The organism is Cytobacillus gottheilii (assembly GCF_018582665.1).
Lineage (GTDB): Bacteria > Bacillota > Bacilli > Bacillales > Cytobacillaceae > Cytobacillus > Cytobacillus gottheilii.
Genome location: NZ_CP071709.1, coordinates 1,413,187 through 1,874,559 on the forward strand (window position 1 = coordinate 1,413,187; position 461,373 = coordinate 1,874,559).

The following is a 461,373-nucleotide window of genomic DNA, read 5'->3' on the forward strand; positions in this document are numbered from 1 at the left end:
TGGATAACATGGAAGCCATGCTGAGATTGAACAGGCGCACTGATTTCATCTACATCAAGTGCATACGCCGCTTCTTCAAATTCTGCTACCATTTGACCTTGTCCAAACCAGCCTAAGTCGCCGCCATTTGCAGCAGAACCAGGGTCTTTAGAATATTCAGTTGCTAATTCTTCAAAGTTTCCGCCATCATCAAGCTTTTGTTTCACTTCGTTAGCTGTTTCTTCATCCTCTACAAGGATATGACGAGCCTTAATGCGAGGCTGATAATTATCATAGTATTCTTGTACTTCTTCTTCAGATACTTCTACATCTTTAACTGCAGCTTTTTCCTGCAATAAAGTTGCACGCAGTGTTTCTCTAAGCTGATCTTCATCTTCATAACCGTATTGCTGCAATGCTAGCTCAAAATTTGCACCAAGCTGCTGCTTTAATTCATCCATCTGTTCATTCAATTCTTCATCCGTAACTTCATAGTTTTCGGATAGAACTTTTTCGTATACAAGCTCACGAAGTGTCTGTTCACCATATTTTTCCTTCATCGCTTCATATAGCTCGTCCTTCGTTATATCGCCATTTCCTGTTTCAACAACAGCGTCAGAGCCTCCATTGCTACAAGCACTTAATCCTAAAACTCCAGCAGCAAGGGAGAAGGAAATAACCCATTTTTTCATGTTGAACACTCCTAATCGTTAATTTCAATTGGCTGCTTTCAAAAACGCAGTTGCTCATAAGGTGACGGTTTCTTTCACACGAATTTAATGAATGGCCGATTTTACAGATGACAAAAGCTTATATTCTTTGCCTTGCATTCAACTTATTAAAAACAACAACATTTAGAAAAAGCCTATTTTTGTACACATCCATTACTATACCATAATGTAATTAATAAAAAAAATAAAACTACATAGTCAATTTAAAAAATTTGGGTATTTGCCTATCCCGAAATTTGATTTGCTACATATGATACATAGAAACTGCGATAAGCGGTTTTGAAAAACAGCCAGGAAAGAAATTTCAGATTCCTGGTGAAAATGCCTACTCGAAAACAGAAGGCTTTGAATAGTATATGGTAGCAACCTATGAGGGAGGTGTTATCATGGGCGGTGCATACGGCAGCGGATTCGCTTTAATCGTTGTGTTGTTCATCTTATTGATCATCGTTGGTGCAGCATGGCTTTAATTTAAGAAGACATTGGGTTCTCTGAACCCTTTGTCCCAACGAGAAAGGAGGAATTTGAATGTCTGGTTCAAACGGATATGGTTATGGTGGAGGTTTCGCGTTAATCGTAGTTCTTTTCATTCTGTTAATTATCATCGGAGCTTCTTGGCTGTAATTTAGAAGACCGTACCTTGTAGATGAAGGATACTTTCTTATATAAGGAATGCTGATGGTACTAAATCAGTATGAGTATCTCCCGGCTTTAACCCGGGAAAATGCAAAGGACGCCATAAAGCGTCCTTTGCATATGCAATTCATATTTTTATATCATTTATACAAAATGAAACAAAAATAACCAAGCTGTGATATACAGCCTGGTTATTTGGCATTACGTAAATGAAATTTCTACAAAAGAAGAAATAAGAAGAATCGTGATCAGAACATTAATTGTTCTATAAACCTTTGGCTGGCGTTCTTCAGGTATTTCCTTTTGCAGACAAAGGGAATATGTCATTTTGTTAATATAGAATAGAATAAATATAGCAAACACAATAAAAATGGAGATCAACGAAGATTCCCTCCCCATCGGCGAAGTTTTCTTACTTAATTACAATAACAAAATTTAAATAAAAAAGATAGTATTTAAGATTGTAACAGGATTTTCTTTTCTAATTAAATTTAGCTTATGAAAAAAAGACATCCATTATGAGATGTCTTTTAAAGAATAACTGAAATAAGCAGAATCTGTCAAAAATTTAGTATGAAGAAGGAGTGCCTTTTACCCAGTTTTAACCTTCTCTTTGCAATAATATTTCAAAACCATCTTCATTTTCTTCTATAAAGGACTGAGCAGGAGCTTTCATGACATCTTTCATGATGATCATGTCAAAAAGACAAATCCCTGTATGATAAGCTATTAAAATAACAAAATAGTGAACATAATGAGGGAAAAGAAAACATCCAGCAGCCAACAACGCATTAATTACAATAAAAGGGGTGCAAAGGGCAATTAAAAAGGTAAAACGCGTAACTGGTTCATTTACAATAAAGTGCAGAATCGGCATAATGCCAAATCTCATTTCTGCTGTTTTTTTCACCTTTTTTCCACAAGGTATTAATGGAATGAAGTGAAGAATTTTATGAAGCGGATAAAGAATCCACATTCCTGCCACAAACAAAATAAAATAATTATCATAAAAGTAGTTCGGAACAAAAAGATAAGTAGCTGGTACATACACTATTATAAAAGTAAGTAGCATTGTTAAGGAAGACAATATAAAAAGCCGCTCGGGTCTATATTGTTTAGTGAAATTAATCGTCTTCCAGCAGTTCATCATGTTAGACCTCCAAAGGGAGAAAGTATTAGTTAAATCCAAAACTTACTAAGATACTTTACGATGAATAACATGAAAAATCAATAGGTATTTTTATGGTTAATATTAGAAAAAATGAGGAGTGATTTTATAGTCATTTTGATGAATTATTATGTAGATTATTCTGGGGCTTTGCAAAGGCTTTTTTTAGTGTACAAATAGCATAGAGATTAATCGAAGGATGATTTAAGTGGACCAGCTGCTGTTTGATTATGCAGCAGCTGGAGTGATTATAAATTTTACATAAGTGGAGGGGAGTCAAAGCATTTGTTGTATCAGACGAGTTCTTTTTCTGATTTATCTTTTTTTTCGATGATTCCGTTGTTATCTGTAAATTCATTTTCAATATTCTCAAATGATTTTTCAAAAATCTCCATAAAATCATCGCCATAAATATTTCTGACAATTGTCATTACCTCGATCACATCCGGGAACTTTCCATATAATTCTCTCAATGGGGAGGCTCCTGAAAATACTGAGTTCTCTTCAGGATTATAGGACTCCATCATACTTAGTAAAACATTTTCACCTTCTGGGGTAAGTTCAATATACGTATTTCTTTTATCATTTTCCTTTTTTGAGAATCGTAAATAGCCTCGTTCCTCTAACTTCTTTGAAAAGTTAAACGCGGTAGAAACATGCATGACGCCAAATTTTGCAACATCAGAGATAGAGGCTCCATTCAGATGATAGGAAATCCATAAAATATGGTGCTCATTAATATTAAGATCATACGGTTTAATCCAATTCTGCCAATCCTTCTCAACGGCTTTCCATAAGGCTTTACTTAACTGAGCTATTCTCTGACTGAAAAGTAATGCCTCTTTCATTGTATATTCTTTATTCGACATACACTTATTCACCTGCTTTATAAGGAAATTAAGATTTCGATTTTTTGATTTTTTCGGTTGCGCTTCCAGAAAGAGCAAGCGCCTTCCACATTCTAAGTAGTCCAGTTCCAACGGCTAGCCCCTCGAGGTCATAAGTCAATCCATCCAGAAGGTTAAAGGGCAACCTTCTAAATGACTTGCCTTATGCTTGTCGGGGCTGAGCAAGCCGTTTCCACATTTCTTATTATCATTATGCCAATAAAACAAAAATTAATAAAGGTATTAATTTGCGAAATTTTTAGAAATTATTTCTTAGGAAGTTGCTTGTTATGAGTTTCAATCGATTTTCAGAAAAAAAGAACGAAATTGTATACGCTTTACTATTTATAAAACCATTTTTATAATATATTAGTTTTCGTTCTGAAGGATGCAAAATCCTTCTTTTCTAATGTATTAAACTTAAAAATATAAAAAAGCAATAAAAAGCATCTTCCCAAAGAAATTTATTTCTTGGAAAGATGCTGATCTTACCTGGAATTTTTCCCTTGATTTAGTGTGGTCTCTAATTCTTGAATGGCTGTTTCGATCTCCTGGATTTCACGTTTTAAGTTCTGTTCATGAGGACGAATTTCGTTTTTCCAGTCGTGAATCGAACCTTTCAGATCCTTTGACAGTTCAGCAAAAGCACTTTTTCCTTCTGTTGTAACTGTTGTCGTTGCCCGTTTTATATCAAGAAGCTGTTCTTTTAAATAATCTAATCGATGTTTAACAATATTTCCGTTCGTATGAATAACGGTTCTAGTTTCTTTTCCGGATGCAGGAGCTGTTAAAAGGGCAGAAATGCCAGCAGCTGTTCCTCCAGCAATCAAACCTAATAGAAATGATTTAGCCTTCATTATGATAACCTCCCCAGATAAAACGTTTTCATAGTTTTATCTTACACAAATTTTTACGATCAATAAACACCTTTTTATGTATTTAACACAATATTGTCGTATTTAAACGTTTTTGTATTTCATAAGAGAGCGGAGGCAGGCATATATTGGTACAAGGCTAAGAAGGAGTGGTGGCAAAGATGACAAGTATTTTACTTATTTTGGGCTTTACCATGCTGGCTGGTGCAGGGTATTGTTTCCTTTTAATTAAAAAGCCAGGCATGTATCCGCCGAAATATTTGTTGAAAAAAAGAGCAGCCACCCTTGGAGCAGGGGGAGGCTTGCTCCTATTATTAGGAATCATCGTCACACTCTTTTTTTAGGAACGGCGGGAAATGAAAAAACATTCTAGGCTTATCCGCTAAAAGCTTTCACTGCAAGATAAATGGCAATTCCCCAGATGATAAAGGCTGATACTTGATTAAACCTTTTGACCAAGCTGCCGGTTGCATCAACCTTCCCAAAAATTCTTCCCGCTATGGCCAGACCGAAAAACCAAATCCAAGAAATGCCTATACAGGATAAAGTAAAAACAACTAGCTCATACCCTTTATAAGCTAATGAATTCGGACCGATTACTCCTATAATATCAATAATGGCATGAGGATTGAGTAAAGAAACGGAAGCTGCGAATGTGATTTGCATTTTAGGTGTGAAATGAGCTTTCGCATTTTGGTCATCGGCTGCTGAATCACTTTTTAGTATTGTCCATCCCATATAAACTAGAAATATAAATCCAATAGCATAAATGAGAGTAGTTAGCCATTCAAATTGGAAAATGATTAAAGATACTCCTGTGACCGCTAATAGAATTAATAGAGTATCACAAAGTGCTGCTGTTACAATGGCTGGTATACTGCGGGCGAAATTTTTATGGATGGCTCCTTGGTTAAAAATAAAGACGTTTTGAACGCCAAGCGGTAAAATAAGGCCAAAAGCCAGTACGGTTCCATGAATAAAAGCTTCTATCATTATAATGTCCTCCTTCAAGCTGATAGGCTTATTCTAATGAAAGATCCATGAAATGTCTCCATCCAATTGGTTGGGATACAATAGGCATTAGACTGTAGTTTTTAATACAACAAATTAAAAGGTCCAAATCTGTTGATTTGGACCTAGAGTTTATTGTTAGTTGCTTGCAGGTATTAACTTTGTCCGCTTCCCAATTGTTTGTGCAACCGGATAAAGAATGACCATCAGCACTGTGTTGATTGCCATTGCAGGCAGTACAGTCCCGGTAAACAAGATAGCAAATGCACCAGGCAAGCCGACTAGCAGATAGGCTGCTGTTAAGAAAATAACTCCTGAAATCAGCGTGCCAGCTGCTGTTAATATTGCAACAGATAATGTAGGTTTGTTGAATTTTTTAATGATTAGGTAGATGCCGAAAAATAAAAAGGCTGTAATCGGTTTATCGATCATATTTGGGATCTGCCCTAATGGAAATGAGGTAGTTAAAGCGGAAATTACCCCAGTGGCAATGCCTAATAATAAAACACTTCTTACATCAGGGAATAATAAAATTCCAAGAAACATCATGGTTAACATCATATCAGGCTTCATGCCAAATACAAATCCAGGTACAACTGTGTGCAAAACGGCACCCATTCCAACGAGTAGCGCCAATGCTACAAGATTCTTACTATTCATTTCTAATCTCTCCTCTGCTCTGCTGTTCTCTTTTTTGTTCTTTGTCTCTCCTGCAGTGCACTCTTTGCCTGCAGCGAAAAACTTTCACTCATTATACCACAGAATGATTTTTTTCAGCATGTTTTTTTTACTTTTTAAGAATTTCGTTTAAAGCTTTTCATAAATTGTGCAAGCTTATATACATGATCTTCAGGTACTGCATTGTAAATGGAGGCGCGGCAGCCGCCAATTGATCTATGACCATTTAGTCCGATAAAACCTGCATCAGATGCCGATTGTAAAAATAAAGCTTCTTTCTCTTTATCAGCTAGATTAAAGGTAACATTCATCATTGAACGTCTGCTTTTTTCTGCATGCCCTAAATAGAAACCGTCACTTTCGTCTATGGCATCATATAAATATTTCGCTTTGTTTTCATTCATTTTTTCAATGGCTTGCAGTCCGCCTTTTTCCTCTGCCCATTCCAGAACAAGGGACAGTAGGTAGATCGCAAGTGTAGGAGGTGTATTGTATAAAGAGCTGTTATTCGCATAGGTTTTATATTGAAGCATAGTCGGCAAGTGATCATTATCCTGTGAAATGAGATCTTTATGAATAATCACAACTGTTACTCCAGATGGTCCAAGATTCTTTTGTGCACCAGCATAGATCATCCCAAACTGATTTATGTCAATTTGCTTGCTTAAAATATCACTGGACATGTCAGCGATTAAAGGTATATGCAGCTGTGTCGGATAAGTGTGCCATTGTGTGCCGTAAATCGTGTTATTGCTTGTTATATGCAAATAGGCTGCATTCTCAGTTGTGTTGATATCTGATAGTTGTGGAATTGAACGATAGGAGTTTTCTTTAGTGGAAGCTATTGGAGCGGTGCTGCCGATCTTTTGAGCTTCCTTTAACGCTTTTTCAGACCAGGATCCTGTTAAAACATAATTTCCTGAAGTGTTCTCATGTAAGAAGTTCATGGGGATCATTGAAAATTGGAGACTTGCTCCGCCTTGAATAAATAAAACTTCATAGTCACTTGGAATGGAAAGCAGCTTTCTCAGTCCTTGTATGGCGTTTTCGTGAATTTGTTCATATTCTTTGCTTCTATGGCTTAATTCCATGACAGCCATGCCGGTATCAGCTATGTTAAGCCAATGCTTTTCGGCTTTTTGCAAGACTTCTGCCGGCATTGCAGCTGGGCCTGCATTAAAGTTTAGCGCACGCTTCATTTCAATAACCTCCGTTATGCTGTAATACGATCGTACTGTAAAGAGCTAAAGATACATATATGTTAACAGACTTTGTAAATTTGTACAGAGGCTAAACAAGAATATTTAGAAAAATTAAAAAGAAAAAATGCCTCTCTAAATGAGAAGCATTCATGACTTTATAATTGGTCTTTAATTGAAGAGGCAATTTCCTGCAAATCTGCTGGCGTATAAGCTGATTGATTGGATTTCCAAACGACACCCATTCCATCTCCTTGACCATAACGGGGGATGAGATGCATATGATAGTGGAATACAGATTGTCCAGCAGCTTCTCCGTTATTATTCAGGAGGTTTAAGCCAATGGGATTATAGGCTGCTTTAATGGCACGTGCAATTTCTGGAATTGCTTTAAAGTAATTGGCAGCTGTCTCCTCATCTAATTTATATACATTTTCGCTATGTACCTTTGGGATCACAAGTGTATGTCCCTTTGTTACCTGGCTGATATCTAAAAATGCCAAGCAATGCTCATTTTCAAACACCTTAGCAGCTGGAATATCTCCATTTATAATGCTGCAGAAAATACAATCACTCATATAAACAACTCCAATCAAATTTTTTTGTTGTTTGAATTTTATCATACAATGGATGAAAATTCGACGCAATGGAAGCTAGATTCGGTGTGTTTGGTTTAGGTTCGGGTAGTTTGAAGTTCGGGGTGTCACAGTGATGCCTCGGAATTTGTCGATAATTCGACACGTCACAGTGACGCCCCGAAACACCCCGAAACGCCCCGGAATTTGTCGATCATAAGAACACAGGAAAGGCAGGATCCCGCTTGGGAATCCTGCCTCGTGAAGGAGAAACTTCTGAATACTGTTCTAAAACGGGAAGTACTCTTTAACAAACACCTCATTTGTAAATGAATTGTGTTTACATTAGAGACATTCGATCTTTGTTCAAGCTAACCATCCCCTATTTGTCTTTATATGTTTCACAACTTATAAAGAAAGTGATGTTAGTCTTTGATAAACACCTCATTTTAATTAAATGATGGAAGGCAATATTCGGTTATACGGCCTTAGTGTTTAAGATCTGCGGTTTTCATTACTTTCGTGCAATGCAACCATCCCCTTATCTTAGGAACGTTTCAGGTTAAATCACGTTTATTGAAAGATTGCTGTCTGCGACAAGCACCTCATTTCAAATTTTGAATATCTGTTAGATGTTCAATTAATGATTTGTTTCCCCTTCAAGAATTAGAATGCCCGCATATGAAGCTTATATACATTTTTTTACGGAGAAAAAATTTTATAATTAGAGAACTGCTTATATCAAGCATTTAAGACAACAAGCAGCAAAATGTATGCGAAAAATGACGACACTGGACAATGCACTCACCCTTTTTTACAATGAAATCATGATATATGGAGAGGACGTTTTAAGATGGCTCTATTGGAGATAAAGAATGTCACAGGCGGATACACAAGAAATCCTGTATTAAAAGATGTGAGTTTTGACGTAAAAGCAAATGAAATTGTTGGTTTAATCGGATTAAATGGGGCAGGTAAAAGTACTACCATAAAACATGTGATTGGCTTAATGGAGCCTCATAAGGGAGAAATTTCGATTGCTGGAAAATCTTTTCTTGAAAATAAGGAAGAGTACCGGAAACAATTCACGTTTGTTCCAGAAACGCCGATTTTATATGATGAATTAACCTTAGACGAGCACCTGCAGATGACAGCGATGGCATATGGAATCAGCAGTGAGGAGTTTAAAGAAAGAAAAGGAAAGCTGTTAAAAGAATTCCGGATGGAAAAGCGCTTAAAATGGTTTCCTGCTCACTTTTCAAAAGGGATGAAGCAGAAGGTTATGATTATGTGTGCATTTTTGGTGCAGCCATCCCTTTATATTGTAGATGAACCTTTTGTTGGTTTAGATCCGCTTGGGATTCAATCTCTGCTTGATTTAATGAAAAAAATGAAGGAAGAGGGAGCAGGCATTTTAATGTCAACTCATATTCTTGCTACAGCAGAACGGTATTGCGACCGTTTTGTGATTTTACATGAAGGAAAGGTGCGGGCGAAGGGGACATTACAGGAGCTTCAGCAGCAATTTAATATGCCGGATGCGACTCTTGATGATCTATATATACAGCTCACAAAGGAAGAAGATTATGTTTAATGAGAATACATTATGGAAAGAACGACTGGCGCGCACCAGCAAAGAGCTGAGTTCTTATCTGAGGTATATATTTAACGGCCATCTAGTGATCGTGCTCGTTTTTCTCCTTGGAACTGGAGCTTATTATTATCAAGGCTGGGTAAAAGAGATGCCCCTTGATTATCCCGTCCCAGCCATCATGGCTGTATTTCTGGGAATATTGCTTACATATAGCCCGATTTTTACGTTTTTAACGGAGGCTGATCGGATTTTTCTTTTGCCGCTTGAAACAAAATTACACGGGTATTTCCGCAAATCCTTAATGGTTAGTTTTTTTCTACAGGCGTATTTACTACTGATGCTGCTGGCATTGTTTATGCCGATGTATGCAAAGGTGAACGGAGGGAGCTTTCAGGGCTTTTTCCCTTTATTAGCTCTTTTGCTTTTGGTGAAATGGCTGAATTTGGAGATTCGCTGGAGAATTCAGTATTACACAGAGCAAAATGTGCTGAGATCTGATTCTGCCGTAAGGTTTGCTGTTAATGCCGGCTTTTTGTACTTGCTATTTTCTGGTGCTTCTTATTTATATATCGTTCCTGTCGGCTTGCTCTTCGTTTTGCTGCTCCTCTTTTTTAATGGCAAAATCAAAACGAAAGGCTTGAAATGGGAATATTTAATTGAACAAGAAGAACGAAGAATGACAGCATTTTATCGGCTTGCCAATATGTTTACAGATGTCCCAAAATTAAAAAATGCAGTTAAAAGAAGAAAGTGGCTGGACCCTCTGTATTCAGGTGTTCCTTTTTTACCGGAAAAAATATATGCGCATTTGTATATTCGGACATTTGCAAGATCAGGTGATTATTTAGGGCTATTTGTTCGTTTAACGCTTATTGGTGCAGCTGTTATTTATTTTATTTCATATGGGTATGGTCAAATCCTGCTTGCGATCCTATTCATGTATTTAACGGCTTTTCAGCTTCTTCCGCTGTTTTATCATCATGAAAACAAATTATGGGTGAAATTATATCCAACTGGGGATGCATATAAGGAAACATCTTTTAAACAATTAATGGGAAGTATACTATCACTGCAGGCGTTTCTATTGGCACTGACAGTCCTTTTAAAAGGAGAGTTTACAACTGCTATTCTAACGCTTACAGCTGGTCTGCTCTTTTCTTATCTTTATGTTTTTCTCTATATGCCGAAGCGATTGCAGACAAAGGATTAAAAAAAGGAAACATTTTTCGTTATTGTCTCGTATAAAATAGCACAAGACGAAAGGAATGTTTTCTATGAATGAGTATGAACTGCAGGTATATGATGAAATTGTTGAGTGGAAAAGAGGCTTGCTAAAGCGCTCAAGTCTGATTAGCCGATTATCGAAAAAAGCTCAGACAAGAGTTAATTCGTTAATCCCTGAGAAAGCGCACGAAGTGATTACAAGCAGCATTAAGCAAATGGTCAAAGCAACATTAACTGGTTCTGACTTTACAACGAAACGTTCTCAGTCAACGGGTTTAAGCTTAAAGGAACGTGACGCCGTATTCGCAGAGAAAATGACTTTTTATAGAAGAACAGCAACAGTGGAGGGTGCAGGAACTGGTGCGGGAGGAATTCTTTTAGGACTTGCTGATTTTCCGCTCCTGCTCTCGATTAAGATGAAACTGTTGTTTGAGGCAGCATCTATTTATGGTTATGACACATCCAAGTATGAAGAACGCCTCTTTATTCTGCATATATTCCAGCTGGCTTTTTCAAGTGATGAAAAAAGAAGGCAAGTGCTGCCGATCATTGAAAATTGGGATCAGTATAAAGAAGAACTGCAGGATATGGATTGGCGGGAATTTCAGCAGGAGTACCGCGATCACATTGATTTTGTGAAAATGCTGCAGCTTGTTCCTGGAGTAGGTGCAGCAATCGGAGCTTATGCGAATTATAACTTACTGGATGCGTTAGGAGTTACCGCAAAAAATGCCTACAGGTTAAGATTAATAAAAAGCGTTCCTCCCGTTCAATAACGAGAGGAACGCTTTTTTATTTTACCGATCTTATACTTGTGCACTTTCCGTTTCCAAAGCATTTTGTTCGTTATGAACATTTAGGGCTGCACTGCCTAATGTTTTGGCAGCAATCAGCATGGACTTCTCATCAATATCAAACATAGGGTGATGATGTGGGTAGTTTTCATTGCCTTCAGGTTTTGCTCCAGTGAAGAAGAAGCTTCCTTTCACATGCTGCAAATAGTAGGCAAAATCTTCTCCGCCCATTTGCGGTTCTGTTTCCTCAACTGCTGTTACTTCTGCGATATTTCGTGCACAGTTAACAAGGTAATCTGTTTCTTCCTCATGATTCACGACAGCAGGATAGCCTCTTTCAAATTCATAGCTGTAAGAGCTGTCGGAAGTATAGCAAATGCCTTTAACGATTCTCTCTATTTCTTGTTCAATTGAAGTTCTCACTTCTTCATTAAAAGTTCTAACTGTTCCAGTCAGCTTTGCTTTGTCTGCAATTACATTAAACGCATTTTCGGCAACAAATGAGCCGACTGTTACAACAGCCGAGTCAATAGGGTTCACTTTGCGGCTGACAATTTGCTGAAGCTGTCCAACAAGAGAAGAAGCAGTAACAATAGCATCTTTTGTGCGATGAGGCTGTGCACCATGGCCGCCTTTTCCTTGAATCGTTATTTCAAAGCGGTCTGCAGCTGCCATAATTGGCCCGACTCTGTATTGAATCTTTCCAACTGGCTCAGATGCCCACAAATGTGTTCCGAAAATAACATCAACACCATCCAGACAGCCATCCTCGATCATGGAAATTGCACCGCCTGGGGCATATTCCTCTGCATGCTGATGAATCATGACATATGTACCGTGCAAATCATTTTTCATTTCATGAAGCGCCTTAGCTAATACAAGTAAAGTAGCAGTATGGCCATCATGACCGCAAGCATGCATCACACCTGGTACAAGAGATTTGTAAGGTACATCCTTTTCATCTTGGATAGGAAGTGCATCAAAATCGGCACGCAAAGCAACTGTTTTGCCAGGCTTTTGTCCTTTAATGGTTGCCACCACACCATTGCCGCCGACATTAGCGCGTACATCAATGCCAAGGTTTTCATAATAGTTTTTAATATACAATGCTGTTTTCTCTTCTTTAAATGATAGTTCTGGATGCTGATGAAGATATCTGCGAATGGAAACCATCTCATCATAATATTTTTCTAAAGAGCTAAAGAGCTGTTCTAGCAAAAAAATCTCCCCTAACTTCTTTTTTGTACTATATTATATAATATTATGAACATTTTTAAAATTATATAAGAGAATTTTTTTCTGTTTCCGAAATAAATTGCTGGATACATTTCCTCATACAAGAATCATTTAAGTGCACAATAGGATTTACTCTGGATAAATTTTTAAAGGGTACAAAAAAGAACATGAAAATGATGGTAAAATAAGTATCGATATTTGTTATTGTGTAAAATTTTTTAAATGAAGCCTTTATTTAGAGGGAGAGAGGTTATGAATGTACGAAATTCAAAATTGTCTTATGTTTTTTTAGCCATTGCCATTATTTTTACTATATTGCTTGTAATGGCTGTCCAAACAGGTGAGCGCTTGAGTTTTGATGTACAAGTTACAGCAGTTTCAAGCGACCTTTTTGGGGGCGAGCTGCTTCATCAGTTGTTTATTGGTCTGAATTGGCTGGGCAATACAATGGGAGTAGGCGTAGTTGCCATTATATTTATTCTTTGGCTTGGTTTCTTCAAAAGGGACTTTGTGGGAATTACTGTTTTTGTATTTGCAGTTGCTGTAGGAAATGAGGTTAATAAGTGGCTGAAAAATACGATTGGCAGAGAACGTCCCGATGCTGAACATTTAGTAGAGGTCAACAGTTTAAGTTTTCCGAGCGGTCATGCGATGATCAGCATGATCTTATATTTTATGATGGGCTATTTAATCATTATGTCTCTTCAGAAAAGCGCAGCTAGGTGGCTTGTTGGAGTATTGGCAGCAACGATGATCCTTCTCATGGGCATCAGCAGAATTGTATTAGGTGTCCACTACCCAACAGATGTTGCTGCCGGCTATACATTTGGTTTTATATGGGTGTTTCTGTGCATTATTTTGTATGAGCTTTTGCTTGGCGTTTTAGGAGAGCGGAGGAAAGAGAAAGGGAATTAGCGGGAGTTTATAGTGGATAGTCTAACTCTGTATTTAAGGTAAAGGAAAAGGGAGAATGCTTGGAACACTATGTTCCAAGCATTCTTTATTAATCTTATTGCCTCTTTTAAGCTCATCAAATTAAAAACATAGCAACAATAGTAGTCACTGTAAGTCCTATGACTACAGGAATCAAGTTTCTGCGTGCCAATTCAAAAGGGTCGACATTACAAATGGCTGCAGCAGGAATGAGCGCCCAAGGGACAAGCGTGCCTCCGCCTACCCAAATGGCAGCTATTTGCCCAAGAGCTGTTAATACGGCTGCACCTGAACCGATGGCAGCTGCAAATAAGCTGGCAATAGATCCAGCGAGAGAAATGCCTGAAAAGCCAGATCCATCTAAACCTGTGATGGCGCCAACAACTGTTAAAGTAATGGCTCCAACCTCTGCGGATAATGGAACAATGGATGCAAGTGCAAGCCCAAGGTCATTGACAATGCCAGATGAAGCCTCTGGTAAGTATTCACCGATAATGGCGGTAAAGCCAGCATCGCCCAGATAGAAAAATGCAGCAATGGGGATTACAGCACCAAATACTTTAAACCCAAATTGAAAGCCTTCGATTAAATAGCCTGTTGTTTTTTCAAGCCCTTTGTTTTTATGAGCGACAATGGAAATGATCAGAAGGATAAAGATCGAGGTCCCGCCAACCAGTGCCGTAGCATCTCCGCCTTGAAGATTTAATGCAAACATCGCTGCCACGTCAGCAATAAGCAGGAGGGGAATGAACAAGGCGAAAAAGCGCTTCTGGCCAAGTGTCAGCAGTGATTCTTGAACACGATCTTCTTTTTCTAAAACTTCTTCTTCTTTCGACTTGCCGGTTTGTGCAGTTAATTTTCCGCTTTTCATGTCTCTTCTAATAAAGTAAAACGCGGTGATCGTTGTCACTGCACCCATGACAATGACAAGCGGTATGCTTGCGGAAACGACCTCAGATACGGGCAGTCCTGCCGCATCGGCTGTAAGCTTTGGTGCAGCTTGAATAATAAAATCTCCTGATAGTGCAATTCCATGGCCGAATAGGTTCATTGCCATTGCCACGCCTAAAGCCGGTAAACCGACACGAATAGCTACTGGAAGCAGGACAGCTCCAAGTAGAGCAACAGCGGGAGATGGCCAGAAAAAATAAGAAATAACCATCATTAATATTCCGATTGTCCAATAAGCTAAAGCAGGTGTTTTAATAAATTTCGCAAAAGGAGAAATCATCACATCATTAATGCCGGTTTTTGTCAGTGTTTTGCTCATGGCAACGATAATAGAAATAATGAGAATGGTTGGCAAAAGCTCAGTGATGGCATAAATAAAACTGGAAAAAATACTGCTGACAGATGCACTTAAGGAACCAGAGGCTGCAATAGCAATTAGAAATATGCCAACGATACAAACTATGGTCGTATCTCTTCTCATCACCATAAAGCCGATTATTGCTATAATAAACAGGACATAAATCCAATGAAGTAAAGTAAGCTCAACCCCCATAAGGAATTCCCCTTTCATAAAACATTAGGCTATCGCCTGTTATACAGATTATGAAAAAGGCGTGCAGGTGTGAATGAAATTAAATTTGGGCTAATAGACTGGCGGATTGGATGAATAAATGGAGTTACTAGATTCATAACTCGAAGCAGGAGAATAGAGGCATAGCTGTAAGAAGGTGCTGGAAAAGCTGAATATGAATGATCTGCAATGAGTGACGTTTATTAAAAAATGTAAATAAAGAACAAAATAAAAAGCGGAATTGACAAAGGAATAAAACTCCTCGTGATTCCGCTTTACATCATTATTCATCTTCATTTGCACGATAGTATTTGGTAATGTAGGAAGCACCTGCAAAAATCTGCGGCGGTTTGCTCTGTTCTTCTTTTTGTCCGTCTGGTTTGCTGTGCGCCTGTTTAAAACTATTTGAGTTTTGCCAGTTGTTGAACGATTTTTCATCTTCCCAAAAGGTTAAAACGATATATGTATGATCTTTTTGGGGACGCAAAACGCGCAGACCGATAAAACCAGTTTCATTTTCAATTTTGCCTTTCCGGTTCTTAAACCGATATTCAAAAAGGGGTCTTCCTTCATCGGTAACAGGGATATTGTTTAATACGGCAAAGCCGGGTTCTGAGAACTCACCAGCACTTTCAAAGATTTCATAGGATCTTGGTGCACTAAAAAAGGTGCTGCCAGAAGATTCATGGATTAGCAGTGCATTGTTTTCATTCTCCAGCAGGACAAGCTTTTCATTTGTGTGTTTTTCTTTAATATTCTTTAAGAAATCATAGGTGCCGGAAGTAAAATACATAAACATTCTTCAACACTCCTTTTAAATTCAAATGCTCAGCTCTATTATACATGCTGGAAAATGAATATCCTAATAATATAGAACGCTTTCATTTTGTTCGCTAAAAAAGAATATTTTTTGACATTTCGTCTGATTTTCTATACAAAATACGGGGAAAAACGATATATTGTAAGCAATCACAAACAAGCTAACCTTCAAATTTCTATTTTTAAATTATATATATTACAATGTAAGGCAGACAGGTTTTGAAAGGTGGATATAATGTAAATGACAAAAGTAATCAATGAAACATTTTTAAAAGCAGCAAAAGGGGAAAAGACAGACTATACGCCTGTTTGGTATATGCGCCAGGCTGGCAGATCTCAGCCGGAATACCGAGCGATTAAGGAGAAATACTCTTTATTTGAAATTACGCATCAGCCTGAGCTTTGTGCTTATGTAACAAAGCTGCCGGTGGATCAGTACAACAATGATGCAGCTATTTTATATAAAGACATCATGTCACCATTGCCGGCTATCGGTGTCGATGTTGAAATCAAATCTGGAATCGGCCCTGTGATTGATAATCCTATTCGATCAAAAGCAGATGTTGATAAATTGGGGGAAATCCATCCAGAAGAAGATGTGCCGTATGTGTTAGATACCATTAAACTCCTTACACAAGAACAGCTGTCAGTTCCGTTAATCGGTTTTGCGGGAGCACCATTTACTCTTGCAAGTTATATGATTGAGGGAGGTCCTTCAAAGAATTACAACAAAACAAAAGCATTTATGTATTCTGAGCCAGCTGCTTGGTTTGCATTAATGGACAAGCTTGCTGACATGACCATTACATATGTAAAATCTCAGATTTCAGCTGGAGCAAGAGCTATTCAGATTTTTGATTCATGGGTTGGTGCATTAAATGTAGCGGATTACCGTCATTTTATTAAGCCGGTCATGACAAGAATATTTACGGAATTAAAGGGAGAAAATGTGCCATTAATTATGTTTGGTGTCGGTGCGAGCCACCTAGCATTGGAATGGCATGATTTGCCGCTTGATGTAGTGGGTCTTGATTGGCGGCTTCCAATTAAAGAAGCGAGAGAGCTCGGAATCACAAAAGCGGTTCAAGGAAATCTGGATCCGGCCATTTTACTCGCTCCTTGGAGTGAAATTGAGAAAAGAACGATTGAAATCCTTGATCAAGGGCTGCAAACACCAGGTTATATCTTTAACTTAGGACATGGTGTGTTTCCTGAGGTAAATCCGGAAACATTAAGAAAACTCACAGCATTTGTTCATGAATATTCTGCAGAAAAATTAAGCAAGTAAGCTAAGAAACTTAGAGGTGAACAGCATGGAAAGAAAGAAACTTGGATTATTAGTTATGGCATATGGAACACCGTATCGTGAGGAAGATATTGAACGGTACTATACACATATTCGTCATGGAAGAAGGCCTTCTGACGAAATGCTCGAGGATTTGCGCAGCAGATATGAGGCAATTGGAGGCATTTCACCGCTTGCACAAATTACAAAAGAACAGGCTGAGGGATTAGAGCAGCATTTAAATGCCATTCAAGACGAGTACGAATTTAAAATGTATATCGGATTGAAGCATATTGAACCTTTTGTTGAGGATGCAGTACAGCAGATGCATGCAGATGGCATAACAGAAGCTGTTAGCATTGTGCTTGCGCCACATTTTTCGACTTTCAGTATAAAGTCTTACAATGGCAGAGCAAAAGAGGAAGCAGAGAAACTTGGCGGATTAACAATAACATCCGTTGAAAGCTGGTATAAGGAGCCGAAATTTATTCAATATTGGTCAGACGCTTTAAAAACGGTTGTAGATTCAATGCCAGAGGAAGAAAAGGATGACTTTGTGCTAGTTGTATCTGCACATAGCCTGCCAGAAAAAATTATACAAATGGGCGATCCATATCCAGATCAGCTCAAAGAAACGGCTGACTTAATTGCAGAAGCTGCCCAAATCAAGAACTATGAGATTGGCTGGCAAAGTGCCGGCAATACGCCAGAGCCTTGGTTGGGACCAGATGTTCAAGATTTAACGAGAGATTTATACGAACAAAAAGGCTATAAAGCATTTGTATATGCTCCTGTTGGCTTCGTTGCTGAGCATCTGGAAGTGTTATATGACAATGACTATGAGTGCAAGGTAGTCACGGATGAGGTTGGTGCGAGCTATTATCGTCCAGCGATGCCAAATGCGAAACCAGAATTTATTGATGCAATGGCAGCTGTTGTTTTAAATAAACTGAAAGAAAAATAATAGAAAAATGAAAAGAAGGCGAGAATCGTGCAGGGAGACAATCACAAGGTGGTTATTATTGGAGGCGGCATAACTGGTTTGGCAACTGCTTACTATTTGCAGAAGTCTGCAAAGGAATCAGGAAAGTCCCTTGATGTAAAGCTGATTGAAGCAACACATCGCCTTGGAGGGAAGGTACATACCGTAAAGAGAGATGGCTATGTAATTGAAAGAGGTCCGGATTCCTTCCTCGCCCGTAAGAGAAGTGCTTATCGGCTTGCAGAGGAAGTGGGACTGGAAAAAGAACTTGTTACAAGCACATCAGGCAAATCATTTGTTCTTGCACGGGAGCGCCTGCATCCTATGCCAGGAGGCTCTATTATGGGTATCCCTACTGAGATTGCTCCATTTATCACAACAGCTCTCTTTTCGCCAGGAGGCAAACTGCGGGCAGCAGCAGACTTTCTGCTGCCTCGGTCAGCTCCGGTTTCTGATCAGTCTCTCGGCGGATTTTTCCGCAGAAGGCTTGGGAATGAAGTTGTAGAAAATCTGATAGAACCTTTATTATCAGGAATTTATGCTGGGGACATTGATCAATTAAGCTTAATGTCAACATTTCCTCAGTTTTACCAGGTAGAACAGAAACATAGAAGTTTAATTCTCGGAATGAAAAAAGCAGCGCCAGCAGCTCCAAAAAAGGAGCAGCATAAGGAAGAGAAACAAGGTGCATTTTTAACATTTAAATCCGGGTTAGAATCCTTTATTCATGCTATAGAATCAAAGCTTGAAAGTGGTTCTGTCTATAAAGGTCTCCGAACAGAGAACATAACAAAACTCTCAAAAGGCTACAAAGTTTCAATGAATGGCGGAGTGGAGATTTTCGCTGATAGTGTTGTCTTGGCTGTTCCGCATCACGCTGCTGCATCAATACTTAATGAAACAAAGATAATGGATGAGTTTAAAGAAATGCCTTCCACATCTGTTGCTACGGTTGCGTTAGCATTTCCGGAAAAAGCCATAGTAAAAGATATAGATGGCAGTGGATTTGTCGTTTCGAGAAATAGCGATTACACGATAACAGCTTGTACATGGACACATAAAAAATGGCCGCATTCAGCTCCAAAAGGAAAAGTGCTGCTCAGATGTTATGTTGGCCGCGCAAACGATGAGACAATCGTCGACTTATCAGATGATGCCATTATTGCAAGTGTTTTAGAAGACTTAAGAAAAACAATGGATATCACGATGGAACCTGAATTTTCTGTTGTTTCAAGATGGAAGGATTCAATGCCGCAATACACCGTTGGTCATAAAAAGCGAGTCAGCAGTACACGAGAACAGCTGTCAGCAAAAATGCCAGGCGTTTTCTTTGCGGGAAGCTCTTATGAAGGCTTGGGCATGCCTGATTGTATAGATCAGGGAGAAGAAGCAGTCCGCAAGGTTTTAGAATATTTGCATGACCCAATACAGGAGGCAGCTTTTTGATAAAGGCTGTTTTTTTGTGGAATAATTAAGAGGCTGGGACATAAGTATTTAACACAAGTACAAAGCCGAATGATTGGAGGTGAATCTTCCTTATCATTCGGCTTTGTATTTTTTACATTTAATATTTTTAAACATAAGTGAAATGGAGCGGAGGGCCCTCGACTCCAGCGGGCTGCAGAGCAAAGGGTGAGACCCCGCAGGAACGAAGTGACGAGGAGGCTCAGCTTGCTCCCCGCGGAAAGCGAGGGACCGCAGCGCAATGGAACGGTCTTTATATTAACACTTTAACAGAAATCTGATTGTTCGTGTTTTAAGATGGTTATTGTCGCTATCTCTTACCCTCACTATCAATTGAAAAAATCTTAAAGCTTAAATGTTTTAACCAGCTCCTGCAGATCTTCTGCCATTTGGGTCAATGCATTGGCTGAGGTAGTGATTTCTTCCATAGAAGCCAATTGTTCTTGAGTTGAAGCTACAACTTCGTCAGCCGAAGCTGCATTTCCTTCTGAAATATTAGCAATCTCTACTACACCTGCTAATACCTGCTGTGTACCAGCTGACATTTGTTGAGCAGTAGCTGAAACTTCTTCAATTTGCGGAGCAATTTCTTTCATTCCCACTAGTATTTGCTCGAATTTTTCTGCTGTTTCCTTTGTTATTTCCATGCCTGATTCGACGTTGCTAGATACTTCTGTCATCATTTCAACCGATTTTTCCGTATCAATTTGCATGCCGTTAATGAGGTCGGAAATTTGTAAAGAAGAGCTTTGTGTCTGTTCTGCTAAGCTTCTTACTTCTTCTGCCACAACTGCAAATCCTTTTCCATGTTCACCTGCTCTTGCTGCTTCAATGGATGCATTTAAGGCAAGCAGGTTGGTCTGATCGGTAATTCCTTTAATCACTTCTAATATCTTGCCGATTTCTTGTGAACGATCATATAATGCCTTAATGATTTTACTGGACTCTATGACAGATGATTGAATGCTGTTCATCTGGCTCACATTAAGTTGAATCGATTTTGCACCTTCGTCTGCATGTTCACTTGTTCTTGATGTTAAGTGAGCAACACTGCTGCTGTTTTCTGCAATTCGCTGAACCCCAGTTGAAATTTCTTCAAGTGCTCTTGTACTTTCGCTGATTCCACTCATTTGACTGTCGGCACCGCTTGAGACTTGCTGAATTGTATTGGCAACATGTTCCGTTGCACTCGTTGTCTGTTCAGAGCTTGCTGTCAGTTCTTCAGACGAAGCAGCGACTTGATTAGAGCTATCATTAATTTGAATAACCAGATGCTTAAGGCTTCCGATCATTTCATTGAAGGAAGTCTCAATATTCTTCATTTCATCTTTTGTTTGCAGAGAAACTATTTCTGTTAAGTCCCCTTTTGCAACCCTTTCAGCCGATTCACTTAATTTGATGATATTGTTGCGAATCGAAAAGTAGAATCCTATAAAGACGTAGGTCAGCAAGAGAAATACAATTATCGTTAGTGAAAGGACAAAGGCTATTTTAATTTCTCTGCTTTCAGCTGATCCATTTACTCTGCTGACAATTTGATTCATACTTTCTTCTTCAAGTTCAAATGCTTTATCAATCGTTTCTGTTGAGACAGTATAAAACTCTTCTGAACTAATAGAAATCTCTTCTGCATTAAAGAGTTCTTGTTCAAGAATTGACAATAGCTTATTCGTGTCATTGATTACTTTCTCGTTTGGCACTTTAAAAGCTGATTCCATTTGCTCATCAATGCTGACCATTTCCACTTCATGCTGTAAGTTTTGTACATATTTATGAATCAATGATTCTAAGGATCGAAGCTTACTCCTATCAGAAGCTGTCATTTCACCAGAAGATATGACAGAAAGTCCATAAGCCCGGACTTGTCCTAAAGTTTCCGTCAGTTGTGGGATTGTTTTGACATTAATTTGAGCTAGGTTCAACCCCGGTGTGCTGTCTGCGTGTAATAATCCTGTGTCTTCAGCAGAATTTAGAATATGTGATAATAACAAATCAATATATTGGTTATGAACTTCAATAGATTCTCTTGCTGTAAGTGTATCTAGAGTAGATTCGATTTCATCCCAGTTGCGAAGCAGGCTTTCCCACTCTTCTTCACCTTGAATGGTACTACTGTTTTTCTGAATATACTCTTCTATTCCCTGAAAGGCATCTTGAATTTCAGATTGTTTTTCTTCGATCTGGGTTTCGAAGGAAGAGTCTCCCTCAAGCAAACTAACAGAAAGTGCTCTATGTTTTTGAACATTTTCAAGCAGATTTTTTAACTGTACACTATGTTCTGCACCTATTTGGCGTGTTTTTGAAGCTGTGAGCTGTTCATTTATATCTGTTAAATACAAATACAGCAAAATGATGATCGGAACAGCTATTAATGCTCCAATAAGGCTAAACTTTGCTCCAAACTTCATTGAGTTCATTAAGGAAGTTACGGGTTTGAATATTTTTTTCATGTTGTCTGATCCTCCTGGATGATTCCTAGTTGATGAAATGATGTCAGCATCAAAATGAAAAAGCAGGCTGTTAACTAAGAAGAATGTCGTTTAATAGTGAAAGATGCTACTGCAGGGAAAGGGGATAAACCATTGTAGTTGCAAAAAGCTTTGTTTCTATTCACGGCAATTTCTGAACCAAAAATCATTTTCATTGTAAAAATACTAGAACAGGCATTCAAATAAGGAAAATTTAAATCACTTTAACTATATCGGTAATGAAAATGTTTTTTATAGATAAGTTTTCGAAATCACTTTAAGTTTAAACTTTGTGAATTTTTTTGATTTTAACTGTTAATCATTCACATCTAGCATCAAGAACAATATGGCAGTTGCAATAAAATAGAATTCATGATAAATTACATCTATTGAAATGACTGATTTGTTCATTTGGTCAGTTTTGAGGTGAAGGAATGTCTGTTGATCGTAAAAGGTTAATCATTGAGGGTGCAACAAAGAGCTTTTCTTTATTTGGCTACAAAGCAACAACGATGGATCAGGTAGCAAAAATTGCAAATGTAGGTAAAGGAACAATTTATACTTTTTTTAAAAACAAAGAGGAGCTCTTTGATGAAATCATTTCAACATTAATTTCTGAAATGAAAAGGGAAGCCGATGAGGCGATTGATCCGGAGCTGCCTTTTCACGAAAATGTCCATCGGGCACTTTACAAAATCCTGGAATTCCGCAAACAGCATCAGCTGACAATCAAGCTCTTTCAGGAAGAAAAGGAAATGGGCACACCTGCTGTATTAGAGGTGATGACGAGGCTGGAGAATGCCATTATCCATTATGTGAAGGAAAAGGTGATTGAGGCAATTAAAAAAGGTGAGATACAAGCATGTGATCCAGAATTGACCGCCTTTATTATGTTAAAACTGTATGTCTCACTCATATTTGATTGGGAGAAAGGGCACGAACCTCTCGAAAAGGAAAGGATAGCGAAAATATTTGAGCAATACGTATTTAAAGGATTATCTGTGTAGATAATCCTCAATTTTTTTCATCAAAATGACCGATTGAACATTTTGGTCAATAGTATTGGAGGAAGGACATCTATGAAGGGAAGTTTACTAAAAGCAGAACTTAAATCCATTTTCGGCAATAAAAAAGTGCTGATTCCAATTATGGCTATTTTATTTATACCCATCTTATATGCGGGCATGTTTCTTTGGGCATTTTGGGATCCATATGGACATTTAGATCAATTGCCTGTTGCGATTGTAAACGACGACAAAGGTGCTGATTTTGAAGGTGAAGAACTGCAGCTGGGAAATGATCTGGTGGAAAACTTAAAGGAAAGCGCTGATTTTTCCTTTCATTTTCTAGAAAAAGACAAAGCTTATGAGGATCTTAAAAATGAACAATATTATTTGCTCGTTGAGATTCCTCAAAATTTCTCTGAAAACGCGACAACTTTGCTGAAAGATCACCCGGAGAAATTAGATTTAAAATATGTTACGAACGAAGGCTACAACTTTTTATCCGGAAAAATAGGAGATTCAGCAATCGAAAAGATTAAATCATCTCTATCAGAAAAAATTACAGAAACGTACGCTGAAAAGATGTTTGATAAGATTACAGAGGTTGCTGACGGTCTTGGCGAGGCAAGTGATGGTGCAGCTGAGCTTGATGCAGCTGCCAAAGAATTAAAAACGGGGTCAGGAGAACTTCATAAGAATCTAGTCACATTAGCAGAAAAATCCATTGTATTTAATAATGGAGTAGGTGAAATCAATAGTGGTTCAAAAGAAGTTGCAAATGGCGCTGAAAATTTGGCCAGCGGCTTGCAGCAGCTGGAGGAAGGACATAAACAGCTTGAAGGAGCAGCAGGACAGCTAACAGCCGGTCAAAGCGATTTAGCCTCAGGTATTCAGCAGACTGAGGAAGGGATCAATGCTGTTGACGAAAAACTTCCCGCAATAATAGGCGGCACAGAAGAATTAGAGTCTGGTGCGAAAACACTATCATCATCTTTAGTACAGTGGGAATCTAGTGCTGAAAAAGTAAGTAATGGTGTTAAAGATTTAAAGGCAAATCTGGAGGCAATGATTTCACAGCTTCCAGAAGATTCTCCTGAAAGAGTTGCTTTAGAATCAAGCTTAGAAAGTCTTATTGCTGGAACAACGCAGCTTGCAGGCTCTGCTTCCGATTTGTCTGCTGGTGCGACCGAGCTTGCTGCTGGACTAACGGGTTTACATGAAGGGCAAACAGGATTACAGCAAGGAATACAAAAACTGGAAGAAGGGGCTGGAGCTTTAAAAAGCGGTTCTGACTCACTTGTGCAAGGACAGTCAGACTTTCAAGCAGGCATGGAGCAATATGCTGCTAAATTTACAGAAGCACAGACAGGAGCAGCTGAGCTTGCTAAAGGAGCAGGTGAATTATCAGGCGGTGTTGGTGAGCTTACGAATGGATCTGCCAGTTTTGCAGATGGTACCAAAAAATTATCGGACGGTTCAACAAAGCTTGCAGATGGAAACGCCAAAATGTCTGATGGTTCTGGCCAGCTTGCAGACAGTTTAGCTAAAGGTGCCGATCAGGCTGGTTCGGTTCGGGCTACAGATCAGACAGTTAATATGATGGCGAGTCCAGTAGAACTCGACTCTGATGGCATCAGTGATGTGCCAAACTACGGAACTGGCTTAACGCCTTACTTTTTATCACTAGGATTGTTTGTCGGTGCCTTATTGCTTACAATTGTTTTTCCGGTGAAAGAACCTGCGGCAGTGCCTAAAAATGCATTCAGCTGGTTTATCGGCAAATTTGGTGTGATTGCTGGTGTAGGTGTGATTCAAGCACTGATTGCTTCGTTTGTGATGCTGGCAGGATTAAATCTTGAGGTGCAAAATGTAGGCTTGTTTATTCTTTTTGCGATCATTACAAGCTTAACCTATATAGCCATTATCCAATTCCTGGTTACAAGCTTAGGAGATCCTGGCCGCTTTATCGCCATACTCATCTTAATTCTGCAGCTTACAACTAGTGCAGGGACATTCCCGCTTGAGTTAATTCCAGACGTTTTACAGCCAATTCACGCCCTTCTGCCAATGACTTATTCTGTTGCTGGCTTTAGAGCAGTTATTTCAAGCGGAGATTTCAGCTTCATGTGGCATAATGCAAGCTTCTTGGCAGGATATATGATTGTTTTTATAATGGGAAGCATACTGTATTTTCAATTATTATATAAACGATTGCACGGGGGTTCAGAATCCTTAACACATTGATTGTAATTAACATACTAAGATTAGTGGGGAAGGTCATTGACGGATGGCTTTACCCACTATTTTTCTTTTTTGAGATATAGTGAGGCTGAGTCATAAATTTTAAGCCAAGGGAAAGCCCAAACAATTAGTTGATGGTCTGCAGATTTGTTTGGGTTTTTGATGCCTATAGCAGTGAGAATACACACTTCAAGTTGCTGAAAAAGATGTTTTAATAGAGAGAGGCGCCAATTTCCCGATCCCAATATCAAAAAAGTGAATTTATGGACATGATAAAGTATATTGGAATTAAGAAATTTAATTTGGAGGTTATCGGATGAAACTAACGATTATTGGCTGCTGGGGCGGCTATCCAAAGATGAACGAAGCAAGTTCTGGCTATCTTTTAGAACATGAAGGTTTTAATCTGCTTGTAGATTGCGGCAGCGGTGTGCTTTCGAAAATGCAGGAGTATATTCAGCCGGAACAACTGGATGCTGTTATTCTTTCACATTATCATCCAGATCATAATGCAGATATCGGTGTTCTGCAGCATGCCAGATTAATTCAGGGATTCCTAGGAAAAGACATGCCGGAACTGCCTATATACGCTCATGATGGAGATGGAACTGAATTTAAAAAGCTTACTTATAAAAATATTACAAAAGGCATTAAGTATAATCCTAATCAGCCATTAACAGTAGGACCATTTAAAATTACCTTTATGGAAACGGTTCATCCTGTGCTTTGTTATGCCATGCGCATTGAAGCCGGCGGAAAAATGCTGGTATACACGGCAGATACTGCCTACAAGGATGAATTGGCCGGCTTTAGTCAAGGTGCAGATTTGTTAGTAGCTGAGTGTAATTTTTATGGAGATCAGGATGGCAGAAATGCAGGGCACATGAATAGTTTTGATGGAGGGAAGCTCGCAAATAACGCGAATGCTGGGCACTTAGTCTTAACTCATTTACCCCATTATGGTAAACTTGAAATGCTGATTGAAGAGGCTGGACAAGTGTTCAAAGGCCCTATATCGCTTGCAAAAACAGGTGAATGCTTACATATTTGAGGAGTGAATTGAAATGTTATTTATAGATAACAAAGGCATTAACGATCCGCAAATTAACCTTGCGATTGAAGAATACGCATTAAAAAACTTGGACATCAATGAAACGTATTTATTGTTTTACATTAATGCTCCTTCCATCATTATCGGTAAAAACCAAAATACGATTGAAGAGATCAGCACCGAGTATGTTGAAAAGAATGGGATTACAGTCGTGCGCAGACTCTCTGGCGGAGGAGCGGTTTACCATGATCTTGGAAATCTAAATTTTAGTTTTATTACAAAAGACGATGGTGAAAGCTTTCATAACTTCCGTAAATTTACAGAGCCTGTTGTTAACGCATTAAAAAAGCTTGGTGTTAATGCAGAGCTTAGCGGCCGCAATGACTTAACGGTTGAGGGCCGCAAGATTTCCGGAAACGCACAATTTTCTACTAGAGGCAGAATGTTTAGTCACGGTACGTTAATGTTTGATTCTGAGATTGATCATGTTGTATCTTCCTTAAGAGTTAAGAAGGATAAAATAGAATCTAAAGGAATTAAATCGATTCGAAGCAGAGTGGCAAATATCTCTGAATTCCTGCATGAAAAGGTAACAATTGAAGAATTTCGTACACTCCTATTAAAAAATATCTTTGGTGATATTGACGATATCCCTGAATATGTCCTGACAGAGGAAGACTGGGAGAAAATTCATCAGCTTTCTAAAGAAAGATACCAAAACTGGGATTGGAATTATGGAAAATCTCCAAAGTTTGACTTGCAGCATTCTCACCGTTTTCCAGTTGGTTCAATTGATATTCGACTAAATGTCAATAAAGGAATTATTGAAGAATGCAAAATATATGGTGACTTTTTTGGTGTAGGAGATGTAGGTGAAATTGAAGGAAAACTGACTGGTCTGCGCTATGAAAGAGCTGCGATTGACGAAGCTTTAAAAGGTACAGACATCAAGCATTATTTTGGAAATATTACGATGGAAGATTTTTTGCAATTAATATATTGATGGAAAACAGAGAGAAGTGCGTATTTTGCACTTCTTTTTTCTCCAGCTATTGCGGGAGGAAAGATCTTTTACTATAATTATATTTAGAAAATTTTTAATTATAAAATGAATGACTGCTCATTCATATTGTCATTCAAAGGGGATGAAAGGATGAATTTGACAAAGCAACTGCATGAGACAGCTTTAAAAAATGGAAGCAGAACTGCGTATTATTTTATGGGAGAAAGCAGCACATATGCTGAATTAGATGGAGCTGTTACAAAGTTTGCTTCAGCACTGGCTGATTTAGGGGTAAAGCAAGGCGATCATATTGCTTTGCTGCTTGGGAACTCACCGCATTTTGTGATCTCACTGCATGGAGCTCTTAGACTAGGGGCTACTGTGATCCCTATTAATCCAATTTACACACCGGATGAAATTGCTTATATTGTGAATAACGGCGATGCTAAGGTTGTAATTATGCTTGATTTACTTATGCCGCTTGCCGAAAAAATGCATCAGGCGCTGCCGTCAGTTGAACATTTTATTGTATGTGAAACACCGAATGGACAGGCAGCCCAACAAGCTGATTCTTCCATAACACAGTCTAGTAAAATGAAATCGTTTACACATTTACTTTCTGAAGGAAGTCTTCACTATCAAGGTCCTGATACAGCAGATACTGATGCGGCTGTAATTCTGTATACGTCAGGAACAACTGGAAAACCAAAAGGTGCCATACTGACACATGGTAATTTATACAGCAATGCCAAAAGTGTGAGCGATTTTCTTCATATGAATGAAAATGATATTGTAATTACCACGTTGCCAATGTTTCATGTGTTTTGTTTAACCGTTGCCTTAAATGCTCCCCTTTTGAATGGAGCAACCATTTTAATTGATCCGAAGTTTAGTCCAAAAGAAATCTTTAAGCTGGCGAAAGAATATAAGCCGACTGTTTTTGCAGGGGTGCCCACGATGTATAATTTCCTTCTTCAATATGAAGAAGGTGAAGCTGCTGCACTTGAAAGCCTGCGTCTCTGTATTTCCGGCGGTGCATCTATGCCTGTAGCCCTTTTAACCAGCTTTGAAAAGAAATTTAATGTTGTAATCTCGGAAGGCTACGGATTGTCTGAGGCTTCTCCAGTGACCTGCTTTAATCCGTTAGATTCCCCGAGAAAGCCTGGATCTATAGGAAAGTCCATCATTGATGTTGAGAATAAAATTGTAAATGAACTTGGTGAAGAAGTTAAGCTCGGGGAAGTCGGTGAATTAATTGTCCGCGGTCCGAATGTCATGAAGGGCTATTACAACGCACCGGAGGATACAGCAGCAGCTCTTCGAGAAGGATGGCTGTACACGGGAGATTTAGCCAGACAGGATGATGAAGGCTATTTTTATATTGTGGATCGAAAAAAGGACATGATCATTGTCGGCGGCTACAATGTATATCCGCGGGAAGTAGAGGAAGTTTTATATGATCATCCAGATGTAATTGAAACAGCTGTCCTTGGAGTTCCAGATGCTAACTTAGGAGAAGCGGTGCACTGTTTTATTGTCAGCAGAAATCCGCAGCTGACGGAAATAGACTTGTTAAGTTACTGCGGTGCGCACCTGGCAAAATACAAAGTTCCAGCTTCAATTGAATTTATTGATGAGCTGCCGAAAAATACAACTGGAAAAATATTGCGCAGAGCATTACGGAATAAGCTGGCAGCAAAATAATATGCCGAGCAGACCGCTTGAAGGTTTATGTGATTCCTGCATGAGCTTTATAGCGGTTTTGTTTTTATTTAGAAGATTGAAAGGGTTTACATTGTTTGTTCTTGAATAGTATTTAGATAGATGTATACGAGGAGGGGCAGTCATGAGTTGTATCTTAGTAGAGAAGTTTGATTTTATCAGTGTGATCCGTCTAAATCGCCCAGATGCTTTAAATGCCTTTAATTATGAAATGCTTAATGAACTTCAAAATGTAATAGAAGGAATCCGGATAGATAAGGATATCAGAGCCGTTATTTTTACGGGAGCGGGTGAAAAGTCATTTAGTGTGGGTGCTGATCTTAAAGAACGCAAAACATTGTCTCAGGAAGAAGTACGCCGCAATATTTATAAAATTGGAGAGGTGTTTACAGCAATAGACACACTCCCCCAGCCTACCATTGCTGCGATTAATGGTTTTGCGTTCGGAGGCGGCATGGAAATGGTTTTATCATGTGATTTTCGATTTGCTGTGAGAGATGCCAAAATGGGATTAACGGAGACCAGTCTCGGGATTATACCAGGGGCAGGCGGAACACAAAGGCTTCCGCGGATTATTGGAGAAGCAAAGGCACTTGAACTCATTTTAACGGCAAAGCGATTCATAGCAGAAGAAGCACTGGAATGGGGACTAGTGACAGGGGTATCCGAAAAGCCGCTGCAGGTATTAGATGAATGCCATGCGTTTGCTGAGCTCTTACTCAAAAACGGCCCGATTGCCCTTCAGCAGGCGAAATTTGCGATTAAACAAGGCATGAATACCGATCTGCAAACAGGATTACAGATAGAGAGAAAAGCATATGAAGTAACAATTCCGACAAAAGACAGGGTAGAAGCATTGGAGGCATTCGCGGAAAAAAGAGCACCTGTTTTTAAAGGTGAGTAATAAAGTGAATGGCGTTAGAGGCTGGGACATAAGTATTTAACACACCTATTGAACCGAATGGTTAGGAAGGTCATCTTTCTAATCATTCGGTTTTTTATTTATAAATATAAAATATATTTTATTTACATGAGTGAAATGGAGCGGAGGGCCCTCGACTCCTGCGGGCTGCAGAGCAAAGGGTGAGACCCCGCAGGAACGAAGTGAGGGCACTGATTTTCTTATAATTTTATGTTTCTTGTTTAACCCAGTGGGAATCTATACTGAATTTTATAAAGCAAAAAAGCCATTTTCTGTCTTTTATCAGATAGAAAAGTGGCTTTTTCTGTCTTAATACCTTAATTTCTGGGTTGTCTTATCTCTTTAGTCACTTCATTAATTTTAAAATCCGTTTTAGATTGACTGCAAATATGGTTGTGGCCCCTTGAATTTGCATGCCAAATAAACCCGAGGATTTCGCTGTATCATACTCGTGTCCATGCTTCAGTTCACTATTTTTAGCCTCAATCTTATATCGACTTTTAGATAACTCCTTAAATTCATCTGTATTCTGGAACGCCTCTTGGTCTTTATGCTCGGTTGATTTTATGGTGACTGAATATGTTTTTGATTTCGCTCCTTTTTTATAACAGCCTTCTTGGAATGGACAAACCTTACATTTTTCGATATCAAAGAAATATTTCATTCTTTGGTTTCGATCTTGGCCCTTTCTTTCCTCAAATTTCTTTTTGGTCGCTAAATGGCCTGCCTTACACACATACATTCCCGCATCTTTATTAAACGTGAATTCGTCTTCTTTTTTACGGGTACCATGTGTTACGAGTGGATGCAGTTTCGAAACTAGCTCCAACTCTTCTTTCTTCATAAAACGAATATTTTCTTTCTCCGAATATGCCGTATCTCCAATTACCGTTTTAATTTCCATTCCGGTTTCTATGCTTTTCTCCACTAATTCTTGTAGGTATTTTCCATCACTTTTTTCTCCAGTCGTAATCACCGCAGCCGTAATAATCCGTTCATCAGCCATTGCCAGATGTGTTTTATAACCAAAAAAGGAGGATTCTTCAGATTTATGTCCTACTTTGGCATCAGGATCCATGGAAAAACTCAATTGTTCTGTACAATCTTCAACGACTTCTTTTAAAACATTTATTTTCTCTTTTACCGCAGGTATTTCTGAAATTCTTGGCTCTGATTCAATGACCTTTATGAGATCCTGGCAGTAAACGATTTCATCCTCCACATTATTACTAATCGTTTTGGGTGGTAATTTCTCTTTCATCGATTCATCAATCTGATAAACAGATTTCCGTACATTTTTTGATTTTTCCTGTAGGAATTCTTTAACTGACTTTTGATTATAGCGTGATTTTGTGTGAGTGGAGTCGACAATAATCGTTTTACTTTTTATGATTTCTTTCTCTAGCGCAATTTCTACACTTTTGTTTATAAGCATGTCTAATAAATTCATGTCTTGTAGTCGCTGTTTACGAAATTTCGTTAGGGAACTTGGATCAATGACAGGTTCTTCTGGTGCCATTTCAAGAAAATATTTGAATGACATATCATATTTTGAGCGTTCAACAACATCGACATCGGATAAACTAAAGATTGATTTGAGTAAGAGGTATTTGAACATACGAATAGGATGAACGGCATTCCGGCCGTTATTTAAACAATACTTTGATTCTAATTCTTCAAGAATAAAGCTAAAGTCCACAAGATCGTTGATTTTACGTAACATATTGTCTTGAGGAACAACAAGGTCGTATATTTGTGAATATGGGCTGAAACTAAAGGATTGTTGGTTGGAGATCATTGGATTTCACCTGCAATATAATTATTACTTTTTATTATAAAACAAAAAACCAGCGAAACAATGTTTCACTGGCTTTAAAAAGGACTTTTTCAGTGCCCTCAACGAAGTGACGAGGAGGCTCAGCTTGCTCCCCGCGGAAAGCGAGGGTCCGCAGCGCAATGGAACGGTCTTGATTAAATACCGAAACCAAGATATTGAATATTCGTGTTTTAGAAATATTAATTTCGTTTTGTCCCAGCTTCCCAGCTTCTTTCTGTTTAAAAGAAAAGAAGGAGAAGAGGAGACTATTCTGTCTAGCCAGTTCGAAAAGAGGGGGAGATCGTATTTGATAGGAAACTTTGCAGATTTGATAGGAAAAGCTTTTATTTTGATAGGAAAGCGGGGAAGTTTGACAGGAAAAGCAATAAGTTTAATAGGAAACTCGAAAATTTTGATAGGATCTCCATAAATATGCTTTGAAAACTTCGATTTAAAGGGAATCTTCCTCATTTTTAGAATAAAAAAATGCAAATTCAATCATAAAGTAATCGGAATTCCCCTGATAAATCCCCTCAATCAACGATGCTATAATCTGCAGTACTCCCGCAACCTTATTTTAAATGTACAACTCTTGACATAAAAATTTCATAATTATCTCCCAATTACAAAAAATCTCTTGTGTTTGCTTTGCTTCGGATTTATAATTTAGTGAATAAAAGCATAAAAGCGTTAAAGTAGAGGGGGAGCAAGAAATGAAAAAATTAATTTATAGTGCAGGGTTATTAAGTATGCTGCTGCTCAGCGGCTGCGGAAGTTCTGCAAGCGGTGATGATGCAAACAGTAATAGCGGTGGTGAGGATGCTTATAAAATAGGTGTTACACAATTGGTTGAACATCCATCTTTGGATGCTGCGTTTGAAGGATTTAAAAAGGCGCTTGAAGAGGAAGGTCTTGAAGTTGAATATGACGTGCAAATTGCACAGGGAGATCAAAATAATAATCAAACCATTGCAAATAATTTTGTTGGAGATGGTGTGGATCTGATTTTTGCTAATTCAACTCCAAGTGCACTAAGTGCTCTGAATGCGACAAGTGATATTCCGATTATCTTTACATCTGTTACAGATCCTGTTGGTGCTGAGCTGGTAAAGTCAGTGGATGAGCCAGGTGAAAATATTACGGGTACGATCGATAATCATCCAGATGCTATTCCTAATACGGTTAAGTTTATGGACGAAGAGATGGACGGTGACAGTGTTGGAGTGGTTTATAATGCTGGTGAGCAAAATTCTGTTGCGCAAATCAATCTTGTAAAAGAGGCAATGGAGTCTACAGATTTATCACTTGTAGAAGCGACGGTTTCAAATTCATCAGAAGTAAAGCAGGCTGCCGAATCTCTAATTGGTAAAGCAGATATGATCTATATTATTACAGATAATACCGTTGTTTCAGCTCTTGAATCTGTTATTCAAGTCGCAAATGATGAGGACCTTCCGCTGTTTGTTGGGGAATTGGATTCTGTCAGCCGCGGGGGCTTTGCTGCATATGGATTTAATTATGATGATATTGGCTATGAAGCAGGCATCATGGCAGCACAAGTATTAAAGGGAGAAAAACAGCCTTCCGAGCTTCCTGTTCAATATCCTCAAAATCTAAAGCTATTAATCAATAAAAACGCTGCAGCTGAAATGGGTGTAGAACTAAAGACAGAATGGGAAGAGATTGCGGAGTTTGAAGAATAATAGCGGCAAATAGAAAGGAAGAGCTTTTATGCCTATTGCAATTTTTAACTCTATAGAGGCAGGTGCGATATATGCCTTAATGGCATTGGGCGTGTATTTATCATTTAGAATCCTTGATTTTCCCGATTTAACGGTCGATGGCAGCTTTGTGACTGGTGCAGCTGTTGCTGCGGTGCTGATCGTCGGAGGAGTAAATCCATTTATCGCCACTGCCGCAGCCATGCTCAGCGGTTTTCTGGCAGGCTGCTTAACAGGTCTGCTTCATACTAAAGGAAAAATTAATCCTTTATTATCAGGGATTCTTATGATGATTGCCTTATATTCAATTAACTTAAGAATAATGGGGAAATCAAATATACCTTTACTATCTGAAGAAACGATGATGACAAAGCTTACTTCATTCTGGAAAAGCTTAGGGATTGATGAGTTTTTGGAGAGTATGATGCCAGGATTTATTCCAAAAACATGGGGAATTATTATCCTGATGCTGCTGCTTGCCTTTTTGTTTAAATTCCTGATTGACTGGTTCTTAAAAACAGATATCGGGTTGGCCATTCGGGCGGCAGGAGATAATGAAACAATGATTCGCAGCTTCTCAGCCAATACAGATTTATTGAAGGTGCTTGGCCTTGGATTATCCAATGCACTCGTTGCCCTTTCTGGAGGATTAATTGCCCAATATAATGGTTTTAGTGATGTGGGCATGGGAATTGGAATGATTGTAATTGGGCTTGCTTCTGTCATTATAGGTGAAGCCGTCTTTGGGGCAAAAACAATTATGAGAGCAACACTTGCCATCATCGGCGGAGCAATCCTTTATCGAATAATTGTAACGCTGGCACTTCGTGTAGAGTTTCTTGATACAGGAGATATGAAGCTTATTACTGCTTTAATTGTCATCGGTGCTCTTGTCATTCCAAAGCTGATTGAAAATCAGCGTGAAAGGCAGCGGCGTAAAAGAAGAATGGCAGAGGTAAGCAGAAACATGATGGAAAAGAGTGGTGAACAGCTTGCTGCAGCTAAAACAGATTCATAAAGTATTTAATGAGGGAACCGCGGACGAGAAGGCGGCGCTCAAAAATCTCAATCTTCACCTTGCACCTGGTGACTTTATGACCGTCATTGGCAGCAATGGTGCAGGCAAGTCTACATTGATGAATGTAATCTCTGGAAAAATGATACCTGATGTTGGGGAAGTCAGGATCGCTGAAAGTGATGTAACGTTTTGGAAAGAACATAAACGTTCAGAGCTTATCGGAAGAGTCTTTCAGGATCCTATGGCTGGTACAGCTCCTTCCATGACGATTGAAGAAAACCTGGCTATTGCATATACGAGAACACGCCGGCGCGGATTGAAAATGGGAGTAGCAAAGAACAGACGCAGTTTCTTTCAGGAAAAGCTCGAAATGCTTCACTTAGGATTGGAAAATCGCCTGCAGGCAAAGGTTGGTCTTTTATCAGGAGGAGAACGTCAAGCATTGTCCTTATTAATGGCGACTTTTACTGAACCGAAAATTTTGCTGCTGGATGAGCATACGGCTGCACTTGATCCTTCAAGAGCCGAGCTGATTACAGAACTGACGAAAACCATTGTGGCCAATTTTGGACTTACGACCTTAATGGTGACCCATAATATGCAGCAGGCACTTGATCTTGGGAATAAACTGATTATGATGGATAAAGGCCAAATTATTATGGAAGCAACTGAAGAGCAAAAGCAAGGGCTGACTGTTACAAGTCTTCTAGAAGAATTCAAGCGCATTCGTGGTGAACAGTTAACCAATGACCAAGCTATTTTAATTTAATGATATGTTCGAAAAAGGCAGGATCAGCTACTTGGGTGATCCTGCCTTTGCATGAATAAATACTCCTTATTGGTAATACATAATGGCTTGAAAGCGAGTAACGTATATATAATAGAAATGTTAGAATGTGTATATGTATGATAGAAGATTCAGTGAAAAAAACATTACGCTTTGTTTACACTTTTTAGTAAGGTGGTTACAGTATGACTGAAATTGCAATGAAAGAACAGACTTCTCCCTCTGATTTTAAAAAAGGGCTGCATTCAGGGCTGTCGATCGCAATCGGCTATGCACCGATCGCGTTAACGTTTGGTCTATTAGCTAAGTCGACAGGCTTAACGCTTGCGGAAACTGTTATGATGAGTATGATTGTGTTTGCTGGTGCTTCTCAATATATGTCGCTGACCATGCTTACATTAGGAACGAGTATTTTTGAGATCATTACGACAACGTTTATTGTGAATATCAGACATTTTCTGATGTCAGCAGCTCTAAATGAAAAAGCAGAGGATGATTCAACCTTATCGAAGGCTGTTTATTCGTTTGGCATTACGGATGAAACTTTCTCTATAGCTGCTGTAAAGGAAGGGAAGATTACAGCAGGGTATATGCTGGGTGTTAATCTGATTGCCTATGCAAGCTGGGTTGTCTTCTCGGGAGTTGGCCATGTGATTGGTGCGAGCATCCCAGCTGTGTTACAAGACAGCATGTCGGTCGCTCTTTATGCCATGTTTATTGGACTGCTTGTGCCTTCTATAAAAAAAGGGGTGAAAGTGGTCATTCTTGCGGCAACCTCAGCCTGCTTGAATAGTATTTTCACAGTTACTGAGAGTTTATCTACAGGGTGGTCGATTGTGGCTGCTACACTTATCTCTGCAGTAGTAGTTGAGGCTGTACAATACATAAAAGAAGGAGGCAGGAAGTACAATGAGCAGTGAAATCATGTGGATGATCATTGGAATGGGTGTTGTTACATATCTTCCGCGCCTGCTTCCTTTTCTCCTTTTTAAAGGGGCAGAGCTGCCTTCCTTTGTTCAAGGTGTCCTGCAAAATGTTCCTTATGCAACCTTAGGCGCATTAATTTTCCCTGGCGTTTTATTTATCGGGGAAGATATTTGGTTTGGTCTGCTTGGAGCCAGTGCAGCCTTTATATTGGCGTATTTAGGGGTGAATGTCATTTTTGTGGTTCTTGGATCAATTGCTTGTTTAGCAGTCTATTCTTATTTGATTTAGTCTTCTTTATTCATAAAATGTAATCTCATCTTCGGATTGTCCAAATTAACAGTTCTAATTTTTGTGTTTTATACTACACTAATAATGACAAGTTTGTACAAGGGGGGATGAGATGGCAAGGAAAATTGGCTTATATGGAATTTTAGCCTATTGTTTATATGGGTTATTTTTTTATTGGTATTTATTTTATTTTGCGGATGCAAGTCTTCCGTTTGAATATGAAGGTTCGCGCGCAGACCCTGCCACGTTTTTAAATGGCAGAGAGCTGATGCTGAGTGAGGAATATTCGAAAATTAGAAATCTGCTCTTCTTTTTGTCAACGCCATTTGAATGGCTCCTTTATCTTTTTATCTTATTATTTGGCCTTTCAGGCGTTTTTAAAAAATGGGCAGAGCAATCTTCAACATATAAATTTGTGCAAATCATTATATATGTGGCCTGGCTTTCATTTATTGCATTTGCAGCAACATTGCCTTTAAGTTATATCAGCTATTCCTTATCTAAAACCTATAATATATCAACACAAAGCTTCAGCAGCTGGATGAAGGATGAGCTAATCGATTTCTGGATTAATTTTGGCACAATGGCTGTCATTGCAGCCGTCCTCTATTGGCTCATGCAAAAAAGCATCAAACGATGGTGGCTGTACGCCTGGCTTCTATCTGTGCCATTTTCACTATTTATCATGTTTTTACAGCCGGTGATCATTGACCCGCTGTACAATGACTTTTACCCGTTAAAAAACCAAGAGCTTGAAGAGAAGATCTTAAACCTTGCTGACCAGGCGAATATTCCTGCTGAGCATGTGTTTGAAGTAAATATGGCTGAGAAAACAAATGCTCTGAATGCTTATGTGACGGGCATTGGTTCTAATTCAAGAATCGTGCTTTGGGATACGACGTTAAACAGACTGGATGATGAGCAAATTCTCTTCATCATGGCACATGAAATGGCTCATTATGTGGAAAAGCATATTTATATTGGCATTGCTGGTTATTTGCTGCTCACCTTAATTGGCTTGTTTTTAGCTGCGAAAATAATGGAAGCGGTTGTTGCCCGTTTTGGCAAAGCGCTAAGAATTCCAGCGGTTCATGATATTCGTTCTTTCCCGTTATTTTTAATGATTGTTTCAATGCTGCTATTTGCTGCAAGTCCTTTTGAAAATCTGGTTTCCCGATATCAGGAAACACGGGCAGATACTTATGCGATTGAGATGACTGAAAACACGGACGCAGCCATTGCCACTTTTCAAGAGCTGACTCGTGCAGGACGGAGTCAAGTGAACCCGCCGCTTCTAGTAAAGATCTTCCGATATGGACATCCTTCCATGCTTGAGCGGATTTCCATGCTCGAGGAATTCGAAATCGAAAAAAGAAACCAAGAAAAAAACGAGCAGAATCAATAATTCTGCTCGTTCCAGATTGTAGACAAAAGGGGTTCGGAATGGTCTCATTCCGAACCCCTTTTGAAGTTTTTTTCTATTTTTATTCCTTTAGAGGACAGAATGCAGCTATCCTATCCTCAGATTTATACTGTTTTTGGGTCCTGCCACGTCCAGTTGGCTATTTTCTTTAAATTCATGGACGCGAAAGTAAGCATCGCTTGCATCGACAATTTTTTAAGTCCCCTTAACGTTGTCCAACGCATTCCATGCTTTTCTTTTGCATCAGCGAAAACACGTTCAATCGTTTCCTTTCGCTTTGCGTATATTGGTTTTACATCTTTGTGATGGCGAAGATGTTCCGCTTCCTCCACATATTCCTGCCAAATATGCCGGGTCACCACTTTTTGGTGATTCTTACTCTGTGTACATTGGTGCAATAATGAACAAGTGGCACAAGTCTGTTTCAATGATTTGTATTCACGGTAGCCTTCCTTGGTGGTAGTTGAATAGTTCAAAATTTTGCCCGCTGGGCAAATATAACAATCAAAATGTTCATCATAAACATATTCGTGCTTTCGGAAGAATCCATCCTTTGTACGTGGTCGTGTATAAGGGAGTGCAGGTGTTATTTCATGTTCAATTAAGTACTTCGTGATGGCAGGTGTTTTATAAGCTGCGTCTGCGGCAACGGCTTCAGGTTTTCCAACTCTATCAATCACTCGTTCAACTAAAGGCTCAAGGATTCCACTATCATGAATGTTTCCTGGTGTAACTATATTTCCTAAGATAAATCCGTTGCGATCAGAGGCGGCATGAAACGAATAAGCAAACTGTTTAGTGCGTTCGTCTTTGACGTAGTAGCCACTTTCTGGGTCTGTGGTACTTTCTTTGATCTCTTTTGTTTCCTCTTTTTCAAATTTATCAGGTGGAAATGGCTTCTTCCCATGATCTTCACGGTCATCGTTGATTTCTGTTTGAAGCTGTTCTTGATATGCGCGTGTTTCCTTACGCACAACTTTCTTCGCAAATTTATGTTTATTCGCGCTTGCTTTTACGTGTGTCGAGTCAATAAAAACATGTTCAGCGCTAATTAATTTCTTTTCCGTGGCCGTTTTTAAGATTCGATAGAAGATCTGTTCAAATAGATCAGTATCTTTAAAACGACGCTCATAGTTTTTACCGAAGGTAGAGAAGTGAGGAACTTTATCATAAAATCCATATCCTAAAAACCAGCGATAAGCCATGTTTGTTTTTAGTTCCTCAATGGTTTGGCGCATGGACCGAATACCGAAGGTATATTGAATAAAAGTAAGCTTTATTAAAATTACCGGGTCAATGCTTGGACGACCTACTTCTGAATATGTATCTTTTACTAAATCATAAATGAAGGAGAAGTCAATTGCAGCCTCCATTTTTCGTACTAAATGGTTTTCAGGTACCAGTTGATCTAACGCAACCATTTCAAGCTGATCACGTTGAATTGAATTATGTTTGGAAAGCATCTTCATCACCTCTAACCTTATTCTCCTTTTATTCTAAAACAAAAAAGACTGTAGGCAAACTCGATTTTCATCGAGTTTGTCTACAGTCTGAAACGAGCAGAATCAATAATTCTGCTCGTTCCTTCCAATAGAAAAAACCTCTCCGCAATCGTTGGCAGGAGAGGTTTTTCTTTTACGTTCCAAATTGTTTGGTGAGCCCTGCATATTCCTTAGCCAGCGTCATAAACTGGGACTTATCACGCTGATCGATGGCAAGGTCAATCTTTTTCAGCAGTAAATCTTTTTTATGCAGTAATTCAGCTTCATACACGAGCATGTCAATATAGAGCTCTAGAATAAAATCTTCTTTCAATCTTTTTCTTTTCATCGCGCGAGCCTTCATCAGTTCGGTGTTTGATTGATCTTTCAAGAAAATCACCTCAGCTGCTTTTTAATAGTGTATGTGCGAAGAGCATGTGCTATCATTAGATTTTTGAATTTTTAGAAAATAAATATTACTGGGGTGAAATGTGAACATTTTAGGAATATTGGCACAATTAAGCCTCATGTCTTGTACAATTCGTTATACTTGAAGGGATATTAGGTAAAAGGAGCTGAAAGGAATGGGTAAATCAATTATTGAGGAATATGAAATCAATCCTAACACCATGCTAATTCGCCCTATTCAATATGGCAGTAAAACATACTCCCAAATTTTTGAATTAGATGAGGAAGTGACTTCCCCGTTTAAACCATTGGATATTATAAAGGAAGGCTGCAGGTTCTTTGGATCAAGCTATGAAGGCCGTAAAGAAGGCACAAAGCAATTGACTGGAATTACTCATAAGGCACCAATCACCATTGACTCCACAAACTATATTTACTTTTTCCCTACCGCATCTGCCCATAATATTGAATGTACTTGGATTTCAGCTGAGCATATTTTTTCACATAAGCGTATTGAAGGCGGAGAAACAGAGATCACGTTCAGAAATAAGCTTAGTCTCAGGCTGCCTGTTTCATACAATACATTTACAAACCAGCTCCTGCGTACGGCACTATTAAAAACAACCTTAATGAGCAGAATTGAAGAATCAGAAAGAAAAACCATTTATTTTGTAAGTGAAAATAGACCAAGAATGTCGGCGGCTAAAAAAGGTTGAGATCCTAAGGCAACCAATAGTGTAACCTGAGCAGGTGAGGTCATGGAAAGACACCTGGAACTGCTAGTTTGCTGATGTGACAAATTCTATTTCCTCACTTTTTAAAAGTTTATGCTTCAGAGCGTTTCCGTTCAGAAATCTTTAGCTGGATCATGTATCTCTTGAATAAATAATATTCAAGAAGCTCCTGAACTTTATTGCGGATCCGCGGATTAAAATAATTATGATGCTCTTCATATCCTTTGTATAGAAACATAAACATGGTGAACGCATCATCACTCTTGATCTGCTGTACTTTCAGGCGATTTTTGTTCATATACTGTTTAACCTCAGCCAGTTCCCTCTGGATCACCTTCAGTGTTTCTTCCACTAAATTCAAATAAGGCTGCTTCAATTTAAAAGGGCTCTTTTGGATGACTTGAAGATCGCGGTTTAATATTGTTAAGACCATCGGCAAATAGATGGCTTGCTCCATGATGTCCCGATCTGCTTCTGGAATTCTCGTCATGATTTCCTGCTCCCTCACTTAAAATAGAACACATGTTCTTATTTTTATTCTACAATGGATTTCTTAACATCGCAACTGTTTCCCAAAAATCATTTTCTTATTTTGTGATGATGTGGAATTTGCTTCTATTCTTAATATGTCTATCTCATTAAAAAAAATTGTAGAAATAAGAAGGGGATTTATTTCAGATGTCGAAATATTGGGGGTGTAATATTAAATAAGGGGATGAAAAGATGGAAAAGAAGCAATTGCGCAATATAAAGGCTGAGGACTTATATAACTTAAAGTCGGTTGTGGATCCTCAGCTTGCTGCTAACGGCAGTGACCTAGTTTATACCCAAACGATTGCCAGCGAAGAGAAAAACGGGTATAACTCGAATATTTATTATATGAATACAGAGCAAGGACAAGAAATACAATGGACATTCGGAAAGGCAAGAAATCATTCTCCGCGCTGGTCGCCTGATGGAAAGAGGATTGCTTTTGTGTCTGACCGTGATGAAAAATCACAAATATACATATTGAATAAAGATGGCGGTGAAGCTCGTCAGGTAACAACATGCCTTCATGGTGCGTCAAATCCAATTTGGTCGCCAGACGGAACAAAAATTGCTTTTAACACCTCTTTAAAAGAGGGAGAGGCGGTTTCAGATCAGCCTGAAAAAGATAAAAAGGAAAAGCCGGCTCCTCTAGAAATTGATAAGATGAAGCATAAGTCCGATGCTGCAGGCTTTTGGGATGGCAAATACAAGTATGCTGCTATTGTTGATGTGAATACAGGAGAAGTTGAATTGGTCACGTCCGGGCAGCATGATTATCATGTACATTGCTGGTCGCCTGATGGAGAAAAATTAATTGTGACTGCAGATTTAGCAGAGGATTTAGATTTCTCTTTTCAGAATGATGTCTTCTTATTAGATGTATCTTCCAAAGAACTGAAAAATCTAACCAATGGTACAGGCTTTTTTGGAAATATATCTTATTCTCCGGATGGTAAATATTTAGCAATGACAGGACATACGCGAGAATATGAAAATGCCACATTAACAAAAGTCTGGCTCTATCAGCTTGAAGAAGAATCCTTAACATGTCTGACTGAAGAATGGGATACTCTTGTTGGCGATTTTGCCATTGGTGATTTCCAGCAGGGGGCGGTTAATCCGGGCATTCTTTGGGGAGAAGACAGCCGCAGTTTTTATTTCCTTACAACGGATCATGGCAGTACAGCTGTTTACTATGGTTCTGTTGATGGAGAAATGTATCCAGCCCTTCATGAACGTCAGCATGTATATGGACTGACAACCGGAGGAAGTCTTGACAAAGCTGTGGTTGCGATCAGTAAACCATCGGAGCCTGGTGACTTATATCATTTAACAATCACAACAGGAGAATTAAAAAGACTTACAAGTGTCAACGCTGAGTTTTTACAGGAAGTTGAATTAGCTGACGCAGAGCCATTGCAGTTTAAGTCTTCCGATAATTGGGACATTCACGGCTGGCTCATGAAGCCGGCTGGATATAAAGAAGGAGAAAAATTCCCTCTTGTTGTGGAGATCCATGGCGGGCCACATGCAATGTACGCTAATTCGTATTTTCATGAGTTCCAATGCCTTACAGCACAAGGAAATGCAGTCCTATTTATCAACCCGCGCGGAAGTCATGGATATGGCCAGAAGTTTGTTGATGCAGTAAGAGGAGATTATGGCGGCAAGGACTACGAAGATATTATGGAAGCAGTTGACCACGTCCTCGCTAACTATGATTTTATTGAAGAGAATCGACTCGGTGTTACTGGGGGCAGCTATGGCGGATTTATGACAAACTGGATTGTTGGTCATACGAATCGCTTTAAGGCAGCTGTAACACAAAGATCCATATCTAATTGGATCAGCTTCTATGGTGTAAGTGATATCGGCTATTATTTCACTGACTGGCAAATTCAAGCCGACTTGAATGATATTGAGAAACTATGGAAGCATTCCCCGCTTGCTTATGTAAATAACATAGAAACACCTCTGCTCATTTTGCATGGTGAAAAGGATTATCGCTGTCCAATTGAGCAGGCTGAGCAATTATTTATTGCCCTAAAGCACCGGAAAAAAGAAACGAAATTCGTTCGTTTCCCAGAAGCCAATCATGAACTATCAAGAAGCGGAAAGCCGAACTTGAGAATAGACAGACTAAACTATATTACAGGCTGGTTTAATGACCACTTATAAAAAAGAAAAAAACACCGTATTTGCCTAATTGGCTGCGGTGTTTTCTTTTGTTCTTATAGTTAAGATAGAATAGAAGCAAGCTAATGATTCAGTACAGCCGAAGTTTGCACTACAACAACTATTGGATGTATACATTTTTAAATATGATTTCTTTTAATTTGCATTAGATTAGTGATTGATATCTGCGGTAAATGTTTGTAGAACATAATCAATTATTTCATATTTTTCTTGTTGTTAGGTGGTTTCTAAAATCTTTTTTTATTTGTGATTATAAATGTATTTTATTAACATGAGTGAAATGGAGCGGAGGACCCTCAGGCTCCGGAGGGAAATAGAGGAAAAGGTGAGACCCCGCAGGCGTGCCGAGGAGGCTCAGCTTCCTACCCTCGGAAAGCGAGGGTCCGCAGCGCAGTGGAACGGACTTGTTTAAATTAATTTCGTTTTGTCCCAGCGTCTTTAAAGGACAAGCTCAATATTTCGATATTATTAATAAAGTTAATAAGCACATATATCATTAATAGAAGTATGTGAATTGCAAAAAAATTATAATAGAGGCAAAATAGAAGAGGAAGGCAGAAAATACCACATTTTTAAGGAAACTTTTTATATAAAAATGCAGTCTTACTATTCGAGAGAAATTGATTTCTCTTCTTATAAAACAATCAATAGTTGTATTTTGTATTCAGAAAGGATTTTATATCATGAGATCTGAAAGACACCAAATGGTGAAGAAAAGAAAAAAGAGAAGATGGAAGTCCATCGTTGCAATACTATTGCTGATCATTGCCGCTGTACTTATTTATTCCTATTATCAATTTAAACAAGGTATGTCAGCAGCGCAAGAGCAATCAGAAGTGCAGGAAGAAGAATATGAATTTAATGGTGAACAGGACCAATACGGCGGAACAAATATATTGCTTCTTGGAAGTGATTCACGCGGGGAAGAAAATGCAAGAGCAGATACCATTATGGTGGCTCAATATCATCCTGACAACGGCACATATAAGCTGATGTCTTTTATGCGGGATATGTATGTAAATATTCCAGGTTATGGTGAAAGCAGAATTAATACAGCATTATCTCAAGGCGGTCCTGAGTTATTAAGACAAACCATTAAAGAAAATTTCGATATCGATTTACAATACTATGCCATTATCGATTTTGATGGTTTTGTTCATGTGATTGATGAAGCTTTTCCTAACGGTGTGGAAATAGAAGTAGAAAAAGCAATGAGTGAAAAAATCGGTGTTACACTTGAGCCGGGCTTGCAGCGTTTAGATGGAAAGCATTTACTCGGTTATGTTCGTTTCCGTCATGATGCCAGAGGTGATTTTAACCGTGTCGAACGCCAGCAAACGGTACTTAAAGAGGTTGCGAATCAGTTTACTAGCCTGCAGACAATAACAAAGCTCCCGAAATTAGTTGGTGTGGTAACGCCATATATTAATACAAATATGGGGACAGGCAATATGTTATACATGGGAAAAGATGTTTTGACAGGCGGTGCGCCTGATATCCAAACAATGCGGGTTCCTGTTGATGGGGCATTTGAAGAAACGACAATCAATGGGGCACAAGTTCTTACAGTGGATTTAGAGCAGAATAAAACAGCAATTCGCGAGTTTTTATCTCAATCAGAATAAGCAGAGTGTAGAAGGGCAGAAAATGAGGTAAAGAGAAAGAATAGAGAGTATTATGCTGTTTTTTTAGGAGAGAAAAGGTGATTTCATTTGGATCTAGAATTATTTAGAGATTGGTTTACAATGGAAAATGTTATGGATTTAATTGAAGAGTATCGGTCACTTGGTCCGCTTCCGGGAATTCTATTGCCATTACTGGAAGCCTTCCTTCCATTCCTGCCGCTTTTCTTATTTGTTATGGCAAATGCAAATGCATTTGGTTTATGGTTTGGTTTCCTTTTTTCATGGGTGGGAGCGACGGCAGGTGCACTGCTGGTGTTCTTGATTATACGGAAATACGGGCAAAAAAGAGTGTTGGGATTTATTAATAAACACCAAAAAGTCCAAAAGCTTGTAAGCTGGGTAGAACGCCATGGATTTGGACCTTTATTTATTCTATTATGTTTTCCTTTTACGCCATCTGCTATTGTCAATATTGTTGCTGGATTGTCTAAAATCAGCGTTTATCAATATATGCTGGCAGTCGGTGCCGGGAAAATTGTTATGATTTTTACAATGAGTTTTGTAGGCTATGATATTCGCGCTCTCATAACACAGCCAATCCGGACAGCGATCGTGGCGGTGGTTATCTTTATTCTATGGTTTGTTGGAAAAAGAATTGAGCTTAAGTTAAATACGAGAGTAGATAACCAGCAGCAGAAATAAAATGTCTGCTGGGGCTGTGGTTTCTCGGTTCATCCCCGTTTTCTTTTTAGCAAATCACAGCTGCTGTAAATATACTTCAGCCTTTGGAGGGGACTGTCTTGAAAGAGGAACTTAAGAAAGAAAGTGCAGAATGGCTTAAAGCGCTTCTGATTGGGGTTATTATTTTTGCATTCATACGGACATTCTTTTTATCCAATTACGTGGTTGAAGGGGAATCAATGATGCCAACCCTCAAAGACGGAAACAAATTAATTGTCAATAAAATCGGCTATCAGATTAGTGATTTTGATCGATTTGATGTAATTGTTTTTCATCATAATGACAAAGAAGATTTTGTTAAACGAGTAATTGGCCTTCCAGGTGATAAGATTGAATATCAGGATGATCTTCTCTATGTCAACGACCAAAAAATAGACGAGCCCTTTCTGGAAAGCTATAAGGAAGTCGATCCTTTTGGACATTTAACAGGTGACTTCACATTAGAAGAAGTAACTGGCTCTGAAGTTGTGCCTGAAGGTAAATTGTTTGTGCTGGGAGACAACCGTGCCGGCAGCTGGGATGGCAGGCATTTTGGCTATATTGCAATTGAACAGGTGGTCGGGAAGGTTGATGTGAAATATTGGCCTTTAAATGAAATGGATGCATCACTATAAGATGAGTTATGAAGCATACTGCCGGAGTTTGGCGGTGTGCTTTTTTGCTGGGCTGAAAAAGCTATGAGTGAAATGAATCCAGTAATGATTGCTCAAGGAAACAACATGTTATTCTCAAAAATCAGCAGAGGTAAAGAGCAGTATGAAGAATGATGACTTCAAGAATTTTACAAGTTCTGAAGTGCTATTCTCTTGAATTTCTATGATAAAATAATAAAATATGCTAGTTTCGAATGAAAGGCGGTAGAATAAATGTCCGTACGTATGATAATGGGACGTTCAGGCAGCGGAAAAACAGAATTATGTCTGAGTGAAATCCGTCAAAAGTTGGAGAGTAATCCAGAAGGAAATCCGATCATTTATTTAGTGCCAGAACAGATGACATTTCAATCTGAATATAATATATTAGCAAACCCTAACATTAACGGAATGATCCGCACACAAGTGTATTCATTTACACGGCTGGCCTGGAGAATTCTGCAGGAGACCGGAGGAATCAGCCGGCAGCATTTAAACAGCACAGGCATAAGCATGCTGATTCGAAAGCTGATTGAAGATCATAAAGAGGAGCTTCATATTTTCCAAAAAGCTGCTGATAAAAATGGATTTATTAAACAAATGGAAACGATGATGACAGAGTTTAAACGCTATTGCATCAATGCTGAAGAATTATCTTCAAGAAGACAGCATTTACAGGAAAATAATGAAATTAACAAGGCTTTAAATGATAAACTTCACGATCTGGAAGTAATCTACAGAAGTTTTGAAGAATCATTGAGCGGAAAATACGTTGATTCAGAAGATTATTTTTCTTTGCTGTCAGAGAAGGCTGCACAATCAGACTATCTAAAAAATAGTGAAGTATATGTTGATGGTTTCTATCGTTTTACACCTCAGGAATATTTGGTGCTTGAACAGCTGATGAAGCACTGCAAAAAGGTAACAATCACAATGACAATGGATGATCATCAATCCCGTTTTCGTTCGGAGCTTAGTTTATTCCGAATGAGCAATGAAACGTATGAAACCATTGAGGATATCTCGAATCGTTTAGGGCTGGATGTTGAGGAAGTAGTGCTATCCCAGCAAAAACGCTGGATTTCACCGGCAATTCAGCATGTAGAAGCTCAATTTGAAACCCGGCCAAACATGCCCTTCTCCGGGTATTCTGATGTGCACCTTGCTCAAGCTGTCAATAGGAGAGCAGAAATCGAAGGTGTTGCACGCCGCATGAAGCAGTTGGCAAGACAAGGCCAGCGTTACAAAGATATGGCGGTTCTTGTACGAAACGGAAATGAGTATCACGATATCATGGAAACCGTTTTTACTGATTATGAAATTCCTTTTTTTATTGATCAAAAGAGAACGATGTTAAATCATCCGCTTATTGAGCTGATCCGCTCAAGCTTAGAGGTTCTGTATGGGAACTGGCGGTATGAACCCGTTTTTAGAGCCGTCAAAACAGAGCTGCTGTTCCCGGCAAAGTTGAACCAGCAAAAGCTGCGTGAACAAATGGACCGGCTGGAAAACTATGTGCTGGCATATGGAATCCAAGGCTCTAAATGGACAGGCAAATCAGACTGGACTTACCGCAGATTCCGCGGTCTTGAACTTGAAAATATTGCCCAGACAGACGCTGAAAAGCAAATAGAACGGGAATTGAATGAGCTTCGTGATTATATCGCACAGCCAATTGCAAGAATGGGAAAAAGAATGAAGAAGGCAACAGATGGCCGCGGTTATTGTGAGGCAATCTATTTATATCTTGAAGAACTAGCTGTTCCAGAAAAACTGGAAAAATGGGCAGCCATTGAAGAAGAAAAAGGGAATTTAATAAAAGCAAGAGAGCATAATCAAGCATGGAGTGCTGTCATTGAACTGCTGGATCAATTTGTTGAGATGCTTGGTAATGAGGAAGTGGCGCTGCAAAAATTTGCTTCTATCCTAGAAGCAGGAATGGAATCACTCCAATTTTCACTCGTTCCGCCTGCAATTGATCAAGTAATAGTCGCCGATATGGAACGTTCACGCTTATCCAATATAAAAACTTCTTTTGTGATTGGTCTAAATGAAGGAGTTCTTCCTGCTAAGTTTCCTGAAGATGGCGTGTTAGCTGATCAGGATCGTGAAGCACTGCTTGCAGCTGGCATGAAAATAGCTCCAAGCACAAGAACGAAGCTGCTTGATGAGGAATTTATTGCGTATAAAGCGTTTGTATCTTCTTCAGAAGAGCTCTATATCAGTTATCCATTAGCAACTGAAGAAGGAAAAGCACTGCTGCCATCTCCTTATATTAAAAAATTCACTGATACCTTTCCAGAGATGCAGGAAGATTTTTATATGGCAGATCCGTTTGAATTGCCTGAAGAGAAGCAGGCTGAATATGCGGCAGGTTATCAAACCGCATTAACCTTTTTAACATCACAGCTTCAGTTGAAGAAAAGAAACTACCATATCTATGATTTATGGTGGGATGTCTATAATCTCTATATGGAAAGTGACCAATGGAGAGAAACAGCAGGACATGTTTTAGAGAGTTTAACCTATGAAAATAGGACAGAAAATTTAAGTGAGGATATGACGAAAGAGCTTTATGGAGATCATATTCTCGCAAGTGTTTCACGAATGGAGCTGTATCATAGCTGTCCATTCTCTCATTTTGCGCAGCATGGCTTAAAGCTGAGAGAGCGTCAGATCTTCCGTCTGGATGCGCCGGATATTGGGGAGCTGTTTCATGCAGCACTTAAATATATTGCTGAAACCATCAGTGTGAAAAAGATGGCATGGGACAAGCTGACTCGGGATCAATTTGAAATTTTGGCCAAGGAAGCAGTCGAGCTCCTGGCTCCAAAGCTTCAAAATGAAATTCTCTTAAGCTCCAACCGCCATTACTATATAAAAAGAAAGCTAGAGCAGATTATTACGAGAGCTTCCTTTATCTTGGGAGAACATGCGAAGGTAAGCGGCTTTGCACCAGTTGGATTGGAATTAGGATTTGGTCCAAAGGCTGAACTGCCATCCATGACCTTCCCGCTTAAAAACGGAGTGAAAATGGAGCTTGTCGGCCGAATTGACCGTGTTGATAAAGCAGAGGATGATCAAGGCATCTTTTTAAGAGTCATAGACTATAAATCAAGCAGTAAAGATTTAAACGTCAATGAAGTGTATTATGGGCTTGCCATGCAAATGCTCACTTATTTAGACATCATCATTGCTCATTCTGAAACACTGGTCGGAAATAAGGCATTCCCTGCAGGGGTGTTATATTTCCATGTGCATAACCCAATGTTAGCAGTCAGTAAAATGCTCAAAGAAGAAGATCTGGAACAGGAATTTATGAAGAAGTTTAAAATGCAAGGTCTTATGCTCGGTGAAGAAAATGTGATTCGCCTGATGGACCAATCAATTGATAATAGTGACTCTGCCATCGTATCTGCCGGCTTTAAAAAGGATGGTTCGATTTCTAAAAAATCCAAAATTGCGAGCAAGCAGGAGTTTGACTCTTTACGAAGCTTTGTGCGGCGGAAGTATATTCACTCAGGTAATGAAATTATGAGCGGAAATGTTCATATTTCTCCATATAAATTAAAAGAGCAAACACCATGCACATTCTGTGAATATAAGTCGGTATGTCAATTTGACGACTCAATTGAAAGTAATAGTTTCAGGCTTTTAAATACACAGTCGAAAGAAGAAGTACTTGATCGTATTAAAAAGGAGGTGGATGAGCATGAAAACAATGATACCGCCTAAACCAGCTGAAGCGACCTGGACGGATGATCAATGGAAAGCCATTATGGCAAAGGGCAAGGATATTCTCGTTGCAGCGGCTGCCGGGTCGGGGAAAACGGCTGTCCTTGTAGAACGAATCATCAATAAAATCCTTGATGAGAATGAACCGCTAAATGTGGATGAACTCCTGGTGGTTACGTTTACAAATGCATCAGCAGCAGAAATGAGACACCGAATCGGAGAAGCACTTGAAAAGGCAATTACGGCTGATCCTGCTTCTCTTCACTTAAGAAAACAGATTAGCACGCTAAATAAAGCATCCATTTCTACTTTGCATTCCTTTTGCTTGGATACAATTCGTAAGAACTATTATGAAATTGATATTGATCCTGGATTTCGGATTGCAGATGAAACGGAAGCACAGCTGTTAAGAGATGAAGTGCTCGAAGAACTGTTCGAAGATGAATATGGCAAGGAAGGAAACGAGCAGTTTTTTGAGCTTGTTGATATTTACTCTAACGACCGGAGTGATACAGGACTGCAGGATATCATTCGTCATTTATACGATTTTGCTATGGCCAATCCTTCGCCAGAATCCTATCTGAATTCAATTGTTGACATGTATAGCATGGAAGAAGATGCAGTCATAGAGGATTTGCCTTTCACGCACTTTTTGCTGCAGGATATTGAACTGCAGCTGAATGGCGCTAAAAAAATGCTGGAACAGGCGCTGAAATTAGCCAAGGAGCCAGGAGGACCTGCTCCGCTGGCGGAAAACTTTATCGATGATATTCAAGTGGTTGATATGCTGATTGCCGCAAAAAATGATTCATGGGCAACTCTTTATGAGGCCATGAACTCCTGGAAATTTGGCCGTGCCAAAACGGTTAAAGGCGATGAGTATGACGCAGCATTAGTGGATCAAGCGAAAAAGCTAAGAGATAAAACCAAGAAAATCCTGCAGGACCTTCAGAATGAACTATTCTCCAGAAGACCTGAAAGCTTCTTAAAGGATATTCGTGAAATGAAGCATCATATGGAGCTTCTGACATATCTCGTCAAACAGTTTGAAGAGCGCTTTACCCTAGTAAAAGCAGAAAAAGGAATCGTTGATTTTGCGGATCTGGAACATTACTGCCTTCGAATATTAGCTGTGAAGGATGAAGAGGGAGGACTGAAGCCTTCTAGTGCCGCTCTAGCATATCGAAAGCAATTTAAAGAAGTATTAGTCGATGAGTATCAGGACACAAACATGGTTCAGGAGGCAATCCTTCAGCTTGTCACAAAGGATTCTGAGCAAGAGGGCAACCTGTTTATGGTCGGAGATGTAAAACAATCAATCTATCGTTTTAGGCTGGCAGAACCTAACCTGTTTTTGACAAAATATAATCGGTTTCTGTCTGCTGGAGAAGAAAGCGGCTTAAGGATTGACTTAGCGCGGAATTTTAGAAGCAGAAAAGAAGTGCTGGATGGAACCAACTATATCTTCAAGCAGATTATGGGTGAAAAAGTCGGCGAAATTGAATACGATGAGGATGCAGAGCTTGTGAATGGTGCTCCTTACCCAACAGAAGAGGAACATCCAATTGAGGTAGCTCTTATTGATATGGAATCCGGAGGTGATGAGCCGACTGAAACGGAAGAAGATGGATTTGATCAGGCTGAGCTCGCACAATCACAAGTAGAAGCCAGATATATGGCGGCAAAAATCAAAGACCTAATTGAAAATCGCAAAGAAGTGTACAATCCAAAGCTGAAGGCAAATCGTCCAGCTATGTACCGTGACATAGTTATTTTACTGCGTTCAATGACATGGGCTCCGCAAATCATGGAAGAGTTCAAGCAGCAGGGAATTCCTGTATATGCGAATTTATCATCAGGTTACTTTGAAGCAACAGAAGTATCGATTATGATGTCTCTTTTAAAAGTAATTGATAATCCATACCAGGATATTCCGCTTGCTGCTGTGCTGCGTTCCCCAATTGTCCGATTAACAGAAGGAGAGCTTGCGAAGATCAGGATACATCATAAAAAAGGGTCTTTTTATGAAGCGTTAACCGCAATCTGTCTTCAAAAACCTGCTGGTGAATTGGAAGAATTATATGAAAAGGCCGCTCCTTTTCTGGAAAAGTTAACAGGCTGGAGAACCATGGCCCGGCAAGGATCATTGTCCGACCTGGTCTGGCATTTGTACCGTGAAACAAGGTTTTACGACTTTGTAGGAGGGATGCCAGGCGGGAAACAGCGCCAGGCAAATCTTCGCGCGCTCTATGATCGTGCCCGTCAATATGAAGCTACCTCTTTTAGAGGACTTTTCCGTTTCTTGAGATTTATTGATAGAATGCGCGAAAGAGGCGATGATTTAGGTGCGGCCAGAGCGTTGGGAGAACAAGAGGATGTTGTCCGCATTATGACCATTCACAGCAGCAAAGGACTCGAATTTCCGTTTGTATTTATCGCTGGACTAGCGCGCAATTTTAATACAATGGATCTTAAGAAATCATACCTATTTGATAAGGATTATGGCTTTGCAGCTAAATATGTTCATGCGGAAAAGCGCATTACCTACCCATCATTGCCCCAGCTCGCACTAAAGAGGAAAAAGAAGATGGAGATGCTTGCTGAAGAAATGCGTGTTTTATATGTGGCATTAACACGTGCAAAAGAAAAGCTTTATTTGATTGGCTCTGTTAAAAATGCAGAGAAGAAAATAAAGGTTTGGCAGCAGGCTGCTTCAGTCGGAGATTGGCTGTTAAGTGAGTATGACCGTGCTGCAGCCTTAGGATATATGGACTGGATTGCTCCGGCAATTGTCAGACATCGAGATAGCGGTCCGCTAAAACACGTTGACGCTGTATCTGAAGAGCTGCTGAAGCATCCTTCAAGCTGGAAAATTGATGTGATCAATCAGTCCGAGGTCGTTATTCTTGGGGAAAATGAAACGGATGAGGGAGATTCCTTTCTTGATGATGTGTATGCAAAAAGGCGGGTACCGATCCAATCGCCATATAAGGAGCAGCTTCAGGCACAGCTGGACTGGACTTATGAATACAAAGAAGCAGCACAGCATAGATCCAAGCAATCTGTTTCGGAAATTAAGCGTCAGAAGGAAATTTTTGCTGCTGAGGAAAGCGGAATCGAACTTGTCCGCAAGCTTAGCAAACCGATTTTTAACCGTCCAAAATTCATGCAGGAGAAAAAGCTGTCGCCTGCTGAACGAGGCACGGCCATGCATATGCTGATGCAGCATATAGATTTAAGGACAAAACCGACCATTCAAAGTATTCACGTTTTAATAGATGATCTCGTGCAAAGAGAACTTTTGACAGCCGAACAGAGTGACGGAATTGATCCAGAGCAGATTTTGCCTTTTTTTGATAGTGATATTGCGCAAAGGATGCAGCAGGCTAGAAACATTTACAGGGAAGTTCCGTTTAGTCTTGCCCTTCCTGCTAGTGAGGTATATCCGAACTGGGACGCTAGTGACGAAAACGTCATCGTACAGGGAATTGTTGATTGTTTATTTGAGGATGAAGAGGGTCTTGTGTTGGTTGATTATAAATCAGACGCTGTTGATGGGCGATTCCCAGGCGGTCAGGAACAAGCAATCACCGAGCTTTCCAAACGTTACGAAACGCAGCTCAATTTGTATACGACTGCCATAGAACATATATGGAATCGGAAGGTCAATGAGAGGTATTTATATTTATTTGATGGCCGATTTACAATAAAGCTATAAACATGATATGAAAAGAAGCCGGCTCGATAAAATTTCGATTGCCGGCTTTTTTTAAGTTTCTGTATTAATTATTCCCTATCATTGGCTGGTCAACTAGGTTGGTATCAAGCACATTGCTTGCACTTAAACCATTATTTGTGACAACAAAAGCGCCTGTATTAGCTGCGCCTGAACCCGAATTTGATTTACCTGTGCTTTTTGGAGAAATGATCAATGAGTCTCCAAATTGTACAATTCCATCAGAGTTATTAACAACCTGCACAGGACCTACGATGGCTGGCATGTGGCAACCTCCTGAATATATGAATTTATTTTTATTAACTGCTTACATCCGAATTCTTCGGATTACCGTTTGAGGTAACGTGGCGAATATGTTTAATTCTTGATTCCATGAATATTTTTTTGGTGTTCCCGAGCTGTACGATCGAAGATGAGGATGCCCCAAGAACATCAATATCATGAACTTTAATGCCAGGATTTAATTGTGTAACCTCCATTGTGAATGCTTCATCAATGGAAGGCAGAGGAATGGGTTCTCTAAAGATTGGATATCTTCTAAAACTGCCTTCATCACTTCGGAAAAGCGGTTTTTGCCGCTGATCGGCAATTGCCCGTGAAAACCCTTGAATATATGAAACATCACCAATTTCAAAAATGGAAGAAAAGGATAGTGTATTTATACGGATATGATCTACTATGGATGTTCTTTGCAGCATAAGCTTACTCCGGCGATAAAGGCACAAACGGCCCGATAATTAATGATTCAGCCGGAGTATCAAAAGTAGATGCCAGCTGTATAGTTTCAGCGTCACCAACCAATAAAATGGAGGAGCTGGAAACACCAATTACTCTAATATTTCCAACGTTTAAATCGCGATTATAGACTTGAAAGATCATTCTCTTTTATCTCCTCTCATGTTTTCGGGCAAGTTATTGGCAAAAATGGAGACACCATTGCGTATTTCTTGTTTTAGCATACTTGTTACATGATCTTGCAGTTCTTCTTCAGCAATCGCTGCGTGTTCCTTTTTTAAGTAATAGTCAATCCGTTTCGGCAGCTGTTTCAAAATATCTTCCTTGATAAAATTGATGTAAGATTCATCTAATGAAACATTTGTTTCGGCTTGAACGTCTTCGATCACTTCTGGAAGGTCTTGTTCTAAATAGCGGTACATTTCATTTTCCACGCCCATGCTATGATACATGAAATCCTTTGGAGATGGCGGAGGGGAGGAGCCTTTAATATTAGGTGCATAAACATCCTTGTTATCGATTGCAAATTCTTCAATCTGTTCCTGCAGATCTGTCGGGTTTAATCCGATATTCAACGTTCCTTCCAATGTTTCCACCTTTAATTGGTCGAACTTATATTCAATAGTATCAATATGCACAGGTGGGCGGTTTTGCAGCTGACGTGTTTCATCTTCAAGCTCCACAACTTTTTTCTCAAGTTTGGAGATCCGCTTTTCGAGCGTTTGAATATAGCCTTGCAAACCATGCAGATAGGAATAAAGATCTCGGCTCAACGGCTCCACCTCATTTCTAAAAAATTTTAATGGAAGCTGCAGCATGTAATGTGGCCTTAAGCATTAGAAGGAGCGACAAGAGGGACAGCTGGTGAATTTATTAAAGTATCCGTGACTGGCATATTTTCAACCTCACCAATCACTTCTGGGGCAGGCTCTGTAAAGCCGCCTGTATTATACAAGTAGGAAGCGGGCTTAATAATCCCTGCACTGCCAATCTGCAGGACAGAAGAGTTTGAAACTCCTCCGATTTTTATCATATTAATGTGTATGGATTGTTGAATATAAAAATTCATCATCATCACCTATTACTTTATAAATTCATTATATTTGCCTGATCGATGCCATCGGAATCATAGGTGTTTGTTGTACTATAATGATTGGTGACCTTTAAACCGTCTCCGGTGTTAAAAGAGCCTGATCCGGAAAAAGTTTTAGCTGTAGAAATGGGCATCATTTTGTAGACGTCCCCTATATTAAAGATAGAACTGCTTCCAACCGAAATGACTTGCACAACACCGACTATTGCTGGCATATAAGACACCCTTTAATTGTTTTTCTCCGCCTTAAGAAAGTAGGCGGGTAGTTAATAATATCATCCTATGTGTCAGAGTATATTGTGTGATACATTCGCCTAAATTTATTTGTTTTGTAATAGACAAACATATCCAAAATCTTCTATGATGAATGGAGATATAACATGAAGGGAGATAGGGATGAGTTCAGTTACTGAAAAAGAAAGAATTATATCATTGGATATTATGAGAGGTTTTGCGATATTAGGCATCTTTCTCGTCAATATGCTCTCTTTTCATTCGCCATTTCTCTATATTGATCCGCTCAGCTGGTGGACAGATAGCAGCGATCAAACCGTTTACGGTGTGATTGATGTGCTTGTGCAGGCAAGCTTTTATCCTTTATTTGCTCTCCTTTTTGGCTACAGTGTAATCATGCTGAGGGAGAGAGTATTAAAGAAAGAATTGAACTTCAATGTCATTGCAGTAAGAAGGTTTTCGTTTTTATTGTTATTAGGTTTAGGACACGCCTTTTTTCTATGGTTTGGAGATATTTTGGCGATGTACGCCGTTTTGGCCTTTATCTTTCTTTTATTTGTCAAAATGAACGGAAAAAGCTTGCTTATTACAGGTTTGGTCATTTATATTATTCCGAATCTGCTTCTTTGTCTTTTATTATTTGCTGCTGAATTAATCTTCCCGCCGGATGATCTTACAATGTATGATAACAGCTTAGCCGAAGATGCAGCGGCTGTGTATCATACAGGTACTTTCACAGAAATAACTGCTGAAAGAATAGAAGATTGGTATGCAAATAATGTAGGCGGATTTCCGGTAATGCTCATTTCCATTTTGCCATTATTCCTTATTGGCGGAGGTGCGGCAAAGCTGAAATTTCTTGAGAATGCGGGTCAGCGGCGATCATTATTTCGAAATATGGCCATCATTACTTTCATTCTTGGTCTGCTTATAAAACTTCTTCCTTACATCATGAATGGATCATTGGCTCTTGATTATGTTCAGGATACGTTTGGCGGACCATTGCTGGCGGTTGCATACGGAAGTTTTATTGCCTGGGCAGTTGGCAACATGCATTTGCTTAAACTTTTAAAACCGCTGGCTTATATAGGCAAAATGTCTTTAAGCAATTATTTGTTTCAATCTTTGCTATGCAGTATTCTTTTTTATGGTTATGGTTTTGGATTATTTGGCGAGATATCCGTAGTGACAGGCACTGTGCTCGTAATCATTATTTTTTTCATCCAGCTGTTGTTTAGCAGGTTTTATGCTAAAAGGTTTTTGTATGGTCCTGTTGAATGGGTATGGAGATCATTCACGTACTGGGAAATTCCAAAAATGAAAAAATAGGAGTGACATTATGAAGCTACTTACCTTTAAAAAAGAGAATCAAATCTTAGCAGGCGTTTTAATGGAAGACGAACATTTTGTACTAGATTTGACTAAAGCTGCTGAATTAAGCGGACAAGACCATTTTCCAGAGACACTTTTGGACTGTATTAAGACCGGAAATCAAATTGTAAATGATATTGAGAAATTAACAGAGTGGGCAGAAGCCAATGAGGAAAAAGCAAGGGAAGCCATATATGAAGTTAAAGAAATGCAACTGCTTGCCCCGATCCCAAGACCGCTAAAAAATGTATTTTGTATCGGCAAAAATTATGCAGAGCATGCAATTGAATTGGGAAGCAAGGATGATATCCCAGAGCATGTCATGGTGTTTACAAAAGCACCAACAACAGTCATTGGCCATGAGCAACTAATTGAAGCGCACGAATCGGTAACGTCTGAGCTGGATTATGAAGGAGAACTTGCTATTGTGATTGGGAAAAAAGGAAGAGCAATTCCCAGAGAAGAAGCAATGGATTATGTGTTTGGATACACCATTATCAATGATGTTACAGCAAGGGATCTTCAAAAGCAGCATAAACAGTTTTTCTTAGGCAAGAGTCTGGATAGCACCTGTCCTGTCGGTCCTTGGATTGTTCCAGCATCTTATGTGGAAGATCCATCTAAATTGAGGATTCAAACTCGTGTAAACGGAGAAGTTAGGCAGGATTCCACTACAGATCAGCTGATTTTCCCGCTAGATGAAATTATTTCGGTTCTTTCATCCGGGATGACACTTGAGCCTGGCGATTTGATCGCAACAGGAACGCCGGCTGGTGTCGGAAAAGGGTTTAAACCGCCTCGTTTCTTAAAGAAGGGTGATACAGTTGAAATTGAGATTGAAGGAATTGGGACGTTAAAAAATACAGTAGAATAAGTTATTCCTGCAAGTTAAAAGGATATAGGGTATATAACAGTAAGAAGTTAAACGAATATAACCCTTGTTGAATTTGCTGAGTCAATTATTTTAGTGATTTGTCAAAAATTTGACACATATTGTATCGGCGAAAATCCCGCAGCTATCTTAACCTTAGGATTTTCAATGTCAATATGATATGATGTAAACGAACTTTAGTAGAGGGGGCAGTTAGGAATGACACATGCTCATATAACGACATGGGTAGTTGCATTAATCCTATTTTTTGTTGTACTTAGTCTTCAAAAGAGCGGCAAAGCAAAAGGTGCAAAAATTGTACATATGGTATTAAGACTCTTTTATTTGCTGATCATTGGGACAGGCATTTGGATGTTAACATCAATAAGTAATATTGATATGATGTACATTTTGAAATCTTTAATTGGCATTTGGGTAATTGCTGCGGTAGAGATGGTTCTTGTTCGCACCGCTAAAGGCAAGAAAACAGGTATTCTCTGGGCTCAGCTTGGTATTTCCTTAGTTCTTGTCATTTATTTAGGATTAAAACTGCCATTAGGTTTTACTCCTTTTATGTAAATCGCTGTTAAAAAGCTGTCAAATCGACAGCTTTTTTATTTTTTCATATCAATAGTCCTATAAATATGGTATTTTTAAAAAGATAAGGGAAAAGTTTATAATGACTTTTCCTGCGCTTATTAACTAGAATAATACTTTATTAGTGGTGGGTTATGATGGCTAAAACATATTCTTGCATGTATACAAACGATGACCAGCTGTATAGTTTTATAGAAGATCATGAATTAACTACATATTCAAATGTACTTGTTCAAGTCTTTTCAGGCACTACTGATAAGGAAAAACTGGAGCAGCTGCTGGTTGCTTTGCGTATGTATATTCCTCTGGGAATAGTTACGGGCTGCACTGCATCTGGTGAAATATTTCAAGGGAAACTATCGGAAAATAACATTATTCTAACGTTCACCATTTTTGAAGATACAAAAATTAAATCCATCTATATAGATACAAATCAAAATAATAATAGTATAGAAATCGGCCGAGCTCTAAGTGAGTTAGCAGAAGAAAAGACGAAAGCACTGATTTTGTTCTTTGCAGGCTATGAACTGAATGTACAGTCTGTATTGGAAGTGCTGCATGAAGATCACCCTGATATCATCCTGGCAGGCGGGATGGCCGGTTGTTTAAAAACGGCAGATGATTCATTGGTTTTTAACCAAGATCGTATTATATCAGATGGCGTTACGGCTGTCGCTTTACAAGGCGAGTATTTAAATGCTCATTCTTATGTAAATTATCAGCTTAAGGAAATTGGCAGGCCATTTACTGTAACAAAGGCGGATGGAACATCGATTTACGAAATTGACGGGAAGGATCCTCTGCTGCTGATAAAGAACTATCTTGGTGAACATAACGCTTCCCATTTAAGTAAAGCAAGCATGGAATTTCCATTTTTGCACGAGTATAAGGGAGAAAAATTGCCTGTCTTTATTACTTCGATTCAGAAGGATGGCAGCATTAAAGTTAGCCGGCCAGTTAAGGAAGGCGATCTGCTAAGTTTTGCTTATACCAATATCCAAAATATGATACATCATACCTCAGACTGGATGGAGAAACTGAGCCAGCAAAATCCTCAATCCATTTTTGTGTACAATTGTATTGCAAAAAAGAATTACTCTCAAGATTTTGCTGAGATAGAGCTCGCCATGCTGCAGAGCATTGCTCCGTCAAACGGCGTTTTTCTGCATGGTGAAATTGGGTATACAAATGGCCGGCAGCCCAAAATGCTTGGTCATTCCTTTTCCTGCTTAGCCCTTTCAGAAGGAAGTATTAAGATGGCAGAGAAAAAATCGTTTGATTACGAGATTCCTCATTACATTAAAACGATTGATTCTTTAACACATTTAATGCGCGCATCACTTAAGGATATTGAGGAGTTAAATAACAGTCTATCACTTTCAGAACAGCACTATCGCTCGTTGTTTGATCACAACGCGGATATCGTTTATTCAACAGATTTAAACGGCGTTTTTACGAGTGTGAACACAGCATTTGAAAAAACCTTTGAATACAGTAAAGATGAAGTAATAGGAACATCTGCTTTAAACTATATAGACTCTGCAGATATTCCTAGAATTCGAATTCACTATGCCCGAGCGTTAAAAGGTCAGCATCAGCATTATAATATCGAATTAACGACTAAAACTGGTGAAAACAATTTATATCAAATTAAGAATATACCAGTTATAGTGAATGGTCAGACCGTTGGTGTTTATGGAATCGGAAAAAACATCACAGAGTTGAAGAAGATTGAAGAAAAAGTGACCGAGTTATCGTACTTTGATACACTCACCGGTCTTCCAAACAGAGTGAAGTTTATTGAGCAGCTGGAGGAATTTACGCGAAAAGCGGAAAATCAAAATCGAATGCTTGCAGTACTATCTGTTGATATTGACCGCTTCAAATTTATTAATGACGGTTTTGGACATGATGCGGGTGATTTGATCTTAAAAGAACTTTCAGAAAGAATTGAAAAAGTGCTAACTGCCGGCACTTATTTAAGCAGCTTTGGCGGTGATAAGTTTACGCTTGTTTTCTCGCGGACAAAGGATATGGAAGATGTCATGAAAAAAGCGAAATACATCCTTCAAGAAATTGCTAAGCCAGCTTATTATAAAGGAAAAGAATTTTTCCTGACGGCAAGCATTGGTGTCAGTTTATATCCGGATGACGGGGAAGATCAAAATTCTTTAATAAAGAATGCCGACATTGCGATGAATCGTTCAAAAAAGCAAGGAGGCAATCGCATCACATTTTTTTCAATGGAAATGGATAGTCAGGCAATGGCAAGACTTGAACTGGAAAGTTATTTGCGGAAAGCATTACAGAAAAATGAATTCCACTTATGCTATCAGCCTTTAATCAATCTTGAAACCGGGAATGTATATGGAAGTGAAGCACTGATCAGATGGAATCACCCCATTTTAGGTGTAGTGTCACCAGCAGACTTTATTCCGCTTGCTGAAGAAACAGGCCTAATTGAAGAAATTGGAGCTTGGGTTTTACGAACGGCTTGTGTTCAAAATAAACAGTGGCAGAGGCTGGGCTTAGGCATGCTCTCTATTTCTGTGAATGTATCTGCAAATCAATTTCAGCAGCCAAATTTTGTTGAACAAGTCAAACAGGCATTATTGGATTCTGAGCTCGAAGCCAAATACTTAACGTTGGAATTGACAGAAAGCACCATGCTGAATGATGTAGACTATAGTATACAAGTCATGAAGTCATTGCAGGAACTTGGAGTAAAGGTGTCAATTGATGATTTTGGGACAGGCTATTCTTCTTTATCCTATCTAAGAAACCTGCCAATTAATACGCTGAAAATTGACCGCTCGTTTATAAATAATTTAAAGCTGGATACATCGGATGTTGCCATAGTCAAGGCGATTATTACAATGGGACAAGGCTTGGATGTTCAAGTAGTGGCAGAAGGTGTAGAAACGGAAGAGCAAATAGAACTGCTAAAGGAAATGAAATGTCACTTTGCACAAGGATTTTTTTATCACAAACCTTTAAAGTCGGCAGATTTCGAAAAAGATATTAAAGGAGTTTCCATCTAAAATTACTAAGTTCCCAAAAGAGTAAATTAATAAGAAGGATGCAGCTGGACGCTGCATCCTTTTTATGATGATATCTTCTCAATCACCATTCTTTTCCCCGTATTTAATGTAAATTCAAAACGGTCACTTATACCTTCGTAATAGCTAAAATGATGCTGGACACTGCATATATGCTCCTGATTGTCGAATATAATGAAATTAACACCGGATTTTCTGTCTTCATCATGTACAAAAGTTAATTGATTGTAACAGTAGATGCAATCATAAATTGAAAACTGCATGGAATTTAGGGTGGTTACAAATTGGTAAAAAGCATCATCATTTAATTCATCCAGCAGTTTTTCTAATGCAAATACGAGCGATTTTCGAATGCGGACGGTGTCTTGATCCCTTAAAAACACTAGCTCATCAGAACAGGCAATCTTTCCTTCACCAGCCAATTTTCCTTTTTTCCACCTTTTATGGCGTGCTAACTCTATTTCCATATGGAGATAATCGTCTAACATAGCTGCCTCATCTGTTTCCCGGTCAAAGAAGATCCATTGATCATTTATATATTCTACATTGCCTTCTGTGAAAGCACGGGTTTGATATTCAATCAATTTTATACGCTGCTGTTTTTTCATAAACTACCTCCACTTTCATGCTGATTTCATCATCACGATTTAAAAAAGCGATGATTAAAGAATAATTACGTCAACTTTCTTTCTTGACATCTAATGTCCTTTTTATACCCTTTCAGCTCATGTGATTTCAGCAAAAAAGAATATTTTCGCTGAAGGATTATTGCTTCTCTTAGGCAGATGGTACGCCTTTGCTATAAGGGTTTCACCCTCTTTACCACAAACAACTCCTTTTCATATCCAATAATGTCAGTATCATTTTTTTAAAGGCCCTTAAATAAGCTTAATGTGGAAGATCAACATGGTTTGTAAATTTTGCCCATGATTCAGCATAGGACAATTAACCAATGACCATTTCCTGCATACAATAAATCCATGTGAAAGTGCCCAATTATTCACTTTGAAATTGGGTGAATAGGACAAAGGAATTCGTAAATTTTATTGCCCTGCGAAAACGGCCACCCGAGATTGATACGGACAGAAAGGATGATTATTGCATGTGCGGTATAACAGGCTGGATTGATTTTAACAACAATATAAGTAATCAAACTGAAATCCTTGGAAAAATGACAGAGACACTCTCAAAAAGAGGGCCGGATGATACAAATGTATGGGCAGCTGAGCATGCTGGTTTTGGCCATAAGCGTCTTGTGGTTGTAGATCCAGAAGGCGGCATACAGCCAATGACAATTGAAAAAAGAAATAGCAGCTATACCATCTGCTATAATGGCGAATTATACAATACGGAAGACATCCGAAAAGAACTCCTTATAAAAGGATATTCTTTTAAAGGTCATTCTGATACAGAGGTTTTGCTGACTTCTTATATTGAATGGGGAGAAAATTGCGTTGATCACTTAAATGGGATCTTTGCATTTGCCATCTGGGATGCTAATAAAAATCAGCTCTTTATCGGGAGAGACCGTCTTGGAGTTAAGCCTTTGTTCTATAAAGAAACTTCAGCGGGACTTTTATTTGGTTCAGAGCTAAAGGCGATACTGGCTCATCCAGAAGTGAAAACAGAAATTGATCGGGAAGGACTCTCAGAAGTATTTGGTCTTGGGCCATCAAGATCTCCAGGCTCTGGTGTGTTTAAAGGAATAAAGGAACTTCGGCCAGCACATGCCATGACGGTTACAAAGAAAGGCATAAACATAAAGCGCTATTGGAATGTCAAAAGCGCACAGCATACCGATTCGCTTGAAGATACCGCAGGAAGAGTACGAGAGCTGTTTACAGATGCAGTTAAAAGACAGCTTGTATCAGATGTACCTTTATGTACTTTTTTATCGGGAGGATTAGATTCAAGTGCCATCACGGCCATTGCTGCAAAGACATATGAGGCAGAAGGAAAAAAACTTCATACTTACTCAATTGATTATGAGGGCAATGATGTATTTTTCAAAGCAAATGACTTTCAGCCAAATTCAGATGCCGCATTTATTCAAAAAATGACGGAAACATTTAATACAGTGCATCATAGCTCGATCATTACACAAGAGGAGCTTGCAGAACATTTAATCGAAGCTGTACATGTAAGAGATTTGCCTGGGATGGCGGATATTGACTCATCACTTCTTTGGTTTTGCCGTGAAATTAAGAAGGATTATACGGTCAGCTTATCTGGTGAATGCGCAGACGAAATTTTCGGCGGCTACCCTTGGTTCCATCGACCAGACGATTTAAGCCGCGAGGGATTTCCATGGATGAGGTCGATTAATGAGCGTCAAGGGTTATTAAAAGCAGACTTGCAATCAAAATTAAATTTAAAGGATTATACAATTGATAAATACAATCAAGCAATTGCCGAGACTCCTAGACTTGAAGGGGAAAGCGGAATTGATGCAAAGCGCAGAGAGCTTTTCTATATCAATATGATTTACTTTATGACGACGCTGCTTGACCGCAAGGACCGTATGAGTATGGGAGCAAGTCTTGAGGTGCGTGTACCGTTTGCAGATCACCGTCTAGTTGAATATGTCTGGAATATTCCATGGGATATGAAAATGCATGGCAACAGGGAAAAGGGACTGTTGAGAAAAGCACTAGAGGGCATTCTTCCAGATGAGGTTCTATATAGGAAGAAGAGTCCTTACCCGAAGACACATAATCCTACTTATACGAACGCGGTGCAAAAGATGCTAAGCGAGATTTTAGAAGATCGTTCTTCGGTTCTATATGAGCTTTTTGACGAGAAAAAGCTGAAAAGCATCATTGAAACAAAAGGGGAAGCTTTTAAAGAGCCTTGGTTTGGTCAGCTGATGACAGGACCGCAGCTGCTTGCTCATCTTGCACAAATACACTTCTGGGTAAAAGATTACAATATTAATATAGTTGATTAAGGGTAAACAAAGAGCCAGCATAGGAATGCTGGCTCTCAGACTGTAGACAAACTCGATGAAAATCGAGTTTGCCTACAGTCTTTTTTGTTTTAGAATAAAAGGAGAATAAGGTTAGAGGTGATGAAGATGCTTTCCAAACATAATTCAATTCAACGTGATCAGCTTGAAATGGTTGCGTTAGATCAACTGGTACCTGAAAACCATTTAGTACGAAAAATGGAGGCTGCAATTGACTTCTCCTTCATTTATGATTTAGTAAAAGATACATATTCAGAAGTAGGTCGTCCAAGCATTGACCCGGTAATTTTAATAAAGCTTACTTTTATTCAATATACCTTCGGTATTCGGTCCATGCGCCAAACCATTGAGGAACTAAAAACAAACATGGCTTATCGCTGGTTTTTAGGATATGGATTTTATGATAAAGTTCCTCACTTCTCTACCTTCGGTAAAAACTATGAGCGTCGTTTTAAAGATACTGATCTATTTGAACAGATCTTCTATCGAATCTTAAAAACGGCCACGGAAAAGAAATTAATTAGCGCTGAACATGTTTTTATTGACTCGACACACGTAAAAGCAAGCGCGAATAAACATAAATTTGCGAAGAAAGTTGTGCGGAAGGAAACACGCGCATATCAAGAACAGCTTCAGACAGAAATCAACGATGACCGTGAAGATCATGGGAAGAAGCCATTTCCACCTGATAAATTTGAAAAAGAGGAAACAAAAGAGATCAAAGAAAGTACCACAGACCCAGAAAGTGGCTACTACGTCAAAGACGAACGCACTAAACAGTTTGCTTATTCGTTTCATGCCGCCTCTGATCGCAACGGATTTATCTTAGGAAATATAGTTACACCAGGAAACATTCATGATAGTGGAATCCTTGAGCCTTTAGTTGAACGAGTGATTGATAGAGTTGGAAAACCTGAAGCCGTTGCCGCAGACGCAGCTTATAAAACACCTGCCATCACGAAGTACTTAATTGAACATGAAATAACACCTGCACTCCCTTATACACGACCACGTACAAAGGATGGATTCTTCCGAAAGCACGAATATGTTTATGATGAACATTTTGATTGTTATATTTGCCCAGCGGGCAAAATTTTGAACTATTCAACTACCACCAAGGAAGGCTACCGTGAATACAAATCATTGAAACAGACTTGTGCCACTTGTTCATTATTGCACCAATGTACACAGAGTAAGAATCACCAAAAAGTGGTGACCCGGCATATTTGGCAGGAATATGTGGAGGAAGTGGAACATCTTCGCCATCACAAAGATGTAAAACCAATATACGCAAAGCGAAAGGAAACGATTGAACGTGTTTTCGCTGATGCAAAAGAAAAGCATGGAATGCGTTGGACAACGTTAAGGGGACTTAAAAAATTGTCGATGCAAGCGATGCTTACTTTCGCGTCCATGAATTTAAAGAAAATAGCCAACTGGACGTGGCAGGACCCAAAAACAGTATAAATCTGAGGATAGGATAGCTGCATTCTGTCCTCTAAAGGAATAAAAATAGAAAAAAACTTCAAAAGGGGTTCGGAATGAGACCATTCCGAACCCCGTTTGTCTACAATCTGAGAGCCAGCATAGGAATGCTGGCTCTTTGTTTATTCTTATAATAAAAAATCAATTTACACACCCTGCTTTGCTGTCACAAAGCCTTTGCTTCTCCAGACACCTGATCTCCAGCGGAAAAGCATGAGAATGCCTCGCAGCCATTCATCAGCAATAAATGCAATCCAAATGCCAGTCAGCCCAAGTCCAAAATGGATTCCGAGCAGATAGGATAGGGTTACGCTTACGCCCCACATGGATAAGATTCCGATATACACAGGGAATTTCACATCTCCAGCCGCACGCAAAGAGTTTATAACGACGAGATTAAATGAGCGTCCAGGCTCTAATATAATCGTCAGCAGGATCAGAAATGCACCAGTTTCAATGATTTCTGGGTTAGATGTGAAAATACCAAGCAGATTCTCGGAAAAGATGGAAAATAAAATGGCTGTACCTAAAGAAATGGCGATCGCTAAACGTAAGCTTTGCATACATCTTTTATAAGCTTCTTCAAATTTGCCTGCACCAATCATATGGCCAATTAAAATTTGTGTACCTTGGCTGATTGCGACACTGAAGAGAAAAATGAACATCATGATGTTTTGTGTGTATACTCGGGCCGTTAATGCTTCCGTCCCTAGAGCAGCAATAAAAATCGTAATCACCATTTGGGAAGCATTATAGGACAGCTGTTCACCTGCAGAGGGAATTCCGATTTTTAACAAATTGCGTATATGCTCCTTAGGCAGCTGAAATAGCTTTTTGAAAGGAAGTGCACCGTTTGTTCTTTTAACGAGAACCATAATAGAAACGATTAGACCAATAAATCTGCTGACAGCAGTCGATATGGCAACTCCTTCAACCCCTAATACGGGAAATCCGAAAGGACCAAAAATAAAGAGGTAGTTTCCAACCACATTAAGGATGTTCATCCCGATCGTAATGTACATAATATCTCTTGTAAAACCATAGCTTCTGACTGTTGCACCAATCGTCATAATGACTGCTTGAACAAAGGAAAAACCGCCAACAATAACTAAATAAATATAGGCTTCATCCAGCAGCTCGCTTGGCAGATCCATTAAAAGCAATAAAGGTTTTCCAGTGAAAAACAGCAAAATACTTAATAGGATTCCAAACACAAGATTGGCAGCAAGTGAAACAACGGAAATCTCTCCTGCAGTCTGAAGTCTGTTTGCACCAATGTTTTGAGCAATTAGTATGGCGGTGCCTGTCGCTATAAAACCAAACATGACAATGACCAATGAAAGGATTTGATTAGCCACTCCAACGGCAGCAACAGAATCATCAGAATACTGGGAGAGCATTAATGTATCTGCATTCCCCATAAGCATATGCAAGAGGACTTCAATAAAAATCGGCCATGTTAAAGCAAATAAGGTGAGCTTTTTCTGATTTTGACTCATTCAATTTTCTCCTGACTGTTGACTTAAACTAAATTCCAATTTTAAAGGATGGGATTTGCATGGTCAATAGACAAAATTGAAAAATCAAGTCCTTTCAGTTTCACTTGGAGAGTATCTGCTTCTCCAGCAAAGTCTTCATTACTGTATAAATTGCGGACAAGCTGCCCTTTTAATGAGTAAGGCAATGTGTAAAATACTTCATCATCCGATGCATTCACCAGCACGATCACAGATTTAGAAGTCGTGAATTTCCGAAACGCAACAAGACCAGGGAAGTCTGTTTTTAAAAACTCAAGCTCACCTTCATTTGCAAGAAGCTTTTCCGACTTGCGAAGAGAAATAAGTTTCTGTACATGGGAAAAAATATCTCGATCCTGTTTTTCCACATCCCAAATCATACATTTACGGCAGCCAGGGTCCATTTCACCATTTAAACCAATTTCATCCCCGTAATAAAGGCAAGGGGAGCCGATAAACGTAAATAACAATGTGAAAACTAATTTCACGTGATCCTTACTGTCACCGCATTCCGTTAAAATTCTTGGAGTATCATGACTGCCGACTAAGTTAAAGGCAGCTGTATTTACGGTTGATGGATAACTATGAAGCACAGCGGTCATATTATCAGCAAATTGCTGGGCGGTAATGGTTTTTGCAGCCAAAAGGTTAAGGACATTGGTAGTGAAAGGATAATTCATAACAGCGTCGAATTGATCACCGCGCAGCCATGGCATTGAATTGTGCCATACTTCTCCTAAAATATATAAATCCGGTTTAACGGTTTTGACAGCCTGCCGAAATTCACGCCAGAATTGATGATCGATTTCATTGGCAACATCTAATCTCCAGCCATCAATATTGAATTCTTCAATCCAGTATTTCGCTACCTTTAATAAGTAGTTTTTTACATCTGCATTTTTAGTGTTCAATTTTGGCATCGCACCAACAAAGGCAAAGGTTTCATAGTTTGGGCGTTCAGCCTTTGTGTCCAGTGGAAAGCTGTGCGGGTGAAACCAGTCTTTATATTGTGATTGGCCCCCGTTTTTTAATACATCCTGAAAAGGAGGGAAGTAGTATCCACTATGATTAAATACAGCATCAAGCATGACACGTATGCCTCGTTTATGGCATTCAGCTACCAGCTTCTTTAATGTCTCCTTTGTGCCAAACTGTGGATCTAAATCAAGATAATCAATGGTATCATATTTATGATTCGAATATGCCTTGAAGACAGGCGTAAAGTAGATGCCATTAATGCCAAGCTCTACTAAATAATCAAGGTGCTCAATAACACCTTCAAAGTCTCCGCCAAAGAAATTAGCAGGAGTAGGCTCTTCACTTCCCCAAGGCAATGTGCCTTCAGGATCTATTGTCGTATCCCCATTTGCGAATCTCTCAGGAAAAATTTGATACCATACGGTGTCTTTCACCCATGCCGGAGCTTGAAAGACTTCAGATTCATGGAGATAAGGAAAGTTGAAATAATAGCCTGAATCAGCAGGGGGTGTATCATAAAATCCTTTTTCAGTTAGTATCACTGTTTCTTTTTCATTTGTAAGTGCAAAGCCATATCTGCTGCGGCGGTAAGGAGGCGTAATGGCTGCAAGCCAGTAATCATAGTGAAGATCGCTGCCCGCTTTTTTCATTTCTGTTTGTTCGTAAACCCATTTGCCATCTTCCCATATGTATTGATCTCCATGGAGCAGACTGACGGCCAGAATATCATCCTTTTTTGTGTGTATTTTTATATGTAAGGTCTTATTGTCTGCAGCATACACAAATTGATCTGCAGGGAAATGGATAATCGAGGATTTTTCCATATCTATATCACTCCTTTTAGTGCAATCGGTTGCATTATAACATATTTTCAGAAAGATTCATTATCTATTTTTTTTAGCTCTGCATTAGACGAAAATCCATAAAGAATTTTAGCTGCTTTAAAATATATAGAATGGCATGTAACCATTGAATATATGCAATAATGGAGCACTAATATGCAAAAAAAATTATAGGGAATATCTGATTAGCTCAGCATATTTCAATAAGAGCATAAAAAAAATATTGTCAAAACAAAAAAAGCCTGTATAATAAAGATTGAAATTGTGCAATCGTTTTCACTAAGAATTAAACAGATATTAGAGTGAAAAGTAAATGGATAAAAAGGTAAGCAATTATTTTTTACAAATGCAATAATAACGCTTACATTTTTGTGCAAACGGTTGTACAATGACAATAGAAACATAACTATTAGGAGGGGGCAATACCATGAAAAAATCATTATCTATTTTTATGATGCTGGTTTTACTATTAGGATTGCTTGCAGCATGTGGTCCAGATCGAGAAGCAAGAGAACAAAGTACAGAAGACGAAAATAATAATACAGAAAATCAAGGTGAAGAGCCAAAACCAGAAAAGCTTGTTGTCTGGGAAGATGTAGATAAAGGCATTGCCTTAGAACCTGCAATTGAGTCATTTGAAGAAGAATATGGCATTGAAGTAGAATACGTTGAATTAAATATGGCCGACAAAATTCGTGATCAATTAAGATTAGATGGTCCGGCTGGAAATGCTCCAGACGTTGTTACTCTACCTCATGATCAAATTGGTCAGGTAGTAACAGAAGGTCTTCTGCAGGAAATCCAAGTAGAAGATGCGGTTTTAGATACATTCAGCGAGTCATCCATTTCTGCTCAAATGTTTGACGGCAAATTATATGGACTTCCAAAGTCAACTGAAACACCAGTATTTATCTATAATAAAGCATTAATGGATCAAGCGCCTGAGACAATGGATGAGTTATACGAGCAGGCAAAAGAGCTTACGAGCGGTGATCAATATGGCTTTATCGCAGTATTAGATGATTTCTATATGGCTCATGGCTATCTTGCCGGAATGGGCGGATATGTATTTAAAGACAATGATGGCGCATTAGACCGTAATGACATTGGTTTAAATAATGAAGGTGCAATCGCTGGTGCTGAGTTCATTCAAAAATGGTATGCTGACGGATTATTCCCAAGCGGAATTATCGGTGAGACAGGCGGAGCGGCTAGAGACGGATTATTCAACGAAGGAAATGCTGCTTCTGTCATGAATGGTCCTTGGGCACTTCAAGGTATGAAGGATGCTGGAATTGATGTGGGGGTTGCTCCGATGCCGAAGCTTCCAAATGGAGAGCCTGTAAAAACATTTATGGGTGTTAAAGGCTGGCATGTAACACAATTTACGAAAAATCCTTACTGGGCTACAAAATTTGTTGAGCATATTACAAACGAAGAGAATGCAAAAACTCGCTTTGAATTAACACAAGAAATTCCACCGGTGAAATCACTAATCGATGATCCGATTATTGCGGAAAATGAGGCTGCAAAAGCTGTTGCAGAACAATCTCAATATGCAATTCCAATGCCAAACATTCCTGAAATGGGAGAAGTTTGGTCACCAATGGCATCTGCACTGCAGACAATTGCTACTGGTAAATCTGATCCAAAAGCGGCTTTAGATGAAGCTGTTGAAACAATTAAAACGAATATTGAAACAAACCATCCAGGCAACTAATTAATAAAAGAATCTAGAACACATAAAATAGCGGCAATGCTCTCAAATAGAGTATTGCCCTATGCTTAGATTAAACTGATACAATTATGATGCGGCAAGACCCTTGCCGCTTTTAAATTATAATAAACTTTCTCTTTCATAGAGGAGGAGGGATGTACCAATGACCGAACATACTATTAAAACTAACCATGGCAGAAATGCTGCACTGCTGTCGATTTTACCAGGCATAGGGCAGTTTTATAATAAACAATACTTAAAGGGAATCATCTTTCTCATTTTAACGGCTTCCTTCTTTATTGCCTTTACAGATACATTATCGTGGGGGTTTTGGGGCCTGTTAACACTAGGTGAAATTCCGAATCTAGATCATTCCATATTCTTATTGATTGATGGAATTATAGCTCTCATTGTAACAGCTTTAGGTCTCGTTATTTACGCATTTAATATTTATGATGCCTTAAGCAATGGAAGAAAACGGGATGAAGGCAGAAAGTTAAATAGCGTAAAAGAACAGTATCATAATTTACTTGATAGCGGTTTTCCATATTTAATGATTTCTCCGGGATTTTTTCTTTTAGTCTTTGTTGTTATTTTCCCAATTCTTTTCGTTATCTTACTTTCCTTTACAAATTACGATTTATATCATTCACCGCCGGCTAAGCTTGTAGATTGGATCGGTGTTCAAAACTTTATCGATATTTTTAAGCTGGATCTTTGGAGAGAAACATTCATTGGTGTATTTGGCTGGACGATTGTATGGACTTTTGGAGCAACTACTTTGCAGGTTGCACTTGGTATCTTCCTGGCAATCTTAGTCAATCAAAAGGATTTAAAAGGAAAAGCCATTATTAGAACGGTATTAATTTTACCTTGGGCAGTACCATCCTTTATTTCGATCCTAATATTCTCAGGAATGTTTAACGAATCATTTGGTGTCATTAACCGTACCCTGCTTGATGCAATCGGCATTGGAGCAATCCCATGGATGACAGAGGAAGGATGGACAAGGCTTGCCCTTATTTTTATTCAGTCCTGGCTTGGATTCCCATTCATTTTTGCCATGACAACTGGTGTTCTTCAGTCTATACCAGATGAACTCTACGAGGCAGCAACTGTAGATGGAGCATCCATGCTGCAGAAGTTCAGAAAGATTACCTTGCCGCTTGTGTTATTTGCGACAGCGCCAATCATTATTACACAGTACACGTTTAACTTTAACAACTTTAATGTTATCTTCCTCTTTAATGGCGGAGGACCTGCACTTCCAGGGCAAAATGCCGGGGGATCGGATATTTTAATTTCATGGATCTATAAATTGACCATGACATCTGCTCAATATGGGAAAGCAGCAGCTATTACGATGATTCTATCTTTAATTGTTATAAGTATCGCCTTATGGCAATTCAAACGAACAAAATCATTTAAAGAAGAGGATATGATGTAGCTATGAGTATGAAAAAAAATAAAATCGTTCGCTTAACTGTATCCTATTTAATTATTGCGTTTGTGGTATTAATTGTTATTTACCCGCTTCTTTGGGTAATTGGTTCATCTTTTAATCCGGGGCAGAGTTTATCAGGAAGCAAAATGTTTCCTGAAAATCCAACTCTAGATCACTATCGATATTTGTTTGATATGGAAGAATCGAATTATGTGAAATGGTATCTTAACTCTCTGAAAATTAGTGTAATGACAATGATCTTAACCGTCATTACTGTTTCATTGACAGCTTATTCTTTCTCAAGATACCGTTTTGTCGGCAGAAAAAATGGTTTGCTTACGTTTTTAATCTTACAGATGATTCCTAACTTTGCAGCTCTTATTGCTATTTTCGTTCTTGCAACAAGAACAGGTTTAATTGATACACATCTTGGATTAATTCTTGTATATGTTGGCGGTCAAATACCAATGAACACTTGGCTGATGAAAGGATATTTGGATACGATTCCGAAAGAGCTTGATGAATCAGCACGCATGGATGGAGCAAGTCACTTTAGAGTCTTTTTCCAAATCATTATGCCGCTTGCAAAACCCATTGTGGCAGTTGTGGCGTTATTTTCATTCATTGCACCATTTGGTGATTTCATTCTTGCGAGAATTATTCTTAGAACAGATGAAAAGTTCACGATGGCAGTTGGGTTATATGAGATGGTAGCAAAACAGTTTGGTAATGAATTTACAAAATTTGCAGCTGGTTCTGTGCTGATCGCGATCCCAATCGCAATTCTTTTCTTGTTTTTCCAAAAATATTTTGTATCTGGTTTGACGGCTGGGGGAACAAAAGGCTAATCTTAAAGGGCTGAACAATTTACAAGCAATACTTTGCTTGAAACTGAAGGAGGAGCGGCGATGAAATTCAGAGTATGGACTCTCATCTTAATCCCGTTTCTTCTTTTTTGCGCCCTACCGGTAGGAGCAGTTGAAAAAGAAGAGCGTAGCTGGCAAGATGAAACAATTTATTTTTTAATGATTGATCGCTTTAGCAATGGAGATAACTCCAATGACTTTAAAGTGAATGTAAAGGATCCTAAAGCTTACCACGGCGGTGATTTTCAAGGTGTGATGGATGAGCTTGATTATATTCAAGAAATGGGGTTTACAGCTATTTGGCTGGCTCCTGTTTTTGATAATCAGGATATGGGCTATCACGGATATTGGATAAATGATTTTTATAATACCGAAGAGCATTTTGGAACGATTGATGAGTTTAAAGAACTTGTAAAAGAAGCACACAAGCGTGATATAAAAGTGATTCTTGATTTTGTTGTCAATCACACCGGAACAGAGCATGAATTTGCTCAAGACCCCGAGAAAGCAGACTGGTTCCATGATGAGAAGGAAATTACGAACTGGTCAGATCAAGAAGAGCTTGAAAATGGCTGGATTTACGGACTTCCTGACTTAAATCAAGAAAATCCTGAAGTGAGAGATTACTTAATTGATGCAGCAAAATGGTGGATTACTGAAACAGATATCGATGGCTATCGCCTAGATACGGTTAAGCATGTTCCGAAAGCGTTTTGGACTGAATTTTCCAAAGAAGTGAAAAGTGTAAAAGACGATTTTTATTTACTTGGAGAAGTTTGGGCTGAAGATCCTGAATATATAGCAGATTATGCTGAAACGGGTATTGATGGATTTGTAGATTATCCCTTAAATGACCATTTAAGAACTGCATTTGCAGAACCAGATCAGTCCCTGCACTGGCTATTTCAGACTTGGGAAAATAATAAACAAATATATGAACAGCCATATCTATTAGGAACGTTTATGGACAACCATGATACTGCCCGGTTTACGAGAGATGCAATTCTTAAAAATCAGCATCCTGGACCGAGATGGAGGATGGCTCTTTCCTATCTGTACACTGTGCCTGGAATACCGATTGTTTATTATGGAAGTGAAATTGCCTTAGATGGCGGAGAAGATCCAGATAACCGCAAGCAAATGGATTTCCGCACGGACAAAGAGTTAATCGAGTATATAACAAAGCTAGGCGAGGTACGCAATGAACTGCCATCTTTAACTAGAGGTTCAATGGAATTATTAAACGAAGACCAGGGGATGGCTCTGTATAAAAGAGTTTATGAAGATGAAACAAGTATAGTAGCATTAAATAATACATCTAAAACTCAAACTGTCGTATTAACAGAAGAGGATTTACCTGCTGACATGGAATTAAGGGGTCTTTTAAATGGCGACCTTGTCCGAAGTGATAATGATGGAAATTATACGATTGTAACAGATCGTGAAGAAGCTGAGGTTTATGTATTAGCAGAAAAAACGGGCATTAATTTTACACATATAGCCATTATGGTTGGAATTATTGTGGCGTTTATTGCTTTTTTAATTATTGTCAAAAAAAGATCAAAACAAAACGAACCCGAAACAAATTAAAATACGGTTTTAATATATGAGAGTATGAGATCAATGCTGTTGATCATAAGGCAAAACGTAGTAGGAGGTGATGGTCATGGCAGTTACGATTAAGGATGTTGCAAAACTCGCAAATGTAGCACCGTCGACCGTTTCCAGAGTAATTGCAAATAACCCTCGCATTAGTGAAAAAACAAAGAAAAAAGTAAAAGAAGCGATGAGACAGTTAGGGTATCATCCTAACTTTATTGCCAGAAGTCTCGCAAGCCAGTCAACACAGGCAATTGGTCTTGTGATGCCAAGCTCAGCAGATATTGTTTTTCAAAATCCCTTCTTCTCTACAGTCCTAAGAGGTCTTAGTGAAGGTGCCCATGTAAAGCATTATGCCCTTCATATGACAACAGGCAAGACAGATGAGGAAATTTTTGACGGAGTTATGCAAATGGTGCAAGGTGGCCGGGTAGATGGAGTGATCCTGTTATATTCCAAGGTCGAGGATAAAATTCAGTCCTACTTGCGTGAACGGAATTTCCCTTTTGTTGTAATTGGAAAACCATTTAAAAATGTAGAAGAAATAACTCATGTGGATAATGATAATTTCCGTGCTGCAAAGGACGTAACAGAATACTTAATCAAGCTTGGCCATCAGCAAATTGCTTTTGTCGGCGGAAGCTTAAATATGGTTGTAACAGTTGAACGTCTTCTTGGTTACGAAAAGGCAATCAGAGAAGCTGGAATAACTCTAGTTAATGAATATATTGTCCATGAGCAATTTTTGCGGGAGGGCGGTCAGGAAGCGATACGAGGTTTGCTTTCTCTAGAGCGCCCGCCGACTGCCTTAGTGGTCTCGGATGACTTAATGGCATTAGGTGTGTTAAATACACTTAACGAAATTGGACTGGCAGTACCTGAGGATATGTCTATTATTAGCTTTAACAATGTTATTATCGCAGAGATGTCACGGCCGCCGCTCACATCGGTTGATATTAATATTTTCGATTTAGGCTTTGAGGCATCAAGGAGTCTTATTCAATTAATTGAGAACCCAAAAGAGCCTGTAAAACGCATTATCATTCCGCATCAAATTGTTGAGAGATCAACTTGTGCTGCACCGAACTTGGGATAAAGCAAAAAAACACAGAGAATCTCTGTGTTTTTTTGTTTTCCTCTTTTATCCGTTAAGCACTTTTCCGCCATTTACATGAATCATTTGTCCGCTGACATAAGTGGAGTCATCAGATGCTAAGTAAACATAGCTTGGTGCGAGCTCAAATGGCTGTCCCGGACGACCAAGCGGCGTATCTTGTCCAAAGGTCGAAACATTTTTCTCATCAAATGTAGATGGTATTAATGGTGTCCAAATTGGACCTGGTGCTACTCCGTTTACGCGGATGCCTTGTCCTGCCAGTGAAGCGGATAACGAACGCGTGAACGATACAATGGCTCCTTTTGTGGATGAATAATCGATAAGAAGTTCATTGCCGGCATATGCCGTAACCGATGCTGTGTTAATGATGGAGCTCCCTTTTTGTAAGTGAGGAAGTACAGCCTTCGTTAAATAGAAAAATGAAAAAATGTTGGTTCTAAATGTTTTTTCAAGCTGTTCGGACGTAATATCCAAAAGACTCTTTTGCGGATGCTGTTCTGCAGCATTGTTGACAAGAATATCAATTTTCGAGAACTGATCCAATGTCTTTTTCACTACTTCCTTACAAAATTCTTCTTTTCCAATATCCCCGGAAATCAAGAGACATTGCTGCCCTTCCGCTTCAATCGCAGTTTTTGCGTCTTCTGCATCTTTATGCTCGTCCAAATAAACGATTGCTACATCTGCACCTTCTTTAGCAAAATAAATAGCAGCCGATTTCCCGATTCCGCTGTCTCCTCCAGTAATAAGAGCGACTTTTCCTTTCAGTTTTCCAGAGCCTCGATAGTCCGGATCGACATAAATAGGTTCAGGCTTCATTTTATCTTCTACACCAGGCTGCTCGTTTTGATGCTGTGCCGGTACACTTGTTGGAATATTAAGCTTATCGTTTGTCATGTTAAATACCTCCAAATAATAACTGTGATATATAATACATTCCAACTTAGTATCAGAAAAAAACATGGGAATTATTAGCAAATAATAAATCGTTCTAAAAAAAGGCGAAAAGACAAAAAATTGAGTTTATAATGAAAACAAGAAAAACCTTAGATCTATAAAGGCGGGGAAAAGATTTGATTACAATTAGAAAAGCTGTGTTAGAAGATGCTAAAGGCATTATTGAACATTGTAAACTAGTGTTTGAAGAAACTGACTTTTTGTTAACAGAGCCAGAGGAATATGAAATGACCATTGAAAAGGAACAGAAATGGATATTGAATAACTCATATCCGAAGCACCTGCTGCTTGTAGCTGAAAATGAAGCAGGAGAAATTATCGGGATGCTGAACTTTTCGCCAAAAGAAAGAATGAAGGTTCGTCATATAGGCTATTTTGGCATCTCCATTCAAGCAAAATACTGCAATGGCGGACTTGGTTCTGCACTCATTGAGGAATTACTTCATTGGGCAAAAAAAGAGCCTGGAATTGAGAAGGTATGCTTAGAGGTCTTTTCCCATAATGATAGAGCTTATTATTTATATAAGAAGCTTGGTTTTAAGGAAGAAGGAAGAAAAATTAAACACATTAAAACGAGTGATGGTCATTATCATGACGAAATTATGATGTATCAATTTGTGAAGTGAGAACCGATGGCAGGCAGCAGGGGGGCATACATACTCTACTGCCCCCCCCAAAAAAAAGCAGCCAATGGCTGCTTCATAAGTGAACCTTTATCTGTAATTAACAAATTGTACGTCTACTGTTAGATCTGCGTCTTTAACGGCTGAAATGATTTGCTGCAGGTCATCACGGTTTTTGCCTGTGACACGAACCTGGTCATCCTGAACCTGGCTTTTTACTTTTAGACCGCTGTTTTTTATCAGTGTGTTAATCTTTTTGGCATTATCTTTGTCAATGCCCTGAATCAGCTTTGCCCGCTGTCTGACCGTACCGCCTGAAGCTCCCTCAATTTTGCTGTAGTCGAGGTTGCGGATAGGAATGCCTCTTTTAATCATCTTACTGATTACAACATCCTTCAATTGCTCCAGCTTGTACTCATCATCTGAGACGAGCACTAATTCCTCTTTATCAAGCTTTACATCACTTTTGCTGCCTTTAAAATCATAACGTGTTGAAATCTCTTTCATCGCAATATTAATGGCATTTGTTACTTCTGAAAAATCTACCTTTGATACAATATCAAATGAACTTTCCTTTGACATACTATTCCTCCTTGCTCTTAGAAAAAACCATAATTTCTACGGCTGCAGTTATAATAAATGATAACGCTTGATAGAAGACGTTTCACTTTCTATTCTTATTATAGTAAAATATAGCAAGCCAAACAACTTTAGGAGGAATATGATGGCTTTACATGATTTTATTGGACGTATTACGAAATTAACCGTTTCAAGAAAAGCGGATTTTGGATATTTTTTAACAGATGGAGAAGAAGATGTACTTGTACATAATAATGAATTGCTAGAAGAACTTGAGCTGGATCAAGAAGTAGATGTCTTTTTATATATAGACTCTCAAAATAGAATTGCAGCAACAACGATTTTGCCGGAAATTACGGTTGGCACATATGGCTGGGCAAAGGTCAGCGATGTAAAACCTGGGATCGGTGTCTTTATAAACATTGGCATTCAAAAGGATATGCTGCTTGGTGAAGAGGATTTGCCAGTGCATGAAAGTGTTTGGCCGGAAGTGGATGATCTGCTGTACATTACACTTCGAGTCAACAAGAATTATCGGATCTATGTGAAAACAGCCACTGATCCAGTGATTACAGATATCTCTGTAAAAGCAGAGGCAAGTGATTTCAATAAAAACATTCATGGACATATTTACCGAACAGCAAAAGTGGGCAGCTGGATTTATACAGCCGAGGGCTTTAAAGGGTTTATTCATGAATCACAGAGAAAAAGAGAGCCGCGCTTAGGAGAAAAGGTAGAAGGAAGAGTCATTGATATAAAAGACGATGGCACCATTAATGTTTCATTGATTCCGCGCAAACAAGAAGCACTAGACGATGATTCACAGGTTATACTATCTTATTTAGTGTCACGCGGCGGAGCGATGCCATATTGGGATAAAAGTGCTCCCGAAGATATTAATGACCGTTTTGGGCTTAGCAAAGCTTCATTTAAAAGAGCGCTTGGCAGGTTAATGAAAGAGGGACGTGTCTATCAGGAAGAAGGATGGACATATGTTAAAAAGGAAAATAACGAGCCAAGCTAAGCTGGCTCGTTATTTCTTTGCTGAATGCTTACATAAAACAAGGGAAGAAGTCTTATTGCCCGGTAACTTATAAATGATCCGTTTTCTTCGAGTACTGGTGTTTGCCTGCTTTACGGTTTTTTTCACGCATCATGTTTTTTTCATGGCGAAGGGCATTGTTGTCTTTTGCTTTCTTGTCATTATCTGAAGTATGCGGCATAAATAAAATACCCCTTTCATTCTTATTATAAGGTTTAGGATCTGAGGAATCGTAACCTCAAAGAAGATCTTCATCTTATTGTTTGTCAGAATAAAAGGAGTATGTATAGATTGTATTGCCAATAATGGAACCATGCCTTCTGCTTAATGAGCAGCAGGAAGTTTGTTTAGAAAGAAAATAGCGATTGTGCCTGAGCCGGTATGAGAACCAATAGCAGAGCCAATTGAGGAAATATAAACATTTCTGACATTCAGTTCCTGTTTCATCATCTCTTTTATTTCAGAGACCATTTCTTCGTTATCAGCATGGCTAATCCCAATTACTTGCTGATCGAGAGAATCGCCGCGCTCATTCATAACCTCGATGATTCGGCGCATCAGTTTTTTCTTGCCGCGCAGTTTTTCAATTGGAACTAACTTTCCATCTTCGACATTTAGAAGAGGTTTAATATTCAGCAATCCGCCTAAAAAAGCAGAGGCTTTTGAAACTCTTCCGCCTTTTGCTAAATACTCTAAGTCATCAACTGTGAATAAATGCTCCATTTGTTCACAGTGGAATTTTACCGCTTCTTCGATTTCGGAAAAGGATTTGCCTGTCTTAGAGAGCTTAACCGCTTCCATAACGACTAATCCGGCTCCTAATGATGCACATTTAGAATCAACAATTTTTAGGTTAAAATCAGGAAAGTTTTCTTTTACTTGCTCGAGCATCATTACTGCGGTTTGATATGTACCAGATAATTCAGAAGAAAAGGCAATATAAATTCCATCTTCACCATTCTTAGCCATATTCGTGAAGACTTCCTCAAATAAAAGCGGAGATACTTGAGAAGTTTTTGGTACATTACCTAAGCGGATGGCTTCATAAATTTTTGTAGAGTCGATGGTAAGCAAATCTTCGTATTCCTGACCATCTAAATGGACTTTTAATGGGAAAAGTGTGACATCGTTTTCCTTAAAGAAACTTAAGGGCAAATCACACGCACTGTCAGCTAGTATTTTGACTGACATCTTCTTCACCTGCTTTCGAAACTATATGTATTCAGTTTAATGAATTTATCAGAAAAAGACAATGAATAGTATTCAAAACAGCATGATTGGGGAAACGTTTAAATATAACATTCTAGGAGGTAACTATGGTTTGGCTTGAAACAAAAAAAATTATTATCGTTTTAGCGGGGGCTTTGTTAAATGCCATTGCTATGAATTTCTTTTTAATACCGGCAAATGTTTATGCAAGCGGCTTTGCAGGGGTAGCGCAGCTGTTATCTGGAATGCTTGGCAGCTTTGCTTCAACAGGTATCTTATTGTTTATACTGAATATCCCGGTAACGATCTTAGCGTGGAAAAAGGTAGGCAAATCGTTTACCGTGTATAGTTTTATCAGTGTTTTCTCAATGTCACTTTTTCTTGAGTTGATTCCGATCATCCATTTATCAGGAGATATTCTGTTAAATGCTGTATTTGGAGGTGTTATAGCCGCTGTAGGAGTGGGAATAACACTTAAGTGGGGTGCTTCAACAGGCGGGATGGACATTATCGCAATGGTCCTTTCCAGACTGAAAGATAAGCCAGTCGGTACATATTTCTTTACATTAAATGCCATCATTATTATTACAGCAGGAGTTTTATATGGCTGGGAAAAAGCATTGTACACACTTGTTACTTTATATGCTTCAACAAGGGTGATCGATGCGATCCACACTAGACATGAAAAATTAACAGCTATGATTATCACCAAAAAACAGGATGAAATGAAGAAAGCTATACATGATCGGCTTGTAAGGGGAATTACCATTATTCCTGCCAAAGGGGCATTTACAAACGAAACAAGAGAAATGCTTATGATTGTTATCACACGTTACGAGCTTTTTGATCTCGAACGGATTATTAAAGAAGTTGATCCGAATGCATTTACAAATGTTGTTCAAACAGCAGGAATTTTTGGCTTTTTCCGTAAAGATTAAACCACTTAGAGGAGTGTTTAGATGTTAAATCTCTGGATTGGCGCGGCCATGATGTTAAGTTTGAATGCAGGAACTAGTGAGAATATACGGTTTGATGTAAATCCTTCCATTGATAATGGCGAAGTTGTGATGGATTTAAAGCTCGAAAATATTGGGGACGAAACGGTCAATTTCGATTTTCATTCATCACAGAAATATGAAATTGAAATTTCCGATGAAGCTGGCAATGAAATTTATACGTATTCAAAAGGAAAATCCTTTTTACAGGTTCTTCAGAATCTTGCTTTAACTCCCGGGGAAAGCAAGCATTGGACTGAAAAGTGGAACTTTCAAAAAGAGGGGAAAGAACTGAATCCCGGTACCTACAAAATTACGGCAGCACTTACAGGAAGACAGCTTAAAGAGGGTGCTGGACCACTGACAGCGCAATCACAATTTACTATAGCAGAAAAGAATGCGATCAATGTCCAAACAGTAGGAGAAAATGGCATCTATAAGGTCACTGGGGAAGTGAAAGATTCGGCAGAGGACCTATATTATACGGTTGAAGATGGGCATCATGTTTACCAAAAGGAACAAAAGGTGCACATAAAGGATGAGCAATTTGAAATCAACATAGAAATTGCCGAAAGTAAATTGCCTAACCACGCAACACTGATGCTAAATTTATATAAAAAAGGTGAGGATGAAGAAATCAGTTCAACACAACCGATCGTGCTGGAACGGTTTAATCATTAACCACATATCGAAATGATTAAAGGATCGGGCAAAGGTATTTCGCCCGATCCTTCTGTTATTCAGTACTGTATTGATCTAGCTTTGCCTGCAATTCAGCAAGTTGTGCCTGCTCTGCTCTAGTACTGTTTGCATAAGCGGAGCTAAGTGCATTTTTAGCATGTGAAATCGCTTCTTGCTTTCCAGCTGAATTCGCATTTTCTGCTATTTCAACATATCGCTGTGCTTCTTGAAATAATCTGTTGCCCATTTTTATATTCCTCCGTAGGAAGATTCTTTCACATTTTTAACTTGTTCAGCTTCTGCCTCAGCTTCAGCATATGTCATGTGATAAGGGATACGCTCATCATGCTTAGATACAGTATCTACTCCTTGCTGTACAAAGCGTTTTGATTTATTACGTTTGCCCATTAGAATCCCCTCCGAAATCATTTTAGAAGCTAAAATCATGCTTCAAAAGATAGTATATGCTCTTTTCCTTTTTTCAATAGGGTACATGTTGGGCAAAGATGAAATTTTGTACAATGCTGAAACGAAGCAATTTTTTTAACGAATACAAAAAAAACAGCCTTCGAACCATTTGTTCAAGGCTGTTTATCCTGCATATTTTTAAAGTGCTTTTAAGTTTAGCAAGTCATTTAAGTAGACAGCAACGCCGTCCTCTTCATTTGATAAAGTGATATCCTTGGCAATCGTCTTCACTTGATCAATGCCATTTCCCATTGCTACTCCATAACGGGCGTATTCGAGCATTTCGAGATCATTGTCTTCATCACCGAACGCAATGATTCGATCTTGAGGGATCTGCAGATAATCAGCCGCTTTTTTGAGGCCTACTGCTTTATTGAGACCATGTTTAATGATTTCAATAACATGAAACGGTGCTGCCCAGCTGCGATGATCAATCACTTCAGCATGCACATCAGATAAATGCTGACGGATCGTGTCTACATGTTCCTCATCTGTGTGGATCAGCATACTTGTAGGAGAGTCTTTTAAGAAATTACGCAAATCTCCAGTTGTTACTTGCGGATTGCCCATATGAAAGATCTCAATAAGCTTTTCATCATGATAATGGAAATACACTTCGTCGATTACTTCTGCAATAATATTATGGAAAGTAAAATCGCTGCAAGCTTCAACAATATCCTTTGCAACATCTACAGAAAGAGGAGAGTGGAAAGCACCCCATTCTGATTTTTTGGGATGATGCACAAATGCGCCATTAAAGTTTACAATTGGTGTAGTAAGGTTCAGTTCATGATAATATATTTCACTGGAACGATATGGTCTGCCGGTTGAAATCATGACTTCATGGCCAAGTTCACGTGCTTTTTGCAGAACCATCTTAGTCTTATCAGAAATCGTCTTGTCATCTTTTAGTAGTGTGCCGTCTAAGTCTAATGCGATCAAATGTTTTTCTGCCATAGTATCTCCTTTAACATATGTATAAATTTTTTAGGCTAAATGTTTTGGTGTGAAATTTAAACATGATAAACTACTTATCGAAGACTTTTTTTATAACGCTTTAAGTAAGTAGAGAAAGATCATTTTAAGCAAAATAGCTTATATTTATTTTCCTTTCTTACTATGTTACCAATTTTATTATAGATTTGTAAAAGAAATTACTTTTTACATTATTTTTAGAGAATCTTAACACTTCGGGGGAATGAAAATTGATTTGCGTCGAGCACAGAGAAATCAGCACGATCCCTGCATTACATGTAGTTAAGCAGGATCTTGCACAAAAACAATTGCCGCTTGTATTTTTTATACATGGCTTTACAAGTGCAAAGGAACACAATTTACATTATGCATACTTGCTTGCTGAAGAAGGATACAGAGTTATTTTGCCTGATGTTCTTTATCATGGCGAGCGGCACAAGGGATATAGCGAAGCAGAACTAAGTCTGCGCTTTTGGGAAGTAGTTTTACATACAATAGGTGAATTAAATATTCTTAAAGATGAATTAGAACATGAAGGACTAATTGATTTAAACAGAATTGGGCTTGCAGGCACATCTATGGGCGGCATTATAACACTTGGTGCTCTCAGTACGTATCAGTGGATTAAAGCTGCTGTCAGTTTAATGGGCATGCCATATTATGAAAAATTTGCTGAAATGCAAATTACGCACCTTAAACAAAAGGGTGTAAATATACCGCTCAGTGAAGCAGAGATTGCACAGCTATTTTCTCAAATTAAAGAATTTGATTTAAGTGGACAGCCTGAAAAGCTGAATGGCAGACCGCTATTATTTTGGCATGGAGTTAAGGATCAGACAGTTCCATATGCACCAGCTCATCAATTTTTTGAATCCTTGCTGCCAATGTACGGCAGTTTTCCGGAAAAACTTCAATTTATTACAGATCAAAGGGCAGGCCATAAGGTGAGCAGAGAAGGGTTGCTTGCAACCGTAGATTGGTTTAAAAAATTCGTGTAAAATCATATTCAAATTGTAAGATTGTCAATTTCTTTCGTGATTTGGTATGATGAAGGCAAAGATGTCCAAAGGAGTGTGTCATAAAGTGGATAATGAATTAAAAGAGAGTATAATGGGTGCCCTCGAGCTTGTTGTGGACCCAGAACTTGGTATAGATATTGTCAATTTAGGTTTAGTATATGATGTAAATCTAGATGAAAGCGGAACAGCAACGGTTGATATGACTTTAACATCGATGGGCTGCCCGCTGGCAGGAACCATTGTTGATCAAGTAAAAGCAGCATTGGCTGATATTCCTGAAGTAAAAGAAACAGAAGTAAATATTGTTTGGAATCCGCCTTGGACAAAGGATAAAATGTCCAGATATGCAAAGATTGCTTTAGGTGTTCGTGACTAATGATGAAGAATAAAGTCATTTTAGTTAGCTCAGATCAGCTTGGAAAAGGTGAGAAGGAACTGGGAGAAACGGTACTGGAGACTTTTTTTACACTGATTAAGCAGAGAGATGACCTTCCTAAAGCGGTGTTTTGTATGAACAGCGGTGTTTTTACCTTAACGGAAAGCTCTTATGTTTCAGTGCATTTAAAGGAGCTTGAAGCAAAAGGAGTAGACGTGCTGGCATGCAAGACATGTGTAGATTATTATGACCTCGAAAATCAGCTAATTGCCGGAAGGATTAGCGGCATGCCGCATTTCATTGAATTGGCTGCTGAGTATGAGGTTATAACGATATCTTAAAAAGTAAAAAACAGGGGCTTATGAGAGTCCCTGTTTTTTATACTTTTAGAGAGGTAAAGTGCAACTGTACGTTTCAGCAAGCTTTTATTCAATATTGCAATAAACAGCAGGACATTGTTCACAGCCGATTTCTGTTTTTAAGTAATGCAGATTATGAACGGTAATTTTACCCTTCTTAATGGATATGATGTGATCCTTTTTCAATTCATTTAATATACGGTTTGTGCTTTCTCTTGAAGTTGCACAAAACTTTGCTAATTCCTGATTGGTTAATGGCAAGTCAATTAAAATACTGCCATCAGCATTTGTAATGCCATAGCTATTTGTCATTCGGATAAGTGTTGAATACAAAGCACCTTTTTTGCCATTTAAAACAAGATCCCTGAACTTTGTTTGTGTTCGGCGAAAATGATCACTCATCCATTTCATATACTCGAAAGCAAGGTCACTGTTGCGAAACAGTTCATTCTCAAGGGTATCACTGCTGACCACAGCAATTTCTCCTTCTTCTAGAACTAACGCACTTAATAAATAGGTAGGAGAGTCAGTGAACAAGGTCAACTCACCGCACAGATCATTTTCTCCGCATATTCTAAGGGCCAGTTCTCTTCCATCTGCCGTAATCTTGCTGATCTGAATTCGGCCAGACTTAATGATGTATAGTTCTTTTGCAGGCATACCTTCTTGAAAAAGGAATTCCCCTTTTTTACTATGAAATGTTCTATAAGCTAATTTTAAAAGTTCTTTAATTTCTATGGAATGAGTAGCTTTAACCGTTTGAGGCATAATAATAAACCGCCTTTATTATAAAATATCAAATCGATCTGGCTCGTCTTATATTTTTTCTTAGCTGGGCAAGCGCCTTCCGCTTTTCTTTGTCTAGCTCCAGCGACTAGCCCCTCGAGTCATAAGCCAATCTGTCCAGAAGGTCAAAGAACGACCTTCTAGCCAGCTCGTCTTATGCTTGTCGGGGCTGGTCAAGTCGCTTCCGCTTTTCTTATTGTCTAGCTCCAGGCGCTAGGGGCTCGAGGTCATAAGCCGAACCAGTCAAAAGGTTAAAGAACAACCTTTCACCTGGCCCGTCTTATGCTTGTCGCCCCTGAACGAGCACCTTCCGCTTTTCTTATTATAACGGTTGTTAATTTGTAAAGCTGTGAAAGCTTTATGAAATCATGAAAAATGGCGTGTTTGGATGATGATTTTGGATAAATTATGACAGCATCATGACAATTATGAGGTTTTTCACCTTTTCTAATAAATTTATGTTGTAATAACAATAGGAAAACTATCAGATAGAGCAGCATAGTTTGTGAAATCCGCTATTGTAATCAGCAATTGTGTGAATTATTCGGTGAACATCAGCCTGAATATATTATGCAATCATGGAGTTGACTAGAATGACAAAAACAATCATAAAGGATCAGTTAAAAAGACCTTTACGTGATTTAAGAATATCTGTAATAGATCGCTGTAATTTTCGCTGCACATATTGTATGCCTGCAGATATATTTGGACCTGACTTTGCCTTCCTGCCCCGGAGTGAATTATTAACCTATGAAGAGATTGACCGTCTTGCGAGAATATTTGTTGATCTTGGGGTAGAAAAAATAAGGTTAACTGGCGGGGAGCCGCTTATGAGGAAGGATCTTCCTGTTCTTGTGGGAATGCTTTCAAAAATTGAAGGGCTAAACGATATTGGGCTGACAACTAATGCCGTTTTGCTGCCGAAATATGCAGAGTCTTTAAAGAATGCAGGACTTAAGAGAGTAAATATCAGTCTGGATAGCCTGAAGGACGAACTTTTTGGAGAAATCAATGGCCGGGGAGTAGGAATAAAACCCGTCTTAAAAGGGATAACTTCTGCAAAAGAAGCCGGATTAGGTGTAAAAATCAATATGGTTGTAAAAAAAGGCTTAAACGACGAAGAAATTGTACCTATGGCAAAGTTTTGTAAGGAAGAGGGACTTCAGCTTCGCTTTATTGAATACATGGATGTTGGAAGCACAAATGGCTGGAAAATGGACGATGTTGTGACCAAACAAGAAATATATAATCTTCTAAGTGAACATTTCTTATTGGATCCAGTTGATCCGGATTATTTTGGCGAAGTAGCGAAACGCTATCGTTATAAAGATAAAAATGTGGATGTAGGTTTTATTACTTCTGTATCTGAATCATTCTGTTCAAGCTGCACACGCTCAAGATTATCTGCGAATGGACAGATTTTTACTTGTTTATTTAATGGCAATGGCCACGACCTGAAGGAATTCATGAGAGCTGGTGCCAGTGATGAAGAAATACGCCAGCGCATTATTTCTATCTGGGATGGACGAAAAGATAGATATTCCGATGAAAGAACGGCGGAAACTGCAGCTAATCGCAAAAAAATAGAAATGTCCTATATCGGCGGATAGACGGCAATAAGACTGAAGATAATGTAATAAGAAAAGAGGGGATTCCATCAATGGAAATCCCCTCACTTTTTATTATGAATATCTTGGAAATAAAATATTGTTTTCAAGGTGAATATGCATAAATGTCTGTTCCTCTAGTTTTTCAAGACGTTTGTAAACAAGCCGATATGTTCCGCAAGCATCATGAGGAGGCGTGAAGTTGGATGTAACTGAGCGTAGCTCCGCTAAAATCTGACCAACCTCTTTATGTTCGTCTATTAAGGATTGCAACTGATCTGCAGGATTTCCTTCGTTTTGTTCCAGTTGAATAAGAATAGGAAAGACTTCTTGCTCTTCCTTTTCCGTGTGTTCAAGCAATTCTTTTTTTAATGCGTAAAATAGCTCATAGACTCTTTTTAATTCAGGTTTACGATCTCCATGCACACGGGAAACTTTTGTTACATAAGGGCTTAGTGCCGGAAGCTCCTCCTTTAGCTCAGCATGATAATATTCCTGAATATGCTGAATTAATTGCTCAGAGCTCGAATTTGTCCAAATATCAGGCTGATCCTGTTTGTTTTGCTCGTTTTGTACAGATTCATGTAATTCACTCATCAGCTGCTGCAGTGATATTGCTTTATTCTCAACTGCATGTAGTAAGGAATTGTTGCCTCCGCAGCAAAAATCGATCTGATAGCGTTTAAAAATATCACTTGTCCTTGGGTATTCATTCACAATTTCTTTTACAATGCTTTCTTCATTTAATACAATCATTTGTGTATCCTCCTTGATATGGGGTATTTTTAGTTTACTAATCCTTTCAATTGGATTTAGTGATTTATATCACATAAAATGAAAAAGTTTATGATCCTTCCTATAAAGAAGGGAAAAGTGTGAGTTAAATCATGATGTTCACTCAATAAGAGATTTATAATAGTAATTAGAATGGAAATGCTACAGATGTTTAGTACATAGGAGTTGATCATTTTGCTGGACAAAAGAAACCCAATCAAAATTGCTGAGGCTATTTCGAGGGTAATGAAATATGAGAAAAAAGGTGAAACAGAATATAGTTCTATTTATACAAGTAATGGAAGATATTTAGCTGATGATATAAAGGCTACACACGATGTACCGCACTTTGATCGCGCACCATATGATGGCTTTGCTGTCCGCTCAGTGGATACTGCTCAAGCATCACAGAGCAATGAAATAGTATTTGAAGTTATTGATCATATTGGTGCTGGTCATGTTACAAACAAGGTACCAGCAGCTTTTGAAGCGGTTCGGATTATGACAGGTGCCCAAATGCCCGAAGGCTGTGATGCAGTCTTAATGCTTGAACTATCCAAATCATTCGAAAAAGATGGTAAGACTTATATGTCCACCAAGCGTAAATTAAAAACAGGTGAAAATGTGTCCTTTAAAGGGGAAGATGCTAAAACGGGAGAAGTATTAATTCATAAAGGGACCTTAATTAATCCCGGTATACAAGCTGTGCTGGCTACTTTTGGATATGCACAAGTACCCGTTGCAAAAAAACCTGCAATTGCCTTATTTGCAACAGGCTCTGAGTTATTAGAGGTAGAAGATGACCTTGAACCTGGAAAAATCCGCAATAGCAATGCACTAATGATTACCGCTCAAATTGAAAGAGCAGGCGGGAATGCCTCGTATTTAGGCAAGCTGCCGGATGACTTTGATACATGTTTTACTGCTGTAGAGAATGCCTTGCACGAGAGTGATTTCCTTATTACAACAGGCGGAGTATCAGTCGGTGATTTTGATTACTTGCCCGCTATTTATGAGAAACTTGGAGCTGAGGTATTGTTCAATAAAGTCGCAATGAGACCTGGCAGTGTAACAACTGTCGCCCAACTGGATGGAAAACTTCTGTTTGGGCTTTCTGGCAACCCTTCCGCCTGCTATGTTGGGTTTGAATTATTTGTGCGTCCGATTATTCGTACATTTTTGTTTTCTAAAAAAGCTCATTTAAGACGTGAGAAGGCTATTTTAACAGCCGATTTCCCAAAAGCTAATCCATTCACCCGCTTTGTCAGGGCGATTTTAAGTGTGGAAGATGGCAAGCTTGTCGCTGCACCAAGCGGTATGGATAAATCTAATATCGTTATGAGCCTTGCTGGAGCAAATGCCTTAATGATTCTGCCTGGTGGCAGCAGGGGCTACATGAGCGGAGATGAAGTAGACGTCCTCATGCTTGAAGAATTTACTGGCAGCGAGTGGCCATGGTAAAAAAAAAACCTTTTATTTTTCAAATCGTTGGATATCAAAATAGCGGAAAGACGACTCTCATAGAGCAAGTAATTCGCCGTCTTAAAGCGAATGGAAAAAGAACAGTTGTCATCAAACATCATGGCCATGGAGGAAAGCCTTCCTTAGATGAAGATAAGGATTCATTCAGGCATGTAAAAGCTGGAGCAGCAGCTGCTCTTGTTGAAGGAGACGGAAGGCTGATTCTTCATGCAGAAAAGCAGGAATGGTCCCTGGATGAGAAAATTGCCATGGCGACTTGTCTCAATCCAGACCTCATATTACTTGAGGGACATAAATATGAAGAGTTTCCGAAGGCAGTACTAATCCGCAAGGTCGATGATCTCCAGCTGCTCCATGAGCTGTCAAACATAATGGTACCATTTTATTGGGATAAACAATTGCAATTGAATGGTTTTTATATAAAAGATCAAGCTGGTGTGGAATGGCTAGTATCGTATTTATTAAAGAAAATAGAGGATGGTAAAACGGAGCTTTGATCATTGAGCTCCGTTTTTCTATTTAATTGTAAAAGCATCTAACCACTATTAACGGATTTAATTACATTCTGCTTTATCTGACGGATATGTGATATACAGCACTTAGCTTCATTCCGTAATCGTTTATGATAACGAGACAGGGGGGAGATACGGAATGAAATTATTTTTACCAAAACAGCATGGAGCGTGGGCGATGCTCATAATTCCATTTTGGCTTGGTGTTGCAGCAGCCGGAGATTCTGATTGGAGAATGCTTCTGCTATTTGCAGGATGGTTTTTCTTATATTTAGGGACATATCCATTTCTATTGCTGTTTAAAAGAAAAAAGAAAAAAGAGCATATGGTTTGGGCAGCTGTTTATTTTACTAGTGCATTTCTCTTGCTGATCATACCTGTAGTTCAAGAACCAAAGCTTGTTTGGCTAGGTATTTTCTTTATTCCGTTTATGCTATTAAATATGTATTTTTCATCCAAAAATCAAGACAGGGCATTTTTAAATGATCTATGTGCCATCATGATTTTTTCTCTTTCTGGGCTGGCAGGTTCTATATTAATCAATGGGTATGTGAGAGATTTAAGTATATTAATCACTATATGTACGCTGCTTTTCTTTACGGGCAGCACGTTATATGTGAAAACCATGATTCGTGAAAAATCCAATATTACATATAAGCGGCTATCTTGGGGCTACCACATCGCCATTCCCTTGGCGATATTCATTTTGGGCGAGCCGCCCGTTGCGATCGCTTATCTGCCGAGCTTATTTAGAGCCATCTATCTATATGGGAAAAAACGCTCAGTAATGAGAATTGGTATTTATGAAATCATCAATTCAGCTCTATTTTTTATCATAATGATTCTATATGTATTAGAAAAGCATCCGGCTTATTGAAGAAGCCGGATGCTTTTATTCGATGCTGCATATGGAAATCGGACAATTTTCACAATCGATTTCATCTTTTAAAAACGACAGATTATGTATCGTTATATAGCCTTTATTAATCGAGATAATCTTATTTTTCCTCAAGTCACTGAGCATGCGATTAATGACTTCACGTGATGTGCCGCAGAAATTTGCCAAATCCTGATTCGTTAGACTTGAATCTAGACGAATATCTTTTCCATTCGCCACACCATAGCTATTAGATAACCGTATTAACGTAGAGTAAAGTGCACCCTTTTTCCCATGAAGAACCAGATCTCTAAGTTTTGTTTGATTTATTTGGTTTTGAAGGCTGATCCATTCCAAGAGCTCAAGAGTCAGTTGATGATCTTTCTTCAGTAATTCATTTAGTTCAGCTTTTGGAATGACAGCCGCTTCGCCATCCTCGATAATTTTGGCACTATGCGTATATTGAGATTGTGCACAAAAGATGGACATATCTCCAACGATTTCTCCGCTGCCGCTCATTCGAAGTGTAAGCTCTTTCCCGTTAGGAATGATTTTAGTAATCTGCACTTTCCCAGTTAGAAGTAAGTATAGTCCCTTTGCTGTCTCTCCATCTTGAAAAAGATACTCTCCCTTATTCATTTTAACTTTATACGAAGCTGAAGCAGTAAGTTTTTGGAGTATAGGTGAAAGGTGTGTAGTAGACATCGGTCTTTGACTCCTCCTCTAAAATAACAGCGCTTTTGGCACATTTAGAAAGGCTAAAATTAGCAGTTAAGAATATTAGTATGGATAAATGTCTCTATTGCAAGTAATACTTAGCTACTATTTATACTATCACTATATAAAAAAATAACAATACATTTGAGATATTGGTTGATTTTCAGAATTAATATTTTTATAATAAGCATACACCAATTAATAAATATACAATAAAATGAGTAAATATAAACAATGAAACGGTTAGGAAGGAGATTATATGAAGGCTTCAATTATTGGAACTACAGGATATGGCGGTGTAGAATTGCTGCGGATATTACACCAGCACCCTGAATTCGACATACATTCTATTCATTCGACTTCATCTGAAGAGCCTATCTGGAAGGAGTATCCCCATCTGTTTCCTGTAATGAAAGAAAAGCTGCAGCCAATTGATCTTGATGAAATCTCAGCAAAAGCAGATGTTGTATTTTTAGCAACACCTTCTGGCGCTTCAAGTGCATTAGCGGAAAAGTTGATGGAGAAGGATATTAAGGTTATTGATTTATCTGGAGATTTAAGACTAAATCCTGATTCCTATGAAAAGTGGTATAAGAAAAGAGCTGGAGATCCGTCTATTATAAAGCAAGCGGTTTATGGATTAAGTGAGTGGAATGAAAATGAAATACAAACGGCACAATTAATTGCAAATCCTGGGTGCTATCCGACAGCAACACTTCTTGGATTAGGTCCAATTGTAAAAGAAGGCTTGGTTGATATGGGGAGTATTATTGTTGATGCCAAATCAGGGGTGTCAGGAGCAGGAAGAGGATTAGCCAGAACGTCAAGCTATGCAGAAGCAAATGAGAATTTACGTGTGTATAAAATGAATGAGCATCAGCATATTCCAGAAATTGAAAAGCAACTGCAGATATGGAATGAGGACACGAGGCCAATTTCATTTACGACACATTTGCTGCCTATAACAAGAGGGATTATGGCCACTTGTTACGCGCAGCTTCAATCTGAATTTGAAACAAAAAATATTTTGGAGCTTTACCATGATACATATAGCGGGAAACCATTCGTTCATATTCTTCCTGAAAATCATTTTCCTGCTGTTAAGGAGGTAGCAGCTTCTAACTATTGCAATATCGGTCTTCATGCAGATCAGCGCACAGGCAGGATAACGATTATTTCTGTAATTGATAATTTAGTGAAGGGTGCTGCCGGTCAGGCAGTCCAAAATGCAAATATTATGTTTGGGATGAATGAAGATACAGGCCTGAATTTTGTGCCAATTTATCCATAAGGAGGATGTATTATGCAAGCTTTGTCACAATCAGCAGAAAAGATCAGTGAGGTCCAAGGCGGCAGTATTGTTTCGCCTATTGGCTTTAAAACAGCGGGAGTCCATGCCGGCCTTAGATACTCTAAAAAAGATTTAGGCGTTATTTATAGTGAAAAACCTGCTCAAGCAGCAGCCGTATATACAACAAGCATGGTGCAGGCAGCACCTCTGCATGTGACCAAAGACAGTATTGCGGCAGAAGGATTAATTCAAGCGGTTGTTGTCAATAGTGCATGTGCAAATGCATGTACAGGAGAAAGAGGCTATCAGGATGCATTGCAGATGCGAGAATATGGAGCAAAACACCTCGGCATTCCTTCCCATTATGTAGCCGTAGCCTCTACTGGTGTCATTGGAGAATTTCTGCAAATGGATAAAATTGAACAGGGCATAAAACAATTAGCACCAGATTCAACCGGCAGCTGTGCAGAAGACTTTCAAACAGCGATACTGACAACAGATACAGTGCAGAAGTCCTGCTGTTATACTACTACGATTGACGGAAAAACGATATCAATGGGAGGCGCAGCGAAAGGCTCTGGCATGATTCACCCGAATATGGCTACAATGCTTGCATTTGTTACAACCGATGCAGAGGTGGACAGCGGTTCACTGCATGAAGCGCTAAAGGAAGTAACCAATCATAGCTTTAATCAGATAACCGTTGATGGAGACACCTCAACAAATGATATGGTTCTGGTCATGGCTAACGGGAAAGCAGATAATTCTCCTTTATCTCCTCAGCATCCAGAATGGAAAGCTTTTGTTCAGCTGCTTTCAATGACATGTGAAAATTTGGCGAAGCAAATTGCACGGGATGGTGAAGGTGCCACGAAGCTAATTGAAGTTGAAGTGACAGGTGCAGTTAATGATGATGATGCAAAAAAAGCGGCTAAACAAATTGTTGGTTCAAACCTCGTTAAGACTGCCATGTTTGGAGCTGATGCTAACTGGGGCAGAATCATCGGCGCTTTAGGTCAAAGTGGAGTATCTATTGATAACAGTATGGTTGATATCAGAATAGGGGATATTCAAATGCTGCAAAAAAGTGAACCACAGCCTTTTTCTGAAGAAGAAGCCACTGGCTACTTGAAAAATAAAGAAGTTAAAATTACCGTCGATCTCCATCAGGGAACAGGTTTGGGAAAAGCATGGGGCTGTGATTTATCCTATGATTATGTGAAAATTAATGCCAGCTATCGGACGTAGGAGGTAAGATCAGATGAGAAAGATTGTGATCAAGTGCGGCGGCAGTGTATTGGATTCGTTATCTCCATCTTTTCTGCAAAATGTAAAATCACTAAAATCCGAAGGCTATCAGTTTATTTTTGTTCACGGAGGAGGTCCAGATATTAATAAAATGCTTGAACTTGTTCAAGTTCAAAGTGTATTTGTAAATGGACTGAGAAAAACGACAAAAGAAGTATTAGAAACTGCTGAAATGATCTTGTCAGGCAAGACAAACAGAAAGTTGACAGCTCTGCTGCAAACAAGCGGCCTTAAAGCCTTAGGTATTAATGGAAGTGATGTTAGTCTGCTGCAGGGAACGTACTTAAATGAAAAAGAATTGGGATATGTCGGCAGCATAGAAAATGTAAATACAGAATTTCTTCAGAGCATATTAGCTCTTCAAATTATACCGGTCATTACACCTATTGCTTTGGGTGAAAATGGAGTGAAATTTAATGTAAATGCCGATACAGCTGCTGCTGCGGTTGCGGTTGCAATGGGTGCTGAGCGATGCATTTTTGTCACGGATGTACCAGGCATAAAAATCGGCGGAGAGTACTGCTCAAGTATTGAGGTGGAACAAATCAATTCTTCAATAGAAGACGGAGAAATAACTGGAGGGATGATTCCAAAAGTAAAATCCGCCATTTCAGCTCTAGAAGAAGGACTAAATACAATCAGTATTGTTTCGGGGAAAACAGGATTTTACGACGGTCAAAGTTGGCTTGGTACAGAAATCAGAAATAGGAAGGAGCTGCAAATATGAGTTATCTTTTTCCGGTATATTCAAAATGGGAAGTGGAACCTATTTCAGCTGAAGGAAGCAGATTAATCGATAAAAGCGGAAATAACTATTTAGACTTCACTTCCGGGATTGGTGTCTGCAACTTAGGACATCGTCCTGCCAATGTGCAAAAGGCAATAGAAAACCAGCTTAATAGCTTTTGGCATGTATCCAATCTATTTATTCAGAGTAAACAGGATGAAGCTGCCAAGCTGCTGGCTGAAGCAGCAGGTCTCGACCTTGTTTTCTTTTCCAACAGCGGTGCTGAAGCAAATGAAGCTGGCATTAAACTGGCTAGAAAAGCGACAGGACGCAATAAAATTATCACATTTTCAAACTCATTTCATGGGCGGACATTTGCAGCCATGTCTGCAACCGGTCAGAAAAAAATCCAAACTGGTTTTGGCCCATTGCTTCAGACATTTAAACATGTGTCATTTAATGATCTAGCAGGACTAACTGAAGAATTGGATGAAGACACAGCTGCTGTTATGCTTGAGATTGTTCAAGGAGAAGGAGGCATCCATATAGCAGCAAAAGAGTTTTTGAAGGAGCTGCAGAATCTATGTCAAAGCAATGGAACATTACTGATTGTAGATGAAATTCAAACAGGAATGGGAAGAACAGGAAAGCCTTTTGCTTACCAGCATTTTGATCTGACGCCTGATATAGTGACGGTTGCTAAAGGACTTGGAAGCGGATTACCCATTGGCGCTGTCATAGGAAGTAAAAAACTTGAGGAAGCGTTTGGACCTGGCAGCCATGGATCAACATTTGGCGGCAATCCAATTTCGGTTACAGCGGCTACAGTGACAATGCAGACTATATTTGAACCTGGCTTTTTGAAAGAAGTAATGGAGAAGGCTGATTACTTAAAGAATTCATTAAAAGAATTACTGAGCAATCCTTTTGTAGCGGATGTTCGGCAGCTAGGTTTGATGGCAGGTATAGAGCTAAGGAAAGAAGCTGCACCGATTTTAGCACAGTTGCGGGAGAAGGGTTTACTGCTGCTTCCAGCCGGTGAGAATGTGATTCGCATATTGCCCCCATTAACCGCTACTTACGAACAAATTGATGAAGCAATGTACATTGTTAAAGCAGTATTAAATGAAGTGCACGCAAAAGTTTAAAAAGAATCCAGCGTCTTATCTCTGCGGAAAACAGAGGCCAATTTTTTGTTCATTATGCATAAAAATAAATGTTTATTAATAAAAATACATCGTTTGAGGTGTTCACATGGAAGGTTACCTGCACTTAGAAAACGGAGAGACCTATAAAGGAGAATGGCTGTCCCATTCATTAGATCATGAGGTAAAAGGGGAAATAGTCTTTTTTACTGGCATGACAGGCTATCAGGAAGTGATCAGTGATCCTTCGTACAAAGATCAAATCATTGTTTTTACGTATCCGCTAATTGGAAATTACGGAATCAATGAAGACCATTTTGAAAGCAAAAAACCGCATGCAGCGGGGGTTATTATTTATGAGAACAGTGAAATGCCATCACATTACAAAGCCAAATATACGTTTAAACAATATTTGGAGAAATGGAATGTACCGGTATTAGGGCACATGGATACAAGGGCGATTGTCAAGAAAATAAGAGCTCATGGCACAATGGGAGCTGTTATGACAAAAGAAGCTGACCTTGATAAAAAGAAATGCTCTTTAAAAAAGGATCAAAAGGTAAGGAAGGTAGTGTCATCTGATATTGAACATTTTGGAGATGGAAAGAAGCATATTGTGGTCATTGACTATGGTGCAAAGAAATCGATTGTCGACTGTTTGCTGAAAAGAAATTGCCGGGTCTCAACCATTCCATACTCTGCATCCATCAATGACATTCATAATCTTAAACCAGATGGAATAGTCCTCTCAAATGGTCCAGGAGATCCAAAAGAATTAGAACAGAAGCTACTTGTTATTAAGGAAATGGTGCAAAACTATCCCACGCTTGGAATTTGTTTAGGACATCAGCTGGTTGCCCTAGCTCTAGGTGCAAACACCAAAAAGCTGCGATTTGGTCATCGCGGGGCAAACCATCCGGTTGCTGATCTGGAAAGAGGAAAGGTATTTATGTCCTCACAAAACCATAGTTATGTTGTGGATGAAGACAGTTTACACGGTACTGGTCTTAAGAAAAGATTTATCAATTTACATGATCAGTCTGTTGAGGGCCTTGTACACGAAGAGCTGCCTATACAAACCGTTCAGTTTCACCCTGAAGCACATCCAGGGCCGTCTGATGCAGAATACATTTTTGATGAGTTTTTGAAATTGACTACGCTTAAGAAGAGGAGTTATATAAATGCCTAAAAACAACAGTATCCAGTCGATCCTTGTGATTGGATCAGGCCCGATTGTGATTGGGCAGGCTGCAGAATTTGATTATGCAGGCACACAAGCATGTGCAGCATTAAAAGAAGAGGGATATAAGGTTATCCTCGTAAACAATAATCCCGCAACCATCATGTCTGATGAAAAGTTTGCGGATCGTATCTATGCAGAACCGCTAACTGCTCTTAGTCTAACCAAAATTATTGAAAAAGAACGTCCTGATGGCCTGCTTGCAACCTTAGGAGGGCAAACGGGACTGAATCTTGCTTTTCAGCTGCATGAACAAGGTGTACTAACCAAATTTAATGTTAAGCTATTGGGCACAAGTATCGACTCCATTAAACGTGGAGAAGATCGAGAAGCTTTTCGTGCAACAATGAAAAAATTAAATGAGCCTGTGCCAGATAGTGAAGTGGTAACAGATGTAGCTGCGGCAATAAAGTTTGCTGAGGAGATCGGCTTCCCAATTATTGTTCGTCCAGCTTATACACTTGGCGGAACTGGAGGAGGCATTGCTGATAGTATGGAGGTGCTGAAACCTCTTGTTGCAGGAGGTTTGAAGGAAAGTACGATAGGTCAATGTCTCGTTGAAAAAAGCATTGCAGGATACAAGGAAATTGAATACGAAGTCATGCGTGACTCGAGTAATACGTGTATTACAATCTGCAATATGGAAAATATTGACCCAGTCGGTATCCACACTGGCGACTCAATTGTCGTTGCACCTTCTCAGACATTGACAGATGAAGAATATCAGATGCTGAGAACTGCCTCAATCAAAATTATTTCGGAATTGGGCATTATTGGTGGATGCAATATCCAATTCGCACTAGACCCTAACAGTCAGTCATACTATCTTATTGAAGTAAATCCGCGTGTCAGCCGCTCTTCAGCCCTGGCTTCCAAAGCAACCGGATACCCAATTGCAAGAATGGCTGCAAAGCTGGCAGTTGGTTATCAATTATCAGAATTGATTAATCCTGTAACAGGAGATACGTTTGCAAGCTTTGAACCTGCGCTGGACTATTGCATTGTCAAATTTCCGAAATGGGCTTTTGATAAATTTCCATATGTGGATCGAAAACTTGGCACACAAATGAAAGCGACAGGAGAGGTAATGGGAATAGATCGGAATTTTGAACGTGCTCTCCAAAAAGCAGTTCATTCATTGGAGCTGGACTGCATTGGATTATCTTTACCAGAGCTGCAGCAGTGTAAAACCTCTTTATTACTCCAATATTTAAAAGAGCAGAATGATCAGCGCTTCTTTATCATGATGGAATTGCTTCGCAGAGGTATGAAAACAGAGGAATTACATCAAGCAGCCAACATGGATTATTTCTTTTTAACTGCATTTGAACGTTTAGTGAAGATCGAAGGACAAATTAAAGGAACGTCAGCTGAAACCGTAACAGAGAAAGACCTTGCATTCTTTAAAGAAAAAGGTTTCTCTGATACATTCTTAGCTTCTGCCTGGAACAAAAAAGAAGCAGACATTCGCCTTTTGCGCAAAGAACTCGGTGTTTTACCTGTTTATAAAATGGTTGATACGTGTGCGGCTGAATTTGAAGCACAATCCAATTACTTTTATTCAAGCTATTATGGAGAAAATGAACAAACCTTTAGCGATAAACCTAAGGTGCTTATTATTGGGAGCGGTCCTATTCGGATCGGACAGGGAATCGAATTTGATTATTGCTCTGTTCAAGGTGTTTATGCGTTAAAAGATGCCGGAATTGAAACCATCATGATTAATAATAATCCCGAAACAGTGAGTACCGACTATACGACTGCTGATCGCTTATATTTTGAACCGCTGATACTAGAAGATGTTCTTAATGTAATCGAAGCTGAGCAGATTGAACAAGTTATTGTTCAGCTAGGAGGGCAGACTGCATTGAACTTGGCAGAACAGCTTGAAGACTATGGGGTTACATTACTAGGCACAAGCTCAAAAGAAATAGCAAAACTAGAAGACCGGGAATTATTTTACCAGCTGCTCGATGAATTGCAGATCCCTCATATTGACGGAGATTTGGTTCATTCAAAGCAAGAGCTGGATACTGCAGTAGATAAGATTGGTTTTCCTGTCCTGCTTCGTCCTTCATATGTAATCGGCGGAAAAGGGATGGAGTTAATCAGAGATGGTGTTAGCTATAAAAACTACTTGCATTCTAAACGGATTGTCTATCCAGTTTTAGTGGATCGTTTCCTTGAAGCAAAGGAAGCAGAGCTTGATTTAGCAGCTGATGGAGTTCATATCCATGTACCAGCGATCATGGAGCATATTGAACATACAGGTGTTCACTCAGGCGATAGTATGTCAATGCTGCCTCCGCAAACCTTGTCACTAGCAGTACAGGAAAAGATGCTTACTTACGCAAAACAGATTGTCCAAAAACTGAATTACAAAGGCTTAATGAACATTCAGTATATTATAGACGGAGAACAGGTGTATCTGCTGGAGGTAAACCCGCGTGCAAGCCGGACAGTGCCAATTGTCAGCAAAGTAACTGGTGTTCCAATCGTACAAATTGCGACAAAAATATTGCTTGGGAAATATGACATGGAACAAGATCAATTCCCTGCATACCAATTTCCCTTTGTATGTGTTAAATATCCTGTATTTTCAAATTATGCGTTAAAAGGTTTGGATAGTTTTGTTGGACCGGAAATGAAATCAACTGGTGAAGGGATTGCCTTAGCTTCTGATATCACAGAGGCATTAAGAAAGGCATTCGAATCGAGTTTAAAACCTGGATTTGAAAAAGTAATCATTTCTGCTGATGTTTCCGTGATACAAGAATTTGCGGATGAATGCAGCAGTTACGGTGTGAAAATGGTTCCTGCAAATGCTTTTGATTGGAGTCATGATAAAGCTATAGCATTGTATAATCCCTTCGAAGGCAATCATGCTGCGGCTGAGAGGGAGCTTGCTGTAAAGAACAGATTAATTTCGTTCTCGAAGAAAGAATCATTGGAAGCCTTTTTACAGGCGTTAAAGAATACAGAGTGGGAAGTAACGAGTATGAATGAATGGCTGCTGAGAAGCGGGTTAAAAGTAAGTGAAGGAGTGAATGTATCATGACAGGACTTATAGCAGATGAAATCAATCTAAATATGAAAGGCAAAGATTTTTTAACACTGGCTGATTTTAGCACAGAGGAAATTAATGGTCTTCTATTGAAAGCACAGCAATTAAAGCAAGGTATCTATTCAGGGGAAGACCCCACGCTTTTAAAGGGTAAAATACTCGGCATGATTTTTGAAAAATCATCGACGCGCACAAGAGTATCTTTTGAAGCAGGGATGCTGCAATTAGGCGGGCATGCTCTCTATTTAAACAGCAGCGATCTGCAGATAGGCAGAGGAGAGAGTGTTGCTGATACTGCAAAGGTGCTATCGAGCTACGTTGATGGTATTATGATCCGCACTTTTTCCCATAAATTAATTGAAGAACTGGCAGAACATGCAACCATTCCTGTGATAAATGGGTTAACAGATCTTTACCATCCGTGCCAGGCACTTGCCGATATGTTAACAATCCTTGAAGAGAAAGGAAGTCTGAAAGGAATCAAGCTTGTTTATGTCGGTGATGGAAATAATGTTGCACATTCTTTATTAATCGCATCCGCTAAATTGGGGATAAATATGACTATTGCTTGTCCTAAAGGCTACGAACCGCAACAGACTGTATTACAGCTGGCCAAAGAATTTGCACAGAAGAGCGGTGCAGAGATTGCTGTAAACTACGATGTTGAGGAAAGTGTGAAAAACGCGGATGTCATTTATACGGATGTCTGGACGAGTATGGGACAGGAAGCAGAGAACGAAAAACGACTTATGATCTTTAAAGATTATCAGGTAAATGAAGAACTAATGGCATTAGCCAAGCAGGATTCAATTTTCCTTCATTGTCTGCCGGCACATAGAGGTGAGGAAGTGACAGCAGCTGTTATTGATGGTCCAAACTCTTCAGTATTTAATCAGGCAGCAAATCGTCTGCATGTTCAAAAAGCACTTTTATCAGAATTATTATAAGCCTATTTATAAAAAATGCTCAATTCCGTTATAAGGAATTGAGCATTTTTGGGTCTAATCAGGAAAATACTAAAACGAGTGTCCCGGCGATAAAACAATAAAAAGCAAAGATCTTCAGATTGCCTCGAGCCATAATGCCCATAAACCATTTTAAAGAAAAATAAGAGGCAATTAATGAAGCAATAAACGCTATGACATATGGTATAGCAAGGGTAGAAATATTCGGATCGTTCAGCATGTCGCTAAAGCCTAATATAGCACTCCCAACACTAACGGGAATATACATTAAAAAGGAAAAGCGCAAGGCTGTTTCCTGCTTCATGCCTAACCCCATTGCAGCTACAATGGTAGCTCCTGATCTGCTTATACCAGGAATTAACGCTACTGTTTGTGCAAGACCAACAATAATTGCATCTTTTAAAGTAATGGTTGAATCATTTTTTCTTCCCCGCAGGTTTCTGATGATCCAGAGGGCAACCCCTGTAACTAACAATGTAATACCAACGGTTTTAATATTGCCTGTTAAATAATCACCAAATAGTACACCAATTACACCTGCCGGAATTGTTGCAACAATTAAATAAATAATAAAACGAAAGTCCGCTTCTGCCTTTTGGTCCTTCGTTTTTAAATAGAGCACACCATTTTTGACGAGCCTATATATATCTTCTCTGTAGATGAGAAGGACAGCAATTAAAGAGGCAGTATTGACAAGAATAGCAAAGCTCATTCCTACAATATTTAAGTCAAAAAAATAAGCAGCAATTTCTACATGTCCGCTTGATGAAACGGGAATGGGCTCAGTTAAGCCTTGAAGTAACCCAAGGAATAAATATTTGAGCAAAGTAATAAAATCAGTCACATTGTTATCCTCCAGTATTAAGATGACACCATTTCATTAAACAATAAAAACAGTATATAAGTAAAGCAATAGCTTGAAGTTCAATGGAAATAATTTTACTAAATTGAATAAGACATAAAGGCAATACTAATAAAGACTTATTTGAATAAGGGGGTTATTCTTTTGGGACAAAATCGACAATTTAAAGCAGGTCAGGCAGCACCTAACAATGGGATCTATATAGAAGTCGGCGAAACTGGAAGCAATGTCAACAACCCGCAAATGATCAAACTAAAAGCTGGTGATCATTTTCCTGAAAACTCAAATCATAACCGGATATGGACATACAAACGCAAACCTTAAAACACAGCAAAAGCCATTCAATGAAAAGTTGAATGGCTTTACATATGTAAAAAAACGGATATAATAAAATAAAGGTCAATAATGGTCAAAGGAGGATGTGCGGATGGATATAAATTCAATGACACAGCATGTTCGGGAAGGGTTAATAAGTGCGCAAAACTTAGCTGTTCGCAAAGAACATCAGGAAGTTGATGATCTGCATCTGCTTTATTCACTTATTGTAAAAACAGAAGGATTAACTTCATCAATCTTAAAAGCAGCATCCATTAATGCGGATCAGCTGATCCATAATATTGAAAATCAACTACAAACAAAACCACAAGTTTCCGGCAGCGGAATTAAGGCAGGAACATTATATATTACAAATACACTGCAACAAGTATTAGCTGAAGCAGAAAACCTTATGAAAACGTGGCAAGACGAGTATTTATCTGCCGAACATTTTTTGTTGGCATTGTTAAAAGTGAAGAAATCGGCAGCAGGGAAACTGCTGAGAGAATCAATTAATGAAGAAGGTAAATTAGAGGGAATCATTAACCAAATAAGGGGGAATCAGCGCGTGACCTCGGAAAATCCAGAAGCAACTTATGATGTGCTGAAAAAATACGGAAGAGACCTTGTCGAAGAGGTAAGAGCAGGTAAGGTGGATCCAGTCATTGGCCGTGATCAGGAAATACGCAATGTTATTCGGATATTATCACGCAAAACCAAAAACAACCCGGTATTGATCGGTGAACCGGGAGTTGGGAAAACAGCAGTTGTAGAAGGACTTGCACAGCGGATTGTCAGAAAAGATGTTCCAGAAGGTTTAAAAGACAAAACGATTTTTTCACTTGATATGAGCTCTTTAATCGCAGGAGCAAAGTTTAGAGGAGAGTTTGAAGAAAGGCTAAAAGCGGTATTAAATGAAGTGAAAAAGAGCGATGGGAAAATACTGCTGTTTATCGATGAGCTTCACACCATAGTTGGCGCAGGAAAAACAGAGGGTGCTATGGATGCCGGCAACATGCTTAAGCCCATGCTTGCCCGAGGAGAACTGCATTGTATAGGGGCAACCACTTTGGATGAGCATCGCAAGTATATTGAGAAGGATCCAGCACTTGAACGGAGGTTTCAGCAAGTTTTAGTACAAGAGCCTAATGTGGAAGATACAATCTCCATTTTAAGAGGGCTAAAAGAACGGTTTGAAATTCATCATGGAGTAAATATTCATGACCGTTCTCTAATTGCTGCTGCCACCCTATCTGACCGCTATATTACAGATCGATTTTTGCCAGATAAGGCGATTGATTTAATAGATGAAGCATGTGCAATGATCCGTACGGAAATGGATTCAATGCCAACTGAGCTAGATGAGGTAACAAGAAGAGTCATGCAGCTGGAAATTGAAGAAGCTGCACTGCAAAAGGAGAAAGATGCCGTAAGTAAAGAACGGCTTGTTATCCTGCAAGAAGAACTTTCTGCTTTAAAAGAAAAAGCAAAAACCATACAGACAAAATGGCTGCTCGAAAAAGAAGGAATTCAACGATTACAGGAGAAAAGAGAACAATTAGAAAAGCATCGACGTGACTTGGAAGATGCGGAAAATAAATACGATTTAAACACCGCTGCTGAATTAAGACATGGGAAAATACCAATGCTGGAAAAAGAATTGAAGATCCTTGAGAAGGAAGTTAATGAAGGACAATCAGATAAGCTGGTACGGGAAGAAGTAACAGAGGAAGAAATTGCAGGGATTGTCGCCAGATGGACAGGCATCCCTGTTGCAAAGCTAGTAGAAGGAGAACGTGAGAAGCTGCTTCGGCTGGAGGAAATCTTACAAGAAAGAGTTATTGGCCAAAATGAGGCAGTTCAGCTTGTGTCTGATGCAGTAATTAGAGCACGTGCTGGTATTAAAGATCCCCATCGTCCAATCGGTTCTTTCTTATTTCTGGGACCAACAGGAGTAGGTAAAACAGAGCTGGCCAAAGCATTGGCACAAGTGTTATTTGACAGTGAAGATCAAATGATTCGTATTGATATGTCGGAATATATGGAAAAACATTCAGTGTCAAGATTAGTTGGTGCTCCTCCAGGGTATGTTGGCTATGAAGAAGGCGGACAGCTTACTGAAGCAGTAAGACGAAAACCGTATTCGGTCATCTTATTAGATGAAATTGAAAAAGCACATCCTGAAGTTTTTAATATTTTACTGCAGGTGTTAGATGATGGACGAATTACTGATTCACAAGGAAGAATGGTTGACTTCAAAAATACAGTGATTATTATGACATCCAATATAGGTTCAAATTTCTTACTGGAACGCGATGAAGTGCGAGAGAATGACTATATTATAGAAGAAACTAGAAATAATGTACTTCATCAGCTTAGAAATCACTTTAAACCAGAGTTTATCAACCGCATAGATGAGATTATTCTCTTTAAACCTTTATCGCTTGCCGATTTACATGGAATTGTAAGAAATATGCTAAATGAACTTCAAGAAAGATTGACCGATCAGCAAGTGAATTTACGAATAACGGATCATGCAGTTGAATATATTGCTGAAAATGGCTATGACCCTATTTATGGTGCTCGACCGTTAAAACGCTATATTCAAAAAAATGTAGAAACAGCACTGGCAAAGGAAATTATCTCTGGGACGATAAAAGAAGAAAGTGACGTTGTCATTGCTCTGGAGGAAAATAAACTGACAGTAGCCGTAAAATGAAAAATCTTATCAAATAAAATATCGTCAGCCTGAAAACAGGCTGACGATATTTTAACAATTAATGAATCGCTTTTTTCTCTGCAGGCTCGTCTGGAATGATGGCAGGAATAACATAAATTAATAGAGTTGCTGCAACTGCAAGGATCGCACTAGTTTGAAAATCATAAGAAGCGCCTAGCATATTACCCGCAACATACGATAGCATTTGAACAAGCAGAAATGTCCAAATGAAAGTCCACAAATACTTCATCAATAGTTCACCTCTTACATAATTGAATCCCTTTACATCTTACCATAACAACCCAAAATAATAAACTTGAATGTGGCAAGAAAAGCGGAAGCGCCTTGCTCAGCCCCGACAAGCTTAAGACAAGACGGCTAGAAGGTTGCTCTTTAACCTTCTGGACGGATTGGCTTAAGACCTCGAGGGGCTAGGCGCTGCAGCTGGACAGAGAAAAGCGGAAGGCGCTTGCCCAGGGGCGACAAGCATAAGACAGGCCAGGCAGAAGGTTGTTCTTTAACCTTTTGACTGGAATGGCTTATGACCTCGAGCCCCTAGCGCCTGGAGCTGGACAGAGAAAAGCGGAAGCGCCTTGCTCAGCCCCGACAAGCTTAAGACAAGACGGCTAGAAGGTTGCTCTTTAACCTTCTGGACGGATTGGCTTAAGACCTCGAGGGGCTAGGCGCTGCAGCTGGACAAAGAAAAGCGGAAGCGCCTTGCTCAGCTCCGACACCTCAAGTGGCTAGCCGCTGAGAGATTAATGATGCTTTGGTATTCTCCAAAAATAGGTAATATCCCATTCCAATTCAACTATCCAAGCATACATTGAATATGAACGAAAAATAAAAGGAGTTTTTGGAAATGAAACACCGAAACTTTAAGATGGATACTGAATGGAGCATGATTCATTACCCTGATAAGCCAAGTGGTTTCGGTATATTAATTATCGGGGATGAAAGGCACTTCGTAGACGAAAACAGCAGTTTTTGGACTCAAAATGAAGGAAAAGCAGCATTAATTCACAAACTTGAAGAAGCAGGATATACGATCTTTTATTCCAATTTATTCGGAAGAAACTGGGGAAGCAATGAAGCGGTTCAAATGGCGAAAAGCCTGTATGGTTATGTGACACGGACTGAAATTCTTAATGATAAAATTCATATAATTGCAGAAGGTATGGGGGCTTTGGCCGCATTAAAGTTAATGGACGTGATGGGGGACAAAATCCGTTCAGCGGTATTTATTAATCCTATATTATCTGTAAAAAACCACCTTAACCAAGAGAAAGAACATAAATTCTTTTATAAAAAATTATTAAAAGAACTTGCGGCCTCTTATAAAACGGAAAGCAGTAAAGTCATTGAATTGGTTAATACCTATGATGAACAATATTTAATTGAAAACCTAAAATCACCAGTAAAAATCATTCATGTATTATCCGGGGGAAAAGCGTATAAGCAATCAAATATGCTCAAACAGCTTTCTGTAAAATGGAAGGATGAAGAAGCGCCGATATCCGTCTATTATATTGTTCCTGAGAAAATGCAGCTGATGGGGACGCAAATGATCGGTTTTTTTAAAAAATATGAGAAAGTGCTGTGAAACTTGTGCATACGCTACAGTAAGGATGTACTTGGGAGGATTTATATGAATGATTCAGTAATCATATATGGCGGTTTTGATTTTATTGGTTTTCATCTCACTAAAGGGCTGCTTGATGAAGGTTATAGCATATCATCAGTAAGATCAGACTTATTCGCTGATGATATGCTTGAAAACAAGCGTCTTGAGCTAGGAAGAAATGCAAACTTCTTAGAATGGGATGACTTAAAAGAACCATTTGGCAGCGAGATGCCAAAACACATTTTTTTTGACTTTTATAGTTTGTACTTGCGCAATGACACGAAAAGAATTAAAGAGATGTATGGCAAATGGATAGAACATGCAAAAAGTGCGGCAGGAGCAGATACAGAGATTACGCTATTATTGCCAGTTCAGATGGAGATAAATCAATATATCTGCAGATCAGAAATAAAAGAAGCTTTTAAGGAACACGAAAATAAGATATGTTTCATCTTTTTGCCGACTATTTATGGTGAATGGCAGCCTGAAGAATTTGCCTTTCAACAGGCATGTTTAAAAAAAGCAGATCAAGCTGGCACTTTAACGATCAGTGGCCGCGAATGGCAAGAGGATGCTATTTATGTTCAGTATACCATTAAGGCGATATTGGATATCTTCGAAAAAGGATCATCTGGAGATTGGTTCGTTCGAAATAAGATTGCTGGGCAATGGCAGCACTGTGCTGCACTCTTAGAGATTGAAAAAGAATACATTCGACATACAGAGAGAGAAGCAAAGCTTCCAGAACACCTGCACATTTATGAAATCGAATCCGATGAAGAGAAATGTGAGGGCATAAAAAAACAGAAGCAACATATTGTATTCAACCGTATATAGCTGTGCATACTCTGCAGTGAAAAATCAAGTATAAAGAAGCCTGTATAAGTGATATTGGAAAAAAATCTTTTCAAACAGCGTCATAGCAAGGTAAAATAGGACTAGTGCAGGAAAATTTCACCTAGATTGAAAGTTTTGCAGCTTTCCAAATGAGAGGCGGAGAAAGAAGAGATGCATCTTTTATTCAAGAAATTCGGGTTCCTTCTTTTGTGCCTTATTTTTTTATCTTCATGCGGACAGGCTATGTCGCCAGGAACATTGCAGAAGGCTGGTTTATTAGTGCCTGACACAGTGAACGATCAAGTATGGGGAACAAAAGGCTATAAAGGAATGCTAAAGATTCAATCTCATTATAATATTGAGGTTTATTATAAAGAGGGGATGAACTCTGCAGCGATCGTCCAGCGTGCAGTAGAGGAATTTGATCAAAAAGGTGTCAACCTTATTTTTGGGCATGGAAATGAGTATGCTGAATATTTTAATGATTTTTCCGAAGACTATCCTCATATACAGTTTGTCAGCTTTAATGGTGATGCAAAAAACAAGAATACGACAAGCCTAGGATTTGAAGGATACGCAATGGGGTTTTTCGGTGGAATGGTCGCGGGTCATATGACAAAAACAAATACGGTTGGCGTGTTGGCGGCTTTTGAATGGCAGCCTGAAATAAAGGGATTTGCTGAAGGCGCAAAATTCCAAAATAAAGATGTTAATGTTAAAATAGAATACGTCGGAGGCTGGGACGATCATGAAACAGCCAATATCATGCTGGGGAAGCTAAATAATACAGGTGCGGATGTTATTTACCCTGCTGGAGATGGCTACAATGTCCCGATAATCGAAAAAATAAAAGAAAACGGGCAATATGCGATCGGTTATATCTCGGATCAGAGTGATCTTGGGGAATCAACGGTGTTAACAAGTACCATTCAGCATGTCGATGTCTTATATGAGCTTGTTGCTGATAAGTTTAACAATGGAGAGCTGCCATCAGGGAATTTATCTTTTGATTTTCAAGATGATGTCATTTCATTAGGTAAGTTTAGTCCAGTGGTGGATCAAGTTTTTAAAGAAGAAATGAACCAAGCAATCAATCAGTATAAAAGCACAGGAAAGCTGCCAAATAATGAGCAGCAGTAAAACGGAGGATCTAACTATGCAATCAAATGATAAAACGATGGAATTTATGGCGATCGCAATGAAGTACTTACCGGAAGCGAAGCAGCAGCTTGAAGAGGCTGGAGTAGAGCTTTCTATGGAAATGATTCAGCCATTTATGTCGTTATTTACAAAAGTTATGAATGAGGCGTACGAGCTAGGAAAAGAAGATGCATTAAAAGAAGACTAAAACCGGCTGATGCCGGTTTTTTTGCATTTTACATTAGCAGTGCAGGAAAATAACCGGCACTGGACAACTTACAACGAAGTATATTTGCTTTTAAGGTTTCCTCTTTACTCCAGGAGAAATGTGATTTGATTAGTCTTTTTTATTTAAAAACTTTTGCAGTAGCGGCCCGGCTTTTTTCATCAATGGCTTCAATTCACCAACAGATGACATCAATGTGCCAAGATTATTCATTAACCCATCCAAATCAACATTTTCAAGGATCTGTTCAATCTTTTGCTGTGCAGCGCTATTAACGTCTTTAGCCTCTTTATCCTCTTTAAACTCTATGTCTTCAGCTTTTCTTCTGCCTAAAATCCAGTCCTGCTTTACAGAACGCTCTTGTCTATTGCTCCCAAACATTAACTGAGAGAAAGGGTCCTGTCTAAATTCTTTGTCTTTATCACTCACTTGAGTCTCCCCCCGCCTACACTCATTGCTTTTTACTAGAATGAGTCTGAAATAATCGAAAACAGCACAAACTAAAAATATATAAAAGGTTTTAAAGAATTCTACATACAGATCTTCTTTTAGTCATAGTATATGTGTTTAATTTCAAAGTGTATGGACATTCATATCAATTAGTTGCAAAAGTGGCCCTGTTTTTGATAAAATTAGTACCAAGTCATAATAATTGATAATAATATTAAATATTGGATTGCAATGACCATTATGTTGGGAGTGGAAAATATGAATGCAGGTGTACTAGGTCTCGGCAGAGCATTACCTGAAAAAATTTTAACAAATAGTGATCTTGAAAAGATGGTAGATACATCTGATGAGTGGATCCGAACACGCACAGGTATTCGTGAAAGAAGGATCGCTGATGACCAGACAGATACGTCTGATTTAGCTTACCAATCTGCAGTAGAAGCATTAAAAAATGCGAATATAACAGCGGAAGAACTTGATTTGATTCTTGTAGCGACAGTAACACCAGATCAGCCTTTTCCAAGTGTAGCATGCATGCTGCAGGAACGGCTTGGTGCTAAAAAAGCTGCAGCTATGGATCTTAGTGCAGCATGTGCTGGGTTTATGTATGGCATGATCACAGCGCAGCAATTCATTAAGACTAACGCCTATAAATACGTCCTAGTTGTCGGTGTAGAGAAACTTTCAAAAATTACAGATTGGGATGACAGGAATACAGCTGTCTTATTTGGAGATGGAGCAGGTGCAGCAGTAATGGGACCGGTCTCAGAAGGAAGAGGAATTTTATCTTTTGAACTGGGAGCTGATGGATCTGGCGGAAAGTACCTTTACCAAGATGAGAATATTGTTATGAACGGCCGAGAGGTGTTCAAATTTGCAGTAAGACAAATGGGTGAAAGCTGTATTAATGTCTTAGAAAAAGCAGGATTATCAAAGGAAGATGTTGACTTTTTAATCCCTCATCAGGCTAATATAAGAATTATGGAAGCTGCTCGTCAACGCCTTGACCTGCCGGTTGAAAAAATGTCAATGACCGTTGAAAAATACGGAAATACCTCTGCTTCCTCTATTCCCATTGCAATGGTAGAAGAGCTGGAGGCCGGAAAAATTAAAGATGACGATCTGATTGTTATGGTCGGTTTTGGCGGCGGTTTAACATGGGGTGCAATTGCACTTCGCTGGGGAAGATAAATTTTAATCACAATAACATTTAAAGGGGCGGTATTATTTATGAACAAGAGGAGAGTTGTCGTTACGGGAATTGGTGCTGTAACACCACTCGGGAATAATGCACAGACATCTTGGGGTAATGTTAAAGAAGGTAAATCAGGTGTCGGACCATTAACGAGGTTAAATGCAGATGAATATCCAGCAAAGGTAGCAGCAGAAGTAAAAGATTTTAATGCTGAAGAATTTATAGATCGTAAAGATGCACGTAAAATGGATAGGTTTACCCATTATGCCATTGCAGCTTCATTAATGGCTGTAGAGGATGCTAAGCTTGAAATCAATGATCAGAATGCGGAACGTATTGGGGTATGGATTGGTTCAGGGATTGGCGGAATGGAAACATTTGAAAATCAGTTTGAAACCTTTTTAAATCGCGGATACCGCAGAGTCAGCCCATTTTTTGTTCCAATGATGATACCAGATATGGCAACAGGGCAGGTTTCTATTACATTAGGTGCAAAAGGCTTTAACTCTTGTACCGTAACAGCATGTGCAACAGGTACAAATTCAATCGGAGATGCCTTTAAGGTCATACAGCGCGGAGATGCTGATGCCATGATCACTGGAGGTGCAGAAGCACCAATTACAAGGATGTCTGTTGCCGGTTTTTGTGCAAATACTGCTTTATCAACGAATCCAGATCCACAGACAGCGAGCAGACCGTTTGATAAAAATCGTGACGGGTTTGTTATTGGAGAAGGTGCCGGAATCCTTGTACTGGAGGAAATGGAGCATGCATTAGCACGAGGAGCGGAAATTTACGCAGAAATTGTTGGGTATGGCGCAACTGGCGACGCATATCATATAACAGCTCCTGCGCCAGGCGGAGAAGGCGGAGCACGAGCGATGAAAATAGCAATTAATGATGGAGGCTTAACTCCAGAAGATATCGATTATATAAATGCCCATGGAACAAGCACAGATTATAACGATAAATTCGAAACATTAGCCATTAAAGAAGTGTTTGGAGACCATGCTTATAAATTGGCTGTAAGTTCTACAAAATCAATGACTGGCCATTTATTAGGAGCAGCTGGCGGTGTTGAAGCTATTTTCACACTGATGGCAATGAAGGAAAACATTCTTCCTCCTACCATTAATTACGAAACACCTGACCCAGAGTGCGATTTAGATTATGTGCCTAACCAGGCAAGAGAAAAAGAAATTAAAGCAGCTATGAGTAATTCACTAGGATTTGGCGGCCATAACGCAACCATCGTCTTTAAAAAATTTAGTTAAAAATAAGCGAAAGCTGACTCTATTGAAAATGGGAGTCAGCTTTTTTGCATAAATGGCACACATGAACCAAGACATTCGTTCTTTCATAACCTATTGAATGAGGAAAGTAAAGGAGACGATTGACTTGGGATTATAAACACCAGCGTATGGCTGGAACAGCATTTTGATAAACCATTAGACATCATCAAAAAGATTATGCCGCTTTTTCATGAAGATGAGCCTGAAAAGCTATATCAGTACTTAAAGAGCTTTGGCATGTATACTCCTAACCGCAAAACCTATGATTATGTTCAGAAATTGCAAAAACAGGATGTATGGCTTCAGGTGAATGAGCTATTTAAAATGTATCAAAGGAAATGGAATGGACCAGATATCCCCATTTATATTTTCCCTGTTGAAGCAAGGCAATCCCTTTTTGTGAGACATCAGCTTGGAAAGTCAGGCGTTTCTTTTAAAGATAAAGTTTTTCTCTTTTTATCGCCTGCAGAAGACCCCAAAGAACTTGAAGCTTTATTCGTACATGAATACCATCATGTCTGCAGAATGAATAAATTAAAGAAAGCAGTTTCCGAGTTTACCCTGCTGGATTCCATTGTATTAGAGGGTTTGGCAGAACACACAGTAAAGATCTGCTGCGGTGAAGATTATGTTTCTGACTGGTGCACATATTATACGGAAAAAGAAATTGAAGCCTATTGGAAACAGTTTATTAAACCATATTTAACGAAGAAGAAAAAAGAAAGGCTTCATGATCATGTATTATTTGGAAAAAGAAATGTGCCAGACATGCTTGGATATGCAGCTGGTTATGTAATTATTTGTAAATATGCAGAAAATAATCAAATTACCTTGTTAGATTCCCTTACAAAACCCGCTGATAAATTTATATCTGCTTGGAATGCTGATACAGAAGCATTTGAGTAATATACCAAAAAGGAGAATGAAAAAATTCTCCTTTTTTTAATTAATCTGGAAAGCGTTGTCATTATTGGTTTATTCGCAATGTATTTAATAATAAATTTATTTTAAATTAATGAAAAAAGAAGAATTTTAAAAAAACTTCTTGAACTCGTAATGTTTTTGTAATAATATACAGATAATTAATCTGAAAATTTCCGAAATTAATATATTCTAAAAAATAGAAAAACGCTATTTTAATATATTTATCGGAGTCTATTTTTTAAAGATGGACGGGGGATATTATGACAGCACTATTAGAACTCAAAAATTTAAAAACACACTTTATGAAAAAAAAGGCCAATATTCCAGCCGTTGATGGTGTTGATTTAACAATCCAAAAAGGAGAAACAGTAGCACTTGTTGGAGAATCCGGTTCTGGAAAAAGTATTACATCTCTCTCCATTATGCGGCTCATTCCTAGTCCGCCAGGTAAAATTGTTGATGGTCAAATTCTATTTAATGGACAGGATTTAGTTACACTTACAGATGATCAAATGTGTAAAATCCGCGGAAATGACATATCAATGATCTTTCAGGAGCCAATGACATCATTAAATCCGGTTTTAACAATCGGAGAACAAATTATAGAAGTGCTGATGTATCATCAGAAATTGAATAAAAGCCAAGCAAGGACAAAAGCGGTTGAAATGTTAGAACTTGTAGGATTCTCAAGAGCAAAAGCTTTAGTCGACGAGTATCCTCACAGACTGAGCGGAGGCATGAGGCAGAGGGTCATGATCGCAATTGCGATGAGCTGTAACCCAAAACTTCTAATTGCTGACGAACCTACGACAGCATTGGATGTAACAATTCAGGCGCAAATTTTAGACTTAATGAAGGACTTGAGCAAAAAATACGATACTTCCATTCTACTGATCACACATGACCTTGGTGTCGTTTCAGAGGTGGCCGATAAAGTAGTCGTTATGTATTGTGGACAGGTAGTTGAAGAAGCAATGGTAGAAGATCTTTTTGATGAACCGCTTCACCCATATACAATAGGCTTAATGGGTTCCATCCCTTCATTAGATGATGATTTAGACAGACTGCAATCCATTGAAGGAAATGTGCCGCCACCCGAGCATTTTCCACAAGGCTGCCGATTTGCTCCACGCTGTCCGCATGCATTTGATAAATGCAGAAGCGCACTTCCAGCATTAATGGATGTTGAAGGCGGCTCACGGAAGGTACGTTGTTTCTTGCACGGAGATAAGGAGGCTACTTCATGAGTACATTAACAAAAAAAGATTCTAATTCTAGCATTATTACAGATTCAGACTATATCTTAGAAGTGAATGATCTAAAAAAACATTTTCCTGTTAAAGCGGGAATTCTTCAGCGCAATGTGGGTTCTGTTAAAGCAGTCGATGGATTGTCATTCAAAGTTAAAAAAGGGGAAACCATTGGGATTGTTGGAGAATCGGGCTGTGGAAAATCTACTGCTGGCCGTACACTAATAAGACTATACGAGCCTACTGCTGGAGATATCTTTTTTAAAGGCAGAAATATTAGCAAAATGAGCGAATCAGAATTGCGCAGAACAGTGCGTAAGGATATTCAAATGGTCTTCCAGGATCCTTATGCATCATTAAATCCAAGGAAAACATTAAAATCAATTTTATTAGAACCAATGAAAACTCATAACATGTATAAAGGAAAAGAACGTGAGGATAAACTTGATGAACTATTGGACCGTGTTGGTTTTAATCCATTGTTCATTAACCGATACCCACATGAGTTTTCCGGAGGGCAAAGACAGAGAATCGGGATTGCCAGAGCATTGACACTAAACCCAGACTTAATCATTGCAGATGAAGCTGTATCTGCTCTTGACGTGTCGATTCAAGCTCAAATTATTAACCTGATGAAAGATCTGCAGGAAGAAATGGGACTAACCTATGTATTTATCTCACATGACTTAAGTGTTGTCCGTCATATTAGTGATCGTGTTGGGGTTATGTACTTAGGGAAAATTATGGAGTTTGCTCCGAAAAAGGATATTTATGAAGAGCCTCTTCACCCATACACTCAAGCTCTATTATCAGCTGTTCCAACTCCGAGAAAGAAAGGCACAGCACCAAGGGAGCGCATTATCTTAAAAGGTGATCTGCCTAGTCCGGCAAATCCTCCTGCAGGCTGTGTATTTCATACACGCTGTCCTGCAGCAACAGCAATGTGCTCAGAGAAAGTACCTGAATTTAGAGAAGTGAAAAAAGATCATTTTGTTGCATGTCATTTGTATTAACTTACTTAAAACAAATACCATTAGTTATTTTCCCTCTATATAGGGAAATAAACATAAGTTTTCAAAAATATTTGAAAGGGGGCGTTGCTGCAATAGCATACTCCGTTTCTAAAGATTTGCAATATTCACAAATAATATTTAGGGGGAAGATGAATGAAAAAGCAAGCATGGTTACTTAGTGTTCTTTTAGTATTATCAATGTTTCTTGCGGCATGTTCTGGAGGAGGCAATGATGCAGCAGATACTGAACCAGAAGAAGAGCCGGAAGCTCCAGCAGAACCAAGCGGTGAGCCAGTACAAGGCGGCGATTTGATCATTGGTTCATCTGGTGCACCAACAATGTTTAATGGTTTATATTCAAGTGATGCATCAAGCTCTGACATTGAAGGTATGATCTTTGATTCCCTAGTTGGATCAGATTTAGAATTCAATCCAGTAACTGACGGCGGTCTTGCTGAAGAAGTTGACGCAGCAGAAGACGGCTTAACTTATACAATCAAACTTAAAGAAGGCGCAACATTCCATGATGGTGAAGCATTAAATGCAGATGATGTTGTTTTCACATACAACATTCCATTAAGCGAAGAATATGATGGCCCTCGTAAATCTTATTTTGAGGCAGTAGAATCTGTAGAGAAAATTGATGATTACACTGTTCAGTTCAACATGAGCAAAGTAGATGCTCAATTCCCAGTTGTTGGTCTAGGTTTCGGTATCCTTCCTGAGCATATCTTAGGAGACGTTCCAATTCCTGAACTTGGTGAGCATGAATTTAATACAAAGAACCCAATCGGTTCTGGTCCATTCAAGTTTGAAGAGTGGAGAGATGGCGAGTACGTTAAAGTTGTAGCTAATGAAGATTATTGGGATGGACGTCCATATTTAGATTCAGTAACATACAAAATTGTTCCAGATGCAAATGCTATTTTAGCACAGCTTCAAGCTGGAGATATTCATTATTATGCTGGAGTTGCTCAGCCTGACGTACCAACAGTTGAAAGCTTTGCAGATGCTGCAGGTATCCGTTTAGAAAGCGGCCTGGCTCTTTCTTACACATTCTTAGGACTTAACCAGCGTATGGAAATGTTCCAAGATGTATCAGTTCGTCAAGCAATTACACATGCAATCGATCGTGAAGCTATTGTTGAATCAGTTATGGCTGGATATGGTGAAGTAGCACACGTACCTGAAAGTCCATTAAGCTGGGCTTACAATCCAGATGTACCAAAGTTTGAATATGATGTAGAAAAAGCGAAGCAAATGCTTGCAGATGCTGGCTGGACTCCTGGCGATGACGGCATCTTAGAAAAAGACGGCGAAAGATTCTCTTTTGAAGTAAAAACAAACCAAGGTAATAAAGTGCGTGAAGATATCGTTGTTATTCTTCAGCAGCAATTAAAAGAAGTAGGAATTGAAATCGTTCCTCAAATCGTTGAGTTCAGCTCATTAATCGCTGATATCGACCCAGGCGTTTGGAACTTCGAAGGAATTGTATTAGGATGGAGCCTTGGAACTGATCCAGATCCAAGCGGAATCTTCCATACGAAAGAAATTGAAGCAGGATTAAACTTTACTGCATACTCTAATCCTGATCTAGATGTTCTTATGGACCAATCTCTACAAGAACTAGATAAAGAAAAGCGTAAAGAACAAATCGGTCAAGTTCAGCAAGGTCTTGCAGAAGATCAAGCATACACATTCTTATACTACCCTGAAGAATTCCGTGCATTGCCTGAAAACTTACAAGGTTATGAATTCCATGCGAAAAACCAACTTTACAAAATTAACAAATGGTGGTTAGAGCAAGAGTAATTCGTTTTACTGAAGAAAGGGAATGGAAATACCCTTCCCTTTCTTTATCTTTGAGTATAGGAAAATAAAAAAATTAGCTGTTAATTTAAACACGCGGACAAGCTTTTTAAATACTGAAAACCCTACAGGTTATATGTGATAACTGTATTTAGGATAAATAATAATTTATTAAGAGAAGGAGAATAGGCGATGGTCTCATATATTATTCGGCGAACAATAATGGCTATTCCCTTGCTATTTGGAATTACCATCCTATCATTTGCAATCATTCAAGCTGCACCAGGAGATCCAACATCATTAATGATGGATCCATCCATGAAACCTTCAGATAAAGAAGCGTTTCGAGAAAGATATGGACTAGATGAACCCATCCATATCCAATATATTACGTGGCTTGGAAATATGGCGCAGGGTGATTTTGGAGATTCAATCATTAAGCGGGGAACTCCTGTAAGTGAATTAATCATGAACAGGCTGCCAAATACTTTATTACTGATGCTGGTTTCAACTATTCTGGCAATTTTAATTGCTATACCTTTTGGAATATATTCGGCCATGAGGCCTTATACCAAGCTGGATTATACAGTCACTGTGACTTCTTTCTTAGGAGTAGCGACACCGAATTTCTGGCTCGGATTAATGTTAATCATGTTCTTATCCGTAACATTAGGCTGGTTTCCAACTGGTGGGGTAGCGACATTAAACGCCGACTTTAGTTTATGGGATCGAATTCATCACTTAATTCTTCCGGCTTTTGTGTTAGCAGTAGCAGATATGGCTGCACTAACAAGATACACACGTTCTTCAATGATGGATGTATTGAAACAGGATTATATCCGAACTGCAATGTCAAAAGGTTTTAAAGAGAAAAAAGTAGTTTTAAAACATGGTCTTAGAAATGGGATGATCCCAATCATTACGATTTTTGGTCTAATGCTTCCATCCTTTATTGGCGGAGCTGCGATTACGGAGAGAGTATTTGCATGGCCAGGAATTGGACTTTTATTCATTGAATCAGCCTTCCAGAGGGATTATCCAGTCATTATGGCATTAACAGTTATTTCAGCAGTCTTTGTTGTCATTGGGAACTTATTAGCAGACATACTATACGCGGTCTTTGATCCGCGAATTGAGTATTAAAGGAGGGGTTACAGTGTCACAAGTTAATCCAGAAATATCACAAAAAGAATTAGAACTGAACCCCAATTTAATGGAAAAACCAGATACATTAACGAAAATCTTTATTAGAAAGTTTATGAAAAATAAATTGGCGGTTGTTGGAGCAATCTTTTTGCTCGCCATCGTATTAATATCAATTCTGGCGCCAATCATTTCTCCGCATCCATATGATCAGCAAAATTTGCTTGCCAAATTACAGCCTCCAAGTGCGGATTACTGGCTTGGAACTGACCGTTATGGCAGAGACATATTTACAAGGTTAATTTATGGAGGCAGAGTATCTCTCCTAGTAGCCTTTGGTTCGGTATTAGGAGCAATTGTTATTGGAATTACAGTGGGAGCTCTAGCTGGCTATTTTGGAGGAATTGTAGATGCTGTTCTAATGCGCTTTGTAGATGTAATCATCTCTATTCCAAGTATCTTCCTACTAATTACAATTGTAACAATCTTCGGATCTAGCTTACAAAATCTAATCATTGTATTTGCTTTAACCAGTTGGACAGGGACGGCAAGACTTGTGCGAGGAGAGTTTTTATCACTAAGATCAAGAGAGTTTGTCCTTGCATCTAAAACAGTAGGAACTAAATCATATAAAATCATCTTTACACATATTCTTCCAAATGCAATGGGACCGATCATAGTTGCAGCTACATTGCTTGTTGGAGGGGTAATCTTATCAGAAGCGGCTCTCAGTTATTTAGGATTGGGAATACAGCCTCCGACTGCAAGCTGGGGGAACATGCTTCAGGATGCTCAGAACTATACAGTAATGCTAACAGCTCCATGGTATCCATTCTTCCCGGGATTCTTAATTCTGTTAACAGTACTAAGTGTTAACTTCATCGGTGATGGATTAAGAGATGCACTCGATCCTAAGACATTAGAATAGGCAGGCAAAACCACTGACAGTGTTAATGTCAGTGGTTTTTTTGTTTAAAAACGGCTTTTCAATTTTGCTTAGAAAAATTATATGGAGGGATTTGGAAAAGCCAATGTCCTTTGCATAGGATTAAAAGGGTCTTACATGAGGGATAAGGAGAATATGCAATGTTAAGTCATAGAAGATCAATCAACAGAATATATTAGATTAAATTGAGTTAAATCTATAATGGCTATATTTATTGTAGGAATAAATTTACTATTACATGCCCATACTGAGTGACAAATAGTTAGTGAAGTGGGGGTAAGTATATGTTATATCTTCATGATGTTTGGGTGAATTGGTTTGAAGGGGAAGAGAACGGATATAATGTATGCCATTTTCATGAATGGCGTAAGGACGATGGTGTTGAACTTCTGGATCAAGTGCCATTGCTGAAGGTTGACTCTGTATTATTCAATTATATTGAAAATGATCTCGCAGACATTCCACAGCAGCTTCTTGATGATATTTATCAAAAAGCGTATTTGAGAAAGAACCATGAGCGCGTTCAATTGGAATATTGCTTTGTTGTCACAGATGGGACAGGCATTCTTGCCGTTGATACAATAGGATATAGTATCCCAATCCGAAAAAGCCGTCTTATTCCAAGACAGGAACAGCTTGCATATGAAATGATTGCTGATCAAGATACAATTTCTTACTCTTTTTCATCATCAGCTGGAAAAGGTTTTCATATCCTTTCTCCATCACCTGACTTAATGGCAGGGCTAACAAGAAAAGAAAGACAGCTTAAACAGCTTTTGTTTATGGCATTGGATCAGCTGCACTCCTCCAAAAACGAAGCGGAAATTCGATATTGGTATACCGAATGGAGACCGGAAATTTATTCTGACATTCAAGCCATGAATTTTGAACATGCATGGGATCACCTTTTTGAAGAGAGCAAATATGGCTGGTCAAAAAAGCATGAAAGATTCTGTGAAAATTTAATAAAAGGACAGCCATTCTTTGAAAAATTATGGGAGATTGAGCATGGTTCGAGAGTGAATTAATAAAAAAACCTTCGATGAATGTCGAAGGTTTTTTCTTGTTTATAAACTAAAAATTAGAATAGGAATGTTCGATATAAGAAGAATTATTTATCTGCGTTTTCTTCCAAGTCCCATCGCATTTTCCATTTTTTTAATCATCTTTTGAGCTACTATATTTGCTTTATCTGCTCCATTATCCAAAATGATATCCAGTTCTTCTGAAGACATTAATTCATGATATTTATCTTGGATTGGTTTTAAGGCATTTACAACTACTTGTGCTAAATCACCTTTAAAATCTCCATATCCTTTCCCTTCATACATCGCTTCAATATCACTAATTTCTTTTCCAGTGAAGATGGAATAAATCGTTAATAGATTTGAAACACCAGGTTTAAGGTCTTTATCATATTTCACAATGCCATCAGAGTCTGTGACTGCGCTTTTAATTTTCTTTTCAATCACTTTTGGTTCATCTAAGATCGAAATAAACGATTTTGTATTCGGATCTGATTTGCTCATTTTCTTCGTTGGTTCTTGGAGGGACATAATTCTTGCCCCAACTTTAGGGATACGAACCTCAGGAATAGTGAAGATATCATTATACTTTTTATTAAATCTTTCTGCTAAATCTCTTGTTAATTCCAAATGCTGTTTTTGATCTTCTCCAACTGGAACTAAATCAGTGCTATAAAGCAGAATATCAGCAGCCATTAATGGGGGATATGTTAATAATCCAGCAGATACTGCATCTTTGCCTTCTGATTTATCCTTAAATTGGGTCATTCTTTCTAATTCACCAATGTAAGATACACACTGCATCATCCATCCTGCTTGCGCATGTGCAGGAACTTCGGATTGGACGAACAAAGTTGCCTTTTCTGGATCAATACCTACAGCAATATAAAGTGCAGCAAGGCTGCGAATATTTTTTCTCAGTTCCAGACGATCTTGGGGAACTGTTATGGCATGCTGGTCAACAATGCAAAAATAACAGTTGTATTCATTTTGCAGTTCAATAAATTGTTTGAGTGCACCAATATAGTTGCCAAGCGTGATGGTACCGCTTGGCTGGATACCTGAAAAGATAGTTTTCATGTTATATTCCTCCTTAAATTATGGATGAGAAGAGAAAAAAAGGCAGCAAAAAGACCATTCGTCCCTAATATTTAGGGACGAATGGTCCGCGTTGCCACCCTAATTACTCAAAATGAGTCACTCTGTACCCGCAAAACTGCAGGCTGCCTAATAACGCAGACAATACGTAAAATAAAGAAATTGATTCTTTATACTTAAGCTCCAAAGTCCATTCTATTTACCCGGATTCCTGTTCCCACCAGCCACAGGATCTCTTAAAACCAGACAGTAAATGTACTACTCTTCATCATAGCCATTCTTTTATTAGTTAATAAGATTATTATATAAGAAAGTTAATTTGAATTCAAATGCATTGACTGATATTTTGCCCATTTTAAAATTCATTTCAATTTATTGAATAGAGGAGAAGGAGAGATTTGTCGAAAAATGACCCTTTTCGTAAAAAAAATTTAATCTTCAAAGTGTTAGTATATTAATATTTTTCAGCAAATTAAGACCTATGGTAGAACTTTCCTACTAAAAACTTACTTGCAATCAAGAAATAAAATACTTATAATAAAAATCACCAAACAATTTCTTTACAAAAATGTTACATTCTCAATAAAATTTGATTGTCTATCAGCATATTTTTTGCAAAACTCAAACTCTGATGTAAGTTTTTCATACTTATAACTCCAAAACTAGTATTAACTTTTATATTTCGATATAATTATCAGAATATAGAGGATAATCAATCTTTGAGCATAGGTTAACTTATTTTACGACGAGAGAAGTGGTTTGCGCTTTTTTCTTTAATGTAAAAAGACAGACTATTTCAGCAATATATGTCAGGAGGACAATTGTATTTTAGGAGATTTTTGTACAAGTACAGTTTGGGGAAAAATAATAGGGGGTTTTACCGTGAACAAAAAGAGATTTTCATTTCTCTTCAGCATCTTGCTTGTACTAAGCATGTTCCTTGCAGCATGTAGCGGCGGCGATGACAACGCTGATGGCGGCGATAGCGGCGACGGCGGATCTGATGTAGAACAAAATTTAAGTGTTAATATCAATACTGAACCACCTTCTTTACACCCAGGTTTAGCTAAGGATTCAACTTCTGGTACTGTACTTCGCCAAACAATGGAAGGATTAACTCGTATTGGCAAAGAAGGTACACCTGAAGAAGCAATGGCAGAGAGCTGGGAAGTTTCAGATGACCAAACAGTTTACACTTTCAAAATTCGTGAAGCTCAATGGTCAAATGGTGACCCTGTAACTGCTAACGATTTTGAAGCAGCATGGAAATGGGCTATTGACCCAGCTAACCAATCTGAGTATGCATACCAATTAAACTACATCGCTGGTGCTGAAGCAGCTAATACTGGCGAAGGTTCACTTGATGATGTAGGCGTTAAGGCAATTGATGAGAAAACTTTAGAAGTAACTCTTGCAAATCCAACTCCATTCTTCTTAGAGTTGACTGCATTCTACACTTACTTACCATTTAACAGCAAAGTAGCTGAAGCAAATGCTGAGTGGGCTAACGATGCTGGTGATGATTATACAACTAACGGTCCTTTCCATATGACTGAATGGGCTCACAGTGATAAAATTGTTCTTGAAAAGAGCGATACTTACTGGGATAAAGATGCTGTAAAATTAGACACAATTGAAATGATCATGGTTAACGATCCAAATACAGAACTATCTATGTTTGATAACGGTGAACTTGATTGGGCAGGAGCTCCAACTGGTGCACTTCCACTAGATGCTCTTCCTGCATTAAAAGATGAAGGCCGTCTAATTACTGAACCAATTGCAGGAACTTACCTGTACAAATTTAATACAACTGTTGAACCATTCAACAATGCAAATATCCGTAAAGCATTTGCACACGCAATGAACCGTCAAGAATTAATTGACAATGTTACACAAGGTGAACAGCTACCAGCAATGGCGCTTGTACCACCAACAATGTTCCCAGAGAACGAAGAAGGCTACTTCCCTGATAACGATATGGAAGCTGCGAAAGAATATTTAGAAAAAGGTTTAGAAGAGCTTGGTTATAGTGATGCTTCTGAACTTCCTGCAATTACTCTTTCTTACAACACATCTGAAGGCCACCAAAAGATTGCACAAGCAATCCAAGATATGTGGACTCAAAATCTTGGTGTTGAAGTAACACTTAACAACCAAGAGTGGGCTGTATACTTAGACAGCGTACATGCTTTAGATTACCAAGTTGCTCGTATGGGCTGGTTAGGTGACTTTAACGACGGAATCAACTTCCTTGAAGCTTATCGTGATGCTGATGGCGGTAACAACGATACTGGCTGGGAAGATCCTGAGTTCCAAGAATTACTTGCTCAATCTGCGACAGAAACAGATGCAGATGCTCGTCAGCAACTATTAAAAGATGCTGAAGCGATCTTTATGGATGCAATGCCTGTAGCACCTATCTATTTCTACACAAATAACTGGGTTCAAAACGAAAACTTAAAAGATGTTGCAATTTCTGGTCTTGGAGATGCTCAATTCAAATGGGCATATTTTGAATAATCGATAGTAATTTGACGAAAGGTATATGGGATCAAGTTTCCCATATACCTTCGTTTCTGTAACTTGAAGCTGCAAATTCGACCAATAAATGACAAATTTACTTTGTTTTGTAGTTGTGGTCTTTCTTATAAAAAGTATTAATATGGAGGTGTTGTCAATGGCTAAATATATAGGGAAGCGTTTGTTGTACATGCTTATTTCATTATGGCTAATTGTTACAGCAACGTTCTTTTTTATGCGCATGGCACCTGGAAACCCGTTCACATCTGAGAAGCAGTTACCTCCCGAAATTGAAGCAAACTTAAATGCACACTATGGATTAGATCAGCCATGGTACGTTCAATACGGAGAGTATTTACTAAGAATCTTAAAATGGGATTTTGGTCCGTCATTCAAGTATAAGAGTCAAACAGTTAATGACTTGATCAGTGAAGGTTTCCCGGTATCATTTCTATTAGGATTGGAAGCGATCTTTTTAGCAGTTGCAATTGGTGTTTTATTAGGAATTATTGCTGCCTTGAAACACAATAAATGGCAGGATTACACAGCAATGATTGTCGCAGTTCTAGGTATATCTGTTCCATCATTTATAATGGCATCATTCCTGCAATATTTCCTTGCAATCAAATGGGGCATATTCCCTGTTGCCAGATGGGAAGGGTTTATGTACACAGTTCTTCCAGCACTTGCACTTGCTTCTACTCCAATGGCATTTATCGCTCGCTTAACTCGTTCGAGCATGCTGGAGGTACTTGCAAATGATTATATTAAAACAGCTAAATCCAAAGGTTTAAGTAGTGGTGCAATTACGGTCAAGCATGCGATTCGTAATGCTATGCTTCCTGTTGTTACATACATGGGTCCGCTTACGGCCAGTATTTTAACAGGTAGCTTTGTTATTGAAAGAATCTTTGGTTTACCAGGACTAGGTGCACACTTTGTAACAAGTATCTCTAACCGGGATTACACAGTTATTATGGGTGTAACGGTATTCTATAGTATTCTATTACTTGTATCTATTCTCCTTGTAGACATTGCATACGGAATCATCGACCCACGCATTAAGCTTGCCGGCGGGAAGAAGGGAGAGTAAACCATGGAAATATCAAAAGATAAATTCAAAGTAGTTGGAACCCAGCTGGAAGATGCTGAAAAGATATCGAAACCGAGCCTCTCCTTTTGGAAAGATGTTTTCGTTCGTTTCCGTAAAAATAAACTGGCATTATTCGGTTTAGTTTTATTAGCAATTCTCATCTTTATGGCGATCTTTGGTCCAATGATGACAGAATATGATTATAAGCAAAATGATCTGGCTAACAAAAACCAGGCACCATCTTCAGAGCATTGGTTTGGAACAGATGATTTAGGCCGTGACGTTTTTACTCGTACATGGGAAGGTGCCCGCATCTCGATCTTTATCGGTGTTGCAGCAGCTCTAATTGACCTATGTATTGGTGTTATCTGGGGTGGAATTGCCGGCTATAAAGGCGGTCGTACAGATGAATTTATGATGCGCTTTGCCGACATTCTCTATGGAATCCCATATTTGCTATTAGTTATTCTATTAATGGTTGTGTTAGGTCAAGGTTTAGGAACAATGATTCTGGCCATGACGATTACCGGCTGGATTAACATGTCACGTATTGTACGTGGACAAGTTCTCTCGCTGAAAAATCAAGAATACGTGCTTGCTGCTAAGACACTAGGGGCAAATACAACAAGAATTATGGGTAAACACTTAATTCCAAATGCTATGGGACCAATCTTGGTTACCATGACGTTAACTGTACCATCTGCTATCTTTACTGAAGCATTTTTAAGCTTCCTTGGACTTGGTTTAACACCGCCGCTTGCGAGCTGGGGAACAATGGCTAATGATGGATTGCCTGCATTGCGTTACTATCCATGGCGTTTATTCTTCCCGGCGATCTTTATCTGTTTAACTATCTTTGCATTTAATGTAGTTGGCGATGGCTTGCGCGACGCTCTTGATCCAAGATTACGTAAATAGGAGTGAGAATATGGAAAAAATACTTGAAGTCAAAGATTTAAAAGTCTCATTCCAAACTTATGGAGGACAAGTTCAAGCAGTTCGTGGTGTGAGCTTTGATCTTCATAAAGGTGAGACGCTTGCTATTGTTGGTGAATCTGGTTCTGGTAAAAGTGTAACTTCCCAGACGATTATGAAATTAATTCCAATGCCTCCTGGACAAATTACCGGCGGACAAATCCTTTTTAATGGCGATGACATTGTTCCAAAGTCAGAAAAAGAAATGGAAAATATCCGCGGAAAAGAAATCAGTATGATCTTCCAAGATCCAATGACTTCTTTAAACCCAACAATGCGTGTTGGAACTCAAATTATGGAAGTTCTTATTAAGCATCAAAACATGTCCAAGCAAGAAGCGAAAAAACGTGCAACTGAATTGCTGCGTCTAGTTGGTATTCCAATGCCGGAAAAACGTGTTGTTCAGTACCCTCACGAATTTTCTGGCGGTATGAGACAGCGTGCAATGATTGCGATTGCTTTGGCAGCTAGTCCTAAGCTTTTAATTGCCGATGAGCCAACAACAGCATTGGATGTAACAATTCAAGCGCAAATTCTTGATTTAATGAAAGAATTGCAAAATAAGATGGATACTTCAATCATCTTTATTACGCATGACCTTGGTGTGGTAGCAAATGTTGCTGATCGTGTTGCTGTCATGTATGCTGGACAAATTGTAGAAATGGGAACGGTTGATGAAATTTTCTATGATCCACGTCATCCATATACATGGGGCTTGCTTGCATCAATGCCAAGTCTTGAGAACGACAATGATGCAGAGCTGGCTGCAATTCCAGGAACACCTCCGGATTTAACAAATCCGCCAAAAGGTGATGCATTTGCCGCTCGTAATCAATATGCATTGGCAATTGATTTTGAAGAAGAACCGCCAATGTTCCAAATTTCTGAAACTCATTTTGCAAAAACATGGCTGCTTCATCCGGATGCACCGCAGGTAAATCCGCCTGAATCTGTAATGAAGCGTATACGCAAATTATCCTCTAACTTTGAGAAGCCTGTTCTTGTTAAGGAGGGTAAATAACAATGGCTGAAAAGCTTTTACAAATTAAAAACTTAAAGCAGCACTTTAATGTGGGAAAACCTAATATGGTTAAAGCCGTTGATGGAATCACATTTGATATTTACAAAGGTGAAACTTTAGGACTTGTTGGTGAATCTGGCTGCGGTAAATCAACAACTGGCCGTACCATTATTCGTCTATATGATGCAACAGACGGTGAAGTGCTGTTTGAAAACGAAAATGTTCATGGAAAAAAATCTGCAAAAGAACTGAAAAAGTTCAACCGTAAGATGCAAATGATTTTCCAGGATCCTTATGCTTCTTTAAACCCTCGTATGACTGTAGCTGATATTATTGCTGAAGGCATTGATATACACGGTCTTGCAAGTTCAAAGAAAGAGCGTATGGAAAAGGTTTATGAGCTATTAGAAACAGTTGGTTTGAATAAAGAACACGCCAACCGTTATCCGCATGAGTTTTCCGGCGGTCAAAGACAGCGTATCGGAATTGCTCGTGCACTTGCAGTAGATCCTGAATTCATCATTGCTGATGAGCCGATTTCTGCACTGGATGTTTCGATTCAAGCTCAAGTTGTTAACCTAATGAAAAAGCTGCAGCGTGAAAAAGGACTTACGTACTTATTTATCGCCCATGATCTTTCAATGGTTAAATATATAAGTGACCGAATTGGAGTAATGTACTTCGGGAAGCTTGTTGAACTTGCTTCTGCCGAAGATTTATACAATAACCCTATTCATCCATATACGCAGTCGCTTCTGTCTGCTATTCCACTTCCAGATCCTGAATCTGAACGTACACGTAAGCGTAAATCATATGATCCAGCTGTTCATAACTATGCTTCAGATGAAAAGATTGAGATGCGCGAAGTAGCCCCTGGCCACTATGTGTATTGTTCTGAAAAGGAATTAAAGCAATATCAAGCACAATATAAGCATTAAACTCGAAACGATCTCTTTTTAAGGGATCGTTTTTTTTATAGAAGGACGTTGAAGCATATGTTAATTATAAAGTTGTTTAATTAACAGTATAAATAAAATATTCAGTTATTCTTTAGTCCTTTTATCCACTAACTTGCTTTTTACTATCATACACTAAAACTAATGTAATTACTATTATAAATTTTCAATTAATTGTATTAGTTTTAACATTTCCCTCAATTAAAAGGAAAATGCATTTAATAAAAAATTTTGTCTATAAATGTATTAATTTCTTGTCGAAAGATTGATAAACTGTATGAAAGGGTACGGAGAGAAGGAGGGGAGGACAACAGCTATGAACAATAAAAGTGTATTCAGTGTTATTAGTTTAATCGTATTTCTATTGGTCTTAAATCTATCACCACAGCATTCTTTTGCTGTGGAAGAGGATTCTGTCAAAATGAACGGAATGATGCCGCAAAAAGAATTCTATGACTTGAAAAAAGAGCTGCCAGAAGTTATCAATAGGTTTAAATTTGATTCAGGTTATACGTTCAATTATCCAGATGCTGTTAGAGGCGTATATGTTACAGGGCATTCTGCAGGTGGGGAAAGATTTAACACATTAATCAATCTCATTAATGGAAGTGATTTGAATGCAATGGTCATTGATATTAAAGATGATTGGGGTAATCTAACTTACATACCAGAGGAAAATTCCCCTTACTCTCCGATTGGAAAGCCGTATATTAAGAATCCTAAAACAATGATGGATACTCTGGAAGAAAATCAAGTTTATCCGATTGCAAGGGTAGTTGTGTTTAAGGATACGGAGCTTGCTAACAAAAAACCTGAATGGTCTTTTAAAGATGGTAATCAAGTATGGAAAAACGGCCGCGGGGAGTCTTTTGTAAATCCATTCTTAAAGGAAGTCTGGGATTATAATGTAGATTTGGCGATTGAAGCGGCAAAGATGGGCTTTCAGGAAATCCAATTTGATTATGTGCGTTTTCCAGAAGGGTTTGAGACTCGAGATAATGAATTAAGCTACAATCATGGCGATTATACGGATGAGTCCACTGAAAACGTGCAAAAAAGGGTTAGTGCTGTAACTGATTTTGTAGCTTATGCGAAAGAAAAGTTAAAACCTTATGGTGTGAAGGTGTCTGTTGATATCTTTGGCTATTCAGCAACATTGCCGGAGGCACCGGGGATTGGGCAAAATTTCTCTAAGATTTCTGAAAATGTTGATGTCATTTCCTCTATGATTTATCCAAGTCATTGGACATCTTATTTTGGGATTGCAAAACCTGATCTAGAGCCATATAAACTGGTAAGTGAATATGCGAAGCTTGAGAATAAAAAGCTTGGTGAACTAGAATCTTCCCCAGTCTCAAGGCCATGGCTTCAGGATTTTACTGCTTCCTATTTAGGGAGTGGAAATTATCTGGAATATGGAAAAGAAGAGGTTGAAGCGCAAATTAGAGCTTTGAATGAAAACGGCATAGATGAATTTCTATTATGGAATGCTGGAAATTCGTATACTGAAAATGTGGATTATACACCTTTAGACTAGCAAGTATTTCAATAAGGTATGACCTATAAGGGAGCAGTTCCGATTGTAGGTTTATCAACTGATAATCGGGCTGCTTTTTCTTTAGTCTATTGTGTCATTTGACAAACTATTTTAATACGTTATGATGAAAGAGCCAAGCGATAAAGGCTTGCATCATCCAAACTTCCAGTACCTTAAATCTTTTGCTGCAGCTAATCAGTAGACAAGAGGCAGATAAAGCAGCATGCAGAGATCTAGAAGATAAACCTCCACCTTTCTTCTCAAAATGTATCCTTTATAATTGAACAGTTTTCATTTAATATCGTTACCCTCATACGATTTGAAGAGAATGTTTCTTTTCATTGAAATCATGCATGAACTGACTGTTATTTACGAATACTTCATTTGATTCGTTACTTCATAACGATCGAATGCTTAAACGGTATATAGAATAAATGAGCGGAAAGCTGGGAGCTTATCATGCTGGAAAGAATACTTCGCCTAGGTTGTACTAGGTAAAAAAAGGAGAAGATCCATGCATTGGTATGAAAAATTAAATCAATATTTTCCTATTGAAGAAATGAAATCAAAAGAGCATATGGAAACTTTGCTTGATGAACAGTCAGAAATTTATCATAAAGATGAAGGACCACATCATGTCTTGATGTATGTGGAACTTGACCATTTTGTTTTTATTGATTATTTATTTGTATCCAAGGATGCCCGGGGGATGGGCCTTGGCAAAAAGCTGCTTGCCAAGATGAAGGATAAAGGGAAGCCAATCATTTTAGAGGTTGAACCAGTTAATTATGACGATACGGATACAGAGAAGCGCCTGCGTTTCTATAAGCGTGAAGGCTTTAAACATGCACAGTCTATTGGATATCGCAGAAGATCACTGGCTACGAAAGAAATCAATGCAATGGAAATCCTCTACTGGGCACCGAATAATGAATCTGAAGATACTATTTTTGAAGCAATGAAGACAACCTATGAACTTGTTCACACATATAAGGATAAGCAATTTTATGGAGAGTCTTACCAGAAAGTAGATGAAGTCCTGACCTTTGATGAAGGAGAGAGCGGAAAAAACGTCCTTGATCGCCTATAAAATAACCGGTGGAATATAATGTTTTCTTAAAATAAGCGTTTCAAATCACGATAAAACCGAACAATTAACAGATTTCTTATCATTATCTGTTAAATCGTTCGGTTTTTATTTTGGTTTCTGATCTTAAAAAATAGATACTCATCTCATGAGTAAACTTTGATATGCTGGGAATAGCGGCATGCATGCTGTGAAAGTTAGCTTTACTCCTCAGGGAAAGCCCTTTCAAGCAGTGAAACTATTCAGTGACGTTTAATCCTTTTTTCAATTTAATAGCTTTAATTGAGAAAATAATAGTGAATTTAAGTTTAAAACTTGTAAAAAGGGGTACCTATTGAATATAAACTACCCTAATTAAAAGTGGAAATGTGAATACTTTGTGAACGTTTTATCGTTTTAAATGAAAAATGAAACTTTTTCACGCTTCAATCGTCTTATATAGTGTAACAGAGAATTTACTGTTTAACCTAAAAGATTATCTCATACTTTTAGGGTGTTTATAAAAACTTATATCCAATGGGCTTCTATTAGTGTATAATAGATAATACAAATTACTTTTTTAAAGTGATTTTAATTTACAAAGCTCCAAGTTTTATAAACAAGAAAAAAATCTAACAATAGATCTAATAATATGTCTAAATTAAGGGAGTGTGAATTTGTAAAATGGTCACATTATACACTTCACCAAGTTGCACATCTTGCAGGAAAGCGAAACAATGGTTAGAGGAGCATGAAATTCCTTATAAAGAAAGAAATATTTTTTCTGAGCCATTATCAATTGAAGAAATTAAAGAAATTCTTCGAATGACAGAGGACGGAACAGATGAAATTATTTCAACTCGTTCAAAAACGTTCCAAAAATTAGATGTTAATCTTGAGACGATGCCTCTTCAAAATTTATTTGAATTGATTAAAGATAATCCCGGCCTGCTTAGACGCCCAATTATTATTGATGAGAAACGTTTACAGGTTGGTTATAATGAAGACGAGATTAGACGATTCCTTCCAAGAAAGGTACGTACGTATCAGCTTCGTGAAGCACAACGACTTGTTAATTAAATTTTTAAACCTTCTTTCAATTGATGAAAGAAGGTTTTTATTTGTTTTTTATAAACGCAGAAACACACTGGATCACCCGTTTTAATGCCACAATTCTCTTTTCTTGTAGATGCGCTATATTTCTGTTAAAATACATTAACCACTTTTAAAAAGAGGAATTAGGCATATAACGGTTTTTAATGAATCATGCTTTTTTAATTCCCTTTATTCTGTTTTTATCATAAAATATAAGTACAAGGCACATAATTTGGACTTAATCGTAGGCCTTTGCTCTAAAAGAATGGTTAAAACAGATTAACCTGTTCTATACTGGGTATATGGAGAAAAAGTAACTATTTAAGGGTCTTTAGTCCCTTCAACCATAGCCAGAAGGGAGAGTTGTTGTATGGAAATTGAACGTATTAATGATAATACAGTTAAGTTTTACATTTCTTACATTGATATAGAGGAAAGAGGCTTTGATCGCGAGGAAATCTGGTATAACCGCGAAAGAAGTGAAGAATTATTTTGGGAAATGATGGATGAGGTTCATCGGGAAGAAGATTTCTTTGCAGAAGGTCCGCTTTGGATACAAGTTCAGGCGCTGGATAAAGGCTTAGAAGTACTTGTCACAAGGGCACAGCTCTCAAAAGATGGCCAAAAATTAGAGCTTCCTGTTCCAGATGAAAAAGCGCAGGATCTTCCGGTTGATGAAAGAATTGAAGAGATGCTTGATCATCACTTTAATTCTGAAGATGCTACTGAAGAAAATGAACAGTATGAAGGCAATTTGGAATTTCTAATAACCTTCAAAGACTTTGAAGACATTATTTCTCTGTCAAAAAAATCAGAGCTTGATTCCATCAAAACAACATTATATTCTTTTGAAGGCAGCTACTATTTATTTCTTGATTTTGACGAAGAATTGTTTGATGAAGAAGATATCGACAATCTTCTCAGCATTATGCTTGAATATGGTTACGAAACGCAAGTAACAATCCACCGTATTACTGAATACGGAAAAACGATTATTGAAAGTGATGTTTTTGCAGAACTTCGTAAATATTTCAAATAACCAAAACGATTTCAATATTGAAATCGTTTTTTTTTTTTTTTTTGCATTTTAAAAATTGTATATACTCTGACAGTAACATAATTATCCATAAATTTTTCAAACATACAGGAGTTAGATGTATGATTCATGAATACCTACTAGAAAGAAAGGAGGAAGAATGATGTTAACTGCAGTAAACAGCTCAGGGGAAGTTGTTTCACTTTTTAGGTCATACACTAGAGCCGAGGCTATATCTCTCAAGGAGAAGGGACCTTACTTTTGCCGTGAGTGTTCGGAATCATTGTTATTAAAAGCTGGCACAAAACGCATTCCGCACTTTGCTCATCATATGCATTCGAGGTGTCCGGAAAGTTATGAAAATGAGTCACAATATCATTTGAATGGAAAAATTAAGCTATACAATTGGCTGCGGCAAAAAGGAGTCTCTCCCGTAATGGAATATTATTATCATGAAATTCAGCAGAGGGCAGATATAGGATTTATATATAAGGAACAATCATTTGCCATTGAATTTCAGTGCTCGCCGATTTCAGAGGATTTGTTTTACAAGCGAACCCAGTCCTATCTCCAAGCTGGCATCATCCCAATCTGGATCATAGGAGCTAACAAAATCAAACGGATCGATCACAACAGAATTGCACTTACCTCATTTAATTATCTATTCCTTTCACTATATGAAAGGAAGTCATGGGAAATCCTAGCGTTTTGTCCAAACACAATGCATTTTGTTTTTCTTAAAAACCCGCTTCCATATTCCACGAAAAACACATTCGTCAACCTGCAAATTAAACCGCTCAAAAATCTTGATCTCTCTACATTACTCCATCTTTCAAACGAATCATCATCTATATCTTTTCAGCAATGGCAATCTGTCATCAGAAAGCAAAAAGACTTTGCAGCAGTTAGAAATAGCTCTTTCAGTAAAGCAATGTTAGCCGAATTATATAATCATCGTATCTCTCCATCACAACTTCCTTCAGAAATTGGTCTTCCTGTTTTTCATTCTCCCTATATTTCCACACCACCTTTGCAATGGCAAACGTTTCTAATGATGGATGTAATAATGAAGAAAAAGACATTTACGATAAGCGACGCCAAAACCTCCTTTTATAAGAGGGTTCGGAGTAAAAGTATTTCAGTGAGAAGATTCCCTCTTTTCGATGAATCTGAGGAGTTTCGAGCTGTTGAGGAGTATTTCAGCTTATTAGAACATTTATATATAATCTCCAAAACAGACCAGGGAGGATATTTTGTTTCTAATAAACTTGTATTTCCTTATAGCCAAAATGAACAAGTGCAATATGATCAATCTTTAAACAAGCGATTTGGAAAATATATAATGAAACAAGCCAGTCAAAACCAATTTGATAAATGAAATACAGTCTTTTAGCACAGAATAGGATGAGACGCTGATAAAAATATCGGAAAATAGCAGGAATTTTCGCAGTAAAGGAGAAGTAACCTATAGTGCTATTGTTAAAATTACCATTACTATTTATCGCATTATTTACTGGAGGGGACAATACAATGACAAATGAAACTGCCGCTGTGCAAAAATTGCCGGCCAGAAGTGAAATTGCAGTTGAAGATACTTGGAGGCTAGAAGATATTTTTGAGACAGATGAGGTTTGGGAAAAGGAATTTAAAGCAGTTGAAGCTTTAATACCTGATGCATCCAAGTATGAAGGTAAGCTTGGTGAAAGTGCAGACGTATTGTATGAAGCACTTCAGTATCAAGATCATTTGCTTTCAAGATTAAGCAAGCTCTATACATATGCTCATATGAAATATGATCAGGATACAACTAATTCGAAGTATCAGGGAATGGAAGACAGAATTAAAACTGTATACTCGAAAGCAGGCGCTGCACTGGCTTATGTTGTGCCAGAACTTCTTGCCATTGAAGAAAAAAAGGTAGAGGGCTTTTTAGAGGAAAAAGAAGAGCTCAAGCTTTATAAGCAAGCTCTTGATGAAATTAATTTACAGCGTCCACATGTGTTATCAGCCGAGCAGGAGGCTTTGCTTGCACAAGCGTCAGAAGTGCTTGGGGCATCCAGCAATACATTTGGAGCACTGAATAATGCCGATCTTGAATTCCCGGCTATTAAAGATGAAAACGGCAATGAGGTGGAGGTCACACATGGTCGTTACGTGCGCTTCTTAGAGAGTGATGACCAACGAGTGCGCCATGATGCATTTAAGGCAGTATACGGCACGTATGGACAGTTTAAAAATACCTTTGCAAGTACCTTAAGCGGAAATGTGAAAAACCATAATTTTAATGCTCAAATCAGGAAATATGAATCAGCAAGACAAGCAGCACTTGCCAATAATAATATCCCAGAGAGTGTTTATGATAACTTAGTCAGCACAATCAATGATAACCTTCACCTGCTGCACCGCTATGTAAAACTGCGCAAGAAAGTCCTTGGATTAGAGGAATTGCATATGTATGATCTCTATACACCTCTAGTAAAGGATGTAAAGATGGAGGTTTCATATGATGAGGCGAAGGAGCATATCTTAAAGGGGCTTGCACCATTAGGAGAAGACTATTTAAATGTGCTCAAAGAGGGCTTTGAAAACCGCTGGGTGGATGTACACGAGAATAAAGGGAAAAGAAGCGGTGCTTATTCATCAGGAACTTATGGGACAAATCCATATATACTAATGAACTGGCAGGATAATGTAAATAATCTGTTTACTCTAGCTCATGAATTTGGTCATTCTGTACACAGTTATTACACAAGAAAAAACCAGCCATATCCATACGGAAATTATTCAATTTTTGTTGCTGAGGTTGCATCCACATGCAATGAAGCTCTTTTAAATGATTACTTGCTTAAGACATTTGATGATGACAAGAAGCGTCTGTATCTCCTAAATCATTTCCTTGAAGGATTCAGAGGTACTGTTTTCCGTCAAACGATGTTTGCCGAATTTGAACATTTAATTCATGAGAAGGCTCAAAACAATGAAGCATTAACAGCAGAATCATTGACTGAAGCTTATTATGAATTAAATAAGAAATATTTCGGGGAAGAAGATATCATTATTGACGAAGAGATTGGTCTTGAATGGTCAAGAATTCCTCATTTCTATTACAACTATTATGTTTACCAATATGCTACAGGCTATAGTGCCGCTACAGCACTAAGCAAGCAAATTTTAGAAGAGGGACAGCCGGCAGTCGATCGCTATGTCGAATTCTTAAAAGCTGGAAGCTCTGATTATCCTATTGAGGTTCTGAAAAAAGCAGGTGTGGATATGACCAGCAAGCAAGCTATTGAAGATGCATGCAAAGTTTTTGAAGAAAAACTAAATGAGATGGAAGAACTTCTATCTTAAAAACTTTAATTAAAAAAGGCAGCTAAGCTACGTTCAGCTTTGGCTGCCTTTTATTTTTAGCTTTAATATAAAAGTGGGCAATGAAGCCTTAAAAAACCATCATATAGCTATGGCAATATGTTAGAATCCTTTAAATCGATTTCTGTTATTTAAGAAAGATATGAATGTTATTAATGAAGCAAACAATAGAGGTGCAGTAATAAAAAGGGGAACAAGCTTTAATAAACCTAATACATTTAGAAAAAAGCAAAAAATCAATACTGCCAGGATTGAAAAAAGTTGGATTTTTTTCATCTTTACACCTCCTATTACGAGATAACTTAAACGGAAATACAATTTATTCTACTTTATGAATTTGTCCAAGAAAAAATGAATTTGATATGTGTTTTGAATTTTTGACAATAATGTGAAAAGAAGCACAAAATGGTTGATGTTAATTGTTCCACATGATATATTATGGTTGTGAAGTTAATCACAAGCAAACATATACCCCTTTGTTTGATCGTGAAAAATTTCTCCCATCCCCTTTGTTCGTTTATGTATATGAAGAGCCGTGCAAAAAAGCATGGCTTTTTCATTTTAATCTCTCCTTTTAACCATGTCACGATTCTGTTAAATCCCCAGCAAATATCTTGCTTAGTTAAGTTCTATTTATAAAAAAAAGCTATGTCAGAAAGACATAACTTAAATTTTTTCACAGTATTTCCAAAAATGTCCGTATTTTGCCGGCACAGGTTCAGCTATTTGTTTAAGCTGCAGCTTTTTCATTATTCTATTTACTTCCGTTTCAGTCATATTATAGACAACGGCAATTTCTTTTGCCGCGACAAGTTTAAAGTAAGCAAGAAAATCTTCAATATCAGGCAAAGGAGATTTCTCCGGCTGCTCCGGAAGCATTTCTTCTAAAATCTGTTCGTAAATATCGTACGGATAATAACCTGTTACTTTAATCCCTTCCTCTTCAATATTTTCATTGAAAAAGACGAGCGTTGGAATTTCTTCAACTTCCATTTCAGCAGTGATTTTCAAATCGCATTGAAAGGCTTTTGCCGCACTTTCAGAGTGCATATCAGCGACAAATTCCACTACATCTAACCCAGTATCTCTAGCGCAATCTTTTAGCACTTCAAAGCTGGAAACATTTTGTTTTTCTAGAAACAGTGCTTCTTGCAGCTTCCGTAAAAAGCGAATGCCTGATTTCCTTCCTTGCAGCTCTGCCGCCTTAATGGCAATAGAGGCCAAATATGGAGAGGAGATTGGATTTTCAAACCATAAATTCCCATCGCAGGACATACCAGATCGACTCGCTGTTTTTTCCCAAAGCTCTGCGATGTTTTCATAATTTTTTTTGCGGCCCATATTTAAAGCAGCCAGCTTGCCGCTTAATACATGTTTAATGGAAAAATAGCGTCCATACTCAATCGTCAGCTTTTTTATAATCGGCTCCAACGCCCAGCATTCAGGACATAAAGGATCAAGGAACATGTACAATTCCAATGGTTTCTTTTCATTGCCATGGCAATGGGGAGACGCCATCTTTGTTTCAAATCGTTCATGATTGTTCAAGAGCTCTCACCTTTCATTTCATCTTTATCTGGAGTATTAATCATGTGCTGGGCAGTCAGGTTAAGCCTGGCAAAAAAATCCTCTCTTAATGGGCCGGTCAGCTCTACTTCATCCATTGCATTATGCATACATGAAACCCATGCACGAGCACGCAATGGCGTTATTTCAAAAGGCAAATGCCTGGCTCTTAGCATAGGGTGCCCATGCTCTGCTGTATAAATTTGTGGTCCGCCTAAATACTGAGTTAAAAATTGTTTTTGTTTCCTGGCTGTTTCTTCTAAGTCTTTTGGAAAAATAGGAGAGAGATCAGGATGCTCTGCAACTCTAGTGTAAAAAGCGTCGACAAGCTGATGAAGCTTATCTTCACCGATTATGTCAAATGGTGTCTGCATTTTTCCTGTCATATTCATTACTCCCTTTATTAAATTAGCTCAATGCCTGAATGATAGACACAGCATGAGCCACATTATCGTCTCGCAGTACATTTGCTGGAATATATTAAAAGTGGTGTATAGATGTAAATATGATTACAAATAGGTGTAACATGTTTATCGAGATATCTGTTTATATTTTATCAATGTAATCAAGATATCTCAAACAAACCGCATTTTGGGAATGAATTAGACTAGAATGCGATATATGGATAATGTTAAATTCGTGCATATTTAGGCTGGAGAATAGCAATGGGATTGTAAGTTGAAGAATAATTGTGGATAAAGACAGGAATAAGCCTGCAATCAAAGTCAGCAGGCTTATTTTTTACAAAGAGATCATGTTTAGTTATCTTTTAAGCAAAGTACGAGTTAGTAACCTTTTTAACATAATTTCTTGTCTCATTAAAAGGAGGGATGCCATTGTATTTGTCAACATTGCCTGGTCCTGCATTATAGGCTGCTAATGCAAGTTCAACATTGTCATCATATTTATCCAGCATTTGCCTCAAGTATTTAGTGCCAGCAAAAATATTTTCCTGAGGATCAAAGATGTTTGTCACACCCAGCCCCCTAGCAGTGCCGGGCATGAGCTGCATTAAACCGGAAGCACCAGCATGGCTTACTGCATTTGCATTAAAATTTGATTCTTGTTTTATCACAGATTGAATTAGCTTAACGGGTACATTATATAATTCTGAGGCTTTTTCAATCAGATCATTGAAGCTTCCATTTGTCTTTGTGCCTGAAAGCTTAGATAAGCTAAGAGGCATGAGGTTATTAGACGTACTCATCAAGGAATTCTTGTTTGCGAGCGGCTCAAGAGAAGCGACTGCGCCAAGAGTATTTGGTATTTGCGATTGCAGTGCAGATGTACTGCCGCTTGATAAGAAGTTGGTTAAAAGGTCATTGAATAATGAATCCTCACCTTTAGACGAGCCAGAGGCATTAAAATTCTGCAATGCCTGCAATTCAAGCATTACTTTTAATTGATTGACATTCATCTGTATGCGATCTCCTTCAATAGAAGTATAAAATATACGAACTGGCAGTTTATAGAATTATAATGAAGTCTTTCGGTTATATAAACGTTTAACCTTATTTTCTGTTTCCCTCATAGGAATGCGATATTCAGCAAGTAGCTCCTTAAAAATAACTTCGCCATTTGCTCGATCACTTACCTCATATTCTAACTCAAAATCCTCTTCATTTAAATAGTAACTATTGTCCAGTACTAGCAGTCCGCCTTTATATTCTTTTTCAGCTCTGAGCGTTTTTAATGAGCCAAAAAGGGTTATATCTTCTAAGGAAATGCCATTTTCAGTCAAGATCGAGAAAAGTTCATGGTGTAAAAATTCAGTTTGGTTTAAGCTTTTGGCATTAATTGCTATTTCAGCAGCTTCTTTAGTTAATATATCATTTGTTTCTAATAAACCATTCTCATGCGGCTGTTTTAAAGTAAGTTCATAGTGTCCATTCTTTTCCCGGATCCTTAAGGCGCTTTTCTGTTGTTTTAATTGGAAATTGGCTGTGTCAAAATAATAATTTGTTTGAGTTTGAAAATCTCCTTCAGTAAAGTTCAGAGATGATTTCAATAAATCAAACTCACTTTTTGTCAGCAGGTTTTTAAATTCAATTTCAATATGTTTATCCATATTTCAGTTCCTTTCATTGCTAATATTCATTATTATGGCAATCTAAAGCCAAAACTGCAATGACTGTCACCCATTAAATACTATTGTGCTGTCCTTGTATTTATGGCTCGCCAATCGTCAAGTTTTCTTTAGTTTTTTGTGGAGGATATGATAAAATAGGGGGGAGTCTGGAGGTATAATAATGAAAAATAAATTGACGATTTCAGCTGTACATTATCAAGAAGAAGTTAACGAACTTGTTTTATCCATTGATCGTGAGATTGACCTTTCTAACATAAAGCCGATGGAACAAATGTTAGTAGACTCTGATCACTTGGCTTTTGTTTACATATTGGAAGTGGATAACGATTATACATATTTAGTACTCCCAGAGCATTCGTGGAGTGATTTAAAGAAAGCTCATCAAACTGAAGCTGCAGTAAAATTGACAAACGGCAAAACGGAGATTTTATTGACTGCATTCCAAGAAGAACTTTCCTACCTTATCGAAAATATTACCGGCAACAGCAATTATGGTGAAGTTATGGTAGAAAAAGTTGAAAGTATTTTTCAAGGTATAACTCAAGAATAAAAGATATAGAATTCATTATTTCTTGATGTCTAGAGGTAAGCGTCAATAGCTTGAATAGTGCTAAGCAAGGCGCTTACGCTTTTCTATTGTCTAGCTTCAGCGCCTAGCCCCTCGAGGTTATAAGTCAATCTGTCCAGAAGGTCAAAGAACGACCTTCTAGCCAGCTCGTCTTATGCTTGTCGGGGCTGATCAAGGCGCTTACGCTTTTCTAATGTCTAGCTTCAGGCGCTAGGGGCTCGAGGTCATAAGCCAATCCAGTCAAAAGGTTAAAGAACAACCTTTTACCTGGCTCGTCTTATGCTTGTCGCCCCTGAGCAAGCGCCTTACGCTTTTCTAAAAGGGTGGTATTTATGCATTGGGATCTTTTTTTGGCTCCATATAAACAGGCCGTTGATGAGTTAAAAGTAAAGCTTAAAGGAATGAGAAGTCAATTCGAGATGAATTCTGATCATTCTCCGATTGAATTTGTAACTGGAAGGGTAAAGCCCATTGCAAGTATATTAGATAAAGCAAATCAAAAGGGTATCCCATTGGATCGGCTTGAATCAGACATGCAGGATATTGCTGGCTTAAGGATGATGTGCCAGTTTGTAGATGATATAAGAAAAGTAGTAGAAATTTTGCGGCTGCGGAATGATTTTGAAATTGTTGAAGAACGAGATTATATTTCGCACAAAAAAGCAAGCGGATACCGTTCTTACCATGTCGTCATTGCTTATCCAGTGCAAACAATCAAAGGCGAAAAGAAAATTTTAGCTGAGATTCAAATAAGGACACTTGCCATGAACTTTTGGGCAACGGTTGAGCATTCATTGAATTATAAATATAAAGGACTTTTCCCAGACGATTTAAAGATGAGGCTCCAGCGAGCAGCAGAGGCTGCTTTTCGCTTAGATGAAGAGATGTCAGCCATTAAAGGTGAGATACAGGAAGCGCAAGCATTCTTTACTCGCAATAAGAAAAAGCAGTAGTAAATAGATAGCATGATCCTCAAATGAATGTAAAAGAGGTGCTTTAGACGATGAGATTTGCCATAACTTCTAAAGGGAATTCTGAATCCAATACCCTGATGCACAAAATGAAATCCTATCTACTTGATTTCGAATTAATCTATGATGAAGAAGAGCCGGATCTTGTTATTTCAGTTGGAGGTGATGGCACTTTATTGTATGCCTTCCACAGATATAGCAGCAGGCTTGACCGAACAGCTTTTATTGGTGTACATACTGGTCATCTGGGCTTTTATGCGGATTGGGTTCCAGAAGAAATTGAAAAGCTCGTTATTGCCATTGCAAAAACTCCTTATGAGATAGTAGAGTATCCGTTACTTGAAACGGTTGTAAGGTATCAGAATGGCGGCAAGGAAACAAGATATCTGGCCCTAAATGAATCTACAGTTAAAGCAGATGACGCAACTCTTGTTATGGATGTAGAAATACGGGGGCAGCATTTTGAAAGATTTAGGGGAGATGGTCTCTGTCTTTCAACACCATCTGGAAGTACTGCTTATAATAAAGCGCTCGGCGGAGCGATTTTGCATCCATCACTGCCTGCCATTCAGCTGGCGGAAATGGCGTCTATTAATAATAAGGTTTTCCGGACAGTCGGTTCACCACTAGTTTTGCCAGCACACCATACTTGCATGTTAAAGCCAGTGAATGAACAAGATTTTAAAATAACGATTGATCATCTTTCCTTACTGCATAAAGACGTCAAATCAATACAATTCAGAGTGGCGGAAGAAAGAGTTCGGTTTGCAAGGTTTAGACCGTTTCCATTCTGGAAACGAGTTCATGATTCTTTTGTAGCAGATTGAAAAAACAGATGAATAGAGGCAAGATGTTGTGGCATCTTTTGAATTAGAATGGATAATTGAAAAGGATAGCAGCGGAGTAATGCTGAAACAATTTCTTTTCGAAAAAGGGATTTCCAAATCAGCTTTAACGGATATAAAATTCAGCGGCGGTTCTATCTTTGTAAACGAAGAAATAGAAAATGTCCGTTATGTTTTACAAGAACAGGATCGTGTGAGGGTAGTATTCCCTAATGAAACCACTAGTGAGGGGTTAAAGGGAGAAAGGCTGCCCATTTCAATTGTTTATGAGGATTCTTATGTTATGGTCGTTGACAAAAAGGCAGGCATGAGTACGATCCCTTCACGTGAGCATCCCGCCGGAAGCCTGGCTAATGCCATTATTGGCTACTATGAGGACATTGGTTTACAATCCACCGTCCATATTCTGACAAGGCTTGACCGCGACACGTCAGGTCTAGTGCTTATTGCAAAGCACAGACATGTTCATCATCTTCTGAGCAAACAGCAAAAGATTCATGAGATAAAGCGAACATATGAAGCACTGGCAGAGGGCTCTTTAGACGACTATGGCATCATTGAGGAGCCAATTGGGAGAAAGAAGGAAAGTATCATTGAACGAGAAGTCAGAAGTGATGGTGCTTTTGCACGTACTCGGTACGAAGTAAAGAGAAGGTATGATCAATTTACTCATGTACAGCTCATGTTAGATACTGGCAGAACTCATCAGATTCGTGTTCATTTATCTTTTCTAGGCCACCCGCTTCTTGGAGATGATTTATACGGGGGAAGCGTAGCAAAGATCAACAGACAGGCACTGCATTGCTGTCATCTAACGTTTTACCACCCCTTTTTGAAGAAGGTTCTTTCATTTTCATCACCGTTGCCTGATGATATTAAAAGACTGCTGCATAATGCAGGTGAACAATAGAAAAGGGTTATGTCTGGAACCAATCTAACTATATACGGACATGATAAAGCCGGAATGTGATTTTCCCGGCTTTTTCTTTTGCTGAAATGATCATTTATCCATTAGATAGGGGCAACATAAGTTTATATTTGATTAGAGGCGCAGATGCTGACGTATTCAGCAAACAAAATCCATTATATAAGGTCATTTTAATGTTTATTTAAGTTTATGAAACTTTTCACTGGCACTGTATGCGCTATCATTGTTAAGATTGGCGTGTACATTTTGCTTACAAAGAATTCATGGCTAAAAGGCTATTGGAATAAAGGGAGGGATTTGATGGAACACGGTGCATCTGTTGCATCATTAGTAATTGTTATTATCGTTGCATTTTTAACACCTATTATTTTGCATCGTTTAAAATTTAATGTTCTTCCGGTAGTAGTTGCAGAAATTTTAATGGGACTCATTATCGGGAAAAGCGGATTTAATATTGTACAGGAGGATATGTGGCTAGAAACATTATCAACACTTGGTTTCATATTTTTAATGTTTCTGAGCGGACTTGAAATAGATTTCAGTGCGTTTTCCACAAAGAAAAAAAGGGAAAAGCTGCCTAGCGGCAAGCTCGAACCCAATGCTTTTTCAGTAGCCACTATCGTATTTATTGGAATTTTTGTTGTATCACTAGGGCTATCGTATTTATTCGTCCTTGCTGGATTTATTGATAATGCCTTCTTGATGACCTTAATCATTTCAACGATTTCTTTAGGTGTAGTTGTGCCGACTCTGAAGGAAGCACATATTATGAAATCAGGGATAGGCCAGATCATCTTACTAGTCGCTGTTATTGCGGATTTAGTGACAATGATTTTATTAGCAGTATTTGTTTCCGTTAATGATGGCGGGGAAGGCAATACATGGCTGCTTCTTGTCTTATTCGCAGCTGGAGTCGTTTTATACTTCATTGGAAGCCGCTTTAAAAATCGCAGCTTTATTGAATCTTTGTCAACAGGAACTGTACAAATCGGCACAAGAGCAGTTTTCGCTTTAATCATCTTCCTTGTAGCCCTCTCTGAAACAGTCGGTGCAGAGAATATCTTAGGGGCGTTTTTAGCAGGAGTGCTTGTGTCGCTATTATCTCCAAATCAAGAATTGGTACATAAGCTCGATTCATTTGGGTATGGTTTTCTGATTCCGATTTTCTTTGTAATGGTTGGGGTAGATCTCGATATTTGGGCATTGTTCAGTGACAAGAAAATGCTGCTGCTTATCCCGCTGCTGCTAATCGCCTTGCTGCTTTCAAAATTGATTCCGATTTTGTACTTGCGTAAATGGTATGACATGAAAACAGTGATTGCATCCGGTTTTCTATTAACGTCTACGCTCTCGCTTGTTATTGCAGCAGCTACAATTGGAGAGCGCATGGGTGTGATCACCGCTGAAATGTCAGGAACACTTATTTTAGTTGCGGTAATCACAAGCATATTTACTCCTATTGTATTTAAAAAGGTTTTCCCGGTTGATACACAAAAAGAAAAGAAATTAAGAGTAGCGTTTGTTGGAGCAAATCAGCTGACTATGCCTGTTTCAAGAGAACTTGAATCCGGTTTATATCAAACAAGCTTGTATCATAAGAAACAAGAGAAAGCTGATAAGCAAATTGCTGATTCAGTATTTAATATCAATGAGATTCCTGACTTTACAATGGATTCATTGGCAAATACTGATATATTAGAATCGGACATTATTGTTATATCCACTGGGGATGAAAAGATTAATGTTGAGCTAGCAACAGGATTTAAGGAAAAAGGCGTTAATCGTGTCATTGCGAGAACAGAAAGTCCGCAAATGGAAGATTTACTGCGTTATAAGGAGGTTGAGGTATTCTCGACCATTCTTTCAACCAAAACACTATTGCGTTCTCTGATTGAATCACCTGGTGTAATCAACATCCTGACGAACCAGGAAACAGCATTATATGAGGTCAAGTTACTGAATCCTCAGTTTGACGGCATGCTGCTTCGAACGTTTCCGTTTACGGGTGATGTTATCTTCGTCAGAATCCTAAGAGGAAAAGATGCCATCGTCCCACATGGAGATACAGAGCTTCATCTGAATGACAGACTGATTATTACAGGTTCTAAAGAATATGTAGATGAACTAAAACGTGAGCTGGAGCTAGTGTAAACATATGTATTCACAAGTGATCACGCGAGCGTAATTAATCAACTCAGTGATACCCGAATGATTAGAAGATAATATCTAATCATTCGGGTTTTTTTATTAAAATACATACAATGCTAAGACGAATCATCCTTTTGCCCTTTTCTTTTTACAACAATTCATGTAAAATTAGGACTAGGTATTAATATCATGTAATAGTAATGGAGGCTGTTTAATTTGACAATTTCTTTAAAAGATAAAACATATGTTGTTATGGGTGTAGCTAATAAACGCAGTATTGCATGGGGAATTGCAAAATCTTTGCATGAAGCAGGGGCAAAATTAATTTTTACGTATGCAGGCGAGCGTCTTGAAAAGAGTGTGCGTGAATTGGCAGAATCATTAGAGGGAGCAGATTCCCTTGTGTTACCTTGTGATGTAACAAGTGATGACGATATTAAAAAATGCTTTACACAAATCAAAGAAGCTGCTGGCAGCATTCATGGAGTTGCTCATTGTATCGCTTTTGCCAATAAAGAAGAATTGCAGGGTGAATACATGAATACAACTCGTGATGGCTTCCTGCTTGCTCATAATATCAGTTCATATTCTTTAACAGCTGTTGCAAAAGAAGCAAGAGGTCTTATGACAGAAGGCGGCAGCATCGTAACGTTAACATACTTAGGCGGAGAGCGTGCAATTAAAAATTACAATGTTATGGGTGTAGCAAAAGCATCTCTTGATGCAAGTGTAAAATATTTAGCATCCGATCTTGGAGTAGATGGCATCCGTGTAAACTCCATTTCAGCTGGTCCTATTCGTACACTTTCTGCAAAAGGTGTAAGTGATTTCAATTCTATATTAAAAGAAATTGAAGAGAAAGCACCATTGCGCAGAACAACTACGCCAGAAGAAGTTGGCGATACTGCCTTGTTTTTATTCAGTGATTTAGCAAGAGGGATTACTGGAGAAAACATTCATGTAGATTCTGGGTTCCACATTTTATAAGAGAATTTTGAGGCTGGGACATAAGTAACTAACATACCTATTGAACCGAATGGTAAGGAAGATCATCTTTCTAATCATTCGGTTTTTTATTAAAAATTATAAAATATATTTTATTTCATGAGTGAAATGGAGCGGAGGGCCCTCGACTCCTGCGGGCTGCAGAGCAAAGGGTGAGACCCCGCAGGAACGAAGTGACGAGGAGGCTCAGCTTGCTCCCCGCGGAAAGCGAGGGTCCGCAGCGAAATGGAACGGTCTTGATTAAATACCGAAACTAAGATATTGAATATTCGTGTTTTAGAAATATTAATTTCGTTTTGTCCCAGCCTCTTTTTTACATTTAACCGATAATTAACACTTTAAAACTTGAAGAAATTTTTAAGTGGAAAAGAACGCCTAGTTTCAGCATACATATAATACGATGAATGAGTGAAAGAAGGAGGGAAGTTTATGCTTGCTAAGGATAAAAAAGAACCGCTTCTATATATCAATCAGCCGAATATCCACTATCCTGAAGTGAATATGCAAAGTGTTTTCTCATCAAAGAAATCAAAACCTGCTGTAAAAGAAATGCAGCTGCAATTTGAAGAACAGGAATCAAATGCTAAAGTTGATACATTTAAGGAAACAAAGCTGTCAGATGTTAAAGTGGCTCCAGTTGAAAATAAACAAGAAGTAATAGAAGAGTATGAAGAACAGCAAAGAGGACATTCCAATCCGTTTTCAAAAGAAAGAAGGTCCTCTTTTAAGAGAGTAAAAAGCTTTAAAGAAATGAATATAATGGAAAGATTGCACTATTTAGATCACTTTCCACATCAGCTGCCGCCAGTAGCTTGTATTTTCGAATGTACTGATGTTTCAGTAAAAGGAATTCTTATCAATAAAACTGACTTCGAAATTGAAGTAAAAACATTCGATAGCAATGTTGAAAAAATGTATATAGCTGATTTGATTTCAGTTAAGATGATCGGCATGAGATAATCGCTTGCAATGATCAAGGCAATGTCCAAAAAGCAATTACGAATGAGCTGCGGGCTTGCATCAGCATAATTTTACAAAGTTCCTTTCTATATAACTAAAAATGACTGCCTGCAGATGTAAAAAAAGCCAGCCGATTCATTCGGCTGGCTCTAATTGCATATTAATTAGTCTTCGCAAACATCAAGATCTACGTCTGCGATACATTGAACTGCACAGAAGCAGCTAAGGTCAACTGTAATGCAATCGTCTGTACTGCGGAAGCCATCAACTTTGCATACTTTCTTCAAATCGATGCAGCAATCATCTACGATATCTACTGTTTCGAATTTTGGTCTGCCGCCTTGCCCTTCACATTCTGAAACTGGCTCAAGTACTCGAAGAACAGCACAGCAGTTATCGAACACATCCTCTACGCGGAAGAAGATTGAAACGCATGCACAATCACTTCTGTTTGTAAAGAACGCGTGGAATGGTGACCCATCAGCAGTTTTTAATACGAAAACACGAGTATCAGGACTTTTTCTCTTTTTATTATTACTTGGTGAAATGGCTCCAAGAGGCTCTAAGAAACAGTTGGAAGGGCATTCGCACGTATCTTCTGCATTATCTTGAATATCTTTAATAGCACGAACTACTTCACATACACAGCTTTGGCCTTTGAAGTCGTCTTTCTTTCCACAACCCATATTTGTTTCCTCCTTTATATTTCTTGTGATCTACATTAATAACATATTGCGAGGGAGCCCTTTAGGACACGGGCAAAAGCCTTGTTATGGGAAAAATAGGCGCTTTTTTATAAGTTTGGAAAGGGGAGTTATGATGGAATTGACATGGCTGGAATTATTCATCATTGTCCTGGCTAGCTTTCGTCTTACACGGTTATTGGTCTACGATCAAATCACGCAGTTTATCCGGTCGCCGTTCTTCAATGAAGTGGAGGAAGTAGATGAGTTTGGTCAGAAAGAAACCTATTTGGTTCCAAAGAATAGGGGAATTAGAGGGTTCTTCGGTCAGCTTTTAAGCTGCCATTGGTGTACAGGGGTGTGGTGCTCCATTTTTATATGTTCCTTATTTTTTGTTTATCACAGCATTGCATTTCCCTTGCTTTTAGTGCTCGCTGTGGCAGGATTGGCATCCATAATTGAAGTGCTTGTGCAAAAATGGCTGGAAGACTAAGAGAAGGTAGGCATTTACTTCACACAATAGAAAGTATGTGCACATAAACTAACAGCAGGAACAATTTAATCATTAGGGGGCATTTATATGTTCAAAAAAGCAACGCAACCTGTTAAAGCAGCACCAGTTCAGCAGCAGCCCAAGAAGAAAAATAGTGGCTGCGGCTGCGGCAAAAAGACAAAGAAATATTAAGGATATAAGCCAGCTGAATAAGCTGGCTTTTTTTCATGGGCTTTTTCTTGCAAGATTAGATGTCTTCTAATGGCAAGCAGGCATGGCTGTTTTTTTCTTTAGATAGCTGTGAATGCCAATAATAGGATGAACATTTTTTGTCATAATTTATATTCTTATCCGAAACAATATAGATATGATACTTACTTAGGAAAGGGATCGCTTATGAAAAAAATTATCTTTTTTTGTTTCTTCATCGTCATCATGAGCGGGTGCAGCCATCATGATTCAAAAAATTCACCAATGTCTTTAATAAGAGAAATTCATCCTACTCCAGCTATCATTGGCAGCAAAGAGAGCGATGACATCGACATGCTTAACAAGGTGAAAAAAGATGTTGAAGATATGGAGGAATTATTTGATGTCGCCGTTATTAAGGGTGAAAAGGAAATTCTAGTTGCTTATAAAGTTAAGCATCTGCAGCGATTTCATATGGTCAAGATAGAAGAGAAATTAAATAAGATGCTTGAAGAGGATTACCCGGATGAAGATTTTATCGTCTCAAGTGATTTCAAGATTTTTCTTGAAGCTGTCGAGCTGCATGACAAGATGGAGGAAGACAAGGACTACAGTGAAGAAAAGGCACAAAAGAAGTTTGACAAGATTATTAAGCTGAAAAAAGAAATGACTTAATAAAAGGGAGCTGATTTCATGGGAAAGAAGGCGCAAAAGACACCAGAGCAAAAAAGCTATCAGCAGCTGGAGCAGCAGCATGAAACAAAGCGGCCCGTTTTAAAAAACTGTCTGCGGGCATTCTGGGTAGGTGGCTTATTTTGCATTGTTGGACAAGCGATCTCTTTATTCTATATATACTTTTTTAATTTTACAGAACAAACTTCTGGCAATCCGACAGTTGCCACAATGGTTTTTATCGCCATGCTTCTGACAGGGTTTGGGGTCTATGACCGAATCGGTCAATATGCGGGAGCAGGGAGTGCAGTGCCTGTAACTGGGTTTGGCAATGCGGTCATTTCTGCTTCAATAGAACACCGTACAGAAGGATTTGTACTTGGAGTAGGCGGCAATATGTTTAAATTGGCGGGCTCGGTATTATTATTTGGAGTATTTTCAGCATTTGTCATTGCTTTAATTAAGACTATTTTAATTCGATGGGGTGTGATCTGATGCTGAAGGGTAAACAATCCTGGGTTTTTGAGAATCGCCCTGTTATTGCTGCAACTGGGGTTTCAGGCGGTCCGTTTGAAGCCAATGGCAAGTTAGCAGACGATTTTGATATTCTCCATGATGATCTCTGGATGGGTCAGGATTCATATGAAAAAGCTCATCGGATCCTGCTTGAGGAAGCAAGTCAAACTGCTATCCAAAAAGTAAATCTGCAGACAAGTGATATTCAATTTATGATTGCAGGGGATTTAATTAATCAAATTACACCGACAAGCTTGGGGGCAAGGACATTAAGCATTCCCTATATGGGCATCTTTGGAGCCTGTTCAACATCAATGGAAGGATTAGCACTTTCGTCCTTTATTATTAATTATAATGGTGCAAATCATATCCTGACAGGAGCTTCCAGTCATAATGCAGCAGTTGAAAAGCAATTCCGTTATCCTACGGAGTATGGCGGTCAAAAACCTCCAACTGCTCAATGGACAATAACTGGAGCTGGAGTTGGGATTCTGAAAGCAAATCAAGGTGAAACTGGTGTGCCAGTCACGACATCTGCCACAATTGGAAAGGTCGTTGATCTTGGGCTGACAGATCCTTTTAATATGGGTGGTGCTATGGCTCCTGCTGCAGCTGATACTATTTCCGCTCATTTTGAAGACTTACAGATTGATCCATCCTATTACGACCTTATTGTTACAGGAGATCTAGGAAAAATAGGGCAAGAAACAACATATGACCTTCTTTCTAAAAAAGGAATTACGCTCGACCGGGAAAAGTTTCAGGATTGCGGACTGCTGATCTATAAAGAGGGTCAGCCAGTTCAATCAGGAGGAAGCGGTGCAGGCTGTTCTGCGACCGTGCTCTACGGTTATCTTCTGAATGAAATGAAAAAAGGCACGTATAAAAAAATATTAGTTGTTGCAACGGGTGCTTTACTGTCACCCCTGACGTTTCAGCAGAATGAAAGTATTCCATGTATTGCACATGCAGTATCAATCGAGATGAATTAGAAAGGAGATGTGAGTATGCTGCCAATGTTTTTTTGGGCTTTTGTAGTTGGAGGGCTCATTTGTGTCGCTGGTCAAATTTGCTTTGATATATTTAAGCTGACACCTGGCCATACATTAAGTCTATTTGTTGTAATTGGAGCAGTACTTGACGGCCTGGGATTATACGAACCACTGGCAGACTTTGCTGGAGCTGGTGCAACGATTCCGATTACAAGCTTTGGGAATTCCCTTGTTCATGGTGCTATGCAGGAAGCAGAGCAGCATGGATTAGTTGGTGTCTTAACGGGCATGTTTGAGGTTACAAGCTCTGGTATTTCAGCTGCGATTGTTTTTGGATTTATCGGTGCGTTGCTCTTTAAGCCAAAAGGGTAACTGGCCTAATTTCCAAGCCGGACTAAAAAAACTTCCTAATTAATTAGTAGCTTGCCTATACACTTCATAGTTGTTTTACATACGTTGTAGAGAACAAACAATGTGAGGTGATATTGATGGGTTACGGATTTTGCGGTGGCGGCTATGGCTACGGCGGAGGATACGGTGGCGGCAGCTACGGCGGCGGCTACGGCAGCACTTTTGTACTAATCGTTGTGTTGTTTATCCTTCTAATTATTGTTGGTGCTAGCTTCTAATGGAATAAAAAAGGTAAGGCAAATGCTGTTACAGGCATTTGCCTTATAATTTTTACAGCGTCATACACCTTTTTGCTCTTTCTTCATACTATATAAAGTAGTTTAAGAAGGAGCGTGAATATTAAGAATGGATAATCAGTTCTTTAAAAATATTGAAAAGAAAACTGGCGTCAATATGAAGGATGTTCTTGACCTTGCGGGTTCATTGCAAAATGCAAATTTCAAAGACGAAAATACAGTAAGAAGTGTAATTAGAAGAGTTTCTCAAATCGCAAATAAGCCTGTATCTAAAGAAACAGAAGACAAAATTGTAAAATCAATTGTGGCAGACGGCAAGCAGCTTGATTTTAATACAATCAGCAAAATGATGAATAAAAAATAATCAAAAAAATCCATAGCAAAACAGCTAGGGCCTGTTGGATTGGCATCCTAGCTGTTTTTTTTAACGCAGTTTTTGCATACTTTGTGGTTATTACTTATATATACAAAATCCCTACTTTAGGTACTAGCATTTTTGGCTGGGTGGGTGTGCTGAAACTAAGTGTTGTTTCAATCAACAAGCATAGTACTAAATTGACAGTGGAGATTTTTACTAAAACATAAGAGTTAAAAATAAGCGGAAGAATTCCGCTTAAAACGTTAAATCACTTAAAATGTGGTTATATAGACGGAGAAATTCCGCCTAACTAACCGAAAAATGTGTAAATAGGTGATTTTATTCTACATAACAGTAAAATCTCCCCTTATTTCGCATGAAAATAGCTCAATTCTTGAAATAAAGGTAATATCTCCGTTTATTTCATTGGTTTCTTCATAAAAAAGTGCACGGTGATTAACAAGATCAACAATCATTCAGAAAAGAGGCTTTTTTATTAACACCTTCTTAGCGGGACTTCTTAAGTAATGAAGTCAAGAACCGTGAAGTATTCGCTCTTTTTCCTCGCCGATTTTGCGGAACCGATATAGCTAAGCTGCTTTGTGCCCTTGTCATGGCGACATACAAGAGACGCCGTTCTTCTTCGAGCGGCAGGGAATCTCCGTTTCGATACGCTTCTAATGCATGATCATGAGGCAAAGAGCCATCGACAGCTCCTAAAATATAGACAGCTTTATATTCTAAGCCTTTGGAACGGTGAATAGTGCTGAGTGTAATTGCGTTTTCGAGCGTGCGATTTTGCTTTTTAATTTCTTTATTCATTGCCCGTATATGGTCGGCGTGCTCCAAGAAGTCTGATATATGCTTGAAGCGTTTCGCTGCTACTTTTAAATCCTTTAACTCATCAGACCCTTTTTCAAGCTTATTGCCTTCATTGCCCCGTTTTTTAATAAAATCACTATATCCTAATTCTTTTTCTACTATTTCAATAGCTCGCAATGGTGAGAGCCCTTTTAAGGATCGTATCACGGGCACTACCTTTTTTAGCTTTGCTTCCTGAAAGGAATAGCCTGTTTTCACATGAGCAAAACATTCAAGCAAAGTCATATCATTTAATATGCTATTAGCTTTCATATCCTGAAGGATCTGGTTTTTCATAAATAATGCTGGCAATATCAGTTTTACTGCTTCCTGATCTTCTTCATCAATGGATAATTTTAAAAAACCAAGCATGCTTTTAATGATAAATTTATCGTAAAAGGATTCTGCATCCTGATCAATTTTAAACGGAAAGCTCGAATATGCCAGCTTTTCAAAGATCGCCCTGCTGCCGGCATGTGTCCGGTACAGGATGGCAATATCCTCTGGCTTAAAAGCTCCTTCTAGCTTCTCACCTATGTCAGTAAAAATCATGGCTGCTTCTTCTTCCTCATCATAAGGAAAAAACGCAATAGGAGAGACTAGACTTTTATACTGGGCATTCATCTTTTTGAGCCGGCGTTCTTTATTTAGCTTAATGACTTCATTTGCAGCACTGACTACCTCATGACTGGATCGGTAATTTTGACTTAATGAGATGACATTTGCCTGTGGATAGTCTTTTTCAAAGTGAAGCAGAAAATGCGGACTGCTGCCTCTAAACGCATAAATGGACTGATCATCATCTCCAACTGCAAATACATTTTTATGTTTGGCGGATAGGATTTTAATGAGTTCATATTGAACTGTATTAATGTCTTGGAATTCGTCAATGAGTATATGATGAAATCGTTCTTGGTATCTCTGTGCTAAATCAGGATTTTCGGTAAAAAGCCGGTAACAGCCTGTCAGCATATCATCAAAATCAAACAACTGTTTTTCTGCCTTGTATTGCTCATATTTTCTAAAAAGGTCCTTCACTGTTTTTTCCCAATCGTTTTCTGCAGAAGCGGATTGAGGTGTCTGCAAAGAATTTTTCCAGTAGCTTATTTGCTGGAGAGCTAAATCATAGGAAAAATCCTTTTCATCCAGATTCATTTCCCGGCCAGCCATTTTCAAGATTTGTTCTTTTTGCCATTCCTTTGCAAGCAGGGAATCACCTGACCAAATGTCACGTTCATGAAAGCTTAAAATCCGGAAAAAAATACTGTGAAAGGTGCCGGTAACCATCTGCCCAATTGAACTTTTGTTCATACTTGGAAATGTCAGCAGTCTTGCTTTCATTTCAGCAGCTGCTTTACTTGTAAAGGTGACAAGCATCAGTTGATTTGGGCTAACCTGCTTTTCCTGTATTAAGTAGGCAGCTCTTGCGGTTAATACCCTTGTTTTACCGCTTCCAGCACCAGCCAAAACGAGGAGGGGACCTTCATCAAAGCAAACAGCTTCCGCTTGCTTTGGATCAAGAGCAGTTCCGGTTTTCGACAGCTGTTCAAGAAAGGCATTGGAGTGGATTGCAGACTTTGGCTGCTGAAGCATTTCTGTTCCTGTTTTTATTTCATAGGCTTCTTTAAATCCTGTCACAGCAGAAGGCTCAGCTGTAATGGAGCGTGACTGAGGAAGCGTAAATCCATTTATTTCCACTGAGGCAGCAGACTCGTCTATAGATGACGCTGCTTGGAGCTGATCTTCGCATTCTTTAGCTGTATTACTGTAATGATAAAAATGAGGCTGTTTATAAATACCTAAATATAATCTGACCTTTTCTCCGCATACTGGACATGTCAATTGACCTTGCTTAGCTTGGTTAGAGATTGACACGAGCTCTTCGCGGGCAACTTGATCAATTTGTATAATTCTTTCATTAAATAGCGCAGTTTTCATTTATGACCCAACTTTTCTTTCATTCTATGAATAATTGATTCATAAAATATACTATAGGAATTATGGGTAAGATGCAAAGGGGCTTTTTATAGTTTATATTTCCGCTGACAAGGGTACTGATATAAAAAGGCAAAGGAGCAGGTGTCATGGGATATATCTTACCAATTAATCATACGCAATATCAGCAATATGCTGAACGGGATTTAAAAGTGAAACCTGATCCATTCCGTTTTCAGCGAGTGGAAAAGGTTCATAACCATTTAGAAACCTTTGAAGAAAATGAAAATTTAGGCAGGCAGGAAGTATTTTCAACTTCAAAAAATGAGAAAAGTAAAAATCCTGTTCCGCACGAAAAAGCGGAAAGACTATATAGTGAGTTAACAGGCAAAGGCAGATTCTTTAATGAAGTAGTATAGGAGAAGACTAGTACAATTGTACATATAGTCCTTCTCCTTTTCTCCATTCTGCAATTAGAACATCTTTAACAGATGCTGCACCAGCATTTTTAATCTCCATTTTCAGCTTCTCTAAATCCCATTTTACTTCCTCTAAATTATCGAAAATGACTTCTCCATCTAAGATGAAAGTGATTGGTATTTCAACAGAAGGCAATGTCATCTTAAAATCGCTTATCGTTGGAACGGCTAATGCCGGCTTTTTCAAAACACTCACAGTACCATCTGTCTCTAAAATGGCATATTCGCATTCTCTGATTGAAAAAATATCTTTTGTGCGCAGCAAGTGCTGTAGCTGATTTAAATCTAGATGGTTTTTCTTCAACACGTCAAATTCTATCTTTCCCTTTTTTATAACAATAGAAGGTTCACCTTCAAGCATTTTGCGAGTGCTTTTATGTTTCTGTGTTATATATTCTGTCGTTAAAATGAGGATCGTCCATATGCCTACGGAATAAAGCATTTGCCATATACTTGTATTTTCATCATATAGCGCATTCCCGACAAGTTCCCCTAAAACAATCCCCGAGATAAAATCAAAGGGGGTTATTTGTGTTATTTGGGTTTTTCCGAGTATTTTTGCCATAATAAATAATGCGATAAATCCAACTAAGAGGACAAACAATATATGTACATATTCCATTGGTGATAACCGCCTTTTTCAGATTACAATTATTATGTGAATTGGTTAGATTTTTTATGAGAGATATAAGAGAAGTGTCATCACGGCAAATTAGAAGGTGGCAGGGGATGAGCAAAAAAAAATGCGAACAACGATTAACGTTGTCCGCTTTTTATTATTTATCCCCAGATTTCTTTAGAAATATCAACAATATATTTGAGTTTTGCCCATTGTTCGTCTTCAGTTAAAATATTGCCGTGATGTGTTGAAGCAAATCCGCATTGCGGGCTAATGCACAACTGCTCCAGCGGCACATAGTTTGTTGCTTCTTCAACACGAGCTTTAATATTTTCTTTATCTTCTAAGGTTCCATGTTTTGAAGTGAAAACACCTAAAACCACTTTTGGCCCATCATTCGGAATATAGTCTAATGGAGCAAAGTCGCCAGAACGATCATCATCATACTCTAAGAAAAATCCGTTGACTTTTTCTTTAGCAAAAAGGGTTGGTGCAATTTTAGCATAACTGCCTTCAAATGCCCATTTCGAACGATAGTTTCCGCGGCAAAGATGAGTGGTTACAACAAGATCTTCCGGCTTATCCTCTAATACGCCGTTTATAACACGCAATGCTAGGCTGATTAATTCTTCACGGGAATAACCACTATCATTGAATGGAATATTCTCAGCATTTAGACCAGCAATATAGACATCATCAAGCTGCAGATAGCGGCAGCCTGCATCATAGAAGGCTTTAATGGCATCACGGTAGGCAACGATGATGTCATTTGCATATTCTTCAACGTCAGGATAGATCTCAAGGTTGCGAATACCAGCGTTAAATAACTGGTTGGGGCTAGGAATTGTTTGCTTTGCAACAGCGCGATCCCCAACAATTTCTTTAAATTCAACAAAGTCTTTAATGTGAGGGTGATTCTCGTTAAAGGAGATTTTTCCAATGACACGAACATCATATCTTTCCGTTTCTTCTCCTTTAAATGCAAATCCGCTATCTGGAACATAGCCTTCGACACCATTTAAATGCTCGAGAAAGTCAGTATGCCAAAATCGGCGGCGAAATTCTCCATCAGTAACAGCCTGCAGCCCTACTTCAATTTGTTTATCTACGACTTTTTTAATTTCTTCTGTTTCGATTGCATGCAATTCCTGTGCTGAAATGCTGCCATTTTGATAATCCTTTCTTGCAATATGGATTCTTTCCGGGCGCAATAAACTTCCTACATGATCTGCTCTGAATGGAGCTTGGACGCGTGTTTTCAACATATGTGATCTCCCTCTTTCTTTCAATATTTTGGTATTGAAGTAAGTATAGCAGTTGAAATTATTATAAAGTAACACAATAAATCTATTCCTTGTTATAGCCTTAAACTATAACGGCATTAGTTCTTCTTGAATTGTTTCTTTTAAATACTGAATATAAATATTGGCTAAAGTACTGTTGGTCACATCTTTACGGGTAATATAGCCAACATTGATGACTTCATCTACTAGTAATGGAACTGCTACAATGTCTTTGCTATTTAATTTATGGCTGATGACTCCAGTTGAAATCGTATAGCCGTTTAGACCGATCAGGAGATTAAATAAGGTGGCCCGGTCTGTTACTCGAATATTTTTTGGTCTTGAAAGGGTACTCAGAATTTCTTCGGAAAAATAGAATGAGTTAAAATCGCCCTGTTCATAAGAGAGATATGGATAGGGAGGCAAATCAGCCAAGGTCACATACTCTTTCTGCGCAAGCGGATTTTTTGAACTGATGAAGATATGCGGCTTTGCTTCAAACAGTTCATGAAAAACCAAATTACCTTCTCTTAAAAACTTCTGAATGACTTTTTTATTAAAATCATTTAAATATAAAATACCAATTTCACTTTGCAGATTTTTGACATCATCAATAATTTCATATGTTTTCGTTTCACGGAAGCTAAACTCATATTCTTCCCGTTCATAATCTGTCAGCAGTCGAACAAAAGCACTGACAGCGAAAGCATAATGCTGAGCGGACACTGAGAAATGCTGCTGAGGAGAGCGGGTATTCGTATATCGATTTTCAAGGAGTTCTGTCTGTTCAACAACCTGCCTTGCATATCCTAAAAATTCGGATCCTTCAGGGGTTGGCAAAATGCCCTTATTTGATCTGTGAAAAATGGTAATGCCTAATTCTTCTTCAAGCTCTTTTAATGCATTTGAAAGACTAGGCTGGCTAATAAAGAGTCGCTGTGCAGCCTTGTTGATCGAACGGCTTCTTGCTACTTCTATTACATATTTAAGCTGCTGTAGTGTCATGTTCTTTTCCTTTCTGAGAAAATAGACAATTTCAATAATTCTAGCATTCTTTAATTGAATTGGAAATAGAAAAGAGCATGGACACCTGGTGCACATGCTCTATGATTTATATAACTAGTTTGTTTTCATATGAATATACCTGGATACGAGTGCTGTTAACACGGCATATGTTGTTGTTTTTACGGTGGAAAGGACCTTATTATCTCGTTGAGGGTCGATGCATACAAAATCCATTCCTCGTATGATTGGATATTTGCCCAGTTCAAAAAGAAGGTCAAAAAGTTCATCTGTACGCATTCCGCCTGGTGTTGAAGCGGGCACGCCTGGTGCATAAGAAATGTCTAAAACATCCATATCTACTGTAAGGTAAACGATATCCACTTTTTTCTGCAGCTGTTCCATAACATCCTGTAAAAGTGCTGAAATTCCCTGTTTGCGCAGCTGTTTAAGCGAGATCATATTAACTTTATGTTTCTGTGCTGCTTCTATTAAAGAGGGAGCATTGTAAAAACCGTGAAGACCGATATTATAAATATTTTCACCTTTTACGATATTGTCTTCAACAAGCTGCCGAATAGGCGTTCCATTTGTTGGTCCCTGGCTTAAATCCCTTAAATCCAGATGCGTATCTAGCTGAACAATGCCAATGGATTTATCAGGATTCTCAAGGTTCAATGAACGCACAATCGGTGCCGTGATAGAATGATCACCACCAATTGATGTATAAAAAGAATTTGGGAAATGGTGCTGAATACTTTGCATTGCAGCTTCTATGTTTTTGTGGCACTGTAAAATATCTGTATAGTGCATTCTGACATCCCCGAGGTCGGCAACCTTAAGCCCGCGAAAATCAACTTGCTCTTCAAAATAATAGGTAGTAAAAAGCTCCCAAGCACTTCGGAAGGCATTAGGAAATTCAGAAGCTGCAGAAGCGCTGATCGAGGAGCGGGAGAGGGGGACACCAAGTATTACGGCATCCCAGTCTTGCCGGTCTTCCTCCCAGGCTGGTATGATCCAATCCTTAACTTTCAAGTCTTTGCCTTGCTCTCGCACCCAAACGGTTGAAGACTTTTGAATGTATTCATATAAATTTGTCATTGCAGCACAGCATCCTTTACAACAATTTCACCATTTTTCAAAACCATATGTGTATGATTCATGCCGTAATGGTATTGCAGCTGCTTGTAGTTGGCAACATTTAAGATTAAAATATCTGCTTTTTTTCCAGTCTCCAGAGAACCGATGAGATGCCCTCTATTAATGGCATAAGCAGCATTGATCGTCGAAGCTGTCAGTACTTCTTCCAGTGTTAAACCCATGTTCATACAAGCCAGATTCATAATAAATGGCAAACTGATGGTAGGGGAGGAGCCAGGATTAAAGTCAGTCGAAATGGCAATTGGAACACCACAATCAATCATCAGCCGGCCGCGTGCGAAAGGAGCACGAAGGAAAAAAGCGGTACCAGGAAGCAAAACGCCAATTGTGCCGGCTTCGGCCATTCTTCTGATGCCTTCATCCGATGCAACGAGCAAATGCTCAGCCGAAATGGCACCAATTTCTGCTGCAAGCTCAGAACCTTCATAAGGCTCAATTTCATCAGCATGGATCTTCGGTGTTAATCCATATTGCTTTCCAGCCTCTAAAATTTTGCGCGATTGTTCTGGCGTAAACACTCCTTTTTCACAGAAAACATCATTGAATTCGGCCAGTTTTTCTTCTGCAACTTTAGGTAGCATTTCATGAATAATAATATCTACGAACTCATCTTCACGGCCTTTAAATTCTCTTGGAACAGCATGGGCACCCATAAACGTGCTGATCACGTCAACAGCATGGGTATCCTGAAGTTTTTTTGCGACTTCAAGCTGTTTTTTTTCATGTTCCCAATCCAAGCCATAGCCGCTTTTTGCTTCAACGGTAGTTACACCATACTTTAGGAATTCGTTTAGATGACGATAGGCTTTATCGTATAATTCTTCAAAACCAGCATTACGGGTGCTTTTTGCTGTTGAATGAATACCGCCGCCAGCATTCATAATTTCCATATAAGATGCACCATTTAACCTCATGTTAAATTCATTTTCACGGGTGCCGCCATGCACTAAATGGGTGTGACAGTCAACAAGGCCCGGCATAACTACCTTGCCTGCTGCATCAATTACTTCTGCCTGTTCTAAAAGGTGTGAATAGTCTTGTTGTAACTCTTCTAATGTACCAACTGCTGCAATTTGATCTTGATCAATTAGAACACAGCCGTTTGCGAGAATAGCCAGTTCGCTCATACCTTCCTTTGTACGGGGACGCTTATCAGATCCTTTTAAAGTAATAATCTCGTTTGCATTTATAATGAGTTTAGCCATTGTGATCATCCTTTTTGTTCAGCATTGGTATTTGAATATTTTTCTCTTTGGCCGTTTGAATAGCAAGATCATAACCTGCATCAGCGTGGCGAATAACGCCCATACCCGGATCAGATACAAGAACACGGTTGATTTTATCGGAAGCTAATTGGGTTCCATCCGCAACTAAAACCTGACCTGCATGCTGCGAATAACCCATGCCAACTCCGCCGCCATGGTGTACACTGACCCAGCTTGCTCCGCCAGCCGTATTAATAAGAGCATTAAGAATGGGCCAGTCAGAGACAGCATCTGATCCATCATTCATTCCTTCTGTTTCCCGGTTAGGAGATGCAACAGAACCTGAATCCAAGTGATCGCGTCCAAATACAATTGGTGCACTGAGTTCGCCATTTGCCACCATTTCATTTACCTTTAAGGCAAAGCGGTGGCGATCGCCATAACCGAGCCAGCAAATCCGGGCAGGAAGGCCTTGCCATTTCACCATTTTTTGTGCCATATCGATCCAGTTTGTTAAGCCTTCATCATCGGCAAACATTTCTTTGGCTAATGCATCTGTTTTATAAATGTCCTCTGGATCACCAGACAATGCAGCCCAGCGAAAAGGTCCTTTTCCTTCACAAAATAACGGCCGAATATAAGCAGGGACAAACCCCGGAAAATCAAAAGCATCCTCGACACCCATCTCTTTGGCATAGGCTCGTATATTATTTCCATAGTCAAAGACTTCGGCACCTGCCTCTTGAAACTCAAGCATCGCTTGAACATGCTCAGCCATTGCTTGTTTTGCTTTCAGTTCATAAACTTTTGGAGCCTTTTGGCGCAGATCGAATGCTTCTTCTATGCTCATTCCGTTAGGGACATATCCATTGAGCGGGTCATGTGCCGAGGTTTGGTCTGTCACAATATCGGGAATGACCTTGCGGTTGAGCAATTCTCTATGCACATCTACACAGTTTCCAACTAACCCGATGGAAGCAGGTTGTTGCCTTTCACAATGTTCTTTTACTAATTTAAGAGCCTCGTCCACAGACTCTGCTAAGTAATCACAATATCCTTCTGCTATTTTTCGATCAATCCGTTTGCGGTCGACTTCGACTACTAAAATAACAGCACCAGCCATTTTTCCTGCCAGGGGCTGTGCTCCGCTCATGCCGCCCATACCGCCAGTTAAAATAAATTTTCCTCTTAAGTCAGATGTTCCAAACACCTTTTTTCCAGCTTCCACAAAGCTTAAATAAGTGCCTTGTAAAATCCCTTGTGCTCCAATATAGATCCAGCTTCCGGCAGTCATTTGGCCATACATCATCAAATTTCGCTCTTCTAACTGATAAAAATGCTCCCAATTGGCCCATCCTGGAACTAAATTTGAGTTTGCGATTAATACACGAGGGGCATTTTCATGTGTTCGGAAAATACCAACAGGCTTCCCTGATTGTACAAGCAGCGTTTCATCATTTTCTAATACCTTTAAAGATGCAATAATCTGGTCATAGCAATCCCAGTTGCGGGCTGCTTTTCCGATTCCTCCATATACCACAAGTTCATCTGGATTCTCAGCTACTTCAGGGTCCAGATTGTTCATAAGCATCCGAATAGCAGCTTCTTGTTCCCAGCCCTTACAGGTTAATTGATTTCCTCTTGGAGCTTGTATGTTTTTATTAGTGATCATGTCATCATCTCTCCTTTGAATTTATAGATATTGCGTGAAAAAATCCTTATTAAGTAAGTGTTCTTATTATTTATTTTAATGATGATAATTTTATGAAAATATAGAATTTAATAAAAACAATTGGTAGTTGTTCCGGTTTTTTATTAAAATGAACATATATAACTGGAATAATATGCGTTTTATAAATTTTATAAGGTGGGTGATTAATAATGAACATCTTCATTATTGATCGGGATGAGAATGAGGCGAGAGGTCTGCAATGGTATTTGCAATCTTACTTATTGAATAGGGTAGAAGTCATTATTTTAGAATCGATGGTTCAATTAAATAAGAAGAAAGAAGAAATGATACCAGACATCATCATAGTTGAAATGGAATTAATTCAACAGCCCAATGATTTTTCTCTTTTAGGATATTTGAGGGAAAAGGGAACAGATTTATATGCTTTGACAGCTGAACCCCTATTTAAACATGCTTTAAAAGCAATCCAACTGCAAGTGACTCATTTATTTGTAAAACCTGTTGATTTAGAACTTTTAAAAGAAATAATAAATACTTCAAGAACTGTACGTGTTTCGGATGAGCTGGTTATCAGCGAAAGTGAGAATTCAGATCATTTTTACATGCAGCTATTTTCTAGTAGTAAAAACCTTTTTCCGAAAGAGAATCAGTTATTTTTTTTGATTGAGCCAGACAATAGAAAAGATATCATTTCTTTATATAAATGGTTAAATGACATTTCCAGCTTTATGAATCTAAAAATGTATCCGTTAACAAAACGAATTATTTGTGTATCAGATTTTGTGGAAATAACAGAGTTTGAACACAGAGCAAGAACCATCATGAGAGAATGGAACTCTATCAATGACACTTATATCAATATAGCCGTCTATGATGGTGTGCCTGTAACCTTAAACCAACTCTATTCAGAAATGAAGAAATCGTTGAACCAGCGGTTTTATAAAGGATTTGAGCACATATTTTACGTAAGCAAGCACCTTGTTGTTAAGCATTTAGACCCTTTGTTAACTCCAGAAGATCAACAGCTATGGATCACCAGCCTTGAAAACCATGATATCTCAAGTATTAAAAACTTTCTTTATACATTATCTGCTCAAGGCAGCTATTATGAGGAGGATTTAATACGGATCTACTTGACGAGTGTTTTAGCGCAAATACGCAGATTTATGAAGAAGTATGATTTTCAGCAGAAACCGGATCTTGAAGAAAAATATCTTAAATTATTCCGCATTATTTTAGAGCATCCGATTTTATATACGATTATTCAAGAAATGATCCTTTTCACCCAATCGCTCATGAAGCTTGCAAAGAATGAAAAAGAAAAAGCGAATTATGGAAAGCTGACAGCTGATTTAATCAATGATCAGTATACAAACACGGCTTTTTCTTTAAGCAGTGCAGCTGATACATTAGGAATTACACCCAATTATTTAAGCGCCGTTTTTAGCAAGTATCATGAAATTCCATTTAAACGTTATTTGCAGCAGTACCGTCTTGAGCAATCGAAAAACACGTTAATTCACACAGAATTAACAATAAGTGAAGTAGCTCATGCAAATGGATTTGAAGATCCAAACTATTATTCAAAGACCTTTAAAGAGTATGCTGGTCTGCCGCCGAATAGATATCGAAAAAGGCAAAGGTGGAAGGTGGAGGGAGGGATGGAGTTATAAGGCAGCGTTTACTGTGCAATGTGAAAATTGACATTAAGAAATAAAAGCCTTCAATCTAAAAGACTGAAGGCTCCTCTGTTAAATGGGCTTCACCATTGTACGGTGGGGAATGCCTGCATCAAGAAATTCCTCTGAAACTGCCTCATATCCTAATTTCTCGTAAAATGGGATCGCATGTGTCTGTGCGTTCAGCTTTAATTTCGTTACACCTTGATCAGCTGCATATTGTTCAATGCTCATCATGATTTGTTTTCCTGATCCGCCTTTACGTGCTTCTTTCATCACGCATATTCTTTCAACTTTCCCATAGCCATCGAGGATACGAAATCTTCCAGCACCAACAGGCTGATTATTGTCGTAAAGTACAAAGTGTGTACTTTCGTTTTCATACTGATCAATTTCTTCTTCTACAGATACATTCTGTTCTTCTACGAACACTTTTTTTCGTACATAAAGAGCATCTTGAAACTGCTCCTCAGATTGAGCGATTTTGACTTCCATTACTTATTATTCCTTTCCGAGACGAAAAGTTTCATAAACACTCCAGGATCCATTTTCAAGCTGATATAACAGATGAAAACGGTCAACAATCTCTTCGTGTTCAACTCGGTCCATTTTTAAGGAGCCGAACACGTCTGAATGTTCATCGTTTGAAAGCTTTTGGCCAATTGTGATATGTGGGACAAATGCAAATTCAGGCTTGTCCCCAATGATGTTATCATTCACTTTTTCATGAAGAAGATTCAATTCTTCAGTAGGATTTACCTTTAAGTATATAACATTATTGACAGGCTGAAATGAGCTGACTTTTCTAATGGAAAGCTGAAATGGATTTGTTTCCGCTGCTATATTGTGCAGTGTCTCAGACACAGCCTTCATTTGCTCGTCTTCTGCCGAAAAGGCTTTTAATGTTAAATGTGGAGGAATTAATGCATAATGCGGATCATACCGCTTACGGTATGAATTAGCAAGATCTTGCAGTTTTTTTGACGGAAAGATTACGATTCCGAATTTAGTAGTCATAATGTAACCTCCATTATACTTAGAATGTAAACAGTGTTTTCACTATTATAACAAATTTTCTAAATTCATTATAATTAAGAATCTGACCAGAAACAACAACCGTTATAAAACGGTCTAACCTCAGGACTAACAGACTAACGGAAATCAGGAGAACATGTTAATAAGTGCTCTTTTGAGATCAGGCTGCCAATACTTCCATGTATGATTGCCTTCGAATTCCTCATAAAAATATGGAAAGCCTTTTGCTTTGATTACTTTTTCTAATTCCCTGTTAGGTGTAATGAAATCTTCTACTTTTCCGGATGTAGTTTTCACTTCCGTTTCTTCTGTGCCAATTACATGGTAAATTTCCAGCAAATGAGGCTGATCGAAGGATTCAACTGCATCTATAATTGTTTTATTCACTAAAGGTGATTGGAGAATCAGCTTGCCGAACGTATTTGGATACTGTAATGCCGCCATAAGTGAAACAGTTGCTGCCAGCGAATCTCCAGCAAGTGCGCGTCCTGCTCCCATTTGAAAAGTGGAGAACTCTTTATCAATAAATGGAACAAGCTCATGAGCCAGGAAACGAACATAAGCTTCGTGCTGATCGCCCTCGGGATGATATTTTCTGCGCCGATCCTCAACGCTTTTATATGGGATGCCAACAATGATGACATTTTCAATTTCAGATTTGCTTATAAGTTCATCAGCAATTCGCCCGATTCTGCCAAATTGAAAGTAATCTTTTCCATCTGATGCGATTAACACCGAATACTTATAAAGAGGCGAGTAGGAGCTGGGCAGATAAACGAGCAGCTCCATATCCTCGTTTAATTCTTTACTGGAAAAAGTAAGGTCTTTGATTGTTCCTTTTGGGTATTCCATGATAACTTTCCCCTCCGTCATAATATGTAAAGCCTTTCACGGTATTTTATCATATATACAGCCAAAACGCTTAAAACGCCACTTGCTGTGCGCTTCATTTTTCTTCCAAGAAAAAGCAGTTTTATTAAAATGTTTTAGCTGCAAAGTATTATTTGACAATTCAATAAATTTAATTGTACTATTATTTAGGATATAATCTAAAATTGAGGGGGTTTGTATATGAAAAAGAAAAAGATTATGTTTCCTTTTGTATTGCTAATCGCTCTTTCAATGCTCCTTGCTGCATGCGGCGGCGGAAGTGATGAAGGGAATGGCGGAGACGGCGGAGATGGTGGAGACACTCCAGATTTCATGAGCCTAGTTACAGGTGGAACGGGCGGTACATATTATCCGCTTGGCGGAGCATTTGCTGAGATCATTACAGATGCTACAGACATTCAAACAAATGCAGAGGTATCTGGTGCATCTGCTGAAAACATGAACACGATTCGTGATGGCAATGCTGAAATTGCTTTCTCACAAACAGACATTGCTTCTTATGCAAAAAATGGAGAGCAAATGTTTGAAGGAGAAGCAGTTGAAAATGTAAGTGCTATTGGAACGTTATATCCAGAAACGATTCAAATCGTAACAACTGCTGGTGCAGGCATTGAATCAGTTGAAGACCTTGCAGGCAAAAAAGTCTCAATCGGAGCGCCTGGTTCTGGTACGGCTCTAAATGCAGAGCAAATTCTTGAAGTACATGACATGACACTAGAAGATATTGAAAAGCAGGATTTATCTTTTGATGAATCTACTGCAGGTATCCAAGACGGTACAATTGATGCAGCATTCGTAACAGCTGGAACTCCTACAGGAGCTGTTGAAGGTTTATCTGCAACTGAAGATATTGTCATTGTTCCGATCGAACAAGACAAGATTGATGCATTAATTGAGGCTTATCCATTCTATATTCAGGATGAAGTTCCATCAGGCACTTATAAATTGTCTGAAGCTGTTCCAACTGTAGCCGTACAAGCGATGCTTGTTGTATCTAATGATCTTTCTGAAGATGTTGTATATGATGTAACAAAGGCTATTTTTGAGAATCTTGATAAAGTAGCGCACGACAAAGGAAAGTTAATTAGCGCTGAAAATGCAGTTAATGGTGTTGGAATTGAAATTCACCCTGGTGCACAAAAATATTATGACGAACAAGGCATTGAAGCAGAATAATAAATAACGTCATCAGGTCTTTTGGCCGTCAGGATTGCCCGCAGACAGGCAAACTGGCGGTCAAACCCGTTTAAAGAAGAGGTTTTCACAGCTTGGTGAAGGCCCAAATAAACCTTTGATTAGGTGGGGCTGTTATGAAAGTAAAAAAACCAGGCATATGGAGTATTTTCCTGGTATTCCTCGTCATTACATCCATCGTGGTCATTTTATTCATTCCCTATAGGCAGGCACTCGTATTCGAATACCAGAATACTGGAGATGTTCTGGCCTTTATTCCATTACCGGAGCAAGGCAAATTTAAAATGAAGTACACCCATTCCATTCATTTGTCAGATGTAGTTGAAAGCTATACAATCAATGAGAATCATGAAATTAAACAATATGAGCTTATGTATGAAGATTTTGCGATTGGTATGCCTGAGAATGCAGCTGAGGGAGAAGTATTTGAACAAAAGGATGGGAAATATTATATTAAAAATATGAATAGAGTTTTTCCCTATTTTGATCTGAGAGTAGGAAAGGTTCGGGCGAATCATACGATTATTTTTAAAAATAAGGAGTATCCGTTGTCTCAGTTTGTTGAACCAGGCACGTGGATACGCATTGAAGCAGAAAAATTAAATCTGTTTCAAGTACTGAAAGGAGTGAATATGCTTGGCGGATAAGGTAGAAACATTATCACAGGAAGAACAGCAGCAATTACTAGAGAAATATGATCCCGAAGCCGGTACAAGAAGTCTTGGCGGTGTGATTGGCTGGATCGTCTTCTTTGGACTCTTAGCTTTCTCATTATTCCATTTGTATACTGGAGTATTTGGCATGCTGACAGCACAGCTGCAGCGATCCATTCACCTAGGTTTTGCTTTGGCACTGATTTTTCTTCTTTTCCCAGCTAGAAAGAAATCGCTGAAAAAAAACAAGGTAGCTTGGTATGATATTATTCTTGCCATTTTAGCGGTAGTTGTTTGTGCATATTGGCCGCTCAATATTGAAGAAATAGTAGGGAGAGCTGGACGGTTAACGGACACTGATTTCTACATAGGTTTATTGGCCATTTTACTAGTTTTAGAAGCGACCAGACGTGCAGTTGGATTGCCGATTACGATTATTGCCATTGTCTTTATCGGATATGCTTTATATGGACCATATATGCCTGGTTTCCTTGCCCATCGCGGTTTGGATTTAGACAGGCTTGTACAGACCATGTTCTTTACAACAGAAGGTATTCTCGGTACACCTCTGGGCGTATCAGCCACGTTTATATTCCTGTTTTTACTCTTCGGTTCTTTCCTTGTTAAAACAGGGGTTGGTCAATATTTCAATGACTTGGCTGTATCCATTGCAGGAAAAAGTACAGGTGGACCTGCGAAGGTAGCTATTTTCTCTAGTGCCCTTCAAGGAACCATCAGCGGAAGTTCAGTTGCAAATGTTGTAACCTCCGGATCTTTTACAATCCCTATGATGAAAAAATTGGGATATAAAAAAGAATTTGCTGGAGCAGTAGAAGCAACAGCTTCTACAGGCGGACAAATTATGCCTCCTATTATGGGTGCTGCTGCCTTTTTAATGGTTGAATTTATCGGTGGCGGAATTACATACTGGGATATCGCAAAAGCGGCAGCAATACCTGCATTGCTCTATTTTGCAGGTGTATGGATCATGACTCACTTTGAAGCAAAACGAGTAGGTTTGCGGGGATTAAAAGATGAAGAAATGCCTAACCGCAAGGAAGTTTTCAAGAAGATTTATTTACTTCTCCCAATCTTAGCGGTTATTGTTCTATTAATGTCAGGTATGAGTGTTATCCGAGCAGCTTTATGGTCAATTGTCATCACAATTGCTGTAAGTGCCATTAGGAAGGATACACGCATTACGTTTAGAGGATTTATTGATGCACTTGTTGATGGTGCGCGCACAGCGCTTGGAGTGGCAGCTGCAACTGCTTCTGCTGGTATTATTGTTGGGGTAGTAGTTAAAACTGGCTTGGGTCTTAAAATGGCAAATGGCATTTTGGATTTTGCTGGCGGACTATTAATTCCGACCTTAGTCCTTACAATGGTAGCTGCCATTATCCTTGGGATGGGTTCACCAACAACAGCAAACTATGTTATCACATCAACGATTGCTGCTCCAGCAATTATCCTGCTGGGTGTTCCTGATTTAGCAGCACATTTATTTGTTTTCTATTTTGGTATCGTAGCAGATATTACACCGCCAGTTGCCTTAGCAGCCTTTGCGGCGGCAGGAGTATCTGGAGGCGATCCGATAAAAACAGGGTTCAACGCTTCAAAGCTTGCAATTGGCGCCTTTATTATTCCTTACATGTTTGTGCTTTCACCGGAACTTCTGATGATTGATACAACTTGGTACTACTTAATTTGGGTAGTATTCACAGCCTTAGCAGGAATGATGGCCATTGGTGCTGGAGTTATCGGCTATTGGATCCGTAAATTAAATTGGATGGAAAGAATTTTAGGAATTGCTGGCGGTCTCTTGCTGATCTATCCTGAAGGTATTTCAGATATTATTGGATTAGGTATCTTTATTGTTCTGATTGTACTTCAGTTAGTTGTCAACAAAGGGAATAAAACGAAAGCAGAACCTGCATAAAATAAAAAGGAAAGCCGTGATGGCTTTCCTTTTTTGATTAGTTAAAGCATATTGGGTTTCACATTAATCTTCAGTGCCAATCGTCATGGTTGCATTAATGATTTCGTGTTCATCTGAGGTGAGTACCACAGTAAATGTGCCAGGATCATTACCTTCAAATGATTCCTCACTTATATGCTCTACAAGCAATTCACTTTGATATTCAATGATTTCTTCATTTATGTTTTGGTCATTTGTATTGCGAGACATTTCCTTTGCATCAATGGGGATTCTGCCTTCGATAAATGTCAGCTTTTCATCGTCAGTCATTTCTTCGGCAAAATCAGCAAATTGAAGTTCAACGCTTATCGCTCGTTCATTTTCAAAGTTAACAATCATAAAGTCACCTTGATAACGGGCAATTTCCTCATTATTTTCATTTTCACCGTATGCTTCATTAAAAGAGTCTCGAGGATCTCCCAAGCCAACATGTTCAGTGATTTGCCCTCCTGGTTCTTCACCAAGATCAGACTCTGCTTTTTGCTCCTCCAATGAAGGAGTATTTTCATGTTCTTCTGCTGAGTTTATAACTTCGTCACCTTCGTCGTCGCCACAGCCAGCTATAAATAAAAAGGATGCCGAAAATAAAAGTAATAATGGTTTTTTCATATGATTCCCTCTCTCTCTAGTTCGATGTAATTATACAAACTATACCCGAACAGTAAAGGGATAATCTTGTTTAGAGGTAATAATCTCTTGAAGTAGTGAGGAAAAATAGAGGGAGAAGGGGAAATTCTCTTTATATTATAAAGCTGAAAGACTCATGCTGAAGAATATGAGTCTTTCAGCTAATCTGACGTGACGGCCTTTCAGGTAAAATAGACATAATATTATTGAGATTAAAAATGCGCAGCTGTTTTCTTGTTAAGCAATAAGCAAGAATACTGCTGCCTTTTAACTCTTTAATAAATATTTTTCTTTGTGTGAATGTATTGTTTTTGGACATATAAATGATCTCAACTGGTTTTCTTTCTTCCATAGAACGAAACAAAATTCCTTTCACTTTTCATCCCGCCTTATACTTTTAATTATAGTATACAGAACGTTTGTTCTGTTTTCAAGTGTTTTTGTATCTTTTTTACAAATTTTATTTTCAGTGGCGGACACTTATTTTTACCGTTAAAATAGCAGAAACTATTGACTTTTATGCATAAAAATACTATATTAATTATTGTCCTTACATATTCGATTCCGTAGCTCAGCTGGGAGAGCGCTACCTTGACAGGGTAGAGGTCGCTGGTTCGAACCCAGTCGGAATCATCTTTTAGAAAGCCTACGGTAGAAAACGTTGATATGACGCGTTTCTGCCGTATTTTTATTTCCGGTGACTTAAACGGTGACTTAAACGCAAGGTAGCGGTACTAATTCGCGTAGGGTAGTGGACACGTGCTCATTCGTATAATACGAACAGGAGGACGTTGTTTTAATGGACAAGCGCCAAGGAAAACGCGTAAAAAGTACGCGAACCAAAGTAAGAAGCTCCGTCAACAAGCTCGATGACTTATTCGCAAAGTTTATTGCGATAAAGAAAGCGGAAGGTCGTGCGGACAGCACGATCCGTCAATACGAGGACAATTACGGATTCTTCATCGAATATCTGGACCGACATAAAATAAAGCGTTCGATGACAGAAATCGATCGCGAAATTATTCGGGAATATGTCGTTTATATGCGAGAAAAATGGACTAGATTCGATGGACATAAGTATAAGAAGGAATCCGAAATGACCGTCGGACTATTGCCGTCGTCAATTAATACGCGACTAAAAACGCTGCGCGTAATGTTTAACTGTTTGGAAGAAGAACAGCTTATCGTACATAATCCGATGGAGGGCGTTAAAAACGTTCGTGAGCCAGAAGAGGAAATCGTTATCCTTAATTCCGAAGAATTAAAGCGATTGATAGCGACTCCTAATCAGCGCGAATACTCAGCGTTTAGAGACTACGTACTAATGCATTTACTTATCGATAGTATGTGCCGGATAAGTGAAGCGTTAGGGCTAAGACGCGCCGACGTAGACTTTACGAATAAGAGCGTTACTATTCCAGCAACAATCGCGAAAAGTAGAAAGGCGCGGACGTTGCCGTTACAGCCGATAACTTTGCGATTATTAAAAGAGTTGATAAACGAAAATATTGCCGACTTTGACAGCAATTATATATTTCTCGCAAACTACGGTGAGCAATTGACTCGTGACCATTTTCGAAAGAGATTGAATAAATACGCAGAGCAAGCGGGAATAGAAAAGAACGTACATCCTCATTTATTTCGCCATACCTCAGCGACAATGTTTCTGGAAGCAGGCGGGGATATTCGTCATCTACAGCTGTTGCTTGGGCATAATGATTTGCGTATGGTAATGCGGTATACACACCTGTCTCGCCAATCCTTACACGACCAGCACGGAAAATATTCCGCAATGAATACGATCAGTGGGAAATTAAACAAACCGAGAAAAAGAAAACGATAATAGAATCGCCAATCTAACGGGATATTCCGAAGGGTTGGCGATTTTTTTTGTTTAATTTGTGCGACGGAGAATTTCGTCGGGTATTATTCTGTGAAGGTAAAAAGTTAGCGCAGTATTGTCCGAAAATAATTGGTCGCGCTTATTATTTTATATACGGAAGGAGGCGAAAGAGATGTACAAAACTCATACAATCGGAGCTGCAGGCGAGCAAATAGTAATCGCGGACTTATTACTTCGTGGTTTTAACGTAAGTGTTCCTTGTGGAGATACGCTGACATACGACTTGCTGGGCGAGTTAAACGGAGAGTTTGTGAAATTCCAAGTTAAAACAGCAACTCCGGCTGAGGATAAGATCGTTGTATATCCGAAGAGGTCGCAAGCAATTAAAGGCGCTGAACGCTATTACGCATCATCTGATTACGATTTTCTAGCCGTGGTTAATATCGCTAGTTGTGAGGTGGCTTATCTTTCTTTCGACGAAGTAAACCCATCCAGGGTAACGCTTCAACTAAAGGAAGTAGAGAGTTTGTCGGGCCACCATAAGGGCAATCCACCGAAATTATTCCGTGACTACAAAGAGTTAAAAGGAACTAAGAGATTAGGGCAAGTCGGTTAGATTTTTATGAGCCGTGTGAGGAGGGAATTATGAACGACAAGAATCTCATATCTATCGAAACGCAATCGGAATACTCCGCAACAAGTGGCGAAAAAGAAACGCGCATATTCCTAAAAATGTACGTCGAAGCCGTTCATAGCGGACTGATCGCCGACATGGGCGCAGAACGGTGGCAGACACTTTGCGTCATCGCAGCGTTTATGAATAAGGACGGCGAGTGCTTTCCGACACAATTTTCTATAGCCAAACGGCTAAACGTTAAGCGTGAAACAGCCAACCGTCGCATTAAAGCGCTATGCGAGTATCGCTGGCAAGGGCGTCAGTTAGTTGTGAAAGTTCAGGCGAGGGATCACGAAAAGCAGACGTGGGACAACGTAAGGTACACGATCAAGCCGATTAGCGGACTGACTATCTTCGACGATGATAAGGAGCCGAGTGACGCCGAGCCGAACACGGATTGAGCGGAACACGGCTGGCGGTCACATAAACTAGAACTAATATATAACGAGAACTAAGTAATAACTAGATAAAACATTGCGCCACTTCCATTTCATTACAGTGTCGCTGTGATATCTTAATTAATTTATCGCGAAAAGGTATTAAATAAATAGCGGACGTGTAGCGAAGCGAAACGGACGCAAAGGAGGAATTACGAAATGACAACGCAAGTATCTTTACCGCGCAACGTAGCGGAAGCCCTGGAGGAAGTTAAGCCGTATTACAGAAACGCAGAAATAATCGCCACAATCGGACGTCACCGTAAAACGATGGTATACGGTACGCGAATGGACGAATTAATCGCTTTTGCACATAGCTCATACGATAATCTTGACGTACTAATGTCCGCCCTAGTCAACGGCTACCAAATCGAAAAATCGCCCGAAGAACTAGAAGCGGAGCGCCACGAAACCTTACTCGAAACTTATATCGATCTTTTGGAAAAAGCGGACTCCTACCCATTGTATGCCCACGCTAAATATCTTGAAGGCAAAGCCGACGGAATAAAAATTGCGCTGAATACCCTCGGCATCCAAATCGAAGGAGTGAACGCATAATGGCGTACAGTCGCGAAGAACAAGAAACTACGTTGGTTTTCGAAGCCGCAACGAACGCTTGGAAGGTTTACTCTACCGTGCCGAAACACATGCGAAAACTCGCAGAACTTACGGAGTTAAACGTCTTAGAAACGGAAGCTGACGGCACGACTCCGAAAGCAGTCAGCGGCGTGCTATCCGACAAGCAAGTGTCGATGAAGAAGGCGCGAGTCATGACGGAAGAACAACGTCAAGCGGCGGCCGATAGACTGCGAAAACTCCGTGAAGAGTCGGCAAAATAGAAGCGGAAATAGTCACGGAATACGAATCACTCGGCGGAGCTAAAACGTCGAGAATCAAGCGAAAGGACGGTGGAAATATGATCGAGGTATGCGCAGTAAACGGATGTAGAAGGTTGATTCGCGTGGATAATATTGTTCAAGTGGCGGAGTTGCCCGAAGGTAAAAACTCGAATGTCGTAATTGTTCTTACGACGGGAGAAACGGTTTTTGTGGCTGATGATTATATCGCGGTAAAGAACGGCGTTATGGAAGTAAAGGAGGACTAAACGATGCTAACCAACGAACAATTAGCGGAAATCAAAGCGCGCGCCAACGCTGCGACGGCTGGACCATGGACGCAGATGAACGGCGTAAACATATTTACGGATTTAGGAGCGACTAACAAAAACGGAGTAACTGCGGACAGAAATGACGGATGGTGTATCGCTGACACATCCGAAGGCTTAACGTTCGTCGACGGAGAACTTGTCGAAATGGAAAGTAACGAGCAGTGGGATAACGCTAAGTTCATCGCCCACGCACGCCAGGATATTCCAAACCTTATCGCGGAGGTCGAGCGGTTACGTTTAGCGCTTGAGGACGTCGCTGACACCGGCGAACTTTATCACGAACACTGGTGCCGAGATATCGCACGGGAGGCGTTGCGCAATGCCAGCGAAGAAATATAACGAAAAGCCCGTCGACAAGTGGACGACCAACGACTTCCTAGCGTATCTATCCGACAAGCACCTCGCGGTCTACGGAACGGAATACGTCCCTCCGGCGCGCAACTGGCAGGCTGAACGCGGCTTGATCGGCGGCCTAATCGGGACAAAAGGCGGCAAGAGTCCTAAGCCACGCAAGTACGAGCCGGCGACCGTCAAGGCGTTCATCGACCACTGTTTCGCCAATCACCGTTGCACGCCGCAATGGCCGACCGTCAATTTTACCTGGTGGTGGACGTATAAAACGCAGGATTGGGCGAGGATAGTTGCGCAGGAACAGCGTAGGCAGGCGGTTGAAACGGCGCAGTCAGCGCAGACGAACGAAGATTTAAGCGGATGGTTCTAAAAAACGGGGAGGCGTTAAAATGACAAATTTACGTACAGAAAAGCGGAAGGCTAACGTAGGCGAGCGGATATTGATTACGCAACCGTTCTTTACTGGCGGTGCTTACGAGGAAGGCAGTATTTTAACCGTGGTGGACGCCGACCCTGTAGGAGTTTACACGGAGGATAGTTTGATAGTTATTACAGAGGGTGAATACGAAGTTATCATCGAAAACGAAACGGAGGCTGACGGAATGAAGAACGATATCGAATCGCGCTACGAAAAGGCTGTCGAGCAAGCGCGCGAAGCAATCGAGGAATTACGACTAGCGGCATTAGCGAAAGGCTACGAGGACGCCAAGCGAGAGTTGACGCAAAAGGAGCCGGCCAGCAAACTAACGCCAATCACAACGCAAGAGCATCGCGACGCAATCGTAGAGCAGGCGAAGGCTGACGTGGCGGAGCTTACGGAATATGGTCGATCATCCAGCCGTGATAACTCCGAAGGTAATATTACGTATAGAGAACACTTTTATAAGCCGGAATTTGTCGTAAACAAAGAAAAGCGCACAGTCGTAGTTTTGGTACGTCATTTAGCGTTTAATAAGGACGCCCAACCAGGGGTTAAATTACGAGGCATCGCCAAGTGTGCGCCAAACGACTGCTTTAACGCTCACATCGGAAAGGCAATCGCGTTAAGAAGGGCGTTGGGCCTCGAAGTGCCGGCGGAATACACTGACGCGCCGAATCCGACGGAGGTTCGCGTTGGTGATAGAATTCATCTTAATTTTAACGATTTGGTCGAAACTGTTAACGGGTTCAATAGTGAGGGATTCGCCTTAACGAAAGAGTCGCCAGGTTGCGTAGAGCCTAAAGAATATCGAATCATCGACGACACTCGCGAGTAATAGGACTTTAACGGAAAGGAGTGACGCAATTTGACGAACAACCACGCAAGCAAATGCCTGCTCGCCTCGCGCTGTAAAGTCGCTAACCAAGCGCAATGCCAAGCCACGTGTCCGCATTTCGTGAGTCTCCACGGTCTTAGCGGTCGAGGCGGTCGGGTCGCAACGGCGGGCGTTCCGGCAGACTATCGCATGGTGACGGTTGCCAGCTCGCCAGCACGCGCCGACCAAGCGGATGTATACAAAAATGTAGACGCGTATGTGGCGACGTTTGAGCGACAATTTGACGCGGAGGGTGAGCGAATAAAGTCGCTGTACCTTTTCAGCGAGAGTCCCGGAACCGGCAAGACAACGACTGCTGCCGCAATTTTAAACGAATGGCTAGTCGCTCATTATACCGGAAGCATTCAGCGCGGTCAGCAAGCGTTACAGCGACCGGCGCACTGGCTCGATGTCAACGAGTTCCAAACGCAATATAATCTCGCAACCATGACGAACGATGAATCGGCAATGGCGGCTATCAAAACGGTCATACAACGCACACAGCAGGCGCCGTTCGCCGTTCTTGACGATATTGGTGTGAGGTCAGCGAGCGAGGCGTTCAGATCGTATTTACACGCGATTATTAACCATCGAACAGCCAACGGACTGCCGACCGTTTACACGTCGAATTTGCCAATCGAGGACATGGCGCAAGTGTTTGACGCGAGGCTGTACGATAGGATGCGTGATCAATGTGCGGTATTAGCTTTCGCAGGACAATCGAAAAGGGGGATGCGACGATGATGAAGAAATATATTTTCGCGGTACTGTTAGTCTTCATATTAGCGGGTTGCAATCAGAAAACGGAGGAAGCGAAATTAAGTAAACTAGAAAACGCGAAAGTCGTTAGCGTTTACGTAGTTAGAGCAGACGGTACGGTTGTCGTAGATAATGGCGAAGAAATTTTAAAATTAGATTACAACGCGTTTTATACCGAATTAATAGAGGGTGGCATTTATGACATTTATTATCGCGGTAAATCGCTTGAAGGAGCGACGGAATCGGAGGAGGGCGACAACCAATGAGCGATAAACCCGCAATCAGTTTCGGCGACATTGTGCGCATTGACGGCTATGGACAACGTCTGTTTCGCGTAGAAACCTACGAATATATTCGCTACCATTCGCCCGAACATACGGACGACGAGTGGGTCTACGACTTGACTGCGTTAGACAGCGGCGAATTTATGGTCGCGACGGACTGCGACTTGGAACTCGTAGCGGACGCCGGGCAGGCTGACGAATACTTGCGAGCCAATCCGGTCAAGCCGGCGGTTGTAGGCTGGCGACAAATAGCAACGACTCCAAAAGAGCCACCGAAACCAACGGCGCGAGAGTTATCGGCACAGGAAGCGGATAAGCGAAGGGCTCAACGAAAGGCGCGCGCCGATCAAGTCGACAATCTGCTGGATAGGCGAAGTTGGTATGCGAAGAGTGAAGCCGTGGACAAGGACGAGAGACTTGCGGAGATTGACGCAGAGTTGCGAAAATTAAAGGAGGCTTAGGTATGCGTAAGCTAAAGGTTAGAGCTTGGGATATTACAGAGTCTAAATGGATTGAAATTAATAAAATAGGTTTCTTAGATAACGGTAAAGCTTGGTATGTAGAAGATCACGAAAAAACAGATCCGCCGTATTTTACCGATATAAACGACTGGGCATTAATGCACTACACAGGCCTAAAAGACAAGAACAGCAAAGAGATATATGAGGGGGATATTGTTTGGTGCCCTTGGAAAGGTGAAAAATTCATTATTGAATGGGATGAAATTGGAACAGGATATCTTTTTCATAATGTTGATTATAAGGAAAGAACTCATGGCATTGACTATTACGAATTCGAAGATATGTGCGCTTCTCTTGGGTTTGAAGTCATCGGAAACATTTACGAAAATCCAGAGTTAATCAACTCGTAAGGAAAGGAGGTTTTACGTTTGCAATACGGAGCCTTACTATTATCAAAAGTCATCGACGCCAACGACCCGTCAGCCCTGACGCGCTTCAATATAGACGAACGCGACTTGCCGTCAGCCAGCGAGCGCCAAGCCTACCGTTTTATTCGCGACTATGCCGAACGGAATCGCGGCCAAGCGCCAAGCTATGCGACAGTGGCGGCGGAAGTGCCCGGCTTCGAATCGTGGTATGCGCCGCAAATAAACGACAGCTACGATCATTTAACGCGGCAAATAAAAAGCTACGCAGCCAAGCAAGAAATTATTGCGATGGTAAACGGGACAGAAGAAGAAATTGAGAAAAACCGCGATAGCTGGCTTAGTAGAACGCTTAATGAAAATTCCGACGGCGTCGAAGTGCTAAAACTATTGCGTGAAAAAGCGGAACAGGCTATAATTAGAACAAGCGTTCGGAGTAAAGTGGGAACGGACGTTAAAGCCGACGGCCTTTCGTTTCTTGACGAATATCGCAAGCGCAAGGCGGGCGAGTCATTTAAGATATGGCGATCGAAATTCGCCAAGATTAACGAGCAAATCGGCGGCTATTTGAGCGGCAACATGTATACGTGGTACGGTCGGTCGGGTCGCGGAAAGTCCGTATTTACAATGGAAGAAATCATCGAAGCGGCTGCGCAAGGGGCGAACGTGCTTGTGTGGGCGATGGAAATGTCGCGATTCGAATGGATGGCGCGTGCTTACTCGTCAATCAGCGCTAGGGCGGGCGTAGCAGTCGATAAGGTCAACGGCGTGGACTACGAAGTCGGCTTCGAAAACAAACAACTGATAACGGGCGGCTTGACGGAAGAGTTCGAAGCAGGCCTCGAAGTATTTCTATTGCGAATGAGTGAAGGTGAATACTTGCCGGGCAATATAACGGTACGAGCGGCTGACGACGTTGATTTTTACAAACGCGACATACGCCAACTTGAAGCGGACATACAGGCGACTAATGCCGACGTCGTGCTCGTCGATCCAATTTACCTTATGGACTACGAAGCGAATACGAGCAAGGTAGCCGGCGGCGATGTCGCCAATACGTCGAAGCGCCTGCGCCGACTAGCCGGACAGACCGGCGTTACCCTTCATATTATTACGCAAGCTGAGGAAGTACGCGACGATACGGACGAGGACGGCAACCGCGAGTTGCGGCCGCCAAAGCGTGCGGAAATCAAGAAAACGAAAGCGGTGCTCGAAGATGCGACGAATACCTTCGGCATAGATACGCTTGACGGCAGCGGTCTAATTGAAATCGGCAAAGGACGGAACGGCGGCGAAGGAACGCAAGTCGAAGTGCTATATCTTCCGAACTTCGGAATAGTTCGCGAAATTGACACAGGTGTGGCAGTCGCGTCACATTTCGATTTCTGACCGTAACGGTTTCATTTGTAAGGAATTACCACTATACAAGCGAGATTATTCGTTATATAAAAGGAGGGAGTTCGTTTTGTCGGATATGATTATCGATGTCGAATCGGAACTACGCCAATACGACTGGACACGCGCCACATGGACCGGCGATAAGCTGATCGCGGCGAGTCCTTTCCGTTACGACAATACGCCGAGCTTCTTCGTACGACTAAGCGATTACGGTCAATATCCAGCCGGCACATGGGCGGACAGCGGCGCTTATGACTCCGAATGGGCCAGCGGTAACATCGTTAAACTGCTCGCATTCCTTCGCAATGAATCGTATGAGGAAACCGAGGAATATCTGCAGGCGACGTATGGATTTGCGACTGAGCCTGGCGAGGACATTCGCTTGAAGCCGATTAAGCTACGGACAGCACAGCGGCGGCAACCGTTGGTGGCGAACATGCTTGATGGCTATGCGGAGGACTATGCTTACTTGGAATCGCGGGGCATTAGCGCTGAAATACAGCGACAGGCGGGCGTCAAATATGATGCGAAAAGCCGAGCGGCTGTGATTCCGTGGAGCGACGAAGTAGGCCGGCTGCGGACGGTTAAATTTCGGAGCATTCGCGGCAAGACGTTTTGGTATACGCGCGGCGCTACTCCGGTTCGCGAACTATTATACGGCGCGGAACTTGTCAATGGCGGGCAAGTGGTCGTATGTGAAGCGGAAGTCGATGCGCTAAGCTGGCGGCAAGCTGGCTATACGGCAATAGCGGTCGGCGGAGCGAGTTTCGGTCGAGTGCAGGCGGACGTATTGAGGCGGCTGCCGATCGACGAGTTAATCATCGCGACTGACAACGATAAGGCTGGCGAAAAGTTAAGGCGGCAAATTGCGGCAGAAGCTAGGGGCATGCGCGTTAAGCAGGCGTATGTAAGTGATGGCGTGAAAGATGCGAATGAGGCGCTCGTGAAATACGGAGTGAATGCGTTGAGGGATGCGATAGCTCGGTCGGAAGAACGGCGTTTGTTGTCCGTGAAACCACGGAGTCCGTCGCTGGGTAAGTAACGCCTCTTACCCGTTACGTAACGTGTTGACTTTCGAGAGTTAGTCGTAGTGCCATTCGTAAAGGTCTTCGATGGAACAGTGTAATAGGTCCGCGAAGACTTTTGCGGTTGATACCTTCATTATGTAGCGGTTATTTTCATAGTCGCCGATTTGTTTACTGTCGACGGAAGTTCGCTCGGATAATTGTTGCTGCGTTAATCCTTGCGCTAATCGGCGCTCTCGAAGCAAACACTTTCCGACCTGTGGCGTCGTGTTTCACCTCGTTTATGTAATTTATTTATAATTAATGCGGACTACTTTTTCGATTGGAACTTTTAATTCGATGCAAAGCTTTTCGATTGTACTCAAATTTACCGGTTGATCATTAGCTATAGAAGTTTGTGTTTTAGAACTTAGTATCTTACCGCGGAAATCGCTTATCTTCATGTTGCGTTCTTTAAGCGTTTCCCTTAATGGTTCATAACTAATCATATTTTGCACACCTCCTAAAATTTAGAATAAAATGTTTACAAAAGTAGACATTAAGTATATACTTGAAACAAGTAAATTATAACAACCGTTGCGGACTTTGACCACACTTTTTATTAAAGGAGATTAGCTATGCACACTTTTCCCGCAATCCTTGAAGAATTAATCGATGAACATCCCACACTCACATTCAAAGAAGTATATACGAAGTTAGGCGTTTCTAAGTCATTTTTCTATCAAATTCTAAGCGGAAAAAAATCACCCTCGTTTAGAAATTTACTAAAACTATCTTATATCCTTACTCCTGAGAATCCTACTAAAACAATCTTCGAATGGTGTCACCTAGAGATTTCCACAGAATGTACAAAAAACGCATTTGAATATGCGTCTGTAACTAGAAATATCCCACTATTGAAATACCTAGTCACAAAACATAAGAAATCACCAGAAACTTTAGGCGAATGCTCAAAAGTATACGCGATCCAGTTGGATTATATGACTTATAAGATAAATGGCAAGGAATTTTATGCGAAAATTGAAAAGATTCGTGATATAACAGATAAAGTTCTTTTAGTTTTGATCGATATATTTAAAACGTACGGATTATTTCATTTAAATAAGTTCTTTATAATGTCTGAAAATCTGTCGTTGTTAGAAAATAAAATTTCATCTGTAGGTAATCGCGAAACATTTTTAAGAGAATGCTTCACTTTAAGAATGTGCGAAATCTATGCACCTGTTTTTCTTCATATGAATTACTTAGAACAATGCAAATTCTATGCAAACGTATTAATTAACTCGAGAATTTGTGCGAAACTTGAATCAGACGGGTATTATTATATGGGCATGGCGCTGATGCTTGAAAACAAGATAGAAGCAATTGAAAACATCAAGAAAAGTATCAGCGTTCTTAACAGCAGTCAAACAGACCTCATTGAAATCGCAGAAAATAACTTGATCTTTGCGGAAGCATTCTTGAAGTTGGAGAGTTCAGTCGAGCACGATTCATTTGACAAATCAACCAACATCTTTAAAAAAATTAGACATGAGGAGGTTATAAATGACCAGGAAATTGCGTATTTAGAAAAAGAAAAATCGCGCGACACCTTTTGTAAATATTACTATTCTTTATTTAAAAAATCAGCAGATGGATTGACTGAATGTTTTATGGAATTTCTACAAGCTGGTAACCTATTTTTCGCTTCCGCAATGATTCACGAAATCAGTCACACAGGAGCTGCTGTTGGCCTATTCAAAAATCTAATTAACTTAAAGATAGGGGATGTAACAATTGAAAAAGAAAATTATCAGTGCTTTAGCGATTTTGATGTTTATTCTACCGTTGTCTAATGTGGCAGCAAGCGAAAATAAAGAAGTACCAAAAGATGAAGAAATTGTTTTTACAACATTTGACGGACCAGGCGTAAGACCAGGCGGATAAACAATCAAGCCCTCACTCAATAGAGTGGGGGTGTTTTATTTAAATATTCTGTTATGTTTCGAAAGTACACAAAAAAGTTTTTAAACAAGATGGTGTACTATCGGAAGAATTAACATATATTTCATGTATTATATACATACAGACAAGTTAAACAAAAAAGTTTTAAGGATTTTGTGCGAACTGAAATATTTGCGGGTATTATTATATGAAACGAAGAGGAGTGGTAAAAAGTGAATGTAGAAAACTTAATAATGGAGTACCAAGAAACGAAGAGTGACGCAGTGTTCACGCAAATTTACGAAACGCTGGCGGTAAAGTTTCTGAAAGAGGGTGACTATCGCCAAGCCGTCGCAAGATCAATCGGAGCTGACGAACACGAGCTGCAGGAGATATTCGATGATTGCGTAATGTACACCGTCGGTAACTACGACGGCAGCCGAAGTTTCGAAGCGTACTTTAAATGGAAATTTCGAAACATGCGCGCTAACTTTCTTCGCGATAAGAACACGGACCGGCAAGTCCACCTTAACGCGATTCACCTAGATGATGACGAAAACACGACGCTTGAATTAGTCGACGCGGCAAACGTCGAGCAAGAAGTCGTAAAAACAACGGAAGCCGACCAACGGCAATTGATCGACTCCCTAACCAAAGATATTGACGCAACGACGACGGCAATCGTCGAAGCGCTCCCTCGATACGCATCCGTCAACGCGCTCGGCAAAGCGCTCGGAATGCATCACGAGGTTGTAAAACGTAGCTTGAAAAAACTAGCGAAAAACTACGACGTTAATAAATTCGGTGACTATCGCCAATATTTACAAGCAATTTGACGCTACACATCGCCTGGCAGCGAAATATGTTACTAAGCAAAAAGCTTAGATGCGCCTATTGATATTTGACGGAATAAGGCGTTTAAGCATTACGTCCTATTCCGGTCAATCTCATTATAACTGCTATACGGTAATTCGTATAGACTATAGTCAAATAATAACGCAATTCGACAAAATATGCAAGTGGAGGTCGTATATGATGCGCCAAACTAATGCTATTAATAAATATTATTCCCAAGCGAGCGAAAATAAAACCGAAAATGATGCTTACGCGAAATTAATTCGCAAAGTTAAAGACGGCGTCGACCGCGACAAGCTTCCGTCAATCAAGGCGGTGCGACTCGGATGAAGAAGTATAGAGTTACACAGCACGCATGTTTTCGAGCTACTGAACGGTTAGGAGTCACGGTAGAGCACGCGTCAAATCACTTAAACCAACTGATGCAAACAGCGTTTTACCAAGGGGATTTAACGCATCCAGACGGTAAAATTCGTAGAGCCTTCGATCATTACAAATCGAAAACGCGATTAATCTTAGGAGAAGATGACGAGATAATCACCGTTTATAAATTCCCGGAGGAAGAACCTAAAGAAAGCCCGAAAGACTCACACACCGACCTTTTTGCGGAAGATGTTCGCTTGTTCATCCAACGCAAGTTTGCGAAATCTGAACGCGAATATAAACGCAAGGAACGCGTTTTATCTATCGAAATAGCCGAGCTGAACCTCGAACTTGCTACGCATCAACTTAGTTATGCGAAAGCCAAGTCGCCAAAGGTTCGCGCCGGCTTGTCGGATAAAATTGCGGAAGTCCAGGCGAAAGTTGACCGCGTGAAGTTCGAATTAGACACGGCGACCAAAGCGTTCAACGAAATTAAAGAAAAGGCGGCGGTTTACTTATGATCGAAGCAATCGTATGGAGCGGCATAATCGCGTTCGTCCTAATCATCGCGCTTACGTGGAAGGCGGCGGGCGAAGAATGAGCGCAACTGTCGTTAATCTAGCGCAAGTCAAGCGAAAAAGGAAACGCAAGGAAATCGAAGCAATGTACGTTGCATTTTACGGAAATAGCTGGGCGCGAAACTAGCGCCTGCTTTCATCGGAGGCTTTCGAGGCGGTCGTTAAGTAAGTTTGTCGCTGAAATGATGCATAATCGCCGTTTCAGTTTCGACTAGCTATTCGTTGGCTTGCGATGAGTGCAGGACGCTGTGCTCTCGAAAAACCCGTACGCATGAGTTGTGGTTGACCGCGTACCTAATAAAACGCTGCATAGACGTACCACTATACGTCGGCACACACCGGTCCGAGCGAAGGGTTTGGAGGACAACGGTTTTAGCCTAGGATTAGGTAGCCGAGTGGACTGACTGGCAATGGCACCTCGCTGTTAGGCGGTCAGCCTGCGTCGGCTGGCGGTTATTTACGAGGACGGAACAGCTGGCCGTCACGCCTGGCGGAAACATTTGGATGAAGCGCGGCTGCTCCGTGTGGAATCGATCGCCGGGTCGTAAAAATAGCGTAAAAGCTAAGAGATGCGGAAGTGGCACTCCGCCGTAAATAATCGCCAGCGGGCGTGGGAATTATCCGGCGTTCGAAATTATAGCAAGGAGGAAAACGAATGACAAACGTAAATGAGCAGTTTTTAGTTGGCGACGCGGCTGACGAAGCGTTAAATGACGAAGGAGGCAACGGCGGTAAAGGTGCGAAGTTTTCATCGCTAAAGTCCGGTACGACTTACATCGTCAAGCTTATCGGCTTAAAGGACTACTTTCAGTTTTACAGCTACGGCATCTACAACCAAGTCGATTCATTTTGCGCCGACAAGCCGTCGAAAAAGACGCCGAAGGGTTTCCCGATCGATAACTTGACGCCGTGGGACAAAGCTTTCCGTTACCACAAGGACTTATCGCAGGAATGGACCGACGCACACTCGCAAGAGGCGCAAAAGTATAAGCCGAAGTCGCGTTTTGCAATGGCGTTCTTTGACCTGACAAGTGGTGAAGTCATTGCGGTCGACCTAAGCGCTAAACAGCATACAACGGTCAAGTCGGCGATCGAAAAGTACGCCAAGCGTAAGGATAAAATAGCGTTCGAACTATCGAAAACAGGCGAAAGCACGGGCACAGTCGTAAGCCTTGCGCCAGTTATCGATATGGAAGAGGACTTGGACGATGTGCAGCGTGCTAACTTCGAAAAAGCGCCGGCTGAAATCGATATGTCGCAATTCTTTAGCGCTCCTTATATCGCGGATGAGAAGGAGCAAATTGAAGCGCTTGTAAAGGCAGGCTTCGATATTTCGCTGATTGGCTTATCGCTGGGCGCGCAAGCTGACGGCGGCGAACCGAAATACAACTTTTAAGGAGGCGGTTTAATTGGCGCATGAAACAATCACGAAAGGCCGCCATAGCGAACTACTTGCGCAAACTGCCTTACTTGCCAACGGTTGGTCGGTGTCGGAGCCAGTCGCTCCGGAGCCGTTCGACCTCGTGGTAAGGGCGCCAGGCACAACGGACTGGCAGACGGTGCAGATCAAAAGCGCGCGGGTTCGCGGCGACAGAAACGGCGAAATCGTATGCTATGCGCGGAAGAACAACGGCAAGCCTTACGATAAGCAAGACTGCGACAAGTTTATCGCGGTGCTGAACGGTGAGGTATTTATGTTTGACAATCGCGAGATCAGCGAGTATTGGGTCGGTGCTGACTCGATAGATGCGAAATGGACGCGTTTATCGACGGGCATCGAATCGTTGCAAAGCGTAATAACAAATAACGAAGCGGAGGCGATATAATGGCGAAATTAATGAACGTAAAAACACTCGATATGGTAAACGGCGAAATTACGAAGGTCGAGTATGACGGCGCGGTGTACGAGAAGGTTGACGGAAAGGCGCAGATTGGCGATTTAGTAACGACAATTTCCTCTTGGGGAACGATTGAGGTAGGCGAGAATTACATCGTAATAGATACGCGAAGTCATTCCGGTCATGATTACGTAGACGTTGGCAACAATATCGTTGGCTACCAGGAGGACTTCGTAGCCTATCGCAAAACGTCTGCCAACCCAACGACATCACTCGACGAGCGCGTAAGCACGTTAGAGCAGCGCGTTGATTCGCTCGAAGGCAAGGGCGGCGAGCAAGCGGTTGAATATCGCGAAGTTAAGCGCGAAGCTAAAGTCGGCGAGCTGGTAAAAATCGTAGATGCGTATTACGCGGACAATTACAACAACGGGGACATTCGTAAAGTGACTGCAAGCAATCCGGAAACCAACTTTGAGCATGCACACGTACTAATTGAGCCGGATGACGAGTTTGTCTTAACGAAGGAGTACGTCGTACTCGAACCGATCAACGCCGACACCATCACGCACGAAGGCGCCGAGTACACGCTAGTTGACCGCAAAGCACAGCCGGGCGATGTCGTGGTGTTTACGGAAGCTACGTCTCGATACGTGACAAACGGAAAGCCGTACCTAGTCGATGCCTACGATTTAATTATCGACGATGAAGATGACGAAATATCGGTTTATAATAACGACTCAGAATATGGGCGCACGCCAGCCAACGTTAAAGTATATGCGCCAGCTACGCCGAAGGTCGAGCCGTTGAAGGTCGGCGATTATGCGAAGATTGTACATTCCGTGCGAGGACTCGAAGGCACAATCGTAATGATTATTAGTACGGATGTTCCTACGCACGATTACGAAGTCGAGCATATTCCGAAAATTGACGATCAACTTTACGGGGCTGACGCATACCAGCTTGTCCGCGCAACCGACGAAGAAATCGCCGAAGCCAAAGCGGAAGCTGAACGCAAAGCAGAAATCGCACGCTGGGCGAAAATTGGACGCAAGCCGAACGAGTTCAAGAAGGGCGATATCGTGCGCGTAATAGAAGATACCGGCGCAAATGAAGAAGGCGAAATCGTTATTATTGCGGAAGATGGAGCGAATGTGTATTTCGATGAATGTGGCGATAAGTACGGATGCAGACCGCATTGGTTCGAACTAATCGCGCCAGCAGAATCGCGCTTTGACGATGAATAAATGCGCCAATTGTAACGCCGACATTCCGCAAGGAAAGCTACACCTCGACGACGACCACGCAGACTTGACGTTTTGCGACGCCGACTGCTGGCGAGATTGGGCGCGCGATGGCGGCGAGGAAGTAGTCCTGGCGTTCTACAAACGGATGAACGTGCGAAAAGTGTTGATCGATTAGAAAGACAACGACGAAAGGGCGGTGGTCACATGTCGCCAAAATTACGGCTTAATTTAACGCAAGCTGACGACAGCACGGCAGCAGAGCGTGTGCAGGCGGCAACCAAGCGCAAGCAGGCGGCGAGCGAAACGATGGACGAAGCGTGGGCGCGCATACTCGCGATGAAAAACAGCGATACCGACCAAGCGCGGCTAATCGCAGTCAAGAACGCCATGACGGAGGGCACGATAAGCAGGTCGCCCTCCGACGCTGGCAAACGATTTAGCAAGGCGGAAGCGTTGCGGTTATACGCACAATTGGCGGAACAGCAACGCGATCAAAAGCTGGCCGACTTGGTCGCTAAAACGCCGGCAAACTACGTGTTAGTCGACACGCTCGATAAGTTGACGAAAATGGCTGACGATATTAAAGCGGCTGAAGTAATCGCGTTTGACTGCGAAACATTTGGCGAAAATAACGGAGCGCTTGACCCGTGGCGCGGCAACGTTGCGGGGTTCTCCGTTAGTACTCGCCAGGCAAGTTATTATGTGCCGTTAAATCATACGGAAAAGTGCGAGCTAAACTCCTGCAGCACTAACGATGTTCTCGGAATTGTTGCGGTGCCATTAATGACGTCAAAAATCGTGATGCACAACGCGCCGTTCGACTGTAAATGGTTCGAAGTAAAATTCGGCTTAAACTTAGCGGACGCTTTGCACGCTGATACACGGATAATGGCGATGGCACTCGATGAAAATCGCGATCACAGGCTAAAGAATTTGCTGACCGACTGGCTGAAACAGCCGAGCGACAACTTTGACGAATTATTTCCGAATGTGCAATTTAACAATGTTCCATTAGAAGTCGCTTTACCTTACGCGGCAGGCGATACGGAAAAGACACTCGCGTTATATGACTGGATTATGACGCATCTAAATTCGCCACAACTTGCTAACATTAAGCGTTTACTGTTCGAGGTTGAAATGCCGGTTTGTCGCCACTTTATTAAGTCAGACTTGCGCGGTATTCGATTCGATAGAGAAGCAGCGGCCAAACTTGACGAAAAGCTGGCGATTGAAGAAGCAGAGTTACAGCGAAAAATAATCGAGCAATTTGGCGAAGAAATTAACTTGAATTCGCCAGCACAACTAAGCAAGAAACTTTTCGTAGACTTGAAACTTACAGACCACGGCAAAGGGTCGACGAATAGCCGTTTCATGAAAAAGATCAAGCGCGAGCATCCGGTCGTGCCTATGATTCTCGAATACAAGGAGATTGGTAAACTACGGTCTGCTTTTACGCAAAAGTTGCCGAAGGAAGTTAAAAGCGACGGCAAGATTCATCCGTGGCATAACACTTGGGGCGCGGCAACTGGACGATTCACTTGTAAAGACCCTAACACGCAACAGATACCGGCAAAGCGGCCAGAAATTCGCCACTTGTTCTTAGCGACGGATGCTGACCGAATACTTGTATCGATTGACTATTCGCAGATTGAACTTCGTGTACTGGCGCATATGGCTAACGAAACGATTCTTATTGAAGCATTCGAGCAAGGTCGCGACATTCACTCGACAACAGCTGCGTTAATCAGCGGTTACACCTACGAAGAGATTGAAGCGAATAAAGATACCGACGGCTCACCGTATCAGAAATTCCGTAAGCAAGCGAAAATAGTAAACTTCGGGATTGTATACGGAATGGGCGCTGGCAAACTTGCTGACACGTTGGAAATCTCGAAAAATGAAGCGCAAAAAATCATCGACGATTACTTTAAAGGTTATCCGGGGATCAAGCGCTACATGGACGATCAGCACGCGACAGTAATGAAGCAAGGATTTGTAACGGACATCTTCGGTCGTAAACGCAGACTGCATGCGGACGTTAAATCGAAAGAGCGATTCCGTGTATTTGGAGCACAGCGGCAAGCCGGTAACTTTCCAATACAAGCGAGCGCAGGGTCGATTTTAAAGAAGGCGATTGTCGACCTTGCGGACGTACTACCGCAAATGGACGTGTATATTCTCAGCCAGACTCACGACGAAGTTCTATACGACTGTCCGCGAAATATCAGCCGAGAAAACCTTTATAAGATTCGCGAAGTTATGGCGCAAGCGGTTAAGTTGCGTGTACCAGTTTCTTGTGACATCGAAATATATCCGGAAAGATGGCAGCAAAAAATTAGCGAAGAGGAGTGGTTCAGTGCGTTTTAGTCGTATGGCGAAAAACGGCAAATTAGGCGATGGTTGCATTATAAAGCCTTATAAAAACGCGAGCATGAGTTTTACCTCAACGGATTTGAACGTTATTAATTTTAAAAGAAAAATGTGCATAGAAGAAGGTTTCACATTCGGAGAAATCGGTACTCAGAAGTCAGGGTACGGAGGCACCAAAACTATTTACAAGTTTAACACGCACGTTGACGAAAGAATAACACAAGTCGCTGACGCTAGTTATACCGACCTAATTAAAACGTTAGACAAAGAAGATTTATTTCTTTGGTATATAGACGACGGAAGCTGGCACAAAACAAGAAACACGATGCATCTTTATTCTAATATGCTGAATGACGATGAAACTAGCGAACTTATTGCGAAAATAGACGAAATATATGGAATTGCACCGCGAGCAAGAAAAGATCGCAAGCGCGACGGTAGGTCATTCAATTATCTGTATTTTCCTCGCGATCTAGTAAAACTTTTTCGGCCAGAGTTCAAGGAGTATCTAATAGAACTAAAGCTCGAGTCGATGTATTACAAATTTGGCGGTCTTGATTATGAAGAAAAAACTGCCTAATAAGGAGGAATCGGAATGAAAGAAATGACACTCGCAGCACTTGGCGTCATCGCATCGTTTTTCTTATTAACGCTACTTGTCGCAATTGGCTTCGCAGTACCAGCGGTCATTTTCTACGCAGGCTTGCCGATCATTGGCGTAACAGTAACGTTCGCTGAGGCGATGACCGTTAGCATATTGATATACGTGGTTGGCGTACTGTTTCGCGGAGTAATGTTTGAACGGAAGAATACAAAGGAGGACGAGTAATTGACGCAAATATTAGCAGAACAAATAGCGCAAGACTTTATCGAATTTCTCGACGAGTTTCACCGTTACCCGCAGCCATACGATGACGAAATGGACGCGGAGTTCTATGAGCAGTATGCGCGTGTTTTGCACGAACAACTCGAAGAAAAGGACGGCTGGAAAAAGTATTTGTACGGACCCGACGGTACAAAGCGACCAACATTCGCGCCAAGTTCTGCGGGAAAGGATGAACGCCAGCTTTACGCCAAAGCGATTTACGGACGTAAGGGTCAAGATGAACGACCGCCAAACCGTAATCAACGCGACTGGACGGGACTTGGATCGCAAGTTGGGGCGTACATTCAGCGCGAAGTTATGCTCGCGGAACGTCACTTCGAAAAGCTGACGGGCAAAGCGCCACGGTTCCGATTCGAGCGAACAGATCGCGGCGAGCCAGCGTTTGAGCACTTCGTTAAAAAGATTCACGAAGTAGAACACAACGGCGAAAAGTTCGGCTTGAATGGATTACCTGACGGAATCCTTCATTATATAACGGACGACGGCGAAATCTTGCGCGTGGGACTTGAAGTCAAGTCGTTTCAAAAGAGCTATACGGAATTTAAGAAGCAGGACAAAGCGAAACTCGACCACGAATTGCAAACGCACGTTTACAACGAAATGTACGACCTAGATTATACGATCATCGTTTATCACTTAACGTATGGCGCCGATTGGGAATACGAATTCGGACGCACAAAGGCTTTCGGTCGTTATTTTCCGAAAGAGTCACGCGTTGAATTACTCGACAAGTTTGCGCGAGTGACGAAGGCATGGCGCACCAAAACACCGCCGGCTATCGAACTTGAAGGTTGGAAATATAACGATTACAAGACAGCTATTGCGAAAGAAATGGACGACGAGGAGTTCGAGCTACTAAAGGCGCAAGTCAGACGGGCGCAGCGGTCGAATTTGCCAGCGTGGAAGAAAGCGGCTTTCTATGACGCGTTCGAGTTCATTAAGGAAGTGCGCGAAAAGGAGGCGGAGTGATGGCGGATAAGTTCTCCAAATACCCTGTAAAAACGGACATCGGCGAATACAAAGTGGACATCATTGACACGCACGTTGCCTTCGGTCTCAGACAATGGGTTGTTCGTATCTTTACTAAGAACGAAAGAAAGACGTTTTTTAATCGAAGAAAATTTATATTAATGTACGAAGTTGGCACTGCATGGCGTAATTATGAAGAATTTGCAGTGGATTTAGTGGGACTCGCAAAGTCAGTTGTAAAACGATATGAGGACGAAGTTGCGGCGGAATTAAAATTCGATCAAGATTTCAAGGTATCTATTAAGCTATTCAACGATTGGGACGGTGACGCCCGTTGAGAGTCCTCGCCTTTGACACGTCCTTATCGTTGCCGGGCGTAGCTATCATCGAAATGCGCCGCAACAAACCGACCATCACCGCACTATCACACGTCAAAACGAACACGTCACAAACGCACGGCTTGCGCGCTGACATCGTCGAATCGTGGGCGACGTTGTTTATCGCAGACCACATCGGAAAGAACGGCTTTGACGTCATTATTCGCGAAGATTTCCAGGGGCGGTCGTCGCGACAGAATCATCCAGTTTTCGCCGCATGGTCGGGCGTCGATCGAGCGTTGCATAAATTCGGCATTAACTTTACAACGCCAGCCATTTCGCAGTCAGCCGTTAAGAAGGCGGTCGTCGGCTCGGGCAAGGCGGAGAAGCACGAAGTAGCTGACGCAGTTCGGCGCTGGACCGGCTATGATGGCGAGTTTGCTACGCCGGACGAAAGTGATGCGGCTGCGATAGGGCTTGCATATCTGATTAACGAAGGAATTATTAAGGAGGCGGAATAATGATCGGATTAATTATCGCTGTATTTTTTATTGTCGTGGTATTGACGATTTGGACTGCCGTTAATGTAAGTGAAAGCAAAGGAATAATTAAGCGCTGGGAATCGCTGGTTCAGGCGGAAGAAGAGTCGGAAAGTAATTTTCGCAAGATAAAAACCGCAGTAGTTTCGCTAAATAACGGTCAGATCGACGAAATACATGGCGTTGACCGTTACTCTTGGGACATCGAAAGAAGGTCGTTGTACCTCTGGAATAAAGAAGGCAAGGCGGTTTCAATCTATAACCTATCAGTAATTACCAACGTTCATTTTAATCGCGAAGGGGAGGCGGAATAACTATGATGAAATCACGTAGAGAACGCAGACAAGAGGCACGCGAAAGTAGAACGGAATTTAAGCCGCAATACAACGGCAAAGCACCGCAGACTTACAAGGAATACTACGGCGTCGACTACGAGCGCTTTAACAATAAATTCGTAACTGTTGCGAAATGACCCTCGAAGCCACCTACGAAAAGCTACTCGAATCACTTAACGCAGAGTTGCACGAACTTGACCGTGAAATCCAACGCGCCGACCAACGGCAAGCTGAACGCCATGCTCGGCGCGCAACGGTCGCGGAAGCAATCACAGACATTAAATCGAAGATTGGAGCGAAGTAAATGACGTTAATTACGAAAAACAATGGGCGACGCAAGTTGCCGTTCGACGAGCCGAGATTGCTTGCGTTTATCCAGTCGGCGACGCATCGATTTCCGGAGCTGGATGTCGCTGAATATACGGAGAAAGTCATCCGTTCGATCGAGAGTCGCGACGAATACAAGGCGGATCAAATTACGCAACTATTAACGAACACAGCGCTTGAGTTTATCGACGCGGAGAATCCGAACTGGACGTTTGTGGCAGCATATATCCACCTTCGCTCGCTTTACAAGCAGGCGGCAAGAAATCGTGTTTATGACGCATTCAGTAAGTACGGCGACTTCTACTCGCTGATTACAACGCTAACAAACGAGGGCGTCTACGAAGCGAAATTACTCGAAACATATACGAAAGAAGAAATACGCGAGCTTGGCGAAGTTATCGACCCCGAACGCGACAAACTATTTACTTACATCGGACTTAAAACGTTAAGCGACCGTTACCTGGCGAAGGATTACGATAAGAACATCTTCGAATTACCGCAAGAGCGTTTCCTTATTATCGCCATGACGCTTATGCAGTTAGAAGCGAAAGACAAACGCCTAGAACTCGTTAAGGAAGCGTATTGGGCGATGTCCAACTTGTATATGACGGTAGCCACGCCGACATTAACAAACGCGGGCAAGGTTGGCGGTCAACTATCCTCGTGTTTCATCGCGACAACTGACGATAGTCTGCAGTCGATCTACGACGATAACACAGACATTGCGAATCTATCGAAAAACGGAGGCGGCATTGGCGTTTACCTCGGAAAGATACGTTCGAAAGGCTCGGACATTCGCGGTCACAAGAACGCGAGCAGCGGTGTATTGCCTTGGATGAAACAGCTGAATAATACGGCTGTCAGCGTCGATCAAGTTGGCACCCGACAAGGAGCAATTTCCGTTTATCTTGACGTTTGGCATAAAGATATCTACTCGTTCCTTGACGCGAAGTTAAACAACGGCGACGAGCGACAGCGTACGCATGACATATTCACAGGCGTTTGTATTCCGGACATCTTCATGGAGCAAGTCGAAAAACGCGGCGATTGGTACTTATTCGATCCGCATGAGGTCCGCAAGGTTATGGGCTATTCGCTAGAAGACTATTTCGACGAGCAAGACGGCGCTGGCTCTTTCCGTGATAAATACGAGGAATGCGTTCAAGAAAACGCGTTGAGCAAAGTTAAAGTGCCGGCGATTGAAATAATGAAACGTATCTTGCGTTCGCAGCTCGAAACTGGCACGCCGTTTATGTTCTATCGCGACGAAGTAAACCGTAAGAACGCTAACAAGCACGCCGGCATGATCTACTGTACGAATCTATGCACGGAAATCGTTCAGAATCAATCGGCGACAAAGGTCATCGAAGAGTATACGAAAGACGGCAAAATCATCATCGAGAAAGAACCGGGCGATTTCGTCGTTTGTAATCTATCGTCTATCAATCTCGCAAGAGCAGTAATGGACGACATTCTTGCGCGGTTAATACCGATTCAAGTCCGCATGCTTGACAACGTAATCGACATAAATGACTTACCCGTAACGCAAGCACAAATAACTAATATGAAATATCGCGCAATCGGCCTCGGAACATTTGGATGGCATCACTTACTTGCGCTGAAACGTATTCGTTGGGAGTCCGAGGAAGCTGTTAGATTTGCGGACACGCTATACGAAGATATTGCGTATCTCACGATTAAAGCTAGCGCTAAATTAGCGAAAGAGAAAGGCTCATATCCTGCGTTTGAGGGCAGTGAATGGTCGACAGGAGAGTATTTCGTTAATCGCGGATATTTGCCGGAAAACGACGGAAATGCTCACGCTTATAGCATCCGTTGGGCAGAGCTTTCATCGGAAGTTATCCGCACGGGCATTCGAAACGCCTACCTATTAGCGGTCGCACCTAACGCAAGCACGGCACTGATAGCCGGTTCAACTCCGACGATTGATCCGATATTTGGCAAGTTTTATTCCGAAGAGAAGAAGGACTATCGCATTCCAGTCACAGCGCCCGACTTAAACACAGAAACAACGTGGTATTACAAATCGGCGTATTTTATCGATCAAAAGTGGTCGATTCGCCAGAACGCAGCAAGACAACGCCACATTGACCAGGCGGTTTCCTTTAACATTTACGTTCAGCAAAACGTACAGGCTAAGGAATTGCTCGACTTGCATATGACGTCATGGCGCGAAAAGTTAAAGACGTCGTACTATCTACGCTCAACCTCCTCCGAGATAGAGGACTGCGATTCATGTTCGAGTTAATGGCGGGGGTTTTGCCCGCCTTGCTTTACCTTTACAACGACAGGAGGACGAATGAATGACGATAAACAAGCGACAAATAATGGATGCAGACGCGCCGAATCGCTCAACGGGCATTATCAACGGACGATCTTCGAACGTTCTGAATTGGGACGACGTAAGGTATTCGTGGGCATATCCGAAATATAAGAAGATGCTGGCGAACTTTTGGACGCCATTCGAAGTTAATATGCAGCATGACGCGAAACAATTTACGAAATTAGAACCGCATGAACAAGACGCGTTCCTTAAAATCATCGGCTTACTTGCGTTGCTTGACTCGATTCAGACTGACTACGCGGGGAAGGTCGCCGATTATCTAACGGACTCATCGCTAAGCGCATTAATGATAATCCTTGCGCAACAGGAGGTTATCCATAATCACTCGTATAGCTACGTTTTATCATCGATCGTAAACAAAGCGAAGCAAGACGAAGTATTCGACTATTGGCGCTCAGAACAGACTTTGCGTGACCGTAACGATTTCGTAACGGAAGGTTATCGCGAGTTTGCGGAGGACCCAACGGCTGAAAACTTGCTGAAATCAATCGTATACGACGTAGTGCTCGAAGGTCTATTCTTTTACAGCGGATTCGCGTTCTTCTATAACCTTGCGCGTAATCAGAAGATGGTCGCGACAAGTACGATGATCAACTACATTAATCGTGACGAACAGATTCACGTCGACCTATTCGTAAAAATATTCAAGGAAATACTCGCGGAAAACCCCGAACTAAACACGCCAGAACTTGCGGACTTTGTACGTGACACATTCGTTAAGGCAGCCGAACTGGAAATCGAGTGGGGACGCACCATCATCGGCGACAAGATCGACGGAGTTTCGATGAAAGACCTGGAGGACTACATCAAGTTTTACGCAAACGTTCGTTGTAATCAACTCGGCTTCGACCGTCCGTTTGAAGGTTATCGCAAAAATCCGTTGCGATGGATCGTAGCGTATGAGGAAGTAGACCACGGCAAGTCGGACTTCTTCGAACAGAAATCGCGTCAGTATACGAAAGTTAGCCAGGTAGACAATGGATTCGACGAACTATAAGGAGGCGATAGCGTGGAAATTCTCGCAGTAACGACGCATTGGTTTATTTATCTATTTGGTCTGACACTTATAGGAGGCTTTGCTTTATTGTTGTTGCTCGGAATATTTGTCGAAATTGAGGACTGGGTGAATAGCGGAGTGGATAAAAAATCATTCCCGGGTCTATTAATCATTGTGTTTCTGCTGACTTTTACATGTTTTGCACTAACGGAAGTTATAAAAGACGGCCCGCCAAAAACCTACGACGCGAAAGTAACGGACTTCAACGAAGTTTACAACAACGGCTATCACGTAAAAGGAAAACGCGGCGATCTATACAAATTAGAGAAAAGCGAGGCGAAATAACGATGCCATTACCCGTCAATAATATGCTATTCGGATTCGCAGACAAACTTACCGACGAGCAGCGCACTTATGTCGATTCGATTTTCGATAATCAACTAACGATCGTCAACGCGAAAAGTGGTACGGGCAAGACGACGCTCGCCGTTGCTTGCGCCAAGTTGCTCGGCAAGCCGTTAATTTACGTATTCGCACCGGTACAGGAAAAGGCGATGGGCTTCCGTCCGGGCAAGCAGTCCGAAAAGGAAAGCGAGTATCATCAACCGTTAATCGATGCATTGTTGAAAATTAACGAAGTGCCAGCGAAAGTTGTGTACGACGAAGAGAATCCCGACGCGCTAAAGTCAGGCCACGTATGGGTCTATCCGAAATCACACATATTTGCGCGTGGCACAAACATGGAGGAATACACCGTCATAATCGACGAATGCCAAAACTTCACACGCGGCGAACTGAAGAAGGTTCTAACGAGGATTCACGATAGCTGCAACGTAATTATGATCGGACACGACGGTCAGTGCGATTTGCCCGACCCGAAGAAAAGCGGATTCGCGCCTTATATCGAACATTTTCGCGATGAACCTTATTGCGGAGTCGTAGAACTAACGAAAAATTTCCGCGGCAGACTAGCGCAACATGCCGACGAATTATCCTGGTAGGAGGACGAGTGAATGAACGTAACTACGCAAATTAAACAATGGGCGGTCGACCGCAATTTACACACGGCAAATCCCGATAAGCAAATGCTGAAACTATTCGAGGAACTTGGCGAGCTAGCCGAAGGCATGGCGAAAGCACGTCCGGACCAAATTAAGGACTCAATCGGCGATGTGTACGTAGTGCTAACGATTCTATCGCTACAACTCGGAATTGATATCGATGAATGCATCGCAATGGCTTACGACGAAATCAAAGACCGCAAGGGGCGCATGATTGATGGCGTTTTCGTAAAAGAAGCGGACTTGAAGGAGGGCGACGAATGATTCCGACAAAGGTACGTATAGGCTCCGTTGATTATTTCGTAACTGAACACGCTGGCCTGCACGACAACGGTCACGAGTTGCTCGGCCATGTACTATACGATTGCACAGCGATCAAGCTGGAAGAACACATGCCAGTACAGCGAAAGGTCGGCGTTTTAATACACGAAATAGTTCACGCAGTATTTCACGAAGCTGGCTATACCGAGCAGGACGAAGACATGGTGACGCGACTTGGTAACGTGCTTCACGGCGTTCTTCGCGATAATGACTTCGAATATGTACGAAAGGCGGGCGAATAAATGGCGGATAAACAATACTTTGAACTTGCGCAGCACATACTCGACCACGGCGTTGAGAAAAGCGACCGAACCGGCACTGGCACCTTGTCGGTGTTCGGTTGGCAATCGCGGTATGACTTATCGAAAGGCTTTCCGTTACTGACTACGAAAAAACTTCACTGGTCGTCTATCGCACACGAATTGCTTTGGTTCGTTTCAGGCGATACAAATACGAAATACCTAACGGATAATGGCGTGCGAATATGGAATGAATGGGCTGACGAAAACGGCAATCTCGGTCCAGTTTACGGAGAACAGTGGCGCAAATGGCAACCTGCGAAATTGGTGTGGGATTATCGTTGGGACGATGGTTCAGAAATGTTAACGGAAGATACTGTCGATCAAATAACTACTGTAATAAAGCAAATTCGCAAAGATCCGAATAGCAGAAGGATGCTCGTAAACGCATGGAATGTCGGAGAACTCGACGAAATGGCTTTACCGCCGTGTCACTTCGCTTTCCAATTCTACGTAGCAAACGGAAAGCTGTCGTGCCAACTGTATCAACGCAGCGGTGACGTATTTCTCGGCGTTCCCTTCAATATCGCAAGCTACTCGCTCCTAACGCACATGATCGCGCATGTAACTGGCTTACAGGTCGGCGAGTTTATTCATACGATTGGCGATGCGCATATTTATACGAATCATATCGATCAGATAACAACGCAGCTACAGCGCGAGCCTCGTCAGTTGCCAACGCTGAATATTAATCGCCAGGTAACGGACATAGACGATTTCAAATTCGAAGATTTCGAGATTGTCGGGTATGACCCGCATCCTCACATCGCAGGAAAAGTCGCAGTCTAACGAAAGGATGATTCTATCAGTATACTCGCAAATTTACTCATAACTATGAATCTACTAACGGGCGCACCAACGGTCGAGTCAGCGGAACTAGCGCCCATCGTCGCACCAAACGCGCAGACCTGGCGTCAGCAAACCGAGGACTATCGCGCGATTATAGCCGAACAACGAGAGACTATTGAACGCCTAAACGCAACGGCATGGCAACCGTTCGAGACCACGGCGTACACAGCGGAATGCGTTGGCTGTAGCGGAATAACTTCGGAAGGCATCGACGTCACACAGCGGACGCACTACGAAGGCATGCGAGTAATAGCCGCCGACCCTTCGGTGCTGCCGATGTGGTCAACGGTTGAGCTGCGCTTTGCTGACGGGCGGACGGAGCGTGCGATTGTGCTTGACAAAGGTGGCGCGATCAGAGGGCGCAAGCTCGACTATTTAACGGCAAGTCACGGCGAGGCAATACGGTTTGGTCGGCAGCAGGTCGACGTAAAAATTATCGAAAGAGGTGCGAGGTAATGAAAAGTCTAATCGCAAATATCTGCGTTTCTATTTTACGAAAGTTACAAGTGTCAACAGTTATCGGATGTAAGATCGAAGGTAAAATTACGCTATTAAATAAAGACGGTTGGATGTGCGATAGCTATGTAATTCTCGCGAATGTTAACGAAGATCAAGAGGAGGCGGAATAATGAAGAACTTAACTGCTAAGCACTATATCGCAGACGAATCAATTGGCGGGATCGAGCGTGAATATGTTGAAACGAACAACTTAGCGTATATCGACGATTTAGTCGTGACTGAATTTCCCAATTGTTTTACGCAGGGTAAAGTATACGAAGCAATTTACGTAGAAGATAACGGCGAGGTAACGTTAATTGATGACGAAGGCGACGAGCACATCTTATCTTTCGGAAATTATAAAACGCTAGAACCAACGAACATCGTCCGCATTGATGGCGCACGCTACCGTCTAGTCGAGCGAAAGGCAGAGGTTGGCGAGAAGATACTAATTAGGAATGCGAACTTCACGTTTGGTGATTATGCTAACGGAGATGTTTTAAACGTTGTAGAATCAGACGATGATTCCGTAACTGTAGAGGACTACGGAAAAGTAAAAGACAAGGTTTGCACGTATATTACTCACAGGGAATATAACGTACTTGAACCGATCGAAGCCGCGTCAGCCAACGACGACTTACCAACCGTAGACGCCACGCAAGCCAGTCCGCAAGTCATCGACATGTTGGCGAATCTAGCGCGCCGCGTCACGTCGCTAGAATCGCAGCTATCCGACACGCAGCGCAACGTCGAAACTTTCGCACAGCAGACGGAATCCAACACGAAGGACATCGCCTACCTTGACGAACGCACAACGGTCAGCGGCGTCACATTTACCGCCGAGCAACTAAGCGCGATTATCGAAGCGATTGGCGGTGCTAGCCGATGACCAAGTTTCCAGTCCGCAAGCTTGCGATATGTGGTCCGATACGCGCCGGCAAGGACGCAGTCGCCGACTACTTGGCGCGGGAGCACGCGTTTGAACGGTTCGCATTTGCCACGCGCATGAAATCGTTGCTGCACGAATTGTTTCCGCATATTCCCGACGAGCCAAAGCCGCGCCGTGCTTACCAAATTTTCGGGGAGGGCATACGTAACTTACCGATCGAAGGCGCCGAGCACGTTTGGATTAACGCGTGCTTGCGCTTGGTCAACTCGCATATTTGGTGGCATAGCGAAGTTGACAATCGGGGCGCTAACGTAGTCATTACGGACTTGCGCTTGCCTGCGGAGTACGATCGATTACGTGCCGAGGGCTTTACGATTATTCGCGTTACAGCGCCGGATCAGTTGCGAATGGATCGCGCGATTGCGGCAGGCGACAATTTCACGGTTCATGACTTCGCTCACGACACGGAGCAACACGTAAATGGATTCGCGGTGGATTACGAGATTGTGAACGATGGGACGCTGGAAGAGTTATACGCGAAGGTTGACGAAATAGTTGCGAAAATGGAGGCGGTCGATTGATTAAGATACTCGAATTATTTGGCGGCATTGGTGCGCCTCGTAAAGCGCTGATTAATCTAGGAATCGACCATAAGGCGATAGATTACGTAGAGATTGACGAAAGACGCGTTCGGGCCTATAACGCGCTGTATGACCATCGGCACAAGCCGCAGTCGGTCGTAGGCTACAATTTAAAGCCGGACATTCTCGTACATGGATCGCCATGCCAGGACTTCTCGCGAGCAAGAATGCGTTGGGGCGCAAGGGACGGCGGCGAAGGCGAAAAGTCATCGCTGCTCGGCGAAACAGTGAAGATAGTCCGCAACATGGGCGTATGGCGTCCGCGGATCATCGTGTGGGAGAACGTTAAAGGCGTACTGGATCGCGATATGGTCGGAGCATTTTACGATTATATCGAGGACCTTAACGAAATGGGCTACCGCACCTCATTCGACGTTCTTAACGCAATGGATTTCGGCATACCACAACGCCGCGAGCGAGTATTCGCAATTAGCACGCTTGACGGCAACTCTTTCGATTTTAACGCGTTAGAACGAAAGCCCGCAGCACACATTGACGAATTCTTAGAACGCGATGTAAACGACGAAAAATATATGATTACGGTGCCGTCGATGACTTCGAAAATAGCCGAAATAAACCCGGACGGCATCGCAGGATATTCGCGAACACTTGACGTCATAGACACGCATTGCTGGACGATAACTGAGCGCCAAGACCGTTGTCCTAACGCTGGCATCATTAAATTAGCGCCAAAGCGTTATCGGTACTTAACTGAACGTGAGGTATGGCGGCTGATGGGTTTTAGCGACGAAGATTTTGACAGCGTGGCCAGGAAGTTTCCGACGCGGGAAGGCAAGCGAAACGCAACGTTATACGCGATGGCCGGCAACAGTATCGTCGTAAACGTGCTAGAAGCGATATTTAAGGAATTATTGCGGACAAAATAAGCAATTGCCCGTAGCTATTCCGCCTGGAAAGCGTGCCAGTGAACGGTGCCTTCGTCGACTTGTCCGTCGGACACGAATCTGATCGGCAAATCTGATTCTGACATGCCGAGTTTACTAGCGACAAGTCTGCCGATGGCTGTTCCGAGATAGCCACGCTTATCCATTTTTACGGCTGTCGCTCCGGGAACCTTGGCAAGTTCCTGTTTCGCGATTCCTAGGCGTTTGTTTTCGACGTCAACGCTAACCACGACGTAATCAGACGGCGAAATGTTTAATGCAACGATGGTTCCGCGACCAAGCGAAAGTCTAAGCGCTTTATCTAGCGTGACTGTAGGCATCGGAGCACGCGGAATATGTAACGGTTGAAACGGCATGATAACACGTCCTTTTGCGATTGTATGCCGATATTATAACGCAAAGCGACGGATTAATACAAGGGAGGCGGATAAATGGGAACGGTAAAAATCGACACACACGCAAAGGAGCGCACGCTCGAATCGAAATACCCGGCGCTAGATAACGCAGACGGCTTGCGCATCCTGCTCGGCGACTATCACGCCTTGCTCGAACGCCAATATGCCGGCGATTACGACGCGGTTGTGATTCTAGCCGACCTGACAACGGCGATTGAACGCGCAGGCTTGACGGATCGACAACGCGAAGCATTGCGCCTGGTTTACGAGGAAGATTTATCGCAAGTTGATGCGGGCGACATGCTCGGCGTCAGCAAACAGACGGTCAATCGGCTGATTAACGTAGCGCTTGCGAAAGTTGCGCGCGTGTTCGAAAAGTGGGCGAGGTATGGCGAAGGCTACAGCTTAAATAACGGGGAGGAATCATCGAATGACTAACGTTGAATTTAACGAGAAAATTAACGAACTATGGACGCGAACAAAAGCCGGCAATCTGCCGCGTGACGCCCGTTTTAAGGCAATCGAAGCGCTGACGGACCAATACGTCGAGGCGACCGGCAAACGGCCCGACAGTGGCGCGCTCGACCGGCTGGCGACGTTGTGTTTGTACGAGGAAGTGACGGACGACGACCGCATGAAGATACGTAATAATGAAGCGCCGATTATGAGTGACCGTCAAATCGAGCGAAGGGAAGCCGATCAAGTATCGTTCACAATGGCGGAGGAAGTCGGCACGGACGGACGAGATTATCGGTCACAGACGCGGCAAAATCGAAAAAAGTTGCGCAAATATTGACGGAATGGCTTACTTTTGGCGGAAATTTCACCCTTATATGTGAGGGCGCTTTTGCTAGCGCTAATTTAGCGAAAAAGGAGACGGTTAAATGACGAAAGAAATGATCGGTAGTTTAGAGTTGAACCGGATATACCAGCGTGATTGCATCGAGGGCATGCGTATGCTGCCTGATGAGAGCGTTGACCTAGTAGTGACAGACCCTGCATACCCTTGTATAAGCGGAGGCAGGAAGAAGAACGCGGGTCAGCCTAGTGGAATACTACTGAAGAATGATGGCAAAATTTTTAACTACAATGAGGTAGATATGAAAGATTGGATGACAGAGGTTTATCGGGTGTTAAAGACAGGATCTCATTTTTACACAATGACTAATGTTTTGAATTTACAAAAAATGTTGAATATAGGCGTGGAGTTAGGGTTTAAGTTGCATAATATCCTTATTTGGAAGAAGAACAATGTAACACCTTCGCAGTACTATATGAAAAACGCAGAATATATTCTATTTTTCCGGAAAGGTCGTGCTAAGTATATCAATAATATTGGAACGAAAACCGTTATAGAGTTAGACAATGTTAGAAGTAGAGAACATCCGACACAGAAACCGGTTGAATTAATGCGGATTTTTATTGAAAACTCGAGCAATAAAGACGGTACGGTACTAGACCCGTTTATGGGTTCCGGCACCACCGCAGTAGCTGCGGTCTGCACCAATCGTAAGTTTATCGGCTTTGAGCGCGAGCAGGAATACGTTGAAATCGCAAATAAACGGCTGGACAACGAAGAAATTCCGCAATAATGGCTTACTTTTACGTTGTTTTGTGGTTATACCTTATAGACGAAAGTTTTAACGCTCGCATCCATTGCGGGCTTTTTATTTTGCGATTTTTAATTTAACGGAGGCGATTTAAGTGAACGATTTTTACTGCTATTCAACGACGCTAATGCACTTTCTTAAAGCGAGCGGCCTTCGCTACAAATATACCGCGCTACACAAGCGCACAGGCAACCGTATGTGGGTCTTTGACCGTACCGACGAACTAAGAGGCTACCTTGACGAATACGACGCGAGAAAGGCGTCTGCGAAAGCGCATTAGCACGCGCTAATTAGTGAACGAAGGAGAGCGATAGTAAATGAGCGAACAAAAGCGAGCATTACCGTTTGAGACAACGAAAGGCTTTGCGGCATTGCCGGCAGCCGTCTGCATGTATTACGTTAGGCATCCGAAGTTTAATCCGACAGCCGAGCGCGTTTATCGGTATTTATTGCAGCGATATAATGCCGACTATGGTTACGCCTGGCCGAGCTGGAATTCGATCATGCGCGAAACGGGCATCGGGTCGAAGGGAACGGTCAGCAACGCGTTGAAGGCGCTGGAACACCTTGAATTGATTAAGCGCGTGACGCACGAGAATGACCACGGCTGGGACAACAACTGCTACGTATTTATTGCGCCGATTGAGGACGAAGGCGATTTCTATCGCAAGTTTGGCGAAGAGTTGGCGAAAAAGTATGCGAAGAAAGATAGCGCGCAGGCTACACCGGACATGGCCGATTGGTTCTGACGGTAGGTAGTACGATTTCTGTACCGCCCTAGTACGATTATCGTACTAGGGGTAGTACGAAAACTGTACTCTATATATCTTTACTAATATAGCCTTATTAATAAATACTTATAAACATTGCGCATATATTCGCTAACGCTCATATATGACGCTATTAATTATTGCATGTATTTTATCGCATAAAAAAGAGCGTAAGCGATAAGGAATAACAAAGAGATACACGCCGGTACGATTTCTGTACCGGGTAACTTTCGCCACCTTATCCGTTGCCCTTTTCGCCTTCCTTGCGCTATAATAAACGCATAACCAACGGAAGGTGTGACGCAATGGATGACGAATGGATGGCGCTAATGTACGAAGCTATATCGCTAGGATTGACACCGGAAGAAGTGCGGAAATGGATCGAAGAGAATAACGAAGGCAGCACCGCAGAAGGCGTCCAGTAGGGCGTCTTTTTTACGTTGTGGCACACGCTGTTGAATCGGCAGGACTGCGTACATTTATATAAGAAGGAACGCGGTATGGATTGCGTATGGCTAGCGACAATGTGCAACGCATAATATCAGCGAGGGGCCGCCAGCGAAAGCGCCTTGCCAAAACTCAGGGGGTCCTGCGCTAATACTTCACCGCAGTAACGCGACGCCATGCAGGATCGTATACATTTTCGCATGATTGACGCTCTATTCGCGTATGCATTTATTCCGGGAAATAACGGATGTATACGTTTTGTAAACAGCGCTATATCAACGATGTATAAAATCGTGCATAACCGATAATACGGGGCAGTCGGTAAACGTAGGTATGGCGCGGTTTGTGAAAGTCAAGAGGTTCCGATAGTTACTATTATGTAAACTAGAAATGTATGACGTATACATCGTTATACAGACGTTGGGTGTATACGCCTGTATAGATATGCACGTCGGTTCAACGTAACTTCAACGTATTAAAGCGTTAATAGGCGAACAAACGATCGACTTTCGACTTTTTTTGTCGAAACCCCCAAGCCGGCCAGCCAAATTCGACAAAACAGGCGTTAAAAACTACCGCACAATTTTTCGAACTCGGGGCGTCGGCATTTTCGCAAATAAAACGCAAAGGAGGCGATGTCTTATCGCATATATCAACGGAACGTGGCTCGACAGACCAGCGCGCCAGGAACGTATTGACTTGCTCGCAGAACGCGTACGCAAGCTGGCTGCGGCGATCAAAGCCGGCAAGGCGACCGATTATCATATCGATACTTTCCGACGCGATAAGGCGGAGCTGACGCGTTTAAAACGAATACATCGCGCGGAAGTCGACATGCTGTACTTCTTTTACGAATATTTTTCGGAAGCGCGCAATCCCGGCAATCCCGACAACCTCGTGCCAACTGCGAAAGTGGACATGGAGCAAGCGCCGGACTTTCACGCCAAGCTATCGCGCATCCTTGACTCGGTATCTAACCGCAATAGAACGGCTCGTATCGCATGGGCGGCCTCGCGTGGACACGCAAAGTCGGCGTACCTGTCGAACGCCTTTCCGGTTCATGAAATCGCGTATCGCAAGCGTAAAATGATTCTTATAATTTCGGAAACAAACGCCGGCTCGAAGAAGTTCATCAAGTGGGTCGCGGGCCAACTGAAATATAACTTAAAGCTGCGCGATGACTTTGGTGTTATGCTACACGAACAGAAAACGCGGAACGAAAAGGACAGCGAAGAAGCGTTCTTGACGACGACCGGCATCAAGATGGAAGCAACGTCGCTCGGAACGCAAATCCGTGGTTTCCGTAATGGATCGCAGCGTCCCGACTTAATCTTGCTGGACGATTTGGAGTCGCGGGACTCAAACAACACGCCAGAGCTGCGTCAAAAAGCGAAGGACTGGCTGAACCAGGACTTAATGCCGGCGTACGATCCAACGCAGACCGCCGTTATTTTTATGGGAACGCTGGTTCACGTAGACTCGCTTTTAAACTATGTACTAACGGAGCGTCGCGACTTCATTAAGAACAAGTTTCCGGCGATTATCGAATGGCCGAAGCGTATGGATTTATGGACGGAGTTCGAGCGCATTTACAAGGAGTACGAGCCGACCGGCGAAGAACTTGCGGAAATGGAAAACGCAACAGAGGAAACGCCAACGCCTAACGCGCGTGCTGCCATTCGGTTTTACGAAGCTCATCGCGCAGAAATGGACGAGGGCGCCGACGTTTTATGGCCCGATCGATTTCCGTTGACGCATCTGTTTCTCGAAAAGGTGAACTACGGGTCGAAAGCGTTCAATACGGAATTTATGAATAATCCACTCGACGAAGAATCGCAAATATTTCATCCCGACCGGTTCAAATATTACGACGACGGGCAGCGATTCCCTCACTCCGAGTATTACTTCGGCATGGGCATTGACTTCGCGATGGGTAAGCAAAAAGGCGACTACTCGGCGGCTATTACTGTCGCTAAACATAAGCTGACGAAAAAAATATACGTAATCGATGCGTTTATCGAGCGTCTGCATCCCGACAAGTTTCTCGATGAAATCACGAGAAGGGTTGGCAAGTTTCAACCGGACCTTATCGGAGCGGAATCGCAGATGGCGCAGGAATTTTTCATCGACGAATTGAAAAAGCGGCTCGAACACATCGGATACCCTGCGCATACACGCGTCAAAAAGATTCAGCAACGACAACGCAAGGAGCTGCGTATCGAGGCGATGCTGCCCGACATAGAAAACGGCACGATTAACTTTAACGCAAGCCATTCGGTGTTAATCGAGCATTTCGAACGCTACGGCTCACGTTGGCACGACGACGGTCCCGACGCATTGCAGATGGCAATAACGGTCGTTAAGCGGCCGAAAGCGGTAATCACAGCGAAACCAAAACATATGTAACGAAAGGAGCGATACGCGATGGCAACCCCGCGACAAAGAGAACTCGAAGCAAAATTAACGGTGAATCAGCAGAAGGCAGCGCTAATGCTCGTCGAGAATGACTTGCGGAGCACTGATGAAAAGATGACGCAAGAAGAAATCGCGACCGAACTAGGGATCGACCGGTCGACGCTTTATTTATGGCGCACCCGTAATAAGAATTTTATCGATTACAAAAACGAAATTTCCGACGATTTCCTTAGCGAGCATCGAAGCAAGGTATACAGCCAGTTGCTAAAGCTGATTAACGGATCACAGCCGTCCGTCAAAGCGATTGATTTATACCTCAAACGCTTCGGCTTATTAACGGAAAAGCAAGTCATTTCGAACGACGACGGAAGCGGCACACGAAGCAACGACGACTTAGCGAAAGAACTCGAAGAATTGGACGAATTACTAAACGACGAAAAGTAGGAGGTGGCGGATTTTGCTAAACCCGTTCAGCAAACGCGAAATAGAAAAGCGCGAAGAACACACGACGGTCTATACGTATAACGCGTTTCAGCCTGGCGAAGAGTTTCCGCCACCGGCCGACCGTGAACGTATATCGCGCTATAAACGCTTGAAAAAAGTGTTTCAAAATCGGCTGCCTGAAGTATATCAGCGGGCGATCAAACTGCTCGGCGACACGCCACATGCTCCACAGCTAAACACATTGTATATCGCGGTTAATCTCGCCGATATTCTGGTTACAAAGCCTGCCGATTTGTTAGTCGGCGAGCCTCCTTCGTTCGAAAGCGGAAAGCCTGACGAAAGTGAAGAACAACAAGCGGTTAATCGACACGTCGAGGAAAACGACCTCGTAAAGCTGGTACACGAAAGCGTAATCGGCAACGGTTATCGCGGCGACTCATGGGTGAAGGTGCGTTACGGCTATCGCCAGGACTTATCGGAAGTGCGCAACCTTTTATCGCCGGAAGCATTTGCGGAATACCAAGCGCAGTTTGACGCCGAGCCGATTATCGAGCATGTCAACGCGGAATTTGTTTATCCCGAATTATCGCGCGGTAATGTGAAGTCGTACAAGGCGGTCAATATCTGTACCGTCGAATATGTCGTATCGAAACGCGAAGATGTGCCGTTTTTAAACGTCGAGCGCCACTTGCCCGGCTTTATAAAATACGAGCGTTATAGATTGCACGAATTTGAGGGCGGCATCGATAACTCGTACGGCTATCCGTTGCAAGTTTACAAGATTGGCGAACGCGTGCCGACCGGTAGACAAACAGACGTAGTTGAAACGGGCGTTCCGATTATGCTCGTGCAGCATGCGCCGTATAAATCGGTCGACGACGAATGGCAGGGAATTAGCGGTATCGAGAATATCGAAACGCTATTAACGGCTATAAACGATAGAATCACGCAAATAGACTACATCCTATGGAAGCACAGCGATCCGAACGCATACGGACCGGAAATCGAAGGCGGTCCAGAAGGCTCACAGCGACTCGGCGGCGTTTATATTCCGATTGCAGAAGGCGATGTCACGCCGGGCTACATGACGTGGGACGGCAAGCTTGACGCAGCATTTAAGGAATTAGAATCGCTAATCGCGCTAGTCTTTCAAAACTCGGAAACGCCGCAATGGCTATTCGGTACAGTCCTCGGCGACAATGCTGGCGGCACAGGAACGTCACACACGGACAGCGGCGCAATTAAGGCGAGATTCATGCCAATACTTTCGAAGGTCAAACGGATTCGTACACACTACGACAAGGTGATTCGAGATGTTCTCTATATCTGCCAACTAATGGACGTAGAGCATGGCGATTACAAATACACGCCTGTTTATCCGAAAATCAACTGGCAAGACGGCATTCCTCGCAACGAAAAGGAAATGGCCGAAATCATGCAGATTCGCACAGTCAACAAGCCGACAATCGACGTACAATCGGCAATTAAACGTCTGGATAACGTTGACGACGAAAAGGCTCGCGAAATTAGCGCGCGAATTGACAATGACGAAGTGGCGGCGAATGGAACAGTTGAAGCGAGCATTTTTAACGAGGTTAGCGAGTAATGGCGAATTTTCGCGAGATACCTACGCCAACCTACGATTACGAGATTCGCCAGCTAGTCCGTTATTACGAGCAGGCTTTGCAGTCTATCAATCTCGAACTCATGCGTTTTGATCTGACGAATATGCAACGCGCCAACATACTCGCACTTCAAGCGGACATTGCCGACATCCTAAAGGAGCTTAACGGCAATTCGTCCGACTGGATCACGAAGAATATACCCGTCGCAGTCACTGACGGCGTAGCGCTGACAATTGTTTCGATGGGCGCGGCGAGCACGTTAGAAGAGGCGCGAACAATCGTAAAGTTTAATCGACTCAATCGTGAATTGGTCCGGGCAGCAGTTGCCGACACGCAAGCCGATTTATTACAAGTCACTCAGAACGTCGAGAGGCGCGTTAGAACGGCGATAAGGCAAGTGACGGGCGAAGTATTACGGCTGAACTTAACGCAAGGAATAAACGCCACTCCGTCGCTTAGACGCGGTATCACAAACGAACTGCGCGCGAGATTAGGCGCGTCGATTGAAACGGGCATTGTTGACGCAGGCAATCGGCGATGGAAGCCGACAACTTACGTCGATATGGTCGTCAAAACGAAAATGGCGTCAGCACAGCGAGAAGCGGCGATTAACCAAGGCATGGCGGATGGTGCTTTATATGGCGTTATCAGCAGACACGGTGCGAAAGATATGTGTCGCATGTGGGAAGGGCGCGTTATTAAGTTAGTGCCGGATGCGCCTGGCGATTATCCGTATATCGGCAATTTACCGCGACGTGACATCTTTCATCCGAATTGCAGGCACGTAGTAACGCCGATTCGACGGCTAGAGTATTTGCCGGAAGAATTGCGCGAGTTAAACGGTCTTTAATCAATTTGTCCGAACGTTAAGACGTAAAAAGAAACGGCGAAGAAAACAACTAATAGTCTACTCGGACTTTAAACGTGGAGGTACGAAATGAGCGAAGAATTAAACACGCAAATCCAAACGGAAGTCGAACCGGTACAAACGACGGAAGAAACAACACCAGCAGTCGAAGAAGCGAAAACTTTTACGCAGGACGAGGTAAACGAGCTTATAGCAAAACGCCTTGAACGCGAGAAAAAGAAATTCGACAAGTTCGCAGACTACGACGAAATCAAGACGAAGGCAACCGAGTACGAAAAAGCGCTCGAAGAAAAACGCCTTGCGGAATTAAGCGAAAATGAACGCCTAGCGGAAATCGCCAAGAAGCACGAAGAGGAAAAGCAGTCGCTTGCGGCTGAACTTGAAAAAATGCGCGAAGGTGTAAAGGCGGAAAAGATTCGCAACGAATTTATTAAGGTTGCTACGAGCAATCAAATCGGCTATCTGGACGACGCTTTTAATCTCGCTGATTTATCGGCCGTGACAATCGGCGATGACGGAAAAGTTGTCGGAATGGATGAAGCCGTAAAAGCGCTCGTTGACAATAAACCGTTTCTTGTCGCAAAGAAACAGGCGCCTCAAATTGGCGAAAGTTTTAACGGAGGTTCTGAAAAGCAGGCTGAAAAGACCGCAGACCAACTATTAAAGGATGCGGCGGAGAAAGCGAGAGCCAGCGGCAGAGCCGAAGATTTAGCTGCATACGCAAAACTTAGACGTGAGTTAGGCAAATAAACGCCGGCTGACGTCTTTTTAATTTACAAAACTAACTTATAAGGAGGACATTTCGAATGTCTAAAATTTTATCAGGTGAATTAATCGGTAAGAAAGAATCGGTAGTGGATCAGCTTTTACTTTTAAACCCACATCAAACGCCATTGCTTGCGATGCTAGGTTTCGGAAATTCCGTAACGCAAGTTGAGCACAACTGGTTCGAGGATGAAATGTTTGCAGACGAATCAACTGCAACTGCAGCAGCTGACGCAATCGCAACAACTATTTCCGTTGCAAAAGGCGAAGCTTTCCGTGCTGGTCACGTTGTTAAGATCGGCGAAGAGTTGCTAAAAGTTACTGCGGTAAGCGGAAACGATTTAACGGTTACTCGTGGATATGCTAACACGACTGCAGGCGCAGTTGAAAGCGGAGCAAAGGTCGAAGTTCAATTCGTAGAAGGCGCGGAAGGCTCTGACGCTAGAGAAGGACGCTATAAGCCACGCGTTAGAAAATCCAACATCACGCAAATTTTCGACGAAACAGTGGAAATCAGCGGTACAGCTGCGGCAGTTAATTCTTACGGAATTGACGACATGTACGAGTACGAAAAGCAGAAAAAGCAACTTGAACTTGCGTTACAACTTGAAAAGGCGCTTATCAACGGAATCAAGTACGAAAATGGCGTTGTGCGTCAAATGGACGGTCTACGAAACCTTATTAAATCAAACGTATTCGACCTAGCTGGTGCGGATTTAACAATTGACGCAATTGGTGACGCGTTCCAAGCTATCTACTCAAAAGGCGGATTCAAAAACGGTCAATCTTACGAGATCATCGTACCTGCGAAGCAAAAGCGCGTTGTATCCAAGTTTGACAAAGACCTTGTTCGCGTAAACCAAGGCGAAAACACTCGCGGAACTGTAGTTAATTTCTTAACGACTGATTTCGGTGAGTTCCCTGTATCTATCAACGATAACTTAGCGGCTGACGAAGTTCTAATCGTAGACAAAAACCGCGCGACTATCCGTCCGTTACAATCTCGTGAATTCTCGCACGAATATCTTGGTAAGAAAGGTGACTACCTACAAGGAATGATCGTCGGCGAATACACGCTAGAGTTCTTCCAAGAAGCGGCTCATGCGCGCATCAAGGGGGCGAAGTAATTGGCGGTATATAACTCCAAATACCGCGAGTTAAAGTTTTACGTAGACGGAGAGCTACACGCTTTTGATGGCGGTAGCTTTTCGACTACTGACGCGAAAGTGATCGCGGTGTTAGACAAAATGAACGACGCCAAGCGCGTTGACAAACCTGAACCACAGCCACAACCGGAGGAAGTTGCGCCGAAGCCTAAACGCGCGCCAGCACGCAAAACCTCCGGAAAATAAGGAGGCGATAGTATGGCGTGGAATTTAGCGGAAGCACTCGAATATATCCAATTAAATACGCTCGATAACGAGGACTATCTCGACGCAGATGAAACGCGACAGACTGCGTTATTAAACGTCAGCAACCGAACGCTTGAACGCAAATTCAGCGGAAAAACGATACCGGATGAAGCCGTCTATTTATTTGCGGCAGTGCTCGGTGCTGCGTTTAATGATACGAATAAGTTGCAACAGCAAGGCGTCGCGGCGTTTTCGATTTCGGGCATTTCGTTTACGTTTAAAGATTGGGCGAAGCGGCCTATCGATCATTTAATACCCAGCGAAGTTTACGAATTAGTTGGCGAAGCGAACGGCGAGAAACTTGGCGGTCGTAGCGTGAAATGGACGGTGTTATAGATGCCGATTATGCCATTGAAACAAACCGTCACGATTCGTCGAGAAGGCGAAGTCGATCGGTGGGGCAACGAACTCACACCGCCGACTGAATTTACGATTAAATGTCGCGTACAAGAGGGCGCAAAGCTGACGCGTCGTACCTCGCAACAGTCGGGAGCAACGCAAGTTCTTTCCGAGGAAGTCGTTAGCTCGGCGCAGATATTCTTCGATAAATTCGCTGACATTCGATTGGACGACGAAATCCTTTACACAGACGAATCCGGAAACCAACGCACTTACGTCCCGATAAATATTAAAAGAACTCGCGGTATGAACGGTAAGGCGATGCTGACGGAGGTTGAAGTGTAATGGCGAGAGTAGGAAGAAATGCATTTCAGATCGATTTAATGCCGTTAATTCAGTTATTTGAACGGTCGCAAGAGGCGGCACAACGCGGAGCCACGAGAGCAATCAAGGATATTAAAAACGATTGGGTACGTGAAGCGGTTGACGTCGCTCCGTTAGATACCGGAAACTTACGCCGTCAAATCAGCGGTAAAGTCGAAGGGGCTGGCTTAGATCAACGTGTCGAAATCGAAGCGAACGCAATGACAAGCAAGCAATTCAATTACGCATATTACATTCACGAAGGACATATGGCGGATGCGGGCAAGAAACTACGCCATCCAGGAACGGTCGAAGAGTTTCTAAGTGAGCCTGCAGATCGTCGTGAGAGCGAGTGGGAGAAAATGCTAGAGCGAGAGATTCGCGAAGAATTAAACAGGGCGGGGTGGTAAGATGGCATCGCTAATTAAAGAAGTCGAATCAATTGCGGCTTACATTGAAAGTTTGTTTCCGACAGCGGACATTCACTATCAGCAAGTTCCGATTGAGCCTGCTGCAGACACTTTGGTAATCCGTTATATCGACACGAAAAGCACTAGCGAAAGCGGATTCCATTATCGCCTCGACCGAACGTTTCAAATCGTTTACTTTGCGAAAAATGACTTTACTTGTATGCAGCAGACCGAGTCGCTTGAACGCAAATTGAATAGCGGTTTAGTCATACCGATTTTAGGCTCCGACCGTTTTCTACGGCTGGAGTCTTTTAATTTGTCGCAACCGTTCAAAACGGAAAGCGGCACAGTATCGGCGATTATCGGTGTGCTTTCGGCTCATTTACGTGAAGCGCGTAAGCAAACTGAATTCATTAAAATCGCTCATGTTGACGCAACAACATACGCGGGAAGTGACGCGTCTACATTTGATGTCATTGAAGGCGAGAACACTCCGAATAATCCCAATGACGGTTTTACTTTCGATGCGATAGAAAACGGAGAGTCAGTTTTTAATGACATTCATAAAGAAAATGACGGATTTACATTTGATGATCTAGAAAACGGCAATCATATTTTCGGTAAAAAGGAGTGAAGTAAATGTCGTTTCAACAATGGGACCCGACGGCTCTACCGATTCGTCCAGGTCTTTATATTAACTTTAAAGAAGCAGCGAACGCTCAAATTACCGGCGGTGCTAGAGGTATAGTTGCGATTCCACTAAAAACCTATACAGGGCAGGCGACAGCTAAGACATTTTACACAATTGAGGGGGAAGGCGACGCAATTCTACTTTTTGGTCAGGCGAACATTCAATCGATCAAATTTGCGTTATCAGGCGGCGCACAGCAAGTTCTTGTTTACACGATGCCAGCCGAAGCAACTGTGACTGACTACGTAGAAATGCGCGAGGCATTCGAAGCGCGTCCGTTTAATGTGTTCGTTTTCGACGGAGAGCATGACGCAACAGAACAGGGCAACACAGCGACATGGGTTGCGGACAATCGCGAAGAGAAGAAACACTTTATGTTTGTTGCTGGCGGAAGTGTGGCCGACGATTTAGACCCAACAGTAGGAAATGCGAGATCAATCGGTTTCAGTGACGATTATGTCGTTAATTTAATTAACGGTGTAACAATTGGCGAAAACACTTATTCTAGCGCTGAATACGCACCTTTTATCGCCGGACTAGTCGCAGGTACGCCGATTAATCAGTCAATTACGTACACAACCGTTTCCGTAGACGATGTAACAAAGCGCTTGCGTAACAGCGAAATTGTGACCGCGCTGCAAGCTGGATCGCTTGTGCTCGTACATGACGGCGAAAAGGTTAAGGTTGAGCAAGGCATTACGTCCAGTAAGAAGAAAATCCGCAATATCCGTGCGCGACAAGCGGTTGCGACCGACATTGAAAAAACAGCACGTGACAGCTATATCGGAAAACTCGACAACAACGAAGATGGTCAAATGGCGCTTATTAACGCTATTAAGGCGTATCTTGAAACGCTTGAAGTCAGCAATGTCTTAACGGACATCGTTGTTAGCTTGGACCCTCAACGGGAAAGTGTCGGCGACCAAGTATTCCTTGCGATTGGATACCGTGAGATTGATTCAATGGAACGAATTTTCTTAACAATAAACGTTTAATAAAGCGAGGTGAAACGAATGTTAGACGCATCCAAAACGCTCAACGGCTCATTCGGTAAAATGTTTGACGAAAGCGGTACGTGGCTTACCAACGTAACGCAGGCGGAAGCTAATGTCGAGATCGGTAAAGAAGAAATCCGTCGTGCAGGGACACGTTGGATCGGTCACAAAACGGTCAGTTTGACGGGCAGTGGCTCAATGACAGGTTACAAGATTACAAGTGCATTTGTGAAACGAATTGCGCAAGTTGCTGATGACACACAAGGCGCGTTCATTACGGAATTAGTTATGAAGTTAGATGACCCGGAAAACCACGAAGGAAAACAGTGGATTCGCTTGAAAGGTGTACAGTTCGATTCAATTCCGTTGCTTTCATATGAGCACGGTTCAATTGTTGAAGAAGAAACGCCGTTCACTTTCAGCGGATTTGAATATCTCGATTAACTTAATAAGGCGGGCGCTTGCTCGCCTTTAATAACGAAAGGATGACGAACATGGACGCATTAGAAGCGTTATTAGGAGCAGAACTTAAAATCGAAAACGACGTTTTCATTAAACGATTAAATACACATTTTACCGTAAAGGCAATCGACGGTCAGACGATAAACAAACTTCGCGAACAGGCGACATACCACGTAGGCAAAGGTAAAAACAAACGAGCAGAAGTCAACGAGGAAGATTTCAAAGGATTACTTATCGCAACGGCTTGCGTTAGCCCTGATTTCGGCAACGCGAAATTACTCGAAAAGTACGGCGCTAAGGATGCAGGCGACTGCGTTTATAAGGCGTTACTTGCCGGTGAAATCACGCTATTACAAGACGAGATTTTACGCGCAAGCGGCTATGCGGAAGATACTGACGAGGAAATCGAAGAAGTAAAAAACTCATAAAGGCGGGCGGCGAAGCGTTAATGTTACACCGCCTTTTTCAAAATCACCACTACCGCCCTGACGAGGTGTACCAATTACCGTGGCGATACCGTAAATTTATGTATGCTTCTGAATCACTCGTTATGGAGGCGGAATCTAAACTCGCGAAGAAGGGAGGAAACAAGTAGATGGCGTTTAATTTACAAGCTATTCTGCGTCTTAACGGCTCGCAATTTTCGAATGCCCTGCGCAGTATCACGCGTCAAACGCAACAAGCGAACAATGCGACGGGTAACTTCGTCGACGCACAAGGTCGTTTACGTAACTCGCTTGGTCAGTTTACGCGTTCATCCAATCTGGCATCACGTTCAATGTCAACGCTAAGCCGTTCAATTACATCGCCAATGCGGTCGATAGGATCACTAACGTCAAGCTTAGGCGGATTGGCGGCGGCATACGCGGCTGTTAATGGTGCGCAAAAAATATTCGAGCAGACCGTCGGTGAGGCGGCGAAATACGAGCAATCCACTATTACCATTGCGGCTATGTTAAACGATAAGGAACTCGGCAAGCAATACATGGACTTAGTCGATAGTTATGCGATTGACTCGCCGATCATGGACTCGCAATCAATGTTAGGAAACTCGAAGTCGTTTCTGACTGCATCAAAAGATATGGGACAGCTCGAAAAAATGTGGTCGTTAGCGGAACGTATGGCTGCAATCGATCCGTATCAAGGGGTCGAAGGTGCCGTGTTTGCTTTGCGTGAGTTGTTCTCAGGGGACGCCATTTCAATCGTTCGACGTTTCGAGATGCCGAAAAAGGTCATGAACGAAATCAAAAAGATGGAACTCGATGACCAACTTCGCGAACTCGACAAGTATTTCAATAGCATTGGCATGACGCAACACTTAATCGACGAAATGGGTGGAACGACGCTCGGTGTCTGGGCCCAGATTAAGGAGTCCGCGAATGTTATCTTGCGTACGATGGGTACTCCGGCGCTTAACGTTATGAAGAATTTCCTTAATGGATTGAAATCGAACATGGCGACAGTTGACGAAGTTATGGACGCTAAGAACTTTTTCACACCGGAAGAGTTTCGTGAGAAGTTAAATCGAGCCATGATGTTTGAATCATTCCAGGAAACCGGCGCGAAGATTCTCGAAAATATCATGGTCGGGTTGACATCAGCAATGGTCGGACTAGGCAAGTGGTTCGAATCAATTAAGAGTAACCCGGAATTCCAAGCGCAGACTACTTTATTTGGTCAAGTTAAATTCGTCATCGAAGATATATATCAACGATTCTTAACATGGCTTGATGAAGGAGGTCGTGACAAGATTATTAAAACGACTGCCGATCTAATGCAAATTGTAATTGCGGGTGTGGAAGCTTCAATCGAAAATATCTTACCTATTGCGATCAAAGTAGGTACCGCAATCGGAGGTGGAATCCTTTCGGGAGTTAAACAGTCATTGTCCGAATCGTGGTTCGCGAAATTAATGGCCGATCCTGTCGGATTTATTATTAACGAGCCAATCAACGCAATTACCGGTAAAAACGACAGTAATATCCTCGGTTACAAGGACCACTTAAATAACCGTAAGAACGGATATACTCCTAAGAAAAACGGCGGTCTAAACTACGTTCCTTACGACGGAGCAAATTACTCGCTACACAAAGGCGAAATGATCCTACCTCGCGGAGAAGCTGCGGAGTACAGACGTAAGCGTGGCGGTGCAGGCGGCGGAATAAATATTTCGGGCAATACGTTCCACGTTCGCGAAGAAGGCGACATCCAAAAGATCGCTATGCAACTCGCATTATTAATCGAATCGGAAGGGGCGCAGATGGGTCATGGCTAATCCGTTACAATTTTGGCTTATGCGCGGAGTCGATCGCGTTCGATTTCCGGTCAATCCCGAATCACTGAGCATCCGAAGTCCTTTCGGCTATGAGGACGTTACTGTCAGCCGTGCGGGTGAAGTGACAGTTATAGGAGATCGTCTTCCGAAAGAGTTTACGTTTTCCTCTTTCTTTCCTCGCGAGTATAACCCGACTTATTGCGAGTATTCTAATATTCCTAAGCCGTGGGACGCGATTGAAACGCTGGAACGACTGCGAGACAATCGCAAGCCTATCCGTTTTACCGTGACGGGCACTCCGATTAGTTATCGTGTTCTTATTCGTGACTTAGATATTGAGCCGGAAAGAGCCGGTAGTCCAGGCGATATTTACTTTACCATTTCGCTAAAGGTTTATACCGACGTGACAATCCGAAAAGTTGGCGAAACTAAAAACAGCACAACAACTACGAAGGCTAAACGTCCATCATCTAAATCTCCTGCGCCAAAAACATACACCGTTAAAAGTGGCGACAGTTTGTGGAAGATCGCAGCGAAACCGTCGATTTATAATAACGGTGCGAGGTGGGCGACGATATATAATCATCCGAAAAATAAAGCGTTAATTGGCAAGAATCCCGACTTGATTCGTCCGGGACAAAAGTTGGTGATTCCGTGAGCGAAGCACGTATTAGCGTAATATACGACAGCCAAGACATCACGCAATTAGTCGAATCTGTTACATGGAGCGGAAGTAGCGAGAAGCCAAACCGCCAACTGGACGTCACTTTAATTAACACGCTAGATGGACGTAAGCAAGCCGTTACATTTGCGCCAGGCAAAGCGATTGAGTTTAGCAATAACGGGACACGATTATTTCGCGGAGTATTATTCGCATCAAATATCGACGATCGCGGTCGCTTGAACATTACGGCTTATGACGAAAATGTTTACCTTGTAAAATCTAAGGAAACACGCAAGTTTACCAACGTCAAAGCTTCCGATATTGCTAGACGACTATGTTCCGACTTCGGTATACCAATAGGCAAAATTAGCGATACGGGTTACGTGATTCCCCGACTTAACTGCCGAACGAAAACTTTATACGACATTTTACTAATGGCGCTAACCCTAACTAAGAAGCAGACGGGCAAGCGCTTTTTCTTATCGAGTAAGGACGGCAAGTTAAACCTAATGACTGCATCAGAGCAAAATACGCGTTGGCTGATTGAAAATGGATCGAACCTTGTTAGCGCAAGTTACTCGCAATCTATCGAGGACACAATCACGCAGATAAAAGTTATCGGCGGCAAGGAGGACTCCATCGTTGTAACGCAGAAAAACGCAGGCTTACAACGTCTTTATGGCGTCATGCAAGAAGTCGAAACCATGGACGAAAAGGCTACGCGGTCACAAGTAGAGCAGCGGGCGCAAACACTACTGAAAGAGCGTGGAGTCATCGACGACCAGGCAACGGTTGACGCGCTAGGCATCGACGAAGTTATATCGGGGTCAGCGGTTTATGTGCGCGAATCTATGACGGAAATCATCGGCGGTTACTATGTTTCTAGCGATACGCATACGTTTAGCGCAAATGGCACACACACCATGGCGTTAGTTTTATCGGCAACCTATGATTTACCGCCAATTGAAATCGAGAAGGAGGCTACAAGTAATGAGTAAGTTAGAGGGTAACGGAGCTGCACGAATTATTCAGTTAATGAGCAGGCACGGACACAATACGGACGTGAACGTAGAACTCGGCACAGTCATTAGCGCGCCTCCTTCGATTGTGATTCGATTGGACGGCGATAATTTCGAATTAGATAAGGACGATATAATGGTCGGGTTTGGCGTATCAACTTCGCTGATCGAGGGCGATCGTGTCATCGTACTAAGCGCCAAAAACAGCCAGCAATACTTCGTTTTAGATAAGGCGGTGATTTACTGATGGCTTTATCGCCTTTATTGCCAGAGGAAGAAAGAGTTGTCGAAATTGATAACGTGCCAGCTCCGTCGAAAACCTACGCACTCGGCGAAGGCACAATCGACGGCTTTATTGATGGCGAAACAGCATTACGCCAATTTATCTCTAAAGCTATTCGTACAGCACGCTATCGCTTTCTGATTTATGACGACGAGTACGGCTGCGAAATTGAAGACTTAATTGGTAGCGATGTGACTGCCGAGTTATTGCAGTCGGAAATACCGCAAATCATCACTGACGCGTTGATTTATGACGACCGAATCGAGAGTGTTAGCGGTTTTAACATCGAGCGAACGGGCGATCAATTGTACGTCAGTTTTACCGTCACGTCGATTGACGGCACATTAATTACGGAAGGAGTGACGCTAAATGGCGATTAGTGAGCGATTTACTAACGAAACACAAGACACTATACATGAACGGTTGCTAGCCTCGGTTGACGATGAAATTGACAAGCGGCAAGGGGCAATTGTGTGGGACATGACAAGACCGTCAGCATTAGAGTTAGCACAAGCATACGTAGCTCTTGATCGCGTGCTGACGTTCGGATTCGCAAGTCCTGACATGCCTTCGCGTGAACTTGATTTACGTGCGAACGAGATGGGCCTTACTCGTAAGCCTGCGACAGCGGCGGTTGGCACAGTAACCTTCACGGGAACTAACGGAATCACGGTCGAAGCGGGAACGCGTTTAAGCACCGACGAATCCGATCCGATTTACTTTGTTACTACGCAAGTAGGCGTGATTTCAAACGGTACACTCACTGTTGAAACGGTGGCGGAACTGGCCGGAGTAAATGGAAACGTGGCGCAAGGTCAAATCGCAATTGTACTCGACAATGTATCCGGCGTATCGTCCGTCACTAACTCGCAAGCCTTTGACGGTGGAACAGACGCCGAATCGGATGAATCGTTATTAACGCGATACTTCGGTCGTGTACGCAGACCAGCAACGTCAGGAAACGCGAATCACTACGAACAGTGGGCGAAGGAAGTTGCGGGCGTTGGCGATGCGAAAGTGTACCCATTAGCAAACGGACCCGGAACGGTAAAAGTTGTTCTATTAGACGTAGATAAAACAGCACCACCGGAATCTGTTGTAAATACTGCGATTGCACACATCGAAAGTGTTAGACCAATCGGCGCAACAGTCGAGGTGGTTGGCGCAACAGAAACGCCAATAAACGTATCGGCAACATTGACGCTGGCGGATGGCGCTGAACTGGCGGATGCTCAGGCGGAGTTCGAATCGTTGCTGCGAGACTACTTGAAGGAACTTGCCTTCGTTGACCCAATCGTAAGATATTCGCAGATTGCGAGTTTACTTTTAGACGTAACGGCCGTTCTCGATTACGCAAATTTAGTAATTAATGGTGTTACGGGCAATTTAACGATCCAAGACGGGGCGGTTGCCGTTATAGGGGCGGTGGAGTTTGCGTGAAGTTTTTAGGGACTAATATAACACGGAACATTGAGCGAGACCTGTTCGATTATGTGCCGAAAGAATACGAGGATTACCGTGAATCACGTGCTATCTTGCGAGCTGAATCCGTAGAGTTTGAGCGCTTAAATTTGAAGATTTCAGACGTGTTAGACCAATTTTTCGTGGATACAGCGACGTGGGGACTGGCGGAATGGGAGCGGATTTGCGGACTGCCTGTTGCGCTGGATTACACGATCTACGATGCTTTTCGGCAGAACAACGTATCGTTCAGCACTGTTGAAGGCGTAGCGTGGGACGAATTGGAGACTTTATTTATCCCTAGCGCAAGTGATAGACGGTCTGCGATTAAGTCGAAGCTACGTGGGGCAGGTACGATAACGCGAGAAAAAGTTGCCGATGTATGCAGCGCATATTCCGGCGGTTCCGTTATTGTGCGTGAATATCCGAGTGAATATCGCGTAGTTATTGAGTTTACGGATATAACGGGAGTTCCTTCGAATATGGATACGCTCCAAGAAGTGCTACGCGACCTTATGCCTGCGCATATACTCGTCGAATATCAGTATCGTTATCTTCGCTGGAATGAGTTTGATAGCGAGTTGTACACTTGGGATTCATTAGGCGCGCGGAACTTTACGTGGAATGAATTAGAGGAGGCGGTCAATTAATGGCTACAAATAGAACGGACCATTTAGGACTTAACGATTGGGTTGGAACAGACGCGTTTAGGCGCGAAGAGTTGAACGAAAACTTTCGTAAGATTGACGCAGTGACAAAGGGGCAAGACGATAAAATTGATACGGTGTCGCAAGAAGTTGGGGAAGTTACCGCGCAATTGACACAAACTGAGCAGCAACTCCCTGACACAATTAACCTCAAACAATTTGGTGCTAAAGCAGATTCGGGATTTGATAATTCGCAAGCCTTAATAGATGCAATGGATTCTTTACAATCTGGGCAAACGTTAATTATACCTATGGGCATGTTTGAGTATGCAACTGATTGGGTTATTAATAAAAGTAACATTTCTATTATTTTTTATGGTTCATTAAAATACACAGGAACTGGATCGGCTGTAACACAATCAGGTGTAGACCAAGTAATTCATAATCCGAAAATCACAAGGGACTTCCCTTATAATGTTGGCGGAAATGCTGCTGATGTTTTAATAGGAACAGGATGGCGTTTTTACGGGGTGAAGAAGTCTAAAATATTTAATCCTTTTATCCGAGGGTTCAAAGATGGTTTTCTTCATGATACCTCAAACGGGAAATCCAATGCTTATATTGATATTTTTACACCCAAAGTCGCAGAATGTTTAATTTCATACAATAGACCGGTATATCCAGGAGTTGGATGGGCGAATGAAGTCAGTATTTTTGGTGGAGGATTTGAAATTGGAGGGTTCTCTAACTATTCCGGTTCAAAATATTTCAATATTGAAGCAGGTGACAACCACAAGTTCTATTCAATGCAATTAGAATCACAATATGTGGATAGACGTATACTGTGTGGAGGGAGCAATAACAAGTGGGTCGGTTGTCGTTTTGAGGGAACTAACGGTGTTTGTGATATAGAAATAACAGGAAACCGTAATAGATTTATAGCTAGCGATAGTATAGATTGGCAACTTAAAGTTATTGATAAAGGTCAATATAACGATTTTGATTATCCTGCACAAAACTGGAAATCGATAGCAGACAGAGTTATTTATGTTGATGCTGTGAATGGTAGTGACTCTAATCAAGGTTTAACACAAGCAACTGCTGTTAAAACATGTCAACGAGCAGTAGATTTATTACCTCGGATGATTGACCATAACTTTACAATTACTGTATTAGCAGGAACGACAACAGATGGTTTTATTATTTCTGATATTAGAGGAAAAGGAAAACTTTCGATTATCGGGGATACAGCTACTCCTACAAATTGCAAGGTAAAGTATGTATCTGTTAGAAATGTACATTTGTTGAGTGAAGTTATAGTTCATGGGCTAGAATGCACTTCATTTCATGCAGACTACACAAGATATGCAGGGGTTTATGTGGAAGATGCGAATGCGGATATTCGTTATATATCTTGTGTTAATGTAGCTTCTAGAGGTATTTTAGCTGGCTACAACGGCAAAGTTTATGTAAGAAATAGTACGATAAGCAATAAAACAGAAATGGCTATTGGTACTACAGGAGTTGGTGGTGTCGTAACATCTTGGAATAATTATGGGACAGCTAATGTAGTTTCCATGAAAGCGGCAAGCGGTACTATTCACATGAGTAACGAGGTCACTCCAGAAGGAACTACTAAGTATGTTGCCGATAGTGGCGGTCTTATTGTATCCAAGAACACGATTTTAGTTTAGCCCGCAATCGGAGGAAATTGCGCGGTAACAATTAACGGAAGTGCCATCGTCGGCCTTCCGTTTTTCTATGCGAAAAATTAGAAAAGGAGCGATCATATGCCGGAATTAACGCCACGAGTTGGTATTAAAAAGCCGTTAGGTAACGAAAATGTCACTCGTCAATCTTTTAACGAAAACTGGGACATTATCGACGCAAAAGTTGCAACGCTCGGCCCAAACGGAAAGGTGCCAGCGAATCAATTGGATGTTGACACCTCCGAAATTGAAAACGAGTTGACAGCGCATAAAGAGGAAAAAGCATCTATTACAGCGGCTGGTCACGTACAACTGTCAAATAGCGTTATAAGTACGAGCGAGATACTCGCAGCAACGCCTAGGGCGGTCAAAACCGCAATGGATCGAGCAAATCAGGCTTTTCAGTCAGCCAGTGAAGGAAAGGCGGCGATTGCTTCGGCGATAACTGCGATGGAGGTATCAGCTAGCCCAAGTGATACCTTTGCGACACTGGCGAGTAAGATAGGGCAAATTGAAACGGGCAAGAAATGGGCGGTAGGTTCACTTTCTTCGCAAGGTACTTTTGAATTAACGGTTGCCGGCTTGGATTTTACGCCTTCTGTGGTAATTGCCTACACTTCGGTAAACAACATGTTTTTTGATTATTATATAGCATTCAATCCGACCACTGCGCCATACCCGTATCGGTATAACAATAACGGAGTCATTAGCGTTTTAAGTCTCTTGAAAGTTAATGACGGCTCCAACAGTCCTACAGTCGCTGTCTCAAACGGCGCTACATTCAGTGGAAATGGATTTAGATTCAATGTTGAGTACGCAAATTCAGCATACGATTGGATCGCGTATGAGTAAAAGGAGGTTCTAAAAAGATGCAGATTGGTAGAAAAGTTTATTACGACAAATCAACCGGAAACTTGATCATTGACACAGGAGATCGTAGCGGCGCTGTTAGCGCAACAACATTCGAACAGGACGTAGAAACCTATACTTCGCTATCAGAGCGCAATCTTGAAACGGTCGATGTTATTCAATTGCCATTCGGAGCATACGCGCAAGATTTTCGCGAAGGTAGATTAATAGGCGTTAATCTAGAAACAAAGGAACCTATCTTCGAGTATCATAATCCGGAATCGCCGGATAATCCAATTGTCCCTGCGAAGCCACTAAGCGTACAGATCGAAGATTTACGGTTAGAAAGCGCACAGTCAAACGCAGAGCTGTTCGAAATGATGATAATGATTTCGGGAGGCGGCGCTTAATGTTTACAACGGAAAGTAAAATTGTAAAAGATTACGTTCTTTTAATTCAGAATGGATTACGCACAATTGATGATGTACCTGATTTTCAAAACCTACGCGAGGTCGTTATGATTGCACTCGCTAAATCTTACGCGGAGTCAATATTGGCGGGAAGGTTGACGATAGACAAAGTACCTGACGTCGGAAACCTGCGCGAAATAGTAAGGTCAATTCTAGTCGGCTAAGAGCGGGCTTTTTTATTTTACATCGAAAGGAGGGCGCTTTAATGGAAGCAGAGACACTTAAATATTTTTTAACTCAGGGTCCATTCGCGATTCTTTTCGTATGGCTCCTTGTTTATGTAATGCGGGCGAATAAGGAACGGGAAAGCCGTATGGAAGAAACGAACAAAGAGCGCGAGGGACGTCTGCACGAATTGCTCGATAAGTTTAGCGAAAAGTACGACGTCGTTATCGACGAGTTACGCGACATTAAAAATAAAATGGGAGGCGGTCAATAATGGTTAAAGTTTATATCGATCCGGGGCACGGCGGACTTGATCCTGGCGCGATCGGCAACGGTCTACTCGAAAAAGTTTTAACGCTGTCAATCTCCAAGCGAATTAGCGAAATTCTAATCGCAGACTACGACGGGGTGACCGTGAAACTTAGCCGGACGGGCGACCAAACGCTGTCATTGTCGCAGAGAACGAATGATGCTAACGCTTGGGGAGCCGACTTATTTCTGTCCGTTCATATTAACGCGGGCGGCGGAACCGGCTATGAGGATTTCGTTTACACTACGGCGGGCACTAAAGAGGCGTCGATCCAGAACGCGATTCACAGCGAAGTCATGTCGCGTATTCCTGGCGTTACAGATCGAGGAAAGAAGAAAGCGAATTATCACGTATTGCGCGAGTCTAAGATGCCGGCGGTTCTGACGGAATGCTTGTTTATCGACAAGGCGGCAGATGCTGCAAGGTTAAAGGAAGCGTCGTTTATCGAAGCATTGGCGCAAGGTCACGCGGCGGGAATCGCAAAGGCATTCAATTTAGCGAAGAAATCAACGGCAGAAACAACGAAACCAAAGGAGGCGGCGAATTTGTATAAACCGACAGCAAGCGCAATGGCGAATGCAACATCGGTCGTATTAAAACGCTGGTCAGACAAGGACGTACACGGCGACAAGGCGATCGATCCATCGTGGCGTACGAAGCTTTTAAACGGAGAGCTAACGGACAGCGACGCAATTGGACTGTTCTATGTAGCGGTCGAGCGTGGTCTATTTAACGGCGGAAAGGAGGCGAAGTAATATGGCGAAGTGGAAGAATTACGGACTATGGGTCGCGGTGGCTGCATTGTTCGGCATGGTTCTACAGGACGCGGGGCTTGCGATTACGCCCGAAAAGTTTAACGGATATGTTGACGCAATTCTGACCGTGCTGGTGCTCGCCGGTATCGTCAGCAATCCGTCGGTCGGCAAAGGATTCGGCGATAAGGATAGCGGGAAGTAACGAAATAATTGCGCAGACAGACGAATCTTTTTGTTTGTCGGCGCGTATACATAATATTGTGAAACATGCTATAATTAGGAAAAAGGGCGGTGGTAAAACGAATGTTAGCGAAATTTAAAGAGATGCCGGTAAATAGCCGAGTCTTTACGGTACTAGCGATTATCGCGTGTTTATTTGGCGTATACCTTGCGGTCAATAACTGGATAAGCGGAGAGCCGACTACTCCAATCTCAGCGGCCGGCATGACGATCGAAGAACGCGCAGAAATAGACGAGGCGGTTTTGCTGGACGCACTCACGGAGTACAACGCGACTACTGTCCGCATGAATTACGATGACCAGGCAATCGCCGTAACAATCGACGCACTCAAGTCCGACCAATACATATCGCACGATGCCGACGAAATTGCCGACGCTGTGGAGTCTGCGTTAGTTGAACGACGCGGCGAAATGACGCTCGAATTAGACTCGTACTTTATTTACGTTTATGATAAAAACGATAGCTTAATCGAATTTTACACGCCCTGACTAACGGCTTATCGCCCGCGGTTGGGGCGTTTTTTTTCGTTAATCCTCCGTCCATATCCCTTCGACAGGCACGCCAACCACTTTCGCAATCCTTATCGCAGTCTGCAGCGTAGGCACCGATTTCTCCGTTATAATTTCGCTCATGGTTTTATCGCTCACGCCGATTTGCTGGGCGAGCCACTTTTGCGTCCAACCCTGTTCCTTCCGTATATCCTTCAATTTACATCGCATATGTTCGACCTCGTAAAATTTATTTTAAGCGGACGTGCATTTAATACGCAGACGCCCATATAGTGTATTAACAGGTTAGCAACTACTTCGCTACTAGCACGCAAATCTCCTTTATTTCTTACGTAGTTCCTAACCGGTTATCAATCGGAGGTGGTCGCTATGTCAAAACAAATCGTAAACAAGTCCGTCAGCTTCAACGTCCTGGACCCGGATCAACTCGAAATGAAAAAGTACGCGGACAAATACCCGAATTTCAGCGGGTATATTAAACGGCTTATCCAACGCGACATGGAAAATGGCACGAAAAAAGCGCCGGCCACAGCGGTTACTAACCGATCGGGCGCGACGCAGCAAGGTTTTAAGAGTCAAAACGGAGCTATTAAATTCGTGGTCGAAAATTAGGTTAGACGCTGGCCCAGGTAGCCGACGCGCGTTTACGTCAGCTTATGCGGTCGGTTGCGAAAATATGCACGTCCGGAGGCGATTTTATGCGAAAAAATAAAAAAGTACAAACGATGTCTGTCCGTGAGTTTTTGCGAAACGAGCCGGCACGTCCTGCGCCAAGCCATTTCGAAAAGTATGGCGTTGTCTACAAGGTTGTCGGCGCGACTGTCGTTATCTTAATCGCTGGCGGTGGCTTTGACTATGCGCTAGCTGCAAGCGCAATTGACGCAGGCGCTCAGAGTCTTTATTACGAAATAATCGGAATCGGCAAATGGGTCATCGTTTTTAAAGGCGGCTTCGATGCGATTAAAAGCGTCGGCAACGGCGACTTTGACAGCGCTAAGAAAACGTTCTTCTCGCACGTTCTCGTTTACCTCATGTTGCTCGGATTGCCTTACGCAATGGATAAAGTCGACGACGTATTCCACGGCATCGCTACGTCATAGGAGGCGATTAACATGACGATGAAATTTCGACTATCTAGCGAGTTTGGCGAACTGTCGCCCGTGCGTAATTGGCAGCCCCACAGCGGAATCGACCTCGCTATGCCCGAAGGTACGCCGTTGAGGTCCCTCGGTGCTGGCGTTGTGGATCGCGTATTTACTAGCGGTGATTCAATCGGCAAGGGGCTGTCGGTCAAACTCGATGACGGTTCGCGGACTATTTACGGCCATATGAGCGAAGTGAAAGCGCAAGTCGGCGACAAGGTAAACGCGGGCCAACTCATTGGACTTAGCGGCAATACCGGCAATTCCACGGCGCCTCACTTGCATTTTGGATTAAAGGACGCGGAAGGTAATGTATTGGACCCGACGCCATTTGCCGAACCGTTAGCGAATATAAGTGGCGACCACGTAGCGCCTGGCTTAATACCAACGCTAATGAGTAATCACGATTCGCAAGGCTTGCTATCGCGATTCTTTTGGAGCACGGGCATTCGCGAAAAGACGGGCGAAATATTAACGGAGGTAGCGCTTGGCGCCCTTGATGTAGTCGCCGACTTATTGGCGGGATTTACCCTCGTAGGCTCAGCGATTATGATTCTATTGAAAATCGGCGGCTGGCGCGATGGCGGACGATGGGCTGGCGTGTTAGTTGTCGCAAATATACTTCTAAGAGCGTTATTAAACAACGGAGGTGCTTGAAATGAAAGATTGGTTGTATTACTCAATTAAACTAATAAATGAAGATGGGAGCTCAGTATATTCCGCGCCGTATCCGATGCCTTTTGATTTTGCGATTGAATTAGGAGAGACCACAGTCGGGGAGAGTAAAGTGTTTGCGCGCTTTGAGATTTACGAGATTACCGAAGAAGAGAGCAGTAATAACATATGGCTACAAGAAAGTGTAGAGAGTATCTTACGAAAAGCCAGCAGAAAGGCGTTGTATATCGATGAAAAGCGCAAAATTTAGCGATATCTTAACGGTCGTCAAGCCGGAATATGTCTACCTTAAACTACGCCCGAACAAATCGATCAAGAATAATAACACGCATAAAATTGCGAAAGCTATTGCGTCTATTCATCGCAATATCGCGCAGAATGTCCGCAAAGAGGAAGCGAAAGCCGTGCGTCTATTAGGTCGTGATTTCCTCGTAGGCACACGGTTCTCATACGAAGCCAGCGCAAAAGTTTCCTATTATATATACATCGAAAAGGGGCGCGTTGAATTTTACTTTATCGTGCCGAAGCGCTACATGTCCGTGTTGAAGGAGCGGGCGACTGACGCATGGCCTAACATTACCATCGAGCAAGTTGACGAATTGCCTTCGTTCAGTCCTGACGCAAAGTATGCCTCACTTTCCTATGCGAAAGAGGATGCGTTGAGCCTGGCGACGGACCGACGCAATAACGATTTACTGCAATCGAATCTAAACGTAGTTGACGTGCTAGAGGAAGGCGATCGAGTCGGCATATTTTATAACTTCGTACCTACCTCGCAATTTACCTGGCGCAGCACTTACGAGAACACTTTGCGAAAGGTTAAACGCGGCTTGCCGACCGACCGTAATAAGTTTGGCGCAGGCTACGTATTAAAGACGACAATTGGTGTGTTATCGACGCTTATAGACGACGTTACTAGCGTGTTAAGTGGCGGTGAGGGTAAAAGGAAGGGCGGCGATTACAACGTGCTAGAGGGCATGTTAGAGCGCTTAAACGGTGGCAATCAAATCGGCGAGTCCACGCGAAAGAAAGCGACGGCGACCGTGCTCGAAACGCAGATTATGTTAATGAGCGATAGCGACGACAAACTGCGCCGTGCCAATAACTTGCGGTCACTAACGCAAAGTTTTGACGCGATTGCCGACGATAACAAACTCGTTGCTAAACCGCACAGCAAGTCGTTTAATTTTACGGACTATCGCATTGCCGGCGCAGACGTCAGCAAGATCGGCGACCAAGAGGCGCAGAACTTTATTGCGTTGCCTGGTCGTGAATTGCTCGAAGGTCACGACTTTATTGAAAAGGTTGAAACGCAAGAAACGCAAGTGCCCGATGATTTACGGCGCGGCGTCATGCGGATTGGTACGTCAACCTATCGAGGACATGAGCAAGACGCGTACCTGTCGACTGATCGTGAATATAAGCAACTGACGCTAGTGCTTATCGGACCAACTCGCGCGGGCAAGTCGACTCTAATCGGCAACCTTGCGAACGATGCTTTAAACAACGGCGAATGCGTCGTAATGATCGACTTCATCAAAAACTGCGAATTGAGCGAGGAAGTGGCGGCGCTATTCCCCGACGACAAAGTTATGCGAATAGAATGCGACGACTTTGCGACAATACAAGGCCTCGGCTATAACGAAATTCCGTACAGCGACGATACTTTTACGCGATACGTGAACGCCAAGAAACAGACGACGCAATTAATAACGCTAGTCAATTCGATTAATACAGATGACACGCCGTTGAGCGCTCGGATGAACCGTTATTTAACTAGCGCGGCCTTGACCGTGTTTATTAGCGGCGGGAGCATTCGCGACGTGTTCGGCGTGCTACAGCGCCATGAATTGCGCTATAAATACTTGGCGCAAGTACCCTCGGATCAGCACGAAAACATGGCGGAGTACATCGAATATATGCGCGAGCTGGACGATTGTAATAAGGAAGGCGCAGTCGTCGGCACGAAATTACACCTAGTAGAAGGAATTATATCGCGGCTGAATCGCTTGAAGGATAACGCATATCTCGAAATGATGCTGAAAAAGGACACGGCCGACAACGTTAATCTGGTCGACGAGCTGCAGCGTAATCAGCTCATTTGCATTAAGATGCCGGAAACCATGTTCAGCACGGACGACGAGCGCGACGTCTACGCGACCTACTGGATGACGAAGCTTTATCTCGCGTTACAAGTGCGGAGCGAGCGCGTGACTGACCGTGATCAGCAGCGAAAAGTGAATCTCGTAATCGACGAATTATATCAAGTAGCGAACACGGAACAACTGCTGAAACAGCGCCTGTCGCGCCTGGCTAAATTCGGACTAAAGCCGATAATCAGCTGTCACTACTTGAATCAGATCAAACATATTCGCGACGAACTGCGCTCGGCTAACGCGAGCTATATGCTGATTAGCGGTTGCGATAAGAAGAATTACGAGGAACTAAAAAGCGAGCTGTATCCGTTTACCGAAGAGGATTTATTGCGGCTGCCTCGTTACCATTCGCTGAACCTCATTAAGAGTAAAGACGGCTACGGCCGGTTCATAACGCGACTGCCTGCGCCTGTTGACAGTCGAACGAATGTTCTCGTATAATTATCGCGAGGTGAGCGAAATGGACATTCGGTATAATCGCGATAGAGGACTAATAAAGTGGCAAGGGTTTTTCATGACGGAACATGTCGGCGCGCTAAAACAGTTAGACGCAGAAATGCGCAAGGTCGACCGGCCGTTGATCGACGAGTTTCAACGCAACGAATTTGACGAGCGGATAGCATACGCGATGGAATATAACCTAGCGGTCAAATTGGCGGTATGGGACGGCGGACATATTATAGAAGAAAGTGGGCGCGTGCATTACGTTGACCAGGTGCGCCAACAGTTGCGATTGAAGTCGGAGGCTGGCGACGGCGTAGCCCGCGTTGACATGGCGAATGTGGTTGGCGTGGAGGTTGCGGAATAAAGTCTTGCAAGGTAACGCTCCTATCGCGTATAATTTGACTTAACGAATGACTTGTACGTGTCCAAAACCGTAATATACCAACGCCTGACTTACCGATGACTTACCGTCTGACTTAACGAATACCTTGACAGGGTAGAGGTCGCTGGTTCGAACCCAGTCGGAATCATAATCTAAACATTGGTATAACGCTATTCCTACTCAAATGGGGATAGCGTTATTTTTTTAAAATAAAAGTATGCGCAACGTTCGGGCAACCAATTGAGCAACAATAAGTTGGCTGCACTTGACTATAGGAAAATATAATTTTAACCTTTATACAAGTCCAATAAATAGAAGATTCTAACAATAGTTGAGAGAGGTAAAAGATGAGAATCATTTGTATTATTTTGTTAACATTTGTGATCCTAGTAGGTTGTTCAAGTGAAAATGAATATGAAGTGTATGGTACGTTTGAAAGCTTGGAAAACAATGAACTGCATCTTAATGTTACTGAATGGACAATAAATGAGGGCTATGTAGCAAAGCAAGCAGATGTGGGTTATGTAAAAGTTTTTAATATAGATGAAAATACTAAAATCACCTTCGAGAATGGAGAAGAGGCTGATATTGAAGATATTGAATCTAATCAGATTCTGGGTATATCTGATTATGAAGGTGATACTGTTAAAGAGATTACTATCTTAAATAAATAACTTGAAAGGCTAGTGGTCTCTGCTCCACACTCAATCAGGGGTCATCATATGAAAGCCTAGAGCCATAATGGTTCTAGGCTTTTTTGACTGAATTTAAGAACAGTTATGAAACAATCTTTACATGAACACTAAAAGGCATTTCACTCATTTGAACTTCTTCCCAAGAATTCACATAGGTTCTTTTCGTTCCGTTTTAAGTAAGCACCTTCCCTTAATTGCTTGCTAGCAGCAGTATAAGTAACATTTGTTTTCTTGCCATTTAAGTAAAAATAAAAAAGCACCTCAAAAGAGGCGCCTTGTCATTATGATTCTGTTCCTTTTGGATAATGAAGTGGTGGAGGAATCAACCACCCTTTTTCTTTATTAAGTTTTAACATCTTTGCACCAAATTGTGCCTTATTCATATGGAACTGTCCATACATCATTGCAACGTCTTCTCTAACTGCTTGTCCAATAGCTTGGCTGCAGGCTACCAAACCTGCTGCTGTATCTGCCGAAATAGCTGCACTGATTTCTGGATCAGTGGATCTTGCGCCAACAGGAATGTCCTCTAAATTTGCATTCGGACGAGCCGGTGGTGCAGGAGGCAGTCCAACACCATTACTCTTTAATAATTCTTCTAACTGCTGGTTTTCAGCCTGCAGACTCTTAATTGCTTCTTCCATTAGTTTCTTTAGGTCGCCATCGCCAGCGTGATTAATCATGGTTTGGTAACCAGAAATCATACCGTTGTTTACAGAAAGATGGGTGAACATAGCAAATACTTCACCATAATGTAAAGGTTCATCTTTGGGGTTTCCACTTAAAATGCCCATCATAGCACTCCCTATCTTATTAAATTTCATAATTTTCTCCTTATGTAAGGATATAGATTACGATAGGTAGTTTGTGTATTAAATTTGTATAGTATGCATTGGTTTTAAAATATTATATACATGATCTGTCTCTGAAAGATCATATTTATTTTATAATACATAGAATGTGTTAGATGGGCTTGCGACAATAATCCGTTCAATGCATCCAGATATTACATTAAATTTATTTTTTTACTGAAAAATGCACAATAAATATAAGCTCTAATTTAGATCAGATGGTCGAACAACTATTCAACAACGCTAACACCAATCACCAAGATTCCTATGATAACCAATAAAATATGCGTTAAACCAACTGCTAAGGAAGTAAAAAGTAAGATAGAAGAATTCTTAATTCGTTTGGAACCATATTCTACAATCAGAAGGACCAGGACAGGGATCTCAAATAGCAGGTTGGCAGCAAATATTTTATCTGTACTTAGAAGGTAAACAACAATTATAACAGGAATATGGTATGAAGCTATTTTCAAAATGACAGAAGCTATTTTTGCCTTTATAAATCTGGAAGAATAATCGGTTGTGGTGATCAATAATGCTGCAAAAGGGATCATTAGGATGAAAGCAGCAAAACTGAAAATTAAAAAATGAGCGGAGAGGGCAGGTAAGGAATTCTGATCATGTAGGTTAATAACAAAAAGATATCCCATCATAGTCCAAACGCTAAAAATGTATGCTTGTATAATATTATTAAATAACCTAGTAAGATAACTCTTATGAAACAATTATTATACCTCCAAAATCTCTCTAATTAACTTAGATATATATACTATTATATAATTATTAGTTAAAATAGGGAAAATATAGATCTTTTTGGAATTTTAATATCCTTTTTATGTTGGTCTAAGTAATCAGAGTATTCACAAATAATATACTGAAGGTGTTTATTATGTTTTCTAAACAATTATATATGAAGGAAGTAGAAGGTCGGTTTGTATCAAGGAGGATTCATCCTCAATTTCCGGACATTGTTATTTTAAATTACACAGAAAACACGACATATGAAAAGCGCTGGAATGACATTACTTTGTCATGCAGGGGGTTAATTATTAATGAATCAAGTAATGAAGTGTTGGCCAGACCGTTTCCGAAGTTTTTTAATTATGGTGAACTTCCTGAATATGAAGCTGATATTCCTTTTGATGAAACACCTGAATTTACAGTAAAGCTGGACGGATCTTTGGGGATAAGCTATAAAATAAATGGCCAAACATACTGGGCAACAAGGGGATCTTTTGAGTCAGTTCAAGCCCAAATAGCTCAAAAAATATGGGATGAAAAGTATGCAGATGTCATGATACCGGATGAAACGACGTTATTAGTTGAAATAATTGATCCATCAACGAGAGTGGTAGTAGATTATAGCGGTATGTCTGACTTAATCATTATTGGTGCAGTTGATCGGTTTTCTGGTAAAGATTTTCATTATAATGAGCTTTTGCAGCTTGGGACTCAATTGGGGATGAAGGTAACAGAGCAGAAGAAGTTAACGTTAGAAGAAGCGGTCAGATTAAAGGCAACTATTGACCATAATAACGAAGGCTGGGTGTTAAGATGGTCCAGCGGCAAACGACTTAAAGTAAAAGGCGACCGTTATATGGATATTCATAAAATTGCATACGGTCTTTCTGACAAGATGAAGACGGAATACTGGAAAGATGGGAAAATAGATGAACTAATCCTAAAAATGCCGGAAGAATTCCGACATGAAATTGAAGATTTCAAAAAGAAGCTGGATGCAGAGCTGTTAAACCTAAAGTATATAGTAGATGAGTACTTACATGCTTCACTAAGCAATACTCAAGATCGTAAATCATTTGCTATTCATGCATCAAGCAATATACCGCAGGAATATAAATATCTTGTTTTTAAACAATACGACAACAAGCTAAAACAAGAAGATATAAAAGAGCATATTTATAAAAATTATAGTGATTTTGTTAACGGGGAGAAATCATAATGGCTATGTTTATCATGCTGGTCGGGCTTCCGGCGAGCGGGAAAAGTACACTGGCAGAAACGTTGTCTATTAAATATGCTGCTGAAGTGCTGTCTTCTGACAGACTAAGAAAAGAAATGCATGGTGATGAGAACATTCAGGCAGATCATAAGAAACTTTTTGAAGAATTAAATAGCAGAGCGAATACTTGCCTTTCAAAGGGAAAGAATGTCATCTATGATTCTACTAATCTAAACCGAAAACGCAGGAAACATTTGATACAGCATGAGATTAAAGCGGATGAAAAAGTGGTTTATTATCTGAACACACATATAGATAATTGTTATGAGAGAGATAAGGTAAGAGAACGAACAGTTGGTGAAGAAGTGATCAATCGGATGTATAAAAACCTTCATATTCCAGTACTAAAAGAAGGCTGGAAAGAGGTACATACTATTTATGAACCTAAAAGGTTATTTGCCGACCATCACAAAACGGCACTGGAAGAACATCTAAATAGCGCTTTATCTCATGATGAGTTTATGGATAAATTAATGCAGCTGATCCCGGAATTTCAAATCATTAACCATCTTCCTCATGATTCCAAATATCATTCCTTCTCCGTAAGCAGGCATATTTTTTATGTGTATAAACATATTTACGAATATTATAAGGGGAGCAATAGGCTTGGGCTGTTATATGCCAGCATTTTTCATGATCTTGGCAAAGGTTTCTGTAAATCATTTGTCAATTATAAAGGAGAAGAAACAAGATATGCCAGCTTCATCGGGCATGAATATGTATCCTCACAGCTGGCTGCCTTTTATTTAAATCAATTAGGCTACAGCAGGGAATTTACAGAAAAGGTAGTAACGCTTGTACAGTTTCATATGATGCCAATGAATGCAAGCGAGAAAAAGTTAAGTGAAATCAAAGAACTCATAGGAGATACATTATTTGAAGACTTATTGATCTTACACGAAGCTGACACTGCAGCTAAATAGGTATTAATAAGGTTCACATTTTAACCGCCCTTTCAAAAGATGCATATGATATGAAAAAAAGAAGGGGATGCCAGATGTATTATTATTACCCGTATAACTGCTGGAATCAACAGCAAACGTATCGCGTAGCTCCATTTCATCAGAATTGGGAGATACAGGATTACGGTTTTAGACCATATGTAACCAATATTAATGAGGCGGCCAAACAGAATAATACCTTTCGAACAGTCATTTGGACAGGGAAGCATTTGCAGGTGACTTTAATGAGTATTGATGTTGGGGGAGATATTGGATTAGAAATGCATCCGAATGTGGATCAATTTTTACGAATTGAACAGGGGCAAGGATTAGTGAGAATGGGAAATACTAAAGACAATTTACCTTTTCAAAGAAATGTATTCGATGACTCAGCTATTTTAATCCCAGCTGGAACATGGCATAACCTTACGAATACGGGAAATGTTCCGCTAAAGTTATATTCAATATATGCGCCGCCTAACCATCCGTTTGGAACCGTTCATCGAACGAAAGCGGAAGCAATGGCAGCAGAATAAAACCTTCTGAAAAAGCCTTAGAGGTTTATAAAAGCTCCTGATATTTTAAAAAAGAAGTCAGCTTTGGCAATCAACCAGAGCTGACTTCTTTTTTATGTCTTCCGTAAAGTTTATTTTACAATACAAGAAAAAATTGAGGCAGATGCTAATCTAGAAAAGCAATATTAGCTTGTTCTCCTGGCAGTTACCAAATAACTTTCCAATTCTCATTTACCGAAGCTTCAATCTTGCCTCTTTCAAGAATATAATTAGCAAGAATCTCGGACATATCCAGAGAGATCTCTTTAATGACGGGTTTGTCTTTAAACATATGATAATCTCCGCCCCCGGCAGCACGATAATTGTTCATGACAACATCGTATTCCGCTGTTAAATCAATATCGAAGCCATCCTTTTTCAATTTAATGACCCTGTTCCCAACAGGCTTTGATATATCTAAAATGTAGTCAATTCCTTCCCACATATCGTAATTATAATGCTGAGGCTTAGGTGTGCTAAAGGAAGGACTAATAGCGACCTCACCATTATTGACCATAAAATAACCAGCACTTCTTTCAAGCGCATCTTTTATATCTTGCCCTGTGATACGAATGACAGTTAATGTGTTTGGATAAATATAATTCGATACGATATCTCTCATTGTGATCTTCTCTTTAAAACCTTTTAATTCATTATTAAAAAGGGCAGTATTAGAAATCTCCGTATTGGCAATTTCCATTTGTACTTTGTTTATAAATTCAACAAGTGCATTATCTTTTAACCGGGCTTTTAATGGATCTGGAATCGTCATATCACCATCTAATTTTCCAATGGGCTGATCTAACCATGCTTGTGTTTCCTTTTCATAAACTTGAATAAGATCTATGCTTCTAGCATCTGCTTCAACTTCAGTTGTTTCCAGCAGTATGGCTTTTTTGTCTTTAATTGCCCAATTATTTTTCTCTTTGGTAAGAGTAATGGTTATTTTTCCTAATGCTTGTCCATTAAAGCTAGGCTGAACAATCGTAACTCCGTTTATCTCTCCAGCAAGCTTTCGATGCTGATGTCCTGTGATTAATACATCAATACCTTCAATCTCAGTGCAGATTCGATATCCTTGATTTTCTCCTGTTAAAGCTTCTGTTGGTTCTCCTGTAACAGGATCTTTTTCAAAGCCGCCGTGATAGGAAACAATCAATAGATCCGGTTTTTCGTTTTCACGGATGAACTTCACCCAATCACGTGCAGTCTCGAGAGCTTCATGAAAGGTTAGATTTTTAATATGTTCAGGATTTTCCCAGTTTGGAATATAGTGAGTGGTCAGGCCTAAAATGGCTACTTTCAGGTCTTCTATTTGCTTTACGAAATACGGCTTTCCAAAGTACGGCTTCCCTGTTGCCTTGCTGATAATATTTGCTGATAACCATGGGAAATGGGCTTCTTCTACAGCCTGATTTAATATCTCCATACCGTAATTAAACTCATGATTTCCTAGAATAGCGGCATCATAAGAAAGTTCGTTCAACAGCATGATCATCGGGTTCTTGTTATGGTTCATATAGCGTGCGTAATGATATGTAAGAGGTGTACCTTGGATGAGATCGCCATTGTCTAATAAAATCGTATGTTTGTTTTCTGTTTTTTCTCTTTTAATTAGGGTTGAGATCTTTGCAAGACCGACCTTGGAATACTCATTGCTGCCATAATGAATCGGTAAGACATTTCCGTGCAAATCGCTTGTGACAAGTATGTTGATTTTTATCATCTAAAAATTCCTTCCCTGATATAAAAATGAGTCATTTGTGACTAGCGGTAAATCATATTATACCAATTCAGTATTTTGATTAAAGGAATCTTTACGATATTTACAAAAAGTTAATGATCTTTTAGCTGAATAGAGCAAATTGGAAATATATATTAATCAGGTAGCAGATTAATAAAGAAAGAGGAAAGTTGTTAATAATCATAGGTTTATAGAGCGCCATAATTCAGAATAGTTTTACCTTGCTAGAAATGAAAATGTCGAAATTTGAGGCCATTTATGAGAGGAATAAGCCGTTTGCGGAATGAAAAATTATTTTGTAAATGAATTTACTTTTAATCGAACAATAAAAGCACTTTTCTACGAAGTGCTTTAAAAAGGTTAAGTATAATAGCAGGAAAGGCTTTATGTAAGTGTATGATAGTGTGGAAGTCATGCAAAGTATGTTCATATGAAGGTCGTCAAGTTTCAGCCATAATGGAAAAACTGAACGATAATGCAGATAGAAAAAGCGGTCCCCTTAAACAAGCACGCAGATGATCGTTAAAACCACTAATCTTGTTAATGATTCAAGCATCGCTATCATCTCCTTAAGAATAACTATACCCCTATGTTAAAGCACAAATATAAAGCTTCTTTAAGATCCTTGTAAATTCAATGTTAAGACACTGTTTGTTAAATAATTGTAAATGAATAATTTTTAAGCAGGAACCATATAGGTAATTGAAGAAATTGCATATAAATGGGTGTGCTATTCAATTTTAATTTTTGCGAGCGTTTTTATAATGGTTCATTAGGAGGAATATGATGAGTGTTAAAAAAGCGATTATACCTGCTGCTGGTCTTGGAACAAGATTTTTGCCTGCTACAAAAGCAATGCCAAAGGAAATGCTGCCAATCGTCGATAAGCCGGCGATCCAATTTATCGTTGAAGAAGCGGTACAGTCAGGGATTGAGGACATCATTATTGTGACAGGAAGAGGAAAGCGGGCAATTGAGGACCATTTTGATAAATCTTATGAGCTGGAAGAAACGTTATTTAAAAAGTCGAAGCTGGAAATGTTAAATACGGTTCAGGAAATATCTTGTTTGGCTAATATTCATTATATCCGCCAAAAAGAACCAAGAGGACTTGGGGATGCAATCCTTTGTGCAAGCCGATTTATAGGCAATGAGCCATTTGCCGTTTTGCTTGGGGATGATATTGTTAATTCTCAGGAGCCGTGCCTTCAGCAATTGATTCGAATGTTTAACAGATACAGTTCTTCCATTGTAGGTGTTCAGCGGGTTGATTGGACAGAAGTTCATAAGTATGGGATTATTCAGCCGCGAAACAAAGATCATGAAGAAGAAGCCTTAGCGATTGAAAGGCTAGTAGAAAAGCCGTTAATAGAGGAAGCTCCATCCAATCTTGCCATTTCAGGCAGATATATATTAAAACCGGAGATTTTTGATATTTTAGCCAATCTTCCTGCTGGAGCTGGAGGGGAAGTGCAATTAACGGATGCGATCAATGTTCTGCACGAAAGTCAGGAGGTTTTTGCCTTCGAATTTGAAGGCGAAAGATATGACATTGGGGACAAATTTGGGTATGTAAAAGCTACAATCGATTATGCTCTGCAAAGAGAGGATATGAAAATAGAAGTAATGGACTATATGAAGCAGCTTTTAGAATCTGTAAAAGTCTAAAAGCTATTGACGGGAATTTTGCTGATAATAAATTTGATATTGTGCAATATGTTCATCAAGATCTTGACTGATTTTTATCGTTTGGACATGTTGGAAACCATTTTCCAAGCCGGTTTTAATTAGTTTAGCACGAAGAAAATCGATTCTTTCTCTTAATTCCTGTTGGCCGACTAGGTCATTTGGAGATTGTAAAGTTAACATGCTAAACACTCCTTTAGGAAAATAGTCTTGATTGCCACAATATTAACATTACGAACGCTATTTTAAAAGTAAATAATAACTAAATATGTGTCAAAAGTGGTACATATTTATTCTAGAAGCTTTAACGCACCGCGAATTAAGTAACGGAAGAGGACAAAAAGAGGTTCAATCAGCTCGATTGCTACATCAAAATAGGTCTCCTTTTTACGATTTCTTTTCTTTTTCATAAGAAACACCTCTTTATCATTTGTTTGTTGCTATATATACGAGAAAATGGAAATTTAGTTTCACTCTGCATGAACAAAATTAAGAATTTTTATTAAATAAAATGAGTTTTTTGAGCTTCAGCCGAAAAAACCCGAACCAATTTAGAATGGTTCGGGTTTTTCTCTGCTTTTTGAAAAAAGGGTTATCTTAAAAATCAAAGTTGTCTGGATCAGGTCCAACTCGTCTGTTCTCATTTAATCCATTAATAGCTTCCATCTCTTGTTGTGTAAGCGTAAAATCGAAAATAGTTGAGTTTTCGATAATTCGATGTTCCTTAATTGACTTAGGGATGGTGATGATGCCGTTTTGAAGATCCCATCGCAAGATCACTTGCGCAACAGATTTACCGTGTGATTCAGCAATCTTAATCAGCTCAGGATGAGACAATAGCTCACCTTGCATTAATGGTGACCATGCTTCAATCTGAATATCGTGCTGCTTGCAGAAGGTGCGTAATTCCATTTGAGTTAATTTCGGATGCAATTCAACTTGGTTCACCATTGGTTTGATTTCAGCTTCAGCCATTAAATCGTCGAGGTGGTGAATTTGAAAGTTACTTACTCCAATAGCTTTTACGCGTCCTTGTTTATATAACTCTTCAAGAGCTTTCCAGGCAGCTTTGTATTTTCCGGCAACTGGCCAATGTATTAAATAAAGATCTAAGTAATCTAATCCAAGCTTTTGGAGGCTTGCTTCATAAGCTGCCAATGTTTCCTCATAGCCAAGATCTGCATTCCATACTTTAGAAGTGATAAATAATTCTTCCCGTTTCAATCCGCTTTGAGCTAATCCTTGGCGAATCCCTTCTCCAACGCCTTCCTCGTTTTGATAAACCGCAGCCGTATCAATGCTTAAGTATCCATTCTTAATGGCTGCTTTCACTGAACTAATTGTGTCAGGACCTTCTTCTACTTTAAATACACCTAGACCGAACCAAGGCATTTGAACACCATTATGAAGAGTTGTTTTATCTTGTAAATTTTTTGCTGTCATTTGTTTTTCCTCCAATATCAATTATATATATGTTTAAATCTTTCGGTTTCAAGGCTTTTTTATAAGGAAATTGAAAAATCACCTCCTGAAATTCAAAGAAAAGCTATGTTTTAAAGAGTTCTTGAATTGGACTAGTAATTTACCTTGATATGATAGGCCTTTTCTGCTTTTAAACTACTGCCAGTCAATACTGCTGCTGCTAATACCATAATTCCGCCAACCCAGCCTGTATGGATTAAACCCATATGATCTGATATTAGACCGCCTGCATAGGAACCAATGGCAATTCCTGCGTTAAAGGCAGCAATATTAACAGCGGATGCTACATCAACTGCACTGGGGACATATCGTTCCGCAAGAACCACAACATAGGATTGGAGACCGGGAACATTCATAAAGGCGAATAAACCCATGAACATGATCGTCACTAAACCTGCTATTTTATATGGTGCACTAAATGGCAAGATAAATAATATAGCTGCTTGTATGATAAACATGAAAAACAGTGCCTTAAGAGGGTCTTTATTAGCTAACTTTCCGCCTGTCATATTTCCGATAGCAATAGCAACACCGTAAACCAATAATAAAAGAGCAACTGTATTTTCTTTAAAACCAGTTACGTTCTGCAAAAGCGGTGATAAAAAGGTAAATACAACAAAGGTTCCGCCATAACCTAAAGCTGTAATGAGAAATAGCTGCAGTAATTGTTTTTGTTTAAATAGCTTGAACTGTTCAGTTAATTTTATTGCTTTTCCGCGAGGCATGTTGCCTGGGATTAAGAAGTAATTTGAAATCAGCGAGATTATACCGATTACAACGATAGCAATGAATGCAAGCCGCCATCCGAATTGCTGCCCTAAAAATGTTCCGAATGGGACACCAGTTACAGTAGCTACTGTTAACCCAGTGAACATGATCGAGATAGCGCCAGCCCTTTTGTCCTGTGAAACTAAACTAGCTGCGATGGTTGAGCCGATTGACATGAATACGCCATGAGAAAAGGCTGAAATCAGCCGTGCGATCAGCAGAATTCCGATGTTAGCAGCAGTCGCAGCAATGATATTGCCGATAATGAATATGATCATAATCCAAATCAGCAATGTTTTGCGGGGAATTGCTGCAGTTATGGAAGTTAGAATCGGTGCCCCGATCGTAACGCCTAACGCATAAATGGATACTGTTAATCCTGCGATCGGAAGACTTATATTTAAATCCTCTGCAATGAGAGGAAGAAGACCCACACTGATGAACTCTGTAGTTCCGATAGCAAAGGCGCTTATAGCCAATGCTAACAAAGCGAATTGATTATTTTTCTTTTTCATGCATTTTCCTCCTGAATTGTATTTTCCACTCCTTATGAAAGTGGTATAGTATGGATCGGTGTGCAAAAGCTATTATGGGATATAAGTTTTAAAAAGAGAAGAACGTACTTTTTTGTAATATAGAAACTAAAAAGTACGATAGGAACCTTTTGGTGCCTATCAGAAGGAAGGGAAAAGAAAATGAAGAAAAAGAAATATAACATTGGTGTCGAAGCTACGCTTGAGGTTATCGGAGGTAAGTGGAAGTGTGTGATTCTATGTCATCTGACACACGGTAAAAAACGGACAAGTGAGTTAAAAAGGCTGATGCCGAATATTACGCAGAAAATGCTCACGCAGCAATTGCGAGAGCTTGAAGAAGACGGAGTTATTAACCGTATTGTCTATAACCAAATACCGCCAAAAGTTGAATATGAACTAAGTGAATATGGAGAAAGTCTGGAATCCATTTTGGATCTGCTATGTGCATGGGGAGAGACGCATATAACAAATGTCTATGGAGATAAATCGCAATACTTAGAAGAAAGTATTTTAAATGAGAAAGATCAAATACCACAATGAGGATGATAAAAAGGGATACCATTACTGGCATCCCTTTTATTTATTGCTGATTTTTCAACTGTTCTTCCGCTAATGCGACAAGACGTTTGGTCATTTCGCCGCCGACAGAACCGTTTGCTCTTGAGGTCGTGTCTGCACCAAGCTGTACACCAAACTCCCCTGCAATCTCCTGCTTCATTTGCTCTAAAGCATTTTCAGAACCGGGTACTAAAAGTTTGTTTCTTGCCATGATCCATCACTCCCAACAAGGTAGTCACAATTCATCATTACTCAAGCTTAGAAGCCTTTTATGAAAAAAGAATCCTCTTTTATAATCATGAATTGCTACTTCTATTTTACCCGCAATTAAGGGAGGTATGTAGATGAAAAAAAGTCATGGAAGATATTCTGACATAAATTTCGGAAAATTTAAAATTTCGTGTTGACTTCTTTTTATTTTCGAGTAAAATAAGAGTTAATTAATCAATGTTATATAATCTAACATGAAATAGTTAGTAAATATAACATAAAATAAAGGGGGAAAAAGAATGGATGCCACGTTTTTAATGAACAGCTTGTGGGTCATGATTAGTGCAATTTTAGTTATTTTTATGATTGGCGGATTCATTATGCTGGAAGCAGGTTCTACAAGAATGAAAAATGCAGGGCATATTGCTGGTAAAACAATTGTTACGTTCGGCCTTGCTTCACTTGTATTCTGGGCAGTAGGATTTGGTTTTATATTCGGAGATAATGCAAATTTCTTAGTCGGGTTCTCGAATTTCTTCTACTCAGGTCAGGAACTTGAGGGAATGGGGTTATCTTCAGCTGTATTCTTCGTGTTTCAATTAGCATTTGCGGGAATATCCATAACGGTTGCTTTAGGAGGATTTGCAGAAAGAGCGAAATTATCTGTATATCTTATCTTCACGATAATCTTTTCTGCAATTATCTATCCAGTCGTTGCTCACTGGATTTGGGGAGGCGGCTGGCTGGCGGAACATGGTAAACAAGATTTCGCAGGTTCAACAGTTGTCCACTTAACAGGTGCAATGGCTGCTTTAGCGGCAACCATTTTATTGAAACCTCGTATCGGTAAATACAATAAAGATGGCTCTCCAAATAACATTTTTGGTCATAATCAGGTGTATACTGCATTAGGAGTTTTAATTTTATGGGTAGGCTGGTTCGGCTTTAATGCCGGCAGTACTGTTTCTGTTGATGGAGGGTTTTTCGGTTTTGTAGCTCTTAACACAAATTTAGCAGCAGGTGCTGGAGCTGTTGCAGCAGCCCTGATCTCTTGGATGGTTTTAGGTAAATCTGACGTGCCGACTTTGCTTAATGGAGCTTTAGCCGGCCTAGTAGCCATTACAGCGTCGTGTGCCTTCGTAGATACATGGGCAGCAGTTGTGATCGGTTTAGTTGCTGGTATCCTTGTATTCTATAGTGCGCGTTTCTTTGAAAAGAGAAAAATTGATGATCCGATCTACGCACTTTCTGTTCATGGAGCAGCCGGTATATGGGGAACTTTATCTACTGGGTTCTTTGCAACTCCAGAGCTTGCATCGGTTGGTCAGGCAGGACTTTTCTATGGAGGTGGCTTTACACAGCTTGGTGTTCAAGCATTAGGTGTTACTGTATCAGGAGCATTTGCATTTGCAGTATCGTTTGCAGTTCTTTTTGTTATCAAAAAAGCACTTGGAGGCCTTCGTGTAACGGAAGAAGAAGAAATTATGGGTCTTGATATGAGTGAGCATGGAAGCTATGGCTATCCAGAAGTATTTCTGGCAGAAGAAAATAAGAAATTGAGTTCTTAATTTTTAAAAAATAAGTAAACCTTGGCAGCGTCCATAATCAATTGCGATTATGGACGCTATTTTACCTTAATTAATAAACCTGGTATTACTCGATTTGTTAAGCTATAAAAAAAGGGTAAGTTTTATACGAAATTTAAAATGCTTTAAAAAGGAAGGGTTAGATTGGAAACATCTTTCTCCAGTTATCGTGATATAAAGAGTTGGAAAAACAAACAAGTGAATCAAAATCTCCAAAATACAGATATGTTAAATAAATTTCACGACCATATTATTGGAAATGTTGCACGTCTTGCTATAGAGAAGATTGGTGAACCGCCATGTCATTTTGCCTTTTTCCTTACTGGTAGCGGCGGGAGATTTGAACAGGGGCTTTTCAGTGATCAAGACCATGGGATTATTTATGTAGAGGATACAAAAGAGGCAAATATTTTTTTTCTCCATTTAGGTGAGGAAATATCTATTGGGCTTAATGAGGTTGGTTATCCGTTTTGTGAAGGGAATGTAATGAGCAGCAATCCTTTATGGTGCAAGTCTCATCAAGAATGGGAAAAACAACTGAATCATTGGATGGAAGAGGCAAACTGGGCTGATATACGCAATTTGCAAATTTTTTATGATGCCAGAGCTTTGATCGGACAGAATCAATTAGTAGAAGACTTAAAGTCTTTTATTCATGAGTACAGTCAAGAGCATCCTAATCTGATTAAACGGGTGATGGAAAATGTACAGCATTTCAAAAACACAATCGGTCCTCTTGGGCAATTGATCGTAGAGGAAAAAGGGAAATATCATGGATGTATTGATCTAAAATATTCAGCATTTATACCCTTTGTAAATGCTATTCGAATACTAGCTGTTAAGGAAGGAATTCTTGAATCTCCGACTGAGAAAAGGATGCTGATTTTACTTAAAGATAAACAATATGCGAGTATGCTGAAAGAATATTATTTTGCCTATAAGGCTTTGCTTCAAATTCGTGTAAATAGGCTGATTTTTGTCAGCTCATATGAAGATGCTCATTATCTGAATGTCACGGAATTATCAAAGGTCGAAAGAGCTGAACTAAAGCATATTTTAAAAAAAGCAAAGCAGCTTCATCAATATGTCATTGCTTTAATTGAGAAGGTGTAAAAATGGCGAATGAACCATGGAGAATGATTAGGAATCTTTTTGGAGGCCTATCTAAAGAGAATTCACAGCATCTCGCATATATAAGGCAGCTGCAGCGGGAGATTGCTGCTAATGATATCATGAACATGCCGCTCAGAAGGTTAAATGCGGTCGTTTTTGATATTGAAACAACTGGATTTTACCCTGACAAGGGAGATCAAATTCTTTCAATTGGAGCAGTGAAAATACAAAATGGGGAACTTTTAGAAAATGAGTCCTTTTACACGCTAATTCATTCGTCTAAAACGCTATCAGAAGAAATCGTTTTGTTAACTGGAATCAAACAAGAACACCTAGCAGATGCTCCTAAAATTTCGGATGCTTTAATGCTTTTTTTTAAGTATGTTAAAGATTTGCCGCTTATTGCTCATCATAGCAGTCACGAGAAAAAATTTATGCAGCAGGTATGCTGGGCGAATTTCAAAACCCCATTTAGGCATCGTTTGTTTGATACATCATTTCTATATCGGCTTGTGGAACAAGAAGAAAGCTCCATTAAGCTGGAAGATTGCTGTAAACGGCATGGAATTGAGGTATATAATCGCCATCACGCTCTTGGGGATGCCATACTAACCGCCAAGCTGTGGTTAAAATATTGCCAAGACGTTGAAACATTAGGCTGTCAAAATATGAATGATGTTTATGAAATGCTCGCAAAAAAATGAAATCGTATGTGATGCTCCCTACAGACTGTTGGGGGTTTTTTTATATGAAAAATAAATTGCAATAAAACTTTGTCAATAGATCATGACAATTGTCATCTCAAATAAATGACAATATCCACTAATGGCATTCATAGCATTGTTGTAGGATGAAGTTGACAATGGAGGTGTGAAAAAATGGAGACAATTATTACATTAAATGGAGTTACCAAAAAGTTTAAAGAGATGAAGGCTGTTGATGATGTTACTTTGACGATACAAAAGGGAGAAATAGTTGCCATTTTAGGTCCGAATGGTGCCGGGAAAACGACAACTATTATGATGATGCTTGGATTGCTTCAGCCGAGCAGCGGAACGGTCACTTTATTTGGATCCCCGCCGAAAGAAAAAAAGGTAAGAGAGAGAATTGGCACAATGCTTCAAGAGGTGAGCGTCATTGATGCTTTAACAGTGCGTGAAATTCTGCAGCTATTCAGGAGCTATTACCCTAAATCTCTATCCATTCATGAACTGGTTACTCTAACTGGATTGAATGAGGAGGATATGAAAAAAAGAGCAGATAAGCTCTCAGGAGGTCAGAAGAGAAGATTATCATTTGCTCTAGCGCTAGCTGGGGACCCTGATTTGCTCTTTTTTGATGAGCCCACTGTGGGCATGGATATCTCCAGCAGGCGCAAATTCTGGAATACGGTAAAGGAGCTCCAGAATAAAGGTAAAACAGTTGTATTCACAACTCATTATTTACAGGAAGCAGATGATGCTGCTGATCGAATTATCCTCTTTCAAAAAGGAAAGGTAATTGCAGATGGAACACCAGCACAAATAAAGTCAAAATTATCGAGGCAATCCGTTTCGTTTGTGCCAGGTCAAAATGCGCTCTCGTATGAAGAGTTAAGGTCCATTCCTGCTGTAACGGAAGTTTATCAAAAAGGTGACCGCTGCTATCTTGTTTCAGAAAATAGTGACATCGTGGTAGCTGAAATATTTAACAGAAAGCTTGATGTAAAGGACATACTGGTTGAGAGCGGCCGGCTGGATGAGGCTTTTGAACAGCTGACAGCACAGGAAGGAGCAGATGTCATTGAAAATGTTAATAACGCAGTGTAAAGTGGAGATTATTAGAATATTACGTAATCCTTATTATGTGTTTTGGTCGTTATTCATGCCTATTCTTTTTTACACACTCTTTACGAAAATATTTAATACTGGAATAGGCAACCAAGAGGAATGGCAGGCACATTATTTAATGTCGATGACTGTTTTCAGTGTGATGGGAACAAGTATCATGACATTGGGGATTCGGCTAGTTGAAGAAAGGGCTAAAGGATGGTCAATGTTTATGCGGATCACACCGTTATCTGACAGTGTCTATTTTATTTCTAAGATGGCGGGTCAGACTTTTATCCATGTTTTCTCCATCGTCATAATTTTTTTAGCTGGTGCAATTATAAATGGAGTTAAATTAAGTGCTGTTGAATGGATATCAAGCGGTTTATGGATTTTAGCTGCTTCTTTACCATTCCTTGCAATTGGAACTTTAATCGGCAATATGAAAAAAGTGGATACAGCATCAGGAATCAGTAATATTCTCTATCTTGGCTTTGCCATTACAGGCGGACTTTGGATGCCTATAGATATCCTCCCTGAATTCATTCAAAATATTACAACATATCTTCCTGCTTATAACTATGGAAATGGGGCATGGCTCCTTGTAAAAGGGGAACTTCCGGAATGGAGTAATGTCGTGATTCTAGCAGCATATTTGGCAGTTTTTATGATACTATCAATCTATATAAGGAAAAAACAAGAAGCGGCGGTGGGCTAAGATGTTAAAAAAGATAAGGGAGATTGAAATATTTCCAAAAAGATATGGTTATTTTCCATATGTCTTCCTTATCTATTTTATCATGCCATTTTATTATATTAGCACCGAACAAGGCTGGAAAATGTTTATTGGTTATCTTCTGCTGTTTATTTTTTTCATATCCTATCGACAGCTTTATTTTTTAATTGAGGGACATATATTTCATCAGTGGATCGTTGGCCAGCTGCTGATTATTCTTATATTATCAGTCTTTTATAATTTGAACTTTCTTTTCCTGGGATTTTTCACGGCTCATTTTATAGCTTGGTTTCCAGAGAAACGCACATTCTATTATGCATTGGGTGGTTTAACCATTACTCTTTTGTTTCCGATCCTGATGCATTTACCATATGTTCTATCAAATGGTTATTATATCTTGTTTATGTTTATTGTGATTATGATAGCCAGTCCATTTGGCATTCGTTCCATGTATCGAAAACTGGAATTAGAAAGAAAGCTGGAAGAGGCAAATGAGCGGATTGAAGTACTAGTCAAAAAAGAAGAACGGCTGAGAATTGCCAGAGACTTACACGATACGCTTGGACACACATTATCACTGATTACGTTAAAAGCCCAATTAGTTGGCAAGTTAACTGAAAAGGATGCACAAAAAGCAAGAGATGAAGCTTTAGAGATTGCCAAAACGTCAAGAATTGCCTTAATGCAAGTAAGAGAGCTTGTTTCCGAAATGAGAACAAAAACCCTTGCAGAAGAAATAATTGAAGCAGAGGCACTTTTACATGCAGCTGGCATCACGTATGAAGTAGAGGAAAGAACAGATGTAAATACAATTCCAATCGTTTTGCAAAGTATTCTTAGCATGTGTGTCCGCGAATCAGTAACAAATATCGTAAAGCATAGTCAAGCTAAAAAATGCATGCTGGATATCATGAAGGATGATGGGGGCTTGTTCTTAACCATCAGGGACGACGGCAGAGGTATGGTTGGAACGCCTTCAGATGGTAATGGATTAAAAGGGATGGCAGAACGTCTAAGCCTCATAGAAGGAAAACTGCAAGTGAAAAATGACAAAGGAACAACCGTTCAAATATATGTTCCAGTCGTTTCGGGGGGATAGAGATGATAAAAATAGTAATTGCTGAAGATCAGAGCATGTTAAGAGGTGCACTGGGGACATTGCTAGATTTTGAAGAGGACCTGCAAGTGATAGGTCAGGTTGAAAATGGAAGACAAGCATTAGAGCAGATTTATTCATTACATCCTGATGTTTGCTTATTGGATATTGAAATGCCTTATAAAAATGGTCTTGAAGTGGCAGAGACCTTAAATAAGGAAAATCATCCCTGTAAAATGATTATTTTAACTACGTTTGCCCGGCCAGGTTATTTAGAAAGAGCGTTAAACGCAAATGTTTCTGGCTATTTATTAAAGGATGGTTCAAGTGATGAATTAGCGGAAGCCATTCGCAATGTCATGAAAGGAAAAAAAGAGTATGCACCAGAGTTAATTTTTGGAGCCATGAGAAATGAAAATCCTCTAACACACAGGGAACAGGAAATATTAAGGTTGGCATCTGAAGGCAAAACAACAAAAGAAATTGCAGCAAGTCTTTTTCTATCAAACGGCACTGTCAGAAATTATATGTCAGAAATTATCAGCAAAATGCATGCTAAAAACAGAATTGAGGCCATTTCTAGCGCAGAAGAAAAGGGCTGGATTTAGTGATTTCTTCGTGGACTACCAGCCTTTACATAAATGGTGGAATTCCTTTGCTAAACTCTGAAATAAGGGAAGTGATCGACTGAAGCTGTTTATCATCTATGTCAAATGCCATTTTAATTTTATGTTCCAAGTCTTCGGTGACTCTTCTTTTGCCAACTTCTACTAAAGCGATTAGGGAAAAACTGCAGCTGACAATGCGTGCAAAGTCACGTTGCGTCATATTATAGCTTTGTCTAATAAATTTAATAACCTCTTTATTCACTATAAAACACCTCGTAATCTTAAAAACTTCTCTATCATTCTTAAAATTAGCACTTACTAGCTTCCTTGTCAAAGTTAATTCACTAGAAGTTATATCGATTTGCACGAAAAAAAAGCCAGTTTTAAGAACTGACTCCCAGTGCTGGATTTAATTGTTTTTACTGGAAATATTACTTCTAATCACCGCCGAATATTTTTTTCTTTTTAATCGTTTTAAAATCAGCTTCATATTTTTTCTGTGTTGAAGAACTGTCTTTTGTTTTTTCTCCTTCTTCTTCTTCTTTCACTTCTTCGTTTAAATCTTCGACAGGCAGCGGGTCGACATTTTTTTCTGATTCAAATTTATCAAAGAGGCTTTCTTTATCGGTTTTATATTGTTCAGGATGATCATATTTTTTGTGATTGTTCATGGTTACCTTCTCCCTCCATATTTTACTCTACCTTTACCCAAAATGAGAGCGTTTTAACATCTGAAGGAGTTATGCTAGATTCCATTCGAATTCTCATTTTCAGTGGAACCCTTCTTCCCTTAAACCCATAAATTATAAAAGTATTCATGTTTTTAGCAGCATGGCATAAAGGAGGGTACCCCGTTGTCTGTAATCATTAACTATGCCAGCAAGCCGGATATTAGCCAATTCCAGGGGATACAGCGTGAGATTGTTCTTGCTCTTGAAAACAGTCCGACTGTCCATCAATATCAAACACTTCATGAACTTTACTTTGAAATAACGCTAAGAGAGAATATTATCCAAGCTGCCAAGGATTTGCATAAGAGTGAAGTTCAATTTGCGCCGTTTCCAACCTCAAAATTTAATCCTGCCATTTGGAAAAAAATTAAATATGGCTACTTATTAAATCCAGCTGTTCTTCCATCAGATGCCATTATAGATGTTTATAAAAACAGCAGGGAGTATGCATTTGAATGTACGACTGCTATTGTCTTAATGTGCTATAAAGCGGTCTTATCTTCGATCGCAACAAGCCGATTTAATACTTTATTTCAGGGGCTGCTTGTATGGGACTGGAATTATGATCACGACTTAGGGATTGTAACAAAGGAAGGCAGAGATTATATCCCGGGGGATATAGTTTACTTTTATAATCCAGATTTCGATCACCCTGTCTGGACCGGTGAAAATTGCATTTATTTAGGCGGAGATTCGTTTTTCGGACATGGAATAGGCATGGAAAGTTCAAAGGGAATGATTGATGCCCTTAATACGTTAAGAAAAGAAGGAGCAACACAATCAGCTTATCTTCTTCCGCAGCATAGCCGTTTAGATGCAAAATATTTAGCACAATTTGCTCCTCATCCGCTCGCATAATAGCATTTATCCCCCTTCATTAGGACGGGGGATAAGCATCTTTCTCCAATATAAAAAAATTACATGATATGATGATGAAAATGCGGATAATTCCTTAAAGGAAGAGGAAAATGTAATACATACATGCAGAAAGATTAACAAAGGAAGGTGATTGATATGAAAGATAAGTACGGATGGAATTTTGATAACAGTTATGTAAACTTACCGCCTATCTTTTATAAAAAGATGGATGCAAATCCTGTATCTGATCCAAAAGTAGTGATATTTAATAAACCATTAGCAGATTCCCTGCAGCTGGATTCCGATTTATTGGAAAAAGAGGATGGGGCGGAAATCTTAGCAGGAAGCCGCTTTCCAGAGAACGCCGAACCGCTTGCCCAGGCATATGCTGGTCATCAATTTGCCCATTTTAATATGCTTGGAGATGGAAGAGCCTTATTAATGGGTGAACAAGTAACAGAAGAACAGCGCTTAGATATTCAATTAAAGGGCTCAGGCAGAACACCATTTTCAAGAGGTGGAGATGGCAGGGCGGCGCTAGGTCCGATGCTTAGAGAATATATTATTAGTGAGGCAATGTACGCTCTTCAAATCCCAACAACAAGAAGTCTGGCTGTTACTTTAACAGGTGATAATATTCAGCGGGAAAGGCTCCTGCCAGGTGCGGTTTTAACAAGAGTAGCTTCTAGCCATTTGCGTGTCGGTACGTTCCAATATGCGGCTGCATTTGGGAATAAGGAGGATCTGCAGGCTTTAGCATCATATGCTATTGATCGGCATTATCCAAGTGTGAAAAACAGTTCAAACCCTAATCTGTCCTTTTTGGAAGAAGTCATAAAACGACAGGCAGAGCTTGTTGCCAATTGGCAATTAGTTGGATTTATTCATGGTGTAATGAATACGGATAACATGGCGATTAGCGGAGAAACCATTGATTATGGGCCATGTGCATTTATGGATGAATATGACCCTTCGACTGTATTTAGTTCAATCGATCGAGAAGGCCGATACGCATATGGTAATCAGCCATATATGGCAGCTTGGAATCTGGCTCGTTTTGCTGAATCACTTCTGCCAATACTTGATGATCATGAGGAAAAGGCGCTTGAACTTGCACAAGAGGCAATTTCGGGATTTTCTGCTGCATTTGAAATGAAATGGCTTGAAGGAATGAGAAAAAAATTAGGTTTATTTCATGATGAAAAAGAAGATGCGGACCTGATTAAAGAGTTATTGGAAATTATGGATAGACATCATGCTGATTTTACCAATACCTTTCTGGCACTTACGTTTCATCTTCATAATGAAAATCAGTTATTTAATGAAATAGATTTTATGAATTGGCATGAAAAGTGGCAGAACCGGTTAAGCAGACAAGCTAATAGCGAAGAAGAAGTCCTGGAACTCATGAAAAAACATAACCCATCTGTAATTCCGAGAAACCATCTAGTTGAAGAAGCGCTTGAAGCTGCAGAGGAAAGTGGGGATTATGAAGTTATGACTGAACTGCTGCAAGCTCTCTCACAGCCATATTCACATGCAAGAGCAATACACCAGAAGTATAAAAATGCTCCAGCTGCTACAGATCAGCCATATGTTACCTATTGCGGGACTTGAGGATAAAGCATTTGGCTTATTAATATGTTTTCGAAAATCGTAAAGAATTGTAATTCTCAATTAAACAGAAATGACCTGCTTTAAAAGCGGGTTATTTTCTGCAATATGAGAGTATTTTTCATAATTTATTTAAACAGTTTTAAGTAATCTGTGGCAATTCCTTCAACTGAATATTGTCTAATCTGCTCGAGCTCTTTTTTTGTACGAACGGTCCAAATAAAGGTTTTTAAGTTATGAGCTGCAAGATAGGATAATAGTTTTTTATTGACTAAGGTCCATTTTAAATTCAGATATTCAGCATATCGGGCAATTTCCTCTGCTTCGTTTTTCTTAATCGGATAATTGACTAATACGCCAATCGGCAAACCAGGCAGAAGTGAAGCCATTTTTTTCATGGCAGCTTGTTCGAAAGATTGAATGATAATTTGATTCTTACCCCAGCTCTCCCAGTTATGTTTCTTAAGAATGGAAGCAACCATCTCTTCAATGCCTGGATTGGCTGAAGGTTTTTTTAGCTCGATCAGTAAACCAATTTTATTCCTATATAAGTTGAGCACTTCTTCAAAAGTAAGGATTTTTTCACCGGCGAATTCATTGGAATACCAAGAACCTGCATCGAGCTGACGGAGCTCTTTATAAGTATAATCAATGACCCTGCCTTTACCATTTGTTGTGCGATCCAGTTTTAAATCATGAATAACAACAATTTCTCCGTCTTTTGAAAGCTGTAGATCAAGTTCAATATAATCAGCATCCATTTCAACCGCCAAGTCAAAGGCTGCCTGAGTATTTTCCGGGCAATAACCAGATGCACCTCTATGGGCGATTGTTTTAAAAGGTGTTTCCATTTGTTTCTTGATGCCAATTGCAGACCTAAAATAAGCGGTCGTATGTGAAATAGCTCTTTTGAATAATTTCAAGACAGATCTCCTCATTTTTAAATTTTTCAAGTGGGTTAATTAAAACTGAAGTTGTCCCACATCATTTGCTGCCATCGTCATTAAAGCTTGGGTAACTGATTCCCAATTTAAGAGATATAAGGTTAATGTATTTTTCATTCCCAATTTTCATAGACAACAACCCCACCTGTTAAATCAAGTGTGCTGCGCTCTCCTTTATAAAGAAGCTTCCCGTTTTCCTCAACGATTAAATTCTCAAACGTATATATATTTTTTCCAGTTGGTAATGTAATGATAATTTTTTCACCCAAGTTCTCTTTTGGTGCCTCAATCACGATTTGACTTCTTGCGTAGTAATAAATACAGGCTGCAGCAGCTATACATAAAAAGAGCAGTGAGAGAATAATTAGCCAAAAAGGACTTTTTTTCTGTGTATATTTATCAGATCTAGCCATTCAATATATACCTCCATTATATTTCCAATTGCCATGAAATAAAATATGCAGGATAAGAAAGTTTGATGACTGAAGTTAGCACTAGAATAATCATTCAATACATTTGAAAAATTTGTATTATTTTGAAACCTCTTCCCTATTCATCCGTATTACAGGTAACAGGAAACAGGAAACAGAGAGGAGGAGAGAGGATATAACTTAATTAATTTGCTATAGACAGGGTGGTGTAGATGGAGATTTTTGGCCTTTCGCTTGAGACGATTTATCTTTATGCACTTATTATTTCAGGAAGCTTAATCATTTTATATGTTTTATTTGGTGACATGCTTGAAGGAGCTGGGGAGGCACTTGGGATATTGCATCCAGTTCTGATACTGGCCTTTATTACCTTTATGTCGGCATCTGGTTATTTATTTGAGTTGCTGACTTCCTTAAATAGCTTGTTCATAATGGTGATATCGGCTGTGATTGCCTTGGGGCTGGATACGCTTTTAAATGTATTTGTACTTATTCCATTGTCTTCTGCTGAAGAATCGCTCGCATATAGTGAGGATTCACTAAGAGGAAGAATTGCGACCGTATTAATATCCATACCCGAGGATGGCTACGGAGAAATTTTAATTGAAAGCTATAGCGGCAGAATTTCAAAGCCAGCTGCCTGCTTTCATAATGGTGTCATAAGAGAAGGCGAAAAAGTATTAGTAGTAGATATTAAAGATGGTGTACTTTTTGTAGTGCCGGAAAATAGAATAGGGATCGATAAGGGGGAACTAAAATGATGGATTATGCAATCTGGATTGTCATTGGAATTGTAGCGTTTTTATTAATTGCATTAATCGGTGTCTTTATTACGAAATACAGAACGGCTGGACCTGATGAAGCGCTGATCGTGACCGGAAGCTTTTTAGGAAGTAAGAATGTGCATGTTGATGAATCAGGAAATAAAATTAAGATTATCCGCGGAGGCGGTACATTTGTTCTTCCGGTATTCCAGCAAGCTGAACCATTAAGCTTGCTATCGAGCAAGCTTGAAGTATCAACTCCAGAAGTATATACAGAGCAAGGTGTTCCGGTTATGGCTGATGGAACAGCAATTATTAAAATTGGCGGATCCATCGGAGAAATTGCTACAGCTGCTGAACAATTCCTTGGCAAAGAGAAAGCAGACCGTGAAAATGAAGCAAGAGAAGTGCTGGAAGGTCACTTAAGATCTATTCTAGGTTCCATGACAGTGGAAGAAATATATAAAAATCGAGACAAGTTTTCTCAAGAAGTTCAGCGTGTTGCATCACAGGATCTTGCTAAAATGGGATTAATCATTGTTTCGTTTACGATCAAAGATGTACGTGATAAAAATGGTTATCTTGAGTCATTAGGTAAACCAAGGATTGCACAAGTAAAAAGAGATGCTGATATTGCTACATCAATCGCTGAAAAAGAAACAAGAATTCAGCAGGCTGAGGCTGATAAGGAAGCAAAGCGGGCAGAATTTCAGCGTGCAACTGAAATTGCTGAAGCAGAAAAAGAAAATCAAATGAAAATTGCAGAGTACCGAAGAGAGCAGGATATTGCCAAAGCCCGTGCTGACCAGGCATATGACCTTGAAACAGCGCGCTCGAAGCAGGAAGTTACTGAGCAGGAAATGCAAATTAAGATCATTGAGCGTCAAAAGCAAATTGAGTTAGAAGAAAAAGAGATCCAAAGAAGAGAGCGTCAATACGATTCAGAAGTTAAGAAAAAAGCAGATGCAGATCGTTATGCAGTTGAACAGGAGGCAGAAGCAAGTAAACGCAAGCAAATGGCAGATGCAGATGCACATCAATATAGAGTCGAAGCAGAAGCACGTGCTGAAGCTGAAAGAATTCGAGCTGACGGTTTGGCAAAAGCAGACTCTGAAAGAGCACAAGGGGAAACAGAAGCAGAAATTATCCGCCTAAAAGGTTTAGCCGAAGCAGAAGCGAAGCGCAAGATTGCCGAAGCATTCGATCAGTACGGCCAGGCAGCGGTTATGGATATGGTCTTAAAGATGCTTCCTGAATATGCGAAGGAGCTTGCCAGCCCATTATCCAATATTGATAAAATTACAGTTGTTGATACTGGCAGTGACAGCGCAAATGGGGGAGCAAATAAAGTTACAGGCTATGCAACAAATCTTATGTCTACTATGCAGGAAACGTTAAAAGCTTCTTCAGGCATTGACGTAAAGGAACTGCTGGAGAACTTTGCTGGAAAAGGCAACATTCGAAGCAGTATCGATCAGCTGACATATGAACTTAAGGATAAAGAAAACAAAGCAGGCGAATTAGTAGAAAGCAATCAAGAGTAATTTACATGTTAGCGGCGGCAAGAGATCATTTGCCTGCCGCTTTTTTATACTATCAGAAGTAATCAGAGCAGCAGCACAGGGGAAAAACAGCTGATTAAAGGCAAATGACAAGGTCTGGATTAAACACCAAAAATACCCCTAACATCTTAGAGTAATGTCTAACATGTTAGGGGTATTTGCATTGATTTATTTCTAACAATTATTTTTTCACTTTTTTTCTTTTTCCAATATTCTGCGTGATACGATCCAGAATGATGGCAATGATGACGATCGCTAAACCTGCTTCAAATCCTGTTCCAATTTGAATCTGGGTTACAGCACGATAAACCTCTGCGCCAAGTCCTGGGGCACCGACCATTGACGCGATAACGACCATGGACAAGGCAAGCATAATACTTTGATTGATACCAGCCATAATCGTTGGCATTGCAAGCGGCAGCTGTACCTTCATAAGACGCTGTCCTGTTGTTGAACCAAAGCTTTCGGTCGCTTCAATTATGTCCGCTGGAACTTGCTGAATACCTAATATGGTAAGTCTGATTGTAGGAGGTACTGCAAAGATGACAGATGAAACAACACCAGGGACAACTCCAATGCTAAAGAAAAAGATGGCAGGGATGAGATAAACAAAGGCTGGCATTGTTTGCATGAAATCGAGCATTGGGGTAATGATTTGTTTGACAGTTTTCTTTTGAGATGCCCAAATGCCTACTGGTAATCCAATAATAACTGTAATGAATACCGAAGTTAATACTAATGCCAGAGTTTCAAGCATGGGTTCCCAATAACCGAGGTTTTCAATTAAGAATAGTCCGATCAGTGTAAACAAGGCAATACTTTTCCCAGCCAGCCACCAAGCCAGCGCTGTTACTAAAATAATCAATATAATAGATGGGATCAGTTCTAAACCTGCTAACAAGCCATCAACAATTCCTTCTAGCCCGACAGTAATTCCATCAAAAATAAATTCAAACGTAACCGTTAACCAGTCAACAAATGCATCAATCCAATCTCCAAGCGGGAGTTTTGGCAGCAAACCTTCCATTATAACCCCTCCTTGAAGTTACTTGTCTGTTCTTCTAAACTCTCATTCTTTTTTAACAGAGCATCGCCATCGGTATTATGTAGATAGTTTATGGCTTCATTATTTCCAGCAAGTGCTCCAATGACTGCTCCTCTAACTAAAATCCCCTTTAAACGACCATTAACATCAACAACTGCTACTGGTATACTTGCTTGGGACACTTGCTCGAATAAGTCTGTTAAAAGGGTATCTTCTGCCACGGTTTGAACATCTCGTTTAATGATCTCCTGGAGTGTTTTCCCTGACGTAATCGCTTCTTGGGCATCATCAGCTGTTAATGCACCAAGGAGTGTTTTCTTTTTATCGACTGCGTATATACTGGAAATTCCTAATTTTTTCATCATTTCAATTGCAACACGCGGCCCTTTGTCAATTTGTACGGTTTCAGCCCGTTTCATTACATGACTTGCTGTTAGTATCTTTGAAAGGTCAACGTCTTCTACGAATCTTTCAACATATTGATTGGAAGGATTTATTAATATTTCTTCTGGTGTCCCAATCTGGACAACAGCTCCGTCCTTCATCAGTGCGATGCGGTCTCCGATTCTTAATGCTTCATCCAAATCATGTGTAATAAAGACAATGGTTTTTGACATCGAGGATTGCAGCTCAAGCAATTCATCTTGCATATCTTTTCTTATTAATGGGTCAAGTGCACTGAAAGCTTCATCCATTAATAAGATATCCGTGTCATTTGCAAGTGCCCGAGCCAAACCTACACGCTGCTGCATACCGCCGCTAAGCTGACTGGGATATTGCTTTTCATAACCATCTAATCCTACTAACTTTAATGCATCAATCGCTTTTTCTTTTCTGGTATTTTCATTGATTCCTTGAATTTCTAATCCATATTCAACGTTTTCAAGGACAGTGCGGTGAGGGAGAAGTGCGAATTTTTGGAAAACCATACTTATTTTTTTCCTTCTGACTTCTCTTAATTCATCTTTCTTCATTTTCGTGATGTCTTTTCCATCAATCAGCACTTCGCCAATTGTTGGATCAATCAGTCTGTTTAATGTGCGGACTAAAGTGGATTTTCCGCTTCCTGACAAACCCATGATCACGAAGATTTCACCAGCATAAATATCAAAAGCAGCCTGATTTACCCCGATTGTTGCACCGGTTTGTTTAAGAATATCTGTTTTGTTTGCGCCATTATTTAATAGCTGAATGGCCTTTTTTGTGTTTTTTCCGAATATTTTCGATACATTTCGGATACTTATCTTTGCATTTTCTTCATTCATGTTTTCACCCCGTTCTTTTCTCCTGTGTCATAAGACCTTTTAATTGTAGAATGAATGCAATACTCATGGCAAACTGCATATTCTGCTGTATACATGCATAAAGTTTGTACAGAAAAAACTGTATGCACTGTATTGAGTATATGCTTATAAATCCTCTAAATTACTCCCCAATGCTAAATATGTCCCATCTTTACTTTTATTTATAAAATGATAATCTATATTAAGAATGTTTGAATGTTAGAAATAACTCTATAAAAATTGTAAGAAATCGCAGCTGATACACTCCTGCTGAAGAATGTTTTCAGCTGCAGGTCTATTATTGAAAGGGATTTAACCTAAAATAGGCGAACTCGAAGATGGATCTCATTAAGTTAGGTAATGGATGTGAATAAATATGAATGAAAAAGAACAGCTTACTGCTGCTCGTGAACGTGTTATAGAAACAATTGCAAAAAATATGAATTTATATGGAATAAGTGATTCAATTGGCAGGCTTTATGGGCTAATGTATTTTCAGAATCAGCCAATGACTTTAGATGAAATGAAGGAAGAGCTTGGCATGAGCAAGACCAGTATGAGCACGTCCGTAAGAAGCTTAATGGAATTGAAAATGGTTGAAAAGGTATGGCGCAAAGGAGAAAGAAAGGACTTATACAAAGCAGAAGGTGATTGGCACCAGACATTTGTTGATCAGTTTTCAATTAGATGGAGACCAAGTATCACTATGAGCATTACTACGATGGAAAAGTCTAAAAGAGAACTGGAAAGTATTGTTAATGACGTTGATACTGATGAAAAAGTTAGGCTGGAGGCATTAGAGGATATAGAAAAGTTAACTGCAGCTCTTGACTACTATGATTGGTTAAATCGGCTGGTAACCAGTTTTGAATCAGGAGAAATTTTTAACTATATAAAAAAAGAAAACCCAAATAAAGAGTAAGCACCCTTTTTAGGCAGTGCTTACTCTTTTTTTTGAGCTGGAAAAAAGCATCATAATAAGGTTTTAGAAGGGTGAATAGTTAATTTCACCAAAAATGTGTATTCGTCTAGCGCACAATTTCTCTAAAATGAATAGGATATATGGAAACAAACAAAGGAGGTAATTGACTATGTCAGAAGGCTGCGGATACAACGGAGGTTTTGCTCTGCTAGTTGTATTGTTTATTTTATTAATTATCATTGGAGCTTCTTGGGGCTACGGCGGATACGGCTACTAATATTAAACATTAATGCTTAACAAGAATTATATACAAAAAAAGGGAGGACTTTAATATGTATGGTTATGGCGGATATGGCTATGGCGGCTGCGGTTACGGCGGTGGATATGGCGGCGGATACAGCGGAGGTTTCGCATTAATCGTTGTTTTATTCATCCTATTGATCATCGTAGGAGCTGCTTGCTTTAACTTCTAATTGAGGCAAAGGTATTGCGGGTTTACCTTGTTTCTTATATGCAAAAAAGCATGCCAAGTATGAATAGGCATGCTTTTTTGCTGCTAATTACAAGAAACACTTAGGAAAAGATTTATTTCTTCTTGCCTTTTGACTTAATTTTAGAGTTAATCCAAAGTTTTCCATCTGCTACTTCACGGCTTTCATTGCCATAATCATCAGTAATTTTCACTTCAATTTCTGCTCCAGGTGCTTTTACATTTGAAGTTGCCGTGTAATAGCCTACATAATGACCATCAGATGTTTCCATCATAGGCAATTCTGTAGCATTTGAAAGTTGAGCTCCAGCGTTCGTTAAAGGCATTCTGATGCTGAAGGTAGCATCTAGTCCAGGTTCACTTTCAAATTCAATTTTTACAGATTCGCCTTTCTTTAGTTCAAGATTTTCTGCCGGCACAAGATTCTCAATTACCGGTGCAGTATACTTCGCATCAACTGTGACATTCTTTCTGATGCGGTTGCCTGCTTTGTCTTGCGCAATGACCTTAATGTCATTTTCTCCTTCTTCAAGAAGAAGTCTTAGGGAGAATTGGCCATCCTCAACTTTTGCCTTTTTGCCATTTACTTTAACCCAGTCAAGGTGATCATCAGATACTGTACCTTCTACTGTCACCGTTTCTTTATTTGTTTTTGAGTCATTTTCAGGGCTTGTAATAACCAGTTCTGGCTTTGTATCATCAAAAATGATGGTTACAGGCTGGGAAGCATCTGTAGCACCAGTTTCTGTTGTTACTTTCGCCGTAAACGTGTTTTCACCTTGTGTTAAAGGCACTTCAGCAGAGAACGTTCCTTCACTTGTAGATTCAGTTTGAGCTGCTTCTTCATCACCATTGAAAATGGCAACTGTCACATTTGGAGCGGTAGTACCTTCAATGACAGCCGTATTATTCTTTGTGAACGAACCATCAGCAGGTGAAGTAATAACAGGAGCTGTTAGTTCATAGCTGACAACAGAACGAATCATGTAATTTCCTTCCTCAGCAGGAACAGGTGACCATGCTCCGTCAACGAATTGCCAGCTTCTTTCAGCATTTGGACCATTTTCATCCGTTCCGAGGCCAGGTGAGGCAGTATTTATATTGCTTTGGATATAGACTAAATAAAAGTCGCCATCTACTGTAATGCCATGTTCCGTTAAGTCAACATGTGTCCATTCTCCATTACGCAATGCGGTTGCATCAAATGGACCGGCGAGTTTTGTGCCAGGAGCACCATCTGTGCCGTCTGCATCATACACTTCTACTTGGAAGTCAGTTCCACCAGGGACTGGCCATTCTGTATCCCAGAAACGGAATAAGCCTCCAGTTACCATTGCTTGATCATGTCCTTCAGCTAAAGACATTTTCACAGCCCAGCCGTTACCAGGATCATAAAATGCACGTGCATTTTCAGCTGTACCGTCATCATATCCAATTTCACCTTCAAAGCCGATAAAAGGTTTTAACTGAATATTTTGCTCTACATCTCCTGAAACATTTACGGAAATTTCCTGACTATAGAAGGAAGGAGCCATTACTCTTAACGTATATTCACCTTCATAAGCAGTTAGGCTATATTGTCCATCCTCATCCGTTGTAACAGGTGAGACTGCACCATCTTCAACTAACAGCAGGGTTGCATTTGCAACAGGATCACCAGTTGCTTCATTTGTAACAGTACCGGAAACGGTTCCTTGTGCAAGTTCTTCTAGAACAAAGTCAGCTGTTGTCTCACCATCTTGTTCAATGACAACAGTCTGTGTTGCCGACTGATAGCCATATGCTTCTGCAAGAACCGTATATTCACCGGCTGCATGTGAAAAAGAATAGGAGCCATCTGCTGGATTTGTTGTTACAGAGCGGCCAGACTCTAAAACACTTACTTTGGCGCTGATCGGAAGAAGAACTGGAGCTGCGTCTTTACCGCCTTTTTCTTGGTCATATTCTTTGCTGAAAGCAGGCAGAATTTTATTTGGATCAATCTTCTTATCTTTTAGAGCAACACTGCTGCCGCTAGGGCTCGTTGTATTTCTATTTACACCAAGACTGATTTTAGATGCAGATTCTAAAGGTGCAGATGAAAGAGCTACATCATCAATATACCAGCCTTCACGTGGAACAGAACCATCTGAAGTAACGTTAAATGCGATATATACCCGCTGTCCTGCATATTCGCTTAAATCAACCTCTCCATCAGTCCAAGAAGCTGTTACATCATTGACACGAAGAGCCTGTGTCCAATTTTCCATATCTGTTGAAACAAATACATGACCATAATCATAATTACGCTCAAGATTATGCCATTGCTTAAATTGCAGATAAGTATTGCCTTCTGGCAGGTCAACTGGCGGCATCAGCAATGTCATATTTGCATTGTTTTCATAGTTGCCGGCTAATGAAGTAGCATAGACATTTTCACCTGATGAAGCACTTCCAGGACCCGAATCAGGAGCCCCCCATTCCCAGCTATTCCCTTCACCGTATGATGTCCAGCCAGTAGGAGCTGATTCGAAATCCTGGCTATAGCCTGTTGTAATTCCTGGAACAACGGAGACTTCAAATGTGTCTGAATCAACACCATTTCCGCCGAAGTCTGTTGCATTCCATTTATAAGACACAGATGGCTCGGCAATTGCTTCTCCTGGAATGACAGCTTCATACGTTCCGTTCTGATAATCTCCTGAAACGCGTTCAGCTTGGATCGTGCTGTAGCTGCCGTCTTCTGTTAAGTATTGAAGTTCAATCTGCGAAATGCTGACATTATCAGATGCTTGCAGCTGTAATGCTAAATCCATTCCCGCAAAAGTTTCTTCAGGTGCAGTATGTTCAATTATTGGTGCTTCTTCATCGTTACCTTCTTTTGCTACATGACCTTTTAAAGTGCCTAGTCCAGTCATGACAGATGAAACGGCATCAAAAGCATTAACAAGCCCATAACCAAAGCCGTTGTTTGGAACTTCTGTATATGTGCCATTCGTTAATGGTGTAGCAGTTGTTATGAGGATTTCTTCTATTTCATCAACGGTTAGACTTGCATCCACTTGGCGCAGGAGAGCAACAACTGCAGAGACATGCGGTCCCGCCATTGATGTGCCGTTCCAGCCGCCTTCATAACCGCCGCCAGGTACAGAAGAACGAATATTTACGCCTGGAGCAGAAATATCAGGTTTAATTTCATCATATGGAGAAGGACCTAATAGAGAAAAACTGCCTAATCCATTGTTGATGTCTGTTGCACCAGTCGCAAAGGATTCAGGATAGTTCGCTGGTGTAGCGACAGAACCAGGTCCGCCTGGATTGAATAATGTTGTATTACCTGCTGAGAATTCTGGGAATATTTCTGCTGCACGCCAAGCTTGAACCATTGGCAAGTACCATTCATCAAGACCAGGGCCACCTCCCCAAGAATTGTTAACAACGTCTGGTGCGTATTCAGGGTGTGGATTTCCTTCCGCATCCTTTGGTGCCAAAATCCATTCAGCTGCTGCCAGCAGGTCAGCATCTGTGCCGCCATCAGCTGTAAAGGCTTTAACAGCGATCCATTTTGCACCAGGAGCTACACCAACCTGGTTGCTTCCATCAGGTTCTGCTCCAACCATTGTTCCTGTGACATGTGTTCCATGTCCATCATCATCATATGGAGTTGTCTGTCCAGCTGTTGCGTCAAACCAGTTAAATTCATGTGAAGCCTGGTTTGGATTAGCAGGATCAAATCCGCGATATTGATCTTTTAAAGCAGGGTGATTCCATTCAACACCAGTGTCGATAGAGGCAACGACAGTACCAGCACCGTCGACTCCCATTTCCCATACAGCAGGTGCTCCAACACGATCAATATTCCACTCTGTTGCATTTGTCTCTGCATCTTTTGCTGGCTGTACCTGAAGAGATGCTTTTTGCTTTTCTTTTGCTGGCTTATAAAGCTGTCTTGTTTCGTTTGGCAGGATTTTTTCGATCTCAGGGAATTTAGCCAGTTCTTCTAATACATCTTTAGTTGCAGTAACCGCCATTGCATTGACGATATAATAAGATTGTACATTCTTGGCTTTTCCAAGTTCTTCTTGCTTATGAAGAAAGTCTGTTACGGAACCTTGTGTTTCAATTGCAGTCGATCTTAGAGAGGATAAAACAGCCGATCTTTTCATATAAGTTGCTTTTGCAGGAGATGCATTTTGACTGACAGCATTCTTTCCAGCTTTTACAGCTGCAGCTGCAGGATCTGCCTGTTCTTTGAATTTCAGTAAAAATGTTACTTGTTCGTCTTCTTTACTGAATTGCTTTAATAAGGAGCTGCTGATTTTCTTTTGTACAGATTCTACGGCTGCCTTTCTAAATGAAGTGTGAGGTGACCCATTCCCCTCAGCAAAAATGCTGGTTGGAAGCATAAGGGGAAGAATCAGAATAGCTGTAAGTAAAATACTTAACCACCGAAAACCTCTTTTTTTCTTCAAATTATTTTCCCTCCTGTAAATACTTATTTACGGCAGCAAACTCATTTCACCCCTTTCTTGTACCTGCAATTGCCGATACAAAGACTTTATCGAAAAAAAACCGCATAAGTTGTCAGAATATATCGAATTATAAAACGATAAATACAAAATGAGACAATGGGAACAGCTGTATGTGTTGGCAGCGGGACTTAATAAACAACCTTTTTACAAATTAATAGACATTCATGCCCAGAAATAGCAAAAAATCATCTGGGAAGCTTCTACAATATGGAAAAAATGAGAAAAAGGGAGAATAGGGTATAAAAAATGAAACAGCAGGCAGGAAGGAAGAAACAGGAGAGAGGTTGGTAGGTCGATCAGCACTAGTGTTTAGAAAGTAAGAAAAGTTAAGCCGATCTTCCTGATATTTTTGCTGAATAAGTTATTGCCAGATTGAAAATAAAAAGGTTACACTTCGTTCGTACTATTATTGACGAATCCTATTAAAACAAGGCAAACGTATTAAGTGGCTAAGGTATTGCAGGAAAAAAGATACAATAGCATGGAAAAATGTAAAAAATAGGTGGATTTTCATAACGATCATTGGTAATGTAGTAGTATCTTGTTGAGTATTCATAATATTATGTTTATTTTTACAGGAACCATAACAGAAACGGGGAGGCTTCCATTTGGTTAATTCAGTTTCTGATTCAGCATTCGAACAAATTTATGATGAATACAGTGATAAAATTTATAGCTATATTTTCCTTCTCGTACATGAAAAAGGAGCTGCGGAGGATCTCACACAAGATACTTTTATCAGAGCGTACAAATACATGCATCAATTTAACGGAGAATCACATATTTTCACATGGCTGATTAAAATTTCACGTCATATTGCGATAGATTACCTGAGAAAGAAAAACCGATTTTTATTTATCCCAATTGAACATTTTCAGTTTGGGTCTCAAGGTGAAACCCCTCAGGAGATCGTTTTAAAAGGCGAAAAAATTGAAGTCTTATACACAGCGATAAAAAAACTGAAGCTTAGCTATCAGGAAGTGTTAATACTGAGGAAAATCAAAGAGTTTTCCATTAAAGATACAGCATCCATTTTGAATTGGAGTGAAAATAAAGTAAAAATCACAACATCACGGGCATTGGCATCTTTAAAAAAGGAGCTGGAGAAAAAGGGGGAGCGTTATGAGGAAGTCTTCTCAAATGGATGAACCTTTTAACGAATTAAATAAGATCTATAGATCAAATAGACAAAAACAGCAAACCCGCCACCGCATCTTTCATGCTATTGAGCACAGCAGGAAAAAGAAACGCCATATTGTCCCAAGATTTTTAACCGCTATTTTTGCCATTTCAGCTTGTTTTCTGTTCAGTTATATTATGATTTTTGCCGATGATATTTTGGAAGATAAGGTTGCTGTCGGAACATTAAAAGCTGAGAATATTGAATATATTGTTGTTTCGCCGTCGTTATCTGACTCTGCGTTTTCGGCCATTGAATATTCGTATACAAAGGGGCAATCCATTATACAGGATCCTTCCTATTCTATGATTGTGACTGAAATGATCAACCATGCTAAGGAGGAAGAGTATGTACCTGTATCGGCTGCAAAGTTTGATATTATGCTTGTGTTTTCAGAAAATAAGCAGCTGAAAATAAAGTTGTGGGAGGAAAAAGAACAATATTTTATTAAAACACTGGGGAGCGAGCAAGTGTATAGACTGGAAGGGGACGAAGGGAAAGCGTTTATAAATATGGTTAGAATGATTGTTCCTGATTGATTTCTATATGGCTGATCAAAATTGATTTTATGCTCTTAATAAAGACTGACATTTTTGATCACAGAAAAACGCTTAGCAGATTAAGGCTAAGCGTTTATGTATAGAGGTTTAAAACTCCAGACAGATGGGGCTCCAATAACCATCAATACAGCGTTTTCCATAAGGAATTCCATTACCGCCAAAGTACTCGTATTCTGTACAGTACCAGCACATTCTTTCTGCATCAGGCTTTATTACGCCGGGTCCTTCAGCGTCCTTTGTGAGATTCTCTGCTTGTATCGTTGGTGTGAAGGCGAATAGAATTAAAAGCAAACATAGTAATCTTTTTTTCATCTATATTCCTCCCATCTGATAGGTATACTAATAGATTAAATCTACCTTCCAAATTAAGGAATAGGAAGAAGTGTTTATTTTATACTGGGTGAAATTTCCTGTTTTTATTAGGATTGCTTATTTTCTTCTTGTAATAATTTGTGCAGCTTCTGTCTAAAGTGAATAAATTCTTCAGATAATGGCAATTGTTCATTTCGAGGACGGGAAAAAGGAACAATCACTTCTTCTTTTATTTTGGCAGGACGGTGAGATAAAATAACAATTCGATCTGATAAAAGAATTGCTTCTTCAATATTATGGGTAACAAAAAGGATGGTCGGTTTATGCTTTTCCCATATTTGCAAAAGCCATTGCTGCATATCAGATCGTGTCAGCTCGTCCAATGCAGAAAAAGGCTCATCTAAAAGCATTAATTCCTGCGGGCTTAAAAGTGCACGAATAAAAGCTGCTCTTTGTTTCATTCCTCCCGATAACTCATGAGGATATGCGTTTAAATACTCTCCGAGACCAGCTACTTTCAGCATTTCCTTTGCACGGCTTTCATCTGTTTTTCCTTGAAGCTCCTGACCTAAGAGCGTGTTATCTAAAATGCTTCTCCAAGGCAGCAGTGATGGAGATTGTGGCATATAGCTGATTTTCCCCGTTATTCCGTTAATCTTTTCTTCGTTTAAAGCAATTGTTCCTTCATCAGGAGTCAGCAATCCGCCAATCATATGAAACAGCGTGCTTTTTCCGCTGCCGGAAGGCCCTAGGATCGAGACAAATTCACTTTTTTTTATATGCAATTCCAGTCCATCTAAAACATGATTAGAACCAAAACGCTTTGATAGATTTGTTAAAGATAGTACGGTCATTTTGCTTTATCCTCCTTCCATTTCCAGCGAACCATCAGCTTTTCAACAAGTTTAATGAGTAAGAAGAATAAAAGACTGAGGATCATAATGGCAAAGATGGCAACAAACACTCGATCAGAGCGGAAGGAAGAAGACGCTAATGTCATGTAAACACCAACTCCCATTCTGGCACCAACCCATTCTGAAATCACTGCACCCATTACACTATAAGTTGCCGAGATCTTAATTCCGGAAAAGATGCCCGGTAAAGCGGCAGGCAGTTCTAACTTCCAAAAAAGCTGCTGTTTAGTTGCTCCAGCCATTTTCATATAATGCTTTAAGTCTGCAGGTGTTTGTTTAAACCCATCGAGTGCAGCAACCGTAATAGGAAAAAAGCAGACAAGCGTAATGACAATGACTTTCGGCAGAATTCCAAAACCGAACCAGATGACCAAAAGCGGGGCAAGAACTATAACTGGCACGTTTTGCGACAGAATGAGAAGCGGATAAACTGATTCTCTAACAAAAGGAAGCATGTGCAGACAAAAGGCAGCGGCAAGCCCAACAGCTGCACCAATCGCAAAGCCATATAGTGATAAACTGGTCGTCGAAAGCAGGTGAGGTGCAAACTGAGACCAGCCGTTATATGCTTCCTGAAAAATCAGGCTTGGTGCAGGGACTAGCCAGGATGGTGCTTCAATAAACCTGACAATCCCTTCCCATAATAAGAATAAAAGGAGGAGAACAAGTATTGGTCTCCATCCTTTCTTTAAAGCAGTATTCATCCTTTATATTTCTCCGTTAACGTATCCATTGTAATGCCATCTGGCTGGAATAGTATTTTGATTTGAGAGATAACATTGGAACTGCCAATCTCAATCATTTTTTCGTTCATTTTCTTAATAACCGCAAAAATTTGATCCAGATCACCTTCCATAGTGGTTTCAAGAGGGTGTACCTCATATTTGATGCCAGAAGCATCAATAATGGCAATCGCCTCGTCAACGTACGGAATGACATTTTCCCCATTTTTAGTTTTTGGAATTATTTGTATGCTTACTAAAGAATTAGCCAAGATTTTCTCCCCCTATTTTGGTAAGTATTCGTTCGTAAATGCTTTTTCTGCATCCAGTTCGCCATCGAGCAATCCATTTTCAAACATCCAATTACCGTAGTTTTCCCATACTTCTAGTTTTTGTGCTCCCCATTGATCTGCATCATCTTGATAACGCGGTGCCAGCCATTCCTGACTTTTCTTAACCAGTTCAGGATCCAGGTCTGGAACTGCTTCTATTAGAATGTCAGCAGCTTCCGCTGGATTTTCAATTACATATTCATACCCTTTTGAAGCTCCTTCTAAAAATGCTTCAATCATTTCAGGATTAGAGCTGATCATATCCTCGTTAGTAGCAAGAACAGGTGTATAATAATCAAGATTTTCCGAATAATCGGTAGGGTAGATCATATTTAAATCTATACCGCGTAATTCTGCTTCAATCCCAGTCCAGCCGTAAAAGATCCAAGAAAAATCAACATCTCTTTCAACTGAAGTAAAGAAATCTGCACTGCCAATATTTAAGATCGTAACATCATCGGCACTTGCATTCTCAGATCTCATTAGAGATTCAAGGATTTGCTCTTCAACTGGAGATCCAAAGCCTCCGTATGTTTTTCCTGCAAAATCTTTAGGAGTTTCAATATTTTTTTCTACAGGAGAAGCAAAGCCTGACGTATTATGCTGAATGACAGCTGCAATCGAAACAAGCGGTACACCCTGAACTCTTGCTTGTGTAATACTTTCCTGGTAACTGACTCCAAAATCTGCTTTGCCCGAAGCAATCAATTGATCTGCACCAGCATCACCAGGCAAAATAATGTCGACATCAAGTCCTGCTTCTTCAAAATAGCCATTTTCAACGGCTGCATAAAGTCCAGTATGATTTGTATTTGGAGTCCAATCCAAAACAACCGTCACTTCTTCAAGTTCTTCCGCCTCATTGGTGCTGTTGTTTTCCGTATCTTCGTTATTTCCGCAAGCCGTTAAAACCATTAATAACGATGCAGTTAACATCCATTTTTTCATAATATCCTCCTCATTGTGAAGATCATTCCGTGAAGATCTCAGTTAATGTCATATGAGTAGTATGGAACAATTCCCTTATAAACATAAAACCCCTGGCTGCTGCAGCCAGGGGACATAATAAATAAGCATAATATTGCTTTACATTATGTTCCCTACGCTGGTATCAGCCAGATCAGGTTCAAAGGGTTATCATTATATAATGAAATCTCAACCGCAGAGCGGTTCCCCTACATAAAACGATATGAAATTATATTCAAAAGTCTCAGTCTTTACATACTTGTAAAGTATTTGTTTAAAAATGGTTAGCGTTCCACATTACGTCTTCATTATAGCAAAAAAATAAGAAATTTCTAGTAAAAAGCTTTTAATGTTTTAGCAAGAAGAATGACGGAACAAGATTTTACCAGATTAACCATGGAAAAGATTAAGTTTGTCCCGTTCTTGAACAATGTGTTACAGTAGTTTCTGTTGTTCCGAGACTATAATGAATGGAGGAGAACGAATGAAAAAATTTGTTCTAAGCATGATTGCCGCTATTGTCATGGTCTCATTCCAATATACATTTACTGAACCAAAGAAAATAAATGCTGAAACGCTGGATTCTGTTACGATTTACAATGTTAAGGATCAGGAAACATTATATGATGTGGCACTGAAATTCTCCGTATCAGAGCTGGAATTAAAAGAAGTTAATCATTTGTCAGCAGAAGCTATTCATTCTGAAGATAAATTAATTATTCCTAATACAATATCCAAGAAAGAGAAAGACTTGCTTGCCAGGCTTGTTCATGCTGAAGCAAAAGGTGAACCTTATAAAGGAAAGGTTGCAGTGGCTCAAGTTGTTTTAAATCGAGTAGAAGATGAGCGTTTTCCTGATAGCGTTAAGCAAGTGATTTATGAAAAGAGACAGTTTCAGCCTGTCGACAATGGAAGTATCAATAAACCAGCTGATAAAGAGGCAAAAAAGGCAGTAAATGAGGCAATAGCTTTAGAGGGACAAGGAAATAATGAAGCTGTTTATTTCTTTAATCCGGATTTGACGAATAGCACCTGGTTAAGAGCTCAAACCGTTACAGGTGAAATTGGAAAACACCGTTTTGCTAAGTAACATGGCAGAAGCTATGTTGCTTTTTTATTTTTAAGGGGATCTGGAATCAAAAGAAGCTTCAGGAGTTTGCCTGCCATTGACAAAGGTGTTTTTGAGACTGGAGTATTACTGGGTTACTTGAATTTCTGTTTATCTTCGTCTATGATGCAAGTAAAGGAGTTGTTGTTATGTTATCAAATATAGGTATTCCAGGTTTAATTCTTATATTAGTATTAGCACTTATTATCTTTGGTCCTAAAAAATTGCCGGAAATTGGCCGTGCTTTTGGACAAACTCTAAAAGAGTTTAAAAACTCTGCAAGAGATTTAACGCGTGATGAAGATGAACCTAAAGACAAACCAAAGAATTCTTTAAGTAAAGATTAAGTTTAGTTTAGAGAATTTAAATTAATATAAGCACAGATATACAGGCTCAGATCATTCGTGATTTGAGCCTTTTCATTTCCCGAAATGTAAGTCCTTTTACATTGTACAGATCTTGTCATGCTGAAATGAGCTTGAGTGCATATAATCTGTGTAATTTTTATAAGGAACTGTGATAGGATAGAGGAGTATTAAAAAAAAAGCAATTGTTCAAGGAGGCGTTCATTATGAAAAATAAATTAATGACTTATACAGCATGCACTAACGGGGTAACGTCTAATTAACAATTAGCAGTTCCCCATATTAGAAAGGGGATAAATTTTGAGTATTGACAAAATAGTAAGATTGGCTGAATTAACAGCAGAAAACTGGTATGAGTGCTGTTCATTGCAGATAACAGAGAATCAAGAGAAATTTATAGAAAACAATGCAATATCGATTCTGCAGTCTAAATTTGAACCGTCATTAAGACCGTTTGTTATATATTATGGTGATCAAGTTGCAGGTTTTTTAATGTATAATACGGAACCGGAAGAACTTGATGGTTACTGGATTTACAGAATAATGATTGATCATAGATTTCAGGGTAAGGGCATTGGTAAGGATGCTTCTTCAATAATGATTTCAAAAATGTCCAATCTGCCAAACGCAAAGAAGCTCGTTGTAGGCTATCATCCCGAAAATTTAGGGGCACATGGTTTATACGAGAGCTTGGGGTTTATCGATTACGGAGATCGCTTTGGTAAAGAAATGGCCGTTGTCAAAACGATTAACCAGTAAAATACTACAATTCACAATATAATGCTGGAAGCTCAAAATTATTTTGAGCTTTTTTGCTTTGGACGTTTTGAAAGGACTATTAGATGGATAAAAAATGAATAGGCTGCTATTAAAAGTAAGCTCCTTTTTTAAAGGCGCTTCTTTTTAATAGTGCTAAGCAGCATTTTAGCGATATGCCTGGAGATGGCAAAAGCAGAGCAGAATAGATATTTGATGACAGACGAAAGCTGCTGCCTTGCTGGAGGCAGACCGCCTTAGAGGCTGTTCACCACAGCTCAGGAAAAAGTAGAAAACCCTTTTTTTATAAAAAAGAATCAGAGATTTGAATCAGCTGTAACAAATGATTTGACTGAGATGTTTATACAAGTTAAAATGAAAGCGAAAACAGAAACATGTATATACAAGTTTGAGTTTTAGGCTTGTTTAAAAACATTACAGAATCATTCTTTACCAGAAAAATATCTTGGTGAAACAATAAAACTAACAACAGGTGTGATGAATAGTGAATGAACCATGGTGGAAAAAAGCTGTAGTATATCAAATTTATCCGAAAAGTTTTAATGATACGACTGGAAATGGAGTAGGAGATTTGCCTGGAATTATTGATAAGCTCGATTACTTAAAGGAGCTTGGTATTGATTGTTTATGGCTTACACCCATCTATGCTTCTCCTCAGCGAGATAACGGGTATGATATTAGCGATTATTTCCGTATTCAAGCTGAATATGGGACAATGAATGATTTTGAAAGTCTCTTGAAGGAAGCTCATGCACGCGGCATTAAAGTAATTATGGATATTGTTGTCAATCATACATCGACGGAGCATGACTGGTTCCAGGAAGCGAGAAAATCTCGCCATAATCCTTACAGAGATTATTATATCTGGAAAGAGCCAAAGGAGGATGGAGGAGAGCCAAATAATTGGCAGTCTAAGTTTGGAGGTTCTGCCTGGAATCTTGATGAACATACGGGCCAATATTATTTGCATCTATTTGATGTTACACAGGCAGATTTAAATTGGGAAAACGAAGAACTGCGGCAAAAGCTATATGATATGATGCACTTCTGGTTTGAGAAAGGTGTTGATGGCTTTCGATTGGATGTGATCAACCTTATTTCAAAGGATCAGAGCTTTGCCGATGATGATGGGTCCATTCCGCCAGGTGACGGCCGTAAGTTCTATACAGATGGGCCAAGAGTTCATGAATACATGCAGGAAATGAATCAAAACGTTTTTTCAAAATATGACTCCTTAACAGTGGGAGAAATGTCATCTACTAGTATTGAACATTGTATTCAGTATTCAAACCCAAACCAGACGGAACTAAGCATGACATTTAATTTTCATCATTTAAAAGTAGATTACCCTAATGGCGAGAAATGGGCTCTAGCGGATTTTGATTTTATTAAACTAAAGCAAATTTTATCTGAATGGCAAACAGGTATGCATAAAGGCGGCGGATGGAATGCTCTTTTCTGGTGCAACCATGATCAGCCCCGTGTCGTTTCACGCTATGGTAATGACAAGGAGTATCACCTTGAATCAGCTAAAATGCTTGCGACAACCATTCATATGATGCAAGGAACGCCATATATTTATCAGGGAGAAGAGTTTGGGATGACAAATCCAGGCTTTGAATCAATTGATGAGTATCGAGATGTTGAATCTCTTAACATGTATAAACTCATGCAGCAGCAAGGGAAAAGTGAAGCAGAAATCATTGAGATCCTCAAGAGCAAATCACGGGATAATTCTCGTACACCAGTGCAGTGGAATAGTCAGCCTCATGCAGGTTTTACAAGCGGCACTCCATGGATTAATGTGGCGGGAAATTACGAAAATATTAATGCAGAAAATGCATTAAAAGATGAAGATTCCATTTTTTATCATTACAAAAAGCTAATCAGCCTTCGTAAACAGTATGACATTATTACAACAGGTTACTACCAGCTGCTGGCTGAAAATGATGAGCGTATATTTGCTTATATTCGCAATGGCAAGAATGAAAAACTGCTTGTAGTCAACAACTTTTATGCTGATTCGGCATCATTTAAGCTTCCGGATGAAATAAATATTGATGGCTATAAGGCTGAAATACTGCTCTCAAATTATGAGCACTCTCCAGAGCCGTCTGCTGAGATAAAGCTTCGGCCGTACGAATCGATTGTTTATTATTTAAAAAAATAAATACAAAAAAGGTAATTGCAAATTCAGAAGCAATTACCTTTTTTATTTTTATATATGATTCTTCAGGCTGAATTAAAAGACTGCTTAAAATAACATTCCAGCAATTGCTGCGCTAAGTAAGGAAGCAAGTGCACCGGCAATAACAGCTTTTATGCCAAGCTTTGCAATGTCTGCACGGCGATTAGGTGCCAGATTTCCAAGTCCGCCTAAAAGGATGCCGAGAGAGGAAATATTGGCAAATCCGCACAAAGCAAAGCTAATAATGGCAACGGTTTTGTCTGTCAGCTGATCGATTTCAGGTGCAAAAGCTGAATATGCAACGAATTCATTTAGAACAAGCTTTTGGCCAATGAAATTCCCGGCTGTAACAGCTTCGTCCCATGGTACTCCGATTGCGAATGCAAGCGGTGAGAAGACATAGCCTAGAATCATCTCAATTGAAATATCTCCATATCCAAATAGACTGCCGATTCCGCTTAAAAGACCATTCAGCAGAGCAACAATGGCGATAAATGCAAGAAGCATTGCCCCGATATTAAGAGCAAGATTAAGGCCGACACTTGCTCCTTTTGCGGCAGCATCAATGACATTGGCTGCATCTTTGTCATCTTCCATCTCAAATTCCTTCGGTTCTTCTATGCCCTCTGTTTCTGGCAAGATTAGCTTGGCCATTACAAGGCCGGCAGGGGCAGCCATAAAGCTGGCAGCTATTAAATATTCTAATGGAACGCCAAGCAATGAATATCCAATCAGAACCGAGCCGGCAACGGATGCAAGTCCGCCAGTCATCACTGCGAACAGCTCAGATTGAGACATGCGGGCAATATACGGTTTGACAACAAGGGGTGCCTCCGTTTGTCCCACAAAAATATTTGCTGCAGCGGAAAGAGATTCTGCTTTGCGAGTTCCTAAGAGCCAAGAAAGACCTCCACCCAGAATCTTAATAAAAAATTGCATAATTTTTAGATAGTAGAGTACAGAAATTAAAGACGAAAAGAAAATAACAACCGGTAATACTTGAAAAGCAAAAACGGAAGTAATGCCAGACTGTTCCGTGAAAATGCCGCCAAATAAGAAGTTAATTCCTTCATTTGCATAGCTGATAATATCATTTACCCGCATTGTTAACCAGTTTAATACACTTCTTCCTGTTTCCCATTTTAGAACAAGAAAGCCAAAGAGAATTTGAATCGCTAACCCGGATAAAATAGTTCTGAGCTTGATGGAGCTTCGGTTATTTGATAAAAGGAAGCCGATGCCAAGGACAACAATGATTCCGAAAAGGCCCCAAATGAAATTCATAATATCACCTCAATAAAGTATTCAAAGCTGCAATATTTGTATTATGTACAAACGGACTGACAACATGTGAATATGTTTAAAATAGAGATACCAGTGACCGAAGAAACAAACTTGTAGAATTATACCCTTTGAATTAAAGGATAAGCATATGAATATCAAGAAAAACACTGACAAGAAAAGAGGATTGCAAACTCTTGCGGCGGACGATACAATTGAGGGTATGACAAATGAAAGTTGTGAGGAAGATACATGTCTAAAAATTTAAAAGATCAAGTTTTATCAAGAAGAACATTTGCTATAATATCCCACCCGGATGCAGGCAAAACAACATTAACGGAAAAGCTTCTGTTATTTGGCGGAGCGATTAGAGATGCTGGAACTGTAAAGGGAAAGAAAACTGGTAAATACGCAACCAGTGACTGGATGGAAATTGAGAAGCAGCGTGGAATTTCTGTTACGTCAAGTGTCATGCAGTTTGATTATAATGGAGCCCGCGTAAACATTTTGGATACACCTGGTCACCAGGATTTCAGTGAAGACACATATAGAACATTAACGGCTGTTGATAGTGCAGTCATGATCATTGATTCTGCAAAAGGGATAGAAGCTCAAACACTAAAGTTATTTAAGGTTTGCCGTATGAGAGGTATTCCTATTTTTACATTTATTAACAAACTTGACCGCCAAGGAAAAACACCATTGGAACTTCTTGCAGAGCTTGAAGAAGTAATGGGAATTGAATCATATCCAATGAACTGGCCGATTGGAATGGGAAAAGAATTCCTAGGCATTTATGATCGTTTCAATAATCGGATTGAACAGTTCCGTGTGGAAGAGGATGAGCGCTTTATTTCTCTGAATGATGAAGGAGAGATAGCGGGAGCCCACAATTTAAAGGAATCTGGCTTATATGAACAGACTTTAGAAGAAATTATGCTGTTAAACGAAGCAGGCAATGAATTTTCTAGAGAGCGCATCCGAGACGGGGAATTAACGCCTGTATTTTTTGGGTCTGCACTGACAAATTTCGGCGTGCAAACCTTCTTAGAGTCTTATCTGCAATTTGCTCCATCTCCGCAGCCGCGTAATTCAACTGAGGGAGAAATTGATCCATTGTCAGAGGATTTCTCAGGATTTATCTTTAAAATTCAAGCCAATATGAATCCTGCTCACCGTGACCGGATTGCTTTTCTGCGCATTTGTTCTGGTAAGTTTGAAAGAGGCATGAATGTAAATGTTCCACGTCTCAGCAAACAGATCAAGTTAGCTCAATCGACTCAATTTATGGCAGATGATCGCAGCACGGTAGATGAAGCTGTAAGTGGAGATATTATAGGGATCTATGATCCAGGCACCTATCAAATTGGTGATACCTTGACAGTAGGAAAAAATAATTTCCAATATGAACGATTGCCGCAATTCACGCCTGAGTTATTCATGCGTGTAACAGCAAAAAACGTGATGAAGCAAAAGCATTTTCATAAAGGCATTGGACAGCTTGTCCAAGAAGGGGCCATTCAGCTATTTAAAACGGTTAAAACAGATGAATACCTGCTGGGTGCTGTAGGACAGCTGCAATTTGAAGTATTCGAACATCGCATGAAAAATGAATACAATACTGAAGTGTTTATGGAACGTTTAGGTTCTAAAATCACGCGCTGGGTTGAAAAAGAAGAAATAAATGAAAACCTCTCCAGTTCACGCAGTTTACTTGTAAAAGATCGATATGACAAGTACGTATTTTTATTTGAAAATGATTTCGCACTACGCTGGTTCCAGGAAAAAAATCCAGATGTAGCATTATATAATCCAATGGACACTCAGTCGTAAAATAAAGAGTTTGGACATGAGCTTTGAACCAAACTATATATGAGTCTGGGACATAAGTATTTAACACTCTCATAGAACCGAATGGTTAGGAAGTCATCTTTCTAATCATTCGGTTTTTTACGATTATAAAATGTATTTTATTAGCCTGAGTGAAATGGAGCGGAGGACACTCGACTCCTGTGGGCAATAGAGGAAAAGGTGAGACCCCGCAGGAGCTTCCTCCCCACGGAAAGCGAGGGTCCGCAGCGCAATGGAACGGACTTGTTTAAATACCTAAACCAAGATATTGAATGTTCGTTTTTTAGAAAGATTAATTTCGTTTTTCCCAGCCTCTTTCGGTTTTTTTATGCAAATTTGTATTCCTTAAAAAATTCTTGACACATTCAAAGGGAGCAGATATAGTTTAATTATTAAATAATACTTTAATACCTAAAAGCGTTTAAGTGAAAAAGTGAATAAGCTATGTCAGCAGCAAAGAGTAGAATTATGGGTGTGCAGCAGCCAGAGACTGAATAGACGGTGAAAATTCAGGCAGCCTTTATTTCCAAGTACAACTGTGAAAAAATGACATTAACGAATGAAGTGGATAAAATAATGGTTTCCATCTGGAAATCCATATTTATCAATTAGGGTGGTAACGCGGAGCTATTTCGTCCCTATTTTTACAGGGGAAAAAGCTCGGCTTTTTTTGCTTGCACTTTCGGAAAGTATAAATTAGAAGCATTATTGATGATACGACACAGCAGCTAATTTATAAGAAAGTACAAGTGCATCTATCTCTAGTCGTTTTATAGGACACTTAAAGGAAATGCTTGAATGTATTGTGGAGGGATTTTTATGCAGCATGTTAAGTCAGCACAAGAGATATCAGTCTGGGAAGCAATCATCATCACCATTTTGGTGATAGGAGGAGTTAGTTATTCGATTATCGGATTAGAGGTAACTCCTCATATTCCCATTATCTTCGCCATCATTACATTGATTCTATATGGTTTATGCAAAAGGGTGTCAGTTTCAAATATTGAAGAAGGAATATTTGAAGGAGCAAAATCTGGAATTGGCGCCATCTTTATCTTCTTTTTCATTGGCATGCTAATTAGCAGCTGGATGGCAAGCGGAACGATCCCTACTTTTATTTATTTGGCTTTAGAGACCGTAAATGGCCAATTCTATTATGCAATTGTTTTTATTGTTACAAGTCTAATTGGTTTAAGCATTGGCAGCTCGCTTACGACAGCAGCGACTTTGGGCGTAGCGTTTATGAGCATCAGCAGTGCTTTAGGATTATCAGACGCTATAACTGCAGGGGCAGTTATTTCTGGTGCCTTTTTTGGCGATAAAATGTCCCCGCTGTCTGATACAACGAATTTGGCATCTATGATTGTAAAAGTGGATTTATTTGAACACATTAAGAACATGGCATGGACAACAATTCCTGCTTTTGCATTGTCCTTTATCTTTTTTGCATTTCTTTCACCACAGGAAGCCTCTGCGGATTTTCAGACCATAAGTTTATTCAAAGAGACGTTAAAGGATTTAGGCTTTATTAAATGGTATTCTCTCATTCCCTTTGCGATTTTAGCCTTACTGGCAATCAAAAAGGTGCCTTCTATTTTAACTCTTTCAGCTGGAGTGATTTCAGCGGCAGCCTTGGCCTTTTTCGTTCAAAATGATTTTTCTTTTTCTGCCTTAATGACGATTCTGTTTGCAGGATTCCAATCTGATACGGGGGTAGAACAAGTTGATTCACTTTTGAACAGAGGAGGTATGGAGAGCATGTTTTTCTCTATCTCTCTTGTATTGCTTGCTCTGGGGTTAGGAGGTCTATTTATTAAGCTTGGGATCCTTCCAGCCTTATTAAAAGGCATTCAAAATCATTTGAAAAAGGTTCCTGTTCTTATTACTGCGGCAGCTTGTACAGCCATTGGAATTAATATAACAATAGGTGAACAGTATCTGTCCATTTTGCTAACAGGCAGTGCGTTTCAAAACGCATTTACGAAAGCTGGCCTGCACCTCAAAAATTTATCGCGTGTATTGGAGGATGCAGGGACGGTTATTAATCCGTTAGTTCCATGGAGTGTATGCGGAGTGTTCCTAACAGGTGTTTTAGATGTGTCAACAATGGAATATCTGCCATTTGCGTTCTTTTGCTTGTTATCTCCAGTGCTCACGATCCTTTATGGAATCACGGGACTTACGATTAAAAAGAACAGTTAAAGGGAAAATCGTTTCACTAAGAATAGAGGCTGTGAGCTCATAAGAAGCTCTCAGTCTCTTTTTTATAAAATAACTAAGCCTCTGTCTGCGTCCTTGCAGGATTTTCCAATCAACCAAGTTTTATATTTGTCATAAAATCGCTACAATTGTTAATTGCCTGTTCCTTGCATCTATAGTCTAGCTTTTTATATAGTAAAGGTAGACTATGATACATACTTGAGAGGGGACATTTGGTGCAAATAAGTCAGTTTTCCATAAAGAGACCTATATTTACGATCGTAACAATGATATTAGTGCTTGTATTAGGAGGAGTTTCACTTCTTAATATACCGCTTAAATTAATTCCGGATATTAATCCGCCCGTTGGTGTTGTTGTAACCACCTATGCAGGAGCAAGTCCTGAAGAGGTAGCAGACAAAGTGACAAAGCCATTAGAGGAAAGCTTGAGCACGCTGCCAGGCTTAAAAACAATGACAACCACATCACAGGAAAGCGCCAACATGACTTTGCTGGAATTTTCCTGGACAACAGACATTGATGAGATTCAAACAGAAGTCATTCAAAGATTAGATCAGACCGAAATGCCAGAAGATGCGGAACGGCCGCGTTTTTTAAAGTTTGATCCTTCTCAATTTCCCATTATTCAACTATCTTTAAGTGCAAATGAAGATGAAGAAACTTTAAGAGAACTTGCTGATCAATTAAATCTAGAACTGGCAAAAGTAGATGGTGTTGCCAGTGTAAACACATCCGGTACAGCAATTAAGGAAGTTCGGGTGCAGCTTGATCAGGAAAAACTTGAAGAATATAAGTTAAGTCAGGCTGATGTTGTGGATGTAATTCAGGCAAATGATATCTCGCTTCCTGGAGATACCATCTTAACAAATGGAAAAGAATTAACAACGAGAATTATTAGTACTGTTAATTCAATTGAGATGCTGGAGGATTTAACGGTTACAGCAGATGGATCAGGAAACGAGATAACTCTGGCTGATATTAGTGAAGTAGAACTCGTAAATCAGGATGATCGGACCATCACAAGAACCAATGAGGCACCGTCTGTATTGCTTAGTGTTCTTCAGCAATCGGATGCCAATACAGCTCAAGTATCTGATGCATTTACAGAAGCATTAGATGAACAGCTGCAAAAGGAGCAATTTGACCATATCGAAGCAGATATTTTGTTTGATCAGGGTGATTATATTCAGCTGGCGATCAGCAATATATCCAGCTCCCTTGTCATTGGGGGAATACTTGCAATGATAGTGCTGTTTTTCTTTTTACGAAGTGTAAAAAGTCCGCTTATCATTGGAATTGCGATTCCTTACTCAGTCATCTTTACTTTTGTGCTGATGTATTTTTCAGATTTCACCTTGAATATTATGACTTTAGGAGGACTTGCTCTCGGAATTGGGATGCTGGTCGATAATTCAATTGTCGTTATTGAAAATATTTACCGCCACCTTTCGATGGGGAAAGATCCTAAGACAGCAGCAAGAGACGGAGCAAAGGAAGTTGGAACAGCGATTACTGCATCTACGTTAACAACTGTTGCTGTATTCCTGCCAGTTGCTTTTATTACAGGGATTATTGGCGAACTATTCACTGAATTTGCGTTAACCATTTCATTCAGTTTATTTGCTTCGTTAATTGTTGCATTAACCGTTGTACCAATGCTTGCAAGCCGCCTTTTGAAAGCGCCAAAAGAAAATGTTGAAGCGAAAAGACAAGAATCTGCACTGTTAAAATGGCTTGAAGGTTCAGTAAAATGGTCCTTAAAAAATCGTGCCCTTGTTTTAATCAGTTCTTTAGTGCTTTTAGCTGCAGGAGGATACGGCATTTCTACAGTTGGCACTCAGTTTTTGCCCAATACAGATGAAGGCTTTTTCTCCATTCGAGTTGAATTGGAGAATGGTACAGCCTTGTCTGAAACAGAAAAGGTCATTACAGCATTAGAGGCTGAGCTTGAAGGCGAGACAGATGTAGATACGTATGTTTCATTAATTGGAACAACCCAGGAAGGGTCTTTTAGAGGATCAGGCAGCCCAAATATCGCAGAAGTATATATTAAAATGAAAGATTTGGAGGAAAGAGATCGTTCAACCTTTGAATTTGCTGACGATGTGAAAAGCAGTTTAGAAAGTGCTGCTCAAAATGCAAATGAGAGTGCCGAACTTTCATTTAGTCTGCAATCATCAACAGGTTCAGCTCCGAACACATTATCCTTTAATGTGCGTGATACAGACTCAGCTCGCCTAGATGAAGCTACAGAGCAAATTTATAATGCCTTGTCTGATCTTGATGATGTAACTGAAATTTCTACCGATGTCTTGGATACGGTTGAAGAAATTCAAATTACGGTTGATAAAGAAAGAGCTCTTCAGCAAGGGCTGGCACCAGCACAAATAGCGATGGCTGTAAATGATGTTACACGCGGCAATATGGCCACACAGATGGTAACCGAAAACTCTGATATCTATGGTGTTTATGTTGAATATGATAGAGAAGTGACACAAAATCTCGATAACTTGAAATCATTGCTGATCAAGAAACCGGATGACACATATATACCGCTCAGCGATGTAACAGAAATTACACAAGGAGAAGGCCCTGTTAATATAAGAAGAATTAATCAGCAGGATGCGATTGGCTTTAATGTTCAATATAATGCAGATACAAATATGGGCGCATTTTCAAACCTTGTGGATGAAGAGATTGAAGCTCTTGATTTGACTGAAGAGACACAAATTGTCTTTAGCGGAGATCGAGAACTGCTTGAGTCTTCCATTGATGATATGATTCTTGCTTTTGTATTGGCGATCATCTTTATTTATCTGGTGATGTCAGCTCAGTTTGAATCATTGAAATATCCTTTTGTTATTTTATTTACTGTGCCTTTAATGGTAATTGGTGTGGCCATTGCATTAACCATAACTCGGACACCTGTAAGCTTAACGGCTATTATTGGATTAATTGTGCTTGCCGGAATCGTAGTTAATAATGCCATCGTGATTGTCGATTACATTAATCAGAGAAAAGAAGCAGGTATGAAGACTTATGATGCCATTATTACATCTGTAAAGGATCGTGCTCGCCCGATTTTAATGACAGCCCTAACCACTATTTTAGGGTTAGTGCCTCTTGCACTAGGGCTAGGTGAGGGAGCGGAAATTAACCAGCCGATGGGAATTACGGTTATTGGCGGCTTAATTAGCTCCACATTCTTAACATTATTTGTTATCCCAATTATATATAGCTTATTTGACAAGGAGACAAGAAGATTAAACAAAGTGTATGCAACACCAGATGGACAGCTGATTCCAGCTTATCTATTGGAAGAAAGGGCAGTAGTGCCACTGGAAGAAAAGCAGCCGGCAGAAGAAGAACTGCCTGTAAAAGACGATAAAAGCTATTCAAAAAAAGATATGGAAAACATGCTGGAAGAACTGCTGAAGATTGTAAAAGATACCGATGATAATAAGAAAAACAATGATAATCTTTGATAGGATTATTTAGAACAAGATGTAAAATACCTTAAACTAAACTCTTTTCAAGTTAGTGTTTCTAAACACTTAGCTTGAAAGGAGTTTTTTAATTTAAGAAAGCTCAATCTTAGAATATACCTTTAAAATTTTATTATTTTAGGAAATTAACTGGAATCTTCATGATAATTAAGCCTATTCCGGAGCAACATAACAGTATACAAACGTAGCTGGTGATAATGAATGAAAAAAATGGGAAAACTTGAAGCTGTTTTGTGGAGCATCGCCTTACCAGGCTTTAGCCAATTATTAGCAAAGCATTTATGGAAAGGTACATTATTTGTTGTACTTGAATTTCTAATAAATGTTTATAGTAATTTTAATGCAGGCATAATGTATAGCTTCTTGGGAGAGATGGATAAGGCAGTGGAAGTAATGGATTTCCAGTGGCTCATGTTTTACCCTTGTTTGTATATGTTTGCTATGTGGGATGCATATAAAATTGCGATGCCAGAGAATGAGGAGCTATCTTTTCTGCCATTTGTTTTTTCTGCCTATTTTGTCACAGTGGGACTCATGTATTCAACAGAAGTAAGATTATTTGGCATTTTTTTTGGTCCGGTTTTTTTACCAATGATGGGGGTGATTCCTGGCGTGATTACTGGGCTTATTATTCGTTGGATTATATTAAGTATTCGGAAGGCGAGAATGAAAAAGGCTGTATAAATTCATTATGCATTCAAATATGTTCATAAAAATATACGTCATAGATTAGATCTTGAAAGAACGAAAACATAATGTAGATACGAGCTGAGATAATAGTATTTCAGCAGACGTTAACCTGAACAATTAGCAGATATTTGTATTTTATTATCTGCCTTAAGGTTCGGGTTTTTTGCTGCTTTTAGAATGACCGGACAAGAAATAGAAAAAACTGCGTATTGCGGGATAATCTTTTATCGGTCCAAGCCAACTTTTTTCAAAAGTACCCCCAAAGTCTTAAAGTTCGGAACGAAATAATATAGTTGTTTAAGGATAGGAACTTCAGTTTTGTCAGTTTCCATCATGTCATCCAAAAGCAAATCCATATGATATAATATTGCTTGGAATGAGGTGAGACCAATGCTAAGTCTCTTGTCCTGGAAAAAAAGTAAACAGTCGTTAGAGGATACAGTCCGACAAATACAACAAGGAGATGCTGAACTTCAAAATGAGCTGATACAGGCTTTTAAGCCTTTCATTGCCAAGACGGTTTCTTCTGTTTGCAAAAGATATATCCATGAATCAGATGATGAATTTAGTATTGGCCTGATCGCTTTCAATGAAGCCATAAACCAGTTTAGCGAAAAGAAGGGGAGGTCGCTCTTATCTTTTTCTGAAATATTGATAAAAAGAAGAGTGATTGACTACATAAGACAGCAGGCAAAATATACAGATACTTCATATAGTTCGGTTGAAGATGGTGATTCTCCATTCAGTCAGGATCATTATTCATTGGGAAAGTTTAAGCAGCAATCCGATACGGAAGCTAGAAGAGAGGAAATTCTCCATTATAAAAAGGTTTTAGAGGAGTTTGGAATTTTGTTTTCTGAGCTTGCAGATCTTTCACCTAAACATTCAGATGCCCGCAGAAATGCTATACATGCAGCACAACTTATTGCTGCTGATGAAAAAATGAGCGAAGCACTGGTTCAGAAGAAAAAACTGCCCATTAAAGACCTTGAAAAAAAGCTGGACGTTAGCAGAAAAACAATTGAGCGCAACCGAAAATATATAATTGCTGTCAGTCTGATTTTTCTTGGCGATTATATTTACTTAAGAGATTATATTAAGGGGGTGCTTGAGACATGAAAAAAGGGGTCATTATAGACATAGATTTAGACTCCATCACACTTTTAACACCCGATGGAGACTTTGTTAAAACTTCCAATAAAGGTCAATCTTATTTAATTGGAGAAGAAATTGAATTTACCTCACCAGAAACATTGCGAAAAGGGAGGTTCAGCTTGAGCTCTTATTTCACTGCACTCAATAGAGGAGCAGTCCTGATCGCAACCCTGCTTATTGCCATCATAACTTCGATCGCCATTCCTTTTATTCATGATACAAAAACATATTCATATGTTTCAATTGACACTGAATCAAGCCTTGAAATGAAATTAAACAGCGAGAATAACGTTATTGATATCGTACCTTTTAACCAGGCTGGAGCAGCAGTAATGGACAACCTTAAAGAGTGGAAAAACACTCATATAAAAAATGTTGCAGCAATGGTGATTGTAGAGATGAATGAACAAGGATACCTTGAAACCAATGAGCCCCTTGTTATAGCAGCGGTTAAAAATGGTGAAAGTGATAATGAATCATATGATCAGCTGCAAAGCGAATTATTGGCTGTGAAATCGGAAATTGCAGAAGCAGCAGAGGTTGATATGGAAGTCATCTATGGAACATTAAGTGAACGTAAACTCGCTAAGGAAAACGGTCTAACTGTAGGGTTATATAAAAGCTCCGCTCAAGATGAGCAGGAAACTAAGAAAACTTTGCATGTGCAATAAAATTATAACAAATCACATGTAAAAGTCCGGTTCTGTAAGGGAACCGGACTATTTCCATATTTATTTTATTTACCAGATAATTGAGATTGAGCTTGCTTTACAAGCCTTTTCGTAATTTCGCCGCCAACAGATCCGTTAGAACGGGCAACCGTATCAGAACCAAGCTGAACACCAAATTCTTGTGCAATCTCATATTTCACTTGATCTAAATACTGATCGATTCCTGGTACTAATAATTTATTGCTGCTTCTAGCCATTCATATCCACTCCTAAAGGTCGATTTTATATATTTCAACAGAGGGATGATTTCTCTCTGTAATAGTTAGTTTCTATAAACATCGCTTTTTCATGAGTGGTAAAATTTTCGCATTCTTTTAAGAAATTTGTGAGGTTGCTGCTTCATATAATAAATCTGCTATATGAACGGCTTTCATACGATCTGATAATCCTTCTTTTTCAATGCCAAGTTTCATTTGCAGCAGACAGCCGGGATTAGCTGTCACAACGATAGCTGCATTTGTATTCTTCGTATGCTCCATTTTACTGTCAAGAATCTTCATGGACATTTCGGATTCAATAATATTATAGATCCCTGCAGAACCGCAGCAGCTGTCAGCCTTCTGCATTTCCTGATAATGAGCACCTGTTATTGATTGAAGCAATAATCTTGGTGCAGAAGATGTCTTCATCACATTGCGCAAATGACATGAATCCTGATAAGTTACTGTTACATTTTGCATAGACAAAGGTATTTGAACGTGAAAATCCATTTCAACAAGTATTTCGGTTACATCTTTAATTTTTGCTGTAAATTGACGTGCTCGTTCGCGCCATTGGTCATCATCCTTAAGCAAGTGGTCATAATCAATTAAAAATGCACCACAGCCGCCTGCATTCGTAATGATATAGTCTGCTCCCAAGTCCTCAAAAGCTTCGATATTTCTTTTGGCCATTTTCTTTGCTGTGTCCTTTTCTCCGCTATGTCCATGCAGTGCCCCGCAGCATGCTTGTTCCTCTGGAATAGCAATTTCACAGCCAGCCATTTGCAAAAGCTTTAAGGTAGCATTGTTTGTGTCAAGAAACATCGTATCCATTAAACAGCCTGAGAAAAAAGCTACTCTCTTTTTCACTTCAGTAGTGGCCTTCAGCTCTGTTGGACGAGATTTCATTTCTTTTAGACTTGGCGCTTTTGGCAGAACCTTTTCCATTGTCGCCAGATGGGCTGGAAATAGGTTCATGAGTCCGGTTTTTTGCGTGAGGGCCTGCAGTCCGGTACGCTGGTAAAAACCAAGTAAACCTACAGCCATTCTCATACGATTTTGATGTGGAAATAAGCCTTCAAAGACAGTTTTTCTCAGTGCTCGGACGGGAAGAGAATGTCTTTTATTCTGATTGATGATATCCCGTGCTTCCTCGAGCAAATGCCCGTAATTAACCCCAGATGGACAAACCGGCTCGCATGCACGGCAGCCAAGGCATAAATCAAGTGTTCGTTCCACATCTTCATCCGGTTCGATGATTCCATCCACAACTGCTTTCATTAAGGCAATCCGGCCTCTTGGAGAATGTGATTCCTTATACCCTGATTCAATATAAGTTGGGCAGGAAGGCAGGCAGAATCCGCATCTCATACAGTTTAATAATTCATCCTCATTCATTCGTTCCTTAAAGTGCTTTTGAATCTCCTGCTGTTCTTTTGTTGTAGTCATCTTGCTACCACCACTCTTTTACGGTTATCTTTGGCAAACATTTTTCCAGGGTTTAAAATGTTATTTGGATCTAGGCCGGCTTTTATTGCCTGCATGGCAGCTATTCCTTCAGGTTTTAGCTTTAACTCCAAATAAGGCGCTTTCATAATACCGACACCATGCTCGCCTGTGATGGTACCGCCTAATTCGATCGCTTTTATGAATATATCTTCAAATGCTTTTTCAACTCTTTCCATTTCATCTTTATTACGCGCATCTGTTGTACAGGTAGGATGCAGATTTCCGTCTCCTGCATGTCCAAATGTACATATCGTTACATTATGCTTTAGGGCAATTTCGTTAATGGCTTTTACCATATTGGCAATTTCAGATCTTGGAACAGTTGCATCCTCCAAAATTGTTGTCGGGCTTAATCGAGCAAGTGCTGATAAGGCTGCTCTGCGTGCGGTGCGAAGTGCTTCAGCTTCAGCTTCTGTTTGTGCTACTTGAACAGAAATGGCCATTTCATCTTCACAAATCTTCGCTATATTTAAAATATCTCTTTCAACAACTTCCTTTGATCCATCCTGTTCAATAAGGAGAACTGCTTCAACATCTGTCGGCAGGCCGATTTGTGCAAAATCCTCAACAACTTTTAATGTTGGACGATCCAAGAATTCCAATGTGGCAGGGATAATCTTTGCGGAAATGATTTTCGAAACCGATCGCGCTGCTGCTTCCATATCATGATAAAGAGCCAAAATGGTTTTCTTCGTTTCCGGCATAGGAATGAGCTTTAAGGTTGCTTCAGTGATAATCGCTAAAGTTCCTTCCGAGCCAACAAGCAATCGTGTAAGGTCATAGCCTGCCACGTCTTTTGCCAATTTGCCTCCCGTACGGATAATATCGCCATTTGCCAAAACAGCCTCAAGTCCAAGAACATAGTCTCGCGTAACACCGTATTTTAAGCCGCGAAGGCCGCCGGAGTTTTCATTTATATTGCCGCCAATCGTTGAGATCTTCATTGAACTTGGATCTGGAGGATAAAAGAATCCCTTTTCTTCTGCTTTTTGAATAAGATCTTGTGTAATCACCCCAGGCTGAACGGTCATTGTTAAATTATCTTCATCGATTTCCAGAATCTCGCGCATATGTGTAAAGAGAAGAACAATACCGCCTTCTTGTGGACATGTACCGGCACATAAGTTAGTACCCGAACCTCTTGGTACGATGGGAATTGCATATTCGTTGCAGATTTTCATGATTTCAGAAACTTCTCCTGTGTTCCTTGGTTTCACCACTGCGTCTGGCATTGCTTGAAAATTAGGAGTTGCATCATATGAATAAACAAGTCTTTCTGTTTTTGAATCTTCGAAATTTTCACTGCCGACTATCTGAATAAGCCTCTGTTTTACTTCCGGCTGGATCATATTACCCTCTCCTTTGTAACTTCTACCTTATTTAAGTATAAAAAAAGCAGGTGCTAACCTGCTATGTATAAACAAATGAAATTTATAGGTTATTTGCTCAACTTTTTGTAGATTTCTCCAATATTAAAAAAGCTAAATAAAGTGCTGACGCATCATAGATTTGATTTAAGCTTAATCCAGTTAAAGTTTTTATTTTATTTATTCTGTAATGAAGGGTATTTATATGAATATGGAGGGCTTCCGCTGTTTTTTTCAGAGAGTGATTTTGCCGAAATAGTTCTTCCATTGTGATCAACAAGTCCTCTTCTTCTAGGATTGGGGAAAGGGTCTTCTCAAGATAATCTTTCTTTGTTTCAGCAGATAATTCGTCAAGAATCAGTTCGAGAATTAAATCTTCATCAAAACAGAAATATTGATCATCTACAATTGATTTTAATGCCCGCTCTGCCTGCTGCAGCGATTGAGTTACATGGATGCCATCAACAGCCCTTCCCACACCGGCATGAAGTCCAGGGATTATGCTATTGCTAAATTGGATAAATCTTTTAATTTTTTCTCTTGATTGAATGGTTTCGGTAACCTCAAGCAATAAAATCATCCGTTCATTTCCCCAGCGCACAAACAGGTCATTGCTTTTCTTTTCCGGCCATTCGAGCAGCTGCACCCATTTATTTCGTAACAGAGGCTCCATATGCTGAGGCCACTGGAGCAGGATGATTTGTCTTTTGCTTTCAAGATTAATTTCTAATAAACGTGCCCGCTCTAAGAAGGATGCATCCATGGTTCTTTGCTGCAGCCATTCAAACACAAATCCTTCGAGCGCACGCGTTTCCCATTGGAATAGTTCGGAATAATGATTTTCCCGAATGAGCAGCTCAGTCATTTTTTGAATGATGACACCAAATGGAGAAACATCAGAGGGAGAACCCGTAATTCCGATGACACCGATGACTTCATTATTTAAAAACACAGGCAGGTTAATTCCTGCTTTAACACCAGCGAGGTGCTTTTCGTCCTCTTTTGTAATGATGCGGGATTCTCCATCTTTTGCTGCCAGCAGTGCACCTTCATGGTAATTTCCTATTCTTCTTTTATCGGTGCTTGCCATGATCGTGCCGCTCTTGCTCACAATAATAATATCTTCGGATAGCAGTTTTTTTACTTCAGTTATAATTTTTTCTGCCAGATGTGCTGATAACATGATAAAATAGCACCTGCCTATTCATTTGACCTAAAGGATATCTTTTAGTTAAAATTGAACGTCTTGGAAATACTTTGTTATATAGCTGATACTATGAGATTGAATTAAATATCAATTCATTGTGATTTTATTATGACATAATGTATTTTCGCTAGGAAGTTTTTATTATTGCTTTTAAAATTAGGCTGAATTCTTTATGATAGTTGGTAGACAAGGCTGAAAGGACGTTTAGAAATGTGGATAAAACTGCGGGGCTGGCTGAATAAGCGTACGCCTGCACAAGTAATATCGGGTTATTATTTATTAGCCGTATCAGTGGCGGTGGCCCTATTGCGTTTGCCTGGTGTTCACTTGCCTGGGGTAGAGGTTGCATTTATTGATACAGTTTTTACAGCGGTTAGTGCCGTTAGTGTAACAGGTTTAACGGTCGTTGAAATATCGGAAACATATAGCTTACTTGGATACTTTGTCATTATGTTGATTTTGCAATTTGGCGGCATAGGCATTATGGCATTAGGGACATTTTTCTGGATTCTTTTAGGAAGAAAAATCGGGCTGAGAAGCAGACGCTTAATCATGGCCGATCATAATCAGTTTGCATTATCAGGCTTAGTGAACTTAATCCGCGAAATTATTAAGATTATTCTTGTTATTGAGCTAGTAGGTGCCTTTATTTTAGGTTTTCATTTTCTGAAATATTATGGAACATGGGAAGAAGCCTTTTTACATGGTTTATTCGCTGCTGTCAGTGCCACAACCAATGGAGGAATGTCTATTACAGGCAATTCTTTAGTGCCATTTGCAAATGACTATTTTGTACAACTGATTAATATCATTCTAATTACATTAGGTGCTATCGGTTTTCCAGTATTAATTGAGGTAAAGGAATACTTATTTACAAAGCGTTCTGAGCTAAATTATTCATATCGCTTTTCTTTATTTACAAAGCTGACAACCGTTACCTATGCTTGTCTGCTGATTTTTGGAACTGTTATCATATTGGTTTTGGAATTTCAGCATTACTTGAAAGATATACCTTGGCATAAAAGCTTTTTCTATGCTTTTTTCCAATCAGCAACAACTAGAAGCGGCGGGTTATCAACCATGAATGTGAGTGAGTTTACGATGCCAACCCTTCTGATCTTAAGTTTTTTAATGTTTATTGGGGCATCACCAAGTTCTGTAGGCGGAGGAATTAGGACAACAACCTTTGCTTTAAATATCCTATTTATTTATCATTTTGCCAAAGGAAATCGGGAAGTGAAGATTTTCCGCCGAGAGCTTCACGAAGCTGATATATTAAAATCTCTTGTAATCACTATTCTTGCTTCGGGGATGTGCTTGTTGTCAGTCATGATTCTAAGCATTACTGAGTCGCACTTAGAGTTAATTGAAATCATCTTTGAGGTTTCCTCAGCATTTGGTACAACAGGTCTTTCAATGGGCATAACACCTGAACTAAGTTCAATTGGCAAAACGGTGATTATGCTATTAATGTTTATAGGAAGGATCGGACTCACATCCTTCATATTCATCATTGGCGGCAAAATGACAAAACCAAATTATCACTATCCAAAAGAGCGAGTGATTATTGGATAATAGAATGAAGCAGAAACATTAAATTACTTTATAAACCCGATTGATTAGCAGAACCTTTAATTAAGGAGCTGTCTAGGCGGTCGGGTTTTGTTTTGATTTTGAAGAGGGTATAAAGCGCACGTTTGATTAATTAATGAAAGGACCTTTTCACTTTTAAATATAAAAGCTTGCGAATCGAAAAAGTTTTCTCACACAAAAAGCATGTCTTCCTGCCAAAAGTAGCACAATATAGAGGTAACAAAGCTAATATATGAGGAGGATACAGCACATGGCTAAACGCAAAGCACAATTTGATGCAGTTGAAAAATACAGCAAAACACCAAAAGAAAATTTGCATGAAACAGAATTCTCAGCAGAATTTAGTTCTGGAGAGAATCCCATGAAGGGTGCAAACCGAAATTCGAAAAAGGGAAAACAAGGCGAATGAAGAAAAAACAGCGTGATACTTTTAATAAAACAGAAAATGCAAATGTGGAATTCGGCATCGAATTTAGCGGAGGAATGAATGCATCAAAAATGTTTGATATTCCACATATGAGCAAAAAAGAAAAAGATACAAAAGAGAAAGACTGATAATAGCAGTTTATGATATCAAAAACAGCCTAGCAAAGAGCTAGGCTGTTTTGTTATATACCTGTATAAAAAATAGACGGTTTTTCTGTTTTTGGATCAAAGTAAACAAGCATCGCTGATGGTGTCTCATCAATGATTTCATCATGAAAGTATGATTCAAGACGAAAAGATAGTGTATCAAGCATCGTATGTTTATACAGCTCTTTTTCAGTGAGCTCCAGCTCTTTAAACTCATTGCCTAAAATCGAAGGATTTTCAATAATTGAACGATATAGAGAAGAACGTTTATCCTGTGTAAATGACTGCTTCCACCAAGGTTTTCTTGGTTTATATTTTTGCTTAGACAGGTAATCAAATTTCATTAACCCTTCAATAATAGGAAGCTGCTTGACTTGTGTATTCTCCAAAAATTCATAAAGGCGTTTATATAAATCCTCGAGCTGGTGGCCAATCCTTGACCAGCCTTTTTGTTCCCAATAAGTTCCGAACTCCTGGAAAAAGTCGAAAGGAGTTTGGAATACATGTGAAACCAAATATTCCACTGTAAAGTCCATGCGGTGATCGTTCCAGTACTTTTCCAGCACATCCTCTACTTGTTTAATTTTAATAATTTCATCAAAGCTTAACACATTATTCCCGAGTATTTCATACGGAGAATGATCCATATAGATATAGTTATGCTTTTCAGCGTCTAAGCGGAGACCTGTTCCGCGAAGCATTTTTAAAAACCCTAGCTGAAGTTCCTCTGGTCTCATAGCAAAAACATCATTAAATGTCTGCTTAAATGAGTCATAATTTTCTTCAGGCAAACCTGCAATGAGGTCTAAATGCTGGTCAATTTTACCGCCTTCTTTAACCATAGTGACCGTACGGGATAACTTAGCGAAATTCTGTTTCCGTTTAACAAGTTCATTTGTAAAATCATTGGTTGACTGCACACCAATTTCAAATCGGAATAAACCTGGAGGAGCTTCCTTGTTCAAGAATTCAATGACTTCTGGACGCATGATATCTGCCGTGATTTCAAACTGAAAAACAGTTCCAGGCAAATGCTCATCAATTAAAAACTGGAACATTTCCATTGCGTAGCTTCTGCTGATATTAAATGTTCTGTCAACAAATTTAATTGTTTTAGCACCATTTTGCATTAAATAACGGATATCATCTTTTATTTTTTCGCGATCAAAATAGCGAACACCAACCTCAATAGAAGAGAGACAGAATTGGCAGCTAAATGGACAGCCTCTGCTTGTTTCAATATAAATGACCCGTTTCGAAAGATCTTTTTGGTCTTCTTCAAAACGGAAGGGAGAAGGAAGTGTTTTTAAATCCAGCTTGTTTCGCTGCGGATTGATTTTGACCTTGCCATCTTTTCTAAATGCAATGCCAAACACATTTTCCAGCTGCAGATCCTCATGCAGTTCTTTCAGTAGCTGTTTAAATGTTTCTTCTCCTTCACCAAGAACAATATAATCAAATTCATTAACGTTTTCCATCCAATGTAAAACATCATATGAAACCTCTGGACCGCCAACAATGATTTGAATTTCAGGATCTATTTTCTTCAAAATTTTAACCACTTTAATGGTTTCTTCAATATTCCATATATAGCAGCTGAAACCAATGATTTTCGGCTTTTTGGAAATCAGATCAGTAACAATATTCATAACTGGATCTTTAATGGTATATTCAGTGATCTCAACTGGATACTCAGGCTCAGCATATGCCTTTAAATATCGGATCGCAATGTTTGTATGAATATATTTTGCATTTAAGGTTGTAAGAATTGTTTTCATCAAGAGTATCTCCTTATATAGCGTATCAGCATCTTATTATATAGGATTATTGAACGGAAATACAGGAGAGGCGAAAGGGAAAGATATATTGAAAGGCTGGAAAATACTGTTATACCAAGGGAATTACAGAATTAAATCATCAATGTTAAGGTGAATTGAAATATTTAATGTATTTCATTTTCCTTCGAAAGGACGGGTTCTAACTTATTCATGCTGGGCATCTGTTGTCTCATTATTAAATTTCTTTTCCATCCACAAAAATACATTTGTCAAAAATTTTGCGATCGTAATGACCAATAGATAGGCAAGAAAGAGGTGAAAATAATTAGTGTTGCCATAAAGCCTAATAAGCCCTAAAGCAACAAGAATCGGTTTAAATACAAATGCAAGAAATGCTGAAGTTATACCCATATAAAGAATATAATTTTTTTGATGATTTACGACCCATTGGTAGACTAGCATAAATGTAACAGGGACTAAACTTGAATCAAGTGATATACCTGGAAGCATAGGGATGACAGGGAAGGGATAATTTAAAAAACCGGAATTTTTAGTGTATAAATCAACATACCCAAAAATGACATGAACACTATAACCATAAAACCCCATTAGGAAGATTTGGTTCTTATCTATTTTAAAAAATAAAATGATAAGTGGAACGATTAATATAGAAACCATTAACCAATATTCAAAGGATGTATATAGTGAGAATTCTAACCAATAATCATTTAATGCTTTTTGTGCCTGTTCGCCCATTTTTACGATTTGATCAAATTGCTTTATTTGATTTTCCGCCATAATAGGATCTCCTTAGTGAGTATTAAACTAAGTATATTTTGTTATTGATTTTGAGAAATATTCATAGAAATGCATTTTTTACAGTTAATCGATTAAGTAAAACGATTTAACAGAGGGGAGAAAGGTAAACATAATAATGAAAAATCCTAGGAGGATATAGAAGATATGAATAAATTCAACAGACTGCATGATTAATATTTGTACCATAATCCATATGATTAACATTAATCCAATATAGCAAGAGAAATTCCACGATCCGTGCATTGACTTATAGATACTAAGCTTTTCAAATGCTTTTATAGGTTTTTTTGTGCTTAGAAAAAGTGCAGTTATTATAGGGAGAATACCAAATCCACTAAATAAGATTAGTCCAGGTAAGAAGTAATTCTGAAAAGGACTGTTTTGCAGTATTTCAAGGGGCAAGGATAAAATTGAGCCGTCAGGAAAGATAAGCAGTGCACCACCACCGATAAGAGCGCCAACTGCTAAAAAAATGTGCAAACTTATTAATAAATAACACGCAAATGATTTACGATGTCCCAACTTCATTTAATCATCTCCATTTAATTATGGTATTAAAATCATTTTATAATATGGAATATGAGTCAGAAGCTTTAAAATCGACGTATTTGTGAAGATTATAAAATTTGAAGCATGATCTCCTTTCAGCAGTTATTATAGCTTCTAGTTGCATGAACTAGTCTGAGAGAAAGTGTACAAACTGGAATGAAATAGCAAAGGTTGTCCACACGGGCAGGTCTATCAAAGAATATCTTACTATTAGGTAGGTGATTTTTATGTTTATTTATCCAACAACAGTAAGAAGAATTACTTCTGGATTTAGACCGCCAAACAGAACCAATCATCATGGGGTTGACTTTGCAGATTCTGGAACTCATGAGATCGTTGCAGCAGCTGCTGGGACTGTTACAAGATCATATAGGTCACCAAGTTACGGGGAATGTATCATTCTGCGGCACACTGTAAATGGAGAAATATGGGAAACATTATATGCTCATATGCTAAAAGGCAGCAGAAAAGCAGTTCAAGGGGAAACGGTTAAACAGGGACAGGTAATAGGAATTATGGGGAACACAGGACAGTCGACTGGGCAGCATTTACATTTTGAACTGCATAGAGGGACATGGAACGCAGCGAAGTCGAATGCAGTCAATCCATTAGATTATCTGCAGGAAGGGCAAAATGCTACTGCAAATGAAAGGAAGTTATCCGGAATGATACCAAACTGGGCAGACTGGCAGTGGAAAGAAGCGGCATCCATTTATAAAAGAGCACGCGAGAATCAAATTCTCTCATCAGATCAATGGGAAAAGAAAGCAGCTGCTAAAAACCTCACCTTTGATGAAATAGAGTATCTGAATTTAGTGCTGAATGGAAGAAGATTATAGGAGTTATATAAATAAGTTAAGACAATCAACTTTACCGATTGGCAGGGCTGATTGTCTTAGTTTGTTCTTATTAGATATACATTCGCTGCTTAAAATGTATGATCTATCTTTATTTGTTGTCATATTTTATATTAACACTGCTTGTCTAATAGTTTAGCAGTTATGAACGCAAGATTTTCTTTTCTTTTGCTTCTTTAATCCAAAGCGGAAATTCATTCAATAATTGGTCATATAATTCTTCATCAGATACATGTTCCAGATTACTCAAATGAAAGAAATTCGCATTATCAACAACTCTTCCCTCCATCGTATCCAATTTTTTCAATACATCAAAATTAGAATCTCCAATTCCGATGAACTGCCAGAAAATTGGCTGAACAGATGATTCTACGATAAACTTCTTAATACCGGGCTTACAGCCTCCATCGTTTATAAATACTAAGAAAACAGGATCATCGCCTGGTTCTTCATTTATATATTTTTGGATGACATCTTCCATGACTTTTGGTTCGTCGTTTCTGCCGAACTTATGGACTGAGTCATTTGCTAGGATCTGCTGATTAACATAATCTGCAAAATCTTCTTCTGTTACAGCTGGTAATCTGGTGAACTCGTTGTCATAAACCCACACATCTAATGCCCCATCGTCATCAAACTGACTGGCAACAGCCAAAACGCGTTCGACGGCTTCCTGAACAACTCCTTCACGGTATAATCTTCGCATAGAGCCAGAAATATCTAAAACAAGGCCAACTCTTGCCACAACACCTTTAAGATTCTTTTTCTCTAAAACGATTCCAGCTGCTTTCTTTTTTAATGAGATCGTGCTCAACATAAATCCCTCCATTTTTCTTATTAGACTTTCAAGAAGCTGCATAATAGTAATTAGGCTCTGTAGCTAGTTTAGATTAGATGAGAATGCAGTTTAGTCTCTTTAAGCTCTTAGAAGCTTGTCTCAATGGTGAATTTTCTTTATTATAACGTAAAAAAGCACTTGTGTTGATATTAAAACTTCCAGATTTAGAAAGATTAAGAATGTTTTAGGATAATAATTATTATGAAGTATTTTTACTTAAAGGCAGGGTAATTGTGTGAATGAAAATACTTAGGAAGATGTTGTGAAGGTGATTAATATTGTGCAGTATCCATTAAAGTTGTCCAGTTTTATTGTTCAAGATTCACTATCACTGAAAGGTAGTATTGGTGGGGATCTTGTATAGCCATAAAATTGAACATGTTTTTGTACATACCCCAATCCGACCCCAATTATAAAGCAGAGAACGTTTGCTTCAAAAACAAAACAGCCGTCAAACCCAATAACACCAAGGGTTCACGGCTGTTTCAATTTAGCGTCCCAGATAGGAATCGAACCTACGACCTACAGCTTAGGAGGCTGTCGCTCTATCCTGCTGAGCTACTGGGACGTGGTATGTAACATAAGCGTCGATTATTTATTATAAAATGGCAGGGAGGTGCTGGTCAAACGAAATACTCACTCACACAGAATTATAAAAGGGCTGAGTTTATAGAGAGAAACTCAGCCCCAAATTATTAATTAAATCGTTTGTTCCGATAAAATTTAAGCATTGCAGTAAGCCGGACCTTTAACGTATGCAGTTTGGCGGTTTTAAGCTCAATCAGAGGCTGTGTCAGGGCGGTTGCAAGCCCGCTTGACAGCAATAAAGTCAGCAGCAGTGAGATACTGGCGAGCATGAGGAATTGCTCAGGCTCGTTAAAGTAATTCTGCAGGTCGCTTTCTCTAAAGAGCCTAACGATAAAGCCATGCAATAAATACACATATAAGGTGTTTTTGCCGAGTCTAGTAAAGAAGTATTGTCCATTTGGCACGCATGCAAGAAAGCTAAAAACCATAAGAAAACTTAGTAGATAGAATCCAAGTCTGGTTAGAAGTGCAGTAAACGAAGCTGCACCCATTTCTGCATATGGTTTGCTTCCGAGCAGCCATTGATAGTTAATGTCTGGATACAGGTAAAAAAGTGCTGTTGCAATTGCAAATATACCTATTGCAGAAGCTCTTGCTGATGGTCTCATTAAAAGAGCCAAATGCTCTTTCTTAAGAAAGTAACCTGCTAAAAATAAAGGAAAAAATACAAAGGTTCTTGATAAGCTTAAATAGTTGGAAACCCAATCCACATAGCCGATTGCCAATCCAATGAACAAAGCGGCTGTAATGGCATAGGCGGGTTTAAACTTAGAAAACAATAAGAGCATTATATTCCAGCAGAATAAGGAAATGAGAAACCACAGGGACCAATGCGGATTGAATGGATCCATATCAATGGACGGCCTGTTGTACAGATAATAATAAAACAGCGAATAGATGCCTTGAAAAAGCAAATAAGGCAGAATTAACTTCTTGGCAATTTTTTGTATATAGCCTTTTTCATAATATCCTTTTGCAAAAAAGCCTGAAACGAGAATAAATGCAGGCATGTGAAAGGAATAAATCACTTTATATACTGTAAAGATTGTTTCATTATCTTCAATAAAAGAGCGGAGCAGATGTCCAAATACAACGAAGAAAATTAAAATAAACTTCGCGTTATCAAAGTAGAAATTTCTTTTTTCCATAAATCCTCCTCTATTAAAGACCCCCTAAAAACCAATATTTATTTACCCAAACTAACACGATATAAACAGACAGAGTAGCGGTAAATCCAAGTTGTATTACTAGTTTTATCCAATGTATAGGTGTATGTACCCATTTTGTTAATTGTTTGTAAAGTAATAATATTGTTTTTGTTAAAACTATTCTTCAAAAGGTGAATCTTATGGATTATAATGAATTTATATAATAGTAAAAATGTTATATAAATATAGTTCTATTGGCATAGTAGTTCGGAGACGACCAGGAGGGGAATGTGGTGAAAGGACTAAAAGGTTCTAAAAAGAAAGTAAAGAAGAAAATGGAAAAAAAACGCGGTGAAAAAATTACGGAGCAAATGCAAAAAGTAATGAGCTCCAATTGGTGGAAAAAGTTAAAGCTGGGTCAGAAATATGGCGTGGTTTTATTCACAACAATCGGGCTTTTTACTGCCTCAACGATCATTACGTTTGTTCTTTTAACCTTAGCAGGCTCTAAAATGAATACGGTTGAAGAAGCTGGCGAAAGAGCAGTCAATATTTCTGAAGTTACAACCGTTTTTCATCGACAAGGGAGTACCATTGGAAATTATATTATTGATAGTAACCCTAAGCATCTTACAACTTTTTCAGAACTCTCAACAGAATTGGATCAGCAAGCGGAGGTTATTTCACCGCTGTTGACGGAAAAACGCAATAAGGAACTATTCAATCAAGTGATACAAAACAACGAAACTATTACTTCCGCATTTCTAGATGAAATTGAACCAGCAGTGAAACAGATGAATGTGCGTGAATACCGCCTTGGTAAATTGCAGGTTGATAATCTAATTGCAGATACTGTGACCCTTTTGGATGAGTTAAATGAAAACTTACATACACAGCAAGCAAATGCCATTTCAGCGGCAAAGGGAAGCTTAACGCTAACTTTAATTGTATTAGGAATCTCTATTGTTGTTTCTGCTTTTCTGGCAATCTCAAGTCTCATAATGATTGGAAAAATCATTTCCAGAAAGCTCGGACAAATTGTCCATGTTTCCAATGAAATTGCTGCAGGGAATTTAAATGTGCAATCATTGGAATATGACGGCCAAGACGAGATTGCAGAATTAAGCCAGGCAACAAACATTATGAAGGATAATCTGCAGAACATCATCAAAGAAATTACTTCGGTCTCCCAGTATGTAACAGATCGCAGCGGAGAACTAAATACGGCTGCCGGTGAAGTGAAAGCCGCTTCTCAGCAGGTGGCATCAACTATGCAGGAGCTCTCAGGAGGAGCAGAAGAACAAGCAAACTCTGCGACCGGACTTGCCCAAATGATGGAAGAATACTTAGAAAAGGTTAATGCAGCCACAAAAAGTGGAGAACAAATCAGCAGTGCTTCAGCAGAAGTGCTGGATATGACAAAATCAGGCGACTTGCTCATGCGGGAGTCACAGCAGCAAATGATTGCGATCAATGATATTGTAAAAGCTTCGGTAGAGCGAGTGAATGGGCTGGATGATCATACAAAGCAAATATCTAAACTTATTAAAGTAATTCAGGAAATTGCTGATCAGACCAACTTGCTTGCTTTAAATGCCGCCATTGAAGCGGCGCGAGCTGGAGAACATGGCCGCGGGTTTGCGGTTGTGGCAGATGAAGTAAGAAAATTAGCTGAACAGGTATCATTCTCAGTTAAGGATATAACCAGCATCGTAACGAATATTCAAAAAGAATCATCAAATGTTGTTGCATCTTTAGAAAAAGGCTACAATCAGGTGGAAGAAGGAACGAATCAAATTGAGGTTACTGGTGAAACGTTCCAAAAGATCTATAATGCAGTCAATATTATGTCGTCCAATGTGACAGATATTTCTAACAGTCTTCAAGTGGTGGCTGATCGCTCTATGAGTATGAACCATTCAATTGAAAATATAGCGGCTGTTTCCGAGCAGTCGGCAGCTGGCATTGAACAAACAAGTGCATCCGTTACCCAGACGAATCATTCAATGGAAGAGATATCGGATAGTGTGGAATCTTTGTCCGAACTCGCTGAGCAGCTTAATGTAATGATAATGAAATTTAAAATTTAGGGTGATTTAGCGGTTCTGACAATTTTGTTGGAACCGTTTTTTAATCATTTTGGAAATCAATCTTATAAAAACAGAAGGGCAGAAAAGAGGTATTTTATCTCCATTGTAGAATTATTTAGGATGAAAGAAAGCCGATTCACTGCCGTACATAGGAGGGGGAAATTTGAACACTTCATACAAGAATTGCAGCAGCAATGAATTTACAAAAGTTCTTGCCGAAAAGGAACGATTATTCAGTATCTTTTATGAGAAATCTTCAGATCCGATTCTTTTCTGGCAAGAGGGTATGATTATCTCTGCCAACCCTGCTATGTGTATAATGTTGGGACTTAGCCTTGCGGATTTGCATAAGTATAAATTAGACGATTTTATATGCAAAGATCCAGCTTATTACGCTACCTTTCATGCTTTATATCTGAATGGATCAGCTGAAGGGGAAGTGACATTTACTACACCTAGTGGTGAGAGTATGCCATTAAAAATAAAACTTAACCAGAATATATTGGATGATTGTCATTTGGCTATTTTTTATCCTGCAGAAGACCGTGCATTTAGGGATAAAGAGCTCGCGGAGAGTGAAAATAAATTCAGGAACCTGTTTGAAGGCTCACTGGAGGGACTTGTTTTATGGAATGACCAATATGAGGTTGTTGATATGAATCCTGCTGCTAAGGAAATGCTTGGTGTAGATCAAGATACAGTCATTGGTTCATTTATCAAAGATTCATGTAAGGACTGCAAATTAGAGCGGCAAGAATTGAAGGATCGAATTGGCCGTGTTTCAGGAACATTTAAATTAAAGCAAAAGAATGATATAGAAAAAACCTTTGAATTTTCAACATTGCATCAGGTCTTTTCACAGCTTAATGTCACGGCACTGAAAGACATCTCGGAAAGGCTAATTCTTGAAGAGCAGCTTAGAAAGTCAGAAACCTTACATGTTTTAGGTGAACTTGCAGCTGGAGTGGCCCATGAGGTGCGTAATCCGCTAACAGCTTTAAAAGGTTTTATTCAGTTGCTGGAAGGTTCTGTTCAAGAAGACTTTTCCATGTACTTCAATGTTATTACAACGGAATTAGAAAGAATTGAATCTATTATTAATGAGTTTTTGTTCCTCTCCAAACCGCAGGCACTATGTTTTTCAGAAGAAGATATCTGTTCTATTATGAATCAAACTCTTGACTTGCTTTCTGCTCAAGCGGTTTTACATAACATCCAATTTATTAAACAGTTTTCTGAAAACCCTATCAATATAACCTGTGTGCCAAATCAATTGAAAAAAGTATTTATCAATATGCTTAAAAACGCGATAGAAGTAATGCCTGATGGAGGTTTTATCTGTATACATATTCAGAGGATTGAAGATGAACTCATAAAAGTCTCTATCATTGATCAAGGAGCAGGAATGGACAATGACAAAATGAAGAAGCTTGGAGAGCCATTCTATACAACGAAGGAGAGAGGGACAGGGTTAGGCTTAATGGTCACCTATAAGATCATAGAGGAGCATAGTGGCCGGATTGAGGTTGAAAGTGAAGTTGGAAAAGGAACAGCTTTTCATGTTCTTTTGCCTATTGTTCAAAAGAGTAATGATATTTAGTGGTTAAAAGATTTTTTGGTCAAACCATTCAATGTTTTAAGGGATTCCTAAATACTCGTTCAGCTGCAGCTGGCTGATTTCGTACTCCTTAAGAACGTTTCCTGTGCTTTAAATGACAAATTTAACACAGCCTTCTTCCTGCCTAAGGTAAGCGGGCTGTTTTTTTGGTGTGCAGGACAGTGTTTGATATAAAAAGGAATTGTCAAAAAGTGGCCTGCGCAATTAAGCTGTTCATGAATCTTTATTGACGTATATCTTTTATTTTGATATATATCTAATTAGATAATTATAAAATAAGCAGAAAGGAGATCGAACGTTGCAGCTTAACAGAATCGTAGCATTTCATAAGACAATGGGTGACCCGACAAGAATCCGCATTGTACATCTTCTTGCTAAAGGACCGCTTCATGGGCAAGCGATCGCTGGAAAACTAGGGTTAACACCACCGACGATTACACATCATTTAAATAAATTAAAAGATATTAATCTTGTTTATCAGCGGAGAGATAAAAACACAATTTACTTTTACTTAAATGAATCTGTTCTTCAGCACCAGGCAAAGGCATTAGTGAAAATGTTAGAAGAAGAGGAGGAATTAACCCTAATGGCAAATGATGAGGCAGCCAAGGTCATAAAAAACTTTTTCGCAGCAGATGGTACGCTTAAATCAATACCAGCACAAAGAAAGAAGAAGTTAATTATTTTTGAACATATAATGCAAGGATTTAAAATAGGGGAAAAATATGAGGAAAAAGAGGTAAATGAATATATAAAAAAATATCACCAAGACTATGCAACCATTCGGAGAGAATTTATTATAAATCAATATATGTACCGGGATAACGGCATATATGAAGTGAATCCAAAGGAAATGTGGGCAAAAAGCGAATAAAATCCGTTTGCATGGCTGATTTCAAGACTTAACTGAATATCATAAAAAAACTCCTCAGAGTATTGTCTGTAGGAGTTTTTGATGTTTCGTTTAGTAAAAATCAGGCTTGCGATCTAAAAAGATCGGAATGGTTTTTCGTACTTGCTGAACTTGATCAAGATCGATTTCTGCCTGCAGGATCTGTTCGCCTAAGTCTGCTTCTGCAATCACATGCCCCCATGGATCAATGATCATGGAATGCCCTGCAAACTGATTATTAGGATCACTTCCGGAGCGATTGCAGGCTACAATAAAGCACTGATTTTCAATCGCTCTGGCAATCAGCAATGCACGCCAGTGATCAAGTCGTTTAAGCGGCCATTCAGCAGATACAAATAGAACCTCCGCACCCTCTAATACATGTCTTCTAATCCATTCGGGAAAACGGATATCATAGCAGATTACACCAGCAAACGTGCGATCTTCTAAAGAGAATAGACCAGTATCATGTCCGTCCTTCAAATAAAGATGTTCGTCCATTAACTTGAATAAATGCAGTTTGCTGTATGTGTGAATAAGCTGTCCATCCTTTGCCAATATAGGCATTGAATTATAAATGTCCTGCCCATTCTGATTGGCAACAGACCCGCCAATTATATGAATATCATTCTTCACCGCAGCTTCTTGTAAAAATGAGATTGCTTCTTGGATATTAGCCAGCTGTGGAAGGTTTTGCAAGTCGTAGCCAGTTGTCCACAGTTCAGGTAAAACAATAATATCAGTGCCAGATAAGCATGCGTCCATAATCATTCTGTTGGCAGTTTCAAAGTTCGCCTGGGGGTCACCGAAAGTAATATCCATTTGCAGGCAGGAAATGTTCAGTTTCATTTTCTTCCTCCTCATCCTATTTGTTTATATCTTATTTGAATATGTAGAACATGTAAATTTAAAATGTAGTTTTTATAAAGAAATGTAAGAAGATGATGGAAAAATGTCGAATCAGCATTAAAAATAGGTGTAAAAACTGTCGATTGCCAATTATTTTGAAAAAATAATGTCTAATATTGCGAATCTATTTACAATATTAGAAATTCTTGTAATAATTCTTCAAGTGGTCATAAAAAAATAAATGATAATGTAGAAAAGAAATAGGAGGAAATAAGGTTGTTTTATAGGAGAAAGTTGTTGAACGAAATTCAAGCGAAAAGGGAAATGATGATTCAATCTGCAGACAAGCATGGAATAAGCAGCGAAATAACAATTAGACACAGTCAAGAGCTGGATAAACTTATACTAGAATACCAATATAATCTGCAGCGGCAAAAAGAGCGAAGAATAGAAATTAGACTTCTTTTCAAACAGCTTATTTTAAATTTGAAAAAACCGGCTGTATAGTCTCTGTATGATATGGAGTTGAATATATGAAATATGTATATGCGAGGCGCCACTTACCTCTCATTAGCATAGTTGGATTGGCGCCGTACAAATTTTTAAATTAAAATAACTGTATTAATAAAATCATAAATAAAAGTCCAGTGATAAAGGAATAGGTGGAAGTGGTCTCATTCCCATCTCCATGACTTTCCGGTATAAGTTCTTTATAAATGATAAATAGCATGGCACCTGCTGCAAACGCTAACCCATAAGGAACGAGGTTGGCAACATAAGCGGTAAGGAAAAAGCCTAACAAGCCAGATACAATTTCAATCGCTCCTGTTAATGTCGCAATAATAAACGCTTTTAACTTACTGATTTTTTGATTTACTAGAAACAATGCAACAAGAAAACCTTCTGGTGCATTCTGCAGGCCAATGGCAAATGCAATCAAGTTTCCGGTATCTTCTGTGCTTGATGCATAACTTACACCTACTGATAATCCCTCAGGAATATTGTGAAGGGTGATAGCCGAGATAATGAGCAGTGCTTTTTCATCGAATTCGATACCGCTTTTTGAATGCTCTAAATCAATATGAGGAATCCTTTTTTCAAGTAATGTCAATGTAAAGACACCTAAAATGATTCCAATTGCCAACGGTAAAAAGCCCCCTAGACTAAGTGCTTCAGGTATAAGCCCCATAGTAGAAGCAGCCATCATAATGCCTGCTGTGAATGCAAGCAATACGTCACGCCAGCGATGTGTTACTGAACCGCGCATAAACAGAATAATAAAGGCCCCAGCTCCTGTTGATAATGCGGAGAGTACACTTCCAAAGATGACTTCAGTCATTTAATTCACCTCTCCTTTTGTGTCAAAGGTATTTAATGTGAAAAATGAGAAAAAGAATATTAAGATAATTTTCAGTGTTGATTAAATCATAAACGTGCATTAGAAATGTGCAGGATTCTTTTATCATAATATCCTCAAAAGAAAAGAGCAATCAAAACATCTGCTCTCACAAATCAGTAAAAACAATACAAGGACAGAAGATTGGAGAAACTAAAATTCACCGGTTACAATAACAATCAAATAACTTTATGTTTCCATTACCTTCCTTTATAAATGCATTGGCACAGCATTATTGAAGGAAGGGCTTGAAAACTTAATGAAATCATATGCAAATGAATGCATGATGGTGAAAAAAAAAGCAGAGCTGCTTTTGCTCTGCTTCAATTCGTTAGACATCAGAGGGAGTTTCCTTCTTCGGAAGAAAGATATCAACCTGAGTGCCATAGTTCTCTTTACTGGTTATGAAGATTTCGCCTCCAAATGATTCAATAATCCTTCTGCAAACGACGAGACCAAGTCCAGTACCCATATCCTTTGATGTATAAAAAGGCTGAAAGATTTTTTTAATTGCTTGTTCAGATATGCCCATGCCTGTATCAATGATTTTAATTTGGCATTTACTGTTCTTGGCAGATAATTTAATGGTCAAACTACCCCCAGCTTCCATTGATTCAAATGCATTTTTAGTGATATTTAAAATGACTTGCTTCATTTGATCGTTTGTACCTACCACATATATAGGCTGATTCGGAAGCTCACACTGATAACTTATTCGGTTCATAAGAGCTTCAGAACGAATTAAAGGATCAAGGGTTTTAATAATTTGCTTTAAATCCATTATTTCATTTTTTTGTGCTGTTGGTTTCCCGAGAATTAGAAACTCACTGACGATCTCATTAATTCTATTAATCTCATCATTAATGACTGAAAAATAATATTGGTCGGTAGAGTTTGTATATTTTTCACTTAGTAATTGAACAAGTCCTTTTATGCCGGTTAGAGGATTGCGAATTTCGTGAGCGGTACTTGCTGCAAGAGTCCCCACAAGCTCCAATTTCTGCAGCTCATTTTCTTTCTTTTCTTGCTGAGCCTGTCTTTTAAGCATAAAGTACTGAATAAAGACAAAAATGATATGAGTAATAATAAGATATTTTGCCAGGGAGGTCATTACTTGTTTATAAATATGATCTGTATCTTTGCTTGGCATTTTCACTTCTAATTCCCATGGCAGGCTTTCAAGGGGAACAGAAAGCTTTTCCTGTGAAAATTCTTTCTTTGATTGAATATCGAAAATAAGTTCTTCCTCTGCATTTAATAAAGCTAAGCTTGTATTTGGAGTTAATACCTTCATAATATTTTCCATATAATCACTACGCAGATGTGCGATAAGAATGGCATCTATCTCCCCATTCTCAGAGAAAATGGGTTTCCCAACTCCAATTACCTTCTGTCCATTTATTAATTTTTCTTCTTTATTGGAAATGATTATGTCTTTTGTTTTGGTAATTTCTTTAATATATTCTGTTTCTGATAGATCTGCATTTTCTAAGTATGAATTTGAGCCTGTAATAATGGTTCCATTTTTATTGAGCAAGTAGATCCCTCCATAACGGGGATCCATTCGATGAGCTTCCTGTAAAAGATTCTCCAGTTGATCTGCAGATTGATCAGTTCTAATCGATACGGATAAAATTTCTAACATAGTAAACGTCTCTGAGATAAATTGATCCCAGCTTTTCTGATGAACAGATGCAATCCAATAGGTGTCTTCCTGCCTATTATGGTATTCCTCATCTGCTGACTGGTATAAAGAATATAGAACACCGATCAATGTGGGCAATAATACGATAAGACAATAAATGGCGATATTCTGATATTTATTCGTCATATGCTTACTCCGAACTTTCATAGATTTTCATTTTTTATTATACCATTTTTTGGACGATTACGCTGAATGAAATAGAAAGGCTTACAACTAAGTAAAAAGTCCGATGAATCAGGTTCAGTAAATTGACATGCAGAACTTGCTTCCTTATAATTATTTTGATTTCAAGAAATTTTGTCTATTAATTTGTAAAGGATTGGAGTAAATGAGTTCTGAGAATATAAGCCAATCGCTGAAGTTATTTATTGTTCTTTCAAGAGCATACCGTTCAATTAATGAGCAGGTAAATAAAAGAATACAAACATATGGTTTGAATCCGACTGAATTTGCCGTTTTGGAACTTTTATACCATAAAGGCGACCAGCCTCTTCAGCAAATTGGCGGAAAGATCTTATTGGCGAGCGGCAGCATAACTTATGTTGTGGATAAGCTCGAGCAAAAGGATTATTTAAGAAGAGTTGCTTGTCCTAATGACCGACGAGTAACTTTTGCACAAATTACCGAGAAAGGGAAAGAATTTATTGAAAGCATCTTTCCTGAGCATGAGCAGAAAATACATGAGATTATGTCTGTTTTGAGTGAAGAAGAAAAAGAAAGTGCTATTGAGCTGCTTAAGCGCGTAGGACTTTCAGTTGGAAAGTATTAATTATCGATGGCGAGCTCAGTCAGGAAGACGGGCTCGTTTTTTACTTTTATTTTAGCAGGAAAACGTTGGATTGAATAAAAAATTGGGAATTAACTAAAAATAATAGAATCATAGCGATCTAGAACGTTAGGCGAATATTTAGAACAAGAAAAAAGGTAATAATAAAGGAATTTCACTGCTGCTGTCGAAATAAATTATGCTGTAGGATAGAGATCAAAGACAAAGAACTCTACATTACATATAGGAGACTAGCGGGTAAGTAACCAAATTACTGTCTCAGAACCAGCTTAACATTCAGAATTTTTAAAATGATAAAGGGGTGCTTAAAAGTGAGATTTGAAGATTATAAGTATGTTCGGCCGGATATTGAGGATGCAGGAAAGAAATTAGAAGCTGCAATAGAACAATTTAAAAATGCTGCATCAATTGAAGAGCAGAATAAAGCGATGACGGATTTCAATACAATTCGGAATGATCTGGGCACGATGTCTAATTTGACGTATATTCGGCACTCAATTGATACAAATGATGAGTTTTATAAGGCTGAGCAAGAATTTATGGATGAAGTTCAGCCGCAGATTGAAGGACATATTACAAAGTATTATGAGGCTTTAGTAAATTCACCTTTCAGAGGTGAGCTCGAGAAAAAATGGGGGAATCAGCTATTTGATCTGGCAGATGCTCAGTTAAAAGTGTTCTCACCTGAAATTGTCTCCTACTTGCAGAAAGAGAACAAATTATCATCTGAATATACAAAGCTTATTGCCTCTGCCAAAATTGATTTTGAGGGAGAAGAAAGAACCCTTGCTCAACTAGATCCGTATACAGAGTCAACAGATCGTGAAATGCGGAAAAAGGCAAGTGAAGCAAAGTTTGGTTTTCTGGGTGGGATCGAACAGGAACTTGACAGGATTTATGATGAACTCGTGCAGCTGCGGACAGAGATTGCTCATAAACTTGGCTATAAAAACTTTGTAGAATTAGGATATCACCGCATGTATCGAACGGATTATAATGCGGAAATGGTAAAGAACTTTCGTGACCAGATCAAGGAATACATTGTACCGCTTGCTACCAAGTTAAAAGAGCGCCAGCGCGAACGAATTGGTGTTGATCAGCTTAAATATTATGATGAGGGATTTGTTTTCAGCACAGGCAATGCTGTTCCAAAAGGTGATCCAGATTGGATTGTGGCCAATGGACAAAAGATGTATGATGAGCTTTCAGAAGAAACAGGTAAATTCTTCGCTTTTATGAACGAAAACGGTTTAATGGACCTTGTTGCGAAAAAAGGGAAAGCTGGCGGAGGCTATTGTTCATATATTGAAAACTACAAGGCGCCATTTATTTTCTCTAACTTTAATGGAACTTCTGGAGATATAGATGTACTTACACATGAAGCAGGTCACGCATTCCAGGTTTACGAAAGCAGTCATTTTGAGATTCCGGAATATAATTGGCCAACCTATGAAGCAGCTGAAATTCATTCAATGAGCATGGAGTTTTTTACATGGCCGTGGATGGAGAATTTCTTTCAAGAGGATACAGATAAATATAAGTTTTCACATTTAAGCTCAAGCTTATTGTTCCTGCCATATGGTGTTGCAGTTGATGAATTTCAGCATTGGGTTTACGAAAACTATAAAGCGACACCAGAAGAGCGAAAGCATGCTTGGAGAGAAATTGAGAAGAAGTATATGCCTCATCGAGATTATGATGGAAATGAATATTTAGAGAACGGCGGCTTCTGGCAGCGTCAGGGTCATATATATAATTCGCCTTTCTATTATATTGATTATACACTCGCACAAATTTGTGCCTTCCAATTCTGGAAACGATCACGAGAAAACCATGAAAAAGCCTGGAAAGATTATTTACATCTTTGCAAACTGGGCGGTAGCCTTCCATTCACAGGTCTTGTGAAAGAGGCAAATTTAATCTCTCCATTTGAGGATGGCTGTGTTCAATCAGTTGTTAGTGAAATTGATCAATGGCTATCTGCAGTGGACGATAAAGCTTTGTAAGAAATGAAATGGGCAGGCGCTATTTATGGCGCCTGCCCTTATTAGTATAAAAAGAAATGTTTAAGCTGTAATCACGATTTTATCATTCTCAAGAGCAGCATACAGACGTTTGCAATCTTCCTGGTCAATGATAAAGTCGGCAATTACATCTTCGAGCTGATCTTGAATCACTCTTCTGAGCGGACGTGCCCCAAACTTAGGATCATAGCCTAATTCTGCCAGCTTTACTTTCACAGTGTCATCAATTTGCAGTTCTATTTGCTGTTCTTTTAATGAATGAATTAGATCAGCAAGAAGGATATCAGTTATTTTCAATAAATCTTCAGGCAGTAAGGATTTAAATTCAATAATGCTATCAAAGCGGTTTAAAAACTCAGGCTTGAAAAATCCTCCTAAAGAATCTAAAATAGTTGCTTCATTTACAGCTGATTGTGCGCCAAAACCAACCTTTGTTTCTTTATGGCCGATACCAGCGTTACTCGTCATAATAATGACGCTATCCTTGAAGCTGACCGTTCTGCCCTGACTGTCTGTTAATCGTCCATCTTCAAGTATTTGCAGGAACATATGCTGAACATCAGGATGAGCTTTCTCGATTTCATCAAGGAGAATAATGCTATATGGATTGCGGCGCACTTTTTCAGTAAGCTGTCCAGCTTCCTCATATCCGACATAGCCTGGAGGTGAACCTATAATTTTTGAAACACTATGTTTTTCCATGAATTCACTCATATCAAGACGAATCATGCTTTCTTTCGTTCCAAAAAGCACTTCAGCAAGGGTTTTAGTCAGTTCTGTTTTCCCAACCCCTGTTGGTCCAACAAATAAGAATGAGCCAATTGGACGGTTCTTAGGTTTAAGACCAGCACGGCTGCGGCGGATTGCCTTTGCTACTTTAGTGACAGCTTCTTTTTGACCAATAACTTTTTTCGTTAAGTTATGTTCTAGATTTTGCATCTTAGACTTATCATCGTCTAATAACTGTCCGACTGGAATGCCGGTTTTTTGCTCAATAATTTGCTGGATCAATAACAAATCAACTGTTAACTTTTCAGGTTTAGCTGGGTCATTGAGCTTCTTCTCGAGTTGTAGCTCTTCCTCTCGAAGTTTGGCGGCTTCTTCATAATTTTCCTCTTTTAAAACCTGTTCCTTACGCATATGAATTTCTTTTAACTGTGTTTCCAGATCTTCATGTGGCTGGTGTTTTAATTCAAGGTTGAGTTTAGAACCAGCCTCGTCCATTAAATCAATGGCTTTATCTGGAAGGAAACGGTCCTGAATATAGCGTTGTGACAAACGGACACATGCCTCAATGGCTTCTTGGCTAAATGTTACTTCATGATATTCTTCATATTTTGCTTTTAATCCTTGTAAAATCGATATGGCTTCTTCAATGGATGGCTCTTTTACATGAACAGGCTGAAATCTTCGTTCTAAGGCTGCATCCTTTTCAATTGTTCGATATTCTTTTAATGTAGTTGCACCAACTAGCTGCAGTTCTCCTCTTGCAAGGGAAGGTTTCAGAATATTGCCGGCATCCATTGAGCCTTCTGCAGATCCTGCACCGACTAAGAGGTGGAGCTCATCAATGAATAAAATGATATTTTTACGGTGCTGAACCTCTTGAATTAGCTTTTTCATTCTTTCTTCAAATTGTCCTCTAATTCCTGTATTAGAGACAAGAGAAGCAACATCAAGCAAGTAAACCTCTTTACCTTCTAGTTTTTTAGGAACTTCTCCATTAGCGATTTTCAGTGCAAGACCTTCAGCAATGGCAGTTTTCCCAACACCAGGCTCTCCAATTAAAACTGGGTTGTTTTTGGTGCGGCGATTGAGGATTTCTATTACTCGTTTAATTTCTTCATCTCGGCCAATGACCGGATCAATAAGTCCTGCCTTTGCCATATGAGTCAAGTTTCGTCCCATTTGATCAATAAAACCGCTCCTGTTTTGCTGGCGGCTAGCTTTTTGTGTATCAGATATATTTTCATTTTTCTTCATTTGATTAAATAATGAATCTATAGGCATCCCGTTAAATCCTGAAAAATATTGTGATGATGGACCAAAAGCAGGGAGTGCCTTTTGTTTTTCAGCTTCATAACAGCTATGGCATAACTGAAGCTTTGTTTTATTTCCATTTACCCGGTACACCATTTGAATGGATGCTGTGTTTTGCTGACATTTTTGACAGTTCATAATAAGTTCCCCCTTTTGACTTTGACTATCTTTGACTTTATTATAATTTGACCTTTACTGACTTTCAAGCATTTTGATTCTGGTATTTATTTCATGCAGTTACTTGGCGTTTGTATTAAAGCGCTCCTGCCTTGTATATGTGACGTAGTTGAAGATTACAAAGAATGTACAGTAGGGGAGAGCAGATATTCTTAACATAGGAAGAAATGCTCGTCATTGTTTGTCCCTTTCAACATATATTTGAATAGGAAGGGAGAGATTCTTGTGAAAACAAATTGGGCTGCTGCCTTTCAAATAGCTGCTGTATATGTTGGAACAGTCGTTGGTGCGGGGTTTGCTACAGGGAGAGAGATCGTTGAGTTTTTCTCACGGTTCGGCTTATTTGGCTTAATAGGAATTTTAATGAGCGGATATATTTTTATTTTTATGGGCTCTAAAATGATGCGGATTGCGGCTCGTATCCAAGCAAAATCATATCAGGAATTAAACGAATACTTGTTTGGCAGAGTATTAGGTTCATTTTTAAATGTTTTTATGCTAATCATGCTACTAGGTGTATGTGCAGTTATGTTATCGGGAGCAGGTGCAGTATTTGAAGAACAGCTCGGTATACCAAAAAATATCGGTGTCCTCATCACGATTGCCATTTCATTGCTGACCATTGTACGTGGGATTAAAGGGTTATTCGCAATTAACGTACTCGTGGTACCGATGATGATTGCTTTTAGCTTTATGCTGATGTTATTTTCCATGCAGCTGCCTGACTTTTGGGGAAATCTCGTATACATTCCATATGCTGATGACGGCTGGAAGGCAGTGATTGCTCCTTTCTCATATACAGCTCTAAATTTAGCGCTTTCTCAAGCAGTGCTAGTTCCTGTTGCTTCTGATATTAAAGATGATAGCAGTATTAAATGGGGAGGCATTTTGGGAGGTGCGGCACTAACAGTAATTCTTCTATCCAGTCATGCTGCCTTGGTCATGCTTCCCGATTTAGAATCTTATAATATTCCTATGGCAGTTGTGATGAAAACATTGGCTGCTTCGTTTTATTGGATTTTCGTATTTGTTATTTACGGTGAAATTCTAACATCTGTTGTTGGAAATGCTTTTGGCTTAGAGAGACAAATTAGGCAATATATCAATATGCCGGCGATCATAACTGTCTCTTTTATTTTTATAATCAGTTATATTGCAAGTATGATTAATTATGGGACTTTACTTTCTTATATGTATCCACTGTTTGGATATGTGAGCCTTGGTTTTATTATTGTTTTATGGATGAAACCTTTCCGCGGAGATCATAAAGGGAGCTAAGAGAAAGAAAAGAAAAGGTCACATCCAAGAGGATATGACCTTTTTGCCGTATTATTAAGTTAACGTGCTAATATTAGTCTTCCATGATTGTTGCAGCCATTTTTAAAAAGGCATCTTGATGCTGAGCACCAGTTTTGGAGTAAATCGAAATTTTAAAGTCAGCTTGATCATTGTGAACAATATAAGCTGAAACAGCATCTTCACCATTATCTGCTGCAAAGCCTTTTGCGTTTTGGAAGGCATCTTCCTGAGGCAGCTCTACTGATTGTACATCTTCACTGACAGCTTCAAGCTGGGCAATTGTATTTTCCTCGAGCATAGCTTCTTCCTGGCCTTCAGGAATAAGCTCAATTCTCATAAAATGCAGATCATCTTCTTTAAAATAAAGAACATCTTTATTTGGCTCTTCACCTGTCAGCTCATACTCAGGCAATACATATAGGGAATAAGCCATGTTATCGCTTTTGGTAAGAAATGCAGTTTCTTCTTTCATTTCTCCATCTTGCTCATATTGAAGATTTTGTTCCATTACTCGAATGCTTTGGTCGTTTTCGTTTGCTTGGTCACTGTCATTTTCGCTTGAATCCTCTACAGGTTCATCTGCTTCTGAATCATCAGATGCATCATCGCCTTGTGTGCTATCTGTATGGTCTTGATGTTCTTCTGTTTCCGTATTCGTATCTGCTGCACTATTGTCAGGTTCTTCTGCCTGATCTGCGGTGCCGCAGCCTGCAAGTAATAGAGCAAACAATACACTCATAAATAGAAGCTTTAATGGTTTCATTGGTTGTAAGTCCTCCTAGTGTCGTAATTATATGTTCTACTAAATATGACGTTTTTTTTTATATAAGGTTACAAAAAAAACGATATTTTGCAGAAAATCCTTAACTTATACGAGTGGAAATAATAAAAATAAAAATACATCAAATATTAAATGTGAGACAATGAGCATTGGAATACTGCGTTTCCACACATATAAAATTCCCCAAAACAAGCCGCCAATTAATGCTGCTAAAGGCAGAATAATTTCACCAGAATAGAGAGAAACAGAAGCATAAAGCAGCGATGCGATTAGAATACTGGGAAAGACTCCGGCAAAGCGCATTAGCCTTTTTTGAACAAAACCTCTCCAAAATAGTTCCTCACCAGGAACGATAATAAGCAGCATAATAATATAGTGCCAAAGGTTGGCTGGCGAAAAATCACGATAAAGCCTAGCGGCACTTTTTTCAATAGGCAGCCCAATTAGCTGCATTAAATGGAAGCCTGTCCAGAAAACAGCAAACAATAGAATACCAGACAAAATCCCATAGAAAAGATATGTCCAAAAGGGCTCCTCATCTTCAACATCTTCATTTAAGATCGCATAGCTGATTAAGAAAAGCATAGTGGCTGAAAATATGTACCAAAACACACCCCGATCGGAAAAAGTAAAGTACATAAGACCATGTGCGAGAATAAGTGCGAATAATAGCCGGATATCTCGGAATATGTCAGTCACTGATAGTATAACCTCCTTTCCTCAAAAGAAAACCAATCCTTATTTTAACGCACTTCAGCCTCTAGCGAAAGCCTTGCGAATGATTACATTATGACAAATCCACAAAAAATGGAACAAACAAACAGTATAACGAAGTGTTTGAATTGGAAAAATACATGCATCGGTCATAGGAAGGAGGTTTTGGAAATGACAAAGCAAAAACGTGAAAAAGAACGTGCCTGGACAGTAAGAAAGCAAGACCAGCATCCACATGGAAAAGTAAAATCATTTAAAGAATTATCGCAGGGGAAAGATGAAGCTTAATCAATATTTCAACTATGGGATACGAAGAGAAACCCTGCCATAATGACAGGGTTTCCATTGTTTTATTTGTTTAGTATGTTTAAGCTTTAATTATTCATTTACAATCTTATAATTTTTATGGTTGACGACTGTTCTTTGTTCCAGCTCCAGATCGCGATAATTATCCATATAAGTTAAATCAACAATAACAGAATTTTCATTGACCTTCTCGACGATTCCCTGTAAGCCTTCACGGAATTCAATTATGTTTCCAACTTCAGCCTTTTTCAACAGCTTCTCCCCTTTTCCTGCCAAATTCATGTAGATTTATTTTATATTTTGCACTATAATATTCAATTCGTAAAGAATTTTATCTATATTTCGTTAATTCATTAGCGATTGCCTATAATTGTTAAGGAGTGTTAAAGATGGACTCACAGTATATCAATGAGATTTTAGATAAACTAAAAAATGGAGAGCTATCAGAATACTATGTGAAAAAAGAGGATTTTCTGCCCATTAGAAGCATTATTGTAAATCGAGAGGACTTTAAACACTTTCGTGGAATCGCTCAAAGAAGCGGGGATGTTTTATATCACTATCTTTCAGAACCAAGAAGCTAAATATGGAAAAGGATTTAAGCGGGAAGGTCTCCTATATGCAGTGTACTGCATGGAAGCCATCCCGTTTTTTTAATACAAACCGTGATTAAAAAAGAGCAGCTTGGAGGAATATCCGGAAAAGATTTTTTTGGAATACAGTTTAAGAACCATCAAACAACGACTTCTCTTATATGCTTGACGTTCAAAAGTTTTCCTTTCGAATTTCCGGTATTTTATCTATCTTTAATGTGCTGATAAGCCTTTTTTGAATATACTTTTAAGCCCTCTACAATTGCTTTCATCGATTCTTTGTCATTGATTCCTTGAAGACCGTACGTATAAATGCTTCCTATTTGTTTAATCCAAACAATAGTGCCGAGAATGCGCATCTTTTGATCATTGAGGGTAAAATGCACTTCGTATAATTCGTTTGACATGAGTTTTGTTTCAGCATGCAATTTGAGGCCATTAGGACTCATATCAGGAATAAGGATGGCAATAGGCTCACTATCCTGCTGCGGTTTCTGAATAAAACCGGGAATCGGACTTCGAAATTGAAAGCGAAAACCTTCATCGCGTTTATATCTCATCATTAAAACCACTCCTCTTTTTCTCATGTCTTAATTTTCCTAAAATAATATCGAAAATAAAAGTAAAATTCAACAAGTTCAAAAAATATACAAATCTACTTTAATTTTCGGAATTAATAGATTAATATAAAATTAGAACTAGTAATTGTTTACAATAAATAAAAAATGAGGAACTTTTTATTCTGCCAGCACTGGTGGATTGACTTTAAACAGACTGAGGGATTCACTTCGAAATAATTTCAGAATAATAAGGAAACTGTTATAAACTTTAATAGGTAATTCTCAAGGAGGGCTTATGGAAAAATTAGCAAAGTTAAAATCAGAAATTTCGAAAGTGATCATAGGGAAGGAAGAAGAAACAGAATTATTAACCATTGCGCTTCTCTTTAATGGCCATATCCTGCTGGAGAGTGTACCAGGTACGGGAAAAACCCAGCTTGCAAAGTCATTTTCCAGATGTATAAATGGAGAGTTTTCCAGAATACAGTTTACACCAGATGTACTTCCGAGTGATGTAACAGGCATACAGTTTTTCAATCCCAAAACGCACGAATTTGAATTGCGCCCTGGTCCAATTGTTGCCAATATTGTTCTTGCGGATGAAATTAACCGCGCAACGCCAAGAACACAGTCGAGCCTGCTGGAGGTTATGGAAGAAAGACAAGTGACGATCGATGGAATATCTGTCAAAGTTCAAGAACCATTTATGGTGATAGCGACGCAAAATCCAGTGGACTCACAGCAAGGGACATTCCAGCTTCCTGCTGCACAAATGGATCGGTTTTTATTTAAATTGGAAATGAGTTATCCGAGTTTGGAGGAAGAAAAGAAAATACTGCAAAATGGCCGGGCAGGATCATCAGCTGCAGTGATTGAAATGATCTTAAACCATGAAGAAATTATGCATATGAAGAATGAAGTACAGCAAATCAAAATAAATGAAGCAATAGAAGAATATTTACTGGAAGTGATACGAAAAACAAGGCAACATCCAGATATTGATCTGGGGGCAAGTCCACGTGCTGCATTAGCCTTGATGAAAGCGGCACAGGGACGTGCTTATATTCAGGATAAAACCTTTGTGACACCAGATGATATTAAACACATGGTTCCATTTGTCCTCGGACATAGGCTAATTCTGTCAACTGAGGCGTCATTAACAAAAACAATGACAAATGTACTGGAGGATGTGCTTGAATCAGTGCCAGTACCTGTAGAAACAGGTAGTCTTTAATGAAGCAATGGAGGAAATATACCGTTGAGGATCATTATTTTTCAGTTACTGGGCTAATAGCGATTATCTTATTTTTTGCATCACTTTACTTTCATTCATGGCCGGTATTTTTCGCAGCCGTAATGTTCATCATTTTAAGCTATAGTAATGCGAAGTATTTAAAGCTTGCTGGAAAAAAACTTATCTTTCATGATCAAAAGCGCAGAGACAAATTTTTTACTGAGGAAAGCGGTGAATGGGTTCTGCATTTTGAAAATCAAGGCGTTCCTATATTGAAAGGCGAGCTGCTGGTCTATTTTGATGATGTGGTTTCACCTTCTGATGAATCATATGTGCCAAGATTGTCCATTTACGAGATTAGCATTCCATTTTCGATTAATTTCAGGCAAACCAATATAATTAAAATTCCCTTTATTGCCAGAAACAGAGGAATGGCTAAAATCCGAAAGATGGAGATCCATATTCCTCACTTTTTTGGTCTAGGGGAAACCGTACTTGAATATAACCAGCTGATGATGCAAGAAGCACTCGTTTATCCACAGACCTTGAATGTGAAAAATAAAAACGCCTTGATGACAGATCGGCAGGGAGAGTCCGAAGCTCCTTATTCCTTATTTGAAGATTTATTAGCTCCAGCTGGAACGCGTGATTATAATCGTTCAGACAGCTTTAATCGGATCCATTGGAAAGCGAGCGCGAGAAAGCAGGTATTACAGACTAAAATCTTTGATAAGGTGGCAGAAACAGGCTGGAATCTTTCTATTAATATTTCGGATCGCCATTCAATTACCGGAGAAATAGAGGAATTATTAAAAAGTACAGCTGACTTAGCCTATTATTTTGTGCAAAAGAATATCCCTTTCTCTTTGTGTATTAATATCCGGAAGGCTGGCAATACACCTTTTTATTACATTTCTGCGGGAACCGGCAAGGAGCATTTGCAGAAGGTCTTAGAAATGCTCGCACTCGTAGATACACATGGTTCCATATACCCTTATGAAAAAATGCTGTCTTTTTATACTCGCCACCTTTCTGTTCAGCCGTTTTTTTTACATGGGGGCAGAGAACCAAAGTATGATGATTCACTGCAGGTATTAGCTCAAAGAGGGGTATCGATTTATGATCTGCTGATTCAGGGTGAAAATGCAGCAATTCATAAAAAGACGATCGTGAAAAGAAAAGTGGTGTTATCATGAAATCTTCCCTGTTGAATCATTTCATTCTAATACTGGCTGAAATTCTTTTTGGAAGCATGCTGATTTGTGTTTATTACACACTGGCAAATGACTATTTTTCTTTAGGTTTATTATTACTGATACTTGTGCCTGCTGCCTTCTTGTATTTATGGCTGTCAGAGCAATATTCGGACAAAGGAAACAACCTATTTTTCATCGTAGTATTACCCTATATACTTCTGACCGGAATTTTATTCGGGTTTCCTGTCATTCTGCTGATTGGCCTGTCTTTGCTTTTGTTTTGGCGTTCAACTGTGGCCATCAGAAACAAGGATAGTGAACAGACGGGATATTGGCTATTAATGACTTTTGTTATTGGAGGAGTCCTGCTATTTGTCGCTCAAATGGAAACAACTGCTGACAGCAGTCAGATTGTAACGATCATTATTCTTCAGATTGCCGTCTTTTTAATTGGCGGTTTTATAAGAAGATTAATGCCGGCAGAAACAGAACAGCAAGAAAAAAAGCAATTCACCAAGTATTTCTTCTATATTATTGGCGGTATAACGGTGATTTCAGGCTTGCTTACTGCAGGTATGAGCGTAATTAAGTGGCTTTTCAATCTGCTATTAGAGGGAGTTGCAGCTATAGGGGGACTTCTGGCGGCTCCATTGTTTATGTGGACTGAAGGAAGAGAGGCGGATGTGGAGCTTCAAGGGCTGCCTGAAGATACAACTCAGGATCTGCAGAATGATATTATCTTTGATGCTGCTGAAAAATCAGCTCGAGAACCCTTTGATCCTACAATCCTCTTTTATATCTTATTCATAGCATCTTGCATCTTTTTATTTTATTTTGTCATTAAAAAGTCGAAAGCACAGCTTGTTGCACAATCTGCTGAAAATACTGCTTTTTCTATGACAACATCAGCTGATGAGAAGGTGCCTAAAGGTAAGATACAGTGGAATACTTCTGCACCTGATCATGTCATTCGCAAGGAAATTTATCAGTTTGAAAAGTATGCGGCCAAGCTCCATTTAGGAAGAAACGATTATGAAGCCATTGGTGAGTGGTTTCAAAGAATTGGGATTACAGATAGCAGAGAACTTATTTCGATCTATGAAAAGGTTAGGTATGGCGATCAATTGGGTACACAAAAAGAGTATAAGGTTTTTAAAGAATATATAACGAAGAAAAAGGCAGAAATGAAAAAAATTCATAAGCAGCTTGAAAAAGAAGGGAAAATACCTTCGAACTCTATAAAGAGTAAAGTATTATCGAAATTCTCCAGCAAGAAATAGCATTAATGTGTTCACAATCCTGCAGAATGCAAACCATCCTGCAGGGTTATATCCAATGTTAATTTTTTCTCAAAGTGAACAGGCATTTTTTAATAATTATCTGCTGCAGACATTCCAGAGCACAAGCTTTCATATAATTGTAAAAAAAATGAAAGGCTGGCGATGAAATGAAACGGGAGCTGGAGAAGGCGCTGCGTGTGAAAAGTTTGTCACAGGAGATTATTCAGGAACTGCTTGAAGATCGAATTTCTTACAAAGAAGAAGATTTAAGGCAGGTTATTGAAGTGCTTGCTCGATCAGTAAATGAATTGACCGACTTATATTTGGACCGCAGCTATGATCATGAAGTGGTTTTAAAAGGTACAATCATGAAAATGAGAATAGGACTAAATACTGTAAAGATGAAAAAAGAAATCATTGGAAAATGAAAGCGGTTAACGTAAAAAATCTCTCTGTAAACCTTAAAAAATAAAGCATTTCCATTGTATAAAAAGAGGGGAAATGCTATTCTTTTTTTTGAGGTATAGGTTGTCTGACACTTAAATGTATAGTGATATAAAACTTTGTTTTATCATACATGAATAAAGTTTCTAGGGGAAAAATAAGACAGAGATAGTCTAACAGGCCTGACCGAAAAATCAGCCTGCATAAATATGATTTATTGTCTTATCTATTTAAGTTAGTGAGACAACTCAAATTCACTATTTTTTTATGATAAAGGAGACTGAACAAAATGGTCGAAAAACAATTTAAAGTAATCGCAGATACTGGAATTCACGCACGTCCTGCAACATTGCTTGTACAAGCTGCAAGCAAATTTGATTCTGACATCAACTTAGAATATAAAGGAAAAAAAGTTAATCTTAAATCAATCATGGGTGTTATGTCTTTAGGTGTGGGCCAAGGTGCAGACATCACAATTAGTGCAGCTGGTGCTGATGAGCAAGATGCTTTAAACGCACTAGAAGAAACATTGAAAAAAGAAGGTTTGGCTGAATAATGAGCTTTTTACAGGGGATAGCAGCATCAAGCGGTATTGCGATTGCAAAGGCATACCGCTTAGTTGAACCTGATTTGTCTTTTGAGAAAAAGACAGTCAATGATACTGCTGAAGAGATTGCACGTTTTCAATTAGCTCTTTCCACATCTAAGGGTGAATTGGAAGTAATTAGAGATAATGCAAATGTACAGCTTGGTGCAGATAAAGCAGCGATTTTTGATGCTCATTTGCTTGTTTTGAGTGATCCGGAATTAATCTCACCGATTGAAGATAAAATCAGGAGTGAACAAGTGAATGCGGAAGTGGCACTTAAGGAAACTTCTGATATGTTCGTTACAATGTTTGAACAGATGGATAACGAATATATGCAAGAGCGTGCAGCGGATATTCGCGATGTAACCAAACGTGTTCTTGCACATTTACTTAATGTTAAAATTGTTAATCCAAGCATGATCAGTGAAGAAGCAGTGATTATCGCAGAAGATCTAACACCTTCTGATACGGCTCAGCTTAACCGTGAATTTGTTAAAGGGTTCACAACTGATATCGGCGGAAGAACTTCGCATTCAGCCATTATGGCAAGATCTATGGAGATTCCTGCAGTTGTAGGAACAAAATTCTCAACTAGAGATATTGAGAATGGTGATATTGTTATTGTTGACGGTATTAAAGGGCTTGTACATATCAACCCAACTCCTGAAGTGATCGCTGAGTATGAAAATGAAGCACGCAAATACGAAGAGCAAAAGGCTGAGTGGGCGAAGCTTGTTAATGAAAAGACCGTTTCTGCTGATGGGCATCATGTAGAGCTTGCAGCTAATATTGGCACACCGAAAGATTTAGAAGGTGTTGTGAATAATGGCGGCGAAGCTGTTGGTCTATACCGTACTGAATTCTTATATATGGGCCGGGATAACCTGCCAACTGAAGAAGAACAGTTCGAATCGTATAAAGCCGTTCTAGAAGGCATGAAAGGGAAACCGGTTGTTGTCCGCACATTGGATATCGGCGGTGATAAGGAGCTTCCTTATCTTGATCTGCCGAAGGAAATGAATCCATTCCTTGGATTCCGTGCCATCCGCCTTTGCTTAGAAGAACAAGATATGTTCAGAACGCAGCTGCGCGCACTTCTTCGTGCTAGTTCATATGGAAACTTAAAGATCATGTTCCCAATGATTGCAACTCTTGATGAATTTAGAGACGCTAAAGCGATTCTTTTAGAAGAAAAGGAAAAGCTTGTTTCTGAAGGCGTTAAGATTTCAGATGAGATTGAAATCGGTATTATGGTTGAGATCCCATCAACAGCTGTGATGGCTGAGCAATTTGCTAAGGAAGTTGATTTCTTTAGTATTGGCACAAACGATCTTATTCAATATACAATGGCAGCAGACCGTATGAATGAAAGGGTATCTTACCTGTATCAGCCATACAATCCTGCGATTCTTCGTCTTGTTAAAATGGTCATTGATGCTTCTCATAAAGAAGGTAAATGGACAGGCATGTGCGGAGAAATGGCTGGAGACGAAACAGCTATTCCATTATTATTAGGTTTAGGTCTAGATGAATTTTCAATGAGTGCTACTTCCATTCTTAAAGCCCGTTCGCTTATCAGCAAACTGAACAGAACAGAAATGGAAGCTTTAGCATCTCAAGCTCTGCAGATGAATACCGCTGAAGAAGTTGTTCAAGCTGTTAAAACTGCAACGATGGCTTAAAGAAAAGAAAGTGCCTATTTTTATTAAAAGAAGTTTATGAAAAACAATAAAGGGAATAGAGAGGTAAGCTCTTAGTAAGCTAAGCAAGCTGAAATTTTTCTCATTTTCCCCCCTTTTTAAACTGGCCAACTATTTGGTCAGTTTATTTTTTTGTATAAATATTAAAACCGTAAACCTATTCAGCATTTTTGCTGTTTGAATGGTTTAAATCCTCCTTTATAAGGACAGTTTATTGAAAAAGGAGGATTTTAACATGAGAAAAATTGGATGGGTATTTACTATTTTGTTAACATCAATGATTCTTAATGCTTGTTCTTTTGGTTCACCGGAATCCATTGTCAATCAGCATGCGGAAGTGATGCTGACAAAAGAGAATGAACTGCAATTTCGCTTTAAAATGAATGAAAAAATGCTTGAAAATAAAGAAATGTACAAAGTGAGAGTGACCATTCATAATCAGGAGCTTGCAGCAGCAATAGGAGAAGAACAAATCATGTACGGAGCAGAAGAAGTGGCATCTGGCCGATTGATTGCTGCTGATGAAGAGAACGGCAATTTTATTTATATGAACCCGCTTCCTCTCTTAAAAGATTTACATGTCTTTGATATAGAAGAGATGATTGTAAACGGCCATGCCATTTCTGTTGAAATGATTTCAGATGAGGAAGTAATCGCCAAAACATATCTAAACCAGTTTTGGTCTCAAATATAATGTATACGTAAAAAGTAATAAGTTCCTTTCAGTTTAAACCCTTCTAGGATAAATGGTAAAATAGAAGAAAAGTATGAAAGGATGAAAAAGTTGAAAAACATTGAAAATACAGTGATTGGCTTTATCGGAACAGGAGTAATGGGAAGCAGCATGGCAGGACATTTGTTAAAAGCCGGATATCCATTAATTGTTTATACAAGATCCAAGGAGAAAGCAGAATCACTTTTAGAAAAGGGAGCAGAATGGGCAGAAACGCCTAAAGATCTTGCTCAGAAAGCAAACGTGATTATTACGATTGTTGGCTATCCGCATGATGTGGAAGAAGTCTATCTAGGTGAAAATGGGTTAATTCCGAATGGCAAGCAGGATACATACTTAATTGATATGACAACATCAACACCCTCTTTAGCAGAGCGTATCTTCCAGGAAGCCGAAGCAAAGGGAATAAGGGCGATTGATGCCCCAGTATCTGGCGGAGACATAGGGGCAAAGGAAGCAAGGCTGACCATTATGGCTGGCGGTAAAGAAGAAGACTTTGATGAAGTAAAGCCGATTCTTGAATTAATGGGTCAGAATATTGTTTATCAAGGTCCAGCAGGTTCGGGGCAGCATACAAAAATGTGTAATCAGATTGCCATTGCATCCAACATGATTGGTGTGAGTGAAGCGATTGTTTATGCTGAAAAAGCTGGCTTGAACCCAGAACAAGTTTTAAAGAGTATTTCAGCAGGTGCTGCCGGCAGCTGGTCATTATCGAACCTGGCTCCTCGTATGACGAAAGGTGATTTTGAACCTGGCTTTTATATCAAGCATTTTATTAAGGACATGAATATTGCCTTGGAAGAAGCTGAGCGCATGGGCATGATGACACCAGGATTGTCCTTAGCTAAAAAAATGTATGCCGAGCTTGCTGAAAAGGGAGAAGAAAATAGCGGTACACAAGCATTATATAAATACTGGCAATAAGTTATTTTAGGTATTTAAGAACCTCTACAGGCCTAAAATAAGATGACCAACAAAAGAGGAGGTTCTTAATAATGGTGAAAAAAGCCAGCAAAAATAGACCAGATCAGAAAAATAAAAAAGGCTTCGATTCAGCTGTTACAGATACGGAATTTGCTCATGAATTAGGAAGTGCTGCTGCTAATAAGGAGCACCACAATAAAGCAAAGAAAGAGAAAGCAGCTAAAAATAACGGGAAATTCAAAGGATAATCAAAAAAACTGCCAATTGGCAGTTTTTTTAAATTGCTTTTAAGTAATTTTCAATTCGATCTAACCCTGTTTTTAAGGTTTCTAATGAATAGGCGAAAGAAATCCTAATATACCCTTCTCCATAGGAGGAAAAGGCGCTGCCTGGCACTGTTGCAACACCGGCTTTTTCAACAAGATCCAGAGCAAAATCAAATGAGTTAAGAGAAACAGCAGGAATTTTAATAAAGAAGTAAAATGCACCGTCAGGCTTTACCACATCAAGACCCATATCCTGTAGCCGGCTGTATACATAATCTCTGCGCTCTTCATATTGTATTCTCATTGGAAGTGCATCATCTTTGCCAGCTGTTAACGCTTCAAGTGCAGCCATCTGTGAAATAGAGGTTGCGCAAGTTGCATTATACTGATGAACCTTAAGGATATGCCTGCAGATGGATGCTGGAGCAAACAGCAAGCCTATTCTCCAGCCTGTCATAGAGTGTGATTTGGATAAGCCATTAATAATAATGGTCTGCTCTTTTAAAATAGTGCCAACCGAGAAATGTTCTTTTCCATAAACAAGCTCACTGTAGATTTCATCGGCAAGAATAAAAATATCCTTTCCCCGTACAAGTTCAGCAATTTCGGTCAGTTCTTCTTTTGTTAAGCTGACTCCTGTTGGATTGGATGGATATGGAAGAACGATACAGCGTGTTTTGTCGCTGATATGTTCTCTAATTAAGTCAGCTGTGAATCGGAACTGATTTTTTGTTATATCGGCATAGACGGGAACAGCCCCGCATAATTTAACGATTGGTTCATACCCAGGATATACTGGACCTGGTAAAATAACCTCGCATCCCTCTTCCAGGATTGTTCGGAATGTAATATCAATCGCTTCACTCGCTCCGATTGTAACGATTACTTCATCTTCAGGCTGATAGGATAATTGGTATTTCTCTTTCACAAAAGCACTAGCTGCTTTTCGCACCCTCAAGTCACCAGCATTATGAGTATATGTAGTAAAGTTATCTTCAATCGCTTGTTTCCCAGCTGCTTTTACATGATCTGGAGTTGGAAAGTCAGGCTGGCCAATCGTTAAAGATACCATATCTTTTGTATCGGCCACTAAATTAAAGAATTTTCTAATCCCTGAAATTTCGATTTCTTTTACCTTTTGATTGATCAAATGTTCCAATGATTTCACCTCACGCTTAATTAATGATATTTTAACGCAGTTTATCTGACAGTGAAAGCAAATAAAGAATAATTGTGCAGTTTTAGCCAAACTGCTATTAGGATAAAAGGAAAATTGCATTTTACAGGAGTTGTTAGAAGAAGAAGGTTATCCAGAATTGGCGGGAGGATTTCTGATAAAGTGTATAACAGTAGCATTTTAAAGTTACATGGAGTGTTTAATTGTTCATTTTATGTAAAAAACCTGATGAGACACTTCACCAGGCTGAGCTTTATCTATTAAATTGATCTTTATTTAATAACCATAATCCCAATCTACTTCATCTTCATGCCAAAGAGCTGGGGATATGGTTCCGTAATTAATCATCTTATTTTCAATTTTTGTATTGCAATTTTCACATCCGCATTGTTTCTTTATGTCTTCATATACTGATTGATCAACATCTTCAATAATCGTTACTGACTGGTCCACACGGTAAAGGATTGCTGTTCCTTTCATTGGTCCAATACACCTCTTTACTTATATTAAGGTTAAAGCTTTAACCTTAACTTCATTGTATGTCTGCACTAAATGTAAGTCTATAATATTGTGAGTAAGTTCACATAATTATCATACTTTTGAATGAGATATTTGACATTGAAAAACATTGAAATCATGTAAGATTACCCTTAACATATATAATGTAATAATAATGGTAAACTTTCGAATGGAGGAAATTGATTTGAATGCAACTCTAGAAAAAGAAAATCTGCACACTCATCCTGAATTTGCTGGTTTCTGGATACGTTTCGCAGCTTATCTCATTGACAGTTTAATAGTAGGCATCCCGCTAGCGATGCTTGGAATTGTGATATTTATGCTTTCACTTGGCACATCTGATGCCGTTATGATATTGCTGAACGATCCATATATCGAGACGTTAACAGCAGAACAGGAAATGGATCTCGTTATTCGTTATATTGTGTCTTTGTTTGCAATCATCGCTATTTCATATATTGTATCAATTGCCTACTTTGCTGGTCTGCATGCTTCTAAATGGCAGGGAACAGTTGGGAAAAAGCTTCTTGGACTAAAGGTTAGTGATATACAAGGCAGAAAAATTTCATTCTGGAGAGCCTTAGGGCGTTATGCGGCTATGAGTTTTCTGTCTGGTATTTTACTGATCGGATATATAATCGCTGCTTTTACAGAGAAAAAGCAAGCATTGCATGACCTCATTGCAGGCACCGTTGTTTTAAAAAAATAAAAATACTTTTATCGTTGAAAGCTGTCTGTTAATGATGCAGTACAGCTTTCATTTTTTTATTTACAATATATCATAAGAAAATTTACGTAAACGATATATTTATTTAAAAGGGTATATGCTCTTTTTATGGAATATATATGGTAGAAAAGGAGGGTGACATCATATTCCTTACCACTGATAAGATGAATCCGCTAAGATTCAGAAATATTAGCCGGTGAAGAGAAATGTACTTATACATAGTTAAGAATATACAATTTATAAATTCAGAGGGGAGCTTTACGAATGGGTTCAGAAAAAGCAGTTCAGGATAAACAACAGCATAGCTCATGGAAGCTGTATTTAACGCTGCCGATTATTTCGTGGGCATTATACGATTTCGCGAATACTATTTTTTCATCTAATATCAATACTATTTTCTTTCCGTTCTACCTGCAGGAGGTTGTGGGAGAAAACGAGGTTTTAGATCAAATAGCCAGTACTTTTATTTCTTATTCTAATGCAGTCGCCAGTTTCTTTCTGGTCATATTTTCACCGCTCTTTGGGGTAATGATTGACCGAACAGGCAAAAAGAGAAAATATGTCATTATATTTACTTTAATATCAGTAGCTGCAACCTTCTTAATGGGCGTCTTTGCAAGCTCGCAAATTGAAGGAAGTATTTGGGGACTGCCACTTAGCTTAGCGCTCGTTGTTGTCAGTTTTGTCATAGCTAAATTCTTCTTCCATTCCAGCTTGGTTTTTTACGACACAATGATCTCAGATCTTGGCGAGAAGAAAGATATTCCTTTAATTTCAGGATTTGGAGTAGCGGTCGGGTATATTGGTACGTTAATAGGATTAACGGTTTATTTATATGTCGGAGATAGCGATTTTCATCGGGCATTCATTCCTACTGCCATCTTATTCTTATTGTTTTCATTGCCATTATTCTTTTTTGTAAAAGATAAGCCGATTCCAGTAAAAGATGTAAAGAAAGCTTCATTTGTATCAGGGTACAAAGAAATTTATAAAACATTTAAGGAAATGAAGGCGCATAAGGCGATTTTTACGTTTATGATTGCATACTTTTTCTTAAATGATGCGATTTCAACAACGATCGCAATGATGGCTGTATATGCAAAAGCCATTATCGGCTTTTCGACTGGACAGTTCATTTTGCTCTATTTAGTTTCAACGGTTTCCAGTATTATTGGATCTTTTATTTTTGGCTATGTTACAAAAGCAAAGGGATCTTATCAATCAGTAAAGTATGTTGGGATTATCCTTCTAGTTGCATTGATCATTGGAACTTTTGCTGTCAATGAGCCGATGTTCTGGATCGCAGGAAGTATGTTTGGTGTTGCTTTAGGTTCTATGTGGGTAACGACAAGATCGTATATAGTTGAACTGACACCTGAAAACAAAAGAGGCCAGTTTTTTGGATTATTTGCTTTTTCGGGAAAAGTATCTTCAATTGTTGGTCCATTCTTATACGGAACGATTACTTTAGTGTTTGCTGACTATGGAGATATTGCCAGCAGACTTGCGCTGGGCTCACTCATTATTTTGACGGTTATAGGATTAATTGTTCACTCAAGAATTAAACAAGAAGCTGTTTAAGCAGGCGTTTATCGCCTGCTTATTTTATGCTTTTCTAAAATTCGTACTTGTATTTGCCAGCGATCATGGCTTTCTTTATTAGTGGTGGTTATTGGGAATCATTTCTTCCATAAAAAATTAATAAAAGTGAAGTACTATTCATGGTATATTAATAGGTATAAATATTTAAATCATAAGTACTACTACACCATACATTAATACTCAGGAAGGGCGATTGAGCCATGGATCAAACAAAAGGCATTTTATTAGAAAGCGGAACGAATGAATTGGAAATCGTTGAATTTTCAGTTGGAAAAAATAAATTTGGAATTAACGTAATTAAAGTAAAGGAAATTATTAACCCAGCACCCATTATTCCAATTCCTCATGCACATCAGAATGTAGAAGGAATTATTGAGCTGAGGGGAGAAGTGCTGCCTGTCGTAAATGTTGAAAAGGCATTAGGTCTGCCAGCTTCTGATCATCCTGAAACTGATAAATTTATTGTAACCGAATTTAATAAGCAAAAAATTGTGTTTCATGTTCACAATGTAACGCAAATACACCGGATATCCTGGAATCAAATTGAGAAGCCTTCTGATATGTATCAGGGCAGCAACAGTCCAATTATAGGGGTTATAAAGCTAAATGGAGAAATGGTTTTACTGTTGGATTTTGAAAAAATTGTTACTGAAATTAATCCTGAATCAGGCATCAATATTCAAAGAGTTCAAAAGCTCGGCAAACGTGAGCGTTCAGATAAAAAGCTGATTGTTGCTGAGGATTCCCCTCTATTGCGTAATTTATTACACGATACGTTAAAAGAAGCTGGTTTTGATCAAGTCGAATTCTTTGAAAATGGACAAGATGCTTTTCGTTACCTAGAGTCAATTACTGCTGCAGGCAAAAAAATAGAAGATGAGGTTCAGCTGGTTATTACGGACATTGAAATGCCGCAAATGGATGGTCACCATCTAACAAGAAGAATTAAAGAGGACTCCAAGCTGTCTAAGCTTCCTGTTGTCATTTTTTCTTCTCTTATTACAGATGATCTTCGTCATAAAGGGCAAATGGTTGGAGCGGATGCTCAAGTCAGCAAACCTGAAATTGCCGAGCTGGTTTTATTAATTGATAAGCATGCATTGTAATACGGTGTATTCCTTAACCTTTTAATAAACAAAATAAAAAAGCAAAGGAACGCACCTTTGCTTTTTTTTTGCTTAAAAATAACTTTGACCAAGCTTTTTAAATACAGGTTTGGCATATTCTTTTTTTTGCGGCCGAGAAGTTGGATCGTTTTCAGCCAATCCAGTATAAAGGATTAGAAGCTGTTTTGCGGCATTTAGCGAAATCGCAGAACGGGGATTTCTAATGGATTGATCTAACTTACCTAGATGCGGAAGATCTAAAAAATCCTGTTTTGAAGGCGGTAGATGAAACGTGTAGCTGCCGCATTTCACTAATACGTCAGACTGCTGCTGGCTATATTTAGGATTTGCTGAAAAATGCAATCCAACTTTTTCTGCCAAACCTTCTTTAATCATTTTTTGGAGAGCAACCTGCTTCAATTTGTATAGAAATTTAGGGTTTGTTGCTGTTTTAGCATGACGATTAACCGTGAAGATAGCTTGTGAGAGGTTATCAACCGTTGGCTGCAGTTGAGGATTGTGCTTCCTGTCTGAATTCAAAATATTAATCTCCTTCCATAATTATAAGGGGTATATTTCTATTATACCCCGTTGCTTTAATCTTGAAAAGAAATTCAAAGGTAAAGTGATCATTTTCTTTAACAGCAGGGTGGATGGTAAAGTTCAAGGGGTTATTGCTGAATCGTTACGGCTGTTCCGTTTGGGACAATACTGGCTAATTCAAGAACATCGCTGTTATACATCCGAATACAGCCTTTTGATACAGCTTTTCCAATAGAGCTTGGATTATTTGTCCCATGTATTCCATATCCTGCTCTAGACAATGTCAGCCACATAACACCAAAGGGACCACCTGGATTTGGCTGCCTATTTACGATGACAAAGTTGCCGGAGGGGGTCGAAGTCAGCATCTTTCCAATGGCGACAGGAAAGGTTTTTTGTACGATTCCATTTCTTAAAAGGGTTAGAGTTCTGCTGTTTTTGGAAACAATAATTCTATATGGGATGGTGTTCGGGTCCGGCAAACCGGGGATGATGATATTTTGGCCGATATAAATAGAATTTGGATTGGTGATGGCAGGATTTGCCTCGAGTAAGCTTTGTACACTTCGACGATAATTTAAGGCAATCGTATTTAAGGTTTCTCCAGATTGTACAATATGAATGAACAAAACTAACATCCTCTCTGTTGAGTGTTCACAATATGTGTATGATTGGCAAAAGACTATATTGCAATATATGAAAAGAAAATGATGAAATTTTTTGCGATTTATATATTCTTATTATCACAATCATGTAAAATAGACTACAGGAAACAGTCAGTATACACTTCGTGAGGATGATTAGATGGAGCACTATAAAAATATGCTGGCGAGAGAGCTAGATAAAGAAAAAACAAGTGAAAAATTAGAAAAGATTATTTATGAAATTATTTTTTATTATATAAATGATATGGTTTTTATAATGAAGGCAGACGAAAATTATGGTTTTACATACTTGTTCGCTAATGAACCAGCGATGAGACATGCGAAACTATCAGAGCAATATATTGGCAAAACATTTGAAGAGGTAATGCCGGCTAAGGAAGCAAAAATTCTGCAAATGAATTATAAAAAAGCCGCAATGCATAAAGAGACCATGGTTTTTACGGATGAAGTGGATTTAGCTGATGGCAGTAAGGTAATCGGTGAATCAATTTTAACTCCAGTCATGGATGAGGAAGGCATTGTTAAATACGTTGTTTCTGTTACAAGAGATATCACGATCAGTTTATTGGAGAAGAATCAGCTGATCGAAAGTGAGCAGAGGGCAAGGTCCATTGTTGATCATAACCTTGATGGTGTAATAACCCTTGATATGAGCGGGAAAATCATTGATTTAAATCCTGCTGGAAAAATGATTACAGGATATTCAAATGAACAATTTATTTCTACATTTATAGCCGATTATATTTATGAAGATGATGATTGCCATTTTCAGCAAGTACTGTCCAAAACAAAAACTGGAATTGCTTCTGAAACAATTGATTGCCGCTTTGTCCATCAAAAAGGCGAGGTCGTTGATGTCCACTTAAAAATGCTGCCTATCGTCATAAATCAGGAGGTAAGTGGAATATATGCCATTATTCGCGATCTTTCTCAGCTGACAAAAAATGCGGAAATGATCGCTAACATGTCTTTTTATGATCAATTGACTGGTCTTCCTAATCGAAGAGCCTTATTAAATGGGCTGGACAAGCATTTGGAAACAGAAATTGCCCAAAAGAGTGAAACGGCATTACTATATATCGACTTAGATCGTTTTAAATTTATTAATGATTCCTTTGGCCATTTAGTAGGGGATGAAATTTTAAAGAAGGTCGCAGAAAGATTATGTCAGTTTGAATACCGGGATTACTCTGTTTATCGTCAAGGGGGTGATGAGTTTATCCTATTGCTCCCTAATACAAGCAAAAAGGATGCAAATAAATTTGCACAAAAGATCTTAGACAGCTTTAAAAAGTCCTTTTACTTTGATTCTAGTGAATATTATATAACGCCAAGTATAGGCATAAGCTTATATCCTGCTGATGGGAAAGATGCAGAGAGTTTGATTAAAGCGGCAGACGAAGCACTTTTCAGAGTTAAGGAAAAAGGCAAAGCGCATTTTCAATTTTATCAAGGCAGAATGGATACTATTCATCGGAATGTGGTCGAATTAGAGACTCATTTACGCAAAGCGTTAGAAAATGAAGAGCTGACTTTGTATTATCAGCCGCAGCTGGAGCTTGCCACGAATGAAATTGTCAGTTTTGAAGCATTGTTACGCTGGCATTCAAAGGAATTTGGTCTTATTTCTCCAGCAGAATTTATTCCTCTCGCTGAGGATACTGGATTAATTTTGCCAATAGGTCAATGGGTGATTGATACAGCCTGCAGTCAAATCAAACAGTGGTCAGAACAGTTTAACAGGGAGTTTCGAATAGCTGTTAATATCTCGCCGCGTCAGTTCCAAGACCAAAATCTTGTAGATACCATCCGTCATGCGATCACGAAGTACAATATTGCTCCAGATCTCCTGGAAGTGGAAATTACAGAAGGAACTATGCAGGATACAGCTGCTGCGATTCCGATTCTTAAAAAAATGAAGAAATTAGGGATTATGGTGTCAGTAGATGATTTTGGCACCGGCTATTCTTCACTCAGCTATTTAAAGCAATTTCCGATTGATGTTTTAAAAATCGATCAGTCGTTTGTTAAGGATGTTATGACTAATAATAAAGACGCCGCGATTACAACGACCATTATCCACTTGGCTAAAAGTCTGGGTATGGATGTTATTGCCGAAGGAGTAGAGAGTAAAGAACAGGCTCAATTTTTATTAGAGGCAGATTGTGCCTATGTACAGGGCTATTATTATTACCGTCCTCTTCCGGCAAACGAGATTGAGAACATTATGATGAACAGATAATGCTTGCATAAAAAAACGCAGATTGGATTCTGCGTTTTTTTATGCTTTCTTTAAGGTGAAAACGGTCAATTCGGGTCTGCATAGGAATCGAAAAGGCAGTCGTGTTGTACCAATACCGCGATTTACATATAAGGTGAGAGGGTTGACAGTGCCGACAGTATAAAAACCTTCATAATAATTGACTGCATGTGGAGGTTTGACAAGTGCACCTAAAAAAGGGAGCTGTATTTGACCACCATGACTGTGGCCGCTCAGCTGCAGGTTTATACCAAATTCGGCTGCATGTTCTGCTAAATCAGGGGCGTGTGACAATAAAATCGTATAGGCATCGTTTGGAATACCATTCATTGCTGTCTGAATATCCGGTTTCCCTAGCATAGCGTCATCAATCCCCAATATATAGATTGCCTGTTCGCCTATTTGAACCTTACGCTGATCATTTTTTAATAAGGTGAAGTTGCCTTCTTCAATAATATCTTTATAGATATCAGTTCCATATCCGCCATGATCATGGTTTCCATAGATGGCAAACTTTCCAATTGATGCTTGCAGTTTGTTAAGGACAGGCACAATTGCTTGGGTTTCAGGATACATATTTGGTTCGTCCATTAAATCGCCTGTAAATAAGACAATATCAGGCTCAAGCTGATTCATTTTATTAACCAATTTCTCCAGATCATTTATATCATAATGAAAACCAAGGTGTGTGTCGCTAAACTGGATGATTTTAAGATTAGAAAAGTTGTCAGGGATGCTGCTGCTGCTGATGGTTACATACTCTGTTTTCAAAAGCTTTGGTTCGATTTCATGTGCGTAATAGTAGCCGCCTGTCCCTGCTGCGGCGACACCAAATAGTGTTCCAAATGATTTTCGCAGAAATCCTCTTCTTGTCATTTTTTTTGGCATGAAGTGTTCCAACCTATCTTTGTTTGTTCATTCTATAATACTAACAAACTATATCTCTAAACAAAAGAAATTAACTGCTAAGTCTATATGGAAGGTTTTACATTTCTTTTTATTCTATTACATGACAAAAATAGTTAGAATATTCCGCATTAAAATGATAAAATCGATAATGAATACTCATTCATTTTGAGGAGGGAGTCTATTGGAAAAAAAGGTTGTAATTGTCACAGGCGGATCAAACGGTATGGGAAAATATATGGCAAAACGGTTTGCCGAGGGAAAAGCATATGTTGTTATTACTGGAAGAGATGCTGATAGATTAGAGACAGCAAAAAAGGAAATAGAAACTTTTCCAGGACAGATTCTTACGGTTCAAATGGACGTCAGAGAACTGGATGATGTTAAGCGTATGGTAAGTGAAACAGACAAGGCTTTTGGAAGAATTGATTTTCTTGTTAATAATGCAGCGGGAAATTTTCTTTGTCCAGCAGAAAAGCTTAGTGCCAATGGCTGGAAAGCTGTGATCGATATTGTTTTAAATGGAACTTTTTATTGCTGCAGTGAAGTGGGGAAGTATTGGATTGATAAAGAAATGAAAGGGGCCATTACAAATATGGTTGCTACATACGCTTGGGACGCAGGACCAGGAGTAATTCATTCCGCTGCTGCTAAAGCTGGTGTACTATCGCTCACTCGAACGCTTGCGGTTGAATGGGGCAGGAAATATGGAATGCGCATTAATGCAATTGCCCCAGGGCCAATTGAACGAACTGGAGGAGCAGATAAGCTCTGGGAATCAGAGGAAGCTGCTCATAGAACGATCTCAAGTGTTCCTCTGCAGAGACTTGGAAAACCAGAAGAAATTGCCGAGCTTGCTTACTTTCTATTTTCAGAACACGCCGCATATATTAATGGAGAATGCATGACAATGGATGGTGGTCAGCATCTTAATCAATATCCATTTTGATGGACTTCTTCGTTAAGAAAGCGAGCCGGTCCAGAGACCGGCTCGTTTTTTTGATTGTCGATCTTCAGCGGCAAGCCGCCTCCGCTTTTCTTGATGTCTAGCTCCGGCGGCTAGGGACTCGAGGTCTTAAGCCAATCCAGTCCAAAGGTCAAAGAACGACCTTTCGCCTGGCTCGTCTTAAGCTTGTCGTCCCTGGGCAAGCCGCCTCCGCTTTTCTTGTCACCAGTAGCTAATTGCTCTTGATTGGAGGGCTTTCCAGGAGGCTTCAAATTGTTTTTTGTTGACTTTTACTCCTTTTTTTCCGGAGAGTGGGTCATTAAGGTATACATGCTGCTGATCGAATCCAGTTAACACTACAGCATGCAGGTCTAATGGTGTTTTAATGGTTTGCTTATGATGTTTCCATGATTCCCACCGGTCTGGAAGCTTATAGTCGCCAGTTGTCCATACGACGGCTGGATAACCTTTACCGACATGATCTAACACTTTCTGAAATGGTTGTTTAGTTAAATTGACAGCATGACCAGGCAAGTATTGATTCACTAAATTTTCAATTGGACCATCAAATACCGCATATCCTGCTGTACGGCCCGTCATATCCCCTACAAAACCTTTACCTGGATCTCCCCAATGAGTTATGTTATTTCTATTTTTAACAAGCTGATCTGGATCTTTACTTACGTTCTTATACAATTCCATTTTATTCGTCTTAACACCTGCATATTGAAGCATCATGGCTAAGCTTGTTACTTCGCAGCCGTATTTTAACTCAGGGTTCTGTTTGATTAAAGGCACATTTAAGCTGATCTTTTCTTTGGATTGAGCTGTTTTTTTATTTCCCATAGGCTGCGGGTGTAGCTCTTTGTTCTGCTGTTCGGCTTTAGGCTTTTGCAGCTCCTCAGAGGCTGTTTCTTTGTGTCCGCAGGCAAGCAAAGGGATAAGAAGGATTAGGACCAAAAAGATTCTACGCATTCATATAACCTTCTTTCTATTTTGCTTATCTTTATTTTGTGATGTGGTGTAAGATCTATAAGTGTAACCTGCTGGCAAATTGGCTCTTAATTGCTTCTATAATAAGGCAAGAAATATATGGTATAATTATGAATTATTGATTGAAAGGAGGGCTTTCATGGACCCATTAGAAATCATTGCAAATGTAAAATGTGTTTTCCCCTTTTTTCAACCGATCTTTAGTGCGGATGAACATCGAATTATTGGCTATGAAGTGTTAGGGAGGTACAGAAGTGAACAAGAGGTTGTAAGCTTAGGACCCTTTTTTCAAGACGAGACTATTCCAGAAGAATATCGACTTGAGGTTGATAATGCTGTTTTAAAAAAGGCGCTTGATAAATCACTTTCTCTTGAGGAAGATGTCTTATTGTTTATTAATCGGGATGCAGATTTGATCATGTACGATCATGGAGAGCAGCTTTTAGATATCCTCTTGCAATATCAGGAGAAAGGCTTTTCCCTAAACCGAATTGTTATTGAAATAACAGAAAAGAATTATTCAGGAACTATGGATCATCTTGATCATCTTTTAAATTATTATAAAACCTATGGGATTAAAATAGCGGTGGATAAATTAGGTGCTGATAGTACTCAGCTGGACAGAATTGGTCAGTTGGCACCGAATATTTTAAAGGTGGATTTAAAGGCGCTGCGTTCAAATACTGTTCAGCAGAGCTTTCATGATATTCTGTACAGCATTTCTTTACTATCACGGAAGATTGGAGCTACCCTGCTGTTTGAAAATATTGAAATGGAGTTTCAGCTGCAGTTTGCATGGCGAAATGGTGGTAGGTATTATCAAGGATTCTATCTGCAGCAGCCTTCACCAGATTTCATCGATCGAGATATTTTAAAAACAAAGCTTCGGCAAAAATGCCATCAATTTATCTCCTATGAAAAGAAAAAGCTTGAATCTTTTTATCAGTTTACAGATCAATTTAATCAGCGCATGCAGCAATTTGTAGGTAAAAATAAGAACCAGCTTCAAAATGATTTGCTAATGGAGCTGGCAGAGCGCTTAAAAAATATCGCCTTTCGATTATATATTTGCGATGATGAAGGTTTTCAGCAATCACCAAATATCTTTTATAGTGATAACCATTGGCAGGTGCAAAATGAATATTTGCACAAAAATTGGAGCTGGCGCCCATATTTCCTTGAGAATATTATGAAAATGAAAAGCATAAAAAAAGGAATTCTGTCTGATCTTTACACGGACATTGAGACAGGGGAGATGATTAGAACCTTTTCATATCCGCTAAGAGAAGACGAGTATGTATTTATTGATATATCTTATTCTTTTTTATTTGAACACGAGGGACTCCTTTAATCTTGTCGTGAAAGAATATTTTTTTTTCTTCCGAGGAACGTTAATAGTATAAGCAGCTTTCTCGGAAGGGGAGTATCATGAGCACGTTTATTTTAATTTTACTGGGAATTAGTATTGGTATCTTGGGTTATGGACTTGTGTCAACTATGATGCTGACTAAACAAAAGGCACACGATTCCGGAAACGACGGAAGTATTCCGGATGAAGTGAAAAAGCGACCTTATTTGCGGAATCCAATCTTTCTTACTTATATGATTGCAGCAGCCATTACCATCATTTTAATTGCCTATTATGCATTCTCATTGAATTGGTAAGGACCTATAGAGGTCCTTATTTTATTTTTAGACGATAAATAGAGTGCTCTTAGCCATTCTTTCAGCATCTCTCACTGTCAAACTGTGATTAGACAAATGTCACTTAGGGTAAATTGTCAGCGTATCTTGTCAGTATTTTGGGCACGATTCAGTGTAATAAGCGATGATCTTATTGGTAAAATGAGGGTTAGAGGTCCTATGCCGGGAAAAAGGGGGATTATGATGTACAGGCTAGGTAAGAGTTTATGTATTTGCCTTTTATTATGTCTATCCATGTTTTCAATGACCGCCTATGCTAATACCGATCGAGAGGAAGTTTTCAAACACCTTCAAAATGCATTTGAGGCACAGATATCATTGGGCGGAGAAGAGCGTTCCTTAGAGGAAGTAAGAGCGATTTTAGCACCATATTTTACTCAATCTGCTGAGAAGCTATTTTTAGATGAAAATCTCTATGAAGAGAATGATTTATATTTTACTTTAGGAACAGATAACCCTTTTTATTATATTCCCGACTTCTCATATAACCAGGAAACAAAGATAGCAGAAGAAAACGGGCATTTGTATGTCTATCAATTTTTTCCTGCTGTCTACGAAGGTCCTGTGACATATGAGGACCGCTATGATGGAGTTATTCTGACAGTTGAGGATGACAGCTATAAAGTGTCTGATTTTCTATATAATATTGATCCTTCAGAGCTTCCAGGAGAGTCAGAAGGCGAGCAAAAAAACCAAGACCAGAACAGATTTCAACAGTTATATACATTAATGCCCATTTTGGCGGAAACAGGAATAGCACCGTTTTCAAGCGGGATAAAGACAGGACTTTGGTTGCTGTCAAATGAAAATGGAATACTTTATAAATAGATCCATGAAACATCCGGGGTCAAAAAGTTATCCCGGATGGTTATTTTTCCTCAATCTTTAGAACTTCCATAAGCCTTTCAAGGTTAAAACCTGTAATGACTTCTTCACCTATGACAAGTGTTGGTGTCGAATAAGATTGATATACCTCCATTAATTCTTTCCTTGCTCTTGAATCTGATTTAATATCTTTTAATTCAAAAGAGAAACCATATTCCCTTAAAAAGGTTTTTGTGATTTCACAAGGGGGACAGTCAGGCTGTGTATAAAAAATAATATTGGTCATTTCTAACCCTCCGTTTTTTGTATGAAGTGTGATGGATAAGAGCAAAATAAATGTTGTTCAGTTTACAATGAAAGTGTAACAATTGCAGCAGCTGCAAAGGCTGAAACTCTTAACAATTGTATGATGTTCCTTTTAGAAATGCAATAAATGAAGCATCGTTTGAATTGCCGGAATAATTTTGTTTTAATGAATACGAATCTTTTACTTGTATATTAACAGCTATTTACTTTATTCTGTTAATATTGGTATGTAGATCGTACCGTTTTAAAAATTCTGATTGAATTTCCTTCAGGATAGAAATATGCCAGAAGAGAAACCTATAGCAGAAAAGGTTTTTGTTTGGAAAGGAGAGAGAAAATGTCACAGCTTCAAGGAATTTTAACACGTCTGAAAAATCTTCAAGAACAATCAGTTGGTGGCGAGCCAATGCAAAGATTTTTCGAAGTGAATGGTGAGAAAAAGTGCCAAGTAACATATCATCCTAAAAATGAGACGTATGAATTAGAAGTATACAATGATAAAGAAAAGCCAAAGAGATATCAATTTGATAATATTGATATGATTACCATCGAAGTATTTGATCTTATTCAATAAGTACGATTGTACATAGGAGCCGTTATGGCTCCTTTTTCTATGGTTTCATTCTCATAATTTACATAGAGCAAATACATGAAAATGGGTGAATTATGCCACCATAAACAGTGAGGTGAAAAAGATGCTGCCAAAGGTTCAATGTCCAAAATGTCATACAGAAGCTGAACTGGATCAGGTGCTAACAGCACAATCTAATCAAAATGTTATCTATCGCTGTCAAAACTGCTCTTATGAATGCAGGGATATTCATACGAGCAAAGGGTAAAATTATTTTGAGTTCGCGAAAAAAGTATTTAACACACCCAGAGAACCAAATGGTTAGGAAGTTGTCTTTCTAATCATTCGTTTTTATAGGATTAATAAATATTTTTTATTAACATGAGTGAAATGGAGCGGAGGACCCTCAGGCTCTGGAGGGAAATAGAGGAAAGGCTGAGACCCCGCAGGCGTGCCGAGGAGGCTGCTTCCTCGCCTCGGAAAGCGAGAGTCCGCAGCGAAGGTGGAACGGACTTGTTTAAATACTCTAACCAAGATGTTAAATATTCGTGTTTCAGAAATATTAATTTTGTTTTGTCCCAGCTCTTTTAGAAAAAGATCACTGGAATTCATTATTCATCCTGCATAAAATAGAAGCGGTGTTTCTGAACTTATGATAAGATGAAGATATAACATTCATTGAGGAGTTTTCATGTATGGTTAGTCTTCAAAGTGGTGAATTTTTACATATTAACATTAAAGATCTGATGATTCCATCTGAACGAGTGGCTCATGTTCAGATCGGAAACAATGTAGAGCATGCTCTGCTTGTTTTAACAAAGAGCGGCTATTCAGCCATTCCTGTACTGGATCCGCATTACAAATTACACGGGTTGATCAGTACACCTCTTATTATGGAGTCAATTCTGGGTCTGCAAAGAATTGAATTTGAGAAGCTAGAGGAAAAACGAGTAGAGGAAGTTATGAATCAGCATATCCCTCGTCTGAATTCTGATGCATCCTTTCATCAATCACTTGCTTTATTGGTCGATCATCCATTCATTTGCATTGAAAATGATGAGCAGATTTTCGAGGGGATTTTGACACGAAGAGCGATCCTCGATCAGTGGAATAAACAGCTTCGGCGTCAGCTCAAAAATAATCGTTAATTTGATTTTTTTCTGAGCAGTTTTTTATGATTGGATAAAATCTAAAAAAAAATTTGATCTTCATTTAGCTGATCGCGTTTGTTAGCTGCTTCTTCATATAAGCAGCCCATTTTTGTGAGGAAATATTTGAAAGCGCTTTAAGCCTGATGGAGGTGAAGTTATGCAAAATGCAAAAACGTCAGGCAGGAAAACGCATAGGCCGTTTGTTTTAGCGTCGGTTATGCTTGCTATGTTTATGGGGGCGATTGAAGCGACCATTGTTTCAACTGCCATGCCTGCAATAGTAGGTGATTTAGGCGGCTTTTCATTGTATAGCTGGGTTTTTTCAGCTTATTTATTAATGAATGCTGTAACAGTTCTAATTTATGGAAAGCTTTCAGATTTATTTGGCAGAAAACCGATATTATCTATTGGAATTATCATATTTTTAATTGGTTCCATTTTATGCGGTTTTGCAGAATCCATGACTAGTTTAATCATTTTCCGCCTTATTCAAGGATTCGGGGCGGGTGCCGTTATGCCGATTGCAACGACGATTGTAGGGGACATTTACTCAAAGGAAGAAAGAGCGAAGATTCAGGGGTATCTTTCAAGCGTTTGGGGAATTTCAGCGGTTATGGGTCCAGCCATAGGCGGCTTGCTTGTTGAGTTTGTCAGCTGGCGCTATGTATTCTGGGTCAATATCCCTTTAGGAATCCTGGCGATTGCTGGATTGTGGTTCTTCCTGCATGAAAATATTGAAAAGAAAAAGCATCAGATTGATTATCCAGGAGCTTTTTTATTAACGATCTCAATTACTGCTCTTATGGTTGTCCTTGTTGAAGGAGGAACCAATTGGGCTTGGCTTTCCTTCCAGGCAATAGGGCTTCTGACAGTTTCACTGGCCTGTTTTATTCTATTTATTCTGCAGGAGAACAAAGCAGCAGAACCTATGATGCCATTAAGTATTTGGAAGAATCGCCCTATATTTATAGCCAATATGGCTTCGCTCACAACAGGTGTAATGCTCATTGGCATTTCAAGCTTTCTTCCAGCATTTGTACAAGGTGTTATGGAGAGATCGCCTATAGTTGCTGGTTTTGCTTTAACATCCATGTCGATTGGCTGGCCGATTGCCTCTGCGGCGGCAGGGAAGCTCCTTTTAAAAATTGGTTTCCGGAAAACGTCCGTTTTAGGCGGGTTCTTTTTAATCGGCGGCAGTATCCTATTTGTTACTCTTACACCTGAAGCAGGTCCGCTATGGGCCGCTGCCGGTTCCTTTTTTGTTGGAGCAGGCATGGGGTTAACAAGCACTAGCTTTATTGTATCCATTCAAACTGCAGTAAGCTGGCAGCAGCGGGGAATAGCTACAGCGTCAAATATGTTTATGCGAAACCTGGGAAATACAATTGGTGCAGCCCTTTTAGGCGGAATCCTGAATAGCCGGCTCATTGATTATATTCAAAGCAGCGGCAATCAAGAGCTTAACGATTCTTCATTAGATGCTGCTAATGTGCTTTTAAATGAAGAACAAAGAAATGCTCTGCTGCCAGATGTAAAAAGCATTTTGCAGGAAGGGCTCACATTATCCCTTCATTCCGTTTATATGGTTGTATTGTTATTTGCCATTATTAGTTTTGCATTTATTTTAGCATTGCCCAAAAAAGATATATCGTAAGCTGGATTAAATGTTTTGCAGCCTTTTGAAACCGAACGAATAGCAGATTTTTTTCGATCTGTCTAAACGTTCGGTTTTTTGCTGCCATCAAGAATCCTGCCGGTTTGAAAAATGCATTAATGAAATTTTATCGCATTTGTTATATAGTATAAGTACAACTTATAGAGAGGGTGGTGAACTTGTCTTCATTATCCGAATTTCATATGCTTTCTGTTCTAGCGCAAGAAATGAATATGAGAAAAGCGGCTGAAAGGCTTTTTGTTTCTCAGCCTGCCTTATCACAAAGACTGCAGAATATTGAAAAGGAATGGGGAAGCAGGCTGTTTGTCCGCTCACCTAAAGGATTGTCCTTAACACCAGCAGGAGAACTGATTATTACCTTTGTAAATGAGGTAATTGATGGGGAAGAAAAGGTGCGGGAATCCATACATGCACTGAATTCTGAAGTCTATGGAACTTTAAAAATTGCAGTGGCTTCTATCGTCGGACAGAATTGGCTGCCGCAGGTGCTGAAAAAATTTGTGACCAGATATCCACAAGCAAAAATCTCGCTAATAACTGGATGGAGCAGTGAGATTTTGAAATCATTATATGATGATCAAGCACATATCGGCATCATCAGAGGCACACCTGATTGGAAAGGTGTTAAAATGCATTTATTTAAAGATAGTCTTTATCTCGTGGATAGAGAAATTACAAGCCCCGAACAAATCTTTCAAACAGACCGGCCGTTTATTCAATTCAAAAGTGATTCTAACTATTATCAGGAAATACAGGACTGGTGGCTGCGGAAATTTAAAACTTCTCCTAAGCGTACAATTGTTGTTGACCAGATTGAAACATGCAAGCAAATGACCTTCAATGGCATTGGCTATGCAATTTTGCCTGCGATTACGCTGGATGGACAGGAAGAAAACATTTTTAAAATACCGCTGCTAGATGATCATAGTGAACCTATCAAACGTGATACATGGCTGCTTGGCTACGAATCGGCTTTTCAGCTGAAACAGGTTCAGGCTTTTGTGGAAATCATTAAAGAACATATCGCGGAAGAAGGTCATTAAAATCAAGGTTATTTCTTTGATGTTCTTGCTTGTTTTCAATCCTTTTGTTTGTTAAAGTAATGCTTGTATACATATTGTTATTGAATTTAGGAGGATTTTTACATGAAAATGATGGATGCAAACGAGATTATTTCTTTTATCCAAAATAGCACAAAGTCTACACCTGTTAAAGTGTATGTAAAAGGTGATTTAGAAGGCATTGATTTTGGTGCTTCTGCTAAAACGTTTATAAACGGCAACAGCGGAGTTGTATTTGGCGAGTGGAGCGAAATCAGCTCAAGCCTTGAAGCGAATTCCGGTAAAATAGAAGATTATGTTGTAGAAAATGACCGCCGAAATTCTGCCATTCCATTACTGGATATGAAAAATATTAAAGCGCGTATTGAACCTGGTGCTATCATCCGTGATCAAGTTGAAATTGGCGATAACGCGGTTATCATGATGGGTGCTTCTATTAATATTGGAGCAGTCATTGGTGAAGGAACAATGATTGATATGAATGTTGTCCTAGGTGGAAGAGCCACTGTAGGAAAAAATTGCCACATTGGAGCTGGTTCTGTATTGGCAGGCGTGATTGAGCCGCCATCTGCTAAACCAGTTGTAGTGGATGATGACGTTGTCATTGGTGCAAATGCTGTTGTGCTTGAGGGAGTAACAGTCGGAAAAGGTGCGGTTGTTGCAGCAGGCGCGATTGTTATTGACGATGTTCCTCCATATACAGTTGTTGCAGGTACTCCTGCAAAAGTCATCAAAGAAATTGATGAAAAAACAAAATCAAAAACAGAAATTAAACAAGAACTTAGACAACTATAAGAAATGTATAAAGCGCGGAGCTAATTTCCGCGCTTCTTACTTATCTGCTTCAATAGCTTTTTATAAGGCTAATCTTAATTACCTTTACTTAGAATGAGAATACAAGTAACTGGAGGAATTGGGTTTGAACACTGCTAATCAGTACATACAAATTAGACGGGATCTCCATAAAATACCCGAGATTGGATTTCAAGAATTTAAGACACAAGCTTATCTCCTTTCTTATCTCCAATCACTCCCACAAGAACATATCGAAATAAAGAAATGGAAAACAGGCCTATTTGTAAAGATTAAAGGAATAATGCCAGATAAAACAATTGCCTATAGAGCAGATATTGATGGCTTGCCAATCACTGAAAATACAAATCTGCCATTTTCTTCAGAGCATGAAGGAATGATGCATGCATGTGGACATGACTTTCATATGGCGATTGCTTTGGGTCTAATCAGCAACCTTGTTCATGAACGTATTAATGATGATCTCTTATTTATTTTTCAGCCGGCAGAGGAAGGTCCTGGAGGGGCAGAGCCTATGCTGGAGTCAGATGAAATGAAGGAATGGTGGCCAGATATGGTTTTAGCGCTCCATATCGCACCTGAATACCCTGTAGGAACCATTGCAACCCGGGAAGGGCTGTTATTTGCAAATACATCAGAGCTTTTTATTGATCTAAAAGGAAAAGGCGGACATGCTGCCTATCCGCATCAGACAAATGATATGATTATCGCTGCATGTTCGCTCGTTAGCCAGCTTCAAACGGTTATTTCCCGTAATGTGGATCCACTTGATAGTTCAGTTATTACTATAGGTAAGATCACAGGAGGAACAGTTCAAAATATCATAGCCGAAAATGCAAGGCTGGAAGGAACGATCCGTACCCTATCCCCAGAATCCATGAAGATTGTTAAAAATAGAATCGAAAGTCTTGTAAAAGGTACAGAAGCGGGGTTCCAATGTGAAGCTGTTATTGATTACGGAAGTATGTATCACCAGGTTTATAATCATTCTGCTTTAACCTCTGAATTTATGAAGTTTGCAGAAAATAATACTGATATGGAAGTAATCGAATGCAGGGAAGCCATGACAGGTGAAGATTTTGGCTATATGTTAAAAGAGATTCCAGGCTTTATGTTCTGGCTAGGAACGAACTCTGAATACGGTCTGCATCACGCAAAATTGAATCCTTCAGAATCAGCTATTGATGTCGCAATCACTTTAATTGAGAAGTACTTAAGATATAAAGGGGTATAAAAAAGCTGCCGAAAAAATTCGGCAGCTTTTTTTAAATGTACGCAAGATCGTTTATTGACCTGGCTTAGGTGCTGGATGATTCTTCATTTCTTCTAACGTGTTGCTGAAGATGGTTTGCAATTCTTTTTCAACAGTTCCTTTTTCCGTATTCACCGTTTTAGCAATGACACGCAAGACTAGCTTCGAACTGCCTGGTGCTTGTACAGCAATTACATTGGGACCTTCTAAAATTAATTCATTATCTTTTGCATATTCTTTTGCCGCTTTTTGAATGGCTGCCATCGTTTCTTCAAGATAATTTTCGTACGTTACAATCATGTCAACTAATGCATTCATAGTACCGCGGGAATGGTTGCTGACCGTTGTAATGGTACGGTTTGGAATATAATACAATGCCCCGTCAAAACCGCGCACTTGTGTATTTCTCAAACCTACCTGTTCGACAATTCCAGAAAAGGTGCCAATCGTTACATAGTCACCGACATCAATCTGCTTTTCAATTAAGATGAAAAACCCAGTTACAACGTCACTGACCAGTCCTTGAGCACCAAATCCAATTGCTAATCCGAGTACACCTGCACCAGCTAGAATCGCAGTTGCTTCAATGCCGAATAACTGAAGTACGGTAACAATAAAGACAAATAGTAAAATATAATTCAGTATGTTTTGAGTTAAGCTTTCAAGAGTTTTTGCTCTGCCAACCGAAATGCTTTGCTTCAGCTGAATCTTGCTGAACATTTTTGCAATAAGTTTGTTGCCTGCTGCCTTCACAATGGCAAACACGATAAATACCGCCGCCACCTTTAAGAGAATCGTTAAAAGTGAGAGAAGAATCTGTTCCCAATTGATCTGGTTAATTTGTAAGCTGATATCATTCAAAAAATCCAAATTATAACACTCCTTAATACATAGGGATTATATCAGATACCAATTTTAACGCAAGAATATCGCGAATGCAAAGGGTAGGTGCTGAATCTTTCCTAAACACACCCTACTTTAAAGAAGTGAGTAGAAAATATAAATGAGCTATCATACAGTTGGTAAGAGAAAATACTGCACCATTAAATGAGAAACATACACAGTTCAAGTTTTCTTAATCTTTCCACAAAAAGGGGTAGTAATTTATTTCGAAACCCGTTATATTTAGTATTACGTTCTTTAATTTTTGAAAATTTTTAATTGTGTGAAGGAGGGGGCTTCTTGGAGACTTTTAAAAAATTGAAGGAACATTACTGGCCTTATAAACATTATTTTATTTGGTCGATCGTGTTTTTATTTGTTGTGACGGCAATAACCGTTGTTTATCCAATGATTTTGCAGCTGACAATTGATGAGGTTGTATTAAAAGGTCAATATGATTGGATACCCATTTTAGCTTTTGGTTTTGTGGGGATTATGGTGATCAAAGGGATTGCTACTTATATTCATCAATACACAGGTGATCTGTTTGGAATTTCCTCTGTCTATAAGCTGAGGAATGCGCTGTACGAAAAACTGCAGTTTTTGCCGTTCCGTTACTACGATAATGCAAAAACAGGCGATTTAATGTCAAGGCTAACTGCGGATGTAGAAGGTTTTCGCTTTTTCTTATCCGTTGGGTTTGCCGAATTATTAAGGTTTATTTTATTAGTAGGAATAAGTTTTTCTGTTATGCTGTATTATTCTATTCCATTAACCATTGTCACACTGATTACCTTGCCATTTTTGGCTGTTGTCACTTTTAAATTTGATAAAGCAGTTCATCCAGCTTTTCGAGGCATTCGTAAATCCTTTGGAAGGCTGAATACAAAGGTGCAGGAAAACATTAGCGGTATCAATACGGTAAAATCCCTGTCCCGAGAAGGTTTTGAAATTGATAAATTTAATAATTCCAATGGTGAATACAAAGGGAAATACTTATTTACGGCTAAAATATGGGCAAAGTATTTTCCGCTGATGGAGCTGCTCGGCAATTTGAGTATCGTTTTATTACTTGCTTATGGGGGATACCTGGTCATTACCGATAGTTTAACATTGGGAGAACTTGTTGCCTTCTATAGCTTGCTTGGCTATATTATGTGGCCGATTATGAATTTAGGCTTTACCGTAAATCTGTTTTCTCAAGCAAAAGCATCAGGAGAGAGACTGCTTGAAATATTAGAAAGTGAAAATGAAATTGAGAATGGCAATGAGGCTGTACAGGTAGAACGATTTAAGGGAGAAGTTCAATTCAAAGATGTTTCACTGCAATATTCATCTGAAGATAAACAGGCATTAAATAATGTTTCATTTTTTGCTGAACCTGGCAAAGTGATCGGGCTTATCGGATCCACAGGTGCCGGCAAAACTACATTAACTCAATTAATGACCCGCTTCTATGAGCCAGGTGAGGGAGTGGTGCTGATTGACGGAAAAGATGTAAAAGAGTATTCCTTAAAATCACTTCGGCATAATATCGGATTTGTTCTTCAGGAGACCTTCTTATTTTCTTCCTCCATTAAGGCCAATATCTCGTTTGGAAGACCAGATGCAACAATGGATGAAATTATCGATGCTGCTAAGCGTGCGCAGGCGCATGACTTTATCATGGAACTTCCGGAGGGTTATGATACCATGCTCGGTGAACGGGGAATGGGGTTATCTGGAGGCCAGAAGCAGCGGATTGCGATTGCAAGAGCCATATGCGTGGATCCAAGCATCCTAATCCTTGATGATGCCACTAGTGCTGTTGACATGCAAACAGAGTTCCAAATTCAAAAGGCTCTAAAAGAAGTAATGAAGAACAGAACAACCTTCATTATCGCTCACCGTATCTCATCGCTAAAACATGCAGATGAAATTATTGTTCTTGAAGAGGGCAGGGTTGCTGAAAGAGGTACTCATGAACAATTGATTCAAAGAGAGGGACCATATAAAAGAATATATAATATTCAATATAAGGATCTTGAAACTGTATTACAGTCACAAACAGGCTAGGAGGTGTGCATATGAATAAACAAAAGAAAGAAGCCATTCTATCACGTTTTCAATACTCATCAGAGGATGTAATTGAAAAACCATTTAACTGGAAGCAGATGCTCCGATTGTTCAGCTATTTGAAACCATACCGAAAAAAATTACTGCCATTATCGATTATAATGGTCATGATAAATACAGCTGTCCGATTGGCCATTCCGATTTTAATCGGGGTATACACACTTGATCAAGCGCTTGCTGAAAAGGATGCGTCACTGTTAACAACCCTGGTTAGTGTGATTCTTGCCTTATACCTTTTATCCTACGGAGCAAACTATTTTCGTATAAAATGGATGAACACGCTGGGGCAGAATGTGATTTACGATTTGCGGAAGCATTTATTTACACATGTACAGACACTATCACATCGGTTCTTTGATCAGCGATCCGCGGGTTCCATTTTAGTAAGAATTCTCAATGATATCAATTCACTTCAAGAATTATTTACAAATGGAATTATCAACCTGCTGATGGACATGATTCTTCTCGTCGGAATCTTTGTTATTCTGTTTACGCTCAGTCCAGAGCTTACATTGGCGGTTATGGTGATCCTGCCCATCATGTTCTTTATTTCTACTTCCTTGCGCAGAAATATAAGAAGATCGTGGCAAACCGTCCGATTAAAGCAATCAAAATTAAATTCCCATTTAAATGAAAGTATTCAAGGCATTCGTGTGACACAATCCTTTACACAGGAAAAAGAAAATATGGTTTTTTTCGACGGAGTTAATACCGAGAATTTTTCAAGCTGGAAAACAGCTTCGCGAAAAAATGCCATGTTTCGCCCGCTTGTCGAGCTGACAAATGCTATCGGTACTGCGGTGCTGATCTGGTTTGGTGCATCCCTGATTCAAAGCGGTTCATTGTCAATTGGTGAGTTTGTCTCTTTTGCTTTTTATTTAGGCATGTTCTGGGAACCGATTGGAAGACTTGGAATGGTCTATAATCAATTATTAATGGGAATGGCTTCTTCTGAAAGAATCTTTGAATTTTTAGATGAAAAGCCGATTGTAGCTGAGAAATCTGATGCCATCTCGTTTAAAGAAATGAAAGGGCATATTGAATTTGAAAATACTGTCTTCTCCTACAATGAAAAAAGAAAGGCTCTTAAAGGCATTAATTTAGAAATGAACGCTGGCGAAACCGTCGCATTAGTTGGCCATACAGGTTCCGGTAAAACAACGGTTGCCAACCTAATCAGCAGGTTTTATGATCCAACTGGAGGTACAGTTAAAATTGACGGTGTGAATTTAAAGGATGTGTCCTTAGCCAATTTGCGCAGCCAAATTAGCATTGTGTTACAGGATACCTTTATTTTCTCAGGAACCATCGGGGATAATATCCGTTTTGGAAAGCCGGATGCCACAGAGAAGCAGGTAATTGATGCTGCAAAAGCAGTAGGAGCACACGATTTTATCCAGCGTCTTCCGAATGGATATGAAACAGAGGTTGAGGAGAGAGGAAATATTCTATCAGTAGGTGAGCGTCAGCTTCTATCCTTTGCCAGAGCGTTACTGGCTGATCCGCGCATCTTAATTTTAGATGAAGCAACAGCCAGTATTGATACTGAAACAGAAGTGCGTATTCAAACTGCGCTTAAAAAGCTTCTGCAAGGCAGAACAGCGATTATTATAGCCCATAGACTGTCCACCATCCGTGATGCTGATAAAATTTTTGTACTAGATCATGGTGAAATTTTAGAAGAAGGCTCACATGATGAATTAATGGAGCAAAAGGGTCATTATCATCAATTAGTGAAAGCCCAATTTAATATGCTTGATGCTGGTTAAAAACATAAAGCTAAGGAAAGCTGCAGAGCTCCTTAGCTTTTTTTATGCTTCCTAAGCTCATGCTGGTTCGTAAGCAGTAATTTAGCGTATGTAAACTATTTTCCTGGTGGTTTGTGTGTGCTAGAATGATTGGTATGATATAAATCTGTGAATAGGTGGAGGATTTTCAATGAAGAAAGAGTTTGCTGTTATTGGTCTGGGCCGTTTTGGCAGCAGCATTTGCAAGGCGCTCGCGGAGGAAGGCATGGAGGTTATGGCAATAGACATGGATGAAGATCGTGTCAATGAGTTCTCAATGATTGCTTCACATGCAGTTGTCGGTGATACAACAGATGAAACGGTCATTAAGAGCCTTGGAATCCGCAATTTTGATCACGTAATCGTTGCGATTGGTGATAATATTCAGGCTAGTATTTTAACCACATTAATCCTGAAAGAGGCTGGCGTTAAGAAAATAACAGTGAAAGCGCAAAATGATTATCACGAAAAGGTACTTAGCAAAATTGGTGCAGACTTTATCATACATCCAGAAAGAGATATGGGACGCCGAATTGCACATAAGCTTGTATCCAATAATGTTCTTGATTATTTAGAGCTTTCAGATGAGCACAGCATTGTTGAAATCGTTGCAAATGAGCGAATTAGCGGCCATACTATTATAGATTTAGATATCCGCGCAAAATACGGCATTAACATAGTTGCTATTAAAAGAAGAGAAGAGATCATTGTGTCGCCTCAGGCGAATGAAAAAATTCAGTATAATGACATTATGATTGTCATTGGAGCAGATATAGATATCAACCGATTTGAAAAGAAACTTCTCGGTTAATCGAAAAAAAGGCAGAAATCACTTTTGATGTGATTTCTGCCTTTTGTTTTAAACTTCCATGATAATAGGAAGAATCATTGGACGTCGTTTTGTTTTTTCGTATAAGAATGGTGCTAGTGTATCTGTGATTTCATTTTTAATCTCAGACCATTGTGTCGTTTTCCGTTCCATCACCTTGTTGAGATGCTTGGAGATTAAGCTTTGAGCATCATTGATTAGATCTCCGGATTCTCTCATATAAACAAATCCTCTGGAAATCAGGTCAGGGCCAGAAGCGATTTTAAAGTCTTTCATGTTAATGCTGACAACGACTACAACTAGTCCTTCTTCAGAAAGGATACGGCGGTCACGCAGTACAATATTGCCGATATCTCCAATTCCGCTTCCATCGATATAAACAGAACCAGATGGCACTTTACCAGCTACTTGAGCGGTATCATCACTTAAAGCCAATACTTCACCATTATCCATGATAAAGCAATTTTCTTCTTCTACACCACAATCAACAGCTAATTTAGCATGCATTTTTTGCATTCTATACTCACCATGAATCGGCATAAAGAATTTAGGTTTAATAAGGCGAAGCATAAGTTTTTGTTCTTCTTGTCCACCATGACCGGAAGTGTGAATATCGCTAAGTTTGCCATAAATAACTTCTGCACCTGCACGGGACAGTCGGTCAATAGTTCTGCTGACGCTAATTGTATTGCCAGGGATCGGAGAAGAAGAGAAGACCACTGTATCGCCTGGATTAATTTGAATCTGACGATGTGTGCCATTTGCAATTCTTGAAAGAGCAGCCATTGGCTCTCCTTGGCTTCCTGTACAAAGAATCGTAACTTGGTTTGCCGGCAAACGGTTAATTTGCTGTGCATCAATGAACGTATCCTTTGGAGCAGTGATATAGCCAAGGTCTTGTCCGATATTAATAGCTGCTTCCATACTGCGTCCGAAAACAGCAATTTTTCTTCCGTTTGCAACGGCCGCTTCCGTCACTTGCTGCAGACGGTGAATATTTGATGCGAAGGTAGCAAATATAACTCTTCCTTCAACTTTTCTGAATATATCATGAATGCTTTCGCCAACACGGCGCTCAGACATCGTGAATTCTGGAATTTCACTGTTAGTACTGTCAGATAATAAACATAATACGCCTTCCTTGCCAATTTCAGCCATCTTTGTTAAGTTTGCTGGTTCACCAACAGGTGTAAAATCAAATTTAAAATCTCCAGTATGAACAATTTGTCCAGGAGGTGTTTTCACAACAATTCCATATGAATCAGGAATGCTGTGAGTCGTTCTGAAGAAGGTTACAGATGTCTTTCTGAATTTAATAATATCGTCTTCTTTAATTTCATGAAGTTTAGCCTGACGCAATAGACCATGTTCTTCAAGCTTGTTTCGAATAAGGCCTAATGCAAGCTTGCCGCCGTAGATAGGAATGTTCAATTGTCTTAATAAATAGGGAACGCCGCCAATATGATCTTCATGTCCATGCGTAATAAATAACCCTTTAATTTTATCTTCGTTTTTAACTAAATACGTATAATCTGGTATGACGTAGTCAATGCCAAGAAGTTCATCTTCAGGGAATTTTATTCCAGCGTCGATCAAGATTATTTCATCTTGGAATTGTACAGCATACGTGTTTTTGCCAATTTCGCCTAGACCGCCAAGAGCAAAAACAGCTGTTTGATCATTTTTTACAAATTTCATATATTATTCAATCTCCAATACTTTAAAGTCTTCGTTTTGTTTTTCAAACTCAAGATACGAACCATCCACAGCTGCAACAAATTCAATATTGTATGGGCGTTTCTTTAATTTAGAACGGACGTCTCGTTCTGATTCGCCTTCTACAAAGATCGTTTTTGTTTTCTCGCGAACGGGAACCTCTTTTGCTAATTCTTGAAAATAAACTTTGTAAATCATAACATTCTCTCCTTCATCCGGTGTTCTTTTTTATATGATAAGAAAGGTAACTTTCTTAGCGGCAAATGAAATATTGCTTTTAATTTTTTTTATAATCAATAATCTCCTAAGGAAGCACTGCATGCTTTTAGGGATTTATCATTCATTTATATTTATTTCAATACCCAATATATAGGTTCATTATGGCATATAATTAAAAGTATGTAAAAAAACGTACTGATAACCAATTTACAATAATGAAGGAGCCCTTCGCAAGTTTGAAGGGCTCAAATTTAAGCGATTGTTTTTTTACGAAGCATATCTCTCCACTGTTTCAATAGCTTTTTCCTTAGCTTTTTCAACATTGTGGATCATCTCCTTATTTCTATTTTATACGATCCTTGTCCTTTGTAAAGCGAACATGTCATTGTTTTAGAAAAATATGTTAGTGCTTATGGCATATCTTATATATCAGGATATAATGTCTGCGGTCAGGCTTCCGTCTACTTTAGTCTATGTTTTTATTATGATGTTAAAGTGCCTGATTTATGAATATAAAAAACGTTAATTGACACAGCAGGGTTATGGGGGTAGTGTTTACGTGAAAGGTTTGTTCAGAAAGTCTGCTGTAATTGTGAGTAGCTCGGTTGGGCCAAAACGGTTAAGACATAGAATAATCGAACATATTCATATATGTAATGTGAAACCTTTTAACCTTGTTTTCGTACATATCATCACTTTTATCATATAGCGTCAGGCACTGCCAAAAGTGATACATGCATTTATTTAGGAAGAATTAAGAATTAAGGCTGTACAAATATTATGGATACAGTACTAAAAAAGAGAGGGAGTTTGGACATTTGAGTAAAATAGTTTTTTTTGATATTGATGGGACTTTGCTTGATCATGAAAAAAAATTGCCAATAAAAACGAAAGAGGCTATTAAACAGCTTCAGGAGAATGGAGTTTTTGTTGCTATTGCAACTGGAAGAGCTCCTTTTATGTTTGAGTCATTAAGAGAAGAGCTGGAGATTGATTCATTTGTGAGCTTTAATGGTCAATACGTAGTCTTTGAAAATGAACCGATTTATAAAAATCCACTAAACATAGAAAAAATTGAAGAATTATTGCAAAATGCGGAACACCTGGGGCATCCGCTTGTCTTTTTAAATGAAAAGACGATGAAATCCAATGTTGAACAACATTCATATATAGATGAAAGCATGGGAAGCTTAAAATTTCCTCATCCAGCCCTTGATACTAACTTCTACAAGGAAAACGAGATATATCAAGTAAATGTGTTCTGCAAAAATAAAGAAGAAACTGGATATGTATCGGACTTCCCAGAATTCCATTTTATTCGCTGGCATGATTTGTCTATTGATGTTTTGCCTGCTGGAGGATCAAAAGCGGAAGGAATCGCCAAAATGATCGAACGGCTTGGGTTTAAAATGGAAGATGTATATGCATTTGGTGACGGTTTAAACGATATAGAAATGCTTAAAACGGTCGGAAACGGTGTTGCTATGGGAAATGCTGTTCCACAGCTGAAGGAAATTGCAAAATACATAACAGCTGATGTCGATCAGGATGGCATTTGGAAAGGCTTAAAAGAGATGAATTTAATCTAAACACAAAAAGAAAACTTGCCATGCTGGCAAGTTTTCTTTTTATCTCTCGATAGGAATGGCATCCTCAATCGGTTTAAGCGGTTCATTCTGATCAATATGATCGTAAAACATAATGCCATTTAAATGGTCGATTTCATGCTGAAATACAACGGCAGGAAGACCTTTTAGCCTTAGCTTAATCTCATTCCCATCAAGGTCATATCCTTTCACGGTTACGCGGGCGTAGCGCGGCACAAACCCTGGGATATTCTCATCCACAGACAGGCAGCCTTCACCAGAAGTGATATAGGACTGCTCCACTGAATGGCTGATAATTCTAGGGTTGAAAAGAGCATAGCTGAATAATTCTCCGTTTGGATCGGTAGTATGCACAGCAATCATTCGTTTTGAAATATTAATTTGAGGTGCTGCAAGTCCAACCCCTCCGCGTAACCCGTACCTTGCAGAAATTTCAGGATCCTGACTATTTTTAACGTACTCTAAAAGACTCGATAAAATTTCTTTATCTTCTTGTGCAGGTGGAAGCTGTACTTCCTCTGCCACTTTTCTTAAAGTCGGATGTCCATCACGTATGATATCGGTCATTGTAATCATGTACTTCACTCCTGTTGAACTTATGTATGAAAATAGTCTATCAAACAAAACAGCAAATGTTAATAAAACAGTTGATGTTTATCATATAAAAATTGTGGAACAAATAGGAGACAGCTCAATTAAGAGCTCTCTCCCGTAAAAATGATTTAGAATTTCCAGCAAGAACAGCCAACAATGATCAAAAGAATAAACAATACAACAATCAAAGCAAACCCTTTGCCATAGCCTGAACCAGCTACATAACCTGGGTAAGAACAACCATATCCGTATCCGCCATATCCATACATGAAGGATAACCTCCCTAAAGTAGAATATCGTCCACATCTGCAGTGCTTTTTAATATTTATTATCGGACGATTAATATAGCCTATGTATGATGTGTTCTGTTTGTGTAGGCCCGTGCCTAAGGAATAAATGAAAAGAGTTCAGCATAGATTGTGATAGGACAAGCTTTATATTGTAAAATTGATACCAGAGTATTTGCCAAATATACCAACAGTAGATATAGTAAGGAATGAAGTTAGGGGGATTATAGATGAATAAATTAAAATCGGGAATGTGGATCAGTGTCCTATTGATGAGTATGGTGCTTTTATCAGGCTGTTTGAATTCTGAAACACCAGCTGAAAAAATGCACACTGTACTAGAAGATGCAGTTGCGGCCGAAAAAGGATTTGAAGAACAGCAAACCCCGCTTGTTGAACTGGAAAAGCAAGAAAAGGAACTGTATGATCAAATTATTGCCTTAAGTATGAAGGAATTTGAAGAAATTCAAAAGTTATCAGATGAAGCACTCGCATCTGCCGATCAGCGTGAAGAGCATATGAACGAAGAAAAACAAAGCATCGACGCTTCTAAAGAAGAGTTTCAAAAGATCCCTGATCTTATTGAAGAGATGGAAGAAGAAGAGTTGAAGAGTGAAGCACAGCAATTATACGATACGATGATGGACAGATATGAATTGCATGATACGTTGTATAATCAATATTCCGAAGCATTAAATAATGATAAACAATTGTATGAGCTTTTCAAAACAAAAGATCTGCAATTAGAGCAATTGGAAGAGCAGATTACTTTAATTAATGATTCATATGAGCAGGTCCTTGAGACGAATAAAAAATTCAATGAAAAAACAGCTGATTATAATGAAATAAAGTTATCTTTTTATCAGGCAGCTGGACTAAATGTAAATACAGAAGATGAATAAGATAATAAAAAGTCTTAGTATATCAGTCAAATAAAGAAGCCCGGAACATTAGATGGATATTTCCTTAATATCTGCATAATGTTCCGGTTTTTTTTGTGCATTTATATAGGAATTTAACTAAACCGCTATTGACCCTTAAAGAACATCTTTCCTGGGAGGAGCGAGTGCGATTTTAAAGCACTGTTGCCTGCCGGAGAGATAATAGCCTTCTTAACTGTGAATAAAACAATGACTTGAACAAAGAAGAAGCAAGCGGAATTTCCTGTTTAGGGTGAGTAAAGTGTCATGTAGAGGAAAGAGTGTTAGGATGATTCATTTAGTTGTTTCTTTCATCTTGTCGAAATTTGTATGTTGTACGAAAAACTATTATATGGAAAAAATAATTCCTATTGATGCTTTAGTATAACACGAGATAAATTTATTTCTTTTATAATACAGATGATGATTATCGGGTGATACAGTTCCTTTTATTTGGAATACACTTAAAAAAGTTATTCAATCAAAAAAAACAATAGTTCATTTGATTGACTAGATATCGATAATTATATTAAACTATAAATCGTATGAGGCGTGTATCAATTTTGTTGCAAAAAGGATTGATACAGAATAAGATGGTAATGGGAGAAAAAATAAAGACGTTTTTATACATCTCATCTGTGGGAAAATAATAGAGAAGCTTTATTATTTTTTGCTGAAAGGGTTTCCTTTAAACAGCTGCGCACGAAGATTATCATTTGCAGGATGTTTTTTCGTCTTTATTTGACAAATTGTAATCTAAACTGCGGCAAACTTGGGCAACCTATAAATTGTGTATTTTTACTCATATGAATGACGTCTTTTTAAAAAAAGAAAGGGTGACTTTGATGGCTTCAAAAACGAAGAACACACATTTCGATGCGAAAAAGCAACGCGAAAAAGTGGAAGAACAGTTTCAGACGCTACAGATTTTAAATGAAGAGGGCAAGATCGTTAACGAATCTGCAATGCCTGAGTTATCAGATGAGCAATTACAGGAATTAATGCGCCGTATGGTTTATACTCGCATTCTTGATCAGCGCTCAATTTCATTAAATAGACAAGGCCGTTTAGGTTTCTATGCACCTACAGCTGGCCAAGAGGCTTCTCAATTAGCTTCTCAATTTGCTCTTGAAAAAGAAGATTTCATTCTTCCTGGATACCGTGATGTTCCTCAAATCATCTGGCATGGCTTACCTTTATCTCAAGCTTTCCTATGGTCAAGAGGACATTATGAAGGTGGAAACATCCCTGAGGGTGTAAATGTAATCGCTCCTCAAATTATCATTGGTGCTCAGTATATTCAAGCAGCTGGTGTAGCGCTTGGTATGAAAAAACGCGGTGAGAAAGCTGTTGCAATCACTTATACAGGTGATGGCGGTGCTTCTCAGGGTGATTTCTACGAAGGAATCAACTTTGCGGGTGCATACAAAGCTCCAGCAATTTTCGTTGTTCAAAATAACCGTTTCGCAATCTCTACACCTGTAGAAAAGCAATCTGCTGCTGGCACAATTGCTCAAAAAGCTGTAGCTGCAGGGATTCCTGGAATTCAGGTTGATGGAATGGATCCTCTTGCTGTATATGCAGCTGTTCGCGATGCTCGTGAGCGCGCTCTTAATGGCGAAGGTCCAACATTAATTGAAACATTAACATACCGTTATGGCCCGCACACAATGGCTGGTGATGATCCGACTCGCTACCGTACATCAGACCTTGATAATGAGTGGGAGAAAAAAGATCCGCTTGTCCGTTTCCGTAAGTTCCTAGAAGAAAAAGGCATCTGGAATGAAGAAATGGAAAACGAAGTGATCGAAAAGGCGAAGGAAGATATTAAAGATGCAATTAAAGTTGCTGATGATACTCCTAAGCAAAAAGTTACTGATCTAATGGAGATCATGTACGAAGAAATGCCTCAAAACCTTAAAGAACAATATGAAATTTATAAAGAAAAGGAGTCGAAGTAAGCCATGGCGCAAATGACTATGATTCAAGCAATTACTGATGCCTTGCGCACAGAATTGCGCAATGACCCGAATGTACTTGTATTCGGTGAGGATGTAGGCGTAAACGGCGGAGTTTTCCGTGCGACAGAAGGCCTGCAAAAAGAGTTCGGCGAAGATCGCGTATTCGACACGCCTCTAGCTGAATCCGGAATCGGCGGGTTGGCAGTTGGCCTTGGTTTACAAGGATTCCGTCCAGTTCCTGAAATTCAATTCTTTGGTTTCGTTTATGAAGTAATGGATTCCATTTCCGGCCAGCTTGCTCGTATGCGCTACCGTTCTGGCGGACGCTACAACGCACCAGTAACAATTCGTTCACCATTTGGCGGCGGCGTACATACTCCTGAGATGCACGCTGACAGCCTTGAAGGATTAATGGCACAGCAGCCTGGTCTTAAAGTGGTAATCCCTTCTTCTCCATATGATGCAAAGGGACTATTAATTTCTGCTATTCGTGATAATGACCCTGTCATTTTCTTAGAGCACATGAAATTATACCGCTCTTTCCGTGAAGAGGTACCTGAAGAAGAATATACAATCCCATTGGGTGTTGCTGAAGTTAAGCGCGAAGGTACAGATGTAACAATCGTGACTTACGGAGCAATGGTACATGAAGCATTAAAAGCAGCAGATGAGCTTCAAAAAGATGGTAAATCAGCTGAGGTTATTGACTTGCGTACAGTAAGCCCAATCGATATTGAAACAATTATTGCTTCTGTTGAGAAAACAGGCCGTGCAATCGTTGTTCAAGAAGCTCAGAAACAAGCTGGTATTGCAGCGAATGTTGTTGCTGAAATCAACGACCGTGCAATTTTAAGCCTTGAAGCTCCAGTATTGCGTGTAGCTGCTCCAGATACAGTGTTTGCGTTCCCGCAAGCTGAAACGGTTTGGCTTCCAAATTTCAAAGATATTATCGAAACAGCTAATAAAGTACTTAATTTCTAATTGGCAGGGGGGGTTACCCCCTTTTATGAAATAGAAAGTAAATCAATAGGAGGTTGAATTCAGTGGCATTTCAATTTAGATTGCCTGATATCGGTGAAGGTATCCATGAAGGCGAAATCGTAAAATGGTTTGTTAAACCAGGCGATGAAGTTCAAGAAGATGATGTATTATGTGAAGTTCAAAATGATAAAGCGGTAGTAGAAATTCCATCTCCAGTTAAAGGGAAAGTTGAAGAAATTCATGTTGGAGAAGGTACTGTTGCAACAGTTGGAGAAGTTCTAATTTCTTTCGACGCTCCAGGATATGAAGACTTGAAATTTAAAGGTGATCACGATGATGAAGCACCTGCTGCCGACAAGAAAACAGAAGCACAAGTTCAAGCAACTGCTGAAGCTGGTCAGGAAGTAAAGAAAGAAGAAGCTCCAGTTCAAGAAGAGAAAAAAGAAGGTGTAGCAATTTCTCAAACTGATGTGGATCCAAACCGCCGCATTATTGCAATGCCATCAGTTAGAAAATTTGCTCGTGATAAAGGTGTTGACATTCGTCAAGTCGCTGGAAGCGGAAAGAACGGCCGTGTCCAGAAAGATGATATCGAAGCATTCTTAAATGGCGGAGCTCAAGCAGCTGCTCCAGTTCAAGAATCAGCACCTAAAGCAGAAGAAACTGCAGCACCTGCAGCAGCTGCGGCTGTTCCTGCTGGAGAATATCCAGAAACTCGCGAAAAAATGAGCGGAATCCGTAAAGCAATCGCGAAAGCTATGGTAAACTCTAAACATACGGCACCACACGTTACTTTAATGGATGAAGTTGATGTAACAAAACTAGTTGCTCACCGCAAGAAATTCAAAGAAGTAGCTGCAAGCAAAGGAATCAAATTAACATTCCTTCCGTATGTAGTAAAAGCATTAACAAGTGCATTACGTGAATTCCCAGCATTAAACACATCACTTGATGATGAAGCTGGCGAAATCATCCACAAGCATTATTACAATATCGGAATCGCAGCTGATACTGAAAAAGGCTTGCTTGTTCCAGTTGTAAAAGATGCTGACCGTAAATCACCATTTGCAATTTCAAACGAAATTAATGAACTTGCAGGCAAAGCTCGTGATGGTAAACTGGCACCTAACGAAATGAAAGGTGCTTCATGCACAATTTCTAATATCGGATCAGCTGGCGGACAATGGTTTACTCCAGTAATCAATCACCCTGAAGTAGCAATTCTTGGTGTTGGCCGTATCGCAGAAAAGCCTGTTGTGAAGGATGGCGAAATTGTTGCTGCACCAGTTTTAGCATTGTCATTAAGCTTTGACCACCGTATGATTGATGGTGCAACAGCTCAAAATGCACTTAACCACATCAAGCGTTTACTTAATGATCCAGAACTATTGTTAATGGAGGCGTAACAAATGGTAGTAGGAGATTTCCCGATTGAAACAGATACTATAGTCATTGGTGCAGGTCCAGGGGGATATGTTGCAGCTATTCGTGCAGCACAGCTTGGTCAAAAAGTTACAATTATTGAACGCGGCAACCTTGGAGGCGTATGTTTGAATGTTGGATGTATCCCTTCCAAAGCATTAATCACTGCTGGTCACCGTTATGAAGAGGCACAAGGTTCTTCTGTAATGGGAATTACGACTGAAAACGTTAAGGTTGACTTTTCAAAAGTGCAAGAATGGAAAGGCAGCGTAGTTAAGAAGCTTACAGGCGGTGTTGAAGGCCTTTTAAAAGGAAACAAGGTAGATATCGTTCGCGGTGAAGCATACTTTGTTGATGCTAACACACTTCGTGTAATGGATGATAACTCTGCTCAAACGTATACTTTTAAAAATGCGATTATCGCTACTGGCTCACGTCCAATCGAATTACCAACTTTCAAATACACAAAGCGTGTTCTTGACTCTACTGGTGCATTAGCTCTTGAAGAGATTCCTGAAAGCATTGTTGTAATTGGCGGAGGTTACGTAGGTACTGAGCTTGGCGGAGCATATGCAAACTTTGGCACGAAAGTAACAATTCTTGAGGGTGCAGATGATATTCTGAATGGCTTTGAAAAACAAATGTCATCTCTAGTAACACGCAACCTTAAGAAAAAGGGTGCTGAAATTATTACTAAGGCACTTGCAAAAGGTGTTGAAGAAACAGAAACTGGCGTTACAGTTAAATATGAAGTGAGCGGCGAAGAGAAGTCTGTAGACGCTGACTACGTATTTGTAATGGTTGGACGCCGTCCAAACACAGATGAGCTTGGTCTTGAGCAAGTAGGCATCAAGATGACTGATCGTGGAGTAATCGAAATTGATAAGCAATGCCGTACTAGCGTAAGCAATATCTATGCTATCGGTGATATCGTTGAAGGTCCTCCACTTGCTCATAAAGCTTCTTACGAAGGTAAAATTGCTGCTGAAGCTATCTCTGGCCACAACGCTGAAATTGACTATTTAGCAATTCCTGCTGTTGTTTTCTCTGAGCCTGAATTAGCAACAGTTGGTTATACTGAGAAGCAAGCAAAAGATGAAGGAATCGATGTAGTTGCTGCGAAGTTCCCATTCGCAGCTAACGGCCGTGCACTTGCACTAGATAGCACAGACGGATTCTTAAAGCTTGTAACTCGTAAAGAAGATGGGTTAATCATCGGTGCTCAAATTGCTGGTACAAATGCTTCTGATATGATTGCTGAACTTGGTTTAGCGATTGAGTCTGGAATGACTGCAGAAGACCTTGCAATGACAATCCATGCTCACCCAACTTTAGGTGAAATCACAATGGAAGCTGCAGAAGTAGCTCTTGGAATGCCAATTCACATTGTAAAATAAAGTAAAAAGATCCTTCTCAATTGAGAAGGATCTTTTTTATTAAGGATTTGAAAAAAGACTTCAGTTGTATAGAAGTCTTTTTTTAACTATATATTTATTCATACTGTTCAAGTGCGTTTTCAATTGGTTCTATAATTTGATCTTTTTTTACAATTCCATCTACCTTTACGAGTGTCTGATCTTCATATACTAAAACCATCGCTGGACTGCGCTCTAACTCAAATTGATCTAAATATTGCTTTTTATTTTCATAAATAATCTTCATATTTTTTATGGCTTCTGGGTATTTTTGCTTTAATTCAATGATAGCATCATAATAAGCCACTTCTTGACGATAATTTGCCTCGTCAGAAAAGAACAGTATTTGTTGTATATCTTCATTAATCTCCAGGTCAGGCGACTCTGCTTTACTGCAAGAGGAGGATGTTAAGATAAATAGAGCACTAAATAAAAGTAAAAGCATGCCTTTCATCATTTCTCTGCCTCACTTTACACACAATTTTTCCGAAATCTTACAAATTGCCCTCTATACATAAGTATTTTATCACGGTCTACTGCCGAAACCGCAAATGTCACCTAAATGTTATATAAATGAAAAATACAAGCAAAACCTTCAACATATATTTCAAATAAACCAGGTTTTCATTATCAAAAAAAGGGGAGAGTAAATAGAAAAGCGGAAGGCGCTTGCTCAGGGACGACAAGCTTAAGACAAAACAGGTGAAAGGTCGTACTTTGACCTTTTGACTGGATTGGCTTAAGACCTCGAGTCCCTAGCGCCTGCAGCTGGACAGAAGAAATGCGGAGGCGGCTCGACCAGCTGCGACAAGCATAAGGCAAGCTGGCCGGAAGGTTGTACTTTAACCTTTTGGACAGATTGACTTATGACCTCGAGCAGCTAGCCGACGGAGCTAGACAAATAGAAAAGCGGAAGGCGCTTGCTAAGCCCTGTTTGCGAGGAGTAAAGGTTAACTTTAAATTTCTAGAAAATCCATAAATTTAGTGTATTTAAAAGGCGGTGATGATGGTGTGAAGGTTTATACAGCAGTTATCATACAGCTCATTATATGGAGCGGGTTTACCTTTATTGAATGGCTTTCGAAGTATGATCAATTAGTATTTAAAGCGTTAATGTTTTTTGTGTTTCTTTATCTTGCTGTCATCATTGGCCATTATATTATAAAATCCACACGAAAGACATTTGTTGCAACGATGGTAAGTTTAGCGGTGTATGGTTCTTTTCATGCCATTATGGCCGTAGTGGTTTGAGTAAAGAATGTTTAGGGTATATTTCTTTAGTTATGCGCTCCAGATCTTCGTAAAGAAGTTCTGTACATTCTTGAGTCAGCTAAGATTTGTCTTCATTGAAATTGAAAAGCACTAGTTTATAATTAGGAGCGAGGAGGGACAGCATGAGAATAAAAAGTATATTTGCACTGCTTCTGACATTCATTTTTTTACAAGGCTGTGCAACTGATAATGAATCCAATTCTGCTGAAGAGGTGAATGGACAAGCATCGCAGGAGCAGACGGAAAGCAATAACCATTCTGAGCTAGAGAAACAGGATCGTGAAGAAGAAGAACAAGCAGAGGGAATGAATGAAGAAGAGGAAGAAACTCAGTCTGCAGCAGGCTCACAAGAAGCAGAAAGTAAAGAAGTTGAAAAACAATATCAAATTAATGAAAATACATGGACAGTAGATCCTATTTCAGATGCGAATCCAAAAGTAGCTCTTTTAACCATTGATGATGCACCGGATGCACATGCATTAAAGATGGCGCAGACTCTAAAAAAACTTGATGTAAAGGCAATCTTTTTTGTTAACGGTCATTTGATTAACTCTCCTGAAAAGGAAGATGTCATAAAAGAAATTTATGATCTTGGATTTGCTATTGGGAATCATACATATGGACACAACAATTTAAAGGATCTATCAGAAGAAGAGCAAAAGCAAGAAATAGTAAAGGTTAATGATATGGTTGAAGAAATAACTGGAGAAAGACCACGATTCTTCAGAGCACCTTTTGGTTCTAATACAGACTATAGTAAAAAGGTAGCTGCAGAAGAAAATATGACCATCATGAACTGGACATATGGGTATGATTGGGAGCAGGAGTATCAAACAAAAGAAGCAATTGCTGATATCATGGTCAATAGCCCCTATTTAAACAACGGTGCAAATTTACTCATGCATGATCGGCAGTGGACGATGGAAGCTATGGAAGACATTGTGACAGGTCTGCAGGCAAAAGGATATATTATTGCAGATCCTGAGACAATTAAATAATTATAAAAAAGGAGCCTTATTTAGGCTCCTTTTCTGCAGGCTTCCGGTCCATAAATCTTGCGATGATGGTATAAATAGAGAAGAAAAGCAGAAAAAAACAAAGCAGAGATAAAGCGAAAGGAATAACGCTAAAGTCTGTCTCTTCCTCAAATGGTGAATTGAACTCCACTATGACAGGATAGGAGGCAGTATCTTCCGGAAGCTCCTTTACTTGTCCTAAATAAGGAAATGGTGCACCAAAAACAGCTTTATATGGGAGCTCAGCAGGTTTGTCTGCAACAAATGCATTAAAAACGAAAGGCGAAATAAGTGTAAATGCTAAAGATAGCAAAAGGATTACAACAATTTTTTTATTCATCTGACACCTCAAAGTATGTATAATCATTTAGTTTACTTGCGACGTATTAAGATCATGCCCTTAAATATTCTATCATTGAATAAAAACATATGACAACTTTATTAACGATTAATAATTATGGTTGTTAAAATGAGAAGTTCGCAATACAATAGTATTCTAAATAGTTTGAAAAAAAAGGAGGTGCCATATGGACAATTTTTCTAAAATTTATGATGAACATGAAAATGTAACTGTACGTTTTGCCGGCTTTGCAACCAAGTTAAAGCGTTATGATTTTGCTATCGTTTATACAAATCTATTTTATAAAAAACCTCTTGTGACCTGTATGCAAACTGGCCGTTCGATCCTCCTTGATCCGCTTGACCTCGAAGATTCGCATTCCTTGCAGAAAATATTCAAAATTGAAACCACAAATCAAACAGAAGATCTTGTTCAATTTTTCAAAGATGCGATCCCAGGAACACATGTTAGTTAAAGATGGTGTTTTGCGAAGCGCTTATCAAGTTGAACCTTATTGGACCAGTTGAAGTGAGAACACAGATGTTTGTGTGAAGAAAGGCTTGCAAATAGGCCAATCCTGCTTTTCCATTTTTTTATGCCAGTCTCTCAGTTCCTTTGAACACTAATTTTAAATGATTGTACTAAAACTTTACATTAAGCCCGAGCGACTAATAGTTGAAAAAAGCATACAGAGTCGTTCGGGTTTAACACTAACTTTCTTTGCGCATTGTAATAATCTCCAGTTTCCCTATGCATTCTCCAAACATCCAAATCTTCGTTCCCTTGATTAAACTCATTAACAGTCTGCTCAATTAAAAGTCATTCATATATGCTGTATTAATAATTATTATGACATACAATAATGTAAAATAATTAAATGTGTTATACAATTTGATCTTGATTTTAAAATAGTGTCATATTATTATAGATAATAGATAAAGCGCTTTCAATAAATGAATATGATATTAAGGGAGAGATGAGCAGATGGGTACAATCGTATGCCAAACTTGTAATTCAACTATCGAACATTTCGAGGATGAAAAGGTGACTGTATTATATTCAAAAGGAAGCTGCCAATGTGACCCGCCTAATCAGCAAGAGAAGTAAGAAACCGTAAGGCTGGTGCAGTCAAAAAGCTTTACAGTGAAGAAGTTAGTTTGAAAATAGATGGTGAAAACGACCAGTTTTTTAGCAAGTAATATAAAAGCCGCCCAATCAGATGGGCGGCTATTTTACATATTCGAAAGGCTTCATGATCAAAGTCTGCCCGAAATTAAAATGCATTTTATCTTTTATCGAATTGCCCGGTGTTCTTTAATAACCCGCAAGTATTTAAAGTCATAATCCTCTGGCCCTTGAACTGGCAATCCTGCTTCCATATTGGTTTTAATATAACGGAGGTTATCGGTCGTGATGATTTCTCCAGGTATAAAAATTGGAATGCCAGGAGGGTACACCATGATAAATTCAGCAATAATTCTGCCTTCAGACTCATCAAATGGAACAAGCTCTGTATCCGCATAAAAAGCGTCACGCGGAGTTAAAGCAAGGACAGGAATATGAGGCAAAAGTACCTCTTGAGTCGTATTAATCTTCTCAGCTTTTCCGTGATATTCAATCGATAACTCTCTTAAAGCATTGATTAGAATATCAGCTTCCTTCTCTGTGTCTCCTGGGGTGACAATACATAAAATATTGTACAAGTCAGACATTTCAACCTCGATGTTATATCGCTCTCTCAGCCATAGTTCAACATCGAAGCCGTTAATTCCCAGTTCCTTTACAGATATAATTAACTTTGTTGGATCGTAATCATAAGCAGCATGTGTCTCTAATACTTCTTCTCCTACACAATATAGGTGATCGAGTTCATTGATGCGTTTTCGAATGGACTGTGCCAATTGAATTGTTTTTTCAATTAGTTCATGTCCTTCCGTTGCAAGTCTTTTTCTGGCAACGTCTAATGAAGCGAGAAGAAGATATGAAGTTGATGTGGTAGTTAGCATGCTTAAAATCGATTGTACGCGCTTATGTGAAACGAGATTACCTTGCATATTTAAAACAGAGCTCTGTGTCATGGAACCGCCAAGTTTGTGAACACTTGTTGCGGCTAAATCTGCTCCAGCCTGCATGGCAGACATCGGCAGGCTTTCATGAAAATGAATATGAACTCCATGTGCTTCATCGACAAGAACAGGAACATTATATGAATGTGATATTTCAACAATTTTTTTTAAGTCTGCAGATACACCAAAATACGTTGGATTAATAACAAGTAATCCTTTTGCATCAGGGTGCTGCTCAAGAGCTCTTGCTACAGAATCTGTTGTAATACCATGAGATATCCCTAACTCAGTATCAATTTCGGGATGAATAAAAATAGGAGTGGCACCAGAAAAAACAATGGCAGACATAACTGATTTATGAACATTTCTGGGTACGATAATTTTATCGCCAGGGCCGCAGACGGACATAACCATTGTCATAATAGCTCCGCTGGTTCCTTGTACTGAGAAAAATGTATGTTCAGCACCAAAAGCTTCAGCTGCCAGGTCTTGTGCCTGCTTGATCATGCCTTTAGGCTGGTGCAGGTCATCCAGAGGTCCAATATTAATTAAATCAATAGATAATGCATTTTCTCCAATAAATTCTTTAAATTCAGGGTCAATTCCTGTCCCTTTTTTATGACCGGGAATATGGAATTGTACAGGATTCTTTTTTGCATGTGCCAATAAGCCGCTAAATAACGGTGTTTCAGTTTGAGACAATGTATTTCCACACCTCTTTAAATTCTAATTTGCAATAAAACATCTGCATTATAGCATTATTCATCGCCTTTGCATAGAAACTTCATACCCCATTAGTTTTCGGGTAAAAAGGATAAAATAAACATTCTTTCATTGGAGAATTTATAATCTTGTTTAAAAACATTTTATTCCATATTTTTAGACAGAGCAAAGCCCTTACAAGCATCACAAAAAAGAAGCTTACATGTTTGCGCTGGCATTCTACTTAGAGTAAAATCAGCAGGAGATAAAACGTAAGGAGGATGACCTTTGGAATATCAATATCCGATTGAACATCATTGGAAGACTGAAGAAATTATTGATGTAATCCAATTTTATCAAAGCATTGAAAGAGCATACGAAAAAGGGATTGAACGTGAAGAACTGATGAAGTCATACCGTCGCTTTAAAGAAATTGTGCCAGGAAAATCTGATGAAAGAAATCTATGCAATGACTTTGAGGAAATGAGCGGCTATTCCCCATTTCGTACAGTAAAAGCAGCTAAGGAAACTGAAGCTGGCAATGTAGTCAAAATGAAAAAGTAAAAAACCTCCCTTGGGAGGTTTTTTGTATTTTAATGTACCATTTCACTATGTTTACGCCATTTTATAGAAGGGTAATAATTTTTTAAATACATGATCTGCAGCTGTGATAAAGTCATTGCCATTCATCTTTATAGCATCCTCACGGCTAATGTTAACGCCACAGAGAATTTCAGCTTTTTTGACAGTTTGCAGACGGATAAATAGGTTTTTAAGTTCATCTTTTGATAAATCACTGTGTTTGTAAACTCCAGGCTTCGTATGATCGCCTGACCAAACAAAATCTTTTGGAATTTCATGATAAAGTTTATCAAGATGATCCTCTAGCTTTTTACCGTATTCTTCTTTATTTGGAGCTTCATAAATCATCGCAAACCAAATGAAAACATGTGTTTCCCAAAGACCAATTTGAAAATGAGGCAGCATTTTATAACCGCGGGGGCTTGACGCAAATGCAACCCAAGTATCATTTGGCGGGTTTTTGGTTCTTCTGGCATGACGGGCAACATGCGGAAAAATCTCATGTCCAGTCTCGGCCGATAGCACCGTTGAGAAGTGTTTGCCTAAATCTTCTAGCTTTGGGCGGATGGTAGTCTTTAGAGCATCCATTCGTTCATCAAGACCATCTATAGTGAAGACCGAAAAATCATCATTTGTAAAACCTGAAAATGTCATATTGAAACCTCCTCTTACTATGTCAAATATTGTAGCATAATCTGCAGGCAAAGAAGAAATAGAATGCATGAGATTAAAAGGTAGGTTATCGCACAATTTTGTTGCAATTCAGAAGACAGAGCATAAGATAATAGTAAAAATAATCAGAAAATTTAAGACTTGAATATCTTTTAAGAAAAACTTTGTTGATAACTTGGAAGGGGTGTATTGTCTAATGAAACAACTTGTAAATTCAACCAAAACGAAAAAAAGCGAAAAGGAAAGAACAGCAGTATTAAGATTGGAACTTGATTATGAGCTGGCTACTTTATTTGATGCAATGACAAGCGAGAATGACAAGTTGAAAACAACAACAAAGCAGAAGCTTGAAAAAATCAGACATGAGCTTCTCAAGCTAAAAGCTTTATAAAATGTAGTTAAGAAGGGGAAAATGGGGAAAAATGTTCTTAATATCTATACAACAGGATTAAAAACGAACTTCCATCATTCGTGGGAGTTCGTTTATTGATGTTAAAACCAACATGAACTTCGCAATCAATGTGCAGTTGTTATATTCGTGAAACTTGAATATTTTGCAGGCTTATTTTAAGCTAAAAGTATTTTAAACAACTTGAAATAACAATCTGGAGATAAAATAAAATAGCCTATAGAAAAGGATGTTAACTATATGACAGATTTAAAAAAGATTGATACATATGCAAAAAAGTGGATTAAAGAAGCAAGTGATAGAATAAAGGATTCTTTTTCTAAAGAATTAACCATTCAGACAAAGTCACATGCTAATGATTTAGTAACGGATATAGATCAGGCAACAGAGCGTTTTTTTATCGAAAAAATTAACAGTGTCTTTCCGGATCACCGTATCTTGGGAGAAGAAGGCTTTGGAGATGATGTTCAGTCATTAGAAGGCATTGTGTGGATCATTGATCCTATTGACGGCACGATGAACTTTGTGCATCAGCAGCGTAATTTTGCTATTTCAATTGGAATCTTTGAAGATGGAGTTGGGAAAATCGGCCTCATTTATGATGTTGTTCATGATGAACTGTATCATGCCATTTCAGGTGAGGGGGCATACCTCAATGACTTAAAAATTCCTCAGATGCGCAAAACGAAACTAGCTGAATCAATCTTAGGTTTAAATGCAACTTGGGTGACAGAAAACAGACGGATTGATTCAAGTCTTTTAACACCTCTTGTAAAAAAATCCCGAGGTACACGCTCATATGGTTCAGCTGCTTTAGAAATTGTTTATGTGGCAACTGGCCGGATTGATGCATACTTAACGTTAAGGCTCGCTCCCTGGGATTTTGCGGCAGGGTTGATTATCATTGAAGAGCTTGGAGGACGTGCAACAAACCTAAGGGGAGAAAAACTTAATATGCTCGAAGGCGGCTCTGTCTTTTTTGCCAATGAAGAATTGCATGATGAGATCATGAAGGATTATCTTCATAATGGAAAATGGTAATCTTTCATGGAGAATGCTTGGAAAATCAGATTATCCCTTCTTCGAAAGTTTAATTTCACAGAGTTCAAAGTGGAAGGAAATTGAATTAGGAGATAGGACTCTTGAAACCTTTTTGAAGGATCATGAGTATGCAGGAGGGGAATGGAGAGTATGGGAACTGGGCGGAACTCCTATTTCCGTATCTCACCACACTCAGTCTTCACCTTCAAATAAAAAGCCTTGGCTTGGAACATTGCTTGTTCATTCTGGATTTAGAAGAAAAGGCTTTGGTGAAAGGATTTTAGACAAGCTCTCGGATGAAATGAAGGATAAGGGTCATAAAGCAATTTATGCGGGTGTTCCGATCATGGAAAATGAGTGGATTTCTTTCTTATCAGAATGCGGCTATGAACAATTCAAGCTTGAAAAAGACAAGCAAGATGTCCAGTATTTAATTTTTGTCAAACCGACGATGATGTAGCGTAATAAGTGATGGAGGAGGTGCAGCAGATATTGCTGCACTTTTTTCAGTTATTAAAAGTTGTAGGGAAACTAATAAAGCTGTTTAGTTTTTTATGAATTTAGGATGAAATTTAAATTTTTTATACTTTCTACTTACAAACCTGCAACACGTAAAAAGGCGTCCGCTTTGGATCGCCCTTTTAAACGCTACAATAATCCTTTTTCGCGCATTTTCTTTTTTGTCTTGAAGCCAAAACCCATTACAACAAATAAACCAGCAATACATGCTAGAATGCCTAATATACTTCTTTCACTAATGGCAATTCCAATTGCTCCAATACATATAGCAGCGGCGACCGCACAAGCTAATAAAGGCCATTGAATCTTTTTCATTATCGCCATTCCTTTCCGCAGGGCTGTTTTGTCTGTGGCGATGGCCGCATCAAAAACATGTTTGCTTACCCTTTCAATTAGATGCTTTCTGTTCTCTTTTTACCATACAATGATGGAAAAACTCTAGTAATACTCTATAAAAGCTATTCTTAATAAATATTTTACATAAAAAGCTTTTAGCTTTCTAGTTTGTTTATGGTATAATGTTTCAGTTATCGTATAAAAATGAAGCTAAAAGCTATTATTTGATAAATAGGCTAGGAGGAAAATTTTTTGAAACTCAGAGAAAATATTCGTAATATTGCTATAATCGCGCACGTTGATCACGGTAAAACGACGCTTGTTGACCAGCTTTTAAAGCAATCTGGTACATTTAGAACAAACGAGCATGTAGAAGAGCGTGCAATGGATTCAAATGATATCGAAAGGGAGCGCGGTATTACCATTTTGGCTAAAAATACTGCAATCCAGTACAAAGATACACGCATAAACATTCTTGATACACCTGGACATGCTGACTTTGGTGGAGAAGTAGAGCGTATCATGAAAATGGTAGACGGCGTATTACTAGTCGTTGATGCTTATGAAGGCTGTATGCCGCAAACTCGCTTCGTGCTTAAAAAGGCGTTAGAGCAAAACTTAACACCGATTGTTGTTGTAAACAAAATCGACCGTGACTTTGCTCGTCCTGAAGAAGTAATTGATGAAGTACTTGATTTGTTTATTGAATTAGATGCAAACGAAGATCAGCTTGATTTCCCAGTTATTTATGCATCTGCTATCAACGGAACAGCTAGTGTGGATCCAGATCCTGCAAAGCAGGATGAAAACATGCAGTCTCTATATGAGACAATTGTTGATAATATTCCAGCACCAGTTGATAACAGTGAAGAGCCGCTTCAGTTCCAAGTTGCACTTCTTGATTACAACGACTATGTCGGCAGAATCGGAGTTGGACGTGTGTTCCGCGGAACAATGAAGGTTGGTCAGCAGGTAGCTCTTATGAAGCTAGATGGCTCTGTTAAACAATTCCGTGTAACGAAAATCTTTGGTTTCTTTGGCTTAAAGCGTGAAGAAGTTCAAGAAGCAAAAGCTGGGGATTTAATTGCTGTATCTGGAATGGAAGATATCAACGTTGGGGAAACAGTTTGCCCAGTTGAGCATCAAGAGGCATTGCCGGTATTAAGAATTGATGAGCCTACTTTACAGATGACTTTCCTTGTAAACAATAGCCCATTCGCGGGTAAAGAAGGAAAATACATCACTTCACGTAAAGTAGAGGAAAGATTGCGTGCGCAGCTGCAGACAGATGTAAGCTTACGTGTTGAAAATACAGAATCACCAGATGCATGGATCGTTTCCGGCCGTGGTGAGCTTCACTTATCTATCTTAATTGAAAATATGCGCAGAGAAGGATTTGAGCTTCAGGTATCTAAGCCGGAAGTTATCATCCGTGACATTGATGGCGTAAGATGTGAGCCAATTGAGCGTGTACAAATTGATGTTCCTGAAGAGCATACAGGCTCTATTATGGAATCGATTGGAGCACGTAAAGGTGAAATGCTTGATATGGTGAATAACGGAAATGGCCAAGTGCGCTTAACTTTTAATGTACCTGCTCGCGGCTTAATCGGTTATACAACTGAGTTCTTAACGTTAACACGCGGATACGGAATTATAAACCATACATTTGACAGCTATCAGCCAGTTGTTGCTGGGCAAGTAGGTGGCAGACGTCAAGGTGTGCTTGTTTCTATGGAAAGCGGCAAATCTTCCACTTATGGTATCATGCAAGTAGAAGACCGCGGTGTGATCTTTGTTGAGCCTGGTACTGAAATTTATGAAGGTATGATTGTTGGAGAACATAACCGTGAAAGCGATCTTACTGTAAATATTACAAAAGTAAAACAAGCTACAAACATTCGTTCAGCGAACAAGGATCAGACAGCAACAATGAAAAAGCCTCGCATCATGACGCTTGAAGAAGCATTGGAATATTTGAATGACGATGAGCTTTGTGAAATTACACCTGAATCAATCCGTTTGCGCAAGAAAATTCTAGACAAGAACGAGCGTGAGCGTGTAGCGAAGAAGAAGAAACTAGCAGAAACAAACTAAGCTTTATGAGGGGGGCGAGAAGTTATGGTTGAAGAAAGATTATCTTTTTTCGCAGCTCTATTTAAAGTCCATGAAAACCCTGATTTAGGTATGTGGCTTTTGTATATTACAATAGTCCTCTTATCGATTTTAGTCTTTAAGCTAGGCTTTGCAAAAAAGCTCCCGCTGGGGAAATCAGTTGTGATTTACTCATTTCTGATCCTTGGCTGTACCCTGCTTACCTTTTTAGGTGTTTTCCTGCCTGTTGCAGAAGGCCTTGTGGTTGCTGCCTTAATTTTAATTATTTATAAAATTAGGCTCCATCAGGAAAAGAAGCAGCAAGCCAGTGCAGAATAATTGTATTTTCAGCTATGATGCATTGATTTTTAAAAAAGCCAGACGCTATAAGCGTCTGGCTTTTTTGATACCCTCTTCATTCAATCCTACTCCGTTGGATTGGAATCTGTTAGAAGTTTGGGTTTTTAGATCGAACTACCATTCATCATCACTTTTAGGGCTTTTATAAAGCCTGAAATTCCCCGTGGCAGCACGCTGCTTTGTTCTTTCTGCAATGCGGTCCTCACAAACTTTACACATATATGTATGAATAGGGCGATTGCGTAATCTTTTCGCCTCAGCAGAATCGTTTGGAATGGATTCTATTTTATCACATAGTACACATTTAACTCGCATATATTACACCTCAGTTAATAGTTCTTTCTTTTATTATAATATAACACAACTTCTGTTTCGAATTTAATTATCTCAGCAAAAGAGGGGATGGAAGTAATAAAGTGGTTACACGTCCTTGGCGGTTCCTTTTGAAAAAGGGGTGAAAGTTGAAACAAGTATTAAAAACATACTATGATAGTGATAAAGAGGAGGTGCCTTCATCATGGCTAACAGAGTTGAAAATCAATTGACAGAGCCGCTGTTCAAAGAAATGCAAAAGGAGCGTTTTGTTACTTTGGCAACAGTTGATTATGAGACAGGCGGCCCAAATGTACATGCCTTATCGTGGATAATGGCAAAGAATGAAAAAACAATTTATTTTGCAGTTGAAAGCCATTCGAGGATCATCCAGAACATAAAAGAGAATAATCAGGTCATTGTTCACATTATTGCTGATGAATCTGCTTATTCAATAGCTGGAAAAACGACCATTAAAGAAGATATTCTTAATCATCTGCCGTTAAAACTGACACTGGTTTCAATGCGAATTGATGAGGTTAGGGATGTGATGTTCTACGGAGCGAAAATGACAGTACAGCCTCATTATGATAAGACATATGATCTGGAAGCAGCTTCCCGGCTGGATGATCAGGTCATGGATGCAATGAAAAAAGCTTAGGCCGGAATTCTGAATTCCTTACAAAGGAGTCTAAAATTCCATACATAAGCTTTTTCTTTTTATCGTCGGATTCTTTTTGTCATGTTAAATGATACCTAGTTATTTTCATTATTGCTGTTCTTGGATTCTTTTCCGTTTTTGTAATGATTAGATTGTTCCTGCTGTTTCTGTTCTAATTTTTGTTCTTGATTATTATTAAGTCTTTTATCCGGCTCTTCAGTAGCGTTGCGCGGATTCGGATCAACCATATCTGCCGGTACTTCAGGTATTAATCTGCCGGAAACATCTGCTAATTCATTCATGATGCCCTGAAGCGGCCGGCCAGCTCCAATATCATCTCTAATCTCACGCAAGCGGGCATTAATATCTGGGTCAGCTACTACCAGTGCTCTTGCACCATGCGGATCTTTTTTTAAACTTTCAGCAACTGAAAATTTAATCGAACCAACTTCAGAACGATCAAGATCTTGATTAACATCAATCCCAACGATTGCGTACTGGCCAAGGACGATGGCGGTTGCATCGTTTACGTTAGGTAAGCTTGTAGCCAGATCGACAAGGTGTTTAGAGATTTCCTGCCCTGTCTGACGATCTGTTTCCTGTATGGTGCTGTTCCGAACATTTATTGCATTTTGACCAGTATTTTGGTTTAGACCAGAAGCATTATTTTGGTCATTATTCATTCCGCATCCAGTTAATAAAAGACTGGCAAATAGTAAAAAAAGAATATACCTCATTACCTTTACCTCCAATGTTAGAATTAGACCATATTTAGTTATGGGTGAAATAAGCCTGATTTAATCTGAACCTTTCTTGATTATTGTGTAAAATATCTTCTATCTTTATGCAGAAAAACATATAGTTTACCAAAGTTCAATTTGTCCCATTCCTTTTTCCAGCAAGAAGTGTGAATGGGATCAGCAAAACATATTGCACAATACTATGGCTACGAGGGCAGGAGGCATCGGGATTGAGAAAAATTTATGTGTTAGATACAAATGTCTTGTTGCAAGACCCATTTTCCATTTATTCTTTTGAAGAAAATGAGGTGGTTATTCCAGCAGTCGTTTTAGAAGAAGTCGATTCTAAAAAAAGATATATGGACGAAATAGGCAGGAATGCAAGGCAGGTATCGAGGCTCATAGACAGCATGAGATTAAATGGCAAGCTTCATGAGAAAATTCCGCTCGAAAACGGCGGAAGCCTTCGAATTGAATTAAATCACAGATCATTTCATCAGCTTCAAGAAATTTTTGTAGAAAAAACAAATGATAACCGCATATTAGCTGTTGCCAAAAATCTCTCTCTTGAAGAAGAAACAAAAGGAAACGGCAAACCTGTGATCCTGGTAAGCAAGGACGCATTGGTTCGTGTAAAGGCTGATGCAATTGGTTTAATGAGCGAAGATTTCTTAAGTGATCGGGTAATTGAAAACGACCATATTTATACTGGGTTTTTAGAGGTATATGTACAAAAGGAAGAGTTGAATAAGTTTTATGAAAAAGGTGAGCTATTACTTGCAGATATTGTGAATCATCCCTTCTACCCAAATCAATTTCTGGTTATGAAGGATGCGTTGGGATCTTCTTCATCAGCACTTGGGATGGTTGATTCTTCTGGCAAAAAAGTTAAAAAGCTGATTTTTGACTTTGAACATATATGGGGAATTAAGCCGCGAAACGTACAGCAGACAATGGCTTTGGAATTGCTGCTGAAAAAAGATATTCCGCTGATTACTCTTATTGGAAAAGCGGGAACAGGAAAGACATTATTAGCGCTTGCTGCGGGACTAATGCAAACAGAGGACTATGGCCACTTTAAAAAACTTCTTGTTGCTAGGCCCATTGTTCCAGTTGGCAAGGATTTAGGATTTTTGCCAGGAGAAAAGGAAGAAAAGTTAAGACCTTGGATGCAGCCGATTTACGATAATCTGGAATATTTATTTAACGTCAAAAAGCCAGGTGAGCTCGATGCCATTTTGGCGGGAATGGGTTCAATTGAAGTGGAAGCACTGACATACATCCGCGGGAGAAGTATTCCAGATCAATACATTATTATTGACGAAGCGCAAAATTTAACCAAGCATGAAGTAAAAACGATTCTTACAAGAGTAGGGGAAGGAAGTAAAATTGTCCTAATGGGGGATCCTGAGCAAATTGATCATCCATATTTAGATGCATATAATAACGGATTAACCTATGTGCTGGAGCGTTTTAAAGATCAGACAGTTTCTGGTCATGTAAAACTCGTGAAGGGAGAAAGATCTGGTCTGGCTCAGCTGGCTGCCGATTTGCTCTAAAAAAAATCATGTCAAAAAGGGCTGCTTTTGCCTTTTTGACATGATTTTTAGTGATTCTCCTTTGCTGGAGCTACTTAATTTGGAATGATGAAATGTTTTTAAATGGACTATTAGAATTGCTGCCATCACCAAAATAAGCATGAATAGGTCCGTCTTCCTTCAATGGCTTTCCTTCTTTTGAAAATCCGAGAATCATACCCATTGCATCTTCTAAAGACACTTGCTCTTCTCCGTTACGGCTGATTATAATGACACTTGAAGCATCTTCATTAGGCTCTGCATTTTTAATAAATGGGGCTAACGGAATGCCGAAGGTGCCAGTCAAAACTTTTTCTTTTTCAAACTTTTTTTCTGATTTTAGTGTAGGCGGATAAATGGCACCTTCCATGATTTCTCTGTCCCAATGCTTTGAAATAGACTTGGTGTATTCTTCCAGTGCATCCGTTTTTTCAATGGCTTCATCAAAATATGTATTTAAATCCACGCGGCGGTCATCAAAGATCCAAACACCTGGATCTAATGTTATCGGAAATTTTACATTTCCGCTAATTGATATAATATTTTCCATTACAATTCCCTCCCAGTTGTTCAGCGCTTACATATGGATAAAATTATACCCCTAATTTCTTTTATTGTCATTTTTTCAAATTGGCAGGAAAGTTGAAAGATTCAAGTGTTTAATCCGCTTATTTGAGACTATATAAATTTTTAAGACAAATTAACGGAAGCTTGTCCGTATTATTCTTGCTTTTTTTATAGGTTAAGTATAGAATTTATAGATAGGATAGTCGCTCGGAAACGGGGGGATTGATGTTGGCTTCTGAAATGATTATGGATCATAAAGAGAAAGCTAATGCACTGCTTAAAGCAGATGCTGATAAAATATTAAAACTAATTAAGGTCCAAATGGACAATTTAACAATGCCTCAGTGCCCTTTGTATGAGGAAGTTCTTGACACGCAGATGTTTGGCTTATCTCGAGAGATAGATTTTGCTGTCCGTTTAGGCTTAATAGACGATCAGGAAGGGAAAGCTATACTTGGTGAATTAGAACGTGAGCTATCAGCTCTGCATGAAGCATCAGTTAAAAAATAACTGAAAGAACTCAAACATTCATTGTGATGTTTGAGTTTTTTTACACCTGCAACTTTTTAAAAAACACTGTATTTCCCAGTTAGTTTTTTGTAACAGTAAACTTAAATAGTATGACATAATTATAGAATATTATTAATTAGTATGTTACATTAAAAGAGAACAGAATTGCTAGTTTTTGCTCTCTTCTAATGATGCAGGCAGGAAATCCTACACTTAAGTCGAATAACTATGACAACCTAGAAAATAAGGGAAGAGGACCAATGTTTAAAAAAATATTAAAATCTTATGATTACACTCTACTAGCTGTGGTTGTGCTGCTCTGTATATTTGGTCTCGTAATGGTTTACAGTTCAAGTATGGTCATGGCAGTCCAATATTATGGGCAGTCTAGCGATTTTTTCTATGAAAAACAAAAAACGAACTTAATCATCTCTGCTTTTGTGCTCATTGTTGTAGCTTTATTTCCATACAAAGCACTTATGAGCAATAAGATTCTTGTTCCAATGGTGTTTTTATCAATTATTGGGCTATCCGGCCTCTTCATAATTGGAACTGTTGCAGGAAATGCACTGAGCTGGTTTGAAGTAGGAACACGGAGTCTGCAGCCGGCAGAATTTGTCAAACTAAGTGTCATTATCTACCTGGCAGCTGTTTATGCAAAAAAGCAGCCTTACATAAATGAGTTCAACCGCGGGGTAGCACCGCCGCTTGCTTATTTAATACTGGTTTGTATGTTAATTGCAGTGCAGCCTGATTTTGGTACAGCAGCAATCATCTTTTTAATTGCTGCCACAATTATTTTTGCTTCTGGCATGAATTACAAAAATATTTTTAAACTTGGCTTAATCGGCATCTCCATTTTAGTGCCGATCGTCCTGTTGCTTAGAGAAAAAATATTCTCTGAAAAAAGACTTGGCAGATTTGAAGCCTTCATTGATCCATTTGGATCCGAACACGGCTACCAGCTCTCAAACTCTTTTATATCTTTAGGAATGGGCGGATTAAAAGGTCTGGGTTTAGGTGAGAGTGTGCAAAAATTAGGCTATTTACCAGAGGTGCATACTGATTTTATTATGGCAGTCATTGCTGAAGAGTTAGGCATTTTTGGTGTTAGTTTTGTGCTGCTGGGTTTAGGGTATATCGTTCTGAGGGGCTATTACATAGGAATGAAATGCAAAGATCCATTTGGAAGTCTGCTTGCGATCGGGATTTCAAGCATGATTGGAATTCAGGCGTTTATAAACTTAGCAGGCATTTCTGGGGTGATCCCGCTAACAGGTGTTACTTTGCCGTTTATAAGTTATGGTGGTTCTTCACTGCTGCAAATGTCTATTGCAATTGGTGTCCTTTTAAATGTATCAATGTTTGTAAAATATGAAGAAAAATATAAACATAAAGCTGAAAACCCTGTGCCTGAAAGTGCTCCGCTATATTCTAGCGGTGCTTCTATCGGGCGCAAGTAAAATAAATCATAAGAAAACTATAACAAAGTCGGGGTGTTTTTTATGGATCAGCGTATTCGCAAAGTTTTGGTGGCAAACAGAGGAGAAATTGCTATTCGTGTTTTTCGGGCTTGTACCGAACTAAATATTAGAACAGTTGCTGTCTATTCCAAAGAGGACTCTGTTTCCTATCATCGATATAAAGCAGACGAAGCTTACCTTGTTGGAGAAGGGAAAAAACCGATTGATGCCTATTTAGACATTGAAGGCATTATTGAGATTGCAAAAGAAAGTAATGTGGATGCGATCCACCCAGGCTATGGATTCTTATCTGAGAATATTCAGTTCGCTAAGCGCTGCGAAGAAGAAGGAATTAAATTTATTGGTCCTCATTCAAGGCACTTAGATATGTTTGGCGATAAGGTAAAAGCAAGAACTCAAGCTCAGCTGGCAGGCATTCCTGTCATTCCGGGAAGTGACGGGCCAGTTGCCAGCTTTGATGAAGTTGAGCATTTTGGAGAGCAGCACGGCTATCCAATTATCATTAAAGCCTCTTTAGGCGGCGGCGGACGCGGGATGCGAATTGTTAAAAGTGCCGGCGAGGTAAAAGAAGCATACGATCGTGCTAAATCAGAAGCAAAAGCTGCCTTTGGAAATGATGAAGTGTATGTAGAGAGGTTTGTCGAAAACCCTAAACATATTGAGGTGCAGATTATTGGGGATGAGCATGGAAATATCGTGCACTTGTTCGAGAGAGATTGTTCCGTGCAGCGCCGTCATCAAAAGGTAGTGGAAGTAGCGCCATGTGTGTCATTAGACGAAAATGTAAGAAATGATATTTGTGAAGCTGCTGTCAAGCTCATGAAAAATGTTGACTATATTAACGCAGGAACAGTCGAATTCCTTGTTTCAGGAAATAAATTTTACTTCATTGAGGTAAATCCCCGTGTTCAGGTTGAACATACAATCACTGAAATGATTACGGGTGTTGATATTGTTCAATCACAAATTATGATTGCTGAGGGTCATGATTTGCACGGTGAGACGGTTGGAATCCCACAGCAGAACGATATACATATTACAGGATTTGCCATCCAGTCAAGGGTGACAACAGAAGATCCTCTCAATAACTTTATGCCTGACACTGGAAAGCTAATGGCTTATCGATCAGGCGGTGGCTTTGGTGTCAGACTTGACGCCGGCAATGCATACCAGGGAGCAGTGATCACTCCTCACTATGATTCATTGCTTGTAAAGCTTTCTACACATGCGATGACATTTAAGCAGGCATCTGCAAAAATGATTCGAAATCTTCAGGAATTTCGAATTCGCGGTGTAAAAACGAATATTATGTTCCTTGAGAATGTTGTAAAGCATCAGAAATTCCAAAAAGGTGAATATGACACGTCGTTTATTGATCAGACACCAGAACTTTTTATTTTTCCAAAAAGAAAAGACCGCGGCACAAAGATGCTTTCTTATATTGGCAATGTAACGATTAACGGGTTTCCAGGAGTTGAAAAGAGCAAACGTCCTGCTTTTGAAGCACCAAGAATCCCGAAAGTAAAACATAATGAACCTTATCAGCAGGGCACAAAGCAAATTTTAGAAGAACGCGGTGCTGAAGGCTTGGTAAAATGGATAAAAGAACAGCAAAAAGTTCTTCTGACGGATACAACTTTTAGAGATGCGCATCAATCTCTGCTTGCTACGCGTGTAAGGACAACCGATTTAAAGCATATTGCCGAACCGACAGCTAAACTTCTTCCCAATATGTTCTCTTATGAAATGTGGGGTGGAGCCACATTTGATGTCGCGTACAGGTTTTTGAAGGAAGATCCATGGGAAAGACTGCTGACGTTAAGAGAACAAATGCCTAATGTCCTGCTGCAAATGCTGCTTCGTGCTTCCAATGCAGTTGGATATAAAAACTATCCAGATAATGTGATACGAGAATTTGTTGAAAAAAGTGCATATGCAGGAATTGATGTATTCCGTATTTTTGACAGCTTGAATTGGGTTAAGGGTATGGAGGTAGCGATAGATGCCGTTCGGCAGACAGGTAAAATTGCAGAGGCTGCTCTTTGCTACACTGGGGATATTTCTAATCCGCTTAAGACTAAATATGACCTTAATTACTACAAGTCCTTAGCTCGCGAGCTTGAGCAGCAGGGTGCACATATTTTAGCCATCAAGGATATGGCGGGATTACTTAAACCGCAATCAGCATATGCACTTATTTCCGAGTTAAAAGAAACGATTGATATACCAGTTCACTTGCATACTCATGATACGAGCGGAAACGGCATATTCACTTACGCAAAAGCGATTGAAGCAGGAGTTGACATTGTTGATGTTGCTTTAAGCTCTATGGCTGGCTTAACTTCACAGCCGAGTGCAAACTCCCTCTATTATGCATTAGAAGGTACAGAACGTATGCCTGACATGAACATACAGGCGTTAGAACAATTAGCACATTACTGGGAAGATATCCGTAAATATTACCATGATTTTGAGAGTGGCATGGTAGCTCCTCATACGGAAGTTTACGAGCATGAAATGCCTGGCGGGCAATACAGCAATCTGCAGCAGCAGGCAAAAGGTGTTGGCCTTGGTGATAAGTGGGATGAAGTGAAAACGATGTATTCACGGGTTAACGAAATGTTTGGAGATATCGTTAAAGTGACACCATCTTCCAAAGTGGTTGGAGATATGGCTTTATATATGGTACAAAATAAATTATCAGAAGAAGATGTTTTAACAAAAGGACTTTCACTGGATTTTCCAGATTCGGTCGTGGAGCTCTTCGAAGGGTATCTGGGACAGCCGTATGGAGGATTTCCGGAACAGCTCCAAAAAGTCATCCTAAAAGACAAAAAAGCAATTACTGTCCGACCGGGAGAGCTGCTGGAGGATGTAGATTTCCCTGCCTTGAAGGAAAAGCTCTTTAAAGAGATCGGCCGTCAAGTAACAAGCTTTGATGCTATTGCATATGCTTTATATCCGAAAGTCTATATGGATTATATTAAAACGCATCAGCAGTTTGGTGATATTTCCGTTCTGGATACACCAACATTCTTATATGGAATGGAGCTTGGGGGAGAGATCGAAGTAGAAATCGAGACTGGAAAAACGTTAATCGTAAAACTAGTTTCAATAGGAGAACCGCAGCCGGATGGAACAAGAGTTGTTTATTTTGAATTAAACGGACAGCAGCGTGAAGTTATTATTAAGGATGAGAGTATTAAGTCAACAATCGCTGTAAAAGCAAAGGCAGATCCGCATAATGAACAGCACATAGGTGCGTCGATGCCTGGAACTGTAATTAAAGTGTTGGTAGAAAAAGAAGCTAAAGTTCAAAAAGGTGACCACTTAATGATTACAGAAGCCATGAAAATGGAAACTACGGTTCAAGCTCCATTCTCTGGAATCGTAAAGGGAATTCATGTTAGCAATGGTGAAGCCATTCAAACAGGAGATCTTTTAATTGAAATAAGCAAAGAGTAACAAAAAAACTCGCCAATCGGCGAGTTTTTTTGTTGCGTTCATCATCAATTCTTGGTTTATGGAATGGTAATCGGCGGTATAGTAGTTTTAGACTCTGCTTTTTTTTGATTTTCTGTATTTTTAAGTATAACTGTATTATGTTTATTTCTGGATAACAGTAAAATGAAATATGCAAGAACCCCGAATAGACAAGTGATAAAGAAAGCATGAGCCAAAGCAATAATTAAATTTAATCTAGTAATAACGACCAGAGCACCGGCAATTACTTGCAGTGACACAAGGCTGAATGCTGCAATCCATCCGCCGTATATCACTTTTTGATTTTTATAATGCTTAATGGCGATATACGTTACATACGCAATCCAGATAAAGATGAGACCAGCTGCTGCCCGGTGCCCCATTTGTACCCACTGATGAAAACTTTCTGGCATGTAGAAGCCGTCGTTCACACATAGCGGCCAATCTCTGCATACCAAACTAGCATCCACATGGCGAACAAGAGCACCTGTATAAACAACGAACAGGCTATATATGGTAATGCCGATCATATGAAATTTCATACGCTTATCAATAATTAATTTTTCAGCTTCAAATTTCTTATCTACTTCAAAAATTAGCAATGTCAGCAAAAAGACGGCAGCAAATGAGATAAGAGAGATGCCAAAATGAAGCGCCATAACAAAATCAGATTGGCCCCACTTAACAGCAGCAGCGCCGATTAATGCTTGTAACACTAAAAAAATAAAGGAAGCCAATGATAAAAATTTTGTTTCACGGATATGTCCAATCTTTTTCCATGACCAGATCGATAGAACAAGCACCATGATGCCAACACTGCCTGTTACAGCTCTATGTGCAAACTCGATCACTAGTTCCATTGTAATCTCGGAAGGAATTAACTGTCCGTGGCATAATGGCCACGAGTTGCCGCACCCTTCACCTGAATCGGTTTTTGTTACGAGAGCCCCGCCTAGTAGTATTAGAAGCATTCCGAGCGTAGTCAGAACGGCAAACCACTTAAGTTTTTTCTGCAAAATTTTTCACCTTCTTAATAATTGTCTACTGTTTATCATATCAAATGAGTCTTTTGAATTAAAAGGTATTTGTATATTAAGTTCACTTTTTTGATAGTACAGGATGGGGAAGATATTTACAACCGTAATTCTAGCAGTTCTTTTATTTAATTGAAAAATGGTTGAAAGTTACCACATATTTTGCTAGAAATATAAATGAGGGTAATTTTGGGAATCCGATTAAGTAATTTAAACAAAATTGATTCCTGCTTCTTAAAAATAAAAGATACATAGTTTTGTAGTAAAGGGTAAAATAAAGCGCATACATAATATGTAGTAAGAAAGTAGTGGATTCCTTCTTAACTGAATACGTAACTGTCCTGTTCTTCAGAGGAATACCAGCTACGTGTTCGCAGCCGTGCTTCTACATATAGTGAGCATAAACTGGTAAGAAAAATCTCATTTAAGAAGCTGCATATGTAATTACAATATATTATCGCAGAAAAGCAACAAATAATTAATAATTTTTATTTTTTGACACAAATTATTCATAATTATTTCAAAAAAATTTCACAAAATAGCTAAAAAATGTGATTTAATATAACAAAAGAGTGTTTAAGGTAACGGTATCATATGGATGTTAACACTATTTACGTAGTGGAAAACTATTTTCTATATAATTTTTAAGCATTCTCTCAATTTTTATTACAAATATGGCAAAGTGAGCAATAATGCTATATAGTAGATGATGGTGCATTTATACGTTGTTGTATTTGTAATATAAGATAAAGGAGGAGAATTTATGGCTAACTCGAGGGCTTTCAGCGAAGCTGGAATCGAGGGGAATGAAGGAAGCCTGAAAAACGGTTTGCCGTCTACGACAGTGTGGAAGGATTTTATGGCACTGATTAAAGTCGGCATCGTAAATTCTAATGCGATTACTACTTTTACCGGAATATGGCTTGCATTGCATTTCACCGGAAAAGGGTTTTTCCATAATCTTGATATTGTGTTTTTTACATTAGTTGGGTCTTCTCTAATTATTGCAGGTTCATGCAGTTTAAATAACTATATTGATCGCGATATTGATCACCTGATGGAAAGAACAAAATCCAGGCCGACTGTAACAGGGAAAGTTAAACCGGTTATGGTTGCTATTATGAGTTTTGCCTTTATATCAGGAGGAACTCTGCTGCTTCTGCTGACAACGAAAACAGCTGTTTTGATTGGTTTAGTTGGCGTTTTTAGCTATGTTGTACTGTATACGCTTTGGACAAAAAGAAGATTTGTTTCAAACACAATCGTTGGCAGCATCTCTGGTGCGGTTCCGCCTTTAATCGGATGGGCTGCAGTTGATGCCAATTTAGATCCAATGGCGTGGGTTTTATTTTTGATTATGTTTATATGGCAGCCGCCGCATTTTTATGCTTTAGCTATGAGAAGAGCAGAAGAGTATAGGGCTGCAGGTGTACCGATGCTTCCTGTTGTTAAAGGATTTAAGGTAACGAAGATACATACATATGTGTGGATCATTTTATTGATTCCGCTTCCATTTCTTCTTCCGGCTTTAGGAACACCATTTATTGCTTTTGCGACATTACTGAATCTAGGATGGATTGCTGTTGGAGTGTATGCAAACAAATTTAAAGACGACATTAAGTGGGCAACTTTAATGTTCGTATACTCCATACAATATCTGACCATCCTGTTTGTAGCTATGGTAATTGTCACACTTATATAATTATTTATTTTTTGTTAGGAAATTTTCTCTTTCCTTAGTTTCATGAAGAGAGGATTTATCCATATTTATCATCAACATTAAGAAATTTTATACGAAAGAGGGGTATGTTTTAGCTATGAAAAGGCTTTTAAAAGGGCGTCTTAGTTTTATTTTTCTGTTTGCGATGCTAACGCTAATACTGTCCGGCTGTGGAGAACCGTTTCTATCGACGCTTCAGCCTGCAGGAGAAGTTGCTCGTACGCAGTATGATTTGATGCTGTTAAGCGTAGTGATCATGGTGGGTGTTATCATTGTTGTAACAGCAATTTTCCTTATTGTGCTATTTAAGTTCCGCCGTAAGGATGAAAGTATTCCAAAACAGGTTGAAGGAAGTCACAAGCTTGAAATTATCTGGACTGTTATCCCGATCCTTCTCCTTCTTGTTTTAGCAGTGCCAACTGTTAAAGCAACATTTGATTTAGCTGACGTTTCTCCAATGGAAGAAACAAATGAGGATGGCAAGACTGATGTTACGACAGTAAATGTACGTGCCAACCTATATTGGTGGGAATTTGAATATCCAAACGAAGAAATCATTACAAGCCAAGAGCTTGTCGTTCCTACTGATGAAAGAGTTTATTTCAATTTGATTGCATCTGACGTAAAGCATTCATTCTGGATTCCAGCTGTTGGCGGAAAGATGGATACGAATACGGACAACGTAAATAAATTCTGGCTTTCATTTGATGGAGATAAAGCTGGTGAGATGGAAGACAATATTTTCTACGGGAAATGTGCTGAGCTATGCGGACCTTCACATGCTTTAATGGATTTCAAGGTTAGAGCGATTCCTCGTGATCAATTTGATCAGTGGGTAGGCAATATGCAATCTGTTACTGAGCCTGTAGCTGCTGAAAGTGCAACTGCACAGCAAGGTCAGGAAATTTTCAACAATAGCTGTATCGGATGTCACGCTGTTACTCCAGCTAACACAACTCCTGAAGCAGCACGTATGGCACCGAATTTAACAAACTTTGGTGACCGTGAACATATTATCGGATATCTTGAAAATAATGAAGAAAACATTAAAAAATGGCTGAATGATCCTGAAAGTCTGAAGCCTGGAAACAAAATGACCGATACTTATGGTGATTTATCCGATGAAGAAATTGATGCACTTACACAATACTTAACGGGTCTTAAAGTTCAAGATTAAAAGGGGATTTGTTTAAAAGGGAGGTAAAATTGTGAGTACCTTAGCTCAGAAAAAGGGGTTCGGCGCTACTATATGGGACTATCTGACAACAGTTGACCATAAAAAAATCGCGATCCTTTATCTAATAGCTGGCGGATTCTTCTTCTTAGTTGGTGGATTAGAAGCAATGTTTATCCGTGTTCAGCTTGCCGTACCAAATAATGATTTTGTCAGTGCGGGACTATATAATGAAATTTTAACTATGCACGGAACTACGATGATTTTCTTGGCTGCGATGCCACTTGTTTTTGCTTTTATGAATGCCATTATGCCACTTCAAATTGGTGCGCGTGATGTTGCGTTTCCATTTCTAAACTCTTTAGGATTCTGGCTATTTTTCTTCGGAGGCGTATTCTTAAACCTTTCTTGGTTTTTAGGCGGCGCTCCTGATGCAGGCTGGACTTCCTACGCATCTTTATCACTTGCATCAGAAGGCCATGGAATTGATTTCTATGTACTTGGGCTGCAAATATCCGGGGCAGGTACGTTAATTGGGGGAATTAACTTCCTTGTAACGATTATTAATATGCGTGCACCTGGTATGACATATATGCGTATGCCAATGTTTACATGGGCAACTTTTGTTACATCTGCATTAATTCTATTTGCTTTCCCTCCATTAACAATCGGTTTATTCCTAATGTTATTTGACCGTATGTTTGGAGCTAATTTCTTTGATCCAACAATGGGTGGTAATACGATTATTTGGGAGCATTTCTTCTGGATTTTCGGGCATCCTGAGGTTTATATTTTGATTCTTCCGGCGTTCGGGATTTTCTCTGAAATCTTTGCGATTTTCTCAAGAAAACGTCTTTTCGGTTACTCGTCCATGGTTTTTGCGACCGTGTTAATCGGTTTCTTAGGCTTCATGGTATGGGCTCACCATATGTTTACAACAGGTATGGGTCCAATTGCGAATGCGATCTTCGCTGTAGCAACGATGGCAATTGCTGTACCTACAGGAATTAAAATCTTCAACTGGCTGTTCACGATGTGGGGAGGAAGCATACAGTTTACGACTCCTATGATGTATGCTGTTGCCTTTATTCCTTCATTTACAATGGGTGGAGTAACAGGGGTAATGCTTGCTTCAGCTGCACAGGATTATCAATATCATGACAGTTATTTCGTAGTAGCTCACTTCCACTATGTTATTGTTGGTGGGGTTGTGTTTGCACTATTAGCTGGAACACATCTATATTGGCCAAAAATGTTTGGAACAATGCTTAATGAAAAAATGGGTAAATGGACGTTCTGGCTGTTCTTAATTGGATTCCATCTAACATTCTTTATCCAGCATTTCTTAGGATTATGGGGAATGCCGCGCCGTATCTTTACTTTCAATGAAGGTCAAGGTTTGGATGCAGCCAATGCAGTCAGTACGGTTGGAGCGTTCTTTATGGCAGTATCAACGATTATTCTTTTAATTAATATTATTATGACTAGCATTAAAAACGAAAAGGTTGGCAGTGATCCATGGGGAGATGGACGTACACTTGAATGGGCAATCCCTTCACCGCCGCCATTCTATAACTTTAAGCAGCTGCCGCTAGTGCGCGGATTAGATGCACTTTGGATTGAAAAAATGGAAGGCAAAAAAGGAATGACACCTGCTGAACCATTAGGTGATATCCATATGCCAAACAATTCAATTATTCCGTTTGTGATGTCATCTGGATTATTCGTGGCAGCGTTTGGTGCCATGTATCATGCTGACGAAGGCAACACATGGGGCATTCCAGTCTTAATTATCGGATTATTAATCACTTTAGGTTCTATGCTTGTTCGTTCAGTTAAAGATGATCATGGATACCATATTCATAAAGAGGAATTGGTTGACGATGATGATAAGGGGGTAAAGGCATAATGCAAGCAGAAGAAAAATTCACAAATGAAACATGGCCTGCGTCGCCTGAAAAACAAACCCTCGAGGCGAAAAATAAATTTCTTGGCTTTTGGTTCTTCTTAGGCGGAGAAACGGTTTTATTCGCATCTTTATTTGCGACATATCTTGCTTTAAAAGATAAAGTTCCAAATAGTGAAATGTCTCTAGCAAAAGATTTGTTTGAGATGCCGCTTGTTTTTGCAATGACCATGATTCTATTAACAAGCTCGCTGACAAGTGTATATGCTATGTATCATATGAAAAACTTCAACTTTGGTAAGATGCAGCTTTGGATTGCAATCACTGTTCTTCTTGGTCTAGTTTTCTTAGGACTCGAGATTTACGAGTTTAATCATTATGTGCATGAATTCGGCCATACATTTACCAGCAGTGCATTTGGATCTGCCTTCTATACGCTTGTAGGTTTCCACGGTGCCCACGTTGCTTTTGGATTAATGTGGTTTATTGCACTAATGATTCGAAATGGCAAACGGGGATTAAATCTGTACAACGCGCCAAAATATTATGTAGCTAGTCTTTACTGGCATTTTATCGACGTTGTATGGGTATTTATCTTCACTGTCGTATATTTAATGGGAATGGTGGGATAAACTGATGACAAATGAACAGTTAAATTCAGGAAACCCTAAAGTAGACATTGAATATCGCCGCAAAAAAAATGCAGAGGAAATGCGCTATCAAATCATTACCTTTGCACTGATGATCTTCTTGACTTTAGTAGCATTCGTTGCAGTTGGATATGAAGGATTTTCTGCATCATTTGCTGTACCTTTTATCCTTGTCTTGGCTTTTGTTCAAGTGGCTTTTCAACTGTATTATTTCATGCATATGAGCCACAAAGGACATGAAGCACCTGCATTATTTTTATACTCTGGCGTATTCGTCGGCTTTATCACTGTGCTAGCATTTATGACAGTGATCTGGTGGTAAAATCATTGAAAATCGGCTATTAGCCGATTTTCTTTTTATGCTTAAGAAAAGATCGATTACTATCATGGTGAATCTCCTTCTATTTTTTCTATTATTTGCTTAAACCTCGAGTTGAGCGCGGTGAAATAATATACTATAATAGAATCTGAACAGAGGTGAATACAAATGAGTTTAGATATTTTTGGCTTTAATGCACTGTGGAGTCCGTCACTGTTTGTTATGCTGCTGGTCGTATTAGGGATCTATTTCCTTCTGATGACAAAGTTCCGCAGCAAATTTTCAACCAGTGAGCCTCTAACCAGAAAAGAAGCCGCCTATTTTACAACAGGTATCATTTTGCTGTATATCATTAAAGGTTCTCCTTTAGACTTAATGGGGCATTTAATGTTTTATGCTCATATGATTCAGATGGCTGTGCTTTACTTAATTACTCCAATCTTTTTCATATTAGGTATTCCTAAATGGGTCTGGAGAGCACTGCTAGCCAAGAAATTTTTTGGCAAACCTTTTAATTTCTTTACAAAACCAATCGTAGCTTTGATTTTATTCAATGGTTTATTTTCCTTTTATCATATCCCTCTCATTTTCGATACGATAAAAATTAATTTCTGGCTGCATGAAGGCTACACAGCCATTTTGTTTATCGTTTCGATTATTATGTGGTGGCCGCTAATTAATCCGCTTCCAGAGCAGGAAAAACTGAGCGGACTTAAAAAGGTCGGTTATATTTTTGCAGATGGTGTCCTGCTGACACCTGCATGCGCGTTAATTATCTTTGCTGATACACCGATGTATGCTACGTACTCTGACCCTGCAGCATGGGGACAGGCACTCGCTCTATGTGTTTCACCTGCTCTATTAAGCAGTTTAGATTTAAGCGGCCCAGAGATGTTTAGTTCCATGTCTCTTGTCCATGATCAGCAGCTTGGCGGAGTTATAATGAAAATCATTCAGGAAATTGTATATGGGTATGTACTTGCCTTAGTATTCTTCAGCTGGTACAAGAAAGAACAAGAGGAAACAGACCCGCACACTGAAAAGCTCTTAAATCCACAGCCGATTGAGTAAGAGAACGAAGTAGAACTGCCTTAGTTTATAGGGCAGTTTTATTTTTTTATACTCTATTATGTGTGCTTTTTCTTCCATTTTGCTGATGATTCTTAAATGTGGTTATGATAAAGATATCAGTTAACAAAATCACATTTTCTAGAAATAATATGAACAATTACTGAATTTTATCCAAAAAGACTGTATCACTGTTGAAAAGTGCGCTATATTTTAATAGAATGAGCAATGTGTCTGTTAGTTATTGCTTTATGTATACATATATAGCCAGAGAGGAAGTTACTATGGAATTTTCATTGCCGATTTTACCGACAATCAGTACAACGTTTATAGTTCTCAGTGCCATCATGGTTGCAATAGGCTGGGTTCAAATTAGCAAAAGAAAACTGGAAGCTCATAAAAAATCAATGTTTTTAGCCGGGCTTTTTGCGGTTATATTCTTTATTATTTATGCAAGCAGAACAATCTTTATTGGAAATACAGCTTTTGGCGGTCCAGATGATATTAAAATTTACTATACCATCTTTCTTATCTTTCATATTACGTTAGCCACAATTGGTGCAGTTCTGGGGATTATCAGTTTATATACCGGCTATAAAAATAAACTGGCCCGCCATCGAAAGCTTGGTCCCATTACGAGTATAGTTTGGTTTTTCACTGCCATTACTGGTGTAGCTGTCTATTTACTGCTTTATGTATTTTATCATGGCGGGGAGACAACTTCTGTTATTAAGGCAATTTTAGGATTTTAATCAAGTTACAAAAACAGCTTATTCACTGTATAGTACAATTACAAACAAGATCAGCCCGACTATTGGGAGAAAGAATTTGCTTTATTCTTCTGCCTAATCGTTCGGGTTTTTTCTATTGTGTCGAAAAACGCTGCAAGCTGACTAAAAGATCTCCTCTATTAGAGGGAGAGTTTGCAGGTAAAGTATGAAAGAGTAAAAATGGTAATTAGTACATCATTATCATTTATACACTATAACCGTCACCTTTTGATGATTTTTTGAATTATTTATAGAAAGCTAAATAGTAAAGAAGGAGATGATGGGAGTTGAGCGAAAAAGAAGGGCTGCTGAAAAAACGGAACGCTATTGCAGAAGGAATCATAAATACAATAGTTGAAGCAAATATTGATGATTTCGAGCATGTAGAAATGTATAAACGCATGCAATTTACAAACATTTTTCCATCACCGATTGGAGAAGCTCTAAATATTTCATATCCTGATAAGGAAAAAGTACAAATTAAAATAAATATTACGGTGGTCAATACACCATCTGTTATACAAAAGTTGCCGGTGCTTCAAGAAAAGATTGCCGAGGAGATACGGGTTTTTACAGGTGTGAATGTAGAAAAGGTGGATATAGCGATAAAAAGATATATGCATGAAAAAAAGCAATAAAAAACCAGACGCACTGCTTAGTCGTCTGGTTTATTTTGTTTGTATCACTCAAAAATGCGACACATGTAAAGAGTTAAGCCTGTGCAAATTTCTCAACTTCATTTTTAATATCTGTAAGGATTTTTTCACATTGGCTGACAAGGCTTTTAGGAAAAGTTTCTCCCTCACCATATTCAACGCCATGCGGATAATAATGCTTGCCTAAAAGCGGTGTCATAATCTGGATAAGGGCTTTGTGAGCGCCTACATCTCCTTCAGCAGCATAACCGAAAACGCGCAAATAATAAACACCATCTTTTAATTCAAATTTGCGATCGTATGTAACTCTTTCGTAATCCCACTGGCCTTCACGGACTAAACCGTATGAAAGCATAACCTCGTCCAGCCGATTTAAGTCTGCTTTTAGTTTATCTAATCCAATGTTTTCAAACTTCATATCGATTCCCCTCCTACAATCGTTCCGTGCATAATAGCAAGGAAAAATGCGTCATTCCTACAAAATTATCTCAAACTTAATAATAGTAGAAAAAAGCAGAAGTTGCAACGTCAATGAATGAGAAAACCTAATCCTTCAACAATTTTGTGGTACCATTAATTCAAATGGGTTCTACCTTAACCCTTATAAAAATTTTATCTTATTCAAGTTTTAAAGAGCATTCTTAATGGAAATGCCCAATAAAAATAGTCCTGTACTGAAAAAGGGGAAATATTTATAACATTTTTAAAGAATTTATTTGATGTTATACTATTTTTAAAGGACAAACATATAATGATAGAGAAAATGATAGAAGGGAGGATGAAATTTGCGAAATTTAGTTAGAATTCTAGCACTTATAGCTGCATTTTTACTTATTTGGCTTTACTTTGATTCAACAGGTGAAGAACAGGAGATCCTGATACAGGAAGAAAATACTGAACCTGAGAAAAAACAGGCATTAGTAGATTCTGATGAAACCAATTCTGGGATTGAAATGCCGGAAACAGGGTTAGCTGCCTTAATTGGGAAATCGGAGCAAGAACTTATTGAATTATACGGTGAACCGCAAAGAGTTGATCCTTCACTATACGATTATGAATGGTGGATTTATGCAATAAATGATCATAATTATATGCAGGTAGGCATGGAGGATGAGCAGGCAGTTACTGTTTTTGCTACTGGCAGCGAAACAGATGTTGAACCTTTCAAAATTGGTCAGGCTGCCTCTGAATTATATGCTTCCGTTTTTGCAGATACAAATGTCAACATCGAATATGATAACAGCTCTTATCGTTTTGAATTATCAGAAGAAGATCTGAATACACGGCCAATTATTCGGCTTGGTGATGTGTTCGCTCTGCTGTATATAGATAAATTTACCGGTACATTATCAAGTGTGAGATTTGTAAATACAGAAACACTTCTTAAATTAAGACCATACGAAATGGTTTACAGAGGAGAATTACTTGAGGCAGGAACAGAGGCAGAGGACAATGATCAAGTAAATAGAGGGAAAGAGCTTCAAATTTTAGACATCACTAATGTTATACGTGTCCGTCATGGTATGGAACCTTTAGAATGGGACGATCAAACTGCTGCTGTGGCACTTGGTCATAGTATCGATATGTTTGAAACGGAGGTTTTCTCACATACATCAGAGAGGTATGGAGAATTATCTGATCGCTTGGAAGCCGGAGAGGTTACATACTTATCTGCAGGGGAAAATATAGCGGCAAATTATATTGATGCACCTGCAGTCGTAGAAGGCTGGCTAAACAGCAAAGGGCACAGGGAAAGTCTATTAAACGATAAGTTCACTCACCTGGGAGTGGGAGTATACGAAAAACACTATACACAAAACTTCATTGAAAAGTGGCAAGAGTAAGACGATTCTGCTGGAAGATATTCTTCTGGCAGAATTGTCTTTTTTTATGCTCTATCGAAACGAAATGAACAGTAATACATTTATGAAATCAGTACCTTTAAAAAGAAACAGCAATGCATTCACATATTTTTATTGGATACATATCGTATTATAGGCATTTGTAACAGAATGAGGTGAGAAAAATGGCGGAAAAAAAACTTCATCCTTCTGTAGAGAAGTTTAAGTTATTTGTTAAAGAACACCCGGAACTTGTAAAGGATGTTCGATCTGGAAAGCATACATGGCAGGAATTATATGAAGACTGGTATCTGCTTGGTGAAGAAGACACTAGGTGGAATTCAGAACAGGAGAACGAAAAGCAAGAAGATACAAACGATGATAAGAAAATGGATTTTATGGCAACTCTTTTGGGATCTCTGAAAAAAATGGATGCCAATCAAATGCAGGTTTATGTACAAAATATTAGTCAGGCATTAGCTGCAATTCAAGGTGTTATTGGGAACTTCCAAGGAGGGGTAACGGACGGGAAGTCATCCGGAGCAAGTAATAATCCTCCGCCAAATCCATTTGGCTTTCGAAAAGATTAAGGAGTGTGGCTGGAGTGAGAAAAGAAGTAATTGAATATATTGAACAAAATCAGGAATTAAGAAATTTCATTCGTGAACAGCCTCATTGGTATCGAAAACTATCGAGAAATCCAATGGATTTGCAGGCATTTGAAATTGCTTCTTTGCATTACCATCGAAAAACCATTCCTCATCATGTTGAAAAATTTAATAATGGTGTACAGATGGCTTCAATGATGATGGGCATGTTTCAGGCAATGAACTCTCAAACATAGTCTTCTCAGCAAGGAGACTATGTTTTTAGCCTGTATTTTAATCAGCAATTTGCTTCAAGTGTTTAGACAAGTTTCTGAGCACATGATTATCACTGCTTTTAACATTAGATTTAAGGGAGCTTTTTTGAATAGAAAGAGTAAAATCCCTCACTCCTGTAAAGAATAAGGCACAAAGGAGTGAAGCGTAAATGAGAATCATACGACAGCTTTGTTTAATACTTGTTTATACCGTATTATTATCCGCATGCGGTAATGAAATACCAGAGCCTGAAACGAAACTTGTTGTTGAGCCTCTACATATATTTGAGGGTGGAGAGGATGGACGATCTGTCCAGGCTGCTAATATGGAGACTGCTCCCCAATTCTTTGTCAGACACCAAGTGAAGGGAATGAATGTGTATGTTGAGTGCATTATCCCAGGTGTTTCATTTCGGGCGGATAGCGGAAAAAATAGGGCCAAGATCGGGTTGTTTGTAGATGGTCGCAAACAAAAGGACATCACATCCGCTGCATTTATCATTAAAAACCTGCCTGCAGGTACTCATACTATTCAACTGAACGTATTAAAAAATGATAATACATCTTATCATGAGGAACTGAAAAAAGAATTTACTGTACGAATTCAATCCTGAACACTTTAGCTTTCCTTTTTTTCATGATAAAATATGGATTGGAGGTGAGCTAAAGATGCTTGCTACTTTAGAAACATTGGAAATATTAGATGCTTCGGATGAACTCTCTCTAATGGTTATTCAATCAGAAGCTGCAGAGGAATACCGTACACGTTTAAATATCATGAAAAACAGTAAAGAAAGCCAGCGGAAAATAGCTGCCTTTGTAGAACTGAAAGAACTGTACGAAGAAGTACAGCGTTTCGGGAAATATCATCCTGAATACAAAAGAGTGATGATGACGATCCGTGAAGTTAAACGGGACATGGATATGGATGAGAATGTCGCACAGTTTCGTTTAGCCGAAAATCAGCTGCAGAACTTGCTGGATGAAATCGGCATGCTGATTGGAAAGTCAGTCTCACAAAGCGTGAAAGTACCAACAGGAAGTCCATATTTTTCTTCCAGCAGCTGTGGCGGAGGCTGTGGATCTGGCGGCAGCTGCGGCTGTTCAGCATAAAATAGATGCATTAATTGGGAGAAGCATTGCTGCTTCTCTTGTTTTTTTACTTTCTTTTCTATAACAAATTGAACAATAAAAGTTTTTTATGCTAGACTATAGAAAATAATGTCATTGTGAGGGAAATATATGCTAGGTCAAAGGCAAGGGATTATTGTTTGGCTTTATTCACTTAAACAAGCCAAAATGTTAAGAAGATTTGGGAATGTCCACTTTGTGTCAAAAAGGCTCAAATACGTTGTTTTATACTGTGACATGGATGAAACAGAAGCTTTAATTAATAAGCTAAATGCATATTCGTTTGTAAAAAATGCCGAACCCTCATATAAACCATTTTTAAAAATGGAGTTTGAAAACTCAAAGCCGGATAAAGCAAAAGAATATGATTATAAGATGGGCATTTAATGTGAAAAGGCGGGAATTAATCCCGCCCTCTCATGTTTGTGCTCTTTTTTCTTGCAGAATTTTATTGAAGCGGTGGAATGTAGTGATTTAAACGGAGGATACCGATCAAATATTGATAAAATAATTCTTTCTCCGCAAATTCTGCGGATGATTTTACTTTTAATTCAAAAATGGTTTGTCCAAGTTCCTCTGCTTTCTCTTTAAAAAGGTCATAGCGTTTATTTGCTTTCATGTTTGGATTTGGTATGCCTTCCAGGCAAATATACAGCGGCTGAAATTTCCCCTCTGCAGCAGGGTTTAATATAACAGCAAGCGAGGTTACCTCTTTATGGTTCACATTTGTATGAAATGCCATCAATTTAGCTAAACGATGTTTATTAACTTCCGCAATTTCAAGAAGTTCATAAAGGTCAGAATATCCTTCGCCAAGCTCAATAAAACGTTGTATCATGATTATTCCTCCATTACTCTCTCGTTGTATTCCACTTTTATTATTTTAAAGTATATAATCAATTTTCCCTATACAAGTTTACCTAAAAAATCAGATTGTGCCAAACGGATTAATTTATTTAAAAAACGATAAATTTCTTGTGACGTATGTCCCTGTTTTTGATACACTTTATAAAAAGGATCTTTTGTAGAAAATTGTTGTGATAGCACTCTTTAGACAGAGTCATGTAAAGGCTTCAAGGATAATCAGCATGAATTTTTAAAGGAGAATGACGATGTGGAGAGCATTTCTATTGATATTTCTAATACTGTCGGCATCTATTAGCGGTATGCTTTTCTGGCAATGGGAAGCATTCTCTGAACAAAAAGACCCAGACAGTTCTGAATCATCCAATATAAAACAGGAATTATCAGTGTATACGAAAGGCAATGAATTATCGGTTCAACAAACCATCAGCGGATTAACAGAGGGAGAGAGATATGAAGCAGTTGTCCCTCAAAAGCTGTTTAATTTTCAATGTACAAATACAGATGGCAATCCATGTAAGGCTGAAGGAGATCAGCCATACTTTTATACCAGTGAGAATGGCGAATTAAATTTTTCATATACCATTCCGGTTGGGAAAAGAGGCAGTTCCTTATTAGTAGATCAATGGACTGTCAGCCTAGCGGATATAGTCCTTTCTGAAACAAGAATGGAAGTGACTGAATCCGTAAATAGAGCAGGTTCGTGGATGTCGGGTTTACCGCTGCAGGGTCACATTGAGAAAGAATATATTGATTTCTTTTCCTTTGCAGGAAGCGGGGATGCTACTGCATTATATTGGCAGGCAGCACCTTTGAACTACTTTGAAACAAAAGCAGGCTTCAATTATTATGCTGATTCCTCAATTTTTGAGCCATCTTCCTTTAAAGTGATTAGTGAACTTAATGATTTTAAACGGCATTCGATTGTTGTAACAGATCAGCATAAGGAGTTTGAGGAGGATTCCTTCATCATTGTGAATAAGAGCATCACTGACGAGGCTTTGCAGCTTAAGCTGTTAACTCATTATTTTGAGCATAAATTTGCTTCCTTGGAGCTTAAAGAAAACTGGCTTGCAGATGTGTTTATTGCTTATTCACTGGGGAAAGAAGCACAAACAGCGAGAGGGAAAGCTGTTTTAACAGAAATGAATGAAAAAATGACGGAAAATGAGCTCGATCTCTTTTTCTCATCTGTTCATAATGAGCCGGATGCATTGACAACAGAAAAACTTGATCAGGCTTTAACAAAAATAATGGGCTTTCGGACAAGCTTCTATACTCTCAATAGCAAGAGTGATGATTTTATTCCGTTATTTTATTATGATGACCGCAAATTAATCGTCAATGGGGAAGAAAAAGATAACAAAGTCATCTATGAAGGAACAAGAAGATTGTTTCCACTAAAGGAAACGATGGAGTATTATGGATACAACGTTCAATATTTACCTGATCAAGAGACCGTTTTAATCCAAAATAAAGAACAAAGCTATCGTTTTTATTTAAACAAAAACATATTTATATTAAATGAAGATAATTATGGCTTATTGCAAAATCCATTAACAGCTATGTACGGAAGTATTTATATGGAGAAGCAGTGGTTAGATTCAATATTTAATATACAAATAGATGAAAGTGCTTCTGAAATATCAATCAAAGCTGCTCAGTAGTCATTCCATTTTTAATAGTGCAATTAATAAAAAGAAAACCCTGCAGACTTCTGCAGGGTCCTTCTATATCCTTAAGGATAGAAGGCAAAGGGAGAGGAGAAACCGGAGGAAGAACTTATGGGGAAACGTAAGTCTTCTCCGCGGTTGGCAACAGCATCATCGAATAGATGCTGTTAATAACAGTATTTCCACAATAAAGTTCAATATACACATCAGAATAAAAAATAATAACGAAACTACGAGGAATGATAACGATTTCAAAATATTGGTTGGATTGCGATCGGCAAATATGGTAGGATAGGGAAGAAAAAAAATCAATAATGGTAGCAGTGGTGATGATATGAGAGTTGTTTCTGGTTCGCAGAAAGGGAGAAGCTTAAAGCCTGTCCCAGGGAATACAACCCGGCCGACAACTGATAAAGTGAAAGAAGCATTGTTTAATATAATTGGTCCATATTTTGAAGGAGGACTTTGCCTTGATTTATTTGCCGGCAGCGGGGCACTTGGGATTGAGGCAATCAGCAGAGGTGTGGACAAAGTTATTTTTGTAGACCGGGAACGGATGGCAATACAAACCATTCATGATAATCTTTCATCCAGCGGATTTACAGAACAAAGTGAAGTTTATCGCAATGACGCTGAAAGAGCTTTAAAGGCAATTATAAAAAGAGAGCTTGTATTTGATTATATATTCTTAGATCCACCATACAAGAAGCAGCAGCTGGTCAAGCTGATTGAACTGATTGATAGAGAAGCATTGCTTGCCGAAGATGGCACGATCATTTGCGAGCATGGTTCGGATGTTCATTTACCGGAACAGATTGGCAGCTTTGTGCAATATAAGCACGAAAACTATGGAATGATATCGATTTCAATCTATAAAAGGTAATTCAGGAATTTAGGCGAGGCTAGTACTGTTTGTTTCTCCTTATTTCGTTCCTATAACAAGTTTACATGATTTGTTTTCCATAGTTGGCACATAAAGTGTGTACATATTGGGGGTATATTGATGAAGGTAGCGGTTTGTCCAGGGAGTTTTGATCCCATTACATATGGACACCTGGATATTATAAAAAGAGGTGCTAAGGTATTTGACCAGCTGCATGTGGTCGTATTAAATAACTCTTCTAAAAACCCATTGTTTTCAGTAGAAGAGAGAATCGAATTAATTAAAAAAGTGACAAGCGATATTCCGAATGTAAAGGTAGATTCCTTTCAGGGACTGCTTGTCGACTATGCTAAAAGCGTAAAGGCAAGTGCGATTATCCGAGGATTGCGAGCGGTTTCCGATTTCGAATATGAAATGCAAATCACTTCTATGAATAGAGTCTTAGATGATGCAATCGAAACATTTTTTGTGATGACGAACAATCAATACTCTTTTTTAAGCTCAAGTATTGTCAAAGAGGTCGCTAAGTATAATGGCAATGTCTCAGAGCTTGTTCCAGCCAGTGTGGAATCAGCACTGAAAGAAAAGTTTGCTTCAAAAGAATAAGCCCCCATATTGGGAGGCTTATTTATTTTGCCAGCGTTCTTTTGGCAAGAATAATTGTATACAGCATTAAGGCAAAAATCGTTATTAATGGACCAATCTCTGCTAAGGAATTAAGTATTTTTTGAGACATTAATCCATCACCAAAATTGAAAACCGGGACGGCATTAGAGGTTGGCTCGTTGCTGTAAAAGCGAACATAGATTGGATTCCATAAAAGGTAAGCGTAAAAAGCAGCAAAACAGCTATGAAGAATTCTCGCAAAGAAGAATGGCTTGAAACGAATGTCTGTTTGAGCAAGTATGCTTGCCACTTGAGCTTGGACGCTAAAACCGCTAAAGCCAAGAACAAGGCTGACAATAACTGCTTGATGCATTAATGTTGACTCATCTACCTGGCTCGCCATTTGGCTGCCAAAAGTGATTTCAAAAAGGCCAGAGATCAGCGGAAGACTAAGTTCGACTGGAAAATGCAGCATGGTTAGCATCATTTCAATCCCTTTAGCTAAAAATGCTGTTATGCCAACATGGAAGAGCATTTTATTGATTACCGAGAATAATATAATGAATCCGCCAATCATTAATAAAGTCTGGATGGATGACATCACTGCGTCTCCTAATAATTTACCAAGTGGACGATTGTCATTTATTCTTGTTTTATGTAAGGCAGATAAAGCCTTTCGGATTGATGGAGCTTTTTGTTTCTCTTTGTATTTCTTATTTTCTTTGTGACCGTGAAATCTCATCAGTATACCTACAGTGAAATTCCCAAGATAATGGGCGAGAGCTAAAATGACACCCAGCTTAGCATTTCCAAAAAAACCAACAGAAACAGCACCAAAAATAAAAAGGGGATTCGAACAGTTTGTAAAGGAGACGAGTCTTTCTGCCTCTATTCTTGTTAATTGACCCTCTTGGCGAAGTCTGGCAGATAGTTTTGCTCCAGCTGGAAATCCCGAGGCCATTCCCATTGCCCAGGCAAAGCCTCCGACTCCAGGAACACGAAATAATGGGCGCATAAGCGGTTCAAGCATAACCCCGATAAATTTGACAACACCAAATCCAATCAGCATTTCAGAAACAATAAAAAAAGGAAGAAGTGAAGGAAAAACAATTTCCCACCACATATCTAATCCTCTTATGGAAGCATCTACTGATTCCTGCGGAAATGAGATGAGCGAAACTGCCATCATCGTTACAGAAAGTGCAAGAACAATGGTTTTTAATTTTGAACGAAACAAGTGCAGATCCTCCCTTACTTAAGTGAACATAATGTGCAACACATTTCATTTAATGATAAAATAATGTGTAAAATAATAAGTGCCTAACCTAGTTACTGGTATCGCCTTTAAGTCTGGCTTGTCCTATGATTGTCGGGTCTGAGCAAGCCACTTCCGCTTTTCGAATTGTCTAGCTACAGTGGCTAGACCCTCGAGGTCATAAGTCAATCTGTCCTAAAGGTTAAAGAACAACCTTTATGCCAGCTTGTCTTATGCTTGTCGGGTCTGAGCAAGCCACTTCCGCTTTTCGAATTGTCTAGCTTCAGGCGCTAGGGACTCGAGGTCTTAAGCCAATCCATTCAAAAGGTCAAAGAACGACCTTTCGCCTGGCTTGTCTTAAGCTTGTCGTCCCTGGGCGAGCGCCTTCCGCTTTTCGAATTGTCTAGCTCCGGCGGCTAGCCGCTCGAGGTCATAAGTCAATCCGTCCTAAAGGTTAAAGAACAACCTTTATGCCAGCTTGACTTATGCTTGTCGCGGCTGGGCAAGCCGCCTCCGCTTTTCTAGTTACCATATTAATCAATATACTCATACATATGAAAAATAGACCATAAGAATATACAAGCATGGTAACTGAAGGAGGGAATCCTTTGAGTCGTCCAAAAATTGGTCTGGCACTTGGATCTGGCGGAGCGAGAGGCTTTGCTCATTTAGGTGTTTTGAAAGTGTTAGAGGATGAAGGCATACAGGTTGATATGATAGCTGGAAGCAGCATGGGGGCAATGGTTGGCTGTTTTTATGCTTCTGGATTAGAGCTGACAAAGCTATACAAATTCTCTAAAGGATTTAAGAGAAAGTATTATCTTGATTTTACCGTTCCAAAAATGGGGTTTATTTCAGGGAAAAGAGTAAAAGAGCTTATTCGGATTTTTACACATAATAAGCGTTTAGAGGAATTAAATATCCCGATTAGGGTTGTTGCGGCAGACCTGCTTACAGGTGAAAAGGTCGTTTTTCAGGAAGGTCCAGTGGCAGAAGCTGTTCGCGCAAGTATTTCAATACCAGGGATCTTTGTACCTGAAAAAGTGAATGGACGTCTGCTTGTTGATGGTGGTGTCGTTGATCGTGTACCGGTGTCTGTTGTAAAAGAAATGGGTGCTGATATTGTCATAGCCGTAGATGTTTCACATGTGAAAGTGAATACGGAAATCACATCCATTTATGATGTCATAATGCAAAGCTTGGATATCTTACAAATGGAACTGGTTATGCATCGTGAAATTGCCTCTGACTTTATGATCAAGCCTAGGGTTGAAATGTTTAGTGCAAAAGCTTTTACAAATATTGAAGAAATTATTAAAATTGGCGAGGAAGAAATGCTTAAGCAAGTCATTGAAATAAAAAATTATATTTCTAATTGGAAGGAGCCTGCACAAGAATGAATAAACGCTTTTATACTCGCTCCTTTATAATCGTTGCAATCATAATCATGCTAAGTTCCTTTTACCATCTTCCTTATTATGTATCCAAACCGGGTATGGCAAAAGAGTTAGAGCCTATCATTGAGGTTGAGAACGGCTATGAAGAAGAAGGAAGTTTTATGCTGACAACAGTCAGAATGGGCAAAGCAAATATTTATGCCTACCTCATTGCGAAAATGAGCAAGTATCAGGAGCTTCATCCTGTTGAAGACATCCGTGCTGAAGACGAAACAGATGAAGAGTATAATGTCCGTCAATTATATTTAATGGACTCATCAAAATTGTCAGCAATTGAAGTAGCCTATAAAAAAGCCAGTTTGCCGGTTGAGTTTAATTACAGAGGAGTTTATGTATTAAATGTATTGCCGGATATGCCAGCAGACGGCATTTTAGAGCCAGCTGACCGCATATATGCTGTTGATGGTACAGAATTTGAATCATCACAGCAATTTATTGATCTTGTTGCCTCAAAAGAGGAAGGCGACGAAATTATGCTTACATATGAACGAAATGGCAGAACAGAAGATGAAGCATTAACAGTTGATCTTCTGCCGCAAACAAAGAAACCTGGCGTTGGCATATCGCTCGTTGATGACAAAGAAATAAAAGTAGAACCAGAAGTAACTGTAGATAGTTCAGATATCGGAGGACCTTCAGCTGGTTTTATGTTTTCCTTAGAGATTTACAATCAATTGGTCGAGGAAGACTTAACAAGAGGATATGAGATTGCTGGTACTGGTACGATGAGCAGTGACGGTACAATCGGGCGCATTGGCGGAATTGAACAAAAAGTAGTGGCAGCTGATAAGGCGGGTGCAGAAATCTTTTTTGCTCCAAACGAAAACAATGCGGAAAATTCCAATTACATAGAAGCTTCCGCTGCAGCAGATGATATTGATACTAAAATGAAAATTGTGCCTGTAGATACTTTTGATGATGCAATTGAGTATTTAATGGCCTTAGAAGAAAAGTAAGAAAGAAGCCTTTTGACTCTTTGAGAGACAGAAGGCTTCTTTTTTACATATAGATCGGGTTTAACGAATATAAGAAACCGCATACTCAAAAAATACCTACAGTATAATCGGAGACTGTGTAAAGTCTTGTGAAATGAATGCCTTTTTATTTATTAAACCTGTGGCTAATCCATATACCCGGGATGCTTTAATATCAAGTGCAAGTCCAGCAGATTGATTCGAGGAAACCCTGGATACAAGCGGAAGTCCTAAATCATTTTTATATTTATTTAAGTAAGAGCGCCCATTTGCTGTCATGCCTAAGAGCCGCAAATAATCAGCTTTTTCATGTCCCTTCATGTCCTCTTTAGATGAATTCGTTAAAATATGTACACAAGCTCTCTGCAGACGGGTCCATGTGTACCGTTTTGTTTTAATTAAAGTCATAAAATGATGAAAAGAATCAGCTTTTAAAGCAGCTGCTAAAAAACGGTGCTCAAGCCCTTCTTCCATTTCATAGATGGTACTCAGCTCATGAGCGTTTAAATGCAGCAGCCGATATTGCAGCAGGGGCCAGTAAAGCTCCCAATGATGAAATGTACCGTATGTCTTTTGGTAATATAGCATTAAGTTAAAGGTTGATTGTGGCACGAATGGTGCGATATCCTCTATGCTTCCTCCATCCGCAAAGAGTGCTTTGCGGATGCTGGTTGCACTTGCTATATCATCTGAGGTGAATGACTGATCATGATAGTCCGCATTTTTTCTTTTAATAGTGAGTGGTTTTATGGATGCATTTTGTTTTATAATAGAATTTACATATTGATAGCCTAAAATATTATTTGGCTGGGACAAATCAAGTGTACCCGCATTTTTTTGAAGTTCTTGCGCAGCCAGTGATGCTGCTTTTGGATAACTGTTACCTTTTACTAAAAACTGACGGATGCTTGCCTGATATTCTTTTTCATGCCGAGCAAAGAACATTGCTGCATGATGGAACTGGGAAATATCTCCTGATTCGCTTCCAAAGCAAAGGGATTTACACCGTGCAGCTTCCAAAATCGACACTGCCCCGGCAGCAAACGTATCAGCCTGCTGAACAGCAAATTGATAAGGAAGTTCAAACACAATATCAGCTCCAGCACGCAAAGCCATTTCAGCTCTTGTCCATTTAGAAGCAAATGCAGGTTCTCCGCGCTGAAGAAAACTGCCGCTCATGACAGCAATGACGATATTTGCCCCAGAAGTTTGTTTTGCGGCACGCAAATGAAAGGCATGTCCATTATGAAAAGGATTATATTCAACAACAACGCCAACAGCTTCCATAGATTGGCCTCCTTCAAAATCATTTAAATGCAGGAAGTTTAAAAAGAATTTTTTAAATTTTAGTTTCAAATACGCTGATAATGTCTACATTATAGTGTAAAGAAAAAATATTGACAAATAATTATATGAAAGCTATAATTACCTTTGTTGCCTTGGGGTGATTCGTATGAAATGGACTTTAAGTCAGTTACAAAAAAATCGTAGCAAGGACTTTTTGATTGATGAAATCGTTAATGTCGATGAAGTCATGAAAATTGATCCGAACATTAGACGTGCTTCGCCGATGCATGTTACAGGACGTGCTGACATTGATTCAGCAAAAGTGACTTTTCACTTGAAGATTCAAGGGCATTTGATTTTGCCATGCTCCCGGACATTAGTGGATGTGAAGCTTCCAATTGATGTTAGTACTGTTGAAACTTTTCTTTTGAAAGATATCGGATATGATATGGAAGAAGAAGAGGTTTATCAGCTCAAGGGAGATGTGGTCGACTTAATGCCGATCATTCATGAAATCTTGATCTTAGAAGTGCCTATGCAAGTATTTTGCGAAGATAGCGGTGATGAAGGAGCTCCTCAATCCGGAAAAGATTGGGAAGTCATCCACGAGCAGGAAAAGAAGGATAGCATTGATCCTCGTCTTGCCGGCCTTGCTCAATTTTTTAACGAAAACGATTCTTCTTCCGATACATAAAGGAAGATAGAAAAATAAGAAGCATTTGAAGAAACCAGCATGATCTGGCCTTCATAACTTTCTTAATTATCTTTAAGGAGGTGGGAAGAATGGCTGTACCTTTTAGAAGGACTTCTAAAACTGCAAAAAGAAAACGTCGTACCCATTTTAAATTACAGGTTCCTGGTATGGTGGAATGCCCAAACTGTGGTGAAATGAAACTTGCTCACCGCGTGTGCAAAGCTTGCGGAACTTACAAAGGAAAAGAAGTTGTAAACAACTAATTTCTTTTACAATAAAAGCACAAGAACATTATGTTCTTGTGCTTTTGTTATTTTTCACTATATTGCTTAGCTCGAAATACAGCTATTGTTTGACCTATTTTGATTCTTATCACCATTGGCTGCTCCTTTATGGTGCAAAACTTTTCAAATGCACATAACCTGAAGTGGACTGCTAGTTTTTCACTCAATAGGAGTTTTTTCATTCATTCAACTTTATCCTTACCATTAAAAATGGAAGAGCATTTGAGCAGATCGTCCATGTTCATTACAAAAGAAATGTTTAGAATCTAACATGATATCAGTCTATCTTTTCTAGCAGATGCATAAAATGAAGAAAAAACACTAGGAGGGATTTGCTGATGTCTTCAACACGGCAGGATGCATGGTCACAAGATGAAGATTTGCTGTTAGCAGAGGTTGTGCTTCGTCATATTCGAGAAGGGGGAACACAGCTTTTAGCATTTGAAGAAGTAGGAAAGCGTTTATCAAGAACAGCGGCCGCTTGCGGATTTCGCTGGAATTCCTATGTCAGAAAGCAATATAAATCAGGAATTGAATTAGCCAAAAAACAGCGTAAAGAGCTGAAAAAATACCCACAGGAGATGACACAAGCAGAAGTACCAGATACTGCAGGAACGATAAATCCTGTTCCTGCTGAAAACATCTCCGCAGTTCAATCAGAGCTGCTTGATTTTGAAGCATTAGTACAACATTTAAAAGCTTTATATGAAAAAGCCGGAATGACAAATAATCAAGAAGAAGTTGAAAGTTATAAAGTACGTATTCAAGAGCTGGAAAACCAAACCTACAGCCTTGCTGCCGAAAATGAAAAGCTGACAGAAGAGTTATCAAACATTGAAAAAGATCATAATGCACTAATTGAAATTATGGAAAGAGCAAGACAAATGGTGGTTACAAAAGAAGATGGCCGCCAGAAAAATGTAAAGGTATAGAATTTACATCCATTTATATATAAAGGCCATAAAAAAGGGGTTGGAATGGGTCATTCCAGCCCCTTTTATTCTTATCTTTCCTGTTCAGCTGCTCCGCTAGGATACCAAACAATTGGATTTTCACCCAAATCACGCTCCATATCATAATGAACAGATGTAAAGCCCATTTTCGCCCAGAACTCTTGTGATTTAACACGAGGATTTGTTTTAATAGGCAAGCCATAGCTTTTTGCAAACTCTACTAAGGCATGACCATATCCTTTTCCCTGATAGTCTGGAAGCACTTCCAATTTCCAGAGCTCCAAATAATCTTGTGGCGGATCAAAGTAGCGGTCAAATTTTGCTTCTACTCTGTATAGGCTCATTCGCGCAACTAAAAGACTGCCAAAATAAATGCCATAGAAGGGAGAAGCACTGTCATTTTCAATAATATTTGCTTCAAGGTCCTCAACCATAGATAATTCCTGCAATCCATATTCCTTAAATCTTTTAAATTCTTCTAATGTCTTGTAGTTTATTTTTAATTTTTCAACCTTGTATGCCATTTAAAATCCCCCTTGACTGAAAATGTATAACAATCTTTTTTGTTTTAAAATAAACAAGTGACTAGTTGGTTGCTATCCATAACAATGCACTAGCCTAATATTATTATATACTAATAAAACGAAAAATTCTGCCTTTTTACTTTCTGGAATATATTTTAAAGATACAAGTAGAAGCGAGCCAAAATGGTGCGAGACTCCTGTAGGAGGATGTGGGAAAGTGAAACCCGCAGAAGCTGATGCGGCTATATGACTCAGTGCTCGATCTATGGAAATAATGTGCAATTCTTTATAGAACCCATACATCATATAAATAAATAGTAAGCGTTTTCACGATTAAAGAAGGAATAAACAGAAGATTGTAGAAATAAATAATATTGCGACGCTTATTATGCAGTATGATCAAACTTTTGAAAGGAGTTTCGCTGTGCAAAAAATATTAATTGCAAACAGGGGAGAGATTGCACTCAGAATCATGCGCACTTGCCATAAATTAGGAATTGAAACAATTGCTGTTTATTCAGACGCTGATCAGCAGTTGCCTTATGTGCATTATGCAACGAAAGCTGTCCGCATTGGTGAGCCGCCAGTGAATAAATCATACTTAAATGCAGAGAAGATCATCGAAATAGCCAAGGAGGAGCAAGCGGATGGGATTCATCCTGGCTATGGTTTTTTATCGGAAAATGCTGAATTTGCAAGAGCTGTTAACAGGGAAGGGTTGATTTTTATTGGACCTGATCCAGAAACAATTGAGCTGATGGGGGATAAAATTCAGTCTCGATCGGCCATGGAAAAGGCAGGTATACCCATTGTACCTGGCAGTGATCAAGTTTCCAGTTTGGAAGATGCCTGTATCATTGCAGCTGAGATTGGATATCCTGTGATGCTAAAAGCGAGTGGGGGCGGCGGCGGAATTGGCATGGTGAAGTGTGAAAATGAGCAAGCGCTCGTTAAGTCGTTTCAAACGGTTAAGACACGGGCAAAAGCTTATTTTGGCAGCGAAACCATTTTCCTTGAAAAGTATATCGAAAATGCCAGACATATTGAAATACAGGTTTTTGGAGATGAAGCTGGCAATCTTGTTCATTTATTTGAGAGAGATTGTTCAATTCAAAGAAGAAACCAAAAAGTAATTGAAGAAGCTCCCGCATGTTCACTTTCAGCAGATGCGAAAACAAGGATGTATGAAGCAGCACTTAAGGCTGGGGCAGCTGTTCAGTATAAAAATGCAGGTACAATTGAATTTATTGTGGACGAAAATGAACATTTTTACTTTTTGGAAATGAATACAAGGCTGCAGGTAGAGCACCCGATTACCGAGCAAATTACTGGTCTTGATTTAGTAGAATGGCAGCTGCTTGCCGCAAGCGGAAAGAACCTCCCGCTGCAGCAATCTGACATATTTGCTGAAGGACATAGTATTGAATTTCGATTATATGCAGAGGATCCTATTACGTTTTTACCTTCACCAGGAAAAATTGAAGAGCTGGATTGGCCGGACTTTGAAGGGGTCAGGGTCGATTATGGATATGTGTCTCAATCAGCGGTGACCCCGTTTTATGATCCAATGATTGCAAAATGTATTATCTCAGGGGACTCACGGAAACAGGTGATTGAGAGAGCCATTCGTTTTTTTGATCAATTAAAAATTACTGGCATTAAAACCAATGCATCACTATTTGCACATATTTTAAATGAAAAAGATTATCAGAATGGCAATTATTCAACTTCATATTTAAACACCATTAAAATGTAAGCACTTTCAATTAGGAGGAGATTGATTTGAAAGAAATTAAAGCAGCAATGGCGGGTACGGTCTTAAATGTTTTTATTGGAGTGGGGGATGAGGTTAATGCAGGACAGGAGGTTATTATGCTTGAATCCATGAAAATGGAAATACCTGTTGAAGCTTCTGAAGGCGGGAAAGTGACAGAGGTAAAAGCAAATATCGGTGATTTTGTGAATGAAGGGGATGTTCTTCTGGTAATGGAATAAATTTTTCCTAGTTTTAAAGATTAAAGGAGGAAGAAGATGAGTAATATACAGACATTTGCACAAACCTTAAAAGATAAGAAAAGAAAAATAGAGGCTGGGGGCAGTGAGAAATATCATCAAAAATTGGAGCAGCAAAATAAGTTTTTTGTAAGAAAGCGGCTCGAGCTTTTGTTTGATGGTGGGCAATATGAAGAGGATGGCAAATTCGCAAACTGTAAAGAAGAAGGATTGCCTGCTGATGGAGTTGTGACCGCCATTGGAAAAATCAACAGCCAAACAGTCTGTGTGATGGCTAATGATTCAACTGTCAAAGCGGGATCTTGGGGAGCGCGTACCGTTGAAAAAATTATCCGCATTCAAGAAACAGCTGAAAAGCTTAAGGTGCCCATTCTTTATCTGGTAGATTCTGCTGGTGCAAGAATCACCGACCAGCTTGACATGTTTCCGAACCGGCGCGGAGCAGGAAAAATCTTTTATAATCAAGTCAAGCTATCAGGGATGATTCCGCAAGTTTGTTTATTATTTGGACCATCAGCTGCCGGTGGAGCCTATATTCCGGCCTTTTGTGACATTGTCGTGATGGTTGATAAAAATGCATCCATGTATCTAGGTTCTCCTCGAATGGCTGAAAAAGTAATCGGTGAGAAGGTAACTTTAGAGGAAATGGGCGGCGCCCGCATGCATTGCAGTGTTAGTGGCTGTGGGGACGTGCTTGCTGCAAACGAAGAAGAGGCTATTCAGCGTGTAAAAGAATACTTATCTTATTTTCCTGCAAGTTTCAAAGAAAAAACAGGATTAAGAGAGCCTGTTCAGCCGAAAATGGGCAGGGATCTGGAGGAAATCATTCCTGTTAATCAAAATGCACCATTCGATATGTATGAATGTATAGATGTACTCATTGATGAAGGCAGTTTTTTTGAAATGAAAAAGTTATTTGCGCCAGAATTGATTACAGGCTTTGCCCGAATGGATGGAAGAACAGTAGGAATCATTGCCAATCAGCCCAAGGTTAAAGGCGGCGTATTGTTTGTTGATTCAGCAGATAAAGCAGCTAAGTTTATCCAGCTTTGTGACGCCTTCCATATTCCGCTTCTTTTCCTTGCAGATGTACCAGGCTTTATGATTGGAACAAAGGTAGAGCGTGCAGGTATTATCCGCCACGGTGCAAAATTAATTGCCGCCATGAGTTCGGCAACGGTGCCAAAGATTTCGGTAATTGTCCGTAAGGCTTATGGAGCAGGGCTTTATGCAATGGCCGGTCCTGCATTTGAACCAGATTGCTGCATTGCATTGCCAACGGCTCAAATTGCCGTAATGGGACCTGAAGCGGCTGTTAACGCTGTCTATTCAAATAAAATTAATGAAATTGAAGATCCAGCGGAAAAGGTGAAATTTATTCAAGAGAAACAGCAGGAATATAAAGAGCATATTGATATTTATAGTCTTGCTTCTGAACTCATAATTGATGAAATTGTGGCTCCGCATGATCTTCGAAACGTTTTAATTACCAGATTCGCTTTATATGAAACAAAGGAAGTTTCTTTTAGCGTAAGAAAACATCCAGTGTACCCGGTATAATTGCCTGCCCCTTTCCGTGCTGTGGAAGGGGCATTTGCATTAAGTTTTCTATTTTTGATATAACAACTGTTAAATAATTCTGTTAAACTAATACTAAATGCACAGAATGGAAGATACTTATGAAAATCGCTATTATTGGCGGCGGAGCAATTGGGTTGCTTTTTGCCCATTATTTAAGCAAGGAACATGATGTCACATTATATGTACATAAACAGGAACAAGCTGCCCTTATTTCAGGAACAGGGCTTCAATTAGAGAAGGATGGACAAACTCTTCCAACTGCACTAAAGTCCCGGTCTTTCCAGGAGTGGCAGGGAGAAGAGGAAATGACAATTGTCGCAGTTAAGCAATATCATTTACCTGCATTAATGCCGTTTTTAAAAAAGGGAGAAAAGGCGAAGCACTCTTTTTTGTTTTTGCAGAATGGAATGGGGCATCTCAAGTGGCTGCATCAATTTGAAGAAGCAAGTATATATGTTGGAACCGTTGAACATGGGAGCTTAAAGGCTGCTGGAAATCATGTGATTCATACTGGTGCCGGAGTGACAAAAATCGCTATGTTTTCCGGCAGTGAAGATTTTAAACTAAATATAAATGATCTTCTAAAAATAAATGATTTTCCATTTGAGTGGTTTACAGATTACAAAGAGATGCTTGCTGAAAAGCTGCTCGTTAATGCGGTGATTAATCCGCTAACAGCTATTTTTCAGGTGAAAAATGGGGATATTATTCAAAATCCATATTATTTTAAAATCTTCACGATGCTTTATGAAGAAGTGAGTACCATTTTACAAGTCAGAGACAAAGAAAAAGGGTTTCTTCATGTTCAGACCATAAGCAAGAAAACAGCTGCTAATTATTCTTCCATGTATAGAGACCTAGAGCAGGGTAGAAGAACAGAGGTGGACGCCATATTAGGTTATTTGCTTGAAGAAGCAAGAGACCTGCATTATGAGGCGCATCTTATAGAACTTTTTTATAATAGTATAAAAGGGAAAGAAACAGGGGCAGAAAAATAGAGACATTTGCTCCTAAATGCATAGGGGGCAGGAGGGAAAAAAGTGGATGCGGTATTATCGGGTATTTTAGCAACTTTCGTAACACTTCCTATAGTAGGATACATAATTGTGTTTATTGCTGCGAAGCAATTGACGAAGCGTCACAAATTGGCTGTGAAAGCAGCCGTGGACATTAGCACATTCTTTTTAATCGTATCTGTACATTTTTTAATTTTGGCAATTTGGGAGCAGTCATTTTTATGGATGATTATCGTGCTTCTCCTTCTGATTGCAGCCTTATTTACTGTCATTCATTGGCGTGTGAAGCATGAAATCAATTTCACCCTTGTTTTTCGGGGGTTTTGGCGCTTTAATTTCCTCCTATTTCTCACAGCGTACATCGTCTTGATGGCAATAGGACTGATCAAGCGTGTTTCTTTTTTCGTGTCTTAAAATAAATTAAAGTGAGTAAGCAAAGTTTTTTTCTTTTATATTCAGACAATGCTATACTCAATAAGATTAAATGAAAACTGGTTCCAGAAAGGAAGTTTCTTAAAATGGAGATGTTAAATCTCTCATTGCCTGCGGCAAACAAGTTTGCAACAGAGTATATCATACAATCAGATCGTATTAGCCCTTATTTTGATTATCGTTATAATGAATCTCAAAGCTATGAAAAGCGGATACACGAACTTGAAGGCAGGTCGTTTATGAGGGAAGAATTAGCTTCCTATATTGAACAATTTATGGGGAAGTTTCCTGCCTCTGAACAAGTCGGGATATCCTTAAAAAAATTACAGCAAAATAATAGTGCCGTTGTCATTGGCGGTCAGCAGGCAGGCATAATGACCGGTCCTCTCTATAGTATACATAAAGTGTTATCTATTGTTGCCTTTGCAAAAGAGAAGGAAAAAGAACTTCAGGTTCCTGTTGTTCCAGTTTTTTGGATTGCCGGAGAGGACCATGATTATCCTGAGGTCAATCATATTTTTACAAAGAGCGGCGCTAAAATGAATAAAGTCGTATACCCAGAAAAGGTATTAGAGAAAAAAATGGTCTCAAATATTGCTTTTGATCAGAACATTTGCCGTGAATGGGTCGACGGTATTCTGGAGTCTTATGGAGAAACAGCATTTACGAAGGATGTAATGATCATTCTGGATGAGGCTATTCAAAAATCAGATACCTTTGTTGATTTGTTCGCCTATATTATTATGGCTATGTTCAAAGATACAGGACTGCTTTTAGTTGATTCCGGCGACAGGCAGTTCCGCCAGCTTCAGAAGGAAATCTTAAAGAAGCAAATCCGCTTGAGCAAAGAAGTTACTCAGTCTGTGTTTATGCAGCAGGAGAACTTGAAGAATGCAGGAATCAGCAATAGTATCGATATTACAGCACATGCTGCTAATTTATTTTACTATGATGAGAAACAGCATGACCGTCTATTACTGGAATATCATCAGGAATCTGCTCTGTTTTCCGATAAGGAACAGACAATTCAATTTTCACTTGAAGAGCTTTTGCAAGTTGCAGAAGAATCACCTGAGAAACTAAGCAATAATGTGGTGACACGGCCCATTACACAGGAGCTGCTTTTCCCAACACTTGCTTTTATTGCTGGTCCTGGTGAGATCGCTTATTGGGCAGAGCTTCAGCAAGCTTTCCGGCATTTTTCAATTCAAATGCCACCGCTCGTTCCGAGAATAAATTTTACGCTTTTAGAACGTGATATCGAAACGGATCTCAATGAACTCGAAGTTCGCTTAGAAGATGTGCTGGCTAATGGGATTGAAGAACAGAAAAAAGCTTTTCTTCAATCGATACAAAGTGATCAGGCAGATTCGTTATTTGCTTCATTACAAGCTGATGTAAATAAACATTATCGATGTATTGAGGATTATGCCAAAACAGATACAAAAGGTGTAGTGCAGCTGCTTAAAAAGAATGAACAGAAGGTAATTGAACATATTCAATTTCTGCAGCAGAAGATTCAAGAAGATATCCAATTGCAGCACAGCCATATCATAAATAAATATGACCGTACAGGAACAGCTCTTAAGCCAGATGGAGCTCCGCAGGAAAGAGTATGGAACGCGCTATATTTCATGAACCGGTATGGATTGGAATTCTTCCAGCAAATCCTTAACCATCCGCTGCCATTTGACGGTAGCCATGTGGTAGTGAAAATCTAAGGCAATAAGCGGAAGAATTCCGCTTAAATCGTAAAATTACTAGAAATGAGCTTAAATAGACGGAGGAATTCCGACTAACTAACCGAAAAACGTGTAAATGGGCGATTATATTCAACTTAACCGGAATATCTCCGCTTATTTCTCCCGAGAATAGCTCATTTCTGGAAATAACGGTAAAATCTCCGTTTATTTCACTGGTTTCTAAAAAAGAATGGCCAGAGGACAAGTCAGATAAATACATTTTTGAATTATACGAAGATCAGCAATACCTTGGAAAAGATTAAAAGTTTCATTTATAAAATGGTGCTTTAATAAGACGTGATCCCAAATTTTGCCGGGACCGTCTTTTTTTTTGTTCGCCAAGCAAGTAGGCGGCAGAGATCCAGTGTTTTTTTCTAACTGCTTCTCAAACAAGTTTTGATAAAAGTGACTGCCCTGCAGCGAAAATCAACTCAGCAGCAAGCCTTCTAATGACAAAAAAACACACCAGCAATCCCATTCAGACAATTTCCCATAAGAAACGCTGAGAAATTGTAAATAAACCGCGAACGGAAAATCCCAAAATAAAAATTTTCCAGCAGGAGATCATGCCAGTGGAGAGAATTAATAAAAATATGTGGAGGAAAGTGGGGGATTGTGGTACATTTGTGTTAGAAAGTGGGTGCAGTGGGTATGTTTATGGGTGAGTACCATCATAACGTTGATACAAAAGGCAGACTAATCGTACCTGCTAAGTTCCGTGAACACTTAGGAGAATCCTTTGTTTTGACGCGAGGCTTAGATCAATGTTTATTTGGCTACCCTATGGACGAGTGGCAGCAGCTTGAAGAAAAACTAAAAGGTCTGCCCCTTACCAAAAAAGATGCCCGTGCGTTTACCCGATTTTTCTTTTCAGGTGCCACAGAGTGTGAAATAGATAAACAAGGAAGAATAAATATCACTTCCCCGCTTCAGCAATATGCAAAATTGGAAAAAGAATGTGTCGTATTAGGCGTTTCCAATCGAATTGAGATTTGGAGCAAAAATCTTTGGGAAGAATATTTTACAGACTCAGAGGAATCTTTTGCTGAAATTGCAGAAAATATGATTGGGTTTGATATTTAAAAATCACAGAGGCTTGCTCTAGATTGAACAGGATTGGAAAGGATGAACAGCTATGTTTGAACATACTACTGTATTGCTGAATGAAACGGTAGACGGGCTTAACATTAACCCCGATGGAATTTATGTTGATTGTACACTAGGAGGGGCCGGACACAGTGAGCTAATATTGTCCAAGCTTTCTGAAAAAGGCAAACTTTACGCGTTTGATCAAGATGATACAGCCATCAGGCATGCAAGGGAAAAATTGAAGCAATACGGAGATCGAATTACGATTATTAAAAGTAATTTTGCCTTTTTGCAGGAAGAGTTAGAAAAGCTTGGCGTCATGAAAGTGGACGGAATTCTTTATGATCTCGGAGTGTCATCTCCACAGCTTGATACACCGGAACGCGGCTTTAGCTACCATCATGATGCACCGCTGGACATGCGCATGGATGAAGATGCAGATGTATCTGCTTATGATGTGGTTAATCATTGGGATTATAACGATCTTGTTAGAATCTTCTTTAAGTATGGTGAAGAGAAATTTTCAAAGCAAATTGCCAGAAAAATTGAAGCTGCAAGAGAAAAAGCACCCATTGAAACGACAGCAGAGCTTGTTGAGCTTATAAAAGACGGCATACCTGCTCCTGCTCGCCGAAAAGGCGGACATCCGGCCAAACGAATTTTCCAAGCTATTCGTATTGCGGTAAATGATGAATTAGGGGTATTTGAAAAATCCCTTCAGCAAGCAATCGAGCTATTAAATCCGGGAGGCAGAATTAGTGTCATTACATTCCACTCACTAGAAGACCGTATTTGCAAGGTGACATTGAAAAAAGCGAGTGAGACACCAGATTTGCCGCCAGGTTTGCCCATTATTCCAGATGAATATAAACCTATAATCAAATTAATTACACGTAAACCGCAATTACCATCAGATGAAGAGCTTGAACAAAATAATCGTGCTCGTTCTGCGAAACTTCGAATTGCTGAAAAACTATAAAATATACGGAGTATAAGAGAAACAGGAGGGAAACTATGAGTAATCTAGCTAGACAAATTCAACAAGAACAGCAGCAAAGACAGCAGCAGGTACAAAAACCTAAAAAATCTGTTCAGCGCCAAACCTTGTTTTCTCCAGGTGAAAAAATACTTGGTATCCTTTTTGCGGGTGCAGTTTGTATCGGTGCAGTAACAATGGTTTCAAATCAATCAGCACTTTATGAAGTGAACAAGAATATTCAGCAGACAGAAGCAGCGATTCAAGGCCAAACAGAACAAAATAAAGATCTTAGCATGCAGGTGGCTGAATTAAGTACATACGAAAGAATTAAAGCCAAAGCAGAAGAGCTTGGTTTAACATTCAACGAAAAAAATGTTAAGGCTGTGCGTGACTGATGATTAAAAAGCAAAGAAATATTAATGCTGGAGCAGTGATATTATTTATAATATTCAGTCTGCTCTTTTTTGTCTTACTGTTTCGGTTTATGTCCATTCAAGTGACTGGAGAGGCGGGCGGACAGCCTGTTGCTGCAAAAGCACAATCTAAATACGAAAGAGAAAAAACTCTTGAAGCCAGAAGAGGGACGATATATGACAGAAATGGCGAGGTTATTGCAGAAGATGCCAACTCTTATAAACTTGTGGCGATCCTGGACGAGGAATTAACAACAGACGATGAACATCCAAGACATGTGGTAAATCCAGAGCAAACTGCTGCAAAGCTTGCTGGATTAATTGATATGAAAGAATCCGAGATTTATAGCAAACTGTCAAGTGATCTAAAGCAGGTTGAATTCGGTACTGCCGGCCGCGATCTCACTCTTCAAAAAAAGAAAGAAATAGAGGATCTTAAGCTTCCTGGCATCTCTTTCATTCAGGATACTAAAAGATTTTATCCGAATGGCCTTTTCGCTTCGCATTTAATTGGTTATGTTGAAAAACAGGAAAAGGAAGATGGCGGCACTGAAACAGTGGGAATGCTTGGATTAGAACAAAGCTTAAATGATTTATTAACAGGCTCAAATGGCCATTTTAGCTATGAAGCAGATCTTTGGGGTTATTTGCTGCCAAATGGTGATGAAGTCATTGAACCGGCCAAAAATGGTCAGGATGTATATTTAACATTAGATAAGTCCATTCAAATCTTCCTCGAAGACGCGATGAGTAAGGTAGACGAGAAATATAGTCCTAAGAAAATGATCGGTATTGTTGCAGATCCAAAGACGGGCGATATTTTAGCTATGGCACAGAGACCATCATTTCATCCAAAAACAAGAGAAGGAATTGAAGACACCTGGCGCAACTTAGCCGTTGAAGATTCATATGAACCTGGCTCAACAATGAAGGTATTTACATTGGCATCTGCAATAGAAGAAGGTGTCTTTAATAAAAATAATACCTATCAATCTGGTTCTTATAAAGTGACAGAAAGATCACCTGCCATTCCTGACCATAACGGCGGGCGTGGATGGGGCGATATTACTTATCTGGAAGGAGTTCAGCGCTCCTCCAATGTTGCGTTCGCAAAAATTGTAAATGAACAGCTTGGCTATGAAACGTTTCGTGAGTACCTAACAAATTTTGGTTTTGATCAGCCAACAGGTATTGATTTGCCAAATGAAACGAGCGGGCTTATAAAGTATGATTGGCCTTTGGAAAAAGCTTCGATCGGTTTTGGACAAGGATCAGCCTTTACGCCCATACAGCAAATGCAGGCGGCAACTGCTGTAGCAGGTGATGGTTCAATGAAAAAGCCGCATGTCATCAGCAAGGTTGTTGACCCGAATTCAGGAAAAACTGTGCAAAAGACAAGTCCTGAAAATGTTGGAACACCTATTTCTGACGCAACTGCCAAGGAAGTCAGAAATATCTTAGAGACGGTGGTTTCTTCTGAAAATGGGACAGGATACGGCAGATTTAATATTGATGGATACGAGGTTGCAGGTAAAACAGGGACAGCGCAAATTCCTAATCCGGAAGGCGGCGGCTATTTAACCGGACATAGCAACTATGTATTTTCTTTTCTGGGCATGGCACCAGCAGATGATCCTGAGCTTGTTATGTATGTTGCTGTTCAGCAGCCCGATATTGATGAAAGTACAAATGGAGCAGAGCCGGTTGCTGAAATTTTTAAACCGGTTATGCAAAGCAGCTTACAATATTTAAACATTGAACCAACTGAGCAGCCTAAAGCAAAAAGCAGTCAGGCGCCTGACTTGATCGGGATGTCTGTTAAGGAAGCTGAAAAGAAACTGACGGAACAAGACTTGGAACCAGTCATAATTGGAGATGGAAAAACAGTGGAAGGACAGTTCCCCGGCCAAACATCTTCCATGTTAGAAGGTGAAAAAGTTATTCTCAAAACAAATGGGAAAACAATTGTCCCTGACATGACGGGCTGGTCTCTTAGAGATGTGCTCAAGTTTACAAAAGCGGCAAACCTAAAGCTGAATACAGTTGGCAATGGCTATGTCATGAAGCAAAATTTATCCTCAGGATCTGTTCTTGCTGAAGGGGATTACTTAATCGTTGAATTTGAGACACCGCTGGAGCAATATGAAAGAGAAAAAATGGCTAAGGAACAAGTTGAAGAGGAAGAAGAAGTTGTAACAGATTAAGAAGCAGAACGCACCAATCATATGATGGTGCGTTCTATTTGTTTGTGTACAAGCATATATTTGAACGAGCCATAAACGAAGGAGGTTCGTTCAAAGATGCGTGTATCAAATGTAACAGTGCGTAAAAGGCTTACAGCTGCTTTGATTGTCGGAATCTTAGTGTTTTTTATAATAGATTTACGGCTGGGTTATGTGCAGATGATTCTTGGAAATGATTTGACAGACAAAGCGAAAGAGCTGTGGAGCAGGGACATCCCTTTTGAGCCTGAACGAGGTGAAATTGTCGATCGAAATGGAGTAGCGCTTGCAACAAATGTAAGTGCACCAACAGTTTATGTTGTACCGAGGCAAATAAAAGATCCAGCTGCAACAGCAGAAAAGCTGGCAGGTGTCTTGAATATGTCAAAGGAAGAGGCTTATAAACAAATTACACAAAGAGAGTCAAATGTGAGAATCAAAGAAGGAAGAAAAATTTCTCATGAAAAAGCAAAGGAAATTCGTGCATTAGAACTTGAAGGCGTATATATTGGCGAGGATTCAAAACGCCATTATCCTTTTGGCGATTATTTATCACATGTTTTAGGGTTTGCCGGTATTGATAACCAAGGCTTAATGGGTCTTGAACTTTACTATGATAAGGAATTACAAGGTGAAAAGGGTTCAGTTAAATTTTATGCAAATGCAAAAGGCGAGCGAATGAACGATATGGCTGATGATTATCAGGCGCCAGTGGATGGCAATAATCTCATGCTGACAATTGATTCAAAGGTGCAAACCATTATGGAACGTGAGTTGGATATTGCAGAGGCCACCTATAATCCCGATGGACTGATTGCAGTCGCAATGGATCCAAATACAGGTGAAATTCTTGGCATGTCCAGCCGGCCATCTTTTGATCCGACTAATTTCAGACATGTAGAACCAGACGTGTATAACCGCAACCTGCCTATATGGAGTACGTATGAACCAGGTTCTACTTTTAAGATTATTACTTTAGCAGCTGCTCTGGAAGAAGGCAAAGTCGATCTGGAAGAAGATCATTTTCATGATCCCGGTTTTGTAGAGGTAGGCGGTGCAAAGCTGCGCTGCTGGAAAAAAGGCGGTCATGGAAGTCAATCCTTTTTAGAAGTTGTTCAGAATTCATGTAACCCTGGGTTTGTAGAGCTCGGTGAACGACTTGGAAAAGATACGTTATTCAAATATATTAAAGACTTTGGCTTCGGGCAAAAAACAGGAATTGATCTGCAAGGTGAAGGAAGAGGAATACTCTTTAATCTCGATCGTGTCGGACCAGTGGAGCAGGCAACAACTGCTTTTGGCCAAGGTGTATCTGTAACACCAATTCAGCAGGTAGCAGCTATTTCTGCTGCAATTAATGGCGGCACACTATATACGCCTTACATTGCAAAGGAACTTATTGATCCTACCACAGGTGAAGCTGTCATGAAAAAATCTCCGACGGCAAAACGAAAAGTTATTTCTAAAGAAACGTCTGATGAAATCAGACACGCTCTTGAAACGGTCGTTGCTCAAGGATCTGGTAAAAAGGCATTTGTAGATGGATACCGCGTTGGCGGCAAGACAGGAACAGCTCAAAAAGCACAAGGCGGCCGTTATCTCGAAAATAACCATATTGTCTCATTTATTGGATTTGCTCCTGCAGATGATCCTGAAATTGTTGTATATGTAGCAGTAGACAATCCGAAAGGAACGGTTCAGTTTGGTGGTGTCGTTGCAGCGCCAATTGTCGGTAATATTATCGGAGATAGCTTAAGAGCGATGGGCGTAAAGCCAAGGAAAGAACAGGTTGAAAAAGAGTTAACTTGGCCGGATACCCCGATGATTGAGGTACCAGACCTAGTTGGCATTACAAAGCGGGAAATCCGCGAACTATATGTGAACCTCCAAATTGATGCAAGCGGCAGCGGCGACAAAGTCGTTAAGCAATCACCAGAACCTGGTGTTAAGCTGAAGGAAGGATCAACAATTAGGCTGTATTTTGACTCATCACAGTAAAGACATAGTGATTCGGGCGGCGTTCCATGGGGTTGCGCCGCCCTTTTTCCACGTTAAAGGTAAGTAGAGAGGGTGACATAGCTTTCTCTGCAACGAATGAACTTTTATGTAAGCAGAGAAAAACCTCTATTTTAAAACAACTGGGCCATCAGCATATACCTTGATAACCGATCAATAGTGAAGGGATAACATATTCCAACAGGTAGGATAATAGTAACGATCGTTCGTTTTTTCACCTCTTCTCAACGTGGTCTTCTCGATTTCTATAAATAACAAATAGCATATTATTGTGTTTTCATGTAAAATATAAATCGCTAATTCTCTTTTGATGGGTAAGAGAATAGCTTATTAAGTGGAATAAGGTTTATTCATCTTTCGTAAGGATTACATATAAAGGCTATTTTACGAAGTACTACGGTATTGAGAGGGTTGGAAGAACATGAAATTACATACTTTGCTGGAGGCGCTGCAGCCTTATCAGACATATAATGAAGATTCTATCGAAATTACTTCTATTGAAAATGATCATCGGAAAGTAACTGAAGGCAGTTTGTTTGTCTGTATTAAAGGATACACAGTGGATGGACACGACTTAGCTGCTGAAGCTGTAAAAGCAGGAGCTGTGGCCGTCATTGCCGAGCGTGAGCTGACATTAACTGTCCCGGTTATTGTGGTCAAAAATACAAAAAGGGCATTGTCTGTTCTTGCGGATACATTTTATGAGCATCCCACACATCAGCTGCAGCTGATTGGGATTACCGGAACAAATGGTAAAACGACGACAAGTCACTTAATAGAAAAAATAATTCAGGATCATGGGAAAAAGACAGGATTAATCGGGACGATGTATACAAAGGTTGGAGATGAGGTATTCCCAACGAAAAATACGACTCCAGAAAGCTTAACACTGCAAAAGACATTTAGACAGATGGTGGGTGCAAATGTATCTGCTGCAGTAATGGAGGTATCTTCACATGCTCTTGATGAGGGCAGAGTTCATGGCTGTGATTTTGACATTGCTGTGTTTACAAACTTAACACAAGATCATTTGGATTATCACGGCACTATGGAAGAATACAAACGGGCAAAGGGTTTGCTTTTTGCTCAGCTGGGCAGCCGTTTTCAAAAGAACTCCCCGAAATATGCTGTGTTAAATGCGGATGATGCAGCAGCAGAACAATATATAAGATCTACGTCTGCTCATATTCTTACATATGGAATAGACCGTGATGCCGATTTTAAAGCACATAGCATTTCCATAAAGGCAGGGGGAACTAGCTTTACCCTGGAAAGCCCATTAGGAAATTACAATGTGAATATGAAATTAATCGGCAAATTTAGTGTTTATAATGTATTAGCTGCGATTAGTACAGCAGTGGCAGCTGGAATCCCAATCAGAAGCATTCTTGCTTCGATTGAAGAAGTAGAAGGTGTTTCAGGCAGATTTGAGACTGTGGATGCCGGGCAGGACTTTTCAGTTATTGTCGACTATTCACATACGCCAGACAGCTTAGAAAATGCGTTACAGACAATCCGTGAATTTGCAGATAAACGGATCTTTACGGTTGTTGGCTGCGGCGGTGATCGTGACCGGACAAAACGTCCGATCATGGCGCAAATATCATGCAGCTACAGCAGTGATCCAATCTTCACTTCTGATAATCCGCGAAGTGAAGATCCACATGCCATACTGGCTGATATGGAAGCTGGCGCGACAGGAGAGAATTATAAAATTATTCCTGATCGAAGGGATGCGATTCGATATGCAGTTCGTCAAGCCAGTGCTGGGGATGTCATCTTAATTGCAGGGAAAGGGCATGAAACGTATCAGCAGATTGGGGATAAAACCTTTGATTTTGATGACCGCATTGAAGCCAAAAAGGCTATTGAGGAGCGATAAAATGTTTTTAACATATCGTGGCGATGCAAAACTCTTTCCAAACAAAACGGACATTGCAAATGAGGATATTTCTTTTAATCATGTGTCACGTTCACCAGACCATCGACTGCCTAAAGGTCTTTATGATTCATGCGGAACAAGTGCAGACAGGATTGCACTGGAAAGTGGCGCAATGGCAGAGGTTTGGGAAGCTTCTTTGAATATACCGCATTTTATACGGAAACATTTATCGCTCTTATCTATGAATAATGTAATGAAAGGTTTATTGGATATGATTGAACTTTATAAACAAAAAACAGAAAGCATGGCAGGAAGTCCAGCACACTGGACTCAGAATCATGTAAATAGTGCTGTAATACCCAATGAGTTTGAGTATAAAGAGGAGCTTCATTTGCTCTTTGCCAAACTGGATGAAGACGGCCGGCTAGGAGGTAAGGAGTAATATGATGGAGCAAGTTATTTTTTTCACTATATTAATGGGCTTTTTAATAACCGTGTTATTATCGCCTTTATTTATCCCATTTTTACGCAGATTGAAGTTTGGTCAAAGCATTCGCGAGGAAGGGCCGCAATCACACCAAAAGAAAACAGGAACTCCAACGATGGGCGGAATTATGATTCTGTTATCGATTACTGTTACGACGCTGGTGATGACAGGCAAATTTTCCGAGCCTACTGTTAAAACGTATTTGCTGCTGCTTGTTACGTTAGGGTTTGGTCTGCTTGGATTTTTAGATGACTTTATCAAAGTTGCGCTGAAACGGAACCTTGGTTTGACTTCGAAGCAAAAGCTGCTGGGTCAAATTATCATCTCAATCGTTTTCTATCTTGTTTTCCAGCAGAATGAGTTTTCGACTGTTGTTCATATTCCATTAACGGATTTTTCTTTTGATATGGGATGGACTTATGTTTTCTTTATTATTTTCTGGCTTGTAGGATTTTCAAATGCAGTTAATTTAACAGACGGTCTCGATGGGCTAGTATCTGGAACATCGGCTATTGCATTTGGTGCATTTGCAGTTTTGGCTTGGAGTCAGTCTCAGTTTGAAATTTCCATTTTTGCAGTCTCGGTTGTAGGTGCTGTGTTAGGATTCCTTGTCTTTAATGCTCACCCTGCAAAGGTATTTATGGGAGATACAGGATCACTGGCTTTAGGTGGTGCGATAGCAACCATCGCGATTTTAACAAAGCTTGAATTTATCCTGATTATTATCGGCGGAGTATTTGTTATAGAGACACTATCCGTTATCCTGCAGGTAATATCATTTAAAACAACGGGAAGACGAATCTTTAAGATGAGCCCTCTTCACCATCATTATGAACTGGTAGGATGGTCAGAGTGGCGAGTTGTTGTAACCTTTTGGACGGTCGGGCTATTGCTTGCAGTCCTTGGAATTTATATAGAGGTGTGGATGTAAAGTGAAACAGGTCAATCGCTATCTTCATAAAAAAATATTAGTTCTTGGACTGGCAAAAAGCGGAGTAAGTGCAGCTTCGCTTTTACATAAACTTGGCGCCTTTGTGACTGTCAATGATTATAAGCCGCTTTCTGAGAACCCAGAAGCACAAGGTTTGCTTCAGCAGGGAATTACGGTTATATGCGGCTCACATCCTATTGATCTGCTTGATGAAGGTTTTGAATTAATTGTCAAAAATCCAGGAATTCCTTATTATAACCCGATGATCGAAGGTGCTTTTGAGAGAGGCATTCCGGTCATTACTGAAGTGGAGTTAGCTTATCAAATCAGCGAAGCCCCTTTTATCGCGATAACAGGTACGAATGGGAAAACAACTACAACTACACTTATATATGAAATGATGCTCGCTGGCGGGAAAAAGCCGCTTATAGCTGGGAATATTGGAACAGTCGCTTCTGAAGTCGCACAACTTGCAACGAAGGAGAATACGATCGTCATTGAACTATCCTCCTTTCAGCTTATGGGCATCGATGAATTCAAACCGAAGATGGCCATTCTGACGAATCTTTATGATGCACATCTTGACTACCATGGCACTAGAGATGAGTATATAAATGCAAAAGCACTCATCACAAAGAATCAAACAGCAGAGGATTATTTCATTCACAACAATGATCAAGAGGAGGTTATTGCTGTAGGAGAAGGTTCTAATGCTGAGTTGATCCCTTTTTCGCCTTATCATGAGCTTGATCACGGTGCATATTCAAAAGACGGCTGGCTTGTATTCAATGGAGAGAAGATTATGGAAGTAAAGGATATAAAGCTGCCTGGAGCCCATAATCTAGAGAATATTTTATCGGCAGTTGCCGCTTCTAAGCTTTCGGGTGTTAGTAATGAAGCGATTATTGAAGTGCTGACTACATTCACTGGTGTTAAGCATCGTCTTCAATATGTTGGCGAGGTGTCCGAAAGATCATTTTACAATGATTCAAAGGCAACAAATATTCTAGCTACCCAAAATGCATTAGCTGCCTTCCATGAGCCGATTATTCTGCTTGCCGGCGGACTTGACCGAGGAAATGAATTTGACGAGCTTGTGCCTTCCCTAAGGGGAGTGAAGGGGATTGTAACGTTTGGACAAACTGCTGAGAAAATTGAGAAAGCGGCAATGGAAGCTGGAATAAAAATGATTCAACGTGTCGATAATGTTGAAAAGGCTGTGCCGGCCGCTTTTGATATGTCTGAAGCTAAAGATGTTATCTTGCTCTCACCAGCTTGTGCAAGCTGGGATCAATATAAAACTTTTGAAGTTAGAGGAGACATTTTTATAGATGCGGTGCATAAGCTTAAGTAAAGGGCTTGTCTGCTGAATCTTCAACTTGTTATACCCGCAGATTTCGGCAATCATTCCTGCAGCCCTAATACTTCCGTTAGAGGTGTTTGCATTGCCGACAAAAAAAACGACTCCAGATCTAATACTGATCATCATTACTTTATCCTTGCTTGCGGTTGGACTGACAATGGTATACAGTGCAAGTGCAATTTGGGCGGATTATAAATTTGATGATTCATTCTTTTTTGCGAAAAGGCAGCTGCTTTTTGCGGTAGCAGGTATTGTTGCTATGTTTTTTATCATGAATGTTGATTATTGGACATGGAGGACATGGGCAAAGCTTATTATTATTGTATGTTTTGTTCTGTTAGTGCTAGTTCTGATTCCTGGGGTAGGAAATGTTCGGAATGGCTCTAGGAGCTGGATTGGGGTCGGTGCATTTTCTGTTCAGCCCTCTGAGTTTATGAAGCTGGCCATGATTGTCTTTATGGCAAAGTTTTTATCAGAGAGGCAAAAACTGATTACGTCCTTTAAGAAAGGGTTAGCACCTTCACTCGGTCTTGCTTTTCTAGCTTTCGCCATGATCATGATGCAGCCTGACTTAGGAACAGGCACGGTCATGATGGGTACATGTGTAGTGATGATTTTTGTTGCTGGTGCCCGGATTAGCCACTTTGTTATGCTCGGCTTAATTGGTGTTGCAGGCTTTGTGGCTCTTGTGCTTTCAGCACCATACCGAATGAAGCGGATCACCTCATTTTTAGATCCGTGGGAAGATCCCCTTGGGAGCGGCTTTCAAATTATTCAATCCTTATACGCTATTGGCCCGGGAGGATTGTTTGGGCTAGGACTTGGACAGAGCAGGCAGAAATTCTTCTACTTGCCTGAACCGCAAACAGATTTCATTTTCGCCATTCTTTCAGAAGAGCTTGGATTTATTGGCGGATCGTTTGTTATTTTATTGTTTGCCTTGTTATTATGGAGAGGTATTCGCATCGCTCTAGGGGCACCTGATTTATACGGAAGCTTTCTTGCAGTAGGCATCATTGCAATGGTAGCAATTCAGGTAATGATCAATGTTGGTGTTGTTACTGGTTTAATGCCTGTTACCGGAATCACTCTGCCATTTTTGAGCTACGGAGGTTCTTCCTTAACATTAATGCTAATGGCAATCGGTGTTCTGCTGAATATTAGCCGATATGCACGTTATTGAACTCGCCCTGTACTTGCTGCAGGGTTTCTTTTTGTTTAAGAAAGAAATATGCCTTTTATCACAGAAAACAATTTACAACTCACAAGAAACTATGTACATTTGAGTGTATCGGCACCGTGAAGGATGCAGCTTCCCTTTTTCCAAATTCATTACATTTGCATGACATTATGTTTTCCATTTCTTCATAGTGTTTTAAATATAGTAGAATAGGGTAAAGGGGAGGATGTGGTTTTTTCTTTCCTTCAAATTTTAAGACCATACAACATTGTGAGACAACAAATAACTTTGAGGTGAAATCATGAAAATTGCAGTAAGCGGCGGCGGTACAGGGGGGCATATATATCCTGCGCTTGCCTTGATAAGAGAAATTCGAAAAGAGCATAAAAATGCACAATTTCTATACATAGGAACGGAAAAAGGCTTAGAAAGCAAAATTGTACCAAGAGAAAACATTCCATTTAAGTCGATCCATATAACAGGCTTTAAGCGCAAGCTTTCAATGGAAAATGTGAAAACCATTATGCGCTTCTTAAAAGGCGTAAAAGACAGCAAGCAAATGCTAAAGGACTTTCAGCCTGATGTTGTGATTGGAACTGGCGGCTATGTTTGCGGACCTGTAGTCTATGCAGCTGCTAAATTAGGCATTCCAACGATTATTCATGAACAAAATAGTGTACCAGGTTTAACGAATAAATTTTTAAGTAAGTATGTTGACAAAGTAGCTGTCTGCTTTGAAGAAGCAAAAGCATTTTTTCCTGAAGAAAAAGTCGTATTTACTGGCAATCCGCGGGCATCTGAAGTACTTGGCCAAGATGGAATTCGCGGAAGGCTTTCTGCTGGATTAAATACGAAAACACCTGCCGTTCTGATCTTTGGCGGGAGCAGGGGAGCCAGACCAATAAATGAAGCAGTCGTTAAATCACTTGCTGAATTCGGTTCAAAGCCATATCAGCTATTGTATGTGACTGGAGACGCTCACTTCGATGATGTCAAAAAAGAAGTGGAGCTAGTTGGAAATCCTGAAAATGTAATCATCAAGCCTTTTATTCATAATATGCCAGAAGTGCTTGCAGGCATTGACTTAGCGGTTACCCGGGCTGGCGCAACGACGCTGGCTGAACTCACTTCCTTGGGCATTCCAAGCATTTTAATTCCTAGTCCTTATGTAACCAATAACCATCAGGAAAAAAATGCGAGGGCCTTAAGTGATCACGGAGCAGCTGAACTATTGCTGGAGAAGGATCTAACTGGGAAAAAATTAGTGGAGCAAATCGATCAGATTTTAATTAATGATGAGAAGATTGAGCAAATGAAGAAAAACTCAAAAAAACTTGGTATGCCAGATGCGGCTGGCAAGCTTTATCGTTTAATGAATGAGCTAAGCACTGCCAAGCGCAAGTAGCCCAATAACTGCATAAACTAATAAGGAAAAACAGCAAAAGAAAGGCAGGTTTGTATGAAAGAATTTATCGAAGAGCTTCAGACATTAAACGCAGGCAAAATCAAAGAAAATGAACCGCTTGCAAACCATACAACAATGAAAATTGGCGGACCAGCTGATCTTTATATAGAACCATCTTCAGTTGACAGCTTAAAACAGATTATGGAGCTTATTCAAAAACATAATATAAAATGGACGGCAATTGGAAGAGGTTCTAATTTGCTTATTTCGGATAAAGGGATTGAAGGAGCTGTTATTAAACTGGGACGCGGACTTGATCACATGGATCTGCAGGGCTCAGAGTTAAAGGTTGGAGCAGGCTATTCAATCGTTGCATTGTCTACACAAATAAGCAGAAAGGGCTATTCAGGTCTTGAGTTTGCGAGCGGAATACCTGGTTCTGTTGGCGGAGCAGTATATATGAACGCTGGTGCACATGGTTCTGATATATCTAAAATTCTAAAGAGTGCTCACATATTGTTTGAAGATGGAAGTATGAAATGGTTATCAAATGAAGAAATGGACTTTTCCTATAGAACGTCTGTATTGCAAAAAAAGCGTCCTGGCATCGTGCTTGAAGCAGTTTTTGAAGTAGTAGCTGGAGATAAGGATCAAATATTTGCGGAGATGCAGAAAAACAAAGATTATCGCAAAGAAACTCAGCCATGGAACTATAAGTGCGCAGGCAGTATTTTTAGAAACCCGCTGCCAAAATATGCTGGAAGGCTTATTGAAGAGGCAGGTCTAAAAGGCTATTCAATTGGCGGGGCGCAGATTTCAGATATGCATGGTAATTTTATTGTGAATACCGGCAGTGCTACAGCACAGGATGTACTGGATCTAATCCAATTTGCAAAAGACAAAATCCAAGTGCAATTCGGTGTATCACTTGAGACAGAAGTAGAAATAATAGGACGAAAGTAACAGGGGGATATTCCTCCCTTATTCCATATTTTGTGATATAATAATTTATTGGAATTTGCAGTTATAACGGCATGAAATATATGCCGTTATCCCTCTCTTTAGATGAAAAAATTCCAATTTGGAATAAAGGATATGGTTTATTGGAGAGGTGAAAATCAATGAGCAATGGAAAATTAGTTTCACTTGAAGATCGTATTCCAAAGCTAAAACAGCAGCGGAAAAAGAAAGCGAATCGCAGACTTATTTTTCTGCTGATCCTATTTTTTATTTTAATTGTATTCGTTATATATTTTCAATCACCGCTGAGTCATGTGAAAGAAATTGAAGTGAAGGGCAATACTATATACAGCAATGCTGAAGTTATTGAAAATAGCGGCATTTCACAGACTACGAATATATGGGAGATTGATGAACAGGAGATTGAGGAGAAATTAAAGGCGCTGTCTGAAGTGAAAAATGTACAAGTTACAACCAGTTTGCCCAGCACGGTAAACATTGTGGTCGATGAATTGAGAAGAATTGCATACATAATGAACGGGGAGACATATAAGCCTGTATTAGAAAACGGTAAAACCATTCAAGGACAAGCAGGTGAAATCCCCGCAAATGCACCGATCCTAATTGGATTCGATGAAGGCGAAGTTCTTGATTTAATGATACAGGAATTAGAAGTCTTGCCTGTCGAAATTCAAAATTCAATTTCAGAAGTCCATTATAGCCCAAAGGAAACGGATCGTTTTCACGTACAGTTATTTATGAACGATGGCTTTGAAGTGAGTGCGACACTTAGAAGTTTTTCTGAAAAGATGGCACATTATCCTTCAATCGTAAGTCAGCTGGATGCCAATCAAAAGGGAATTATTGATTTAGAAGTTGGCTCTTATTTTAGAGCTTTTGAAGAAGAAGGAGCGGAGAAAGTTGACGAGGAAACAGAAGGTGAAAGGTAGACAAGTCATTTTTTCTCTTGTTTTTCTTGTGTTAGGGTTTATATTAACTTTTTCATTCCGTTTAACCAATAATGAAAATGAGGCGGCTGATATTTCTACAAAACAATGGGAAAGAGATCTTAATCTCCGTAACCAAATAGTAGAAATGGAAGAGAAAAATCGCTCATTGCAAAGAGAACTGAATGCGAACCAAGATACGATCCAAGGAATTGAAAAAGGCTTCGCTGAGGAAGAACAGATTTATTTTAACATGGCTGAAGATGCTGAAAAATACCGGATGTTTCTTGGTAAAGTAAAAGTAAAAGGACAAGGTGTAGAGGTTAAGCTTTCTGACGGAAACTATGATCCTAATGAAGAGAATATTAATAATTATATTGTTCATGAACATCATGTTTTCCGAGTGATCAATGAATTATATATTTCAGGTGCATCGGCTATTTCAATAAATGGCCAAAGGCTGAAAGCAAATTCGTATATTCTATGCAATGGACCTGTCATTGAAGTTGACGGCTATCAGCATCCTGCACCATTTGTGATCACTGCAATCGGAGATGCTGATGTTATGGCTTCAGCCTTAAATTTAACAGGCGGAGTGAAAGATCGTTTAGTGAATGATAATATTTTATTTTCATTAGAAACGAAGCAAGAAATTATCATGGAGCCAATATACGGAAGCTAAGATTTTCACCTTGAATGAACATACTATTCAGCTTACCTCTTCGGATCTTAATAAATATGTTTCCGGATCGCTGCACAAAACATCAGTAAATTAAAAATGAATGTCCACATAAATTTGGTGTGAAAGCAAGGTGGTAAACACGTGGACAAAAAATGGATAAGTTTTACCTTTATTGCAATCATTGTCGGCTTCATGCTTGCCTTGCAATTTAATACCCTGCAAGAGCCAGCGGTCCGTGACACTAGGGATACGTGGCAGCTTAGGGAGGATCTCGAGAAAGAAAAAGAGATGCAAGTAAATTTGTTAAGGGAAATACGTTCTCAAGAGGAAATTCTTTCTCAATATGAATCAGAACGTGAACAAAGCAAAGAGCTGGCATTGCGTGAAACGCTGGAGGAATTGAAGAAAGAGGCAGGCTTAAGTGACATTGAAGGATTCGGCATTTTATTAACCATAGAACCAGTTTATGAGGAATTGCTAATGGGAAACAAGGTCACAACCGTGTCTCCTGAATTGCTTAAAAGGTTATTAAATGAGCTGAATATGTACGATGCATTATATGTTTCGATCGGAGGACAGCGTGTTATAAACACGACGGTAATCCGTGATATCAATGGAGAAACAAAAATAAATGGCTTCTCCCTAAATGATTTTCCGATTGAAATCAAAGTAATTGCAGAAAATAGGCAGGTTGCGGAAAAACTTTATAACCGTATGCAAGTATCCAAATCGGCTGAGGAGTTTTTTATTGATAATTTGCGGGTGAAGATTTCAAAACCCGAAAGCATGATTACTATTCCTGCTTATGAAGATAGTATTCGTATTAGAGACATGGAACCTGTAGAGGCCGACAAAGGAGGAAATTCATAATGTGGCTGCCTGTGTTAGGCCTTATAATAGGTGTCTTCTTTGGACTGATGGCAGATATCAGAATCCCTGCCGAGTACTCTAATTATCTATCGATTGCTGTGTTAGCAGCCCTTGATACACTATTCGGAGGAATACGGGCACAGCTGCAGAATATTTACGATGAAAAGGTCTTTGTTTCAGGCTTTTTCTTTAATATTATCCTTGCAGCAAGTTTAGCTTTCCTAGGTGTACATCTTGGTGTAGACTTGTACTTAGCCGCTGTATTCGCCTTTGGTGTAAGGCTATTTCAAAACATAGCTGTCATCAGGAGAATCCTGCTTACAAAATGGTCTGTACCCCGTGAAAAAACTGAAAAAAATTAAGTTTTAAAAAAGGGAATAGTCTAACTTCTGACGAATTAGTAGAGTATTCTATTGTAAATAAATTAATATAAATGAAGAGGCTGATCTGCTTTAATCCCTCTTTTTTATATTATATTTATTAAAAGAAGAAAAATTACATTACAATAGTTTTTAATTCACGTTATTATTCGATGCTTTATACAAGCAGATGAATTATATTAAACATTAACTTGTGCTGATTAAAACATAAGGGGATTCAGCATCGGCTCTGCGGAAAACGAGTTCCCTTAATAGCAGATCAGCACATCAGAAACCTAAAAAAATTATTTGTTGTTCAAAAGAAACAATTTGCAAAAGGAGGTGCCAGAGAATGAACAGCAACGAAATATATGTAAGTCTTGACATCGGTACATCCAGTGTAAAAGTAATCATTGGTGAAATGGTCAATGACTCTTTAAATATTATTGGTGTTGGCAATGTAAAGTCTGAAGGTTTACGAAAAGGCTCCATTGTTGATATAGATGAAACCGTTCATTCCATCAAACGTGCAATCGAACAAGCCGAAAGAATGATTGGCATGGAGATTAAAAGCGTAATAGTGGGGATTACTGGCAATCATGTTATGCTGCAGCCTTCACATGGCGTAGTGGCTGTTTCAAGTGAAAATAGGGAAATATCAGATGATGATGTTGCAAGAGTAATAGATGCAGCACAAGTTGTATCCATTCCTCCAGAAAGAGATATCATTGATGTTATTCCCAGACAATTTATTGTTGACGGATTGGATGAAATAAGTGATCCGCGTGGTATGATTGGTGTAAGGCTTGAAATGGAAGGTACCATTATCACTGGCTCTAAAACAATTTTACATAACACATTGCGCTGTGTAGAGCGTGCTGGTCTGGAAATAGTGGACATTAGCCTGCAGCCTCTAGCAGCAGGAGCATTTGCTCTTTCAAAGGATGAGAAGAACCTTGGAGTTGCTTTAGTTGATATAGGAGGCGGCTCAACAACGGTTACCTTATTTGAGCAGGGCATATTAAAAGGAACAAGTGTATTGCCAGTTGGCGGTGATCATATAACAAAGGATCTCTCAATTGGCTTGCGAACTTCAACAGAAGACGCTGAAAAAATAAAAATCAAACATGGCTATGCATTCTATGATCATGCTTCTGAAGAGGAAGTATTTAGTGTACCGATTATTGGAAGTGATCAGCATCAGCAATTTAATCAGCTTGAAATATCTGATATTATAGAAGCTAGATTGGAAGAGATCTTTGATTTAATTCAGCATGAAGTAAAGCGCCTTGGGGCATATGATCTCCCTGGGGGATATGTTCTGACAGGCGGAGTTGCCAATTCTCAAGGTATACTCGAATTAGCACAAGTTATTTTCCAAAACCGCGTACGGATCGCCATACCTGATTATATCGGTGTAAGGGAGCCGCAGTATACAACCGCGGTCGGGTTGATAAAATTCGCTTATAAAAATGCGAAGGTGCAGGGCAGGAAGATGAGTACTCCGGTCGCAAGCACTGAAGCAAAGGAAAGAAGAGTTCAAAAACAACCGCAACCAAAAGCAAAGCCGGAGAAGCAGCCGGAAGAAAAAATTACATCGAGAGTAAAAAAGTTCTTCGGATACTTTTTCGAATAGGCTTTTCACATACGAAATGGTGTTCTCGGGGATATCGATTTAGGAGGATTTGTCATGTTAGAATTTGATACAAATTTAGATTCATTAGCAACGATTAAAGTCATCGGCGTTGGCGGCGGCGGTAACAATGCGGTTAACCGGATGATTGAACATGGTGTTCAAGGTGTTGATTTTATTGCTGTAAATACAGATGCGCAAGCATTAAACCTATCGAAAGCTGAAATCAAAATGCAGATTGGCGGTAAACTTACTAGAGGACTTGGAGCTGGAGCAAATCCTGAGGTTGGTAAAAAGGCTGCAGAAGAAAGCAAAGAACAGCTTGAAGAAGCACTTAGAGGTGCTGACATGGTGTTTGTTACAGCTGGTATGGGCGGAGGAACTGGTACAGGAGCTGCACCAGTAATTGCTCAAATCGCTAGAGATTTAGGAGCTTTAACAGTTGGTGTTGTAACAAGACCTTTCACTTTTGAAGGAAGAAAAAGATCAACACAGGCTGCAGGCGGAATCGCTTCGATGAAAGAAGCTGTCGATACGTTAATTGTCATTCCTAACGACCGTTTATTAGAAATTGTAGATAAAAGCACTCCAATGCTTGAAGCTTTCCGTGAAGCAGATAATGTGCTTCGTCAAGGGGTTCAAGGTATTTCAGAACTAATCGCTGTTCCTGGATTAATTAACCTTGACTTTGCTGACGTAAAGACAATTATGTCCAATAAAGGATCTGCTTCAATGGGTATCGGTATTGCTTCAGGTGATAACCGTGCAACAGAAGCTGCTAAAAAGGCGATTTCTTCTCCATTATTAGAAACATCTATTGATGGAGCACAAGGTGTTCTTATGAATATTACTGGAGGCTCAAACCTAAGCCTTTACGAAGTTCAAGAAGCAGCAGATATTGTTGCCTCTGCATCTGATCATGATGTGAATATGATCTTCGGTTCTGTCATTAATGAAAACCTAAAAGATGAAATTGTCGTAACGGTTATTGCAACTGGATTTAATGAAGAAGCGGCACAGCCTAAACCAAGCAGACCTTCATTTGGCCAGCAGAAACAACCTGCAATGGGTGCAGGTACAGGAGCTGTGAAGCGCGAACAGCCAAAGCGTGAAGAACCTCAACAAGAACCTGTCCGCAGCACAACATCAAACAACGCGGAAGACACTTTAGATATTCCAACGTTCTTGCGCAATCGCAATCGCAGAAGATAAATAATATAGCAGATTAAACCCTCGGCAAAAGGCTGAGGGTTTTTTTATATTGTAAAAAAATAATTTACTGAACCTCTCTTAAAAATCAACTCTATTAACCCCTTTTTAATATATATATTTAGAACAAATACTTGTCCCATATGAAATATTGACAAAAAACGAAAATTATAGTGAAAATTTCTCAAGTTTTCACTACAGGAAGTGACATCTTTATCTAAACAGATGCGCTATACTTTTTCGTAACAGATTTAATAGTGGTCAAAGGATAATACTTACTGGGAAAATAATTATCTTTTGCAGCTTTAAGTTTATTGAGTGGTTGCTTACGATCCCAAATGATCCCGCATCAGACTTATAGGAGGGATATGATTGGCGATTTACCTTGATGTCATTTGGGCTTTAAACTTTTTATTCGACACACTATTACTTTACTTAACCGCTATCATCTTAAAGCGTCATGTGAAATGGTGGAGACTGATAGCAGGCGGTCTTATTGGCTCAATTATTATTTTATTAGTGATTACGCCTATACATTCAGTAGCAGGACATCCGCTAATGAAATTACTATTCTCAGTCTTTATGGTTTATACGGCATTTGGCTATAAGAGATTGAAGTTTTTCTTCAGCGGTCTAATGACCTTTTATTTAACCACCTTTTTAATTGGCGGCGTCCTGATTGGAGCTCATTACTTTGTACAATTTGACTTTGAACTGTCGGTTGCAGTCATGATTGGGAGTGTAAAAGGATTTGGAGATCCGATTAGCTGGCTCTTCGTTCTAATTGGTTTTCCGCTTGCCTGGCATTTTTCCAGAAAAAACATCGAAACATTTGAAATGGTAAAAATTCAATATGATTCCTTAATTGATGTAGAAATTATGCTGAACAGCAAATTGTATAGCTTTAAAGGTCTGATTGACAGTGGAAATCAATTATACGATCCAATCTCCAAAATGCCTGTTATGTTTATTTCTATTAAAGGAAACGAAGGAGATTTTCCTGAAGAAATACAGGCAATGGCTGAAGACCCTGAAAAGGTTGTACTCGGGCAACACACCGTTTCTGCTGAGTGGGAGCATAGGATGAGAATTATTCCATATAAAGTAGTCGGTCAGGATCACCAGCTTATAATCGCTGTAAAACCAGAAAGCATCAAGTTCCGAAAGACGGAGGAAGTTCTGGAAGTTAATCGGGGACTAATCTCGTTTACCATGCAGGAGCTTTCGAGCGACGATGCCTTTCAATGTATTGTTCACCCTAAAATGATGGCAAGTGCTAAACAAGTATCTGCAGAAATACGCGCAGGATAATATAGTTAAAACGCTTTATATACTATACTCAGAAAAACACAATTTAGAAGGAGGACAAATCATGAAAAAATTAAAACTTCGATTATCCTATTACTGGTATAAATTGCTGATTAAACTGGGCCTCAAATCTGATGAAGTTTACTACATAGGCGGAAGTGAAGCATTACCGCCGCCATTGAGCAAAGAAGAAGAAGAACATTTATTGATTAAATTGCCTAATGGTGATAAGGCAGCCCGCTCCATCTTAATTGAGCGTAATTTAAGACTTGTGGTTTATATTGCAAGGAAATTTGAAAACACAGGCATTAATATTGAAGATTTAATAAGCATAGGTACTATTGGACTGATTAAAGCGGTAAATACATTTAACCCTGAAAAGAAAATCAAATTAGCTACATACGCTTCCCGATGCATTGAAAATGAAATTTTAATGTATTTAAGAAGAAACAATAAAATTCGATCAGAGGTTTCATTTGATGAACCGCTGAACATTGATTGGGACGGAAATGAGTTATTGCTATCCGACGTGCTGGGAACAGATGACGATATCATTACAAAAGATTTGGAAGCAAATGTAGATAAAAAACTGCTGTTAAATGCCCTGCATCAGCTAACAGACCGTGAAAAACAAATTATGGAGCTAAGATTTGGTCTTGGAGCGGGCGACGAAATGACCCAAAAAGATGTAGCGGACCTTCTGGGCATCTCTCAATCCTATATCTCACGCCTGGAAAAAAGAATCATCAAAAGACTAAAAAAAGAATTTAATAAAATGGTGTAGGAAAAGTGGAAGCGCCTTGCTCAGCCCCGACAAGCTTAAGACGAGCTGGCTAGAAGGTTGTTCTTTAACCTTCTGGACAGATTGGCTTAAGACCTCGAGGGGCTAGGCGCTGGAACTGGACAAAGGAAAAGTGGAAGGCGCTAGGAGCTGGAACTAATTATAAATTTTGTCCTTTTTTCCTCAAAAATCCTTTAGCAGCAAGCTTTGTCAATTCTGAATTTTTGTGCTCTATTTCATCATGCATATTTTTCCTTCTCAAGGAGATACTGTTTTTTGTACAGCAACTCCTGTGAGGAGGGAAAGAATTGACTCGAAATAAAGTAGAGATTTGCGGTGTAGACACATCAAAACTTCCAGTATTAAAAAACGAAGAAATGAGAGAACTCTTCAAGCAAATGCATGAGGGAGATATAACGGCCCGGGAAAAACTCGTAAATGGCAATTTACGGCTTGTATTAAGTGTCATCCAGCGTTTTAATAACAGGGGAGAATTTGTGGATGATCTGTTCCAGGTTGGATGTATCGGCCTAATGAAATCTATTGATAATTTTGATTTAAGTCAAAACGTAAAGTTTTCCACTTATGCTGTTCCAATGATTATTGGGGAAATCAGAAGGTATCTGCGTGATAATAACCCTATTCGCGTTTCCCGTTCATTAAGGGATATTGCTTATAAAGCCTTGCAGGTAAGAGAACGGCTTATGAGCAAAACATCTAGAGAGCCAACAGCAGAAGAAATTGCAAAGGAACTTGATGTACCGCATGAGGACATTGTATTTGCCCTCGATGCCATTCAAGATCCCGTTTCCTTGTTTGAGCCAATTTATAATGATGGCGGAGATCCTATTTTTGTGATGGACCAGCTCAGTGATGAGCGGAATAAAGACATCCAATGGATTGAGGAAATTGCACTTATGGAAGGTATGCGAAGACTTAATGAAAGAGAAAAACTCATACTTAGAAAAAGATTTTTCCAAGGAAAAACGCAAATGGAAGTTGCTGAAGAAATCGGAATATCTCAAGCTCAAGTATCACGCTTAGAAAAAGCGGCCATTAAACAAATGAACAAAAATATTCAAAGTTAAGTCTGCCGAATGGCAGGCTTTTTCGTATGTTCAGAAATGATTAATGAACAGCTTGGAGGGATAATCGACCGAGGTGCTCAATTAATGTAGCACAAGTGCAGCTAAGCCACTGACTTCCCCTGACAGGCTTGCCAATCGGCAAGTTTTCTTTCATTCTTTTAACCCCTGCCTACAATTTTCTTTTTTCCTAACATGATTTTCAATCTATGCATCATATATTAAATTATAGAATAAATGCGGGAGATGACCTTTATGATCAAAATATCTGATTTTCAATTGAAAGATGTGGTTAATGTTTCAGATGGAAAAAGGCTGGGGAATATTGGCGATATTGATATCAATCTAAACAGCGGCAAAATTGAAGCTGTCATCGTGGGAGGAAGCGGCAGAATGCTGGGCTTCTTCGGAAAAGACGAAGACATTGTTATACCTTGGAAAAATATCATTAAAATTGGTGAAGATGTGATACTCGTCCGATATAAATCAGCAGAATACAGTTTTACAGAAGATGAAGGATAAAGCAACATAAAACTGTAAACAATGCCTTCCTTATGGTAAACTAGAGAAAAAATGAGGATATGAGTATGGAGCCTTTTATTAAACACACTGATGAGTTTTTAACAATTGAACACTGGGTTTCCGATTTTCCCGGACTTACTGCTGGATTTTCTACCAAAAATGGCGGTTTTAGCAAAGGGGAGTTTACAGGGCTGAATATGGGGTTTCATGTTTCAGACGACCAGCTCACTGTTATGAAAAATCGTCAGCATCTTGGTGGTAAGCTGGATTTTCCTCTTTCCAATTGGGTTGGAGCAGATCAAACACATGAGGTTAATGTGGCAAAAGTTTCACCTAAAGATGCCGGGCTCGGAGCCATGCAATATGATAGCTCTTTTCCTCATACAGATGGATTTTATACAAATGACCAAGGAATTCTTCTGACATTATGCTATGCTGATTGTGTTCCATTATACTTTCTGCATCGCAAAACAAAAACAATTGGGATTGCACACGCCGGCTGGAAAGGTACAGTGCATGGAATAGCTGAAAAAATGATTACCGTATTTAAAAACGATGGAATTCCGGCAAATGAAATAGAAGCCGTCATCGGACCATCAATTTGCGGACAGTGTTATGTAGTAGATGACAGGGTCATCAAAGCTGCAAATCAGTGGAAAAACGATCATTTGCCACCAGCATATAAAGAGATTTCAAAAGGTCAGTATCAATTAGACTTAAAACAATTAAACCGTCAAGTCATGATTCATAGCGGACTGGCTGAAAAGAATATTGTTATTTCGAATTATTGCACCAGCTGTAATGCTGACTTATTTTACTCTCACCGCAGAGATAGCGGGAAGACAGGCAGAATGATCAGTTTTATGGGCTGGAAGGAGGAGTAAGAGCAATACCATGAAAGTAGAAGACAATTTACGGGAAATTCAGCAAAAGATAGAAACAGCCTGCGAGCGCTCTGGACGCAATCGCGAAGAAATTAAAATCATTGCTGTGACAAAATATGTTTCTTTGGAACGTGCACAGGAAGCATTTGATGCAGGTATTACAGATTTAGGCGAAAACCGTGATGATGGCCTCCTGGCTAAATGGGAGGTATTAGCGGACAAGCCTACATGGCATTTTATTGGTTCACTTCAATCAAAAAAAGTAAAAAACATCATTGATAAAGCAGCCTATATTCATTCGCTTGACCGGCTTTCACTTGCTGAAGAAATACAAAAAAGAGCCGATCATATCATTGATTGTTTAGTTCAAGTCAATGTTTCGGGTGAAGAGTCAAAGCATGGCCTGCCGCTTGAAGAGGTTAAACCCTTTATTGCTTCATTAAAGCCATTTTCCAATATTCGTGTTGCTGGTCTTATGACAATGGCACCGTTCACGGAAGATGAAGACCTGCTGCGCAGCTGCTTTAGAAAATTGAAAGAGCTTCAGCAGGATATTCAGGCACTTGAAGAAAGTTATGCGCCTTGCACAGAACTATCAATGGGAATGTCTAATGATTATCAAATTGCTATTGAAGAAGGCGCAACAATGATCAGAATAGGAACCGCTTTAGTGGGTCAATAAGGTAAGGAGGTATATGAAGAGATGAGCATTAAATCTAAATTTAAGACATTTTTCTTTTTAGATGATGAATATGATGATAGAGAAGAGGATATGCTCGAAGAGGAAGCAGCCCCTGCTAAACAGCCTTCTCAGCAAAAGCAGCAGTCTGTTCAAAAGCAAAACGTAGTCAGTCTGCAAAGTGTGCAAAAATCATCAAAAGTTGTCCTCGTCGAACCGCGTGTTTATGCGGAAGCACAGGATATAGCAGATCAGCTGAAAAATAGAAGAGCCGTTGTTGTTAATCTGCAGCGAATTGAGAGAGATCAAGCCAAACGAATTATTGATTTCCTGAGTGGAACCGTTTATGCAATTGGCGGAGATATTCAAAAAGTAGGAAATGATATTTTCCTATGTACTCCTGATAATGTAGAGGTTTCAGGCACGATTTCTCAATTAATGCAAGAGCAAGAATTCGATAATACGAGGTGGTAATAGGAATGGGCTTTCTGTTTGAAATATTAGCAAATTTAATTGGTATTTATTCATGGGCATTAATTATTTATATTTTAATGTCATGGTTTCCAAATGCAAGAGAATCATCGATTGGACAGTTTTTAGCGAGAATATGTGAACCGTATTTAGAGCCGTTCAGAAGGTTTATTCCTCCTATTGGCATGCTTGATATTTCACCTCTTGTTGCCATTTTTGTTCTTCGATTCGCTGTAACAGGCATCGATCAATTATATAGATGGATTGTATTGTAAACTGGGGCTATTATAGTCCTTTTTTACTTTGTAAGTCCTTATTTATTTTTTCTTAACATAGTAAGGAGTTTTTAAATGAGCATTTATCAACACTTCAGGCCAGAGGAAAAAGAATTTATTGATCAGGTGCTGAATTGGAGAAATCAAGTTGAAAGTACATATGCAGGAAAGCTGACCGATTTTCTGGATCCCCGCGAACAGCAAATCGTTAAATCGCTTATTGGAGAGAACGCTGAAATCAAATATGCATTCTTTGGCGGATACAGCGGTGCTGAAAGAAAGCGCGCATTTTTATATCCTGATTATCATCAAATTGAAGAAGAGGATTTTCAAATCAGCTTATTTGAGGTAGAATATGCAAAGAAGTTTGTTACAATTGAGCATCCGCAAGTTCTCGGCAGTCTCATGTCACTTGGACTAAAGAGAGCCAAATTTGGCGATATTCTTATTCAGAATGATGTGGTCCAGCTGATTGTGTCGAAAGAAATTGAGTCATATATCAGTCTTCAGCTCGAATCAATTGGACGAGCGAGCATAAACTTAAAGCAAATCCCTTTATCAGATGCTAAAACACCTGAAGAACAGTGGCAAGAATCTGCTCTGACATGCAGTTCATTAAGATTGGATGCAGTGCTTGCCGCCATTTTTAATATATCACGGCAAAAAGCACAAACCTTTATAAGTTCAAAACTGGTAAAAGTGAACTGGACCGTGATTGAAAATCCTTCTTTTGAGTGCAGAGAAGGGGATATGATTTCAGCCAGGGGTTTTGGGCGCGCTAAAATGATGGGCATCGAAGGAAAAACAAAAAAGGATAAATGGCGAATTGTAGCAGGCAAGCAAAAATAATTCAGCATCTTGCAGGAATTTGCGAAAGTGTGTCGAATATTTGCTTATCAAGTACATAAAAAGAACAATTGATTTGGGAGGTGGCAACAGTGCCATTAACACCGTTAGATATTCATAATAAAGAGTTCAGTAAAGGATTCCGCGGATATGATGAAGATGAAGTAAATGAATTTCTTGATAACGTTATTAAAGATTATGAATTAATTATTCGTGAGAAAAAAGAACTCGAAGAAAAGCTAAATGATTTAAATGAGCGAATTGGCCATTTCAACACCATTGAGACGACATTAAACAAATCAATCGTTGTTGCACAGGAAGCTGCAGAGGAAGTTAAGCGTAATGCACAGAAGGAAGCGAAGCTGATTATTAAAGAAGCTGAGAAAAACGCTGATCGCATCGTGAATGAGTCTCTCTCTAAAGCAAGAAAAATTGCCATTGACATAGAGGAATTAAAAAAACAGTCGAAGGTATTCCGCACTCGTTTTAAAATGTTAATTGAAGCACAGCTTGATATGCTTAATAATGATGATTGGGATCATCTCTTAGAATATAAGCTTGATGCAACTGAATTAAAAAGTTCTGAAGAAGAAGATTCATACGCTTGACGAAATAAGAGGATATCGCATATAATTTTATCACAAAATCATCTATATTAAATCGTTGAGAGGGACAGTACAAATCTCATTTGTTTATATAAGCGGTTATTATGGACGCTTGCAGAGAGCCGGGGAGAGGTGGAAGCCTGGCATAAGCTGAGATTAAGAAAATCACCCTTGAGTTCCTTGCTGAACGCTTTTAAGCTGGTAGGCGGGACGGTTCATTCACGTTATGAATGCTAATTGAGCGGATAGAGACTGTTTTCTCTGTCTACAAGGGTGGTACCGCGGGAATTAAAACCTTCTCGTCCCTTTATGGGATGAAAAGGTTTTTTTGCGTTTCAGCGGATTTTTACCCCGAAAAAAGGTAATGATGGTCGATAGAGATGACAGGAGGAAACAGAGATGGAATTCAAAGATACATTATTAATGCCACAAACAGAATTTCCGATGCGCGGCAACTTGCCAAAGCGCGAACCGGAAGTGCAGGATAAATGGTCAGAAATGAACATTTATGAGAAGGTGCAGGAGCGAACAAAGGATCGTCCAATGTTTGTTCTTCACGATGGACCTCCATATGCAAACGGAGATATTCACATTGGTCATGCTTTAAATAAAATTTTAAAAGATTTTATTGTCCGTTTTAAATCAATGAACGGGTTTCATGCCCCATATGTGCCAGGCTGGGATACTCATGGTCTTCCAATTGAACAGGCGCTTACAAATAAAGGTGTAAAACGCAAGGAAATGACGGTAGCTGAATTCCGTAAGCTTTGTGAGGAATATGCATACGAACAAATTGACAGCCAGCGTGAGCAATTCAAGCGATTAGGTGTCAGAGGGGATTGGGAAAATCCTTATATCACATTAAAACCAGCATATGAAGCACAGCAAATTAAAGTATTTGGAGACATGGCCAAAAAAGGTTATATCTATAAAGGCAAAAAGCCAGTTTATTGGTCTCCTTCTTCAGAATCTGCACTTGCTGAAGCAGAAATTGAATATCAAGATAAGCGTTCTCCATCCATTTATGTGGCTTTCCCTGTAAAAGATGGTAAAGACGTTCTAGATGCTGACACGAAAATCATCATCTGGACAACGACTCCATGGACAATTCCTGCAAACTTGGGAATCTCTGTTCATCCAACATTAAATTATGTTGTTGTGGAAGCCAATGGAGATAAGTTTGTTATTGCAGAAGACTTATTATCATCTGTTGCAAGTGAGCTTGAATGGGAGCAGCATAATGTTGTTAAAACATTTAAAGGCGCCGAAATGGAAAACGTATTAGCGAAGCATCCTTTGTATGGCCGTGATTCGCTCGTCATGCTTGGTGAACACGTTACGACTGATGCCGGAACAGGCTGTGTTCATACAGCTCCAGGACATGGGGAAGATGACTTTTATGTCGGCAGCAAATACGGCTTAGAAGTATTATGTCCTGTCGATGATAAAGGGAATATGACAGATGAAGCACCTGGTTTTGAAGGATTATTTTATGATCAGGCAAATAAACCAATTACTGAGAAACTGCAGGAAGCTGGCGCATTACTGAAGATCTCATTTATCACACACTCCTATCCGCATGATTGGAGAACAAAAAAGCCAGTTATTTTCCGTGCAACAGCCCAATGGTTTGCTTCAATTAAAGACTTTAGAAGTGAACTGCTTCAAGCGATTAATGATACTCAGTTTGTTCCAGCGTGGGGAGAAACTCGATTATATAACATGGTTCGTGATCGCGGCGATTGGTGTATCTCCCGTCAGCGTGCATGGGGTGTGCCAATTCCAGTCTTTTATGCGGAAAATGGCGAAGAGATCATTACTGATGAAACAATCGACCATGTATCTGCATTATTTAGAGAACATGGCTCAAATATCTGGTTTGAGAAAGAAGCAAAAGAATTGCTTCCTGAAGGATTTACTCATCCAGAAAGTCCAAATGGCCAATTTACAAAAGAAACAGATATTATGGATGTTTGGTTTGACTCAGGATCATCCCATCAGGCGGTTCTGCTTGAAAGAGAAGACCTGCAAAGACCAGCAGACCTTTATTTAGAGGGATCTGACCAATATCGCGGCTGGTTTAACTCTTCATTATCAACGGCTGTTGCTGTAACAGGCAAAGCACCATACAAAGGTGTATTGAGCCATGGATTTGTTCTGGATGGAGAAGGCAGAAAGATGAGTAAGTCTGTAGGAAATGTCGTTGTGCCTGCTAAAGTAATGAATCAGTTAGGTGCTGACATCCTCCGTTTATGGGTAGCATCTGTTGACTATCAGGCAGATGTCCGTGTTTCTGATCCTATCCTTAAGCAAGTCGCAGAAGTATATCGTAAAATCCGTAATACATTCCGTTTCTTACTTGGAAATCTTGCTGATTTTGATCCGGCAAAAGATAAAGTAGCATATGAAAATCTTCGTGAAGTAGATCAATTTATGCTCGTGAAGCTGAACAAGCTGATTAAAAATTCAGTAACAGCTTATGACCGCTATGAATTTGCTTCCATTTACCATAGCATCAATAATTTCTGTACGTTAGATCTAAGTGCATTCTATCTTGATTTTGCTAAAGATGTTTTATATATCGAAGCAAAAGATCAAGAGGATCGCCGTGCGATTCAAACTGTATTATATGAGAGCTTAATTGCGTTAACGAAGCTTACTGCGCCAATTCTTTCTCATACAGCAGATGAAGTGTGGAGCTTTATTCCAAATGTTCAGGAAGAAAGTGTTCAGTTAACTGATATGCCGGAATATGTTGATCTGCCAAATGCAGAATTGCTGGAGAAAAAATGGACGTCATTTATGAAACTGCGCGACGACGTATTAAAAGCGCTTGAAGAAGCTCGTAATGCAAAAGTAATCGGAAAATCATTAACAGCTAAAATTGCGTTATATGTGAACGATGAAGTAAAAGCATTGCTTGATTCCATCAGCGAAAACCTGCAGCAGCTCTTTATTGTTTCAGGCTTTGAAATTGCCGGCACATACGATGAAGCGCCAGAAAATGCAGTTAAATTTGAGAACACAGCTATCGTTGTCTCAAAAGCAGAAGGCGAAACATGTGAACGCTGCTGGACGGTCACTCCAGAAGTGGGCCAAAACGAAGAATACCCTACACTTTGCACACGCTGTGCAGATGTTGTAAAAAACAACTATAGCCATTTGGCATAAATTAAACTAAACAGAGGCTGGTGCTCAGCCTTGAATTGGATCCGGATGATTAGGAAAACACCTTCTAATCATTCGGATTTTTTTATGTTTAAAATATTGGATGCAAACTTTGTTGTTATAACTGCTGAGCAAGAGCGCGCATCTCAGCTTCTTTTGTGCTGTAAATCAACACACATAGTGCCTTCCCAGCAACGTGTGAAATACTTAACCTCATAAATAAGCGGAAGAATTCCGCTTATTTCACAAATGCACGGGAAATGTGCTGAAATAGACGGAGAAATTCCGACTAACTACCTGAAAAACATGCAAATGGACGATTTTTTTCAAGATAGTCGGAAACCCTCCCCTTATTTTGAGCGAAAATAGCTCAATTATGGAAATAAGGGTAAAATCTCCGCTTATTTCACTGGTTCTCCTATTCAGGGCAGGAGGGAACATCAAAATAAGCGGAAGAATTCCGCTTAAATCACAAAATCACGGAAAATGTGCTGAAATAGACGGAGAAATTCCGACTAACTACCTGAAAAACATGCAAATGGACGATTTTTTTCAAGATAGTCGGAAACCCTCCCCTTATTTTGAGCGAAAATAGCTCAATTATGGAAATAAGGGTAAAATCTCCGCTTATTTCAAAGGTTCCTCCTATTCAGGGCAGGAGGGAACATCAAAATAAGCGGAAAAATTCCGCTTAAATCACAAAATCACGGAAAATGTGCTGAAATAAACGGAGAAATTCCGACTAACTACCCGAAAAACATATAAATGGTCGATTTTTTTCAATATAGTCGGAAAAGCTCCCCTTATTTTGCCCGAAAATAGCCCAATTCTCGAAATAAGGGTAAAATCTCCGCTTATTTCACTGGTTCTCCTATTCAGGGCAGGAGGGAACATCAAAATAAGCGGAAGAATTCCGCTTAAATCACAAAATCACGGAAAATGTGCTGAAATAGACGGAGAAATTCCAGCTAACTACCTGAAAAACATGCAAATGGTCGATTTTTTTCAAGATAGTCGGAAAAGCTCCCCTTATTTTGAGCGAAAATAGCTCAATTATGGAAATAAGGGAAAAATCTCCGCTTATTTCACAGGTTCCTCCTATTCAGGGCAGGAGGGAACATCAAAATAAGCGGAAGAATTCCGCTTAAATCACAAAATCACCGAAAATGTGCTGAAATAGACGGAGAAATTCCGACTAACTACGCGAAAAACATACAAATGAGTGATATTTTTCAAGATAGTCGGAAACCCTCCCCTTATTTTGCCCGAAAATAGCCCAATTCTCGAAATAAGGGAAAAATCTCCGCTTATTTCACAGGTTCCTCCCGCGAAAAGCATAGGTCTGCAGCAGCATAAAGAAACGGACTACTTCTAAAACCCGCCTCTACAATAATGGTTTTTCAAATCGCAACTTTCTTAATTTAGTCATATATACATCTATCTTCTCTGTTGATTATTACCACCTCCGTCAAATGTTGTTCCTTATGTTAAATGTTTTCCCGTGTCATGCTCGTGCATGCGGAAAATAATATAAGAAACAAAATGAACGGAGGAAAAGATATGGATGCAAACATTAACGATCTTTATTCAGAACTCCGTAACACGAGACAAGAACTTTTAGAAAGGCTAATGAATGGTACCAGTAATCCGCTAATTAAACCTATCCTTCTTGAAGAATTGCACGATGTTGAAAGAACAATTGCAAAACTTGAACAAGGCAATTATGGCATGTGCGAGCTTTCGGGAGAACTTCTGCCAACAGAACTGCTAAAAGAAATTCCAACCCTCAAGTCAAAAGACGATTACACAAGCCTGGGGAAATTTTATCGAAAAGCACTCTTTTAAAGAATGCTTACTGTTGCTTTCAGGCTGTTTATGCTAAAATGCTAAGGTAACGATATGAATTGTGGAGGTTGCCTTTGTGTTTTATTACATAATTACAGTATTTGTCATTGCGCTTGATCAGCTGACAAAATGGCTGATTGTCAAAAATTTTGAGCTTGGTGAAAGTGTTGAAATTATTGAAGATTTTCTGTATATAACATCCCATCGCAATCCTGGTGCTGCTTGGGGCATACTGGAAGGGCAAATGTGGTTTTTCTATATCATAACCGTTATTGTCATTATAGGAATCGTTTATTACATGCAAAAAGCGGCAAAAGGAAACCATCTGTTAGGTGTTTCCTTAGCATTAATGCTTGGCGGAGCAATAGGAAATTTTATTGATCGGGTTTTACATCAGGAAGTTGTAGACTTTGTTAATACGTATATCTTTTCTTATGATTTCCCTATTTTTAATGTAGCTGATGCCGCATTATGTATTGGTGTTGGAATGTTAATGCTGCAAATGATCTTAGAGGAAATAGCAGCTAAGAAGGAGAAAAAAGATGGAAAAAGTGGAACACATCGTTCTTGAAGAACAAGTAGGAGAAAGAATTGATAAAGTTCTTTCAAATGTAAATGAAGAATGGTCCAGAACACAAGTACAGCAGTGGATTAAAGATAATTTGGTGCTTGTTAACGGGAAAACCATTAAAACAAATTATAAATGCAGCCTGAATGATCAGATTGAAATTTCATTGCCTGATCCTGAAGAGCTTGATATTGTAGCAGAGCAAATGGATCTGGAAATTTATTTTGAAGATTCGGATGTTCTTGTCGTTAATAAACCAAAAGGGATGGTTGTACATCCTGCGGCTGGTCATCAAACGGGAACACTTGTGAATGGATTAATGGCGCACTGTACAGATCTTTCTGGCATTAATGGCGTAATGCGTCCTGGAATTGTTCACAGAATTGATAAAGATACTTCTGGCCTTTTGATGGTTGCTAAAAATGATATGGCTCATGAAAGTCTTGTCAATCAGCTTGTTGAAAAAACGGTTACCCGTAAATACAAAGCGGTTGTGCATGGTTTAATTCCCCATGACCATGGAACGATTGATGCCCCAATTGCACGTGACCCTAAAGATCGTCAAAGCATGGCGGTTGTCGATGAAGGCAAGCATGCTGTCACTCATTTCCGGGTACTCGAACGTTTTGAGAACTTCACTCTCGTTGAATGTCAGCTGGAAACAGGGAGAACACATCAAATTCGTGTTCACATGAAATATATTGGCTACCCGCTTGCTGGCGATCCGAAATATGGTCCAAGGAAAACGATTGATTTTAATGGACAAGTCCTGCATGCAGGTGTATTAGGGTTTGATCACCCCCGCACGGGTGAATATATCGAGTTTGAAGCACCGCTTCCTGCAGATTATACTGAACTGCTTGATTCATTAAGAAATAACCGTTGACAAAATTCGATAGCTGCTATATGATAAACACAGTTGAATAAGTCCTTTAAGACAGTCCCGTGAGGCTGAGAAGGAGTCGGATTAGGAAAATTGCACCCTAAATATGTGTGCAAGGATTCTGCAAATCTACCCTCTCGCCGTACAGTGAGAGGGTTTTTGTTTGGACAAAGATAAGACAAGATGGGGTGAATATAATGCCGCAAAAGGCAATTGTCTTAGATGAACAAGCGATCCGCAGAGCATTAACCAGAATTGCTCATGAAATAATTGAAAAAAATAAAGGGATCGAAGGCTGCATATTAATCGGGATCAAAACTCGAGGAATATACTTAGCTAACCGGCTTGCTAAAAGAATCGAAGAGATTGAAGGAGCACAAATTTCAGTTGGTGAATTGGATATCACATTATATCGTGATGATTTAACGAAGAAGACTGATAATGAAGAGCCGCTTATTAAAGGATCTTCTATTCCAATCGATATAAAAGATCAAAAGGTTATTCTTATAGACGATGTTTTATACACAGGCAGAACAGTGAGAGCTGCATTAGATGCACTTATTGACCTAGGCAGACCATCTTCCATTCAGCTGGCAGTGCTTGTTGACCGCGGTCATCGCGAGCTGCCGATCAGAGCTGACTTTGTCGGCAAGAATATCCCGACATCGAGCTTGGAGAAAATTGTCGTGGAACTAAAAGAAGTCGATGAAAGCGATCAAGTCAGCATATACGAAAACAACAATTAAAAATTTCATACCCTTTTTAAAAGCAGTCCCGTGAGGCTGACAAAGGGGAACCGGCAAGAGAATTGTCTTTCTTTTGCTGTGCTCTTATACCCTCTTTGCAGCCTAACGCAAAGAGGGTTTTTTACTTAAATGAATGTAAAGGGAGAGAGCCTTATGAGAAATCCAGTTCTAGATATTAAAGATAAACCATCACCATTTCAATGGCTTACACTTAGCTTACAGCACTTATTCGCCATGTTTGGTGCAACCGTACTTGTACCCATTTTAGTTGACTTAAGCCCAGCGATGGCCCTTATTTCAAGCGGTATAGGGACGCTTGCTTTCCTCTTAATCACTAAGTTTCAAGTACCAGCCTATCTTGGCTCGTCTTTCGCCTTCATCATTCCTTTAACCACGGCTCATGAGATTGGCGGACCTGGCGCAGCGATGATCGGATCCTTCATCGCTGGTCTCGTATACGGCATAGTGGCTTTAATCATTAAAAAAGCAGGCTTCCGCTGGATTATGAATATTTTACCGCCAGTTGTTGTTGGTCCGGTGATTATCGTAATTGGTTTGGCTCTAGCAGGTACAGCAGTTGGCATGGCCATGAATAACCCTGCATCAGGAGAATACAGTCTGCTTCACTTCTCAGCAGCCATTGTAACTCTTGCAGCAACAATTTTGTTTTCAATCTTCGGCAAAGGCATGTTTGGAATGGTATCCATCCTTTTAGGAATCATCGTCGGATATCTATACTCAGTGATAATCGGCATTGTTGACTTCACAGGAGTAAGAGAAGCAGCTTGGATCGAGATGCCAGATTTTATTTTCCCGATCGTGCATTATGATATCAGCATTACTTCAACATTAATATTCCTGATGGCACCAGTAGCAATTGTGACAATTTCAGAGCATATCGGACATCAGCTTGTCCTTGGTAAGGTTGTAGGCAAGAACTATATAAAAGATCCAGGCTTACACCGCTCCATTTTAGGAGACGGAACAGCTACAATGATTTCCGCTTTAATTGGCGGACCGCCGAAAACGACGTATGGAGAAAACATTGGTGTGCTGGCGATTACAAAGGTTTACAGCGTATATGTTTTGGCTGGAGCAGCGGTATTCGCAATCCTATTCGGCTTCATTGGAAAAATAACTGCATTAATTTCATCCATTCCTTCTCCAGTAATGGGCGGCGTATCGATCCTGCTGTTCGGAATTATCGCTTCATCTGGATTAAGACTGCTTGTTGACAGCAAAGTTGACTTTGGAAATAACCGCAACCTTGTCATCTCATCTGTCATCTTAGTTATAGGAATTGGCGGAGCACATATCGCCATTGGAAACTTTGAACTTGAAGGAATGGCACTTGCAGCAATCAGCGGTGTGGTATTAAACCTGATCCTTCCAGGCAGAGAGAAAATGGCGGATTTAGATGAAAACGAATCTCACAATGATGATGTGGCATAACGCCTTTTAAGAAAAGTCCAGAGAGGCTTACAAGGGTGTTGAAGCACATTAGGTATATCAGGGGAAGTATACCCGTATGCCTAAAACCTTCAACTCTTCAGCACCCTGACCAAAAATGTCAGGGTGCTTATTTTTATATCAAGAGGAACAGGAAGGGGTTATACCCATGGAAAATCATTTGCTGACCATGACTGAACTTTCAAATCAGGAGATCGAAATCATTTTAGCTGACGCCCAGCACTTTATTGAGGGAGGAACATGGACACCTGCCAATAAAACCTTTGTGGCAAATTTGTTTTTTGAAAACAGCACAAGAACAAAATGCAGTTTTGAAGTAGCAGAACGCAGGCTAGGCCTTGATATCATACCCTTTGAAGTAAGCACTTCGAGTGTGTCAAAAGGTGAGTCACTATATGATACCGTGAAAACCTTAGAAGCGATCGGCGTCAATGCCGTCGTCATCCGCCATCAAGAAGATCGCTATTTTGATCAATTAACAGGTAAAACGGATGTAGCGATTTTAAATGGCGGCGACGGCTGCGGGCATCACCCTACACAATCATTGCTGGATCTCTTGACTATTAAGCAGGAATTCGGTGGATTTGCTGGTCTAAAGGTAGCAATTATCGGTGACATCCGTCATAGCCGAGTGGCAAGATCAAATGCAGAAAGCTTAACCAGATTAGGAGCAGAAGTGGTTTTTTCCGGACCGGAGTTTTGGTTTGATGAAGAGATGATGAAAGAGTGCAGCTACGAAAATATTGATGAGGCAATCGCAACGGCAGATGTAGTCATGCTGCTGAGAATTCAGCACGAAAGACATGCTGATCAAACAGGTATGACAGCAGAAGACTATCATCATGTATATGGATTAACGGTTGAGCGCGAGAAGCGCATGAAAAAAGGAAGCATCATTATGCATCCAGCACCCGTCAATCGCGACGTTGAGATTGCAGATTCTCTAGTAGAATGTGAACGCTCAAGAATCTTTAAGCAAATGAAAAACGGTGTATACATCCGAATGGCTGTTTTAAAAAGATCAATTGAAAATGGGAAAGGAAGTGCAAACTATGTCAATTCTAATCAAACATGCACAGTTGCTAACTAAAGAAGGAGAGCGCGAGCAGTCAGATGTGCTGATCAGAGATGGAAAGATTGCCGAAATCGCAAAAGAGATCAAGAGCGAAGCCGAGCAAACGATTGAAGCAAGCGGCCTAGTCCTATCCCCAGGTTTTATTGATTTGCATATCCACTTGCGCGAGCCTGGCGGTGAGCATAAAGAAACGATTGAAACAGGAACAAACGCTGCTGCTAGAGGCGGTTTTACAACTGTAGCAGCTATGCCAAATACGCGTCCAGTGCCAGACAGCAAGGAACAAATGGAATGGATGCAAAAAAGAATTGCTGAAAGTGCTGCCGTGAAGGTGCTGCCATATGCATCGATAACAATAAGAGAAGCCGGAAAGGAATTAACCGATTTCCAAGCACTGAAGGAAGCTGGAGCATTTGCTTTTACAGATGATGGTGTTGGTGTTCAATCTGCCGGAATGATGTTAGAAGCAATGAAAAAGGCAGCTGCAGTCAACATGGCGATTGTGGCTCATTGCGAAGAAAATACCTTAATTAATAAAGGATCTGTCCACGAAGGGATTTTTTCTGAAAAAAATGGATTAAATGGCATTCCTTCTGTGTGTGAATCCGTACATATTGCAAGAGACGTTCTGCTCGCTGAAGCAGCGGATTGTCATTATCATGTTTGTCATATCAGTACAAAAGAGTCTGTCCGAGTAGTCAGAGATGCAAAGCGGGCAGGCATTAAAGTAACAGCGGAGGTAACTCCTCATCACCTTCTTCTGTGTGATGAAGATATTCCTTCACTGGATACAAATTATAAAATGAATCCGCCGCTGAGAGGAGCAGAAGACCGCCAGGCACTTATTGAAGGGCTTTTAGACGGTACAATTGATTTTATCGCAACAGACCATGCCCCACACTCAAGTGAAGAAAAAGCGGAATCCATGCAATTGGCACCATTCGGCATTGTAGGCTTGGAAACAGCGTTCCCGCTTCTATATACACACTTAGTTCAAAAAGGAATTCTATCCTTACAGCAGCTGATTGATTTTCTAACAAAAAAACCAGCTGAAACCTTTGGGTTAGCATCTGGCACGCTAGAAGCTGGAGCAGCAGCAGATCTAGTATTGCTGGATTTAGAACAAACTGAAGAGATCAATCCTGAAACCTTTTTATCAAAAGGAAGAAATACACCATTTTCAGGCTGGGAATGCACGGGCTATCCAGCGATGACGATTTCAGAAGGAAAAATTGTATGGGAAAGAGAGCGTGTGACATCATGAAAAGACAACTAATCTTAGAGGATGGAACGATTTTTATCGGAGAAGGCTTTGGCGGAGAACGAATGCTTAGCGGAGAGGTCGTTTTTAATACTGGAATGACAGGCTATCAGGAAATACTCTCAGACCCATCTTACTGTGGCCAGATTGTAACCTTAACATATCCTTTAATCGGAAACTATGGCATTAACCGCGATGATTTTGAAAGCATTAACCCTGCAATCAACGGGTTAATCGTCAAGGAAGCAGCTGACTTCCCATCCAACTGGCGGAATGAAAGCTCATTGGACGATTTTCTAAAGCTGCGCAATATCCCTGGCATTTCAGGAATTGATACGAGAAAACTGACAAGAATCATCCGCAAATACGGCACATTAAAAGGAATTATCTGCAGAATAGAAGAAAATCCAGAAGATGTGATCGAAAAGCTCCGCTCCACTTCACTAAGAACAGACCAAGTGAAGCAGGTTTCTACCAAAACAGCTTATCCAAGTCCTGGCCGCGGCAGAAGAGTTGTGCTGGTTGATTACGGAATGAAGCACGGCATTTTGCGTGAATTGAACAACAGAGGCTGTGACGTGATTGTTGTTCCGTATCATACTACAGCCGAGGAAATCTTAAATCTTAGCCCTGATGGTGTCATGCTTTCTAACGGACCTGGAGATCCAAAGGATGTTCCGGAAGCAATTAGTATGATCCAAGGCTTGCTTGGCAAGGTTCCATTGTTTGGCATCTGTCTTGGACATCAATTATTTGCCCTTTCCTGTGGAGCGAATACAGAGAAAATGAAGTTCGGACACCGCGGATCCAATCATCCGGTAAAAGATTTAGCGACAGGCAAGGTGGCACTGACTTCTCAAAACCACGGTTATACAGTGAACGAGACCTCTTTAAAGAATACAAGATTAGAAGTGACACATATTGCCTTAAATGATCGTACGATCGAAGGGTTAAAACATAAAGATTATCCGGCATTTACGGTCCAGTACCATCCAGAAGCTTCACCAGGACCAGAGGATGCAAATGGACTTTTTGAACAATTTCTAGCAATGATTGAATCTGACAAATTGGAAGGTGTAAACAAATGACAAAGCGTACAGATATAAAAAGCATTCTCGTCATCGGATCAGGCCCGATCGTAATCGGCCAGGCTGCAGAATTTGATTATGCAGGAACACAAGCATGTATTGCCTTAAAAGAAGAAGGCTACAAAGTTATTCTAGTAAACTCCAATCCTGCTACAATCATGACAGACACAGAAATAGCAGATGCCGTTTATATCGAACCGCTTACGCTTGAATTTGTAAGCCGAATTATCCGCAAAGAAAGACCAGATGCACTTGTGCCGACTTTAGGCGGACAGACAGGACTCAATTTAGCAGTCGAATTATCAAAATCCGGCGTGCTGGAAGAGTGCGGCGTTGAAATTCTCGGTACAAAGCTAACAGCAATTGAAAAAGCAGAGGACCGTGACCTTTTCAGAAACTTAATGCATGAACTGGGAGAGCCTGTCCCAGAGAGCGATATTATCCACAATCTCGAAGAAGCTTATACATTTGTCGAGCGTGTTGGATACCCTGTTATTGTCCGCCCAGCCTATACATTAGGCGGCACTGGTGGCGGAATTTGTCAGGATGAAGAAGAACTGATTGAAATTGTTACAAGCGGTTTAAAAAATAGTCCTGTAACACAGTGTTTGCTTGAAAAAAGCATTGCCGGCTACAAGGAAATTGAATATGAAGTGATGCGCGACTCAAATGATAATGCAATCGTTGTATGTAATATGGAAAACATTGATCCAGTCGGTGTTCATACAGGCGACTCGATCGTTGTTGCACCGAGCCAAACTTTAAGTGACAGAGAATATCAGCTTCTGCGCAATACGTCTTTAAAAATCATTCGTGCTCTTGAGATTGAAGGAGGCTGTAATGTGCAGCTTGCCCTAGATCCTTACAGCTTCAATTATTACATCATTGAAGTAAATCCAAGGGTAAGCCGTTCATCTGCACTTGCTTCAAAAGCTACAGGCTATCCAATTGCAAAGCTTGCTGCAAAAATTGCTGTTGGACTGACACTGGATGAAATGATGAATCCAGTTACAGGAAAAACATATGCAAGCTTTGAGCCAGCATTAGATTATGTGGTTTCAAAGATTCCGCGCTGGCCATTTGATAAATTTGAATCGGCCAACCGCACACTGGGAACGCAAATGAAAGCAACGGGAGAGGTTATGGCAATCGGGCGCACGTTTGAGGAATCTCTGCTAAAAGCGATTCGCTCATTAGAAGCTAATGTATTTCATCTGGCATTAAATGATGCAGACAGCATTGATGATGCCCTTTTAGAAAAACGGATTAGAAAAGCTGGTGACGAGCGCTTATTTTATATCGGTGAAGCATTGAAACGCGGAATCACAATTGAAACCATTCATGAGTGGTGTGAAATTGATCTGTTCTTCCTGCATAAATTTTCAAAAATCATTGCTTTTGAACAACAAGTAAAGGATCATCCTTTCCAGTATGATACTGCGAAAAAAGCGAAGGAAATGGGCTTTGCCGATTCAGTGATTGCTAAGCTTTGGAATAGCACGGAACTGGAAGTATACGAATGGAGAAAAGAACAAGAATTAATGCCTGTATACAAAATGGTTGATACATGTGCTGCTGAATTCGAATCAGAAACACCATATTACTACGGCACATATGAAGAAGAGAACGAATCGATTGTAACAGAGAAAAAGAGTGTCATTGTCTTAGGATCAGGTCCAATCCGCATCGGGCAGGGAATCGAGTTTGATTATTCAACCGTTCATGCTGTATGGGCGATTAAACAAGCAGGTTATGAAGCGATTATCATCAACAACAACCCAGAAACGGTTTCAACTGATTTCAGTATTTCAGATAAGCTATATTTTGAGCCGTTGACGATTGAAGATGTCATGCACATTATTGATCTTGAACAGCCAGAAGGTGTAGTCGTTCAATTCGGCGGTCAGACAGCCATTAACCTTGCCGATCAATTAGTGGCAAGAGGCGTGAAAATCTTAGGTACAACTCTTGAAAATATGGATCGTGCAGAGAACCGCGACAAGTTCGAACAAGCCTTAACAGAGCTGCAAATTCCGCAGCCAAAAGGAAAAACAGCAAAGTCGGTTGAGCAAGCGGTTCTGATCGCTTCTGAAATTGGCTATCCAGTGCTTGTAAGACCATCATACGTTCTCGGCGGAAGAGCAATGGAGATCGTTTATAAAGAAGAAGAGTTATTGCACTACATGAAAAACGCGGTAAAAGTAAATCCTGAACATCCTGTGTTAATCGACCGCTACTTAACAGGCAAAGAAATCGAAGTGGATGCGATTTGTGATGGAGAAACAGTGGTGATCCCTGGAATCATGGAGCATATCGAAAGAGCCGGTGTGCACTCAGGCGACTCCATTGCTGTGTACCCGCCGCAAAATATCTCTGCAGCTGTGAAAGAAAAACTAATCACTTATACAGAAAAGCTTGCAAAGGGATTAGGCATTGTTGGATTGTTAAACATTCAATATGTTGTCGCAAAAGAAGAGGTCTATGTGCTTGAAGTCAATCCGCGTTCAAGCCGTACCGTTCCATTCTTAAGCAAAATAACAAATGTGCCAATGGCCAATCTAGCAACAAAAGTCATTCTGGGAGAATCGTTAAAAGAACTAGGCTATTCAACTGGACTAGTACCAGAACGTTCAGGCGTATATGTAAAGGTTCCGGTCTTCTCTTTTGCTAAATTAAGACGTGTAGACATTACACTCGGACCTGAAATGAAATCAACCGGAGAGGTAATGGGTAAGGATACAACACTTGAAAAAGCATTGTATAAAGGCCTTGTTGCTTCCGGTATGAACATTCATAAGTTTGGTACAGTGTTAATGACGGTTGCAGACAAAGATAAGGAAGAGGCACTGCAGCTTGCGAAAAGATTCGTTTCAATCGGCTATAGAATCATGGCGACAAGCGGAACGGCTGAAGTGTTAGAAGCAAACGGCATCCCAGTTGATGTAACAGACAAAATTGGTTCTGAAGGTCCAAACCTGCTCGATGCCATCCGGAATGGCGGAGCACAAATTGTCATTAACACGCTGACAAAAGGAAAGCAGCCACAGCGTGATGGCTTCCGAATCCGCCGCGAGTCAGTTGAAAATGGTGTACCATGCTTAACTTCTCTTGATACAGCTTCAGCGATTTTACAAGTAATTGAATCAATGAACTTTTCTGCAGAAGCAATGAGTCATCCAGAGGCAGGACAGGAGGCAGTGCTCGTATGATCAAACAGGAGCTATGCACGGTTGTCAGCCAATCTCAAATAGCAAAAGATATTTATGAGCTCACCCTTAGTGGTGAGCTTGTCCGCGAAATGAACGAACCAGGTCAATTTGTTCATTTGAAAACAGGCGGAGAATTCGGCCCACTGTTAAGAAGACCGATCAGTATTTCAAGCATCAGCAAGGACACTAGTGAATTTACAATGATTTACCGTGCAGAAGGCAAAGGAACGAAGCTTTTATCTGAAAGTAGTTCAGGAGATTTTGTAGATGTACTGGGCCCATTAGGGAACGGTTTTCCAGTCGAGGCGAGTGAGCAAGGAGATACTGTTCTGCTGGTTGGCGGCGGTATCGGTGTTCCTCCGCTTTATGAGCTTTCAAAGCGTCTTACAGCTGCCGGCTTCACTGTCACACATATTTTAGGCTTCCAAAATAAAGAAGCAGTTTTTTACGAAGAGTATTTTAATAGTTTGGGTGAAACCTATATTGCAACGGCTGATGGAAGCTATGGAACAGCCGGATTTGTTACTGATGTTATAGCAAACGAGGGTGTAAAATTTGATATCCTATACGCTTGCGGACCAACTCCGATGCTAAGAGCTTTGGAAACTTCTTATGGTAAAAATAAAAAGGTTTACTTATCGCTTGAGGAGCGGATGGGCTGCGGCATTGGTGCTTGTTTTGCTTGCGTTTGCCATACAGCAGATGATCCAACTGGCTACACATATAAAAAAGTCTGCAGTGACGGTCCCGTCTTTAAAGCAGGGGAGGTTGTTCTATGAAGTCATTAGAAATCAGCTTGCCAGGTCTTTCCTTGAAAAATCCGATCATGCCTGCATCCGGCTGCTTTGGTTTTGGCAGAGAATACAGCGGGTTATATGATTTAAATCAGCTTGGTGCGATCATGATCAAAGCAACAACCCTTGAACCGCGTTTTGGCAATCCAACTCCTCGTGTAGCAGAAACAACAGCAGGCATGCTCAACGCGATCGGACTGCAAAATCCGGGATTGGATAGAGTGCTGAATGAAGAACTGACTTGGCTTGAACAGTTTGATGTTCCGATTATTGCTAATGTTGCTGGTTCGCTGGAAGAGGATTATGTAGAAGTTGCAAAAGAAATATCGAAGGCGAAAAATGTGCATGCCCTCGAATTAAATATATCTTGTCCAAATGTGAAAACAGGCGGCATTGCCTTTGGTACGATCCCAGAGGTGGCGAAAAACTTAACAAAAAAGGTGAAGGAAGTTTCGGAAGTCCCTGTTTACGTCAAACTTTCCCCTAATGTGACGAACATTGTGGAGATGGCGAAAGCAGTTGAAGACGGCGGTGCTGACGGATTAACGATGATCAACACCTTATTGGGCATGCGTCTTGATCTGAAAACAGCTCAGCCGATCCTTGCGAATAAATCAGGAGGATTATCAGGTCCAGCTATTAAACCAGTTGCGATTCGAATGATTCATGAAGTGAGCCAGCATGTATCACTGCCAATCATCGGCATGGGCGGAGTACAGAGTGCTGAAGATGTGATTGAGTACTTTTATGCAGGTGCAAGTGCAGTAGCCGTTGGAACAGCCAACTTTGTCGATCCATTTGTATGTCCGAAGATCATTGAAGAACTTCCAGTATTGTTGCAGGAATTAGGATTTGATCATATTTCAGAATGTACAGGAAGGAGCTGGGGCAAACATGAAAAACTCGCTTATCATCGCGCTTGATTTTACAGGAAAAGAAGAAGTGAACAGTTTTCTTTCAAAGTTCAACGATGAACAGCTGTTTTTAAAAGTAGGGATGGAGCTTTTTTATCAGGAAGGGCCGAGGATTGTTCAGGAATTAAAAGAAAAAGGTCACCAGATTTTCTTGGATTTAAAGCTTCATGATATTCCGAACACAGTAGGAAAAGCGA

The 461,373-nt window shown here is 39.6% G+C and carries 468 protein-coding genes, 2 tRNA genes, 3 pseudogenes, 1 riboswitch and 2 other annotated features (2 of these 476 cut by a window edge); of the genes and pseudogenes, 347 read left to right on the forward strand and 126 right to left on the reverse strand.

What is annotated here, in order from left to right; all coding sequences use genetic code 11:
• Nucleotides 1–671: the 5' portion of a peptidylprolyl isomerase gene (locus J1899_RS06970; protein ID WP_066447825.1), read on the reverse strand. The gene continues 259 nt to the left of window position 1, outside the view; 671 of the gene's 930 nt are visible here — the first part of the coding sequence; the start codon lies at nucleotides 669–671; its stop codon lies off the left edge, out of view.
• 425 nt (nucleotides 672–1,096) lie between these two features.
• Between J1899_RS06970 and J1899_RS06975 the strand changes: the two genes are divergently transcribed.
• Both J1899_RS06975 and J1899_RS06980 read left to right on the forward strand, forming a co-directional pair.
• Nucleotides 1,097–1,180 carry a YjcZ family sporulation protein gene (locus J1899_RS06975; RefSeq protein WP_139785739.1) on the forward strand — a complete coding sequence of 28 codons (84 nt, stop codon included), beginning with the start codon at nucleotides 1,097–1,099 and terminating at the stop codon, nucleotides 1,178–1,180.
• Nucleotides 1,181–1,238: 58 nt separating this feature from the next.
• On the forward strand, nucleotides 1,239–1,334 hold the full coding sequence (locus tag J1899_RS06980; protein WP_066447818.1) for a YjcZ family sporulation protein: 96 nt from the start codon (nucleotides 1,239–1,241) through the stop codon (nucleotides 1,332–1,334).
• 213 nt (nucleotides 1,335–1,547) lie between these two features.
• Here J1899_RS06980 and J1899_RS06985 read toward each other — a convergent pair whose 3' ends face one another.
• The 4 genes from J1899_RS06985 to J1899_RS07000 form a co-directional block, all read right to left on the reverse strand.
• Entirely contained in the window at nucleotides 1,548–1,727 is a 180-nt protein-coding gene (locus J1899_RS06985; protein WP_066447810.1) for a hypothetical protein, read from the reverse strand.
• A 220-nt stretch (nucleotides 1,728–1,947) separates the two neighbouring features.
• A complete protein-coding gene (locus J1899_RS06990) occupies nucleotides 1,948–2,496 on the reverse strand; it encodes a DUF3267 domain-containing protein (RefSeq protein WP_214478179.1) in 549 nt (182 codons plus the stop codon).
• A gap of 311 nt (nucleotides 2,497–2,807) precedes the next feature.
• Nucleotides 2,808–3,383, reverse strand: a complete 576-nt coding sequence (locus tag J1899_RS06995) for an HTH-type transcriptional regulator Hpr (protein WP_066447804.1) — start codon at nucleotides 3,381–3,383, stop codon at nucleotides 2,808–2,810.
• 506 nt (nucleotides 3,384–3,889) lie between these two features.
• Complete coding sequence (locus tag J1899_RS07000; protein ID WP_066447801.1) at nucleotides 3,890–4,258, reverse strand: YtxH domain-containing protein; 369 nt, start codon at nucleotides 4,256–4,258, stop codon at nucleotides 3,890–3,892.
• A 179-nt stretch (nucleotides 4,259–4,437) separates the two neighbouring features.
• Here J1899_RS07000 and yhzF point away from each other — a divergent pair, with 179 nt between their 5' ends.
• Nucleotides 4,438–4,620 carry a membrane protein YhzF gene (yhzF, locus tag J1899_RS07005; RefSeq protein ID WP_214478180.1) on the forward strand — a complete coding sequence of 61 codons (183 nt, stop codon included), beginning with the start codon at nucleotides 4,438–4,440 and terminating at the stop codon, nucleotides 4,618–4,620.
• Between the two features lie 31 nt (nucleotides 4,621–4,651).
• On the opposite strand, the gene J1899_RS07010 is transcribed toward yhzF, so the two are convergent.
• The 4 genes from J1899_RS07010 to J1899_RS07025 form a co-directional block, all read right to left on the reverse strand.
• Entirely contained in the window at nucleotides 4,652–5,269 is a 618-nt protein-coding gene (locus tag J1899_RS07010) for a LysE/ArgO family amino acid transporter (protein WP_214478181.1), read from the reverse strand.
• 156 nt (nucleotides 5,270–5,425) lie between these two features.
• Nucleotides 5,426–5,947, reverse strand: a complete 522-nt coding sequence (locus tag J1899_RS07015; RefSeq protein WP_214478182.1) for a tryptophan transporter — start codon at nucleotides 5,945–5,947, stop codon at nucleotides 5,426–5,428.
• Nucleotides 5,948–6,081: 134 nt separating this feature from the next.
• Nucleotides 6,082–7,164, reverse strand: a complete 1,083-nt coding sequence (gene serC / locus J1899_RS07020) for a 3-phosphoserine/phosphohydroxythreonine transaminase (protein ID WP_214478183.1) — start codon at nucleotides 7,162–7,164, stop codon at nucleotides 6,082–6,084.
• Nucleotides 7,165–7,322: 158 nt separating this feature from the next.
• Nucleotides 7,323–7,742, reverse strand: a complete 420-nt coding sequence (locus J1899_RS07025) for an HIT family protein (protein WP_214478184.1) — start codon at nucleotides 7,740–7,742, stop codon at nucleotides 7,323–7,325.
• A gap of 850 nt (nucleotides 7,743–8,592) precedes the next feature.
• Between J1899_RS07025 and J1899_RS07030 the strand changes: the two genes are divergently transcribed.
• From J1899_RS07030 to J1899_RS07040, 3 genes are all read left to right on the forward strand, one after another.
• A complete protein-coding gene (locus J1899_RS07030; RefSeq protein ID WP_066447782.1) occupies nucleotides 8,593–9,333 on the forward strand; it encodes an ABC transporter ATP-binding protein in 741 nt (246 codons plus the stop codon).
• Nucleotides 9,326–10,543: an ABC transporter permease gene (locus J1899_RS07035; RefSeq protein ID WP_214478185.1), complete on the forward strand. Its 1,218-nt coding sequence runs from the start codon at nucleotides 9,326–9,328 to the stop codon at nucleotides 10,541–10,543. Before J1899_RS07030 ends, J1899_RS07035 begins: the two co-directional genes overlap by 8 nt.
• Before the next feature lie 64 nt (nucleotides 10,544–10,607).
• Nucleotides 10,608–11,333 carry an EcsC family protein gene (locus tag J1899_RS07040; RefSeq protein WP_066447778.1) on the forward strand — a complete coding sequence of 242 codons (726 nt, stop codon included), beginning with the start codon at nucleotides 10,608–10,610 and terminating at the stop codon, nucleotides 11,331–11,333.
• 30 nt (nucleotides 11,334–11,363) lie between these two features.
• On the opposite strand, the gene J1899_RS07045 is transcribed toward J1899_RS07040, so the two are convergent.
• Nucleotides 11,364–12,569, reverse strand: coding sequence for a M20 family metallopeptidase (locus J1899_RS07045; RefSeq protein ID WP_281420652.1), 1,206 nt, complete (start codon nucleotides 12,567–12,569; stop codon nucleotides 11,364–11,366).
• 270 nt (nucleotides 12,570–12,839) lie between these two features.
• Here J1899_RS07045 and J1899_RS07050 point away from each other — a divergent pair, with 270 nt between their 5' ends.
• Nucleotides 12,840–13,502, forward strand: coding sequence for a phosphatase PAP2 family protein (locus J1899_RS07050; RefSeq protein ID WP_214478186.1), 663 nt, complete (start codon nucleotides 12,840–12,842; stop codon nucleotides 13,500–13,502).
• A gap of 115 nt (nucleotides 13,503–13,617) precedes the next feature.
• Here the strand turns inward: J1899_RS07050 and J1899_RS07055 are convergent, their stop codons facing one another.
• A complete protein-coding gene (locus J1899_RS07055) occupies nucleotides 13,618–15,024 on the reverse strand; it encodes a hypothetical protein (protein WP_214478188.1) in 1,407 nt (468 codons plus the stop codon).
• A gap of 301 nt (nucleotides 15,025–15,325) precedes the next feature.
• Nucleotides 15,326–15,841: an antibiotic biosynthesis monooxygenase family protein gene (locus tag J1899_RS07060; protein WP_214478190.1), complete on the reverse strand. Its 516-nt coding sequence runs from the start codon at nucleotides 15,839–15,841 to the stop codon at nucleotides 15,326–15,328.
• 261 nt (nucleotides 15,842–16,102) lie between these two features.
• Between J1899_RS07060 and hemE the strand changes: the two genes are divergently transcribed.
• The 3 genes from hemE to hemY are packed head-to-tail and all read left to right on the forward strand — an operon-like array spanning nucleotide 16,103 to nucleotide 19,574.
• Complete coding sequence (gene hemE, locus J1899_RS07065) at nucleotides 16,103–17,149, forward strand: uroporphyrinogen decarboxylase (RefSeq protein WP_066447767.1); 1,047 nt, start codon at nucleotides 16,103–16,105, stop codon at nucleotides 17,147–17,149.
• A gap of 25 nt (nucleotides 17,150–17,174) precedes the next feature.
• On the forward strand, nucleotides 17,175–18,110 hold the full coding sequence (gene hemH / locus J1899_RS07070) for a ferrochelatase (protein ID WP_214478191.1): 936 nt from the start codon (nucleotides 17,175–17,177) through the stop codon (nucleotides 18,108–18,110).
• A gap of 27 nt (nucleotides 18,111–18,137) precedes the next feature.
• Nucleotides 18,138–19,574, forward strand: coding sequence for a protoporphyrinogen oxidase (gene hemY / locus J1899_RS07075; RefSeq protein WP_214478193.1), 1,437 nt, complete (start codon nucleotides 18,138–18,140; stop codon nucleotides 19,572–19,574).
• Nucleotides 19,575–19,936: 362 nt separating this feature from the next.
• Here the strand turns inward: hemY and J1899_RS07080 are convergent, their stop codons facing one another.
• Nucleotides 19,937–22,042: a methyl-accepting chemotaxis protein gene (locus tag J1899_RS07080; RefSeq protein WP_214478194.1), complete on the reverse strand. Its 2,106-nt coding sequence runs from the start codon at nucleotides 22,040–22,042 to the stop codon at nucleotides 19,937–19,939.
• A gap of 452 nt (nucleotides 22,043–22,494) precedes the next feature.
• Between J1899_RS07080 and J1899_RS07085 the strand changes: the two genes are divergently transcribed.
• The 6 genes from J1899_RS07085 (at nucleotide 22,495) to J1899_RS07110 (ending at nucleotide 29,985) form a co-directional block, all read left to right on the forward strand.
• Nucleotides 22,495–23,067 (forward strand): TetR/AcrR family transcriptional regulator, encoded by a 573-nt coding sequence (locus tag J1899_RS07085; protein WP_214478196.1) that lies wholly within the window; start codon nucleotides 22,495–22,497, stop codon nucleotides 23,065–23,067.
• 72 nt (nucleotides 23,068–23,139) lie between these two features.
• Complete coding sequence (locus J1899_RS07090) at nucleotides 23,140–25,308, forward strand: YhgE/Pip domain-containing protein (RefSeq protein WP_214478197.1); 2,169 nt, start codon at nucleotides 23,140–23,142, stop codon at nucleotides 25,306–25,308.
• Between the two features lie 313 nt (nucleotides 25,309–25,621).
• Nucleotides 25,622–26,356 (forward strand): MBL fold metallo-hydrolase, encoded by a 735-nt coding sequence (locus J1899_RS07095; protein WP_214478199.1) that lies wholly within the window; start codon nucleotides 25,622–25,624, stop codon nucleotides 26,354–26,356.
• Nucleotides 26,357–26,369: 13 nt separating this feature from the next.
• Nucleotides 26,370–27,359, forward strand: coding sequence for a lipoate--protein ligase (lplA, locus tag J1899_RS07100; RefSeq protein WP_214478200.1), 990 nt, complete (start codon nucleotides 26,370–26,372; stop codon nucleotides 27,357–27,359).
• 150 nt (nucleotides 27,360–27,509) lie between these two features.
• Nucleotides 27,510–29,063, forward strand: coding sequence for a fatty acid--CoA ligase family protein (locus J1899_RS07105; protein WP_066447746.1), 1,554 nt, complete (start codon nucleotides 27,510–27,512; stop codon nucleotides 29,061–29,063).
• A 142-nt stretch (nucleotides 29,064–29,205) separates the two neighbouring features.
• Nucleotides 29,206–29,985, forward strand: coding sequence for an enoyl-CoA hydratase-related protein (locus J1899_RS07110; protein WP_214478201.1), 780 nt, complete (start codon nucleotides 29,206–29,208; stop codon nucleotides 29,983–29,985).
• 364 nt (nucleotides 29,986–30,349) lie between these two features.
• On the opposite strand, the gene J1899_RS07115 is transcribed toward J1899_RS07110, so the two are convergent.
• Nucleotides 30,350–31,801 (reverse strand): IS1182 family transposase, encoded by a 1,452-nt coding sequence (locus J1899_RS07115; protein WP_214475527.1) that lies wholly within the window; start codon nucleotides 31,799–31,801, stop codon nucleotides 30,350–30,352.
• A 731-nt stretch (nucleotides 31,802–32,532) separates the two neighbouring features.
• On the opposite strand from J1899_RS07115, the gene J1899_RS07120 reads away from it, so the two are divergent.
• From J1899_RS07120 to J1899_RS07145, 6 genes are all read left to right on the forward strand, one after another.
• Nucleotides 32,533–33,522 (forward strand): ABC transporter substrate-binding protein, encoded by a 990-nt coding sequence (locus J1899_RS07120; protein WP_066447739.1) that lies wholly within the window; start codon nucleotides 32,533–32,535, stop codon nucleotides 33,520–33,522.
• 28 nt (nucleotides 33,523–33,550) lie between these two features.
• A complete protein-coding gene (locus tag J1899_RS07125; RefSeq protein ID WP_214478203.1) occupies nucleotides 33,551–34,558 on the forward strand; it encodes an ABC transporter permease in 1,008 nt (335 codons plus the stop codon).
• Complete coding sequence (locus J1899_RS07130; RefSeq protein WP_214478205.1) at nucleotides 34,533–35,327, forward strand: ABC transporter ATP-binding protein; 795 nt, start codon at nucleotides 34,533–34,535, stop codon at nucleotides 35,325–35,327. Before J1899_RS07125 ends, J1899_RS07130 begins: the two co-directional genes overlap by 26 nt.
• Nucleotides 35,328–35,530: 203 nt before the next feature.
• Nucleotides 35,531–36,265, forward strand: a complete 735-nt coding sequence (locus tag J1899_RS07135) for an AzlC family ABC transporter permease (RefSeq protein WP_214478206.1) — start codon at nucleotides 35,531–35,533, stop codon at nucleotides 36,263–36,265.
• Nucleotides 36,255–36,560, forward strand: a complete 306-nt coding sequence (locus J1899_RS07140) for an AzlD domain-containing protein (protein WP_066447730.1) — start codon at nucleotides 36,255–36,257, stop codon at nucleotides 36,558–36,560. Before J1899_RS07135 ends, J1899_RS07140 begins: the two co-directional genes overlap by 11 nt.
• A gap of 112 nt (nucleotides 36,561–36,672) precedes the next feature.
• Nucleotides 36,673–37,965, forward strand: coding sequence for a M48 family metallopeptidase (locus J1899_RS07145; RefSeq protein ID WP_214478208.1), 1,293 nt, complete (start codon nucleotides 36,673–36,675; stop codon nucleotides 37,963–37,965).
• 122 nt (nucleotides 37,966–38,087) lie between these two features.
• Here J1899_RS07145 and J1899_RS07150 read toward each other — a convergent pair whose 3' ends face one another.
• Together J1899_RS07150 and J1899_RS07155 are read right to left on the reverse strand one after the other, a co-directional pair.
• A complete protein-coding gene (locus J1899_RS07150) occupies nucleotides 38,088–39,446 on the reverse strand; it encodes an IS1182 family transposase (RefSeq protein ID WP_214475360.1) in 1,359 nt (452 codons plus the stop codon).
• Nucleotides 39,447–39,618: 172 nt separating this feature from the next.
• The gene (locus J1899_RS07155) at nucleotides 39,619–39,855 is read right to left on the reverse strand and encodes an IDEAL domain-containing protein (protein WP_214478210.1); all 237 of its coding nucleotides are present in this window, start codon (nucleotides 39,853–39,855) and stop codon (nucleotides 39,619–39,621) included.
• Between the two features lie 193 nt (nucleotides 39,856–40,048).
• Here J1899_RS07155 and J1899_RS07160 point away from each other — a divergent pair, with 193 nt between their 5' ends.
• Nucleotides 40,049–40,588: a competence protein ComK gene (locus J1899_RS07160; protein ID WP_214478211.1), complete on the forward strand. Its 540-nt coding sequence runs from the start codon at nucleotides 40,049–40,051 to the stop codon at nucleotides 40,586–40,588.
• 109 nt (nucleotides 40,589–40,697) lie between these two features.
• Here the strand turns inward: J1899_RS07160 and J1899_RS07165 are convergent, their stop codons facing one another.
• Entirely contained in the window at nucleotides 40,698–41,096 is a 399-nt protein-coding gene (locus J1899_RS07165) for a YhjD family protein (protein WP_066447720.1), read from the reverse strand.
• A gap of 233 nt (nucleotides 41,097–41,329) precedes the next feature.
• On the opposite strand from J1899_RS07165, the gene J1899_RS07170 reads away from it, so the two are divergent.
• From J1899_RS07170 to addA, 6 genes are all read left to right on the forward strand, one after another.
• Nucleotides 41,330–43,315 carry a S9 family peptidase gene (locus J1899_RS07170; RefSeq protein WP_214478213.1) on the forward strand — a complete coding sequence of 662 codons (1,986 nt, stop codon included), beginning with the start codon at nucleotides 41,330–41,332 and terminating at the stop codon, nucleotides 43,313–43,315.
• 701 nt (nucleotides 43,316–44,016) lie between these two features.
• A complete protein-coding gene (locus J1899_RS07175; RefSeq protein WP_214478214.1) occupies nucleotides 44,017–44,958 on the forward strand; it encodes an LCP family protein in 942 nt (313 codons plus the stop codon).
• An 87-nt stretch (nucleotides 44,959–45,045) separates the two neighbouring features.
• On the forward strand, nucleotides 45,046–45,660 hold the full coding sequence (locus tag J1899_RS07180) for a TVP38/TMEM64 family protein (RefSeq protein ID WP_214478216.1): 615 nt from the start codon (nucleotides 45,046–45,048) through the stop codon (nucleotides 45,658–45,660).
• Nucleotides 45,661–45,758: 98 nt separating this feature from the next.
• Complete coding sequence (gene lepB, locus J1899_RS07185; RefSeq protein ID WP_066447709.1) at nucleotides 45,759–46,313, forward strand: signal peptidase I; 555 nt, start codon at nucleotides 45,759–45,761, stop codon at nucleotides 46,311–46,313.
• A 252-nt stretch (nucleotides 46,314–46,565) separates the two neighbouring features.
• A complete protein-coding gene (addB, locus tag J1899_RS07190) occupies nucleotides 46,566–50,066 on the forward strand; it encodes a helicase-exonuclease AddAB subunit AddB (RefSeq protein WP_214478218.1) in 3,501 nt (1,166 codons plus the stop codon).
• Nucleotides 50,038–53,784, forward strand: a complete 3,747-nt coding sequence (gene addA / locus J1899_RS07195) for a helicase-exonuclease AddAB subunit AddA (protein WP_425514999.1) — start codon at nucleotides 50,038–50,040, stop codon at nucleotides 53,782–53,784. Before addB ends, addA begins: the two co-directional genes overlap by 29 nt.
• Nucleotides 53,785–53,848: 64 nt before the next feature.
• Here the strand turns inward: addA and J1899_RS07200 are convergent, their stop codons facing one another.
• The 6 genes from J1899_RS07200 to J1899_RS07225 are packed head-to-tail and all read right to left on the reverse strand — an operon-like array spanning nucleotide 53,849 to nucleotide 55,845.
• Nucleotides 53,849–54,067: a spore germination protein gene (locus J1899_RS07200; RefSeq protein WP_066447704.1), complete on the reverse strand. Its 219-nt coding sequence runs from the start codon at nucleotides 54,065–54,067 to the stop codon at nucleotides 53,849–53,851.
• Nucleotides 54,068–54,101: 34 nt separating this feature from the next.
• Nucleotides 54,102–54,500 (reverse strand): spore germination protein GerPE, encoded by a 399-nt coding sequence (locus J1899_RS07205; RefSeq protein WP_214478222.1) that lies wholly within the window; start codon nucleotides 54,498–54,500, stop codon nucleotides 54,102–54,104.
• Between the two features lie 4 nt (nucleotides 54,501–54,504).
• Entirely contained in the window at nucleotides 54,505–54,681 is a 177-nt protein-coding gene (locus J1899_RS07210; RefSeq protein ID WP_151575240.1) for a spore gernimation protein GerPD, read from the reverse strand.
• The gene (gene gerPC / locus J1899_RS07215; protein ID WP_214478224.1) at nucleotides 54,678–55,310 is read right to left on the reverse strand and encodes a spore germination protein GerPC; all 633 of its coding nucleotides are present in this window, start codon (nucleotides 55,308–55,310) and stop codon (nucleotides 54,678–54,680) included. Before gerPC ends, J1899_RS07210 begins: the two co-directional genes overlap by 4 nt.
• Nucleotides 55,311–55,366: 56 nt before the next feature.
• On the reverse strand, nucleotides 55,367–55,606 hold the full coding sequence (locus J1899_RS07220) for a spore germination protein GerPB (protein ID WP_066447692.1): 240 nt from the start codon (nucleotides 55,604–55,606) through the stop codon (nucleotides 55,367–55,369).
• Between the two features lie 17 nt (nucleotides 55,607–55,623).
• Nucleotides 55,624–55,845 carry a spore germination protein gene (locus tag J1899_RS07225; RefSeq protein WP_066447688.1) on the reverse strand — a complete coding sequence of 74 codons (222 nt, stop codon included), beginning with the start codon at nucleotides 55,843–55,845 and terminating at the stop codon, nucleotides 55,624–55,626.
• A 181-nt stretch (nucleotides 55,846–56,026) separates the two neighbouring features.
• Here J1899_RS07225 and J1899_RS07230 point away from each other — a divergent pair, with 181 nt between their 5' ends.
• From J1899_RS07230 to J1899_RS07245, 4 genes are all read left to right on the forward strand, one after another.
• Nucleotides 56,027–57,193: a DUF418 domain-containing protein gene (locus tag J1899_RS07230; protein ID WP_214478226.1), complete on the forward strand. Its 1,167-nt coding sequence runs from the start codon at nucleotides 56,027–56,029 to the stop codon at nucleotides 57,191–57,193.
• Nucleotides 57,194–57,203: 10 nt separating this feature from the next.
• A complete protein-coding gene (locus tag J1899_RS07235; protein ID WP_214478228.1) occupies nucleotides 57,204–58,109 on the forward strand; it encodes a fumarylacetoacetate hydrolase family protein in 906 nt (301 codons plus the stop codon).
• 216 nt (nucleotides 58,110–58,325) lie between these two features.
• Nucleotides 58,326–58,685, forward strand: a complete 360-nt coding sequence (locus tag J1899_RS07240; RefSeq protein WP_066447680.1) for a YisL family protein — start codon at nucleotides 58,326–58,328, stop codon at nucleotides 58,683–58,685.
• Between the two features lie 155 nt (nucleotides 58,686–58,840).
• Nucleotides 58,841–61,744 carry a bifunctional diguanylate cyclase/phosphodiesterase gene (locus J1899_RS07245; RefSeq protein WP_214478230.1) on the forward strand — a complete coding sequence of 968 codons (2,904 nt, stop codon included), beginning with the start codon at nucleotides 58,841–58,843 and terminating at the stop codon, nucleotides 61,742–61,744.
• 62 nt (nucleotides 61,745–61,806) lie between these two features.
• Here the strand turns inward: J1899_RS07245 and J1899_RS07250 are convergent, their stop codons facing one another.
• Nucleotides 61,807–62,370 carry a DUF2777 domain-containing protein gene (locus tag J1899_RS07250; RefSeq protein ID WP_066447676.1) on the reverse strand — a complete coding sequence of 188 codons (564 nt, stop codon included), beginning with the start codon at nucleotides 62,368–62,370 and terminating at the stop codon, nucleotides 61,807–61,809.
• 494 nt (nucleotides 62,371–62,864) lie between these two features.
• Here J1899_RS07250 and asnB point away from each other — a divergent pair, with 494 nt between their 5' ends.
• The gene (asnB, locus tag J1899_RS07255) at nucleotides 62,865–64,709 is read left to right on the forward strand and encodes an asparagine synthase (glutamine-hydrolyzing) (protein WP_066447674.1); all 1,845 of its coding nucleotides are present in this window, start codon (nucleotides 62,865–62,867) and stop codon (nucleotides 64,707–64,709) included.
• Between the two features lie 126 nt (nucleotides 64,710–64,835).
• Nucleotides 64,836–66,194, forward strand: a complete 1,359-nt coding sequence (locus tag J1899_RS07260; RefSeq protein WP_214478757.1) for an IS1182 family transposase — start codon at nucleotides 64,836–64,838, stop codon at nucleotides 66,192–66,194.
• A 164-nt stretch (nucleotides 66,195–66,358) separates the two neighbouring features.
• On the opposite strand, the gene J1899_RS07265 is transcribed toward J1899_RS07260, so the two are convergent.
• Both J1899_RS07265 and J1899_RS07270 read right to left on the reverse strand, forming a co-directional pair.
• Nucleotides 66,359–67,711 (reverse strand): MATE family efflux transporter, encoded by a 1,353-nt coding sequence (locus J1899_RS07265; RefSeq protein ID WP_214478233.1) that lies wholly within the window; start codon nucleotides 67,709–67,711, stop codon nucleotides 66,359–66,361.
• Nucleotides 67,712–67,752: 41 nt separating this feature from the next.
• The gene (locus tag J1899_RS07270; RefSeq protein ID WP_214478234.1) at nucleotides 67,753–69,531 is read right to left on the reverse strand and encodes a glycoside hydrolase family 13 protein; all 1,779 of its coding nucleotides are present in this window, start codon (nucleotides 69,529–69,531) and stop codon (nucleotides 67,753–67,755) included.
• Nucleotides 69,532–69,976: 445 nt separating this feature from the next.
• Between J1899_RS07270 and J1899_RS07275 the strand changes: the two genes are divergently transcribed.
• From J1899_RS07275 to J1899_RS07295, 5 genes are all read left to right on the forward strand, one after another.
• Nucleotides 69,977–71,269 (forward strand): extracellular solute-binding protein, encoded by a 1,293-nt coding sequence (locus J1899_RS07275; RefSeq protein ID WP_214478236.1) that lies wholly within the window; start codon nucleotides 69,977–69,979, stop codon nucleotides 71,267–71,269.
• A 160-nt stretch (nucleotides 71,270–71,429) separates the two neighbouring features.
• Entirely contained in the window at nucleotides 71,430–72,713 is a 1,284-nt protein-coding gene (locus tag J1899_RS07280; protein WP_214478237.1) for a carbohydrate ABC transporter permease, read from the forward strand.
• A gap of 2 nt (nucleotides 72,714–72,715) precedes the next feature.
• The gene (locus tag J1899_RS07285) at nucleotides 72,716–73,558 is read left to right on the forward strand and encodes a sugar ABC transporter permease (RefSeq protein WP_066447660.1); all 843 of its coding nucleotides are present in this window, start codon (nucleotides 72,716–72,718) and stop codon (nucleotides 73,556–73,558) included.
• 60 nt (nucleotides 73,559–73,618) lie between these two features.
• Nucleotides 73,619–75,166, forward strand: a complete 1,548-nt coding sequence (locus J1899_RS07290; RefSeq protein ID WP_214478239.1) for an alpha-amylase family glycosyl hydrolase — start codon at nucleotides 73,619–73,621, stop codon at nucleotides 75,164–75,166.
• A gap of 76 nt (nucleotides 75,167–75,242) precedes the next feature.
• On the forward strand, nucleotides 75,243–76,271 hold the full coding sequence (locus J1899_RS07295) for a LacI family DNA-binding transcriptional regulator (RefSeq protein WP_214478241.1): 1,029 nt from the start codon (nucleotides 75,243–75,245) through the stop codon (nucleotides 76,269–76,271).
• Nucleotides 76,272–76,316: 45 nt separating this feature from the next.
• Here J1899_RS07295 and J1899_RS07300 read toward each other — a convergent pair whose 3' ends face one another.
• Nucleotides 76,317–77,189, reverse strand: coding sequence for an SDR family oxidoreductase (locus tag J1899_RS07300; protein WP_066447652.1), 873 nt, complete (start codon nucleotides 77,187–77,189; stop codon nucleotides 76,317–76,319).
• A gap of 176 nt (nucleotides 77,190–77,365) precedes the next feature.
• Between J1899_RS07300 and J1899_RS07305 the strand changes: the two genes are divergently transcribed.
• Nucleotides 77,366–77,875, forward strand: a complete 510-nt coding sequence (locus J1899_RS07305; RefSeq protein WP_156495809.1) for a GNAT family N-acetyltransferase — start codon at nucleotides 77,366–77,368, stop codon at nucleotides 77,873–77,875.
• 87 nt (nucleotides 77,876–77,962) lie between these two features.
• Here the strand turns inward: J1899_RS07305 and J1899_RS07310 are convergent, their stop codons facing one another.
• Nucleotides 77,963–78,454 carry a YajQ family cyclic di-GMP-binding protein gene (locus J1899_RS07310; protein WP_066447649.1) on the reverse strand — a complete coding sequence of 164 codons (492 nt, stop codon included), beginning with the start codon at nucleotides 78,452–78,454 and terminating at the stop codon, nucleotides 77,963–77,965.
• Nucleotides 78,455–78,596: 142 nt separating this feature from the next.
• Between J1899_RS07310 and J1899_RS07315 the strand changes: the two genes are divergently transcribed.
• Nucleotides 78,597–79,475 carry a CvfB family protein gene (locus J1899_RS07315; RefSeq protein ID WP_066447646.1) on the forward strand — a complete coding sequence of 293 codons (879 nt, stop codon included), beginning with the start codon at nucleotides 78,597–78,599 and terminating at the stop codon, nucleotides 79,473–79,475.
• Between the two features lie 67 nt (nucleotides 79,476–79,542).
• Here J1899_RS07315 and J1899_RS07320 read toward each other — a convergent pair whose 3' ends face one another.
• Both J1899_RS07320 and J1899_RS07325 read right to left on the reverse strand, forming a co-directional pair.
• Nucleotides 79,543–79,674 (reverse strand): DUF3941 domain-containing protein, encoded by a 132-nt coding sequence (locus J1899_RS07320; RefSeq protein ID WP_075981472.1) that lies wholly within the window; start codon nucleotides 79,672–79,674, stop codon nucleotides 79,543–79,545.
• A gap of 143 nt (nucleotides 79,675–79,817) precedes the next feature.
• Nucleotides 79,818–80,684, reverse strand: a complete 867-nt coding sequence (locus J1899_RS07325; RefSeq protein WP_214478245.1) for a DegV family protein — start codon at nucleotides 80,682–80,684, stop codon at nucleotides 79,818–79,820.
• Between the two features lie 125 nt (nucleotides 80,685–80,809).
• On the opposite strand from J1899_RS07325, the gene J1899_RS07330 reads away from it, so the two are divergent.
• Together J1899_RS07330 and J1899_RS07335 are read left to right on the forward strand one after the other, a co-directional pair.
• Complete coding sequence (locus J1899_RS07330; protein WP_214478247.1) at nucleotides 80,810–81,640, forward strand: YitT family protein; 831 nt, start codon at nucleotides 80,810–80,812, stop codon at nucleotides 81,638–81,640.
• A gap of 21 nt (nucleotides 81,641–81,661) precedes the next feature.
• Nucleotides 81,662–82,378, forward strand: coding sequence for a BsuPI-related putative proteinase inhibitor (locus J1899_RS07335; protein WP_066447640.1), 717 nt, complete (start codon nucleotides 81,662–81,664; stop codon nucleotides 82,376–82,378).
• A gap of 55 nt (nucleotides 82,379–82,433) precedes the next feature.
• Here J1899_RS07335 and J1899_RS07340 read toward each other — a convergent pair whose 3' ends face one another.
• From J1899_RS07340 to J1899_RS07350, 3 genes are all read right to left on the reverse strand, one after another.
• Nucleotides 82,434–82,625 carry a DUF3813 domain-containing protein gene (locus J1899_RS07340; protein ID WP_214478249.1) on the reverse strand — a complete coding sequence of 64 codons (192 nt, stop codon included), beginning with the start codon at nucleotides 82,623–82,625 and terminating at the stop codon, nucleotides 82,434–82,436.
• A 2-nt stretch (nucleotides 82,626–82,627) separates the two neighbouring features.
• Nucleotides 82,628–82,786, reverse strand: coding sequence for a hypothetical protein (locus J1899_RS07345; RefSeq protein ID WP_180320236.1), 159 nt, complete (start codon nucleotides 82,784–82,786; stop codon nucleotides 82,628–82,630).
• A 198-nt stretch (nucleotides 82,787–82,984) separates the two neighbouring features.
• Nucleotides 82,985–83,803 carry a Cof-type HAD-IIB family hydrolase gene (locus J1899_RS07350; protein ID WP_066447634.1) on the reverse strand — a complete coding sequence of 273 codons (819 nt, stop codon included), beginning with the start codon at nucleotides 83,801–83,803 and terminating at the stop codon, nucleotides 82,985–82,987.
• A gap of 248 nt (nucleotides 83,804–84,051) precedes the next feature.
• On the opposite strand from J1899_RS07350, the gene J1899_RS07355 reads away from it, so the two are divergent.
• The 3 genes from J1899_RS07355 (at nucleotide 84,052) to J1899_RS07365 (ending at nucleotide 85,557) form a co-directional block, all read left to right on the forward strand.
• On the forward strand, nucleotides 84,052–84,819 hold the full coding sequence (locus J1899_RS07355) for an alpha/beta fold hydrolase (protein ID WP_214478250.1): 768 nt from the start codon (nucleotides 84,052–84,054) through the stop codon (nucleotides 84,817–84,819).
• An 85-nt stretch (nucleotides 84,820–84,904) separates the two neighbouring features.
• Complete coding sequence (locus J1899_RS07360) at nucleotides 84,905–85,216, forward strand: metal-sulfur cluster assembly factor (protein WP_066447629.1); 312 nt, start codon at nucleotides 84,905–84,907, stop codon at nucleotides 85,214–85,216.
• A gap of 2 nt (nucleotides 85,217–85,218) precedes the next feature.
• On the forward strand, nucleotides 85,219–85,557 hold the full coding sequence (locus tag J1899_RS07365; RefSeq protein WP_066451664.1) for a DsrE family protein: 339 nt from the start codon (nucleotides 85,219–85,221) through the stop codon (nucleotides 85,555–85,557).
• A gap of 84 nt (nucleotides 85,558–85,641) precedes the next feature.
• Here the strand turns inward: J1899_RS07365 and J1899_RS07370 are convergent, their stop codons facing one another.
• The gene (locus J1899_RS07370; protein WP_214478251.1) at nucleotides 85,642–86,343 is read right to left on the reverse strand and encodes a Crp/Fnr family transcriptional regulator; all 702 of its coding nucleotides are present in this window, start codon (nucleotides 86,341–86,343) and stop codon (nucleotides 85,642–85,644) included.
• 611 nt (nucleotides 86,344–86,954) lie between these two features.
• Between J1899_RS07370 and moaA the strand changes: the two genes are divergently transcribed.
• Nucleotides 86,955–87,971 (forward strand): GTP 3',8-cyclase MoaA, encoded by a 1,017-nt coding sequence (gene moaA, locus J1899_RS07375; RefSeq protein ID WP_214478252.1) that lies wholly within the window; start codon nucleotides 86,955–86,957, stop codon nucleotides 87,969–87,971.
• 72 nt (nucleotides 87,972–88,043) lie between these two features.
• Here moaA and ric read toward each other — a convergent pair whose 3' ends face one another.
• Nucleotides 88,044–88,724 (reverse strand): iron-sulfur cluster repair di-iron protein, encoded by a 681-nt coding sequence (gene ric / locus J1899_RS07380; protein ID WP_214478253.1) that lies wholly within the window; start codon nucleotides 88,722–88,724, stop codon nucleotides 88,044–88,046.
• A gap of 213 nt (nucleotides 88,725–88,937) precedes the next feature.
• On the opposite strand from ric, the gene J1899_RS07385 reads away from it, so the two are divergent.
• The 3 genes from J1899_RS07385 (at nucleotide 88,938) to J1899_RS07395 (ending at nucleotide 91,613) form a co-directional block, all read left to right on the forward strand.
• Nucleotides 88,938–90,203, forward strand: coding sequence for a molybdopterin molybdotransferase MoeA (locus tag J1899_RS07385; protein WP_214478254.1), 1,266 nt, complete (start codon nucleotides 88,938–88,940; stop codon nucleotides 90,201–90,203).
• Entirely contained in the window at nucleotides 90,197–90,721 is a 525-nt protein-coding gene (mobB, locus tag J1899_RS07390) for a molybdopterin-guanine dinucleotide biosynthesis protein B (RefSeq protein ID WP_246586609.1), read from the forward strand. Before J1899_RS07385 ends, mobB begins: the two co-directional genes overlap by 7 nt.
• Before the next feature lie 154 nt (nucleotides 90,722–90,875).
• Entirely contained in the window at nucleotides 90,876–91,613 is a 738-nt protein-coding gene (locus J1899_RS07395; RefSeq protein WP_214478256.1) for a YwiC-like family protein, read from the forward strand.
• Nucleotides 91,614–91,628: 15 nt separating this feature from the next.
• Here J1899_RS07395 and J1899_RS07400 read toward each other — a convergent pair whose 3' ends face one another.
• The gene (locus J1899_RS07400; RefSeq protein WP_214478257.1) at nucleotides 91,629–92,318 is read right to left on the reverse strand and encodes a Crp/Fnr family transcriptional regulator; all 690 of its coding nucleotides are present in this window, start codon (nucleotides 92,316–92,318) and stop codon (nucleotides 91,629–91,631) included.
• A gap of 271 nt (nucleotides 92,319–92,589) precedes the next feature.
• Between J1899_RS07400 and argC the strand changes: the two genes are divergently transcribed.
• The 7 genes from argC (at nucleotide 92,590) to argF (ending at nucleotide 102,052) form a co-directional block, all read left to right on the forward strand.
• On the forward strand, nucleotides 92,590–93,621 hold the full coding sequence (gene argC, locus J1899_RS07405; RefSeq protein WP_214478258.1) for an N-acetyl-gamma-glutamyl-phosphate reductase: 1,032 nt from the start codon (nucleotides 92,590–92,592) through the stop codon (nucleotides 93,619–93,621).
• A 12-nt stretch (nucleotides 93,622–93,633) separates the two neighbouring features.
• A complete protein-coding gene (argJ, locus tag J1899_RS07410) occupies nucleotides 93,634–94,869 on the forward strand; it encodes a bifunctional ornithine acetyltransferase/N-acetylglutamate synthase (protein WP_214478259.1) in 1,236 nt (411 codons plus the stop codon).
• 13 nt (nucleotides 94,870–94,882) lie between these two features.
• A complete protein-coding gene (gene argB, locus J1899_RS07415; protein WP_066447589.1) occupies nucleotides 94,883–95,656 on the forward strand; it encodes an acetylglutamate kinase in 774 nt (257 codons plus the stop codon).
• On the forward strand, nucleotides 95,653–96,804 hold the full coding sequence (gene argD / locus J1899_RS07420; protein ID WP_214478260.1) for an acetylornithine transaminase: 1,152 nt from the start codon (nucleotides 95,653–95,655) through the stop codon (nucleotides 96,802–96,804). The genes argB and argD overlap by 4 nt, the downstream gene beginning before the upstream one ends.
• 106 nt (nucleotides 96,805–96,910) lie before the next feature.
• Nucleotides 96,911–97,990: a carbamoyl phosphate synthase small subunit gene (locus J1899_RS07425; protein ID WP_214478261.1), complete on the forward strand. Its 1,080-nt coding sequence runs from the start codon at nucleotides 96,911–96,913 to the stop codon at nucleotides 97,988–97,990.
• Nucleotides 97,983–101,099 (forward strand): carbamoyl-phosphate synthase (glutamine-hydrolyzing) large subunit, encoded by a 3,117-nt coding sequence (carB, locus tag J1899_RS07430; RefSeq protein ID WP_214478262.1) that lies wholly within the window; start codon nucleotides 97,983–97,985, stop codon nucleotides 101,097–101,099. The genes J1899_RS07425 and carB (J1899_RS07430) overlap by 8 nt, the downstream gene beginning before the upstream one ends.
• Nucleotides 101,096–102,052: an ornithine carbamoyltransferase gene (gene argF, locus J1899_RS07435; protein WP_214478263.1), complete on the forward strand. Its 957-nt coding sequence runs from the start codon at nucleotides 101,096–101,098 to the stop codon at nucleotides 102,050–102,052. Before carB (J1899_RS07430) ends, argF begins: the two co-directional genes overlap by 4 nt.
• A gap of 58 nt (nucleotides 102,053–102,110) precedes the next feature.
• Here the strand turns inward: argF and J1899_RS07440 are convergent, their stop codons facing one another.
• Entirely contained in the window at nucleotides 102,111–102,914 is an 804-nt protein-coding gene (locus J1899_RS07440; protein WP_246586610.1) for an undecaprenyl-diphosphate phosphatase, read from the reverse strand.
• A gap of 156 nt (nucleotides 102,915–103,070) precedes the next feature.
• Here J1899_RS07440 and J1899_RS07445 point away from each other — a divergent pair, with 156 nt between their 5' ends.
• Nucleotides 103,071–103,256 (forward strand): YjzC family protein, encoded by a 186-nt coding sequence (locus tag J1899_RS07445; RefSeq protein WP_180320287.1) that lies wholly within the window; start codon nucleotides 103,071–103,073, stop codon nucleotides 103,254–103,256.
• Nucleotides 103,257–103,359: 103 nt separating this feature from the next.
• Nucleotides 103,360–105,966, forward strand: coding sequence for an ATP-dependent chaperone ClpB (clpB, locus tag J1899_RS07450; RefSeq protein WP_214478264.1), 2,607 nt, complete (start codon nucleotides 103,360–103,362; stop codon nucleotides 105,964–105,966).
• A gap of 58 nt (nucleotides 105,967–106,024) precedes the next feature.
• Here the strand turns inward: clpB and J1899_RS07455 are convergent, their stop codons facing one another.
• Nucleotides 106,025–106,216 (reverse strand): YjzD family protein, encoded by a 192-nt coding sequence (locus J1899_RS07455; protein ID WP_066447571.1) that lies wholly within the window; start codon nucleotides 106,214–106,216, stop codon nucleotides 106,025–106,027.
• A 612-nt stretch (nucleotides 106,217–106,828) separates the two neighbouring features.
• Here J1899_RS07455 and J1899_RS07460 point away from each other — a divergent pair.
• The 4 genes from J1899_RS07460 to J1899_RS07475 all read left to right on the forward strand — a co-directional run bounded on the left by J1899_RS07460 (nucleotide 106,829) and on the right by J1899_RS07475 (nucleotide 109,775).
• Nucleotides 106,829–107,569, forward strand: coding sequence for a lipase family protein (locus J1899_RS07460; protein WP_214478265.1), 741 nt, complete (start codon nucleotides 106,829–106,831; stop codon nucleotides 107,567–107,569).
• Between the two features lie 45 nt (nucleotides 107,570–107,614).
• Nucleotides 107,615–108,427, forward strand: coding sequence for a hypothetical protein (locus J1899_RS07465; RefSeq protein ID WP_214478266.1), 813 nt, complete (start codon nucleotides 107,615–107,617; stop codon nucleotides 108,425–108,427).
• Between the two features lie 171 nt (nucleotides 108,428–108,598).
• Entirely contained in the window at nucleotides 108,599–109,567 is a 969-nt protein-coding gene (locus J1899_RS07470; RefSeq protein WP_066447563.1) for a BMP family ABC transporter substrate-binding protein, read from the forward strand.
• Nucleotides 109,568–109,583: 16 nt separating this feature from the next.
• The gene (locus J1899_RS07475; RefSeq protein ID WP_214478267.1) at nucleotides 109,584–109,775 is read left to right on the forward strand and encodes a ComZ family protein; all 192 of its coding nucleotides are present in this window, start codon (nucleotides 109,584–109,586) and stop codon (nucleotides 109,773–109,775) included.
• Nucleotides 109,776–109,904: 129 nt separating this feature from the next.
• On the opposite strand, the gene J1899_RS07480 is transcribed toward J1899_RS07475, so the two are convergent.
• Nucleotides 109,905–110,222: a hypothetical protein gene (locus tag J1899_RS07480; RefSeq protein ID WP_214478268.1), complete on the reverse strand. Its 318-nt coding sequence runs from the start codon at nucleotides 110,220–110,222 to the stop codon at nucleotides 109,905–109,907.
• A 279-nt stretch (nucleotides 110,223–110,501) separates the two neighbouring features.
• Between J1899_RS07480 and J1899_RS07485 the strand changes: the two genes are divergently transcribed.
• The 9 genes from J1899_RS07485 to J1899_RS07525 all read left to right on the forward strand — a co-directional run bounded on the left by J1899_RS07485 (nucleotide 110,502) and on the right by J1899_RS07525 (nucleotide 120,843).
• On the forward strand, nucleotides 110,502–111,434 hold the full coding sequence (locus tag J1899_RS07485) for a beta-ketoacyl-ACP synthase III (protein ID WP_066447557.1): 933 nt from the start codon (nucleotides 110,502–110,504) through the stop codon (nucleotides 111,432–111,434).
• A 39-nt stretch (nucleotides 111,435–111,473) separates the two neighbouring features.
• Nucleotides 111,474–112,712, forward strand: coding sequence for a beta-ketoacyl-ACP synthase II (gene fabF, locus J1899_RS07490; RefSeq protein WP_214478269.1), 1,239 nt, complete (start codon nucleotides 111,474–111,476; stop codon nucleotides 112,710–112,712).
• Between the two features lie 195 nt (nucleotides 112,713–112,907).
• Nucleotides 112,908–113,636 carry a DUF2268 domain-containing putative Zn-dependent protease gene (locus J1899_RS07495; RefSeq protein ID WP_214478270.1) on the forward strand — a complete coding sequence of 243 codons (729 nt, stop codon included), beginning with the start codon at nucleotides 112,908–112,910 and terminating at the stop codon, nucleotides 113,634–113,636.
• A 278-nt stretch (nucleotides 113,637–113,914) separates the two neighbouring features.
• On the forward strand, nucleotides 113,915–114,901 hold the full coding sequence (locus J1899_RS07500; protein ID WP_066447546.1) for an ABC transporter ATP-binding protein: 987 nt from the start codon (nucleotides 113,915–113,917) through the stop codon (nucleotides 114,899–114,901).
• Nucleotides 114,898–115,917, forward strand: a complete 1,020-nt coding sequence (locus J1899_RS07505) for an ABC transporter ATP-binding protein (RefSeq protein ID WP_214478271.1) — start codon at nucleotides 114,898–114,900, stop codon at nucleotides 115,915–115,917. Before J1899_RS07500 ends, J1899_RS07505 begins: the two co-directional genes overlap by 4 nt.
• Before the next feature lie 153 nt (nucleotides 115,918–116,070).
• Nucleotides 116,071–117,729 (forward strand): peptide-binding protein, encoded by a 1,659-nt coding sequence (locus J1899_RS07510; protein WP_214478272.1) that lies wholly within the window; start codon nucleotides 116,071–116,073, stop codon nucleotides 117,727–117,729.
• Nucleotides 117,730–117,918: 189 nt separating this feature from the next.
• Nucleotides 117,919–118,869, forward strand: coding sequence for an ABC transporter permease (locus tag J1899_RS07515; RefSeq protein WP_066447539.1), 951 nt, complete (start codon nucleotides 117,919–117,921; stop codon nucleotides 118,867–118,869).
• A gap of 13 nt (nucleotides 118,870–118,882) precedes the next feature.
• A complete protein-coding gene (opp4C, locus tag J1899_RS07520; protein WP_066447535.1) occupies nucleotides 118,883–119,797 on the forward strand; it encodes an oligopeptide ABC transporter permease in 915 nt (304 codons plus the stop codon).
• Nucleotides 119,798–120,099: 302 nt separating this feature from the next.
• Nucleotides 120,100–120,843 (forward strand): YjbA family protein, encoded by a 744-nt coding sequence (locus J1899_RS07525; RefSeq protein ID WP_214478273.1) that lies wholly within the window; start codon nucleotides 120,100–120,102, stop codon nucleotides 120,841–120,843.
• A gap of 87 nt (nucleotides 120,844–120,930) precedes the next feature.
• Here the strand turns inward: J1899_RS07525 and trpS are convergent, their stop codons facing one another.
• Nucleotides 120,931–121,920: a tryptophan--tRNA ligase gene (trpS, locus tag J1899_RS07530; protein WP_214478274.1), complete on the reverse strand. Its 990-nt coding sequence runs from the start codon at nucleotides 121,918–121,920 to the stop codon at nucleotides 120,931–120,933.
• Between the two features lie 70 nt (nucleotides 121,921–121,990).
• Nucleotides 121,991–122,219: a binding site (T-box leader), on the reverse strand.
• Between the two features lie 652 nt (nucleotides 122,220–122,871).
• Between trpS and J1899_RS07535 the strand changes: the two genes are divergently transcribed.
• The 11 genes from J1899_RS07535 (at nucleotide 122,872) to pepF (ending at nucleotide 136,591) form a co-directional block, all read left to right on the forward strand.
• Complete coding sequence (locus J1899_RS07535; protein ID WP_066451662.1) at nucleotides 122,872–124,461, forward strand: peptide ABC transporter substrate-binding protein; 1,590 nt, start codon at nucleotides 122,872–122,874, stop codon at nucleotides 124,459–124,461.
• A gap of 157 nt (nucleotides 124,462–124,618) precedes the next feature.
• The gene (locus J1899_RS07540) at nucleotides 124,619–125,554 is read left to right on the forward strand and encodes an ABC transporter permease (RefSeq protein WP_066447525.1); all 936 of its coding nucleotides are present in this window, start codon (nucleotides 124,619–124,621) and stop codon (nucleotides 125,552–125,554) included.
• 3 nt (nucleotides 125,555–125,557) lie between these two features.
• Complete coding sequence (locus tag J1899_RS07545; protein ID WP_066447523.1) at nucleotides 125,558–126,472, forward strand: ABC transporter permease; 915 nt, start codon at nucleotides 125,558–125,560, stop codon at nucleotides 126,470–126,472.
• A 10-nt stretch (nucleotides 126,473–126,482) separates the two neighbouring features.
• Nucleotides 126,483–127,550 (forward strand): ABC transporter ATP-binding protein, encoded by a 1,068-nt coding sequence (locus J1899_RS07550; protein WP_066447520.1) that lies wholly within the window; start codon nucleotides 126,483–126,485, stop codon nucleotides 127,548–127,550.
• A 2-nt stretch (nucleotides 127,551–127,552) separates the two neighbouring features.
• Complete coding sequence (locus J1899_RS07555; RefSeq protein ID WP_066447517.1) at nucleotides 127,553–128,488, forward strand: ABC transporter ATP-binding protein; 936 nt, start codon at nucleotides 127,553–127,555, stop codon at nucleotides 128,486–128,488.
• A gap of 334 nt (nucleotides 128,489–128,822) precedes the next feature.
• A complete protein-coding gene (locus tag J1899_RS07560) occupies nucleotides 128,823–130,043 on the forward strand; it encodes a putative glycoside hydrolase (protein WP_214478275.1) in 1,221 nt (406 codons plus the stop codon).
• Nucleotides 130,044–130,557: 514 nt separating this feature from the next.
• On the forward strand, nucleotides 130,558–131,133 hold the full coding sequence (locus J1899_RS07565; RefSeq protein WP_214478276.1) for a GNAT family N-acetyltransferase: 576 nt from the start codon (nucleotides 130,558–130,560) through the stop codon (nucleotides 131,131–131,133).
• Nucleotides 131,134–131,793: 660 nt separating this feature from the next.
• Entirely contained in the window at nucleotides 131,794–132,189 is a 396-nt protein-coding gene (gene spxA / locus J1899_RS07570; RefSeq protein WP_066447509.1) for a transcriptional regulator SpxA, read from the forward strand.
• 385 nt (nucleotides 132,190–132,574) lie between these two features.
• Nucleotides 132,575–133,243, forward strand: a complete 669-nt coding sequence (gene mecA / locus J1899_RS07575; protein WP_214478277.1) for an adaptor protein MecA — start codon at nucleotides 132,575–132,577, stop codon at nucleotides 133,241–133,243.
• A gap of 160 nt (nucleotides 133,244–133,403) precedes the next feature.
• Nucleotides 133,404–134,618: a competence protein CoiA gene (locus tag J1899_RS07580; RefSeq protein ID WP_246586696.1), complete on the forward strand. Its 1,215-nt coding sequence runs from the start codon at nucleotides 133,404–133,406 to the stop codon at nucleotides 134,616–134,618.
• A 152-nt stretch (nucleotides 134,619–134,770) separates the two neighbouring features.
• Nucleotides 134,771–136,591 (forward strand): oligoendopeptidase F, encoded by a 1,821-nt coding sequence (gene pepF, locus J1899_RS07585; RefSeq protein WP_214478279.1) that lies wholly within the window; start codon nucleotides 134,771–134,773, stop codon nucleotides 136,589–136,591.
• Nucleotides 136,592–136,711: 120 nt separating this feature from the next.
• Here the strand turns inward: pepF and J1899_RS07590 are convergent, their stop codons facing one another.
• The 5 genes from J1899_RS07590 to J1899_RS07610 all read right to left on the reverse strand — a co-directional run bounded on the left by J1899_RS07590 (nucleotide 136,712) and on the right by J1899_RS07610 (nucleotide 140,243).
• Nucleotides 136,712–136,885 carry a hypothetical protein gene (locus tag J1899_RS07590; protein WP_180320235.1) on the reverse strand — a complete coding sequence of 58 codons (174 nt, stop codon included), beginning with the start codon at nucleotides 136,883–136,885 and terminating at the stop codon, nucleotides 136,712–136,714.
• Nucleotides 136,886–137,275: 390 nt separating this feature from the next.
• Nucleotides 137,276–138,127 carry a ClpXP adapter SpxH family protein gene (locus J1899_RS07595; RefSeq protein WP_066451660.1) on the reverse strand — a complete coding sequence of 284 codons (852 nt, stop codon included), beginning with the start codon at nucleotides 138,125–138,127 and terminating at the stop codon, nucleotides 137,276–137,278.
• A 26-nt stretch (nucleotides 138,128–138,153) separates the two neighbouring features.
• Nucleotides 138,154–138,561 (reverse strand): globin domain-containing protein, encoded by a 408-nt coding sequence (locus tag J1899_RS07600; RefSeq protein ID WP_214478280.1) that lies wholly within the window; start codon nucleotides 138,559–138,561, stop codon nucleotides 138,154–138,156.
• A 383-nt stretch (nucleotides 138,562–138,944) separates the two neighbouring features.
• Nucleotides 138,945–139,592, reverse strand: a complete 648-nt coding sequence (locus tag J1899_RS07605) for a lytic transglycosylase domain-containing protein (protein ID WP_066447494.1) — start codon at nucleotides 139,590–139,592, stop codon at nucleotides 138,945–138,947.
• A gap of 57 nt (nucleotides 139,593–139,649) precedes the next feature.
• Nucleotides 139,650–140,243 carry a CYTH domain-containing protein gene (locus J1899_RS07610; RefSeq protein WP_066447491.1) on the reverse strand — a complete coding sequence of 198 codons (594 nt, stop codon included), beginning with the start codon at nucleotides 140,241–140,243 and terminating at the stop codon, nucleotides 139,650–139,652.
• Nucleotides 140,244–140,424: 181 nt separating this feature from the next.
• Here J1899_RS07610 and J1899_RS07615 point away from each other — a divergent pair, with 181 nt between their 5' ends.
• The 7 genes from J1899_RS07615 to J1899_RS07645 all read left to right on the forward strand — a co-directional run bounded on the left by J1899_RS07615 (nucleotide 140,425) and on the right by J1899_RS07645 (nucleotide 147,689).
• Nucleotides 140,425–140,814 (forward strand): UPF0738 family protein, encoded by a 390-nt coding sequence (locus J1899_RS07615; protein WP_066447486.1) that lies wholly within the window; start codon nucleotides 140,425–140,427, stop codon nucleotides 140,812–140,814.
• 350 nt (nucleotides 140,815–141,164) lie between these two features.
• A complete protein-coding gene (gene yjbM, locus J1899_RS07620; RefSeq protein ID WP_214478281.1) occupies nucleotides 141,165–141,785 on the forward strand; it encodes a GTP diphosphokinase in 621 nt (206 codons plus the stop codon).
• Nucleotides 141,786–141,835: 50 nt separating this feature from the next.
• A complete protein-coding gene (locus tag J1899_RS07625; RefSeq protein WP_066447481.1) occupies nucleotides 141,836–142,630 on the forward strand; it encodes an NAD kinase in 795 nt (264 codons plus the stop codon).
• Between the two features lie 79 nt (nucleotides 142,631–142,709).
• Nucleotides 142,710–143,558: an RluA family pseudouridine synthase gene (locus J1899_RS07630; protein WP_214478789.1), complete on the forward strand. Its 849-nt coding sequence runs from the start codon at nucleotides 142,710–142,712 to the stop codon at nucleotides 143,556–143,558.
• A gap of 318 nt (nucleotides 143,559–143,876) precedes the next feature.
• Nucleotides 143,877–145,727 (forward strand): monovalent cation:proton antiporter family protein, encoded by a 1,851-nt coding sequence (locus tag J1899_RS07635; protein WP_066447478.1) that lies wholly within the window; start codon nucleotides 143,877–143,879, stop codon nucleotides 145,725–145,727.
• A gap of 213 nt (nucleotides 145,728–145,940) precedes the next feature.
• Nucleotides 145,941–146,711, forward strand: coding sequence for an enoyl-ACP reductase FabI (fabI, locus tag J1899_RS07640; RefSeq protein WP_066447475.1), 771 nt, complete (start codon nucleotides 145,941–145,943; stop codon nucleotides 146,709–146,711).
• A gap of 447 nt (nucleotides 146,712–147,158) precedes the next feature.
• The gene (locus tag J1899_RS07645; RefSeq protein ID WP_214478282.1) at nucleotides 147,159–147,689 is read left to right on the forward strand and encodes a CotO family spore coat protein; all 531 of its coding nucleotides are present in this window, start codon (nucleotides 147,159–147,161) and stop codon (nucleotides 147,687–147,689) included.
• A 164-nt stretch (nucleotides 147,690–147,853) separates the two neighbouring features.
• Here the strand turns inward: J1899_RS07645 and J1899_RS07650 are convergent, their stop codons facing one another.
• Nucleotides 147,854–148,375 (reverse strand): CotY/CotZ family spore coat protein, encoded by a 522-nt coding sequence (locus tag J1899_RS07650; protein WP_066447470.1) that lies wholly within the window; start codon nucleotides 148,373–148,375, stop codon nucleotides 147,854–147,856.
• Between the two features lie 130 nt (nucleotides 148,376–148,505).
• Here J1899_RS07650 and J1899_RS07655 point away from each other — a divergent pair, with 130 nt between their 5' ends.
• From J1899_RS07655 to spoVIF, 7 genes are all read left to right on the forward strand, one after another.
• Nucleotides 148,506–148,865: a DUF1360 domain-containing protein gene (locus J1899_RS07655; protein WP_343216742.1), complete on the forward strand. Its 360-nt coding sequence runs from the start codon at nucleotides 148,506–148,508 to the stop codon at nucleotides 148,863–148,865.
• A 396-nt stretch (nucleotides 148,866–149,261) separates the two neighbouring features.
• Entirely contained in the window at nucleotides 149,262–149,729 is a 468-nt protein-coding gene (locus tag J1899_RS07660) for a sporulation protein (protein ID WP_214478283.1), read from the forward strand.
• Nucleotides 149,730–149,747: 18 nt separating this feature from the next.
• On the forward strand, nucleotides 149,748–150,221 hold the full coding sequence (spoVAC, locus tag J1899_RS07665; RefSeq protein WP_066447454.1) for a stage V sporulation protein AC: 474 nt from the start codon (nucleotides 149,748–149,750) through the stop codon (nucleotides 150,219–150,221).
• Nucleotides 150,221–151,234, forward strand: coding sequence for a stage V sporulation protein AD (spoVAD, locus tag J1899_RS07670; RefSeq protein WP_214478284.1), 1,014 nt, complete (start codon nucleotides 150,221–150,223; stop codon nucleotides 151,232–151,234). Before spoVAC ends, spoVAD begins: the two co-directional genes overlap by 1 nt.
• A 15-nt stretch (nucleotides 151,235–151,249) precedes the next feature.
• On the forward strand, nucleotides 151,250–151,606 hold the full coding sequence (spoVAE, locus tag J1899_RS07675) for a stage V sporulation protein AE (protein WP_066447449.1): 357 nt from the start codon (nucleotides 151,250–151,252) through the stop codon (nucleotides 151,604–151,606).
• A 110-nt stretch (nucleotides 151,607–151,716) separates the two neighbouring features.
• Entirely contained in the window at nucleotides 151,717–151,863 is a 147-nt protein-coding gene (locus J1899_RS07680; RefSeq protein ID WP_281420733.1) for a YjcZ family sporulation protein, read from the forward strand.
• 127 nt (nucleotides 151,864–151,990) lie between these two features.
• Nucleotides 151,991–152,245: a sporulation-specific transcription regulator SpoVIF gene (spoVIF, locus tag J1899_RS07685; RefSeq protein ID WP_066447447.1), complete on the forward strand. Its 255-nt coding sequence runs from the start codon at nucleotides 151,991–151,993 to the stop codon at nucleotides 152,243–152,245.
• Between the two features lie 501 nt (nucleotides 152,246–152,746).
• Here spoVIF and J1899_RS07690 read toward each other — a convergent pair.
• Nucleotides 152,747–155,038 carry a UvrD-helicase domain-containing protein gene (locus J1899_RS07690; protein ID WP_214478286.1) on the reverse strand — a complete coding sequence of 764 codons (2,292 nt, stop codon included), beginning with the start codon at nucleotides 155,036–155,038 and terminating at the stop codon, nucleotides 152,747–152,749.
• Between the two features lie 146 nt (nucleotides 155,039–155,184).
• On the opposite strand from J1899_RS07690, the gene J1899_RS07695 reads away from it, so the two are divergent.
• The gene (locus tag J1899_RS07695; RefSeq protein ID WP_214478287.1) at nucleotides 155,185–155,454 is read left to right on the forward strand and encodes a hypothetical protein; all 270 of its coding nucleotides are present in this window, start codon (nucleotides 155,185–155,187) and stop codon (nucleotides 155,452–155,454) included.
• Nucleotides 155,455–155,461: 7 nt separating this feature from the next.
• On the opposite strand, the gene J1899_RS07700 is transcribed toward J1899_RS07695, so the two are convergent.
• The 6 genes from J1899_RS07700 to hutU form a co-directional block, all read right to left on the reverse strand.
• Nucleotides 155,462–156,136 carry a DUF421 domain-containing protein gene (locus J1899_RS07700; RefSeq protein WP_214478288.1) on the reverse strand — a complete coding sequence of 225 codons (675 nt, stop codon included), beginning with the start codon at nucleotides 156,134–156,136 and terminating at the stop codon, nucleotides 155,462–155,464.
• Between the two features lie 158 nt (nucleotides 156,137–156,294).
• Nucleotides 156,295–157,398 carry a 5-methyltetrahydropteroyltriglutamate--homocysteine S-methyltransferase gene (locus tag J1899_RS07705; protein ID WP_214478289.1) on the reverse strand — a complete coding sequence of 368 codons (1,104 nt, stop codon included), beginning with the start codon at nucleotides 157,396–157,398 and terminating at the stop codon, nucleotides 156,295–156,297.
• A gap of 105 nt (nucleotides 157,399–157,503) precedes the next feature.
• On the reverse strand, nucleotides 157,504–158,421 hold the full coding sequence (locus J1899_RS07710) for a LysR family transcriptional regulator (RefSeq protein WP_066447434.1): 918 nt from the start codon (nucleotides 158,419–158,421) through the stop codon (nucleotides 157,504–157,506).
• Between the two features lie 114 nt (nucleotides 158,422–158,535).
• Nucleotides 158,536–159,519, reverse strand: coding sequence for an agmatinase family protein (locus tag J1899_RS07715; protein WP_214478290.1), 984 nt, complete (start codon nucleotides 159,517–159,519; stop codon nucleotides 158,536–158,538).
• On the reverse strand, nucleotides 159,516–160,784 hold the full coding sequence (gene hutI, locus J1899_RS07720; protein WP_214478291.1) for an imidazolonepropionase: 1,269 nt from the start codon (nucleotides 160,782–160,784) through the stop codon (nucleotides 159,516–159,518). Before hutI ends, J1899_RS07715 begins: the two co-directional genes overlap by 4 nt.
• Nucleotides 160,777–162,456: a urocanate hydratase gene (hutU, locus tag J1899_RS07725; RefSeq protein WP_214478292.1), complete on the reverse strand. Its 1,680-nt coding sequence runs from the start codon at nucleotides 162,454–162,456 to the stop codon at nucleotides 160,777–160,779. The genes hutI and hutU overlap by 8 nt, the downstream gene beginning before the upstream one ends.
• 209 nt (nucleotides 162,457–162,665) lie before the next feature.
• On the opposite strand from hutU, the gene J1899_RS07730 reads away from it, so the two are divergent.
• The gene (locus J1899_RS07730; RefSeq protein ID WP_214478293.1) at nucleotides 162,666–164,150 is read left to right on the forward strand and encodes an AraC family transcriptional regulator; all 1,485 of its coding nucleotides are present in this window, start codon (nucleotides 162,666–162,668) and stop codon (nucleotides 164,148–164,150) included.
• Between the two features lie 78 nt (nucleotides 164,151–164,228).
• Here J1899_RS07730 and J1899_RS07735 read toward each other — a convergent pair whose 3' ends face one another.
• The 3 genes from J1899_RS07735 to J1899_RS07745 all read right to left on the reverse strand — a co-directional run bounded on the left by J1899_RS07735 (nucleotide 164,229) and on the right by J1899_RS07745 (nucleotide 166,043).
• On the reverse strand, nucleotides 164,229–164,651 hold the full coding sequence (locus tag J1899_RS07735; RefSeq protein ID WP_066447423.1) for a GNAT family N-acetyltransferase: 423 nt from the start codon (nucleotides 164,649–164,651) through the stop codon (nucleotides 164,229–164,231).
• A 6-nt stretch (nucleotides 164,652–164,657) separates the two neighbouring features.
• On the reverse strand, nucleotides 164,658–165,173 hold the full coding sequence (locus J1899_RS07740) for a YjcG family protein (protein ID WP_214478294.1): 516 nt from the start codon (nucleotides 165,171–165,173) through the stop codon (nucleotides 164,658–164,660).
• 144 nt (nucleotides 165,174–165,317) lie between these two features.
• A complete protein-coding gene (locus tag J1899_RS07745) occupies nucleotides 165,318–166,043 on the reverse strand; it encodes an alpha/beta hydrolase (RefSeq protein WP_180320234.1) in 726 nt (241 codons plus the stop codon).
• Between the two features lie 219 nt (nucleotides 166,044–166,262).
• Between J1899_RS07745 and J1899_RS07750 the strand changes: the two genes are divergently transcribed.
• The 3 genes from J1899_RS07750 (at nucleotide 166,263) to J1899_RS07760 (ending at nucleotide 169,868) form a co-directional block, all read left to right on the forward strand.
• Complete coding sequence (locus tag J1899_RS07750; protein ID WP_066447420.1) at nucleotides 166,263–167,258, forward strand: TAXI family TRAP transporter solute-binding subunit; 996 nt, start codon at nucleotides 166,263–166,265, stop codon at nucleotides 167,256–167,258.
• A 134-nt stretch (nucleotides 167,259–167,392) separates the two neighbouring features.
• The gene (locus J1899_RS07755) at nucleotides 167,393–167,923 is read left to right on the forward strand and encodes a DUF1850 domain-containing protein (RefSeq protein WP_066447419.1); all 531 of its coding nucleotides are present in this window, start codon (nucleotides 167,393–167,395) and stop codon (nucleotides 167,921–167,923) included.
• Nucleotides 167,913–169,868 carry a TRAP transporter permease gene (locus tag J1899_RS07760; RefSeq protein ID WP_214478295.1) on the forward strand — a complete coding sequence of 652 codons (1,956 nt, stop codon included), beginning with the start codon at nucleotides 167,913–167,915 and terminating at the stop codon, nucleotides 169,866–169,868. Before J1899_RS07755 ends, J1899_RS07760 begins: the two co-directional genes overlap by 11 nt.
• A 63-nt stretch (nucleotides 169,869–169,931) precedes the next feature.
• Here the strand turns inward: J1899_RS07760 and J1899_RS07765 are convergent, their stop codons facing one another.
• Nucleotides 169,932–170,516: a hypothetical protein gene (locus tag J1899_RS07765; protein ID WP_066447414.1), complete on the reverse strand. Its 585-nt coding sequence runs from the start codon at nucleotides 170,514–170,516 to the stop codon at nucleotides 169,932–169,934.
• Between the two features lie 175 nt (nucleotides 170,517–170,691).
• On the reverse strand, nucleotides 170,692–170,910 hold the full coding sequence (locus tag J1899_RS07770; RefSeq protein ID WP_214478296.1) for a WYL domain-containing protein: 219 nt from the start codon (nucleotides 170,908–170,910) through the stop codon (nucleotides 170,692–170,694).
• Between the two features lie 184 nt (nucleotides 170,911–171,094).
• On the opposite strand from J1899_RS07770, the gene J1899_RS07775 reads away from it, so the two are divergent.
• The 16 genes from J1899_RS07775 (at nucleotide 171,095) to J1899_RS07850 (ending at nucleotide 180,673) form a co-directional block, all read left to right on the forward strand.
• A tRNA-Val gene (locus J1899_RS07775) sits at nucleotides 171,095–171,167 on the forward strand.
• A gap of 166 nt (nucleotides 171,168–171,333) precedes the next feature.
• A complete protein-coding gene (locus J1899_RS07780) occupies nucleotides 171,334–172,377 on the forward strand; it encodes a tyrosine-type recombinase/integrase (RefSeq protein WP_214478297.1) in 1,044 nt (347 codons plus the stop codon).
• Nucleotides 172,378–172,549: 172 nt separating this feature from the next.
• The gene (locus J1899_RS07785; RefSeq protein ID WP_214478298.1) at nucleotides 172,550–172,993 is read left to right on the forward strand and encodes a group I intron-associated PD-(D/E)XK endonuclease; all 444 of its coding nucleotides are present in this window, start codon (nucleotides 172,550–172,552) and stop codon (nucleotides 172,991–172,993) included.
• A gap of 29 nt (nucleotides 172,994–173,022) precedes the next feature.
• Nucleotides 173,023–173,454 (forward strand): helix-turn-helix domain-containing protein, encoded by a 432-nt coding sequence (locus J1899_RS07790; protein ID WP_214478299.1) that lies wholly within the window; start codon nucleotides 173,023–173,025, stop codon nucleotides 173,452–173,454.
• 195 nt (nucleotides 173,455–173,649) lie between these two features.
• Nucleotides 173,650–174,048: a hypothetical protein gene (locus J1899_RS07795; protein ID WP_214478300.1), complete on the forward strand. Its 399-nt coding sequence runs from the start codon at nucleotides 173,650–173,652 to the stop codon at nucleotides 174,046–174,048.
• Nucleotides 174,048–174,329, forward strand: a complete 282-nt coding sequence (locus J1899_RS07800) for a hypothetical protein (protein WP_214478301.1) — start codon at nucleotides 174,048–174,050, stop codon at nucleotides 174,327–174,329. The genes J1899_RS07795 and J1899_RS07800 overlap by 1 nt, the downstream gene beginning before the upstream one ends.
• A 77-nt stretch (nucleotides 174,330–174,406) precedes the next feature.
• Nucleotides 174,407–174,595 carry a flagellar FlbD family protein gene (locus J1899_RS07805; RefSeq protein ID WP_214478302.1) on the forward strand — a complete coding sequence of 63 codons (189 nt, stop codon included), beginning with the start codon at nucleotides 174,407–174,409 and terminating at the stop codon, nucleotides 174,593–174,595.
• 3 nt (nucleotides 174,596–174,598) lie between these two features.
• Nucleotides 174,599–174,997, forward strand: a complete 399-nt coding sequence (locus J1899_RS07810) for a hypothetical protein (RefSeq protein ID WP_214478303.1) — start codon at nucleotides 174,599–174,601, stop codon at nucleotides 174,995–174,997.
• Nucleotides 174,978–175,379, forward strand: coding sequence for a hypothetical protein (locus tag J1899_RS07815; RefSeq protein ID WP_214478304.1), 402 nt, complete (start codon nucleotides 174,978–174,980; stop codon nucleotides 175,377–175,379). The genes J1899_RS07810 and J1899_RS07815 overlap by 20 nt, the downstream gene beginning before the upstream one ends.
• A 19-nt stretch (nucleotides 175,380–175,398) precedes the next feature.
• Complete coding sequence (locus J1899_RS07820; RefSeq protein ID WP_214478305.1) at nucleotides 175,399–176,265, forward strand: hypothetical protein; 867 nt, start codon at nucleotides 175,399–175,401, stop codon at nucleotides 176,263–176,265.
• Between the two features lie 189 nt (nucleotides 176,266–176,454).
• Nucleotides 176,455–177,048: an ATP-binding protein gene (locus J1899_RS07825; RefSeq protein WP_246586611.1), complete on the forward strand. Its 594-nt coding sequence runs from the start codon at nucleotides 176,455–176,457 to the stop codon at nucleotides 177,046–177,048.
• Nucleotides 177,045–177,329 carry a membrane lipoprotein lipid attachment site-containing protein gene (locus J1899_RS07830; RefSeq protein ID WP_214478307.1) on the forward strand — a complete coding sequence of 95 codons (285 nt, stop codon included), beginning with the start codon at nucleotides 177,045–177,047 and terminating at the stop codon, nucleotides 177,327–177,329. The genes J1899_RS07825 and J1899_RS07830 overlap by 4 nt, the downstream gene beginning before the upstream one ends.
• Nucleotides 177,326–177,808, forward strand: coding sequence for a hypothetical protein (locus J1899_RS07835; protein ID WP_214478308.1), 483 nt, complete (start codon nucleotides 177,326–177,328; stop codon nucleotides 177,806–177,808). The genes J1899_RS07830 and J1899_RS07835 overlap by 4 nt, the downstream gene beginning before the upstream one ends.
• A 2-nt stretch (nucleotides 177,809–177,810) precedes the next feature.
• Complete coding sequence (locus J1899_RS07840; RefSeq protein ID WP_214478309.1) at nucleotides 177,811–178,218, forward strand: YopX family protein; 408 nt, start codon at nucleotides 177,811–177,813, stop codon at nucleotides 178,216–178,218.
• An 18-nt stretch (nucleotides 178,219–178,236) separates the two neighbouring features.
• Entirely contained in the window at nucleotides 178,237–179,622 is a 1,386-nt protein-coding gene (locus tag J1899_RS07845) for a DnaB-like helicase C-terminal domain-containing protein (RefSeq protein ID WP_214478310.1), read from the forward strand.
• 85 nt (nucleotides 179,623–179,707) lie between these two features.
• Nucleotides 179,708–180,673, forward strand: a complete 966-nt coding sequence (locus J1899_RS07850) for a toprim domain-containing protein (RefSeq protein ID WP_214478790.1) — start codon at nucleotides 179,708–179,710, stop codon at nucleotides 180,671–180,673.
• 39 nt (nucleotides 180,674–180,712) lie between these two features.
• Here the strand turns inward: J1899_RS07850 and J1899_RS22825 are convergent, their stop codons facing one another.
• Together J1899_RS22825 and J1899_RS07860 are read right to left on the reverse strand one after the other, a co-directional pair.
• Nucleotides 180,713–180,901, reverse strand: a complete 189-nt coding sequence (locus tag J1899_RS22825) for a helix-turn-helix transcriptional regulator (RefSeq protein WP_214478311.1) — start codon at nucleotides 180,899–180,901, stop codon at nucleotides 180,713–180,715.
• A gap of 45 nt (nucleotides 180,902–180,946) precedes the next feature.
• Nucleotides 180,947–181,144 carry a helix-turn-helix domain-containing protein gene (locus J1899_RS07860; protein WP_214478312.1) on the reverse strand — a complete coding sequence of 66 codons (198 nt, stop codon included), beginning with the start codon at nucleotides 181,142–181,144 and terminating at the stop codon, nucleotides 180,947–180,949.
• 129 nt (nucleotides 181,145–181,273) lie between these two features.
• On the opposite strand from J1899_RS07860, the gene J1899_RS07865 reads away from it, so the two are divergent.
• The 26 genes from J1899_RS07865 to J1899_RS07990 all read left to right on the forward strand — a co-directional run bounded on the left by J1899_RS07865 (nucleotide 181,274) and on the right by J1899_RS07990 (nucleotide 202,007).
• A complete protein-coding gene (locus J1899_RS07865) occupies nucleotides 181,274–182,491 on the forward strand; it encodes an AimR family lysis-lysogeny pheromone receptor (protein WP_214478313.1) in 1,218 nt (405 codons plus the stop codon).
• Between the two features lie 321 nt (nucleotides 182,492–182,812).
• Nucleotides 182,813–183,415, forward strand: coding sequence for a sigma-70 RNA polymerase sigma factor region 4 domain-containing protein (locus J1899_RS07870; RefSeq protein WP_214478314.1), 603 nt, complete (start codon nucleotides 182,813–182,815; stop codon nucleotides 183,413–183,415).
• A 196-nt stretch (nucleotides 183,416–183,611) separates the two neighbouring features.
• Nucleotides 183,612–183,764, forward strand: a complete 153-nt coding sequence (locus J1899_RS07875; RefSeq protein ID WP_214478315.1) for a hypothetical protein — start codon at nucleotides 183,612–183,614, stop codon at nucleotides 183,762–183,764.
• Nucleotides 183,761–184,318, forward strand: coding sequence for a hypothetical protein (locus J1899_RS07880; RefSeq protein WP_214478316.1), 558 nt, complete (start codon nucleotides 183,761–183,763; stop codon nucleotides 184,316–184,318). The genes J1899_RS07875 and J1899_RS07880 overlap by 4 nt, the downstream gene beginning before the upstream one ends.
• 712 nt (nucleotides 184,319–185,030) lie before the next feature.
• The gene (locus J1899_RS07885; protein ID WP_214478317.1) at nucleotides 185,031–185,771 is read left to right on the forward strand and encodes a hypothetical protein; all 741 of its coding nucleotides are present in this window, start codon (nucleotides 185,031–185,033) and stop codon (nucleotides 185,769–185,771) included.
• 13 nt (nucleotides 185,772–185,784) lie between these two features.
• Nucleotides 185,785–186,201 carry a group I intron-associated PD-(D/E)XK endonuclease gene (locus J1899_RS07890; protein ID WP_214478318.1) on the forward strand — a complete coding sequence of 139 codons (417 nt, stop codon included), beginning with the start codon at nucleotides 185,785–185,787 and terminating at the stop codon, nucleotides 186,199–186,201.
• Entirely contained in the window at nucleotides 186,201–187,457 is a 1,257-nt protein-coding gene (locus J1899_RS07895) for a hypothetical protein (protein ID WP_214478319.1), read from the forward strand. Before J1899_RS07890 ends, J1899_RS07895 begins: the two co-directional genes overlap by 1 nt.
• A gap of 204 nt (nucleotides 187,458–187,661) precedes the next feature.
• Nucleotides 187,662–189,824, forward strand: coding sequence for a DNA polymerase (locus tag J1899_RS07900; RefSeq protein ID WP_214478320.1), 2,163 nt, complete (start codon nucleotides 187,662–187,664; stop codon nucleotides 189,822–189,824).
• Nucleotides 189,814–190,407, forward strand: coding sequence for a hypothetical protein (locus tag J1899_RS07905; protein ID WP_214478321.1), 594 nt, complete (start codon nucleotides 189,814–189,816; stop codon nucleotides 190,405–190,407). Before J1899_RS07900 ends, J1899_RS07905 begins: the two co-directional genes overlap by 11 nt.
• A gap of 15 nt (nucleotides 190,408–190,422) precedes the next feature.
• Nucleotides 190,423–190,656, forward strand: coding sequence for a hypothetical protein (locus J1899_RS07910; RefSeq protein WP_214478322.1), 234 nt, complete (start codon nucleotides 190,423–190,425; stop codon nucleotides 190,654–190,656).
• Nucleotides 190,657–191,682 carry a hypothetical protein gene (locus J1899_RS07915; protein WP_214478323.1) on the forward strand — a complete coding sequence of 342 codons (1,026 nt, stop codon included), beginning with the start codon at nucleotides 190,657–190,659 and terminating at the stop codon, nucleotides 191,680–191,682.
• Nucleotides 191,682–192,020: a hypothetical protein gene (locus tag J1899_RS07920; protein ID WP_214478981.1), complete on the forward strand. Its 339-nt coding sequence runs from the start codon at nucleotides 191,682–191,684 to the stop codon at nucleotides 192,018–192,020. Before J1899_RS07915 ends, J1899_RS07920 begins: the two co-directional genes overlap by 1 nt.
• Nucleotides 192,017–192,520 carry a crossover junction endodeoxyribonuclease RuvC gene (locus J1899_RS07925; RefSeq protein WP_246586612.1) on the forward strand — a complete coding sequence of 168 codons (504 nt, stop codon included), beginning with the start codon at nucleotides 192,017–192,019 and terminating at the stop codon, nucleotides 192,518–192,520. Before J1899_RS07920 ends, J1899_RS07925 begins: the two co-directional genes overlap by 4 nt.
• A complete protein-coding gene (locus J1899_RS07930; RefSeq protein WP_214478324.1) occupies nucleotides 192,520–192,852 on the forward strand; it encodes a hypothetical protein in 333 nt (110 codons plus the stop codon). The genes J1899_RS07925 and J1899_RS07930 overlap by 1 nt, the downstream gene beginning before the upstream one ends.
• Before the next feature lie 5 nt (nucleotides 192,853–192,857).
• Nucleotides 192,858–193,010, forward strand: a complete 153-nt coding sequence (locus tag J1899_RS07935) for a hypothetical protein (protein ID WP_214478325.1) — start codon at nucleotides 192,858–192,860, stop codon at nucleotides 193,008–193,010.
• 167 nt (nucleotides 193,011–193,177) lie between these two features.
• A complete protein-coding gene (locus J1899_RS07940) occupies nucleotides 193,178–195,469 on the forward strand; it encodes a ribonucleoside-diphosphate reductase subunit alpha (RefSeq protein WP_214478326.1) in 2,292 nt (763 codons plus the stop codon).
• A gap of 55 nt (nucleotides 195,470–195,524) precedes the next feature.
• Nucleotides 195,525–196,562 carry a ribonucleotide-diphosphate reductase subunit beta gene (locus J1899_RS07945; RefSeq protein WP_214478327.1) on the forward strand — a complete coding sequence of 346 codons (1,038 nt, stop codon included), beginning with the start codon at nucleotides 195,525–195,527 and terminating at the stop codon, nucleotides 196,560–196,562.
• Nucleotides 196,563–196,574: 12 nt separating this feature from the next.
• A complete protein-coding gene (locus tag J1899_RS07950) occupies nucleotides 196,575–196,907 on the forward strand; it encodes a hypothetical protein (RefSeq protein ID WP_214478328.1) in 333 nt (110 codons plus the stop codon).
• Nucleotides 196,908–196,909: 2 nt separating this feature from the next.
• Nucleotides 196,910–197,563 (forward strand): PhoH family protein, encoded by a 654-nt coding sequence (locus J1899_RS07955; protein WP_214478329.1) that lies wholly within the window; start codon nucleotides 196,910–196,912, stop codon nucleotides 197,561–197,563.
• Between the two features lie 12 nt (nucleotides 197,564–197,575).
• The gene (locus tag J1899_RS07960; RefSeq protein WP_214478330.1) at nucleotides 197,576–197,887 is read left to right on the forward strand and encodes a MazG-like family protein; all 312 of its coding nucleotides are present in this window, start codon (nucleotides 197,576–197,578) and stop codon (nucleotides 197,885–197,887) included.
• On the forward strand, nucleotides 197,884–198,186 hold the full coding sequence (locus J1899_RS07965) for an ImmA/IrrE family metallo-endopeptidase (RefSeq protein WP_214478331.1): 303 nt from the start codon (nucleotides 197,884–197,886) through the stop codon (nucleotides 198,184–198,186). Before J1899_RS07960 ends, J1899_RS07965 begins: the two co-directional genes overlap by 4 nt.
• Complete coding sequence (locus J1899_RS07970) at nucleotides 198,187–199,032, forward strand: thymidylate synthase (RefSeq protein ID WP_214478332.1); 846 nt, start codon at nucleotides 198,187–198,189, stop codon at nucleotides 199,030–199,032. It begins immediately after the preceding gene.
• Nucleotides 199,033–199,332: 300 nt separating this feature from the next.
• Entirely contained in the window at nucleotides 199,333–199,548 is a 216-nt protein-coding gene (locus J1899_RS22830; RefSeq protein ID WP_425515009.1) for a 3D domain-containing protein, read from the forward strand.
• 172 nt (nucleotides 199,549–199,720) lie between these two features.
• On the forward strand, nucleotides 199,721–200,479 hold the full coding sequence (locus J1899_RS07980) for a hypothetical protein (RefSeq protein ID WP_214478334.1): 759 nt from the start codon (nucleotides 199,721–199,723) through the stop codon (nucleotides 200,477–200,479).
• Nucleotides 200,476–201,060: a nucleoside/nucleotide kinase family protein gene (locus tag J1899_RS07985; protein ID WP_214478335.1), complete on the forward strand. Its 585-nt coding sequence runs from the start codon at nucleotides 200,476–200,478 to the stop codon at nucleotides 201,058–201,060. The genes J1899_RS07980 and J1899_RS07985 overlap by 4 nt, the downstream gene beginning before the upstream one ends.
• Nucleotides 201,057–202,007 carry a DNA cytosine methyltransferase gene (locus J1899_RS07990; RefSeq protein ID WP_214478336.1) on the forward strand — a complete coding sequence of 317 codons (951 nt, stop codon included), beginning with the start codon at nucleotides 201,057–201,059 and terminating at the stop codon, nucleotides 202,005–202,007. The genes J1899_RS07985 and J1899_RS07990 overlap by 4 nt, the downstream gene beginning before the upstream one ends.
• A gap of 14 nt (nucleotides 202,008–202,021) precedes the next feature.
• Here J1899_RS07990 and J1899_RS07995 read toward each other — a convergent pair whose 3' ends face one another.
• Nucleotides 202,022–202,381, reverse strand: a complete 360-nt coding sequence (locus J1899_RS07995; RefSeq protein ID WP_214478337.1) for a hypothetical protein — start codon at nucleotides 202,379–202,381, stop codon at nucleotides 202,022–202,024.
• 75 nt (nucleotides 202,382–202,456) lie between these two features.
• Between J1899_RS07995 and J1899_RS08000 the strand changes: the two genes are divergently transcribed.
• The 34 genes from J1899_RS08000 (at nucleotide 202,457) to J1899_RS08165 (ending at nucleotide 227,372) form a co-directional block, all read left to right on the forward strand.
• Nucleotides 202,457–202,858, forward strand: coding sequence for a sigma factor-like helix-turn-helix DNA-binding protein (locus J1899_RS08000; RefSeq protein WP_214478338.1), 402 nt, complete (start codon nucleotides 202,457–202,459; stop codon nucleotides 202,856–202,858).
• Entirely contained in the window at nucleotides 202,851–203,216 is a 366-nt protein-coding gene (locus J1899_RS08005; RefSeq protein ID WP_214478339.1) for a hypothetical protein, read from the forward strand. Before J1899_RS08000 ends, J1899_RS08005 begins: the two co-directional genes overlap by 8 nt.
• 88 nt (nucleotides 203,217–203,304) lie before the next feature.
• Nucleotides 203,305–204,012 carry a DNA-methyltransferase gene (locus tag J1899_RS08010; RefSeq protein ID WP_214478340.1) on the forward strand — a complete coding sequence of 236 codons (708 nt, stop codon included), beginning with the start codon at nucleotides 203,305–203,307 and terminating at the stop codon, nucleotides 204,010–204,012.
• 335 nt (nucleotides 204,013–204,347) lie between these two features.
• Complete coding sequence (locus J1899_RS08015) at nucleotides 204,348–204,779, forward strand: helix-turn-helix domain-containing protein (protein ID WP_214478341.1); 432 nt, start codon at nucleotides 204,348–204,350, stop codon at nucleotides 204,777–204,779.
• A gap of 326 nt (nucleotides 204,780–205,105) precedes the next feature.
• Entirely contained in the window at nucleotides 205,106–205,225 is a 120-nt protein-coding gene (locus tag J1899_RS08020) for an anti-repressor SinI family protein (RefSeq protein WP_214478342.1), read from the forward strand.
• 721 nt (nucleotides 205,226–205,946) lie between these two features.
• Entirely contained in the window at nucleotides 205,947–207,653 is a 1,707-nt protein-coding gene (gene terL / locus J1899_RS08025; protein ID WP_246586614.1) for a phage terminase large subunit, read from the forward strand.
• Between the two features lie 18 nt (nucleotides 207,654–207,671).
• Nucleotides 207,672–208,106, forward strand: coding sequence for a phBC6A51 family helix-turn-helix protein (locus tag J1899_RS08030; RefSeq protein WP_214478343.1), 435 nt, complete (start codon nucleotides 207,672–207,674; stop codon nucleotides 208,104–208,106).
• A gap of 13 nt (nucleotides 208,107–208,119) precedes the next feature.
• Entirely contained in the window at nucleotides 208,120–209,712 is a 1,593-nt protein-coding gene (locus tag J1899_RS08035; RefSeq protein ID WP_214478344.1) for a phage portal protein, read from the forward strand.
• Nucleotides 209,712–210,581 carry a phage minor capsid protein gene (locus J1899_RS08040; RefSeq protein WP_214478345.1) on the forward strand — a complete coding sequence of 290 codons (870 nt, stop codon included), beginning with the start codon at nucleotides 209,712–209,714 and terminating at the stop codon, nucleotides 210,579–210,581. The genes J1899_RS08035 and J1899_RS08040 overlap by 1 nt, the downstream gene beginning before the upstream one ends.
• Nucleotides 210,582–210,668: 87 nt before the next feature.
• Nucleotides 210,669–211,349, forward strand: a complete 681-nt coding sequence (locus J1899_RS08045) for a phage scaffolding protein (protein ID WP_214478346.1) — start codon at nucleotides 210,669–210,671, stop codon at nucleotides 211,347–211,349.
• 56 nt (nucleotides 211,350–211,405) lie between these two features.
• Entirely contained in the window at nucleotides 211,406–212,491 is a 1,086-nt protein-coding gene (locus J1899_RS08050; protein ID WP_214478347.1) for an SU10 major capsid protein, read from the forward strand.
• Nucleotides 212,492–212,716 carry a hypothetical protein gene (locus J1899_RS08055; protein WP_214478348.1) on the forward strand — a complete coding sequence of 75 codons (225 nt, stop codon included), beginning with the start codon at nucleotides 212,492–212,494 and terminating at the stop codon, nucleotides 212,714–212,716.
• 12 nt (nucleotides 212,717–212,728) lie between these two features.
• Nucleotides 212,729–213,112, forward strand: a complete 384-nt coding sequence (locus J1899_RS08060; RefSeq protein WP_214478349.1) for a hypothetical protein — start codon at nucleotides 212,729–212,731, stop codon at nucleotides 213,110–213,112.
• Complete coding sequence (locus tag J1899_RS08065; protein ID WP_214478350.1) at nucleotides 213,113–213,460, forward strand: hypothetical protein; 348 nt, start codon at nucleotides 213,113–213,115, stop codon at nucleotides 213,458–213,460. It abuts the gene before it with no gap.
• The gene (locus J1899_RS08070) at nucleotides 213,460–213,888 is read left to right on the forward strand and encodes an HK97 gp10 family phage protein (RefSeq protein ID WP_246586615.1); all 429 of its coding nucleotides are present in this window, start codon (nucleotides 213,460–213,462) and stop codon (nucleotides 213,886–213,888) included. The genes J1899_RS08065 and J1899_RS08070 overlap by 1 nt, the downstream gene beginning before the upstream one ends.
• Before the next feature lies 1 nt (nucleotide 213,889).
• A complete protein-coding gene (locus J1899_RS08075; RefSeq protein WP_214478351.1) occupies nucleotides 213,890–214,522 on the forward strand; it encodes a hypothetical protein in 633 nt (210 codons plus the stop codon).
• Between the two features lie 5 nt (nucleotides 214,523–214,527).
• Nucleotides 214,528–215,574 (forward strand): phage tail sheath subtilisin-like domain-containing protein, encoded by a 1,047-nt coding sequence (locus J1899_RS08080; protein WP_214478352.1) that lies wholly within the window; start codon nucleotides 214,528–214,530, stop codon nucleotides 215,572–215,574.
• Between the two features lie 18 nt (nucleotides 215,575–215,592).
• The gene (locus J1899_RS08085) at nucleotides 215,593–216,018 is read left to right on the forward strand and encodes a phage tail tube protein (protein WP_214478353.1); all 426 of its coding nucleotides are present in this window, start codon (nucleotides 215,593–215,595) and stop codon (nucleotides 216,016–216,018) included.
• A gap of 50 nt (nucleotides 216,019–216,068) precedes the next feature.
• Nucleotides 216,069–216,464 (forward strand): phage tail assembly chaperone, encoded by a 396-nt coding sequence (locus J1899_RS08090; RefSeq protein WP_246586616.1) that lies wholly within the window; start codon nucleotides 216,069–216,071, stop codon nucleotides 216,462–216,464.
• A 167-nt stretch (nucleotides 216,465–216,631) separates the two neighbouring features.
• Nucleotides 216,632–218,311, forward strand: coding sequence for a hypothetical protein (locus J1899_RS08095; RefSeq protein WP_214478354.1), 1,680 nt, complete (start codon nucleotides 216,632–216,634; stop codon nucleotides 218,309–218,311).
• Entirely contained in the window at nucleotides 218,304–218,969 is a 666-nt protein-coding gene (locus tag J1899_RS08100; protein ID WP_214478355.1) for a LysM peptidoglycan-binding domain-containing protein, read from the forward strand. The genes J1899_RS08095 and J1899_RS08100 overlap by 8 nt, the downstream gene beginning before the upstream one ends.
• A complete protein-coding gene (locus J1899_RS08105) occupies nucleotides 218,966–219,973 on the forward strand; it encodes an XkdQ/YqbQ family protein (protein WP_214478356.1) in 1,008 nt (335 codons plus the stop codon). The genes J1899_RS08100 and J1899_RS08105 overlap by 4 nt, the downstream gene beginning before the upstream one ends.
• On the forward strand, nucleotides 219,966–220,241 hold the full coding sequence (locus tag J1899_RS08110) for a DUF2577 domain-containing protein (protein WP_214478357.1): 276 nt from the start codon (nucleotides 219,966–219,968) through the stop codon (nucleotides 220,239–220,241). Before J1899_RS08105 ends, J1899_RS08110 begins: the two co-directional genes overlap by 8 nt.
• Nucleotides 220,241–220,657 carry a DUF2634 domain-containing protein gene (locus tag J1899_RS08115; RefSeq protein WP_214478358.1) on the forward strand — a complete coding sequence of 139 codons (417 nt, stop codon included), beginning with the start codon at nucleotides 220,241–220,243 and terminating at the stop codon, nucleotides 220,655–220,657. Before J1899_RS08110 ends, J1899_RS08115 begins: the two co-directional genes overlap by 1 nt.
• Complete coding sequence (locus tag J1899_RS08120; protein ID WP_214478359.1) at nucleotides 220,647–221,717, forward strand: baseplate J/gp47 family protein; 1,071 nt, start codon at nucleotides 220,647–220,649, stop codon at nucleotides 221,715–221,717. Before J1899_RS08115 ends, J1899_RS08120 begins: the two co-directional genes overlap by 11 nt.
• Nucleotides 221,714–222,388 (forward strand): putative phage tail protein, encoded by a 675-nt coding sequence (locus J1899_RS08125; RefSeq protein WP_214478360.1) that lies wholly within the window; start codon nucleotides 221,714–221,716, stop codon nucleotides 222,386–222,388. The genes J1899_RS08120 and J1899_RS08125 overlap by 4 nt, the downstream gene beginning before the upstream one ends.
• The gene (locus J1899_RS08130; RefSeq protein WP_214478361.1) at nucleotides 222,388–224,079 is read left to right on the forward strand and encodes a hypothetical protein; all 1,692 of its coding nucleotides are present in this window, start codon (nucleotides 222,388–222,390) and stop codon (nucleotides 224,077–224,079) included. The genes J1899_RS08125 and J1899_RS08130 overlap by 1 nt, the downstream gene beginning before the upstream one ends.
• Nucleotides 224,080–224,175: 96 nt before the next feature.
• Nucleotides 224,176–224,946 carry a tail fiber protein gene (locus J1899_RS08135; protein WP_214478362.1) on the forward strand — a complete coding sequence of 257 codons (771 nt, stop codon included), beginning with the start codon at nucleotides 224,176–224,178 and terminating at the stop codon, nucleotides 224,944–224,946.
• Between the two features lie 17 nt (nucleotides 224,947–224,963).
• Nucleotides 224,964–225,353, forward strand: a complete 390-nt coding sequence (locus J1899_RS08140) for a hypothetical protein (protein ID WP_214478363.1) — start codon at nucleotides 224,964–224,966, stop codon at nucleotides 225,351–225,353.
• Complete coding sequence (locus J1899_RS08145; RefSeq protein WP_214478364.1) at nucleotides 225,353–225,577, forward strand: CD1375 family protein; 225 nt, start codon at nucleotides 225,353–225,355, stop codon at nucleotides 225,575–225,577. The genes J1899_RS08140 and J1899_RS08145 overlap by 1 nt, the downstream gene beginning before the upstream one ends.
• A 41-nt stretch (nucleotides 225,578–225,618) precedes the next feature.
• On the forward strand, nucleotides 225,619–225,852 hold the full coding sequence (locus tag J1899_RS08150; RefSeq protein WP_214478365.1) for a BhlA/UviB family holin-like peptide: 234 nt from the start codon (nucleotides 225,619–225,621) through the stop codon (nucleotides 225,850–225,852).
• Nucleotides 225,852–226,643, forward strand: a complete 792-nt coding sequence (locus tag J1899_RS08155) for an N-acetylmuramoyl-L-alanine amidase family protein (protein WP_214478366.1) — start codon at nucleotides 225,852–225,854, stop codon at nucleotides 226,641–226,643. The genes J1899_RS08150 and J1899_RS08155 overlap by 1 nt, the downstream gene beginning before the upstream one ends.
• Nucleotide 226,644: 1 nt before the next feature.
• On the forward strand, nucleotides 226,645–226,845 hold the full coding sequence (locus J1899_RS08160; RefSeq protein ID WP_214478367.1) for a holin: 201 nt from the start codon (nucleotides 226,645–226,647) through the stop codon (nucleotides 226,843–226,845).
• A 101-nt stretch (nucleotides 226,846–226,946) separates the two neighbouring features.
• The gene (locus J1899_RS08165) at nucleotides 226,947–227,372 is read left to right on the forward strand and encodes a hypothetical protein (protein ID WP_214478368.1); all 426 of its coding nucleotides are present in this window, start codon (nucleotides 226,947–226,949) and stop codon (nucleotides 227,370–227,372) included.
• A 39-nt stretch (nucleotides 227,373–227,411) separates the two neighbouring features.
• Here J1899_RS08165 and J1899_RS22835 read toward each other — a convergent pair whose 3' ends face one another.
• On the reverse strand, nucleotides 227,412–227,603 hold the full coding sequence (locus tag J1899_RS22835) for a helix-turn-helix transcriptional regulator (RefSeq protein WP_214478369.1): 192 nt from the start codon (nucleotides 227,601–227,603) through the stop codon (nucleotides 227,412–227,414).
• A 159-nt stretch (nucleotides 227,604–227,762) separates the two neighbouring features.
• On the opposite strand from J1899_RS22835, the gene J1899_RS08175 reads away from it, so the two are divergent.
• The 8 genes and pseudogenes from J1899_RS08175 (at nucleotide 227,763) to J1899_RS08205 (ending at nucleotide 232,866) form a co-directional block, all read left to right on the forward strand.
• Nucleotides 227,763–228,005 (forward strand): hypothetical protein, encoded by a 243-nt coding sequence (locus J1899_RS08175; RefSeq protein ID WP_214478370.1) that lies wholly within the window; start codon nucleotides 227,763–227,765, stop codon nucleotides 228,003–228,005.
• Nucleotides 228,006–228,091: 86 nt separating this feature from the next.
• Nucleotides 228,092–228,493 (forward strand): hypothetical protein, encoded by a 402-nt coding sequence (locus J1899_RS08180; RefSeq protein ID WP_214478371.1) that lies wholly within the window; start codon nucleotides 228,092–228,094, stop codon nucleotides 228,491–228,493.
• 18 nt (nucleotides 228,494–228,511) lie between these two features.
• Nucleotides 228,512–228,844 (forward strand): annotated as a pseudogene (locus tag J1899_RS22840) (M23 family metallopeptidase); the annotation flags it as partial.
• 6 nt (nucleotides 228,845–228,850) lie between these two features.
• The gene (locus tag J1899_RS22605) at nucleotides 228,851–229,192 is read left to right on the forward strand and encodes a hypothetical protein (RefSeq protein ID WP_246586617.1); all 342 of its coding nucleotides are present in this window, start codon (nucleotides 228,851–228,853) and stop codon (nucleotides 229,190–229,192) included.
• Nucleotide 229,193: 1 nt separating this feature from the next.
• A complete protein-coding gene (locus J1899_RS08190) occupies nucleotides 229,194–229,460 on the forward strand; it encodes a hypothetical protein (protein ID WP_214478373.1) in 267 nt (88 codons plus the stop codon).
• Nucleotides 229,441–231,807 (forward strand): type IV secretory system conjugative DNA transfer family protein, encoded by a 2,367-nt coding sequence (locus J1899_RS08195; RefSeq protein ID WP_214478374.1) that lies wholly within the window; start codon nucleotides 229,441–229,443, stop codon nucleotides 231,805–231,807. The genes J1899_RS08190 and J1899_RS08195 overlap by 20 nt, the downstream gene beginning before the upstream one ends.
• 19 nt (nucleotides 231,808–231,826) lie before the next feature.
• On the forward strand, nucleotides 231,827–232,174 hold the full coding sequence (locus tag J1899_RS08200) for a YolD-like family protein (protein ID WP_214478375.1): 348 nt from the start codon (nucleotides 231,827–231,829) through the stop codon (nucleotides 232,172–232,174).
• Nucleotides 232,175–232,539: 365 nt separating this feature from the next.
• The gene (locus J1899_RS08205) at nucleotides 232,540–232,866 is read left to right on the forward strand and encodes a hypothetical protein (protein ID WP_066447408.1); all 327 of its coding nucleotides are present in this window, start codon (nucleotides 232,540–232,542) and stop codon (nucleotides 232,864–232,866) included.
• A gap of 302 nt (nucleotides 232,867–233,168) precedes the next feature.
• On the opposite strand, the gene J1899_RS08210 is transcribed toward J1899_RS08205, so the two are convergent.
• Both J1899_RS08210 and J1899_RS08215 read right to left on the reverse strand, forming a co-directional pair.
• Nucleotides 233,169–233,681: a DUF3231 family protein gene (locus tag J1899_RS08210; RefSeq protein ID WP_066447404.1), complete on the reverse strand. Its 513-nt coding sequence runs from the start codon at nucleotides 233,679–233,681 to the stop codon at nucleotides 233,169–233,171.
• 287 nt (nucleotides 233,682–233,968) lie between these two features.
• Entirely contained in the window at nucleotides 233,969–234,463 is a 495-nt protein-coding gene (locus tag J1899_RS08215) for a hypothetical protein (RefSeq protein ID WP_214478376.1), read from the reverse strand.
• Nucleotides 234,464–234,627: 164 nt separating this feature from the next.
• Here J1899_RS08215 and J1899_RS08220 point away from each other — a divergent pair, with 164 nt between their 5' ends.
• From J1899_RS08220 to J1899_RS08230, 3 genes are all read left to right on the forward strand, one after another.
• Nucleotides 234,628–235,698 (forward strand): T4 RnlA family RNA ligase, encoded by a 1,071-nt coding sequence (locus tag J1899_RS08220; protein ID WP_214478377.1) that lies wholly within the window; start codon nucleotides 234,628–234,630, stop codon nucleotides 235,696–235,698.
• Nucleotides 235,698–236,681, forward strand: coding sequence for an ATP-binding protein (locus J1899_RS08225; RefSeq protein ID WP_214478378.1), 984 nt, complete (start codon nucleotides 235,698–235,700; stop codon nucleotides 236,679–236,681). Before J1899_RS08220 ends, J1899_RS08225 begins: the two co-directional genes overlap by 1 nt.
• Nucleotides 236,682–236,755: 74 nt before the next feature.
• Nucleotides 236,756–237,235 carry a cupin domain-containing protein gene (locus J1899_RS08230; protein ID WP_425515000.1) on the forward strand — a complete coding sequence of 160 codons (480 nt, stop codon included), beginning with the start codon at nucleotides 236,756–236,758 and terminating at the stop codon, nucleotides 237,233–237,235.
• Nucleotides 237,236–237,419: 184 nt separating this feature from the next.
• On the opposite strand, the gene J1899_RS08235 is transcribed toward J1899_RS08230, so the two are convergent.
• The gene (locus J1899_RS08235; RefSeq protein WP_214478380.1) at nucleotides 237,420–238,979 is read right to left on the reverse strand and encodes a bifunctional metallophosphatase/5'-nucleotidase; all 1,560 of its coding nucleotides are present in this window, start codon (nucleotides 238,977–238,979) and stop codon (nucleotides 237,420–237,422) included.
• Between the two features lie 804 nt (nucleotides 238,980–239,783).
• Here J1899_RS08235 and galU point away from each other — a divergent pair.
• Entirely contained in the window at nucleotides 239,784–240,665 is an 882-nt protein-coding gene (gene galU, locus J1899_RS08240) for a UTP--glucose-1-phosphate uridylyltransferase GalU (RefSeq protein WP_066447385.1), read from the forward strand.
• A gap of 3 nt (nucleotides 240,666–240,668) precedes the next feature.
• Here galU and J1899_RS08245 read toward each other — a convergent pair whose 3' ends face one another.
• The 3 genes from J1899_RS08245 to J1899_RS08255 all read right to left on the reverse strand — a co-directional run bounded on the left by J1899_RS08245 (nucleotide 240,669) and on the right by J1899_RS08255 (nucleotide 243,448).
• On the reverse strand, nucleotides 240,669–240,866 hold the full coding sequence (locus tag J1899_RS08245; RefSeq protein ID WP_214478381.1) for an aspartyl-phosphate phosphatase Spo0E family protein: 198 nt from the start codon (nucleotides 240,864–240,866) through the stop codon (nucleotides 240,669–240,671).
• Nucleotides 240,867–241,280: 414 nt separating this feature from the next.
• Nucleotides 241,281–242,126 (reverse strand): aldo/keto reductase, encoded by an 846-nt coding sequence (locus tag J1899_RS08250; protein WP_066447381.1) that lies wholly within the window; start codon nucleotides 242,124–242,126, stop codon nucleotides 241,281–241,283.
• A gap of 131 nt (nucleotides 242,127–242,257) precedes the next feature.
• A complete protein-coding gene (locus J1899_RS08255) occupies nucleotides 242,258–243,448 on the reverse strand; it encodes an MFS transporter (protein ID WP_214478382.1) in 1,191 nt (396 codons plus the stop codon).
• 180 nt (nucleotides 243,449–243,628) lie between these two features.
• Here J1899_RS08255 and J1899_RS08260 point away from each other — a divergent pair, with 180 nt between their 5' ends.
• Nucleotides 243,629–244,009, forward strand: a complete 381-nt coding sequence (locus tag J1899_RS08260; protein ID WP_214478383.1) for a winged helix-turn-helix transcriptional regulator — start codon at nucleotides 243,629–243,631, stop codon at nucleotides 244,007–244,009.
• Between the two features lie 40 nt (nucleotides 244,010–244,049).
• Here J1899_RS08260 and J1899_RS08265 read toward each other — a convergent pair whose 3' ends face one another.
• A complete protein-coding gene (locus J1899_RS08265) occupies nucleotides 244,050–244,238 on the reverse strand; it encodes an alpha/beta-type small acid-soluble spore protein (protein WP_066447373.1) in 189 nt (62 codons plus the stop codon).
• A gap of 298 nt (nucleotides 244,239–244,536) precedes the next feature.
• Here J1899_RS08265 and J1899_RS08270 point away from each other — a divergent pair, with 298 nt between their 5' ends.
• The 7 genes from J1899_RS08270 (at nucleotide 244,537) to J1899_RS08300 (ending at nucleotide 251,184) form a co-directional block, all read left to right on the forward strand.
• Nucleotides 244,537–245,805 carry an ammonium transporter gene (locus tag J1899_RS08270; RefSeq protein ID WP_066447371.1) on the forward strand — a complete coding sequence of 423 codons (1,269 nt, stop codon included), beginning with the start codon at nucleotides 244,537–244,539 and terminating at the stop codon, nucleotides 245,803–245,805.
• Between the two features lie 162 nt (nucleotides 245,806–245,967).
• Nucleotides 245,968–246,936, forward strand: a complete 969-nt coding sequence (locus J1899_RS08275; RefSeq protein WP_214478384.1) for a DUF294 nucleotidyltransferase-like domain-containing protein — start codon at nucleotides 245,968–245,970, stop codon at nucleotides 246,934–246,936.
• Between the two features lie 2 nt (nucleotides 246,937–246,938).
• Nucleotides 246,939–247,640, forward strand: coding sequence for an exonuclease domain-containing protein (locus tag J1899_RS08280; RefSeq protein WP_066447366.1), 702 nt, complete (start codon nucleotides 246,939–246,941; stop codon nucleotides 247,638–247,640).
• A 174-nt stretch (nucleotides 247,641–247,814) separates the two neighbouring features.
• On the forward strand, nucleotides 247,815–248,744 hold the full coding sequence (locus J1899_RS08285) for an ABC transporter ATP-binding protein (RefSeq protein WP_214478385.1): 930 nt from the start codon (nucleotides 247,815–247,817) through the stop codon (nucleotides 248,742–248,744).
• A complete protein-coding gene (locus J1899_RS08290; RefSeq protein ID WP_214478386.1) occupies nucleotides 248,719–249,462 on the forward strand; it encodes an ABC transporter permease in 744 nt (247 codons plus the stop codon). The genes J1899_RS08285 and J1899_RS08290 overlap by 26 nt, the downstream gene beginning before the upstream one ends.
• A 1-nt stretch (nucleotide 249,463) precedes the next feature.
• Entirely contained in the window at nucleotides 249,464–250,579 is a 1,116-nt protein-coding gene (locus tag J1899_RS08295; RefSeq protein WP_214478387.1) for a sensor histidine kinase, read from the forward strand.
• Nucleotides 250,580–250,581: 2 nt separating this feature from the next.
• Entirely contained in the window at nucleotides 250,582–251,184 is a 603-nt protein-coding gene (locus J1899_RS08300) for a response regulator transcription factor (RefSeq protein ID WP_066447354.1), read from the forward strand.
• Nucleotides 251,185–251,209: 25 nt separating this feature from the next.
• On the opposite strand, the gene J1899_RS08305 is transcribed toward J1899_RS08300, so the two are convergent.
• Together J1899_RS08305 and J1899_RS08310 are read right to left on the reverse strand one after the other, a co-directional pair.
• A complete protein-coding gene (locus J1899_RS08305; RefSeq protein WP_066447352.1) occupies nucleotides 251,210–251,446 on the reverse strand; it encodes a helix-turn-helix domain-containing protein in 237 nt (78 codons plus the stop codon).
• A gap of 175 nt (nucleotides 251,447–251,621) precedes the next feature.
• Nucleotides 251,622–251,855 (reverse strand): hypothetical protein, encoded by a 234-nt coding sequence (locus tag J1899_RS08310; RefSeq protein WP_066447349.1) that lies wholly within the window; start codon nucleotides 251,853–251,855, stop codon nucleotides 251,622–251,624.
• Nucleotides 251,856–252,038: 183 nt separating this feature from the next.
• On the opposite strand from J1899_RS08310, the gene J1899_RS08315 reads away from it, so the two are divergent.
• Nucleotides 252,039–252,773, forward strand: a complete 735-nt coding sequence (locus J1899_RS08315; RefSeq protein ID WP_066447347.1) for a protein-glutamine gamma-glutamyltransferase — start codon at nucleotides 252,039–252,041, stop codon at nucleotides 252,771–252,773.
• Between the two features lie 156 nt (nucleotides 252,774–252,929).
• Complete coding sequence (locus J1899_RS08320; RefSeq protein ID WP_214478388.1) at nucleotides 252,930–254,390, forward strand: protein adenylyltransferase SelO; 1,461 nt, start codon at nucleotides 252,930–252,932, stop codon at nucleotides 254,388–254,390.
• Nucleotides 254,391–254,515: 125 nt separating this feature from the next.
• Here the strand turns inward: J1899_RS08320 and J1899_RS08325 are convergent, their stop codons facing one another.
• On the reverse strand, nucleotides 254,516–255,310 hold the full coding sequence (locus J1899_RS08325) for a glycerophosphodiester phosphodiesterase (protein ID WP_214478389.1): 795 nt from the start codon (nucleotides 255,308–255,310) through the stop codon (nucleotides 254,516–254,518).
• A gap of 134 nt (nucleotides 255,311–255,444) precedes the next feature.
• On the reverse strand, nucleotides 255,445–255,744 hold the full coding sequence (locus J1899_RS08330) for a hypothetical protein (protein ID WP_214478390.1): 300 nt from the start codon (nucleotides 255,742–255,744) through the stop codon (nucleotides 255,445–255,447).
• Nucleotides 255,745–255,974: 230 nt separating this feature from the next.
• On the opposite strand from J1899_RS08330, the gene J1899_RS08335 reads away from it, so the two are divergent.
• A complete protein-coding gene (locus J1899_RS08335; RefSeq protein ID WP_214478391.1) occupies nucleotides 255,975–256,523 on the forward strand; it encodes an NfeD family membrane protein in 549 nt (182 codons plus the stop codon).
• Nucleotides 256,523–258,070: a flotillin lipid rafts scaffold protein FloT gene (floT, locus tag J1899_RS08340; protein ID WP_214478794.1), complete on the forward strand. Its 1,548-nt coding sequence runs from the start codon at nucleotides 256,523–256,525 to the stop codon at nucleotides 258,068–258,070. Before J1899_RS08335 ends, floT begins: the two co-directional genes overlap by 1 nt.
• A 199-nt stretch (nucleotides 258,071–258,269) precedes the next feature.
• Here floT and J1899_RS08345 read toward each other — a convergent pair whose 3' ends face one another.
• Complete coding sequence (locus J1899_RS08345) at nucleotides 258,270–259,115, reverse strand: ABC transporter permease (protein WP_151571854.1); 846 nt, start codon at nucleotides 259,113–259,115, stop codon at nucleotides 258,270–258,272.
• Nucleotides 259,115–260,398, reverse strand: a complete 1,284-nt coding sequence (locus J1899_RS08350; RefSeq protein ID WP_214478392.1) for a quaternary amine ABC transporter ATP-binding protein — start codon at nucleotides 260,396–260,398, stop codon at nucleotides 259,115–259,117. Before J1899_RS08350 ends, J1899_RS08345 begins: the two co-directional genes overlap by 1 nt.
• Before the next feature lie 394 nt (nucleotides 260,399–260,792).
• Here J1899_RS08350 and J1899_RS08355 point away from each other — a divergent pair, with 394 nt between their 5' ends.
• The 3 genes and pseudogenes from J1899_RS08355 to J1899_RS22610 all read left to right on the forward strand — a co-directional run.
• Nucleotides 260,793–261,338, forward strand: a complete 546-nt coding sequence (locus J1899_RS08355; protein ID WP_214478393.1) for a GbsR/MarR family transcriptional regulator — start codon at nucleotides 260,793–260,795, stop codon at nucleotides 261,336–261,338.
• A 169-nt stretch (nucleotides 261,339–261,507) separates the two neighbouring features.
• Complete coding sequence (locus J1899_RS08360; protein ID WP_080846924.1) at nucleotides 261,508–261,615, forward strand: YjcZ family sporulation protein; 108 nt, start codon at nucleotides 261,508–261,510, stop codon at nucleotides 261,613–261,615.
• A gap of 112 nt (nucleotides 261,616–261,727) precedes the next feature.
• A pseudogene (locus J1899_RS22610) lies at nucleotides 261,728–261,811 on the forward strand (YjcZ family sporulation protein); the annotation flags it as partial.
• 112 nt (nucleotides 261,812–261,923) lie between these two features.
• Here the strand turns inward: J1899_RS22610 and J1899_RS08370 are convergent.
• A complete protein-coding gene (locus J1899_RS08370; RefSeq protein WP_214478394.1) occupies nucleotides 261,924–266,279 on the reverse strand; it encodes a S8 family peptidase in 4,356 nt (1,451 codons plus the stop codon).
• A gap of 668 nt (nucleotides 266,280–266,947) precedes the next feature.
• Between J1899_RS08370 and J1899_RS08375 the strand changes: the two genes are divergently transcribed.
• Together J1899_RS08375 and J1899_RS08380 are read left to right on the forward strand one after the other, a co-directional pair.
• Nucleotides 266,948–267,487 carry an RNA polymerase sigma factor gene (locus J1899_RS08375; protein ID WP_066447308.1) on the forward strand — a complete coding sequence of 180 codons (540 nt, stop codon included), beginning with the start codon at nucleotides 266,948–266,950 and terminating at the stop codon, nucleotides 267,485–267,487.
• Nucleotides 267,462–268,058 (forward strand): hypothetical protein, encoded by a 597-nt coding sequence (locus J1899_RS08380; RefSeq protein WP_214478395.1) that lies wholly within the window; start codon nucleotides 267,462–267,464, stop codon nucleotides 268,056–268,058. Before J1899_RS08375 ends, J1899_RS08380 begins: the two co-directional genes overlap by 26 nt.
• A gap of 108 nt (nucleotides 268,059–268,166) precedes the next feature.
• Here the strand turns inward: J1899_RS08380 and J1899_RS08385 are convergent, their stop codons facing one another.
• From J1899_RS08385 to J1899_RS08405, 5 genes are all read right to left on the reverse strand, one after another.
• Nucleotides 268,167–268,391, reverse strand: coding sequence for a hypothetical protein (locus tag J1899_RS08385; RefSeq protein WP_214478396.1), 225 nt, complete (start codon nucleotides 268,389–268,391; stop codon nucleotides 268,167–268,169).
• A gap of 107 nt (nucleotides 268,392–268,498) precedes the next feature.
• Entirely contained in the window at nucleotides 268,499–269,245 is a 747-nt protein-coding gene (locus J1899_RS08390) for an ABC transporter ATP-binding protein (RefSeq protein ID WP_066447300.1), read from the reverse strand.
• The gene (locus J1899_RS08395) at nucleotides 269,242–270,009 is read right to left on the reverse strand and encodes an ABC transporter permease (RefSeq protein WP_214478397.1); all 768 of its coding nucleotides are present in this window, start codon (nucleotides 270,007–270,009) and stop codon (nucleotides 269,242–269,244) included. The genes J1899_RS08390 and J1899_RS08395 overlap by 4 nt, the downstream gene beginning before the upstream one ends.
• The gene (locus tag J1899_RS08400) at nucleotides 270,006–270,299 is read right to left on the reverse strand and encodes a thiamine-binding protein (protein ID WP_066447294.1); all 294 of its coding nucleotides are present in this window, start codon (nucleotides 270,297–270,299) and stop codon (nucleotides 270,006–270,008) included. Before J1899_RS08400 ends, J1899_RS08395 begins: the two co-directional genes overlap by 4 nt.
• A 12-nt stretch (nucleotides 270,300–270,311) precedes the next feature.
• Complete coding sequence (locus J1899_RS08405; RefSeq protein WP_214478398.1) at nucleotides 270,312–271,307, reverse strand: ABC transporter substrate-binding protein; 996 nt, start codon at nucleotides 271,305–271,307, stop codon at nucleotides 270,312–270,314.
• A 132-nt stretch (nucleotides 271,308–271,439) separates the two neighbouring features.
• Nucleotides 271,440–271,546: riboswitch (TPP riboswitch) on the reverse strand.
• 263 nt (nucleotides 271,547–271,809) lie between these two features.
• Between J1899_RS08405 and J1899_RS08410 the strand changes: the two genes are divergently transcribed.
• The 4 genes from J1899_RS08410 (at nucleotide 271,810) to treC (ending at nucleotide 275,745) form a co-directional block, all read left to right on the forward strand.
• Nucleotides 271,810–272,415, forward strand: coding sequence for a cell wall hydrolase (locus tag J1899_RS08410; RefSeq protein ID WP_214478399.1), 606 nt, complete (start codon nucleotides 271,810–271,812; stop codon nucleotides 272,413–272,415).
• 167 nt (nucleotides 272,416–272,582) lie between these two features.
• Nucleotides 272,583–272,780, forward strand: coding sequence for a twin-arginine translocase TatA/TatE family subunit (locus J1899_RS08415; protein ID WP_214478400.1), 198 nt, complete (start codon nucleotides 272,583–272,585; stop codon nucleotides 272,778–272,780).
• A gap of 318 nt (nucleotides 272,781–273,098) precedes the next feature.
• The gene (locus tag J1899_RS08420; protein WP_080846886.1) at nucleotides 273,099–273,557 is read left to right on the forward strand and encodes a GNAT family N-acetyltransferase; all 459 of its coding nucleotides are present in this window, start codon (nucleotides 273,099–273,101) and stop codon (nucleotides 273,555–273,557) included.
• A 502-nt stretch (nucleotides 273,558–274,059) separates the two neighbouring features.
• Nucleotides 274,060–275,745: an alpha,alpha-phosphotrehalase gene (gene treC, locus J1899_RS08425; RefSeq protein WP_214478401.1), complete on the forward strand. Its 1,686-nt coding sequence runs from the start codon at nucleotides 274,060–274,062 to the stop codon at nucleotides 275,743–275,745.
• An 84-nt stretch (nucleotides 275,746–275,829) separates the two neighbouring features.
• On the opposite strand, the gene J1899_RS08430 is transcribed toward treC, so the two are convergent.
• The gene (locus J1899_RS08430; protein WP_214478402.1) at nucleotides 275,830–277,047 is read right to left on the reverse strand and encodes a NupC/NupG family nucleoside CNT transporter; all 1,218 of its coding nucleotides are present in this window, start codon (nucleotides 277,045–277,047) and stop codon (nucleotides 275,830–275,832) included.
• Nucleotides 277,048–277,296: 249 nt separating this feature from the next.
• Between J1899_RS08430 and J1899_RS08435 the strand changes: the two genes are divergently transcribed.
• The 6 genes from J1899_RS08435 (at nucleotide 277,297) to J1899_RS08460 (ending at nucleotide 287,137) form a co-directional block, all read left to right on the forward strand.
• The gene (locus J1899_RS08435) at nucleotides 277,297–278,877 is read left to right on the forward strand and encodes a peptide chain release factor 3 (RefSeq protein WP_214478403.1); all 1,581 of its coding nucleotides are present in this window, start codon (nucleotides 277,297–277,299) and stop codon (nucleotides 278,875–278,877) included.
• A gap of 837 nt (nucleotides 278,878–279,714) precedes the next feature.
• Entirely contained in the window at nucleotides 279,715–281,097 is a 1,383-nt protein-coding gene (nhaC, locus tag J1899_RS08440; RefSeq protein ID WP_066447270.1) for a Na+/H+ antiporter NhaC, read from the forward strand.
• A 233-nt stretch (nucleotides 281,098–281,330) separates the two neighbouring features.
• Nucleotides 281,331–284,600, forward strand: coding sequence for an efflux RND transporter permease subunit (locus J1899_RS08445; protein WP_214478404.1), 3,270 nt, complete (start codon nucleotides 281,331–281,333; stop codon nucleotides 284,598–284,600).
• Nucleotides 284,601–284,822: 222 nt separating this feature from the next.
• Entirely contained in the window at nucleotides 284,823–285,305 is a 483-nt protein-coding gene (locus tag J1899_RS08450; protein ID WP_214478405.1) for a hypothetical protein, read from the forward strand.
• Nucleotides 285,306–285,692: 387 nt separating this feature from the next.
• Nucleotides 285,693–286,430 (forward strand): RNA polymerase sigma factor SigI, encoded by a 738-nt coding sequence (sigI, locus tag J1899_RS08455; RefSeq protein WP_246586618.1) that lies wholly within the window; start codon nucleotides 285,693–285,695, stop codon nucleotides 286,428–286,430.
• Nucleotides 286,427–287,137: an anti-sigma factor domain-containing protein gene (locus J1899_RS08460; protein WP_214478407.1), complete on the forward strand. Its 711-nt coding sequence runs from the start codon at nucleotides 286,427–286,429 to the stop codon at nucleotides 287,135–287,137. Before sigI ends, J1899_RS08460 begins: the two co-directional genes overlap by 4 nt.
• Nucleotides 287,138–287,202: 65 nt before the next feature.
• On the opposite strand, the gene J1899_RS08465 is transcribed toward J1899_RS08460, so the two are convergent.
• The 4 genes from J1899_RS08465 to J1899_RS08480 all read right to left on the reverse strand — a co-directional run bounded on the left by J1899_RS08465 (nucleotide 287,203) and on the right by J1899_RS08480 (nucleotide 291,456).
• Nucleotides 287,203–287,394: an alpha/beta-type small acid-soluble spore protein gene (locus tag J1899_RS08465; RefSeq protein WP_066447256.1), complete on the reverse strand. Its 192-nt coding sequence runs from the start codon at nucleotides 287,392–287,394 to the stop codon at nucleotides 287,203–287,205.
• Nucleotides 287,395–287,511: 117 nt separating this feature from the next.
• Nucleotides 287,512–288,846 (reverse strand): (Fe-S)-binding protein, encoded by a 1,335-nt coding sequence (locus tag J1899_RS08470; RefSeq protein WP_214478408.1) that lies wholly within the window; start codon nucleotides 288,844–288,846, stop codon nucleotides 287,512–287,514.
• On the reverse strand, nucleotides 288,843–290,255 hold the full coding sequence (glcD, locus tag J1899_RS08475; RefSeq protein ID WP_214478409.1) for a glycolate oxidase subunit GlcD: 1,413 nt from the start codon (nucleotides 290,253–290,255) through the stop codon (nucleotides 288,843–288,845). Before glcD ends, J1899_RS08470 begins: the two co-directional genes overlap by 4 nt.
• Nucleotides 290,256–290,352: 97 nt before the next feature.
• The gene (locus J1899_RS08480) at nucleotides 290,353–291,456 is read right to left on the reverse strand and encodes a CdaR family transcriptional regulator (protein WP_214478410.1); all 1,104 of its coding nucleotides are present in this window, start codon (nucleotides 291,454–291,456) and stop codon (nucleotides 290,353–290,355) included.
• 234 nt (nucleotides 291,457–291,690) lie between these two features.
• Here J1899_RS08480 and J1899_RS08485 point away from each other — a divergent pair, with 234 nt between their 5' ends.
• The 3 genes from J1899_RS08485 (at nucleotide 291,691) to J1899_RS08495 (ending at nucleotide 293,628) form a co-directional block, all read left to right on the forward strand.
• The gene (locus J1899_RS08485; protein WP_214478411.1) at nucleotides 291,691–293,055 is read left to right on the forward strand and encodes a TrkH family potassium uptake protein; all 1,365 of its coding nucleotides are present in this window, start codon (nucleotides 291,691–291,693) and stop codon (nucleotides 293,053–293,055) included.
• Nucleotides 293,056–293,323: 268 nt separating this feature from the next.
• The gene (locus J1899_RS08490; protein ID WP_180320232.1) at nucleotides 293,324–293,482 is read left to right on the forward strand and encodes a hypothetical protein; all 159 of its coding nucleotides are present in this window, start codon (nucleotides 293,324–293,326) and stop codon (nucleotides 293,480–293,482) included.
• Nucleotides 293,479–293,628, forward strand: coding sequence for a hypothetical protein (locus J1899_RS08495; protein WP_156495806.1), 150 nt, complete (start codon nucleotides 293,479–293,481; stop codon nucleotides 293,626–293,628). The genes J1899_RS08490 and J1899_RS08495 overlap by 4 nt, the downstream gene beginning before the upstream one ends.
• A gap of 53 nt (nucleotides 293,629–293,681) precedes the next feature.
• Here the strand turns inward: J1899_RS08495 and J1899_RS08500 are convergent, their stop codons facing one another.
• The 3 genes from J1899_RS08500 to J1899_RS08510 form a co-directional block, all read right to left on the reverse strand.
• Nucleotides 293,682–295,424 (reverse strand): B12-binding domain-containing radical SAM protein, encoded by a 1,743-nt coding sequence (locus tag J1899_RS08500; protein WP_066447241.1) that lies wholly within the window; start codon nucleotides 295,422–295,424, stop codon nucleotides 293,682–293,684.
• Nucleotides 295,425–295,628: 204 nt separating this feature from the next.
• On the reverse strand, nucleotides 295,629–296,222 hold the full coding sequence (locus J1899_RS08505; RefSeq protein ID WP_066447232.1) for a hypothetical protein: 594 nt from the start codon (nucleotides 296,220–296,222) through the stop codon (nucleotides 295,629–295,631).
• Between the two features lie 84 nt (nucleotides 296,223–296,306).
• Nucleotides 296,307–296,771, reverse strand: coding sequence for a hypothetical protein (locus tag J1899_RS08510; protein WP_214478412.1), 465 nt, complete (start codon nucleotides 296,769–296,771; stop codon nucleotides 296,307–296,309).
• 242 nt (nucleotides 296,772–297,013) lie between these two features.
• Here J1899_RS08510 and J1899_RS08515 point away from each other — a divergent pair.
• Nucleotides 297,014–297,421: pseudogene (locus J1899_RS08515) on the forward strand (M23 family metallopeptidase); the annotation flags it as partial.
• 370 nt (nucleotides 297,422–297,791) lie between these two features.
• On the opposite strand, the gene J1899_RS08520 reads toward J1899_RS08515, so the two are convergent.
• The 3 genes from J1899_RS08520 to J1899_RS08530 form a co-directional block, all read right to left on the reverse strand.
• Nucleotides 297,792–298,463, reverse strand: a complete 672-nt coding sequence (locus J1899_RS08520) for a vWA domain-containing protein (RefSeq protein WP_214478796.1) — start codon at nucleotides 298,461–298,463, stop codon at nucleotides 297,792–297,794.
• A 518-nt stretch (nucleotides 298,464–298,981) separates the two neighbouring features.
• Nucleotides 298,982–299,055: transfer RNA gene (locus J1899_RS08525), tRNA-Arg, on the reverse strand.
• Nucleotides 299,056–299,182: 127 nt separating this feature from the next.
• Nucleotides 299,183–300,223, reverse strand: coding sequence for an acyltransferase family protein (locus tag J1899_RS08530; RefSeq protein WP_214478413.1), 1,041 nt, complete (start codon nucleotides 300,221–300,223; stop codon nucleotides 299,183–299,185).
• Between the two features lie 293 nt (nucleotides 300,224–300,516).
• On the opposite strand from J1899_RS08530, the gene J1899_RS08535 reads away from it, so the two are divergent.
• The 3 genes from J1899_RS08535 to J1899_RS08545 all read left to right on the forward strand — a co-directional run bounded on the left by J1899_RS08535 (nucleotide 300,517) and on the right by J1899_RS08545 (nucleotide 304,805).
• Entirely contained in the window at nucleotides 300,517–302,313 is a 1,797-nt protein-coding gene (locus J1899_RS08535) for a methyl-accepting chemotaxis protein (protein WP_246586619.1), read from the forward strand.
• A gap of 163 nt (nucleotides 302,314–302,476) precedes the next feature.
• Nucleotides 302,477–303,913, forward strand: coding sequence for a PAS domain-containing sensor histidine kinase (locus tag J1899_RS08540; RefSeq protein WP_214478414.1), 1,437 nt, complete (start codon nucleotides 302,477–302,479; stop codon nucleotides 303,911–303,913).
• Between the two features lie 316 nt (nucleotides 303,914–304,229).
• A complete protein-coding gene (locus tag J1899_RS08545) occupies nucleotides 304,230–304,805 on the forward strand; it encodes a DUF2087 domain-containing protein (protein WP_214478415.1) in 576 nt (191 codons plus the stop codon).
• A gap of 90 nt (nucleotides 304,806–304,895) precedes the next feature.
• On the opposite strand, the gene J1899_RS08550 is transcribed toward J1899_RS08545, so the two are convergent.
• A complete protein-coding gene (locus tag J1899_RS08550) occupies nucleotides 304,896–305,672 on the reverse strand; it encodes a carbon-nitrogen family hydrolase (protein WP_214478416.1) in 777 nt (258 codons plus the stop codon).
• A gap of 297 nt (nucleotides 305,673–305,969) precedes the next feature.
• Between J1899_RS08550 and J1899_RS08555 the strand changes: the two genes are divergently transcribed.
• On the forward strand, nucleotides 305,970–306,179 hold the full coding sequence (locus tag J1899_RS08555) for an aspartyl-phosphate phosphatase Spo0E family protein (RefSeq protein WP_246586620.1): 210 nt from the start codon (nucleotides 305,970–305,972) through the stop codon (nucleotides 306,177–306,179).
• Nucleotides 306,180–306,279: 100 nt separating this feature from the next.
• Here J1899_RS08555 and J1899_RS08560 read toward each other — a convergent pair whose 3' ends face one another.
• Together J1899_RS08560 and J1899_RS08565 are read right to left on the reverse strand one after the other, a co-directional pair.
• A complete protein-coding gene (locus J1899_RS08560) occupies nucleotides 306,280–307,011 on the reverse strand; it encodes a ZIP family metal transporter (protein WP_214478418.1) in 732 nt (243 codons plus the stop codon).
• Nucleotides 307,012–307,399: 388 nt separating this feature from the next.
• Complete coding sequence (locus tag J1899_RS08565) at nucleotides 307,400–308,899, reverse strand: ATP-binding protein (protein WP_214478419.1); 1,500 nt, start codon at nucleotides 308,897–308,899, stop codon at nucleotides 307,400–307,402.
• Between the two features lie 202 nt (nucleotides 308,900–309,101).
• On the opposite strand from J1899_RS08565, the gene J1899_RS08570 reads away from it, so the two are divergent.
• A complete protein-coding gene (locus J1899_RS08570; protein WP_066447203.1) occupies nucleotides 309,102–309,542 on the forward strand; it encodes a MarR family winged helix-turn-helix transcriptional regulator in 441 nt (146 codons plus the stop codon).
• A gap of 329 nt (nucleotides 309,543–309,871) precedes the next feature.
• Nucleotides 309,872–311,566 (forward strand): M3 family oligoendopeptidase, encoded by a 1,695-nt coding sequence (locus tag J1899_RS08575; protein ID WP_214478420.1) that lies wholly within the window; start codon nucleotides 309,872–309,874, stop codon nucleotides 311,564–311,566.
• Nucleotides 311,567–311,626: 60 nt separating this feature from the next.
• On the opposite strand, the gene J1899_RS08580 is transcribed toward J1899_RS08575, so the two are convergent.
• Nucleotides 311,627–313,762 carry an ATP-dependent Clp protease ATP-binding subunit gene (locus J1899_RS08580; RefSeq protein ID WP_214478421.1) on the reverse strand — a complete coding sequence of 712 codons (2,136 nt, stop codon included), beginning with the start codon at nucleotides 313,760–313,762 and terminating at the stop codon, nucleotides 311,627–311,629.
• A 264-nt stretch (nucleotides 313,763–314,026) separates the two neighbouring features.
• Here J1899_RS08580 and J1899_RS08585 point away from each other — a divergent pair, with 264 nt between their 5' ends.
• Nucleotides 314,027–315,079: a YkvI family membrane protein gene (locus tag J1899_RS08585; protein ID WP_066447193.1), complete on the forward strand. Its 1,053-nt coding sequence runs from the start codon at nucleotides 314,027–314,029 to the stop codon at nucleotides 315,077–315,079.
• 73 nt (nucleotides 315,080–315,152) lie between these two features.
• Here the strand turns inward: J1899_RS08585 and J1899_RS08590 are convergent, their stop codons facing one another.
• Together J1899_RS08590 and J1899_RS08595 are read right to left on the reverse strand one after the other, a co-directional pair.
• On the reverse strand, nucleotides 315,153–315,863 hold the full coding sequence (locus tag J1899_RS08590; protein ID WP_214478422.1) for a hypothetical protein: 711 nt from the start codon (nucleotides 315,861–315,863) through the stop codon (nucleotides 315,153–315,155).
• A 105-nt stretch (nucleotides 315,864–315,968) separates the two neighbouring features.
• A complete protein-coding gene (locus J1899_RS08595; RefSeq protein ID WP_246586621.1) occupies nucleotides 315,969–316,580 on the reverse strand; it encodes a CPBP family intramembrane glutamic endopeptidase in 612 nt (203 codons plus the stop codon).
• Nucleotides 316,581–316,766: 186 nt separating this feature from the next.
• Between J1899_RS08595 and J1899_RS22615 the strand changes: the two genes are divergently transcribed.
• Entirely contained in the window at nucleotides 316,767–316,883 is a 117-nt protein-coding gene (locus J1899_RS22615) for a DUF6254 family protein (RefSeq protein ID WP_246586622.1), read from the forward strand.
• A gap of 90 nt (nucleotides 316,884–316,973) precedes the next feature.
• Here the strand turns inward: J1899_RS22615 and J1899_RS08600 are convergent, their stop codons facing one another.
• Nucleotides 316,974–317,153, reverse strand: a complete 180-nt coding sequence (locus J1899_RS08600) for a YkvS family protein (protein WP_066447187.1) — start codon at nucleotides 317,151–317,153, stop codon at nucleotides 316,974–316,976.
• Between the two features lie 137 nt (nucleotides 317,154–317,290).
• On the opposite strand from J1899_RS08600, the gene J1899_RS08605 reads away from it, so the two are divergent.
• A complete protein-coding gene (locus tag J1899_RS08605; RefSeq protein WP_066447184.1) occupies nucleotides 317,291–317,485 on the forward strand; it encodes a hypothetical protein in 195 nt (64 codons plus the stop codon).
• A 212-nt stretch (nucleotides 317,486–317,697) separates the two neighbouring features.
• Here the strand turns inward: J1899_RS08605 and J1899_RS08610 are convergent, their stop codons facing one another.
• Complete coding sequence (locus J1899_RS08610) at nucleotides 317,698–318,057, reverse strand: PilZ domain-containing protein (RefSeq protein WP_214478423.1); 360 nt, start codon at nucleotides 318,055–318,057, stop codon at nucleotides 317,698–317,700.
• Between the two features lie 292 nt (nucleotides 318,058–318,349).
• On the opposite strand from J1899_RS08610, the gene J1899_RS08615 reads away from it, so the two are divergent.
• The 9 genes from J1899_RS08615 to J1899_RS08655 all read left to right on the forward strand — a co-directional run bounded on the left by J1899_RS08615 (nucleotide 318,350) and on the right by J1899_RS08655 (nucleotide 326,405).
• The gene (locus tag J1899_RS08615; protein ID WP_214478424.1) at nucleotides 318,350–319,288 is read left to right on the forward strand and encodes an AAA family ATPase; all 939 of its coding nucleotides are present in this window, start codon (nucleotides 318,350–318,352) and stop codon (nucleotides 319,286–319,288) included.
• On the forward strand, nucleotides 319,288–320,484 hold the full coding sequence (locus J1899_RS08620) for a DUF58 domain-containing protein (protein ID WP_066447171.1): 1,197 nt from the start codon (nucleotides 319,288–319,290) through the stop codon (nucleotides 320,482–320,484). Before J1899_RS08615 ends, J1899_RS08620 begins: the two co-directional genes overlap by 1 nt.
• On the forward strand, nucleotides 320,481–321,764 hold the full coding sequence (locus J1899_RS08625) for a hypothetical protein (RefSeq protein WP_214478425.1): 1,284 nt from the start codon (nucleotides 320,481–320,483) through the stop codon (nucleotides 321,762–321,764). The genes J1899_RS08620 and J1899_RS08625 overlap by 4 nt, the downstream gene beginning before the upstream one ends.
• A gap of 167 nt (nucleotides 321,765–321,931) precedes the next feature.
• On the forward strand, nucleotides 321,932–322,192 hold the full coding sequence (locus J1899_RS08630) for a hypothetical protein (RefSeq protein WP_066447159.1): 261 nt from the start codon (nucleotides 321,932–321,934) through the stop codon (nucleotides 322,190–322,192).
• A gap of 305 nt (nucleotides 322,193–322,497) precedes the next feature.
• Nucleotides 322,498–322,764 carry a phosphocarrier protein HPr gene (locus tag J1899_RS08635; RefSeq protein WP_066447158.1) on the forward strand — a complete coding sequence of 89 codons (267 nt, stop codon included), beginning with the start codon at nucleotides 322,498–322,500 and terminating at the stop codon, nucleotides 322,762–322,764.
• Nucleotides 322,764–324,479: a phosphoenolpyruvate--protein phosphotransferase gene (gene ptsP, locus J1899_RS08640; protein WP_066447156.1), complete on the forward strand. Its 1,716-nt coding sequence runs from the start codon at nucleotides 322,764–322,766 to the stop codon at nucleotides 324,477–324,479. The genes J1899_RS08635 and ptsP overlap by 1 nt, the downstream gene beginning before the upstream one ends.
• 253 nt (nucleotides 324,480–324,732) lie before the next feature.
• Nucleotides 324,733–325,191: a hypothetical protein gene (locus J1899_RS08645; protein ID WP_246586623.1), complete on the forward strand. Its 459-nt coding sequence runs from the start codon at nucleotides 324,733–324,735 to the stop codon at nucleotides 325,189–325,191.
• Between the two features lie 81 nt (nucleotides 325,192–325,272).
• Entirely contained in the window at nucleotides 325,273–326,157 is an 885-nt protein-coding gene (locus J1899_RS08650) for an NAD(P)-dependent oxidoreductase (RefSeq protein WP_281420688.1), read from the forward strand.
• Nucleotides 326,158–326,228: 71 nt separating this feature from the next.
• On the forward strand, nucleotides 326,229–326,405 hold the full coding sequence (locus J1899_RS08655; protein ID WP_180320231.1) for a hypothetical protein: 177 nt from the start codon (nucleotides 326,229–326,231) through the stop codon (nucleotides 326,403–326,405).
• A 28-nt stretch (nucleotides 326,406–326,433) separates the two neighbouring features.
• Here the strand turns inward: J1899_RS08655 and J1899_RS08660 are convergent, their stop codons facing one another.
• Together J1899_RS08660 and J1899_RS08665 are read right to left on the reverse strand one after the other, a co-directional pair.
• Nucleotides 326,434–327,582, reverse strand: coding sequence for an aminotransferase A (locus J1899_RS08660; RefSeq protein WP_066447148.1), 1,149 nt, complete (start codon nucleotides 327,580–327,582; stop codon nucleotides 326,434–326,436).
• A 294-nt stretch (nucleotides 327,583–327,876) separates the two neighbouring features.
• A complete protein-coding gene (locus J1899_RS08665; protein ID WP_066447147.1) occupies nucleotides 327,877–328,080 on the reverse strand; it encodes a hypothetical protein in 204 nt (67 codons plus the stop codon).
• 223 nt (nucleotides 328,081–328,303) lie between these two features.
• Between J1899_RS08665 and J1899_RS08670 the strand changes: the two genes are divergently transcribed.
• From J1899_RS08670 to J1899_RS08680, 3 genes are all read left to right on the forward strand, one after another.
• Nucleotides 328,304–328,828: an RDD family protein gene (locus tag J1899_RS08670; RefSeq protein WP_156495805.1), complete on the forward strand. Its 525-nt coding sequence runs from the start codon at nucleotides 328,304–328,306 to the stop codon at nucleotides 328,826–328,828.
• Between the two features lie 282 nt (nucleotides 328,829–329,110).
• On the forward strand, nucleotides 329,111–330,427 hold the full coding sequence (locus tag J1899_RS08675; protein WP_214478427.1) for an MFS transporter: 1,317 nt from the start codon (nucleotides 329,111–329,113) through the stop codon (nucleotides 330,425–330,427).
• 221 nt (nucleotides 330,428–330,648) lie between these two features.
• Nucleotides 330,649–331,554 (forward strand): chemotaxis protein, encoded by a 906-nt coding sequence (locus J1899_RS08680; RefSeq protein WP_066447141.1) that lies wholly within the window; start codon nucleotides 330,649–330,651, stop codon nucleotides 331,552–331,554.
• Between the two features lie 72 nt (nucleotides 331,555–331,626).
• On the opposite strand, the gene J1899_RS08685 is transcribed toward J1899_RS08680, so the two are convergent.
• A complete protein-coding gene (locus J1899_RS08685) occupies nucleotides 331,627–332,094 on the reverse strand; it encodes a YkyB family protein (protein WP_214478428.1) in 468 nt (155 codons plus the stop codon).
• A 131-nt stretch (nucleotides 332,095–332,225) separates the two neighbouring features.
• Nucleotides 332,226–332,726, reverse strand: a complete 501-nt coding sequence (locus J1899_RS08690; RefSeq protein WP_180320230.1) for a L,D-transpeptidase family protein — start codon at nucleotides 332,724–332,726, stop codon at nucleotides 332,226–332,228.
• Nucleotides 332,727–332,901: 175 nt separating this feature from the next.
• Here J1899_RS08690 and J1899_RS08695 point away from each other — a divergent pair, with 175 nt between their 5' ends.
• Nucleotides 332,902–335,004 carry an EAL domain-containing protein gene (locus J1899_RS08695; RefSeq protein WP_180320229.1) on the forward strand — a complete coding sequence of 701 codons (2,103 nt, stop codon included), beginning with the start codon at nucleotides 332,902–332,904 and terminating at the stop codon, nucleotides 335,002–335,004.
• A 39-nt stretch (nucleotides 335,005–335,043) separates the two neighbouring features.
• On the opposite strand, the gene J1899_RS08700 is transcribed toward J1899_RS08695, so the two are convergent.
• Nucleotides 335,044–335,910 carry a metallophosphoesterase gene (locus J1899_RS08700; RefSeq protein WP_066447135.1) on the reverse strand — a complete coding sequence of 289 codons (867 nt, stop codon included), beginning with the start codon at nucleotides 335,908–335,910 and terminating at the stop codon, nucleotides 335,044–335,046.
• Between the two features lie 202 nt (nucleotides 335,911–336,112).
• Between J1899_RS08700 and fadH the strand changes: the two genes are divergently transcribed.
• A complete protein-coding gene (fadH, locus tag J1899_RS08705; RefSeq protein ID WP_066447133.1) occupies nucleotides 336,113–336,877 on the forward strand; it encodes a 2,4-dienoyl-CoA reductase in 765 nt (254 codons plus the stop codon).
• Between the two features lie 219 nt (nucleotides 336,878–337,096).
• Here the strand turns inward: fadH and J1899_RS08710 are convergent, their stop codons facing one another.
• Nucleotides 337,097–337,849, reverse strand: coding sequence for a C39 family peptidase (locus tag J1899_RS08710; protein WP_214478429.1), 753 nt, complete (start codon nucleotides 337,847–337,849; stop codon nucleotides 337,097–337,099).
• Between the two features lie 157 nt (nucleotides 337,850–338,006).
• Between J1899_RS08710 and J1899_RS08715 the strand changes: the two genes are divergently transcribed.
• The 3 genes from J1899_RS08715 (at nucleotide 338,007) to J1899_RS08725 (ending at nucleotide 340,399) form a co-directional block, all read left to right on the forward strand.
• The gene (locus J1899_RS08715; RefSeq protein WP_066447127.1) at nucleotides 338,007–339,218 is read left to right on the forward strand and encodes an EAL domain-containing protein; all 1,212 of its coding nucleotides are present in this window, start codon (nucleotides 338,007–338,009) and stop codon (nucleotides 339,216–339,218) included.
• A 77-nt stretch (nucleotides 339,219–339,295) separates the two neighbouring features.
• Complete coding sequence (locus J1899_RS08720) at nucleotides 339,296–339,532, forward strand: hypothetical protein (protein ID WP_066447125.1); 237 nt, start codon at nucleotides 339,296–339,298, stop codon at nucleotides 339,530–339,532.
• A gap of 219 nt (nucleotides 339,533–339,751) precedes the next feature.
• Entirely contained in the window at nucleotides 339,752–340,399 is a 648-nt protein-coding gene (locus J1899_RS08725) for a DUF3993 domain-containing protein (RefSeq protein WP_214478430.1), read from the forward strand.
• Nucleotides 340,400–340,439: 40 nt separating this feature from the next.
• Here J1899_RS08725 and J1899_RS08730 read toward each other — a convergent pair whose 3' ends face one another.
• Nucleotides 340,440–340,682, reverse strand: coding sequence for a glutaredoxin family protein (locus tag J1899_RS08730; RefSeq protein WP_066447119.1), 243 nt, complete (start codon nucleotides 340,680–340,682; stop codon nucleotides 340,440–340,442).
• A gap of 357 nt (nucleotides 340,683–341,039) precedes the next feature.
• On the opposite strand from J1899_RS08730, the gene J1899_RS08735 reads away from it, so the two are divergent.
• The 6 genes from J1899_RS08735 (at nucleotide 341,040) to J1899_RS08760 (ending at nucleotide 347,207) form a co-directional block, all read left to right on the forward strand.
• Nucleotides 341,040–341,276, forward strand: a complete 237-nt coding sequence (locus tag J1899_RS08735; RefSeq protein ID WP_066447117.1) for a YkuJ family protein — start codon at nucleotides 341,040–341,042, stop codon at nucleotides 341,274–341,276.
• 692 nt (nucleotides 341,277–341,968) lie between these two features.
• Nucleotides 341,969–342,421: a cyclic-di-AMP-binding protein CbpB gene (gene cbpB, locus J1899_RS08740; protein WP_066447114.1), complete on the forward strand. Its 453-nt coding sequence runs from the start codon at nucleotides 341,969–341,971 to the stop codon at nucleotides 342,419–342,421.
• Between the two features lie 160 nt (nucleotides 342,422–342,581).
• A complete protein-coding gene (locus tag J1899_RS08745; RefSeq protein ID WP_214478431.1) occupies nucleotides 342,582–344,078 on the forward strand; it encodes an MDR family MFS transporter in 1,497 nt (498 codons plus the stop codon).
• A 179-nt stretch (nucleotides 344,079–344,257) separates the two neighbouring features.
• Nucleotides 344,258–345,142, forward strand: a complete 885-nt coding sequence (gene ccpC / locus J1899_RS08750; RefSeq protein WP_281420689.1) for a transcriptional regulator CcpC — start codon at nucleotides 344,258–344,260, stop codon at nucleotides 345,140–345,142.
• A 102-nt stretch (nucleotides 345,143–345,244) separates the two neighbouring features.
• A complete protein-coding gene (dapD, locus tag J1899_RS08755) occupies nucleotides 345,245–345,955 on the forward strand; it encodes a 2,3,4,5-tetrahydropyridine-2,6-dicarboxylate N-acetyltransferase (RefSeq protein ID WP_214478432.1) in 711 nt (236 codons plus the stop codon).
• Nucleotides 345,956–346,079: 124 nt separating this feature from the next.
• Nucleotides 346,080–347,207, forward strand: a complete 1,128-nt coding sequence (locus tag J1899_RS08760; RefSeq protein ID WP_214478433.1) for an N-acetyldiaminopimelate deacetylase — start codon at nucleotides 346,080–346,082, stop codon at nucleotides 347,205–347,207.
• Between the two features lie 51 nt (nucleotides 347,208–347,258).
• On the opposite strand, the gene J1899_RS08765 is transcribed toward J1899_RS08760, so the two are convergent.
• Nucleotides 347,259–348,095, reverse strand: a complete 837-nt coding sequence (locus J1899_RS08765) for a mechanosensitive ion channel family protein (protein WP_281420690.1) — start codon at nucleotides 348,093–348,095, stop codon at nucleotides 347,259–347,261.
• A 312-nt stretch (nucleotides 348,096–348,407) separates the two neighbouring features.
• Between J1899_RS08765 and J1899_RS08770 the strand changes: the two genes are divergently transcribed.
• The 3 genes from J1899_RS08770 to J1899_RS08780 all read left to right on the forward strand — a co-directional run bounded on the left by J1899_RS08770 (nucleotide 348,408) and on the right by J1899_RS08780 (nucleotide 352,820).
• Nucleotides 348,408–350,162 carry an ABC transporter ATP-binding protein gene (locus J1899_RS08770; protein WP_214478434.1) on the forward strand — a complete coding sequence of 585 codons (1,755 nt, stop codon included), beginning with the start codon at nucleotides 348,408–348,410 and terminating at the stop codon, nucleotides 350,160–350,162.
• A gap of 11 nt (nucleotides 350,163–350,173) precedes the next feature.
• Nucleotides 350,174–351,991: an ABC transporter ATP-binding protein gene (locus J1899_RS08775; RefSeq protein ID WP_214478435.1), complete on the forward strand. Its 1,818-nt coding sequence runs from the start codon at nucleotides 350,174–350,176 to the stop codon at nucleotides 351,989–351,991.
• Between the two features lie 169 nt (nucleotides 351,992–352,160).
• Nucleotides 352,161–352,820 carry a potassium channel family protein gene (locus J1899_RS08780; protein ID WP_066447095.1) on the forward strand — a complete coding sequence of 220 codons (660 nt, stop codon included), beginning with the start codon at nucleotides 352,161–352,163 and terminating at the stop codon, nucleotides 352,818–352,820.
• Between the two features lie 48 nt (nucleotides 352,821–352,868).
• On the opposite strand, the gene rnjA is transcribed toward J1899_RS08780, so the two are convergent.
• Both rnjA and J1899_RS08790 read right to left on the reverse strand, forming a co-directional pair.
• The gene (gene rnjA, locus J1899_RS08785) at nucleotides 352,869–354,536 is read right to left on the reverse strand and encodes a ribonuclease J1 (RefSeq protein WP_066447092.1); all 1,668 of its coding nucleotides are present in this window, start codon (nucleotides 354,534–354,536) and stop codon (nucleotides 352,869–352,871) included.
• Nucleotides 354,537–354,539: 3 nt separating this feature from the next.
• On the reverse strand, nucleotides 354,540–354,752 hold the full coding sequence (locus J1899_RS08790; RefSeq protein WP_066447089.1) for a DNA-dependent RNA polymerase subunit epsilon: 213 nt from the start codon (nucleotides 354,750–354,752) through the stop codon (nucleotides 354,540–354,542).
• 839 nt (nucleotides 354,753–355,591) lie between these two features.
• On the opposite strand from J1899_RS08790, the gene J1899_RS08795 reads away from it, so the two are divergent.
• Nucleotides 355,592–356,362 carry a Cof-type HAD-IIB family hydrolase gene (locus J1899_RS08795; RefSeq protein WP_214478436.1) on the forward strand — a complete coding sequence of 257 codons (771 nt, stop codon included), beginning with the start codon at nucleotides 355,592–355,594 and terminating at the stop codon, nucleotides 356,360–356,362.
• A 39-nt stretch (nucleotides 356,363–356,401) separates the two neighbouring features.
• Here J1899_RS08795 and def read toward each other — a convergent pair whose 3' ends face one another.
• The gene (gene def, locus J1899_RS08800) at nucleotides 356,402–356,956 is read right to left on the reverse strand and encodes a peptide deformylase (protein WP_066447082.1); all 555 of its coding nucleotides are present in this window, start codon (nucleotides 356,954–356,956) and stop codon (nucleotides 356,402–356,404) included.
• Nucleotides 356,957–357,102: 146 nt separating this feature from the next.
• Entirely contained in the window at nucleotides 357,103–357,243 is a 141-nt protein-coding gene (locus J1899_RS08805; protein ID WP_082851694.1) for a YjcZ family sporulation protein, read from the reverse strand.
• Nucleotides 357,244–357,491: 248 nt separating this feature from the next.
• On the opposite strand from J1899_RS08805, the gene J1899_RS08810 reads away from it, so the two are divergent.
• From J1899_RS08810 to lpdA, 5 genes are all read left to right on the forward strand, one after another.
• Nucleotides 357,492–358,163: a YkyA family protein gene (locus J1899_RS08810; RefSeq protein ID WP_214478437.1), complete on the forward strand. Its 672-nt coding sequence runs from the start codon at nucleotides 357,492–357,494 to the stop codon at nucleotides 358,161–358,163.
• A gap of 863 nt (nucleotides 358,164–359,026) precedes the next feature.
• Nucleotides 359,027–360,142: a pyruvate dehydrogenase (acetyl-transferring) E1 component subunit alpha gene (gene pdhA / locus J1899_RS08815; RefSeq protein ID WP_066447075.1), complete on the forward strand. Its 1,116-nt coding sequence runs from the start codon at nucleotides 359,027–359,029 to the stop codon at nucleotides 360,140–360,142.
• A gap of 3 nt (nucleotides 360,143–360,145) precedes the next feature.
• The gene (locus J1899_RS08820; protein WP_066447071.1) at nucleotides 360,146–361,123 is read left to right on the forward strand and encodes an alpha-ketoacid dehydrogenase subunit beta; all 978 of its coding nucleotides are present in this window, start codon (nucleotides 360,146–360,148) and stop codon (nucleotides 361,121–361,123) included.
• A gap of 62 nt (nucleotides 361,124–361,185) precedes the next feature.
• Nucleotides 361,186–362,529, forward strand: a complete 1,344-nt coding sequence (locus J1899_RS08825) for a dihydrolipoamide acetyltransferase family protein (protein WP_066447067.1) — start codon at nucleotides 361,186–361,188, stop codon at nucleotides 362,527–362,529.
• A 3-nt stretch (nucleotides 362,530–362,532) separates the two neighbouring features.
• Entirely contained in the window at nucleotides 362,533–363,942 is a 1,410-nt protein-coding gene (gene lpdA, locus J1899_RS08830) for a dihydrolipoyl dehydrogenase (RefSeq protein WP_066447064.1), read from the forward strand.
• 94 nt (nucleotides 363,943–364,036) lie between these two features.
• On the opposite strand, the gene J1899_RS08835 is transcribed toward lpdA, so the two are convergent.
• Nucleotides 364,037–364,417, reverse strand: coding sequence for a hypothetical protein (locus J1899_RS08835; RefSeq protein ID WP_066447060.1), 381 nt, complete (start codon nucleotides 364,415–364,417; stop codon nucleotides 364,037–364,039).
• A gap of 554 nt (nucleotides 364,418–364,971) precedes the next feature.
• Between J1899_RS08835 and J1899_RS08840 the strand changes: the two genes are divergently transcribed.
• A complete protein-coding gene (locus J1899_RS08840) occupies nucleotides 364,972–365,211 on the forward strand; it encodes a hypothetical protein (RefSeq protein ID WP_066447053.1) in 240 nt (79 codons plus the stop codon).
• A gap of 143 nt (nucleotides 365,212–365,354) precedes the next feature.
• Nucleotides 365,355–366,230 carry a polysaccharide deacetylase family protein gene (locus J1899_RS08845; protein WP_066447050.1) on the forward strand — a complete coding sequence of 292 codons (876 nt, stop codon included), beginning with the start codon at nucleotides 365,355–365,357 and terminating at the stop codon, nucleotides 366,228–366,230.
• 16 nt (nucleotides 366,231–366,246) lie between these two features.
• Here the strand turns inward: J1899_RS08845 and J1899_RS08850 are convergent, their stop codons facing one another.
• Nucleotides 366,247–366,588 carry a hypothetical protein gene (locus J1899_RS08850; RefSeq protein WP_066447048.1) on the reverse strand — a complete coding sequence of 114 codons (342 nt, stop codon included), beginning with the start codon at nucleotides 366,586–366,588 and terminating at the stop codon, nucleotides 366,247–366,249.
• Nucleotides 366,589–366,775: 187 nt separating this feature from the next.
• Between J1899_RS08850 and J1899_RS08855 the strand changes: the two genes are divergently transcribed.
• Both J1899_RS08855 and J1899_RS08860 read left to right on the forward strand, forming a co-directional pair.
• A complete protein-coding gene (locus tag J1899_RS08855) occupies nucleotides 366,776–367,063 on the forward strand; it encodes a DUF3055 domain-containing protein (protein WP_214478438.1) in 288 nt (95 codons plus the stop codon).
• Nucleotides 367,064–367,572: 509 nt separating this feature from the next.
• On the forward strand, nucleotides 367,573–367,695 hold the full coding sequence (locus tag J1899_RS08860; protein WP_082851693.1) for a GapA-binding peptide SR1P: 123 nt from the start codon (nucleotides 367,573–367,575) through the stop codon (nucleotides 367,693–367,695).
• A 185-nt stretch (nucleotides 367,696–367,880) separates the two neighbouring features.
• Here the strand turns inward: J1899_RS08860 and J1899_RS08865 are convergent, their stop codons facing one another.
• Nucleotides 367,881–369,356, reverse strand: a complete 1,476-nt coding sequence (locus tag J1899_RS08865; RefSeq protein ID WP_066447041.1) for an aminotransferase class I/II-fold pyridoxal phosphate-dependent enzyme — start codon at nucleotides 369,354–369,356, stop codon at nucleotides 367,881–367,883.
• A 288-nt stretch (nucleotides 369,357–369,644) separates the two neighbouring features.
• Between J1899_RS08865 and J1899_RS08870 the strand changes: the two genes are divergently transcribed.
• Nucleotides 369,645–369,920, forward strand: coding sequence for a UPF0223 family protein (locus tag J1899_RS08870; RefSeq protein WP_066447037.1), 276 nt, complete (start codon nucleotides 369,645–369,647; stop codon nucleotides 369,918–369,920).
• A 51-nt stretch (nucleotides 369,921–369,971) separates the two neighbouring features.
• Here J1899_RS08870 and J1899_RS08875 read toward each other — a convergent pair whose 3' ends face one another.
• Entirely contained in the window at nucleotides 369,972–370,592 is a 621-nt protein-coding gene (locus tag J1899_RS08875) for a YktB family protein (protein ID WP_214478439.1), read from the reverse strand.
• A gap of 214 nt (nucleotides 370,593–370,806) precedes the next feature.
• On the opposite strand from J1899_RS08875, the gene J1899_RS08880 reads away from it, so the two are divergent.
• From J1899_RS08880 to J1899_RS08890, 3 genes are all read left to right on the forward strand, one after another.
• Nucleotides 370,807–371,001 (forward strand): hypothetical protein, encoded by a 195-nt coding sequence (locus tag J1899_RS08880; protein ID WP_066447031.1) that lies wholly within the window; start codon nucleotides 370,807–370,809, stop codon nucleotides 370,999–371,001.
• A gap of 258 nt (nucleotides 371,002–371,259) precedes the next feature.
• The gene (locus J1899_RS08885; protein ID WP_214478440.1) at nucleotides 371,260–372,060 is read left to right on the forward strand and encodes an inositol monophosphatase family protein; all 801 of its coding nucleotides are present in this window, start codon (nucleotides 371,260–371,262) and stop codon (nucleotides 372,058–372,060) included.
• Entirely contained in the window at nucleotides 372,047–372,520 is a 474-nt protein-coding gene (locus tag J1899_RS08890; protein WP_066447025.1) for a GNAT family N-acetyltransferase, read from the forward strand. Before J1899_RS08885 ends, J1899_RS08890 begins: the two co-directional genes overlap by 14 nt.
• Nucleotides 372,521–372,708: 188 nt before the next feature.
• Here the strand turns inward: J1899_RS08890 and J1899_RS08895 are convergent, their stop codons facing one another.
• A complete protein-coding gene (locus J1899_RS08895; protein ID WP_066447023.1) occupies nucleotides 372,709–372,894 on the reverse strand; it encodes a YlaF family protein in 186 nt (61 codons plus the stop codon).
• A gap of 273 nt (nucleotides 372,895–373,167) precedes the next feature.
• Here J1899_RS08895 and typA point away from each other — a divergent pair, with 273 nt between their 5' ends.
• Nucleotides 373,168–375,012: a translational GTPase TypA gene (typA, locus tag J1899_RS08900; RefSeq protein WP_066447020.1), complete on the forward strand. Its 1,845-nt coding sequence runs from the start codon at nucleotides 373,168–373,170 to the stop codon at nucleotides 375,010–375,012.
• A 24-nt stretch (nucleotides 375,013–375,036) separates the two neighbouring features.
• Nucleotides 375,037–375,348, forward strand: coding sequence for a YlaH-like family protein (locus J1899_RS08905; protein ID WP_066447018.1), 312 nt, complete (start codon nucleotides 375,037–375,039; stop codon nucleotides 375,346–375,348).
• A gap of 135 nt (nucleotides 375,349–375,483) precedes the next feature.
• Here the strand turns inward: J1899_RS08905 and J1899_RS08910 are convergent, their stop codons facing one another.
• Complete coding sequence (locus J1899_RS08910; protein WP_066447015.1) at nucleotides 375,484–375,684, reverse strand: YlaI family protein; 201 nt, start codon at nucleotides 375,682–375,684, stop codon at nucleotides 375,484–375,486.
• Nucleotides 375,685–375,886: 202 nt separating this feature from the next.
• On the opposite strand from J1899_RS08910, the gene J1899_RS08915 reads away from it, so the two are divergent.
• On the forward strand, nucleotides 375,887–376,342 hold the full coding sequence (locus tag J1899_RS08915) for a pyridoxamine 5'-phosphate oxidase family protein (RefSeq protein WP_214478441.1): 456 nt from the start codon (nucleotides 375,887–375,889) through the stop codon (nucleotides 376,340–376,342).
• A gap of 95 nt (nucleotides 376,343–376,437) precedes the next feature.
• Here J1899_RS08915 and J1899_RS08920 read toward each other — a convergent pair whose 3' ends face one another.
• On the reverse strand, nucleotides 376,438–377,079 hold the full coding sequence (locus tag J1899_RS08920; RefSeq protein ID WP_214478442.1) for a YhcN/YlaJ family sporulation lipoprotein: 642 nt from the start codon (nucleotides 377,077–377,079) through the stop codon (nucleotides 376,438–376,440).
• A gap of 233 nt (nucleotides 377,080–377,312) precedes the next feature.
• Here J1899_RS08920 and J1899_RS08925 point away from each other — a divergent pair, with 233 nt between their 5' ends.
• A complete protein-coding gene (locus J1899_RS08925; protein ID WP_066447005.1) occupies nucleotides 377,313–378,641 on the forward strand; it encodes a PhoH family protein in 1,329 nt (442 codons plus the stop codon).
• Between the two features lie 70 nt (nucleotides 378,642–378,711).
• Here J1899_RS08925 and J1899_RS08930 read toward each other — a convergent pair whose 3' ends face one another.
• Nucleotides 378,712–379,209 (reverse strand): peptidyl-prolyl cis-trans isomerase, encoded by a 498-nt coding sequence (locus J1899_RS08930; RefSeq protein WP_214478443.1) that lies wholly within the window; start codon nucleotides 379,207–379,209, stop codon nucleotides 378,712–378,714.
• 245 nt (nucleotides 379,210–379,454) lie between these two features.
• Here J1899_RS08930 and J1899_RS08935 point away from each other — a divergent pair, with 245 nt between their 5' ends.
• The 3 genes from J1899_RS08935 to pyc all read left to right on the forward strand — a co-directional run bounded on the left by J1899_RS08935 (nucleotide 379,455) and on the right by pyc (nucleotide 384,685).
• Entirely contained in the window at nucleotides 379,455–379,736 is a 282-nt protein-coding gene (locus J1899_RS08935) for an Fpa/YlaN family protein (protein WP_066447001.1), read from the forward strand.
• Nucleotides 379,737–379,996: 260 nt separating this feature from the next.
• Nucleotides 379,997–381,199 carry an FtsW/RodA/SpoVE family cell cycle protein gene (locus J1899_RS08940; RefSeq protein WP_066446998.1) on the forward strand — a complete coding sequence of 401 codons (1,203 nt, stop codon included), beginning with the start codon at nucleotides 379,997–379,999 and terminating at the stop codon, nucleotides 381,197–381,199.
• Between the two features lie 42 nt (nucleotides 381,200–381,241).
• Nucleotides 381,242–384,685, forward strand: a complete 3,444-nt coding sequence (gene pyc / locus J1899_RS08945; protein ID WP_066446995.1) for a pyruvate carboxylase — start codon at nucleotides 381,242–381,244, stop codon at nucleotides 384,683–384,685.
• Between the two features lie 56 nt (nucleotides 384,686–384,741).
• Here the strand turns inward: pyc and J1899_RS08950 are convergent, their stop codons facing one another.
• Nucleotides 384,742–385,719 carry a COX15/CtaA family protein gene (locus tag J1899_RS08950; RefSeq protein ID WP_214478444.1) on the reverse strand — a complete coding sequence of 326 codons (978 nt, stop codon included), beginning with the start codon at nucleotides 385,717–385,719 and terminating at the stop codon, nucleotides 384,742–384,744.
• A gap of 781 nt (nucleotides 385,720–386,500) precedes the next feature.
• Here J1899_RS08950 and cyoE point away from each other — a divergent pair.
• The 8 genes from cyoE to J1899_RS08990 all read left to right on the forward strand — a co-directional run bounded on the left by cyoE (nucleotide 386,501) and on the right by J1899_RS08990 (nucleotide 393,982).
• A complete protein-coding gene (gene cyoE / locus J1899_RS08955) occupies nucleotides 386,501–387,439 on the forward strand; it encodes a heme o synthase (RefSeq protein WP_214478445.1) in 939 nt (312 codons plus the stop codon).
• A 115-nt stretch (nucleotides 387,440–387,554) separates the two neighbouring features.
• On the forward strand, nucleotides 387,555–388,634 hold the full coding sequence (gene coxB, locus J1899_RS08960) for a cytochrome c oxidase subunit II (protein ID WP_066446983.1): 1,080 nt from the start codon (nucleotides 387,555–387,557) through the stop codon (nucleotides 388,632–388,634).
• Nucleotides 388,635–388,665: 31 nt separating this feature from the next.
• Entirely contained in the window at nucleotides 388,666–390,540 is a 1,875-nt protein-coding gene (gene ctaD, locus J1899_RS08965; RefSeq protein WP_066446981.1) for a cytochrome c oxidase subunit I, read from the forward strand.
• Nucleotides 390,540–391,169 (forward strand): cytochrome c oxidase subunit 3, encoded by a 630-nt coding sequence (locus J1899_RS08970; protein ID WP_066446979.1) that lies wholly within the window; start codon nucleotides 390,540–390,542, stop codon nucleotides 391,167–391,169. The genes ctaD and J1899_RS08970 overlap by 1 nt, the downstream gene beginning before the upstream one ends.
• Nucleotides 391,170–391,173: 4 nt before the next feature.
• A complete protein-coding gene (gene ctaF, locus J1899_RS08975; protein WP_066446977.1) occupies nucleotides 391,174–391,509 on the forward strand; it encodes a cytochrome c oxidase subunit IVB in 336 nt (111 codons plus the stop codon).
• A 165-nt stretch (nucleotides 391,510–391,674) separates the two neighbouring features.
• Nucleotides 391,675–392,577, forward strand: coding sequence for a cytochrome c oxidase assembly factor CtaG (ctaG, locus tag J1899_RS08980; protein ID WP_066446974.1), 903 nt, complete (start codon nucleotides 391,675–391,677; stop codon nucleotides 392,575–392,577).
• Between the two features lie 281 nt (nucleotides 392,578–392,858).
• A complete protein-coding gene (locus tag J1899_RS08985; protein WP_066446967.1) occupies nucleotides 392,859–393,326 on the forward strand; it encodes a DUF420 domain-containing protein in 468 nt (155 codons plus the stop codon).
• Nucleotides 393,327–393,631: 305 nt separating this feature from the next.
• A complete protein-coding gene (locus J1899_RS08990) occupies nucleotides 393,632–393,982 on the forward strand; it encodes an Asp23/Gls24 family envelope stress response protein (RefSeq protein WP_214478446.1) in 351 nt (116 codons plus the stop codon).
• 73 nt (nucleotides 393,983–394,055) lie between these two features.
• On the opposite strand, the gene J1899_RS08995 is transcribed toward J1899_RS08990, so the two are convergent.
• The gene (locus J1899_RS08995) at nucleotides 394,056–394,418 is read right to left on the reverse strand and encodes a YugN family protein (RefSeq protein WP_066446960.1); all 363 of its coding nucleotides are present in this window, start codon (nucleotides 394,416–394,418) and stop codon (nucleotides 394,056–394,058) included.
• A gap of 367 nt (nucleotides 394,419–394,785) precedes the next feature.
• On the opposite strand from J1899_RS08995, the gene J1899_RS09000 reads away from it, so the two are divergent.
• The 6 genes from J1899_RS09000 (at nucleotide 394,786) to J1899_RS09025 (ending at nucleotide 398,221) form a co-directional block, all read left to right on the forward strand.
• A complete protein-coding gene (locus J1899_RS09000; protein ID WP_066446958.1) occupies nucleotides 394,786–395,844 on the forward strand; it encodes a CAP domain-containing protein in 1,059 nt (352 codons plus the stop codon).
• Nucleotides 395,845–396,026: 182 nt separating this feature from the next.
• On the forward strand, nucleotides 396,027–396,431 hold the full coding sequence (ylbD, locus tag J1899_RS09005; protein WP_214478447.1) for a YlbD family protein: 405 nt from the start codon (nucleotides 396,027–396,029) through the stop codon (nucleotides 396,429–396,431).
• 14 nt (nucleotides 396,432–396,445) lie between these two features.
• Nucleotides 396,446–396,685 carry a YlbE-like family protein gene (locus J1899_RS09010; RefSeq protein ID WP_151571958.1) on the forward strand — a complete coding sequence of 80 codons (240 nt, stop codon included), beginning with the start codon at nucleotides 396,446–396,448 and terminating at the stop codon, nucleotides 396,683–396,685.
• A 188-nt stretch (nucleotides 396,686–396,873) separates the two neighbouring features.
• Nucleotides 396,874–397,317 (forward strand): hypothetical protein, encoded by a 444-nt coding sequence (locus tag J1899_RS09015; protein ID WP_214478448.1) that lies wholly within the window; start codon nucleotides 396,874–396,876, stop codon nucleotides 397,315–397,317.
• Between the two features lie 55 nt (nucleotides 397,318–397,372).
• Nucleotides 397,373–397,816 (forward strand): YlbF/YmcA family competence regulator, encoded by a 444-nt coding sequence (locus tag J1899_RS09020; protein ID WP_066446945.1) that lies wholly within the window; start codon nucleotides 397,373–397,375, stop codon nucleotides 397,814–397,816.
• Between the two features lie 129 nt (nucleotides 397,817–397,945).
• Nucleotides 397,946–398,221: a YlbG family protein gene (locus J1899_RS09025; RefSeq protein ID WP_066446944.1), complete on the forward strand. Its 276-nt coding sequence runs from the start codon at nucleotides 397,946–397,948 to the stop codon at nucleotides 398,219–398,221.
• A gap of 61 nt (nucleotides 398,222–398,282) precedes the next feature.
• Here the strand turns inward: J1899_RS09025 and J1899_RS09030 are convergent, their stop codons facing one another.
• Nucleotides 398,283–398,672, reverse strand: a complete 390-nt coding sequence (locus J1899_RS09030; protein WP_066446941.1) for a DUF7147 family protein — start codon at nucleotides 398,670–398,672, stop codon at nucleotides 398,283–398,285.
• A gap of 274 nt (nucleotides 398,673–398,946) precedes the next feature.
• Here J1899_RS09030 and J1899_RS09035 point away from each other — a divergent pair, with 274 nt between their 5' ends.
• The 3 genes from J1899_RS09035 (at nucleotide 398,947) to coaD (ending at nucleotide 401,860) form a co-directional block, all read left to right on the forward strand.
• On the forward strand, nucleotides 398,947–400,365 hold the full coding sequence (locus tag J1899_RS09035) for a stalk domain-containing protein (RefSeq protein ID WP_214478449.1): 1,419 nt from the start codon (nucleotides 398,947–398,949) through the stop codon (nucleotides 400,363–400,365).
• A 340-nt stretch (nucleotides 400,366–400,705) separates the two neighbouring features.
• Nucleotides 400,706–401,254: a 16S rRNA (guanine(966)-N(2))-methyltransferase RsmD gene (gene rsmD, locus J1899_RS09040; RefSeq protein ID WP_214478450.1), complete on the forward strand. Its 549-nt coding sequence runs from the start codon at nucleotides 400,706–400,708 to the stop codon at nucleotides 401,252–401,254.
• A 117-nt stretch (nucleotides 401,255–401,371) separates the two neighbouring features.
• On the forward strand, nucleotides 401,372–401,860 hold the full coding sequence (gene coaD, locus J1899_RS09045; protein WP_156495803.1) for a pantetheine-phosphate adenylyltransferase: 489 nt from the start codon (nucleotides 401,372–401,374) through the stop codon (nucleotides 401,858–401,860).
• A gap of 22 nt (nucleotides 401,861–401,882) precedes the next feature.
• On the opposite strand, the gene ylbJ is transcribed toward coaD, so the two are convergent.
• Entirely contained in the window at nucleotides 401,883–403,097 is a 1,215-nt protein-coding gene (gene ylbJ / locus J1899_RS09050) for a sporulation integral membrane protein YlbJ (RefSeq protein ID WP_066446932.1), read from the reverse strand.
• 626 nt (nucleotides 403,098–403,723) lie between these two features.
• Here ylbJ and J1899_RS09055 point away from each other — a divergent pair.
• Together J1899_RS09055 and J1899_RS09060 are read left to right on the forward strand one after the other, a co-directional pair.
• Nucleotides 403,724–404,515, forward strand: a complete 792-nt coding sequence (locus J1899_RS09055; RefSeq protein WP_214478451.1) for a patatin-like phospholipase family protein — start codon at nucleotides 403,724–403,726, stop codon at nucleotides 404,513–404,515.
• Nucleotides 404,512–405,528, forward strand: coding sequence for a SepM family pheromone-processing serine protease (locus tag J1899_RS09060; protein WP_214478452.1), 1,017 nt, complete (start codon nucleotides 404,512–404,514; stop codon nucleotides 405,526–405,528). The genes J1899_RS09055 and J1899_RS09060 overlap by 4 nt, the downstream gene beginning before the upstream one ends.
• 96 nt (nucleotides 405,529–405,624) lie before the next feature.
• Here J1899_RS09060 and J1899_RS09065 read toward each other — a convergent pair whose 3' ends face one another.
• Nucleotides 405,625–406,833, reverse strand: coding sequence for a nucleotidyltransferase (locus tag J1899_RS09065; RefSeq protein ID WP_066446923.1), 1,209 nt, complete (start codon nucleotides 406,831–406,833; stop codon nucleotides 405,625–405,627).
• 166 nt (nucleotides 406,834–406,999) lie between these two features.
• On the opposite strand from J1899_RS09065, the gene J1899_RS09070 reads away from it, so the two are divergent.
• The 3 genes from J1899_RS09070 to J1899_RS09080 all read left to right on the forward strand — a co-directional run bounded on the left by J1899_RS09070 (nucleotide 407,000) and on the right by J1899_RS09080 (nucleotide 408,743).
• Nucleotides 407,000–407,527, forward strand: coding sequence for a YceD family protein (locus tag J1899_RS09070; protein ID WP_214478453.1), 528 nt, complete (start codon nucleotides 407,000–407,002; stop codon nucleotides 407,525–407,527).
• Nucleotides 407,528–407,616: 89 nt separating this feature from the next.
• Nucleotides 407,617–407,790 (forward strand): 50S ribosomal protein L32, encoded by a 174-nt coding sequence (rpmF, locus tag J1899_RS09075; RefSeq protein ID WP_003348855.1) that lies wholly within the window; start codon nucleotides 407,617–407,619, stop codon nucleotides 407,788–407,790.
• 359 nt (nucleotides 407,791–408,149) lie between these two features.
• Nucleotides 408,150–408,743 (forward strand): RsfA family transcriptional regulator, encoded by a 594-nt coding sequence (locus J1899_RS09080; RefSeq protein WP_214478454.1) that lies wholly within the window; start codon nucleotides 408,150–408,152, stop codon nucleotides 408,741–408,743.
• Between the two features lie 71 nt (nucleotides 408,744–408,814).
• Here the strand turns inward: J1899_RS09080 and J1899_RS09085 are convergent, their stop codons facing one another.
• Nucleotides 408,815–409,288, reverse strand: a complete 474-nt coding sequence (locus tag J1899_RS09085; RefSeq protein ID WP_214478455.1) for an N-acetyltransferase — start codon at nucleotides 409,286–409,288, stop codon at nucleotides 408,815–408,817.
• Nucleotides 409,289–409,712: 424 nt separating this feature from the next.
• Between J1899_RS09085 and J1899_RS09090 the strand changes: the two genes are divergently transcribed.
• From J1899_RS09090 to pyrF, 47 genes are all read left to right on the forward strand, one after another.
• A complete protein-coding gene (locus J1899_RS09090) occupies nucleotides 409,713–411,044 on the forward strand; it encodes an acetyl-CoA carboxylase biotin carboxylase subunit (protein WP_066446912.1) in 1,332 nt (443 codons plus the stop codon).
• 26 nt (nucleotides 411,045–411,070) lie between these two features.
• Nucleotides 411,071–411,283 (forward strand): biotin/lipoyl-containing protein, encoded by a 213-nt coding sequence (locus tag J1899_RS09095; protein WP_066446910.1) that lies wholly within the window; start codon nucleotides 411,071–411,073, stop codon nucleotides 411,281–411,283.
• Between the two features lie 36 nt (nucleotides 411,284–411,319).
• Complete coding sequence (locus J1899_RS09100; RefSeq protein WP_214478456.1) at nucleotides 411,320–412,861, forward strand: acyl-CoA carboxylase subunit beta; 1,542 nt, start codon at nucleotides 411,320–411,322, stop codon at nucleotides 412,859–412,861.
• A 119-nt stretch (nucleotides 412,862–412,980) separates the two neighbouring features.
• A complete protein-coding gene (locus J1899_RS09105; protein ID WP_214478457.1) occupies nucleotides 412,981–413,880 on the forward strand; it encodes a 2-dehydropantoate 2-reductase in 900 nt (299 codons plus the stop codon).
• A 42-nt stretch (nucleotides 413,881–413,922) separates the two neighbouring features.
• Nucleotides 413,923–414,312, forward strand: coding sequence for a DUF3397 domain-containing protein (locus J1899_RS09110; RefSeq protein ID WP_066446904.1), 390 nt, complete (start codon nucleotides 413,923–413,925; stop codon nucleotides 414,310–414,312).
• A 104-nt stretch (nucleotides 414,313–414,416) separates the two neighbouring features.
• On the forward strand, nucleotides 414,417–416,051 hold the full coding sequence (bshC, locus tag J1899_RS09115) for a bacillithiol biosynthesis cysteine-adding enzyme BshC (protein WP_214478458.1): 1,635 nt from the start codon (nucleotides 414,417–414,419) through the stop codon (nucleotides 416,049–416,051).
• Nucleotides 416,052–416,723: 672 nt separating this feature from the next.
• Nucleotides 416,724–417,155 carry a division/cell wall cluster transcriptional repressor MraZ gene (gene mraZ, locus J1899_RS09120; protein ID WP_066446898.1) on the forward strand — a complete coding sequence of 144 codons (432 nt, stop codon included), beginning with the start codon at nucleotides 416,724–416,726 and terminating at the stop codon, nucleotides 417,153–417,155.
• 52 nt (nucleotides 417,156–417,207) lie between these two features.
• Nucleotides 417,208–418,140, forward strand: coding sequence for a 16S rRNA (cytosine(1402)-N(4))-methyltransferase RsmH (rsmH, locus tag J1899_RS09125; RefSeq protein WP_066446896.1), 933 nt, complete (start codon nucleotides 417,208–417,210; stop codon nucleotides 418,138–418,140).
• A gap of 35 nt (nucleotides 418,141–418,175) precedes the next feature.
• The gene (ftsL, locus tag J1899_RS09130) at nucleotides 418,176–418,535 is read left to right on the forward strand and encodes a cell division protein FtsL (RefSeq protein ID WP_066446894.1); all 360 of its coding nucleotides are present in this window, start codon (nucleotides 418,176–418,178) and stop codon (nucleotides 418,533–418,535) included.
• The gene (locus J1899_RS09135) at nucleotides 418,535–420,757 is read left to right on the forward strand and encodes a penicillin-binding protein (protein ID WP_214478459.1); all 2,223 of its coding nucleotides are present in this window, start codon (nucleotides 418,535–418,537) and stop codon (nucleotides 420,755–420,757) included. Before ftsL ends, J1899_RS09135 begins: the two co-directional genes overlap by 1 nt.
• Nucleotides 420,758–420,853: 96 nt before the next feature.
• A complete protein-coding gene (locus J1899_RS09140) occupies nucleotides 420,854–422,773 on the forward strand; it encodes a stage V sporulation protein D (RefSeq protein ID WP_066446887.1) in 1,920 nt (639 codons plus the stop codon).
• Between the two features lie 439 nt (nucleotides 422,774–423,212).
• The gene (locus J1899_RS09145; RefSeq protein WP_214478460.1) at nucleotides 423,213–424,673 is read left to right on the forward strand and encodes a UDP-N-acetylmuramoyl-L-alanyl-D-glutamate--2,6-diaminopimelate ligase; all 1,461 of its coding nucleotides are present in this window, start codon (nucleotides 423,213–423,215) and stop codon (nucleotides 424,671–424,673) included.
• A gap of 1 nt (nucleotide 424,674) precedes the next feature.
• Nucleotides 424,675–425,115 carry a hypothetical protein gene (locus tag J1899_RS09150; RefSeq protein WP_214478461.1) on the forward strand — a complete coding sequence of 147 codons (441 nt, stop codon included), beginning with the start codon at nucleotides 424,675–424,677 and terminating at the stop codon, nucleotides 425,113–425,115.
• Nucleotide 425,116: 1 nt separating this feature from the next.
• A complete protein-coding gene (mraY, locus tag J1899_RS09155; protein WP_066446878.1) occupies nucleotides 425,117–426,091 on the forward strand; it encodes a phospho-N-acetylmuramoyl-pentapeptide-transferase in 975 nt (324 codons plus the stop codon).
• Nucleotide 426,092: 1 nt separating this feature from the next.
• On the forward strand, nucleotides 426,093–427,445 hold the full coding sequence (murD, locus tag J1899_RS09160; RefSeq protein WP_066446875.1) for a UDP-N-acetylmuramoyl-L-alanine--D-glutamate ligase: 1,353 nt from the start codon (nucleotides 426,093–426,095) through the stop codon (nucleotides 427,443–427,445).
• 91 nt (nucleotides 427,446–427,536) lie between these two features.
• A complete protein-coding gene (gene spoVE, locus J1899_RS09165) occupies nucleotides 427,537–428,637 on the forward strand; it encodes a stage V sporulation protein E (protein WP_151571986.1) in 1,101 nt (366 codons plus the stop codon).
• Between the two features lie 298 nt (nucleotides 428,638–428,935).
• The gene (gene murG, locus J1899_RS09170; protein WP_066446870.1) at nucleotides 428,936–430,039 is read left to right on the forward strand and encodes an undecaprenyldiphospho-muramoylpentapeptide beta-N-acetylglucosaminyltransferase; all 1,104 of its coding nucleotides are present in this window, start codon (nucleotides 428,936–428,938) and stop codon (nucleotides 430,037–430,039) included.
• A gap of 54 nt (nucleotides 430,040–430,093) precedes the next feature.
• Nucleotides 430,094–431,002 carry a UDP-N-acetylmuramate dehydrogenase gene (gene murB / locus J1899_RS09175; protein ID WP_214478462.1) on the forward strand — a complete coding sequence of 303 codons (909 nt, stop codon included), beginning with the start codon at nucleotides 430,094–430,096 and terminating at the stop codon, nucleotides 431,000–431,002.
• Between the two features lie 158 nt (nucleotides 431,003–431,160).
• Nucleotides 431,161–431,949: a cell division protein FtsQ/DivIB gene (locus J1899_RS09180; RefSeq protein WP_066446866.1), complete on the forward strand. Its 789-nt coding sequence runs from the start codon at nucleotides 431,161–431,163 to the stop codon at nucleotides 431,947–431,949.
• Nucleotides 431,921–432,628 carry a DUF881 domain-containing protein gene (locus J1899_RS09185; RefSeq protein WP_066446863.1) on the forward strand — a complete coding sequence of 236 codons (708 nt, stop codon included), beginning with the start codon at nucleotides 431,921–431,923 and terminating at the stop codon, nucleotides 432,626–432,628. The genes J1899_RS09180 and J1899_RS09185 overlap by 29 nt, the downstream gene beginning before the upstream one ends.
• 141 nt (nucleotides 432,629–432,769) lie before the next feature.
• Complete coding sequence (locus tag J1899_RS09190) at nucleotides 432,770–433,498, forward strand: DUF881 domain-containing protein (RefSeq protein ID WP_214478463.1); 729 nt, start codon at nucleotides 432,770–432,772, stop codon at nucleotides 433,496–433,498.
• Nucleotides 433,498–433,860: a small basic family protein gene (locus tag J1899_RS09195; protein WP_066446852.1), complete on the forward strand. Its 363-nt coding sequence runs from the start codon at nucleotides 433,498–433,500 to the stop codon at nucleotides 433,858–433,860. Before J1899_RS09190 ends, J1899_RS09195 begins: the two co-directional genes overlap by 1 nt.
• Nucleotides 433,861–434,209: 349 nt before the next feature.
• Nucleotides 434,210–435,493, forward strand: a complete 1,284-nt coding sequence (gene ftsA, locus J1899_RS09200; RefSeq protein WP_066446849.1) for a cell division protein FtsA — start codon at nucleotides 434,210–434,212, stop codon at nucleotides 435,491–435,493.
• Between the two features lie 54 nt (nucleotides 435,494–435,547).
• Complete coding sequence (gene ftsZ / locus J1899_RS09205) at nucleotides 435,548–436,702, forward strand: cell division protein FtsZ (RefSeq protein ID WP_214478464.1); 1,155 nt, start codon at nucleotides 435,548–435,550, stop codon at nucleotides 436,700–436,702.
• 369 nt (nucleotides 436,703–437,071) lie between these two features.
• A complete protein-coding gene (gene spoIIGA, locus J1899_RS09210; protein WP_214478465.1) occupies nucleotides 437,072–438,010 on the forward strand; it encodes a sigma-E processing peptidase SpoIIGA in 939 nt (312 codons plus the stop codon).
• A 61-nt stretch (nucleotides 438,011–438,071) separates the two neighbouring features.
• A complete protein-coding gene (sigE, locus tag J1899_RS09215) occupies nucleotides 438,072–438,791 on the forward strand; it encodes an RNA polymerase sporulation sigma factor SigE (RefSeq protein ID WP_066446838.1) in 720 nt (239 codons plus the stop codon).
• 305 nt (nucleotides 438,792–439,096) lie between these two features.
• Nucleotides 439,097–439,876 (forward strand): RNA polymerase sporulation sigma factor SigG, encoded by a 780-nt coding sequence (gene sigG / locus J1899_RS09220; RefSeq protein WP_066446830.1) that lies wholly within the window; start codon nucleotides 439,097–439,099, stop codon nucleotides 439,874–439,876.
• Nucleotides 439,877–440,128: 252 nt separating this feature from the next.
• Entirely contained in the window at nucleotides 440,129–440,395 is a 267-nt protein-coding gene (locus J1899_RS09225; protein ID WP_066446828.1) for a YlmC/YmxH family sporulation protein, read from the forward strand.
• A gap of 65 nt (nucleotides 440,396–440,460) precedes the next feature.
• Nucleotides 440,461–441,279 carry a peptidoglycan editing factor PgeF gene (gene pgeF / locus J1899_RS09230; RefSeq protein WP_066446825.1) on the forward strand — a complete coding sequence of 273 codons (819 nt, stop codon included), beginning with the start codon at nucleotides 440,461–440,463 and terminating at the stop codon, nucleotides 441,277–441,279.
• Nucleotides 441,280–441,289: 10 nt separating this feature from the next.
• A complete protein-coding gene (locus J1899_RS09235) occupies nucleotides 441,290–441,961 on the forward strand; it encodes a YggS family pyridoxal phosphate-dependent enzyme (RefSeq protein WP_214478466.1) in 672 nt (223 codons plus the stop codon).
• Between the two features lie 21 nt (nucleotides 441,962–441,982).
• The gene (locus J1899_RS09240) at nucleotides 441,983–442,432 is read left to right on the forward strand and encodes a cell division protein SepF (protein WP_066446819.1); all 450 of its coding nucleotides are present in this window, start codon (nucleotides 441,983–441,985) and stop codon (nucleotides 442,430–442,432) included.
• Between the two features lie 5 nt (nucleotides 442,433–442,437).
• Nucleotides 442,438–442,704, forward strand: a complete 267-nt coding sequence (locus J1899_RS09245) for a YggT family protein (protein WP_066446817.1) — start codon at nucleotides 442,438–442,440, stop codon at nucleotides 442,702–442,704.
• Between the two features lie 75 nt (nucleotides 442,705–442,779).
• On the forward strand, nucleotides 442,780–443,553 hold the full coding sequence (locus tag J1899_RS09250; RefSeq protein WP_066446815.1) for a YlmH family RNA-binding protein: 774 nt from the start codon (nucleotides 442,780–442,782) through the stop codon (nucleotides 443,551–443,553).
• Between the two features lie 89 nt (nucleotides 443,554–443,642).
• Complete coding sequence (locus tag J1899_RS09255; protein ID WP_066446813.1) at nucleotides 443,643–444,158, forward strand: DivIVA domain-containing protein; 516 nt, start codon at nucleotides 443,643–443,645, stop codon at nucleotides 444,156–444,158.
• A 46-nt stretch (nucleotides 444,159–444,204) separates the two neighbouring features.
• Nucleotides 444,205–444,465, forward strand: a binding site (T-box leader).
• Between the two features lie 89 nt (nucleotides 444,466–444,554).
• Entirely contained in the window at nucleotides 444,555–447,326 is a 2,772-nt protein-coding gene (gene ileS / locus J1899_RS09260; protein WP_214478467.1) for an isoleucine--tRNA ligase, read from the forward strand.
• Nucleotides 447,327–448,883: 1,557 nt separating this feature from the next.
• On the forward strand, nucleotides 448,884–449,168 hold the full coding sequence (locus tag J1899_RS09265; protein WP_066446809.1) for a hypothetical protein: 285 nt from the start codon (nucleotides 448,884–448,886) through the stop codon (nucleotides 449,166–449,168).
• 76 nt (nucleotides 449,169–449,244) lie between these two features.
• A complete protein-coding gene (gene lspA, locus J1899_RS09270; RefSeq protein ID WP_066446807.1) occupies nucleotides 449,245–449,739 on the forward strand; it encodes a signal peptidase II in 495 nt (164 codons plus the stop codon).
• Complete coding sequence (locus tag J1899_RS09275; RefSeq protein ID WP_214478468.1) at nucleotides 449,711–450,622, forward strand: RluA family pseudouridine synthase; 912 nt, start codon at nucleotides 449,711–449,713, stop codon at nucleotides 450,620–450,622. Before lspA ends, J1899_RS09275 begins: the two co-directional genes overlap by 29 nt.
• Before the next feature lie 194 nt (nucleotides 450,623–450,816).
• Nucleotides 450,817–451,365 carry a bifunctional pyr operon transcriptional regulator/uracil phosphoribosyltransferase PyrR gene (gene pyrR, locus J1899_RS09280; RefSeq protein ID WP_066446802.1) on the forward strand — a complete coding sequence of 183 codons (549 nt, stop codon included), beginning with the start codon at nucleotides 450,817–450,819 and terminating at the stop codon, nucleotides 451,363–451,365.
• 153 nt (nucleotides 451,366–451,518) lie between these two features.
• Nucleotides 451,519–452,817 (forward strand): solute carrier family 23 protein, encoded by a 1,299-nt coding sequence (locus J1899_RS09285; RefSeq protein ID WP_214478469.1) that lies wholly within the window; start codon nucleotides 451,519–451,521, stop codon nucleotides 452,815–452,817.
• A gap of 166 nt (nucleotides 452,818–452,983) precedes the next feature.
• Nucleotides 452,984–453,925 carry an aspartate carbamoyltransferase catalytic subunit gene (locus tag J1899_RS09290; RefSeq protein WP_214478470.1) on the forward strand — a complete coding sequence of 314 codons (942 nt, stop codon included), beginning with the start codon at nucleotides 452,984–452,986 and terminating at the stop codon, nucleotides 453,923–453,925.
• Nucleotides 453,888–455,174, forward strand: coding sequence for a dihydroorotase (locus tag J1899_RS09295; protein ID WP_214478471.1), 1,287 nt, complete (start codon nucleotides 453,888–453,890; stop codon nucleotides 455,172–455,174). Before J1899_RS09290 ends, J1899_RS09295 begins: the two co-directional genes overlap by 38 nt.
• Complete coding sequence (locus J1899_RS09300) at nucleotides 455,171–456,259, forward strand: carbamoyl phosphate synthase small subunit (protein ID WP_214478801.1); 1,089 nt, start codon at nucleotides 455,171–455,173, stop codon at nucleotides 456,257–456,259. The genes J1899_RS09295 and J1899_RS09300 overlap by 4 nt, the downstream gene beginning before the upstream one ends.
• Nucleotides 456,256–459,468, forward strand: a complete 3,213-nt coding sequence (gene carB / locus J1899_RS09305; RefSeq protein WP_214478472.1) for a carbamoyl-phosphate synthase large subunit — start codon at nucleotides 456,256–456,258, stop codon at nucleotides 459,466–459,468. Before J1899_RS09300 ends, carB (J1899_RS09305) begins: the two co-directional genes overlap by 4 nt.
• Nucleotides 459,465–460,247: a dihydroorotate dehydrogenase electron transfer subunit gene (locus tag J1899_RS09310; RefSeq protein ID WP_066446791.1), complete on the forward strand. Its 783-nt coding sequence runs from the start codon at nucleotides 459,465–459,467 to the stop codon at nucleotides 460,245–460,247. Before carB (J1899_RS09305) ends, J1899_RS09310 begins: the two co-directional genes overlap by 4 nt.
• Nucleotides 460,244–461,185, forward strand: a complete 942-nt coding sequence (locus tag J1899_RS09315) for a dihydroorotate dehydrogenase (protein ID WP_214478473.1) — start codon at nucleotides 460,244–460,246, stop codon at nucleotides 461,183–461,185. The genes J1899_RS09310 and J1899_RS09315 overlap by 4 nt, the downstream gene beginning before the upstream one ends.
• A protein-coding gene (gene pyrF, locus J1899_RS09320; RefSeq protein ID WP_214478474.1) for an orotidine-5'-phosphate decarboxylase crosses the window boundary here: on the forward strand, nucleotides 461,157–461,373 show its beginning. It continues 500 nt past the right edge of the window; 217 of the gene's 717 nt are visible here — the first part of the coding sequence; the start codon lies at nucleotides 461,157–461,159; its stop codon lies off the right edge, out of view. Before J1899_RS09315 ends, pyrF begins: the two co-directional genes overlap by 29 nt.

Coding starts and splice junctions, on each gene's coding strand:
- serC (WP_214478183.1), bottom strand. CDS start 7,164: ATGAAGCGTGCGCTAAACTTTAATGCAGGCCCAGCTGCAATGCCGGCA.
- J1899_RS07525 (WP_214478273.1), top strand. CDS start 120,100: ATGTTATATCTTCATGATGTTTGGGTGAATTGGTTTGAAGGGGAAGAG.
- J1899_RS07335 (WP_066447640.1), top strand. CDS start 81,662: ATGTTAAATCTCTGGATTGGCGCGGCCATGATGTTAAGTTTGAATGCA.
- J1899_RS07780 (WP_214478297.1), top strand. CDS start 171,334: ATGGACAAGCGCCAAGGAAAACGCGTAAAAAGTACGCGAACCAAAGTA.
- J1899_RS08880 (WP_066447031.1), top strand. CDS start 370,807: ATGAAACAACTTGTAAATTCAACCAAAACGAAAAAAAGCGAAAAGGAA.
- J1899_RS07980 (WP_214478334.1), top strand. CDS start 199,721: ATGAAGAACTTAACTGCTAAGCACTATATCGCAGACGAATCAATTGGC.
- J1899_RS08495 (WP_156495806.1), top strand. CDS start 293,479: ATGAAGAAAAAACAGCGTGATACTTTTAATAAAACAGAAAATGCAAAT.
- pdhA (WP_066447075.1), top strand. CDS start 359,027: ATGGCTTCAAAAACGAAGAACACACATTTCGATGCGAAAAAGCAACGC.
- J1899_RS08505 (WP_066447232.1), bottom strand. CDS start 296,222: ATGGCGGAAAATCAAATAAAGCAATTTGATCAAATCGTAAAAATGGGC.
- J1899_RS07340 (WP_214478249.1), bottom strand. CDS start 82,625: ATGGGCAACAGATTATTTCAAGAAGCACAGCGATATGTTGAAATAGCA.
- J1899_RS07590 (WP_180320235.1), bottom strand. CDS start 136,885: ATGAAAAAAATCCAACTTTTTTCAATCCTGGCAGTATTGATTTTTTGC.
- J1899_RS08015 (WP_214478341.1), top strand. CDS start 204,348: ATGAGCGAACAAAAGCGAGCATTACCGTTTGAGACAACGAAAGGCTTT.
- J1899_RS09240 (WP_066446819.1), top strand. CDS start 441,983: ATGAGCATTAAATCTAAATTTAAGACATTTTTCTTTTTAGATGATGAA.
- J1899_RS08245 (WP_214478381.1), bottom strand. CDS start 240,866: ATGTTAACTTTACAATCTCCAAATGACCTAGTCGGCCAACAGGAATTA.
- J1899_RS07970 (WP_214478332.1), top strand. CDS start 198,187: ATGGCGGATAAACAATACTTTGAACTTGCGCAGCACATACTCGACCAC.
- pyrR (WP_066446802.1), top strand. CDS start 450,817: ATGCCGCAAAAGGCAATTGTCTTAGATGAACAAGCGATCCGCAGAGCA.
- J1899_RS08860 (WP_082851693.1), top strand. CDS start 367,573: ATGGGTACAATCGTATGCCAAACTTGTAATTCAACTATCGAACATTTC.
- J1899_RS08175 (WP_214478370.1), top strand. CDS start 227,763: ATGTCAAAACAAATCGTAAACAAGTCCGTCAGCTTCAACGTCCTGGAC.
- J1899_RS07625 (WP_066447481.1), top strand. CDS start 141,836: ATGAGATTTGCCATAACTTCTAAAGGGAATTCTGAATCCAATACCCTG.
- J1899_RS07495 (WP_214478270.1), top strand. CDS start 112,908: ATGCCGCTTTTTCATGAAGATGAGCCTGAAAAGCTATATCAGTACTTA.
- yjbM (WP_214478281.1), top strand. CDS start 141,165: ATGCATTGGGATCTTTTTTTGGCTCCATATAAACAGGCCGTTGATGAG.
- J1899_RS09310 (WP_066446791.1), top strand. CDS start 459,465: ATGATCAAACAGGAGCTATGCACGGTTGTCAGCCAATCTCAAATAGCA.
- ric (WP_214478253.1), bottom strand. CDS start 88,724: ATGATTGTATTAAATGAAGAAAGCATTGTAAAAGAAATTGTGAATGAA.
- J1899_RS07650 (WP_066447470.1), bottom strand. CDS start 148,375: ATGGGTTGTGGAAAGAAAGACGACTTCAAAGGCCAAAGCTGTGTATGT.
- J1899_RS07115 (WP_214475527.1), bottom strand. CDS start 31,801: ATGATCTCCAACCAACAATCCTTTAGTTTCAGCCCATATTCACAAATA.
- addB (WP_214478218.1), top strand. CDS start 46,566: ATGTCCGTACGTATGATAATGGGACGTTCAGGCAGCGGAAAAACAGAA.
- J1899_RS09285 (WP_214478469.1), top strand. CDS start 451,519: ATGAGAAATCCAGTTCTAGATATTAAAGATAAACCATCACCATTTCAA.
- J1899_RS08095 (WP_214478354.1), top strand. CDS start 216,632: ATGGCGTTTAATTTACAAGCTATTCTGCGTCTTAACGGCTCGCAATTT.
- J1899_RS07505 (WP_214478271.1), top strand. CDS start 114,898: ATGAGTACATTAACAAAAAAAGATTCTAATTCTAGCATTATTACAGAT.
- J1899_RS08915 (WP_214478441.1), top strand. CDS start 375,887: ATGGCTAACAGAGTTGAAAATCAATTGACAGAGCCGCTGTTCAAAGAA.
- J1899_RS07745 (WP_180320234.1), bottom strand. CDS start 166,043: ATGGAATACCCAAAAGGAACAATCAAAGACCTTACTTTTTCCAGTAAA.
- J1899_RS07095 (WP_214478199.1), top strand. CDS start 25,622: ATGAAACTAACGATTATTGGCTGCTGGGGCGGCTATCCAAAGATGAAC.
- J1899_RS08220 (WP_214478377.1), top strand. CDS start 234,628: ATGTTTTCTAAACAATTATATATGAAGGAAGTAGAAGGTCGGTTTGTA.
- J1899_RS09020 (WP_066446945.1), top strand. CDS start 397,373: ATGCTTGCTACTTTAGAAACATTGGAAATATTAGATGCTTCGGATGAA.
- J1899_RS07710 (WP_066447434.1), bottom strand. CDS start 158,421: ATGACACTACAGCAGCTTAAATATGTAATAGAAGTAGCAAGAAGCCGT.
- J1899_RS07805 (WP_214478302.1), top strand. CDS start 174,407: ATGATCGAGGTATGCGCAGTAAACGGATGTAGAAGGTTGATTCGCGTG.
- spoVAC (WP_066447454.1), top strand. CDS start 149,748: ATGGGAAAGAAGGCGCAAAAGACACCAGAGCAAAAAAGCTATCAGCAG.
- J1899_RS08845 (WP_066447050.1), top strand. CDS start 365,355: ATGAGAATAAAAAGTATATTTGCACTGCTTCTGACATTCATTTTTTTA.
- J1899_RS07300 (WP_066447652.1), bottom strand. CDS start 77,189: ATGACAAACGATAAGCTTAATATTCCAACAAGTGTACCGGCACAGCAT.
- J1899_RS07755 (WP_066447419.1), top strand. CDS start 167,393: ATGAAAGTAAAAAAACCAGGCATATGGAGTATTTTCCTGGTATTCCTC.
- J1899_RS07475 (WP_214478267.1), top strand. CDS start 109,584: ATGCAATCAAATGATAAAACGATGGAATTTATGGCGATCGCAATGAAG.
- coxB (WP_066446983.1), top strand. CDS start 387,555: ATGAAAAGGCTTTTAAAAGGGCGTCTTAGTTTTATTTTTCTGTTTGCG.
- J1899_RS08260 (WP_214478383.1), top strand. CDS start 243,629: ATGAAGAAAAAGAAATATAACATTGGTGTCGAAGCTACGCTTGAGGTT.
- ftsL (WP_066446894.1), top strand. CDS start 418,176: ATGAGTAATCTAGCTAGACAAATTCAACAAGAACAGCAGCAAAGACAG.
- J1899_RS07940 (WP_214478326.1), top strand. CDS start 193,178: ATGACGTTAATTACGAAAAACAATGGGCGACGCAAGTTGCCGTTCGAC.
- J1899_RS08940 (WP_066446998.1), top strand. CDS start 379,997: ATGTTTAAAAAAATATTAAAATCTTATGATTACACTCTACTAGCTGTG.
- ftsZ (WP_214478464.1), top strand. CDS start 435,548: ATGTTAGAATTTGATACAAATTTAGATTCATTAGCAACGATTAAAGTC.
- J1899_RS08000 (WP_214478338.1), top strand. CDS start 202,457: ATGGGAACGGTAAAAATCGACACACACGCAAAGGAGCGCACGCTCGAA.
- J1899_RS07250 (WP_066447676.1), bottom strand. CDS start 62,370: ATGAAAAAACAGCAGCGTATAAAATTGATTGAATATCAAACCCGTGCT.
- J1899_RS08895 (WP_066447023.1), bottom strand. CDS start 372,894: ATGAAAAAGATTCAATGGCCTTTATTAGCTTGTGCGGTCGCCGCTGCT.
- J1899_RS07840 (WP_214478309.1), top strand. CDS start 177,811: ATGCGTAAGCTAAAGGTTAGAGCTTGGGATATTACAGAGTCTAAATGG.
- J1899_RS07235 (WP_214478228.1), top strand. CDS start 57,204: ATGAAGCTACTTACCTTTAAAAAAGAGAATCAAATCTTAGCAGGCGTT.
- J1899_RS07320 (WP_075981472.1), bottom strand. CDS start 79,674: ATGCCGCATACTTCAGATAATGACAAGAAAGCAAAAGACAACAATGCC.
- J1899_RS08695 (WP_180320229.1), top strand. CDS start 332,902: ATGGAGCACTATAAAAATATGCTGGCGAGAGAGCTAGATAAAGAAAAA.
- mraZ (WP_066446898.1), top strand. CDS start 416,724: ATGTTTATGGGTGAGTACCATCATAACGTTGATACAAAAGGCAGACTA.
- J1899_RS07895 (WP_214478319.1), top strand. CDS start 186,201: ATGGCGAAATTAATGAACGTAAAAACACTCGATATGGTAAACGGCGAA.
- J1899_RS07880 (WP_214478316.1), top strand. CDS start 183,761: ATGAAGAAGTATAGAGTTACACAGCACGCATGTTTTCGAGCTACTGAA.
- J1899_RS07485 (WP_066447557.1), top strand. CDS start 110,502: ATGAATGCAGGTGTACTAGGTCTCGGCAGAGCATTACCTGAAAAAATT.
- J1899_RS08730 (WP_066447119.1), bottom strand. CDS start 340,682: ATGACCAATATTATTTTTTATACACAGCCTGACTGTCCCCCTTGTGAA.
- J1899_RS07800 (WP_214478301.1), top strand. CDS start 174,048: ATGGCGTACAGTCGCGAAGAACAAGAAACTACGTTGGTTTTCGAAGCC.
- J1899_RS07700 (WP_214478288.1), bottom strand. CDS start 156,136: ATGGAATATGTACATATATTGTTTGTCCTCTTAGTTGGATTTATCGCA.
- J1899_RS08645 (WP_246586623.1), top strand. CDS start 324,733: ATGAGAAAAATTGGATGGGTATTTACTATTTTGTTAACATCAATGATT.
- rsmH (WP_066446896.1), top strand. CDS start 417,208: ATGTTTGAACATACTACTGTATTGCTGAATGAAACGGTAGACGGGCTT.
- J1899_RS07900 (WP_214478320.1), top strand. CDS start 187,662: ATGTCGCCAAAATTACGGCTTAATTTAACGCAAGCTGACGACAGCACG.
- J1899_RS08720 (WP_066447125.1), top strand. CDS start 339,296: ATGAGCACGTTTATTTTAATTTTACTGGGAATTAGTATTGGTATCTTG.
- J1899_RS07085 (WP_214478196.1), top strand. CDS start 22,495: ATGTCTGTTGATCGTAAAAGGTTAATCATTGAGGGTGCAACAAAGAGC.
- J1899_RS09180 (WP_066446866.1), top strand. CDS start 431,161: ATGAGCAATGGAAAATTAGTTTCACTTGAAGATCGTATTCCAAAGCTA.
- J1899_RS08050 (WP_214478347.1), top strand. CDS start 211,406: ATGTCTAAAATTTTATCAGGTGAATTAATCGGTAAGAAAGAATCGGTA.
- J1899_RS08415 (WP_214478400.1), top strand. CDS start 272,583: ATGTTATCAAATATAGGTATTCCAGGTTTAATTCTTATATTAGTATTA.
- J1899_RS08775 (WP_214478435.1), top strand. CDS start 350,174: ATGAATAAACAAAAGAAAGAAGCCATTCTATCACGTTTTCAATACTCA.
- J1899_RS08615 (WP_214478424.1), top strand. CDS start 318,350: ATGGAAAAATTAGCAAAGTTAAAATCAGAAATTTCGAAAGTGATCATA.
- J1899_RS08345 (WP_151571854.1), bottom strand. CDS start 259,115: ATGGAAGGTTTGCTGCCAAAACTCCCGCTTGGAGATTGGATTGATGCA.
- J1899_RS08235 (WP_214478380.1), bottom strand. CDS start 238,979: ATGATAAAAATCAACATACTTGTCACAAGCGATTTGCACGGAAATGTC.
- J1899_RS08490 (WP_180320232.1), top strand. CDS start 293,324: ATGGCTAAACGCAAAGCACAATTTGATGCAGTTGAAAAATACAGCAAA.
- J1899_RS08680 (WP_066447141.1), top strand. CDS start 330,649: ATGGATCAAACAAAAGGCATTTTATTAGAAAGCGGAACGAATGAATTG.
- J1899_RS08405 (WP_214478398.1), bottom strand. CDS start 271,307: ATGAAAAAATGGATGTTAACTGCATCGTTATTAATGGTTTTAACGGCT.
- J1899_RS07275 (WP_214478236.1), top strand. CDS start 69,977: ATGAAAAAATCATTATCTATTTTTATGATGCTGGTTTTACTATTAGGA.
- J1899_RS09245 (WP_066446817.1), top strand. CDS start 442,438: ATGGGCTTTCTGTTTGAAATATTAGCAAATTTAATTGGTATTTATTCA.
- J1899_RS07790 (WP_214478299.1), top strand. CDS start 173,023: ATGAACGACAAGAATCTCATATCTATCGAAACGCAATCGGAATACTCC.
- argJ (WP_214478259.1), top strand. CDS start 93,634: ATGCAAGCTTTGTCACAATCAGCAGAAAAGATCAGTGAGGTCCAAGGC.
- J1899_RS08510 (WP_214478412.1), bottom strand. CDS start 296,771: ATGAAGTTGGGACATCGTAAATCATTTGCGTGTTATTTATTAATAAGT.
- J1899_RS09140 (WP_066446887.1), top strand. CDS start 420,854: ATGCGTGTATCAAATGTAACAGTGCGTAAAAGGCTTACAGCTGCTTTG.
- J1899_RS08310 (WP_066447349.1), bottom strand. CDS start 251,855: ATGAACAATCACAAAAAATATGATCATCCTGAACAATATAAAACCGAT.
- J1899_RS08395 (WP_214478397.1), bottom strand. CDS start 270,009: ATGAATACTGCTTTAAAGAAAGGATGGAGACCAATACTTGTTCTCCTC.
- J1899_RS08210 (WP_066447404.1), bottom strand. CDS start 233,681: ATGGGCATTTTAAGTGGAAACCCCAAAGATGAACCTTTACATTATGGT.
- J1899_RS08610 (WP_214478423.1), bottom strand. CDS start 318,057: ATGATGAGATATAAACGCGATGAAGGTTTTCGCTTTCAATTTCGAAGT.
- J1899_RS09235 (WP_214478466.1), top strand. CDS start 441,290: ATGAAAGTAGAAGACAATTTACGGGAAATTCAGCAAAAGATAGAAACA.
- ileS (WP_214478467.1), top strand. CDS start 444,555: ATGGAATTCAAAGATACATTATTAATGCCACAAACAGAATTTCCGATG.
- J1899_RS08160 (WP_214478367.1), top strand. CDS start 226,645: ATGGCGAAGTGGAAGAATTACGGACTATGGGTCGCGGTGGCTGCATTG.
- J1899_RS08855 (WP_214478438.1), top strand. CDS start 366,776: ATGGACAATTTTTCTAAAATTTATGATGAACATGAAAATGTAACTGTA.
- J1899_RS07920 (WP_214478981.1), top strand. CDS start 191,682: ATGGCGGATAAGTTCTCCAAATACCCTGTAAAAACGGACATCGGCGAA.
- J1899_RS08970 (WP_066446979.1), top strand. CDS start 390,540: ATGCAAGCAGAAGAAAAATTCACAAATGAAACATGGCCTGCGTCGCCT.
- J1899_RS08060 (WP_214478349.1), top strand. CDS start 212,729: ATGGCGTGGAATTTAGCGGAAGCACTCGAATATATCCAATTAAATACG.
- J1899_RS07295 (WP_214478241.1), top strand. CDS start 75,243: ATGGCAGTTACGATTAAGGATGTTGCAAAACTCGCAAATGTAGCACCG.
- J1899_RS08995 (WP_066446960.1), bottom strand. CDS start 394,418: ATGAAGTTTGAAAACATTGGATTAGATAAACTAAAAGCAGACTTAAAT.
- J1899_RS07010 (WP_214478181.1), bottom strand. CDS start 5,269: ATGATAGAAGCTTTTATTCATGGAACCGTACTGGCTTTTGGCCTTATT.
- J1899_RS08150 (WP_214478365.1), top strand. CDS start 225,619: ATGGAAGCAGAGACACTTAAATATTTTTTAACTCAGGGTCCATTCGCG.
- J1899_RS08890 (WP_066447025.1), top strand. CDS start 372,047: ATGGAAAATGGTAATCTTTCATGGAGAATGCTTGGAAAATCAGATTAT.
- J1899_RS07120 (WP_066447739.1), top strand. CDS start 32,533: ATGAAAAAATTAATTTATAGTGCAGGGTTATTAAGTATGCTGCTGCTC.
- J1899_RS08195 (WP_214478374.1), top strand. CDS start 229,441: ATGAAAAGCGCAAAATTTAGCGATATCTTAACGGTCGTCAAGCCGGAA.
- J1899_RS08085 (WP_214478353.1), top strand. CDS start 215,593: ATGTTAGACGCATCCAAAACGCTCAACGGCTCATTCGGTAAAATGTTT.
- J1899_RS07750 (WP_066447420.1), top strand. CDS start 166,263: ATGAAAAAGAAAAAGATTATGTTTCCTTTTGTATTGCTAATCGCTCTT.
- carB (WP_214478472.1), top strand. CDS start 456,256: ATGACAAAGCGTACAGATATAAAAAGCATTCTCGTCATCGGATCAGGC.
- J1899_RS07285 (WP_066447660.1), top strand. CDS start 72,716: ATGAGTATGAAAAAAAATAAAATCGTTCGCTTAACTGTATCCTATTTA.
- J1899_RS07860 (WP_214478312.1), bottom strand. CDS start 181,144: ATGATTAGTTATGAACCATTAAGGGAAACGCTTAAAGAACGCAACATG.
- mecA (WP_214478277.1), top strand. CDS start 132,575: ATGGAAATTGAACGTATTAATGATAATACAGTTAAGTTTTACATTTCT.
- J1899_RS08465 (WP_066447256.1), bottom strand. CDS start 287,394: ATGGCTAGAAGCAGCAATAAATTATTAGTACCAGGAATCGATCAGTAT.
- J1899_RS09225 (WP_066446828.1), top strand. CDS start 440,129: ATGATCAAAATATCTGATTTTCAATTGAAAGATGTGGTTAATGTTTCA.
- J1899_RS07550 (WP_066447520.1), top strand. CDS start 126,483: ATGGAAAAAATACTTGAAGTCAAAGATTTAAAAGTCTCATTCCAAACT.
- J1899_RS07885 (WP_214478317.1), top strand. CDS start 185,031: ATGACAAACGTAAATGAGCAGTTTTTAGTTGGCGACGCGGCTGACGAA.
- J1899_RS08590 (WP_214478422.1), bottom strand. CDS start 315,863: ATGAAACCATTAAAGCTTCTATTTATGAGTGTATTGTTTGCTCTATTA.
- J1899_RS07600 (WP_214478280.1), bottom strand. CDS start 138,561: ATGACAGGAAAAATGCAGACACCATTTGACATAATCGGTGAAGATAAG.
- J1899_RS07025 (WP_214478184.1), bottom strand. CDS start 7,742: ATGAGTGATTGTATTTTCTGCAGCATTATAAATGGAGATATTCCAGCT.
- J1899_RS07645 (WP_214478282.1), top strand. CDS start 147,159: ATGCTTGCTAAGGATAAAAAAGAACCGCTTCTATATATCAATCAGCCG.
- J1899_RS08390 (WP_066447300.1), bottom strand. CDS start 269,245: ATGACCGTACTATCTTTAACAAATCTATCAAAGCGTTTTGGTTCTAAT.
- J1899_RS08030 (WP_214478343.1), top strand. CDS start 207,672: ATGGCAACCCCGCGACAAAGAGAACTCGAAGCAAAATTAACGGTGAAT.
- J1899_RS07040 (WP_066447778.1), top strand. CDS start 10,608: ATGAATGAGTATGAACTGCAGGTATATGATGAAATTGTTGAGTGGAAA.
- J1899_RS07370 (WP_214478251.1), bottom strand. CDS start 86,343: ATGCCTCAAACGGTTAAAGCTACTCATTCCATAGAAATTAAAGAACTT.
- J1899_RS07175 (WP_214478214.1), top strand. CDS start 44,017: ATGAGATCTGAAAGACACCAAATGGTGAAGAAAAGAAAAAAGAGAAGA.
- ctaF (WP_066446977.1), top strand. CDS start 391,174: ATGACAAATGAACAGTTAAATTCAGGAAACCCTAAAGTAGACATTGAA.
- J1899_RS09250 (WP_066446815.1), top strand. CDS start 442,780: ATGAGCATTTATCAACACTTCAGGCCAGAGGAAAAAGAATTTATTGAT.
- J1899_RS07345 (WP_180320236.1), bottom strand. CDS start 82,786: ATGGGCAAACGTAATAAATCAAAACGCTTTGTACAGCAAGGAGTAGAT.
- J1899_RS08410 (WP_214478399.1), top strand. CDS start 271,810: ATGAAAAAATTTGTTCTAAGCATGATTGCCGCTATTGTCATGGTCTCA.
- J1899_RS08080 (WP_214478352.1), top strand. CDS start 214,528: ATGTCGTTTCAACAATGGGACCCGACGGCTCTACCGATTCGTCCAGGT.
- J1899_RS08155 (WP_214478366.1), top strand. CDS start 225,852: ATGGTTAAAGTTTATATCGATCCGGGGCACGGCGGACTTGATCCTGGC.
- J1899_RS08100 (WP_214478355.1), top strand. CDS start 218,304: ATGGCTAATCCGTTACAATTTTGGCTTATGCGCGGAGTCGATCGCGTT.
- J1899_RS08435 (WP_214478403.1), top strand. CDS start 277,297: ATGTCTAAAAATTTAAAAGATCAAGTTTTATCAAGAAGAACATTTGCT.
- hemH (WP_214478191.1), top strand. CDS start 17,175: ATGGAAAGAAAGAAACTTGGATTATTAGTTATGGCATATGGAACACCG.
- J1899_RS07135 (WP_214478206.1), top strand. CDS start 35,531: ATGACTGAAATTGCAATGAAAGAACAGACTTCTCCCTCTGATTTTAAA.
- J1899_RS08550 (WP_214478416.1), bottom strand. CDS start 305,672: ATGAAACTGAACATTTCCTGCCTGCAAATGGATATTACTTTCGGTGAC.
- J1899_RS07715 (WP_214478290.1), bottom strand. CDS start 159,519: ATGACAAATTTATATGAATACATTCAAAAGTCTTCAACCGTTTGGGTG.
- J1899_RS08190 (WP_214478373.1), top strand. CDS start 229,194: ATGAAAGATTGGTTGTATTACTCAATTAAACTAATAAATGAAGATGGG.
- J1899_RS07220 (WP_066447692.1), bottom strand. CDS start 55,606: ATGAATTTTTATATTCAACAATCCATACACATTAATATGATAAAAATC.
- ylbD (WP_214478447.1), top strand. CDS start 396,027: ATGGCGGAAAAAAAACTTCATCCTTCTGTAGAGAAGTTTAAGTTATTT.
- J1899_RS08780 (WP_066447095.1), top strand. CDS start 352,161: ATGAAGAAAGAGTTTGCTGTTATTGGTCTGGGCCGTTTTGGCAGCAGC.
- J1899_RS07735 (WP_066447423.1), bottom strand. CDS start 164,651: ATGGAAGTCAAAATCGCTCAATCTGAGGAGCAGTTTCAAGATGCTCTT.
- J1899_RS07050 (WP_214478186.1), top strand. CDS start 12,840: ATGAATGTACGAAATTCAAAATTGTCTTATGTTTTTTTAGCCATTGCC.
- J1899_RS09135 (WP_214478459.1), top strand. CDS start 418,535: ATGATTAAAAAGCAAAGAAATATTAATGCTGGAGCAGTGATATTATTT.
- J1899_RS07350 (WP_066447634.1), bottom strand. CDS start 83,803: ATGGCAGAAAAACATTTGATCGCATTAGACTTAGACGGCACACTACTA.
- J1899_RS07470 (WP_066447563.1), top strand. CDS start 108,599: ATGCATCTTTTATTCAAGAAATTCGGGTTCCTTCTTTTGTGCCTTATT.
- J1899_RS08500 (WP_066447241.1), bottom strand. CDS start 295,424: ATGAAAACAATTCTTACAACCTTAAATGCAAAATATATTCATACAAAC.
- J1899_RS08470 (WP_214478408.1), bottom strand. CDS start 288,846: ATGACTACAACAAAAGAACAGCAGGAGATTCAAAAGCACTTTAAGGAA.
- bshC (WP_214478458.1), top strand. CDS start 414,417: ATGGAGATGTTAAATCTCTCATTGCCTGCGGCAAACAAGTTTGCAACA.
- J1899_RS22835 (WP_214478369.1), bottom strand. CDS start 227,603: ATGCGATGTAAATTGAAGGATATACGGAAGGAACAGGGTTGGACGCAA.
- J1899_RS07330 (WP_214478247.1), top strand. CDS start 80,810: ATGGTTTGGCTTGAAACAAAAAAAATTATTATCGTTTTAGCGGGGGCT.
- J1899_RS06995 (WP_066447804.1), bottom strand. CDS start 3,383: ATGTCGAATAAAGAATATACAATGAAAGAGGCATTACTTTTCAGTCAG.
- moaA (WP_214478252.1), top strand. CDS start 86,955: ATGACAAAAACAATCATAAAGGATCAGTTAAAAAGACCTTTACGTGAT.
- J1899_RS08205 (WP_066447408.1), top strand. CDS start 232,540: ATGAGAATCATTTGTATTATTTTGTTAACATTTGTGATCCTAGTAGGT.
- rsmD (WP_214478450.1), top strand. CDS start 400,706: ATGAGAGTTGTTTCTGGTTCGCAGAAAGGGAGAAGCTTAAAGCCTGTC.
- J1899_RS08700 (WP_066447135.1), bottom strand. CDS start 335,910: ATGCCAAAAAAAATGACAAGAAGAGGATTTCTGCGAAAATCATTTGGA.
- J1899_RS07580 (WP_246586696.1), top strand. CDS start 133,404: ATGTTAACTGCAGTAAACAGCTCAGGGGAAGTTGTTTCACTTTTTAGG.
- J1899_RS08560 (WP_214478418.1), bottom strand. CDS start 307,011: ATGACTGAAGTCATCTTTGGAAGTGTACTCTCCGCATTATCAACAGGA.
- J1899_RS07060 (WP_214478190.1), bottom strand. CDS start 15,841: ATGTTTATGTATTTTACTTCCGGCACCTATGATTTCTTAAAGAATATT.
- ftsA (WP_066446849.1), top strand. CDS start 434,210: ATGAACAGCAACGAAATATATGTAAGTCTTGACATCGGTACATCCAGT.
- J1899_RS09070 (WP_214478453.1), top strand. CDS start 407,000: ATGAAATGGACTTTAAGTCAGTTACAAAAAAATCGTAGCAAGGACTTT.
- J1899_RS08675 (WP_214478427.1), top strand. CDS start 329,111: ATGGGTTCAGAAAAAGCAGTTCAGGATAAACAACAGCATAGCTCATGG.
- J1899_RS07690 (WP_214478286.1), bottom strand. CDS start 155,038: ATGAAAACTGCGCTATTTAATGAAAGAATTATACAAATTGATCAAGTT.
- J1899_RS08355 (WP_214478393.1), top strand. CDS start 260,793: ATGAATGAAAAAGAACAGCTTACTGCTGCTCGTGAACGTGTTATAGAA.
- carB (WP_214478262.1), top strand. CDS start 97,983: ATGCCTAAAAACAACAGTATCCAGTCGATCCTTGTGATTGGATCAGGC.
- hutU (WP_214478292.1), bottom strand. CDS start 162,456: ATGATCACTAATAAAAACATACAAGCTCCAAGAGGAAATCAATTAACC.
- galU (WP_066447385.1), top strand. CDS start 239,784: ATGAGTGTTAAAAAAGCGATTATACCTGCTGCTGGTCTTGGAACAAGA.
- J1899_RS08715 (WP_066447127.1), top strand. CDS start 338,007: ATGGACCCATTAGAAATCATTGCAAATGTAAAATGTGTTTTCCCCTTT.
- J1899_RS07165 (WP_066447720.1), bottom strand. CDS start 41,096: ATGACGAGAATTCCAGAAGCAGATCGGGACATCATGGAGCAAGCCATC.
- J1899_RS07200 (WP_066447704.1), bottom strand. CDS start 54,067: ATGCCAGCCATCGTAGGTCCTGTGCAGGTTGTTAATAACTCTGATGGA.
- J1899_RS07545 (WP_066447523.1), top strand. CDS start 125,558: ATGGAAATATCAAAAGATAAATTCAAAGTAGTTGGAACCCAGCTGGAA.
- J1899_RS07835 (WP_214478308.1), top strand. CDS start 177,326: ATGAGCGATAAACCCGCAATCAGTTTCGGCGACATTGTGCGCATTGAC.
- J1899_RS08330 (WP_214478390.1), bottom strand. CDS start 255,744: ATGGCTAGATCTGATAAATATACACAGAAAAAAAGTCCTTTTTGGCTA.
- J1899_RS07230 (WP_214478226.1), top strand. CDS start 56,027: ATGAGTTCAGTTACTGAAAAAGAAAGAATTATATCATTGGATATTATG.
- J1899_RS07930 (WP_214478324.1), top strand. CDS start 192,520: ATGATCGGATTAATTATCGCTGTATTTTTTATTGTCGTGGTATTGACG.
- mraY (WP_066446878.1), top strand. CDS start 425,117: ATGATGGAGCAAGTTATTTTTTTCACTATATTAATGGGCTTTTTAATA.
- J1899_RS07560 (WP_214478275.1), top strand. CDS start 128,823: ATGAACAATAAAAGTGTATTCAGTGTTATTAGTTTAATCGTATTTCTA.
- J1899_RS07935 (WP_214478325.1), top strand. CDS start 192,858: ATGAAATCACGTAGAGAACGCAGACAAGAGGCACGCGAAAGTAGAACG.
- J1899_RS08075 (WP_214478351.1), top strand. CDS start 213,890: ATGGCATCGCTAATTAAAGAAGTCGAATCAATTGCGGCTTACATTGAA.
- J1899_RS08850 (WP_066447048.1), bottom strand. CDS start 366,588: ATGAATAAAAAAATTGTTGTAATCCTTTTGCTATCTTTAGCATTTACA.
- J1899_RS07205 (WP_214478222.1), bottom strand. CDS start 54,500: ATGCTGCAAAGAACATCCATAGTAGATCATATCCGTATAAATACACTA.
- J1899_RS07705 (WP_214478289.1), bottom strand. CDS start 157,398: ATGTTGAAAACACGCGTCCAAGCTCCATTCAGAGCAGATCATGTAGGA.
- yhzF (WP_214478180.1), top strand. CDS start 4,438: ATGACAAGTATTTTACTTATTTTGGGCTTTACCATGCTGGCTGGTGCA.
- J1899_RS09145 (WP_214478460.1), top strand. CDS start 423,213: ATGAAATTACATACTTTGCTGGAGGCGCTGCAGCCTTATCAGACATAT.
- J1899_RS07510 (WP_214478272.1), top strand. CDS start 116,071: ATGAAAAAGCAAGCATGGTTACTTAGTGTTCTTTTAGTATTATCAATG.
- J1899_RS07400 (WP_214478257.1), bottom strand. CDS start 92,318: ATGTCTACTACACACCTTTCACCTATACTCCAAAAACTTACTGCTTCA.
- J1899_RS08530 (WP_214478413.1), bottom strand. CDS start 300,223: ATGGAAAAAAGAAATTTCTACTTTGATAACGCGAAGTTTATTTTAATT.
- J1899_RS22615 (WP_246586622.1), top strand. CDS start 316,767: ATGACAAAGCAAAAACGTGAAAAAGAACGTGCCTGGACAGTAAGAAAG.
- J1899_RS07500 (WP_066447546.1), top strand. CDS start 113,915: ATGACAGCACTATTAGAACTCAAAAATTTAAAAACACACTTTATGAAA.
- J1899_RS07015 (WP_214478182.1), bottom strand. CDS start 5,947: ATGAATAGTAAGAATCTTGTAGCATTGGCGCTACTCGTTGGAATGGGT.
- J1899_RS07455 (WP_066447571.1), bottom strand. CDS start 106,216: ATGAAGTATTTGTGGACTTTCATTTGGACATTTCTGCTTGTTCAAATG.
- J1899_RS08480 (WP_214478410.1), bottom strand. CDS start 291,456: ATGTTATCAGCACATCTGGCAGAAAAAATTATAACTGAAGTAAAAAAA.
- murG (WP_066446870.1), top strand. CDS start 428,936: ATGAAAATTGCAGTAAGCGGCGGCGGTACAGGGGGGCATATATATCCT.
- J1899_RS07125 (WP_214478203.1), top strand. CDS start 33,551: ATGCCTATTGCAATTTTTAACTCTATAGAGGCAGGTGCGATATATGCC.
- J1899_RS08665 (WP_066447147.1), bottom strand. CDS start 328,080: ATGAAAGGAACAGCAATCCTTTACCGTGTGGACCAGTCAGTAACGATT.
- J1899_RS08180 (WP_214478371.1), top strand. CDS start 228,092: ATGCGAAAAAATAAAAAAGTACAAACGATGTCTGTCCGTGAGTTTTTG.
- J1899_RS07325 (WP_214478245.1), bottom strand. CDS start 80,684: ATGTCAGTCAAAATACTAGCTGACAGTGCGTGTGATTTGCCCTTAAGT.
- J1899_RS08040 (WP_214478345.1), top strand. CDS start 209,712: ATGGCGAATTTTCGCGAGATACCTACGCCAACCTACGATTACGAGATT.
- J1899_RS07995 (WP_214478337.1), bottom strand. CDS start 202,381: ATGCCGTTTCAACCGTTACATATTCCGCGTGCTCCGATGCCTACAGTC.
- pgeF (WP_066446825.1), top strand. CDS start 440,461: ATGGAGCCTTTTATTAAACACACTGATGAGTTTTTAACAATTGAACAC.
- J1899_RS07310 (WP_066447649.1), bottom strand. CDS start 78,454: ATGTCAAAGGAAAGTTCATTTGATATTGTATCAAAGGTAGATTTTTCA.
- J1899_RS09080 (WP_214478454.1), top strand. CDS start 408,150: ATGTCTTCAACACGGCAGGATGCATGGTCACAAGATGAAGATTTGCTG.
- J1899_RS08115 (WP_214478358.1), top strand. CDS start 220,241: ATGGCTTTATCGCCTTTATTGCCAGAGGAAGAAAGAGTTGTCGAAATT.
- J1899_RS07290 (WP_214478239.1), top strand. CDS start 73,619: ATGAAATTCAGAGTATGGACTCTCATCTTAATCCCGTTTCTTCTTTTT.
- J1899_RS07830 (WP_214478307.1), top strand. CDS start 177,045: ATGATGAAGAAATATATTTTCGCGGTACTGTTAGTCTTCATATTAGCG.
- J1899_RS08070 (WP_246586615.1), top strand. CDS start 213,460: ATGGCGAGAGTAGGAAGAAATGCATTTCAGATCGATTTAATGCCGTTA.
- J1899_RS08320 (WP_214478388.1), top strand. CDS start 252,930: ATGAAAGATAAGTACGGATGGAATTTTGATAACAGTTATGTAAACTTA.
- J1899_RS07635 (WP_066447478.1), top strand. CDS start 143,877: ATGGAACACGGTGCATCTGTTGCATCATTAGTAATTGTTATTATCGTT.
- J1899_RS08225 (WP_214478378.1), top strand. CDS start 235,698: ATGGCTATGTTTATCATGCTGGTCGGGCTTCCGGCGAGCGGGAAAAGT.
- J1899_RS08820 (WP_066447071.1), top strand. CDS start 360,146: ATGGCGCAAATGACTATGATTCAAGCAATTACTGATGCCTTGCGCACA.
- J1899_RS08930 (WP_214478443.1), bottom strand. CDS start 379,209: ATGGAAAATATTATATCAATTAGCGGAAATGTAAAATTTCCGATAACA.
- J1899_RS09300 (WP_214478801.1), top strand. CDS start 455,171: ATGAAAAGACAACTAATCTTAGAGGATGGAACGATTTTTATCGGAGAA.
- J1899_RS07660 (WP_214478283.1), top strand. CDS start 149,262: ATGAAAAAAATTATCTTTTTTTGTTTCTTCATCGTCATCATGAGCGGG.
- J1899_RS07425 (WP_214478261.1), top strand. CDS start 96,911: ATGGAAGGTTACCTGCACTTAGAAAACGGAGAGACCTATAAAGGAGAA.
- J1899_RS07765 (WP_066447414.1), bottom strand. CDS start 170,516: ATGAAAAAACCATTATTACTTTTATTTTCGGCATCCTTTTTATTTATA.
- J1899_RS07825 (WP_246586611.1), top strand. CDS start 176,455: ATGGTGACGGTTGCCAGCTCGCCAGCACGCGCCGACCAAGCGGATGTA.
- J1899_RS09025 (WP_066446944.1), top strand. CDS start 397,946: ATGCTAGGTCAAAGGCAAGGGATTATTGTTTGGCTTTATTCACTTAAA.
- J1899_RS08350 (WP_214478392.1), bottom strand. CDS start 260,398: ATGAATGAAGAAAATGCAAAGATAAGTATCCGAAATGTATCGAAAATA.
- J1899_RS07945 (WP_214478327.1), top strand. CDS start 195,525: ATGACGATAAACAAGCGACAAATAATGGATGCAGACGCGCCGAATCGC.
- J1899_RS08655 (WP_180320231.1), top strand. CDS start 326,229: ATGGTGAAAAAAGCCAGCAAAAATAGACCAGATCAGAAAAATAAAAAA.
- J1899_RS08110 (WP_214478357.1), top strand. CDS start 219,966: ATGAGTAAGTTAGAGGGTAACGGAGCTGCACGAATTATTCAGTTAATG.
- asnB (WP_066447674.1), top strand. CDS start 62,865: ATGTGCGGTATAACAGGCTGGATTGATTTTAACAACAATATAAGTAAT.
- J1899_RS08725 (WP_214478430.1), top strand. CDS start 339,752: ATGATGTACAGGCTAGGTAAGAGTTTATGTATTTGCCTTTTATTATGT.
- J1899_RS07395 (WP_214478256.1), top strand. CDS start 90,876: ATGAAATTATTTTTACCAAAACAGCATGGAGCGTGGGCGATGCTCATA.
- J1899_RS07055 (WP_214478188.1), bottom strand. CDS start 15,024: ATGGGGGTTGAGCTTACTTTACTTCATTGGATTTATGTCCTGTTTATT.
- J1899_RS08265 (WP_066447373.1), bottom strand. CDS start 244,238: ATGGCAAGAAACAAACTTTTAGTACCCGGTTCTGAAAATGCTTTAGAG.
- J1899_RS08630 (WP_066447159.1), top strand. CDS start 321,932: ATGAAACGGGAGCTGGAGAAGGCGCTGCGTGTGAAAAGTTTGTCACAG.
- pepF (WP_214478279.1), top strand. CDS start 134,771: ATGACAAATGAAACTGCCGCTGTGCAAAAATTGCCGGCCAGAAGTGAA.
- J1899_RS07145 (WP_214478208.1), top strand. CDS start 36,673: ATGGCAAGGAAAATTGGCTTATATGGAATTTTAGCCTATTGTTTATAT.
- J1899_RS07170 (WP_214478213.1), top strand. CDS start 41,330: ATGGAAAAGAAGCAATTGCGCAATATAAAGGCTGAGGACTTATATAAC.
- J1899_RS08200 (WP_214478375.1), top strand. CDS start 231,827: ATGGACATTCGGTATAATCGCGATAGAGGACTAATAAAGTGGCAAGGG.
- J1899_RS07515 (WP_066447539.1), top strand. CDS start 117,919: ATGGTCTCATATATTATTCGGCGAACAATAATGGCTATTCCCTTGCTA.
- J1899_RS07850 (WP_214478790.1), top strand. CDS start 179,708: ATGATTATCGATGTCGAATCGGAACTACGCCAATACGACTGGACACGC.
- hemE (WP_066447767.1), top strand. CDS start 16,103: ATGACAAAAGTAATCAATGAAACATTTTTAAAAGCAGCAAAAGGGGAA.
- J1899_RS08450 (WP_214478405.1), top strand. CDS start 284,823: ATGAAAAAAATGGGAAAACTTGAAGCTGTTTTGTGGAGCATCGCCTTA.
- J1899_RS08285 (WP_214478385.1), top strand. CDS start 247,815: ATGGAGACAATTATTACATTAAATGGAGTTACCAAAAAGTTTAAAGAG.
- J1899_RS08250 (WP_066447381.1), bottom strand. CDS start 242,126: ATGACAGCAAAAAATTTACAAGATAAAACAACTCTTCATAATGGTGTT.
- J1899_RS09100 (WP_214478456.1), top strand. CDS start 411,320: ATGAGTAATATACAGACATTTGCACAAACCTTAAAAGATAAGAAAAGA.
- J1899_RS08985 (WP_066446967.1), top strand. CDS start 392,859: ATGGAATTTTCATTGCCGATTTTACCGACAATCAGTACAACGTTTATA.
- J1899_RS09275 (WP_214478468.1), top strand. CDS start 449,711: ATGGAAAAAGTGGAACACATCGTTCTTGAAGAACAAGTAGGAGAAAGA.
- J1899_RS22830 (WP_425515009.1), top strand. CDS start 199,333: ATGCGAGTAATAGCCGCCGACCCTTCGGTGCTGCCGATGTGGTCAACG.
- J1899_RS08430 (WP_214478402.1), bottom strand. CDS start 277,047: ATGAATTTCATTTGGGGCCTTTTCGGAATCATTGTTGTCCTTGGCATC.
- hutI (WP_214478291.1), bottom strand. CDS start 160,784: ATGGCTAAACTCATTATAAATGCAAACGAGATTATTACTTTAAAAGGA.
- J1899_RS09150 (WP_214478461.1), top strand. CDS start 424,675: ATGTTTTTAACATATCGTGGCGATGCAAAACTCTTTCCAAACAAAACG.
- J1899_RS08335 (WP_214478391.1), top strand. CDS start 255,975: ATGGAGATTTTTGGCCTTTCGCTTGAGACGATTTATCTTTATGCACTT.
- J1899_RS07695 (WP_214478287.1), top strand. CDS start 155,185: ATGGGATATATCTTACCAATTAATCATACGCAATATCAGCAATATGCT.
- J1899_RS08140 (WP_214478363.1), top strand. CDS start 224,964: ATGCAGATTGGTAGAAAAGTTTATTACGACAAATCAACCGGAAACTTG.
- J1899_RS07260 (WP_214478757.1), top strand. CDS start 64,836: ATGCTTTCCAAACATAATTCAATTCAACGTGATCAGCTTGAAATGGTT.
- J1899_RS08910 (WP_066447015.1), bottom strand. CDS start 375,684: ATGCGAGTTAAATGTGTACTATGTGATAAAATAGAATCCATTCCAAAC.
- J1899_RS08255 (WP_214478382.1), bottom strand. CDS start 243,448: ATGAAAAAGAAAAATAATCAATTCGCTTTGTTAGCATTGGCTATAAGC.
- J1899_RS08570 (WP_066447203.1), top strand. CDS start 309,102: ATGAGTTCTGAGAATATAAGCCAATCGCTGAAGTTATTTATTGTTCTT.
- J1899_RS07730 (WP_214478293.1), top strand. CDS start 162,666: ATGAACATCTTCATTATTGATCGGGATGAGAATGAGGCGAGAGGTCTG.
- J1899_RS07740 (WP_214478294.1), bottom strand. CDS start 165,173: ATGACTACTAAATTCGGAATCGTAATCTTTCCGTCAAAAAAACTGCAA.
- J1899_RS09265 (WP_066446809.1), top strand. CDS start 448,884: ATGGATGCAAACATTAACGATCTTTATTCAGAACTCCGTAACACGAGA.
- J1899_RS07785 (WP_214478298.1), top strand. CDS start 172,550: ATGTACAAAACTCATACAATCGGAGCTGCAGGCGAGCAAATAGTAATC.
- J1899_RS06975 (WP_139785739.1), top strand. CDS start 1,097: ATGGGCGGTGCATACGGCAGCGGATTCGCTTTAATCGTTGTGTTGTTC.
- argD (WP_214478260.1), top strand. CDS start 95,653: ATGAGTTATCTTTTTCCGGTATATTCAAAATGGGAAGTGGAACCTATT.
- J1899_RS08300 (WP_066447354.1), top strand. CDS start 250,582: ATGATAAAAATAGTAATTGCTGAAGATCAGAGCATGTTAAGAGGTGCA.
- J1899_RS08270 (WP_066447371.1), top strand. CDS start 244,537: ATGGATGCCACGTTTTTAATGAACAGCTTGTGGGTCATGATTAGTGCA.
- J1899_RS08810 (WP_214478437.1), top strand. CDS start 357,492: ATGAATAAATTAAAATCGGGAATGTGGATCAGTGTCCTATTGATGAGT.
- J1899_RS06980 (WP_066447818.1), top strand. CDS start 1,239: ATGTCTGGTTCAAACGGATATGGTTATGGTGGAGGTTTCGCGTTAATC.
- J1899_RS07280 (WP_214478237.1), top strand. CDS start 71,430: ATGACCGAACATACTATTAAAACTAACCATGGCAGAAATGCTGCACTG.
- J1899_RS07655 (WP_343216742.1), top strand. CDS start 148,506: ATGATGGAATTGACATGGCTGGAATTATTCATCATTGTCCTGGCTAGC.
- spoVAE (WP_066447449.1), top strand. CDS start 151,250: ATGCTGCCAATGTTTTTTTGGGCTTTTGTAGTTGGAGGGCTCATTTGT.
- J1899_RS09035 (WP_214478449.1), top strand. CDS start 398,947: ATGTGGAGAGCATTTCTATTGATATTTCTAATACTGTCGGCATCTATT.
- J1899_RS08380 (WP_214478395.1), top strand. CDS start 267,462: ATGAGGAAGTCTTCTCAAATGGATGAACCTTTTAACGAATTAAATAAG.
- cyoE (WP_214478445.1), top strand. CDS start 386,501: ATGGCTAACTCGAGGGCTTTCAGCGAAGCTGGAATCGAGGGGAATGAA.
- J1899_RS07965 (WP_214478331.1), top strand. CDS start 197,884: ATGATTCCGACAAAGGTACGTATAGGCTCCGTTGATTATTTCGTAACT.
- J1899_RS07795 (WP_214478300.1), top strand. CDS start 173,650: ATGACAACGCAAGTATCTTTACCGCGCAACGTAGCGGAAGCCCTGGAG.
- J1899_RS08090 (WP_246586616.1), top strand. CDS start 216,069: ATGGACGCATTAGAAGCGTTATTAGGAGCAGAACTTAAAATCGAAAAC.
- spoVIF (WP_066447447.1), top strand. CDS start 151,991: ATGGATAATCAGTTCTTTAAAAATATTGAAAAGAAAACTGGCGTCAAT.
- J1899_RS07810 (WP_214478303.1), top strand. CDS start 174,599: ATGCTAACCAACGAACAATTAGCGGAAATCAAAGCGCGCGCCAACGCT.
- J1899_RS07105 (WP_066447746.1), top strand. CDS start 27,510: ATGAATTTGACAAAGCAACTGCATGAGACAGCTTTAAAAAATGGAAGC.
- J1899_RS08045 (WP_214478346.1), top strand. CDS start 210,669: ATGAGCGAAGAATTAAACACGCAAATCCAAACGGAAGTCGAACCGGTA.
- J1899_RS09065 (WP_066446923.1), bottom strand. CDS start 406,833: ATGGAAGCTGTTGGCGTTGTTGTTGAATATAATCCTTTTCATAATGGA.
- J1899_RS08625 (WP_214478425.1), top strand. CDS start 320,481: ATGAAATCTTCCCTGTTGAATCATTTCATTCTAATACTGGCTGAAATT.
- spoVAD (WP_214478284.1), top strand. CDS start 150,221: ATGCTGAAGGGTAAACAATCCTGGGTTTTTGAGAATCGCCCTGTTATT.
- J1899_RS08565 (WP_214478419.1), bottom strand. CDS start 308,899: ATGACGAATAAATATCAGAATATCGCCATTTATTGTCTTATCGTATTA.
- J1899_RS07465 (WP_214478266.1), top strand. CDS start 107,615: ATGAATGATTCAGTAATCATATATGGCGGTTTTGATTTTATTGGTTTT.
- lplA (WP_214478200.1), top strand. CDS start 26,370: ATGTTATTTATAGATAACAAAGGCATTAACGATCCGCAAATTAACCTT.
- J1899_RS07540 (WP_066447525.1), top strand. CDS start 124,619: ATGGCTAAATATATAGGGAAGCGTTTGTTGTACATGCTTATTTCATTA.
- J1899_RS07875 (WP_214478315.1), top strand. CDS start 183,612: ATGATGCGCCAAACTAATGCTATTAATAAATATTATTCCCAAGCGAGC.
- J1899_RS07605 (WP_066447494.1), bottom strand. CDS start 139,592: ATGAATGTCAATCAATTAAAAGTAATGCTTGAATTGCAGGCATTGCAG.
- fabF (WP_214478269.1), top strand. CDS start 111,474: ATGAACAAGAGGAGAGTTGTCGTTACGGGAATTGGTGCTGTAACACCA.
- J1899_RS07035 (WP_214478185.1), top strand. CDS start 9,326: ATGTTTAATGAGAATACATTATGGAAAGAACGACTGGCGCGCACCAGC.
- trpS (WP_214478274.1), bottom strand. CDS start 121,920: ATGAAAACTATCTTTTCAGGTATCCAGCCAAGCGGTACCATCACGCTT.
- J1899_RS09295 (WP_214478471.1), top strand. CDS start 453,888: ATGTCAATTCTAATCAAACATGCACAGTTGCTAACTAAAGAAGGAGAG.
- J1899_RS08620 (WP_066447171.1), top strand. CDS start 319,288: ATGAAGCAATGGAGGAAATATACCGTTGAGGATCATTATTTTTCAGTT.
- J1899_RS08280 (WP_066447366.1), top strand. CDS start 246,939: ATGGCGAATGAACCATGGAGAATGATTAGGAATCTTTTTGGAGGCCTA.
- J1899_RS09290 (WP_214478470.1), top strand. CDS start 452,984: ATGGAAAATCATTTGCTGACCATGACTGAACTTTCAAATCAGGAGATC.
- dapD (WP_214478432.1), top strand. CDS start 345,245: ATGAAAATGATGGATGCAAACGAGATTATTTCTTTTATCCAAAATAGC.
- addA (WP_425514999.1), top strand. CDS start 50,038: ATGAGCATGAAAACAATGATACCGCCTAAACCAGCTGAAGCGACCTGG.
- J1899_RS08020 (WP_214478342.1), top strand. CDS start 205,106: ATGGATGACGAATGGATGGCGCTAATGTACGAAGCTATATCGCTAGGA.
- glcD (WP_214478409.1), bottom strand. CDS start 290,255: ATGATCCAGCCGGAAGTAAAACAGAGGCTTATTCAGATAGTCGGCAGT.
- pyc (WP_066446995.1), top strand. CDS start 381,242: ATGGATCAGCGTATTCGCAAAGTTTTGGTGGCAAACAGAGGAGAAATT.
- J1899_RS07565 (WP_214478276.1), top strand. CDS start 130,558: ATGCATTGGTATGAAAAATTAAATCAATATTTTCCTATTGAAGAAATG.
- J1899_RS08010 (WP_214478340.1), top strand. CDS start 203,305: ATGACGAAAGAAATGATCGGTAGTTTAGAGTTGAACCGGATATACCAG.
- lpdA (WP_066447064.1), top strand. CDS start 362,533: ATGGTAGTAGGAGATTTCCCGATTGAAACAGATACTATAGTCATTGGT.
- J1899_RS07160 (WP_214478211.1), top strand. CDS start 40,049: ATGGGTAAATCAATTATTGAGGAATATGAAATCAATCCTAACACCATG.
- J1899_RS07615 (WP_066447486.1), top strand. CDS start 140,425: ATGAAAAATAAATTGACGATTTCAGCTGTACATTATCAAGAAGAAGTT.
- J1899_RS07315 (WP_066447646.1), top strand. CDS start 78,597: ATGGCTTTACATGATTTTATTGGACGTATTACGAAATTAACCGTTTCA.
- J1899_RS08295 (WP_214478387.1), top strand. CDS start 249,464: ATGTTAAAAAAGATAAGGGAGATTGAAATATTTCCAAAAAGATATGGT.
- J1899_RS07240 (WP_066447680.1), top strand. CDS start 58,326: ATGACACATGCTCATATAACGACATGGGTAGTTGCATTAATCCTATTT.
- J1899_RS08650 (WP_281420688.1), top strand. CDS start 325,273: ATGAAAAAGTTGAAAAACATTGAAAATACAGTGATTGGCTTTATCGGA.
- J1899_RS07595 (WP_066451660.1), bottom strand. CDS start 138,127: ATGGCGTCTCCCCATTGCCATGGCAATGAAAAGAAACCATTGGAATTG.
- J1899_RS08005 (WP_214478339.1), top strand. CDS start 202,851: ATGACTAACGTTGAATTTAACGAGAAAATTAACGAACTATGGACGCGA.
- J1899_RS07630 (WP_214478789.1), top strand. CDS start 142,710: ATGCTGAAACAATTTCTTTTCGAAAAAGGGATTTCCAAATCAGCTTTA.
- J1899_RS08605 (WP_066447184.1), top strand. CDS start 317,291: ATGGACTCACAGTATATCAATGAGATTTTAGATAAACTAAAAAATGGA.
- J1899_RS08580 (WP_214478421.1), bottom strand. CDS start 313,762: ATGAACTGTCAAAAATGTCAGCAAAACACAGCATCCATTCAAATGGTG.
- J1899_RS07000 (WP_066447801.1), bottom strand. CDS start 4,258: ATGAAGGCTAAATCATTTCTATTAGGTTTGATTGCTGGAGGAACAGCT.
- J1899_RS07820 (WP_214478305.1), top strand. CDS start 175,399: ATGACAAATTTACGTACAGAAAAGCGGAAGGCTAACGTAGGCGAGCGG.
- J1899_RS09030 (WP_066446941.1), bottom strand. CDS start 398,672: ATGATACAACGTTTTATTGAGCTTGGCGAAGGATATTCTGACCTTTAT.
- J1899_RS07985 (WP_214478335.1), top strand. CDS start 200,476: ATGACCAAGTTTCCAGTCCGCAAGCTTGCGATATGTGGTCCGATACGC.
- J1899_RS07210 (WP_151575240.1), bottom strand. CDS start 54,681: ATGATCTTTCAAGTCTATAATCGCGATTTAAACGTTGGAAATATTAGA.
- J1899_RS07030 (WP_066447782.1), top strand. CDS start 8,593: ATGGCTCTATTGGAGATAAAGAATGTCACAGGCGGATACACAAGAAAT.
- clpB (WP_214478264.1), top strand. CDS start 103,360: ATGGATATAAATTCAATGACACAGCATGTTCGGGAAGGGTTAATAAGT.
- J1899_RS09195 (WP_066446852.1), top strand. CDS start 433,498: ATGTGGCTGCCTGTGTTAGGCCTTATAATAGGTGTCTTCTTTGGACTG.
- J1899_RS07460 (WP_214478265.1), top strand. CDS start 106,829: ATGAAACACCGAAACTTTAAGATGGATACTGAATGGAGCATGATTCAT.
- J1899_RS07955 (WP_214478329.1), top strand. CDS start 196,910: ATGCCATTACCCGTCAATAATATGCTATTCGGATTCGCAGACAAACTT.
- J1899_RS08135 (WP_214478362.1), top strand. CDS start 224,176: ATGCCGGAATTAACGCCACGAGTTGGTATTAAAAAGCCGTTAGGTAAC.
- J1899_RS07555 (WP_066447517.1), top strand. CDS start 127,553: ATGGCTGAAAAGCTTTTACAAATTAAAAACTTAAAGCAGCACTTTAAT.
- ctaG (WP_066446974.1), top strand. CDS start 391,675: ATGAGTTTAGATATTTTTGGCTTTAATGCACTGTGGAGTCCGTCACTG.
- murB (WP_214478462.1), top strand. CDS start 430,094: ATGAAAGAATTTATCGAAGAGCTTCAGACATTAAACGCAGGCAAAATC.
- J1899_RS06990 (WP_214478179.1), bottom strand. CDS start 2,496: ATGATGAACTGCTGGAAGACGATTAATTTCACTAAACAATATAGACCC.
- J1899_RS07960 (WP_214478330.1), top strand. CDS start 197,576: ATGAACGTAACTACGCAAATTAAACAATGGGCGGTCGACCGCAATTTA.
- J1899_RS07910 (WP_214478322.1), top strand. CDS start 190,423: ATGAAAGAAATGACACTCGCAGCACTTGGCGTCATCGCATCGTTTTTC.
- J1899_RS07080 (WP_214478194.1), bottom strand. CDS start 22,042: ATGAAAAAAATATTCAAACCCGTAACTTCCTTAATGAACTCAATGAAG.
- J1899_RS08485 (WP_214478411.1), top strand. CDS start 291,691: ATGTGGATAAAACTGCGGGGCTGGCTGAATAAGCGTACGCCTGCACAA.
- cbpB (WP_066447114.1), top strand. CDS start 341,969: ATGGTTAGTCTTCAAAGTGGTGAATTTTTACATATTAACATTAAAGAT.
- J1899_RS07365 (WP_066451664.1), top strand. CDS start 85,219: ATGAAGAATAAAGTCATTTTAGTTAGCTCAGATCAGCTTGGAAAAGGT.
- J1899_RS07140 (WP_066447730.1), top strand. CDS start 36,255: ATGAGCAGTGAAATCATGTGGATGATCATTGGAATGGGTGTTGTTACA.
- J1899_RS07150 (WP_214475360.1), bottom strand. CDS start 39,446: ATGCTTTCCAAACATAATTCAATTCAACGTGATCAGCTTGAAATGGTT.
- J1899_RS07535 (WP_066451662.1), top strand. CDS start 122,872: ATGTTCCTTGCAGCATGTAGCGGCGGCGATGACAACGCTGATGGCGGC.
- J1899_RS08710 (WP_214478429.1), bottom strand. CDS start 337,849: ATGCGTAGAATCTTTTTGGTCCTAATCCTTCTTATCCCTTTGCTTGCC.
- floT (WP_214478794.1), top strand. CDS start 256,523: ATGGATTATGCAATCTGGATTGTCATTGGAATTGTAGCGTTTTTATTA.
- J1899_RS09105 (WP_214478457.1), top strand. CDS start 412,981: ATGAAAATCGCTATTATTGGCGGCGGAGCAATTGGGTTGCTTTTTGCC.
- J1899_RS08905 (WP_066447018.1), top strand. CDS start 375,037: ATGGTTGAAGAAAGATTATCTTTTTTCGCAGCTCTATTTAAAGTCCAT.
- J1899_RS08835 (WP_066447060.1), bottom strand. CDS start 364,417: ATGATGAAAGGCATGCTTTTACTTTTATTTAGTGCTCTATTTATCTTA.
- J1899_RS08790 (WP_066447089.1), bottom strand. CDS start 354,752: ATGATTTACAAAGTTTATTTTCAAGAATTAGCAAAAGAGGTTCCCGTT.
- argF (WP_214478263.1), top strand. CDS start 101,096: ATGACAGGACTTATAGCAGATGAAATCAATCTAAATATGAAAGGCAAA.
- J1899_RS08875 (WP_214478439.1), bottom strand. CDS start 370,592: ATGACATTTTCAGGTTTTACAAATGATGATTTTTCGGTCTTCACTATA.
- argC (WP_214478258.1), top strand. CDS start 92,590: ATGAAGGCTTCAATTATTGGAACTACAGGATATGGCGGTGTAGAATTG.
- J1899_RS08360 (WP_080846924.1), top strand. CDS start 261,508: ATGTCAGAAGGCTGCGGATACAACGGAGGTTTTGCTCTGCTAGTTGTA.
- J1899_RS08460 (WP_214478407.1), top strand. CDS start 286,427: ATGAAAAAAGGGGTCATTATAGACATAGATTTAGACTCCATCACACTT.
- J1899_RS08385 (WP_214478396.1), bottom strand. CDS start 268,391: ATGAAAAAAAGATTACTATGTTTGCTTTTAATTCTATTCGCCTTCACA.
- J1899_RS07265 (WP_214478233.1), bottom strand. CDS start 67,711: ATGAGTCAAAATCAGAAAAAGCTCACCTTATTTGCTTTAACATGGCCG.
- J1899_RS09085 (WP_214478455.1), bottom strand. CDS start 409,288: ATGGCATACAAGGTTGAAAAATTAAAAATAAACTACAAGACATTAGAA.
- J1899_RS09015 (WP_214478448.1), top strand. CDS start 396,874: ATGAGAATCATACGACAGCTTTGTTTAATACTTGTTTATACCGTATTA.
- J1899_RS09315 (WP_214478473.1), top strand. CDS start 460,244: ATGAAGTCATTAGAAATCAGCTTGCCAGGTCTTTCCTTGAAAAATCCG.
- J1899_RS08635 (WP_066447158.1), top strand. CDS start 322,498: ATGGTCGAAAAACAATTTAAAGTAATCGCAGATACTGGAATTCACGCA.
- mobB (WP_246586609.1), top strand. CDS start 90,197: ATGGTAAAAAAAAAACCTTTTATTTTTCAAATCGTTGGATATCAAAAT.
- ptsP (WP_066447156.1), top strand. CDS start 322,764: ATGAGCTTTTTACAGGGGATAGCAGCATCAAGCGGTATTGCGATTGCA.
- J1899_RS07270 (WP_214478234.1), bottom strand. CDS start 69,531: ATGGAAAAATCCTCGATTATCCATTTCCCTGCAGATCAATTTGTGTAT.
- J1899_RS07090 (WP_214478197.1), top strand. CDS start 23,140: ATGAAGGGAAGTTTACTAAAAGCAGAACTTAAATCCATTTTCGGCAAT.
- J1899_RS08120 (WP_214478359.1), top strand. CDS start 220,647: ATGGCGATTAGTGAGCGATTTACTAACGAAACACAAGACACTATACAT.
- J1899_RS08145 (WP_214478364.1), top strand. CDS start 225,353: ATGTTTACAACGGAAAGTAAAATTGTAAAAGATTACGTTCTTTTAATT.
- J1899_RS07865 (WP_214478313.1), top strand. CDS start 181,274: ATGCACACTTTTCCCGCAATCCTTGAAGAATTAATCGATGAACATCCC.
- rpmF (WP_003348855.1), top strand. CDS start 407,617: ATGGCTGTACCTTTTAGAAGGACTTCTAAAACTGCAAAAAGAAAACGT.
- J1899_RS07245 (WP_214478230.1), top strand. CDS start 58,841: ATGGCTAAAACATATTCTTGCATGTATACAAACGATGACCAGCTGTAT.
- J1899_RS07225 (WP_066447688.1), bottom strand. CDS start 55,845: ATGCCAGCAATAGTCGGTGTTGTGCAAGTCATTTCGGTTGGAAGCAGT.
- nhaC (WP_066447270.1), top strand. CDS start 279,715: ATGCAGCATGTTAAGTCAGCACAAGAGATATCAGTCTGGGAAGCAATC.
- J1899_RS08735 (WP_066447117.1), top strand. CDS start 341,040: ATGTCACAGCTTCAAGGAATTTTAACACGTCTGAAAAATCTTCAAGAA.
- J1899_RS08920 (WP_214478442.1), bottom strand. CDS start 377,079: ATGAGGTATATTCTTTTTTTACTATTTGCCAGTCTTTTATTAACTGGA.
- rnjA (WP_066447092.1), bottom strand. CDS start 354,536: ATGAAATTTGTAAAAAATGATCAAACAGCTGTTTTTGCTCTTGGCGGT.
- sigE (WP_066446838.1), top strand. CDS start 438,072: ATGAAAAAATTAAAACTTCGATTATCCTATTACTGGTATAAATTGCTG.
- J1899_RS08130 (WP_214478361.1), top strand. CDS start 222,388: ATGGCTACAAATAGAACGGACCATTTAGGACTTAACGATTGGGTTGGA.
- J1899_RS08885 (WP_214478440.1), top strand. CDS start 371,260: ATGACAGATTTAAAAAAGATTGATACATATGCAAAAAAGTGGATTAAA.
- J1899_RS07815 (WP_214478304.1), top strand. CDS start 174,978: ATGCCAGCGAAGAAATATAACGAAAAGCCCGTCGACAAGTGGACGACC.
- J1899_RS08805 (WP_082851694.1), bottom strand. CDS start 357,243: ATGTATGGATATGGCGGATACGGATATGGTTGTTCTTACCCAGGTTAT.
- J1899_RS08745 (WP_214478431.1), top strand. CDS start 342,582: ATGCAAAATGCAAAAACGTCAGGCAGGAAAACGCATAGGCCGTTTGTT.
- J1899_RS07110 (WP_214478201.1), top strand. CDS start 29,206: ATGAGTTGTATCTTAGTAGAGAAGTTTGATTTTATCAGTGTGATCCGT.
- J1899_RS09060 (WP_214478452.1), top strand. CDS start 404,512: ATGAATAAACGCTTTTATACTCGCTCCTTTATAATCGTTGCAATCATA.
- J1899_RS08230 (WP_425515000.1), top strand. CDS start 236,756: ATGTATTATTATTACCCGTATAACTGCTGGAATCAACAGCAAACGTAT.
- spxA (WP_066447509.1), top strand. CDS start 131,794: ATGGTCACATTATACACTTCACCAAGTTGCACATCTTGCAGGAAAGCG.
- J1899_RS08165 (WP_214478368.1), top strand. CDS start 226,947: ATGTTAGCGAAATTTAAAGAGATGCCGGTAAATAGCCGAGTCTTTACG.
- argB (WP_066447589.1), top strand. CDS start 94,883: ATGAGAAAGATTGTGATCAAGTGCGGCGGCAGTGTATTGGATTCGTTA.
- J1899_RS08065 (WP_214478350.1), top strand. CDS start 213,113: ATGCCGATTATGCCATTGAAACAAACCGTCACGATTCGTCGAGAAGGC.
- J1899_RS07610 (WP_066447491.1), bottom strand. CDS start 140,243: ATGGATAAACATATTGAAATTGAATTTAAAAACCTGCTGACAAAAAGT.
- def (WP_066447082.1), bottom strand. CDS start 356,956: ATGATTACAATGACCGATATCATACGTGATGGACATCCGACTTTAAGA.